This is a genomic window from Streptomyces sp. NPDC036822 (genome assembly GCF_055609145.1).
The window spans coordinates 1-459,765 of sequence record NZ_JBVJPY010000002.1; the positions used below are offsets into that span (position 1 = coordinate 1).

Sequence of the window (459,765 nt, forward strand, 5' to 3'; positions counted from 1 at the left end):
TCGACGGTCGATCGTGCTCGGCCGCTCGTTCCTCGCGGCCTGTGCGCGTTCTCCCTTTCGACACCCGCGCGCCCTTCGCCTCACTCGCCCCCTTTTCCCAGGCTCGGTTCGCCTCCGGGCGCTTTGTGCGGGTGTCGACGGTCGGCCGTGCTCGGCCGCTCGTTCCTCGCGGCCTGTGCGCGTTCTCCCTTTCGACACCCGCGCGCCCTTCGGCTCACTCGCCCGCCCTGCCCGTCCGGCATATGCGGAACCGCTTGTCTCGGCGCGTCGCCACTGTGAGTATCGGTTCCGTGACAGTGACTCGCGCAGCACGTCTCACCGGAGCCGCACTCTCCGTCGCACTCGCGCTCACCGCCGTCGGCTGGATCCTCAGGGACCTCGCCGTCCTCACCGGCCCGCCCGCAGACCTCCTCCGGTACTGGGCCGGTGACCACCGTCTGCCGCGGGAACGGCCCGCCACCTCCGGGCTCGATCCGGTGCTGGCCGTCGTCTACGTCGTCACCGCCCTCACCGCCGTGCGCTCCCCGGGCGCGGCCGGCGCCTTCGCGGTCACCGGAGGGGTCACCCTCGCCGTGCGGATGCCCGGCCTGTGGGCCACCGGCTCCGGCAACGGCGCCCTGATCACCACCCTCGTCACCCTCGGGCTCGCCGCCGCCCTCCTCGTCACCGCCGCCGTCGGCCGCCGGCCCGCCGACACCCCCTCGGAGCCGCTCCCCACCCGCCCCCGCCCCGGCCCCGCCGCCGCCTCAGGCGTCCTGCTGCTGCTCGCCGGCCTGGTCGGGGCCGCCTGGGAGGTCCACCTGGCCCTCGAACTGCCCGCCGAACCCACCCTCGACCGGTACACCGGCGGCCGCTCCGCCCTCGCGCCCCTGCTCGCGCCCCCACCGGGCTGGCTCGCCGCCGTCCTCGTCCTGCTCGCGCTCACCGCAGCGGGCGGCGCCCTCGCCCGGTCGGCCGCCTCCCGCCCGCTGGGACTCACCGCGGCCGCCCTGCTCTGCGGCACGGCCCTCATGGGCCTCGCCCCGGCGCTGCGCGACGACTTCCACCACCAGGTGTCCACCCTCGCCCCGGCCGAGCGACTCGCCCACGTCACCTCGCTGTTCGACCTCCTCGCCGGGGCCGCCGTCCTCGTCCTCCTGGCCTCACGGGGCGAAGCCGCCGCCACTCCACCACCCCTGCCGGCCCTTCCCCCCGCCCCGCCGTCACCCCGCCCGCCCGGCTGGTGACGGCCGGCCCGCCGTCACGCGTCCCGCGCGTCCTCGCGGAGGTCCAGCGACCGCTTCAGGAAGTCGACCTGGAGCAACAGCAGGTTCTCCGCCACCTGTTCCTGCGGCGTCATGTGGGTCACGCCCGTCAACGGCAGCACCTCATGGGGCCGCCCCGCCGCGAGCAGCGCCGACGACAGCCGCAAGCTGTGGGCCACCACCACGTTGTCGTCCGCGAGGCCGTGGACGATCATCAGGGGCCGGGCCGGGTTCTCCGGCGCCGACAGACCGTCGTCGGTGATCAGCGAGTTCGCCGCGTACACCTCCGGGGCGTCCTGCGGCAGCCCCAGGTACCGCTCCGTGTAGTGGGTGTCGTACAGCCGCCAGTCCGTCACCGGGGCCCCCGCGATCCCCGCGTGGAACACGTCCGGCCGGCGCAGCACCCCCATCGCGGCGAGGTAACCGCCGTACGACCAGCCCCGGATCGCCACCCGGCCGAGATCCAGCGGGAACTCCTCCGCGAGGGCCCGCAGCGCCTCGACCTGGTCGTCCAAGGTCGTCGCCAGGTCGCTCCTGATCGCCTTCTCCCACGCGGGGGAGCGGCCCGGCGTCCCGCGCCCGTCGGCCACGACCACCGCGAACCCCTGGTCGGCGAACCACTGCGACGTCAGATGCGGATGGTGCGCGGCCACCGCGCGCTGGGCGTGAGGCCCGCCGTACGGATCCATGAGTACGGGGAGTAGTCCGTCACCTTCCCGGTAGTGCTCGGGGAGCAGGACGGCGCACGGAATCCGCCGTGCGCCCCCCGTCGTGAGACGGACCCGGGCGGAGAGCACGGGCGTCTCGGCGTACGAGGCGACCACCGCCACCTGTTCACCGTCCCGCAGCACCCGCGTCACGATCCCGGGGGCGTCCGGCCGGGCCGACGCCAGCACCGTCACCGCCCCGCAGCGCACCGCCGCATGCACCCCCGCGCCCCGCGAGACCCGCTCCGCACCCCGCTCGCCCACCCGGTACACGTGGATCTCGCCGATCTCCGGATCCGCCGCCTCCCCGGCCGACGCGGACACCAGGACGTCGTCATCGCCGACGTCCAGGACCGCCCTGACGTGCAGGTCCGCGCCGGTCAGGGCCCGGTCCCCGACGACGAGCACCCGCGCCCCGTCGGGGCCCGCCTGGTCCTCCACGCGGACGAGCCGCCCGTCCGGGGACCAGGCCGGCACCCCCGGCAGCAGCTCCAGCCAGTCCGGGTCCTCGTCCACCCGCACCGTCCGCGTCGCCCCGGTCTCCGGGTCCACCGCCAGATGGAGCCGGCTGCGCTGGTCACGCGCCTGGACGAGCAGCAGCGGCGGGCCGTCCGCCGACCAGTGCACCCGGGCCAGGTACGGGAACCGCTCGCGGTCCCACTCCACCTCCGTCCGCTCTCCGGCGAGATCCACCACGTACAGCCGGACCTCCGCGTTCGGCGTCCCCGCCGCCGGATACCCCACCGCCTGCGGCTCCCGGTCCGGATGGGCCGGGTCCGCGATCCACCACCGCCGCACCTGCCGGTCGTCCACGCGTGCCACCAGCAGCCGGTCCGAGGCCGGAGACCACCAGAACCCGCGGCCGCGCCCCATCTCCTCGGCCGCGACGAACTCGGCCAGACCGTACGTCGCGTGCGCGCCCTCCGGCTCGGCGAGCGCCCTGTCCCCCTGCCCGTCCGCGCCCGTCACCCGCAGCGCGCCTTGCGCCACGTACGCGACGAGCCGCCCGTCCGGTGAGGGCCGGGGATCGAGCACCGGCCCGGGCACCGGCAGCTCGCGGGCCGTACCCGCCCTCAGCTCCGCCGCGAACAGCCGCCCCGACAGGGGGAAGGCCGCCAACTCCACGGCCGCGTCCACCGCGTACGAGACGATCCCGCCCGAGCCCTCGCGGCTGCGCTCCCGCCGCGCCCGCTCCTCGGCCGACAACTCCTCGGCCCGGCCCGCCAGAAGCGTCTCCGGGTCGGCCGCGATCCGCTCCCGCGGCCCGCCCGCCGTCCCGTCGAGATCCAGGACCCACAGCGCGTGGACGCGGTCGGTGCCGGTCGCGGAGCGGACGAACACCACCCGTTCACCGTCCGGGGAGACCGTGAAGGCGCGCGGAACCCCCAGGGAGAAGCGCTGCGTCCGGGCGTACTGACGAGGAAACGAGAGCGGATACGACTGCTGCCGCGACGAGGTCATGCGACCGAACCTAGCGCTGTGCGCCCCCCTGTGCCTCCGTACACCATGGATACGAAGCCACACATAGTTATGATCCGTAGCGCTAGGTGGGTAAGGGATACCTGGCACATGCTCGCTGACCTGACCGTCCGAATATCCGACCGAAGAAGTGTGGAGGTGAACCGCCGTGGCACTCTCGATTTCGGCGGTGGTGCTGCTGGCGATCGTCGTCTTCCTGCTGATCCGGAAATCCGGGCTGAAGGCTGGACATGCGGCGGTCTGCGCGCTCCTCGGGTTCTACCTGGCGAGTTCCTCCATCGCCCCGTCCATCAGCACCCTCACCACGAACGTCGCCGGCATGATCGGCGGCCTCAAGTTCTGAGCCTCGTGCTGGTCACCGGCCCCGCCTCGTAGGGTGGGGCCATGACGGATCTCCCAGCCCGTCGTCTGCTCCTGGTGCACGCGCACCCCGACGACGAGTCGATCAACAACGGCGCCACCATGGCCAGGTACGCGGCGGAGGGCGCCCTGGTCACGTTGGTGACCTGCACCCTCGGCGAGGAGGGCGAGGTGATCCCGCCCGGCCTCGCCCATCTCGCACCCGACCGGGAGGACCGGCTCGGCGATCACCGGGTCGGCGAACTGGCCGCCGCGATGAAGGAGCTGGGCGTCACCGACCACCGGTTCCTCGGCGGCCCGGGCCGCTTCCGCGACTCCGGAATGATGGGCGTGGAGCAGAACCGGCGCGAAGGCGCCTTCTGGAACACGGCCGTCGACGACGCCGCCCCGTACCTCGTCGAGGTGATCCGCGAGACCCGCCCGCAGGTGCTCGTCACCTACGACCCCGACGGCGGATACGGCCACCCCGACCACATCCAGGCCCACCGCGTCGCCATGCGCGCCGCCGAACTGGCCGCCGACGGCGACTACCGCCCCGACCTCGGCCCCGGCCACGCCATCGCGAAGATCTACTGGAACCGGGTCCCGCGTCCGGAGGCCGAAGCCGGTTTCGCCCGGCTGCGAGCCGAGGGCGCGGCCTTCCCGGGCATCGCGGACATCGACGACGTCCCGGGCGTGGTCGACCCGTCGCTGATCACCGCCCGGATCGAGGGGGAGCCGGTCTGGGCCGCCCGCAAGACCGCCGCGATGCGTGCCCATGCCACACAAATCGCCGTGGACGGAGCCTTCTTCGCCCTGTCCAATGACCTCGGGCAGCCGCTCCTCACCTCGGAGTACTACCAGTTGGCCGTCGGCACCCCGGGCGCACCCGAGGGCGCGCACGAGGACGACCTGTTCGCGGGAGTGAGCGCGTGAGCGGACGCATGAACGCGCGGGTGGTCTGGTACGTACTCCTCTTCGCCCTCGGCGCGGCGGTCGCCGCCGCGGGCGCGCTCGTCCAAAACGCCTGGTTTCCGGGCGGTTTGATCGTCGGGCTCCTCGGCGTCGCGGGCCTGTTCTACGGCGGGCTGCGCGCCACCGACACCCAGCTCGGTGTGGTCGCCCCGGCGGCGGGCTGGCTCGTCGCCATCGTGCTGCTCGGGCTGGGACGGCCGGAAGGCGACGGGGTCTTCGGCGGAGGGTTCGCGGAGATGCTCTACCTGTTGGGAGGCATGGCCATCGCTGTGATGTGCGCCACGGCGGGACGGCTGCCGCGACCGGCCCCGTGAACAGGCCGACTTGAGCGGAGGCTGCCCGGACTTCGGCCGGAATGACCGTAGCTCGGCCCACGGCCGTCCGCTATGTGTCGGCGGCGGACAGTATGGTGGTGCGCGCCGCCGAACCGCCCGGGTATACGAGCATCAGCAAGAGCGGGCGGCGGAGCCAACCGGGAGATCCTGCTTTGAGTCGTGAAACTGGTCGAGAGACTGACAGTTCCTCCTCCGGCGCCCAGGGGCGCGGTGGAGCCGCGTACCCCTCGGGTACACCGCCGTACGGATCCCGTCAGTATCCGTCGCTCCACCCCACGCAGGACGCGGTGGAGGAGAGCGCCGCTGCCGGGCCCCCGCGCTCGCAGCCGCAGCCGGAGGAACCCAAGACGGAGACGACGCTGACGACCCGGATCCGGATCAACATTCCGGGTTCCCGGCCGATCCCGCCCGTCGTCGTCCGCAAGACCGTCGCCGACACGGGCGCGGACCCGGCGGCCTCGGATGCGTCCGGGGACGGCGGGAAGGCCGCGCCGTCCCCCGCTCCGGCGCCCGCCCCGGCCCCCCGGCCGGAGCCGGCTGCTCCGGCGCCGGCACCGGAGCAGCCCGCGAAGGCCGCGGAGAAGCCGACCAGCGACTGGTTCGCCCCGCGCAAGCCCGCGGCGCCGTCGGCACCCTCCGCCCCTGCGACGCCGTCGGTGCCTTCGGGTTCCGCCGGTCCCGCGGGCCCCTCCCGTCCCCCAGGCTCCTCGGGCCCCGCGGGGATGGGTGCCGGTGCCGCCGTCGCGGGCGCTGGCGGCGGCCCGGGTGGTCCTCGGACGCCCGCTCCCGGGCAGCCCGGAAAGCCCGCCGGCGGTCCGCGCGGCTCCGGCTTCGCCGGGCCGGCGACGGGAGGCATCCCGACGGTCGGCGGCGCCTCGATCTCCGCCACCCCGGCGGGCGGGACGCCGATGTTCCTGTCCACGCCGCCCGTCGACGACGGGACCGGGTACGGCGCGGAGGCCCCGCAGCCCCCGAGCGGCCCGACCACCGGCCCGATGACCGGTCCGATGACCGGTCCGATGACGAGCCCCCTGCCCGGCGACGGCGCCGCGGGCGCCGACCCGTACGCCGGGAACCCCTTCGCGAGCGGCCCTCACGGCGCCCCCGCGTTCGCCGAGCCGCCGCGGCTCTCCGACGACACCGCGATCCTCACGCCGCAGGGTCCCGCTCCGGGCGCCCCGCACGGCCCCGGGGCCCCCGTCGACGGCGGCCACGTCTCGGGGGACACCCTCTCGAGCGGCATCCCGGTCGTCCCCTCGGGACCGGACCCGGCCCGCCGGAGTCAGGAAGGGTTCTCGGCCCCCGAGGTCGCCTCCTCCGGCAGGCCGGCACCCGTCCGTCCCTCCTCCGCCACTCCGCGGCCCTCGGCCCCCGCGAAGAAGGGCCGCTCCAAGCTCCCCCTCGTCGCCTTCGGCGTGGTCGGCCTCGCCGGCCTCGCGTACGGCGCCGGTCTGCTCCTCAACCACTCCGACGTCCCCAAGGGCACCACCGTGCTCGGCGTGGACATCGGCGGCGGTACGAAGGAGGAGGCCGTCAACAAGCTGGAGGCGGCCCTCGGCAAGCGCGCCGCGACGCCTCTGCGGCTCAGCGTCGACGGCAAGAAGGTCGAGCTGGCGCCGGACAAGGCGGGCCTCTCCCTGGACAGCCAGGAGACCGTCCGGGGTGCCGCGGGCAGCGACTACAACCCCGTCTCCGTCATCAGCACGCTCTTCGGCGGCAAGCGCGTCGCCCAGCCGGTGCTGCCGGTCGACGAGGAGAAGTTGAGCGTCGCCCTCAAGGACGTGGCCGGCGCCTCCGGCTCGGCGACCGAGGGCACGATCACGTTCTCCCCCGGCAAGGCCACCGCCGTGGAGGGCAAGCCGGGCAAGGGCCTGGACATCGCGCGTTCCATGATCTCGGTGAAGGACGCGTACCGCGCCCAGGTCCAGACGGGCACGCCGAACACCGTCGAGCTGCCCGTCGTGACCCGTCAGCCCACGATCACCAAGGCCGAGCTGGACCGGGCGATGAACGACTTCGCCAAGCCCGCCATGTCCGGCCTGATCACGATCAAGGCGGGCTCGAAGGAGATCCAGTTCGGCCCGGCGAAGTCCCTGCCGAAGATCCTCTCCATGAAGCCGGTCGACGGCCGCCTGGTGGAGGTCTACGACAAGAACGCGATCGACGAGCTCCTCGACGGCGTCTTCGACGGCATCATGATCACCAAGGGCGACGGCAAGAAGCACCAGGTCTCCGCCGACGACGTCGCCTTCGCGATGCGCGAGGCCCTGCTGGGCAAGACCCAGGCGGAACGCACGAAGGTCATCGACCTGGACGGGCAGGGCTGACGCGGCCCACACCCCTCCGCGGGGCCCCCGTCCGGGAGACACCGGACGGGGGCCCTCGTCGTGCGGCGGACCGGCCCCGGCGGTCCGGATCCGTCACCACACGCCCCCGTACTTCCGTCTCCTCGCCCGGAGCCACTCCTGGATCTCCCGGGTCTCCCCGGACGAGGCGGGACGCAGGTCGTCGGCGCGGACCGTCGCGACGAAGTGCACGAACCGCACCCGACGGTGCGCGCCGTCCACGCCGATGACCTTTCCCGGGCCGTAGACGTCGGTGCCCGTATGGGCGACGAACGCGCCCGGGCCGTAAGGGGTGTGCAATGGCAGCCTTCCGCTCTGCGTGTCGTACCGGTTCACACAGTGGCGTGGCTCACATTACGCTCCGTGAGCGCGTTCGCGGGGCAACCCGGCCGGGAGGCGGGGGAGTTCGGCCCGCAGCGCACCCCGGTGACGGGCGCCGCAGCCCAGGCGGGACTTTCCGGAGACGACCTAGTTCAGCAGGGCCCTCGCCGCCTGGGCCCGGTGGCGGATCGAGGCCGCCGCGCTGGGTTCGACCGCGTCCACGACCGTCGCGTACGCCTCCATCTCCGCCGCGCCCGCCTGGAACTCGCCGCGCTGCACCAGCAGCTCCGCGTGCTCGTAGCGCAGCCGCGCCGGGTGGGAGGGGAGCAGCAGGGAGAGCTCCACCGCCCAGAGGGCGACCGCCGAGCGCTCCGGGCGGGGAGCGGCCCAGGCGCGGATGTTGTTCAGGATCCGCAGGACGATGTCCAGCGCGTCCGCGGGGCGCATCATCGACGGTTCGAGCGGCCCGCCCGTCGCGCCCGCCACCAGCAGCTCCGCGTCCACACCCGTCATCGCCCGGCCCCCGGCGAACGGATCCGCGAAGACCTGGTCCGCCGGATCGCCGAAGCCCACCACGAAGTGGCCCGGCAGGCCGAGGCCGTACACCGGCGCTCCCGCCCGCCGGGCGACCTCCATCCACACGACGGACAGGAGGATCGGCAGGCCTCGTCGCCTGCGCAGGACCTCGTGCAGCAGCGAGGAGTCCAGCCGCTGGTAGTCGGCGGGGACGCCCTGGAAGCCGCAGCGGCGGCCCAGCAGCTCGGCCAGCGCCGCGACCCAGGCGTCCGCGCCCGCGTCGCGCGTCGCGTACGGCACGAGCCCCGCCAGCCGGTCCAGCTCGATCTCGGCGGCGTCCAGGTCGTGCCGTGTCACCGTCGGGTCCGCCTCCGCGCCGATCAGCAGGCAGAGCCGCGCCAGGTCCGGTCGCCGCGCCCGGGCCTCCTGCGCGAACTCCCGCCGCCAGTCGGTCACGTCGCTCACGCCTCCGCCGCTCGGTAATGGTGGTAGTGGTGGTGGACCGCGAAGCCCATGCCCTCGTACAGGGCGCGCCCGCCGTCGTTGTCCGCCTCCACCTGGAGCCAGGCCGCCGAAGCGCCCTCGTCCAGCGCCTTCCGGGCGAGCGCCGTCATGACGGCCGAGGCGAGCCCCTGGCGGCGCCGTGCCGGGTCGACCTCCACCGCCATGAAGCCGGCCCAGCGGCCGTCCACCACACAGCGCCCGATCGCCGCCGGTATGTCTCCCGTGCCCGGTACGGACGCGAACCACACACTCGGGCCGCTTTCGAGGACTCTGAGCACATGGGGGCCGGGCACACCGAACCGCTGGTAGCGGTGGAGCCAGGACGGGTCCAGGGAGCGGGACAGCCGGACCGGGGACACGTCGGCGTCCAGGTCGCCGACCGGCGCCAGTCCTCCGATCCGGACCTCCGCCGAGACCTCCCGGCGCCAGCCGCGGTGCTCCAGCTCCGCGCAGAGCAGCTCCTGGGCCCCCTCGGCGCCCGTCGCCGCCTGGACGTACGCCGGCAGCTCCCGGGCCGCGTACCACTCCCGGACGCGCGCCAGGGCCGTGTCCAGGGGCAGCCCCGGATCGCCGAGCGGCAGCACCGAGTTCGCGCGCCGGGTGAATCCGGAGGCGGCCCGCAGCGTCCAGTCGCCGAGCCGCTCGCTCTCCACCGGTTCCCAGGCGCGCGCCGTGACCCGCGCCAGCTCCTCGAAGGAGGCCGCGGGACCCCGCCTGCGGGCCGGTGCTGCGGGCACCACCTTCCCCGCGACCAGGGCGGATTCCGCGATGCGGACGCTCTCGCCGGCCCGTCGTGTGATCAGCACCACACCGGCGTCCCATGATGTGAGCACGCCGACCGCGTCCGTGAACGTCGCACCGGGCGCGCCTGAGTCGGTCAGGTACCGAACTGAGACACGTTTCCCCACGTCAGCGCGGGTGATACGCACCTCAAGGCGCCCTCCAGCGGTGAATTCCACGGCTTCTCCGCCCCTCCTGTTCGGATCGTCCCCAAGAACGGAGATACTAGGTGCGGGCATCGACGACGCCGCGCTCCCGCGCAGACCAGCCCTACCGAGGAGGAACGACAGCGTGACCTACGTCATCGCGCAGCCTTGTGTCGACGTCAAGGACAAGGCATGCATCGAGGAGTGCCCCGTCGACTGCATCTACGAGGGCTCCCGGTCCTTGTACATCCACCCGGACGAATGCGTCGACTGTGGTGCTTGTGAGCCGGTCTGCCCGGTCGAGGCCATCTTCTACGAGGACGACACCCCGGAGGAGTGGAAGGACTACTACAAGGCGAACGTCGAGTTCTTCGACGAGCTCGGTTCGCCCGGTGGTGCCTCCAAGCTCGGCCTGATCGAGCGTGATCACCCCTTCATCGCCGCTCTGCCGCCGCAGAACGGCTGATCGACCCGATTTCGGTCCCGTACGGCCTCGCCCGCTGTACGGGACCGACGCGTTTTCCGTACGTACGAGGAAGTGAGCCTCTCGTGAGCGCAGTCTCGGGCGCGGTCTCTTCGCGCCTGCCCGTCTTCCCCTGGGACAAGCTGGAGCCGTACAAGAAGACGGCGGCGGCCCATCCGGACGGCATCGTGGACCTGTCCGTGGGCACTCCGGTCGACCCGGTGCCGGAGCCGATCCGGCGGGCGCTGACCGCGGCGGCCGACTCGCCGGGCTACCCCACGGTGTGGGGGACCACCGAGCTGCGTGACGCGCTGACCGGCTGGTGCGAGCGGCGCCTGGGCGCGGTCGGCTTCGCCCACCGCAACGTCCTGCCGGTCGTCGGGTCCAAGGAGCTGGTGGCCTGGCTGCCGACCCAGCTCGGTCTCGGCGCGGGGGACCGGGTCGCCTACCCGCGTCTGGCCTACCCGACGTACGAGGTCGGCGCGCGGCTCTGCGGGGCCGAGCCGGTCGTGTACGACGACCCGACGGAGCTGGACCCGTCCGGCCTGCGGCTGCTGTGGCTCAACTCGCCCTCCAACCCCACGGGCAAGGTCCTCGGCAAGGACGAGCTGACCCGGATCGTGGCCTGGGCGCGCGAGCACGACATCCTCGTCTTCTCCGACGAGTGCTACCTGGAGCTGGGCTGGGAGGCCGAGCCGGTCTCCGTCCTGCACCCGGACGTCTGCGGCGGTACGTACGAGGGCATCGTCGCCGTCCACTCGCTCTCCAAGCGGTCGAACCTGGCCGGCTACCGGGCCGCCTTCGTCGCGGGCGACGCCGACGTCCTGGCCGAGCTGCTGCTGATCCGCAAGCACGGCGGCATGATGACGCCCGCCCCGGTGCAGGCCGCCACGGTCGCCGCGCTGGGCGACGACACGCACGTGGCCGAGCAGCGGGAGCGCTACGCGGCCCGGCGCGCGGCGCTGCGCGCGGCGCTGGAGGCGCACGGCTTCCGGATCGAGCACAGCGAGGCGAGCCTCTACCTGTGGGCGACACGCGACGAGCCGTGCTGGGAGACGGTGGCCTATCTGGCCGAGAAGGGCGTCCTGGTGGCGCCCGGCGACTTCTACGGGACGGCGGGGGACCGGTTCGTCCGGGTGGCCTTCACCGCCACCGACGAACGCGTCGAGGCGGCGGTCAAGCGCCTGGGCTGACGGCGCGGCGCGCGCGTACGGCCGACGGACGTCGGCGAAGGGCCCGGGGAGCGTCGTGCTCCCCGGGCCCTTCGTGTGGGTGCGGTCGCCGAAGGCGGCCGGCCGCCGTCAGCCGCCGAGCGGCAGGCCGCCCAGGGACGGCACGCCCTCGCCGAGGGCGCCCGTGGCCGGGGCGCTGTCGGTGGCGGTGCCGGCGGTCTCGCCGAGGACCTCGCCCGCGCTGCCAGCGGTGTCGCCGGCGACCTTCTGGGCGGCCGGGGTGGCGGTCTTTCCGGCGGTGCCGACGGTCTTGCCGGCGGCCGGGACGGCCTTGCCGACGGCCTTGCTGCCGGTGTCACCTGCGACACCGGTGGCGGTCTGCGAGGCGCCGTCGACGGCGGTGCCGACTCCGGCGCCGTCGAGCGAGCTGATGCCGGAGAGGGCGCCGGTCGGCGCGAGGTTGTGGTCCAGGGCGCTTGCGGAGCCGGCCGCACCGACCACGGGGGCTGCTCCGGCCGCGACGAGGAGGGCGGCGCGGGCGATCCGACGGGTCAGGGGGAGGGACATGGTGCTCCTTCGACGGAGAGGACATTTGCGGGTGTCCGGCGTTCGGACGCAGTGACAACCGGCCGGGGGGAGGGAGAGGTTGCGGCGAACGAAGGTAAAGACTTGGCAATGCGTCGTATTGTCAGGTGGGGAGGAAAACGGGCGAACGCGTCATTGCGTCGACGCCTGCCGAACCGTCACTTCCCTTGTTCCGCAAGGGAAGTGCCCTGACATGACGCGCGATTTCGCGTGGACCCGGAAAACACCGGATCCGCCGGTGTGCGTTTACGACACCGGCCACGGGCGAGTGAATCGCCGTACGAATGCCCGGCTACTGTGCGAGTCGAATTCGCACGCTTCCGGATCCGGAAAGGGCGCCCGGAACGCCGTCGGAGGCCGCGGCCGCCGCCTTCGCCCACCCCCCGGAGGCGTCGCTCGCGCGCCAGACCCTCCCCGCGTACGCGACCTCCGCGATGCGCAGCGTGTCGGCCCGGGCCACCGCCCAGTGGGCCAGCTCCCAGCCGCGCCGCTCCTGCGAACCGGCCGCCGCCCGCACGGGCACCGCCAGCTCCGCCGGCCCGCCGCCCGCCTTCGCGCCCGCGCTCCCCGAGCCGCCCACGCCCGCCTTCGGGAGCACCTTCTCGCCGAAGGCCCGGACCAGCTCCTCGCGGACCTTCGCCGGGTCGCCCGCCTGCCCCTCCCGCGCCGGACCCGACGTACAGCGGAGCGCCGCGGCCGAGCGGCCCGTCAGCGCCGCCGAGAGCAGCGCCGCGTCCGGCTCGTGCTTCGCGTACGCCTGCGGAAAACCGCTGCGCTGCACCTTCTGCGCCGCCACCGTCAGCGGAAGCCGCGAATAGCCGCGGACCTTCGCCAGACCCTCGTAGAACTTCCCCGAGGAGTACACCGGGTCCATGATCTGCTCGGGAGTGCCCCAGCCCTGCGAGGGGCGCTGCTGGAAGAGGCCGAGCGAATCACGGTCGCCGTGGGAGATGTTGCGCAGCGCCGACTCCTGCAACGCCGTCGCCAGGGCGATGGTGACCGCCCGCTCCGGCATTCCGCGGGTCGTGCCGACGGCCGAGATCGTGGCGGCGTTCGACGCCTGCTCCGGCGTGAACTCGTAGGTGTTCCCGCCGCTGCCCACGAAGCACCGCGGAGCGCCCCCGCCACCCGTGAGGTGGTGCACGGCCACATAGGCGACCACGCCGAGCAGCACGGCGAAGGCGGCCGTGTATCTGGCGGCACGGCCACGACGGCGGGAGGTGCGGTTTCGGCCGGGGAAGGAGGCGGACTCGGACACGGGGCCAACCGTACTGGAGGCCGGGTTAGGGTCGGCACATGGCTGACAACGCTCCCCTCGACCTCACGCTGGACGGGCCGGCGCTCACCGCCGCACTCGTCGACTTCCCCTCGGTCAGCGGGACCGAGAAGCCGCTCGCCGACGCGATCGAGCAGGCCCTTCGCGCGCTGCCGCACCTCACCGTGGACCGGCACGGCAACAACGTCGTGGCGCGCACCCACCTCGGCCGCGCCGAGCGTGTCGTCCTCGCCGGCCACATCGACACCGTCCCGATCGCCGACAACGTGCCCTCCCGGCTCGACGACGACGGCGTCCTGTGGGGCTGCGGCACCTCCGACATGAAGTCCGGCGTCGCCGTCCAGCTCCGCGTCGCCGCCACCGTCCCCGCGCCCAACCGCGACCTCACCTTCGTCTTCTACGACAACGAAGAGGTCGCCGCCCACCTCAACGGGCTCGGGAAGGTCGCCGAGGTCCACCCCGACTGGCTGGAGGGCGACTTCGCCGTCCTGCTCGAACCCTCCGACGGCCAGGTCGAGGGCGGCTGCCAGGGCACGCTGCGGGTCCACCTGCGCACGGAAGGCGAGCGCGCCCACTCCGCGCGCTCCTGGATGGGCTCCAACGCCATCCACGCCGCCGCGCCGATCCTCGCCCGGCTGGCCGCCTACGAGCCGCGCAAGCCGGTCATCGACGGCCTGGAGTACCACGAGGGACTCAACGCGGTGGGCATCGAGGGCGGCGTCGCCACCAACGTCATCCCCGACGCCTGCACGGTCGTCGTCAACTACCGCTACGCCCCCGACCGCTCCCCGGCCGAGGCCCTGCGCCACGTCCAGGAGGTCTTCGCCGACTGCGGCGTCGCCGAGATCGTGGTCGACGACGAGAGCGGCGGCGCCCTGCCCGGCCTCTCCCACCCGGCCGCGGCGGCCTTCATGAAGGCCGTCGGCGGCACCGCCCGGCCCAAGTTCGGCTGGACGGACGTCTCCCGCTTCAGCGCCCTCGGCGTGCCCGCGGTCAACTACGGCCCCGGTAACCCTCTGTACGCGCACAAGCGCGACGAGCACGTGATCGTCGAGAGGATCCGGCACTGCGAGGCACGGCTCCGCGACTGGCTCACTGACGGACAGGCGTAATTTCGCTTTTTGTCACGTCTGGGGACCTACCCTGACCGAACCAGAAGATCAGTGGATCGGTGGAGGGAGCAGGCCATGGGTATCCCCGAGGGAGCGTGGAAGCCGGAGGAGCAGCGGCTGGGGCCGGTGCTGCGGCGCCGGGACCAGGTCCAGTCCGGCACCACGGATCAGCGTCTGCTGGACACCGAGGGCGACTCGGAGTGGGTGCACACCGACCCCTGGCGGGTCATGCGCATCCAGTCCGAATTCGTCGAGGGCTTCGGCGCGCTCGCCGAACTGCCCAGCGCGATCAGCGTCTTCGGCTCGGCCAGGACCCGCCCCGACTCGCCCGAGTACGACGCGGGCGTCCGCCTCGGCCGCGCCCTGGTCGAGGCCGGCTTCGCGGTGATCACCGGCGGCGGCCCGGGCGCCATGGAGGCGGCGAACAAGGGAGCGCGCGAGGCCAAGGGCATCTCGGTCGGCCTCGGCATCGAGCTGCCCTTCGAGCAGGGGCTCAACCCGCACGTCGACATCGGCGTGAACTTCCGGTACTTCTTCGTCCGCAAGACGATGTTCGTGAAGTACGCGCAGGGGTTCGTGGTGCTGCCGGGCGGACTGGGCACCCTGGACGAGCTGTTCGAGGCACTGACCCTCGTCCAGACGCGGAAGGTCACCCGCTTCCCCATCGTGCTCTTCGGCACGGAGTACTGGAGCGGCCTCGTCGACTGGCTCCGCGACACGGTCGTGGCGGGTGGCAAGGCCTCGGAACGGGACCTGCTGCTCTTCCACGTGACCGACGACGTCAAGGAGGCCGTGGAGCTGGTGTCCAAGGAGACCGGGCGCTGACCGCGCTCCCCTGAGGGGGTACGGGACGGGCCGGGCGCCCCTCGCGGGCCCCGGCCCCTGGTCCCGTGGATCCGCTGTTCCCGCGGGTGCCCTGTTCCCGCGGGTCCCCTAGTACCGTGGGTCCGCCGTTCCCGCGGGTCCGCGTCAGGCGAGTCCGCGGCGCGCCACCGCCGGGGGCCGGTGACCCGCGATCGACGCCACCATGTCGAGCACCTGCCGGGTCTCGGCCACCTCGTGCACCCGGTACACCTGGGCGCCGAGCCACGCCGAGACCGCCGTCGTCGCCAGCGTCCCCACCACCCGCTCCTTCACCGGCCGGTCCAGGGTCTCCCCGACGAAGTCCTTGTTGGACAGGGAGACCAGCACCGGCCACCCCGTCCCCGTCATCTCGCCGAGCCGCCGGGTCGCCTCCAGGCTGTGCCGGGTGTTCTTCCCGAAGTCGTGACCCGGGTCGATCATGATCCCGTCGCGACGCACCCCCAGCGAGACCGCCCGCTCGGCCAGGCCCACGGTCACCCGCAGGATGTCCGCCATCACGTCCTCGTACATCGTCCTGTGCGGCCGGGTGCGCGGCTCCGCGCCCCCCGCGTGGGTGCAGACCAGCCCGGCGCCGTACCGGGCGGCGACCTCCGCGAGAGCCGGGTCCACCCCGCCCCACGCGTCGTTCAGAAGGTCCGCGCCGGCCTCGCACACCGCCTCGCCGACATCGGCGCGCCAGGTGTCGACGCTGATGACCACGTCCGGATGCCGGCGCCGTACCTCCGCCACGAAGCCGACCGTGCGGCGGGCCTCCTCCTCGGCCGACACCTCCTCGCCGGGGCCGGCCTTGACCCCGCCGATGTCGATGATGGCGGCGCCCTCGGAGACCGCCTGCTCGACGCGGGCGAGAGCCGGCTCGTCGCGGAAGGTGGCGCCCTGGTCGTAGAAGGAGTCGGGCGTCCGGTTGACGATCGCCATGATCACCGGCTCGTGCGGCCCGAATTCACGCCGTCCCAAGCGCAGCATCCCTTTTGTCCTCCCTCGCATCCGTTCGCCTGCGACCCTAACCGTCGGTGGCGCATGGCACGATCGGCACGGGACGATTTCCACTTCCGGAGAGGCGCGCGCTGGTGTTCTGGTTTTTGCTGATCGCGATGGTCGTGGTCGTCGCCGCGGTCACTCTGGCGGTGGTCGGCGGCGGCGACACCGAGGTGCTGCCCGAGGTGGCGCCGGAGCAGCTGGTGGACCCCCTGCCGGCGACCCGGCCCGTCGAACGCGCCGACGTCGAGGCGCTCCGCCTCCCGGTCACGGCCCGCGGCTACCGCATGGCGGACGTGGACGACGTGCTCGGGCGCCTGGGCGCCGAGCTCGCGGAGCGGGACGCGCGCATCGCCGAGCTGGAGGCCGAGCTGGCCGAGACGGCCCGCCGCGGCGGGGAAGAGGAGCGGTGAGCGGCGAGGCGGTCGCGGGCCCGGACGGGGCGCTCCGCTGCCCCTGGGGGCTGTCGACCCCGGACTACGTCACGTACCACGACAAGGAGTGGGGGCGGCCCGTCCGCGGCGACGACGCCCTCTTCGAGCGGCTGTGCCTGGAGGCCTTCCAGTCGGGGCTCTCGTGGATCACGATCCTGCGGAGGCGCGAGGGCTTCCGGCGTGCCTTCGCCGGCTTCGAGATCGCCGCGGTCGCCGAGTTCGACGAGACGGACCGCGAGCGGCTCCTCGCCGACGAGGGGATCATCCGCAACCGCGCCAAGGTGGACGCGACCCTCGCCAACGCGAAGGTGCTCGCCCAGTGGGAGCCGGGGGAGCTGGACACGCTGATCTGGTCGCACGCCCCGGATCCGGGGACCCGCCCCGCCCCGCTCACCACGGCGGACGTCCCGGCCGTCACCACCGAGTCCACGGCCCTGTCGAAGGCCCTCAAGAAGCGCGGCCTCCGCTTCATCGGCCCGACGACCGCCTACGCCCTGATGCAGGCCTGCGGCCTCGTCGACGACCATCTGAAGGACTGCGTCGCCCGAGGAGCGTGAGCGGCCCCTCTCCCGGCCTCACGGACGGGGGAAGGGCCGGACGGGACGTTCGAGGAACTCCCTAGCGGCCCAGGTACTTCGGGCGTTCCTTCGCGACGAACGCCTGGACCGCGATCGTGTGGTCCTCCGACGCGCCCGCCCTCGTCTGGAGTTCGTCCTCCTTCTCCAGGGCCTCGGCCAGCGAGTGGTCCGCGCCGTAGGCCAGGGACTCCTTGAGCGCCGCGTACGCCACCGTCGGCCCCTCCGCCAGCTTCCGGGCCACCGCGGCGGCCTCCTCGGCCAGGGACTCCGCCGGGACCAGCTTGTTCACGATGCCCAGCTCGTAGGCTTCCCGCGCGCCGATGGAGCGGGGGAAGAGCAGCAGGTCGGACGCCCGGCTCGCGCCGATCAGCCGGGGCAGCGTCCACGACACCCCGGAGTCGGCCGTCAACGCGACGCCCGCGAACGAGGTGTTGAACGCCGCCGTCTCCGCGACCACCCGGTAGTCGGCCGCCAGCGCGAAACCGAAGCCCGCCCCCGCCGCGACGCCGTTCACGCCCGCCACCACCGGCTTCCGCATGCCGGTCAGCGCCCGCACGATCGGGTTGTAGTGGTCCCGGACCGTGTTCATGGTCGCCCGCGTGCCGGACTCCTTGTCCGTCATCAGCAGACCGACGTGCTCCTTCAGGTCCTGGCCCACGCAGAAGGCCCGGTCGCCCGCCGCCGTCAGCAGCACCGCCCGTACGGCCGCGTCCGCCGCGGCGGTCTCCACCGCGTCCCGCAGCGCGACCTTCGCCTCGACGTTCATCGCGTTCATGGCCTCGGGCCGGTTGAGCGTGATCGTGGCGAGTCCGTCGCTCACTTCGTACAGCACGGTGTCGGCCATCGGCTTCCCTTCGCGTCTTCGCGTCCTTGACCCTCCCCCCGGCGTCGGCGGGGGGACCCCCAGCATGGCGGAGATCACCCACCCCGCACATGTGACCTGCGTCAAAGACATGCGGCGAAGCGGCGGCGAAGTATCGCAGGCCGATCGCCGAAATAGGTGGTTTTGAGAGAGCGCGTTGCACAAGCGATGCATCCCGATGTTGGTCATCGGGTCCTGTGATGCGGGATAATGACCTGGAAGCAATGTGTTCGATGCCGGTGACGCATGCTCCCCAACAGGAGCCGTCGGCTGAGATGAGCTGGTTTCAGGAAGGGGAACGAGCATGGCGGCCATGAAGCCGCGGACGGGCGACGGCCCGCTCGAGGTGACCAAGGAGGGGCGGGGCATCGTCATGCGCGTTCCGCTCGAAGGCGGCGGTCGGCTTGTCGTCGAGCTGACCCCGGACGAGGCCGAAGCCCTCGGCGACGCCCTGAAGCAGGTAGTCGGCTGACGCGACAACGCCAGGATTTCCCGCCTCTGCCCCGGCACGGTACCCACCGCGCCGGGGCAGAGGTGTCTCACCGCACGAGTCCGCGGGCGGATCGTCCCGGGTGTGACCGACACGACATCCGGCGATCGACACTCCGTCCGCCGCGGCGGATCCGACGGGGAGGCACCCCGTGCGGCGGATCCGGCCGGAGGCATCTCGTCCGGCGGATGCGGCCCGGGAAGGGCTCAGCCCCGGCGCACCGCGCACAACAGGCCGTCCCCGACCGGCAGCAGGGTCGGCAGCAGCTCCTGGCTCTCCCGGACCGCCCGCAGCAGCTCCCGCACCCGCAGGACCTCCGCCGGCTGAGCCGCCGAGTCGACCGTGCGGCCGTCGGCGAAGACGCCCTCGAAGCAGACAAGCCCCCCCGGTCGCAGCAGGCGCAACGATTCAGCGAGGTAGTCCAGGCACTCCAGCCGGTCGCCGTCGCAGAACACGAGGTCGTATCCGCCGTCCGCGAGGCGCGGCAGGACGTCCAGGGCGCGCCCGGGGATGAACCGCGCCCGGTTCCCGGCGAAGCCGGCCGCGCGGAACGCCGTCTTAGCGAACTGCTGGCGCTCCGGATCCAGGTCGACCGTGGTCAGTACCCCGTCCGGCCGCATCCCGTGCAACAGATAGATGCCGGACACGCCCGTGCCGGTGCCGATCTCCGCCACCGCCTTGGCGTCCGCCGTGGCCGCCAGCAGGCGCAGAGCGGCGCCGGTCCCCGGTGACACCGAGGGCAGCCCTGTCTCCCGGGCCCGCTCACGGGCCCAGCGCAGCGCTTCGTCCTCGGCGACAAAGGCGTCGGCGAACGCCCAGCTCGTCTGCCGGTTGGCGGTAATGGCCCTCTCCTGTCCCCGTAGTTGGCGCAACGGTGACTGTATCCGCTGCGTTCGGGAACCCGCAGATGGGACCGGGCGTTCCCCAAGGGTGAGGACGCGCAGGGAGCGACCGGCGAGCCGCCCCCAAATTCGCGTAAAGATTCTTATCCGGAGCTAACGGGCGGGGTGGCTATGGTAGGGGCTCCACTGGACACCACCAGAGCCGACAGGGGAGGTGCGGCTGCGCCTGGGGATCGGGGAGGAGTGCTTCGGCGTCTTCTCAGGTCGGCGGGTGAGCCGAAATCCGTGACCGACACCGCTGACCGTTTCCACACCGCCGACTCCGCACCCACCACCGCGACGTTCGCATCGGATGCGGAATCGCAGGCGTGGACTCCGCCCACATGGGAGGAGATCGTCAGCACGCACAGTGGCCGGGTCTATCGCCTCGCCTACCGGCTGACCGGCAACCAGCACGACGCCGAGGACCTCACCCAGGAGGTCTTCGTCCGCGTCTTCCGCTCGCTGTCGACGTACACGCCGGGCACCTTCGAGGGCTGGCTGCACCGCATCACCACCAACCTCTTCCTCGACATGGTCCGCCGCAAGCAGCGGATCCGTTTCGACGCGCTCGCCGACGACGCCGCCGAGCGGCTCCCCAGCCGGGAGCCCTCGCCGCAGCAGGTGTTCAACGACACCCACTTCGACGCCGACGTGCAGCAGGCCCTCGACACCCTCGCGCCCGAGTTCCGCGCCGCGGTCGTCCTCTGCGACATCGAAGGGCTCTCGTACGAGGAGATCGCCGCCACGCTCGGCGTGAAGCTCGGCACCGTGCGCAGCCGCATCCACCGCGGCCGCTCGCACCTCCGCAAGGCGCTGAAGCACCGCTCGCCCGAGGCCCGGGCGGAGCGCGCGCTGGCCGCCGTCGGCTGGGAGGGCGGGACGGCGTGAGCGGTACTCGTCCTGTCGGCCCGACCCCCGCGGAGCAGCACCTCGGAGACCGGCTCGCCGCCCTTGTCGACGGCGAACTGGGCCACGACGCCCGCGAGCGGGTCCTCGCGCACCTCGCGACCTGTGCCAAGTGCAAGGCGGAGGCCGACGCCCAGCGCAGGCTGAAGAGCGTCTTCGCCTCCGCGGCCCCTCCGCCCCCCTCCGCCGGGCTTCTCGCCCGTCTCCAGGGGCTACCCGGCGGGCCGGGTGATCCGGGGGGTGACGACCGTCGGGGGGGACCCTTCGACGACCTCTTCGACCTGCGCCGAACCGGCCCCGGCGGCGGGGGCGCCGGGATGACGTCCGACGGCTTCGCCACCGCGGCGGCCGTCTCACCGCACTCCGGCTTCCGTATCCACGAGGTCGGCCCCCGGCACGACCACGACCGTTCCCCCTGGCGGGGGCGGCGCTTCGGCATCGCCGCGGCCAGCGCGGTCTCCTTCGCCGCCATCGCCCTCGGCGGCGCCCTGCCGCTGGAGGCGTCGGTGAACGCCGGCGCGCGCGGTGAGGGCACGGGGAACACCGTGACCCCGCTGCGGGCCGCCGCCACGGGCACCGGCGGCACGGGTTCGGGCACGGGCGTCGGTACGAACGCCGGCACGGCCCCCGGGCGCGGAGCACGCTCCGGGGAGAGGTCGGCCCCCTACACGGCGACCACCCCTGGAGGCGTGACCTCGGCGCCCGGCACGGTCGTGCCCGGACCGCTGGTGCCAGGCGAGGCGGCGACCGACGGTGTCCCGGTGCCCGTGGTGGCCGTGCGGCTCCCGATGCCGCACACGCAGTCGCTGCTCGCGCTCTCGCCGTTCATACGCCCCACGGGGCCCGCCCTCCAGCTGGCCTTCGCGCCGGGACCGCTCCCGGCCGCCGGCCCGACGGTCACCCCGCCCGCGACCTCCCCGGCGGGCCCCGGCCCGTCCCCGACGCCGCTCATCGCACACCGCTGAGCCCGGACCTGGTTGAATCCAGGCAGGGGCGCCCGACGCAGGGGGGCGCGGACAGGTCAGCTGTTGCGGGGAGAGCATGGACGACGGGAAGCCCACCGGCCAGAAGCCGAAGTGGTGGAGCCGGCCAACGAGCACGCCGGACGCGCCGACGGCGGCACCGGTGCCATCGGTCGCGGACGAGGGAGACTTCACCCTCGCCGCGCCCACGAGTCCGGACCGGCCCGCGGGAGCGCCGGACGACGAGGGGACCGCGACGGACGTCGGGGCGACGGGGCCCGGGGGCGCTCCGGCCACGCCGGACGACTCGACCACGGCCTCGGACGGCCACCCGGTGGACCTCCTCGCGAAGCCGGACGCGTCGGCGGCGACCGCCGAGATCCCGGCGACGGCCGAGGCGCGGGACGCCCGCCCGGTGGACCGCCTCACGAAGCCGGAGCCGCCGACGGCGACGGCGTCGGCCGAAGCTCCGTCGGACGCCGTGGCGCCGGCCGCCGACGCGCACGTACCGCGGCAGAGCCCGCCACAGGCGCCGCCGCTTGCGGAGCCCCCGTCGCAGCCGCTGCACGAGCCGGACGAGTACCGCACCCCGCCCTACGGCGGACCGGGCCCGTGGGCGCCCGCCCCGCCCGTACAGCGCCCGGCCCCGGCCCACGCTCCGGCGCAGACGCACGCTCCGACCCACGCCCAGGCCCACGCTCCGGCCCCGGTTCCCACCCACGCCCAGGCCCACGCTCCGGCGCCGTCTCCCGCCGCCGCCTCCGGAGCTCCCGTACCGCCGCCGCAGCCGATGGCCCCACGGCCCGCCGGGCAGTGGGTGCAGTACGACCCCTGGTCCTCGCCGGGATCGGCCGCGGCCGTGGCGACGGCCGGCAAGCGCCGGTCCCGGCGGGCGCTCGGTCTTGTCGGCGCGCTCGTCCTGGCCCTGACGACCGGTGTCCTGGGCGGCGCGGTCGGCGCGTACGTCGAGCGCAACGGCGGCATCACCACCGTCGAGCTGCCCCAGGCCGGCGCCGAGGACTCCGGCCGCGCCCCCGACAGCGTCGCCGGCATCGCCGCCAGCGCCCTGCCCAGCGTGGTCACCCTGCACGTCAGCGGCGCGGGCTCGTCGGGCACCGGCACCGGTTTCGTCCTGGACACCAAGGGCCACATCCTCACCAACAACCACGTCGTCGACTCGGCGACCTCCGCCGGCGACATCTCGGTCACCTTCAGCAGCGGCGAGACCGCCCGCGCCAAGCTGGTCGGCAAGGACAGCGGCTACGACCTCGCCGTCGTCCAGGTCACCGGCGTCTCCGGCCTCAAGCCGCTGCCGCTCGGCAACTCCGACAACGTCCGCGTCGGCGACCCGGTCGTCGCCATCGGAGCCCCCTTCGACCTCCAGAACACCGTCACCTCCGGCATCATCAGCGCCAAGGAACGGCCCATCACGGCGGGCGGCGAGAAGGGCGACGGCAGTGACGTCAGCTACGTCGACGCCCTGCAGACCGACGCTCCGATAAACCCCGGCAACTCCGGTGGCCCGCTGGTCGACTCCAAGGCCCGCGTGATCGGCATCAACAGCGCCATCCGCGCCGCCGGCGACGGCACGGGCGGCGAGGGCGGCGGCCAGTCCGGATCCATCGGCCTGGGCTTCGCCATCCCGATCAACCAGGGCAAGCGCGTCGCCGAGGAGCTCATCAACACCGGCAAGGCCACCCACCCCGTCATCGGCGTCAGTCTCGACATGCAGTTCAGCGGCGACGGCGCGCGCGTCGGCGAGAAGGGCAAGGACGGTTCTCCGTCGGTCACCCCCGGCGGCCCGGCCGCCAAGGCGGGCATCCGCCCCGGTGACGTCATCACCAAGGTCGACGGCCAGCGGGTCCACAACGGCGAGGAGCTGATCGTGAAGATCCGCGCCCACCGCCCGGGCGACCGGCTGGAGCTGACCGTCCTGCGCGGCGGCAAGGAACAGACCAAGACGTTGACGCTCGGTTCCTCGCAGGGCACCTGAGCGCCATGTGGCAGACGCCGCACGGTACCCGCCCGGCAGTTTCGGCGGGTACCGTGGAGCGGGCCCCGGACCCCGTGTAAGGAGCAGCAAGGTGTTCAACGACCTAGGCATACTCGAGCTCGTCACGCTCGTGGTGCTCGCCGTGCTCATCTTCGGACCGGAAAAGCTGCCGAAGGTCATCCAGGACGTCTCGCGCTTCATCCGCAAGGTCCGCGACTTCTCCGAGAGCGCGAAGCAGGACATCCGCACGGAGCTGGGGCCGGAGTTCAAGGACTTCGAGTTCGAGGACCTCAACCCGAAGACCTTCCTCCGCAAGCAGCTGGAGGACAGCGAGGACTTCAAGGAGCTGAAGGAGCTGCGCGGCAGCTTCGACCTCAAGAAGGAGATGAACGACGTCGCCGACGCGGTCCACGGCCGTGAACAGGCGACGGCGTCCGCCTCCTCCGTCGCGGCCGGAGCGGTCCCCGCCGCGGTCAACGGCTCCGCCGACGCGTTGACCAAGAAGCAGGACAAGCCGGACTCGACCGAGCGACCTCCGTACGACTCCGACGCGACCTGACACAACCTGGTGCAACCCGGTCGCTATCCTCCATCTGTTGTCCGCCGACGCGGACACGACGGATCGAGGAGGCGGCCGAGATGGAGACCACGAGTCGGGTGGAGGGGAAGCCCGCGGCCCGGCGCACGGCCGAGGGCTATCAGCGCGCGCACTTCGCCTGGTACGGCCTTGACGACGCGTTCACGGGCGAGCGGTGGCTGATGCAGGTCGGCACGGCGGCGGACGGGACCGTCCAGCACGGGTCGATGGGCCACGGCGACGAGCCGTCCATAAAGTCCGACGCGAGCGGGCCGGAGAAGGAGCGCTTCGCGGTCGTCGTCACGGTCGCCGCGAGCCCCGTACGCCGCACGGGTGACGGTACGGGAGTGCTGGACGCCACCACGGTCTCCTCCGCGGCCTGGCTGGCCGGCTCCGGGCTTCTGGCGTACACCTGGCCCGCCCAGATGGACCACACGCTCCGCGACGACTGGCTGGACCAGCAGACGGAGACGGCCTTCGAGCTGGCGGACGACCTGGACGGCCCGGAGTGGTCGTCGCTGTCGCTTCCCGTGGACGGGGTCCCGATGCCCTTCCACTACCGCGAGTCGGAGTTCGGGTGGGTCCTGGCGGGCGAGACCAGGGCCGGGGTGCACATCGGCGCGTACGGGCGGGGCATGAGCGCGTACGGCCTCGGCTTCGCCGCGGTGGCGGACCTCGGCGCGTACCGCTGACGGCCAAAGCCACACCGCGGGCGCGGGGGCGCCCGTCTGCCCTTGCGGGACAGGGCCGCGCGGAGACGCATGTCCGAGCGTACGAGGAAGGGCGCCGCTCGTCGTGAGCGGCGCCCTTCCCCGTGGTGTTCCGGGTGGGTCCTCAGAACTTGTTGCGCGGGGTGATGCCCAGGCTCATGCCCGACAGGCCCCGCGCGCGGCCGCCCAGCTTGCCCGCGATCGCCCGCAGGGCCGAGCCGGCCGGGGACTCCGGGTCCGTCAGGACGACCGGCTTGCCCTCGTCGCCGCCCTCGCGCAGGCGGACGTCGATCGGGATCGAGCCGAGGACCGGCACGGTGGTACCGGTCGTCTTCGTCAGACCGTCGGCGACCCGCTGGCCGCCGCCCGTGCCGAAGACGTCCACCATCTCGTCGCAGTGCGGGCACGGCAGGCCCGCCATGTTCTCCACGACGCCGACGATCTTCTGGTGGGTCTGCACGGCGATCGAGCCGGCCCGCTCGGCCACCTCGGCCGCGGCCTGCTGCGGGGTCGTGACCACCAGGATCTCGGCGTTCGGGACCAACTGGGCCACCGAGATGGCGATGTCGCCGGTGCCCGGCGGCAGGTCGAGGAGAAGGACGTCCAGGTCACCCCAGTAGACGTCGGCGAGGAACTGCTGGAGCGCCCGGTGGAGCATCGGGCCACGCCACACGACCGGGGCGTTGCCCGGGGTGAACATGCCGATGGAGATGACCTTCACGCCGTTCGCGGACGGCGGCATGATCATGTTCTCGACCTGGGTGGGGCGACCGTCCGCGCCCAGCATGCGGGGCACCGAGTGGCCGTAGATGTCGGCGTCGACGACGCCGACCTTCAGGCCGTCCGCGGCCATCGCCGCGGCCAGGTTCACGGTCACGGAGGACTTTCCGACACCGCCCTTGCCGGACGCCACCGCGTACACGCGGGTCAGCGAACCGGGCTTGGCGAAGGGCACCTCACGCTCGGCCGTCGTCCCGCGCAGGGCCGCGGCCAGCTCCTTGCGCTGCTCGTCGCTCATCACGTCCAGCGTGACGTCGACGCCCGTGACGCCCTCCACCCGCGAGACGGCGTCGGTGACGCGCTGGGTGATCGTGTCGCGCATCGGGCAGCCGGAGACGGTGAGGTAGACCGTGACGGCGACCCTGCCGTCGGATCCGATCTCCACCGACTTGACCATGCCGAGTTCGGTGATCGGTTTGTTGATCTCGGGATCGTTCACCGTCGCCAGCGCTTCGCGCACCGCGTCTTCCGTAGCCATACGGACGATGGTACGGCGCCGACCACCCGGCCCGGAAAGACCCGTCAGCGGTCGGGTACGTCACTTCTGGGATCGCCCACGGGAGGGAATAGATCCCGGTGCTCCCGATGGCCGTCCCGGCGCTCCTCCATCTCCTTGATCAGGTCCTGGAGCTCCGACCGGATCCAGTCACGGGTGGCGACCTCCCCCAGGCCCATCCGCAGCGCCGCGATCTCCCGGGTCAGGTACTCCGTGTCGGCGATCGACCGCTCGTTCTGCTTGCGGTCCTGCTCGAGGTTGACCCGGTCGCGGTCGTCCTGCCGGTTCTGGGCGAGCAGGATCAGCGGCGCCGCGTACGAGGCCTGGAGCGACAGGGCGAGCGTCAGGAAGATGAACGGGTACTCGTCGAACTTCAGCGAGGCCGGGGCGAAGATGTTCCACAGCACCCAGACGACGATCGTCAGCGTCATCCAGACCAGGAAGCGCCCCGTCCCCAGGAAGCGGGCGATCCGCTCCGAGAGCCGCCCGAACGCCTCGGGGTCGTACTCCGGCAGCAGCCTGGACCGCCGCTCGCGCGGCAGGTCGAGCCGGATACGGGGCATGGCCCGCTCCCGGTCGCGCTCCCGTTCCCGCTCGCGCTCCCGTTCCCGGTCCTGGGTCCGCTCAGCCGCCATTCCCGTGCCCCTCGTCGTGGAACTCCGTCTCCCGCCAGTCCTCCGGCAGCAGGTGGTCGAGGACGTCGTCGACGGTGACCGCGCCGAGCAGGGACCCGCCCTCGTCCACCACCGGCGCCGCGACCATGTTGTACGCGGCGAGATAACTGGTCACCGCGGGCAGCGCGGTCCCCGGCGAGAGCGGCGGAAGGTCACTGTCCACCAGTGAGCTGACCAGCGTGAACGGCGGGTCCCGCAGCAGCCGCTGGAAGTGCACCATGCCCAGGTACTTCCCCGTCGGCGTCTCGTCCGGCGGCCGGCAGACGTACACCTGCGCCGCCAGCGCCGGGGAGAGGTCCTGCTGCCGCACGCGGGCCAGGGCGTCCGCGACCGTGGCGTCGGGCCGCAGCACGATCGGCTCGGTCGTCATCAGACCGCCCGCCGTCCGGTCCTCGTACGCGAGCAGCCGGCGCACGTCCGCGGCGTCGTCCGGCCGCATCAGGGTCAGCAGCCGCTCCTTGTCCTCCTCGGGCAGCTCGGAGAGCAGGTCGGCCGCGTCGTCCGGGTCCATCGCCTCCAGGACGTCCGCGGCGCGCTCCTCCTTCAGCTTGCCGAGGATCTCGATCTGGTCGTCCTCCGGCAGCTCCTCCAGGACGTCGGCCAGCCGGTCGTCGTCGAGCGCGGCCGCCACCTCGGCGCGCCGCTTGGGGGAGAGGTGGTGCAGGACGTTGGCCAGGTCGGCCGGGCGCAGCCGCTCGAAGGTGGCCACCAGGTTCTCGGCGCCCTGCCCCTCCTCCTCCAGCGAGAAGCCGGTCACCGCGGACCACTCCACGGTCAGCGTCTCTCCCTTGCGGCGCAGCGCCCCGCCCTTGCCGCGCCGGACGAAGACCTTGTCGATCTCCCAGTCGCGGCGGGCCGGCAGCTGCTGGATGGCCACGTCGAGCACGGTGACCTCCTCGTCGCTCTCGACCAGACGCACGCGCCGGTCGAGCAGTTCGCCCAGGACGAGCCGCTCGGTGGGCCGCTGCTCGAACCGCCGCATGTTCACCACGCCCGTGGTGATGACCTGGCCCGACTCGACGCCCGTGATCCGGGTCATCGGCACGAAGACCCGGCGGCGGCTGAGCACCTCGACGACCATGCCGAGCAGCCGGGGCGGGCGGCGGCCCACCCGCAGCATCGCCACGAGGTCCCTGACCCGGCCCACCTGGTCGCCGTTGGGATCGAACACGGGCACGCCGGCGAGGTGGGAGACGAAGACCCGGGGGGCGCCTGCCGCCATGCCACGCGCCTCCTCGGTGCCGCACGATTCGCATCCTTGCTCAGCTTTGCCTGATTCAGGCTAGCCCGTGCCCTTCCGGCGCGCCCCGGCAGAGCCCCCGTACGGCTGCCTGCGGCCTCGGCTTCCGTCCCGGGTACGCTGCGGACTGCTCCATTCCCCTCCCGCCCCGACACGAGAGGCAGCGCAGGTGGCCGCTCTCCCTCCGACATCGCGTATTCGCAGGGCCGTCCTGCCCGTGGCGCTCGGCGCCGGGCTGACGGCGGTGCTCGCCGGCTGCGCCGCGGACCCGGACGAGGGGACGAACGGGGTCGGGAAGCTATCGGCCTCGGCCATCGAGGAGAAGGCCCAGTCGGCGGCGGACACGGCGAAGTCGGTGCGGCTGGCCGGGACGCTGGTCAGCAAGGGCGGTACGTACAAGCTGAACATGCGGCTCAAGCAGGACGGCGCGAGCGGCTCCGTGACGACGAAGAACAGCACCTTCGAACTGCTGCGGGTCGGCGAGGCGCTCTATCTGAAGGCCGACGCGGGCTTCTGGGAGCACGAGGACAAGCCGTCGGGGACGCCGAGCGGCTCGGACGGCGACGCCGACGGCGACGCGGACAGCGACGCGGCCGACAAGCTCGACGACATGTACGTGAAGGTGCCGCAGGACGACCCCTCGTACAAGCAGCTGCGCGGCTTCACCGACATGGACCTGCTCCTCGACGGGCTCATCGGCCTGCACGGGGACGTGGTCAAGGGCGACCGCGACAAGATCGGCGGCTTGCGGACGGTCAAAGTCAAGGGCGGCGAGGACGGTGAGGGCGGCACGCTCGACGTGTCGCTGGACGGGACCCCCTTCCCGCTCCAGTTCGCCCGGGGCGGCGGAGCCGGCGTGGTGGTCCTCTCCGAGTGGGACAAGGACTTCCCGCTGGAGGAGCCCGCGGCCGGCCAGACCCTGGACTACGGCAAGCAGCTGCCGCGGACGTGACGGACCGCCCCGCCTCGGGGCGCCGCCGCGCGGTCAGCGCTTGCGGCGCTTGAGGAGCAGACGGGGGAGGGCGGCCGGGACGGGGCGGCGGGTCGTCGCGTCCGTGGGCAGCGGCACCGCGGCGAGGGAGCCGTCCGGCAGGTCCGTCGTGGAGGTCAGCGGGGTCAGCCGCAGGACCCGGCACTCCCGCGCCCACCGCTCGGGCATCGCCTCGCCGTCGGTCGCGTTCAGGCGCTTGCCCTTCAGCTCGGCGACCGCCGCGTCCCACTCCTCCGTACCCGGAGCCAGCTCGCTCACCGACGCCGTCCAGGCGACGATCCGGCCGCCCTTGTCCTTGGAGCGGACGGTCACCTCGGCGGTGGACCCGGCCACCAGGCCGGGGAGCGGCTGCTCACCGGGGCCGTCGCCCACCACGTGCGCCGCACCCTCGTGCCAGACGTGCCACAGCGCCCGGGCCCCGGCCGGCGCGTCGCCCCGGACCCAGATGAGGCCTGACTTCTTGGTGGCCTCCTCGACGAGCGCGGGACCGAGCGGCGTACGTGTCATGACAGGCAGCCTATCGAGAGCCCGTCGTGCCGCGGCCCGCCCGGGCGACAGCACGCGCACACGGCTCAGAGCCAGCCGTTGCGCTTGAGCGTGCGGTGGATGGTGAAACAGATCGCCGTGATGCCGAGGAGCACCATCGGGTAGCCGTAACGCCAGTGCAGCTCCGGCATGTGGTCGAAGTTCATGCCGTACACCCCGCACACCGCCGTCGGGACGGCCACGATCGCCGCCCAGGAGGTGATCTTGCGCATGTCCTCGTTCTGGGCGACGGTCGCCTGCGCCAGATTGGCCTGGAGGATGGAGTTGAGCAGCTCGTCGAAGCCGACGACCTGCTCCTGGACGCGCGCGAGGTGGTCGGCGACGTCACGGAAGTACTTCTGGATGTCCGGGTCGACCAGCCGCATCGGGCGCTCGCTCAGCAGCTGCATCGGGCGCTGGAGCGGGGTCACGGCCCGCTTGAACTCCAGTACCTCGCGCTTGAGCTGGTAGATCCGGCCGGTGTCGGCGCCGCGCGTGGAGCCCTTGGCGGGAGGGGAGAAGACGTCGATCTCGATCTGGTCGATGTCGAGCTCGACCGCGTCCGCGACCGCGATGTAGCCGTCGACGACGTGGTCGGCGATGGCGTGCAGGACGGCCGAGGGTCCCTTGCACAGCAGCTCGGGCTCGCCCTGGAGGCGGTGCCGGAGGTTGCGCAGCGAGCCCTGCCCGCCGTGCCGGACGGTGATGACGAAGTCCGGGCCGGTGAAGCACATCACCTCGCCGGTCTCGACGACCTCGCTGGTGGCGGTGAGAGCGGCGTGCTCCACGTAGTGGATGGTCTTGAAGACCGTGAAGAGGGTGTCGTCGTACCGCTCCAGCTTGGGCCGCTGGTGGGCGTGGACGGCGTCCTCGACGGCGAGCGGGTGGAGCCCGAACTCGGCGGCGATACCGGCGAATTCGCCCTCGGTCGGCTCGTGCAGACCGATCCAGGCGAAGCCGCCGCTCTCCCGCACCTGGCGCATCGCGCCGCGCGGGGTGAGGCAGTCGAGGTCGTCCACGCGGCGCCCGTCGCGGTAGACGGCGCAGTCCACGACGGCGCTGGAGGCGGACGGGTCGCGGGTCGAGTCGTAGGCCGCGTAGGGGGTGCTGGGCTTGCGCAGGGAGGGCCGCAGGGACGGGCGGACCGCGGCACGCAGGTCACGGATCATCGACATCTGGCATGCTCCTTCACGTCAGAGCCGCCGGCGAGGCGTGGCACAGCCCGGAATGGGGGCGTGGACCTGATGTCCTACGTCCGCAAAGCGGGCGGCACCGCGGGATCGCGGTGACGGCGTTCGCTACAGACAGGCAAAGGCGAAATGCTCTTCCGTCGTGCGCGATGCCGGGGGACCGGGCCGCGGAAAGGGCCTTGGATCACCGGAAACGGGAGAAACGCACCGGGCTCGGGTGCGGGGCGGAAGAGCGGTTGGTACTGCCCGATCGACTTCGATCCACCGCAGCCCCACCTCCTCCGGCCGGTCCCCCTTGGGGGATGACGTGTGACGTGTAGTCGGGAGTCCCGACCAGCGGCCAAGACTATCAGCCGACAGAGGGTCAATCCCTTCCTTTGCCCGCTGCGTACGCGCTTTATGCTCACCGCATGGGACAAGTTCTTGCTCTGGTCGAGGCCCGTTTGCGCACGGCGCTCGGCGATCCGGACGCGCGTGCCGCCGTGACGTTCCTCGGCACGGACCGGGTCGAGGTGCTCCGTTTCGTCGACGGGGACGTGGTCCGGTACGCGACGCTCGGCATGTCGGCGCAGCCGATGGCCGACCCCACGGCCGCGCTCGCGGACCCGGTGAAGGGCCCCCGCGCGGAACTGGTCCTCTCGGTACGAGGCGGGCTCGCCGACACCGACAAGGTGCTGCGCCCGCTCGCGGTGCTGGCCTCGGCCCCGCAGGTCGAGGGGGTGATCGTGGCCGCCGGCGCCTCGCTCGACGTCGGTGAACCCCTGTGGCCGGGTGCCCCGTTCAGCTCGGTGCTCGTCGCGGAGTCGGGCGGCCTGGTGGAGGACCTGGAGCTGGACGAGCCGATGGATCCGGTCCGTTTCCTGCCGCTGCTGCCGATGACGTCCAACGAGGCGGCGTGGAAGCGGGTCCACGGGGCGAAGGCCCTGGAGGAGCGCTGGCTGACGCACGGCACGGACCTGCGCGATCCGTTGCGCGCGTCGGTCCGGCTGGACTGAGGGGGCCGGACGGCCGGGGTGGACCTGCGGAAGGCCGGGTCGGCGGAGTCGGTGCGGGCGGCTCCGGTCGTGGGTGCGCCACTCGCATGGGTGAGCGGTCCACGAAGGTGGCCGGCCGGCGTTTCGGGGGAGCCCTGTGCGGCGGATGCGGGGGATCCGTGGCCCGTTCGGGGTCGTCGTCCGGTCGTCACTCTCGGAATCCCGCCACTCCAGACGGGTGATCGTCCTTGACGTGGACGCGGTGGGGTAGGACCGTTGAGCCCTATGAGGGGCGAACCCAGTTGCCCGAAGTGCGGTGGCCGGGTCAGGGCGCCCGGACTTTTTGCCGACTCCTGGCAGTGCGACACGCACGGCTCGGTGCACCCGCTGCAACCCGTGATTCCGCCCAGCGTCGAAGCCCTCGGTGTCGTCGTGCACCGGGCGCAGGTCCCGGTGTGGATGCCGTGGCCCCTGCCGGTGGGCTGGCTCTTCACCGGGGTCGCGTACGCCGGTGACGACCGCAGCGGCGGCCGCGCGACGGCGGTCGCCTGTTCCGGGCCCGGGCCGCTCGGCGGGCTGGGGGAGCTGCTGCTGATCGCCGAGGAACTCGGCGTCGGTCTCGGCGCGCGGTACGCCGGCATCGACGGACCCGACCCCGGCCCCGGCATGGCCATCGACAAACCGGCCCACACCAAGGTCCTGGCCGCGGGCCGCCCGACCCCGCTGTGGCACGTCAACGGCTCCCCGCAGGACCGCGCGGTCTTCGCGGGGGAGGCGCGCGGACTCTGGCTGTGGGCGATCGTCTGGCCCGAGCAGTCGGGCCTGCTGATGTACGACGAGCTGGTGCTGACGGATCTGCGGGACGCGGGGGCGGAAGTGGAGCTGCTGCCGTGCGGCGCGCTGACGCCGCGTCTGCTGAAGTGACCGCCCGAGCCGCCGGCCGCGCCGGAGCGGCGGGACGGGCGGAGACGCTCGGCGCGTAACGCCGCGTCCGGTCGGCTGTCAGCCGCACCCGGCGGAGCCGTCAGGCCGTTTCCGGTCGGTGCGTCGGTGCGTCGGTGCGTCGGTGCGTCGGTGCGTCGGTGCGTCGGTGCGTCGGTGCGTCGGTGCGTCGGTCGCAGCCGGTCCGGGCACCTGGCCGCCTCCGGTCGGCGGCGGCACCCGGTTCGGGCGTCCGGCCGTGTCGGGTCGGCGCGTCGGCCGGTCCCGGTCGGCGCGTTCGCCGGACCGCCGCTCCGGGGGAAGGGCCGGGGCCGGGGTGTTCGATTCGCCCGTTATGCTGGAGCGTCCCCCTCGTCCGCCCCGAGCCTCCGGAGTACCGCGTCGTGCGTATCGACCTGCACACCCACTCCACGGCGTCGGACGGCACGGACTCCCCGGCCGACCTGGTCCGGCACGCGGCCGCCGCGGGGCTCGACGTCGTCGCCCTCACCGACCACGACACCACGCGCGGCCACGCCGAGGCGATCGCCGCGCTCCCCGAGGGGCTCACCCTCGTGACCGGTGCCGAGCTGTCCTGCCGGCTCGACGGTGTCGGTCTGCACATGCTGGCGTACCTCTTCGACGCCGACGAGCCCGCGCTCGCCGCCGAGCGCGAGCTCGTCCGGGACGACCGGGTGCCGCGCGCGCAGGCCATGGTCGGCAGGCTCCAGGAGCTGGGCGTCCCCGTCACCTGGGACCAGGTGGCCCGGATCGCGGGAGACGGCTCCGTGGGCCGCCCGCACGTCGCGGAGGCGCTCGTCGAGCTCGGGGTCGTCCCCGACGTCTCCGGCGCCTTCACGCCGCAGTGGCTCGCGAACGGCGGACGGGCGCACGTCGAGAAGCACGAACTGGACCCCTTCGACGCGATCCGCCTGGTCAAGGCGGCCGGCGGCGTCACCGTCTTCGCGCACCCGCTCGCCGTCAAGCGCGGCGAGGTCGTGCCGGAGGCCGCGATAGCCCGGCTCGCCGAGGCCGGTCTCGACGGCATCGAGATCGACCACATGGACCACGACGAGGCGACCCGCGCCCGGCTGCGGGGGCTCGCCAAGGAGCTGGGGCTGCTGGCCACCGGCTCCAGCGACTACCACGGCAGCCGCAAGACGTGCCGCCTCGGCGAGTACACCACCGACCCCGAGATCTACGGCGAGATCACCCGCCGCGCCACAGGGGCCTTCCCGGTCCCGGGCGCGGGCGGACGCGCCTGACTCAAGGCGCGGCTCCGGTCCTCCCCTGCGGGGACTCCGGTCCCGGCGCGGCTCCGGTGCTTCGGCTCGGATTGTCGGCTTCGGTGCTTCGGCGCCGGTGCGTGCCCCGGTTCCCGACTTCGGGGCTTCGGCTTCGGCGTGCCACGGCGGCCCCGAGGGGCTCTCAGGCGGTCCTGACGGTGCGATTCCGTGAGCGGCCCGGCCCCTCGCGGGCCCCGGTCCTCACGGGTCCGAAGCCGTGGCCGGTCCGGGTGCCGACCGTCCCGGGCCTCGCCGTCCCGGGTCCTCACGGCACAGCCCTCGGGCCCCGCGTCCGTACGGCCCGAAGCCGTGACCGGTGCGTACCGTCCCAGGTGCGCTCGGGTCCTCGTCCGTCGCGGGGCCCGTGCCCGGCCGCCGGACGGTCCGGGACCGGCGTCTTCCGTGCGGGGGCCCGGCCGGCGACCGTCGGCGGGATCGGCTCCGCACCGGCCGCACGCGCCCGCGCCCGGCCGCCCCGGCCCGCGCCGCCACGACCCCACCCCGGTGCCCCCCAGGGGAGCACCCCCCTCCTCGTACACCCCAACTCGCGCAAGGCTCACCGTGTTCGACGTCGCCGTCTTCGGCTCGCTCTTCCTGACCCTTTTTGTGATCATGGATCCCCCCGGGATCACCCCGATCTTCCTCGCCCTCACCTCCGGCCGCCCGGTCAAGGTGCAGCGCCGCATGGCCTGGCAGGCCGTCGCCGTCGCCTTCGGCGTCATCACCGTTTTCGGCATCCTCGGGCAGCAGATCCTCGACTACCTGCACGTCTCCGTCCCCGCGCTGATGATCGCGGGCGGTCTCCTGCTCCTGCTCATCGCGCTCGACCTGCTCACCGGCAAGACCGACGAACCCAAGCAGACCAAGGACGTCAACGTCGCCCTCGTCCCTCTCGGCATGCCGCTGCTCGCCGGGCCCGGTGCGATCGTGTCCGTGATCCTCGCGGTCCAGCACGCCGACGGCGTCAGCGCGCAGATCTCCGTCTGGGCCGCGATCGTCGCCATGCACGTCGTGCTCTGGCTGACCATGCGCAACTCGCTGCTGATCATCCGCGTCATCAAGGACGGCGGCGTCGTGCTGGTCACCCGGCTCGCCGGCATGATGCTGTCGGCCATCGCCGTGCAGCAGATCATCAACGGCGTGACCCAGGTCATCCAGGGCTCCTGAGCCCCGCTCCGGACACGGCCCCGGTCGCCGTGAACGTCACTGCGCCCCCGTACGGATTCCGGTCGACGGAGTCCATGCGGGGGCGCGGTGCGTGAAAGGGGTGCCTGACGGCGTTATGAGGCCGAGGTCTCGGCCGGGCGGATCCAGATGCGCTGGCCGATCGAAGCGGCCTGCTGCACGATCCGGTTGACGGAGGCGGCGTCCACGACGGTCCGGTCGACGGGCGTGCCGTCGATGTCGTCAAGTCGCAGGATTTCGAAGCGCATGGGGGCTTCTCCCTTCGTCTGAGTTGATCCTCCATGTAAGGAGAACTGCGTTACGTACGGCTACAACGGCATGCATCCTGCAAACATTCCCTACGCTAAGGAAAATTTTCGGATGCCTAACTAATGGTGTCACGTGACCTTGGCGGGAGCCCCGTGGCGGGCGGAGAATGAGCCCCGTATGAACGACGCAGAGAACCCCCAGACGCCGCCCGTACCGTCCCTCGACCAGCTCCGGGCCCTCGGCGCCCGCGTGGAGCGCACCAACGAGCTCCTTCAGCGGATGCTGGCGGAAGTGGCGAAGACTCCTTCTACCCACGCCATCTTCGTCGACGCGGGTTACGTCTATGCTGCGGCCGGGTTGCTGGTCGTGGGCACCGAGGACCGGCGCTCCTTCGACCTCGACGCCGAGGGGCTCATCGAGGCCTTCATCGACAAGGCCCGCTCGCTCTTCGCGGACAGCCGGCTGCTGCGGGTGTACTGGTACGACGGCGCCCGGCGCCGCAGCCACACCCCCGAGCAGCAGTCGATCGCCGAGCTGCCGGACGTCAAGGTCCGCCTCGGCAACCTCAACGCGAACAACCAGCAGAAGGGCGTCGACTCCCTCATCCGCTCCGACCTCGAGTCCCTCGCCCGGCACCGCGCCATCAGCGACGCCGCCCTCGTCGGCGGCGACGAGGACCTCGTCTCGGCCGTCGAGGCCGCCCAGGGCTACGGCGCCCGCGTCCACCTCTGGGGGATCGAGGCCGCCGAGGGGCGCAACCAGGCCGAGCCGCTGCTGTGGGAGGTCGACAGCCAGCGCACCTTCGACCTCGACTTCTGCCGCCCATACGTGACCCGCCGGCCGGTCACGACGTACGAGAACGAGGGCGAGCCTCCGCCCTCGCGCGAGGAGGCCCGCTTCATCGGCGCCCAGATCGCGGCCACCTGGCTCGGCGAGCGCGGCCGGGACGCGATGGCCGAGCTGCTGCCCGGCCACCCCTATCTGCCCGGGCCGGTCGACCAGGACCTGCTCATCGAGGCGGAGAAGCTCCTCAGCCGGTCCCTGCGCGGCCACGCCGCCCTGCGCAGGGCGCTGCGCGACGGGTTCTGGCAGCACCTCCAGAACCAGTTCTGACGGAGCGGCCCGGGCAGCTCGCCCGGAACGGCCTCAGCAGCGCTCCCAGAACGCGGTCAGCCGGTCGGCCAGCTCCTGGGGGTGCGACACGTTCGGGGAATGGCCCGCGCCCACCACCACCGTGTGGTGGGCGCCGGTCCTGCGCGCGGCGGCCGCGAGTTCGGCCACCGTCCAGACCATCTCGCCGTCACCGTACGCGATGTGCAGCGGGACCGTCAGCCGGGACAGCTGGTCCGTCCCGTCCCGGTCGCGACGCAACAGCCTCCCGGTGGCGGAGAGCTGGATGATCCGCGTACGCATCCAGCGGCGCCGCAGGAACAGCACGATCTCCGGCGGGTCGACGACGCCCGGCGCCTCGCCCCGGCTGTCCAGCCAGCGGGTGGCCAGCCACACCCGTTCCTTGGGCAGCAGGGCCAGCGCGCCCCGCAGCATCCGCACCCGCACGCGCTGGGGGCGGGCGACCCGGCCGGGCCCCGAGGAGAGCAGAGTGAGCGACCGGAACGCCTCCGGCGCCTGCCACGCCGCCGCCCGGGCCACCAGGCCGCCGAACGAGTGCCCCAGCAGATGCACCGGCCCGTCCCCGAGCGCCACCGCCTGGGCGACGGCGTCGAGGGCCAGCGCCTGCCTGCTGTACGCGGACCGGTGGCGCGGCCCCGGAGTCTCGTGCTGCCCCCGGCCGTCCACGGCCACGGCGCGGTAGCCGGCGTCGCTCAGCGGCCCCAGCAGCGCGAGGAAGTCCTCCTTGCTGCCGGTGTAGCCGGGCAGCAGCAGCACCGTGCCCCGCCTCTCGCCGACAGGCGCGGCGTCCAGGACGGCGAAGCTGCCGCGCCCCGTCAGCAGCCGGTAGGCGCGGGTGCGGGGCGGCAGCGCCAGGGACCGGGGCTTGCTCATGTCAGGACTGTATCCGCAGCTGGGAGGCGTTCGGAGGGGCCGCCCTCTACGATGATCACTTTCGAACAGGGGAGGGAAATGTGAAACGCCGGCTACGACGACTCACGGTCGTCCTGTCACTCTTCGGTCTGCTGCTGACGGGGGCCGCGCCGGCCTCGGCGGCGAGCACCACCGCGACGTACACGGTCTGGCACTGGAACGTCTCGGGCAACGTGATGTGGGACGGACAGACCACCGGGGGCATGGTCACCAAGGCCGTTTCGTCCATCAGCAACCGCGACGCGGACTTCGTGTCGTTCAACGAGATCTGTTTCGGCCAGTACAGGGCGATCCAGCAGGGCCTGGTCGCGGCCGGCTGGCCCGAGGACACGGGCAACTTCTCGCGCTTCGCCGAGACGCTCGCCCCGCGTGCCGGGCTCTGCGACGGGCAGTCCGGGTTCGGCAACGCCCTGTTCAGCAAGGCGGCGCTGGGCTCCTCACGCCAGTACCCGCTGCCGGCGGACACCCCGACGGCGGCGAAGCCGACGCCCGAGCCCCGCAAGATGCTGTGCGCGCCGCTGGCGGCCCGGGCGCTGATGAAGTTCTGCACCGTGCACATCACCACCAGCAACGTCGTGGGCGCGGGGGAGACCCGGGCCGACAACGTCCGCCAGCTCGACGAGGTCCGGTCGGTCCTGGACGGCTTCGACGCGGCGGGCGAGACCTATCTCATCGCGGGCGACTTCAACGCCCAGCCGAGCTACGGCCGGCTGAACGCGTACTACGCGCCCTCGGTCGCCACCGGCAACAACGCGGACAACACCGGCGCCCACCGTGAGCTGGACGACGCGGACCCGGCGTACTGCCCGGGGTACGGCGAGTGGACCGCCGACGCCGTGCCCGGGACGGCGCCGCCGTGCGGGGGGAAGGCGAAGATCGACCACGTCTTCGTACGGGAGAGCCGCGTCGCCGGTGCCTACAGCGCCGACTCCCTGGCCATCGCGACCGGCTGCACGGTGCCCGACCCGATGGCCCCGCCGGCCGACCCGACCCAGTGCTCCGACCACCGGATCGTCGTCGGGACGGTGCCCGTCCTGATCGGCTGACATCCCCGGAGGGGACGGCGGCCCTTCCCTGGGAAGGGGACCGGCCGTCATGGAACGACACGGCGGCCCGGCCCCCTCAGGAGGGGGCCGGGCCGCCGTGTCGTGGTGCGGCGCGGGCGTCAGCTCTCCGGCTGGGCGGCCGCGGCCTTCTTCGTCGTACGCCGACGCGGGGCCTTGGGGGCCTCGGTCGTCGCCTCGACGGCCTCCGCCGGGGCGGCGGCCGTCTTCTTGGTGGTGCGGCGGCGCGGGGCCGTCTTCGGCTCCGACGCGTCCGGGGCCTCGGCGGTCACGGTCTTCTTGGCCGCACGGCGGCGGGGAGCCTTGGGGGCCTCCTCGACGGTCTCGGCGACCTCGGCGGCCACGGGAGCCTCCGCTGCCGCGGCGGCCTTCTTGGTCGTCCGGCGGCGGGGAGCCTTGGGGGCCTCCTCGACCGTCTCGGTGACCTCGGCGACCTCGGTGACCACCGGGGCGGCCTCGGCGGCCTTCCTGGCGGTGCGACGACGCGGGACCTTCGGGGCCTCCTCGACGACCTCGACCGGCGCCGGCGCCACGGTGGTGGCGGCGGCAGCGGCCGCGGCGGCGGCCGCCGCGGTCTCCGGAGTCTGGAAGGTCACCGTCTCGGCCTCGGGCCGGGCGATCCGGGCGCGGCGGCGGCGCGGGGCCTTGGGGGCCTCCTCGACCGTCTCCACGGCCACGGGAGCCGCCTGGGCGACCGGCGCCTTCTCGGCCACGCGAGCCACGCGAGCCGCGGGGGCCTTGGCGGGGGCCTCGGGGACCTCCGCGACCGCAGTGGCGGCGGGGGCCACGGCCGTCGCGACGCCGCCCGTGCGGGTGCGGCGACGACGGCGCGGGGTGCGCGGCTCCGCCGACTCGTCCTCCGCCACCGGGGCGGCGGACGGAGCGGTCGTGGCGGCGGCGGTGGTGGCGGCGGTCTCGTCGACCGTCGCCCCGCCCCGCGTACGGCGACGCTGGCGCGGGGTGCGCGTACGGGCCGGGCGCTCCTCGGCCGGGGCGGCCGGGGCCGCCTTCTTCCGGCCGCGTCCGCCGGGCTCGCCCAGGTCCTCGAGCTCCTCCGCGCCCAGACCCGCGCGGGTCCGCTCGGCACGCGGCAGGACACCCTTGGTGCCCGCCGGGATGTCCAGCTCCTCGAAGAGGTGCGGCGAGGTGGAGTACGTCTCCGGCGGGTCCGGGAAGCCGAGGTCGAGCGTCTTGTTGATCAGCTGCCAGCGCGGGATGTCGTCCCAGTCGACGAGGGTGACGGCGATGCCCTTGGCCCCCGCGCGGCCGGTACGGCCGATGCGGTGGAGGTAGGTCTTCTCGTCCTCGGGCGACTGGTAGTTGATCACGTGCGTGACGCCGTCGACGTCGATGCCCCGCGCGGCGACGTCGGTGCAGACGAGCACGTCGACCTTGCCGTTGCGGAACGCGCGCAGGGCCTGCTCGCGCGCGCCCTGGCCGAGGTCGCCGTGGACCGCGCCCGAGGCGAAGCCGCGCTGGGCGAGCTGGTCGGCGATGTCGGCCGCCGTGCGCTTGGTGCGGCAGAAGATCATCGCGAGCCCGCGGCCGTTGGCCTGCAGGATGCGGGACACCATCTCCGGCTTGTCCATGGAGTGCGCGCGGTAGACGCGCTGCGTGGTGTTGCGCACGGTCGCGCCCTCGTCGTCCGGCGAGGTGGCGTTGATGTGCGTGGGCTGCGACATGTAGCGACGGGCCAGGCCGATGACGGCGCCCGGCATGGTCGCCGAGAACAGCATGGTCTGACGCTTCACCGGAAGCATCTTGATGATCTTCTCGACGTCGGGCAGGAAGCCCAGGTCGAGCATCTCGTCCGCCTCGTCGAGGACCAGGGCCCTGACGTGGGAGAGATCGAGCTTGCGCTGGCCGGCCAGGTCGAGCAGCCGGCCGGGGGTGCCGACGATCACGTCGACGCCCTTCTTGAGGGCCTCGACCTGGGGCTCGTACGCCCGGCCGCCGTAGATGGCGAGCACGCGGACGTTACGGACCTTGCCGGCGGTCAGCAGGTCGTTCGTGACCTGGGTGCACAGCTCACGGGTGGGGACGACCACCAGCGCCTGCGGCGCGTCGGTCAGCTGCTCGGGGCGCGCCCGGCCGGCCTCGACGTCCGCGGGGACGGTGACCCGCTCCAGGAGGGGCAGTCCGAAACCGAGCGTCTTGCCGGTGCCGGTCTTGGCCTGGCCGATGACGTCGCTGCCGGAGAGCGCGACCGGGAGGGTCATCTCCTGGATGGGGAAGGGGGACACGATGCCGACGGCTTCGAGCGCCTCGGCCGTCTCGGGAAGGATCCCGAGCTCTCGGAAAGTCGTAGTCAGGGTGCTGCCTCTTCTGTGAGACGCGGCGTGAGGCGAACGAAGGGGGTCGTACCGTGCCGATTCACTTCCGGCCGGATCGGACACGTCCCGGATCGGTCGGATCCTGGATCATGAAGATCACTACCGGGTGGCACGGGACCACTGCCGTCGCTCGAGCGTCATACCGCTTGAGGGACCCTTCCGCGGTGCGCGGGGAGGGCTGTCGGGTCGGAGCCAGTCGGGCCACCGACCGGGCATCCTCATTCATGAGATGGCCCCCCGGGTACGTCCGAACGTGCGAAAGCATGTCCGCATACTCAGCAGGCGCTTTATCACTGTACCCCGGATTCGCGCAGGTGTGTTGGGAGAATTCGTAATGAGGGCGCGGTCACAGTGACTGACCAGGGCCTTCCCCCGCCCGGAGAGCGGGCTATTGTGCGCTTCATGGAGACGCCTGACAACGCCACATCTGCCGAGGAACCCACCGGGATCGCCGCCCAGGACTGGGCCACGGCTTCCGCCGAGCCCCAGTACCGCGCCGCGGTCGTCGACCTTCTGGGCGCGCTGGCCTACGGCGAGCTGGCGGCGTTCGAACGGCTCGCCGAGGACGCCAAGCTCGCGCCGACCCTCGCGGACAAGGCCGAGCTGGCGAAGATGGCCTCCGCCGAGTTCCACCACTTCGAGCAGCTGCGGAACCGGCTCACGGCCGTGGACGCCGAGCCGACGGCCGCCATGGAGCCCTTCGCCAAGGCGCTCGACGACTTCCACCGCCAGACGGCGCCGTCCGACTGGCTGGAAGGCCTGGTCAAGGCGTACGTCGGCGACTCGATCGCCAGCGACTTCTACCGCGAGGTCGCGGCCCGGCTCGACTCCGACACGCGACGCCTCGTGCTGTCCGTCCTCGACGACACCGGCCACGGCAACTTCGCCGTGGAGAAGGTCCGCGCCGCCATCGAGGCCGACCCGCGGCTCGGCGGGCGGCTCGCGCTGTGGGCGCGCCGACTGATGGGCGAGGCCCTCTCCCAGGCCCAGCGCGTGGTCGCCGAGCGCGACGCCCTGTCGACGATGCTGGTCGGCGGCGTGGCGGACGGCTTCGACCTCGCGGAGGTCGGCCGGATGTTCTCCCGTATCACCGAAGCCCACACCAAGCGGATGGCGGCGCTGGGCCTGGCGGCCTAGGCGGCGCTGGGCGGCCCTGGGCCCGGCGGCCCAGGCGTCAGCCGGGGCGGCGGTCGGCGGCGCTGTTCACGCCGCCGCTGATCGGCGCAGGCGGCGCGCGGCGGGGCGGATCAGCAGGGAGAGCAGCACCGCGGCCACGGCGACGGCGCCGACGAGGGTCGCCAGGACATGGCCGGGGCCGAGCGCCCCGTGGGTCACCAGAGCACCGAAGACGGCGCCGAGTGAGCCCGTCGTGAGGACGGCCCCACGTCCGGGGAGGCGGTCGGGCAGCCGGTGCACGGCTGCCCAGGCCAGGGCGAGTCCGAGCAGGGCGGAGCCGAGGGCTTCCAGGAACACGGGATCACCTCGCGTGCGGAGCGGAGCGGGCAATTCGGTCGTAGGCCGTACTACCCGAACCGCTCGCAAAACAACCCTCCCCGCCCGTCGTCACCAGCGCGTTCGGCCGAAACGCGCCGAAGGGCGGGCCCACGACCGTGCCGCAGGCCGGGCGGACGAACGGCAGACGAAAGGCCCGGCGGACCAGGTCCGCCGGGCCTTTCGCTGTATGGACGTACGTCTCAGAGCGCGCCGAAGCCCACCCGGCGCACCGCCGGCTCGCCGATCTCCACGTACGCGATCTTCTCGGCCGGGATCAGGACCCTGCGGCCCTTCTCGTCCGTGAGGCTGAGCAGCTGCGCCTTGCCGGCCAGCGCGTCGGCCACCGCGCGCTCGACCTCCTCGGCGGACTGCCCGCTCTCCAGAACGATCTCCCGGGGTGCGTGCTGCACGCCGATCTTGACCTCCACGGCTATGTCCCTCCGAACGGTCAGCGTTGCGCGGTTCCCCGCGCCGTACGCTGCACACATTAGCCCGGTGAGGGGACACGCACGGCGCAGCCGCTCAACGCCAGGAGCGAACACCCCGGCCGTGCGGGGGACCGGCCGCCGGGCGGCGGCGCGGACCGGCCGGGACCGGTCAGTGGCCCTCGGCGCTCAGCTGCCCCTCCGAGGGGTGCAGCGGGAAGCCCGCGATGCCCCGCCAGGCCAGCGAGGTGAGCAGCGCCACCGCCTTGTCGCGCGGGATCGCCGACTCGCTGGAGAGCCAGTAGCGCGCCACGACCTGGGAGACGCCGCCGAGGCCCACGGCCAGCAGCATCGACTCGTCCTTGGACAGCCCGGTGTCCTCCGCGATGACGTCGGAGATCGCCTCCGCGCACTGGAGGCTGACCCGGTCCACCCGCTCGCGCACGGCGGGCTCGTTGGTCAGGTCGGACTCGAAGACGAGGCGGAACGCGCCGCCCTCGTCCTCCACGTACGCGAAGTAGGCGTCCATGGTGGCCGCGACCCGGAGCTTGTTGTCCGACGTCGACGCGAGGGCGGTGCGCACGGCCTGGAGGAGCGCCTCGCAGTGCTGGTCGAGAAGCGCCAGGTAGAGCTCCAGCTTTCCGGGGAAGTGCTGGTAAAGCACCGGCTTGCTGACACCCGCCCGTTCGGCGATGTCGTCCATCGCGGCGGAGTGGTAGCCCTGTGCGACGAACACCTCCTGGGCCGCCCCGAGGAGCTGGTTCCGTCGGGCTCGGCGCGGCAGGCGCGTGCCCCGAGGGCGTGCTGCCTCTGTCTGCTCGATGGCTGTCACGCCGCCTCCCAAAAATCGATCCATGCGCGCTGTGGCGTCGCGCCCGCCATCGTACTTTTGGGTAACCCGGCTGTGCGCGGTGCGGACGCAGAATTTCACGGACCGGACGCCGGGAACGGTCGGCAATTCAACATTAAACCGAACAAATCAGCGGTAGTCGTCTTCGTCCAAAGAGACGACGCGTGCCTGTTCAGAGGCGTCCGCCTCGTTGGCCGACTCCTGCTCCAGATGCGTGTGCGGCTCGTCCTCGCGCTGCTGCAGATCAGCGTGCTGCTCGGCCGCGTCGGCCTCGGGGGTTTCCTCGTCGAGCACTGGGGCCTCTTCCTCGGCGAATGTGTCCGGCTCGTTCGGATCGACAGTCATGCGGTTCCTCTCCGGCACGCGGTTCCTTCCCGATGACCCTCTCCTACGAGCGTAGGAGCACACGTCTGGCGGCGCACCTGATCCTGTGACGCCCCACACACGCGCCAGGGCGTGATCGTCTCGTAATATTGCGGCCATGTCGTCGACCGAGCTTCCGGAGACCCGGACCGCCGCCGCCCCGCCCGGGGCGCGGACCCGCACCGTACGGGTCGCCGACGGCGAGGAGTTGCGCTCGGTCGTGCTGCCCGGACTCACCCTCACCGTGCGCGCCCGGCCGGGCAACCGGCCCGGTCTCCCGCCCGCGCTCTACGTCCACGGTCTCGGCGGCTCGTCGCAGAACTGGTCGGCCCTGATGCCGCTGCTCGCCGACCACGTCGACGGCCAGGCCGTCGACCTCCCCGGCTTCGGCGACTCGCCGCCGCCCGACGACTCCGACTACTCGGTCACCGGCCACGCGCGCGCCGTCATCCGCCTGCTCGACGTGGAGGGCCGCGGCCCGGTCCACCTCGTCGGCAACTCCCTCGGCGGCGCCGTCGCCACCCGCGTTGCCGCCGTCCGGCCCGACCTGGTGCGCACCCTGACCCTGGTCTCCCCGGCCCTGCCCGAGCTGCGCGCCCAGCGCACCGCCTGGCCGACCGCGCTGCTCGCCCTGCCCGGTGTCGCCTCCCTCTTCTCCCGGCTGACCCGGGACTGGACCCCGGAGCAGCGCGTCCGCGGGGTCATGGCGCTCTGTTATGCGGACCCCGGCCGGGTCACCGACGAGGGCTTCCGGCATGCTGTGGAGGAGATGGAACGGCGCCTGGAACTTCCGTACTTCTGGGACGTCATGGCCCGGTCCTCGCGTGGCATCGTGGACGCGTACACGCTCGGCGGGCAGCACGGACTGTGGCGCCAGGCGGAGCGGGTGCTCGCGCCGACGCTCCTCGTCTACGGTGTCCGCGACCGGCTCGTGTCGTTCCGGATGGCGCGCAGGGCGGCGGCGGCGTTCCGCGGCTCACGGCTCCTGACTCTTCCGGACGCCGGGCACGTGGCCATGATGGAGTACCCGGAGGCGGTCGCTCAGGCCGTCCGGGAGCTGATCGAGGCGGAACGGCAGACCGAGCAGACCGAGCAAGCCGAAGAAGAGGCCGCACCGGCCGAACGGGCCACACGGGCCGCACGGGCCGAGAAGGCCGAACCGGCCGGGCGGGCCGGCACAGACGACAGTGGCGGGAGCTGATCCGGGGCGTGGGACGACATAGTCGGAGGGGGCCCGCGCCCGCTCCCGCCGCCGATACGGCCCGGCGGGAGCCCGCCGGGCAAGGACAAGGGCAGGAACAGGGGCAGGGGCAGGGGCCGGGTCGCCGTCGGCGCTCGCCCGACGAGGACGCCTACGGCCGGAACGACCACGGCCAGGGCGGATACGGCCAGAACGCGCCCGGTCAGGGCGGATACGGCCAGGACACCTACGGCCGGGAGGGGTACGGTCAGGACCCCTACGGCCAGGGCGGGTTCGCCCGGCGCGAGGGCAACGGCCAGGGCTCGTACGGCGGGCCCGCTCCCCAGGGGCGGGAGGGATACGGCCGGACGGCGACGGCGTACGGGCAGGCCCTCTGGGACACGCCCGCGCACGGTACCCCGGCCCACACCGCCCACACCGACGCACCCGTACGGGGAGGGCACCCCGGTCACGTCGAGGGCACCTCACCCTCCGAACGCTACGGCGACTGGCAGGGCGTTTCCCGTACCGCACCTCAACCTCCGGGATCCCAGGCCCCGTTCATCCCCGCCCCCCGGCGCGAGACCGACGCGGACGCGCCCGCCGGGACGCCCGCGTGGGAGCCCGCCGACGACCCCGCGGAGGACCAGGCCGAGACGCGCGCGGCCAAGAACGGCGGCAAGGGGCGCACCCTCACCGGGATCGCCGCGGCCGCCGTCACCACTGTCCTCGCCGTCGTCGTGGCCGGCCAGGTCGCCGAGAGCGAGGCCGGCGGACCCCTCGCCCACGCGGCCGAGGGGCCCGCCGACCGTGCCGTCGAGGACGGGACCGCCTCGCGCTCCGACAACCGGATCGCCCCGGCGGAGCCCGCGCCCGCCGCACCCGCCGTGCCCGTCGTGCAGCCGACGTACGAGCAGCTGATGACCCGGCAGTTCCCCATCGACCCGAAACTCCGGGGCTCGGGCGACTTCGAGGCCGTCCCCGGCTTCGACACGGCTCCCGGCAAGGGGCGCAAGGTGCGCTACCGGGTCGACGTCGAGAAGGGGCTGGGACTGGACGCGAAGCTCTTCGCGCGGGCGGTGCAGACCACCCTCAACGACGAGCGGAGCTGGGCCGGCAAGGGCGCGATGACCTTCGAGCGGATCTCCAGCGGAGAGCCGGAGTTCGTGATCACCCTGGCCAGCCCCGGCACCACCGGCACCTGGTGCGCCAAGTCCGGTCTGGACACCACCGTCGACAACGTCTCCTGCGACTCCGCCTCCACGTCCCGGGTGATGATCAACGCCTTCCGGTGGGCGCAGGGGGCGGAGACCTTCGGCCCCAAGGCGATGTTCGCCTACCGCCAGATGCTCATCAACCACGAGGTCGGACACCGTCTCGGGCACGACCACGTGAGCTGCCGGACGCCGGGCGCGCTCGCCCCCGTGATGCAGCAGCAGACCAAGTCCCTCGACGTCGAGGGCATCAGATGCCGGCCGAACCCCTGGGTGCACCCGACGGGTTGACGGCCGGGAGCCCGTTCGCCCGCGTCCCCTCGCGGGCGCCGCGCGGCCCACGCCGCGCGGTCGGCTTTCCTCGCCCGCGCCGCCCGGCCCCGCCGCCCGGCGCTCGGGACAGGCGAAGCCCGGACGGCCCTCAGGACCGGCCGAAGCCTCACGCTGGGTAACCGAATCACGTCTTAGCGCCACAGAACGCGACCCGGGTGTGAAAGTTACGTGCATTCACCCCTTCCAGTGGCGCGACGGACAACCGTCCATCGCGCTACCGGCTTATCCGCTTACGTTCTTCCCGCTGCGCGTCGCCGTACCGAAGGCGACGGCGACCGAGGGAGATCGGGGTGTGCCCCATGCGGATCGGACTGCTCACCGAGGGTGGCTACCCGTACGCCACGGGTGAGTCGCGGCTCTGGTGCGACCGGCTCGTGCGCGGGCTCGCCCCGCACGAGTTCGACGTCTACGCCCTCAGCCGCAGCGCCCACCAGGAGGACGGCGGCTGGGTCGACCTGCCCGAGCGGGTCCGCAGCGTCCGCACGGCGCCCCTGTGGGCACCCGAGGACGACGGCCACACCTACGGGCGCCGCGACCGGCGCGCCTTCGCCGGCCACTTCCGCGCGCTCGCCACCGGCATCTGCGCGGACGGCGACGCGGAGGCGCCCGACGAGGCGGGCGGGGACGAGGCGGGGGACCGGCGCGGAGCGGCGGGACACTCCTTCACCGAGGGGCTCTACGGCCTCGCCGAACTGGCCCGCGAACGCGGAGGGCTCTACGCCGCCCTCCGCTCCGAACTCGCCGTCCGCACGCTGGAGTCCGCCTGTCGCGCCCCCGGCGCACGCCGGAGCCTGGCCGGCGCCACCGTCCCCGACTACCTCGCCTTCGTGGACCAGTTGGAACGCGCCCTGCGCCCGCTCTCGCTCGACTGGTACACCGAGGACGCTCTCGGCGCGGTCGACCTGTGCCACGCCGCGTCGGGCGGATCGGCGGCGCTCCCCGGCCTGTTGGCCAAACGCTTCTTCGGCACTCCGCTGCTGGTCACCGAGTACGGCGTCCACCTCCGCGCGCACTACCTCACGGCCCTCGACGCGCCCGTCTCCGCACCGGTCCGGGCCCTCCTCGCCGCCTTCCACGGCCGACTGGCCGCGGAGGTCTACCGCGAGGCCGCGCTCCTCACCCCCGGCAACACCCACGCCCGGCGCTGGCAGGAGAGGTGCGGTGCCGACCGGGCCAAGCTGCGCACGGTCTACCCCGGCATGGACCCCGGCCGATTCGCCGAGATCGGCGAGGACGAGGAGAGCGGCGACCCGGCCACGCTCGTCTGGGTCGGCCGGGTCGAACCGGCCAAGGACCTGATCGCCCTGCTGCACGCCTTCGCCGAGGTGCGCGCGGCGCAGCCCGACGTACGGCTGCGGATCATCGCCGCGCCGGTGCGCGAGCCGGGCGCGGAGGCGTACCTCGCGCACTGCCGGGCGCTCGCGGCCCAGCTCTTCCCGGACGAGGCCGCCGGCGCGCACGCCGTCGGCGAGAACCCGGTCACCTTCGAGGAGATCGGCGGCCCCGAGGCGCCGACGCTCGCCGAGGCGTACGGCGCGGGCGCGGTCGTGGTGCTCTCCAGCGTCATCGAGGGCTTCCCGATCAGCCTGGTCGAGGCGATGTTCTGCGCCCGGGCGACGGTCTCGACGGATGTCGGCGCGGTCGTCGAGGTGATCGGCGGCACGGGGCTCGTCGTGCCCCCGCGCAACCCGCGGGCGCTCGCCGACGCCTGCCTGGCGCTGCTGCGCGACCCCGAGCGCCGTTACCGCCTGGGCGCGGCGGCGCGCGCCCGCGCGCTCGAACTCTTCACGGTCGAGCAGAACCTCACGGCGTTCCGCGGCATGTACCTGGAACTCCTCTCCCACTCGCCGGTGCGCCGCCGGGCCGCCGAGGGCGTCCCCTTCGCCCACCCGGCCGAGGCGTACGTCCCCGGCGCCTGGGCGGACCAGCCGGTGAGCGCGACCGCCGGTGCGGGAGACCCCGATGCCTGAAGGAGGCACCCCCATGCGTGGCCCCGCCGCCCCCACGAGCCCCGGCCCGTGGGACTCCCACTCCGAGGCACTCCTGGAGACGCAGGCCCTCGCGACCCTCGTCCCGTCACCCACCGCCGCCTCCGCGGACGCGACCCTCTTGCCGTCGCCCACCGCCGCCCCCGCGGACGCGACCCGCGCCGAGACCACCGCCGCCCCGTGGCCGGAGGCCCTCGCGCCCACCGGCCCGGCCTTCACACCCTGGCCGGAGTCCGGCACCGTGCCGGACTCCTGGTCCGAGGCCGACACGGTGCCCACCCGCGGGTTCGGGGCGGAGCCCCGTTCCGTCGGCACCGACTCCGCCTCCGAGGCCGACACCCTTCCGGGCCGCGGGCCCTGGGCGGCGGCCGGTGACGGGGCCCCCACCCGCCCCGAAGGCGTCATCGACCTCGCCCGCCGACCGGAGCCCGACACCGGCGCCACCCTGCCGCCGGAGACCGGTACTCACGACGACCACCGGCCACGGCCGTCATCCGACGCCCCGGTGAACCCGGCGTCCACGACGGATCCCACCCACGTGCCGACGCAGGACGCCCCGGCCCCGGGCCCGGCGGCGGAAGGCCCGGGTTCCGGCCTGGCGGGCCTTCCGGCCGGTGGTCCGGTGCTCCGGCAGGAGTCCGGCCGTGGCGGCGGGCAGGCGGCAGAGGTTCCGGCCGGTGGTCTCGCGGCCCGGTCGGGGTCCGCCGCCGAGGGGTCCGGCCCGAGCGCCGCCTCGCTCCCGCAGCCGGAGGCGGTGGGCGGAGGCGCGCCCGGGGCCCGGCGGGGGCCCGTCGATCCCGTCAAGGTGCTCATGCACCGGCATCGGGAGCTGTGCGAGCGGGCCGTCGATCCGTTGGAGATCGCCGCCGGGCTCGAGGCGCACGGGGTCACCGACCGGACCGCCGCGCGGTTCCGGCACCGGGACGTGTTCTCGCTCGCCGAGGAGCTGTACGCCCGAGTGCCGCGCGGTGACCGGGCGCCTGTGCGCCCCGAGCCCGAGCCGGGGGCGCGCCCCGGGTGGGTGGGGTGGACGCTCCGGGCCTTCCTGCCCGGAACCGTCGCCGCCCTCGCCGCCGGCGGACTCGCGCTCACCGAAGGGTCCGGGCGCCTCGCCGTCGGCGCCGCCGGCGCCCTCGGCCTGGCCCTCGCGCTCTTCGTCGCCGTCCGGCGCGGCCCCCTGCGCGCCGCCGGCCGCACCGCCCCCGCCGCCCGCGTCTGGACCCTCTGGCTCCTCGCGTACGCGCTCGGCGGGGACGGACTCCTCCGCGAGACGCTGACCGGCGGCCCCGAAGGAGGCTGGGCCGTCACCCCCGGGCCCGTCCTCGCCCTCGCCCTCGCCGTCGTCCCCGCCGCCTGGTGCGCCCACCTCTTCTCCGCGCGGGCCCGCCGCAGGCTCGTCGCCAGCCGAGGCCTGGAGGACTTCGCCGCCGGCACCCGCCCCCTGCTCCTCCTCGCCGTCGTGCTCCACACGACCGCCCTCGCGGCCCTGCTGGGCCTGACCGGCTTCGCGCCCGGCGCCCTCGCCCTCGGCGCCCTGCTCCTGCTCGCCCGGCTTCTCACCGTCCACGGCTCCGCCGACACCGCGGCCAACGGCCTCGCCGCCGCCTGCGCCGCCGAAGCCCTCGCCCTCGCGTCCGTCCTCGCCGCCAGGATCCCCGGCTGCGACGTCCTCGCGGCGCCCGTCCGCACCCTCGTCGACACCTGGGGCCCCGGCGCCCTTCCCACCCTCGTCTGCGGCGCCGCGGCCGTCGGCCTCCTGGCCCACGCCACCGTCGCCCTCTCCCGGGCCTCGGCCCACGCCAACCCCTAGGGGGTGTCATGCCGATCAGGCCGGGCTCGCGTGCCCTGGTGCCGCACCTCGCCGGATTCCCGTCGGTGGCCGACCCTCCACGTCGCGTCCCTCCCGCGCCCCGCGATCCAAGGACCCCGGACACCGGATCCCGCCCGCCGATCCGGCCTCGTCGCCATGACATCCCCTGAACCCCGACGCACCCGCGGAGCCGACGCCGCGGGCGCGTCCCCCGCGCACTACCCATTCCAAGGAGACGAAAGAGACATGACCTCCCTACACCCCGCAACGGCCGGTCGGCGAGAAGGGGCCGCACGATGAGGGTGCTGCTGCTCGGAGCCAACGGATTCATCGGCCGCTTCGTCGCCGACCGGCTGCTCGCCGACCCGGCGGTCCACCTCACCGCGCTCGGACGCGGCGACGACGCCGACGTACGGTTCGACCTCGCCGGCGGCAGCCCCGGCGCGCTGACCCGGTTCCTGGACGCCGTCCACCCGGGCGTCGTCGTCAATTGCGCCGGCGCCACCCGCGGCGGCGCCCGCGACCTGACCCGGCACAACACCGTCGCCGTCGCCACCGTCTGCGAGGCCCTGCGCCGCAGCGGCTGCGGCGCCCGCCTGGTCCAGGTCGGCTGCGCCTCCGAATACGGGCCCTCCCAGCCCGGCTCCTCCACGGCCGAGGACGCCGTGCCCCGCCCCGGAGGCCCGTACGGCGTCTCCAAGCTCGCCGCCACCGAACTCGTCCTCGGCTCCGGACTCGACGCGGTCGTGCTGCGGGTGTTCTCCCCGGTCGGACCGGGCACCCCCGCCGGCTCCCCGCTCGGCCGCCTCGCCGAGGCCATGCGCCGTGCCATGCAGGCCGGCGACGGCGAGCTGAAGCTCAGCGGCCTCGGCGTGCAGCGCGACTTCGTCGACGTGCGGGACGTCGCCCGCGCCGTCCACGCGGCCTCGCTCTCCGCCGCCCAGGGCGTCGTCAACATCGGCACCGGACGCGCGGTCAAGCTCCGTGACGCCGCCGCCGTCCTCGCCCGGGTCGCCGGATACGCCGGGACCCTGCACGAGCTGGACGGCCCGCCCCAGCGGCCGGTCATCGGCGCCCCGCGCACCGAGACCATCGCCGAACAGCTGGCCGCCGCGCCCTACCCGTACCCCGACGGCTGCGGCAGCTGGCAGCAGGCGGACGTCCGCACCGCGCGCGACCGGCTCGGCTGGCGGCCGAGGATCAACCTCGAGGAGTCCCTCGCCGACATCTGGATGGAGGCGGCATGCCGCATCTGACCACGAGCGCGGAGGCCGTCCAGGAGATGGGCTTCGGCGTCCCCGGCTACGCCCACCCGCTGCTCGCCCCCGTCGAGTGGGCCGAGCTGACCCGCCCCGGCACCCCCCTGCACTGGGCCGTCCTCAACGTCGCCGAAGGCCCCGGCGCCCGCCCCGACCCGCACTGCCTGGAGGCGGCGGGCAAGCTCCGCAACGCGGGTGTCAGGGTCCTCGGACACCTGGACCTGTGCCACGGCTCCCGCGCCTTCGGCGAGATCGTCTCGGACGCCCACCGGTTCCTGGACTGGTACCGGGTCGACGGCTTCTATCTGGACCGCTGCCCGACCGACCGGGTGGACCTGCCGGAGGTCCGGCGCCTCACCGCCACCCTGGAGGCGGTGCTCGACGGCGAGGCCCACCTCGTCCTGGCCCACGGCACCCACCCGTACCCCGGCTACGCCGAGACGGCCGACCAGCTGGTCACCTTCTCGGGGCCGTGGACGGACTACCGCTGGTCGCAGGTGGCCGAGTGGACCGCGGAGTACCCGCCGGAGAAGTTCGTGCACCTCGTCCACGGGGTGCCGCGCAGCCATCTCGACGAGGCGATGCGGATCGCCCGCTGGCAGGGCGCGGGGACGATCTTCTTCACGGACCGCGGGGACCAGGCCGGACAAAGCGACCCATTCCAAACCCTGCCCGGCTACTGGGACGAAATCGTCTCGCGCATTGGACCGGGTGTCTCGGAATGAGAAGGGGCGTGGCAGTGTTACGGGGAGAACAACCGTACTGACATACCGACCAACGGAGCCCCCGTGTCGCTGCCACCCCTGGTCGAGCCGGCTGCCGAGCTCACCGTAGACGAGGTCCGCAGGTACTCCCGCCACCTGATCATCCCGGATGTCGGGATGGACGGGCAGAAGCGTCTGAAGAACGCCAAGGTGCTGTGTGTCGGCGCCGGCGGCCTGGGTTCGCCGGCCCTGATGTACCTCGCCGCGGCGGGCGTGGGCACGCTCGGCATCGTGGAGTTCGACGAGGTCGACGAGTCGAACCTGCAGCGTCAGATCATCCACAGCCAGGCGGACATCGGCCGGTCCAAGGCCCAGTCCGCGAAGGACTCGGTCCTCGGCATCAACCCGTACGTGAACGTGATCCTCCACGAAGAGCGGCTCGAGGCCGACAACGTCATGGAGATCTTCGGCCAGTACGACCTGATCGTCGACGGCACCGACAACTTCGCCACGCGCTACCTCGTCAACGACGCGTGCGTGCTGCTGAACAAGCCGTACGTCTGGGGCTCGATCTACCGCTTCGACGGCCAAGCCTCCGTCTTCTGGTCCGAGTACGGCCCCTGCTACCGCTGCCTCTACCCGGAGCCCCCGCCGCCGGGCATGGTCCCCTCCTGCGCCGAGGGCGGCGTCCTGGGCGTGCTCTGCGCGTCCATCGGCTCCATCCAGGTCACCGAGGCGATCAAGGTCCTCGCCGGTGTCGGCGACCCGCTGGTCGGCCGGCTGATGATCTACGACGCGCTGGAGATGCAGTACCGCCAGGTCAAGGTCCGCAAGGACCCGGACTGCGCCGTCTGCGGTGAGAACCCGACCGTCACCGAGCTCATCGACTACGAGGCCTTCTGCGGCGTCGTGTCCGAGGAGGCCCAGGAGGCGGCGCTCGGCTCGACGATCACTCCCAAGCAGCTCAAGGAGTGGATCGACGAGGGCGAGGACATCGACATCATCGATGTCCGGGAGGTCAACGAGTACGAGATCGTCTCGATCCCCGGGGCACGCCTGATCCCGAAGAACGAGTTCCTGATGGGCAACGCCCTCCAGGACCTGCCGCAGGACAAGCGGATCGTCCTGCACTGCAAGACGGGTGTCCGCAGTGCGGAAGTCCTCGCCGTGCTGAAGTCCGCGGGCTTCGCGGACGCGGTGCACGTCGGCGGCGGCGTGATCGGCTGGGTCCACCAGATCGAGCCCGAGAAGCCGGTCTACTGACCGCTCGCCCCCTCGGCTCCTCCGCATGACGCAAGGGCCCGGACCCGGGATCGGGTCCGGGCCCTTCCGTGTGTCCGGCCCGCTGTCCGCTATCCGCAGGTCTTCCCGTACGCCGGGACCTTGCCGTCCAGCAGGTACGCGTCGATCGTCCGCGTCGCGCAGGACGCCGAGCCGTACGCGCCGTGGCCCTCGCCCTTGTTGGTGACGAGGATGCCGACGCCCTCTCCCAGCTCCTTCGCCATCCGCTCCGCGCCCTCGTACGGGGTAGCGGGGTCGCCGGTCGTGCCCACGACGAGGATCGGGCCCGCGCCCGGCGCGCTCACGTCCTGGTCGGCCCGCTCGCCCGGCACGGGCCAGTTCGCGCACCAGCCGGCCGTGTCCCACGCCAGGAACTCGCCGAAGACGGGGGAGAGCCCGCGGAACGCGGGCAGCAGGGCCCGCGCCTGGGCGGGCGTCGGACGTTCGCTGGAGTCGGCGCAGGAGATCGCCCGCTGGGAGTGCGACTGGGTGGAGTAGTGCCCGGACGCGTCGCGGTCGTTGTAGAAGTCGGCGAGGCGCAGCAGTTCGCCGCCGGAGCCGTTCTCCGCCGCCTTCAGGGCCGAGGTCAGCATGGGCCAGTTGCCCTGCGAGTAGAGCGTGACCGCGATGCCGATGGTCGCGAGGCCCTGCGTCAGCTTGCGTTCGCCGACCCGCAGCGGCTGCCGGTCGAGCCGCTGGAGGAGCGCGGCGATCCGCGCCGTACCGGCCTTCGGGTCCTGGCCGGTGCTCTTCAGGTAGTTGTCCAGGGCCCGCTGGAAGCCGACGGTCTGGTTACGGGCGTGGCCCGTGCCGTCGGCGGTGGGGTCGACGACCGCGTCGAGGACCGTGCGGCCGACGTTCGCCGGGAACAGATGGGCGTAGGCGCCGCCGAGCTGGGTTCCGTAGGAGATGCCGAAGTAGTTCAGGTCGGCGTCGCCCAGGACGTGGCGTATCAGGTCCAGGTCCCGCGCCGTCTCGGACGTCGTGGTGTGCGGGATGACCTTGCCGGAGCGGCGGGCGCAGCCGGCCCCGAAGTCGGTGGCGTCCCGGAGGAAGGCGGTCTCCTCGGCGGCCGTGTCCGGAGTGAGGTCGACCGTCACCTCGGCGGCCGCCTGCTCCTTGTCGTCCCGGCAGACCACCCCCGCGCTCCGGTGGACGCCCCGGGGGTCGAAGCCGACCAGGTCGTACCGGCGGTTGAGGTTGCCGTACTCGGCGGCCGCGCGGGGCAGGATGTCGACGCCGGAGGCGCCCGGGCCGCCGAAGTTGAAGAGCAGCGAACCGATCCGTCCCTTCTTGTCGCGGGCCTCCTTGCGGATCAGCGCGATGGGGATGGTCTCCCCGGTGGGCCGGGCGTGGTCGAGGGGGACCGTGACCGTCGCACAGCGCCAGTCGGCCCCGGGCCGCTCGCCGCCCTCCGGCGCCTCGCAGCGCTTCCACCGCGGCCGCTGCCCGGTGAGCTCGGCGGGAAGCCCGGGACGTTCGGATGCCGACGGCTTGGCGTCGGACGGGGGAGGGGGCGTCGTACGGGAGGCGTCCGGGGCGGTCCCGGCGCTCGTGCAGCCGGCCGCCAGCAGCCCGGTGACGGCCAGGGCGGTCACCCGCACCCGTATCGGCAGACGTGGTGTGGACAAGCGAACCCCCGTGACCCGGACCGGAAAACGCCATCCTAGGTCGTGTCCGTCCCGTCTCGCCCGGCTCACGGCGTCCGGCGGCCCGCCGAGCGGCTACTTGCAGACCGTCCCCGAGGCGGGGACCTTGCCCTCCAGGAAGTAGCCGTTGACCGTGTTCTGGACGCACTTGTTGCCGCTGTTGTAGGCGCCGTGGCCCTCGCCCTCGTACGTCACCTCCACGCCGACGCCCTTGCCCAGCGCGTCCACCATCGCCCGGGTGCCCTCGTACGGGGTCGCCGGGTCGCCGGTCGTGCCGAGGACCAGGATCGGGGCGGAGCCGGGCGCGGAGACGTCCGGGTGCTCCCAGGTGCCGGGCACCGGCCACTGCGAGCAGCTTGCCAGGGCCCAGCCCATGAAGTCGCCGAAGACGGCCGAGGCCTCCCGGAACTCGGGGAGCCGCTCCTTGGCCTGCCCGAGCGTGTAGCGCTCCTTGAAGTCGCGGCAGTTGATGGCCGCGTTCGCCGCCTGGATGTTGCTGTAGTGGCCGTTCTCGTCGCGGCCGTTCATGGAGTCGGAGAGCGCGAGCAGCAGCCCGCCGTCGCCGCCGTCGGCCGCTTCGAGACCCTGCTCCAGGTACTGCCAGAACTCCTTGGAGTACAGGGCCTGCGCGATGCCGTTGGTGGCCTGGGTCTGGGTGAGCTTGCGGTCCCCGATGCCCGCGATCGGCTTCTTGTCGAGCTCGGCGAGCAGCCCGGTGATGAACGACTCGATCTCGGCCACCGTCGAGCCGGGCAGGGCGCACTCGTCGCCGCGCGCCACACAGTCCTTGGCGAAGTTGTCGAGGGCGAGCTGGAAGCCCTTGGCCTGGCCGAGGGCGCCCTCCTCGGTGCCGGAGGACGGGTCGACGACCGCGTCGAACAGGGTGCGGCCCACGTTCTTCGGGAACAGGTGGGCGTACACGCCGCCGAGTTCCGTGCCGTAGGAGATGCCGAAGTAGTTGAGCTTGTCGTCGCCGAGGACCTGGCGCATCAGGTCCATGTCGCGGGCCGCGTTCTCCGTCCCGACGTGGGGGAGCATGGCCCCGGACTCGGTCTCGCAGCCGCTCGCGTACTTCTTCTGCGCCTCCGACAGGGTGCGTTCCTCCGCCGCGTCGTCCGGGGTGAAGTCCAGGGCGTAGTACGCGTCCAGCTCCTTGTCGCCCTCGCATTCGACGCCCTCGCTGCGGCCGACCCCGCGGGGGTCGAAGGAGACCAGGTCGTAGCGGGTGCGGAGCTTCTCGTAGTCCGCGGCGAAGGACGGCAGGCCGGTGACGCCGGAGCCGCCGGGGCCGCCGAAGTTGAAGACGAGGGAGCCGATGCGGTTGTTCCGGTCCACGGCCCGGGCGCGGATCAGGGCCAGCTCGACGGTCTCGCCGTCGGGATCGGCGTAGTCGCGGGGCGCTTTCATGAACGCGCACTCCCAGGTGGCGCCCCCCGGCAGCGGCGAGGGCGAGGGGCCGCCGCCCTGGGCCGCGGAGGGCGGCGGGCAGGGGGACCACTCCAGCTCCTGCGAGGCGAGCGCGGCGAGCGCCGCGGAACCGGTCGGCTTCGCCGGCTCGGCCGCCGTGTCCCCGTCGGCCGAGCACCCGGCGGCGAGCAGCACGGCTGACAGGGCGAACAGGGCGGCGCGCTGCGCGGCGGAGATCGGCATAGAGCCATCGTGGGCTGTGCGGGCCCGCCCCGCGCGGGTGGGTGGGCCACGCGGGTGGCGCAACGGCGGCCCGTGGCGTGCCCCGCTTCGTCAGGTGTGGACCGGGCCCGTCCCGCCACGCCTCAGAGCGCGCCCCGCTTCGTCAGCCAGTTGAAGCAGAGCCACCCGGGCAGGACGGGCAGCCACAGCGTCAGCAGCCGGTAGAGCAGCACCGCCGGGGTCGCGACCTCCAGGGGCAGGCCGACCGCCACCAGGCCGAATGTCAGCGCGCCCTCGACCGCGCCGACACCGCCCGGCGTCGGCGCCGCCGAGCCGAGGGCGTTGCCCGCGAGGAAGACGACCGCCACGCTCGCGTAACTGAGCCCCTGGCTGTCGTGGCCGAAGGCGCGGATCGAGGCGTCCAGGCAGAGCACGAAGAATCCGGTCAGCAGCAGCATGCCGCCGATGCCGGTGGCCAGCTTCATCGGTCGCTGCAGCACGTCGAGCATGCGCGGCACCACGCCCGCGAACAGCGACCGCAGCCGCGTCGACACGAACTTGCGCATGAACGGGATCGCGGTGACCACCAGGACCAGCACCGCCACCGTGAGCAGACCGGCGATGACCGTCCTCGACGGGGAGAAGGACTGCGACTTCTCCGTACCGGTCAGATAGCCGAAGGCGAGCAGCAGCAGGATGTGCGCTCCGAGGCCGAACAGCTGCGACGCGCCGACGCTCGCCACCGCGAGCCCCGGCCGCACCCCCGAGCGCTGGAGGAACCGGGTGTTCAGCGCCACGCCGCCGACCGCCGCCGGGGCGACGATCTTCACGAACGAACCGGCGACCTGCGCGACGACCGTCCGCCAGAACCCCACCCGCTCCGGCACGAAGCCGAGCAGGCTCATCGCCGCCGCCACATAGCTCAGCGCCGAGAACAGCACCGCCGCCGCCACCCAGCGCCAGTCGGCCTGGCTGATGGTCGACAGCGGGGTCCTGGCGATCTGCGACAGCAGGAAGTACGCGGCGACGGCGCCGGCGATCAGGCTCACCAGGGTGCGCGGCTTGATCCGCTCCAGACGGACCGGCTCCACGGGCGCCTGGGGCCGGATCAGCAGTACCTGCTGACGGATCTGCGCGAGCAGGTCCTCCTCGCGGGCCTCGTCGAGCGCCTCGTCGAGCGCGCGCTTCTCGGCCTGCTTCTCCGCCTTCTCGATCCGCCGGTCCGACTTGCGGTCGACGCGGGCGTCCCCCTCGCCGGAGGCCGCCTCCACGCGGGCCCGCTTCGCCGCCTCCGAGGCTTCGAGGACGGCCTCGCGCTCCCGCTTCGAACGTTCCCTGGCCAGTCTTCTGAGCGTCGCGCGCGTGGAGCGGCTCAGCGCGATCGGCTGGAGGAGGGGGAGGCAGTCGGCGATGGCGTCGGGGCCGAGGATCGCCACGGCCGCGGCGACCGTCCGCTCGGCGCCGACCCGCAGGCCGAGGGTGGTGAGCAGCTGGGCGATGTCCATCCGCAGGACCAGGTCGCCCGCGGCGATCTCGCCGCCCCGCAGATCGGTCAGGATGACGTTGCCGGAACGATCCACCAGAATCGCGTCCCCCGCGAGCCTGCGGTGCGCGATCCGGCGCGACTGGAGCGCCCGCACCTGCCGCCAGGCGCTGCGCACCAGCTCGTCGGTGATCTCCTCGTCGTCCAGCGAGTCCAGGGTCCGCCCGCCCAGGTGCTCGTAGACGAGCATCACGGCGTCCGGGCCGAGCTCGGAGGTGGCGATCAGCTTCGGCGCGTTGGCCCCGGCGGCGATCGCCGCGTACGCCAGGAGGGCCTCCTGCTCCAGCGCCTGGCGCAGCGACACGATCGAGCGGCGGGTGGTGATCGCGCGCAGGGTGATCCGCCGCCACGCGCGGTAGAAGAAGCCGTGCGCCTGCTGCTCGCGGTCGACGACCGTGACGTCGAGCGGTGGCCCCTCCTCCAGCGTCACGATGTAGCGGCGGCCGCGGTCGCCGCTGTCCGAGGCGTCGGGCACCCCTTCCGCGCGCATCGCGGTGACCGGACGGAAGCCGACCCTGCGCAGGCCGGCGAGGAGTGTCTGGCCGGTGGGGCGGACGTTGGGGGAGCCGACCGCGTACAGCGTCCCGTACGCCACGGTCCAGCCGATGAGGACGGTCAGGATGATCGAGAAGGCGGTGGTGTACCCGGCCACCAGCATCGTGAACGCGTCGAGCAGCAGCACCATCCACAGCACCACCCGCCAACGCGGTCTGCGGGCCATGCCGACGGCGGTCATGTACGCGATGACCGGCGCGAGGTAGTTGTGCACGGGGTCCGTGAGCCCGCCGCCGGACTGCGGCTGGGTCAGCGCGTCCTGGATGGTGCCGGGCGCCGCCTTGGCGACCCAGAGGTCGGTGGCGAGGGTGACACCGTGGGCGAGCACGGCGGCGAGGACGCCGTCGGCGATCCGCAGTCCGTCGCGTTTGATCAGCCGCTCGATGGCGAAGGCGACGGGCACGAGCAGGACGGCGATGCTGGAGACCAGTCCGGCGATCTTGACGAAGACGTCGGGCGCGCCGCCCGCGCCCTTGTTGATGTCCTGCTCCAGACCCGAGGTGGTGCCGTGGGCGAAGGCGGCGATGGCGACGACGAGGGCGATCGCGAGGACGCCGACGAGGAGCCGCATGAGGTCGGAGGGCCGGTGCACACGGGCGGCGAGCAGCGGCTCGTCACCGGAGACCCGCTCACTGAGCTCGGGCTCGGGTACGGCGTCGGACTCGGGTACGCGGGCGCCGGGGGAGGCCGGGCGAGGGGGTGCGCCGGGCATGTCGGGGTGAGCCTCCTCCTCCGGAGGCTGAGCATCGTGCCCCATCACCATGTCCGTCTCTGCTTGTGCCGCTCGCGCCGCGTGCTGGTCTCGGTGTTCTTGTCGCGCTTGGTCTCGTATCACCCGTCACCGCCCGCACGATGGTGGCATGAAGCGGGGCCCGACGGAGGCATCAGGGTGTTGTCGGTGGGGTGAGGCAGGATGGTGCGGATGAGCGCCGAGGAACCTCAGGAACTTCCCGCGTACGCGGAACGGGTGCTGGAGGTCGCCGAGCTGATCCCGCCGGGCCGGGTGATGACCTACGGCGACGTGGCCGAATGGCTGGACGAGGGCGGGCCGCGCCAAGTCGGCCGCGTGATGGCCCTGTACGGCGGCGCGGTGCCGTGGTGGCGCGTGGTGCGCGCCGACGGCGCGCTGCTGCCGGGACACGAGCTGCGCGCCCTCGGCCACTACCGCGCCGAGGGGACGCCCTTGCGCGAAGCGGGGCGCGCCGCCGAGGGGCACCTGCCGAAGCTCGACATGCGGCGGGCGCGATGGGATGGCGGAACTCACACGTGACAGCTTCCGCCAAGGCAGGACGGCGCGGGGCGCGGCGGCGCCGTACGGATGACGACTCGGACGCCGTTCGTTTCCCGTAACGTCGTCGTTCGTCCCGAAGAGGCCCCCGGACGGTCTTCCGTACGGACATGCCTTCAGCACCAGCACACCATCCACCAGGACCGGCGATCCACGTGAGTACCTCCTCCACCACCCGACGTACGCGACGGGCCACCGGCGCGTACCGGCTGGTGCGTACCGCGCCGGCCCCGGTGGATCCCCCTCTCCTGGACGCAGCCCAGCGCGAAGTGGTTGACCACGCGGGTGGACCGCTTCTCGTCCTCGCCGGACCCGGCACGGGGAAGACGACGACGCTGGTGGAGGCGGTAGCGGCCCGGATGGAGAAGGGCGCGGACCCGGAACGGATCCTCGTCCTCACCTTCAGCCGCAAGGCCGCCGTCGAACTGCGCGACCGCATGGCGGTGCGGCTCGGGGGCGCCCGGCCGCCGCAGGCGACGACCTTCCACTCGTACTGCTACGCCCTGATCCGCGCCCACCAGGACGCCGACCTGTTCGCGGAGCCGCTGCGGCTGCTGTCGGGACCCGAGCAGGACCTCGCCGTGCGGGAGCTGCTCGCGGGCCAGATCGACCTGGAGAAGGCGGGCCTGGGCCGGGTCCGGTGGCCCGACGAGCTACGGGCCTGCCTGACCACCCGAGGCTTCGCCGACGAGGTCCGGGCCGTGCTCGCGCGCTCCCGGGAGCTCGGCCTGTCGCCGGGGGCGCTGGCGGAGTTCGCCCAGCGGGTGGGGCGCCCGGACTGGAAGGCGGCGGCCGGCTTCCTCGCGGAGTACCTGGACGTCCTGGACCTCCAGGGGGTCCTCGACTACACGGAGCTGGTGCACCGGGCCGTCCTGCTGTCCGAGAGCGTGACCCTGCCCGAGTACGACGCCGTCTTCGTGGACGAGTACCAGGACACCGATCCGGCCCAGGTGCGGCTGCTCGCCGCGCTGGCGGGCGGGACGGCGGGGGCGTCCCGCGCGGCGGCGTCCGCGAGGGGCGCGGGCCGGGCGACGGGCGGGCGCACGGTGGTGGCCTTCGGCGACCCCGACCAGTCGATCTACGCGTTCCGGGGCGCCGACGTCAACGGCATCCTGGACTTCCCCGACACCTTCCGCGGCCCGGACGGCCGGCCCGCGGACGTGCGGGTGCTGACGACCTCTCGCCGGTCGGGCGAGCGGCTGCTCGCGGCGACCCGTCTCCTCACCCAGCGCATGCCCCTGCCGCGGCTCCCCGCCGACAAGGCGCGCGCCCACCGCGACCTCACGGCGGTGCGGGGCGGGGGGCGCGTGGAGACGTACACGTACCCGACCGCCTCCACCGAACTCGACAACATCGCCGACCTGCTGCGCCGCGCCCATCTGGAAGACGGCGTCCCGTGGCACGCCATGGCCGTCCTCGTCCGGGCGAGCACCCCGATACCGGTCCTGCGCCGCGCCCTCACCTCGGCGGGCGTCCCCCTGGAGACCGACAGCGCGGACACCCCCCTCCGCCATGAACCGGCCGTGGCGCCCCTGCTGCTCGCTCTGCGCGCGGCGGCGACGGGGACGGGGACCGAATCGGTGTCGCGAGGTGAGGGGGCGGGAGCCGAGGATGGCGGACCGGCTGGGCGGCCGGGGGCCGACGGGTCCTCCCTGGCCGAGCGGCCGAGGGCCGACGAGGCCGCTCATGCCGGGCAGTCCGTGGCCGACGCGTCCCTCCCGGCCGAGCGGCCGGAGGACGGCGAGGCCGACCCGGCTGGGCGGCCGGGGGCCGGTGCGACCGGATCGGGTGACCGGTCCGGCCCCGTAGGGGGCGCCGACGCCGGGACGGCCGGCGGGACCGGTGCCGGGGCGGACGGGGGCACCGACAGCGACACGACTCGGGGCACCGACACCGACACGACCCAGAGCGCCGACAGCGACCCGGCCCAGGATGCCCGGGGCACCGAGCCCGACAGCGACCTGGCCCAGGATGCCCGGGGCACCGAGCCCGACAGCGACCTGGCCCAGGATGCCCGGGGCACCGAGCCCGACCCGGCCCAGGCCGCCCAGGGCACCGAGCCCGACACCGACATGGACCAGGGCACCGTCCCGTCGGGCTGGCTGGACACCGAGACCGCGCTCGCCCTGCTCGCCTCGCCGCTCGCCGGGATGGACCCCGCCGACCTCCGACGGCTCGGCCGGGCCCTGCGGGACGAGGAGCGGGCCGGGGGGAACAAGGTGCCGCCGCCCTCCGACGTGCTGCTCACCCGCGCCCTCGCCGAGCCGGAGCGGCTCGTCGCCCACGACCAGTCCTACGCGCGCGGCGCGAAGCGCCTCGGCGACCTCCTGCGGCAGGCCCGTGCCCGCCTCGCGGCCGGCGGCACCGCCGAGGACGCCCTCTGGCTCCTGTGGAACGGCACGCCCTGGCCCGGCCGCCTGGAGCGGGCCGCGCTGCGCGGCGGCGCCGCCGGGCGCAACGCCGACCGCGACCTCGACGCCGTCTGCGCGCTGTTCGAGACCGCCGCCCGGGCCGAGGACCGGGTCGGCGGGCGCGGCGCGCTCAACTTCCTCGAAGAGCTCGACGCCCAGGACATCGCCGCCGACACCCTCTCCAAGCGCCAGGCCCGTCCCGACGCCGTCCGGCTCATGACCGCCCACCGCTCCAAGGGCCTGGAATGGAGCCTGGTCGTCGTCCCCGGTGTCCAGGAGGGCCTCTGGCCCGACCTGCGCCGCCGCGGCTCGCTCCTCGAAGCCGACCGGATCGGCCGCGACGGCCTCGCCGAACCCCTCACCCCGGGCGCCCTCCTCGCCGAGGAACGCCGCCTCTTCTACGTCGCGGCCACCCGCGCCCGCGACCGCCTCGTCGTCACCGCCGTGAAGGCCCCCGCCGAGGACGGCGACCAGCCCTCCCGCTTCCTCGCCGAACTCGGCGTCGAGCCCAAGGACGTCCCGGGCCGCCCCCGCCGTCCCCTCGCCGTCGCCGCCCTCGTCGCCGAGCTCCGCGCCACCACCGTCGACCCCGCCGCCTCGCCCGCGCTGCGCGAGGCCGCGGCGCAGCGCCTGGCCCGGCTCGCCGCGCTCACCGACGACGAGGACCAGCCGCTGGTCCCCGCCGCGCACCCGGACCGCTGGTGGGGCCTGTTCGAGCCGACCCACAGCACGGTCCCGCTCCGCGACCGCGACCACCCCGTGGCCCTGTCCGGCTCCGCACTCGACCAGCTCGCCAACACCTGCGCCCTCCAGTGGTTCCTGGGCCGCGAGGTGAAGGCCGACGCGCCCGCCACCGCCGCCCAGGGCTTCGGCAACGTCGTCCACGTCCTCGCCGACGAGGTCGCCTCCGGCCGCACGCCCGCGGACCTGGACGTCCTCATGGCCCGCCTGGACTCGGTCTGGGACGCGCTCGCCTTCGACGCGCCCTGGAAGTCCACCCAGGAGAAGGAGCACGCGCGCGTGGCGCTGGAACGGTTCCTGCGCTGGCACGTCATGGACCGCGGCGGCCGCACGCCGGCCGCCACCGAGCACGACTTCGACGTCACCCTCGAAGCCGGCGCGTACGAGGTCCGGATCCGCGGCTCCATGGACCGCGTCGAGACGGACGAGCACGGACGCGCCTACGTCGTCGACTTCAAGACCGGCAAGTCCGCCCCCACCCGCGACGAGGTGGCCCACCACCCCCAGCTCGCCGTCTACCAGCTCGCGGTCCGCGAGGGAGCCCTCGACGAGGTCTTCGACGGCCGCCGTCCCGAACCCGGCGGCGCCGAACTCGTACAGCTGCGCCAGCCCGCCCCCAAGAAGGAGGGCGGCGAAGCCCTCCCGCGGATCCAGGCTCAGGAGCCCCTCGCGGGGGAGTGGGTCGGCGACCTGCTGGCCACCGCGGCGGGGCGGGTCCTCGACGAGCGCTTCACCCCCGCCACGGGACAGCACTGCACGCACTGCGCGTTCCGCGCCTCGTGCAGCGCCCAGCCGGAGGGCCGCCACATCGTCGAGTGACCGCGCGGGCCACGCCGCCGGCCCCCCCGCCCGACGGCCCCGGGCGGGATTGTCGGTGGTCCCCGTTAGCCTCTTTGGAGTGACCGCACGCATCACCGACCCCGAGCAGCTCAAGGAGCTGCTCGGCATCCCGTTCACCCCGGAGCAGACGGCCTGCATCATCGCGCCGCCCGCCCCGCAGGTCATCGTGGCCGGAGCCGGTTCCGGCAAGACGACGGTGATGGCCGCCCGGGTGGTCTGGCTGGTCGGCACGGGCCAGGTCGCGCCCGAGCAGGTCCTCGGCCTGACCTTCACCAACAAGGCCGCGGGCGAGCTGGCCGAACGCGTCCGCACCGCCCTCGTCCGGGCCGGGGTCACCGACCCGGACGCCATCGACCCGGACGACCCCCCGGGCGAGCCGCGCATCTCCACGTACCACGCCTTCGCCGGACAGCTGCTCACCGACCACGGCCTGCGCATCGGCCTGGAGCCCACCTCCCGTCTCCTCGCCGACGCCACCCGCTATCAGCTCGCCGCCCGCGTGCTGCGCGAGGCCCCCGGGCCGTATCCCGCCCTGACCAAGTCCTTCCCCACCCTGGTCGGCGACCTGCTCGCGCTCGACGCCGAGCTCGCCGAACACCTCGTGCGTCCGCAGGACCTCGCGGCCTACGACTCCGACCTCCTCGACACCCTCTCCCGCGCCAAGCTCTCCAACGCCGACCTGCGCAAGGTGCCCGAGACCGCCGCCGCCCGCCGCGAACTGCTCGACCTCGTCGTCCGCTACCGCGCCGCCAAGCGCTCCCGGGACCTCCTCGACTTCGGCGACCAGATCGCCCTGTCCGCCGAACTCGCCACCACCCGCCCCGAGGTCGGCGCGATCCTCCGGGACGAGTTCCGGGTGGTCCTCCTCGACGAGTACCAGGACACCTCCGTCGCCCAGCGACTGCTGCTCTCCGGTCTCTTCGGCGGCGGCAGCGGGCACGCCGTGACCGCCGTCGGCGACCCCTGCCAGGCGATCTACGGCTGGCGCGGGGCGTCCGTCGCCAACCTCGACGACTTCCCCGACCACTTCCCGTACGAGGACGGCAGCCCCGCCACCCGCTACGCCCTCTCCGAGAACCGGCGCAGCGGCGGCCGCCTCCTCGACCTCGCCAACGGGCTCGCCGCCCCCCTGCGCGCCATGCACGCGGGTGTGGAGGCGCTGCGGCCCGCCCCCGGCGCGGAGCGCGACGGCTCGGTGCGCATCGCGCTGCTGCCCACCCACGCCGAGGAGATCGACTGGCTCGCCGACTCCCTCGCCCACCTCGTCCGCACCGGCAGGGAACCGGGCGAGATCGCCGTCCTGTGCCGCACGGCCACCGACTTCCCCGCCATCCAGGCCGCCCTGGTCGCCCGGGGCGTCCCCGTCGAGGTCGTCGGCCTCTCCGGGCTGCTGCACCTGCCCGAGGTCGCCGACCTGGTCGCCGTGTGCGAGGTCCTCCAGGACCCGGGGGCCAACGCCTCCCTGGTCCGCCTCCTCACCGGCCCCCGCTGGCGCATCGGCCCCCGCGACCTGGCCCTCCTCGGCCGCCGCGCCCGGCTCCTCGTGCACCGCGAGCGGGGCGGCGGCACCGATGCCGACGAGCGCCTCGCCGCCGCCGTGGAGGGCGTCGACCCGGCCGAGGTCGTCTCGCTCGCCGACGCGCTCGACACCTTCCTGGAGTCCGGCGGCGAGGACGACGGCCTGCCGTTCTCCGCCGAGGCCCGGGTCCGCTTCGCCCGCCTCGCCGCCGAGCTGCGCAGCCTGCGCTCCTCGCTCGCGGACCCGCTGATGGACGTCCTGCACCGCGTCCTCGCCACCACCGGCCTGGAGGTGGAGCTCTCCGCGTCCCCGCACGCCTTGGCCGCCCGGCGACGCGAGACCCTCTCGAACTTCCTGGACACTGCGGCGGGCTTCGCCTCCCTGGACGGCGAGGCGACCCTGCTGGCCTTCCTGGGCTTCCTGCGCACGGCCTCGCAGTACGAGAAGGGCCTCGACAACGCCCTGCCGGGCGGCGAGAACACCGTCAAGGTCCTCACCGCCCACAAGTCCAAGGGGCTGGAGTGGGACGTCGTGGCGGTGCCCGGCCTGGTCGCCTCCCAGTTCCCCAGCGGCAGGTCCCGCGAATCGTGGACCTCGCAGCCCCAGGTGCTGCCGCACGCCCTGCGCGGCGACGCCGCCACCCTGCCGGACGTCGACGGCTGGGACGCGGCCTCCCTGAAGGCCTTCAAGGAGCGGATGCGGGAGCACCAGCACACCGAGGAGCTGCGCCTCGGCTACGTGACGTTCACCCGCCCGCGCTCCCTCCTTCTCGGCTCGGCCCACTGGTGGGGCCCGGCCCAGAAGAAGCCCCGTGGGCCGTCCGCGTTCCTCCACGACCTGTACGAGCACTGCGCGGCCGGCTTCGGCGAGATCGAGGCCTGGGCCGACGAGCCGGACAAGGACGCCGAGAACCCCTCCCTCGCCGAACCCACGACGGACCGGGCCTGGCCGCTTCCGCTCGACCCGGACTCCCTGGCCCGCCGCCGGAAGGCGGCGGAGCGCGTGAGGACCCTGCTGTGGTCCTCGACGGGCGGGCTGCCCGCGCAGGGTTCCGGAAGGCGGGACCACGACCCGGCGAACGACGCGCCGCAGGCCCACGAGCTGCGGGATCACGGGCCGCGGGATCACGGGCCGCGGGACCACGCGCCGTCCGGCGAGGAACCCTGGCCGGACGAGGAGCCCGTCTGGGACGACGAGCCCCTCTGGGACGAGGACCCCTTCCGGGACGACGACCTGCCCAACGCCGACGACCGGCCCGACGCCGGCGACCGGCCCGACGCCGGCGACCGGCCCGACGCCGCCAACGGGATCGACGCCGAGGACCGGACCATCGCCGCAGCCGCAGCCGCAGCCGCAGCCGCAGCCGCAGACGCCCCCCGGGCCGGTGCGTCGTCGCCCTCCCCGCCCCCGCCCGCCGACGAGGTTCCCGCCCCCCGGGCGCCCCTGGACGACGACCCCGCCCCGCGGGAGGGCCGTCCCGCCCTCACCCCCGAGGAGCAGCGCACCCTCGCCTCCTGGGACCGCGACCTGACCACCCTCACCACCGAGCTGCGCCGGGCCCGGGCCACCACCCGCGACGTCGTGATGCCCGCCTATCTGTCCGCCTCCCAGGTCCTCCGCCTCGCCGCCGACCCCGACGGCTTCGCCCGGGACCTGGCCCGGCCCATGCCCCGGCCCCCGCAGCCCGCCGCCCGCCGCGGCACCCGGTTCCACGCCTGGGTGGAGTCACGGTTCGAGGAGCTGCCGCTCCCCCTGCTCGGCCCCGACGAGCTCCCCGGCGGAGAGGACTTCGCCGGCGAACCGGAGATCGCCGACGAGCGCGACCTCGACGCCCTCAAGGACGCCTTCGCCCTCACCCCGTACGCCCACCGCACCCCGTACCGCGTCGAGGTCCCCGTCCACCTCTCCCTCGCGGGGCGGGTCGTGCGCGGCAGGATCGACGCCGTCTACCGGGACCCGGATTCCGGCGCGTACGAGATCGTCGACTGGAAGACCAGCCATCTGCGCACCGCCGATCCCCTCCAGCTCGCGATCTACCGCCTCGCCTGGGCCGAGCAGCACGGCCTGCCCGTCGACGAGGTCACCGCCGCCTTCGTCTACGTACGGACCGGCGACGTCGTGCGCCCCGCGCGTCTCCCCGGCCGGGCCGAGCTGGAGGAGATCCTGCTGGGCGAAGCGCCGGCCACGGCGCCCGACGGAGAGCGGTACGGACCGTCGTACGGACAGCTGTACGGACCGCCGGGCGGACCGGACCCGGACGCCGGATAGGCTCAGGAGCATGAGCGACACCCCGGACAGCGCCGTCCAGACCGCACGTACCCAGGCCGTACGCACGTACATCCGGCAGCACCGCGCCGCTTTCCTCGACGACCTCGCCGAGTGGCTGCGCATCCCGTCCGTGTCGGCGCAGCCCGTCCACGCCGAGGACGTACGGCGCAGCGCCGACTGGCTCGCCGCCAAGCTGACGGAGACCGGGTTCACGACGGCCGAGGTCTGGGAGACGGACGGCGCCCCCGCCGTCTTCGCGGAATGGCCGTCCGACGAGGCCGACGCCCCCACCGTGCTGGTCTACGGCCATCACGACGTCCAGCCCGCCGCCCGCGAGGACGGGTGGCGCACCGATCCGTTCGAGCCGCACATCGTCGACGGCCGGATGTACGCGCGGGGCGCCGCCGACGACAAGGGCCAGGTCTTCTTCCACACCCTGGGCGTCCGCGCGCACCTCGCCGCGACCGGCCGTACGGCCCCCGCCGTCAACCTCAAGCTGATCGTCGAGGGCGAGGAGGAGTCCGGCTCCCCGCACTTCCGCGAGCTGATCGAGGCCCACGCGGACCGGCTCGCCGCCGACGTCGTGATCGTCTCCGACACCGGGATGTGGTCCGAGGACACCCCGACCGTCTGCACCGGCATGCGCGGGGTCGCGGACTGCGAGATCGAGCTGTACGGCCCCGACCAGGACATCCACTCCGGATCCTTCGGCGGAGCCGTGCCCAACCCGGCCACCGTCGCCGGCCGGATCGTCGCCGCCCTGCACGACGAGGACGAGCGGGTCGCCATCCCCGGCTTCTACGACGGCGTCACGGAGCTCTCGGAGACCGAGCGCGCCCTCATCGCCGAACTGCCCTTCGACGAGGCGTCCTGGCTGCGCACCGCCAAGTCCCACGGCACCCTCGGCGAGTCCGGCTTCTCCACCCTGGAGCGCGTCTGGGCCCGGCCCACCGCCGAGGTCAACGGCATCGGCGGCGGCTACCAGGGCCCCGGCGGCAAGACGATCGTCCCCGCCTCCGCCCAGCTGAAGCTCTCCTTCCGCCTGGTCGCCGGTCAGGATCCGGCCAAGATCGAACTCGCCGTACGCGACTGGCTCGCCGCCCGCGTCCCCGCCGGGATCCGGTACGACATCGTCTTCGGCGCCCCGACCCGGCCGTGCCTCACCCCGCTGGACCACCCGGCCCTGCGGTCGGTCGCCCGCGCCATGAGCCTGGCCTTCGACGGCGCCACGATCCGCTTCACCCGCGAGGGCGGCTCCGGCCCCGCCGCCGACCTCCAGGACGTCCTGGACGCGCCGGTGCTGTTCCTCGGCATCTCCGTACCGTCCGACGGCTGGCACGCCCCCGACGAGAAGGTCGAGCTCGACCTCCTCCTCAAGGGCGTCGAGGCCACCGCTCATCTGTGGGGCGACCTGCCCGCTGCCGCTCCGGCAGCCGCCCCGCAGCGCTGAACGCCGAACCCACACACCGAAACCGGGGGAGTTGGAAGCACCTGTGAGCAGCATGAACCACGAGACCGAGACCGGGCCCGCGGACCGTCCGATCGGGCTCACCGCCCCCAGCGGCATCGACCGCGCGGCCCACCACCGTCTCGACGAGGCCTGGCTGGCCGCCGCGTGGAGCCACCCGACGACCCGCGTCTTCGTCGTCTCCGGCGGCCAGGTGCTGATCGACGACACCCCCGAGGGCCGCACCGAGCTGGTCATGACCCCGGCCTTCGAGGCCCCGGTCACCGAGACCCACCGCTACTTCCTGGGCACGGACGCCGACGGCGTCTCCTACTTCGCCCTGCAGAAGGACTCCCTGCCCGGCCGCATGGACCAGTCCGCCCGCCCGGCCGGACTGCGCGAGGCCGGGCTGCTGCTCTCGCCCCGCGACGCGGGCCTCATGGTGCACGCCGTCGCCCTGGAGAACTGGCAGCGCCTCCACCGCTTCTGCTCCCGCTGCGGCGAGCGCACGGTGATCGCGGCCGCGGGGCACATCCGCCGCTGCCAGGCGTGCGGCGCCGAGCACTACCCGCGCACCGACCCCGCCGTGATCATGCTGGTCACGGACGAGCAGGACCGCGCGCTCCTGGGCCGGCAGGTCCACTGGCCCGAGGGCCGCTTCTCGACGCTCGCGGGCTTCGTCGAGCCGGGCGAGTCGATCGAGCAGTCGGTGGTGCGCGAGGTCTTCGAGGAGGCGGGCGTCACGGTCGGCGAGGTCGAGTACGTCGCCAGCCAGCCCTGGCCCTTTCCCTCCAGCCTGATGCTCGGCTTCTTCGCGCGCGCCACCTCCTCGGAGATCGACGTCGACGGCGAGGAGATCCACGAGGCCCGCTGGTTCTCCCGCGAGGACCTGACGGCGGCCTTCGAATCGGGGGAGGTCCTGCCGCCGTACGGCATCTCGATCGCCTCCCGGCTGATCGAGCTCTGGTACGGCAAGCCGCTGCCGAAGCCGGGCGACGTGGTCTGACCGGGCGGGGTGGCGCGGTTCGACGACCAGGCGGGGCGAGGCGGTCCGTCGCGGTCTGACGACCGGGGCGGTCGGGCGCGGTCCGATGGCCGAAAAGAGCCCCCGTCCGGCGATGCCGGGCGGCGGCTCCTTCGTGCGCGTGCGGCGACGACTCAGACGCCGACCTTCTGCTTCACCTGGGCGAGCGACGGGTTGGTCAGCGTGGAACCGTCCGGGAAGAGCACGGTCGGTACCGTCTGGTTGCCCCCGTTGGCCTTCTCCACGAACGCTGCCGACTCGGGGTCCTGCTCGATGTTGATCTCCGTGTACGCGATGCCCTCGCGGTCCATCTGGCCCTTGAGCCGACGGCAGTAGCCGCACCACGTGGTGCTGTACATCGTCACAGTGCCCTGCATGACCTGGCGCTCCTCTGTTCGCGGATGGGTGCCGAGGAGGAGAACGTACGCCGCCGTCCGGCCATTCCCGGGTGTCGTGCCGCCGGAGCGGCCGAGGCCTGATTCATATGACCGGAGCCCCGGCCCTGTGGACGACGTGCCGCACCCACCCCACCGAACCTGGCAGCATGGCGGGGTGACAGCAGCAACGCACTCCACTCTTTTCCCGCGGGTCCCGGACTCGGCCGACGCGGTGCTCGACGGGCTCGACCCCGAGCAGCGCGAGGTCGCCCTGGCCCTGCACGGCCCGGTGTGTGTGCTGGCGGGAGCCGGTACGGGCAAGACGCGGGCCATCACGCACCGCATCGCCTACGGCGTGCGGGCGGGCATACTCCAGCCCGGCAGTGTGCTGGCCGTCACGTTCACCAACCGGGCCGCCGGAGAGATGCGCGGGCGGCTGCGCGAGCTGGGCGCCGGAGGCGTCCAGGCCCGCACCTTCCACTCCGCCGCGCTGCGCCAGCTCCAGTATTTCTGGCCGAAAGTCGTCGGTGGCGATCTGCCTCGGCTCCTGGAGCGCAAGATCCAGCTCGTCGCCGAGGCCGCCGCGCGCTGCCGCGTCCGGCTCGACCGCAACGAGCTGCGCGATGTCACGGGCGAGATCGAATGGGCCAAGGTCACGCAGACCGTCCCCGCCGACTATCCGGCCGCCGTCGCCAAGTCCGTGCGCGACGCCCCCCGGGACCCGGCGGAGATCGGTCAGATCTACGCCATGTACGAACAGCTCAAGCGCGACCGCTCGGTCATCGACTTCGAGGATGTGCTGCTGCTCACGGTCGGCATCCTCCAGGACCGGCACGACATCGCCGACCAGATCCGCCGGCAGTACCAGCACTTCGTCGTGGACGAGTACCAGGACGTCTCCCCGCTCCAGCAGCGGCTGCTCGACCTCTGGCTCGGCGACCGCGACAACCTCTGTGTCGTCGGCGACGCCAGCCAGACCATCTACTCCTTCACCGGCGCCACCCCCGACCACCTGCTGAACTTCCGGACCCGGCACCCCGACGCCACCGTCGTGAAGCTGGTCCGCGACTACCGCTCCACCCCCCAGGTCGTCCACCTGGCCAACGGACTGCTCAGCCAGGCACGCGGCCGCGCCGCCGAGCACCGCCTGGAGCTGATCTCCCAGCGCGACCCCGGCCCCGACCCCGCCTACACCGAGTACGCCGACGAGCCCGCCGAGGCGGAGGGCACCGCCCGCCGCATCCGCGACCTGATCGCCGCCGGCGTCCCGGCCGGCGAGATCGCCGTGCTCTACCGCATCAACGCCCAGTCCGAGGTCTACGAGCAGGCCCTCGCCGACGCCGGCGTGCCCTACCAGCTGCGCGGCGCCGAGCGCTTCTTCGAGCGCCAGGAGGTGCGGGAGGCGGGCATCGCCCTGAGGGGGGCCGCCCGCGCCGGCGGGAACGACTCGCTGCTCGACGACACCGAGGACCTTCCCTCCCAGGTCCGCGCCGTGCTCTCCACCAAGGGCTGGACCACCGAGCCGCCCGCCGGCTCGGGCGCCGTCCGCGACCGCTGGGAATCGCTCGCGGCCCTGGTCCGGCTCGCCGAGGACTTCGCCCGCGCCAAGACCGGCGCCACCCTCTCCGACCTGGTCGCCGAGCTCGACGAGCGGGCCGCCGCCCAGCACGCCCCCACCGTCCAGGGCGTGACCCTCGCCTCCCTGCACGCGGCCAAGGGCCTGGAGTGGGACGCCGTCTTCCTGGTCGGCCTCACCGAGGGCATGATGCCGATCACGTACGCCAAGACCGACGAGCAGATCGAGGAGGAGCGCCGCCTCCTGTACGTCGGTGTCACCCGCGCCCGCCTCCACCTCTCGCTCTCCTGGGCGCTCTCCCGCTCCCCGGGCGGCCGCGCCTCCCGGCGCCCCAGCCGCTTCCTCAAGGGGCTGCGGCCCGGCTCCGGGCCGCTGGGCGCCGGGGGCCCGGGCGGCGGCGCCTCGGTCGAGCGGGGCAGCGGCGGCGGCCGCCGCAAGCGCCGTGGACCGGTGCTGTGCCGGGTCTGCGGCGCCACGCTCACTGAGGCCGGCGAGATGAAGCTGATGCGCTGCGAGGACTGCCCCTCCGACATGGACGAGGCGCTGTACGAGCGGCTGCGCGAGTGGCGCTCCGACCAGGCCAAGGAGCTGGGGCAGCCCGCGTACTGCGTCTTCACCGACAAGACGCTGATGGCGATCGCCGAGTGCGTCCCCTCCAGCGACGGAGAGCTGGCCTCGATCTCCGGCGTCGGCGCCCGTAAGCTCGACCGGTTCGGTGCCGCCGTACTGGCCCTCTGCGCGGGCGAGGAGCCGGGTGAAGAGGCAGGTCAGGAGCCTGGAGGAGCCGACGAGACACCTTGAGCGAAACTCGTCGGAAAAATAGTTTGCGCACGCCCCGTCAAGCCCCATAGGTTCTTAACCACGGAAACAGCGGCTTCTTCGAAGCCCTGCTTTCGTGCTGTACTTGTCCAAATGAAGATGAGGGTCCGGCTCACCCCGAGCCCTCCGAGACGCCGAGAGGAGGCGATTCCAGTGATCAGCAACATCAACAGCACCAACGTCAGCTTCGTCAGCACCGACAAAATGACCGATCGCTCGGTCGTCTCCACCTGCTCGCTCGGCCTCTCCGGTTCGGCGTTCATTGGCAGCGGTCTTCCTGGCACCGGCATGTCCGGCGCCGGTCTGGCCGGCGCCGTGGCCCTGCGGCCCGCGGCCGCCCTGGCGGTTCTCCCCGTCATGGAGCGCGATGAGCGACCGACCAAGGCACTGGAAGCAGGAGTAGCAGCGGGCAAGGCCACGGCCTATGCCTTTGCGGCGACCGGTGCCGGAACCCAGCAGCAGACGACGCAGCACCACACGATGTGGGCCTTCCGTGGGCTCGAACCCTGGAGTGATCCAGCCTGATTCTCGATCAGGCCGGCGCCTTCAGGGCCGCGGAACCCCACCCGGGATCCGCGGCCCTTCTGTTTGTCCTCGAACGGGGATGACGGAGCGAAGGGGCCTCGGGACGAAGCAAGACCCGGTACCAGCCGAAACCCCGGCCAACAGGCCGGAACAACAGACGAGGAAAGACACCCGTGCAACTCGAAGCGCACGCCCCGTCCGTACCGCCTTCCGAAACGATCCCCCCGCCCGGCCTCACGGAGGACTCCACCTTGACCCCCCTCGCCCCCCTCACCGCGCTCACCGCGCTCGACGACGCCATCGAGAACCTCGGTGTACCCGTCCCCTGCCGCTCGTACGACCCGGAGGTCTTCTTCGCCGAGTCCCCGGCCGACGTCGAGTACGCCAAGTCCCTCTGCCGTACCTGCCCGCTGATGGAGGCCTGCCTCGCCGGCGCCAAGGAGCGGCGCGAGCCGTGGGGTGTCTGGGGCGGAGAGCTCTTCGTCCAGGGTGTCGTCGTCGCCCGTAAGCGGCCGCGTGGCCGCCCGCGCAAGAACCCGGTCGCGGCATGAACATCACCGGAACCATCGATCGACCCCTCACGCACGATCCCCAGAAGCTGGCCCCGATGACCCCTTCCACCAGCGAGCCGTCCGGCTCCGCCACCCCAGACGTTTCCATCACCGGCGCGAACGCCTCGCGTCAGAACAGGACCCGCGAAATGCAACTCATTCCAGAAGCCCTGGCTCGTGCGCATATGCACGACCGCATGCGGGAAGCCGACGCGGAACGCCAGGCCCAGCGCCTGGTCGCCGCCCGGCGGATGCAGCGGCGGGCCGAGCGCGTGTCGCTGCGCGCCCGGCGTGCGCTCGCCATGGCCGTCATGCACTGACCCGGAAGAACCCAGCGGGGGCCGGTCCGAACGGACCGGCCCCCGCGGTGCGTTGCCCCGGCGCCGACGCTCCCACCGGACTATCGTCTTCCCTGTGACAGACGCCCGGACACCTGAGCCGCCCATCGTGTGCGCGCACTGCGGCAAGACCGCCGAGGAGCTCCCGGTGACGTGGACCTGCTCACTGGAGAACGGCACCCGCCGCTACCTCTGCGATACCTGTGCCCGCGAGAACATCAGATCCATCGAGGGCCGCCTCGACTCCACCTGGTGGTGACGGCCCTGCGGGCGGACGCCGATACTTCCCGGACGGGCCCTAGCTGTCCTCCTCCGTCTTCTCCGCGAGGAAGCCGGGCAGCCACTCCTCCAGCTCGTCGCGCAGCCGGACCGTCGCGTTCAGCTGGCACAGCACGCCGATCGTGCTCAACGTCACCCGGTGAATCAGAAGATACGACGGCGGCAGGTTGAGCTGCTTGCCCAACTGGTGGGCGGGGGAGCGAAGGTCGCCGATGCGGGCGGCCTGCGCGCGCAGCCATCCCCGCGAGAAGGCGAAGGCGTCCACCTCGGCCGGCTCGATGATCGGCAGGAGGTAGGCGAGGACGGCGTCCGGGTCGAGGTCGATGGACTCCTTGACGAACCCCTCCTCGCGGAGCACGGCATAGACGCCCTCCGCGTCGCCCTCCAGCGTCATCCGCAGACAGGCGCCGATCGTCTCGGGCAGCCCGCCCGGCAGCCGGTCCACCGTGCCGAAGTCCAGCACCCCGAGCCGCCAGCTCTCCGGACCGTCCTCGTCCTCCCCGGCCGCCCCGCCCGGCAGCAGCCGGAAGTTGCCCGGGTGCGGATCCGCGTGGAGCAGTCCCGTACGCGCCGGGCCCGAGAAGAGGAAGCGCGCCAGGAGCTGGCCGGCCCGGTCCCGCTGCTCAGGGGTGCCGTCCGCGATCACCTCGGACAGTGGTATGCCCTCGATCCACTCGGTGACCAGCACCTGCTCCGACTGGTAGACGACGCCGGGCACGACCACGTCCGGGTCGTCGGCGAACTCCTCCGCGTGCTGCCGCTGGGACTCCGCCTCCAGGGAGTAGTCCAGCTCCTCGGAGACCCGGTCGCGCAGCTCCGTGATCAGCGGCTTGATGTCCATCCCGGGGACCAGCGGCCCGAGCAGCCGGGCGAACCGGCTCAGCTGAGCCAGATCGGAGAGCAGCGCCTCGCCCGCGCCCGGGTACTGCACCTTCACCGCGACCTCACGGCCGTCGTGCCACACCGCCCGGTGCACCTGCCCGATCGAGGCCGCGGCCGCCGGCTTGTCCTCGAACTCGAGGAACCGCTCCCGCCACGCCTCGCCGAGCCGCTCCTCCAGCACTCCGTGGACCGTCCGCGTCGGCATCGGCGGCGCAGCCTCCTGCAGTTTGGTGAGCGCCGCCCGGTAGGGCCCCGCCACCTCCTCGGGCAGCGCCGACTCGAAGACGGACAGCGCCTGCCCGAGCTTCATCGCCCCGCCCTTCAGCTCGCCGAGGACCTTGAACAACTGCTCGGCCGTGCGCTGTTGCAGCTCGCGGGCGACGATCTCCGCCGACTTGCCCCCGATCCGCTTGCCCAGGCCCCAGGTGGCCCTCCCGGCGAAGCCCAGCGGCAACGCGGCCAACTTGGCGGTCCGGGTGACCGCCTTTCGGGGAAGATCAGACATGCGCCCCTCCAATTCCCAGACTGCGTGCCGCGCAGGGCGGTTATCCCGCCATTGTGTCCTGTGGCATCCCGGCCCCCGAGGCGCGCTCCCCTTCTCTGTTACGTACGGCCCCGCACGGGCACGCGGGATGGGGCCTCACCTGCTCCGTACGCCACTCGAGCATCGGCAGCGACACCTCCCACCGCGCGCCGGTGCTCGTCGGCGACTCACCATCCAGGAAGGCCAGCGCATGGGCGGCGGCCAGGCCCGCGACGGCCGTCGCCAAGGAGAGATCGCAGGCCGGCAGGGCGTGGGGCGGGCCCGAGCGCCACTGCGCGAGCAGTCGCGGCCACACCGGCTCCCGGTCCGTCCGCTCCTCCTGCAGGCACCGCGCACAGGGTGTCTCGCCCGGCAGCACCAGCGGTCCGACCACACCGGTGGCCTCCAGCACGCCCGCGTAGAGGTGGGGGGTGCCCGTGGCGATCCACCCCTGGGCCGGCAGCGGATCGGGGACGTAGGCTCCGAGTCCGTCCCGGGGCGTCACCACGACGAGTGACAGGCCGGGCTCCCTTCCGGTCTCACCCGGGCCGGAGGGCGCGGGCCGGGGCACGCGGCCGCCCGGCGCCGCGCTCCGCACGAGCCTGCGTGCCGCCGCGGCCCGGCGCTCGCCGACCGACTCGGGCGGCAGCCCGCCCGGCGACACCTCCCACGGCTCCACCGACCCCGAGTCCAGCACCTCCACCCGGCCGACCCCGGAGGCCGAGAGCAGCGCGGCGACGGCCGCGCCCACCCGGCCCGCTCCCCGGACCTGGACCCGCAGGGCCTGCCGGGCGGCCAGCCGCCGGGCCGCGCCGTCCGGTTCGGGATGGACGACCGAGAGGGACGCGAGGTCGGCGCGCAGCGGATCGAGCGCCGGGTCCGGGCGCCCTGCGGCCCCGGGCTTCCCCGGCCGGTGCGCCGTGGCGTCCGCGACGAGCCCGGCGCCCGCCAGCCGGTCGAGCAGCGCCTCCAGCTGACCCTCCGGCAGCCCCAGCGCCCGGGCCTCGGCACGCAGCAGGTCCATGCCGCGCGTACCGTCGAGCAGTCTCAGCAGGCTGCCGGTGGTCGTGTCCAGCGGTCCGACCAGGACCGCGTGCGCGGGTGTGGCCCCGAACTGCACGCACTGAAGATTTCGCCAGGCACGCCGCAGCGCCGGTTTCACCATCGGATGCATATCCGCCCCTGTGATCTTGCTCCGTGATCCGTTCCGTGATCTCGATCGTCAGATTGCCCCGGAACCGCGACCGGCGGAAAAAGTTGTCCACAGCCCTGGGGTATTAGTCATTCAAATGGTGCACAGCGGGGCCGGATCACCGCCGACCCGACCCGGAGGCGGGACTTCCCCCGCTGACAGCGGGTAACGTCGGGCCCGTGCCCGCCGACCCACAACGCAGCGTGACGAGGAAGCCGCCCCGCGCCTCGGCGACCGGCGCGGTCGAGGTCCGCAGGAGCTCCCGGCGGAACAGGACCGTCTCCGCCTACCGCGAGGGCGACCGGACCATCGTGCTCATCCCGGCCCGGATGTCCGAGGCCGAGGAGCAGCGCTGGGTGTCGGTCATGCTGGACAAGCTCGCCGCCCAGGAGAGCAAGCGCGTCCTCGGCGACGCCGAGCTGAACGAGCGGGCGGAGCGGCTGTCCGAGCAGTACTTCGGCGGCCGGGCGCGCCCCGCGTCCGTGCGCTGGGTGACCAACCAGAACACCCGCTGGGGTTCGTGCACCCCCTCGGAAGGCAGCATCCGGCTGTCGCACCGGCTCCAGGGAATGCCCGAGTACGTCGTCGACTACGTCCTGCTCCACGAGCTGGCCCATCTCCTGGTGCCGGGCCACGGGCCGCGCTTCTGGCGGCTCCTGGAGGCCTACCCGCGCACCGAGCGTGCCCGCGGCTACCTCGAGGGCGTCGTCGCCGCCGAACGCCTGCCGCACCTCCCCGCCGCTCGCGACGAGTGACCGCGTCAATCCTGTACCGAATGTGTACCGGCTTGGCTCAATGTCGCATACAGCCGTTAGCCTGACGCGACGCATTCACATTTCGGGATGGGGGACGGTCGTTACGCATGGCCAGGGAATTCCAACGCGGCCACAAGGCCAAGATCAGTGATCTGACACCGGGGACCGATCTGTACGTGGGTGTGCAGATCGCGGCGCCCGGACTGACCTTCGACATCAGCTGCTTCGGCCTCGACGCCAACGAGCAGCTCTCGGACGACCGGTACTTCATCTTCTTCAACCAGCCGAAGTCGCCCGAGGAGTCCATCCAGCTGCTCGGCGCGCAGTCCGGCGACACCGAGTCCTTCCGCGTCACGCTCGACCGCATCCCGGCGAACATCCACAAGCTGTCGTTCACGGCCACGATCGACGGCGCCGGCCAGATGTCGCAGATCGGCCCCGGCTACATCCGCGTGGTGGCGGGCGGCGAAGAGGTCGTCCGGTACGCCTTCACGGGAGCGGAGTTCACCACCGAGCGCGCCGTGATGCTCGGGGACTTCTACCTCAAGGACGTCTGGCGGTTCGCCGCCGTCGGCCAGGGCTTCGACGGGGGCCTCGACGCGCTGCTCAGGAACTTCGGCGGCGAGGTCGCCGAGGACCAGCCGGCCGCGCAGCCGCCGCAGGGCGCCGCCCCGGGCTTCGGCGCACCGGCGCAGGCCGCCGCCCCGCCCGCCTTCGGCGCACCGGCCCCCGCGCCGCACGTGCCCCAGCCGGCCCCCTCGTTCGGAGCTCCCGCGCCGGCGCCGCAGGCCCCGGTTCCGCCGGTGCACGCGGCCCCCACCATGGCCGCGCCCATGGCCCCGCCGCCCGCTCCCGCGCCGTACGGCCAGCCGCCGCAGCCGCAGTTCGGCCAGGTTCCCGGCCAGGCCGCGCCGCCCGCCGCGCCGTCGCCGTACGGCCAGCCCGCTCCCGCCCCGTACGGTCAGCAGGCGCCCGCGCCGTACGGCCAGCCCGCGTTCGGCCAGCAGCCCCCGATGGGCACGCCCCCGGTCGGCATGGGCGTCCCGCAGGGAGTCCCGGCCACCGGAGCCGGACTCGCCGCCGCGCTCCAGCCGTACAAGGAGACCGCGACCGGCGCCCGGTGGACCCCGCAGAACCAGCAGCTCATGCGGGTCGACCTCGCCATGGGCGGTGTGCCCGTCCTCGCCCGCCAGGGCAGCATGGTCATGTACCAGGGCAAGGTGGACTTCAGTCACAAGGGAGCCGGGTTCACCGGCCGGATCGTCGGCAACGCCACCGGCCAGGAGATGCAGCTGATGCGCTGTACCGGCCGCGGCCAGGTCTTCCTCGCCGAGGAGGGCGCCCACCTGCACCCCATCGAGCTGCAGGGCGACGGTATCTGCGTCTCCGCCGAGAACGTCCTCGCCTTCGACGAGTCGCTGCAGTACGAGGTCCGCCGGATCGAGGGCCACGGCATCCCCGGCGGCGCCCTGTTCACCATGCAGTTCCAGGGCACCGGCACGGTCGTCGTGAAGACGCACGGCATCCCCGTGGTGCTGCCCGTCACGCCGACGACCTTCGCCGACTGCAACGCCGTCGTGGCCTGGTCGTCCGCCTCGCAGGTGATCCTCTCCAGCCAGGTCCGGCTGCGCCGCAACGCGTACCCCGGTCACAGCGGAGAGACCGTCAACCTCCAGTTCCGGGGCGCCCCCGGCAACTTCATCGTCGTCCAGCCGTACGAGGTCTGAGGGAGCCCGAACCGATGAACCAGCAACTCGCGGGCTTCGCCCCGACCCCGATGGCCGCCCGGATGGAGAACCACGGCCGCAGCATGCTCAAGGTCGCCATGGGCTCCGGCCAGGACCTCTACGCACGCACCGGCTCGATGGTCGCCTACGAAGGCTTCATCACCTACGAGCCCAACCCGCCCGCCGTGCGCCAGGTCGCCCAGGCGTGGGCCACCGGCGAGGGCGCGCCCGTCATGAAGTGCTCCGGCGACGGACTGCTCTACCTCGCCGACTACGGCGCGGACGTCGTCGTGATCAACCTCGACAATGACTCCCTGTCGGTCAACGGCTCCAACATCCTCGCCTTCGACGCCCACCTCCAGTGGGGTGTCGAGAGGGTCAAGGGCATGGCGAAGTTCGCCGGCCAGGGCCTCTTCAACGTCGAGGTCGCGGGAACCGGCTGGGTCGCCCTGACCTCCCGGGGCACCCCGATCGTCGTCGACTGCGGCCGCGGCGAGGACGAGACGTACGTCGACCCGGACGCGCTTGTCGCCTGGTCGCCGTCGCTCAAGGTCAAGGGCAAGCGCAGCTTCAAGGCCTCGTCCCTGATCGGGCGGGGCAGCGGCGAGGCCTACCAGATGGCCTTCTCCGGCCAGGGCATCGTCGTCGTACAGCCGAGCGAGGACAGCACCGACCGCCTGCGGGTCCGGGGCTGAGGGGGAGCGAGAACACACCATGCAGAGCCCGCTTTTCAACCACGCCGAGCAGCAGAGCCAGGAACGGTACGTCATCCAGAACCCGCAGCTGCTCCGGGTGGCGCTCACCGGCCAGGACGACATCCTCGCCCGTAAGGGCGCGATGGTCGCCTACCAGGGGCTCGTCGACTTCGACGGCGAGTACAAGACGCCCGGCCAGCGACGCGCCCAGGCCCGCACCGGTGAGGGCCTCGAACTGATGCGCTGCTCCGGTCAGGGCACGGTCTACTTCGCCAACCTCGCCCAGTACATCCACGTGGTGGAGGTCGAGCAGGAGGGCATGACCGTCGACAGCTCCTACGTCCTGGCGCTGGACTCGACCCTGCACACCGAGGTCATCGCCGTGGACAGCCAGTACGGCATCTCCGGCTCCGGCAAGTACCAGCTCAACATCTCCGGCCGCGGCAGGGTCGCCCTGATGACCTCCGGCCAGCCGCTGATGATGCAGGTCACGCCCGACAAGTACGTCAACGTCGACGCGGACGCGATCGTCGCCTGGTCCAGCGGTCTGCGCGTGCAGATGCAGGCCCAGACCACGAACTCCAACATCCGCCGTCGCCGCGGCAACACGGGTGAGGGCTGGGAGCTCAGCTTCCTCGGCCAGGGCTTCGCCCTGGTCCAGCCCAGCGAGGTCATGCCGCCGCAGAACGCCGCCATCGGACAGGGCATCGCGGCCCAGTTCGGAGCCGGCCAGCACGGCGCGCACGCGCAGAACCAGAACAACGCCTGGAACTGAGCCCGTACACGCGTGAGGGGCGGTCGCCACGGCGACCGCCCCTCACGCGCTACAGCCGGGCGAGCGTGGCCTCGGTCAGCCGCACCACCGACTCGTCGGCGACGGCCGCCACCTCGTCGTACGCGTACCAGCGCAGGTCCAGCGACTCGTCGCTGATCTCCGCCACCGCGCCCGACGGCGCGAGCGCGGCGTACTGCACGTCCAGATGCCAGTGGCAGGGCGCCGGAATCGGATGCCGGTCCAGCCGGACCGGCCCGCCCGCGAGCAGCGTCAGACCGGGGATCCCGGACTCCTCCGTCGCCTCCCGCAGCGCCGCCGCCGCCAGTGTCCGGTCCCCCGGCTCGCAGTGGCCGCCCATCTGCAGCCACATGCCGAGCTTCCGGTGCAGTGTCAGCAGGACCCGGCCCCGCTCCGGGTCGACCACCAGCGCGCTGGCCGTCAGATGGCCGGCCTCGCACGCCTTCCACATGCCGTCCGGATGCGCGTCCAGGTGATCCAGATAGAACCGGCGCAGCTCTTCCTGGGCGCCGCTCGGACCGTCGTACGCCTTCAGGACGAGGGAGGCGTCTTCGTGCAGGCTCACTTGTCGTCGTCGCCCTTGTCGTCCGTCTCGTCGCGCGCGGCGCCGTCGCGCTTGTCGGCCGCCTCGCCCAGCATCTTGTCCAGCTCCGAGAAGTCGAGCTGCTCGCGGTGCACGAAACCGTCCGGGTCGTCCAGGTCGGTCGCCGTCGGCAGCATGTCCGGGTGCTCCCAGAGATCGTCGCGCGCGTCGACACCCCGTGCGTCGGTGAGCGAGGCCCACAGCCGCGAGGCGTCCCGCAGACGGCGCGGGCGCAGCTCGAGCCCGATCAGCGTGGCGAACGTCTGCTCGGCGGGCCCGCCGCTCGCCCGGCGCCGCCGCAGCGTCTCCCGCAACGCGTCCGCCGAGGTCAGCCGCGACTTGGCGGCCTCGTGGACCACCGCGTCCACCCAGCCCTCGACCAGCGCGAGCGCGGTCTCCAGGCGGGCCAGGGCCGCCTTCTGCTCCGGTGTGTCCTCCGGCTGGAACATGCCCTGCTGCAGCGCCTCCTGCAGCTGCTCGGGGTGCGTCGGGTCCAGCTGGCCGACCGCGTCCTCCAGCTTCGAGGTGTCGACCTTGATCCCGCGGGCGTACCCCTCGACCGCGCCGAACAGATGGGCGCGCAGCCACGGCACGTGGGCGAAGAGCCGCTGGTGGGCGGCCTCGCGCAGCGCCAGATACAGCCGCACCTCGTCCTTCGGGACGCCCAGGTCCTTCCCGATCGCCTCGATGTTCAGCGGCAGCAGCGCCGCCTTGCCCGCCGGCCCGAGGGGCAGGCCGACGTCCGTCGAACCGACGACCTCGCCCGCGAGCGCGCCCACCGCCTGGCCGATCTGCTGGCCGAACATGGCACCGCCCATGGAGCGCATCATGCCGATCAGCGGGCCCGCCATGGCCTGCATCTCCTCGGGCAGCACGTCACCCATCGCCGTACCGACCCGCTCGGCGACCGGGTCGACCAGCTGCTGCCAGGCGGGCAGGGTCGCCTCGACCCACTCGGCGCGGCTCCAGGCCACGGCCGTGCTCGCGCCCGACGGCAGCGAGGTCACACCGTCCAGCCACAGGTCGGCCAGACGCACGGCCTCCTCGACCGCCGACTTGTCGGCGGGGCCCACGCTGGCGTCCTTCGTGCCGTCGGCGGTGCCCTGGGCGACGACCTGGCGCGCGATCTGCTTGGCCATGTCCCAGTTGACGGGACCGCCCTCGTAGCTGAGCATCTGGCCGAGCTGCTGGAAGGCCGCGCCCAGGTCGTTGGGGTTCAGCGAACCGAACATCGCCGCGAACGGGTTGTCGGCGCCCCCCTGGCCACCGGGCAGGCCGCCGAAACCGAACGGATTGGCCCCGAACGGGTTGTCGCCGCCCTGGCCACCGGACCCCTGGCCACCTCCGGCGGGGTCCTTCTTCTTGCCCTCGTCGCCGTTCTCCGGCTCCTCCGGCGGAAGGCCGAATCCGAATGGGGTGTCACTCACAGGTTTCCTCGGCTCGTAGGGCCGCCGGCTTCCTGCCGACGGCGACTGCCCGTTTCTCCACACCACCAGCGTAGACATCCGGGCCGGATATGGGCTCGGTGCTCCGCCGGGCCGTGGCCTGCGGCAGGATGGACGCCACCTGGTACGTACGCGTCATTCGGGTACGTACTGAAGACAACCGCTGGAGACGCCCGGTGAGTTCCCCAGATCCTCAGGTTCGCGCAGCGCGAAACCCTTCGACCCGGCCCGCCGGGCGCGGCCCCGTGGTCGCGGTCACCGGTGCCGCCTCCGGGGTCGGTGACCTGCTGACCAGGCGCCTGGCGGCGTCGGACGAGATCAAACGGGTCGTCGCGATCGACGAGCGGCGCGGCGAGGTCGCCGAGGCGCAGTGGCACATCCTCGACGTCCGCGACCCCGCCATCGCCGAGAAGCTGAGGGGCGCGGACGTGGTCGTGCACCTCGCCGTCGACCTCGACCTGGAGTCGGACGCCGCCGCCCGAACGGCCTACAACGTGCGCGGGGCGCAGACCGTCCTCACGGCCGCCGCGGCGGCCGGCGTGCACCGGGTGGTGCTCTGCACCTCCGCCATGGTCTACGGCGCGCTGCCCGACAACGACATCCCGCTCTCGGAGGACGCCGAGCTGCGGGCCACCGCCGAGGCCACCGGCGTCGGCGACATGCTGGAGATCGAGCGGCTGGGCCGCCGGGCGCCGCGCGCCCACCCCGGCCTCCACGTCACGGTGGTCAGGCCCGCCGTCCTGGTCGGCGGTACGGACACGGCGCTGACCCGCTACTTCGAGTCGCCCCGCCTGCTCGTGGTCGCCGGATCCCGCCCCACCTGGCAGTTCTGCCACGTCGAGGACCTGGTCAGCGCGCTGGAGTACGCGGCTCTCGGAAAGGTCGAAGGGGAGTTCGCGGTCGGCTGCGACGGCTGGCTGGAGCAGGAGGAGGTGGAGGAGCTCTCCGGGATCCGGCGCATGGAGCTGCCCTCCGCCGTCGCCCTCGGCGCGGCCGCGCGGCTGCACCGGATCGGCCTCACCCCCTCCCCGGCCGGGGACCTGGCGTACACGATGCACCCGTGGGTGGTGAGCGTCGGCCGGCTGCACGACGCGGGCTGGCGGCCGCGCTGGACCAACGAGGAGGTGCTCGCCGCGCTCCTGGAGGAGGTCGAGGGCCGGCACACGCTCGCGGGCCGGCGGCTGGGCCGCAAGGACGCGACGGCGGCGGGCGCGGCCGGTGCGACGGTGGCGCTGCTCGGCACGGCGGCCCTGGTCCGGCGGGCGCGGAAGCGGCGCGGCCTGTAGGACCCTCCTACGTCCGGTCGGGACAGCCGGTCGAAACCGCTATTCCGGGATGTCCCTGCCGTACGGCACCATGGGCACCATGGCACGCACCCATGACCACCCCGGCGAGCGGACAGCCGCCGATCCGATCAAGCTGCTCGCGATCCGGGACACCCCGCTCTCGGTGGACGAGGTCTTCCAGGCGGTCGGAGACGAGGCCGCCGGCGGCATGACCCTGTTCGTGGGCACCGTGCGCAACCACGACGGGGGCGCCGACGTCGACGGCCTCGGCTATTCGTGCCACCCGTCGGCCGAGGCCGAGCTGCGCCGGGTCGCGGAGAAGGTCGTCGCCGACTACCCCGTCCGCGCCCTGGCCGCCGTCCACCGGGTGGGCGAGCTGGGCATCGGCGACCTCGCGGTCGTCGTCGCGGTCTCCTGCCCCCACCGCGGCGAGGCCTTCGAGGCCTGCCGCAAGCTGATCGACGACCTCAAGCACGAGGTCCCCATCTGGAAGCACCAGAAGTTCTCGGACGGCACAGAGGAGTGGGTGGGGGCCTGCTGAGCCTCGGCCACGGGTATGGGGGTTCCCCCGGACAGGGTCGGCGCCTGAGCGTCGGGCCCTTGCCCTGTGCCGACCGGGCATCCGGCAAGGCGCCGCGCCGACCGACCGTAGTCGAACGCCCGATTTGCGTAACCGGCACCCCGGCGGCAGCGTTGAGGCAGCGGATCGTTAATCTGCTGATCGGCCGGTCGGCCGGTGCGGTCGCTCATGGGGATGGGAGGTCGGGATGGCAGCGCTCGCTTGGTTGCTCATACCGCTTTTCGCAGTCGTCGGCGCGGCGATATGGGGAAGCTGGGCCTCACGGGACAAGACCACCGGAGACGTCGCCGAGCTCGCCGGTTATGCCCGCTTCAGAGACGCGATGGAACGTTCCGCTTCCGGTACGACGGGCGAGCTGACCGAGATGGCGCCGACGGCGGCGGCGTCCCCCGTACGCAGTAGCCACGTCTCCGGCTGAGATCCCCCCGCAGGCCGCCTCGTACGGACCCGCCCCACAGGTGCACTCACAGACCGGTCCCGTACTGTCGTTCCATGCCACGCCGCACTGCGACGATGCTCGCCTCCACCCTGGTCCTGATCACGCTGCTCTGCGTGGGCGTCTTCGTCCCGGTGCCGTACGCGGAGATGAGCCCGGGCCCGACGGTCAACACCCTCGGCGAGGCCCGCGGAGAGCCCGTGCTGCAGATCTCCGGTCGCCGGACGTACCCGACCGACGGGCACCTCAACATGACCACGGTCCGCGTCACCAGCGCCGACTACCGCATGAACATGGTCGAGGCGATCTACGGCTGGCTTGCGCACGACAACGTGGTGGTCCCCAAGGAGACCCTCTACCCGGACGGCAAGACCGAGGAGGAGTCGACCCAGGAGAACGCCGAGGAGTTCTCCCAGTCCCAGGAGAGCGCCAAGGTCGCCGCCCTCGGTGAGCTGGACATCCCCGTCACCACGCGGGTCGTCGTCGCCTCGGTCGTCAAGGACAGTCCGGCGCAGGGGGTCCTGCACGCCGGGGACGTCATCAAGTCCGTGGACGGCGCGCCCGTGAAGGAGCCGGGCGACGTGGCCGAGCAGGTGATCAAGCGCAAGCCCGGCGAGAAGGTCGAGTTCACGATCGTCCCCGCCAAGGACGCCGCCGCCGCGGAGAAGGCCGGCAAGGAGCCGACCACCACCCGCGCGGTCACCCTCACCACCGTGAAGTCGAAGGAGGGCGACCGGGCCATCGTCGGCATCCAGGCCGGCACGGACCACGTCTTCCCGTTCACCATCGACATCAAGCTCGCCGACGTCGGCGGCCCCAGCGCCGGACTCATGTTCGCGCTCGGCATCGTCGACAAGCTCACCCCCGAGAGCCTGACCGACGGCAAGTTCATCGCCGGCACGGGGACCATCGACGAGAAGGGCAAGGTCGGCCCCATCGGCGGGATCGAGATGAAGCTGGTCGGGGCCAGGAACGCCGGCGCCCGCTACTTCCTCACGCCGGCCGACAACTGCGAGTCGGCCGCCTCCGACATCCCCGAGGGCCTCACCCTGATCAAGGTGAACACCATCGAGGACGCGACGGCCTCACTGGAGAAGCTCCGCGCGGGCGACACCAAGAACCTGCCCAGCTGCTCGACGGGCTGAGGCGCGCGGCGGACGAGGGGGCGCCCCGGTCATCACCGACCGGGGCGCCCCCTCGCGTACCCTCCCCGCGGCTCAGGACTCGAACGTCGCCGCCAGGGCGTCCGCGAGTCCCGGCACCAGGTCCGCGCCGGTCAGCACCTCGTTCGGCGAGTCCTTCTCGCGGAGCCGGATCGCCGCCTCGCGCGCTCCGTCGCGCAGGACGGCCACGGTCATCCGGACCTCCTGCCGGTCGGGGTGGCGGGCCACCCACTTCGCCAGACCGGCCTCGTCGAGACCGTCCGGGACGGACGCCTCGGCCGACGGCGGCAGCATGAGCCGCTCCACGGTCAGCGCGCAGCCTGCCACCGCGTCGGGCCAGGCGATGGTGCCGAGGAACTCGTCGAGGGGCTTGCCGGGCGGCAGCTCCTCCTGCTCGATCGGGGTGTAGGCGGCGGCTTCGCCGTCCTTGAGGCCCAGCTGGGAGGCGAGTCCCGGCTCCTGGGCACGCAGTCTGGCGGTGTCGACCAGGGCGAAGAGCCGGGCCGGCCGGTCCCAGCCGAGGCCGGAGGCGTACTCGTCGATCTCGAGCACCGCGCGGGTGAGGGGGCTCGCGGCCATGGGGGTACCGGAGGGGGAGACATTGGACATGGATGACATCCTGCCTCCTCCTGCCCCGAAGACGGGAACTAGGTAAAGCCTCAGTAAGTTGCATCAGTGGGCTCTACGATCGCGGGGCCTGCTTATCGACGCATCAACCTCGAGGGGCGCACGTTGGCTTTCCAGATGCCGGACCGCGGAGGCGGCGGAGGCCCGTCCGGGCCAAGGATCAGAGTCGGCCGGCCGTCCCGGCGGGCCCGCACCCTGCTCATGACGCTGGGCGTGCTGGCCGTTCTGGCCATGGCGTTCGTCATGTTCGCCGGGTTCTGGACGGACTGGCTGTGGTACCGCTCGGTCGAGTACTCCTCCGTGTTCACCACCACGCTGTGGACCAAGATCGGCCTGTTCCTGGTCTTCGGCCTGCTCATGAGCATCGTCGTCGGCCTGAACATCTGGCTGGCGCACCGGCTGCGGCCGCCGCTCAGCGCGATGTCGATGGAGCAGCAGAGCCTCGACCGCTACCGCATGGGACTCGCGCCGTACAAGAAGTGGGTGCTCCTCGCGATCTCGGCCCTGGTCGGGCTGATCGCCGGCGCCTCCGCCTCCGGGCAGTGGCGCACGTGGCTGATGTGGGTGAACGGCGTCCCGTTCGGCCAGAAGGACCCGCAGTTCGGCCTGGACGTGGCGTTCTACGCCTTCGACCTGCCCTGGTACCGCTTCCTGCTGGCCTTCGGCTTCGCCGCCACCGTCCTGTCCCTGGTCGCCGCCGCGCTGACGCACTACCTGTACGGCGGACTGCGCGTCACCAGCCCCGGCGCGCGCGCCACGGCCCACGCGACCGGCCACCTGTCGGTGCTGCTCGGTGTCTTCGTGGCGCTGAAGGCCGTGGCGTACTGGCTCGACCGGTACGGCCTCGCCGTGAAGTCCAGCGACTTCAAGGCGGCGGGCAACTGGACGGGTCTGCGCTACGTCGACGCCAACGCCTATCTGCCGGCGAAGACGATCCTGTTCTGCATCGCGGTGATCTGCGCCGTGCTGTTCTTCGCGACGCTCTGGCGGCGCACCTGGCAGCTGCCGGTGATCGGCTTCGGCCTCATGGTGCTCTCGGCGATCCTGATCGGCGGCCTCTATCCGGCCATCGTGCAGAAGTTCCAGGTCCAGCCGAACGAGCAGGCCAAGGAAGCGGCCTACATCCAGAAGAACATCGACGCGACGCGCAAGGCGTACGCGATCGACGGCACGAAGCCGGAGAACTACTCCGGCAAGTCGACCGTCAAGAACAAGGACCAGCTCCGCACCGACGCCGACACGGCGGCCGGATACCGCGTCCTGGACCCGAACATCGTGTCGCCGACGTTCCAGCAGCTGGAGCAGAAGCGGAAGTACTACCAGTTCCCGACCACCCTCGACATCGACCGCTACGAGGGCCAGGACACCGTCGTGGGCCTGCGCGAGCTCAACATCAAGGGCATCCCGAAGCGGAACTGGATCAACGACCACTTCACGTACACCCACGGCTACGGCGCGATCATGGCCGCGGGCACCCAGACGGACGCCAACGGCTCCCCGGTCTTCACCGAGGCCGGCCTGCCGACCACGGGCAAGCTCGGCCCGTACCAGCAGCGGATCTACTACGGCGAGAAGACCGACCAGTACTCGATCGTCGGCGGCCCGCAGAAGGAGCTGGACTACGAGGAGAACGGCGAGAAGTCGACCAGCTACGAAGGCAAGAGCGGGGTCAACCTCTCCAGCACCTTCAACCGCGCCGCCTACGCGGTCGCGCTGAGCGAGCCGCAGATCCTCTACTCGGGGGCCATCGGCGAGGGCTCGCGGATCCTCTACAACCGCACGCCCAAGGAGCGCGTCGAGGCGGTCGCCCCGTGGCTGACCATCGACGGTGACGCCTACCCGGCCGTCGTCGACGGCCGGATCCAGTGGATCGTCGACGCGTACACGACCACCAACGGCTACCCGTACGCCTCGCGCACGACCCTGGGGGAAACCACGGCCGACGCGCTGACGGTCGGCAACCAGCAGCGCGCGGTCGTCGCCCAGCAGAACCAGGTCAACTACATCCGCAACTCGGTGAAGGCCACCGTCGACGCCTACGACGGCACGGTGACCCTCTACCAGTGGGACAAGGAGGACCCCGTCCTCAAGACCTGGATGAAGGCGTTCCCGGACACCGTGGAGCCGCGCGAGGCGATCAAGCCGAGCCTCATGCAGCACCTGCGCTACCCACAGGACATGTTCAAGGTCCAGCGCGAACTGCTCACCCGGTACCACGTCACCAACCCGGCGCAGTTCTACAGCGGTTCGGACGCCTGGCAGGTGCCGGACGACCCGACCAACAAGGACGGCAACGCGGTCCCGCCGTACTACCTGAGCATGAAGATGCCCGGGGACAAGGACCAGCGGTTCTCGCTCACGACGACGTTCACCCCGAACGGGCGGCCCAACCTGGGCGGCTTCATGGCGGTCGACGCCGACGCGCGGAGCAAGGACTACGGCCGCATAAAGCTGCTGAGAGTGACCTCCGACGTGCCGGGCCCCGCCCAGGTGCAGAGCAAGCTCAACGGCCTGCCGGACGTGGCCCAGTTCGTGCGGGACATGAAGGGCGCCGACTCCGACATCCAGTACGGCAACCTGCTCACCGTGCCGCTGGACGGAGGCTTCCTCTACGTCGAGCCGGTGTACGCCCAGGGCCGCAACGCCCTCTATCCGCTGCTGAAGAAGGTCGCGGTGTCGTACGTGGACGCCGACCAGCCGGAAGGCGACACCACCAAGGACACCACGGTGTTCGAGAACAACCTCACCGAGGCGCTGAACGCGGTGTTCGGGGTGGACGGTGTGACACCGCCCCAGCCCGAGCAGCCGGGGACGACCCCGCCGACGACGCCCAGCTCGAACGACGCGGCCCTCAAGAAGGCCATCGCGGACGCGCAGAAGGCGTACGACGACGGTGAGGCCGCGCTGCAGAAGGGCGACTGGGAGGCCTACGGCAAGGCGCAGGACGCCCTGCAGCGGGCGCTCCAGCAGGCGGCGGAGGCCGGCGCCAAGCTGAAGTCGGACCAGAAGCCGGCGGAGAAGCCGGCCGATCAGAAGCCCGCGGACCAGAAGCCGGCCGGTGGCGTCCCCAAGCCGGGGACCACACCGTCCAGCAGCGCGAGCCCGCCCAGCGGCTGAGAGGCCTGGTCAGGCACCCACCCCGCGTCGTGATACCTTGAGGACACAACGACGCGGGGTGGAGCAGCTCGGTAGCTCGCTGGGCTCATAACCCAGAGGTCGCAGGTTCAAATCCTGTCCCCGCTACTGAAGACGAGGGCCCGGATCCATCAGGATCCGGGCCCTCGTCGTGTTCCGTCAGACGCCGCGCGCGTCCCTGAAGAGGGGGTGAGAGAGGGCGAGTTGGGGTGAGACGTGTTTGACTTATCTCTCTGTGGGCATGTCGACAAAACGCTGAAGTGACCTCACTGGCTGCGGTATACCAGGTGTACGCGCGTTGCGGGTGGTGCGACGATGGGATTTATGGGGGACAGGGCAACTCTGTTGGAGACAGGGCGGTTTGTGCAGCGGCACGCCAAGAATGCCGCGGACGACATCATCGAGGCGGCGGTGGCCGCCGATGCGACCGTCGACACCACCGCCGAGACCGAGACGGAGACCGAGGCGCGCCACCGGCGCGCCGCCGAGAACGGCGACGCCGCTTCGATGAGCGTGCTCGGCGCGCTGCTGCTGCGCCGTGGGGACCTGGACGGCGCCGAGCCGTACCTGCGCGGGGCCACCGCCGAGGGGGACCGCGCCGCGGCGAACAACCTGGGCGTGCTGCTGCACCAGCGCGGGTACGCCGACGAGGCCGCCGGCTGGTGGCGGGTCGCCGCCGTCGCGGGCTCCGCGCCCGCCGCCCACGCGCTCGGCCGCCACCACCGGGAGCGCGGCGACGAACCGGCCGCCGAGTACTGGCTGCGCCAGTCCGCGGAGCAGGGCCACGCCCTCGGCGCGTACGCCCTCGCCGAACTCCTGGAGCACCGCAGCGACGTCGGGGCCGAGCGCTGGCTGCGGTCCGCCGCCGAACGGGGTCACCGCGAGGCCGCCTACCGGCTGGCCCGCACGCTGGAGCGACGCGCCACCGAGGCGGCCACCGGCCCCGCGGGCACGGGCGCGGCGACGGCCCCGCACGGCATGGGCGGGAGCACGGGAGCGGGCGAGGGCCCCGGGGCGGGTCCCGGCGGCGCCGCGGGCGCCAAGCCCGGGGGAGACCTCGCCGAGGCCGAGCAGTGGTTCCGGCAGGCCGCCGCGCGCGGACACCGGCGGGCCGCGTTGCACCTGGGCGCGATCCTGGAGAAGCGGGGCGAGCTGAAGGAGGCCGGCCGCTGGTACCTCAGCTCGGCCAAGGAGGGCGAGGCCAAGGCCGCCTGCGCCCTCGGCTTCCTGCTGCGCGACGCCGGTGACGAGGAGAGCGCCGCCGTGTGGTGGCTGCGGGCTGCCCAGGACGGCGACGGAAACGCCGCCAACGCCCTCGGCGCACTGCACGCGGCCCGGGGCGAGCAGCAGACCGCCGAGCGCTGGTACCGCGCCGCGATGGACGCGGGCGACGTGAACGGGGCGTACAACCTCGGGCTGCTCTGTGCCGCCCAGGACCGTACCCAGCAGGCCGAGCAGTGGTACCGCCGCGCCGCTTACGCCGGGCACCGCGAGGCCGCCAACGCGCTGGCCGTGCTGCTCCTCCAGGCGGGCGACGCGGGCGGCGCCGAGCCCTGGTTCTCCAAGGCCGCCGAGGCGGGCAGCGTCGACGCCGCCTTCAATCTCGGCATTCTCTACGCGGGTCGCGACGACGACCGTACGGCCCTGAGCTGGTACGAGCGCGCCGCCGCCGCGGGGCACACCGAGGCCGCCCTCCAGGTCGGCATCGCCTGCCTGCGCGACGGCGACGAGCAGTCGGCCGAGCGGCACCTGCGGTGCGCGGCGGGCGGGGGCAGCCCCGAGGCCGCCTTCCGGCTCGCCACCGTGCTCGACGCGCGGCGGCCCGAGCCGGGGCCGCCCGCGCTCGGCGCCTCCCGCGAGGAGAAGAGCGAGTGCGAGGAGTGGTACGAGCGGGCCGCCCAGCAGGGCCACCGGCGGGCCCAGGTCAGGGTCGGCATGCTGGCCGCCGGACGCGGTGACGTGGCCGAGGCGGCGCACTGGTACCGGGAGGCGGCCGAGGCGGGCAGCCGTAACGGCGCGTTCAACCTCGGGCTGCTCCTCGCGCGCGAGGGCAGCGAGCGGGAGGCCGCCCTCTGGTGGACCCGCGCGGCCCGCGCGGGACACGGGCGAGCGGCCCTGCGCCTGGCGCTGCTCGCGGCCCGCAGGGGCGAGCTGACGGAGGGACGCCGCTGGTGCGCCCGCGCCGTGGAGCTCGGTCCCGCCGAGGTGGCCGAGCGGGCCGCCCGGCTGAGCGAGGCGCTCCACCAGGAGCTGACGGCCTGATCCCGCCCGGTTCTCCGGGCTCCGGGCGGCCCCTCCGGGCCGGCCGCCCGGGCCCGGACAAGCGATTTGCGCTGGTCGAGGGCGTCCCGTAAGGTTGTGTTCACCGACGCGGGGTGGAGCAGCTCGGTAGCTCGCTGGGCTCATAACCCAGAGGTCGCAGGTTCAAATCCTGTCCCCGCTACTCAGTAGCGACGAAGGCCCGGATCCAGTCACTGGATCCGGGCCTTCGTCGTGTGTGCGGGTGTGCAGCGCTGCGCGCCGGAAGAGGGGCCGGACGGCGCGAAGGGCCCCCGAACTGAGTCGGGGGCCCTTCGCGGTGTCTCGGGTGGAGCGTGTGCCGGGCGGAGATCCGCCCGGGAGGCCTGCTCAGGCGGAGGTGGCGCAGTTCGGGCAGATGCCCCGGTACGTGACCTCGACGTCCGAGATCGTGAAACCGAAGCGCTCGGAGTCGGGGAGGTCCGCCAGCGGGTTCCCCGCCGGGTGCACGTCGCGGATCGCGCCGCAGCGGCCGCAGACCAGGTGCTGGTGCGGGCGGTGCGCGTTCGGGTCGTACCGCTTGGCGCGGCCGTCCGTCGCGACCTCCATGACCTCGCCGAGGGTGACCATCTCGCCCAGCGTGTTGTAGACGGTCGCCCGCGAGATCTCCGGGAGCCTGCCGACGGCACGCGCGTGCACCTCGTCGGCGGTCAGGTGGACATGGTCCCCATCGAGGACCTCGGCGACGACACGCCGCTGCGCGGTCATCCGCCAGCCGCGGCCGCGCAGTCGTTCCAACAGGTCACTCATGAGGACCAGCCTAACAGTCGGGGGAGCGCCGTCCCGAACGGGTGTGACTTTGGAAGTTCACTTGACTTAGACAATGTCTATCGTAGGATCGAACCCGGCATTGGCCAAGTGGTTCACCTCCGGGCGTGTGATCGGGGGGCCGGCGGCCGACGACAGGACACGCAGGAATGACGCAGGAGGCGCTCGTGACGCAGGGACCGCTCACTACGGAGGCCGGGGCTCCGGTCGCCGACAACCAGAACAGCGAGACGGCGGGCGTCGGCGGTCCCGTCCTCGTCCAGGACCAGCTCCTCCTCGAGAAGCTCGCCCACTTCAACCGTGAGCGCATCCCGGAGCGCGTGGTCCACGCGCGGGGTGCGGGCGCCTACGGCACCTTCACGGTCACCCGTGACGTCTCGCAGTGGACGCGCGCCAAGTTCCTCTCCGAGGTCGGCAAGCAGACCGAGACCTTCCTGCGCTTCTCCACCGTCGCCGGCAACCTCGGCGCGGCCGACGCGGTGCGCGACCCGCGCGGCTGGGCGCTGAAGTTCTACACCGAAGAGGGCAACTACGACCTCGTCGGCAACAACACCCCGGTGTTCTTCATCAAGGACGCCATCAAGTTCCCGGACTTCATCCACACCCAGAAGCGTGACCCGTACACGGGCTCGCAGGAGGCGGACAACGTCTGGGACTTCTGGGGCCTCTCCCCGGAGTCGACCCACCAGGTGACCTGGCTCTTCGGCGACCGCGGCATCCCCGCCTCGTACCGCCACATGAACGGCTACGGCTCGCACACGTTCCAGTGGAACAACGAGGCCGGCGAGGTCTTCTGGGTCAAGTACCACTTCAAGACCGACCAGGGCATCAAGAACCTCACCACCGAGGAGGCCGTCCGCCTCTCGGGCGTCGACCCGGACTCCCACCAGCGCGACCTGCGCGAGTCCATCGAGCGCGGCGACTTCCCGACCTGGACCGTGCAGGTCCAGATCATGCCGGCGGCCGAGGCGGAGAACTACCGCTTCAACCCGTTCGACCTCACCAAGGTGTGGCCGCACGAGGACTACCCGCCGATCGAGATCGGCAAGCTGGAGCTCAACCGCAACCCGGAGAACATCTTCGCCGAGGTCGAGCAGTCGATCTTCAGCCCCGCGCACTTCGTGCCGGGCATCGGCCCCTCCCCGGACAAGATGCTCCAGGGCCGTCTCTTCGCGTACGGCGACGCCCACCGCTACCGCGTCGGCATCAACGCCGACCACCTGCCGGTGAACCGCCCGCACGCCACCGAGGCGCGGACGAACTCCCGTGACGGCTTCCTGTACGACGGCCGCCACAAGGGCGCGAAGAACTACGAGCCGAACTCCTTCGGCGGCCCGCACCAGATCGACCGCCCGCTGTGGCAGTCCGTCCCGGTGACGGGTGTGACCGGCGACCACGCCGCCCCGATCCACTCCGAGGACAACGACTTCGTCCAGGCGGGCAACCTCTACCGCCTGATGTCCGAGGACGAGAAGGGCCGTCTCATCGAGAACCTGGCGGGCTTCATCGCCAAGGTGTCCCGTGACGATATCGCCGAGCGCGCGATCAACAACTTCCGTCAGGCGGACGGTGACTTCGGCAAGCGGCTCGAGGCCGCTGTCCAGGCCCTGCGCGGCTGAGGACGCTTGTCGTAGGTAAGGAGAGGGCCGGACTCCCGCGAGGGGGTCCGGCCCTCTCGTGTGCTAGCCGGCCAGTGAGGGTGCCCGCCGGTGCGCCGGGATCCAGCACCGGATGATGTCGCGGACGGAGACGATGCCGAGCGGCCCCGTCCCGTCGAGCACGACCAGGTGGCGGAAGCCGCCGTGCGTCATGGCCTCCGCGGCCTCCTCCAGGGTCCAGGTGGGTGCGGCGAAGACGACGTTGTTCGTGGTGTGGGCGCCCGCGGTCTCGTGGTCGGGATCCTGGTCCGCGCCGATCGAGTTGAGGATGTCGCGCTCGGTGAGAATGCCGAGGCCGCTGGTGTCGGTGTCCAGAACGATGGCCGCACCGACGCGTCGGGCCGACATCAGCCGGGCCGCCTGTCGGAGGGTGTGAGCGGGCCCGATGGTGAGGACCACCGTGCTCATGGCGTCACGGACGAGCATGAAAGGAGCCACCTCCTTGGTGATTCGTTCCCGCGTTCAACGAGAACGGATTCACAAGTTCACAAGTGGGGGGACTCTCAGAGTTGCATCGGGTGGCCCGGGCGACAAGGGGGCGCGCACGGCACCCGTGGGGGCGCCCGAGGCGATCAAGCGACCGGCTCGACGGCCTCGGAGCCCCTCCGTCCGTCGGTCGTCCGCCTCAGTCCTTCTGGTTCAGATAGCTCAGCAGCTCGCCGTGCAGCAGCCCGTTCGACGCCGCCGCGTTTCCGCTGTGCGGACCGTGCCGCCCGTCGAGACCGGTGAAGGTCCCCCCCGCCTCCTGCACCACGATCGCCGTGGCCGCCATGTCCCAGAGGGACAGCTCCGGCTCCGCGCAGATGTCGACCGCGCCTTCGGCGACCATCATGTACGGCCAGAAGTCGCCGTACGCCCGGGTGCGCCAGCACGCGCGCGTGAGGTCGAGGAAGCCGGGCAGCCGCCCGCGCTCCTCCCAGCCGCTCAGCGACGAGTACGCGAACGACGCGTCCGCCAGCTCCCCGACCTTCGAGACGTGGATACGGCTCGCGGAGGTCAGGCTCCGCCCCGTGTACGCGCCCGCACCCTTCGCCGCCCACCAGCGCCGGCCCAGCGCCGGAGCCGAGACCACGCCGACCACCGGCTGGAAACCGGAGTCGCCGGCCTCCATCAGCGCGATCAGCGTCGCCCAGACCGGCACGCCCCGGACGTAGTTCTTGGTGCCGTCGATCGGGTCGATCACCCAGCGGCGGGGGCCCGTGCCCTCCACGCCGTACTCCTCGCCGAGGATCGCGTCGCGCGGCCGGGCCCGCTGCAGCTGACCGCGGATCAGCTCCTCGGCGGCCTTGTCCGCCTCGCTCACCGGCGTCATGTCCGGCTTGGTCTCGACCTTCAGGTCGAGGGCCTTGAAGCGGTCCATGGTGGCCGCGTCGGCGGCATCAGCGAGGACATGGGCGAGACGCAGATCATCGTGGTAATCGGCCATGGTCGAAACTCTATCTGCCGGAGGGACACGGGCCCACGACAGGCCTTGACAGTGCGTGGCCGCCCGTCAACTCTGAGCGCAGAACCGTTCTGGCCCGGAGGCGACGATGCCTACTGCCCGTGAGGCCCTGCTCAACGCCGCCCTCGCGGCGCTCGCGGGGCTGCCCTGGTCCGCGGTCAGGATGGTCGACGTCGCCTCCGCCGCCGGCGTCTCCCGGCAGACCCTCTACAACGAGTTCGGCAGCAAGGAGGGGCTGGCCCGCGCCCTCGTGCGCCGCGAGGCCGACGCGTACGTCCGGGGCGTCGAGCGGCTGCTCACCGCCCCGGCCCCGCCCGAGCGGAACCTCGCGGCGGTCGCCGAGTGGACCGTCGGCGTGGCGCGGGCCCGCCCGCTGCTCCGGGCGCTGCTCACCGGCTGCTGGAGCGAGCGGCTTCCGGCGCCCCGCCCGGCGCGGGCGCGGGCGCGGGCGGCCGCCCTCCCGGCGCAGCGGCGCGCCGACGCGGGACCGCCGTCACCGGCGGAGCTCCTCGGACAGGCCAGGGACCTGGCGGCCGCCGCGCTGCTCGCGGCGGGCCGGACCGAGGACGAGGCGGAGGCCCTGCGCTCCTGTGAGATCGTCCTGCGCCTCACGCTGTCCTGCGTCGTCGCGCCGCCGGACCCGGCCGATCCGGTGCGCCTGGTCCGCGAGGAGCTGGCCCGGATGCGGGTGCGTCACTCGCTCAGTGCGACGAACCCGAAAGCTGGAGACCGATGACGCCGCAGATCACCAGCGTGATCGAAACGATTTTGAGCGTGGAGACGACGTCCCCCAGGAAGACCATGCCGTAGATCGCCGTGCCGGTCGCGCCGATGCCCGTCCACACCGCGTACGCGGGCCCGACGTCCAGCTTCTTCAGGGAGAGCGTGAGCAGTCCGAAACTGGCCAGGGCGAAGACGGCGAAGGCGATGGTCGGCCAGAGCCGGGTGAAACCGTGCGACAGCTTCAGGCAGACCGCGAACCCCGTCTCCAGGATTCCCGCGAACACCACCAGCAGCCACGCCATCGTCAGTGCCTCCCACGCCGTCGGTGACTGCTTCGTCTCACTTGGTGCGATTATGCACTTACCAACCGAACCCGACCGCAAACGTGCGCGAGTCAGTCACCCTCGCGTCGCTCCCGGGTGGCGAGCAGCCGCCGCAGCGAGTACAGCCGGGCCGGATCGGCGTGCCCCTCCGCCACCCACGCGTCCAGCGCGCACTCCTGCTCGTCATGGCTGCAGGCCCGCGGGCAGTTCTCCGTCCCCGGGACGAGATCGGGGAAGGCGAGGATGACCCGGGACGGGTCGACGTGGTGCAGGCCGAAGGACCGCACGCCCGGGGTGTCGATCACCCAGCCCCCCTCCTCGTCGTTCAACGGGAGCGCCAGGGCCGAGGTGGTGGTGTGCCGGCCGCGGCCGGTGACCGCGTTGACATGGCCCGTCGAACGTCGCCGGTCCTCCGGGACCAGGGCGTTGACCAGCGTCGTCTTCCCGACACCCGAGTGCCCGACGAACGCCGTCGTGCGCCCCTTGAGGTGCTCGTGCACCCGCTCGGCGGCGACCCCGTCGACGAACTCGTCGCGCGTGGTCACGACGTGCGGCACACCCAGCGCCCCGTACATCTCCAGCAGCTCGTCCGGCTTGGCCAGATCCGACTTCGTGAGCACGAGCAGCGGGGTGAGCCCGCCGTCGTAGGCGGCGACCAGGCAGCGGTCGATCAGCCGGGGGCGCGGCTCGGGGTCGGCGAGCGCGGTGACGATCGCCAGCTGGTCGGCGTTGGCGACCACGACCCGCTCGAACGGATCGTCGTCGTCGGCCGTGCGGCGCAGGACGGAGCTGCGCTCGCTGATCCGGACGATGCGGGCCAGGGTGTCCTTCTCGCCGGAGAGGTCGCCCACGATGGAGACCCGGTCCCCGACCACGGCGGCCTTGCGGCCCAGCTCGCGCGCCTTCATGGCCAGGACGACGCGGTCGTCCACCAGACAGGTGAGACGGCCCCGGTCCACGGTGAGGACCATGCCCTCGACCGCGTCCTCGTGCTTCGGACGGATGTTGGTACGGGGACGGTTGCCCTTGCGGTTCGGCCGCTGGCGGATGTCGTCCTCGTCGGTGTTCTTCCCGTAACGCCGCATGGCTCAGGCTCCGAGCATTTCGGTCCACATCGTCGGGAAGTCCGGCAACGTCTTGGCCGTCGTCGCCACGTCCTCGATCCGCACGCCCTCGACGGCCAGGCCGATGATCGCGCCCGCCGTCGCCATGCGGTGGTCGTGGTACGTGCGGAAGACGCCGCCGTGCAGCGGGCGCGGGCGGATGTGCAGACCGTCCTCGGTCTCCGTCACGTCGCCGCCCAGCTCGTTGATCTCCTTGGTGAGCGCCGCCAGCCGGTCCGTCTCGTGGAGACGCAGATGCGCCACGCCGCGCAGCGTGGACGGCGAGTCGGCCAGGGCGGCGACCGCCGCGATGCCGGGGGTGAGTTCGCCGACCTCGCCGAGGTCGACGTCGATGCCGTGGATCCGGCCCGTCCCCGTGAAGGTCAGACCGGCGTCGGTCAGCTCGCAGGAGCCACCCATCTCGGTGAAGATCTCGCGCAGCGCGTCACCGGGCTGGGTGGTCCTGGCCGGCCAGTCCGGGACGGTCACCCGGCCGCCGGTGACCAGGGCCGCGGCCAGGAACGGCTGGGCGTTGGACAGGTCCGGCTCGACCGTCAGGTCCCGGCCGAGCAGCGCGGAGGGGGAGACCCGCCAGACGTTCGGCTCGCCACCCGTCTCCGGCTCGTCGACCTGCGCGCCGACCATCCGCAGCATGTCGACGGTCATCCGGATGTGGGGCAGGGAGGGGAGCTTCGCGCCGACGTGGCGGACCTCCACTCCCTGGTTGAAGCGGGGCGCGGAGAGCAGCAGGGCGCTGACGAACTGCGAGGAGGAGGAGGCGTCGATCTCCACCGGGCCGCCGTCCAGAGCGCCGCCGCCGTGCACGGTCATCGGCAGCGCGCCGCGCCCGTCGTCCTCGACCCGGGCGCCGAGCACGCGCAGCGCGTCGATCACCCCGTGCAGCGGCCGCTCGTGCGAACGGGCGTCGCCGTCGAAGTGCACAGGACCGTCGGCGAGGGCGGCGACCGGCGGCAGGAAGCGCATGACCGTACCGGCGTTGCCGACGTCCACGGTCGCGGGGCCGCGCAGGGGGGCCGGAATGATCCGCCAGGCCTCGCCCGTACCGTCCGGGCCGACGCCCTCCTCGATCCGGACGCCCAGCGTGCGCAGGGCCTCGGCCATCAGCAGCGTGTCGCGGGACCGCAGCGGGCGGCGCAGCCAGCCCGGCTCGGCGGCGAGGGCGGCCAGCACCAGGCCGCGGTTGGTGACCGACTTCGACCCGGGCACGGTGACGGTCGCGTCGACTGCTCCGCTCGCGTACGGGGCGGTCCAGAGGTCGGAGTTCGGGTCGAGACGAGCGGAGCTTTCGGTCATGCCCTCACTTTAGTGGGGCCCACACCGACGGGGGCCCGACACCGGCCGTGGTGCACGGGATCCGCCGGATGGACCGGCCCGCCGGGCGGCGCCCCGGCTCAGAGTCCCAGCAGCCAGCGGCCTCCGCCGATGAGGGAGCAGATCGAGACGGCGTGGAAGAAGAAGAGCCAGATCGCCGCGTGGGCGTGCGTGAGGCGGGCGAGCTGGTCGGCGTCCGAGTCGGGGGCGCCTCCGTGGCGCCTCTTGCGCTGGAGCTCGAAGACCGGGCGGACCCCGCCCAGGAGCAGGAACCAGACGACGGAGTACGCGAACGCCGACTGGACGTCCGGGCCGGTCAGCCACGAGACCAGGAGGAAGGCCGTTCCGGTGAGGAGGACGGTGAAGATCCCGTAGGCGTTGCGGACCATCACCAGGAGCGCCAGCAGAAGGGCGGTCGCCACCCACAGCAGCAGCGTGATGCGGTGGTCGGCCAGGAGCCAGGCCCCGCCGAGGCCCAGCAGCGGGGCGGCGGTGTAGCCGGCGGCCGCGGTCAGGATCATGCCGATGCCGCGCGGGCGGCCACGGGAGACGGTCAGACCGCTGGTGTCGGAGTGCAGCCGGACGGCCTGGAGCCGGCGGCCGGTGGCGAGGGCGATCAGCCCGTGTCCGCCCTCGTGGGCGATGGTGATCGCGTTGCGCGAGAGGCGCCACGCCGTCCTGGGGAGGACGGCGACCAGGGCGGCGACGGCGGTGACGATCACCAGCCACAGTTCCGGGGCGGGCTGGGTGCCGAGGACTTCGGTCATGGGCGGGACGTGCTCCTCGGGTCGGGGGACGGGGCCGGTGCGGGGCGCGGTCGTCGGAAGGTGGTGGTCGGGAGACGGGAGGGAGTGGCAGTGTGGCACGTATGTGCGGACGGTATGCGGCGAGTCGACGGCCCGAGGACCTGGTCGGTCTCTTCGAGGTCGAGAAGTGGGAGCCCGAGGAGACCTTGGCTCCGGACTGGAACGTGGCCCCCACGAAGGAGGTCTACGCGGTACTGGAGCGTCCACTGAAAGACGCGGAATCACCTCGGCCGGTTCGCCAGCTGCGGACACTGAAGTGGGGCCTCGTCCCGTCCTGGTCGAAGACGCCCGAGGGCGCGGCCCGGATGATCAACGCCAGGGCCGAGACGGTGCACGAGAAGCCGTCGTTCAAGCGGGCGCTCTCCGCGCGGCGCTGCCTCCTGCCCGCCGACGGCTATTACGAGTGGGTGACCGGGTCCGGCGAGCGGGAGCTGGAGGTCGAGGGGAAGAAGAAGCGGCCCCGCAAGCAGCCCTACTTCGTGACCCCGGCGGACGGCTCGGTCTTCGCGATGGCGGGGCTCTACGAGTTCTGGCGTGACCGGACGCTGCCCGACGACCACCCGGCGGCGTGGTGGGTGACGTGCTCGGTCATCACCACGGAGGCGGAGACCGGCCCCCTGGGGGTCGCCCCGGAGGAGGGCCCCCGGTCGCTGGCCGACATCCACCCCCGGATGCCGCTCATGCTGACGCCCGACCGCTGGGACGCCTGGCTCGACCCGCGCATGACCGACGTCGAGGAAGTGCGCTCCCTGCTCTCCCCTCCGGCGGAGGGCCTGATGCGGGCCTACCCGGTGGCGACCGCCGTGAGCAACGTCCGCAACAACGGCCCGGAACTGCTCGAGGAGCTGGACGGGCCGGAGGTCGCCACCCTCTTCTGAACCCTGAACCCTGAACCCTGAACCCTGAACCGCGTGGTGCGCCGCTGCGCCGCGAACGCGCCCCGGCGCCGCAGGGCGGCAGGATGGGGACGTGACGAAGAGCGAGATCGTATCGACCGAGGCCGGGGACGCGCGGATCACCTGGCACCCCGGCAGGAAGCCCTGGACGGTCCTCGCCGTCGGCCACGGTGCCGGCGGCGGGATCGAGGCGCGGGACCTGGTGGCCCTCGCCGCGGCGCTGCCCGCGCACGGGGTGACCGTGGCGCTGGTCGAACAGCCCTGGCGGGTCGCGGGGAAGAAGCTCGCGCCCGCCCCCAGGACGCTGGACACCGGCTGGCGCGGCCTCTGGCCGGCGCTCGCCCGGCCGGGGCTCCCCGTGATCGCCGGCGGGCGCAGCGCCGGGGCCCGGGTCGCCTGCCGCACCGGCGCGGAGCTCGGCGCGGCGGCCGTGCTCGCCCTGAGCTTCCCCCTCCACCCGCCCGGCAAGCCGGAGAAGACGCGCGCCGACGAGCTCCTCGGCACCGGACTGCCCACCCTCGTCGTGCAGGGCGGCAACGACCCCTTCGGGAAGCCCGGGGAGTTCCCCGAAGGGGAGTACAGCCTCGTCGAGGTGCCCTACGGAGATCACGGCTTCGCCGTCCCCAAGCGCGCGCCCCTCGGCCAGGACGAGGCCCTCGCCCTCCTCACGGCCGAAGTCACCACGTGGGCCACGTCACTTCGCTGACGCCGGGCGGGCGGCGGGAATGCGGAGGGGGGGACCCCTGTTGTCACGGACATCGGTGAGAGAGCAAGGAAGAGGGAGTCCGTCGTATGGGTTCGACCATCTGCCCCCAGCGCCCGCAGGCCGCTGACCTCGACTGGACGGTCCTGCCCGCGGCCAAGATCGCCCCTATTCGGGCGGCGGGCGGAGCGGTTCCTCGTCTATCCTCCGAAACGAGCGGGTCCGCACTCGGGCTCGCCACCGCGCTGGAGGAGGTGGGTCCGGTCACTGGGACCGACACAGGGACCGACGACGGCCCCGAGGAGACGACCGCGGAGCGCAACGCGCGCTTCGAGCGGGACGCCCTCGGCTACCTCGACCAGATGTACTCCGCCGCGCTGCGGATGACGCGCAATCCCGCGGACGCCGAGGACCTGGTCCAGGAGACGTACGCCAAGGCGTACGGCTCGTTCCACCAGTTCCGCGAGGGTACGAACCTGAAGGCGTGGATGTACCGCATCCTGACCAACACCTTCATCAACTCGTACCGCAAGAAGCAGCGCGAGCCCCAGCGCAGTGCCGCCGAGGAGATCGAGGACTGGCAGCTCGCCCGCGCCGAGTCGCACATGTCGACCGGTCTGCGGTCGGCCGAGTCCCAGGCCCTCGACCACCTGCCGGACTCCGACGTGAAGGAAGCCCTCCAGGCGATCCCGGAGGAGTTCCGCATCGCCGTCTATCTCGCGGACGTCGAGGGCTTTGCGTACAAGGAGATCGCGGACATCATGGGGACACCCATCGGTACGGTGATGTCCCGGCTGCACCGGGGCCGCCGCCAGCTGCGCGGCATGCTCGAGGACTACGCTCGCGACCGCGGGCTGGTTCCCGCGGGCGCCGGAGAGTCGAACGATCTGAAAGGCTCGGGCTCATGAGCTGCGGAGAGCCGCACGAGACGGACTGCTCAGAGGTCCTGGATCATCTCTACGAGTTCCTCGACCACGAGATGCCCGACAGTGACTGCACCAAGTTCGAGGTGCACTTCGAGGAGTGCTCCCCGTGCCTGGAGAAGTACGGCCTGGAGCAGGCGGTGAAGAAGCTCGTCAAGCGCTGCTGCGGCAGCGACGACGTCCCCACCGATCTGCGGGCCAAGGTGATGGGCCGGATCGACCTCATCCGTTCGGGTCAACTGGTTCCGGAACAAGACGTGACGGACGTGACCGACGTGTCGGCCGCCGCCCCGGAGTGACGCCCGGCCGCCGGGGAACGACGCCCCGGCGGTAACGCACGACACGCACATCCGCACACGTCACATCCGACACACAGGACGACGACGAGAGGGCCACCGCGACGCGCTCGCGGCGGCTCTCGCGCGTATATCAGCTTGTATCACCCGATGGTGCGAATCGGCGGCAGCGGGACGTTCCCGCCCGCCCGACTCGCTAGCGTGACGGGGGTGATGGGCGTGATGGTGATTCCGCGAGCGGCACGCGTGTACATCGGCTGCGCGCTGCTCGGCGCCGTCGCGTGCGGCGCTCCCGCGCTGCGCCCCGGCGCCCAGACCCCCTGGGACGTGGTGGCGCTGCTCGCCGCCCTGTACGCCGTCTGCGAGCTGCCCGCGCGCCGCCGGCCGCCCGGCGGCTCCGGACCGCCCGGCGCCGGCTCCTTCTTCGCCGTCCTGCTGGCCGCCGCGCTCCTCCTGCCGCCCTCCGCCGCCGCCCTCACGGCCCTGCCCGGCGCCCTCCTCGCCCGGGTCGACCAGCCCCCCGCCCTGGTACGCCGCCTCTGGCGGGCCGCCCAGCTGGTGATCGCGGTCGGGGCCGCCGCGCTCGTCGCCGAGGCCCTGCGCCCCGACCGGGCCCTGGGGAACGGCCCTCACACCCCCGACTTCCCCTACGCCCTGCTCCCGGCCGGCGCGGCCGCGCTCACCTTCTGCCTCGTCATGACCGCCCTGGACGGCGGGATCCGGGCCACGGCCGAGGGGCTCGCGCCGCGCACCGCCTGGCGCGGGCTGTTCGGCCGGGCGCTCGCCCCCCATGCGGTCCACGGGCTCGCCGGACTGATGATGGCCGTCCTCTGGCGCAGCTCGTACGGGCCCGTCGCCGCCCTCTTCGTCCTGCTGCCCATGTACATCTCCTGCTGGGTCTTCGCCCAGTACCACCGCGAACGGGCCGCCCATCAGGCCACGATCCGCGCCCTCGTCCAGGCCGTGGACATCAAGGACAGGTACACCCGCGGGCACAGCGAACGCGTCGGCCGGGCCTCGGTGCTGATCGCCCGTGAGCTGGGGATGGCGGAGGAGCGGCTGGAGAACCTGCGGTTCGCCGGGATCCTCCACGACGTGGGAAAGCTGGGCGTGCCGACGCGGGTGCTGCGCAAGGACGGCCCCCTGACGGCGCAGGAACGCCGGGTCATCGAGCTGCACCCCGAGTACGGCCACGAGATCGTCCGGGGCATCGGCTTCCTCGGCGAGGCGCGGTCGGCGATCCTGCACCACCACGAACGCATGGACGGCAGCGGCTACCCCTACGGGCTCAAGGGGGAGCAGATTCCGGAGTTCGCCCGGGTGGTAGCCGTCGCCGACGCCTTCGACGCGATGACGTCGACCCGCTCCTACAGCCGCGCCCGGCCGGTGGGGACGGCGGTGGCCGAGCTGGAGCGGTGCGCGGGCACCCACTTCGACCCGCGGATGGTACGGGCGCTGGTGCGGGCCCTGGACCGGCACGGCTGGCAGACCACCGTCACCGCCGACGAGCCGCCGCGCCCCGGAACCGCCCTCCCGCCGCCCCGCCCCCAGGGCCGGTCCGCCACCGCCCGGGCGACGGACACCGGCCCGGCCCGCCACGGTGACGCCGCCGGCCCCGAGCACGCCGCGCCCCGGCGCCGGGGCGGCGCGTGAGGGGCGGGGGCGTCACCGTCGCGGCGGTCTACGGATCGGCGTTCCTGCTCACGGCCGGCGCGTTCGCCTCCACCCTCTGGTACGGCCTCGCCGAACCGGGCAACGCCCTCGCCTTCGGCGTGCTCATCGCCCTCGGCGAGTTCGCCCGCTGGGGCGCCCTGCCGGGGGAGAGGGAGCCCGCGCCGCTCGCCGCCGCCGGAGCGCTCGCGTACGCCCTCCTCGGCGAGAGCGGCGGCGTCCCCACCACCCACGGGGTGCCGCAGACCGTCGCCGTCGTCGTCGCCGGCGGGCTCGTCGGCATCGTGCCCCACGTGGCCCGGGGCAAGGGCCCCGGCCTCGACCACCTCGCCCGGCGCATCCTCACGGTCGGCTTCGCCGCCCTCTGCTTCCAGCCGCTCTACAACAGCGGCGAGGTCACCCACCATCTCGGCCGGGGCCCCTCCTACGCGCTCTTCCTGCTCCTGCTCCTCCTCCTCACCGCCCTCTGCGACGCCGTCGTCGCCGCCCTGCTGCTCCGCGCCCGTACGGCCCCCCGGGGCGCCCTGCGGCGCACGGGAGGCACCCCCGCCCCCTACGGCCCCCTGCTCCGCGACGAACTGCGCGCCCTGATCGGCATCGGCTCCGCCGTCGGCGCCACGGGCACGGTCATGGCCCTGGGCGTGGCCGCCACCGGCCTGTGGGCGCTGCCGGTCTTCTGCGTCCCGCTGCTGCTCGCCCAGGTCTCCTTCCGCCGCTACACCGCCGTACGGACCACGAACGGCCAGACGATCGCCTCCCTCGCCCGCGCCACCGAGATCGCCGGCTACACCCCGCCCGGCCACGCCCACAGGGTCGCCGCCCTCAGTACGGCCGTCGGACGCGAGCTGGGCCTCTCCGGGCCCGACCTGACCGTTCTGGAGTACGCGGCGCTGATGCACGACATCGGCCAGCTCTCCCTCCTCGACCCCGTCCCCGACGGAGCCACCGCCCCCCTCCCCGCCGAGGACCAGCGCCGGATAGCGCTGCTCGGCGGCGCCGTCGTACGCCAGACCGGTGTCCCGCCGGCCGTCGCCGTGGTCGTGGAACGGCTGGCCGACCCCTACGGCGAGCAGCCGCTGCCCGCCCGGATCGTCCGAACGGTCAACGCCTACGACGACTGGTCGAGGGACGGGGCCGGGGGCGCCCTGAAGGCCATGGAACGCCTGCGTCTGGGGACCGCGCGGGACTTCCACCCGGAGGTCGTGGAGTCCCTGGCCAGAGTCCTGGCACGCGGCGGCGTCGCCCCCGCCCCTCCTGGGTAACCCATGGGTAATGAGCGCGCGTCCAACCGGGCATGGTTGGATGCGAACAAGAGGGTGAAACGACCGGCAGGCGGGAATCGTGAGGATCTTCGGGAAGGTACGGCATCGGCCCTCCGCCTCGTGGCGGCAGGCCACCGACCGCGCGTTCACGCTGATCGGCGACGGCCGGTACGAGGACGCGGGCGCGCTGCTGACGCGCGCGGCGGATCTGGAGCCCTGGCTCTCGGAGTCCTGGTTCAACCTGGCGCTGCTGCACAAGTTCCGGCACGACTGGGAACAGGCACGGGCCGCCGGGCTGCGCGCCGTCGCGCTGCTCGACAAGGAGACCGGCGCCCCGGACTGGTGGAACGTCGGCATCGCCGCCACGGCGCTCCAGGACTGGCCGCTGGCCCGTCGCGCCTGGCAGGCCTACGGGCTGAAGGTGCCCGGCGCCTCCGCCGGGACCGGTGAACCGGCCGGCATGGAGCTGGGCAGCGCGGCCGTGAGGCTCTCCCCGGAGGGCGAGGCGGAGGTCGTCTGGGGCCGCCGGCTCGATCCCGCGCGCATCGAGGTGCTCTCCATCCCGCTGCCGTCCTCCGGCCGGCGCTGGGGCGAGGTCGTCCTCCACGACGGCGTGCCCAACGGCGAGCGGACCACCACCGCGGGCCCCTCCTATCCCGTCTTCGACGAGATCGAGCTGTGGGCCCCGTCCCCCGTGCCCACCTGGGTGGTCCTCCTGGAGGCCGCGACCGAGGAGGACCGGGACGCCCTGGAGCAGCTCGCCGCCGACGCCGGGTTCGCCGCCGAGGACTGGTCCTCGTCGGTGCGGCTGCTCTGCCGCGCCTGTTCCGAGTCGACCATGCCCAGCGCCGAGGGCGAGGGCGAGCACCTGGACCCCCACGACCACAGCGAACCGGGGCACCCCGGCCCGCTGGGACACCGCTCGCCCGGGGAGCTGTGGGTCCCCGAACGCGAGTGCGGTATCGCCGCCCCCGTCGGCCTGGTCCGCGGACTCCTCGACGGCTGGGTCGCGGACAGCCCGGACAGCCGTGAGTGGCGGGATCTCGAAGAGGTCTGCTGAGCCCGTGTCCACGGGCCCGTAGGCTGTCCTCCGACGGAATCGGGTTTTCAGGAAGGCGCGGCCGGACATGGCGCAGCAGGAGACGGACGAGCAGATCAACGACGGCTTCGTCGTGGACACGGAGGACTGCGAGGCGCGCGAGCTCGCCCACCGCGAGCGGGGCACGTCGCGTCCGATCACGGTCGTCGGCAATCCCGTGCTCCACCGCGAGTGCAAGGACGTCACCGAGTTCGACGACAAGCTCGCGGCGCTGATCGACGACATGTTCGCCAGCCAGAAGACCGCCGAGGGCGTGGGCCTGGCGGCGAACCAGATCGGTGTGGACCTCAAGGTCTTCGTCTACGACTGCATGGACGACGAGGGCGTCCGCCACGTCGGCGTCGTCTGCAACCCGGTCCTGGAGGAGATCCCGACCGAGCTGCGGGTCCTGGACGAGTCCAACGAGGGCTGCCTGTCCGTGCCCACCGCCTACGCCGAGCTGGGCCGCCCCGACTACGCCGTGGTCCGGGGCCAGGACCCCCAGGGCAACCCGATCAAGGTCCGCGGCACGGGCTACTTCGCGCGCTGCCTGCAGCACGAGACGGACCACCTCTACGGCTACCTCTACATCGACCGGCTCTCCAAGCGGGACCGCAAGGACGCCCTGCGCCAGATGGCCGAGGGCACCCCGCGCTACGAGACGGTGCCGAACGACTGATCCGGCGGACGCGTCACGGGGAAGGGCCCCGCTCCCGAACAGGAGCGGGGCCCTTCCGCGTACGGGAGCCTAGAAGTCCTCGTCCAGGTCCACCGAGCCCTCGACCGCCACCTGGTAGGCGGACGGGCGGCGCTCGAAGAAGTTCGTCAGCTCCTGGACGCCCTGGAGCTCCATGAACGCGAACGGGTTCTCGGAGCCGTAGACCGGGGCGAAGCCCAGGCGCTGGAGGCGCTGGTCGGCGACGCACTGGAGGTACTCGCGCATCGACTCGGTGTTCATGCCGGGCAGGCCGTCGCCGCACAGGTCGCGGCCGAACTGCAGCTCCGCCTCCACGGCCTCCTTCAGCATGTCGGTGACCTGCTCCCGAAGCGCGTCGTCGAAGAGGTCGGGCTCCTCCTTGCGGACGGTGTCCACGACCTCGAAGGCGAAGTTCATGTGCATCGTCTCGTCGCGGAACACCCAGTTGGTGCCGGTCGCCAGGCCGTGGAGCAGACCGCGGGACCGGAACCAGTAGACGTAGGCGAAGGCGCCGTAGAAGAACAGGCCCTCGATGCACGCGGCGAAGCAGATCAGGTTGAGCAGGAAGCGGCGGCGGTCGGCCCGCGTCTCCAGGCGGTCGATCTTCTCGACCGAGTCCATCCACCGGAAGCAGAACTGCGCCTTCTCGCGGATGGAGGGGATGTTCTCGACCGCGTCGAACGCGGCGGCGCGGTCCTCCGGATGGGGCAGGTAGGTGTCGAGCAGCGTCAGATAGAACTGGACGTGCACGGCCTCCTCGAACAGCTGGCGCGAGAGGTAGAGCCGCGCCTCGGGGGAGTTGATGTGCTTGTACAGCGTCAGCACGAGGTTGTTGGCGACGATCGAGTCACCGGTCGCGAAGAACGCCACCAGCCGGCCGATCATGTGCTGCTCGCCCGGCGTCAGCTTCGCGAGGTCGGCGACGTCGGAGTGGAGGTCGACCTCCTCCACCGTCCAGGTGTTCTTGATCGCGTCCCGGTAGCGGTCATAGAAGTCCGGGTAGCGCATGGGACGCAGCGTCAGCTCGAAGCCCGGGTCGAGGAGGTTCTTCCGGTCGTGTGCGCTCATCACTGGCAGGCCTCGCAGGATTCGGGGTTTTCCAGGGAGCAGGCGACCGCGTCGGGGTCGGCGGCCTGCTGGACGGGGAGGGTGGCGGCGGCGGGCGTCGCCTGGGCCGCGCGGGCGATCCGGGTCGCCGGACGGGACCGCAGGTAGTACGTCGTCTTCAGGCCCTGCTTCCAGGCGTACGCGTACATCGACGACAGCTTGCCGATCGTCGGCGTCTCCAGGAACAGGTTCAGGGACTGCGACTGGTCCAGGAACGGGGTGCGGGCCGCCGCCATGTCGATCAGACCGCGCTGCGGGATCTCCCACGCCGTGCGGTACAGCGCGCGGACCTCGGCGGGCACCCAGCCGAAGCCGGCCACCGAGCCGTTGGACTCGCGCAGGGCCTCCCGGGTCTGGGCGTCCCACACGCCGAGCCGCTTCAGCTCGTCCACGAGGTACGCGTTGACCTGGAGGAACTCCCCGGAGAGCGTCTCGCGCTTGAAGAGGTTGGAGACCTGCGGCTCGATGCACTCGTACACGCCCGCGATCGACGCGATGGTCGCCGTCGGCGCGATGGCGAGGAGGAGGCTGTTGCGCATGCCGACCGTGGCGATCCGCTCGCGCAGGGCGGCCCAGCGCTCGGGCCAGTGCAGCTCCACGTCGTAGTGGTCGGGGTGCAGCACCCCCCGGGCGGCGCGGGTCTTGCGCCAGGCCGGGAGCGGGCCGTAGCGCTTGGCCAGGTCGGTCGACGCCTCGTACGCCGCGAGCATGATCCGCTCGGCGATCCTCGTCGACAGCGCGCGCGCCTCGGGTGAGTCGAAGGGCAGCTTCAGCTGGAAGAAGACGTCCTGGAGACCCATGGCGCCCAGGCCGACGGGCCGCCAGCGGGCGTTGGAGCGCCCGGCCTGCTCGGTCGGGTAGAAGTTGATGTCCACCACCCGGTCGAGGAACGTGACGGCCGTGCGGACGGTCGCGTCGAGACGCTCCCAGTCGATGGCCTCCTCCCCGTCGCGGACGTCGGACCGCACGAAGGCGCCGAGATTGACCGACCCGAGGTTGCAGACCGCGGTCTCGCCGTCGTCCGTCACCTCCAGGATCTCCGTGCAGAGGTTGGAGGAGTGGACCGTGTGGCCCGGCTCCGCCGTCTGGTTGGCGGTCCGGTTCGAGGCGTCCTTGAAGGTCATCCAGCCGTTGCCGGTCTGGGCCAGGGTCCGCATCATCCGGCCGTACAGGTCACGCGCCGGCATCGTCTTGCGGGCCAGGCCGGCGGCCTCGGCGGCGCGGTAGGCGGCGTCGAACTCCTCGCCCCACAGGTCGACCAGCTCGGGCACGTCGGCGGGGGAGAACAGCGACCACGAGGCGTCGGCCTCGACCCGGCGCATGAACTCGTCCGGGATCCAGTGCGCCAGATTGAGGTTGTGCGTACGCCGCTGGTCCTCACCGGTGTTGTCCCGCAGCTCCAGGAACTCCTCGATGTCCGCGTGCCAGGTCTCCAGGTAGACCGCGGCCGCGCCCTTGCGCCGCCCGCCCTGGTTCACGGCGGCGACGGAGGCGTCCAGCGTCTTCAGGAACGGCACGATGCCGTTGGAGTGCCCGTTGGTGCCGCGGATCAGCGAGCCGCGGGCGCGGATGCGGGAGTACGACAGGCCGATGCCGCCCGCGTGCTTCGACAGCCGCGCGACCTGGTGGTAGCGGTCGTAGATGGAGTCCAGCTCGTCCTTCGGGGAGTCCAGCAGGTAGCAGGACGACATCTGCGGGTGGCGGGTGCCGGAGTTGAAGAGCGTGGGGGAGGAGGGGAGGTAGTCGAGCCGGCTCATCAGCCCGTGCAGCGCCGCCACCTCGTCCAGGGCGCGGGCGCTGTGGTCCTCCGCGAGGCCGCAGGCGACGCGGAGCATGAAGTGCTGCGGAGTCTCGATCACCTTGCGGGTGATCGGGTGGCGCAGGAGGTAGCGGGAGAAGAGCGTGCGCAGGCCGAAGTAGCCGAAGCGGTCGTCCGCCGAGGCGTCGATCAGGGAGTCGAGCCGGGCGGCGTGCTGACGGACGAACTCGGCCGTCCGGTCGGCGATGAGCCCCTCGTGGTGACCGACGGCCACCGACGAGGAGAAGGTGACCGCGCCCTGGCCGGCGGCCTCGTCGGCGATGGTGATCGTGAGCAGCCGGGCCGCGAGCCGGGAGTAGGCCGGGTCCTCGGCGATCAGACCGGCGGCCGCCTCGGTGGCCAGCTCCCGCAGCTCCGCCTCGTCCGAGGCGGCGTTGCGGCCGCGCAGCGCGGCGGCGGCGACCCTGCCCGGGTCGGTGTCGGGGAGATCGGCGGTGAGGTCGGTCAGGGTCCGGAGCAGTACCGTCCCGGGTCCGTCGCTCTCGATCGCCGCGGCCGGATCGGCTGGCGCGATGGTCACGTGGGGCTCTCCCTCGCTCGGCCCGGGGGCGGCGGCGGGAAGCGGACGGCAGAGGGCACCCCTCAGGCGGGCGCGCGCCGTGTCCACCGGCCCACTCCGCGAGGCCCGGACGACTCTGGCACCCGGAACGGACGGACCGGGCGCGCCGTCCACAGGTCTTCGGACTCGGCAGGCGTACGGATACGCCCGAACCACACCGTTGCGGGACAGTTCCGGATTTCCACCGGATTCCCCTGAGAGGACAGCGAGATGAGCATACATGTGGGGGGCGCCCCTCGAAGCACCCCCCACATGTTGTGTCGTCGGTGCGTCAGAGCGCCCGAGCCGGACCCGGTGGGCGGACGCTTCGCGGGGCCGGGCGGCGAGCGGCGGACGCCGCAACCCGTACCGACGGCGAAGGCCGCCGCGCTCCCTTCGGGAGTCGCGGCGGCCTTCGGACCGTCCGTCACCGAGGCGCGGTCAGTGCGTCTCCTGCCCCAGCTTCGGCATGTCGACCTGCACGCCCGGCTCGCCCGCGTCGGCCGTGTAGTCCGACGGGGAGGTCTCGTCGATGCCCTCCGGCGCCTTGACCGCCTTCAGGACGAAGGTGAGGACGACGGTGACGATCAGGTTGAGCACGAAGGCGGTCAGGCCGATGTAGCCGATCTCGCCGATGCCCGGGATCTCGGCGGACGAGCCGCCGAAGTGCTTCTGGGTCGGGCTGGCCACGCCGTACGCCGCCGCCGTGCCGTAGACCATGCCGACGGCCCAGCCGGCGAGCAGCGCCCAGCGGTGGAACCAGCGGGTGAACAGGCCGCCGACCAGCGCCGGCAGCGTCTGCAGGATCCAGATGCCGCCGAGGAGCTGGAAGTTGATGGCGACGGTCTTGTCCATGGTCAGGACGAAGGCCAGCGCGCCGACCTTCACCAGCAGCGACACCAGCTTGGACACCTTGGTCTCCTGCTCCGGCGTGGCGTCCGGCTTCAGGAAGTCCTTGTAGATGTTGCGTGTGAACAGGTTGGCCGCGGCGATCGACATGATCGCGGCCGGTACCAGGGCGCCGATGCCGATGGCGGCGAAGGCCACGCCGGCGAACCAGTCCGGGAACATGTTCTCGAACAGCTGCGGGATCGCGAGCTGGCCGTTGGAGACCTTGACCCCGGCGGCGATCGCCATGAAGCCGAGCAGGGCCAGCAGACCCAGCATCAGCGAGTACAGCGGCAGGATCGTGGTGTTGCGGCGGATCACGTCACGGCTGCGCGAGGAGAGCGTCGCCGTGATCGAGTGCGGGTACATGAAGAGCGCGAGCGCCGAGCCGAGCGCCAGCGTGGCGTAGCCCCACTGGCCCATCTCGCCCGGCACCAGCGCGCCGCGCGGCTTGTCGGTCGCGGGGTTGACCGTGGCGTACGCCTCGCCGGCCTTGGCGAAGATCTCGTCGAAGCCGCCGAGCTTGATGGGGATGTAGATGATCGCCACGGCGATGACGATGTAGATCAGGGTGTCCTTGACGAAGGCGATGAGCGCCGGGGCGCGCAGACCCGAGGAGTACGTGTACGCCGCGAGGACGCCGAACGCGATCAGCAGCGGCAGGTCCTTGATGAACCAGTGCGTGTTCTCGCCGCCGCCCACGCCCATCACGTCCAGGACGGCCTGGATGCCGACGAGCTGGAGCGCTATGTACGGCATGGTCGCGAGGATGCCGGTGAGGGCGACCGCCAGCGACAGGCCCTTCGAGCCGAACCGGCCGCGGACGAAGTCGGAGGTGGTGACGTAGCCGTGCTTGTGGGAGACCGACCACAGGCGGGGCAGGAAGGTGAAGATCAGCGGGTAGACCAGGATGGTGTACGGCACGGCGAAGAAGCCGGCCGCGCCCGCCGCGTAGATCGCCGCGGGGACGGCGACGAAGGTGTACGCGGTGTAGAGGTCGCCGCCGAGGAGGAACCAGGTCACCCAGGTGCCGAACGAGCGGCCGCCCAGGCCCCACTCGTCGAGGCTGTGCTCGTTCTCGGCCTTGCGCCAGCGCGAGGCGAGGAAGCCCATGACCGTGACGGCCAGGAAGAAGAAGATGAAGACGGCGAGTGCGACGCCGTTCACGCCCTCGTTCACTTCGACGCACCTCCCTTGCGGGAGCGCTGGTCACGCTGCCACAGCGTGTACGCGATCATGGTCAGCGCGGTCGAGATGACCACCCAGGCCATCTGGTACCAGTAGAAGAACGGGATGCCGATGAAGGTCGGTTCGACCTTCGCGTACGAGCTCACCCAGAGCATCGCCACGAACGGCGCGACCAGGCAGAGCGCCACCACCACCCGTACGGGTGTGACGGTGGGTTGTCTTTCCTGCGTTTCCGACATACGGCGAACCGTCCCCTCGCTGATCACCTGTTTAATGCGCAGGAAATCTAGGGGACGGGTTCGCCGTATGGAACCCCCGTCCGGATAACGGACGTAACTGGGGTCATTTGTCGGGGAATGGAATCGGGCCCGGTCAGCCGTTGGGGCGCTGCAGCCTCGCGACGAACTTGTACCGGTCTCCGCGGTAGACCGAGCGCACCCATTCGACCGGCTCGCCCTGCGCGTCCAGCGAGTGCCGGGACAGCATCAGCATCGGCAGGCCCACGTCCGTGCCGAGCAGCCCCGCCTCGCGCGGAGTGGCGAGGGAGGTCTCGATGGTCTCCTCGGCCTCGGCCAGGTGCACGTCGTACACCTCGGCCAGCGCGGTGTAGAGCGAGGTGTACTTCACCAGTGAACGGCGCAGCGCGGGGAAGCGCTTGGCCGAGAGGTGCGTGGTCTCGATGGCCATCGGCTCGCCGCTCGCCAGGCGCAGCCGCTCGATGCGCAGCACCCGGCCGCCCGCCGAGATGTCGAGCAGTCCGGCGAGCGTGTCGTCGGCGGTGACGTACCCGATGTCGAGCAGCTGGGACGTGGGCTCCAGGCCCTGCGCCCGCATGTCCTCGGTGTAGGAGGTGAGTTGCAGGGCCTGGGACACCTTGGGCTTGGCCACGAAGGTGCCCTTGCCCTGGATGCGTTCGAGCCGGCCCTCGACGACCAGTTCCTGCAGGGCCTGGCGCACGGTGGTGCGCGAGGTGTCGAACTCGGCGGCGAGCGTGCGCTCCGGCGGGACGGGCGTGCCGGGCGGCAGGGTCTCCGTCATGTCGAGCAAATGCCGCTTCAGTCGGTAGTACTTGGGCACGCGCGCGGTACGGGTGGCGGGGGTGCCCTCCGTCTCCGTGCTGCCCGGGTCCGTGGCCATGGCCTGCCTTCCCGACTCCTGTGCTGCTGCCGTCACCGGCTCCTCCGTCTGTCGCGGCTCACATGGTGGCACGGACCGGTCACGGGTCGTCGCCCTCCCTCAGGTGTCGGTCCGATAACGGACCCGACTGCCCTTCTTATACACCCTTGACACCCCTAAAGGTCTAGGCCAAGCTCCCGGTACTGGTCTAAACCATTAAAGACCAGGTCCCAGCCCCACGAGCATTACTCGGCGTATGTCTTCGCGCGGTGGGCAGGGGTTGCAGGCATCCCTGAGGAGGGTGGCGTGAAGCGCAAGCTCATCGCGGCGATCGGCGTCGCGGGCATGATGGTCTCGATCGCGGCATGTGGCGGTTCGGACAAGGGTGGGGACAGCGCCGGGGGCGACGTCAAGGAGATCACCGTCTGGCTGACGGTGGACGCACAGAACAACTGGCCCGAGCTGGTCAAGGCCGCCGATGACGCCGTGGTCAAGAAGCACCCCGGCATCAAGATCAAGCACGAGTACTACGGCTGGCCGGACAAGAACACCAAGCTCGACGCGGTGCTCGCCACGGACAAGGCCCCGGACGTTGTCGAGATGGGCAACTCCGAGATGATCAGCTACATGGCCAAGGGTGCCTTCGCCGAGGTCGACGCCTCGAAGTTCGACAACTCGGACAAGTGGCTCGACGCCCTCAAGGACTCGGTCACCTACAACGGCAAGACCTACGGCGTCCCCTACTACGCCGGTGGCCGCGTGGGCACCTGGCGCAAGGACATCGCCGCCGAGGTCGGCGTCAAGGCCGCCCCGAAGACCTGGGCCGAGCTGACCGCCGCGCTCGACGCCATCCAGAAGAAGAAGGGCGACAAGTTCAGCGCCTGGTACCAGCCGTCGCCGGACTGGTACGCCGCGATGTCCTTCGTCTTCGAGGCCGGTGGCTCCATCGCCAAGCAGGACGGCGAGTCCTGGAAGGCGAACCTGTCCTCGCCGGAGTCCGTCAAGGGCCTCACCGAGTACAAGAACATCCTCGACAAGTACATGCACGGCGACAAGACGAAGGACGAGGCCGACCGCCCGGTCGTCTTCGGCCAGGGCAACGCCGCCACGATGTTCGCCGCCGGCTGGGAAGGCGCCACCGCGGCCGACCCGAAGAGCGACAAGGTCGGCGGGCTGAAGGACAAGCTCGAGAACTTCGTGATGCCCGGCCCGTCCGGCAAGAACCTCCCGGTCTTCCTCGGCGGCTCGGACCTGGCCATCCCGGTCAAGTCCAAGGCGCAGGACGTCGCGGCCGAGTGGATCGCCGCCTTCACCGGCGCCGAGGGCCAGAAGGGCCTCGTCGCCAAGGGCAACCTGCCCAACAACAAGGCGGACCTCGCTCCGCTGAAGGCCGACCCGGCCACCACGGTCCCGGCCACCGCGGCCGAGTCCAGCTGGTTCGTCCCGACCGCCCCCGGCTGGGGTCAGGTCGAGAAGGCCCAGATCCTCAAGACGATGCTCATCGAGATCGCCAACGGCAAGAAGTCGGTCGAGGCCGCCGCGAAGGACGCGGACGCCGCGATCGACAAGGTCATCAACACCAAGTGACCTATGGCAGGGCCCCGTCACCCCGGCGAGTGAGCCGAAGGGGCGCGCGGAGAGCGCCCCGGAGGACAACCGAGCCTCAGGGGGCGACGGGGCCCTGCTTCCCGTACCACGAGAGGGATCGCTGAGGAGCACGGGATGAGTGCCGCAGACACAACCACCGCGAAGGTGCCGCCGGTGCGGCAATCGCCACCATCCGGCCCCGTGGCCGGTACCCCGACACCGGGGAAGAAGCCGTCCGCCGGCGGAGGCGGCATCCCCTGGATGCTGCTCGCCCCCTGCCTGCTCGTCCTTCTCCTGGTGCTCGGCTATCCGCTCGTGCGCCTGGTGACGCTCTCCTTCCAGTACTTCGGGCAGCCGCAGCTCTGGGGCTTCCAGGAGGCGGAGTGGGCGGGCTTCGACAACTTCACCAAGATCCTGGGTGACGGCGAGTTCTGGGCCGTCGTCCTGCGCACCGTGATCTTCGCGGGCGGCGCCGTGATCGCCACCATGGTCATCGGCATGCTGATCGCGCTGCTGCTCCAGCGGGTCTCCGGCTGGGTCAAGGCCCTGATCAACATCGTGCTCGTGGCGAGCTGGGGCATGCCCATCATCGTCGCCACCGCCATCTTCAAGTGGCTCTTCGACGCCGACTACGGCGTCCTGAACTGGCTGCTCAGCAAGATCCCGGGTGTCGACATGATCGGCCACAACTGGTTCGCCAGCGGCCCTCAGGGCCTCGCCGTCATCATGCTGCTGGTCGTCTGGGGGGCCGTGCCCTTCGTCGTCATCACGCTGAGCGCCGGTCTGACCCAGGTCCCCAAGGAGCTGGAGGAGGCCGCCCGCCTCGACGGCGCCGGAGCCTGGGGGGTCTTCCGCTTCGTCACCCTGCCCATCCTGAAGCCGATCATCGTCATGCTGACGACGCTCTCGGTGATCTGGGACATGGGCGTCTTCCCGCAGGTCTACGTGATGCGCAACGGCCACCCCGAGGCGGAGTTCCAGCTGCTCACCACGTACTCGTTCGACAAGGCCTTCGTGGTCAACGACTACGGCACCGGCTCCGCGATCGCGCTCGTCACCGTCGTCCTCCTGCTCGGCGTCGTCGCCGTGTACATGCGTCAGATGCTCAAGATCGGAGAAGTGGAGTGACCACGGACACCGCTGCTCCCGCCGTCACCGCGCCCGCCGTCACCCGGCGCCCCGCCGCCGGCCCGCGTCGCAAGTCCAAGCTCGGCTGGAACCTCGTCGGGCTGCTGGTCGTGGTCGTCATCGGGTTCCCGGTCTACTGGATGGTCAACACGGCCTTCAAGCCGGCCAAGGACGCCATCGACCCGAACCCCCACTTCTTCCCGACCACCTTCACGCTCGAGAACTTCAAGCGCGCGCTGGAGATCGCGGACTTCTGGGGCCCGGTCACCCGCAGCCTCATCGTCTCGTCCGTGGTGGTCGTCGTCGGCATCATCGTGGGCATGCTGGCGGCGCTCGCCATCTCCCGCTTCGCCTTCCGCGGGCGCAAGATCGTGATCGTCGGCATCCTCGCCGTCCAGATGGTCCCGCTCGTCGCGATGATCATCCCGGTCTTCCTGATGCTCAACGACCTGGGCCAGTACGACAAGATCACCGGCCTGATCATCACGTACCTGACCTTCATCCTGCCCTTCACGGTGTGGACGCTGCGCGGGTTCATCGTCAACATCCCCAAGGAGCTGGAGGAGGCCGCCCAGGTCGACGGCTGCACCCGCACCGGCGCCTTCGTGCGGGTCGTCTTCCCGCTCCTCGCGCCCGGCATGGTCGCCACCTCCGTCTACGGCTTCATCCAGGCGTGGAACGAGTACCTCTACGCCCTGATGCTGATGAGCCAGCAGAACCAGACGGCCACCGTCTGGCTCGGCAACTTCATCACGAAGAACGGCACCGAGTACGCCCCGATGATGGCGGGCTCCACCATGATGGCCGTCCCCATCGTGATCCTCTTCCTCCTTGTCCAGCGCAAGATGGCCGCCGGTCTGACGGCCGGCGCGGTGAAGGGATAACGCCTCCCATGACCACGCTCACCACCGGCACGGACACCCTGACCCGCGACGCGCTCACCGTCCTGCAGCCCGGGTTCCTCGGCACCACCGCCCCCGACTGGCTGCTCCGCCGGATCGGCGAAGGGCTCTCCTCCGTCGGCCTGTTCGGCCGGAACATCGACTCCCCCGAGCAGCTCGCCGCCCTGACGGCACGGCTGCGGTCGGAGCGCGACGACGTCCTGGTCGCCATCGACGAGGAGGGCGGCGACGTCACCCGCCTGGAGGTCCGGCACGGCTCCTCGTTCCCCGGCAACTACGCGCTGGGCTCCGTGGACGACCCGGGCCTCACCCGGGCCGTGGCCCACGAGCTCGGCCGCCGTCTCGCCGCGTGCGGGGTGGACCTCAACTGGGCGCCCTCCGCCGACGTGAACTCCAACGCGGACAACCCGGTCATCGGCGTCCGCTCCTTCGGCGCCGACCCGCAGCTCGTCGCCCGCCACACCGTGGCGTACGTCGAGGGCCTCCAGGCCGTCGGCGTCGCCGCCTGCACCAAGCACTTCCCCGGGCACGGCGACACCAACGTGGACTCCCACCACGCGCTGCCCCGGATCGATGTGGACCTCGACACACTGCACGCCCGTGAGCTGGTACCTTTCCGCGCCGCCATCGCGGCGGGTACCAAAGCCGTCATGAGCGCGCATATCCTTCTCTCCGCGCTCGACCCCGACCGCCCGGCCACCCTGAGCCCGCAGATCCTGACCGGTCTGCTGCGCGGGGAACTGGGCTTCGACGGGCTGATCGTCACCGATGGCATGGAGATGCAGGCCATCGCGTCGACGTACGGCATCGAGCGCGGATCCGTCCTCGCGATCGCCGCGGGCGCCGACGCCATCTGCGTCGGCGGCGGGCTGGCCGACGAGGACACGGTGCTTCGGCTGCGCGACGCGCTGGTCGAGGCGGTACGGACCGGTGAGCTGCCCGAGGAGCGGCTGGCGGACGCCGCGGCGCGGGTACGCGCCCTGGCGTCCTGGACCCAGGCGCATCGGGCCAGGGGGGCTGTATCGGGGCCGGGCGCGGCAGTGCAGGAGGGGACCGCGCCCGGCACCGACATCGGGCTCGTGGCGGCCCGCCGCGCCCTGCGGGTGACCCCCGGGGAGACGCCCTACATCCCGATGGACGGTGCTCCCTACGTCGCCTCCTTCACCCCGGTCGCCAACATCGCCGTCGGCGACGAGACGCCGTGGGGCGTCGCGGCGGAGCTGGAGCGGCTGCTGCCCGGGACCACGACGGGCACCTACGACACCCCGTCGGTCGACGCGGTGCTCGCCGCGGCGGGTGACCGCCGGATCGTCGCGGTCGTCCGGGACGCCCACCGCCACCCGTGGATGGGCGAGGCCCTGGACGCCCTTCTCACGGCCCGTCCGGACACGGTCGTGGTGGAGATGGGTCTGAGCCAGGCGGAGCCCCGTGGGGCCCGGCACATCGCCACGCGTGGCGCGGCCCGGGTCTGCGGCCGCGCGGCGGCGGAGGCCATCGCCGGCCTCTGACGGCGGCGTGAGGCGGCACGGAGAGGGGCCCGGCACCTGTTTCAGGTGCCGGGCCCCTCTGCGTACCGCCGGGTGTCAGATGCCCTGCCAGGCGGGCTTGTTCGCGAAGGTGTGGCGGAAGTAGTGCGCGAGCTTCAGCTTGGACGCGGCGGCCTCGTCCACCACCACCGTGGCGTGCGGGTGCAGCTGCAGCGCGGAGGCCGGTACGAGCGCGGCGACGGGGCCCTCGACGGTCTGCGCCACGGCCTCGGCCTTGCCCTCGCCGGTGGCGAGCAGCACCAGGTGGCGGGCCTCCAGAATGGTGCCGATGCCCTGCGTGATGACGTGGTGCGGCACCTGCTCGATGTCGTCCTCGAAGAAGCGCGCGTTGTCCACCCGGGTCTGCTCGGTGAGCGTCTTGATCCGGGTGCGGGAGGCGAGCGAGGAGCAGGGCTCGTTGAAGCCGATGTGCCCGTCGGTCCCGATGCCGAGGATCTGCAGGTCCACGCCGCCCGCGTCGGCGAGCGCCTTGTCGTAGGCCTCGCAGGCCGCCTGGACGTCGTCGGCGGAGCCGTCGGGGCCCATGAAGGCGTCCTCGGAGAGGCCGAGCGGCTCCACGACCTGGCGCAGCACCGTGGAGCGGTACGACTCCGGGTGGCCCGCGGGCAGCCCGACGTACTCGTCGAGCTGGGCGATCCGCGCCCGGGAGGCGTCGACGGAGCCCGCCGTGACCCGCGCGGTCAGGGCCTCGTAGATGGGCAGCGGAGTCGAGCCGGTGGCCACGCCGAGCAGCGCGTCGGGCTTGCGGCGCAGGAGGCCGGCGATGCCGTCCGCGATCAGCTCGCCGCCTGCCTTGGCGTCCGGGACGATGACAACTTCCACGCTGGTGCCTGCCGATCTGGAGAGGGGCCTGTGTGGTATAGACCAATCTTACCCATATTTAGCGGAAGAGGGGGCGCCCGCCCAGGTCCTGTCCGCCTGATGGACCGGCCCTTCCCATGGTCGGCCGGGTCACCTCGAAGGGCCAGCCGGCCGGGCACGCCGGGCACCTGGGAGGGAGCGGGGGAGAGGCGAGGGAGGAGGGGGCGGCGCGGGGCGTCGGCGGCGCGGGCAGCGTGAGCCGGGGCCGGGGCCGGGGCCGGCGCGGCTGTCGGCGGCGCGGCCGGCGTGGGGGCTCGGAAGGGCCCGGAGGAGTCCGGCGGGCACGTCCCGGAAAGACCCGCGGGCCGCGGCGCCTGACGGGACCCTCAACCCGTCCGGCACCGCAGCCCGGAGTTGCCCGGCCGGGGGTGTGCGGTCCCTCGGCCGTATGGGAGGTTCCGACGCAGTCAGGGCAGAGAGCGTCGGCTACCTCGATCCACCCTCCTGTGCGGGGAGGGCGGAGGTCTTCCAGGATGCCGCTTGACCATTGTGGACTAGACCATTCTGTCTGTCCATCCATGCGCACGGCGTCCTTCCTGGCCCATCCTCCATCACGAACGCCCTGAGATCCAGGTACATCGCCCCCGAATTCCGCGGGTACGCTCGCACCTGTGCCCTCCATGAACGACCTCGTCCGCCAGCACACCGCTCTGAGTGAGTCCGACCTCGAGTGGCTCCACCTGCTGGTATCGGAGTGGCAGCTGCTCTCCGACCTCTCCTTCGCCGACCTGGTGCTCTGGGTTCCGACCCTCGACGGCACCCGGTACGTCTCGGTCGCCCAGATGCGTCCCAACACCGGGCCGACCTCCTACCAGGACGACATGGTCGGTCACCTCGTCCCGCGCGGGCGCCGTCCGCTGCTCGACGCCGCCCTCGACGAGGGCCGGATCGTGCGGGAGGGTGACCCCGAGTGGCGCGAGGAGGTCCCGGTCCGGGTCGAGTCCATCCCCGTCCGCAGGGAGGGCCGCGTCCTCGGCGTGATCGCCCGCAACACCAACCTGCTGACGGTCCGGACCCCGAGCCGGCTGGAGCTCACCTACCTCCAGTCCGCCTCCGACCTGGCGCAGATGATCGCGGCGGGCTCCTTCCCCTTCCCCGGCGAGGCGGTCGACATGGACGCCTCGCCCCGCGCAGGTGACGGCCTCATCCGTCTCGACGCCGACGGCATCGTCCAGTACGCCTCGCCCAACGCCCTCTCCGCGTACCACCGGCTGGGACTCGCCGCCGACCTCGTCGGCCAGCACCTCGGCCAGATCACCGCCGAACTCGCCCCCTCCCGTGGCCCCGTCGACGAGGCCCTCGTCAAGCTGGCCTCCGGCTACGCCCCCCGCGAGGCCGAGGTCGAGGGCAACGGCGGCGTGATCCAGCTGCGCGCCATCCCGCTTAAGCCCAAGGGCCCCCGCATCGGGTCCCTCGTCCTCCTCCGCGACGTCACCGAACTGCGACGCCGCGAGCGTGAGTTGATCACGAAGGACGCCACCATCCGGGAGATCCACCACCGGGTGAAGAACAACCTCCAGACCGTCGCCGCGCTGCTGCGCCTCCAGGCCCGCCGGATGGACTCCCCGCAGGGGCGTGAGGCCCTCAACGAAGCCGTCCGCAGGGTCGGTTCGATCGCCATCGTCCACGAGACGCTGTCCCAGAACCTGGACGAGCGGGTCGAGTTCGACGAGATCGCCGACCGCGTCATCGCGATGGTCGCCGAGATCTCCCCCGGCAAGGTCACCTGCCGGCGCAACGGCCGCTTCGGCATCCTGGACGCCGAGGTCGCCACACCGCTCTCCATGGTCCTCACCGAAGTGCTCCAGAACGCCCTGGAGCACGCCTTCGCGCCGGGGGAGCAGGGCACGGTCGAGGTCACGGCCGTCCGTGGCGAACCCCGCGCCGACGCCCGTCTGCTGATCACGGTCAAGGATGACGGGCGCGGTCTGCCCGAGGGCTTCGACCCGCAGCGCGCGGGGAACCTCGGCCTGCAGATCGTGCGGACGCTGGTGGAGGGGGAGTTGGGCGGCAGCTTCGACATGCAGCCCGGCGCCGAGCGCGGCACCCGGGTCGTCCTCGACATCCCGGTCCACCCGCAGAAGTGATCACCGTCCGGCCGCCGATCTCCTGACCGGCCGTCACCTCGGGGGGCCGGTGCCCGGCCCACAGAGCAGCGAGCCCCGGACCGAGGAGATCGGTCCGGGGCTCGAATGCTGTGGGTTACTGCTGCGCGCTGCGGCTCGGGGGCGGTGATTGCGTACGCGATGTACGCGCCGCTTGCCTCAGGCTGACAGGGGGCTTCAGGCGCTGGCGTTGCGCGCCCGGTTGCGAGCGGCGCGGCGCTTCATCGCGCGGCGCTCGTCCTCACTGAGGCCACCCCAGACGCCGGAGTCCTGGCCGGACTCGAGCGCCCACTGCAGGCACTGCTCCATGACGGGGCAGCGGCGGCAGACGGCCTTGGCTTCCTCGATCTGCAGCAGCGCAGGACCGGTGTTGCCGATGGGGAAGAACAGCTCGGGGTCTTCCTCACGACAAACGGCGTTGTGACGCCAGTCCATGGCTGCTACCTCTCTTGGTATGACATGCAAGTTGCTTGTGAATGTGAACGCTTTCACGAATCCCCCCGCAAGTGAAGGGCCGACTGCCAGATGAACTGGTGTGGTCCTGGATTCGAGGAGGGGTTCTGACTCTCAGTGGAGGCCGGTGTTGCGGGCCGTCCCGATCGCCATGAAGAGATTCGCAAACCTCGGCGGCGGATACAACCCCTTCCGGAAAGTTTTTTTTGATTCCTCGGTGTCGGCTAGGTCACAGCCGTACTTCTAAGGGGTGGATGCCAGCCTAAACGTTCGAGTGAAAGGACTTTCGGCCCTTCCACTCACACAATCACACGCAGTGCACGGCGTACGCCTGTGAACGTCACGCTCGTACGCAGCCCCAGGTGGTCTCCGTCCATCTGGAGGGGGAGCGGAACCTTCGAATGCAAGGTGAAGTCGGTCAGGTCGTGCAGAGACAGCGCGTGCTTGCCGTGCGGGCCGCGCTCGGGGGTCGAAGTGAGCAGCTGGGTGGCGTAACGGGCCACCGCGGGAGCCGAAAGACGGCTCAGGCCGAGGACGTCCAGGGCCGTCTCGAACGATGCCTCCGGGGACGCGTACACCGGGCGATTGCCCAGGTAGGTCCAGGGGGAGGTGTTGCAGATTATCGACAGGACCAGGTCCTCGACCGGCTCCTCGCCGGGGCGGTCCAGCGTGATCGTCCCGTGCCGGCGGTGCGGATCGTCCAGGAACTGGCGCACCACCTGGCGGAGGTAGAGGGCGTGCGTCGATCTCTTCCCGCGCTCCCGCTGCTGTTCGACCCGGCCGACGACTCCGGCGTCGAAGCCGAAGCCGGCGCAGAAAGTGAACCAGCGGGCCGGAACCGCCTCGTCCTCGGTCCCCGGCGTGCCGGAGGCCAGCCCCAGGCTCACTGTGCGTGTACGGCGCTCACGCAGCGCGTCGAGCAGCGCGCCGGTCGCCTCCACGGCGTCGTTCGGAAGCCCCAGCGCCCGGGCGAAGACGTTGGTCGAGCCGCCGGGGACGACGGCGAGGCCCGGGAGGCGCTCCGGATCGGGGCCGCCGTGCAGCAGTCCGTTGACGACCTCGTTGACGGTGCCGTCACCGCCGAGGGCCACGACCAGATCGACGTCCTCGGCCTCCGCGGCCCGTCGCCCCAGGTCACGAGCGTGCCCGCGGTACTCGGTGGTGACGGCTTCCAGCTTCATCTCGCTGGCGAGCGCGTGAATGAGCACATCACGGGTGCGGGCACTGGTGGTGGTTGCTGCCGGATTGACCACAAGAAGTGCGCGCATGGCCGCCAGCGTACCTACCCGGCGGTACCGGGCCCAGAGGGGCAGGTCGGCCGGCCCCGGCTACCCTGCCAGGTATGAGCAGTACGGAGCAGACCGCCGAACGGCCCGGTGAACGGCCGTCCCGCCCCGCCCGCCTGACCGCGGCGGCCGCGGTGGCGGCGATCGAGGCACTGGCGCTGGTGGCCGGAGGGCTCTACGTCCTCGTGACCGGAATCACCGGCGACCCGGACAGCCTGACCCAGGCCGTCACCGGAGGTGCGACGCTGGTCGCGCTCGGTCTGATCCCGGGTCTGGCGGCGCGCGGCCTGCTGCTGCGCCGGGGGTGGAGCCGGGGGCCGGCGATCATCACCCAGATCATGGCGCTGCCGGTCGCCTGGCAGCTCCTCCAGGCCGACAGCGCGATGATCCCGGCGGGCATCGCGCTCGCGGTCCTCGCGGTGACGGGCCTGGTGCTCCTGGTCAACCCCGCGACGACCGAGGCCTTGGAGATCGGCCGCCGCGGCGAGGCGTGAGCGAGGCATGAGAAGGCGAGCGGCGGCGCCCCCTCGGGGGGCGCCGCCGCTCGCCGTTCGTGCTCCTACTCCTCCACGAGGAGCTTCTCCCGGAGCTGGGCCAGCGTGCGGGCGAGGAGCCGGGACACGTGCATCTGGGAGATGCCGACCTCCTGCGCGATCTGCGACTGGGTCATGTTCCCGAAGAACCGAAGCAGCAGGATCCGCTTCTCGCGCGGCGGCAGGTCCTCCAGGAGCGGCTTGAGGGACTCGCGGTACTCGACGCCCTCCAGGGCCTCGTCCTCCGCGCCCAGGGTGTCCGCGACCGCAGGGGACTCGTCGTCCGTGTCCGGGACGTCCAGCGAGAGCGTGGAGTAGGCGTTGGCCGACTCCAGGCCCTCCAGGACCTCCTCCTCCGAGATCCCGAGGCGCTCCGCCAGCTCGTGCACCGTCGGCGAGCGGCCGTGCTGCTGGGACAGCTCCGCCGTCGCCGTCGTCAGGGAGAGGCGCAGCTCCTGGAGGCGGCGCGGCACCCTGACCGCCCAGCCCTTGTCACGGAAGTGCCGCTTGATCTCGCCGACGACCGTCGGGGTCGCGTACGTCGAGAACTCGACGCCCCGCTCCGGGTCGAAGCGGTCCACCGACTTGATCAGACCGATGGTCGCGACCTGCGTCAGGTCGTCCAGCGGCTCGCCGCGGTTGCGGAACCGCCGGGCCAGGTGCTCCACCAGCGGCAGGTGCATCCGCACCAGCCGGTTGCGCAGCTCCGCCTTCTCCGCGGATCCCTCCGGCAGCGTGCGCAGCTCGATGAAGAGGGCCCGCGCACCGCTCCGGTCGTGCGGGTCCGGAAGCCGCGGCGGCTCCGTCTCCGCCGTGACCGTGGGCGCCTCCGCCGTCTCGGGAACCCTGCTGTGCTGCTCGTGCTCGCTCATGTGGACCGCCTGCTCCGTAGCGACCTCGACCTCGACCTCCGGATGCGGCCGCGCCTGCTGCTCAGGGAAGCCGGCCGTCGCGTCCCCGCTCCTCACGCCGGGCCTGGCCCCGCGCCGCGCTGTTTGTACAGGCTGATGGAGACCGTCCGGTCCTCCGCCACGGACGACTCGACCTTCCCGGCAAGCGCGGACAAGACGGTCCACGCGAAGGTGTCCCGCTCCGGCGCCCGCCCGTCCGTCGTCGGGGCCGAGACGGTCACGTCGAGCGAGTCGTCCACCAGTCGGAAGACACAGCTGAGGACGGACCCCGGCACGGCCTGCTGGAGCAGGATCGCGCACGCCTCGTCGACCGCGATCCGCAAGTCCTCGATCTCGTCGAGGGTGAAGTCCAAGCGCGCCGCGAGGCCGGCCGTGGCCGTACGCAGCACGGACAGGTAGGCACCCGCAGCGGGCAGCCGGACTTCCACGAAGTCCTGGGTCCCGGGCTCGCCTGCGATCTGGGACACCCTCACCTCCAAGGTGGCACAAGCTCATTCGGGGCCCGGGGAGAAAGCCCCCCGAACCGGGCGGTACGCAGTCGGTTGCGCAGTCCGCCGTGACGCTATCGCGATCCGTGCCGCCGTGTCGCCGTGGGCCCCGCAAGGCCCCCCACCACGCCTGTCACTCATGGTAACGCCACGGGGACAGGGTGTGGCCAGAGGTCTGCGCGGCCCAATTGCGAACGGTCGGCGGCCCATCGGCCGCGGAGGGGTGACGTACCCAGCCGTCAGACGATCGAACCGTCCACGAAGCACCACCGCCAGCGCTCGTTCGGCTCGAAGGTCCGCATCACCGGGTGGCCGGTCGCCGAGAAGTGCCCCGTGGCGTGCCGCCCCGCGGAGGAGTCGCAGCACCCGACGTGCCCGCAGCTCAGGCAGATCCGCAGCTGCACCGGGTGCGTCCCGTCCGACAGGCACTCCGGGCAGGTGTCGGTCAGCGGCACGGGCTCGGGGCGCGGCATTTCGGCAACGTGGGGACACTCGCTCATGATGGCCAGGTTACGTGCTGGACAGGGACGGGGACGGGACATGGACGCTCTGCAGCTGGTGGGACTGGTCGCGGCGAGTGCGGCGGTGGCGGGCGTCGCCCGCAGGACGCCGGTGCCGGCTCCGCTGCTCCTGGTGGCGGCCGGCCTCGCCGCCTCGTACGTCCCGGGCGTACCCGACTACACCCTCGACCCGCACATCGTGCTGCCGCTGATCCTGCCGCCCCTCCTCTACACGGCCGCGGTGGAGTCCTCGTACCTCGACCTGCGGGCCAACATCCGGCCCGTCGCCCTGCTCTCCGTGGGGTACGTCCTCTTCGCGACCGTCGCGGTCGGCTGGCTCGCGTACGTCCTGGTACCCGATCTGCCCCTGACCGCCGCCCTGGTCCTCGGCGCGGTCATCGCGCCCCCGGACGCCGTCGCCGCGACCGCGATCGCCCGCAAGCTGGGGCTGCCGAACCGGATCACCACGATCCTCCAGGGCGAGTCCCTGGTGAACGACGCCACCGCCATCACGGCCTTCAAGGTCGCCCTCGCCGCCGCGGTGGGCGAGGGCGTCAGCTGGGCCGGCGGGATCGGCGAGTTCGGCCTCGCGGCGGTCGGCGGGATCGGGGTCGGGCTGGTGCTCATGGTCCCCATCCACTGGCTGCGCTGCTGCCTGGACGGCCAGGCCCTGCTCCAGAACACCCTCTCCCTGCTCATCCCCTTCGTCGCCTACGCGGCGGCGGAGGAGGTCGGCGCCTCCGGAGTCCTCGCCGTGGTCGTCGTCGGCCTCTTCCTCGGCCACCGCAACTGGCAGGTCGACTTCGCCACCCGCCTCCAGGAGGAGGCGGTGTGGAAGATGGTCGCCTTCATCCTGGAGTCCTCGGTCTTCGCGCTGATCGGCCTGCAGCTGCCGTACGTCGTCCAGGGCCTCGGGCGGTACGGGATCGGCGAGGCTGCCGGGTACGCCGTGGGCGTCTTCGTGGCCGTGGTGGTGGTCCGCTTCGTCTGGGTCTACCCGGCCACCTTCCTGCCGCGCTGGATGTCCGAGCGCATCCGCGAACGCGAGCCGGGAGTGGACTGGAAGGCGCCGCTGATCGTGGGCTGGGCCGGCATGCGGGGCGTGGTCTCGCTCGCCATCGCCTTCTCGATCCCGGTGATGACCGGCGGCGTCGAGTTCCCCGCCCGGAACCTGGTCCTCTTCCTCACCTTCACCACCGTCATCGGGACGCTCGTGGTGCAGGGCCTGACCCTGCCGCCGCTGATCCGGCTGCTGAAGCTGCCCGGACGCGACACGCACGCCGAGACCCTCGCCGAGGCCCAGGCGCAGAGCGAGGCGTCGCGGGCCGCCGAGGAACGCCTCGACCAGCTCCTCGCCGACGAGGCCAACACCCTGCCCCAGCCGCTCGCCGACCGGCTCCGCACCGTCCTGGAGCGCCGCCGCAACGCGGTGTGGGAGCGGCTCGGGGCGGTCAACGACGTCACCGGAGAGACGGCGGACGACACCTACCGGAGGCTGGCGGGCGAGATGATCGACGCCGAACGCGCGGTCTTCGTCCGGCTCCGCGACGAGCGCCGCATCGACGACGAGATGATGCGCACCCTGCTGCGCCGCCTGGACCTGGAGGAGGCGGCCGCCTACCGCGAGGAGACGGCCTGAGGCGCCGTCCGCCCTCAGGACGGCGCGCCCGTGATCACCGCCGCGATCCGCGTCCCCGGGGCGAACGCGCCCTCCTCGGCCAGTGTCACGAGCCCGTGCAGCATTTTGGCGACATAGAGTCGCTCGATGGCGAGTTCATGCCGCGCCTCGAAGTCCGCCGCGAACGCCTCCAGAGCGGGGCTCGTACGGGCGTAGCCGCCGCAGTGGAAGCGGTCGTCGAGGCTCCAGTCGCCCCGTGGGCCGCCGAACGCGGCCCGTTGCAGGGCGGCTACCTCCGCGCCCAGGAAACCGCCCTTGAGGACCGGCACGCCGATCGCCCGCTGCCCGGGCGCGAGGCCGCCCGCCAGGCCCGCGAGGGTGCCTCCCGTGCCGCAGGCCACGGCCACCACGTCCGCCGCCCCCGCCAGCTCGCGGCCCAGTTCCGCGCACCCCTCGGCGGCGAGGCCGTTGCTGCCGCCCTCCGGGATCACGTACGTCCCGGCGGGGGCGTCGGCGAGCAGCGCCGCCCGCACCCCGGGGTCGTTCTTCGCGCGGTACGTGGAGCGGTCCACGAACACCAGGCGCATGCCGTCCGTCACGCAGGCGGCGAGCGAGGGATTCAGCGGCCTTCCGGCCAGCTCGTCCCCGCGGACGACGCCGGTCGTGGCGAAGCCGAGCAGCCGGCCGGCGGCGGCCGTCGCGCGCAGGTGGTGGGAGTACGCGCCGCCGAAGGTGAGGACCGGGCGGCCGTCCGCCGCCCGCAGGTTGAGCGCGAGCTTGCGCCACTTGTTGCCCGGCAGATCCGGGTGGATCAGATCGTCCCGTTTGAGGAGCAGCCGCAGGCCGCGGCGGGTGAAACGCTCGTCCTCGACCGGCTCCAGCGGGGACGGGAGCCGCGGCCGCAACCGGGCGAGGGCGAGGTCGAACGCGTTCACCCGGTCATTGTCCCCCGCGGCCGCCGTCGGTCCTCCGGCAACGGTCGGGACCGGGCCGGTTCCGGGTCCGGGCACCGGTCGGGTCTGGACGTGGACCGGCTCCGGCAGCGGTCCGGGCGTTCGCCGCCCCGCCGCCCGGAGCCTGCCCCGCACCCGGGGCCTGCCCCGCCAACCGGGCCCTTCCCCGGGCCGCTACCTGAGGCGGTCGCCGATCCGGGCCCGCATCGACGCCATCGTGAAGCCCCGCGGGTCCACCTTCCCCGGCTGCCACTCCAGGTGCCCGATGACGGAGCGCTGGTTCCAGCCGTGGGCCCGGCAGATCGCGGCCGCCGCCTTCTCGATGGCCTCCAGCTGCACCTTCGGCCACGGGTCCTTCCCGTCGCCGAGGTTCTCGCACTCGAAGCCGTAGAAGTGGCGGTTGCCGTCGACGGTGGCCTCGTTGTCCGGCGGCAGGCGATGCTCGGCGATGACCGCCCGGAGGACCTCGTCGTCCCCGGCGCCCGCGTGGTTCGCGCGCCCGTATCCGACCAGGTGGACGGTGCCGTCCTTGGCGATCACGCCGTGGCAGAGGGGGCCCGGCAGCGAGGCGTGACCGTCGCGGCAGAGCCGGACCGTGTTCGCGGTGCCGCGGGTGACGGTGTGGTGGATCATCACGCCGTGGACGGGGCCCCAGGGGCCCTTGTGGTTGCGGTTGTGGGTTCTCCAGTCGCCGACCTCGACGACCGAGCAGCCCTCGTGGCGCAGCGCGGCGAGGAATCTGCTCGCGGACAGGGGTGGTGCCATGGACCGGCTCCTTCGGAAGAGCGGAACGGGAGGAGACGCTGGTACCGGAGTACCGGAGCGTTCTGCTCCGCACCATCCGTTCGGGCCGTGTGCGAGCCGATCCGGACAGGGGGCCATGGGGCTGACGGGGGCGGGGCTGTTCGAGTGGAATCAGGGGACATGCCCAGTCGGCGCCGGTCCATGCCCACTCATTTGTGTAATGGCGCGGACACTCTCCGTGCTGAAAGGCTTCCTCTCGCAGGTCGGTCATACGAGAGGGAGTTCCATGTCCGTTGGTTCGGTTGGCGACGAGGTCCGCGTGGATCAGGCAGGTCCGCAGCAGAGTCTCGGTACCGCCGCCGCGCGGAACCTGGCGACCACCACCAAGTCGGCTCCGCAGATGCAGGAGATCACCTCCCGGTGGCTGCTGCGGATGCTGCCGTGGGTGCAGGTCCAGGGCGGTACGTACCGGGTGAACCGGAGGCTCAGCTATTCCGTGGGGGACGGGCGGGTCACGTTCGTGCAGACCGGCGAGCGCGTCGCGGTCATCCCCGCCGAGCTCGGTGAACTCCCCGCCCTGCGCGGATACGGCGACGAGGAGGCCCTCGCGGAGCTGGCGGCGCGCTGCCGGCAGCGGGAGTTCGCGGCCGGCGAGGTGATCGCCACAGCGGGCGAGCCCGCCGACCGGGTGTTCCTGCTGGCTCACGGCAAGGTCGAGCAGCTGGGCGAGGGCCCCTACGGCGACGAGGCGATCCTCGGCGTCCTCGCCGACGGCGCCTACTTCGGGGACGGGGCGCTGACCCACGAGGGCGCTTCCTGGGAGTGGAGCGCCCGCGCGGCCACCGCGTGCACCGTCCTCGAACTCACCCGTGACGACGTGCGCAACCTCGCCGACCGCGCCACCTCGCTCGCCGCCCACCTCGCCGCGGTGGCCGCGCTGCCCCACCAGCGGACCAACAAGTACGGCGAGGCCGCGATCGACCTCTCCGCAGGCCACGTCGGCGAGGCCGTCGTCCCCCACACGTACGTGGACTACGACGCCTCGCCCCGCGAGTACGAACTGTCGGTCGCCCAGACCGTGCTGAAGGTCCACAGCCGGGTCGCCGATCTCTACAACCAGCCGATGAACCAGACCGAGCAGCAGTTGCGGCTCACCGTCGAGGCGCTCCGCGAGCGCCAGGAGCACGAGCTGATCAACAACCGGGAGTTCGGCCTCCTCTCCAACTGCGACTACGGGCAGCGGCTCCAGCCCCACGACGGCGTGCCCAGCCCGGACGACATGGACGAGCTGCTCTCGCGCCGCCGCGGCTCCAAGATGTTCCTCGCCCACCCGCGTGCCATCGCCGCCTTCGGGCGTGAGTGCAACCGCCGGGGCCTGGTCCCCGAGTCCATCGACATCAACGGCAACCGCATCCCGACCTGGCGCGGGGTCCCGATCTACCCCTGCAACAAGATCCCGGTCTCCGACGCCCGGACCACGTCGATCATCTGCATGCGTACGGGTGAGGCGGACCAGGGCGTGATCGGCCTCCAGCAGTCGGGCATCCCGGACGAGATCGAGCCGAGCCTGTCGGTCCGCTTCATGGGCATCGACGAGCAGGCGATCATCTCCTACCTGGTCACCGCCTACTACTCCGCCGCGGTGCTCGTGCCGGACGCCCTCGGCGTCCTGGAGAACGTGGAGGTCAGCCGCTGGCGCTGACCCCGTGAGGGCGGGGCCCCGCGCCCCGCCCCCGGGCCGTCCCCGAAGCCACGGGCCGCGGCCTGAGGGGGACGCCGGCGCGGCCGAGGGAGAGAACCGAGCCACACAGACAGGGAAGGTGACCGTGACCACGACGACCAGCGCGGAGGCCACGACGGACGACGGCCAGGACGCCGCGGCGTTCCTCGACCAGACCAGGACCGCCGTCCATCCCCAACTGCGCTCGACCGTGGAGACGTTGCCCGGCTCGATACGGCGCGTGGCGATGTACCACCTCGGCTGGGAGCACGCCGACGGCACGCCGGCCGCCGAGCAGGCGGGCAAGGCGATCCGGCCGGCGCTCGTGCTCGCCGCCGTCCGGGCGTTCGGCGGAAACCCCGCCCCGGCGGTGCGGGCGGCGGCCGCGGTGGAGCTCGCCCACAACTTCACCCTGCTCCACGACGACATCGTGGACGAGGACCCGACCCGGCGGCACCGGCCCACGGCGTGGACCGTGTTCGGGATCCCGGACGCGCTGATCGCCGGGGACGCCATGCTCGCCCTGGCTCTGCGCCTGCTCGCCGAGGACGGCCATCCGGCGTCCGCCGCGGCGTCGGCCCGGCTCGCCGCCTGTGTCATCGAGCTGTGTGCCGGCCAGCAGGCCGACTGCGCCTTCGAGCAGCGCGCCCCGCACGAGGTGTCCCTGGACGAGTGTCTGGCGATGGCCACGGCCAAAACGGGAGCCCTGCTGGGCTGCTCCTGCGCGGTGGGCGCCCTCTACGCCGGTGCGGGAGAGGAGGAGGTCGCGGCGATGGACGCGTTCGGCCGGGAGGCCGGGCTCGCCTTCCAGCTGATCGACGATCTGATGGGGATCTGGGGCGACCCGGACCGTACGGGCAAGCCCGCCGGCGCCGATCTCGTCGCCCGCAAGAAGTCGCTGCCGGTGGTGGCGGCGCTCGCCTCGGGGACGGCGGCCGGCGAGGAGCTGGCCGCTCTCTACGCCCGTCCCGTGCTCGACGGTCCGGCGGTGCGGGCGGCGGCGGACGCGGTCGAGCGGGCGGGCGGCCGGGACTGGGCGCAGGCCCAGGCCGCCGACCGGATGGCCCGGGCCGTGCAGCAGCTGGCCCGTGCGGTGCCGGATCTGTCGGCGGCCGGGGATCTGCTGGCCCTGGCGGAGTTCGTCACCCGCCGGACGAGGTGACGGCGGCCGGTCCTCCGGCACGATCCTGGTGACGACCGTCCCGATCAGCTCCTCCCGCTCCCGGTCGTCCCGCAGGCCGGGCCGCGAGGTGGTCCGGGAGGAGTCCGGTCGGCGCGAGGTGGAGCGGCCGGACCGACTCGGCGTCGCCCGGCATCCCCGCGGCCGGATGGACGCGGATGTCCTCGTCCCGGTCCGAGCGCGGGACCGCGGTGAACCGGGCGCGCAGCCCCGGGCGGCGTGCTCCGGCGGACGTACACCAGGAAGCGGTGACAAGGGGGGCGCCCTACCCTGGAGGTATGGGCACGGAGGGACGTCACACCGGTCACGATCCACAAGCCGAGCCGGTCTGCCCGGCGTGCGGACGGTCCGTCGGTACGGTCGCCAGACGGCACAAGGTCCTGGGGGCCTGGGTGCCGCTCTGGGAGGCGCGGCCGTGCCCCTACCCGGACTGCGCGCTCTTCGGGCGCAAGGCGGATGGCTCCCTGCCGCCCGAGGCCGAGCGGGAGGACGCCGAAGGCGCCGGCCGGCCCCAGGGCGCCGAGTCGCCCTCCGGGCAGCGCGGCCCCGGCGAGGACGACGACGGGCCGGGCGGCACGGAAGCCACTACCACGCAGGTGACCGGCAAGAACGGCGAGACCGGGAGAAGTCCGGCCCCTGGGTGACCGGCCGCGCGGCGGAGCCGGTCATACCGCTACAGTCCGCGCATGTCATCGGAGTCGACAGAAGTCTGGACCGGCTGGTACCGGGACCGCGGCGGCGCGGAAGCGATCGTCATCACGGTGGACGGCCGTCAGGTGTCCACCCGCATCAGGGGTATCGCGTACACGGGCGAGAGCTTCGGCGCGCTGCGCGCGGCCGACGGGAACGGCGAGGCGCTCACCGGGTGCGTCCTGGAATGGGACCTCCCCCTCCCCGTGGTCCTGGACGGGGTCACCGAGCAGGCCACGCTCGGCTGCCTGCTGACCCTCGGGGAACGCGTGGACCTCAGCCTGACCCTGCACCACGGCGGCGCCGCCTACGAATCCGGCATCGCCGGCGGTGACTTCGAGGAGGCCCTCGACCGGGTCAGGCGCCAGCTGCCCGACGGGGCCGCCTTCGGCCGCCGCCCGCTGCAGGCCGCCTGACCGGGCCCACGGTTCGTCCCGCCGGTCGACCCGCAGGGCGGTCACCGAAGAGGGCCGCCGACGGCGGCTCCGCCGTCGGTGGCCCTCGGGTGCGTCACGCGAGCGGGTCGGTGCCGCCGGCGTGAGCGGGGAGGATCAGGGGGTCTTGAAAGCCGACGCCAGGCCGTAGCGCCACAGCTGGTCGACGCGGGCGCGTTCCTGGGAGTTCGGCTGCGCGTTCTGGCACGAGGTGCCGGGACCGCCGCCGGACATCAGCTCGCTGCACGGACCGGAGTAGTGGTCCGGCAGCCCGAGGACGTGTCCCGTCTCATGGGCGGTGACACGGGTGGAGTTGTACTGCTGGTTCTGGCGGTAGTCGAGGAAGATGTAGCCGCTGCCGTGGCCGTCCGTGCTGGCGTACGAACCGCGGGAGTCGTTGCCCTCGTAGTAGCGGAAGTCGGGGTTGCTGCCCTCCACCAGCCGGACGTTGACCACGGAGCTGTTCCATATCTGGGTGCTCCGGGCGATCTGGGTCCGGAACGAGGGAGCGTTGGCGGCGCTGTACACGACGGTGACGGCGGCCGCGCCCGGGGCGGCGGCCCGCTTCTTCGCCACCGACTTCACGACGGCGTCGAAGAACGCCTTGTTGGCCTTGGCGTCCTCGGCGGATCCCGCGTAGGCCGCGTACCCGGCCGGGGCCGCGGCGGCGGGAGCGGCGAGCGTGGTGGCGGAGGCGGTGGGGGCGGCTCCGAGTGCGGCGGCGAGGCCGAGACCGAGGGTCGCGGCGAGCGAGGCGGTGAGGACCTTGGGGTGTCTCATGGGGGGGGCTCCTCCTGGTCGGTTGGGGAGAGTGTCGGGGGAGCCGGGGCCGCCGCGGATGATGGCAGCCCCCGATAGCCCGAACGCATCACCCCCGTGCCGTGAGCCCCAACCACCTTGGCACATAAGCGAATTGGTGTGACACGGGTGTCTGGTGCGACTCGGGACGCCGTCCTACCCTCGGGGCATGGAGCTGGAGGTGAGGCATCTGCGCGCGCTCTGCGCCATCGCGGACACCGGGAGCCTGCACAAGGCGGCGCGCCAACTGGGCATGAGCCAGCCCTCGTTGACCACCCAGCTGCGCCGGATCGAGAACGCCCTGGGGGCCGAGCTCTTCTCCCGGGGCCGCACCGGCTGCCGGCCCACACCCCTGGGCCGGTCCGTCCTGAGCAGGGCCCGCCCGCTGGTCGACCAGATGGCCGCGCTGATCAGCGAGACCAGGGCGGCGGCGGCCCGCGCCGACGGGCCGCTGTTACGGGTCGGGTCGACCGCCAGCCGGGCACTCCCGGGCTGGCTGCGCCGGCTGCGCCAGGGGAGCCCCGGGACCGACATCGCGCTCCACATGGACGTCTCCGCCAACGCCCTGCTGCGCGCGGTCGCGAACGGCCAGCTGGACGTCGCCTTCGTCCACGAGGTGGAGGGGTGCCCGCTGCGGGTGCCGGAGGGCCTCCAGGCGCGGGTCCTGGTCGAACGGGAGCCCCAGTTCGTCTCCATGGCCCGGGACCACCCGGCGGCCGGGCGGGCGGTGGTGGAGCTGAGCGACCTCGCCCAGGACCGGTGGATGGTCGATCCGACCGTGGACGGCGAATGGGACGGGCTGCGCCGGGTGCTGCACGAGGCCGGCATCGACCCGCCGCTGCTGCACGGCGACTACCACACGGCGGCCTCCCTCATCGTCCTCGGTGAGGCCGTGGCGCCCTGTCAGCCCACGTCGGGCCCGCGGGAGGACATGGCGATCCGCCCGCTGCGGGACGACCCGCTGGGCGTCCGCCTGCTGCTGTACGCCCGTCCCGGGCTTTCACTCGACCCGTTGTACGCGGACCTCGCGGCGGCCTACCGGGAGGCGGCGCTGCGGGCGGCACCGTACCGGCGGTGGCTGCGGCGGCACGGGATGTCCGTGGGGCCCTGCGTGATGACGGCCTGACGGCCTGACGGGTCCGAGGCCGAGGCCGCGCGCCGAAGGGGCCCGCCCGGGGTCGCCGGGCGGGCCCCTTCGGGCCGTACGCGCAAGGAGGAAGGTCAGGCCTTCTTCGTCTCCCAGAAGATACGGTCGATCTCGGCGATGAGCTCGAGAGCCTTCTCGCCCGTCTTCGGGTCCGTCGACGCCTTGGCGGCCGAGAGGGCCTTCAGGGTGTCGTTGATGAGCTGGTGCAGCTCCGGGTACTTCTCGAAGTGCGGGGGCTTGAAGTAGTCGCTCCACAGCACCGAGACGTGGTGCTTGGCGAGCTCCGCGCGCTGCTCCTTGATGACCGTGGCGCGGGCGCGGAAGTGCGCGTCCTCGTTGGCCTGGTACTTCTCCTGAACGGCCTTGACCGACTCGGCCTCGATCCGGGCCTGGGCCGGGTCGTAGACACCGCAGGGGAGGTCGCAGTGGGCGCTGACCTTCACCTTGGGGGCAAACAGGCGGGAAAGCATGCAGCTGTCCTTCCTCGTGATCGTCTTCTCAGGTGGGAGATTACTCCCCGAGAAGCCTGTTTTCGCGAGCGCCCCCTGGGGCTTAGGACAAAAGTCCAGGGTCACCATGGGACTCGTGTACGAGTGGACGATCGGACCGGGAGGTGCCGGATGACGGAAACGGGGCGGGAGCCGGGGAGGGGGTCGGGCCCCCTGTTCGGGATCGCCGAGGTGACGGGGGTGTCCATGGTGCCCACGCTGCTGCACGGCGACCGGCTGCTGGTGCACTACGGCGCCCTGCCGCGCCCCGGGAGCGTGGCCGTGCTGCGCCACCCGCTCCAGCAGGACCTGCTCATCGTGAAACGTCTGATCGAGCGACGGGACGCCGGCTGGTGGGTACTCGGCGACAACCCCGGTGCCGAGGGCGACAGCCGGGTCTTCGGGGTCGTACCCGCCGAGATGGTGCTCGGCCGGGTGAGGGCACGCTACCGCCCGGTGACGCCCGGCCGCCGGCGGTCGCCGGCCGTGCTGCTCGCCTGGCTGTTCTCGGCGGTCAGGCCGGTGGCCTCGACCGGGTCGTCCCGGTCCGCGGCGTCCTCGCGGTCGGACCGTTCGGCCTCCAGGCGCTTGCGGGCCCGGTAGGCGGCGACGTTGGCCCGGGTCGCGCAGCGGTCCGAGCAGTAGCGGCGCGAGCGGTTGGTCGAGGTGTCGAGATAGGCGTTGCGGCACGGCCCGGCCTGACACAGGCCGAGCCGGTCGGCACCGAACTCCGTCAGGTGAAAGGCGAGACCCATAGCCGCGATCGCCGCGTAGCCCGCCGTCGCGTTCGACGGGTGGTCGGCGAGATGCATGTGCCAGCGCGGCCGCCCCTCGTCGTCGAGGTAGTCGTGCCCGGAGATCTGCGGGCTCACCGGGAACTCCAGGAGCAGGGAGTTCAGCAGGTCCACCGCCTGGGTGTGGTCGCCCTCGTCGGCCGCGGTGAAGACCGCCCGCAGCCGGGCGCGCACCGACCGGAAGCGCGTCACGTCCGCGTCCGTCGTCCGCCGGGCCATCTGCGACGCCGCGCCGAACAGCTCGCGGACCGCCTCGACGGAGGTGAGCGCGTCCTTGCCGCGCGCCGGCTCCTCGGTGTTGACCAGACGCACGGCGTAGTCCGAGTAATAGGCCAGTTCCACTTGTAGTCCTTACTCCGGCGTTCTAGGGTCGATGGCGTCAGGGGGTAACAGCTGTTTCCCCTTCGAGGGTATTACGAAGAGGGTGAGGTTCGGGGATGACGGACGCGGCGACGACCGGAACCGACTGGGCGGCCTGGCAGCGCAGCTGGGACCGTCAGCAGGAGTGGTACATGCCGGACCGCGAGGAGCGGTTCCGCGTGATGCTCGACATGGTCGAGGCCGTGGTGGGACCGGAGCCCCGCGTCCTGGACCTGGCGTGCGGTACAGGGAGTATCACGGACAGGCTCCTCCAGAGGTTCCCGAAGGCGGTCAGCACCGGCGTCGACCTCGATCCCGCGCTGCTCGCCATCGCCGAGGGGTACTTCGCCGGAGAGGCGCGCGCCACCTTCGTCACCGCCGACCTCAAGGACCCGGAATGGGTGACACGGCTCCCGTACGACGCGTACGACGCCGTGCTCACCGCCACGGCGCTGCACTGGCTGCACACCGGGCCGCTCACCACGCTGTACGGGCAGCTCGCCGGTCTCGTCCGCGACGGCGGCGTCTTCATGAACGCCGACCACATGATCGACGAGACCACGCCGCGCATCAACGCCGCCGAGCGCGCCCATCGTCACGCCGCCATGGACCGCGCCAGGGCCGAGGGCGCCCTCGACTGGGCGCAGTGGTGGGCGCTGGCCGCCGCGGACCCGGTCCTCGCCGGGCCCACCGCGCGCCGTTTCGAGATCTACGGCGAGCACGCCGACGGCGACATGCCCTCCGCCCGCCGTCATGCCGAGATCCTGCGCGCTGCTGGCTTCGCCGAGGCCCGGCCGGTCTGGGCCTCGCCGTCCGACACCCTCGTCCTCGCGGTGCGGTAGGCCCCACCGCACGGGAGCCGGCCCGGACGCACGGGAAGGGGCGGTACGGGCATCCGTACCGCCCCTTCCCGTCGTACCGCCTACAGCACCTTGGACAGGAACGCCTTCGTCCGGTCGTGCTGCGGGTTGCCCAGGACCTCGCGCGGGTGGCCGGACTCGACCACGACGCCGCCGTCCATGAAGACGAGCGAGTCGCCCACCTCGCGGGCGAAGCCCATCTCGTGGGTGACGACCACCATCGTCATGCCCGACTCGGCGAGGTCGCGCATGACATCCAGGACGTCACCCACCAGCTCCGGGTCGAGCGCCGAGGTCGGCTCGTCGAAGAGCATCAGCTTCGGCTCCATCGCCAGCGCGCGGGCGATGGCGACGCGCTGCTGCTGGCCGCCGGAGAGCTGCGCGGGGTAGCTCCCGGCCTTGTCGGCCAGGCCGACACGGTCGAGCAGGCGCTCGGCCCGCTCGCGGGCCACCGCCCTCGACTCGCCCTTCACCTGGATCGGCGCCTCCATGACATTGCCCAGGGCCGTCATGTGCGGGAACAGGTTGAAGCGCTGGAAGACCATGCCGATGTCACGGCGCTGGGCTGCGACCTCGCTGTCCTTCAGCTCGTAGAGCTTGTCGCCCTTCTGGCGGTAGCCCACCAGCTCGCCGTCGACGTACAGCCGACCCGAGTTGATCTTCTCCAGGTGGTTGATGCACCGCAGGAAGGTGGACTTGCCGGACCCGGACGGGCCGATCAGGCAGAACACCTCGCCGTTGTTCACCTCGAGGTCGATGCCCTTGAGGATGTGGGCGGCACCGTAGGACTTGTGGACGCCCTCGGCCTTCACCATTGCCGTCATGTGTTTCACCGCCGCCAGTTGGAGAGGGAGACCAGGTTCGCCTTGACCTTCTGCCACGGCGTGGGCGGCAGGGAGCGCAGCGAACCGCGCGCGTAGTGCCGCTCCAGGTAGAACTGGCCCACGCTGAACACCGAGGTCAGGATCAGGTACCAGATCGAGGCGACGAAGAACATCTCCATCACCGCGAACGAGGTCGACGCGATGTCCTGCGAGGCGCGGAGCAGATCCGGGTACTGCACGGCCACGACAAGCGACGAGGTCTTCAGCATGTTGATGAACTCGTTGCCGGTCGGCGGGATGATCACCCGCATCGACTGCGGGAGCACGACGCGCCGCATGGTCTTGGCCTGGCTCATGCCCAGCGCGTGCGACGCCTCCGTCTGGCCCTCGTCGACCGACTGGATGCCGGCCCGGACGATCTCCGCCATGTACGCGCCCTCGTTGAGGCCGAGACCCAGCAGGGCGGCCAGGAAGGGGGTCATGACATCGGTCATCTCGTCCTTGTAGAACCCGATGTTGAAGATCGGGAAGATCAGGGCGAGGTTGAACCAGATCAGCAGCTGCACATAGACCGGCGTGCCGCGGAAGACCCAGATGTAGAGCCAGGCGACGGTGCTGGTCACGGGGTTCTTCGAGAGCCGCATGACGGCGAAGAGGACACCCAGCACCAGGCCCAGCGCCATGGAGGCGACGCTGATGAGGATCGTGTTCCCCAGGCCCTCCAGGATGCTGGGGTCGAACAGCTTCTCCGGCACCGTCGCCCAGCGCACGTCGCCCTGAGAGAAGGCGAACGCGAGCAGGACGAGCAGGGCGACGACCACGACGCCGGCGACCCAGCGGCCGTAGTGGCGGACCGGAATGGCCTTGATGGCCTCCGGGGGGATCCCGGCCGGGGCGGGCGACGCCCCGGCGGGAACCTTGTCGAGCTTGTCAGTCACAGCGACTGCCCTTCAGTGGTGCGTGGGGGTCAGGAGCCGCCGTTGATCTTGGCTGCGGGGATGGCGCCGTCACCGGCGTTCCACTTGTCGAGGGCGGCCTTGTACGTGCCGTCCTTGATGATCGCGTCCAGGGCTTCCTTCAGGGCGTCGCGCAGCTGCGTGTTCTTCTTGTCGACCGCGATGCCGAAGAGGCCGGCGTCCGTCTTGTTGGCGATGGCCTCGAAGTCGTTGCCGCCGCCCGCGGTCTGCGCGATGTACGCGGCGACCGGGGAGTCGTTCAGGTCGGCGACGGCGCCGCCCGCCTTGACACGGGTCTGGGCCTCGGCGTCGGTCGGGAAGGACTCGAAGGTGAGGGCGGGCTTGCCGTCCTTCTTGCACTTCTCGGCCAGGTCCTTGGCGGCCTGCTCGTACGTCGTCCCGCGCTGCACGGCCAGCTTCTTGCCGCACAGGTCGTCGAGCGACTTGATGTTCTCCGGGTTGCCCTTCTTCACCAGGATGCCGGTGGAGGCGGTGAAGTAGTCGACGAAGTCGACACCGGTACCGGTCTTCTGGCCCTTGTCGTCCAGGCCCTCCTGGCGGGCCTTGGTGTCGGTCATCGAGGACATCACGATGTCCGTACGACCGGTCGGAAGGGCCGTGAGCAGGGTGTCGAAGGTGCCGCTGGTGAATTCGAACTTCACGCCGAGCTGCTTCGAGAGCGCCGCGGCGATGTCGGGGTCGACGCCGACGATCTCCGCGCCCTTCTTGAACTCCATCGGGGCGTAGGTGGCGTCCGTGCCGACCTTGATGACGCCGGCCTTCTGGACGTCGGCGGGCAGCTTCGCGAAGAGCGGAGCCTTGGAGGCGCCACCGGTGGCGCTGGCCTCCGGGGTCTTCGCGCCCTCGGTCTGGTCTCCACAGGCGGTCAGCAGCATGGAGCCGGCGACCGCGATGGCGGCGACCGCGGCAAGACGGGAGGTGCGGGTCTTGGCAGCGGTCGTACAGCGCGTGGAGCGTGCGGTCATGGTCGGGTTCCTCCGGCGTGTGAGGGAGTTGCCATAGGCCGCGCACGCACCTTCGGGTGTCGCGACCTCGTGTGATTACGGCATCTTGCCATTCGGACCGCCCCAAACAGGCGGCCCCGCATGTCAAAATCGGATAACGGGTGACCCCCGAACCCGGACGGGCCGGTCCGACAGGGCCGGACCTTCTCCGGGGATACGTGTGGCAGACCGGAAAATCTCCGGTTGATCTCGCCATTCGGACGACACGAAGCGCGCGATTGAGCGCCCTCGGGTATCAGTCAGGACATTGGGTGATGTGTCCACCCAAGACAAGGTGACGATACGGCCGTATGAGTCGCATCACCGCTCCAATTTGGACTCGTCCGCGGTGCCGTCTGTCCGGTAAGAAGGATCCTTACACCCCTCATCCGGGGCTCAGGGCGCGTTGTGCGGCGCGCCCGCGCGGCTGCCAGACACGGTGGCCGCGGGACCCGCCCACCCCTCCTCAACCAGGAGCGGCCACCCTCAAATGATGAAGACTTAAGGGGTCAACCCAATGGCAGCGGAGATCGTCAACCCTCGCAGCGACAGTCCGGAAGGGGCTCAGGACGAGCCGTTCGATCCGGCCTTCGCGCTGCACCGCGGCGGCAAGATGGCCATTTCGGCCACCGTGCCGCTCCGGGACAAGGACGACCTGTCCCTCGCGTACACGCCCGGCGTCGCCAAGGTGTGCACCGCGATTGCCGAGCAGCCGGAGCTGGTCCACGACTACACCTGGAAGTCGCAGGTCGTCGCGGTCGTGACCGACGGAACGGCAGTGCTCGGACTCGGCGACATCGGCCCGGAAGCATCGCTTCCGGTCATGGAGGGGAAAGCCATCCTCTTCAAGCAGTTCGGAGGCGTGGACGCGGTGCCGATCGCGCTCGCCACCACCGACACCGACGAGATCGTGGAGACCGTCGTCCGGCTCGCCCCGTCCTTCGGTGGGGTGAACCTGGAGGACATCTCCGCGCCGCGGTGCTTCGAGATCGAGCGCAAGCTCCAGGAGCGTCTCGACATCCCCGTCTTCCACGACGACCAGCACGGCACCGCCGTCGTCACCCTCGCCGCGCTCCGCAACGCCGCGAAGCTGACCGGCCGGACCCTCGGGGACCTGCGCGGAGTCATCTCGGGCGCCGGCGCGGCCGGGGTCGCCATCGCCAAGTTCCTGCTGGAGGCGGGGCTCGGCGACGTGGCCGTCGCGGACCGCAAGGGCGTCGTCAGCCGTGACCGTGACGACCTCACGCCGGTCAAGCGCGAGCTCGCGGAGATCACCAACAAGGCCGGCATCAGCGGCTCCCTGGAGGCCGCCCTGGCCGGCGCCGACGTCTTCATCGGCGTCTCCGGCGGTACGGTCCCGGAGGCCGCGGTCGCCTCGATGGCCCCGAACGCCTTCGTGTTCGCCATGGCCAACCCGAACCCGGAGGTCCACCCCGACGTCGCGCACAAGTACGCGTCCGTCGTGGCGACCGGCCGTTCGGACTACCCGAACCAGATCAACAACGTGCTCGCCTTCCCGGGCATCTTCGCGGGCGCCCTGCAGGTCCGGGCCTCCCGGATCACCGAGGGCATGAAGATCGCCGCGGCGAACGCGCTGGCGGACGTGGTCGGCGAGCAGCTCGCCGCCGACTACGTGATCCCGTCGCCGTTCGACGAGCGCGTCGCCCCGGCGGTAACGGCCGCGGTGGCGGCCGCCGCCCGTGCCGAGGGCGTGGCGCGCCGCTGACGCGGCGCTACACACGAGGGGTGTGAGAGGGGTCCCGTTCCTTTCGAGGACGGGGCCCTTCCGCGTGTCCGGGAGGCGCCGCCGGGACGGCCCTGAGGGCCGCCGCCAGGGACATGCGTCACACCGGGGTGAGGTTCCGTCACGGAGCCGCTGACCCTACGCTCAAGGTCATGTTCGCTGCCTACGCCGCCCGCATCGACCGCGACCAGCCGCTGAACGGACTCGAGCTCGGCGAACGTCCCGAGCCCCAGGCCCGCCCCGGCTGGACCACCGTCACCGTGAAAGCCGCCTCGCTCAACCACCACGACCTCTGGTCGTTGCGAGGGGTGGGGCTCCCCGAGGAGAAGCTGCCGATGATCCTCGGCTGCGACGCGGCGGGCCTCGACGAGCAGGGCAACGAGGTGGTCCTGCACTCGGTGATCGGCCAGACCGGTCACGGCGTCGGGCCCGACGAGCCCCGCTCGATCCTGACCGAGCGCTACCAGGGCACCTTCGCCGAGCGGGTCACCGTCCCCTCCTGGAACGTGCTGCCCAAGCCCGCGGAGCTCTCCTTCGAGGAGGCCGCCTGCCTGCCGACCGCCTGGCTCACCGCGTACCGCATGCTCTTCACCAACGCCGGGGTGCGGCCCGGCGACTCGGTCCTCGTACAGGGCGCGGGCGGCGGGGTCGCCACCGCCGCGATCGTCCTCGGCAAGGCCGCCGGCCTGCGGGTCTTCGCCACCAGCCGCGACGAGGCCAAGCGCAAGCGGGCCGTCGAGCTCGGCGCCCTGGAGGCGTACGAGCCGGGCGCGCGGCTGCCGAAGCGCGTGGACGCGGTCATCGAGACCGTCGGCGCGGCCACCTGGTCGCACTCGGTCAAGTCGCTGAAGCCCGGCGGCACCCTGGTGATCTCGGGCGCGACGAGCGGCGACCGGCCCGCGCACGCCGAGCTGACCCGGATCTTCTTCCTGGAGCTGAAGGTCGTCGGCTCGACCATGGGCTCCAAGGACGAGCTCGAGGACCTGCTGTCCTTCTGCGCGGCCACGGGCGTGCGCCCGGTGATCGACGACGTGCTGCCGCTGGACCGGGCCCGCGAGGGCTTCGAGAAGATGGCCTCGGGGGAGCTCTTCGGGAAGATCGTCCTGACCACCTCGTGACGCGCCGCCGGATCGACGGCGCCGGACCTTCTTCCGTACGCCGGAGCTGACGGCCGGAACCGCCCGCGCGGCTCGCCCGTCAGCTCCGGTCGCCCCCGTCGCTCCGGCCGTCAGCTCCGGGCCGTCAGCTCCCGCCGTCGTCCCGGCCGCCTCCGGCCTCTCCTCAGCCCGCCTTCGAGTCCTTGCGGTCGGGGTGGAGCAGCGAGGTGATGCGCTCCGCCGCCGTCGAGAGGTGGCCACGGGCCTGCGCCAGCTGGTCCGGACTCACCCCGTGGTCCCGTGCCGCGTCGCGGACGTCGTCGCGGAACCGGTCGAGGAGCCGGTCCAGATCGCGGGCGGGGTCGCCGGTGGGCGTGTGGTCCTTCGCCCACTCCGACGCGGCCTGCTCCGGGGTCCCGGGCTTCTGGGCCCCGGCCTTCTGGTGCGCCCCCGTCACCAGGCCGCCGAGCTGGGCCGTGATGTCCGAAAGGCCCTCCCAGACGCCTGTCGGCCAGTCGCCGCGGGCGAACCGGTCCTGGACCTGCTCCTGGACCTGCCGGGCGATGCGCTGGAACTCCTTCGCCTCGCGGCGGGCGGACTGGGCCTCCTCGCGGGCCTGGCGGGTCTGCTCCTTCCACTCCTGCGCGGCGCGGCGCAGCTCCTCCTTGGCGTCGGAGAACGAGGAGTCCCGGCGCCGGGTCTCGCTCGCCGCCGCGCGCATCTCGCTGCGCAGCTTGCCGGCCGCCCCGCGCACGTCGTCCCGGATCTCGGCGGCCAGTTCGGAGACCGACTCGCGGATCTCCCGCTCCAGGTCGGTCAGTTCGCCGCCGCGGCCGGCCAGCTCGGCCCGGCCCGCTTCGGTGATCGAATAGACCTTGCGGCCGCCCTCGGTGGCGTGCGTGACGAGACCCTCGGCCTCCAGCTTGGCCAGGCGCGGATAGACCGTGCCCGCCGAGGGGGCGTACAGGCCCTGGAAGCGCTCCTCGAGGAGCCTGATCACTTCGTAACCGTGGCGGGGGGCCTCGTCCAGAAGCTTGAGCAGATAGAGGCGCAGTCGGCCGTGGGCGAAGACGGGCGGCATGTCAGAGCACCTTTCCGGAGGGCGCGGACGCGGACGGGGGAGCGGCGTCGACATCGTCGGACGCGACCGGGTCCGGGCGGCGCAGCAGGGCGATCGAGCCGGAGACCGTCGTCGCCTTGACCGTGCCGCGGCCGGCTCCGAGGGTGCCGGTGATGCTCTTGGCGCCCCACTGACCGCCGATCCGCAGGTCGTCGAAGCCGTTGGAGACCGCGCCGCTCGTCGTACTCGCCTCGACCTCGGCGTCCGCCGGGTGGGGGAGCCGGATGGCGATCTCGCCGGAGACGCTGGCCAGCCGGATGTCGGCGGGCGGGGCGGCCGGATCGGTGGCGTCGAGGTCGAGGACCATGTCCCCGCTGACCGTCTCGGCCTTCACGGAGGCGCCCGCCCCCTCGATGACGGTCACGTCACCGGTCACCGAGTTGATCCGCAGGGCGCCCGTGACCGACTGCGTCTCCAGGCTGCCGGAGACGCTCTCCGCCTGGACCGGTCCGGAGAGGCCGACGAGCGTGGTGTCCCCGGTGACACCGCGGACGTCCGTGCGGCCACGGATGCCGGAGACCACCGCACCGGCGCCGATCACGCCCACCTCGACGTCCACCCCCGCCGGGACGGCGACGGAGACGACGGCCCTACGGCGCATGCCCTGGCGGTCGAACCACTTGAGGAAGCCCTTCCAGTGCAGGTCCTCATAGCTGACGGTCAGGGTCGAGCCGTCCTGGGTCACGATCAGGGGTGGTCCCTCGATCTCGGAGATCTCCAGGCGCGCGGAGTCCTCGTCGGTCCCGACGACGTTCACCGTGCCGTTGACGACGCGCACCCGGAGCCGGGTCACGGGGCCGGGCAGCGTGAGTTTCCTGGGCTCGGCGACGGACCACTCTGTCATGGTGCTGACCTCCCGTATCGATGACGCGGTGCGCGACGCGCGAAGCCCGGTGCACGGTCGTGTCGCGGTGACGCGGGACGCAACATATCGCGTCTCTGAAAAGACACGATATATCGCGGTCGCCGGAAGTCAACCCCGTCAGGGGGCGGCTGGGGCCCTCCGGCTCGCCCTCGCGCCCCCGTAATACCTCGAACGGGGATAAATTGACCTAGCGTATGGGCCATGAACGCGACATCCGGCGCACGCCCCGTCGGGGCCCTGCTGCTCTGCCGTGCCGAGCCCGCGGCGGTCCGCCCCCCGGCCCAGCTGCTGCGGGAGGAACTGCTCCTCTCCCCGGCCGGGAGCGACTGGAGCGTCATCGTCCCCGAGGGGAAGCCGTGGCTCCACGGCGGCGAACCCGTGGACCGGGTCGTCACCGGCTGGGCCACCGCACTGGCCGTCTCCGCCGCCACCTGGCCCGTCCTGGCGCTCTGGTGGGACGCGGACCGGGCCGGATTCACCCTGGCCACGGGGTTCCGCCGCACTGTCGGCTACACCTGGCTGGCAGCCGGCACCCCGGTCGGCGAGGACGAGGCCATGCGCACCTTCGCGGCCCGTCTCGCCCTCGACCCGGTCCTGGACGTCCAGGACCTGGAGCCGCTCACCGAACCCGACAAGGACGCCGACGCGCACAGCAGGCTCGTCGGCCTGACCGCCGTCCTCGCGCGCGTGGGCCTCGATCTGCCGACCGGGCTGACCCCCGGCGAGAGCGCCGACCGGCTCCGCTCGGTCGCCCTCGCCCATGGGGCGGAGGAGCTGGAGTGGTCCGGCTGGCGCGAAGCCGTACGGGCGGAACTCGCCGCGGTGGAGGACGGCCGTCTCGGTCCCTACCTGCGCGGGCCGAGGGCCCGCCTGCTCGGCGCGGCACAGCTGGGGGCGGGCCTGCCGCTCCTCGTCTGGGGCCTCTCCCGCCGCAGTGGCGGCTGGACCGCGGCAGGGGCACTGCTCGTCGCGCACGGCGGCCTCGGTCTCGCCTACGACCGGATCCGCGGGGCCTGAGGCGCGAGGCCTGAGGCGTGGGGCCCCGCCGGCCCCGGCGTCCTCCGCGCGCGTGCGGTCCTACGCGTCCGTCGTTCCCGCGCCGGCCCGGCGTCCTGCGTGTCCGTCGTTCCCCGCCCGGGAGGCGTCCTACGCGTCGTCCTCGTCCTCGTCGTCCAGGCGCGCGAGCCAGGTCGCCAGGCGCTCGACCGGCACCTCGAAGTCGGGGTTGAGGTCCACGAACGTACGCAGTTGCTCGGCGAGCCACTCGAAGGAGACCTCCTCCTCGCCGCGCCGCTTCTCCAGTTCCTCGATGCCACGGTCAGTGAAGTACATGCGATCAGGATAGGCCGTGTGTTCCCCTGCCCCTCGCGCTCGTCAGCGGCACGGATGAGCCTTCCTCGTCATCGTTCCGGGGAGCGGGGGGCCACTGTGACGCACGGGATCGCTCGGATACGGCCGGACGACGGGACGCCCGTCCGGGCCCGCGTCAGCGGCGCGGAGGAACTCGACCGGGGAGACGGCTACCAGGACACCGGGATGGGCGACCGGGTCGTCTCGATGGCCGGCGAACCCCGGCTGACGCCGGGCGCACACGCCGGAGGCCCGGCACCCTTTCGGGGTGCCGGGCCTCCGTGCGTACCGGAACAGCGGATCAGGCGTCGAAGACCTCGTTGACCAGCTGCTGCTGCTCGGCCTGGTGGCGCTTGGCCGAACCGACCGCCGGGGACGAGGAGTGCGGACGCGAGATCCGGCGCAGGCGCTCGCCGTGCGGGATGTCGGCGCCGACCGCCAGGTCCAGGTGGTCGATCAGGTTGAGCGCGATGAACGGCCACGCACCCTGGTTGGCCGGCTCCTCCTGCGCCCACAGGTACTTCTCGGCGTTCGGGTACTTGGCGATCTCGGCCTGGAGCTCGGCACCCGGCAGCGGGTACAGGCGCTCCAGACGGATGATGGCCGTGTCCGTGACACCGCGCTTCTGCCGCTCGGCCTCCAGGTCGTAGTAGACCTTGCCCGCGCAGAAGACGACCTTGCGGACGTCCGCCGCGTTCACCGAGTCGTCGCCGATCACCGGGCGGAAGCCGCCGGTGGTGAACTCCTCCACCTTCGACGCCGCGGCCTTCAGACGCAGCATCGACTTCGGGGTGAAGACGATGAGCGGCTTGTGGTGCGGGTTGTGCACCTGCCAGCGCAGCAGGTGGAAGTAGTTCGACGGCAGGGTCGGCATGGCGACCGTCATGTTGTCCTGCGCGCACATCTGGAGGAAGCGCTCCGGGCGGGCGGACGAGTGGTCCGGGCCCTGGCCTTCGTAGCCGTGCGGCAGCAGCAGCGTGACGCCGGAGGTCTGGCCCCACTTCTGCTCGGCCGAGGAGATGAACTCGTCGACGACGGTCTGCGCGCCGTTGACGAAGTCACCGAACTGGGCCTCCCAGACCACCAGGGAGTCCGGGCGGGCCAGGGAGTAGCCGTACTCGAAGCCCATAGCCGCGTACTCGCTGAGCAGCGAGTCGTAGACGTTGTAGTGGGCCTGGTCCTCGGCCAGGTAGAGCAGCGGGGTGTAGTCCTCGCCGGTCTCCTGGTCCACCAGGACCGCGTGCCGCTGGCCGAAGGTGCCACGGCGGGAGTCCTGGCCGGACAGCCGGACCGTGGTGCCCTCCATGAGCAGCGAGCCGATGGCGAGGGTCTCGCCGAAGCCCCAGTCGATCGTGCCGTCGTCGATGGAGGCCGCGCGGCGCTGCATCTGCGGCATCAGACGCGGGTGGACCGTGATCCGCTCCGGGATGTTGACCTGCGACTCGGCGATCCGCTTCACGACCTCCTGGGAGACCGCGGTGGTGACGGCGACCGGGAACTCGGGCTGGGCGTCCGGGACGTGTGCCGGGGCCGGCGCGGAGGTGGCCTCGCGGACCTCCGCGAAGACCTTCTCCAGCTGGCCCTGGAAGTCCTGGAGCGCCTGCTCGGCCTCTTCGAGGGTGATGTCGCCGCGACCGATCAGCGACTCGGTGTACAGCTTGCGCACCGAACGCTTCTTGTCGATCAGGTTGTACATCTGCGGGTTGGTGAACTGCGGGTTGTCGCCCTCGTTGTGCCCGCGGCGGCGGTAGCAGATGAGGTCGATCACGACGTCCTTGTTGAACGTCTGGCGGAACTCGAAGGCGAGCCGCGCGACGCGGACCACGGCCTCCGGGTCGTCGCCGTTCACGTGGAAGATCGGCGCCTCGATCATGCGGGCCACGTCGGTCGCGTACATCGAGGAACGCGAGGACTCCGGGGCGGCGGTGAAGCCGACCTGGTTGTTGATGACGATGTGGACCGTGCCGCCGGTGCGGTAACCGCGCAGCTGCGACATGTTCAGCGTCTCGGCGACGACACCCTGGCCCGCGAAGGCCGCGTCACCGTGCAGGGCGACGGGCAGGACGGTGAAGTCCGTGCCGCCCTTGTTGATGACGTCCTGCTTGGCGCGGACGACACCCTCCAGGACCGGGTCGACCGCCTCCAGGTGCGAGGGGTTGGCGGTGAGCGAGACCTTGATCTGCTCGCCGTCCAGGCCGGTGAAGGTGCCCTCGGCGCCCAGGTGGTACTTCACGTCGCCGGAGCCGTGCATCGACTTCGGGTCGAGGTTGCCCTCGAACTCGCGGAAGATCTGCGCGTACGACTTGCCGACGATGTTCGCCAGGACGTTCAGGCGGCCGCGGTGGGCCATGCCGATGACGACCTCGTCGAGGCGGGACTCGGCGGCGGAGTCGATGACCGCGTCGAGCAGCGGGATGACGGACTCGCCGCCCTCCAGCGAGAACCGCTTCTGGCCGACGTACTTGGTCTGCAGGAAGGTCTCGAACGCCTCGGCGGCGTTCAGGCGGCGCAGGATCCGCAGCTGCTCCTCGCGCTCCGGCTTGGAGTGCGAGCGCTCGACGCGGTCCTGGATCCACTTGCGCTGCTTCGGGTCCTGGATGTGCATGAACTCGACGCCGGTGGTGCGGCAGTACGAGTCGCGGAGCACGCCGAGGATGTCGCGGAGCTTCATCATCGACTTGCCGGCGAAGCCGCCGACCGCGAACTCGCGCTCCAGGTCCCACAGGGTGAGGCCGTGCTCGGTGATGTCCAGGTCGGGGTGCTTGCGCTGGCGGTACTCCAGCGGGTCGGTGTCGGCCATGACGTGGCCGCGGACCCGGTAGGAGTGGATCAGCTCGAAGACGCGGGCGGCCTTGGTGACGTCGTCGTCGTGCGAGGCGTCGATGTCCTTGAGCCAGCGGACCGGCTCGTAGGGGATCCGCAGGGCCTTGAAGATCTCGTCGTAGAAGCCCTCCTCGCCGAGGAGGTAGTTCGCGACGATCCGCAGGAACTCGCCGGAGGCGGCGCCCTGGATGACCCGGTGGTCGTAGGTCGACGTGAGGGTCATCACCTTGGAGATGCCCAGCTTGTTCAGGGTGTCCTGGGAGGTGCCCTGGAACTCGGCGGGGTAATCCATCGAGCCGACGCCCATGATGACGGACTGTCCGGGCATCAGACGCGGCACGGAGTGGACGGTGCCGAGGCCGCCGGGGTTGGTCAGCGAGACCGTGACGCCGGAGAAGTCCTCCATCGTCAGCTTGCCGACGCGGGCGCGCTTGACGATGTCCTCGTAGGCCTGCCAGAACTCGAAGAAGTTCAGGGTCTCGGCCTTCTTGATGCCCGCGACGACGAGCTGGCGGTCGCCGTTCGGCTTCACCAGGTCGATGGCGAGACCGAAGTTCACGTGCTCCGGCTTGACCAGGGTCGGCTTGCCGTCCTTCTCCGCGAAGGAGTAGTTCATCGACGGCATTGCCTTGATCGCCTGCACCATGGCGTACCCGATGAGGTGCGTGAAGGAGATCTTCCCGCCCCGGGCGCGCTTCAGGTGGTTGTTGATCACGATCCGGTTGTCGAAGAGCAGCTTCACCGGGACGGCGCGGACGGACGTGGCCGTCGGCACCTCCAGCGAGGCGTTCATGTTCTTCGCCACCGCGGCGGCCGGGCCGCGCAGGGTGATCAGCTCGGGGCCCGCCGGGGCCTCGGTGGCCGGAGCGGAGGCAGGGGCCTTCGCGGCAGGGGCGGCGGCGGGCTTCGCCGGGGCCGGAGCGGCCGCGGCGGGCTTGGCGGCCGCCTGGGCCGGAGCGGCCGCGGCGGGCTTGGCGGCCGCCTGGGCCGGAGCGGCCTGAGCCGGTGCCGCGGGCGCGGCAGGCGCGGCCTGTGCGGGGCCCGCCTGCGGCGCGGCGGGCGCGCTCTGGACCGCCGGCGTGGCCGGCGGGGCCGGGGTGGCTCCGGCCGCCCCCGCGGCGGCGGGAGTCTCCGAGGAGCCGGGCTTGTAGTCGGCGAAGAAGTCCCACCAGGCACGATCGACCGAATTCGGGTCCTGGAGGTACTGCTGGTAGATCTCGTCGACGAGCCACTCATTGGCGCCGAAGGCGGTCGCAGGGTTCTGACCCTGCCCGTCTTGGTCGGTGGAGATGCTCGAGTTACTGGGGGACTGAGACGACACGGCGGTAACCGCCCTCTTCCGCTTCACAAGGTGATGGACAGCGGAAATAAAGGCTACGCCTCCCTGGCCAAGAGGTGCAGGCCGGGCACTCCAACGTCGCGCAAGTCACACTTGACGAAGTGTTTCGGGGCAGGGATTGGCGGGAAACACACGTGGTTCTGCCCTCTCCCGGGTAGGGGAGAGGAGGGTTGCGCCCCCCCTGGGCCCGCATCCCTGACCATGTCCTGACCATGTCCTGATCACGTACACGCAGAACATGTGCTTCCGGTTCGAACCCTACGTCAATCCCGCGCCGCGAGGCTGCCTGGAAGAGTGACCTGGATCCGGCAGCCGCGTGACGATTCGGCCACTCCGATCTCCCCGCCGTGCAGATCGACCGCCCAGCGGGCGATCGCGAGCCCGAGACCCGTGCCGCCGTCGCTCCCCGGGCCGGCCTGGGCCGGCACCGATCCGCGGTTGAACCGCTCGAAGACGGTGCGCCGCAGATCCTCCGGGATGCCCGGACCCTCGTCCTCCACCTCCAGCGCCAGCGAGTCCGGCCACGGCCCGCGCCGGGCGCGCACGGTCACGCGGCCGTGGGCGGGGGAGTGCTTCACCGCGTTGTCGATGAGGTTCGCCATCACCTGGTGGAGCCGCTCGGCGTCCGCGTGCGCCGTCAGCTCGGGCGGCGACACGTCCAGGTGCAGATGGACGTCCGTACGGCGGTGCAGCCCCGAGGTGGTGGTCAGGCCGCGCTGGGACGCGGCCAGATTGGCCTCCCGCAGCACCCCGGACAGATACGGCCACACCTCGAGACGCCGTGCCTTCAGCGTGACGACACCGTTGTCGAGGCGTGACAGGTCGAGCAGGGTCTCCACCAGCCGGCCGAGCCGCTCCGTCTGTTTCAGCGCCGTCCGCATCGTCTCCGGATCGGCCTCGGAGACACCGTCCACGACGTTCTCCAGAACGGCGCGGAGCGCGGCGATCGGTGTCCGCAGTTCGTGCGAGACGTTGGCGACCAGCTCCTTGCGGTGCCGGTCGACGGCCTCCAGGTCGTCCGCCATCCGGTTGATCGTCGAGGCGAGGTCGCCCAGCTCGTCACGGCGGTCCGCGCCGCGCACCCGACGGCTGAAGTCCCCGCGCGAGATCGACCCGGCCACCGTGTTCATCTCGTCCAGCGGCGCCGTCAGGGACTGCGCCACGAACTGGGTGATCAGCAGCGTCGCGATCATCGCGAAGATCGTGATGTACCGGAACTCCGTCGAGGTCCTGATCGCCACCAGGGCGAGCCCGGAGGTCAGCAGGACCGCCCCGACGACCAGCGTGCCCAGCTTGGTCTTGATCGATATGGCGATCCGGCGTCTCGCGCGCGCCTCGCGGCGGATCACGGCGCCGGTGTCTCCAGCGCGTAGCCGACGCCGTGGACGGTACGGATGCGCTCGGCTCCGATCTTCCGGCGCAGCGCCTTGATGTGGCTGTCCACGGTCCGGGTCCCCGACGCGTCCGCCCAGTCCCACACCTCGGCGAGCAGCTGCTCGCGGGAGAGGACCGCGCGGGGCGTGTTGGCCAGGCAGACCAGCAGGTCGAACTCGGTGGGCGTCAGATGCACGTCCTCGCCCCGGACCCTGACCCGCCGCTGCGCGTGGTCGATCTCCAGCTCGCCGAGCCGCAGGATGCCGCTGCGCGGCGTCACGGCCGCCATCGCGGCCCGCTCCACCCGTCGCAGCAGGACGTGCACCCGGGCGGCCAGCTCCCGCATCGAGAACGGCTTGGTCATGTAGTCGTCGGCGCCGACGCCGAGCCCCACCAGCATGTCCGTCTCGTCGTCCCGGGCGGTGAGCATCAGGACCGGAACGGGGCGCTGGGCCTGGACCCGGCGGCAGACCTCCAGGCCGTCGAAGCCCGGGAGCATCACGTCGAGGACCATCAGGTCCGGCTGCCACGCCTCCGCCGCGTCGACGGCGGCCGGGCCGTCCGTCGCCGTCTGGACGAGGAACCCCTCCGCCCGCAGTCGCGCGGAGATCGCATCCACGATGGTCGTGTCGTCCTCGACGACCAGCACACGCCGCTGCGCGCCCGGAGTGGCCGCCGCACCGTGGTGAGTGGTGTGTGTCTGCTCCATTGCCCTGCCTTGCGTAGCTGATGTCGGTCAGCAGCGTAGAGGCAGCGGCGGCGTCCCGGCTACGCAGGCCTGATGCCGAGGTGCACCACGTCAGGGACGCCCCGGGCAACGGGGATCTCTTCCGTCCGTACCCCGCTGAATCCGGCATTCCGCAATGAGTCTTCGAAATCGGCGGACGGCCGCGCCGACCAGACGGCGATGATCCCACCCGGATTCAGCCGGGCCGAACAGGCCGCCAAACCCTCGGCGGAGTACAGCGATTCGTTGCCCTCGGTGACGGTCCAGTCGGGACCGTTGTCGATGTCCAGGCAGAGCGCGTCGTAGGTGTCGGGGGAGGTGTGGACGTGCTCGACCAGATCCGTGTGAAGGATCACGCTCCGCGGGTCGGCGAGAGCGGCGCCCGACAGTGCGGCCAGCGGGCCGCCGCGGTGCCAGTCGATGATCGCCTCCTCACGCTCGACGACCGCGATCCGCGCCCACCGGGGATCGGCCGCGGCGTGCGCGAGGGAGAACCCGACGCCCAGGCCGCCGATCAGTACGGAGGCGCCGTGGCGCCCGCCGAGCGCCTCCATCGCCGCGTCGATCAGCAGCCGTTCGGACCGTCCGTCGGACGTGTCCATCAGGAACGTGCCGTTGGCGATGATCTCGAAGTGCTCGCCGCGCCGGCGCAGCACGACCTCTCCGTACGGTCCCTCGCGGCGGTCGAGGGTGACGGGACTCGGCATGTTTCACTCGCTCCGATCTCGGGCTCGTCGGGTCGTCCCGGCCATCCTCCCGGGGCGGCGGTGCCGGGACAAACCCTTATCGGGACAAACCTCTGCCGGGATGGACCCGTAACGGGACGACCCGTCCCGGACCGGGCGTTCGCGGAGCACCGGGGCGGCGTTCGCGCAACGCGCAATGCCGGGCGGCGAGTTCAGTTCCGTACGGGACGGGCGCCGCGCGCCGCGTACAGCGCCGTGCCCACGGCGAAGGCCCCCGCCGCCATCGCCCACGCCCCCGCCTCGGGCCCCGGCTGCATCGGCCAGGCCCACAGCGCCGCCCCGCCGCCGCTCCGGCCCGGGGCCGCCAGATAGACCGAGCCGGTGTACACCGTCATCGGCAGCCAGCTCAGCCGGGCGCCGACCCCTGCCGCCGCGGCGCAGGTGACCCCCACCGCCCCGAGGGTGTTGCGGACCATCGCGGGGGCGCCGAACTCCTCCGCGTGCCCCGGAACGGCGAGCGCCAGCACCGCCACGGCGAGCCCGGCGAGGCCGAGGACGTGCGCCGCGCGCCGGCGCCACCAGGGCTTCACCGCCGTCCGGTCCAGCTCGTCGCTCCACGCGTGCAGGCTCGTCCCGATCGCCGCCGCCGCGAGCAGGGGGGCGAGGACCACGACCGGGACCCGGGCGGTGTGGTCGAAGTGCGGCAGGGACTGGAGCCGGTACGCGGCCCAGGCCGCCGCCCCCGCCGTGGCGAGCAGCGTGGCGAGGGTGGCGGGAAGCGCGCGGGAACGGGCGTGGAGACGGCGCGCGGCCGGGGCCGCGGTCCGGTCGGTCACGGGATCGGCACCTCCTCGGGTACGCAGGTGTCGGCGGCCAGATAGCGGGTGAGGTAGTCCCGCTGCCCGGCGGGTGACAGGGCTTCCAGCCGCTCGACGTACACCTGGGCGTCCGTGGCGTCGACGCCGTGACCCGGCGGGCTCGGAGCGAGCCACTCGACGACGGCGAGGTTGACCACGGCGGCGCGCTCGGCCCCCGGCCCGGTGAAGCTCCCCTCCCGGCACGTGTCCGAGAACAGCCACTGGGCGGCGGAGTGCGCGTACCGCTCCGGATGGACGAGCCGGCCCCGCACGGCGTCCCTGCCCGCCCCCGGCAGACCGATGTCGCCGGGGCGCGGCTCGTGCGGGCCGCCGATCCAGCGGACGGGCGCACCGGGCAGAGCGCGCAGCCTTTCGTTCAGCGGCGTGAGCGCCCGGGAGACGTCCGGCAGCAGCGCACGGTCGACGGCGGGCACACACACCTGCGGGGCGCCGCCGTCGCAGACGAGCCGGGCCGCGCCCGGGTCGGGCCGCCAGGGGCCCTCCGGAGGCAGTCGCAGCAGCGGTACGGCGGCGATCACCGCGGCCGCCAGCGGGACCAGGGCGAGCAGCCGGAACCGGGCCGGGCGGGCGGCGTACGCGAGCAGTGCGGCCGCGGCCGGTGCGGCCGCCCACACCGCCCAGACGGGGGCGTACCACCACACCGGCGCGTCCCAGGCGTACGCGTGCTCGGCGGCCGGGCCGAGCCACCGCGAAGGCGCCTCCGCGTAGGCGGCCAGACCGAACGCGACGTAGCCGACGGCCGCGAGCAGCGGGGCCGTCAGCCGCCAGGGCACCAGCACGCCCACGAGATGGCCCCACACGCCGAGCGCGGCGAGCGTGACCGCGTCCGCCGCGACCAGCTCCAGGAACGGCCGGCCGTACGAGACGTAGGGCCACGTGGCGAGCAGGCACACGGCGGCCGCGCCCAGCTGGCCCGCGGCGGGCCAGAGTGCGGAGGGCGCCACGGCGAGCAGGGTGCGGCGCAGTCGGCTCAGGGGGACGGAGCGCAGCAGCTCCAGCGTCCCGCGCCGCCGGTCCCGGCCGCCCTGCCGGCATGCGGCGGCGAGCGCGAGCGGGGCGGCGAGCAGGCCGGTGGCGATGTGCAGCATGTCGGTCGCGTCGGCCCACCTGCCCTGCCAGTCCGGGGCCTTGCCGTACATCGTGACCAGCAGGGTGACGAACACGGCGGCCCCCGTCCAGATCCCCACACCGCGCCGCAGCTCGGTACGGACGGCGGTCGCGCGGGGCGCCCGGGTCGCGGTCGCGCGCGGCGGGGGGAGCGTCGTGGTCACCGTGCGTCCTTTCGCGCGGTGGGGAGCGCGGACTCGGGGGCGGGAGGGGCGGCCTCGGGCTCGGGGCCGGCCCCCCGGTGGGTGCGGAGGGCGGCCGTGTAGCCGCGCTCGATCGCGTTGGCCGCGTCGTCGCCGCCGGCCGCGCGCTCGCCGAGGGCGGTCAGTTCGGCGGTCGCGCCCCGGAAGGCGACCCGGCCGGACTCGATGAGGGTGACCTCCGAGCAGGCCGCCGCCACGTCCTCCACCAGGTGGGTGGAGACCACCACCGTCGACGAGCCGCCGAGCTCCCGCAGCAGGGCCCGGAACTCGACACGCTGTTCCGGGTCGAGCCCGGCGGTCGGCTCGTCGAGCAGCAGCAACTCCGGTTCGTTCACGACGGCCTGGGCGATCCCCGCGCGGCGCACCATGCCCCCGGAGAGGGTCTTCAGCTTCGCGTCGATCCGCGGCCCGAGCCCCACCCGCTCCACGGCCCGCTCCACGGCGGCCGGGGCGCGGTCCGCCGGCATCTCCTTGAGCCAGGCGACGTACGCGACGAACTCCCGGACGGTGAAGCCGGGGTAGTACCCGAACTCCTGGGGCAGATAGCCGAGCCTGCGGCGGATCTCGGCGCGTTCGCGGTGGGCTCCGGCGTCCCGCCCGAGCAGCTCGACCCGGCCCCGGGACGGCGCGGCGACGGTCGCGAGGACACGGATGAGGGAGGTCTTTCCTGCGCCGTTGGGCCCCAGCAGGCCGTGGACTCCGGCGCCGAGGGTCAGGTCGAGGGCGTCCAGCGCCACGGTACGGCGGTGCCGCACGGTCAGACCGGACACCGAGACCGTCGGGTACGCCACGCCGTCCGCCTCGCGTCCCGTGCTGAGCGCGTCGCGCCCGGCGTGCGTGCCGTGCGTGCTGTCCGAGCGGGGGGCGGACGTCGTACGCGCCCCTCGTACCGGTTCGGGCGGGGTCACAGGTGCTCCAGGTGGTCGAAGGAACGGCGCCGCAGGGCCAGCAGGCCCCCGCCTGCGACGGCGACGGCGGCCCAGGCGCCCTGGGCGGCGGGGCCGGAGAGGTAGCGGACCAGTGCGGCCAGGGCCGCGTCGGGCTCTCCGAGCAGCGGCCCGGTCGTGGCGAGCAGCCATCCGCAGGTCAGCGTGAGCGCGGCCGCCCGGCACCCGACGAACGAGCCGAGCGCGAGCGTCGCCAGGATCAGCGCGAGCCCCGGCAGCAGCCAGGCCGCGGCCCCGGGGACGCCGGTGACCGGGGGCAGGAGGGCCCCGGCCGCGGTCAGCAGCGGCATGCTCACTCCGAGCACCGCCGCCGCCCGGGTGAGCAGCAGCCGCAAACCGCCGGAGGGCGTGGCGGCCCCGATCTCGTACATCGGGTCGGCCCGCCGGCCGTACGACAACGCCACCCCGCCGAGCGGCAGCACGGGCGCAACGGCGAGCAGAACCGGCCGGGCGCCGTCGAAACCGGCGCCGTACGCGAGGAGGAGGGCCGCGGCGGCGACCAGGCCGAGCGAGACCAGCCACGCCCCGCGCAGTGCGGGTCCCGCCGCCCAGACCAGCCGGGCGATCCGGGGGGCGGGGGACGGCGTCCCGGGGTGCGCCGGGCGACGCGAGCCGGCAGGCCCCGCCGCGTGCGTGCGGGGCCACCCGCTCCGGCGGGGCCCCCGCCCGGGGCGGATAACCGCCGCGCCCGGACCGGCGTTCTCGGAAGCGCCGGGGGTGTGGCCGCGGGCGGGCCGCTCCGGTCGCCGGTGGCCGGCCGTGACGAAAGCGGCCGGACGGTTCCCGGCCGCGGGCGCCTCGCGTTCCTCGGCGCGTACCCGGTGCAGCAGCTCGGCCCGTACGTCGGCGAGCACCGGGCCCGCCGAACCCGCCCGGACCGCGGCCGAGACCCGGGCCGCGCAGGGAGCGCAGCTCTCGACGTGCTTCTCCAGGGACCAGGCGTCGGGCTCGGGGGCCGTCCCCGAGGCGTAGCGGGCCGCGAGGGTGTCCGTCACGTGCCACGCGGCGGTCATGCGGTGCCTCCCAGGGGGTGGTGCGCGCCGAGGGCGGCGCGCAGTTCGCGGCGGGCCCGCACGGCACGGGTCTTGACGGTGCCCTCGGGTATCCCGAGGAGCCGGGCCGCCTCGCGGGTGGTCAGGCCGTCGACGACGGTGGCCCGCAGCACGTCGCGCAGTTCGGGTGAGATCCGGTCGAGCGCGGCGCCGACGTCCCCGTACTCGAGCCCCGCGAGGACCCGGTCCTCGGCGGAGGGGGCGAGGGCGGCGCCCGGCGGCTCGGCCGGTGCCACCCGCTCCGTACGGGACCGGACGCGCAGGGCGTCGACGAGCCGGCGGGCCGCGATGACCCAGAGCCAGCCCCCGGCCTCGCCGCGCCCGCGGTGGGAGCCCGCCGACCGCCAGACCGTGACGAAGGTGTCCTGGAGGACCTCCCGTACGGTCTCCTCGTCCGCGCAGCGCCGGGCCAGCCGGGCGTGCAGCCAGCCGGAGTGCCGGTCGTACAGCACGGCCAGCGCCTCGGCGTCTCCCCGGGCGACGGCGCGCAACAGCGCCGCGTCGTCCTCGTCCTCCCCTGAGGGGCGCATCAGCTTCACGCCCTGTCTATCGCCCGCCGGACGCCCGGCGGTTCACGGACGGCGTGACGGGAGGTCAGGAGCCGCTCCGGGCAGGGCCGCTGTCACGGGGACGTCGGCGGGCCCCCGCCCGGCAGGGCGTCGAAGACCCGGGCGAGCGCGGCGGGCACGGCGCCGTCCCCGGCGACGACGACCCGGTACCGGTGCGCGACGACGTACTGGAAGCCGTCGGAGACGGGCTTGCCGGTGGGGCGGTCGGGCACCGCCGCGTAGGCCGGGGCCTCCAGCGCGGCGCGGAGCTCCGCGACCTCGGAGGGGGTCATCCGGCCGGTGCGCGGGGGCTTGGTGCCGGAGCGGGTGGTGTGGCTTCCGTCGTAGTGGACGATCAGCCGGTTGTTCACCCCGGCGTAACCGCCGCTCACGTTCAGCTCGACGAGGACCTCCCGCGGGCCCGGCCGGTGACCGTCGGCGGTCGGGGGCGACGGGACGCTCGGCTCGGGAGCGGTGGACGGGGGAGTCGGGGCGCCGGCATCCGGTGGCGAGGTCGGCGTGGCGGTGCGTGGCGGGGGAGTCGGGGCGGCCGGGGTGCCGGAACCTGGTGCCGAGGTCGGCGTGGCGGCGCGTGGCGGGGGCGTGTCCGGTCCGCAGCCGGAGACCGCCAGCGCCGCGCCCATCGCCGCCGCGGCGACCCACACCCCGGCGTGCCGTCGCCGTCGCCTGCCGAGGAGCGCCGGTCCGTGGGCGCCGACGGAGCCCCGCGTCCCTGCCTGCCGCCGCCCACCCCCGCGCACCTCGTCGCGGCCGCCCGCCCCCCGGGCCGAGCTCCCGTTCCCGCGTACGCCTCTGTTCTTGCCCCAGCGCCTCATGCGCCCGAGCATGCCCGGCGGCGGGTCCCGTTGACCAGAGGCCGGTGCGGGCGCCGGCGGCGGGAAGCCGGGAGGGCGCCCGGGCCGTCAGTCGCGCACGATTCCGGTGAGCGGGCCTTCGTACCGCCAGCCCAGACTGCCGTACAGGCCCAGTCCGTCTCGCGTCGCCGAGAGGACCCCCGTCACCGCCCCGGCCTGCGCGGCGGCGGCTTCGAGGGTGCGCATGACGTTGGCGCCCAGGCCGCGCCGCCGGTGGGCGGGGTCGGTCTCGATCTGGTCGGCGACCGCCGTCGCCCCGGTCGGGGCGATCTGGCCGCGCGCGGCGAGGGTGCCGTCCGGGGCGAGGATCCTGACGCGGATGACGCCGTCGCGGGACTCCGTCGTCCGTGCGTACCCCTCCGGCGCGGGCGGACGCGCCCCCGCGTCCAGGCGCTTGCACATCATGAAGCCGGGGTCGTCCGGGATGGTCCAGCCGGGGGTGATCCACTCCCCGGCCTCCTCGGGGGTCGCCATGATCTTCAGCCAGGCGTAGGGCTCGGTGATCTCCGCGCAGAGCTTGCCCACGGAGACGGCGTCGGGGGCGGGCAGGACATGGCGGAAGACGTGCTTCGGCTGCCCCACGTCGATGCGGTAGCCCCAGGGCTCGACGACGGCGGGCGGTGTCCCGCGCGAGACGGTCCACCCCGCCACCCAGGCAGATGTAATAGCTCCCATATCCATGGAGGCATTACATCTGCTGGTCGCGGACGACGCGAGAGTGATCGCTGAGAGCGAACGGCGCCAGGGGAACATTGCTGGGCTCACAAGCATTGAGTCGGCATAGCTCAACTTGACTGCCGAAGGGGAGATCATGACTGCCGAGTCCACGGAGTACCCGACGCTCACCCTGCCCGTGCTGCCGCTCGACGACGAAGTGGTGCTGCCGGGGATGGTGGTGCCGCTCGACCTGTCCGACGCCGACGTGCGCGCCGCGGTGGAGGCCGCCCAGGCCGCCGCGCGCTCCGGCGGCGGGGCGGGCGCGGGCAAGCCGCGGGTGCTGCTCGTGCCCCGCGTCGACGGCACCTACGCGGGGACCGGCGTCCTCGGGACCGTCGAACAGGTCGGCCGGCTCTCCGACGGGGACCCCGGCGCGCTGATCAGGGGCCGCGACCGCGTGCGGATCGGGGCGGGGACGACCGGCCCGGGCGCCGCCCTGTGGGTCGAGGGAACCGTCGTCGAGGAGACCGTGCCCGACCCGCTGCCCGGGGCCGTGGCCGAGCTGGTCAAGGAGTACAAGGCGCTGGCCACCAGCTGGCTGAAGAAGCGCGGCGCCTGGCAGGTCGTGGACCGCGTCCAGCAGATCGACGGTGTCGCGGCCCTCGCCGACAACTCCGGCTACTCGCCCTTCCTCACCGTCGAGCAGAAGGTCGAACTGCTGGAGACCGCCGACCCGGTCGCCCGCCTCAAGCTCGCCACCGCGCAGCTGCGCGAGCACCTGGCGGAGCAGGACGTCGCCGAGACCATCGCCAAGGACGTCCAGGAGGGCGTCGACAAGCAGCAGCGCGAGTTCCTGCTGCGGCGCCAGCTCGACGCCGTGCGCAAGGAACTGCGGGAGCTCAACGGCGAGTCCGAGGGCGACGAGTCCGACGACTACCGCGCCCGTGTGGAGGCCGCCGACCTGCCCGAGAAGGTGCGGGAGGCGGCGCTCAAGGAGGTCGAGAAGCTGGAGCGGTCCAGCGACCAGTCCCCCGAGGGCTCCTGGATCCGCACCTGGCTGGACACCGTGCTCGAACTGCCGTGGAACGAGCGGACCGAGGACCGGTACGACATCCAGGGCGCCAAGGCCGTCCTGGACGCCGAGCACGCCGGCCTGGAGGACGTGAAGGAGCGGATCACCGAGTACCTCGCGGTCCGCAAGCGGCGCGCCGAGCGGGGTCTCGGCGTGGTCGGCGGCCGGCGCGGCGGCGCCGTGCTCGCGCTCGTCGGGCCGCCCGGCGTCGGCAAGACCTCGCTCGGCGAGTCCGTGGCCCACGCCATGGGACGGAAGTTCGTCCGCGTCGCGCTCGGCGGCGTACGGGACGAGGCCGAGGTGCGCGGCCACCGGCGTACGTACGTGGGGGCGCTGCCCGGCCGGATCGTTCGGGCGATCAAGGAGGCCGGGTCGATGAACCCGGTGGTCCTGCTCGACGAGATCGACAAGGTCGGCTCCGACTTCCGGGGCGACCCGGCGGCGGCCCTGCTCGAAGTCCTCGACCCGGCGCAGAACCACACCTTCCGGGACCACTACCTGGAGGTCGAGCTCGACCTCTCCGACGTCGTCTTCCTGGCGACGGCGAACGTCCTGGAGGCCATCCCGGAGGCGCTGCTCGACCGGATGGAGCTGGTGCGGCTCGACGGCTACACGGAGGACGAGAAGATCGTCATCGCCCGGGACCACCTGCTGCCCCGGCAGCTGGAGCGGGCGGGTCTGGAGCCGGGCGAGGTCGTCCTGGAGGACGCCTCGCTGCGGAAGCTGGCGGGGGAGTACACCCGGGAGGCGGGCGTCCGCACCCTGGAGCGTTCGATCGCGCGACTGCTGCGGAAGGTGGCGGCGGAGCACGAGCTGGGCGACCGCGAGCTGCCGTTCACGATCACCCCGGACGACCTGCGGGCGCTGATCGGGCGTCCGCACCACGTGCCCGAGTCGGCGCAGGACCCGGCCGAGCGGCGCACCTCCGTCCCCGGCGTGGCGACCGGTCTCGCGGTCACCGGCGCGGGCGGTGACGTCCTCTTCGTGGAGGCGTCGCTCGCCGACCCGGAGACGGGCGCGGCGGGCCTCACGCTGACCGGCCAGCTGGGCGACGTGATGAAGGAGTCCGCCCAGATCGCGCTCTCCTTCCTGCGCTCGCACGGCGCCGAGCTGGAACTGCCCGTCACCGGCCTGAAGGACCGGGGCGTCCACATCCACTTCCCGGCGGGCTCGGTCCCCAAGGACGGCCCGAGCGCGGGCATCACCATGACGACCGCACTGGCGTCGCTGCTCTCCGGCCGCCTGGTCCGCACGGACGTGGCGATGACCGGCGAGGTGTCGCTGACCGGACGGGTGCTGCCGATCGGCGGACTGAAGCAGAAGCTCCTCGCCGCCCACCGGGCGGGCATCACGACGGTCGTGATCCCCAAGCGCAACGAGCCCGACCTGGACGACGTCCCGGCCGAGATCCTCGACAAGCTCGACGTCCACCCGGTCACGGACGTGCGCCAGGTCCTCGAGATCGCCCTCGCCCCGGCGGAGATCCCGGTGGGCGTGGCGGCGTAGGGGGTGTCCGGAGCGTCGCGGCCCGGGCGAGGCTTCACGGACACGACCTGGATCCGGCCCTGATCCGCGGGACACACGCTCGGTCCGAGGCCCGGCGAAGCGGGGCGCCCCCGACGGGGGCGCCCCGCTTCGCCGTGCGCGCCCGCGCGGCTACGGCCGGGTGCGGCGGCGGGAGAGGAGCAGGCTGCCCGCGGCGAAAGCGGTCAGGGCGCCCGTGCCGACGAGGGCGAGGGGCAGGGGGGACGGGGACGCCGGAAGGGTGTCGGCGGAGAGGGCGGGGGGCCGCTCGTCGCCGCCGTGGCCCGCGTGGCTGACCGTGGAGCGGTCCGCGCCGGCCGACAGCTCGGCCTCTGTCGGGGCGGTCGCCGAGGCCGCACCGCCGAAGGTCACGTCCGAGCAGCTGTAGAAGGCCTCCGGGCTGTCGGAGCGCTGCCAGACCTTGTAGACGACGTGCCGGCCGGTGCGGGCGGGCAGGGTGCCCGGGAAGTCGTAGAAGCCGTTCGTCGCCGTGCGCGTGGTGGCGTAGGTGGCCACCGGCGTCGTGTCCAGGTCCGACCACTTCAGGGGCTGGGTGGGGTCGAAGCCCTGCTTGGTGATGTAGACCGTCATCGTGCCCGAGTGCGCCGCCGTCGCCCGTACCCTGAAGTCGAAGGGGCCGGCCTTGACCGCCGTGGCCGGCCAGTCCGTGCGCGCCCAGTCCAGCGCCCGGTACTTCTCGCGGTTGGCCGAGCAGAGCTTGCCGTCCGGGATCAGCGCCCGGTGCTGCCCGTCCGCGTTGGCGATGTTCACCTCGTTCCAGTCGTAGAGCGGCTGGGTGCCGGAGTCGGCGACGAGGTCCTTGCACACCTGCGACTTCGGCGTCTCGGGTCCTTCCGCGAAGCAGGCCGCCACTCGGCTCACCGGGTTGAAGACGGCGCCGTGGGCGCTCGCGACGGACGGGGTGAGGGGGACGAGCACGGCGGCGGACACGACGGCGGCGGTGGCCGCGGCGGCGCGGCGGGCGGACGGCCTGGACGACAGGGACCGCAGGGGCCGAGGGGACGACAGGGACCGCAGGGACGGCATGGGGGCTCTCTCTCGTACGTGGGGAGACGGGAACGAGCAGGGCACGGGCGGGCAACAAGGCGCCCCCGTACGGCAGTTGAACGCCGTACGAGCCCGTCGGGAGCGAGCCTCGCATTGGTCCATACCAATAGACAAGAGGGTGGGCCGAAAACGCCGAACGGCCTCCCGGGCGTGCCGCGCACCCGGGAAGCCGTCGGGACGGGGTGCGCCACGCACCCAGGAGGCCGTCGGAACGCCGGCGGCCGCCGCCGATGAGCGCCTCAGCCGTTGGCCAGCGCCTGTACCCGCGAGAGGTCGCCGTTGAAGTGGTTGTGGTCCCCGACCGTCGGTCCGGACGAGGTGTACTGCCACATCGTGTAGTACGGCCAGCCCGCCGGGAGTTCGCCGACCGCCGTGGCGTACCGCGCCACCCACAGCGGGTTCGTCGCGCCGAAGCCGCTGTAGTTGCCGGTGCACTCCTTCCACCAGCTCGTCGCCGTGTAGATCACCGCGTCACGGCCGGCCCTCGCCTTGTAGCGGCTCAGGAAGTCGCGGATCCACGTCACCATCCCGGACTGCGTCTTGCCGTAGCAGGACGCGCCGTACGGGTTCCACTCGATGTCCAGCGCTCCCGGCAGGGTCTTGCCGTCCCTGGACCAGCCGCCCCCGTTGTTCACGAAGTAGTCGGCCTGCGCCGCGCCCGTCGTCGTGTCGGGCGTCGCGAAGTGGTACGTCCCGCGGATCATGCCCACGTTGTACGAACCGTTGTACTGCTGCGTGAAGTAGGTGTTCTTGTAGTAGGTGCCCTCCGTCGCCTTGACGTAGGCCCACCTCACCCCGCTGTTCCACAGGGTCGACCAGGCGACGTTGCCCTGGTGGCTGGAGACGTCCACGCCCTCGGTCTGCGTGGCCTGGATCGAGATGCCGCCGGGCTTTCCGCCCTGGCCGTCGTGGGCCGGCACCCCCATGCCCATCCAGGCCGAACCCCGGGCGGGCACCTGCCGGGTGCCGGGATCGTCCGCGGCGTTCGCCGTGCCGGAGACGGTGAGGGGGAGGAGCAGGGCCAGGGCCGCGAGCGCGGCGCCGGCGAGGGTCTTTCCGGATCTGTGCACGGGCATTGCGTGCCTCCGAAAGGCTCGGTGGGAGCGGGAGTGGGACCATGGGCGGGGCCGCATCGGAGCGCCCTTGCAGTGGACATGTCATCGCGGCGCCGGTGCAGACGCTACGCACGTAGACCCGCCCGGCGGAAGAGGGGCCGGGTGCTGCCGTTGGTCTACTCCTGCGAAATACTGGGGGAGCTGCGGTGATGACCGTCGGCGGAGGAAACTTTCAGCGACCGGAAAGCGCGCGAGGGGTGCTGACGTGCACGGAAGCGGTACGGGAAGTGAAGGCGGCCCCACCGGCAGGAGCGATGTGGACCAGGAATTCCTGGCGCTGGAAAGGGAACTGGCGGTCTTCCTGCGGCGCGCCCGCGCCCAGTCCGGCGAGATGGCCCGCGAGGTCCATCCCGAACTGGAGCCCGCCGCCTACGGTCTCTTCGTACGGCTCGACGACACCGGGCCGCAGCGGGCCACCGAACTCGCCGGCTACTTCGGCGTCGGCAAGGCGACCATGAGTCGTCAGCTGCGCGCGCTCGAAGACCTCGGCCTCGTCGCCCGCGACCCCGACCCGGCCGACGGGCGAGCCTCGCTCGTCCGGCTCACGGAGGAGGGCCAGGGGCGCTTCCGGCGGGTACGGGACGCGCGGCGCGGGCGGTACGTCCGCAAGCTCGCCGACTGGGACCGGGGCGAGGTCGCCGAACTGGCCCGCCTGCTCCACCAGCTGAACACCCGCGCGGAGAGCTGACGGCCGAAGGCCGCGCTCGCGCCCCGGTCCGGCGCGGGCCGCCGGGAAGCCCCTCCGCTCACGATCCGCGCGGGCACCCGGGGGAGCCCCGCCGGTCCGGATCCGCGCGGGCCGCCGGGGAGCCGGCGGCGACGGGCGCCCCCGGGGGCGCGCCGCATCCCTCACAGCACCGCGTACACCGCCGTCGCGTCGTCGTGCCTCTTCCAGCGGCGCGGGCCGCCCGCAGCCCCGTCCGCCTCCTCCAGCGCCCGCACGCGCCGGAGCAGCCCGTGCGCGCCCTCCTCGCGCAACACCCCGCAGCAGTCCGCCCAGTCGCCCGCCCCGAACAGATCCACCCAGCGCGTCGCCCCGTCGGAGAGCGCCGCCAGGGCCCGCACCTCACCCCGGGGCGTCGTGCCGGTCACCGCGCGCTCCGCCACCGCAGGGTCCGCCGCGGCCGTGAAGAAGCCGCCCTCCCGGTTGCGCAGTCGGTCCGTCGCCTCCAGTGAGCGCAGGACCTCCGCCGGGACGAGGTCCAGCCGGTCGTCGCGCAGCGCCCGCACCTTCCCGTCCGGCGCCTCCAGGAGCAGGACGGCGTCCGACAGCACCAGCTGCTCGACCCGCTCCCCGTCCCAGCGGGCCATCGCGACCGTCGCCTGAGGAGTACGGACGTGAGAAAGGTCACAGCTGCCCCGGTGGGCGTCCGCGGTGCGCCGGATTGCCGCCGAGAGGATCTCGGGCAACGTCATCTCGGCCCGAGAAGCGGACAGTTCGGTCAAAGCTCCACCGAGGCGCGCGGTGAACCAGGGGACGCCGTGCGCACAACCGTCATCGCCGACGGGTGGCGTCACCCCGTCGAGCACCACGACCGTCCCGCCTGCCCCGGAAGCGGGAAGAGCAGCGGCTGCCCAGTCCTCGTTGGGGCGTTCGGGGCTGCCGGGGAGGGTGACCACTTCGGTGCGCATGATCTCCAGTCTGCACCGGTACGCATCACTCCTTCACAGCACCTCCAGACGGCCGCATCAGGCCTGTACCAAGCCCCCGGAGCCCGGAGACAGGGCGGAACGGCGGCCTCCGGGAAGCTGCGGGCGGGCATCCTGCCAAAGCCCGCGCGGAAGATCCAACCGGGGCCCCGCGCGACCCCGTACCGGGCGCGGGCGGAAGTTGTTCGCCAACTCAGGAGTGTTGTTCACTCGTTCGGGTGGCGGAGCGGCCGATGCGCGTCCCCTTCCCAGAAGCGCTGGAATGGTCGGAAGCCGTACCAGGGGTGGGGGCGCTCTATCGAATGACCGGTCGTCACCTCTGCTTCATGGGCGGACGAGTCGAGAATGCGAGCACCGGTGCAGAAGAAGCGGCCTCGGAGCAACAGCGGCACGCGGAGCCAGAGCCCCGGTGACCCGCTGTCCACGGGCGACGTCCCGGGCCCCGGCGCGAACGCCCCAGCCCCCGGCGGCGATACGCCCCCCGGCGCCCCCGTCGGCCGCCCCAAGCGGGTCCGTAACCGTCTGGTCGCCGGAGTCGCCCTCGTCGGTGTCACCGTGCTCGCAGCGGGCGCTCCCGCCGTCCTCACCGCCTCGGCCGACCTGAGCGACTCCCAGCGGCTCGTCACCCTGGCCGAACTCGACCGCCAGGCGGTCACCCTCGCCCACTCCCTCGCCGACGAGCGCGACGAGGTCGTCGCCTACATCGCCGCGGGCCGGGACGAGCAGCAAGGGCCCCGCGACGACAGGCGGCAGGTCACCAGCGCCGGCTCCACCCGCGTCGACCGCCAGATCGACGAGATCCGGCCCGCCGCCGGCCCCGAGCTGCGCCGCGACCTCGCCGCCCTGCCCTCCGTCCGCCGCACCGCGCTCACCGGCAAGGGCACCGCCCTGGAGGCCCACCGGGCCTACTCCGAGATCATCGCCAAGCTCCACGGCCTCGCCGAGGAACTCGCCGAGAAGACCCCCGCCCGCGCCGCCGAGGCCACCAGGGCCCCCGCCGCCCTCGGCCGCGCCGTCGAGCAGGCGTCCACCGCCCGCGGACTCCTTTTGGCCGCCCTCGCCGTCCCGCAGCCCGAGTCCACCGGCGGCACCCACTACGACCCCGTCACCGGTACGTACGTGGCCGACGAACCCGAGGGGGCGGAGGAGGCCGACCGCGCCCGCGACGCCCTGACCGCCGCCGCGCAGCAGGCCCGGGTCCGCGAACTGGCCGCCCTCGCCGACTTCGACCAGGCCGCCACCGCCGAGGGCCGCGACTCCCTCGCGGCCACCGTGACCGGACCGGACGTCAAGAGCGCCGAGCGCTACCTCGCGCGCCTCACCGACCAGCCCGAACTCTCCTCGTCCGAGCGGAAGACCGACCCCGAGAAGCTGGGAGCCGCGCTCTCCGCCCGGATCGAGCAGATGCGCGGAGTCGAGTCCGCGCTCGCCACGGGACAGGTGGAGCGGTTCACCCAGCTCCGCGACGACGACGTCACCGCCCTCGAGGTGCGCATCGCGTTCCTCGGCGGCTGCCTCCTCGTCGCGGTCGGCATCTCCACCTTCGTCGCCCGCACCCTCACCCGCCCCCTCGCCGTGGTGCGCATCGGAGCCGCCCGTCTCGCGGGCGCCCCGGAGACCGAGGAGCCCATCCGCTTCACCGGCCGCAACGACGAGTTCGCCCAGGTCGTACGGTCCCTCAACACGCTGCAGGGCAAGCTGGCCGCCCTCGCCGCGCGCACCGAGCGGCTCGACAGCGAGGGCGCCGACCTGGCGGGCGCCCGCGACGCCATCGCCGCCGAACTCGCCGCCCAGCGCGCCGACCTCCAGGGACAGACCGCCCTCCTCACCGCCGAACTCGAGCGGCTGCGGAACAGCGTCCACCACACCTTCGTCAACCTCTCCCTGCGCAGCCTGGGCCTGGTGGAGCGCCAGCTCGGCGTCATCGAGAAGCTGGAGGAGCGCGAGCAGGACCCGGAGCGCCTCGCCACCCTCTTCAAGCTCGACCACATGGCGACCGTCATGCGCCGCCACAGCGAGAACCTGCTGGTCCTCGCCGGCCACGAGCACGTGCACGGCCACCTTGGACCGGTCCCGCTCGTCGACGTGCTGCGCGCCGCCGTCAGCGAGATCGAGCGCTACGAGCGGGTCACCATCCAGTCCCTCCCGCCGCACGCTCAGGTCGCCGGCTTCGCCGCGGACGACCTGAGCCACCTGATCGCCGAGCTCCTGGAGAACGCGACCGCCTTCTCGCCGCCCGACGCCCAGGTCCAGCTCTCCGGCTGGCTGCTCGAGTCCGGCGAGGTGATGCTCTCCGTCCAGGACGAGGGCATCGGCATGACCGACTCGCGGCTCGCGGAACTCAACGCGCGCCTCGCCGAGGCCGACCCGGCGGACATCGACGGGGAGGGGCTCGGAATCCGCGTCGCCGCCCTGCTCGCCGCCCGCCACGGCGTACGGGTGGAGCTGCGCGAGCAGAAGCAGGGCGGCATCGCGGCCGTCGTCGTCCTGCCGCAGGCGCTGCTGCCGACGGCTCCGCCGGTCGCCGTCCCGCCGGCCGTTCCGATGGCGGGCGGGGCGCCCACCCTGAACCTGCCTGGCTCGGTCGCCGAGGCCAACTCCAACACGCTGCCGTCCCGCACCCGCGACCCGCTCGTCGAGGCGGCCGAGAACGCCATCGCGGCGGCGGAACCCGCGGCCACGCAACCCGCGGTCACGGATGAGCCGGAGGCGACACCGGACCCGGCGACACCGGACCCGGCGACACCGGACCCGGTGGGCGCGGAGGAGTCCGCGCCCGCGCCCGCGCCTGCTGTCGAGGCAGAGGCAGAGGCTGAGGACAAGGCGGACGGCGACGCGGAGGCGGAGTCCGTCGCCGAGACGACCCTGCAGGTCCGCCTCCCCGACCCGCCGCCCGAGCCGGACACCCACGAGCGTGCTTCCGCCGCACCGCACCACGCGGAGGTCCACGAGGAGGCGCGGCCCGAGGCCGACGCGGACGCCGAGGCGCCGGTAGAGGCCGACGTCCAGCGGATCACCGACAAGGGCCTGCCCAAGCGCACGCCGAAGATAGTCCGTCAGGCCGACACCACGACCACCCCGCGCAAGGGCGGTGTCGACGCCGAGGCCCTGCGCCGCCGGCTCGGAGGGTTCCAACAGGGAGCCCAGGCGGGCCGCAGGGACGTCGAGGCGGAGATCGAAGCCGTGCAGACCGCCCGTCCCGAGGAACGTACCGAACGCACCGAGACGCGGACCGAGTCACGCACGGAAGCACGTACAGAGGAGAAGACGGGGGACACAGTCGAGGAGGCACGCAGTTGACTGCGACCGGAACATTCGGGCTGAGCAGCGAAGCACGTAACCTGCACTGGCTGCTGGGCAACCTCGTCGAGGAGGTGCCCGGCGTGCGCTCCGTCGCCGTCGTGTCCTCCGACGGGCTGCTCCTGCTGTCCTCGGACCCGGCCCAGAGCGCCACCCCCACGGAGGGCCGCCGCACCACCGGCCCCCGTGGCTCCAGCGCCGACCTGGCGACCATCGTCTCGGGCATCGGCAGCCTCACCATCGGCGCGGCCCGTCTGATGGACGGCGGCGGGGTCAAACAGACCATGGTGGCCATGGAGGAGGGCAGCGTCTTCGTGATGTCGATCAGCGACGGCTCCCTGCTCGGCGTCCACGCCACGCCCGATTGCGACATGAGTGTCGTCGCGTACCACATGGCGCTCTTCGTCGGCCGCGCCGGACACGTACTCACCCCCGAACTCCGCAGCGAGCTGCGCAAATCGATGGAGAGCACCCAGTGACGTCCGCCTCCCACGCCCATCATCTGCCGATCCGCGGGGAGGGCCGCCGCCCCGCGCGCGTCCGCCCGTACTCGCTCACCGGCGGCCGCACCCGCTTCGGCCACGTCCTGCTGGTCGAGACGTTCGTGGCGGCCCTCGAAGCGCCGCAGCGGCGCAAGGTGCTGACGGACGGCGGCCTCGCCGCCCGCGGCCTCATGCCAGAGATGCGGGCCATCGTCGAGATCTGCCGCCGGATGCGTACCGTCGCGGAGATCTCGGCCCTCCTCAAGATGCCGTTGGGTGTCGTCCGAGTGCTGCTCAGCGACTTGGCCGACCAGGGAAAGATCCGTGTGTACGGGACCGGTCACGGCACCGGCCAGCCCGACCGCGCGCTCCTCGAAAGGGTGCTGAGTGGACTCCGTCGCCTCTGACGTCGCCTCCGTCTCCGACTCCCCGGCGCTCGCCGGCATACCCGCGCAGCCCGAGGCCGCCCACGAGGCCGTGCACGATCCGCTGCTCCCGGCGGCCGAGGACGGCGCGCAGGACTGGCAGCTGGACCACACCCGGGCCCCGATCGCGACCAAGGTCGTGGTCGCGGGCGGCTTCGGCGTCGGCAAGACGACCTTCGTCCGCGCGGTCTCGGAGATCACCCCGCTCCAGACCGAGGCGCTGATGACGCAGGCGAGCGAGGGGACCGACGACCTCTCCGCGACGCCCGACAAGCTCACCACGACCGTGGCCATGGACTTCGGCCGGATCACCCTCGACAGCGACCTGGTCCTCTACGTCTTCGGCACGCCGGGCCAGCAGCGCTTCTGGTTCATGTGGGACGACCTCGTGCGCGGCGCGATCGGCGCGATCGTGCTCGCCGACACCCGCCGGCTGACGGACTGCTTCCCCGCGCTCGACTACTTCGAGAGCTGCGGGCTGCCGTACATCGTCGCCGTGAACCACTTCGAGGGCACCGAGCGCTTCGAGCCCGAGGACGTCCGGGAGGCCCTGACGGTGCCCGCGCACGTGCCGGTCGTGATCATGGACGCGCGCAAGCGGTACAGCGTGGTCGAGTCCCTGCTCGCCATGGTCGCGCACGCGCTGGAATCCACTCCGGAGTAGGCGCCGTTCCCGTCCGGACCAGGAGCCACCCCCGAACAACGCTGATCATTCGTTAGGAACCCCCGCCATGCGGAAGATACTCATCGTCGGCGCCGGCCAGTCCGGTCTCCAGCTCGCCCTCGGACTGCAGTCGCAGGGGTACGAGGTCACCCTGATGTCCAACCGCACGGCGGACGAGATCCGGTCCGGCCGGGTCATGTCCACCCAGTGCATGTTCGACACCGCGCTCCAGCACGAGCGCGACCTCGCGATCAACTTCTGGGAGTCGCAGGCCCCGCAGATCAAGGGCCTCGGCGTCTCCGTCGCCGGCCCCGACGCCTCCCGCGTCATCGACTGGGTGGGCCGCCTCGACGGCTACGCCCAGTCCGTCGACCAGCGCGTGAAGATGGCCGGCTGGATGGAGACCTTCGCCCAGCGCGGCGGTCAGCTCGTCATCCACGGCGCCGCCGTCTCCGACCTGGACTACTTCTCCCGCTCGTACGACCTGGTCCTGGTCTCCGCCGGCAAGGGCGAGCTGGTCTCCATGTTCGGCCGGGACGCCGCCCGCTCCCCGTACGGCGAGCCGCAGCGCGCCCTTGCCGTCGCGTACGTCCACGGCCTCGGCCCCCGCCCCGAGCACCCGGACTTCGACGCGGTCCGCTGCAACCTGGTCCCGGGCGTCGGCGAGCTGTTCGTCATGCCGACCCTGACGACCTCCGGCCGCGCCGACATCCTGTTCTGGGAGGGCGTCCCGGGCGGACCGCTCGACGTCTTCCAGGGCGTCAAGGACCCCTCCGAGCACCTCGCGCTCACGCTGGAGCTGATGGAGAAGTTCACCCCCTGGGAGTACGCGCGCGCCACCAAGGTCGAACTCACCGACGCGGGCGCCACCCTGGCCGGCCGCTACGCACCGACGGTCCGCAACCCGATCGGCCGCCTCCCCGGCGGCGGCCTGGTGCTCGGCGTCGCCGACGTCGTCGTCGCCAACGACCCGATCACCGGCCAGGGCTCCAACTCCGCCTCCAAGTGCGCGGCCGCGTACCTCGCCTCGATCGTCGAGAACGGCGACCGGCCGTTCGACGAGGCCTGGATGCAGGGCACGTTCGACCGCTACTGGGACACCGCGCAGCACGTCACCAAGTGGACCAACGCCATGCTCGGGGTGCCGCCGGAGCATGTCCTCGACCTCATCGGCGCGGCCGGGCAGCTCCAGCCCGCGGCCGACCGGTTCGCCAACGGCTTCAACGACCCGGCCGACTTCGAGAACTTCTTCTACGACCCGGAGAAGACGGGCGCGTACCTGGCCTCGGTTGCCGGAGCCTGACGAGCCTCTGACCTGCTGTTGAAGGGGTGTCGTTGGTGGTTGTTGGTCACCAGCGGCACCCCTTTGACGGCCCAGGGACGGCCCGACTCAAGTGAATTCATTTGACGGCCTGTTGGAAGAGGCGGTTAGATGTCGGGTGCGTCGATCTGCATCGTCGTTGTCGTTCGACACTTGGACCACCACATCCGAGTGGCCTCTCTAAGGCACTGCGATCCGCGGAAATGTTTGGGCAAGGGCCCCAACGAGACCACGGTGAAGGTTCAGCAACAGCGAGATGTGGCAGGCGCCACGGAGCACATCGTCAGCCGTCGGGCGGCGATCCCCTTCGTGGGCGGACGAATCATCCACCTTCTGGTGTCGCACGCCGAAGCCGCACAGCACTGTGCTGTGGGTGAGTCATGATGGGCCATGAGCCAGTGACCGAGAATTACCCCCTGTTCCAGGAGCCGCAGGACCCCCAGTCTCACGTCAGTCTTCCCCCGGCTGCCGATGAGGAACTGGAGAAGCTGAGCATCACCCGCCGGCCCCAGCCCCTGCCGGACGTCCCCGAGACCGCAGCGCTGCGCAAGGTCTCCTTGCGGCTGCAGAAGAACCCTCTGACCAACCTCAGTGAGGACGCCCGCAAGGCTGCCGCAGCTCTGCAGGTGGAGCCGGAGCGGGCCGCGTTGCTCGTCAGCCCGCAGCCCAACGGAGTCTCTCTGCTCAGCGAGGTCGCCGTTCCGGGCGGCTCGCTGTACGTGATCGAGTGCCTCGCGTGGACCCGCATGCTTTTCCCGCTCTACCAGCCGCGCATCGCCGCTATGTCGCTGGCCGTTCCGGCTCCGAAGCTGCTCGACGACCACGATGTCGACGGGCCGCTGGCCCAGGCCCGTTGCGAGTTCGACAGTCCCCAGCAGCTCGCCGCCCTGGTTCGGGAAACCGTTTCCGGCACCCTGAACGTGCCCAAGGCTGACTACTCCGACTCGATCATGCAGCGTGGGGTTTCCGAGCCCTTGCTCGTCATCCTCGTGCGGGTGACCTTCGCTGACAAGTCGCCGAGCCGGGTCCTGCCGGTCGTCGTCGACGGCATCTCCCGCCTCTCTTCCGCGGCCAAGACCCGCACCGGCAAGAGCATCGCCGGTGCCGCCGCCTCGGTTGTCGAGGACCTGCTGCGCGACACCAATTCCCTCCGCCGGGCGGTTCGTGACGAGATCGCTCACTACAACTCCGCCTACCAGCGTGGTCTGTCGGACCAGGTAGTCCGAGTCGGCCAGGCCGCCACCGTCCCGGTGCGCCTGGTCGTCGGCGCCCGCAACACCATGGAGGTCAACCTGTGATCGCGCAGACCCTGATGCAGACCTCCGGGGCCTCGTTCGTGTCCATGGTGGAGAACCTGGTCGCCGGCGAGCACCTGGAGAAGAACCCCTGGACCTCGGACGCGATGTGGCACAACATCGCCAACCAGACCATCGACGCGCTGGTGACCCGCGGCGAGCTGCGTCGCCAGGAAGCAGACATCATCCTCGGGGTTACCTCGCTGGAGGACCTGCCTACCGAACTCGGTTGCCCGGAACCCTCGCCCATCTGGCGCTGCGTTTACACCACCCACCGTCTCACCGCCGGCTCCGCCTTCGGTGAGACGAAGGCCGAGATCCGCAACATCATGGCGCGGCGTGCCGTGACTACGAAGCAGTTCAGCTTCATGCTCGGCGTCATCGTCGATCGTGACGTGCGCCGCCCTAAGGCACGTAAGGAGCCCAAGTCTCGCCGCCCATCCTCCCTCCAGAGGGCCCGCAACGCTTTCGGAGACGGCGGTTTCCTCACCGAGGATGTGCCTGGCCGGCAGTGGTACCCGGTGTATGACACGGTGCCGAAGCTGCTGGAGCGCGCGGTTGCGGGCGATCACAATGCCCGGATCACGCTGATCATCGGTGGCGGCTTCGCCCTCATGATGGACGGCTACCTCACCCGTGACCGCGAGTCGAAGCTGTTCGAGGGCAGCGCCCCGTTCCGGGGGTCCCCGCCGGCCATCCTCACCGACTTGGCCAGCCACGAGTATGGCCTCCGCCTGCTCGCCTCCGCCTGGCAGCAGTGGGACTCGACCAAGCCGGCCCACGAATACAACATCCCCATGATCAATTCCGATGGCAGTCTGGTCATCACCGGAGACACCCGCGAAACCCGCAGCCCGGAGCGCCTGACCGAGTACCGCCTGTACGAGATCGCCAACCCGGCGAAGGCCATGGCCGGCTTCCTCAAGCAGCAGGAAGCCCGCAAGGCCCGCAACCAAGCCGCCACTCCCGAAGAGCGCGACCGGGACAACCGAGAACGGCTCATCCAGGCCTTGGACATCGCCAAGGACGCGGCCTTTGCCCTTGAAAGCTCGGCCGTCTCCCCGCCCCCGCACCCCTTCGGTATCCACGAAGAGTGGGAGCGCACCCGCAACACTGCCCACCAGGTCTACGAAATCCTGGTGAAGGCGGAACCCGACCCTGACGAGGGGTTCATCTCCAGCGATTTCCCCGAAGAGGACGAAGACGCGGAGTACGCCGAGGCGTGATCTGAACGGGTTGAGCCGGTCCTGTGCTGACAGGGCCGGCTCAACCGGTTTGTACTGCTCTTGAGCTGGAGCCGCGAGACTCAGGGTCTCTCGCTTGTGTTGCTCAGCAAGCTTCTGAACCATGACCACCTGATCCGTAGGCGCGTGCCGGATAAACCGGTAGCCGACAGGGCACCCGGGGCACACGCCTGACGGCTTGATCTCCACAGTGCTACGCCCCTTGTCGTCGCCGCACGTCTGCCGACGTTGATGTCAACCGCTGATGTCATGTGGAACTCCACGTAATTCCCCATCAGCAGCATCAGGTTCCCCAGCCAAACGTTCGAGCACGGCGATGGGTGTCGTCTGTGCTCCCGTCCGGATAATCCTGAGACGGCCTGCAGCAACCTCCGTATCTTGGCGCCATGACGGACGAGGCAGAGCCGGGGCTCAATGTGAACCGCTGGGGCGATACGTCGGACCCGGCCACGGAACGGCGGGGTACCCGCCAGGACGCGTGCTCGTGCTTCGACCAGTCCAGGCCGCATCCGCGAGCCCGAGTCGGACTCCACGCCGAGCGGCAGGACACCTCCGCTTCGGGCTGGCGCCACCTGCTGGAGCTGATCGACGAGGCCGCCGCCGACGGGCGCGAAGAGTTTCGCCCCCTGACCGGGCTCAGCCCGGAAGAGCGGCGGCAGATCATCACCCTGCCACCGAGCATCGCCCAGCTGACGGCGGTCAAGCACCTCGTGCTCTACGGCAGCAATCTGGTCCGGCTCCCACCCGAGATCGGGGCCATGACCAGCCTGGAGGAGTTCACCCCCTACACCTCCTACCGGCTGCACTGGTTCCCTTACGAGATCACCCGGTGCCGGAAGCTGACCCGCAGCACGGTGAGCACGCGCGCGTTGTTCGGCAACTACAAGCTGCGACCGCCGTTCCCGCGGCTACGGCCTTCCTCGGGCTCCGTTGCGGACCTCGATCCGGGAAACCTGGATCCCCGACGGTGGGGCGTCACCGTCATCCACAGCTGCAGTGTCTGCGACCGCCCGATCGAACAGCGCGGACTCCATCAGGTGTGGATCTCACTGCGCGTGGCCACTGACGTACTGCCCCTGCTGGTCAACGCTTGCTCGGCGACGTGTGTTGCCGCGCTGCCTGGCGGTGCTCGCGACTACATCCCCACACCCCACAAAGGCGGCCGAGTCGACCAGCCGGCGTCCGACTGGGACTGATCAGCCGAACCTCGCCTCACCCCCCGGTCGGTCGAGAAACGACCACGATGGTGTGACGACGGGTCGAACGTCTGGGCGGGGAAGCTGACGCTCGCGATGGGGAAATACGTGACCGTCGACATGTCAATGCCGCTGAGCCAACGGCAGCGACCAGGATCGTCTTTCTCTGCTGTTCCGCTGCGGGCACGTGCCCTGCCCGGGTTTGATGAGCCCATGGCCGAACAATCGATCGCGCTGATCGCCGCAGGCAGCGCTCTTGCCGGAGTCATACTGACCGGATCGTTCACCCTGCTGAAGGGCCGACAGGACCGTCTGGACAGACAGGCGGACCGTGACGAGCAGCGACGCATTTTGCACCGCGAGGCTCGGAGGGGCGTCTACGCTTCATTCCTAACTGCCTTTTACGAAGTGCAACGCAGGATGAATGAAGTGAGCGGTTCCAGGCAGGGCAGCGTTGATAGCCCGGTGGCACCAGAACTACCAGCCGCCGAAGTGGCAATCGTCTCCCTCGGCGAGGCTAGTTCAGCCGTTGCGCTGGAGGGGCCAATCGAGGTGACGACAGAGGCACAGCGGCTAGTTCGCGCTTGCTTTGATCTACTTAGCACATATGCCGACCTCTCCGCCCAGCATGCAGGTGAAGAGGTGGGGGCCCCACTGATTCTCTGCCCCTCGCCGCAGCGGGACGCCAAAATCGAGGAAGTCAAGCAAGCTCGCCTGGCCTTCATCGAAAAGGCGAGAACGGTGCTTGGCGGTAACGCGCCAGGGTTGCACTAACTGATCGTTCCAGATCGCGAGCGAAACGGTCAGTCGTCGTCGAGTCGCCGAAGTATCTGCGTGAGGTCACCGGAGTCGAGCAGGTCAGTATGCAGCCGGGCCAGGTTGCCGATGCCGGGGCCACGAACTATCAGCAGGTTAGAACACCCGAGTTGGCAGCCGCCCAACTCCTCACCTGTCCGGGATCACTTTCCAACCATGGCCTCGCACGTCCCACCTACACCCCTGCACGCGTTTCCTCACCTCGTGTCCACAAGGTAGGGACGATGGCGAGGCTGGTCGGAGCTGGACTGGATACATGTATCCACGTGCTATATCGGTTGGTTCGCTGGCTACTCACCGGAACTAGCTGCGGCAGGCACTCCAACGCCGGTAGCGTTGGCTGCGCGATGTGCTGATCTAGCGGAATTGGAGGATGCCCGATGCCCTATTCCTCATTTCTGGCCGGCTTTGAGGGAATGTGGAGGCGGCCCCTATCGGATTACGAGAAGGGGGTGAAGGAGTATCTTGTCACGCTGGATACCAACGTATTGCTCAATCTCTACAGATTCACACCCCAAGCCCGAAATGAGCTTCTGTCGGTCTTGAGGACTTTGCAGGACCGCCTATGGGTGTCACACCAGGTGACGAAAGAGTACTACTCCCGGAGGATGACCGCCGTAAGTGAGCACATCAACCTCTACACATCTGTCCCAAAGGCGCTTACTGATTCGAAAAATAAGGCAGTCCAAGAGCTGAACACATTTGCCAAGAGGCGCTCAATGCCGCCCGAAGACCGAGCCAAACTAGTAAACCCACTGAGCAGGGCATTCGAGGCGGTGATTGCAGAAATCAAGGGCCATGGACAGGATTTCGATCTCAGTTTGGCTAGGGTTGCAACAGATGATCCCATCCTCGAGGCGCTAGCGGAAATCTTGGATAAAAAGACAGGCACCGAATTCGAAGAGCAAGAAGTGGAAGGCCTCTTGGAGGAGTACGCCCGCAGAGTCGACAAAGAGATTCCACCAGGCTACAAGGATGCAAACAAGGCGGAGAACTCTCATGGCGACTTTTTCCTTTGGGAGCAGGTTCTTCGGGAGGCTGAAGGCCGGAAGAGGCCGGTTCTCCTTGTAACGAACGACGCTAAAGAGGATTGGGTGCAGATTGAGGCAGGTATCACGATTGGCCCAAGGCCGGAATTGATGAAAGAATTTAGGGATCGCTGCGGCTTGGATTTCCTTCTTGCCGATTTGGGGACGTTTCTGAAAGTAGCAAAATCGGAACTCGGCGCTTCTGTCAGTGCATCGACAGTTGCCCAGGCAGAGAATATCGAACAGGCGGCTCCTGGAAACACGCAGGAGCGAATCATGATTCACAGCAACGATTACGACAAACTCGTGAACGATGTGAGCCGTTCAAGAACACAATTCACTCGTCTTCTTTCCGATCCTCAGGCAAGTTCCTCCGTAGTGGCCACAGCCGAGTCCGCCAGGGATCGATTGGATGATGTCCTGGCAGAGGTGGATTATCCCGCCTCTCGCACTCCAGACGCTCGATTCGTCTACATTGATCCTACCGTCTGGGATAAGTTGCAACGCGTGCACAGGATGACACGAAGTGGTCGCGCAATGAAGTTGCAGAGAAGAAGCTCTGACGACGGGCTAATTCGGCAGTCTAAAAATCTACAAGAGCGACTCCGTGGAATGCATTGGGAACGCGAACGCGCGATGGATGCATTGCAGGAAGTGGAAGAGATGATTTCCCTTGAAAGGGGTGGAGATGACAGGGCGAACCTAGAGCGACTGATGGAAACTCATGAAGCCTTGTCCGAAAAGATTAGAGGATTGCAAAGGCTTGAGCAGGAACTGTCGGAGAGACTGGACCACGTGGAGCTTGAATTGCGATCACCGAGAAGCTAGGTGAGGCGAGTTGGGCCCCCGCTAAGTTTTGCGTGTCCCGGGTGATGGCAGACGGAAGCGAGTCTCCTGCCTCAGCCACCCGGGGCCAGCACCCGCGTATGGAGCCCTCGCCATCCCGGGGCCTGAGTGCCCACAGAGGCGATTCCTGACCCAAATATGCGCGCCCATCTAGACCGCAACGTCGTTCTCCACCGATCCCAAGCTGTCGGGTGCGCGGGCGAGTGTATCGGCGAAGGTCTGCTTGGCGGTGCCGCTTATAGGCATACGTAGGTCACGGTCGCCTCGTCGTGGAGCTTGCTGCGCGGCCATCAACGGGACTCGGGGTCGTGGAGGTACCGACGAACGGATGAGCAGGCTGGAGCCGGCGGCCGACCGGCGAAAGCGGCGGCCGCCCCCTCCAGCCTGGACGCCGGCGGCACCGGCTGGCAGCTTGGGTTGATCGGTGGCGAACCCCTAAACGGGCTGGGCGGCAGCAGGGCTTGGATCAGCGAAGTGGTGGCCATCCACGCCGGGCAGACAGCCGTTCCACCCGTTCGGAGAGAGTTTCAGGAACGTCCACTCCCATCTGCCGAGCTGCCTCGATGCTGTGCCTGATATGCCCGAGGAAGTTGTCCAACCCTTCGTCACTACGGGCGGCATAGCCAGCCAGCTCTTGTCGCTTTCGGGCCGTCCGGTCGTCATCCGAGTTCATCACGACATGGAGCGTAGGCGGCTCACCAGTCGAACAGGATGGGCTCGGAAGGCCGCCGTACCCTCAAAAGCGTGGAGCCGTTGTGCCCCCATGCGTGCCCGCTCAACTTGGGGCCAGGAGACGCGGGGCGTTCACAGTGGCTGGGCATGCCGACGGCCCCGACCGAGATGGCTGGTCGGGGCCGCTCGCCTGCGACCGGTGTGCGATCTGACCTAGGTGATATCCCTGCCACGACGATGGTCTTCCAGGCTGGCCTTGGCGCCCAACGACGGCACTCTGACCTGCCTATCCGTCAGAGTCATCCTGGAAGTTGGGTTTCCAGCCCAGATGGCCCACAGGGCCCCCGAACGGAGCTGCCAAAAGCTACCCGGCCTCGGGCCGTTATGCCATCAGAGCCGCGCTGAGGGGACTCTGCCGACTGCAAGCAGGTGGGAGCTGGCTGCCAAAAGCTCTGGATAAGGCTCGGCCAGCCGTGCGGCTGCCAACACCGACTGAAAGAGGTCTTCGGAGGGATCCTGGCCCGACTGCTGCTCCACGGCCTTTAGCGCGGACCACGCAGGCCCTTCCACGCCGATCACGGTGACGTCCTCCAACCCAGCGTCGCCAAGCTCCCCGGCCAGTTCCTCTGCCCTGTGGAAGTACGCGAGGGTGAACCCCCGCTTACCGTCGTGAACGGCTGTCTGGAGGATGGACGAGACGGAGGCGTGCAGCCGCTCCCTGTGCAGATGGGCGTACGTGACGTGCTCGAACAGGGAGGAGTAGCGATTGATACCTGCCGCCGCGACCAGACCGCCGGGCTTCGCCACCCGCACCGCCTCCATGAGCGCTGCCCGCCTGTCTGCGGGGTTGGGCAGGTGGTAGAGGGGCCCGAGGAGCTGTACCGCGTCGTACGAGTCGGCCGGCGCGGCGAGGTCGCGCGCGTCCCCGACAGTGGCCGAGCAAATTTTCGCGGCCTGCTCAACGTGGCGGTGAACCGGGTCGACCAGATCGACGTCGTATCCGTCCTCGACCAGCCACTCAGCGTGTACGCCAGCACCGCCCCCAACGTCGAGGACTCGTGCGGGCGCTTCCGGCAGGTACCTACGAAGGATCTCCCTGGTGCGGAGCAGTTCGAGACGCCCGTCTGCCGACGTTCGCAGGCGCGCGCCCTCATCAACGGTGCGCTCGTAGAAAGTCCGGACCTCTGGTGCAAGCTCGTACGTTGCCATGCCCGCAGTATGCTGTACCGGTGGACCAGTCCACCATGGACGTGAGGGGAATCATGGCTCTACTCAAGTACGAGGAGATCGCCGAGTCTCTGCGGACGAGAATCGCCGCCGGGGAATTTCCCGCCGGGGCGGCAATCCCGTCTGGCCGGGACTTGGCCGAGCAGTGGTCGGTCTCTCGCGCCACGGCGATCAAGGCTGTCGATGTCCTGCGCGGAGACGGCATCGTTGAAGCACGGCAGGGAACAGGGTTCATCGTGGTGGAAACACCGGTGGGTCGCCCGGCCGGCTCCCGGCGTGCCGGGACAGCCCGCGTGTCGGGGGGGATGCCCTTCCAGCGGATCGGCAACCCCGAGTGGACCACCCCGCCAGTTCACATCGCTGGGGCTCTCGGGATGGAAGCGGGCGAGCAGGCCCTCCTCCGAGTGCGCCTCATGCACCTCCCGGACGGGACGCCGCACAGCTACGTCACAGCTTGGTTCCCTCCGTCGGTCGCCAGGAACGCTCCGCGACTCGCTCAGCTGGCACCCATCGCCGAGGGGACGACTCGGTATGTCCGCAGGCAGACCGGCAGGTTCCCCGCCGAGGGCACCGACACAACCACCGTGCGCCTCGCATCGCCGATCGAGGCAGAACATCTGAGGCTGGACGGACCGACAGCAGTGGCCGTGGTGCTCCACGTGGCATCCGACCAGGACGGCGCCCTGGTCTGCGAGGAGGGTGTGACACCCGAGGGCATATACGAACGAGTCGACAGCTACCCGATGTAGCCACCGACCACCCATAAAAGCTGGACCGGTCCACCGGTTCAGCTTTTTTCTTGCCTAGAAACCCGCCCTGAGCAGGCGTTTCTGGTGCATCGTCAGACGCGCAACAAGACAGGGGAGTTGACTGGACCGGTCCACCGGTCCAGTCTATGGACGTGGCCGCGGCCCGCAGGAATGCGGCCCAGAAGCCGCAGTGGAGTGGCCCTTCTTTGGGCTGCCCCGACGCCCGGAGAGCTCCGTTCAGGCGGGTCAGCTCGAAGGAAGCGCCGGTCGTTTGAGAACTGAACAGCGTGATGAGAGATCAGGCCGCCTGCTTGACGAGGCGGCCGGCGCGGCCTAAGTCCGCGCGCCCAACCTTTCCGCAGCCTCCCGGTTGCGGCCGGTTGCCTCCTCCGCCCGTCTGGCTTCGGTCGTACGGGCGGGGTCGAGGGGAGCCGGGTGGTTCCAACGGCGAGAGGCCCCGGAGCGGTAACTCCGGGGCCTCGTTTCGGGCCGTTCCTCATGGAAGGGAGCACGACCCTATGAAGTCCATCGCTGCACTTCACAAGCTCGTTACCGCTACCCCGTTCGACGGTGAGCCGTCGGACGCGGAGCTGGACGCGATCGAGGCCGAGATGCCGCTGATCCTGGCGGAGGTCGAGCTGCTCGACGCACGGCTGCCGCTGCTGGACCGGCCGGCCACCGCGCTGGACACCCGGCGCATCCGCCGAGCCCGCAACCGCGTCCTGACCGTCCGCCGCGACATGACCAACCGCGCCACGGCGGCACAGTCGGGCGGTGCCGCGTGAGCACGCAGACGCTCGCCGCTTTGAACGCGCCGCTGCTGGCCTGGCGGCTGTTCAGCGTGGAGTACCCGCACCTCCCCGCGCCCTGTGTGTCGGTGTCCACGGTCTACCCGGACATGCTGACGCTGGCGTTCCACAACAACTTGCCCGGCTTCGAGGCCTGGCGTGAGGCGCTGGGGATCGACCCGGTGAACGTCACCCATCATGTTCAGGGCGACGGCCACACCCGGGTCCTGGAGGCCGAGGCCGACTACGCCGGCGCGCGGCTGAGCCTGGTCGCCTTCGCCAGGGTCCTCGCCCCCGTGGCGGGGCGTTCACGGGTGGAGGTCGGGCCGTGAACAGTGTTCAGATCCGTTCAGCGGAGCGGGCGTTGTCGGTCGGCACGTGGCTGATCGTGTCCGGTGCGATGCTCTACTCGGTCCTGACGGTGACCCCGCTCATGGCGGCGCACACGGCGGACGAGTGGGACTGGACCGCGCCGATTTTGCCGCTCGTGGTCGACGCGGCGGTCGTGATCGTCGTCCGCCTCGATTCGGTCCTGGCCCGCCTTGGCGGGCACGGCGGGCGGTGGCCGGTGGTGCTGCGGTGGATGACCGGCTGCATGACCCTCGCCCTGAACGTCGCCGACTCCGCGCTGAGGAAAGACCTGGTCGGCGTGGCCGTGCACGCCGTCGCCCCGCTCCTCCTGATCGTGACGGCGGAGACCGGCTTGGCCTACCGCAGGGCCATCACCGCCGCTGTGACGGCCCTGGAAGCGGAGCGGAAGGCCGAGCAGGCAGCCCGCGACCAAGCCGCCCGCGAGAAGCGTGAGGCGGGGGAGCGGCGGGCCCGGGAGGAGCGTGAGCACGCCGAGCGGCTGGCTCGTGAACAGCGTGAGCATGAGGCCCGGTTGGCTCGTGAACAGGCTGAGCGGGAGGAGCGGGTACGGCGTGAGGAACGCGAGCGCGCCGAGGCTGCCGAGCGTGCTCAGCAGGCTGAGCGTGAACGCCTTGAGCGCGAGCGTGAACACGACCGGCTCGCCCGTGAACGGGCTGAGCGGGAGCGTGAACAGCAGCGTCAGGCACGTGAACGTGAGGCCGCGCAGCGGGCCGAGCAGGCGCGGCGGGAGCGGGAGGAAGCCGCCGCCCGTGAACAGGCCGAGCGTCGCGAGCGGGCCGAGCGTGAACGCGCTGAACTCCTCGCGGCCGGCCCGGCGACGGAGAAGTTTCCCGAGGATCGGGCCCGCCAGGCAGTGACCGCGGCCTTCCATGCCGGGCTTCCGGTGCGGCAGGCGGCGGAGCTGTGTGGCTGGTCGGTCGGCTGGGTCTCCACCCGCTACCAGGAACTCCGCGACCTCCAGAACACCGAGCCCGCGGCTCGCGCTCTTGAAGGGGCCGCGTCGTGAGCACGATCCCCGTCTACCGGTGGCGCCTGGCCCCCGACGGGCTCGCCACGTTCCGGCAGCTTCGCGCCCGGGGCTTGCGGCCGGGCGGTCAGCCGGTCGTGGCGCAGCTCGAACGCCCTTGCCGCCGGCGGGGGCCGCTGGTCGCCTACCTCTACCGGATCGACCAGGCCAAGCCGGTCCGTCCGATGACCCCGGCGAAACGGGCCGCGCTCGCCAAGGCGAACGCGGCCCGCCGCATCTGCCCCGGGTGCGGCCGGGATGCCGGATACCGCATCCCACCCTCGCTCGGGCTGTGCGTCCCGTGCGCGGACGCACCCCACACCACCGTCTGATCGCAATCTTCGAGGAGATCCCATGTCGCACGCCGCCACGATGGACACCGTCCTGCGCCGTACTGGCGAGACCGCTCCGGTGTCGCTGGAGTCGACCAGGACGCCCGGAATCGAGCTGACTCTGCGCTGGATCGCGTCCGACCGCGAGGACGCGCAGTGGGTCGGCCAGTACGAGACCACGGACCGCACCGGCCGTCCGGTGACCGTCATCGCGCTGCACTTCGGGCCCGAGCGCTGGGCCCACGCGGACTTCCTCACCGACATTTACGTCATCCCCGGGCACAGCGTCGCCCAGCTCTAGCCGCACCTCAGAGCCCAAAGGGCCCGGCCGCTTCCTTCCACAGACCCGGCCGGGCCCTCTCGTCTCCCAAAGGGAGGTTCACAGCATGACCGATGTCAGCATCGAGCCGGTAGTAGCGCCCGAGGCCACACCCGCTCCCGAACCCGCCCAGCCCTCGCCGCCCACGCCCGAAACCGCGAGGGCGGCGGAGCTGGACCACACGCCGGGCGGATGGCCGGTCGTTCCGCTCGCCCTGACCGGGGTGAACGCGACCGCGTCCCTGCTCGGCGCCGCCGCTCTGGCCGGTGGACCGGTCGCTGCGGCCATTGCGGCGACCGGAGCCGTCGTTCTCGGCGCCACCGCCGCCCACCGCAAGAACACCAAGCCGGGCAAGTCCACCGAGAAAGCCAAGAAGGCCCGGCTGTCCGCCCGCGGTGCTGGCCGCGGTGCTGTCGGGCGGGTGCCGCAGCAGTCGAAGCGGGCTGCCGCGGGCAAAAGCGCCACCGGTACGGCAGGGGGCCGCGGCAGCAGCAAGTCCAGCCCCAAGGCGGGCCGCTCGGCCGCTCCCGGTGCCGCCACGGCGGCACGGGGCGGCCGCAGGTCGGCTGCCGTGACCGGCCCTCGCCGCGGCACCTCTCTGCGGGGCCGGGTGGGGCAGGCGCGGGCGCTGCGCGAGCAGTCCCGTACGGCCGCGCCGTCCAGGGCCGCCCGGCGGGCAGAGGCGACCGGCACCCGCCGTCAGGTGGCTGACGCCCGCCGAGCGGCCAGGGAGCAGGCCCGCACCGCGGCCGCCGCGAGCCGGGGGCGGGTCGGGCGGGCGGTCGCCCGGGGCGCGAATGCGGCTGGGAAGGCCCGCGGCGCGACCATAGGCCGTGTGCGGAAGGCCGCCGACAGCAAGGCGGCCGGTCAGGTCGCCGCGCAGCGGTCCGCTGTCCGCAAAGCCCCCGCGCGGCAGAAGGCGCGCAGGGCGCTGCGCCGGTCGGCGGCCCGGTTGCAGGGCCGCCGCCTGCTGGCCGCGCTCCTGGCCGGGGCGCTCGGGCTGGTCGGGATGCTGACCACCCCGCTCGGGCGGAAGCTCGGCTGGGCCTGGCTGCAGCAGCCCGGCCGCCGCCTCTACGCCCGCCTCATGAAGCAAGCGCGCGAAGAGCGCGCCGGACGTGACCAGGCCATCTGCGATCAGCGGGAGGCCGAGGAGGCCGCCGCCGACGCGGAAGCCACCGAGCACGACAACGAGCAGGTCGGGGACCAGGCCGAGCGTCCGGCCGGCCCCGTTGCCTCCACCAATTCGAGTGAGGGAGTCGCAGTGTCCGGGTTCAACTTCGAAGAGCAGGCCGCCGAGATGGAGTCCGCCGCGCAGTCCTACGAGCCGGACAGCGCGATGGAGATCCTCGCCATGGTCGAGAGCCTGCCGGCCGCGCTCACGTCCGTGGCGAACGTGATGCGGATCCTGGCCGAGCGCGCCGACTCCGAGTTCCCGCTGGAGAAGGAGGTCGCCGACGGGTTCAGCGACATCTTCGGCGCCGTCATGTCCGCGGTCGCGGTCGCCGAGGACATGGGGCCGGTGTTCCGCCAGGCCCACGAGGCCGACATCGCCCGCCACGAGGACCCGCGCAACGGGCCCGAGGCCGAGAAGGGATGGAACGTCTGACCATGGCCAACAACACCGCCACCCCGACGGGGCCGGTGTGGGACTGGGCAGCCGGTCACGGACCCGTGACCGGCGCCCTGTCCGCCACCACCGGAGCCCTCGCCCTGGCCACCACCGGCGCCGCCACCGGCATGCCCGCCGGATGGGCCCTCGCCGCCGGCGCCGCCGGAGCCATCGGCCACACCATCAGCAGCCTCCGCGAACGCCTCGCCGCCCGCACCATCACGATGCGCGCCGCGTCCTGGCTCGTGGGAGCCGGATGGACCACCTGGGCGATGACGACCGGGCCCCTCTCGTGGGCCGCCCTCGGCTCCCTGGCCACCATCGGCGTCGGGATGGGGGCCGCCGCCCGCTCCACCGGACTCTACGAGGAAGCCCGCGAACTCGAAGCCCTCGACGCCGCTGAACGGCAGGTCGCCCGTGAACTCTCGGCCGAGAGGCGTGCGATCGCCGCGGAGTGGGTCGACCGCGTTCAGCGCGTCTGCAACATCACCCTCCGCGTCCTGGCCGTCGAGCAGTGGCCGACGGGGACGGGGTTCACGATCGACGCTGAACTCCCGCCCGGCGGGGTGACCTACGACCGGATCGCGAGGGAGACGGCGCGGCTGTCGGCGGATGCCCGGCTGCCGCACGGCTGCACCGCGACCGCCTCGCAGGGCATCGACCAGGGCCGGGTCCTGATCGACGTGACCACCGTCAACGTCCTGGTCAACGAGATCGTCTACCCGGACGACTACCGCCCTCTGTCCATCCTCAGCGGCCTACCGTGGGGCGTGCGCACGGACGGGCGGGAAGTCCCGGCCTATCTGCGTGAGCAGTGCGCGCTGGTGGTCGGGCCGACCGGTTCGGGCAAGACCAACTTCCTCCACACCGTCCTGGCCGGGTTCGCCCGCGCGACCGACGTCCTGACCTGGGTGATCGACCTGAATGCCGGATCGGCCGGCCTGCCCTGGATCCGCCCCGCCCTGGCCGCGGACGGCAACCCGGAGCAGGAGACCCGGCCCGGTATCGACTGGCTCGCTGCCTCCTACGAGGAAGCGATGCTGATGCTTGAGGCCGCGCTGCGGGTCGGCAACCAGCGGAAGGTGGCCTATCAGGACCTGATGGCCAGGGCGGACACCGACCTCCTGCCGGTCTCGGCGAAGATCCCGCAGATCATGCTCGTGATCGACGAGGGCGCGGAGATCCTCGCCAGCAGCGACCCGAAGATGCGCAAGCTCGCCGCGAAGATCCTCGAAGTGATCCGGATGCTGCGGGCCATGGGGGTGCGTACCGTCCTGACCGCGCTGGGGGCGACCGGGTCGGTGCTGGGGAACCTGATGATCCGCCGGGAGGCGAAAGCGCGGGTGTGCCTGACCGGCGGGGAAGTCGAGGGCATGGACCTGTCCAAGGTCTTCCCCGGCGCCCGCGGTCTCAAGGTCGACCAGGCCCCCTACAAGGGAGCCGGGTTCATGGGCACTCCCGAATCCCCGGCCGCCCTGTTCAAGTCCTGGCGGATCAAGCCCAGCCAGATCCGCGACATCGTCCACGCCACCACCACCCTCCACCCAAGGCTGGACGACGTCTCAGCCAAAGCCGCCGGGCCCGACTACGCACGCAGGTGGGACACCACCCGCACCGCGTGGATGCGCGACCACCACCCAACCACCACGATGGGCGGAGACGACGAGCAGGAGACGCCGTCCGTTGCCAAGAGTGGGGGGTTGAACCTGTCGGCGCACCGCGACCGGCAGCCGCCCACGGCTTCGTCCACGGTGGATGAGGACGCGCTCGCGCGGAAGTTCATGGCGCAGATCGACGCCGAGTTCGGCACCATCGCCGACCCCGACGACGATCCCGAGGACCAGCCGCCGGCCGGGCTGAACCTGTCCGCGCTGCGCACCGAGGACAACGCCGCCCGCCAGGCCGCGCTCGCCCTCCTCCTCGCCGCCGGCACGGAAGGCACCGGAGCCTCCGCGATCGCCCGCTCCCTCGCGGACGAGTACGGAACCACCCGGCAGACCGTCGTCGGATGGCTCAAGACCTGGACCGACGAAGGCACCGCCGTCCGCATCGGAACCGGCACCAAAGCCCGCTACGTCCACCACCGCCACGCCCCCGAAGCCTGACCCCTTGTCGCCTGTCGCACCCCACCGCCAGGAAGGCCGCTGGGTGGCTTGCTGAGGGCCCGAAACGGCTTGTGACCTGCAAGGCGACAAGCGACAAGACAAGACAAGCGACAAGCCGCACGACAAGTCAGACGACAAGCGACACGACAAGCAAGACACCGGCCGGCCCCCACGCGAGCGGGGCCGGCCGCCGTCGTTGAAAGGACCCCGTTGTGCACTCCGACACCCCGTATGAGATCACCACCCCCACCCGCTACGGCGACCCGATCACCCGCCCCGCAACCATCCGGCAGCCGGTGATCCTGCCCGCCGAGATCCCGCCCGGCGTCGACTGGGTCACCCTCCCCAGCGGCGTCCGCACCCTCGCCTACACCCATCCCACCGCACCGCCACCCCCGGCACCTCCGGCCGCTGCGGTCGGGCAGCCGATCCCCGCGTGGGCCAAGACCACTGCCCTGCTCGCCCCCACCCTCGGCGCCGGAGTGGCCGCCGCCGGAATCGGACTTTCCTACGCAGCCCCGGGACTCCTCGCCATGAGCCAAGCCCTCTGGTCCGCCGCCGCCCTCCTCGTCGCCGCCGTCATCGCCGTCCCCCTCCTCATCCGAGGAACCCTCAAGGGCGGCGGAGGCGGGGCGGCGACGCACATCACCCAGAACATCACCGCCACCGGCCTCTTCGGCCGCGCCAACGGCACCATCAACCACCACTGAGGAGAACCCCTCGTGCTCCGTCTGCGCCTCCGCCGGATCACCTGGCCCCGCCGGGCCCTGATCCTCGGCGACACGCCCCGCCCCGACTGCCGCGACTGCGGCGGAGAGGGCGGCCACAACCGGGACTACGGCGACTACGAGACCGGCGAGTACGCCGGCACCGAGTGGGAGCCCTGCCCCTGCTGGGACGAAGACCGCTACTGGACCCTCCTCCCGCTCCCGCGACTCCCGCGCCGCCGCACCACGCCCACCGACCCGTGGGGATCCGGCGGATACAGCGACGAACCCCCCTTCTAACAACGCCAAAGGCGGCCCCCACTCACGCCAATGACCGGGGCCGCCCTCGCCAACCAGCCCTGTCACAGAACTGGAGACATCCAGCATGACCCATGACCCCCGTCCCGCGCTGCTCCGCGCAGCGCTGGACGCAGCCGAACGCGGCTGGCCCGTCTTCCCCTTACGTCCTGGCGACAAGCGGCCCGCCGGTCACCCCGAAGCGAACTGCCCCGGCACCGGCCGGTGCGCGGGCGGGCACCGCAAGCCGGAGCAGCGCGCCACCACTGGCCCGGACCTGATCCGGGCCGCTTGGGCGGCACGTCGGTACAACGTCGGGATCGCGACCGGCCCGGCCGGGCTGCTCGTGGTCGACCTCGACACCGTCAAGGCGAAGGACGTGAAGGGGACGCCTGACGGCGCCACTTCCTTTAAGGCGCTCTGCGAGCGCGCCGGGCAGGCCGTCCCCACCACCTACCGGGTCCGGACCGCGAGCGGCGGGCAGCACCTGTACTTCACCGCCCCGCCCGGTATCCGCCTGGCCAACAGCGCGGGCAAGCTCGGCCGGCACATCGACACCCGCGCGTGGGGCGGATACGTCGTCGCTCCCGGCAGCACCACCCCCACCGGGTCGTACACCGTTCTGGATGACGCGCCCGTGGCCGAGCTGCCCGCATGGCTGCTGGAGGAGCTCACACGTGTGGAGGAGCCCGCACGGCCTGTACGGCTTGCTCTCCCCTCCCGGGCGAGCCGGTATGCGGATGTGGTGCTGGAGCGCGAGACCGCCGCCGTCGCCTCGGCCCTGGAGGGTGGCAGGGAGGCGGAGTTGTTCCGGGCCGCCCGCGCCGTGGGCCGGTTCGTCGCGTGGGGCGACCTCGACCGACATGTGGTTGAGGAGGCTTTTCAGGCGGCGGGGGAGGCGGCGGGTCTGCGGCCGGCCGAGTGCCGCTCGACCCTGCGCAGCGCCTTGAACTGGTCCATCCGTACAGCCCGGCCCCGGGAGACGGCATGAACCCCCGCCCCACTCCCCGCCTGAAAAGCCTCACCCAAAGCCCCTCCGGCCTCGGCGCCGCCGAACGGCTGCGGCACCTGCGGCTGGTAGGCGCCCCGAAGGGCGTCGCCGAAGGCGTCCCCTCCATCCCTATGCCGTACCCGGCCGCCGGGGCCCGGATCGTCGGCATGCTCCACATCACCGCACCCGGCCGCGGCGCCCTGCCCACCGCCACCTCACGGTGCGATTGCGGACGTGACCGCAGCGCTGTCGGCCACCGCCAGGTCCATGACCTGATCGCCGACCACACCGCCCACCGCAACCTCTGCCCGCTATTCACCACGGAGGAAGGAACTCCGCATGAGCACGCATGACCCTGAGCTGTGGGCGGGGTTCGAGGAGATGACCGCTGAGGACGTCGCCGGGCCCGTGTGGGACGAACCCGTACCCATCAACCCGCGCGGACAGCTCCCCGCCTTCCCCGTGGACGCGCTGCCCGACTGGCTCGGCGCGATGACGGCGGAGGTCGCCGAGGAGACCCAGACGCCCGTCGACCTCGCCGGATGCCTCGCGCTCGCCGTCATCGGCACCGCCGCCGGCGGACGTCTCACCGTGACCGTGCGCGGGCAGTGGAGTGAGCCGGTCAACCTCTACACCGCCGTCGCTCTCCCGCCCGGCAACCGCAAGAGCGCCGTGTTCGGACTCATGACCAAGCCTCTCCTCGCCGCCGAGCAGGCCCTCATCGAACTCACCGCCCCCCAGCGGACGGAGGCCGCCGCAGCCGCGCGCATCGCGAAGGCCGCCGCGGAGAAGGCCGAGAAGCAGGCGGCCAACGCCGAGGCCGACAAGCTGGCCGAGCTGACCGCCCAGGCCGTCTCGCTCACCCAGGCCGCCGAGCGGGCCGTCATCCCCGCCGAGCCGCAGCTCATCGCCGACGACGTCACCGCCGAAAGCCTGACCACCCTCCTCGCCCAGCAGGACGGGCGGATCTCGATTCTGTCCCCCGAGGGAGAGATCTTCGAGATCATCGCCGGACGTTACTCCGGTGCCCCGAACATGGGGATCTTCCTCAAGGGCCACGCCGGTGACATGGCCCGCGTCAACCGCCAGGCCAGGGACGCCCAGTACATCGAAAACCCGGCCATCACCATGGGCCTGGCCGTGCAGCCGGACGTGCTCGACTCCATCGGGCAGATCAAGGGCGCCGACGGACGCGGTCTGCTCGCCCGGTTCCTCTACTCCAAGCCCGCCTCTCTCGTCGGCTACCGCAACCTCACCCCGAGGCTCCTCAGCCCTGACACCGCAGCCACCTACGCCCACAAGCTCGGCCGTCTCGCCCTGACCCTCGCGGCCTGGACCGAGACCGCCGCCCTGGCCCTCACCCCCGAGGCCGACGCTGTCCTGCTGGCCTACCAGCGGGTCACTGAATCCCGTCTGCGCAAGGACGGAACCCTCGCGCCGATCGTGAACTGGGCCAGCAAACGCGACGGAGCCGTTGCCCGCATCGCCGGGCTGCTCCACCTCGCCGCCCACCCCGAGGATGCCTGGACCCGGCAGATCGCCGCCGAGACGATGGCCGCCGCCACCCGCCTCGGGGACTACTTCACCGCCCACGCCCTGGACGTCTTCGACGCCATGAAGGCCGACCCGGCCCAGGAAACCGCCCACACGGTCCTGACTCACCTGCGCGAGACCCGCACCGCCACCTTCACCAAACGCGACCTCTTCCGCGCGATGCCCCGCAGTGACTTCCCCGCCATGAGCGACCTCGACCCCGCCCTGAATCTCCTCGAAGAACACGGCTGGGTCCGCCAGCAGCCCCCGCCGCCCCGCACCACACGCGGCGGCCGGCCGCCCTCCCCCCGCTACGAGACCCACCCCCGCATCACCACCTCCGCCTGAAAGCCCACCAGATCGCTGACAGAACTGACAGAACCTCCCGACCTAGCCTCTGACCTGCGAAAACAGCCGCATCCGGAGCTCTGACAAAACCTCCGGAAACTCCGACAGAACTCAAAAAACCTCCCGCCAGACAGGGCGGGGCCGCCGTGACAGAACCCAGGTTTCCGAGGTTCTGTCAGAGTTTTCTGAGGTTTTGTCACAGTGGCCGAAGTGCTCAAATCCGCAGCTCAGAGGCCACATGGCGAGGTTCTGTCAGTTCTGTCAGCACTTTCCGGGGTTTTCGCGCCCCGGACCGAGCTGAAGGAGCCCGATGGCAACCACCAAGACCCCCCAGCCCGTCACCGACCTCCCCGCCCGGTACCTCACCCCCGAGGACATCGCCGCCCTCTTCGAGGTCCCCCTGGAAACCGTCTACCACTGGCGCAAGCAGCGCACCGGCCCGCCCGGATTCCGCGTCGGTCGGCACGTCCGCTACGACCCCGCCGCCGTCCGAGCGTGGGTCGCTCAGCAGAGCGGGTTCGACGCCATCGCCTGACTCGTCTCTCACCGGCCCCTGCCGCCCCCGTCATGGGGCGGCACGGGTCTTTCCCGTACGTCGAAAGGAATCGCAGCCACCCATGGCCGGCCACGTCCAGGACCGCTGGTACAAGACCGAGACTGACCCCGACGGCAAGGAACGCCGGGTCAAGACTGACCGCTACGGCACCGGCATGCGCTACCGCGCCCGCTACATCGGCCCCGACGGCACTGAGAAGTCAAAAAGCTTCCCCGACAAGCAGAAGCGCCTCGCCGAGAAGTGGCTCACTAACATCGAAGCGGACATGACGCGGGGGCAGTACGTCGACCCACAGGCAGCCAAGACGACGTTCCAGCAGTTCACCGAGACGTGGCTCAAGTCCCACAGCGTGGACCCGAGGACGCTCGAGTCCATGACGTCGCAGCTCAAGCTCCACGCGTTTCCGCACATCGGCTCGCGGCCCCTCGGTTCGTTCCAGCCCAGCCATATCCGGGAGTGGGTGGCAGTGCTCGAATCGACCGTGGCAGGGTCGTATGGGCGGGCCATCTACGCGAACGTCCGTGCCGCGTTCAGCGCGGCCGTGGACGACGGCCACCTGAGCCGGAACCCCTTCTCGGCGGGCTCCGTCCGGCCGCCGGCGCTCGACGCGAAGCGCGTCGTTCCCTGGACCGCTGAGAGGGTTTTCGCCGTGAGACAGGCCATGCCCGAGCGGTACCGCGCCATGGTCGACCTGGGGGCGGGGTGCGGCATGCGTCAGGGCGAGATCCTGGGCGTGCCGGTGGATGCGATCGATTTCGACGCCGAGACGCTCCATGTCGGGCAGCAGCTCAAGCTCAGCCGGAGCAAGCCGGTGTTCGCCCTCCCCAAGGGCGGGAAGGTACGTGACGTGCCGCTGCCCGGCCCCATCGCCGATGTCCTGCGGGCGCACATGAAGCAGCACTCGCCGGTGGAGATCACCCTTCCTTGGAGGACGGCCGACGGGCCGAAGGTGACCAAGCGCCTCATCTTCCTTGCTCCGGGCGGCAACCACGTCTGGCGTACCTCGCTGAACGAGGAGGCGTGGAAGCCCGCTCTCGTCGTGGCCGGCGTCATCGCCCCGCCGGAGACCAAGGAGGACCGGCACGCCGCCGCTCGCGAGCACGGGATGCACGCGCTGAGGCACTTCTACGCCTCCGCCCTCCTGGACGGAGGCGAGAACATCAAGGCCGTCAGTGAGTACCTGGGGCACAGCAACGCGGCCTTGACGCTCCGAATCTACGCTCACCTCATGCCAAGCAGTCAGGAGCGCACCCGGAGCGCCATCGCGAGCGTCTACGAAGCGGCCCGATTCAAGGCCTGACGGCCCACAGGCGGCCCACGGCCCCGCTTAGGCACTCCAGTTGAGGGAAACCTGCTGGTAGAGCCGGTGCGGGGCCGTTCGGCGTTTTCTTCGACCCGGAGAAGACCTCCGCGTACCTCGCCTCGCTCACTCAGGGCTGATCGAACCCCTCGTCCGCGCCGTCCGTGGCTCCCGCCGGGAGCTCGGGCGGCGCGAACGCGTCCAGGGCCGCCCCGCCCGGGTCGGGGCGGACCGCCCCGAGCAGCGGATTGGCGGCGATCGGGGAGACCTTGACCCGCCCGCCCGGGCGCGGGGCGTGCACGACCAGGCCGTCGCCGGCGTAGACGGCCACATGGGTGGCCTCGGGGAAGTAGACCACCAGGTCGCCGGGGCGCAGCTCGTCCAGCGGCACCTTCGGGAGGGTCCGCCACTGTTCCTGGCTGGTGCGCGGGATCTCCCGGCCGGCGCTCGCCCACGCCTGCGAGGTCAGTCCCGAGCAGTCGTACGACTCCGGACCCTCGGCGCCCCACACGTACGGCTTGCCGATCTGGCGGACGGCGTAGCGCAGGGCCTCGCCGCCCTCGCGCGACGGCGTGCGCCGGACGGCCAGCACTCCGGAGTCGACGATCTCGCGTTGGGCGCCCGCGGTCTGCGTCCGCTCCAGCTCGGTCACGCGGGCCAGCTGCGCCGGGGACAGGGAGGCGAGCAGCCGCTCGACCTCGGTGAGCCGGGCCCGGACGTCGTCGCGCTGCTTCCGCTGCCGCGAGGCGAGTGCGCGCTGCCGCTCCAGGGCCTTGCGGGACGCGGCCGCGAGCGCGTCGGCCTGCCTCGCCGCGTCTTCGAGCCGGGAGACGGTGGTGGCGCGGTCGCGGGCCGCGCGGGCCACGACGTGCTTGCGGTCGAAGGCGTGCTGCGGGTCCGGGGCGAGGAGCACCTGGAGGTAGGACGAGAGCGCCGTGGCCGCCGCCCGCCCCTGGTACTGCTCCCGGGCGAGCCGCCCGGCCGCGTCCCGTCCCCGGTCGAGGGCCTGACGGGCGGCGGCGAGCCGGTCGGTGACCTTCTTGGTGTCGGCGGCCTGGGCCTTGAGGGCTTCCTCGGTGGCGTTGTGGGTCTCGGTCGCCTGCTCGGCCTGCCGGTAGAGGGTCTGCAGCCGGGTGAGGAGGGCGGCGACGGAGTCCCCTCCGGGGGACGGGAGCGCGGCGGCGTCGTCGGTGTCGGGGGCGTTGTCGGTGTCCGGGGCGGCTTCGGGTGCGGGGCCGTCCGGTGTGCCGTCCTCGGGCGCGGGGTCCTCGGGTGTGCCGTCCGTGGGCTCGGCAGGCTCGTCGTCGGGCAGGCCCTCGGGCAGGTCGTCGGGCAGGTCTTCGGGTGGTTCCACCGGCGGGTCGGAAGGGATCACGGGTTCGTCCGCACGCGGGCCGTCGGGCGACCGAGAGGGCGGCCCCGAGGGCCGCGCCGGAAGCCGCGTCGGCGTCCCGACCGGTCCGTTCAGGGAAGGCAGGGCCCGGTCCTCCTTCAGGCCGCCGCTCTCCCGGCCGCCCATCGGGCCCGCCGGGCCGGTGGCCGCCGTCGGGGAGGCCGGCACGTCGGTCGGCGCCCCGGCGGGCGGTGCCGCCGTCAGCGCCGTCGTGGCGGCGAGCACCGCCCCCGTGCAGATCGTGCGAAGCAACCTTCCTGACACGTCATCACCTCCACGGGGATGATGACGCACAGAATCATGCGATTAACGCATTAAGGGGCGTTTCGGTGGGGAGGGCTCACTCGTTCGGCGGCGGGGACGCCGACCGGGACCACGGCCACTTCAGCTCGCGCCGCTCGCGGCCCCCGGGGGCGTACGCGTAGACCCAGCCGCGCTGGATGCCGAGCCGCTTGGTGTGCCCGGCGGGCTCGCGGCGGTACGCGTACACGGTCGGCGGGCCGCCGTCGGCGTCGGGCACCGGCACCTCGTACCACTTCGGGGGGTGTCCGGTCGGGCCGAGGAGGACGGGCAGGACCCGGCCGTCCAGGGGGCCGCCGCGAAAGGGGGTGTTCTCGCTTCTCACCCCACCAGTCTCATATGAGGTGGGCCGCCTCGCCGACCACCGGGAGGACCCGCCGGGCCAGCGTCCCCACCGGCCCGTCCGGCGTCTCCTGCGCGAGCAGCCGCTTCACCACCGCGGCCGTCTCCTCGTCCGTCGCGGTCGTCGCCGCGAGGAGCGCGACGAGATGGTCGACCAACCAGCCCCGCAGTTCGTCGGCCGGGGGCCGCTTCTCCTCGTCGAGCCAGATCAGCGAGGCCGCCTCGACGGCCGCGATCCACGTCCGGACCATCATGCGCAGCCGGTTCCCGGGCCGGTCCACGCCCAGATGGACGAGGATCTGCTCGGCGGCGGCGCGCCGCACCTCGTCGACGATCGCCGTGGTCCGCGAGGTCTCGGCGACGCTGCCGCCCCGCAGGAGGGCGCTGAATCCGGCGTCGTGCTGATCGACGAAGGCCAGGTACCGGTCGAGGACCCGGACGAGCCGCTCGGTCGGCGAGCCGACGGGCGGCTCGGTGAAGCACAGCTCCAGCTCGTCGGCCGCGGAACGCAGCGCCGCCTCGTAGAGCTGCTGCTTGCCGCCGGGGAAGTAGCGGTAGACGAGCGGCCGCGAGACACCGGCCGCCTCGGCGACGTCGTCGAGCGAGACGTCGTCCGGCGCCCGGTGCGCGAACAGCGTCAGGGCCGCGCCGAGGAGCTGGATCCTGCGCTCCTCGACGCTGAGCCGGCGGTACGCGGGCGACGCGGGCGTGCCGGGACTGGTCATGCCACGCAGCGTAACTCCGCGGGCCGACACGCAGGCGGCCGCCGCCGGCCCGACCGGCGGCGCCGGGTCCCGCCCCGGGCCACCGCGCCCGGCCCGCGGCCCGTTCACCAACCCGGCCCCCGGCCTGCGCGCCCCAGCCCGGCCCGTACACGTCCTGACGTGTCCACCGGGGCTACGCCAGCAGCCCGGACGCCTTCCACAGCCGCCGCCCCGGCCCCCGGAGCACGCCGATGTCGTCCAGGAAGTCGGTCAGCCGCCTGGCCCCCGACTGCATCACCTCGCGGCGGTGGCCGCTCGCCTTCACCTGGGCGACGGCCTCGCGGCGGTCAAGCCCGACGTTGTCGTACACCGCCGGGTTGATGAAGCAGACGGAGAAGACGCGGGCGGCCTCGCCGCAGCTGAGCCGGGTGAACTCCTGCTCCCAGCGCGGGGCGGTGACCATCTGCCGCCGCAGCTCCTCGCGGGCGTACCGCACGTGCCGTGCCTCCTCGACCACGTGGATGCGGGTCACCCCGCGCACCAGCGTCTGGACGCGCTCGTCGGGGAAGGTCAGACGCTGCATCCAGTCGAGGATCTCCTCGCCGAGGAGCGTGGCGGCGAAGGAGCCAGGGGTGGTGGAGACGGTCTTCAGGACGCGGGCCAGGTTGTGGTAGATCCGCGGCACGGGGTAGGCGGGCGCGCCACCCTTCTGGATCATCCTGGCGAACATCATCGAGTGCCGGCACTCGTCGGCTATCTCGGTGAGGGCGTAGCGCACGTGGTTGCTGGTGACCGACTTGTCGTAGATGTGCCGGACGAGCAGCTGCATCAGAATGATCTCGAACCAGATGCCGAGCGAGGCGAGCGACGCGGCCTCGTGGCGAGCGAGGTCCATCCGCTGCTCCTCGGACATCCGCTTCCACAGCGGGGTGTCGTAGAGGGACACCAGCTCGGGTGGCCAGAACCACTTGCCCTCCTCGACCGGGGCCTCCCAGTCGAGTTCGGTCTCGGGGTCGAAGGAGTGCTTGAGGGAGGACTCGAGCAGCCGCTCGGCGACCTGTTCCCGGTCGCGGAGGGGGCCCAGGGCGTCCCGGAGGAGGGTGAAGTCTTGCTCGGTCAGGGCGGTCATGGCGGTGGGGCACCTCGCTGTGCTCGCGGTCGGGTGGACGGGATCGCGGTCGGTCGGGTCAACGGGATCTCAGTCAGGTGAACGGGATCGCAGTCGGTCGGGTGAACCGGATGGCGGTCGGGCACCGGCGGTCACCCTTATGAGACTGCTCGTCAGCAAGACCGTCAATCCCCTGCGCGCCACTTGTTGACCCCGTGTCTACCAAGGTGTGAGCTTGAGGACGGCCCGCTCATCGTTCCGAGTGAAGGAGGCGTCGGTGTCGACGCACGACCTCTACACGAAGGCCCCCGGGGAGCCGATCTGGCCCGTACCGGCGGCGGGTTCGGCCCGTTTCACCTGGGAGTACGACGACGGTCGCGACCGTCTCCTGGCCCTCTACCAGAAGGGCAAGGACAAGCAGTGGGACAGCGTCAGGCGCATCGACTGGGAGCTGGAGGTCGACCCGTACGACCCCCTCGGGACGCCGGACGAGGTGATGACGCTTTACGGCACCCGCCACTGGGCGAAGATGACGCCGAAGGACAAGGGGGAGATGCGCCGGCACTACACCTCCTGGCAGTTCAGCCAGTTCCTCCACGGCGAGCAGGGCGCGATGATCTGCGCCGCCCGGATCGTCGAGTCCGTCCCCGATCTCGACGCCAAGTTCTACTCGGCGACCCAGACGATGGACGAGGCGCGGCACGCGGAGATCTACGCCCGCTTCCTCCACGAGAAGATGGGGATGCTCTACCCGATCGACGACAACCTCCGGAGCCTGCTCGGCGACACCCTGCGCGACACGCGCTGGGACATGCCGTACCTCGGGATGCAGGTCCTGATCGAGGGACTCGCGCTGGCCGCCTTCGGCATGATCCGCGACACGACGGACAAGCCGCTGCCGAAGCAGATCCTCGCGTACGTCATGCAGGACGAGGCCCGTCACGTGGCCTTCGGCCGCATGGCCCTGCGCGACTACTACCGGCAGCTCTCGGACGCGGAACGCCGCGAACGCGAGGAGTTCGTGATCGAGGGCTGCTACCTCATGCGGGACCGGCTGCGCGGGGTCGAGGTCCTGGAGAACTTCGGCATCCCGAGGAAGGAGGCCGAGGACCTCTCCGAGCGCAGCGAGTCGCTGCGCCTGTTCCGCAAGCTCCTCTTCAGCCGGATCGTGCCGTGCGTGAAGGACATCGGCCTGTGGGGCGAACGCCTCCAGAAGGCGTACGTGGACATGGGCGTCTTCGACCTCGGCGACTCGAACCTGGACCTGCTGATGACCCAGGACGAGGAGTACGCGGAGGCGTTGGACCGGGAGCGGTTCGCGGCCGAGGAGAAGGCGCGGGTGGAGGAGGTACGCGCGGCGGTGGAGGAGGGGGCGGACGAGGCGTAGGGCGGCCGCGCTCAGGGCCGCCGGTGCCGGGACCGCGGCACCCTGCCCGGCCGGGCGTTCACGGACGTGACGTAGCGTGCCCGGCATGAGCATCCCGCCGCCGTCGCAGAATCCGCAGCACCCCCACCCGTACGCCGGGCAGGTGCCGCCCCCGCAGGCGCCCCAGGGGTACCCGCAGCAGCCGGGAGCGTACGGGCCGCCGCAGGGTGGTCCGCACCACGGAGTGCCCCCGCAGTACCAGGGGCCGGCGGGGTGGGGTCAACCGCCCTTCGGCGCGCCCGGGCAGGGGCCGCGGAAGAAGCGGACCGGAATGGTCGTCGGCATCGCACTCGGGGCCGTCGTCGTGGTCGGGGGCCTTGGATTCGCCGGTACGTCCCTGTTCGGCGGCACCGGGGTCACCGGTTCGTTCCCCGAGGCGACGCACCGGCTCGTGGTCCCCAAGACCCTGCTGGACGGCGAGTACAAGCTCGTCAGCGACGCCTCCAAGACCGAGGGCAAGGAGGTCGAGGACACCTACGACCCCACCGTCAAGGACGCGAAGGCCGCCATCGCCCAGTACGGCGGCAAGGAGAACGCCGTCCTCGTCGTCTCCGGCTTCCACGGCCGCCTCAAGGACCCCGAGGGCACGCGCGCCGCCATCCTCAAGGGCGCCGTCGACAAGCAGTCCACCCTGGTCGTTCCCCCGAAGGACTTCACCCCGGCCGGCCACGACGGCCTGACCGTCACCTGCCAGGTCACCACCTCGAAGGACGCCACGGGGACCGCGACCCTTCCCATGTGCGCCTGGGGCGACGACAACACCGCCTCCTTCGTCGCCGTCGTCACCACGGAGTCGGCCGTCGCCGACCCGAATGACGTCGACCTGGCCGAGATCGCCGAGACCACGGCCGAGGTCCGCGCCGAGATGCGCAAGCCGATCGGCGGCTGACGGCTTTCCGATCCCGGCCTTCCGATCCCGGCTTTCCGCTCCTGGAAAGGGGTGAGCCCCGGCCGCCTGCCGTGAGGCAGTGACCGGGGCTCGGTGTTCAGCGGGTGGGTTCGGGATCAGCCGAGGGCCCGGACACCGCGCCAGTCGACGGCCAGGACCGTCCTGACAGGCGCGTTGGTGTTGGTGGTGGACGGGTAGTACAGCTTCATGTTGCCCGTGTCACCGAAGCGGGCCCAGATGTCGGGCACGCCGTCGTTGTTGACGTCGGGGATGCCGATCGCCGAGGTGACGTTGGCCTCGGTCCAGTTCGTGCCGAACGCGACGTCGCCGTTGGCCGAGTTCGCCGCCACCTTGATCGACTCGAGGTCGACGCTGCCGGCGACAGCGCCGGGCTTGCCGTGACGGGCGTACATGTTGCCGTTGTCGAGGTTGCGCCACAGCAGGTCGGGCGTGCTGTCCTTGTTCATGTCCGCGATGTTGACGATGTCGCGGCGGGCCCAGGCGGAGCCCTCCATCAGCGTCGCGGTCTGGAAGGTGGCGCCGGTGTAGCCGGACAGCACCCAGAACGCCGTCCCGGCCCGCACGGCCAGGTCGGGCAGCTTGTCGCCGGTGATGTCGCCGATCGCCTTGATCTGCGTCCAGGTGGACGGAGCCGGGGCGTTGGACGGCAGACGGACCTTGATCCGGTCATCGACGTTGAAGCTGCCGTAGCCGTCACCGGGGTAGAGCCAGAACTGCTTGTCCGGGGTGACCGCGAACAGGTCGGTCGAGCCGTCGCCCGGGTAGGCGTCGTTGTAGTGCGTGATCAGGGAGGCGGTGCCGGCCGTGTCGATCCAGTGGTTCGGCGGGTCGACCGCCGAGTCCTTGGTCACGTACGAGGCGGTCAGGCAGCTGTACAGCTCGCCGCCGGTGCCGGCGGCGGCCGGGTCGACGGGGGCACCGACGCAGTTGCGCAGCTTGCCGTCCGGGTGGAGCACGAGCAGGTCGGCGATGTCGTCGCCGCCCGTGTCCATCGGGCCGTCGGCCCGGTCGCGCGGCGGCAGGTAGAAGGCGTAGTCGCCGCGGATGCTCTGGTTGCCCGAGACGTCGTAGGCGTACACGTTCAGCCAGTTGGGGCCGGCGTGCCTCGGCTGGATCCCGGTCAGGGTGACCTTGCCGTTCACCGGGGCCGGCGTCTCGATGAGCGCCTCGCCCTCGAAGGCGTACTTGAACTTGGTCGCGCCGGTGGCGGTGAAGGTGAAGTCACCGGGGGTGCCGAACTTGACCTTGGCCCAGGTCGCGCCGTCGCTCGTGGCCTCGGTGAACACGGTGCTGGTGATGTCCGGCTGCGGCGGCGCGGTCGGGTCCACGGTGATGCGGCACGGCTCGGTGGTGTTCGGCGGGAAGTACGAGGACACGGCACCGACCTGGTCGATGGCGTGGACGTCCCACGAATACGTCGTGTTGGCCGTGATGTCCTTCAGCATCGGGTCCGTGGCGGAGATGATCCGGGTCGCGGTGCCGGAGGAGTTCGGGGTGATGTCGACCGGGGCCGGGACCGTCCCGCCGGTCTTCCAGAAGCGGAAGCGCAGCTTGGACAGGTTGCCGTCGTTGTCCTTGGCGTTGGCCGACAGGGTGATGTTGGTGCGGCCGATCGTGACGCCGGCGCCGGGGCCCGGGGTGCAGGCGCCACCGGGGGAGGTGGTGCCGAGGGTGGGCTCGTAGGGCGGGGTGTTGTAGTCGACCTCGAGCGTGGCGGAGGTGGCGCGGAACTTGCGCCAGGTCTGCGTGTCCGTCTCGGTCGTGGCGCGCATGCCGAAGGTGATGTTCGACCAGCCGGCCGTGGCGGCCTTCTGCGCGGCCGCCTTCACGTTGGTGTTGTCCCAGGCCTCGTACTCGTCGGGGCAGGAGGTGGACCAGCCGTGCGCGAAGGACTTCGACTGCAGGTGCGTCGACCAGGACGGCTGCGCGTTCCACGTCGTACCGGTGGAGATTCCGCCGGTCAGGTAGAACTTGAACTCGCGGTCCGTGCAGGACCAGGAGTGGTTGTTCAGGACCTTGTAGGAGGCCCGGGTGATCGTGGCGCCCTTGATCTTCGGGTCGAACTTCATCCGCCAGAACGAGCGGCCCAGGCCGCCGGTGTCGCTCTCGTAGCCCACGCGGGCATCGGAGGTGCCGGAGGAGAAGTTCGTGCCGTTCCAGAAGCTGCTGTTCGGGTACTTCCGGTACGCCGTCGTCCACGCCTCGTAGGGCGTGTTCAACGTCGGGTCGACGAAGACCGGGAACTTCACACCCGCCTTGGTGAACAGGCCCGTCGCCGCCACGTTCAGCGAGAGGCGAGCGGTGCTCGTCTTGTCGCCGTCAAGGGCGACGGGGAGCTGCGCGGACTGGGCGCCGGGCTCGATGCCGGTCAAGCCGGAGAGCTTGAGCACGTCCGCCGGCGTGCCGGTGGCGGTACGGGGCGTGGCCTGGGCGGCGGGCAGCTCGGGGTCACGGCCGCTGGAGTCCCACGCGAACGGCGTCGGGATGGAGGCGACTTCCCTGCCGGCCTTGTCCAGGACGAGGACGCGGCTCTTGGGGGCGTCGAGCTGGAAGGTGGCCGTCTCGGAGCGGAGCCCGTACGCGACGGACTTCAGCGCTTCCTGCTTGGCCGCTTCGGGGGTCTTGACGATGAGGAGCTGGGCGACACCGCCCTCCTCACGCGCGACCAGCAGCAGGTCGACGCCGGGCAGGACCTCGGAGTACAGGGCGCGCGGACCGTCGAGGACCGGCTCGGGCAGGGCGCCGGGCCAGGTGTACGCGACGGTGTGACCGGCGACGTCCATCTCCGCGAGGACGGTCTCACCGGGCTGCGGGGCGCGGGCGAACGAACGGTCCGCACGAGCGGCGTCCTTGCTGCCGCTGGAGAACCGGACCGGGACGGCGGCGTTGACGGGCACGATGCCGAGCCCGCGCGGGGCCTTGGCCGACCGGACCAGCTTGTTGTCGATGGGCGCCCACTCGCCGTCAGCGTTCTTCGCCCGCTGCGGTGAGGCATGCATCCGCGTGCGCATCTGCCCGTTCGGCAGGGCCCACGTCTGCTCAGTCGCGGTGGTCGCCGTGTCGACGAGCACCTGCTTCCGGGTCCGCTTGGCCTCGGCGACAGCGGCCGCCTCGTCACGCGGACCGGTCGAGGCCGGCTTGGCGTCCGTCGCCTTGTTCCCCTGGGCGACGGGCGGGGTCTGGGGCTGCCACCAGGGGAGCAGGGCAGCGGTGAGGGCGGCCAGGACGAGGCCGAGAGTCAGGGACAGCCGCGTGCGCGTGCGCACGAAGGGGCTGAGAAATCTGGGTGGCGGCGCGGACACGGCGGTCTACTCCCGTAAGGCCAGGTGGACATGGGCAGCACAGACAGCCCCAACGGCAGGCCGCGGGGCATAAGTGGGCACACGATCACACGTGCGACACAGGGAGTCCACAGGTGAAGGAGTTGCGAAAGCGTTATGAATGGCTTGCAACTACGCGGGTAGCCGAACGGGTTGTCCGACTTGCCCCTTAAAGCGGCTGACCCCGAGGCAAATATGACGATCTGTCGACTCTAGGAGGAAGATCGTCAGCGGTTGGGTTTGGGTGTATTTGCACCGTGGGGCATCTCACGTCGAATCCGTGGCCCCTGCATTTTTCGTGTTGAAAAATACCGCGGACATGACAGAGAGTTCGCACGCACGCGCCTGAAGCAGGCGCGTGCTTTTGGTGTTTCCGCACCTTCTCTGTTGTCTGTTTTTCCTGGGTGGGAGTCGACGCGATGCGTTCTTCAGGTCCACCGTCATGGCTGGGGCGGGGACGCCTAGCCATGACGGAGTCACAACGACAGCGCCGGCGGCTGAGCCGCACGGCGACTGTCCTCTTGTTGTCCTCGATGCTGACGGTCACCTCCCTGAGCTCCCAGGCGTTGGCGATTCCGGGCGACGGGATGAGCCGCGAGGAGCAGACCTCGCAGGTCGACCTCCCGGACATTCCCCAGAGCACGGAGCTTGACGGGGATGAGACGGCGCAGAAGGCGCTGACCACGGCGCAGGAAGTTCCGATCACGCCGTATGTGCCGAAGAACGTCACCCCCTGGGTGGCCGACCTCGGTACCGCCACGCTGACGGCGACGAGCGAGCCGGGCACCACGGTCCCGGTCTCCGCGAATCTGCCGATCGCGATTGGTGTTCCCGAGGGCGGGGACCCGGCTGCGGTAGACGGTCAGTGGAGTGTCGACCTGAAGCCGGTCGAGGCGTCGCAGGACGCCGGCGTGTCCGGCATGATCATGAAGGTCACGCCGCCGGCCGACGTCGACCCGGCCGCGCAGGTCGCGCTGAGCGTCGACACGACCGGGTTCGCCGACCTCTACGGTCCTCAGGCCGCGGAGCGTTTCGGTCTGACGCTGCTGCCGGAGTGTGTGTACTCCGACCCGAACGCGGGTGAGTGTGCCGACGACGGCACGACCACGATGGCGGGCGGCAAGGACGAGGGCGTCGGCTTCGAGCGTCTGAAGACGTCGGTGGAGCAGGTTCCTGCAAAGGATGCCCCGACGAAGTCCACCGCGGCGAAGGGCGCCAAGACCCGCACGGTGCTGACCGGCACGATTCCGGTCGCCAAGCTCCTTGACGACGAGACCGCCGGCGCTTCCAAGGCTTCGGCCCGCAAGGCTTCCTTCTCGGCGGCGGAGACGTCGACCGGCGGAGGCGCGGTCGGCATGATGGACACCGGTTCCTCGGCGAAGGGTGACTTCACGGCCTCGCCGCTGCTGTCGTCCGGCTCCTGGTCGGCCGGTTCCTCCTCCGGTGCGTTCACCTACAACTACCAGGTGCAGGTCCCGGAGACCGCCGGCGGCCTGATGCCGAAGATCGGCCTGGGCTACTCGTCCCAGTCGGTCGACGGCCGCACCTCGGCGTCGAACAACCAGGCGTCCTGGATCGGTGACGGCTGGGACTACAACCCGGGTTCCATCACCCGCACGTACGCCAACTGCCGCCAGGACTCCAAGCGGGCCGGGTCGAACAACGCCACCCACAAGACGGCGGACCAGTGCTACGGCTCGGAGAACGCCACCCTGTCGCTGGGCGGTATGACCACCGAGCTGGTGTGGGACGCGGCCAAGAACACCTGGTTCACGGCCAACGGTGACGGTTCCACGATCGAGCGGATCAAGGACACGTCCAAGGACCCGCGCACCGGCACCGGCATGATCAAGGACGCCGACGGTGAGTACTGGGTCGTCACCACGAAGGACGGTACGAAGTACCACTTCGGTCTGAACAAGCTCCCGGGCTGGTCGGACAACGGCACCGCCGCGGACGACCCGTACACGGATTCCGTGCTCGCGGTGCCGGTGTACGGCAACCACGCGGGCGAGCCGTGCTACAAGGCCGGTGACTGGAAGAACTCCTTCTGCAACCAGGCCTGGCGCTGGAACCTCGACTACGTCGAGGACATCCACGGCAACGCCATGTCGCTGTGGTGGAAGCGCGACCTGAACTACTACGCGCGGAACTTCAACTTCAAGGCCCCGGTCGAGTACCACCGCGACGGCTACCTCTCGCGTATCGACTACGGCCAGCGCAAGGAGAGCATCTTCTCCGCCCCGGCCCCGGCGCGGGTGAACTTCTCCGTCGAGGAGCGCTGCTTCACCGAGGGCACGCTGACCTGCGCCGAGGAGAACTTCACCTCGAAGGACATGGGCAAGTACCGCATCTGGTACGACACCCCGGCCGACCTTCGCTGCGCGCCGGTCACCACGACCTACAAGCAGAAGTGCTGGAACGCGGGTCCGACGTTCTGGTCCCGCAAGCGCCTGGACAAGATCACCACCTCGGCCCAGCGCCGCACCGACACCACGGCCCGCCAGGTCGTCGACGAGTACAAGCTCAACCAGAACTTCGCGGCTCTGAAGACCGGCGTCAACACGGCTCTGTGGCTGGAGTCGATCTCCCGCACCGGTTATGCCCGCAACGGCTCCACCGACGCGAGCGTCACGCTGAACTCGGTGCGTTTCGAGTCCAACGCCGAGGACATGCCCAACCGCGTCATGCGCGGAGCGAGCGATCCGCGTCCGGGCTTCTCCCGTCTGCGCATCGACCGTGTCATCAACGAGTACGGCGGCGAGACCGTCGTCACCTACAAGCCGGCCGAGGGCCAGTGCGCCACCGGCATCGGTCTGCCGATCAAGACCGACACGGCCGGCCTGAAGGCCAACAACCGCCTGTGCTACCCCACGTACTGGAACCCGGACCCCGAGGTCGAGGACATCGACTGGTTCCACAAGTACGTCGTGGACTCCATCGAAGAGCTTCCGAACGTGGCCGGCTCGTACGGCACGAAGACGTTCTACGAGTACAAGAATGCCGGCTGGAAGCTCGCCGAGGCCGAGTTCACCAAGAAGTCCACGCGCACGTACTCCCAGTTCGCGGGCTTCGAGCAGACCACGGTCCTGACCGGCCCCAAGCCGTCCGATGTGGACAGCGGTGAAGGCTCCACGGGCGAGAACACGCCGGGCGTCGACGCCCCGCGGACCAAGGCCGTGAGCCGCTTCTTCCGCGGCATGGGCGAGACCGTCCCGGTCAAGGACGTCCACGGCAACGTCATCAAGGCGTCCGACGGCTCCACCGTCTACGACCACGAGGCGTTCGCCGGCCGCATCGCCGAAGAGCTCTCCTACACCAACGCCACCGACGCGGACACCAACTGGCTGACCCGCAGCGTCACGATCCCGGAGGCGACGGAGCTGGCGAGCCGCGACCTCGGCGACGGGCTCAAGCCGCTGAAGGCGTGGCGGGTCACGGAGCCCGAGGAGATCGCGTACACCAAGTCGTCGGGCCTGAACACGGACGACCCGCGCACGCTGCGCTCGGTGAAGACGACGACGACGTACGAACCGACCTACGGGCTTCCGACGCTTGTGGAGTCACTCGGCGACACCGGCAAGAACGGTGACGAGTCCTGCACCAAGCTGGATTACCTGCACCAAACCGATGCGAACCTGATCGGCCTGTCCAAGCAGGTCATGGTCTCGCCGACGACCTGCGCGAACGCCAACTGGTCCGACCTCGGCTCGCTGACGGGGGCCAACCGTACGGCCTACGACGGCACGTCGTACGGGACCGCGCTCGGGGCCTCGACCCGCGGTCTGGCCACTCAGGCATGGACGCTCAACGGTGCCGGCAGCGGCTTCCAGAGCACGGGGACCAAGGAGTTCGACGCCGTTGGTCGGGTGGTCAAGGAGACCCCGGCGGACCAGCTGACCCAGCCGACGCCCAAGTCCTCGACGATCAAGTACGAGGCCATCGGGCCGGCCACCGGTCAGGTCTTCAAGGTCACGTCGACCAATGTGCTCGGCCACACCCAGGTCAACGAGCTGGAGCCGGGCCGCTCGGTCACCGTCAAGACGACCGACGCCAACAACCACGTCAGCGAGGCCGTGTACGACCCGCTGGGCCGGCTGGCCGAAGCGTGGGCTCCGGGCCGGACCCCCGCCGCGGGTGCGGTGCCCGACTTCCGGGCCGAGTACACCATCCCCAAGCCGGAAGTGGATCCGCAAGACGCTGAGCGCGAGATCCGCAGGCCTCCGTACGTCACCACGTACGCGCGTGGTTACGAGGACCGGATCGAGAAGTCCGTCACGCTCTACGACGGTCTGGGCCGCGAGCGGCAGTCGCAGGAGCAGGCGGAAGGCGGCGGCCGTCTGATCACCGACACTCTCTACAACGACGCCGGTGAGATCTACCAGACCAACAACGCCTACCTGAACCAGGACGACCCAAACGGCGAGCTGTTCACCCCTCTGGCGGACACCGCGGTTCCGAACATCACCCGCTACAAGTACGACGGCCTCGGCCGCGTGCTGGAGGAGATGCCGGTCCTCAAGGTCAAGCTCCCGGGCACGACCGAGGCCATCTCGCAGGAGGTCCCGGAGCGGGCCGTCCGATACGAGTACGGCGAGGACTGGTCGAAGGTCATCAACCCGCAGGGCGACTCGTCCTACCGTGTCTGGACGGACGCGACCGGCCGCACGCTGCGAACGGACACCTTCAACCCGGCGGCCCCCGGCGGGTTCACGTCGACGCGCTACGAGTACGACGCGCGCGGCCAGGTCATGAAGGCGACCGCTTCGGCGGACCCGACCCACCCGTGGTCCTGGACGTACAACCACAACGCCCAGGTGGAGACGGCGACCGACCCGGACTCGGGGACGACCCGGACCGCCTTCGACAGCTTCGGCCGGGTTGAGACGACCACCAATGCCCGTGGCATCACGATCTGGAACGGCTACGACGAGTTGTCGCGGCCGAAGGAACTCCGGGAGAACAACGCCACCGGCAAGCTGCTGGCCTCGTTCACGTACGACACGGTTGCCGGCGGCAAGGGCATGCCCGCCACCGCCACCCGCTACACCGACGGCGAGGCGTACACGCAGGCGATCAACGGCTACACCAAGGAGTACCAGCCGACCGCGACCACGCTGTCCCTGCCGCAGTCCATGGTCGACACGTGGGGTCTGAAGAAGGACTACCGGTACGACTACACCTACAACGACCGCGGCATGCTGGACGAGACCACCCTTCCCGAGGTGGGCAAGCTCGGCGCCGAGAAGCTGGTCGTCCGCTACAACAAGGACGGCAAGCCCCTCTCCATCTCCGGCAAGGACTGGTACGGCTCGGAGACGGTCTACTCTCCGTACGGCCAGGTCCTGCGCTCCACCCTCGGTGCGCAGCCGTACCGGGTCTGGACGCAGAACTCCTACGACGAGTCCAGCGGTGAGCTGGCCGAGCAGTCGGTCTACCGCGAGAAGGGCGGCCCCAGCGACACCACGGCCGACAGGAGCGTCGTCGGGGGCAACCTGGTCTCGAACCGGGCCTACGGCTACGACGCGTCCGGCAACGTCACCTCGATCCAGGAGAAGTCCACCGGGATCGCGGAGCGCCAGTGCTTCGCCTACGACCCGATCGGGCAGCTGAAGTCCGCCTGGACCTCCAAGGACCAGACGAGCTGCGTCAACCCGAGGAACGCGGACGGCTCGCTCAACAAGAACGCGGACGGCACGCTCCGGGTCGCTGCCGGTGCGGACAGCTCCGGCTACTGGCAGGAGTACGAGTACGACCTGCTCGGCGACCGCACCAAGCTGACCGAGAACGACCTCACAGGCGACACCACCAAGAACGCGGTCACCACGTACGCGTACGGCAAGAACGCCGCCAAGGACCAGCCGCACACGCTGACCAAGGTGTCGAAGAAGTACAAGACGCCGGCCGGCGCCGACGTGACCGCCGAGGTCACCCGGCTGTACGAGCTCACCGGTGAGACCAAGACGATCACCTCGGTCGAGAACGGCGACAAGCAGGACCTGACCTGGACCTATGACGGTCAGGTCGACCGGATCACCGGTGCGGGCACCGGCGGCAAGACCCCGTACGTGGGTCTCGGCCAGAAGTGCCTGGACCTGAAGTCGGGTCTGGGCGCGACCGGCCAGCCGATCCAGCTTTACGGCTGCAACGCCTCGATGGCGCAGAACCTCAAGTTCACGCCCACCCCGGGCACGGCGGCGTCGCCGCAGGCCGACCCCAACCGGGGCTCGCTCTCGGTGAACGGCTCCTGGTGCCTCCAGCCCGCCGCCAACACGGCCGGGTCGGCGGTCCAGGTCCAGGTGTGCAACGGCTCGGCCGCGCAGGAACTGAAGCGCAATACCGCCGGTCAACTGACCCATGCCGCCTCCGGTCTGTGCCTCGCGGTGCAGGGCGCGGCGAACGTGAACGCGACGCCGATCGTGCTCGCCACCTGCGACGCCGCTTCCGCGGCCCAGCAGTGGCTGCCGCAGAACGACACCCGTCACGTCTACGGCCCCGACGGTTCTCGTCTGCTCACCATCAAGGGCAAGCAGGCCACGCTCCACCTGGGCGAGGCCGAGGTGACCGTCCAGCAGGGCGGCGTCCTGGTCAACACCCAGCGCACCTACCCGGTTCCCGGCGGTGCGGTCATGCGCTACGCCTACGGCACCGGCGGGGACACCCTGGTCGCCCAGACCACGGACCACCAGGGCAGCGCGTACACGGAGGTCGCCCTCAACGGCGGTCAGTCGGTGCGCATCCGCAAGCAGGACCCCTTCGGCAACGAGCGCGGCACCACCGGTGCCAACCTCCAGAACCACAAGGGCTTCCTGGGCAAGACCCGCGACGACGCCTCCGGCTTCCAGCCGCTGGGCGCCCGTTTGTACGACCCGGTGGTCGGACGTTTCCTGTCCGTCGACCCTGCGCTCGACATCAACGACCCGCTGCAGGCCAACGGGTACGCGTACGCGCAGAACAACCCGGTCACGTACTCCGATCCCACGGGTCTGGCTATCAGCCTGACCGCCTCCGAGCGGGCCGCGGCCCTCGCGGGCGCGGGTCTGTCCGCGGCCCAGGTCGCGCAGGCGCAGGCGACTATGGGCAAGTCCCTGACCTCGGTGATCCTCTCGATCGCCTGGGAGACGCTGAAGGACTTCATCGGCATCAACGACGCCATGGCCTGCTTCGGCGGTGACATGTGGTCGTGTGGCAGCATCATCCTGGACGCCATTCCATGGACGAAGCTCGGTAAGATCCCGTCGGTTCTGAAGGCGATCAACCGCACTATCGACGCCATCCAGGCGTTCAAGGCGGCCAAGCGCGCCGCGGAGGCGGTGCTCAAGGCGGCCAAGGCAGCTGAAGCGGCAGCTTTGCAGGCCAAGAAGGCAGCCATCGAGAAGGCCAAGAAGGAGGCTGCGCAAAGAGCCAAGAAGAAGGCAGCCGAAGAGGCCAAGAGAAAGGCCGACGCGGCGGCTGCCGCAAAACGGAAGACGGGTAATCCCACCCAGAAGCAGGCCCAGGCCAAGTCCGCGCCCAAGTCGTCCTCCCACTCCGGGTCTGGCGGCAAGAGCTCCGGAGGCGGCAAGAGCTCGGCAGGTGGTGGCAAGTCCGGTGGTGCCGGTGGCAGCTCCGGCGGATCGTCCCGGTCCAATGGTGGATCCAGCGGTGGTGGCGGTTCCGGCAAGGTGCCCAGCACGCGTGGTGATTCCAATGGCAGGGCGCCGAACGTCGACATCGACCGCGCGCCGGCGAACTGGGACCTGGACCAACGCCTCGCGGAAGTCGCAGAGCGCGTCCCGACCTACGCGGCGCTTGCCTCCAGCGCGGCGACGCGGACCCGCACGTTCGTCGGTGCCATCAACACTCGTACCGGCGATACCGTGCTCGCTTCCTCCGGCGGCGGATACTGCGCCGAAGGCAATGCGTTGATTGCCTTGGGAGGAAACATCGACGAGGTCATCTTCACCAATGCGTATCAGATGGCGCGGGACAGCGACCGCAAATGGACGGCCATGCTGAAGAAGGTGTGCGTAAGATGTCAGGCGGACTATCCCAGCCGCGACAATTTCGTACCCGGGATTCAGGGTGAACCCGGCGGCCCGTGGGGAGACTAGAGGCAGTGGCGATGAATCTCTTCGAGATCGAAATCCAGAAGCTCGATTGGGAGCAGATGGACTGTGGTTGCGGTGAGAGGGCTGCGCACCTCCCGGGCATGATCAGGGATCTGGTCGGCCTCGGCGAGGAACATGACAATGGCGAGGCGTTCCTTCCCGCGGTGCAGGACCATGTGATGACACCGGGCGAGAGCCTCGTGTCGGCGTCGTCCGCCTTCGTCTCGGTGGCATTCGCCGCCCTGCTCGGTCCGCTGTCCGAACCCGCGAGGCGTGAGACGCTCGGGTCGTTGCTGCGTATCCTCGGCCCGGCCGTGGATTCCGGGGCCCCGGAGGCGGCTGATTGCGTCGCCGCAGCACGCGAGGGCCTATGGGTCCTCTACGCGGAGGTGATGCAGGGCGAGTCGCTCGCCGGTGCCGCCTACGCGTTCGAGTCGCTCATGCTGATCGAGGAGGACCTGGAGAGGCTCCGCGCAGTGCAGGCCGCTGCCGGCGACCGCCTGCCCTGGGACCTGCAACAGGAAGAGATCTGACGCCTGGCGTTTCCGCCACGCATCGAAGGGGTGAAGCCCCGGCCGTGACGGCCGGGGCTTCACCCCTTCTCGTGGTCCGAGGCGGTGAAGCCCTTTCGCGCCTCACCGCCCCCGCCCCTCCCTCTCCAGCCGCAGCCCCTCCTCCATCACCGCCCGTGCGATCGGCGCCGCGCTCCCGCCCCCGCTGATCTCCGTCCTTCGCGCCTCCGCGTCCTCGATCACCACCGCGACCGCGACCGCCGGCTGGGCCGAGTCCGGGGCCTGGGCCCAGGCGATGAACCAGGCGTAGGGGGTGCCGATGTTGCCCAGGCCGTGTTGGGCCGTGCCCGTCTTGCCGCCGACCGTGGCGCCCGGGATCGCGGCGGGGGTGCCCGTGCCCTCCGTGACCGCCTTGACCATCAGGCGCTGGAGCTGGGTCGCCGTCGAGGGGCGCATCGCCTGGCGGTAGGTGCGGCGGCCCGTCGTGGCGACCGTCCGACCGCCCGAGGTCGTCGTGCGTTCCACCAGGTGGGGGTGGGCGATCTCGCCGTTGTTGGCGACCGCCGCCGCGACCATCGCCATCTGCAGCGGCGTCGCCGTCGTGTTGAACTGCCCGATCGAGGACAGCGCCAGCTGGTCGTCGCTCATCGACGTGTCGAAGTTCGACTTCGCCACCCAGGTGGGGATCGTCAGCCTCGTGTCGTCGAAGCCGAAGTCCCGGGCCGCGGCGGCCATCCCCTCCAGGCCCACCTTCACGCCCAGGCCGGCCATCACCGTGTTGCACGACCACTGGATCGCGTACGCCAGCGAGGCGTTCGCGCACCCCTTCGCCTCGTTCGGCAGCACGTGCCGCGTGCCCGGCAGGACGAACGGGTCCGGGGTGTCCGTCGGCGCGTCCACGTCCGTCACCGCGCCCGTGTCCAGGGCCGCCGCCGCCGTCACGATCTTGAAGGTGGAGCCGGGCGGGTAGGTCTGCCGGATCGCCCGGTTCAGCATCGGCTGGTTCGGCGAGGTGGTCAGCCGCGCCCACGCCTCCTTCACCGCCGGCCCCGTCCCCGACAGCTCTCCCGGGTCGTACGAGGGCGAGCTGACCAGCGCCAGGATCCGGCCGCTCGACGGCTCGATCGCCGCGACCGCCCCCCGCTTGCCCGCGAGCCCCCGGTACGCCGCCTCCTGCATCGACGCACGGATCGTCGTCACCGTGGTCCCGCCGGGCTGCCGCCTCCCACTGAGGTCGTTCCAGAACGGCAGCGGCGCCAGCGCCGGGTCCGCGCCCGACAGGACGGAGTCCTCGGCGCGCTCCAGCAGGGTGGAGCCGTACGTCTGCGAGGCGTGGCCGGTCACCGGCGCGTACAGCGGGCCCTGGGTGTAGGTGCGCTCGTAGCGCAGTTGCTCGCCGCTGTCCCGCGAGCCGGTCACCGGGCGCCCCTCGACCGTGATCGCACCGCGCGGCTGGCCCCAGTGGGCGATCGCCGGGCGGCGGTTGGCGGGGTTCCCGTCCAGCGACTCGGCCTGGAAGACCATCACCCGGGCCGCGTTGACGAGCAGCGCCACCAGGAGGACGAGACAGAGCGCGGCCGCGCGCCGGATGTACGGGATCACCGGGCCTCCTCCACCACCGGCGCGACGATCCCGGCCTCCGGCACTTCGGGCCGCGGGGCGCGCGCCGAGTCGCTGACGCGGATCAGCAGGGCCACGATGACCCAGTTGGTGACCACGGACGAGCCGCCCTGCGCGAGGAAGGGCATCGCCATGCCCGTCAGCGGGATCAGGCCCATCACCCCGCCGGCGATCACGAAGACCTGGAGCGCCAGGATCGAGGCGAGGCCCGTGGCGAGCAGCCGTCCGAAGGGGTCGCGCAGGGCGAGCCCGGCGCGGTAGCCGCGCGCGACGAGCAGGGCGTACAGCAGGAAGAGCGCGGTCAGGCCGACGAGGCCGAGCTCCTCGCCCGCCGTCGCCAGGATGAAGTCGGACTTGGCGGCGAAACCGATCAGCACGGAGTGGCCGCTTCCGAGGCCCGTCCCGAGCATGCCCCCGGCCGCGAACGCGAAGAGGGACTGGGCGAGCTGGCTCGGCCCGTCACCCGCCTCGATGGAGGCGAAGGGGTTCAGCCAGTCCTCGACCCGGCTGTGCACATGCGGTTCCAGCGAGCCGACGGCGAACGCGCCGACCGCCGCGAGCAACAGCCCCACCGCGATCCAGCCGGTCCGGCCGGTCGCCACGTACAGCGTGATCACGAACAGTCCGAAGAAGAGCAGCGAGGTGCCCAGGTCCCGCTCCAGGATCAGCACGCCCACGCTCAGCACCCAGATCGCGACGATCGGACCGAGCACCCGGCCGGTGGGCAGCTGGAGCCTCCAGATCCTGCGCCCGGTGTACGCCAGCGCGTTGCGGTTGGCGGCGAGGTACGCGGCGAAGAAGACGGCCAGCAGGATCTTGGCGAACTCGGCGGGCTGGAAGGAGAGTCCGCCGATCCTGATCCAGATCCTGGCGCCGTTCACCGCCGGGAAGAAGATCGGCAGGACCATCAGGGCGAGCGCGGTGGCCATGGACACGTACGCGTACCGCTGCAGCACCCGGTGGTCGCGCAGCAGGACGACGACGGCGATGAACAGCGCCACGCCGAGCGTCGACCAGATGAGCTGGGTCGGCGCGGCCCGGTCGTACGGCGTCTCCAGGTCGAGCCGGTAGATCAGCACCAGGCCCAGGCCGTTGAGGAGGACCGCGATGGGCAGGAACAGCGGGTCTGCGTAGGGCGCGCGGAAACGGACGGCGAGGTGGGCGACGAGCGCGAGCAGGCCGAGGCCGGCGCCGTAGCGGGCCGCGTCCGGCGGTACGGCGCCGCTTCCCGCGAGGCCGACCCCGGCGTAGCCGCAGACGGAGATCAGGACGGCGCAGACGAGGAGGGAGAGCTCCACGCCGCGGCGCTTCGGGACGCGCAGCCCGGGCGGGGGAGCGTCCGCCGTCGTAGCGGTCATGGTCGGCAACGTAGCAAGCTGTATGCCTTATATCCCTTATGTGTGACGGTGTGCCGCCATCGCTCCGGTGGCGCCGCCGCCCCGCCCGGGCCGCGCGCCCCTCGGTCCCACCCTCGTCCTCGCCCGGGGCCTACTCGGGCGGCGTCAGCCGGGCGGCGGCGTACGGTGCCTCCCCGCCGGGCCGCCTTCCGCGCCCGTCTCGTCCGCCCCGCCGCCGCTCGGGTCATACTCCGGCAGCGTCAGCCGGGCGAGCGCCCCGCCGTCCGGCGCGGCCGCGAACTCCAGGCGCGCCCCGATCACCTCGGCCTGCCCCGCCGCGATCGTCAGGCCCAGGCCGTGCCCCTTGCCCCGTCCCTCGGTGCGGAAGCGTTGCGGTCCGAGGTCGAGGAGGTACGGCGGAAAGCCGCCGCCGTGGTCCCGGACCGTGACGACCGGGCCGTCCACGGCCAGGACGACGGGCGGGGCTCCGTGCTTGTGGGCGTTGGCGACGAGGTTTCCGAGCACGCGCTCCAGGCGCCGCCGGTCGGTCTCGACCGGTGTGTCGCGGACGATCCGCACCTCGGTGTCCGTCCCCGAGGCGCGCACCACCCGCTGGGCGAGCGGGCCGAGTTCGTGCACCGCCAGGTCCACGGTCTCGTTGCGGGCGTCGAGCCGGGAGATCTCCAGCAGGTCCTCGGTCAGCCCGCGCATCGCCTTCACCCGGTCCCGCACGAGCTCCGAGGGGCGGCCCTCCGGCAGCAGTTCGGCCGCGGCGGACAGCCCGGTCAGCGGGGTGCGCAACTCGTGCGCGACGTCGGCGGTGAAGCGCTGCTCGCTCTGCAGTTTGCGCTGGAGGGAGGAGGCCATGGTGTCCAGCGCCCCGGAGACCGTGGCGACCTCGTCCTGGGGGCGGGAAGGGTCGTGCGTACGGGGGTCGTCGACGCGCGCGTCGAGGTCGCCCGCGCTGATCCGCCGGGCCACCTGGGCGGTCAGGTGCAGCCGCCGGGTGATCCGGGTGACCGCGAAGGCGCCCACGAGCAGGGTCGCCCCGATGGCCAGGACCGAGGACCCGACGATCGACCGGTCGAGCCCGCTGATCGTCTCCGCGCTCGTCGCGTAGTCCGTGCGTACGGCGAGGGCGCGGCCGTCGGCCGGGCCGGCCGCCCACATCGTCGGGCGGCCCTGGTACGAGTCGACCATGGTGCCGCTCTCCCCTTTCAGGGCGAGCGTGCGCAGCGGGGCGGGCAGGCCCTCGGGGTCGATCCCGGCGAACCGGGGGAGCGGCTCGCCGGCCTCGTAGGCGCGGGCGGCCGTGGTGAGCCGGGCCAGCGCCCGGTCGCGGGAGTCGTCCACGGTCCGCCCGGCCACCGAGACGTGGACGAGGATGCCGAGCAGCGCGGCGAGCGCGCAGCACATGACCGCGATGAAGACGGCGGCCTTCCAGGTGAGGGTGGCGGTCCAGGCGGGGAGGCGGGGGCGGGGGCTCATGGGCGGCCCGCCTCGGGGGCGGTGGTGGGCGGCCGGGCGGGAGCGGGGGGCGGGACGGGAGAGGGGGTGGTGCCGTCGGTGGACGAGGCACCGGGTGTGGGGTCGACGAGGCGGGGCTCGGGGGTGGCCGCGGGGGACGGGGTGTGCGGCTTGACCCGGATGATCTCGTCGCGCGTGGCCAGCATCGCGTGCTGCTGCTCGTCCCACGTCCACGCGGTGCGGTACTCGTACCCCGGGATGCCGGCCGAACTGACCCGCATGATCAGGTCCCGGCCCGCCAGGTCCACGCTGATCACCTGGTCGACGGTGGACATGATCCGGGTGAGGCCGCCGTTCTCGGCGAGGTAGACGCGCACGCCGACCTGCTGGTCGGGCATGCGGATGCCGACGATCAACTCGTCCCGGCCGTTGCCGGTCAGGTCGTGGTAGTACGGCTTCATGACCGGGCAGGCCGCGGGCTCGGTCAGGCACCGGCCGATCCGCCGGGCCGTTTCCTCGTAGAGGCCGTCCGGCCCGCTGTACGTGTCGGGGTGCGCCTTCACCTCGGCCTGGACGACGGCCACGGGGGCGACGCGGTGGATGTCGTCGTCGGGGACCGCGACCCCGGGGACGCGTTCGGTGTCCGTCTCGCCGTAGTCGAGGGGCGGCGCGGTCGCGGGCGGCAGGTCGGGCCACAGACGGACCGGGCCGACGGCGGTGGGCGTGGGGCCCGCGCTCTCGAGGCCGCCCTCGTCGCCGCAGCCGGAGAGCCCGAACAGCGCCGCCACGGCGGCCAGGGCCACGGCGGCGGCGAGCGGCACTCCGCGCGGTCTCACGCTTCTCCTCGGGACGGTCGGTCTTCCCCTAGACCTTATTCGTAGGGAAGTCCTTTTTGTCCACCGGTTGCCTCGCGGTCCGCCGGCCCTTCCGTTGCCCGACCGTGTACCCGCGTACCCCTTGGCCGTGCACCCCGGCCCTGCACCCCTGGCCTTCCGGCCGCCGCCGGTCAGCCGAGCCGGCCCCATTCCATGCGGTCGAGGGCCGCGCGGCAGAGGGTCACCAGCTTCTCGTCCTGGTGGATGTCATGGCTGCCCGAGCCGTGTTCGCGCACGTTGTGGCGGCGGCGTCTGGCCAGTTCGTCCCGGATCACCGGCTCCGCCTCCCGCGCCGCCGGCCCCATCTCCGCGAGGCACTCGGCGATGTCCACGCGTGCGTGCGGGTTCTCGTCCCAGGCTCTGAGCAGCACCGGAAGCGTCGCATCCACGTCCCCGGTCACCCGCCACAGGGCCGCCGCGCCGGCCACCCGCACCCACAGGTCCCGGGCCCGCAGGCCGTGGCGCAAGGCGGGCGCGCCGTCCGCCGCCGCCGGGCCGATCGAGCCGAGGGCGCGGGCGGCCGCGCACCACTCCGGGTCGGGGGTGCCCGGCCGCAGCCACGCCTCCAGGGCGGGCACGACGGCGGCGGCGTCGCCCTCCACCGACCACAGGGCGAGCGCCGCGCTCGCGGCGACCGAGGCCGAGTCGCCGGCCAGCAGTTCCCGTACGTCCGGGAGGGCCTCCTTCGCCGCCGGGCCGAAGGCCGCCAAGGCTCGCAGCGCCGCCTCGCGGACCCAGTCCCTCCGGTTGGGCGGCGCCCCGCGCAGCACCCGCAGTACCTCGGGCAGGGCCTGCGCGCCCCGGATCGCGGTCAGGGCGAAGAGCAGCGGCGCGGCATGGTCGTACAGCCGGTCGTCCAGCTCGACCCGCGCGAGTCTTCGGCGCAGGGCGGGCGCGAGCGGTACGGCGGCGGGCCCGAGGGCGTCGACCGCGTAGAGGAGTTCGCGGCGCACCTCCGGCTCCGCGAGCGCCTTGGCGAGGAGCGGGACCGCCCGGGCGTCGCCGGAGCGGGCCAGCGCCAGCAGCGCCCCGCAGCCACCGGCGCGCACGAAGGCGCTCGCCCCGGCCCGGGCGCCGGGGCGCGCACCGGTCGGCGCATCCGACCCGTCCTGGCCGCGCAGCGCGGGCGGAACCGAGGAGACCCGCGTGGCGAGCGCGGCGAGCGCGTCCGTCGCGGGACCGGTCAGCTCGAAGAGCCGCTCCATGAAGGAGGTGGCGGCCTCGCGCAGCCTCGGGTCGGGGTCGGCCAGCTGGACCCCGACGAGCCGCACCACCTCGTCGTACCGCCCGCGCCACATCCGTATCAGCCCCCCGCACAGCCAGATGGCGTCGGAGCGCTGGGACCGGTCCGGGCTGCGGAGCTGGGCGAGGATCAGGGCGATCCGGTCGTCGACACGGTCGTCGAGAGCGGTGTGCAGGGTGCGCAGGAGTTCGTCGGTCCACGGCGTCGGGGCGGGGGAGCCGGCGATGCCGGCGCCGGCCTCCGCGACATGGCCGGAGGCGGGACCCGGGGTGTGGTCGGACAAGTGGTCGGCGGCCGGATCCGCGGCACGGTACGGCGCCGGGTCGGCGGCGCTGTCGGGCGGCAGCGCTCCGAGCAGGTCGTGGACCCGGCCCATGAGGGCGGGCGGGTCCTCAAGGCCGCCCTGGGCGAAGGGATCCGAGGGGCCCGAGGGCTCCGGCGGGGTGGCCCGTACCTCGTCGAGCAGGGCCGTGACCTGTTCCGCGACGTCGTCCGGGACCTCGGCGGGCGCGCAGCGGGCCAGCTGCGCGAGGGCCGCGAGCCGGAGCCCGGGCGCCTGGGCCGCGCGGGTGAGCCAGCCGAGCCAGTCGACGGTCTCCGCCCGCAGCGACTCGTGCCGGCGCGCGATCCGCCCGACCGCCTCCACCAGCGCGAGCCGCACCTCCGTGTCGCACTCGACCGTCAGCCGCTCCCGCAGCAGGGTCAGGACACGGCCGGGATCCGGGTGCATCGAGGCGAGCGCGCACGGGGCGGCGAGCCGCACCTCCGGGTCCGGGTCGCCGGAGAGCGCGAGGAACACGTCGGCCCCCGCGGCGACGGCGGCCGCGGCCATGGCGTAGTTGGCCGCCGGGATGAACTCGCCGTCGCCCGGATCGTGTTCGTCCAGCTCGTCGAGATCGTCGTCCGTGCCGAGGTCGATCCCGCCGATGCTGGTGAGCAGCTCCACGATGCCGCCGCGGTCCTGGACGGCCGGGTCGGCGACCAGTTCGAGCAGGAAGGGGATGCAGGCGAGCGTCGAGTCGTACACGTCACCCTGGTGGTGCACCGTGCCGTACATGCCGTCGAGGGCGACCTCGCGCTCCGTGGAATCGTCCGAGGCGAGCCCGCGCAGCAACTCCGGAACGTCGTCCGCGGGGCCGTACGCATGCCCCAGTGAGGCCCAGTCGACCTCCTCGATCCCCGTCAGCATGCCGGCCGCCGCCTTCCCCGTGAGCGCTGTACCAGGCAGCAAGTGTGCACCACGTCACGGTCGACGAGGACCCGCTGACCGGACGCGTCCGGCGAACGCCGCGCCGGGCGTTCGCTTTGCGCCATCCGGCGGATCGGGTACAGGAGTTGACGCCCGACGGCTTCGCCGCGCCTCCCGGCCGCCAGGGTCGATCGACCGTTTCAGGCCGGGGCGCGCGCCGGCGCGGCCGTGCGGAGCGGGAGAGCGCGCGGAACTCGATCTCCTGTCGCGCCCCGGCGTGTCGACCCGCGCCGCGCCACGCCGCCGTACCCCAGGGCACGTCGTCGCAGGTGGTCGCGGGTCGGCGCGCGTGGCGGCCGGCGTATGACAGGCGGTCATGCCCCGCCGTACGCCGTGGCCCGTCGGCGGTCCCTCGGCGGGCGGACGCCGGGGCGGCGCTCGTCGTCGGGCCGCGCGAACCGCCCGCCGCGTGTGGCTCATGGCTGAATCGGCCGGGATCCGGGAGTAGCGGCACGCGTCACCGGTGACCACTGATCCGTGGATCTTCCCCGGATCGCCCCCATGCTCGCCACGGCCGGCGCGCTGCCGCCCGCCCGGCAGGACGCCGAATGGGCCTTCGAGACGAAACAGGATGGCCAAAGAGCGATCTTCTACGTCGCCGGGGACGGCACGCTGCTGGTGCGCTCGCGCTCCGGCGAGGACGTCTCCGCCGCCTACCCGGAGCTCGCCCCGCTGGGCAGGGCGCTGCCCGCGGGCCGCACGGCGGTCCTCGACGGGGAGATCGTCATGCTCGACGAGAACGGGCACAGCGACTTCGCCCGGCTCCAGCCGCGGTTCGGACTGGCCGGCTCGCCCGCCCGGGCGAGGCAGCTTGCCGCGCGGGACCCGGTGCACGCCGTCCTGTTCGACGTGGTGTTCCTGGACGGCCGGCTCCTGACCGGCCGGCCCTGGGCCGAGCGGCGGCGCGAACTCGAAGGGCTGGCCCTGCACGGCCCGACCTGGTCCACCCCGGGCGCCCTGGTGGGCCACGGCGAGACCGCGCTCCGGGCCACCCGCGAACACGGCCTGGAGGGCCTGGTCTGCAAGCGGATCACCTCCCGGTACGAGCCGGGCGAGCGGTCCCGCCACTGGATCAAGATCCGCAACATGCGCACCGCCGACATCGTCGTCGGAGGCTGGATGCCCGGCGGTGGCCGGCTGTCGGGCCTGCCCGGCTCGGTCCTCATGGGGCAGCGCCACGCGGGCGGGCTGCGTTACGTCGGCAGCGTGGGCACCGGCTGGAGCGAAGCGGAACGCGCCGACCTGGCCCGGCTGCTGTACGCCGCCGAGATCGACGACTGCCCCTTCTCCGAGGTGCCCCCGGTGACCGGGGCCAGGGCCGCCCACTGGGTGCTCCCACGGCTGGTGGGCGAGGTCCGCTACGCCGTCCGCACCCGGGCAGGGATGCTGCGCCAGCCGTCGTGGCTGCGGCTGCGCCCCGACCTGACGCCGGAGGACTCGGCGGCGGACTTCGAGGGAGGCGCGACGGGTCCGTGAGGCGGCGGCCCCGGCCCCCCGGCCCCACGGCCGCCCCGGCCCACGGCGGGCGCGGCCCCACGGCGGGCGCGGGCCGGTGGGAATGCGACTCCGGCCCCACGGCAGGCGCGGGCCGGCGGGAGTAACACCCCCCGGCTCCCCGGCCAATGCGAGTAACACCCCCGGCCCCCGGCCGGAGTGGCGCCGGCACCGTCAGGGCAGTGCCCCGGCCCGGTCCGGTTCGAAGAGCGGCCCGAGGAGATCGCCGTACCGCTGGAGACGTGGCGCGATGTCGTCCATGGCGAGGTCGAGCCGCGCCGGGTCGTCGCACGCCTCGACCTCCTCCCAGGTCACCGGCGCGGAGACGGTCGGCCGTGACCGGGCCCGCAGGGTGTAGGGCGTGGCGGTGGTCTTGGCGGCGGCGTTCTGGCTGTGGTCGACGAAGACCTTCCCGGGCCGCAGGGCGCGGTTCATCCGGTGCACGACCAGCTCGGGGTGGTCCGCCTCGGCCTGGACGGCGAGCCGTCTCGCGTACGCCGACACCTCCTCGGACGGGGTCGGCTCCAGCGGGACGAGCAGGTGCAGGCCCTTGGACCCGGAGGTCTTGGCGTAGGCCGAAAGACCGTCGGCGGCGAGCCGCTCGCGCAGCCACAGCGCGACCCGGCAGCACTCCACGACGGTCGCGGGCGGCCCGGGGTCGAGATCGAGGACGATCCGGTCGGCGACCGCCGGCGAGTCGTTCCGCCACTGGGGGGTGTGGAACTCCACGACGAGGTTCGCCGCCCACATCAGCGAGGGCAGGTCCTGGACGACGACCTGCCGGGCGCCGGGGTCGTCGGAGCGGGGCACGGGGGCGGTGGTCACCCAGGTGGGCGTGCCGGGCGGTGGGTTCTTGGTGAAGAAGAGCTGTCCGTCCGGACCGTCGGGATAGCGCAGGAAGGACACCGGCCGGTCGCGCAGGTGGGGGAGGAGCGCGTCCGCGACCGTGGCGTAGTAGTGCAGCAGCTCGCCCTTGGTGGTGCCCGTGGCCGGGTGGAGGACCTTGTCCAGATTGCTGAGGGCCAGGCGCCGCCCCTCCACCTCCGTGATCGGCGTCATAGGATGAGACTCCCACGAATCCGGCATTTCAGTACAAGATCACACGAAAGGGATGAATCGTGCGATCCATTTGGAACGGCGCCATCTCCTTTGGCCTGGTCAGCATCCCGATCAAGCTGGTGAACGCCACCGAGAGCCGGTCCGTGTCCTTCCGCCAGATCCACACCGAGGACGGCGGCCGCATCCGCTACCGCAAGGTGTGCGAGCTGGACGGCGAGGAGGTCTCCCAGGCGGAGATCGGCAAGGCGTACGAGGACGCGGACGGGACCATGATCCCGATCACCGACGAGGACCTGGCGGCGCTCCCGCTGCCGACGGCGAAGACGATCGAGATCGTGTCGTTCGTGCCGGCGGGCGAGATCGACCCCCTCCAGATGGACGCGGCGTACTACCTCTCGGCGAACGGCGTACCGGCCGCCAAGCCCTACACCCTGCTGCGCGAGGCGCTCAAGCGCAGCGACAGGGTGGCGGTGGTGAAGTACGCCCTGCGGGGGCGGGAGCGGCTCGGGATGCTCCGGGTGGTGGAGGACGTGATCGCCATGCACGGCCTGCTGTGGCCGGACGAGATCCGGGCCCCGGAGGGTGTGGCGCCGGAGACGCCCGTGTCGGTGCGGGAGGCCGAGCTCGACTTGGCGGACGCCCTGATGGCCACGCTCGGGGAGGTCGACATCACCACCCTGCACGACGACTACCGGGAGGCGGTCGAGGAGATGATCGCCGCGAAGGCGGAGGGCGGTGAGGCTCTGGCGCCCGCGGAGCCGGCGGAGGGCGGGGGCAGGGTCATCGACCTGATGGCGGCGCTGGAGAGCAGCGTCCGCGCGGCCAAGGAGGCCCGTGGGGAGGCGGCGTCCGCTCCCGCGGCGGAGCAGCCGGCCTCCGTGACGCGGCTCAAGCCGCGCAAGAAGGCGGCGGCGCGGGCGACACCGAAGGAGACGGAGGCGAAGAAGTCCACGTCGAAGACGGCGGCGAGGAAGACGGCCGAACCGGCCCGGAAGTCGACCGCCAAGAAGTCGGCGTCGAAGTCGGCGTCGAAGACGGCGGCGACCAAGAGCACGGCGACGGCGAAGAAGACGCAGCCGAAGAAGACCCAGGCGAAGAAGGCGACCCCGCGCAAGCGCTCGGCGTAAGGCACCTGCTGGTGCGACCTTCCCGGGGCCCACGGGCGGACGTCCGGGTCCCCGCTAGGATCCCTGGCCTCGGCCGCCCGGTGCGCCCCTCGGCCCGGGGGCCGGCGCCCCTCAGCCCCCCGCGGTCTCCGTCAGCAGCTCGCGCAGCGAGCTCTTCATCGCCGCGACGAACCGCTCGCGCTCGGGCTCCCCGACCAGGTCCAGCGAGAGGTACGGGTTGAGGTCCTCCAGCTCGACGAGCAGAAGCTCCCCGCCCGGTGCCCGGCAGGCGTCGACGCGCTGGATCCCGTACGGGAGGTCGTTCCAGTCCACGAACCGCTGGGCGAACTCCAGGTCCTCCGCGGTCGGCTCGTACGGCCGGAGCACCCAGCGCGCCTCCGGGTCGGGGGCGTAGAGCGCGTACTGGAAGCTCCGCCCGACGAAGTAGAACGACACCTCGTACGTGAACGGGATGCGCGGCTGGACGAGCATGCCGGCCGGGTCGACGTCCCCGAGCCCCGCCGCGTCCACGAAACGCAGGCCGACCGAGTCCGCGCCGAGCAGCGGCTTCACGACGTACTCGTCGGCCTTCGGCAGCCCCGCGAACTCCTCGCGCCGCCCGGCCGTGGGAATGACCGGAAATCCCTCCCTGGACAGGTGGAGCAGGTAGCCCTTTCCCGCCATGTCCCCTTGACCGGAGAGGGAGTTGAAGACCCGCACCCCCTTGTCGCGGGCGGCGGAACGGAACGCGTCGTACGCCTCCTGGTAGTGCAGGACGGGCCCGCTGTTGCGCACCACGACGGCGTCGAAGCGCTCCATCAGCGCGGCGGCGTCCAGCGGGTGGCAAAGCGCGAGGTCGAACTCCTCGCGCAGCCGTCCGCTCAGCCAGATGTCCTCGTCGCAGTAGCGGCGTCCCCGCGCCTGGTAGCCGAGGTCGGTGACGTAGAGAAGGGTGCCCATGCCGGTATCCAACCAGGCGTCGCCGGGGACCGGGCCGGCCGCCCGCCCGTTCACCCGCGCCCCGCCCTGTCCGTCCCGGTCGCCACGGCCGTGGCCCCGCCGGCTGCCTTTCCGCGTCGTGTCAGACCGTGGAGCGGGAGACCAGCGAGTCCCACATCGCCATCGCGTAGTCCACCGTCGAGGACAGCCGCTCGGGGGACACCCCGTCCCGCGACTCGATCGACATGCCGTGCAGGATCGTCGCGTAGAAGCCGGCGACGCTCCGGATGTCCGTGCCCTGCGGCAACTCGCCCTCGTCCACAGCCTGTTCGAGCCGCTCCTCCAGCTCCGCCACCGTGGACCTGCGCCACCAGGCCAGATGGTCGGCGACCGGACGGTTCTGCGTCCCGCAGTTCGTCGCCGCCAGCACGATCATGCAGCCGCTCGGCGTCCCGGGGTCGGCGAACGTGTCGATGTTGCCGCGCAGCATCGCCTCGACGGCCGCCCGCGCCGTCGGCGCCTCCCGCAGCGCCCGGCTCGTCGCCGAACCGGTCGTGTCGTTGTAGAGCGCCACCGCCTCCCTGAACAACTGCTCCTTGGAGCCGAAGGTGTTGTAGAGGCTGGCGGAGTTGATGCCCATCGCCCCGGTCAGATCGGTCAGGCGTGTGCCTTCGTATCCCAGCTCCCAGAACGCCTCCATCGCGCGCCGCAACGCCGCCGTGCGATCGAACGCGCGCGGTCTCCCCCGGTCGGACATGACATCTCCTCAGACTTTCCTTGACCATGAGCACGAAGGGCTGTTAAGTACTTCTGGATCGTCCAGCCCAAAAATACTTTAACGCGCATCGCGAATGGAGCGACATGCCTCAGCTTGATGGCAAGGTGGCACTGGTGACAGGGGGAAGCCGCGGGATCGGAGCCGCGATCGCCCTGCGGCTGGCCCAGGAGGGAGCGGACGTCGCGCTGACCTACGTCAGTGCCGCCGACAAGGCGCAGGAAGTCGTCAAGTCCATCGAGGCCTTGGGCCGCAAGGGGCTGGCCCTCCAGGCCGACAGCGCCGACCCGGCGGCGGTCGTGGAATCGGTCGAGCGTGCGGCGGGCGAGTTCGGCCGGATCGACATCCTGGTCAACAACGCCGGCATCTTCCCCTACGGCCCCATAGGGGAGGTCACGCTGGAGGAGATCGACCGGACGCTCGCGATCCACGTGCGCGCCGTCTTCCTCTCCACGCAGGCCGCCCTGCGGCACATGGGAGAGGGCGGCCGGATCATCAGCATCGGCAGCTGCTGGGCCAACCGCGTCCCGGTGCCCGACGTGACGCTGTACGCCATGAGCAAGTCGGCGCTCATCGGCTTCACCAAGGGCCTCGCCCACGACGTGGCGCCGCAGGGCATCACCGCCAACATCGTCGACCCCGGTCCGACGGTCACCGACATGAACCCCGACGGCACGGACGAGGCCGAGGAGGAGCGTCAGCGGACCGCCGCCAAGAGGCTCGGCGCGGGCGCGGACACCGCCGGCGCCGTGGCCTTCCTCGCGGGCCCGGACGCCCAGTGGATCACCGGGACGTCACTGGCGGTCGACGGTGGCTACGCCGCCTGACGGCGGTGCGGCGAGCGACACGAGAGCGAGGGCGGGCGCGATGGCATGGGCGATCCTGACGCTGGCCGGTCTCCTGGAGATCGTATGGGCCTTGGCGCTCAAGGAGTCGAACGGCTTCACCCGGCTGTGGCCGAGCGTCATCGGCATCTTCTTCTCCGCCCTCAGCTTCGTGCTGCTCACCTTCGCGCTGCGCGACGTGCCGGTGGGCACGGGCTACGCCGTCTGGGTCGGCATCGGGGCCGCGGGCGTGGTCGTCGCGGGCCTCGTCACCGGCGAGACCGCGTCGGCCGCCCGGATCGCCTGCATCCTGGCGATCATCGGCGGGGTCGTCGGCCTGCGGCTGCTGGAGGCATGACGGCAGCCGTGACGGAAAAGGCGCGACAGGAGCCGTGACGGCGGCCGTGACACGAGCTGTGATGGCCGCCGCGACAGGACCTGTGCCGGCAGCAGCCGGGACAGGAGCCGCGACAGGACCTGTGCCGGCAGCCGGGACAGGAGCCGCGACGGGGCACTGAGTCCGGCGTACGCGATCAGCGCACCGCATCCAGGTCCTCCTCCTGCGATGGAGGGCCTGGATGCGCACGCATGCCGTAAGGAACGGAAAGCGCCGCCTCGTACGGGGAATTCACCCGGCATCGGAATCCCGCCAGCCGACGGGCTCCCCCGCCGTTCCACGCTTGCATCCGCTTTACTTCATGTTGACTCGACCTCTTGGGGCTCTACTGTTACGGGGGGATGAAATGCGCTCCGCCACGCCCGTTTTACTGAGTAGGGAGACCACGCTCTACGAGATACGCCGAGCCGTCGAACTCGTGTCGTCCGGCAAGGGGCACTGCCTCGTTCTCGAGGGTTCCGCGGGCATGGGAAAGAGCGAATCCTTACGGGCGGCGGAGGAAAGCGCCAAGGACGCCGGTTTCTTCGTGACCGTCGGCAGAGCGGCGGAGCTGGACCGGCGGGTGCCGTTCGGCACGCTGCGGCGGCTTCTGCGCGACACCGTCCCGGCCCGGTACCTCACGCCGCTCACGGCCCGTCAGGACTACGATCCCCTCGCGCCCGTCGACGCCATCGCCGACTATCTCCGGCGCGCCACCCGCTCCCAGCCCCTGCTCGTGGCCCTCGACGACGCCCACCTCGTCGACGACCTCACCGCGGCGGCGCTGCGCGGGCTGATCGGCGCCTCGCGGTCCGTACCCGTCCTGTGGCTGCTGACCCGCGTGCCGGCGCGCGTGCGGGACAACGCACAGGAGACCATCGACTCGCTCGTTTGGGAAGGGGCCGTACGCCACGAACTGGGAGCCCTGTCGCGGGAAGCCGTCGCCCGGCTCGCCGCTCACGTCCTCGGCGCCCGGCCCGACGGCGAGGTGCTGGCCCTCGCCGCACGCAGCGGAGGCAACCCCTACCTCCTCAAGGAATTCCTGGCCACCTCCCTGAGCGACGGCCGCATCCGCGTCGAGGGACGCGAGCCGGTCGCCGTCCTCGTCGACGACGAGCCGGCCCCCTGCTTCCTGCGGGCCGTCGACCACCATCTGCGCGACCTCTCCTGCGAGAGCCGCCGGATGCTGGACGCCGTGGCCGTCCTCGGGCCGAGCTTCTCCGTCCACGAGGCGGCCGGACTGCTCGGCCGCAGCCCCGTGGAACTGCTGCCCGTCATCGGCGAGCTGATCGCCGCATCCGTGCTGGTGGGGGAGGGGCCGACGATCACCTTCCGGCACCCGCTGGTCCGCGAGGCGCTCTACGTCCGCCTCGCCGAACCCGTACGCACGGCACTGCACCGGGAGGCGGCCGCCGCCGTCTGGCGGGAGGGGCGATCGGCGTCCGAGTTCGTCGACCACCTGATCCGCAGCCAGAAGCAGCCGGCGCCCGGAGCCGCCGAACCGGCGGCGTCGCGACAGGCCGCGGGCATCGGACCGTCCGGGCACGGCGTGGCCGGCCTCACGGGCGGGGCAGGCGCGACCGGTCCCGCCGGCCAGGCCGATCCGGATCGGCGGGCCGAGTGGTTCCCCCTCGCCGCGGCCGCCGCCACCCCGGAAGCGGACCGGGACGCGTGGGCGGACCGGGCGGAGCCGGCCGAGCCTGCCGGGCGGCCGGACCTCGACGCATGGGCCACCTGGTCCGCGTGGACGCAGGAGCGGGCCGAGCCCATCCACCCCGAACTCATGGCCGACGCCGTCCACCTGATGGGCACCACCGGCCTCCGCGACCCGGACGGCCGGCACACGCACACCGGACGGCCCGCCCCCACCGGCGGGGCGCCCCGCGCAGGCGCCCGGCCCATCGGCGCCACGGAGGCCCCGCACACGAGCCGGTACGCCGACCTCATCTACCGCACGACGGTGCGCTACTCCGCCGACCGGGCGCAGGGCCGCCACGGACAGGTCGTCGCGGACGCCCGCGAGGCCCTGCGCGTCGCCTACGACCACGGGCACATCGCCGACACCGGCCACCACAGGCTCTGGCTGGCCGTCGCGCTCACCGCCTCCGACCAGTTCGACCAGGCGGAGGCGATCCTGGCGGAGGAGTGCGCCCCCTCCGACCACGCGGCCCTGCGCTGGGTCCTGCCGATGTGGCACTACCACCGGGCCGAGCTCAAACTCGCCGCGGGCAAGCTCGACGAGGCCGACGCCGAGGCCGCCACGGCCGTACGCATCGCCGAACGGCTCGCCGTGCCCTCGCTCGGCGTCGGGCCGCTCGCCCTGCGCACCCGGGTGGCGATCCACCGCAACGAACTCTCCCTGGCCCGGCGCCACGTGGGCATCGCCCACCCGCTCGCGGCGAGCGCCACGGGAGCCGCCCTCGAGGACCTGGCGTGGGTCACTGCCCTGCTGCACACCGCCACCGAGGAGCAGGACACCGCGATCGACACGCTCTCCCACGTGTACTCGGGACTTCCCCGACGGCCCCTGCTGCTGACCAAGGAACCGCACGCCGGCGCCTGCCTGGTCCGTACCGCCCTGCGCATCGGGGACTCGGACCGGGCCGTCGCCGTGGCCGAGGCCGCCCGCCTCGTCGCGACCCGCAACCCCACGGTGACCTCCGCCGTCGCCGCCGCGGCCCACGCCGAGGGCGTGCTCCGGGGCGACGTCGGCCGGCTGCGCACCGCCGTGCGGCACTACCGGTCCGGGCCCCGGCCGCTCGCGCTCGCCGCCGCGACCGAGGACCTCGCCCTGGCGGAGGAGCACCACGGCGGACGGAGCGCCGCGGTGACGCTCCTGAACGAGGCCCTGGGGCAGTACACGACCCACGGTGCCCGCGGCGACGCTCTGCGCGTGAGCAAGACGCTGCGCTCGCTCGGCCCGCGGCCCACGCCACGGGTGCGGGACCGCGGGGCCGGGAGGGACCGGACGGCGGACCGGACCAGGGTCCGGGACCGCGCTCCCGGCCCGGCCGGCGGGCAGCGGGCGCGGTGGGACCAGCTGACGCCGTCCGAGCTGCGCGTCGTACGGCTCGTGGCCGAGGGACTGACCAACCGGGAGGTCGCGGAGAGGCTGTTCCTGTCCCGGCACACGGTGGACAGCCATCTGCGGCACAGCTTCACCAAGCTGGGCGTGACCAGCCGCGTCGAACTGACCCGCCAGGTCCTGACCCACGAGGCGCTGCCCCTCGACGAGACGGTCTGAGGCCCATCGGGCGGCCCGGTCGCGGCTCCTCCGCACGCCCGCACGCCCGCACGTCCGCACGTCCGCTCCGGCCGGTCCCGTCAGTGCGCTCCCACGGCGCTCCGGCCGGTCCGGTCACCGCGCCCGCACGCCTGCCCGTCCGTACGTCCGCTCCTCCGTGGGTCCGCTCGTCCCGTACGGCCGCTCGTCCCGTACGGCCGTTCCTCCCGTACTGCCGCTCGTCCCGCACGTCCGCTCCTCCCGTACGGCGGAATGTCATCCCGCACACCCGGGACCTTTCCGCCGTACGGGAGTTCACGAGAACACGTGATGTCCGGGCCCGTCGCCCGCCAACAGACTGGGGCCCGTCGAAAGCCCGTTGGCCCACAGATCCGTGGAGAGGCATTCCATGACGAACGCGATCGGCCCCAACTTCCTCACGCTCCAGGTGCGTGACGTCGAGCGGTCCCGCCGCTTCTACACCGAGGTCGTCGGCTTCAAGGAGACCGACTCCAAGGTCCCCACCGCCGCCGTCCTCGAGACCGCGCCCATCAAGCTGGCGCTGCGCCAGGCCACCATCGACCTCGACGCCGTGCCCGAGCTCGGCTGGGGCGTCGTGGTGTGGATCAAGGCGGAGGACCCCGACGGTCTCGCCAAGATCGTGGCCGAGCACGGCGTCACCATCACCAAGCCGCCGTGCGACGGCTTCTGCGGCCGTGAGTTCCAGTTCAAGGACCCCGACGGGTACGAGCTGACCGTCTACGAGGGCTGATCCGATCCGACCGGTCCCCGAAGCGGAAAGGAACGCATGCGCGACAACACGGGTGTCATCAGCATGGGGCTCGCGCCGGCCGCACGGATGCCACTGCGCGCGAGGCTCCGGCTCCTGGCCGACCCCGCCCTCGGGGTGGGGAGCTTCCTCGACCACGCCCGCGCCGTCAGCCCCGCCCCTTCGGCACCGTTCCTGCTCGCGCAGCGCGCGGGCGGTGCCGGGGGCGGCGCGGCGGGCGACCCGGGTCACCCGGGCGTCCGGGGCGAGGAGGACGACGAGGAGGTCGAGCGGCTCAGCCTCGACCGGCTCACCGAGATACGCGACGCCTACGCCTCCTGGTACCACAAGGCGGGCGTCAGGAAGGGCGACCCCGTCGGCGTCTACGCCGGCGAGGGCGTCGACGCCTTCCTGCACTTCCTGGCGCTCAGCTCCCTGGGCGCCATCGCCGCGCTGGTCAACGGCCGGATGAGGCCCGAGGTCGCGGCCGACTACCTGGGCCGCGTCGGCGCGGTCGGGGTGGTGGCCACGGCCGACGGGCTCGACCGGCTGCGGGCCTCCGGCGCCCTGCCGAAGAACCTGGCGTTCGAGAAGGAGCTGGGCGCGTTCCCGCGCCGGCGGCCCGCCCGGCCCTCGCTGCCGGGAGTCTTCCCGTACCGGCACGGCGACGACGACCTGGTCATGCTCTGCCACACCTCCGGCACGACCGGACCGCCGAAGGCCGTCACCTTCGGGCACCGGCAGTTCTTCCTCGGCAAGCGCCACCGGCTGCTCAGCTTCCCCGACGCGGCGAGCAACCGGCTGCTCACCGCGCTCCCGCAGACGCACTCCGCGGGCATCAGCTATCTGATGACCGCGACCCTGCTCGGCCTGCCCACCCTGGTCATGGCCGACAGCTCGGGGGAGGCCGTGCACGAGGCGGCCCGCTGGTTCCGGCCCACGATGGTGGTGGCGTTCCCCCAGACCTGGGCCGAGCTGGCCACGCTCGACCTGTCGCCCTCGGCCCTCGGCGACGTCCACACCTGGATCAACACCGGTGACTCCGCCCACGAGGCGCACATCAAGGAGCTGATCCGGCACGGCCGGCGACCGGGCCGGCCTGCCGCCGTCCTCCGGCCCGGCACGCTCGGCTCCCGACTCCGGACCGGGCTCGCCTCCCGGCTCGGCTCCGGCCTCGGCGCCCGGCTCGGCGCTCGGACCGGCGACCGCCCCGGCTCGCGGTTCGTCGACGGCCTCGGCTCCTCCGAGATGGGGATGGCGCTGTTCCGCAAGGTCAGCGAGCCGGAGAAGCAGGACTACGACCGCTGCGTCGGCACACCCGTCCGCGTCGTCCGGCGGGCGGTCGTCCTCGACGACGACGGCCGGATCCTCGGCCCCGGCCGGCCCGGCCGGCTGGGCGTGAAGACCCCCACGAGGACCGCCGGGTACTGGGGCGACACCGCCCTCACCCAGAAGTCCTCCGTCTCCGGCTACTGGCTCACCGGCGACATCGTCTACCAGGACCACGACGGACGGTTCTTCCACGTGGACCGGGTGCCCGACGTCATCCACACCGTCCGGGGACCGGTCTACAGCCTCCCGATGGAGGAGGCCGTCATGATCGGCTGCCCCGAGGTGGCCGACTGCGCCGTCGTTGCCGTCAACGCCCCCGAGCCGGGCGGCGGACAGGTCCCGTTCGCCACCGTCCGGCTCCGGCCGGGCGCGAGCGCCCCCGGCGACCTGCTCGAACGGCTCAACACGGCGCTGAGCGCGAAAGGGCTGACCGCCCTCAGCGGCGCCGTACTCGCCACCGAACCGGAGCACTTCCCCACCGGAGCCACGGGCAAGGTGCTCAAGCGCAGCCTGCGCGAGCACTTCGCCGACGTCCTGATCCGACCCGGACGGGTCGCGGAGGAGAACAGGCCATGACAGCCCCCCGACAGCCCGGTGGCGACGAACCACCGGCCACGCACGCCCCCGGCGCGCACCTCCCCGGCACGCGGCCGCCGGGCTCCGAACCGACCGGCGACGTGCCGGCGCCGGTCCGGATGTACGAGATGCTCTACGGCTCCCTCGTCAGCCAGCTCCTCGTCGCCGTCGCCGAACTGGGCATCGCCGACGCCATCGGCGACGAGGTCCGGCACGTCGACGAGATCGCCGAGCTGACCGAGACCGACCCCGGGGCGCTCTACCGGGGCCTGCGGGCGCTCGCGAGCGTCGGCGTCTTCACCGAGGTCGAGCCGAGGACCTTCGGCCTGACCCCGTTGGCGGCGACGCTCCGCAGCGACGTACCCGGCTCGATGCGCGACCTGGCGCGGTACGTCGGACTGCCCGAGCGGCAGCGGGCGTTCGGGTCGCTGGCACACAGCCTGCGGACGGGCAAGCCGTCCTTCGACGAGGTGCACGGCACCGACTGGTGGACCTTCTTCGCCGCCCGTCCCGAGCTCGCGGCCGTCTTCAACAGCGCCATGAGCAGCATGTCGGTGATGGTGAACTCCGGGGTCCTGGACGTCTACGACCTCTCCGACGTCCGCCGCCTCGTGGACGTCGGAGCGGGCCGGGGCCGGCTCGTGGGCGCCCTGCTGCAGCGCTACCCGCGGATGACCGCGGTCGCCTACGACCTGCCCCGGGTGGTCCCCGAGGCCGAGGCCGTCCTGGCCGAGCTGGGCGTCTCGGACCGCGCCGAGTGCGTCGGCGGCGACTTCCTGACCTCGGTGCCGGAGGGCGGGGACACGTACGTCGTGTCCTGGACCATCCACGACTGGGACGACGAGGACGCCGTCGCCATGCTGCGCAACATCCGTCGCGCGCTGGGCGACTCGGGGCAGCTGATCGTCATCGACGAGGTCATCCCGGAGGGCGACACCCCGCACTTCGGCAAGTTCGAGGACATCGTGATGCTGTCGCTGCTCACCGGGCACCTGCGGACCGAGTCGGAGTTCGTGGACCTCTTCGAGCGGGCCGGCTTCCGGCTCAAGGAGATCCGTCCCACCCGGTCCTCCACGAGCGTCATCGTGGCGGTCCCCGCCTAGGCGAGGACGGCAGAACCCGAGCACGTCCACGGAACGGAACGAACGACGGTGGCCCGCCGCGGAATTCCCGCGGCGGGCCACCGTCGTTCGTTCCGGAGCGAGCGCGGCTCCGGGCCGTCCGGCCTACTTCTCCAGGCAGAACTCCTCGATCGGGTAGCCCACGTGCCGGTCGGCGGTCGGAAGGTAGCCGAGGACGACGTCCCCGGGCTTCAGCTCGGTGCTGTTGTGCACCACTCCGCCGGGACCGAGGACCCGGACGTGCCAGTCGTCCTGCAGGATCAGGTTGACCGTGGTCCCGTCGGGGGCGACCGCGTCCACCGACAGCAACGGCCGGCTCTCGATCTTCACCCTGCCCACCGCCACCAGCCGGGTCTGGCCCTTGACGTCCACCGCCAGCACCTTGCTGCCGGCCTTCAGCTCGCTCAGGTAGTGCGTCCGGGAGTTCTGGGACAGCGTGTACGAGTGGATGGCGCCGGCGTTCACCCGGAACGGCCGCGTCGGCATGTACGGCAGCGGATGGGTCTCGCTGACGCACAGGATCATGCCCTTGGAGTGCGAGCCCACCAGGATGCCCTCGTCCTGACGGAAGTGCGTGACGGTGTCGACGCACGCCCGCTCACCCATGCCGATGTGGGTGCTGCCGGTGACGGTCAGCTCCACCATCTCCAGGTCGGGCGTCCGGGAGACGGCCGCCGCCTTGAGGCCGGTCGCGTCGCCCACCCGCGCCGGGGCCAGCATCACGCCGTCCGAACCGAGCTCCAGGACACCGAAGATGATCTCGGCCTCCTCGACGTCCTGCGCGATCGTGATGAGGCTGCCGGTGCCCTTCGCCGCCTTGCCGGCCGCGATGACGATCTCCAGCGGGATCTTCGTCGGGTCGCGGAACCAGAGCACGCTCCACTTCTCGGTGGCCGCCGAACGGCAGGCCACCTCCAGCGTCTCGGCGTCCACGATCTCCACGTACCGGCCGAACTCGACCTCGGGGTGGCGGGCGGCCAGCACCGCCGGGTCACCGTGCTCGGCCGGGTTCACGACGACCACGTCGGCATCACCGAAGTCCTCGGGAAGCGCCGCGCCGCGCGGGAAGAGCACCTTCTTCACCGTGGGCGGCAGATCGGCCAGGTCCTCGACGGAGGACGCGACCACTCCGTCGATCCGCTGGTGCACCGCCTCTTCCAGGATCGCCGGGGTCAGTTCGTTCTTCGTGCGCAGATCGAGCCAGCAGAGCTTCATGTTCCTCTTCCTCAGGATTCTGGAGCGTTCCTCGGGTCTCGCTGTTCTCAGGCGGGACGGGCGGTGAGCAGTGCGGAACCGGCGGCCACGCCCCGAGGGGCGTGCACCAGGTCCGCGACCCGGCCGGCGCGCTTGCCCGGCTCGGAGGACTGGAAGATGTTGCGCCCCATGGCGAGGCCAGTGGCCCCGGCGTCGAGGACGGCGGCCACATGGTCGAGGAGCTCGTCCGTGGAGGCCGCGGGCGGCCCGCCGGCGACCAGGACCGGCACGGGGCAGGCCCGTACCACCTCGGCGAGGCCGGACATCGTGCGCGGGCAGGGCACCTTGACCAGGTCCGCCCCCAGATCGGCGGCGAGCGTGGCCACGTGCTTGACCAGGGCGGTGTCCCGGGGATCGGCGATCTCGGGACCGCGCGGGTACATCATCGCGAGCAGCGGTACGTTCCACCGGTCGCAGGTGTCGGCGACGGCGGCCATGTCGGCGATCTGCCGGGCCTCCCCGGCCGAGCCCACGTTGACGTGGACGCTGACCGCGTCCGCGCCGAGCCGCAGCGCGCTCTCCACGTCGCTGACGAGGTACTTGGCGTCCGGATCCGGGGCGTGCACGGTGCTCACGCTCAGGTGCACGATCAGCGAGGTTCTGGTGAACGGCTCGGGATCCAGTTGGCGCAGCGTCCCCTTGTGCAGCACCACCCCGTCCACGCCGTTGCCCGCCAACTGCGCGACCAGCCGGTTCAGTTCGTCGGCCGGTGCGATGGGGCCGTCGGTGACGGAGTGGTCGAGGGGGACGACCAGCAGACGATCCGGCGCGTGCCGGAAGAGCTTCTTGGTACGTAATCGGGCTCCGAACGATCGATTCTGCGTCATGCGGCTTCTCCTTCTGTCACACCGCGGCCATGGAGGGGGTGTCGAGGTCGTCGCGGCCGAGGCCGAATTCCTGGTGGAGCGCCGTGACCGCCTCCAGGACGCGGTCCAGCGGGACGATCACGGAGACCCGCAGCTGGGTGGAGGACACCCAGCTCGGCGTCACCCCCATCCGGGAGAGCAGCGCCAGCATCCGGGCCGTGTAGTCCGGCCGGTTGAGGAGGCCCACGCCGACCAGCGACACCTTGCCGACCTTCTCGTCCACCTCCGTGTCACAGCCGAGACCGGCCGCGATCCGGCCCAGCGCCTCGCGGGCCGGAGCCAGTCGGCTGCCGTGCAGCGCGAAGCCCATCCGGAAGCCGTGGCCGTCCGGCGCCCCCCAGGACAGGAGGTCGACCGGGACCGAGTCCCGCGCCAGTTCGGTCAGGATGTCGGCGGCCAGGCCGTCCCGGGGCCGGCGCGAGCGGGTGAGGGCCATCACGATGTCGGTGTCATGGGTGACGGCGGTGATCGATCCCTGTGATTCGAGCACGTCGATGCTCCGTCCGAGGATGGTGGTTCCGGGTTCCGTCGTGAACGTCCCGCGGACCACGACGTCGATCGCGTGCGAGGCGGCCAGTTCCACCGCGCGCGAGTGCATCACCTGGGCGCCGGCGAAGGCCATCTCCGCCATCACCCCGGCGTCGATCGTGGACAGCACCCGCGCTTCGGGCACCACCCGGGGATCGGCGGTGTAGATCCCCTTGACGTCGGTGTAGATCTCGCAGCTCGCCGCCGAGAGCGCGGTCGCGAGGGCCACCGCCGTCGTGTCCGAACCGCCCCGGCCGAGGGTGATCACGTCTCCCTCGGCGTCCTCGCCCTGGAAGCCCGAGACCACGACGACCTGGCCGCGGCGCAGATGGGCGAGGATGCGGGCCGGGTCGATCTCGGCGATCATCCCGGCGCCGTGGTTGCCCGAGACCCGGATTCCGGCCTGGGGGCCGGTCAGGGACACCGCCGGCGCCCCCTGGTCGTGCAGGGCCATGGCCAGCAGCGCGGCGGACGCGTTCTCACCGGTCGCCAGGAGCTGGTCCGTCTCCCGCGCCGCCGGGGCCGCGTGCAGCTCCAGCGCCGCGGCGAGCAGCTCGTCCGTGCTGTCCCCGCGGGCGGAGACCACCACCACCGTCGGGCGGCCCGTGTCGCGGAAGCGGGCGACCATCTCCGCGACCTGACGAATTCTTCCGGGAGTCGACAGCGAACTCCCGCCGAACTTCTTCACCGCTACTGACATGCGTCGTCCTCGCACCGGCTGATCGGGGCAGATGGCGTTGCGCGATCTCCTTTCTACACAGCGCCCGCCGATTCCGGATCCCGGATCCACGTGATGTGGGAGCGGCTCTTTCCGGAATCCCGCATCGGCGTGATGCGGGAATGCGGGCCGGTAATTCCGGTGCCGCGTACGGCACATGACCGTCGCGAAGCGGCGTACCGCATTCCGCCGGAATGACGGAACGAGGGCCGGGCCCCGGGAGGGAGGGGGCCCGGCCCTCGTCGCGGGCGGCGTCAGACCGTGTGGGGCAGCCGGATCGACTGCGCGTGACGGAAGACGTCGCGCCGGTCCCAGCGCGACTTCGCGCGCTGGAGCGTGGGGTAGTTCTGCTTCCAGTAGAGGTCGTGCCAGGCCACCCCGGAACGGTTCCACGCCGGGTCCGTGAGGTCCCCGTCGGCGTAGTTGATGTAGCAGCCGTCGGTCACGGCGTTCGGCACCGGGACACCGCCCGTCGAGGCGTACACCGTCGAGAACGCGCGCCGGATGTAGGCGAAGTGCTTCGCGTCGTCACTGGGGTTGCCCCAGGCCGTGCCCCAGAGCAGCTTCAGGACGCTGTCGCGGTGCACCTGCGCGGTGGCGGTCGGCGCCACGGCGTTGACCTGCCCGCCGTGCGCGGCGATCGACACCACGAAGGCCGGATGGTCGTAGTCCGAGTCGGTGAGCACCCGGTGGAGGCCGCCGATCTGGTCGTCCGTCAGCCCCTGGCGGTGGTAGCTCGACTTGTACTTGTAGCGGTCGGTCGGGTTGCTCATCCAGAAGCCGGGCCACCCCGTGGCCTGGAACCAGGGCAGCTGGTGCAGCTCCTGGTACTCCACCGGCGTGATCCCCACCCCGTCGTTGACGGCCGCGACGAAGTCGAGCAGGAGCTGCCGGGCGTTCGGCACGGCGGTGTCCATCTGTATGGAGAGCAGCACGCTGCCGCCGGCCTTCGGCCCCGGCTCCAGTCGGGCCGTGAGCCCCTTGTACGGCGAGGTCGGCGAGCTGTTCTGCTCGTTCCAGACGCCGTAGTTCCGTACGAGACGGGCGAAACGCGCCTCCGTCAGCTGCGCCCACGGCCACTGGAGCCAGGTCACCAGGACGTCGGTCGGGGGCGCGGGCAGCAGAGCCGAGGGGTCCGTGCCGGTCGCGGTGGGGGAGCGGAACCAGTAGCGCGTCACGACGCCGAAGCTGCCGCCGCCCCCACCGGTGTGCGCCCACCACAGGTCGCGGTTCGGGTCGCCCGCCTCGCGGGTGGCGACGACGGCGCGGGCCCGGCCGTCGGGGTCCACGACGACGACCTCGACGGCGTAGAGGTAGTCGACGACCAGACCGTGCAGCCGGCTCAGGTTGCCGTACCCGCCGCCCTGGACGTGTCCGCCGACGCCCACCGAGTAGCAGGCGCCACCGGGCAGGGTCACGCCCCACTGCCGGAACAGCGCGTAGTACGTCTCCCCGAGCGTGGCCCCTCCCTCGACGACGAAGGCCCGGTGGGCGGGGTCGTAGTCGATCTTCCGCATCCCGGACATGTCGATGATCACCTTGACGTCCGGGTGGTCGACGAAGTCCTCGTAGCAATGACCGCCGCCGCGCACGCTCAGCCGCTTGCCCGCGCTCACCGCCTCCTGCACGGCCGCGACCACCTGGGCGGTGGAGCGGGGCAGGCGGACGCTGTCCGGACGGCTGTGGAACAGCTGGTTCTGCCCGCTGGTCAGCCCGGAGTAGCGGACGTCCTGCGGGCCCACGGTCAGGGCGCGCGCGACGGCGCCGGTCTCCGTGGTCCCGGCCGTCCCCGCGGCGGCGGGCGCGGCGGCCTGGGCGGCGGTCACGCCGGCCGGTGAGGTCAGTGCCGTGGCGCCCACGACGGCCGCGGTACCGGTGAGGAGCCTCCGGCGCGATACCGAGGTCATGGTTCCCCCTAAAGATCGTCAAAGCGTCGAGCATCGTCTTGGTGGTTGCTCGGGGAAGATGTCATCGCGGGGAGCGCCGACACATCACGTGATCACGTGATGCCCGGCGTACGGGGCGCCCGGTTCACTGGATTCCGGCAGAGACGGATCGCGGCATGGACGCGACGAGCGTGAGGACGCCGATGAGCATCCCGTGGGGCCCGCAGGGCGCCGGAACCGGTTCGGAACAGATCACGTACGTAGCCCCGGGCGAAGGCCCGAGTGTCTGGGCGCTGCAGGGCGACAAGTACACGATGAAGGCCGGCAAGAGCACCACCGGCCCCGGGTTCACCATGCTGGAAGGCGAGATCGCCCCGGACAACGGTCCGCCGATGCACATCCACAACGACGCGGACGAGATCTTCTACCTGCTCGACGGCGAACTCACCGTGGCGTCCGGGGACGAGGTCATCAAGGCCGAGAGCGGGGCGTTCATCTTCATTCCGCGGGGTGCCAAGCACAAGTTCCGGAACGACTCCAGCAAGATCACCAAGCTGTTGTTCGTCCTGGCCCCCGCCGGTTTCGAGAACTTCTTCTTCGAGATCGGCCAGCCGGTGGTACCCGGCCTGGAACGCCCGGCGGAGCCGGTGGGGTACGAGCAGCTGGTGATGCAACGGGCCGAGGAGTTCGGCATGTTCATCGTCGACGAGTAGGGGCTCCGGAGGGCTTCGGTCCACGGAGACGGGACGAGACGAGACCGCCCGCCGGGGGTTCCCGGCGGGCGGTCTCGGTGTCGGTAGGGGGCGGAGGGAGGCCGGCAGCGGGGCCGTCTCGGGGCCGGAGGTGGTGGCGACGTCGCACGAGGCGGTACGGATCCTGGGCCGGTCGCGGGCAGGGCCGTGTCCGGGGGCCGTGTACGTGCGCCGTGCTCGGGGTCCTGCGCTGGGCCGTGCCCTGTGGGCGAGGTCGTGCCCGGGGGCGGTGGGCGAGGTCGTGCGCGGGTCCCGCACCGGGCCCCACCCGGGTCAGTCGCCGTCACCGCCCTCCGCGGCGCGCCGCAGCAGGCTCTCGTACACCACCCCCGGCTCGTCCTTCGTGACGACGGGGAAGCCGGCCCCCTCGCGCCCGAGCCAGTGCCGCTCCACGCCCGGGTTGTGGGCGCCGAGCCCGCCGGGGGCGAAGACGTGCGGGCTGCCCCGGACCTCCCCGCCGAGCGAGACCTCCAGATGCTCCTCGATCGCGGCGCGCGCCCGCCCCCGGACCAGCGCGCCCTTCAACGCGTCGGCGTCCACGCCGCTCTCGGCCGCGACGGCCAGGATCTCGTGCCGCATCGTGATGTTCCGGCTCTGCCCGAACAGCGCGACGCGCAGCGCCCGGTCGAGCCGTTCGCTCGCCCGCAGGCCCTGCTCCTTCGCGGCCTCCACGGCCTCCATGGCGAGCAGGGTGCTGACGGGGTACTCGTACGACGGCCGCTGCCACATCTGCCAGCCGGCGCCGGGCTCCAGCGCGCCGACCACCGGCGTCTCGGCGTCCAGGATCAGCTTCGGCGTCGACATCTCGTTGACGAGTTCCAGTGGGAAGGCGCGGACGTCGAAGCGGACGTGTGCGTCGAGGCCGAGCGCGGCCCGTGTGGTGTGCAGGCGGTGGACCGCGAGGTGGGCCCAGGGGCAGCCGAGGTCGGCGAAGACGACCAGGGTGCCGGGAGCGACGTCCACGCTCGTCACGCCTCCCCCCAGATGCCGGTGACGGGCCTCCAGCCGAGGACCTGATGGGCGGCGGCGCTGCTCACCCGCTGCGAGGGCAGCTCGGGGGCGAGGTCGCGGGCACGGGCCGGCGGCGGCGCGCCCACCGCGCGCGCGAGCCGCTCCACGTACTCCCGCTCCCGGAGCGGCTCGTCGGCGATGTTGAACACCATGCCGGGCGGCCGGACCTCCACGGTGGCCGCGACGGCGGCGGCGAAGTCGCGGACGTGCACCATCGAGAGCCACGAGGAGCCGTCACCCGCGATCGGCAGGGTCCCGCCGAGCAGGCGCCGGCGCTGGACGTCCTGGACCGTGCCTGGCCCCGCGAAGCGCGCGCCGCGCAGAACGGTCCAGTCCGGGCCGTCCCCGGCTTCCCGCCGCACGGCTCGTTCCATGACGCGGACGGGCTCGACGAGCGCGCCCCGCGCCGGATCGGCGTCGAACGGCGTGGACTCGTCGAGGAGCCGGTCGCCGCCGTCCGGGTAGACCATGGTGATGCTCATCTGCACGAGATGCCGGACGCCGGCGGCGCGCGCGGCCTCGACCAGCCTGCGCGTCCCCTCCTCCCGCAGCCGGGTGTTGACCTCCCAGGCTCCGGGAGCGGCGGGATCGGCCGGTACCGCCGTGGCGGCGTTCACCAGGACCTCGGCGCCGGCCAGCACGCCCGCCAGGTCTTCGCCCGGGATGTCGAGGAGGCTCGCGACGACCCGCTCGGCACCGGCCGGCGCGGGACGGGAGCCGGGAGAGAGCACGGTGACCGCGTGTCCGCGGTCCAGCAGACGGGGCACCAGGGCGTGTCCGAGCACCCCTGTCCCACCGATGACCACGACCCTTGTCACGGACCCTCCCCCTTCAGCCGGGGAGCCAGTTCGGCGGCGAAGGCGGCGAACGACCGCGCCTCCCGCCCGGTCAGCTCCTTCACCGCGCCGGTGACCGTCTCCGCCTCGCCCGCCACGTAGGTGGCGTAGAGCTGGAGCCGCGCCTCGACCGCCCAGGCGGGGACGCCACTCGCGCGCATCGCCTCCGCGGCCCGTGACGGCGGGACGTCGAGGTAGCGGATCTCCCGCCCTGCGGCGGCCGACAGGGCGGCCGCCACCTCGGCGTACCCGATCGCCTCGGGCCCCGTCAGCTCGTACACCACGCCCCCCTCGCCGGGCGGCGGCCCGGTGAGCAGCACGGCGGCGGCCGCGGCGATGTCCCGCACGTCGACCATGCTCACGCGCGCCCGCCCGGCGGGCAGGATCACGGCTCCCCGGGAGGCGATGGTGGGCAGCCACTGGGCGGCGTTCTGCATGAAGGCGTTGGGACGCAGGGAGGTGTACGGAAGTCCCAGCCTGGCCAGGGCCTGTTCGGCGAGCCCGTGCTGACGGTGGACGAGCACCGGTGAGGCGGGATCGGCGCCGAGGGCGGAGACCTTGACGACATGGCCGACGCCGGCGTCCGCCGCGGCGCGGGCGACCCTCCGCTGGAGGAGGTCCTGGCGGGGATGGAACGGGGTGAGCAGGAACAGCGCCGCGCACCCCTTGAGGGCCCGGACGAACCCGTCCGCTCCCTCCGTCTCCACCTCGACGGGGTCGGCGTACTCCGCCACCGCCGGACCCCGCCCGGGCCGGACCAGCGCGACGGCCCGGTGCCCGAGGCCGTCGAGCTCACGCAGCAGCGCACGGCCGATGTTGCCCGTACCGCCCAGGACGGCGATCCCTCGGCTCACAGCGGGTCCAGGGCGCCGGCGCCGGCGTCGACGAGCCGCTCGGGCAGTGCGTTGTCCTGCGCCGCGTCGGCGAGCAGCTCCCCGAGGACGGGGGCCATCTTGAAGAGGTTGTGCCCGGCGACGGCGGTGACCCCGTCGGTGTGCCAGGCGCGCAGCGCGTCGCTCCCGGCGGGCAGCTTGGTCATGACGCACACCCGTACGCCGACCGGTTCGGGGTCGAGCCCGGGCAGGGCCCGCTCGACGTAGTCCACGATCCGCTGGGCCTCGACGAGGGTGCTGCTTCCCTCGGGCAGGACTCCGTCCGGCCCGAAGGGGATGTCGACGTCGACGCCGATGCGCCCGATGACGTACTTCCCGGTGTCGCCGATGGGGGAGCCGTAGACGGTCTCGCCCCAGATGCCGGCCCGGTCGACCCAGCAGGGCAGCGGCCGCGTCCGCCCCGGCTCGTACCCGCGGATCCGGAAGTGCGGCCGTACGTGCAGCCGGGACTGGAGCGGAATGTTGATGCCCACCCCCCGGGCGAGCCTGGGCACGGCGGTTCCGGCGGCGATCACGACATGGCGGGCGCGGTAGATGGCCTCGGTGGTCTGGATCTCCACCCCGTCGCCGTCCCGGGGCACGGTCACGCTGTGGATGTCGGCCTGCACGATCCGGTCGCCGACCCACTCCACGAGCGCGTCGATGGTGTTCCGGGCCCGTATCGCCCCGGCCTTCTCATCGATGAGCAACGGCCCGTCCACAGGCGAGAGTCCGGGGAACACCTCGTCCTGCCGGGAAGCCTCCACGAACCGGTGCTCCACGCCGTGCAGCGCGAGCCCCTTCACATCGGCGGGCCCCATCCCGCTGTAGACGGCGGTCTCCGACCCGACGAGCACCCGCCCACTGCGCCGCTCCCACTCCCGGAACCCGGCGAGCCCGTCGACGGCCATGGACACATGCCGCTCGTCGTCGTGACGATGCCGAAACGTCCGCGTGAGCCCCCCGGACAACCCGCTGCCGGGCGGCCGCCCGTCGAAGCAGGTGACGTCGACCCCACGCCGCACCAAACTGTCCACGACGGCAAGCCCGAGCACCCCCGCCCCGATGACGGCCACCCCGATCTCCCGCCGATGCCCACCACTGACCGCACTCGTGGAACGGCTCATGCCATGCCTCCTGTCCGCAGGACCCGGTCACTCTCCTCCCCGAGCATTCCTGCCGCCCCGCGGCCTGCCATCACGCATTCGCGTGATCGTCGGGGGCGGGGGCCGGGGTGGGCCGGCGCCTTCGCTCCTCGTCCTGGCCCGGCCACGAGCGCCGGCGGCGCTGTCCGCAGACACGTTCTGCGAGGCGCCGTGTTGCCGGACCGAGCGGTACCGGACGCGGGGCCGTTCCTGCCGGAAGGCCGGAAGGCCGGGAAGGCGGGAAGCCGGAAAGCACGGCAGGCCGCAGTGCGTGGCGGGGTTCAGAAGGCAGAGTGACCGTGCAGCTCGACCTTGGCCGCACGGACGAAGCGTGCCTCCGCCTCGCCGAATCGGCAGACGGCGTCGAGGTAGGTCCTGCTGGAGGTCGGGGGACGAGACGACCATCCTTCCAGCAGCGCACCGAACTCCTCCTCGTCCAGGGCTCCTGACGGCAGTGCGTGGTACGCCTCACGGCAGCCTCGCGTCGCCTGCCCGTCCGGCTCCTCCCGGTCCGCGGGGCCAGGGGACCTGAGGCCGGCCAGCGCTTCCGTGAGCCGTACGGCGTCAGCGCTCACGACCGGCTCCGCGCCGTCCGTCAGCCGACTGAGCTTGCCCCGCGCCCTTTCGTAGGCCACCTGCTTGCCGAGGTGGTAGGCCATCATCTGAGCGGCGTCGGCCATCCCGGCGGCGGGGGCGGCGACCTCGTCGGGGCCTTCCAGCTCGATGATCGTCTGGGCCCCCTTGAGGGTCGCGAGCGCATCCTCCATGGCGGCCCTTCCGGCCCGCACGTTCTCCGCCGCAAGGTCATGCTCGCTGTCCGCGGCACAGCGCTCGCCCAACTCCTGCACGCGATGGGCGGCAAGGAGGAAGGAGGCGTACGCCTCGCGCTGGATACCGCGCCGCCACTGGAGGTGCGTGGCGTCCGCCTGGGCGCGGACCGCGTCGAGCGCCGCCTGGTAAGCGGACCTGGCTTGAGCCAGCCCCGCTTCACTGGTGGCTTCCGCCGCCCGCAGGGCCGCCTTCGTCTGCCACCGGCCGATCAGCACGCTCGCGGGAACCGCGATCCCCGCGACGACGGCTGCGGCCATCGCGGCTATCCCTTCAAGATCCATGCCGCTCATGGTGGCGCACCCGAAGGGCCAGGTCACGCGATCCCCGCCCCACCCTCGGCCTTAAGCCGCCCGTGCGCCCACCGCGGCAGGCGGGAGCCACGGGCGGTGCCGGACAACGCAGCTCACCGGGTGCGCTCCGACAGGTGCGGCCCCGCGTCCGGAACGCGTCGCCGGCCGTATGCGAGGAGCCTGCGCGCCCGTCGTCGGTCTCGCCGGATCGCCCCGCGCGACGATGGCTACGCCGTGGTGAGGGCGTCGGCGATGGTCTGCATGCCCTCGACGACAGCGTCGGCCTGGGCGTCGGTGAAGAGGTCGGCCTTGTGTGGTTCGTCGGCGTACCCGATGACCGTCGTCCCTGCCGCGTGCGCGGCCTGGATGTCCGTGAGCGAGTCGCCGATCAGGACGCAGTTCGTGACGTCCATGTGCACCTGCTCCGCCGCCGTGATGAGCGGGAACGGGTTGGGCTTCATGAGATGGGGCTGTCCTGCCGGGCGCCCGACGATCCTCACGACGTACTGCTCCAGCCCGTGCAGTTCCAGGAAGCGCTGGACGCACTCGGCGGAGTTGTTGCTCACCACCACGACGGCCCGCCCCGCGACGCGTGCGGCCTCGAGCGCTGCGACCGAACCGGGAGTCGGCGGCCCTGCGACCGCGACAGCCTCCACCTCCGCGGCCGTGAGCGCCGCCTCCACTCTCCGTCCGAGATCGGCGTCGATCGCGTGAGCGATGCGGAGGACCTCGAGCGGATCGTCCGTCCGCTCCGCTGTGGAGCCTGCCGCATGATCCTGGGCCGCGACGAGCGCGGTGAGCCGCCTCGCGATGTGGGGCGCGGGTAGTCCGGCGAACACGTCGCAGAGGGGGCCGTCGAAGTCGAACAAAATCACTCGCGCGCTCGCCAGCAGGCCCGGCAGCTCGTCGTCGTGCGTCAAGATCGCAATCCCTTTCCGATGGTCACCCGAACGCTGTCGTACCGCTTGCGGGCCCACCTGCCGGGCTCCACCGGACGATCCGCCCGCCTCCCATCCCATCGAGACCGGCGACGGCCTGCGGTTCACCCCCCGGAACGGGCTTCCTCTCGACGTACCCCCAGTCCACGCCGGGAACCCCGAGCCCTGGCGCTTCCGACATCCGACATCCGACACCTGCCCGCACGACGAGGCCCCACCCGGGCACGGACGACGAGGCCGCACATCGAGCATGTCGTGGGGGAGGACATACTCAGGGCGTGGACACATCCGGCGGGCGCCCAAAACTCGAACGGCAATGGGCGGAGACGGACAACAACGTGTACGGCGTGCTCCACGGCGGGACGCATCCGCTGTAGCCGCGCGCTTCGTCGGTGCCGGCTGGAGATCCCGTTCCTCGTCGTGGCACGCCTACGAGCTGGAGACCAGCTGGTGCCGGCTGGAGATCGACCCGGTCGACGGCCCGGACGTCCTGCTCAACGGCGTGGTCGACCCCCTCCGCCTTGACGGCCTGGGGCGACTCCTGGGCTCCCTGGGGTTCCCTTACGAGCTTGAACTGAGCGACGAGAACAACACCCTGGTACGAGAGATCAGAGGTTGATAGGTATCCGCCGGAGCCAGACACCTACGCGACGCGAGACACCCCGTGCTCTGCGTCAACGCTGGTGACACCCCCCGTTTCACGTCCCCTGCCCCTCCGGGAGCAGTAGGCGTTCGAAGGAACCAGAACGGAGGAGTCCACCCCGGCGGCCGGTTCATCGCGTGTCCGGCGGGGGCCGGACATCCGAGCCGTTCCACACGCACCACTGACGACCTAGCCACTCGCACTCCGGTACGGAACCTCCCGTCATCGGTACAACGATCGGCTCGCTCGCGCCCCACCAGCACCGGCCGGGTCAGCACCCTGCTTGCGGTGTCCTGCATATGAAGGACCATGCCGACGTCGTCGATCCCCGGGTTGCCCCGCGGCCTGTAAGACGCCCGCGAACAGAGGTTCAGGATCACGTTCTTGCAGGGTCGGCACACGGCCCGTCAGCTCCAGTCCGTTCAGGCGCACGCGCGGGTCATGAGCGGCATCAGCCGCTACGCAGACGAGCCGGCCGGTGCCGTCGAAAGTATGCGTAGACAGGGGGCACCGCTGGATGAGAGTCGTATGCCGTAGATGTCAGGGGAGAAGGGTTCGGCCGAGAAGCGGCTCAACTCAAGGACTCCTGGGAGCACGGCCCTGACTTCGTCGGCGGGCATGCCGAAGTGCAGTGGTCCGACGCTCTGCAGCGGCCTCGCAGCACTTACACCGACCGAGCCGGCTCCTCGGCGGTCTCTCGAGCGCCCCAAGCCATACCCCGTTCCCCCACCCCGCTGCCGCGGCACGGTCTTGACCGGTGTCGATGCAACCCGACCCAGCCGCGAAGGCCACAGAACCTGTCGTACGGCGGCTCAGGGCGGCATACGGCTGCGCAACGCAAAAGACCCCGTCCTCAGCATTTGCGCTGGTGGCGGGGTCTTCAGGCACTTCCTGCGAAGTGCCCCCGGCAGGATTCGAACCTGCGCACACGGCTCCGGAGGCCCTGTGCGTCCCGCCCATTACCGCTGGTCAGAGGCGTGTGAGTGCATCGGCATGCCTCCGCCGTCCACGAATAGGCCACGTGCCGCACAGGCGGCTACTCCAGCAAGATCTCTTCGGGGCGCCGCGGTCTCCCGCACGGTCAGTATGTGCTTGATGCAGGCTTCGAGGTCTCCTCCGTGGTCCTCCCGGGCCATGCTTCTGAGCTCCCGAGCCAGGTCCATCCCGTTGATGAGGACGATTGGGCATTGGTTTTCCACCATCTCGGTCTGTGCGGGCACGGAATAGGCGCCGGTCGTGACGTACACGCCGACCCAGCCGCGCCGAAGCCTGGCGACGACGCGAGCGATCTGCTCGGCGGTCACGAGGGTGTCGACACTGACGCATTTCTCGTGTCCGAGGACGACGAAACTGGTGCCGGCCAATCCGCTGCCGATGTCGAGTCGCCCGACGAAGTCTGCGCCTCCGTCGCCGGATCGTCGTGTGAGCCACCCCTCGACGTAGCTGTTGCCGGCTTCGCGCAGAACACGCGATGCGACTGCAGAGGCGACAGCCTCGAAATCGTGCGTGCGTCCGTCGAAGTACTTGTAGATCAGACAGATCCTTGGCCTCGGGGGTGCCCGGAGCCGGCCGCTGCTCGGGCACTTTGGTCACCTCGGCGCGAGCAACGCGTCGCCGGAGCCTAGGCAGTGCCGAGTTGCCGTGCTTGACCCACTCGCGCCAAGCCCGCGGTGCGAGCACGTAGTTCGTGAACGTCGTGTACTCGCTGCCACCCCACTGCACCAGCCGCTCTGCCCGCTCCCGCTGCCTTGCCTCGGGTGCTGGCGCCTGTCGTTCAGGACCTCGGGGATTTCTTGCCCGCTTGCTTGGCCAGGGTAAACCTGAACTCACTCGAAGATGATCTCAGCATCATCATTTATGGATCTGTCTGAAATTCCATGCTTTGCAAGCATCTCGCGCCATTCTTCCTCTGGCCCCATCATGGAGTAATTGGCGCCAACGATGCTCCATCCAAGGCGCTTCGGCGCTTCGATTCGGCGCTCCTCCCATAGATGGGCAACGTAGTCCGCGGCCTCGGTGGTGAGGATTTCGAGGCCTGTCATAATCATCGAGTAGAGGTCAAGATCAAGGAATCGCTCAAAATTCTCCCTGGGTGAATAATGGACTGGACAAAAATACCCTCCCCCGCACTGGTATTCTCCGTTATGGCGTTCGCGGTCCTGTGTGCACCGCTCGTGCTCGTCCCCAATAACCGCCAAGTCGAAAACGTTCTCGAATGCCGCAAGCTTTCGAAAGTCGGGCTGAATCACCCACTTGATTAGGCAGAGGTCAGAATACTGAACGAATCTGACTCCCACGAGATCATGCCGTAGCCACCGCCGCATGCGGTCTTCGAGCCCTGGTAGAGCATCTATTTCGACCGCCTCGCGCGCTTCATTTACTGGGTAGCGGGCGCAGGTTTCTTGCACGTGGCGAATGGCTTCACGGATTGAAATCCTAAAGAACTCCCTCTGCGGATTTACGCGATTAGCCCTGAGTAGGGAGTGGAGCTCCTTCTCTGCGGCCCCCGCGTCGCTGACCACTTGGTCGTAAATTACCTCGTATTCTGCTGGCACTCCCGTTCCGCGCGAGATTTCCCTGGCACGCTCATTCGACTCCCTCGCGGTTCGGCCGATCTTTAGCAATCCGGGGATGTGGGGATTGGCGAGGATGTAGATTAAGCCACGACTGCTCTCGCTCAAGATGTCTCCTGATGGCGGCGTACGCTTTTGTGTCACCGCTTGGGTGAATCGACTCCAACAGTAGAGCGGGATCAGTCCTGCAAAATTTCCACGAGCATACGAATTCCACCGAAAAGCTCATCGTAGGTCATAATCTTGAGGTCTCTGAACGAGGAGCGGTAAAGCTCAAACGACCTACGGCCTCCCTCATTCAAGTCCTCCACTTCCAGGTCCCCAATGATCACTACTCCCATTGGCTGAGTGGCTCTGAGGCCTGGCGTTTCGAAAGAAAGGGCAGGGAGATTTGAAACTAGACTGTGCCGGTATTCGAGCACTTGAACCGTCGACCCCGCCAATTCGCGCGACGGGGCGTATACATTTCCCCTGTATTTCTGAGGGGCGAGCAATTTCGTTGCAGGCGTCTTTATCTCTACAAGGGCCGCGTTTCCGCCGTGCTGGGCCAGAAAATCGAGTACGTTACCACCCGTATTGGCGACAGATTTTCCCCCTACGTAACACTTGCTGCTCAGCGTGTACGCTCGCCCCTCAAGCGCAAGAGAGAATGCCTCCGGATGACCCGAAAAGAGTCGTTGCCAGTATTCCTCATCGTCCTTTCCTCGATTCTGACCCCAGACGTCCAGCAGGTCAGTAAGTCGATTTGACGTGTTGCGCCTCATTGCGGTGGACAGTCCGCGCCGAACTCTCTCGAAGTGCGCGTCACGCATCTTCAAAAGCTCTTCGGAGGAAAAAATTTCGGGGTTTTTGTCGACAAGCGCGTGGTGTGTGGGGCACAAAATTATGACGTTATCGACGGAGTCCCCTCCACTCGCCGCTAGGGAGGGGGAATACCGCGGTCCGCCAGGCGAGAGGGAAGAAATACGAGCAACCTCAAGCAGGGGGACGCCGTTGTCCAGTGTCACGGGTGGGCACTCAGGGAAGGCGCATCTGTTCGCGGACCGCCCGAATGCGATCTTGATGACGGAAGCGGGGACGGGGCCACGGCGGCTGGGACTATCCATGCCTCGATCTTGCCGCAACCGACCTGCGGTCGTGGGAACTTTCCCAGGTTGCGACGTCGACCCACTGCGAGAGTACAGCGGTCGCCGATAGGCTGGATGACGGTCTCCTCAACGCTGTGGGCACTGGGTCGCTAGCTATGGCCCCACGATTCCTCCGACTCGGCAAGCTGCATTCACGAGCTGGTCGACTTTGAGCATCTCGGCCGGCCGTCGCCTCTTGGTGCCCCATAACGTGGTCCCCTCTCAGCCGACACGCTCATGTGCCACGACGAGACTGGCACCGACGCGGAGCGACCACACCGGCGGCCACCACTTCGCGGCAGCAGCTGCTCCCCGCCCGCCCATTCCCGGTGGTGCGGTCGCCTCACGCTCCCGTCATCCGTGACGGCGGGGGTACGGCGCTCGGCCCTCCTCAGGCCCGGCAGTCAGCCGACGCTGCGCAAGGGGCCGCCGCTCCCCTCGCTGCTAGCCGTCTTTGGGACTCCCGTCTTGGCCGCAGTCGGCGGCGCTCGTGGCTACGCATGCCATGTGACGGTTGCCGTGCTTGAAGTCCTGCTTCGGCTGCCCATCAACCCGCGCCGTCAGGCGTGCGGACGGCGGTCGGGCTGGAGCGGGGCGTAGACAGGAGCGCAGGCCCGGGCGACGGGCCGCGCGCGCCGCGCCGTGCGCGGCGGGTGCCTTGATGAGGTAGAGAAACCTGTAACAGCTCACCACGACCTCGCGCTCTTGTCGGCGTAGCCGGTAGGTGCTGGCATGTATGCGGGGACGCAACGCATGGGGGGCGACACATGAGTGGTCTCACGGTGAATCCGTGGAAGCGGCATGGCAGGGATCGGCTCTACGTGAACCTTCCGGACGGTACCGCCGTCGCGTGGGCAGATCGAGCGTCCAAAACCGTGACCATCAAGGTCCAGGAACATAAGAAGGAAGCGCTGGCCCTGCTCCGCAAGCACCTCGGCAACGACCTTTCCGTGGGGCCCGCTCCTGCTACTGCTTTGGCACCACCCTCTGCGTCTCGCGCTCCACAGTCCATGACCCCAGGGGGGAGGCAGCCCGCAGAGCGGCCGGCGGTTCTCCCGCCCCTCTCTGCCAGTGAGGACTTGGCAAGGAACCGCCCTGGCGCCAAGCTCCTCGGACTCATCGCCGAGAGGGGACCATCAACCGCTCAACGGCTGCGAGCGAAGCTGCTGCGGCAGTCTTCGGAATGGGACAGCTGGTACACCGGCCTTGGCGGCGAGCAGAGAGTCGGGCGAGAGCTGGAACGCCTGTCCTCGCTGGGCTGGCGGACGTTGCACGGCATCGAGAAGAGCAACGGTGGAGACATCGATCATTTACTGATCGGTCCCGGTGGGGTATTCAACATCAACACCAAGACCCACAAGGGCGCCACGGTTTGGGTCGGTGACGCCATGACCAAAGTCAACGGTGGCCAGCCACATCCCTACGGTGCCGCGAGCAAGGCCGAGTCCAACTACGTACGGCGGGTGCTCTGGCGGTACTGCGACTTCGACGTGCCGGTCGCCCCGGTCCTAGTGTTCGTAGGCGTCGCGTCCCTACATCGCGCAGCCACGCAGAACAGCATCCGGGTGTACCAAGAGCGAGAGGTCTCGTCCCTCGGCCCTCTCACAGGCAAGCTCACCTCTGAGCAAGTGGAAGCCGTGTACGCAGTCGCCCGTCACCGACGAGCCTGGCTGAGGACGTGACCTTCCGCGTCCCGGAGAAGGCGGCTGGTGAAGCCCCCTTGGCAGAGGCGCTCATACGCATCGACCACGTCGTCAGGTACCTGCTGACTGATCATGAAGCCTTGGTCCGGATAGATCAGCAGTCGTTGGAGAGCGCCTACAAGCATGTCGATGACCATGGGGGCGTCGCCGATCGAGTCGACGTAGTCCTGGAGCGTCATAGGGCTCGAAGCGCTGACGATCTCGACTTCGGGCCACAGCTTCTGCGCCGTGGCGTAGGCCCGCCGCTCCTCGTAGGGCTTGCTGATCAGCAGCACTGAGGACACCTCGATGCCGGCGCCGGTGAGGAGATCCCGTGAGAAGCGGATGTTCTCGCCGGTGTTGCGGGCCCGGGGCTCCACCATCACCGCCGAGTCAGGGACGCCAAGTTCGATCGCCCGCTCGCGGTAGTGCACGGCTTCACCCCGGGGCATGCGTTCGCGTGTCGTCGGGCTGGTCGCCCCGGCAAACACGAGGAGTGGGGCCATGTTGCGCTTGTACAGGTCGGCTGCGGCGTCGGCCACCCCCAGGTCGTGACTGCCGAGCCCGATCGCCACTGAACAGGGCCGGGGTGTGTGACCCATCTGCTGGTAGTCCCACAGGCGCTGCGTGTCGGCCCAGTCCTGGGTGGAAATCACTGCTGCCGTTCCATTCCTTCGCCGAGTCCGGGACCTTGAAGTCGTACTCCCAGGCGAAGCGGGAAGCGGCATGCACCCCAATGGCGAACTCGACCACGGTGCCGTCAGCCGTGTACGTCGTCCGGTGCAGCTCGACCACGGGTTCGCCTGGCGGGAGCTGGAGGAGCTTCGCCTCGTCTGCTGTCGGTGTGCGGGCGAAGAGCAACTCCTTCATGTGGTCGATCTCGTAACCCGCGTCGTACAGGACCCTATAACCGCCGCCTCTGCCGGCCGGGCCGGGGGTGGGATCGACGATCCGGGTGCCCTCGACATGCTCGGGGCGGTAGTAGCTGGTCAGCGTGTGCGTCGGCTGGTCGCCTTCCTTCACCAGCCGCGCGCGGGCATAGACCGGAGCTCCGGTTTCGAGGCCGTGGGCAGTTGCTACCGCCGGTGGGGCGTCAACGAGGCTGACTGTCTGCGTCTGTTCGTTGCGGCGGTACGTCCGTCCTGCGGTTTCGCACGGACGACGTCTAAAACGGGGGAGTCCACCCCGGCGGCCAGTTCGTCGTGTATCCGGGCGGGGGGTACACGTCCGAGCCGTTGTACACGCACCACTGACGGCCCAGCCACTCACACTCGGGAATGGATCCTTCCCAGTCGTCGGTGCAGCGGTCCGCCCACTCGCGGCCCACGAGAACGGGCCGGGTCCGCACTCCGTCCTCGGTGTCCTGGACGCGCAGGACCATGCCGACGTCGTTGATGCCCGGGTTGCCTCGTGGCCCGTACGACACTCTGTGGACACCTGAGGAATGAAGGTCCAGGACCGCCTCCTGGAGCTCGTTCGGGACGCAGCCGGTCAGCTCCAGCCCGTCCAGCGTCACGCGCGGACCGTGAGCGGCGTCAGCAGCCACGCAGAAGAGCCGGCCAGTGCCGTCGAAGTACGTGTGGACAGCGGGCACCGCTGGGTGGAAGCCGAGTTGGAGGCCGCAGACGTCAGGGAAGAAGGGTTCAGCAGAGAAACGCTTCAACTCAAAGGCTTCCGGGAGCGCAGCCCTGACCTCGTCGGCGGACATACCGAAGTGCAGCGGGCCAGCACTCTCCAGCGGCGTCAGCACCCACACCGGTCGAACTGGTTCCGCCGTAGTCTCCCCGGCTGCCGAAACCATCCGCTGTTCCCCCTCGTTCGTCGGCCCGATCCTCGGACTTGACCTGCGCCGATGCCTCACGGCCCAGGCCGCGAATAGGCCGCGACCCCTGTCATACGGCCGCTCACCCCGGCACATGCCTGCGCAACGCGAAAGACCCCGTCCTCAGCGTCAACGCTGGTGGCGGGGTCTTCAGGCACTTCCTGCGAAGTGCCCCCGGCAGGATTCGAACCTGCGCACACGGCTCCGGAGGCCGTTGCTCTATCCCCTGAGCTACGGGGGCGTCCGCCGCGTTCGGCGGCGACGGGTAGAACCCTACCAGCATCCGGGACGTGCCTGTGAACAGGTATTTCCGTCGCGTCACCGGCCCCTCGTTCCCCCGCACGGGTCGGAAGTGGGCAAAACCCGGACGCGGCCTCGGCCCGCGACCTACTCTCGTCGTGTGTCAGGCGTGTCCGGCCGGGTGCTTGTTGTCGATGACAACCGCGTGATCCGGCAGTTGATCAGGGTCAACCTCGAGCTTGAGGGCTTCGAGGTCGTGACCGCGGCCGATGGTGCCGAGTGTCTGGATGTCGTGCATCAGGTTTGTCCTGATGTCGTCACCCTCGACGTCGTCATGCCCAGACTGGACGGGCTGCGGACCGCCGAGCGGCTGCGGTCCGATCCGCGCACCAGTCACCTGCCCGTCGCGATCGTGAGTGCCTGTACCGAGTACGAGACGGACGGCGGCGCCGCCGTCGGCGTCGACGCGTTTCTCGCCAAGCCCTTCGAGCCCACCGAGCTCGTTCGGGTCGTGCGGCAGCTCATGCGGCGGGAAGGACACGAGCGCGGCGGTCGGCGCGGGGAGCGCCGTCATGGCGGACAGGAGGGGTCGCCGTCCGTCGACGGCAGCAGACAAGGGGTCGGACAGGCGGGGAGGACGAGCGGTTCGCACTGAGTGAACGGCTCGAACCCAGTGCGGCCGGTCGTCGCACAACCCCTCTGCCCGACTCCTCGACCGGTCCCCGGTCAGCCGTCTCGCCAGCACCCGCCACCGCCCCCCGGTGCCCGCATGGCGAAACCGGTTCGCTTTCCGACCCCCCTCCTCCCATACGCTGGTCCCGTGACCCCCGCGGACCTCTCCCTCACCGTGCTGCACGCCGTGCGCAGCGCGGTCGACGACGGTGCGCTGCGGGTCGACGTGCCCGAGGGGATCAAGGTCGAGCGGCCGCGGCCGGGAGGGCACGGGGACTGGGTCAGCGGGGTCGCGCTCCAGCTGGCGCGAGGCGCCGGGCGGGCGCCCCGGGAGGTCGCCGAGATCCTGCGGGGGCGGCTGCACCCGAGTCCCCGCTTCGCCGCCGTCGACGTCACCGGTCCCGGGTTCCTCAACTTCACCCTGCGCGACGACGCCCAGCAGAGCCTCGTCCGCGAGATCCTGCGCCGAGGGCGCAAGTACGGGTGGCAGGCACCCACCGGCGACACCGCCCGGATCGGCTACCGCGCCGACGTGCGCGCCGCCGTCACCGCCGACGCGCTCCAGCGGATCCTCGCCTCTCAGGGCGTGCGGGTCCGTGCCGTCTGCGAGGGCGCGGCCGACCCCGCGTGGGCCGAGCTCGGGGTACGGGTGGAGGACGAGGGCGCCCCCGAGTACCTTGCCGGCGACCCCGGCGACCCCGGCGACCCCGGCGCCCCCGACAGCCTGCCCGCCACCCCCGTCGCCCCCGCCACCCCCATCGCCCCCCTCCCCACCCCCCTCCCCGCCCCCCGGCTCCTGCGGCGCCTCGGCAGCGACGCCGCCCGTTGGGGGCTCCTCTCCGTCGCCGCCCATGACGCGCCCCGGCTCGGCGACGAGCTCCTGCGGCAGAACGAGGGCAACCCCCTCTTCCGCGTCCGGTACGCCCACTCCCGTACCCGCGCCCTCGTCCGTAACGCCGAGCAGCTCGGGTTCCGGAGCGCGGTCGAGGAGCACGTCGAGGGCGGGCGGGCGCTCGCCACCGTTCTCGGTGACCATCCCCTCGTCCTGGCCTCCGCCGCCCGCCTGCGCGCCCCCGACCGGGTCGCCCGGCACCTCGAGGCCACCGCCGACGCGCTGCTCGACTTCCAGCACACCGTGCTGCCGCTCGGCGACGAGAAACCCTCGGCCGCCCACCGCTCCCGGCTCGCGCTCGCCGAAGCCGCCGGGGCGGTGCTCGCCGGTGGCCTCTCCCTGCTCGGCATCAGCGCCCCCGACCAGATGTGAAAGATGCAGACATGAGCCGTTCCGCCCACCCCGCCGGGCCCCGTCACGCCGACGTCCTCCCCGAGGGCCACTACTCCGCCCCGCCCACCGACCTCAACCACCTCGACCCGAAGGTGTGGGCCAGGACCGTCGGCCGGGGCGACGACGGCGTCGTCACCGTCGGCGGGCTGCCGGTGACGCGGCTCGCCGAGGAGTTCGGTACGCCCGCGTACTTCCTGGACGAGTCGGACTTCCGCGCCCGCTGCCGCGCCTGGGCCGAGGCCTTCGGCCACGACGCGGACGTGTTCTACGCCGGCAAGGCCTTCCTCTCCCGGGCCGTCGTCCGCTGGCTCACGGAGGAGGGGCTGAACCTGGACGTGTGCTCCGGGGGCGAGCTCACCACCGCCCTCGACGCCGGCATGCCCGCCGAGCGCATCGCCTTCCACGGGAACAACAAGTCCCCGGAGGAGATCCGCCGCGCCGTCGAGGCCGGGGTCGGGCGCATCGTCCTCGACTCCTTCCAGGAGATCGTCCGTGTCGCCCACATCGCCCAGTCCCTCGGCAGGCGGCAGCGGGTCCAGATCCGCGTGACCGTCGGAGTCGAGGCCCACACGCACGAGTTCATCGCCACCGCCCACGAGGACCAGAAGTTCGGCATCGCCCTCGCCGGCGGCCAGGCCGCCGAGGCCGTGCGCCGCGCCCTCAGGCTGGACGGGCTCGAACTCATCGGGATCCACTCGCACATCGGTTCCCAGATCTTCGACATGGCCGGGTTCGAGGTGTCCGCCCGCCGCGTCGTCCAGTTGCTCGCCGAGGTGCGCGACGAGCACGGCGTCGAGCTGCCCGAGATCGACCTCGGCGGCGGCCTCGGCATCGCCTACACCTCCGACGACGACCCGCGCGAGCCCCACCACATCGCCAAGGCGCTCCACGAGATCGTCACCCGCGAGTGCGAGGCCGCGGGGCTGCGGACGCCCCGCATCTCCGTCGAGCCGGGGCGCGCCATCGTCGGACCCACCGCCTTCACGCTGTACGAGGTCGGGACCGTCAAGCCCCTCGAAGGGCTGCGGACGTACGTCAGCGTCGACGGCGGCATGTCCGACAACATCCGCACGGCGCTGTACGACGCCGAGTACAGCGTCGCCCTCGTGTCGCGGACGAGTGACGCCGAGCCCATGCTCTCCCGCGTCGTCGGCAAGCACTGCGAGAGCGGTGACATCGTGGTCAAGGACGCCTTCCTGCCCGCCGACCTGGCGCCGGGCGACCTGATCGCCGTACCCGCCACCGGCGCGTACTGCCGATCGATGGCCAGCAACTACAACCACGCGCTGCGCCCGCCCGTCGTCGCCGTCCGCGACGGCGAGGCCAGGGTGATCGTCCGGCGCGAGACGGAGGAAGATCTCCTGCGTCTCGATGTCGGCTGATGAAATAGATGTCTCAGGATCCGGACGGAGGGCAGAAACCTCCGTCCGGTGAGTGAGACTGGTCCCACCGTAGAGATACGAAGAAGTACGAGAAACGAGGTCGGATGATGCGTACGCGTCCGCTGAAGGTGGCGCTGCTGGGCTGTGGTGTGGTCGGCTCAGAGGTGGCGCGCATCATGACGACGCACGCCGACGACCTCGCCGCGCGCATCGGCGCCCCGGTCGAGCTCGCCGGCGTGGCGGTCCGCCGCCCCGACAAGGTCCGCGAGGGCATCGCCCCGGAACTGGTCACCACCGACGCCACCGCCCTGGTCAAACGGGGTGACATCGACGTCGTCGTCGAGGTCATCGGCGGGGTCGAGCCGGCCCGCACCCTCATCACCACCGCCTTCGCGCACGGCGCCTCGGTCGTCTCGGCCAACAAGGCGCTCCTCGCCCAGGACGGCGCGAACCTCTACGCCTCCGCCGACCAGCACGGGCAGGACCTCTACTACGAGGCCGCGGTGGCGGGCGCCATCCCCCTGATCCGGCCGCTGCGCGAGTCCCTCGCCGGCGACAAGATCAACCGGGTCATGGGCATCGTCAACGGCACCACCAACTTCATCCTCGACCGGATGGACACCAACGGCGCCGGGTACTCCGAGGCGCTCGACGAGGCCACCGCGCTCGGCTACGCCGAAGCGGACCCGACCGCCGACGTCGAGGGCTTCGACGCCGCCGCCAAGGCCGCGATCCTCGCCGGCATCGCCTTCCACACGCGCGTGCGTCTCGACGACGTCTACCGCGAGGGCATGACCGAGGTCACCGCCGCCGACTTCGCCTCGGCCAAGCGGATGGGCTGCACCATCAAACTGCTCGCCATCTGCGAGCGCTCCGCCGACGGCGAGTCCGTCACCGCGCGCGTGCACCCCGCGATGATCCCGCTCAGCCACCCGCTCGCCTCCGTCCGCGAGGCCTACAACGCGGTCTTCGTCGAGGCGGAGGCCGCCGGGCGGCTCATGTTCTACGGCCCCGGCGCCGGCGGCTCTCCGACCGCCTCCGCCGTGCTCGGCGACCTCGTCGCCGTCTGCCGCAACAAGCTCAACGAGGCCACCGGCCCCGGCGAGTCCGCGTACACCCAGCTGCCCGTGAGCCCCATGGGCGACGTGGTGACGCGGTACCACATCAGCCTCGACGTGGCCGACAAGCCGGGCGTACTCGCCCAGGTCGCGACGGTCTTCGCCGAGCACGGCGTATCCATCGATACGGTGCGCCAGCAGGGCAAGGACGGCGAGGCGTCCCTCGTCGTCGTCACCCACCGCGCGCCCGACGCCGCCCTCTCCGGGACCGTCGAGGCGCTGCGCAAGCTCGACACCGTGCGCGGTGTCGCCAGCATCATGCGTGTTGAAGGGGAGTAAGGACCCATGACCAGCAAGGGCACCCACCAGTGGCGCGGCATCATCGAGGAGTACCGGGACCGCCTTCCGGTCACGGACACGACGCCGGTCGTCACGCTCCGTGAGGGCGGCACGCCGCTCGTCCCCGCTCAGGTCCTCTCCGAGCGCACGGGCTGCGAGGTGCACCTCAAGGTCGAGGGCGCCAACCCCACCGGCTCCTTCAAGGACCGCGGCATGACCATGGCCATCACCCGGGCCAAGGAGGAGGGCGCGCAGGCCGTCATCTGCGCCTCCACCGGCAACACGTCCGCCTCGGCGGCGGCTTACGCCGTGCGCGCCGGCATGGTGTGCGCGGTCCTGGTGCCGCAGGGCAAGATCGCGCTCGGCAAGATGGGCCAGGCCCTCGTGCACGGCGCGAAGATCCTCCAGGTCGACGGCAACTTCGACGACTGCCTGACCCTGGCCCGCGGCCTCTCCGAGAACTACCCGGTGGCGCTGGTCAATTCGGTCAACCCGGTCCGTATCGAGGGCCAGAAGACCGCGGCCTTCGAGATCGTCGACATGCTCGGCGACGCCCCCGACATCCACGTCCTGCCCGTCGGCAACGCCGGCAACATCACGGCGTACTGGAAGGGGTACACCGAGTACGCCACGGACGGGCTGTCCACGCACCGCCCGCGCATGTGGGGCTTCCAGGCCTCCGGCTCGGCGCCGCTGGTGCGCGGCGAGGTCGTGAAGGACCCGTCGACGATCGCCACCGCGATCCGCATCGGCAACCCGGCCTCCTGGGACTACGCGATCGCCGCCCGCGACGAGTCGGGCGGCTTCATCGACGAGGTGACGGACCGTGAGATCCTGCGCGCGTACCGCCTGTTGGCCGCGCAGGAGGGCGTCTTCGTCGAGCCCGCCTCCGCCGCCTCCGTCGCCGGTCTGCTGAAGGCCGCCGAGCAGGGCAAGGTCGACCCCGGCCAGCGGATCGTCTGCACCGTCACCGGCAACGGCCTCAAGGACCCCGACTGGGCGGTGGCCGGAGCGCCGCAGCCCGTCACGGTCCCGGTCGACGCGGCGGCCGCCGCCGAGCGCCTCGGCCTGGCGTAACTCCCCTGGTGGTGCGGCCCTCCGTGGGTACCCGAAGGGCCGCACCCGCTCAGGAACGTACATAGGCGCACAGGAAGGCTCGCGACACGCATCGTGCGCCTCCTGTGCGCCCTATGTCGCCACAGAACCTTCCTTCGATAGGCTGTACCGAACCCGCCCCGTTGCATATGCGCGGTGTCGTTGCCGTTGTCGCCCCCGAGGCAGAGACGGCCCCCGGGTCCTTGCGTACTTCTCTCGAACACCCCGCCACGATCCCCGCAGTAAGACCCCCGCAGTCGCAAGTCAAGGAGAGTCATCGAGCGATGGCCGGTCCCGCGTTCCGCGCCGCCGCCGTACGGGTGCGCGTTCCCGCCACCAGCGCCAACCTCGGCCCGGGCTTCGACGCCTTCGGGCTGTCGCTGGGCCTGTACGACGACGTCGTCGTCCGAGTCGCCGACTCCGGGCTGCACATCGACATCGCCGGCGAGGGTGCCGACACGCTCCCGCGCGATGAGAGCCACCTGCTCGTACGCTCCCTGCGCACCGCGTTCGACCTGCTCGGCGGCCAGCCGCGCGGTCTCGAGGTCGTCTGCGCCAACCGCATCCCGCACGGCCGCGGCCTCGGCTCCTCCTCCGCCGCCATCTGCGCCGGCATCGTCGCCGCCCGCGCCGTGACCATAGGCGGGGACGCCCGTCTCGACGAGGCCGCCCTGCTCGAACTGGCCACCGAGATCGAGGGCCACCCCGACAACGTCGCCGCCTGCCTCCTCGGCGGCTTCACGCTCGCCTGGACCGAGTCCGGCGCCGCGCGGGCGATCCGGATGGATCCCGCCGATTCCATCGTTCCGGTGGTTTTCGTCCCCGGTAAGCCCGTGCTGACCGAGACCGCCCGAGGTCTGCTGCCGCGCACCGTCCCGCACGTCGACGCCGCGGCCAACGCCGGGCGCGCCGCGCTCCTCGTGGAGGCGCTGACCCGCCGCCCCGAGCTGCTGCTCGCGGCCACCGAGGACCGGCTGCACCAGGAGTACCGGGCTCCCGCGATGCCGGAGAGCCTCGCACTCGTGAACCGGCTGCGGGCGGACGGCGTCCCCGCGGTCATCTCCGGCGCGGGCCCCACGGTCCTCGCGCTGGCCGAACACGGGACGGCCGACAAGGTCGCCCGACTGGCGGGCGAGGGATGGGCCGCGAACCGGCTCGACCTCGATGTGTCCGGGGCGAGCGTGCTGCCGCTCGCGCCCTGAGGACCCGAGGGTCCGAGGGCCCGAGCGCGGGGAACGCGCCCGGACACGGGATTGCCGGTGAGGGAGAGGGGGAATGTTTGTTGGAGCCGGTAGTGTTAACCTCAAGTCTGCACCCGACGTCTTTGTGGCGCGGTGCTGAGTGTCCCCATCAGGGACCACCCATTCTTCCGGGAGCCTCCCCAACTGCCTGAGCAGCCTGCCTGAGCAGTTTCGAGCACGCTCCGGAACCGGCACGACACCCCTCGCTCTTCCTCGGTGAGGGCCGAGCAGGGGGCCTCGGGCCGGACCCACAGCACGTTTCTCTCTCCGCCGTACCCGGCGGGACCACCGCCCCGACCCGGTCCACAAGCAGACCGTCGTCGGACAGCACAACCGGTCGCCGAGCCAGATGGCCGACGTCCGCTCCAGGGAAGGACCCTTCGTGAGCGACACCACCGATCTGATGGGCGTGACTGCCGACAACAGTGTCGACAACGCCGCGCCCGCCGCAGGTGCTGCCACTGGCACCACCGCACGGCGCCGCCGCTCCGGCACCGGCCTCGAGGGCATGGTCCTGGCCGAGCTGCAGCAGGTCGCGTCCGGCCTCGGCATCAGGGGCACCGCGCGGATGCGCAAGAGCCAGCTGATCGAGGTCATCAAGGAGGCGCAGGCCGGGGGCTCCGGCGGAGCCGGATCCTCCGCTCCCGCCAAGGCCGCCGAGACGGCCGAGGCCAAGCCCAAGCGCCGCGCCACCTCCAAGGCCCGTACCGGCGACACCGCCGCCGAGGCCGCGCCGAAGGCCGACAAGGCCGAGAAGGCCGTCGCCCAGCAGCAGATCGACATCCCCGGACAGCCGGCCAGCGACGACCAGCCGGTCGGCGAGCGCCGCCGCCGCCGCGCCACCGCCCCGGCCGGCAGCCCGGAGGGCGAGGCCAAGGGCGAGACCGCCCAGGCCGTGAAGACCGAGGCCAAGGTCGAGACGCGTACGGACACCCGTACGGAGCCCCGCCCCGACACCTCCTCCGAGGGCAAGGCCGAGGGCGCCGCCGACACCGCCGAGGGCCGTGGCCGCCGTGACCGCGGCGAGCGCGGTGACCGTGGCGACCGCCGTGACCGCGGCGACCGTCAGCGCGACCGCCGTGACCGCGGCAAGGGCGATGACCAGCAGGGCGGCGGCCAGGGCGGCCAGCGCCAGCAGCGTCAGAGCGGCCCGCCGCAGAACACCGGCCCGCAGGACGACTTCGACGACGAGGGCGGCCGTCGTGGCCGTCGCGGCCGCTACCGCGACCGTCGTGGCCGTCGCGGCCGTGACGAGTTCGCCGCCGGCGAGCCGCAGGTCTCCGACGACGACGTCCTGATCCCCGTCGCGGGCATCCTCGACATCCTCGACAACTACGCGTTCATCCGGACCTCGGGCTACCTCCCCGGTCCCAACGACGTGTACGTCTCCCTCGCCCAGGTCCGCAAGAACGGCCTGCGCAAGGGTGACCACGTCACCGGCGCCGTGCGTCAGCCGAAGGAGGGCGAGCGCCGCGAGAAGTTCAACGCGCTGGTCCGCCTCGACTCCTCGAACGGCATGGCCGCCGACTCCGGCCGTGGCCGCCCGGAGTTCAACAAGCTGACCCCGCTGTACCCGCAGGACCGCCTCCGTCTGGAGACCGACCCGGGTGTGCTGACCACGCGGATCATCGACCTCGTGTCGCCGATCGGCAAGGGTCAGCGAGGCCTGATCGTGGCCCCGCCGAAGACCGGCAAGACCATGATCATGCAGGCGATCGCCAACGCGATCACCACCAACAACCCCGAGTGCCACCTGATGGTCGTCCTGGTCGACGAGCGTCCGGAAGAGGTCACCGACATGCAGCGGTCGGTGAAGGGCGAGGTCATCTCCTCGACCTTCGACCGCCCCGCCGAGGACCACACCACGGTCGCCGAGCTGGCCATCGAGCGCGCCAAGCGCCTGGTGGAGCTGGGTCACGACGTGGTCGTCCTGCTCGACTCGATCACCCGTCTGGGCCGCGCGTACAACCTCGCCGCCCCGGCCTCCGGCCGCATCCTGTCCGGTGGTGTCGACTCGACCGCGCTCTACCCGCCGAAGCGCTTCTTCGGTGCCGCGCGCAACATCGAGGACGGCGGCTCGCTGACCATCCTGGCCACTGCGCTGGTCGACACCGGCTCGCGCATGGACGAGGTGATCTTCGAGGAGTTCAAGGGCACCGGCAACATGGAGCTCAAGCTCGACCGGAAGCTCGCCGACAAGCGCATCTTCCCGGCGGTGGACGTCGACGCGTCCGGCACCCGCAAGGAGGAGATCCTGCTCGGCGCCGACGAGCTGGCGGTCACCTGGAAGCTGCGTCGCGTGCTGCACGCGCTCGACCAGCAGCAGGCGATCGAGCTGCTGCTCGACAAGATGAAGCAGACCAAGTCGAACGGCGAGTTCCTGCTCCAGATCCAGAAGACGACCCCGGGCGCCGGCAACGGCAACGACTAGTCGCTTCCGAGGTCCTCGTACCGAGGTCCTCGACCCGGGGTCCCGCGCGCCGAGCCGAGCCGAACCTGGCTCGGCCGCGAGACCTCGGTCACACGGCGGTGTCGCTGCCTTCGGGCGGGCGATGCCGCCGTGACCTGCGTAAAGACCACTGTGCCCACCGTGCCTCGTACGGTGGGCACAGTGCGTCGCGGGGCCTCGCCCGGCTCGACCTCACAGCGAGCCGTGCAACCCTTTCGGGTGTTTCGCCGTCACACAAGGTGAACCGAGGACCTGAGGTAAGCAGATGACCGAGCAGAACAAGGGCGGCGGCCGAATACGCCCTCTACGCCCAGGGGGCGTGGTGGGACCCCCAAGCGGCCGCCGCCGCAAGCAGCCTCCGCAGGGGCGCCGCGCGGTGACCGTCGCCGCCTGGAGCGCGGCCGCGCTCATCGTCGTCGGGGGTTCCGGGCTCGGCTACGTCTACGTCAAGCTCAACGGCAACCTCGAGGGCGTCGACATCAACGCCCAGCTGGGCGCCGACCGCCCGAAGAACCTCGACAACGGCTCGATGGACATCCTCGTCCTCGGCTCGGACTCGCGCTCCGGCGACAACGGCGCCTACGGCAAGGACGAGGGCGGCGCCCGCTCCGACACCGCGATGGTCGTCCACGTCTACGAAGGCCACAAGAAGGCCAGCGTGGTCTCCATACCGCGCGACACCCTCGTCGACCGCCCGGACTGCACCGACGCCGACGGCGCCGCCGTCTCCGGAGCGACCCGGGCGATGTTCAACACCGCGTACGAGGTCGGCGGCCCCGCCTGCGCCGTGAAGACGGTCGAGTCGATGTCCGGCATCCGCATGGACCACTACGTCGAGGTCGACTTCACCGGCTTCAAGAAGCTCATCGACAAGCTCGGCGGCGTGGAGATCACCACGTCCCGGCCCATCGAGGACACCAAGAGCCACCTCGACCTCGCACCGGGCACCCACACCCTCGACGGCGAGCAGTCCCTCGGCCTGGTCCGCACCCGCAAGAGCGTCGGCGACGGCAGCGACCTCGGCCGCATCCAGCTCCAGCAGGCGTTCATGAAGGCCTTCATCGACCAGGTGAAGGACGTCGGCGTCTTCAGCGACCCGAAGAAGCTCCTGGGCATCGCCGACACCGCCACCAAGGCGATCACCCCGGACTCCGAGCTCGACTCCGTCAACGAGCTGATGGGATTCGCCAAGGGGCTCTCCGGGCTCGGCGCCGAGGACGTCCACATGATCACGATGCCGGTCGAGTACGACCCCGCCGACCCGAACCGCGTCATCCCGCTGGACGCCCAGGGCCGACAGGTCTGGAAGGCCCTGAAGGCGGACCTGCCGATCCCCGCCTCGGCGACCAAGGACGCGGCCACGGGCAAGGCCGACGGCCTCGTGCGCTAGACACACCCCGGACACACCCCGGCTCGCAGGGCCCGCCCACGGTCCCGCGCGCGGGCCGGAATAGTTTCACCACGGACCCGGTTTTGGGAGATACGGCCGGTCCTGGCAGACTGGTACGTCGGCCCCGGTTCACGCATGTGCATCCCGCACGAGCGACCCGGTGCCCTCCCGAAACTAGGAGACACCTTGAAGCGCGAGATCCACCCCGAGTACGTCGAGACCCAGGTCAGCTGCACCTGCGGCGCGTCGTTCACCACCCGTAGCACCCTCAACGAAGGCACCATCCGTGCCGAGGTCTGCTCCGAGTGCCACCCGTTCTACACGGGCAAGCAGAAGATCCTCGACACCGGCGGCCGCGTGGCCCGCTTCGAGGCCCGCTTCGGCAAGGCTGCGGCCAAGAAGTAGCACGTCACTGCGCCGGTCCTTGGTCGCTCCCGCAGGGGGGACCGGACCGGCGCTTTGCCGTCCCCGCAGTCCTTCACGCCTTCACGATTGAACCCAGGAGCACCCGATGTTCGAAGCGGTCGAGGAACTGGTCGGCGAACACGCCGATCTCGAGAAGCGGCTCGCCGACCCTTCGGTCCACTCCGACCAGGCGAACGCGCGCAAGCTCAACAAGCGTTACGCGGAGCTGACCCCGATCATCGGCACGTACAAGGCGTGGAAGAGCACGGCGGACGACATCGAGACGGCGAAGGAATTCGCCGCCGACGACCCCGACTTCGCGGCCGAGGTCAAGGAGCTGGAGAAGCGGCGCGAGGAGCTGACCGACAAGCTGCGGCTGCTGCTCGTCCCGCGCGACCCCAGCGACGACAAGGACGTCATCCTCGAGATCAAGGCCGGCGCGGGCGGCGACGAGTCCGCCCTGTTCGCCGGCGACCTCCTGCGGATGTACCTGCGCTACGCCGAGCGGGTCGGCTGGAAGACCGAGATCATCGACTCCACCGAGTCCGAGCTGGGCGGCTACAAGGACGTCCAGGTCGCCGTGAAGACCAAGGGCGGCAACGGCGCCACCGAGCCCGGCCAGGGCGTCTGGGCGCGGCTGAAGTACGAGGGCGGGGTGCACCGCGTCCAGCGCGTGCCCGCCACCGAGTCCCAGGGCCGTATCCACACCTCCGCCGCCGGCGTCCTCGTGACCCCCGAGGCCGAGGAGATCGACGTCGAGATCCACGCCAACGACCTGCGCATCGACGTCTACCGCTCGTCGGGCCCCGGCGGCCAGTCCGTCAACACCACCGACTCCGCCGTGCGCATCACGCACCTGCCGACCGGCATCGTCGCCTCCTGCCAGAACGAGAAGAGCCAGCTCCAGAACAAGGAGCAGGCCATGCGCATCCTCCGGTCCCGGCTGCTCGCCGCCGCCCAGGAGAAGGCCGAGGCGGAGGCCGCGGACGCCCGCCGCAGCCAGGTGCGTACCGTCGACAGGTCCGAGAAGATCCGGACGTACAACTACCCGGAAAACCGGATCTCGGACCACCGCGTCGGGTTCAAGGCGTACAACTTGGACCAGGTGCTCGACGGTGACCTGGACGCGATGATTCAGGCCTGTGTCGACGCCGACTCCGCCGCGAAGCTCGCAGCGGCGTAGGACGTGTCAGCCCCACCCCCCGCACCACGGAGGACCAGCGTGAACCTGCTGCTTGCCGAGGTGGCCCAGGCCACCCAGCGGCTGGCCGACGCCGGCGTTCCCTCACCGCGTTTCGACGCGGAGGAGCTCGCCGCGTTCGTGCACGGCGTCAAGCGGGGGGAGCTGCACAACGTCAAGGACACCGACTTCGACGCCCGCTACTGGGAGACGATCGCCCGCCGCGAGGCGCGTGAGCCGCTCCAGCACATCACCGGGCGCGCGTTCTTCCGCTATCTGGAGCTCCAGGTGGGGCCCGGGGTCTTCGTGCCCCGCCCGGAGACCGAGTCGGTGGTGGGCTGGGCCATAGACGCCGTACGCGCGATGGACGTGGTCGAGCCGCTGATCGTGGACCTGTGCACGGGCTCGGGCGCCATCGCGCTCGCCATGGCGCAGGAGGTGCCGCGCTCGCGCGTGCACGCCGTCGAGCTCTCCGACGACGCGCTGGTGTGGACCCGCAAGAACGCCGAGGGCTCACGGGTCACCGTCCACCAGGGCGACGCGCTCAGCGCGCTCCCGGAGCTCGACGGCCAGGTCGACCTGGTCATCTCCAACCCGCCGTACATCCCGCTGACCGAGTGGGAGTACGTGGCGCCGGAGGCGCGCGACCACGACCCCGAGATGGCGCTCTTCTCCGGCGAGGACGGCCTCGACACCATCCGGGGGATCGAGCGCACCGCGCACCGGTTGCTGCGGCCCGGCGGCCTCGTGGTGATCGAGCACGCGGACACCCAGGGCGGCCAGGTCCCGTGGATCTTCAACGAGGAGGCCGGCTGGGCGGACGCCGCCGACCACCCCGACCTGAACAACCGGCCGCGCTTCGCGACCGCCCGCAAGGCGATGCCATGACGCCCTCGTACGGGACGAGGACGTCCGCCGCTCCCGGGCGCAGCGGCGCCCCGGCGGCGAACCGAGTGACCACGAAAGAGGAGGCAGGCGAGTAATGGCTCGGCGATACGACTGCAACGAGGCGACCGACCGAGTCACCGGGCTGCGCGAGGCCGCGTCCGCCGTCCGCCGCGGCGAGCTGGTCGTGCTGCCCACCGACACCGTCTACGGCATCGGTGCGGACGCCTTCAGCTCGGAGGCCGTCGCGGACCTGCTCGCGGCCAAGGGGCGCGGCCGGAACATGCCCACGCCTGTGCTCATCGGCTCCCCGAACACCCTGCACGGCCTCGTCACGGACTTCTCCGAGCAGGCGTGGGAGCTCGTCGACGCGTTCTGGCCGGGCGCGCTGACGCTGGTCGCCCGGCACCAGCCGTCGCTCCAGTGGGACCTGGGGGACACCCGTGGCACCGTCGCGATCCGCATGCCGCTGCACCCCGTCGCGATCGAGCTGCTGACCGAGGTCGGCCCGATGGCCGTGTCGTCGGCGAACCTGACGGGACACCCCTCTCCGGAGGACTGTGACGCGGCGCAGGAGATGCTGGGCGACTCGGTGTCGGTCTACCTCGACGGCGGGCCCACGCCCGGCATCGTGCCGTCGTCGATCGTCGACGTGACGGGCAAGGTTCCGGTGCTGCTGCGCGAGGGCGCACTGTCGCCGGAGGAGCTCCGCAAGGTCGTACCCGACCTCGAGGTGGCCAATTGACCGCCCCTGAGGGGCGTGGCATAGCGGGGCACGAGAGCACTTCCTTCCGCATTCTCCACGTCAGCACCGGCAACGTCTGCCGCTCGCCGATCACCGAGCGGCTGACTCGCCATGCCCTGTGCGACCGCCTGGGCGACCCCCGGGGCGGTGGCCTGATCGTGGAGAGCGCGGGCACCTGGGGCCATGAGGGGGCCCCGATGGAGGCCAACGCGGAGCTGGTCCTCGCCGACTTCGGCGCGGACGCCACCGGCTTCGTGGGCCGCGAGCTCCTCGACGAGCACGTGATCCGCGCGGACCTGGTCCTGACGGCGACCCGGGACCACCGGGCGCAGGTCATCTCGATGGGCCACTCGGCGGGGCTGCGCACGTTCACGCTGAAGGAGTTCACCCGTCTGGTGCGGGCGATAGATCCGGCCACGCTGCCGGACCCGCTCAGCGAGGGCATGGTCGAGCGCGCGCGTGCGCTGGTGCGCGCGGCGGCGGCTCTACGCGGGTGGCTGCTGGCGCCGAACGTGGAGGCGGACGAGGTCAACGACCCGTACGGCGCCCCGATCACGTTCTTCCGCTCGATCGGCGACGAGATCAACACGGCGCTGGATCCCGTGGTGACGGCACTGACGGGCGTACCGGCACGACGCTGACCGGCGGGCCCCGGACCGGGCCGGCAGGCGTGCGGGGGCGACGCGGGGACCGCTCGCGGCGCCCGTGGGGCGACCGGGTGCGACGGGCCTTGGGCCGGACGGCCCAGGCCGGGGTGAACACCGGGCGAACACGGCCCGACGCGCCTACATTGGAGCTGAAGCCCAGCCCCCGCGCCTGGAGCCACAGATGCCGGTCACCGCTCCCCCCGAAGAGGATCTCGACGTCCTGCGCCGGCAGGACCCGGAGATCGCCGACGTGCTGCTCGGGGAGGTGCGCCGGCAGGCCGACGGGCTGCAGCTCATCGCCGCCGAGAACTTCACCTCGCCCGCCGTCCTCGCCGCGCTCGGCTCCCCGCTCGCCAACAAGTACGCCGAGGGCTACCCCGGCGCCCGCCACCACGGCGGCTGCGAGTTCGCCGACGCCGCCGAGCGGATCGCCGTCGAGCGGGCCAAGTCCCTCTTCGGCGCCGAACACGCCAACGTCCAGGCGCACTCCGGTTCCTCGGCCGTGCTGGCCGCCTACGCCGCCCTGCTGCGCCCCGGCGACACCGTCCTCGCCATGGGCCTGGCCCACGGCGGGCACCTCACCCACGGCTCGCCCGCCAACTTCTCCGGCCGCTGGTTCGAGTTCGTGCCCTACGGCGTCGACGCCGAGACCGGACTCGTCGACTACGAACAGGTCGCCGCCCTCGCCCGCCACCACCGCCCCAAGGCGATCGTCTGCGGCTCGATCTCGTACCCCCGCCACCTCGACTACGCCGTCTTCCGGGCCATCGCCGACGAGGTCGGCGCCTATCTCATCGCCGACGCCGCCCACCCCATGGGCCTGATCGCCGGGGGAGCGGCCCCCAACCCGGTGCCGTACGCCGACATCGTCTGCGCCACCACCCACAAGGTGCTGCGGGGCCCGCGCGGCGGGATGATCCTCTGCGGCGAGGAGCTGGCCGGCCGCGTCGACCGGGCCGTGTTCCCGTTCACGCAGGGCGGCGCGCAGATGCACACCATCGCCGCGAAGGCCGTCGCCTTCGGCGAGGCGGCCGCGCCTCCCTTCGCCGCGTACGCCCACCGGGTGGTCGCGCACGCCCGCGTCCTCGCCGACGCACTCGCCTCCGAGGGCTTCGCCGTCACCACCGGGGGCACCGACACCCACCTGATCACCGCCGACCCGGCACCCCTCGGCGTCGACGGTCCCACCGCCCGGACGCGGCTCGCCGCCGCCGGTGTGGTCCTCGACACCTGCGCCCTGCCGTACGGGGAGGGCCGCGGCATCCGCCTCGGCACCGCCGCCGTGACCACGCAGGGGATGGGCGGCGCGGAGATGACCCGGATCGCCGGGTTGTTCACCGCCGCGCTGCGCGACGACCCCGGGGAAACGGCCCGGGTACGCGCGGAGGTCCGTGACCTTGCCGGGCGATTTCCCCCGTATGGACGGTGAAGGAGAGCGGACCGCAACCATCCCGCGGCCCCCGATGTCTCAAGCACAGGGACAGCCCGGCTAGGGTGTGGGGCTGAGATGGCCAGCGATTCCTGTGGGGCAGCCCGTGCGTGATTACCTGCTGACGCTCTGTGTCACGGCCGCGGTGACCTATCTGCTCACCGGTCCGGTGCGGAAGTTCGCCATCGCGACCGGGGCGATGCCGGAGATCCGTGCCCGCGACGTACACCGAGAACCGACTCCGCGGCTCGGTGGCATCGCCATGTTCTTCGGGCTGTGCGCGGGGCTGCTCGTCGCGGACCACCTGCAGAACCTGAACAGCGTCTTCGAGCTCTCCAACGAGCCGCGCGCGCTGCTCTCGGGCGCCGCCCTGATCTGGCTGATCGGTGTCCTCGACGACAAGTTCGAGCTGGACGCGCTGATCAAGCTGGGCGCGCAGATGATCTCGGCGGGCGTGATGGTGATCCAGGGTCTGACGATCCTGTGGCTGCCCATCCCCGGTGTCGGGACCGTGGCCCTCACCCGGGGGCAGGGCACGCTCCTGACGGTCGCCCTGGTGGTCCTGACCATCAACGCCGTGAACTTCGTGGACGGCCTGGACGGGCTCGCCGCCGGCATGGTCTGCATCGCCGCCGCGGCCTTCTTCCTGTACGCGTACCGGCTCTGGTACGGCTACACGATCGAGGCGGCCGCCCCCGCGACGCTGTTCGCCGCCATCCTCATGGGCATGTGCCTGGGCTTCCTGCCGCACAACATGCATCCGGCGCGGATCTTCATGGGCGATTCCGGCTCGATGCTGATCGGCCTGATCCTGGCGGCCTCGGCGATCTCGATCACGGGTCAGGTGGACCCGGACGCGCTGAAGATCTTCGAGGGCTCCACCCGGCAGGCCACCCACGCCGCCCTGCCGGTCTTCATCCCGCTCGTCCTGCCGCTGACGATCATCGCGATCCCGATGGCCGACCTGGTCCTGGCCATCGTGCGCCGCACCTGGAACGGGCAGTCGCCGTTCGCGGCCGACCGCGGGCACCTGCACCACCGGCTGCTGGAGATCGGGCACTCGCACAGCCGGGCCGTCCTGATCATGTACTTCTGGTCGGCGCTGATCGCCTTCGGGACGCTGGCGTACTCGGTGCACTCGACGTCGATGTGGATCGTCCTGACCGTCGTGCTGCTGAGCGCGATCGGTCTGGTCCTGCTGCTGCTCCCGCGCTTCACCCCGCGCGCCCCGCGCTGGGCGGAGTCGTTCGTCCCGCCGCGCTACCGGCGCCGTCCGGTGCCCCGCATGGAAGCCGTCCCGCCGGTCTCCGCCCACGCGGCCGGCGAGACGGCCCCGTCGTCGCCGGAGCCTCCGTCCGAACGCGTGCCGGTCCCGGCGGGCGTCAACGGGGCCACCGCCATCGGCCACCGTTCGCGCTTCACCGACCGGCGTAAGGCCGGAACGCCGAGTTGACGAACGTCGCATCTGCGGTCAATACCAGACAAGTATCCTTCGCGCGCTGCACACACGCGCGCGTTAACTCTCATGTGTGACAGTCCGCACACCTCATGAGTAAAGACCTATTCAAATAGTTTGTGATACGGTTCACGAGACCCGGCGACAGTGCCGAAAGACCGTAGTGCGACGGTCTCTTGGCCCCGAGACACACCTCGGACCGGGCATACGCTCGTCCCTGACGACACCATCGCCCCCACCAGCAACGCGGAGACACCGCCATGCCGTCCAACGACGCACGCATCCTTCTGTCAGCTGCCATCCCCGCTGCTGCCACCGGCGCCATCGCCGCGGTCATCAGTGGTGTGGTCGCCGGCGGCGAGGGAGCGCTCGGCGCCGTCCTCGGCTGCGCGGTCGTCATCGCCTTCATGGGGATCGGTCTCGTGGTGCTCCAACGGACCGCCAAGTCACTGCCGCACCTTTTCCAGGCCATGGGGCTGATGCTCTACACGGCCCAGTTGCTGCTTCTCTTCATCTTGATGGCCCTGCTGAAGAACACCACGTGGTTCAACTTCAAGGCCTTCGCCTTCACGCTGCTCGCGGCGACCATCGTGTGGATCGCCGCACAGGCCCGCGCCTACATGAAGGCCAAGATCATGTACGTCGAGCCCGAGTCCTCGAAGGGTGACAAGCCCGGGAGCACGGGGTCGTCGACGTGAGGGGTAGGGCCGGGATAAAGGCGCGTTCGGCTTCCTGCTATCGTCCGGTGCCAACTGCGGCACTGCGGGCGCGGGCATCCGAGCTGACGCCTGTCCCAGCGCGAGGCACGATGCCGAACCGCCGCCCCCTTATCCGTAAGACCACCAGTCCAGTGCCGACCCGCGGCTGCGTGCCGCGCCGACACAACGAGGTTGCCGTACCTATGCGCCACGCTGAAGGAGCCCGCGGTGAGTGCTGACCAGACGCTTGCCTTCGACCCGGATTGCCACATCTTCAGTGGATGCGGCTTCCCGGCGCCGGGCCTGCACACGTTCATGTACGAGCCCATCGCGACGGTGGGGGGCATCGACATCACCAAGCCGATGCTGCTCGCCCTCCTCGGCTCCATCGTGGTCGTCGGGTTCTTCTGGGCCGCCTTCAACAAGCCCAAGCTGATCCCCGGCAAGATGCAGATGGTCGGCGAGGCCGGTTACGACTTCGTCCGCCGCGGCATCGTCTACGAGATCATCGGCAAGAAGGACGGCGAGAAGTACGTCCCCTTCATGGTGTCGTTGTTCTTCTTCGTCTGGATCATGAACCTCTGGTCGATCATTCCGCTCGCCCAGTTCCCGGTCACCTCGCTGATCGCCTTCCCGGCCGGTCTCGCGCTGATCGTGTACGTCATGTGGATCTCGCTGACCTTCAAGAAGCACGGCTTCGTCGGCGGGTGGAAGAACATCGTCGGTTACGACAAGTCGCTCGGCGCGATCCTTCCCATGGTCGTCGTCCTCGAGTTCTTCTCGAACCTGATCATCCGGCCCTTCACGCACGCGGTCCGACTGTTCGCGAACATGTTCGCCGGTCACCTGCTGATCGTGATGTTCTCGCTGGCCACCTGGTACCTCATGAACGGCCTCGGCTTCGTCTACGCTGGCGCCTCGTTCGTGATGGTCCTCGTGATGACGGCCTTCGAGCTCTTCATCCAGGCCGTCCAGGCGTACGTCTTCGTCCTCCTGGCCTGCAGCTACGTCCAGGGCGCGCTCGCCGAGCACCACTGAGCCACTCCCGCCCGGGATACAGCTACACCCCCAATCCAACAGTCGTCCGGTGGCCAACCCCCACCGGGTCATTGAAAGAGAAGGAAGTAACGGCATGTCCGCTGCTCTCGACATGGTCAACCTCGCGGCCTCCGCCAAGGAGAACGTCGTCGGCAACGTCGCCTCGATCGGCTACGGCCTCGCCGCGATCGGCCCCGGCGTCGGCGTCGGCATCATCTTCGGTAACGGCACGCAGGCCCTCGCCCGCCAGCCCGAGGCCGCCGGTCTGATCCGCACCAACCAGATCATGGGCTTCGCCTTCTGTGAGGCGCTCGCCCTCATCGGCATCGTCATGGGCTTCGTCTACCAGTAAGCCGGACCGACAGCCCAGATCTTTTTACGGAAGGCACTGATGTGAACGCTCTGCTTCTTGCGCAGGCGGAGGAGCCCCAGCCTCCTCTGATCCCGCATCTCGACGAGCTCGTCATCGGCCTGATCGCCTTCGTCATCGTCTTCGGCTTCCTCGCCAAGAAGCTCCTCCCGAACATCAACAAGGTTCTGGAGCAGCGCCGCGAGGCCATCGAGGGTGGCATCGAGAAGGCCGAGTCGGCCCAGATCGAGGCCCAGAGCGTGCTGGAGCAGTACAAGGCTCAGCTCGCCGAGGCCCGCCATGAGGCCGCGCGTCTTCGCCAGGAGGCGACGGAGCAGGGCACCGCGATCATCCAGGAGATGAAGGCGGAAGGCCAGCGCCAGCGCGAGGAGATCATCGCGGCCGGTCACACGCAGATCGAGGCCGACCGCAAGGCCGCGGCGACCTCGCTGCGTCAGGACGTGGGCAAGCTCGCCACCGACCTGGCCGGCAAGCTGGTCGGCGAGTCCCTCGAGGACCACGCCCGCCAGAGCCGCACGATCGACCGCTTCCTCGACGAGCTCGAGGAGAAGGCCGAGGCCGTCCGATGAACGGAGCGAGCCGCGAGGCACTGGCCGCCGCACGCGAGTCCCTCGACGCGCTGACCGACAACACGTCGGTCGACGCGGCGAAGCTCTCGGGTGAGCTGGCCGCCGTCACCACGCTGCTGGACCGCGAGGTGTCGCTGCGTCGGGTCCTGACCGACCCGGCGCAGGCGGGCGAGGCCAAGGCCGAGCTCGCCCGGCGACTGCTCGGCGGTCAGGTGGGCGGCGAGACCGTCGACCTGGTGTCCGGCATGGTGCGTTCCCGCTGGTCGCGGTCGCGTGACCTGGTCGACTCGGTCGAGGAGCTGGCGAACATCGCCGACCTCACCGCGGCGCAGCAGGCCGGTGCGCTGGACGACGTGGAGGACGAGCTGTTCCGGTTCGGCCGGATCGTCACCTCCAGCACCGAGCTGCGCTCGGCGCTGACCGACAAGGCCGCCTCGGCGACCGCCAAGAGCGAGCTGCTGCGCAGCCTGCTCGGCGGCAAGGCCAACCCGGTCACCGAGCGCCTGGTCGTCCGTCTCGTGACCCAGCCCCGGGGACGTAGCCTGGAAGCGGGACTCGAGTCCCTCTCCAAGCTCGCCGCGGCGCGCCGGAACCGGATGGTCGCCGTCGTCACCTCGGCGGTGCCGATGACCGACCAGCAGAAGCAGCGCCTCGGTGCCGTACTGGCGAAGCTGTACGGCCGCCAGATGCACCTGAACCTCGACGTGGACCCCTCGGTCCTCGGCGGGATCACGGTGCAGGTGGGTGACGAGGTCATCAACGGGACCATCGCGGAGCGCCTCGACGAGGCGACCCGACGACTGGCCGGCTGACTCAGCCACCAACACGACAAGCATGACCAGCGGCCCGGTTGGGCCGTGCAGAGATTGCAGAAGATTCCTGGGGGTCGGCCCCCAGACCCCCAAAGAAACTTCGGGCCCAACAAGGAGAGCAGGGAACCCAGATGGCGGAGCTCACGATCCGGCCGGAGGAGATCCGGGACGCGCTGGAGAACTTTGTCCAGTCGTACCAGCCGGACGCGGCCTCGCGCGAGGAGGTCGGAACGGTCAGCCTGGCCGGCGACGGCATTGCCAAGATCGAGGGTCTGCCCTCGGCCATGGCGAACGAGCTGCTGAAGTTCGAGGACGGCACCCTCGGTCTCGCCCTCAACCTCGAGGAGCGCGAGATCGGTGCGATCGTCCTCGGCGAGTTCAGCGGTATCGAGGAGGGACAGCCGGTGCAGCGCACCGGTGAGGTCCTCTCCGTCGGTGTCGGCGAGGGCTACCTCGGCCGCGTTGTCGACCCGCTCGGCAACCCGATCGACGGCCTCGGCGAGATCGCGACCGAGGGCCGCCGCGCCCTCGAGCTGCAGGCCCCGGGCGTTATGGCCCGTAAGTCGGTGCACGAGCCGATGGAGACCGGCTACAAGGCCGTCGACGCCATGACGCCGGTCGGCCGTGGTCAGCGTCAGCTGATCATCGGCGACCGCCAGACCGGCAAGACCGCGCTGTGCGTCGACACGATCATCAACCAGCGTGACAACTGGCGCTCGGGCGACGTGAACAAGCAGGTCCGCTGCATCTACGTCGCCGTCGGCCAGAAGGGCTCGACCATCGCGTCCGTTCGCGGCGCCCTGGAAGAGGCCGGTGCGCTCGAGTACACGACGATCGTCGCCGCCCCGGCGTCCGACCCGGCCGGCTTCAAGTACCTGGCGCCGTACACCGGCTCCGCCATCGGCCAGCACTGGATGTACCAGGGCAAGCACGTCCTGATCGTCTTCGACGACCTGTCGAAGCAGGCCGACGCCTACCGCGCCGTGTCGCTGCTGCTGCGCCGCCCGCCGGGCCGTGAGGCCTACCCGGGTGACGTCTTCTACCTGCACTCGCGTCTCCTCGAGCGCTGCGCGAAGCTCTCGGACGAGCTCGGTGCCGGTTCGATGACCGGTCTTCCGATCGTCGAGACCAAGGCGAACGACGTGTCGGCGTTCATCCCGACCAACGTCATCTCCATCACCGACGGCCAGTGCTTCCTGGAGTCCGACCTGTTCAACGCCGGCCAGCGTCCGGCTCTGAACGTCGGTATCTCGGTCTCGCGTGTCGGTGGCTCCGCCCAGCACAAGGCGATGAAGCAGATCTCCGGTCGCCTCCGTGTGGACCTGGCCCAGTTCCGTGAGCTGGAGGCGTTCGCCGCCTTCGGCTCGGACCTGGACGCCGCGTCGAAGGCGCAGCTGGAGCGTGGTCAGCGCATGGTCGAGCTGCTCAAGCAGGCTCAGTACCAGCCGATGCCCACCGAGAACCAGGTCGTCTCCGTCTGGGCCGGCACCACCGGCAAGATGGACGACGTCCCGGTCAACGACATCCGCCGCTTCGAGGCCGAGCTCCTGGCGTACCTCCGCCAGAACCACTCGGGTCTCATGACCTCCATCCGAGAGGGCGGCAAGATGTCGGACGACACCCTGCAGTCCGTCGGTGACGCCATCGCGGAGTTCAAGAAGCAGTTCGAGACCTCTGACGGCAAGCTGCTGGGCGACGACGCTTCCGCTGCCGTCAACGTCTCGAAGTGACGACGGAAGGGACCTGACTCATGGGAGCGCAGCTCCGGGTCTACAAGCGTCGCATCAAATCCGTCACCGCGACGAAGAAGATCACCAAGGCGATGGAGATGATCGCCGCCTCGCGTGTCGTCAAGGCGCAGCGCAAGGTGCAGGCCTCGACTCCGTACGCGACCGAGCTGACGCGCGCGGTCACGGCGGTGGCCACGGGTGCGAACGACAAGCACTCGCTGACCACCGAGGTGGAGAACCCGACCCGCGCCGCGGTCCTGCTCCTCTCGAGCGACCGCGGTCTGGCCGGTGCCTTCAACTCCAACGCCATCAAGGCGGCGGAGCAGCTCACGAGGAAGCTGGAGAGCGAGGGACGCGAGGTCGACATCTACGTCGTCGGCCGCCGTGGCATCGCGCACTACAACTTCCGTGAGCGCAAGCTGGCCGACTCGTGGACCGGTTTCACGGACCAGCCCGAGTACGCGGACGCCAAGAAGATCGCGGCGCCGCTGATCGAGGCGATCGAGAAGGACACCGCCGAGGGCGGCGTGGACGAGCTCCACATCGTCTACACCGAGTTCGTCTCGATGATGACGCAGACGGCGGTCGAGGCCCGGCTGCTGCCCCTCAGCCTCGACGAGGTGGCGAAGGAGGCGGGCGAGTCGGACACGCTCCGTCCCCTGTACGACTTCGAGCCGTCGGCGGAGGACGTCCTCGACGCCCTCCTGCCGCGCTACGTCGAGAGCCGGATCTACAACGCACTGCTCCAGTCGGCTGCCTCCAAGCACGCCGCCACGCGCCGTGCAATGAAGTCGGCGACCGACAACGCGGGAGACTTGATCAACAACCTCTCCCGACTTGCCAACGCGGCCCGACAGGCCGAAATCACCCAGGAAATCAGCGAGATCGTCGGTGGCTCCGCAGCCCTGGCCGACGCGACCGCGGGGAGTGACAAGTAATGACGACCACTGTTGAGACGGCCGCCGCCACGGGCCGCGTCGCCCGGGTCATCGGCCCGGTCGTCGACGTGGAGTTCCCCGTCGACGCGATGCCGGAGATCTACAACGCGCTGCACGTCGAGGTTCCGGACCCGGCCGTGGAGGGCGCGACCAAGACGCTGACCCTCGAGGTCGCCCAGCACCTCGGTGACGGCGTCGTCCGCACCATCTCCATGCAGCCCACCGACGGTCTGGTCCGCCAGGCCCCCGTGGTGGACACCGGCAACGGCATCACGGTGCCGGTCGGTGACGTCACCAAGGGCCGCGTGTTCAACACGCTCGGTCAGGTGCTGAACGACGATGCCTCCACGGTGGCCGACGCCCCCCGCTGGACGATCCACCGCAAGGCCCCGGCGTTCGACCAGCTCGAGTCGAAGACCGAGATGTTCGAGACCGGCCTGAAGGTCGTCGACCTTCTCACCCCGTACGTCAAGGGTGGAAAGATCGGTCTGTTCGGTGGCGCCGGTGTCGGCAAGACCGTTCTGATCCAGGAAATGATCGTCCGTGTGGCCAAGCTGCACGACGGTGTCTCCGTCTTCGCCGGCGTCGGCGAGCGCACCCGTGAGGGCAACGACCTCATGGTCGAGATGGAGGAGGCCGGCGTTCTCGACAAGACCGCGCTGGTCTTCGGCCAGATGGACGAGCCCCCGGGCACCCGTCTGCGCGTCGCCCTGGCCGGTCTGACCATGGCGGAGTACTTCCGCGATGTGCAGAAGCAGGACGTGCTGTTCTTCATCGACAACATCTTCCGCTTCACGCAGGCGGGCTCCGAGGTGTCGACCCTGCTCGGCCGTATGCCCTCCGCGGTGGGTTACCAGCCGAACCTGGCCGACGAGATGGGTCTCCTCCAGGAGCGCATCACCTCGACCCGTGGTCACTCGATCACCTCGATGCAGGCGATCTACGTCCCCGCGGACGACCTGACCGACCCGGCCCCGGCCACCACCTTCGCCCACCTCGACGCGACGACGGTTCTCTCCCGTCCGATCTCCGAGAAGGGCATCTACCCGGCCGTGGACCCGCTGGACTCCACGTCCCGGATCCTGGACCCGCGCTACATCACGCAGGAGCACTACGACGCCGCCACGCGCGTCAAGGGGATCCTGCAGAAGTACAAGGACCTCCAGGACATCATCGCGATCCTCGGTATCGACGAGCTGAGCGAGGAGGACAAGCTCGTTGTCCACCGCGCCCGGCGTGTCGAGCGCTTCCTGTCCCAGAACACCCACGCGGCGAAGCAGTTCACCGGCGTGGACGGTTCGGACGTTCCGCTCGACGAGTCGATCGCCGCGTTCAACGCGATCTGCGACGGTGAGTACGACCACTTCCCCGAGCAGGCGTTCTTCATGTGCGGTGGCCTCGAGGACCTCAAGGCCAACGCCAAGGAGCTCGGCGTCTCCTGAGCCCCGTGCTCTGTGAGGGGGGCGGGTGTGCCCGCCCCCCTCGTCACGCCCCCTAGAATTGACCCCAACACCCGGCACGACCGCCGGGTGGTGACCCGAGGAGCCACCCTTGGCTGCTGAGCTGCACGTCGAGCTGGTCGCCGCGGACCGGAGTGTCTGGTCCGGCGAGGCCACCTTGGTCATCGCGCGTACCACCTCCGGCGACATCGGCGTCATGCCCGGCCACCAGCCGCTGCTCGGTGTGCTGGAGTCGGGCCCGGTGACCATCCGTACGAGCGAGGGCAGCACTGTCGTCGCCGCCGTGCACGGTGGATTCATCTCGTTCGCCGACGACAAGCTGTCTCTGCTCGCGGAGATCGCCGAGCTGGCGGACGAGATCGACGCCCAGCGCGCCGAGCGCGCGCTGGAGCGCGCCAAGTCGGATTCGGACGCCGCCGCCGAGCGTCGTGCCGATGTCCGGCTGCGCGCGGTAGCGGTCCACTGACGGACCGCCGCCGAGAGTTGTGCCCTCAGCCGCGGCACGGCTGGAATCTTCCAGACCGTGTCGCGGCTGAGGCGATGCAGATACTGGTTGTATTCGGTTACGGGACGCAGCGAGGAGGTCGGTGAAGATGTTCCTCGCTCTGCTCCTGGGCGGCCTGGTCGTCGCACTGGTGGTGATCGGGCTCTTCGTCTTCGGTCTGCGGCGCAGGCTGATCCAGAAGGCCGGCGGCACCTTCGACTGTTCGCTGCGCTGGAACGTCCCCGAGGAACCCGATCCCTCCGGCAAGGGCTGGGTGTACGGCGTCGCCCGCTACAGCGGCGACCAGGTCGCCTGGTTCCGTGTCTTCTCGTACGCCCCCCGCCCGCGCAGGGTCCTGGAGCGCTCGGCCATCGAGGTCCTGGAGCGCCGGATGCCCGAGGGCGAGGAGGAGCTGGCGCTGCTCTCCGACGCGGTGATCCAGGGCTGTATGCACCGGGGGACCCGTCTGGAGCTGGCGATGAGCGAGGACGCGCTGACCGGCTTCCTCGCCTGGCTGGAGGCGGCGCCGCCCGGCCAGCGGGTGAACGTGGCCTGATCGGCCTCCCGCTGGTTGGGGGTCCCCCCGGACGAAGTCTGGGGGAGGGTGAACGTGGCCTGATCGGCCTCCCGCTGGTTGGGGGTCCCCCCGGACGAAGTCTGGGGGAGGGTGAACGTGGCCTGATCGGCCTTGCACGTACGACGACGGCGGGGACGGTGTGCTGCACCGTCCCCGCCGCGTTGTGGTGGGCCGTCCGGTGGATCCGGGCCGGGGCCCCGATCCACCGGACGTCCGCTAGTTCAGTCCGCTGTTGATGGCGCCGACGAGTTCGCCGTTGCCGGTGTCACCGCTGAACTCCCAGAAGAACGCGCCACCCAGACCCTGGTTCTTGGCCCAGGACATCTTGGACGTGACCGTGGCCGGGGTGTCGTAGCTCCACCAGTTGGTGCCGCAGTGCGCGTACGCCGTTCCGGCGACCGTGCCGGTGGCCGGGCAGGAGCTCTTGAGGACCTTGTAGTCCTCGATGCCCTGCTCGTACGTTCCGGCCGCCGGGCCCGTGGCCGTGCCGCCCGGGGCGGACTGGGTGACGCCGGTCCAGCCGCGGCCGTAGAAGCCGATGCCGAGGAGCAGCTTGTTCGCCGGGACGCCCTTCGCCTTGAACTTGGCGATCGCCTCGGCGGAGTTGAAGCCCGCCTGGGGGATGCCGGCGTAGGAGGTGAGCGGGGAGTGCGGGGCCGTCGGGCCCTTCGCCGCCCAGGCGCCGAAGAAGTCGTACGTCATCACGTTGAACCAGTTCATGTACGGCGCGGCGCCGCCGTAGTCGGCGGCGTCGATCTTGCCGCCGGAGGAGGCGTCGGCCGTGACGGCCGCCGTGACCAGGTAGTTCGCGCCGAACTTGGCGCGCATGGCCTGCATCATGTTCTTGAAGGCCGCCGGTCCGCTGGTGTCGCAGGACAGACCGCAGGCGTTCGGGTACTCCCAGTCCAGGTCGATGCCGTCGAAGACGTCGGCCCAGCGCGGGTCCTCGATCAGGTCGTAGCAGGACTGCGCGAAGGCGGTCGGGTTCTGCACGGCCTGGCCGAAGCCGCCGGACCAGGTCCAGCCGCCGAAGGACCACAGCACCTTGATGTTCGGGTACGCCTTCTTCAGCTTGCGCAGCTGGTTGAAGTTGCCGCGCAGGGGCTGGTCCCAGGTGTCGGCGACACCGTCGACGGACTGGTCGGCCGTGTAGGCCTTGTCGTAGTCGGCGTAGGCGTCGCCGATCGTGCACTTTCCGCCGGTGACGTTCCCGAAGGCGTAGTTGATGTGCGTGATCTTGGACGCGGAGCCGGACGTCACGATGTTCTTGACGTGGTAGTTACGGCCGTAGACGCCCCAGTTGGTGAAGTAACCCATCTTGACCGTGGAGCCGGGGTTGCCGCCGTCGCCGCCGCCCGTGGTGCGGACGCTCGCCGGGCCGCTGGCCGGGCCGGTCTGGTCGATGGTGTCGCGGGCGACGACCGTGTAGCTGTAGTCGGTGCCGGCGGTCAGACCGGTGTTGGTGTAGGTGAGTCCGGTGACCGTGGCGACCTTCGTTCCGTCGCGCAGGACGTCGTAGTTCTTGACGCCCTTGTCGTCGGTGGCGGCGCCCCAGGTCAGCTTCACCGAGGTGTTGGTGACGTCGGAGGCGACCGGGGTGCCGGGGGCCGAGGGCGCGTTGTCGCCGGGCTGGGTCGACCCGTCGCAGGAGGCGCCGTTGATCTTGCAGCCGCTGGGGGAGCCGGTGCCGGTGCCGTTGAAGCCGAAGGAGACGGAGGCGCCGGGGGCGAGGGTTCCGTTCCAGCCGACGTTCTTGGCGGTCCAGTGGGTGCCGGAACCGGTGACGGTGGCGTCCCAGGCGGAGGTGACCGAGGTGCCGGCGGGGAAGTCCCACTCGACGGCCCAGGAGGAGAGGGTGGTGGTGCCGGTGTTCTTCACCGTCCACCTGCCCTCGAAGCCGGAGCCCCAGTCGGAGGCCTTGGTGTACGTGGCGGTGGCCGCTGCGGCTGCCTCGGCGGGTGTGGCGAGGCCGACCATCGCGGCCAGGGGCAGGATCAGGGCGGTCAGACCGGCGGCTGCCCGGTGTCTGAGCCCTGTTCTGCGCGTCGGTGCTTGAGTGCTCAACGGTGCTCCTCAAGTTGCGGACGGACAATTTGGGGGTGGTCCGTGAAAGGTGCGCGCGCCCCGCGAGCGTAGAAAGGTCTGGACCAACCGTCAAGAGGTCCAGACCAAAGTCGAGGTGGGGGAGCCGGCTCCGTCCCGGTGGCGGGCCGGCTCCGCGTCAGACGCCCAACTCCTGCGCCAGGACGGCGGCTTGGACCCGGCTGCGCAGACCGAGTTTGTTCAGCACCTTGCTGACGTGCGTCTTCACGGTCGCCTCCGCCATGTCGAGACGTACGGCGATCTCCGCGTTCGACAGACCGTCGCCGAGCGTCGACAGCACCTCCCGCTCCCGGGGGGTGAGCACATCGAGGACGGCGGGATCGGCCCCGCCCGGCGTACGGACCGGGCGGCTCGGCGCCGCGAACTCGGCGATCAGCCGGCGGGTGACCGCGGGCGCGATCGTCCCCTCGCCCCGGGCCACCGTCCGGACCGCCTCGATCAGGTCCTTCGCGTCGGTGTTCTTCAGGAGGAAGCCCGCCGCCCCGGCCCGCAGTGCCCCGAAGACGTACGCGTCCAGATCGAAGGTGGTCAGGACCAGCACGTCGGCGAGTCCCTCGGAGACCACGAGACCCGTCGCCGTCACGCCGTCCATCCGCGGCATCTGCACATCCATCAGGACGACGTCGGGGCGGAGCTCTCGGGCCAGCTCCACCGCGCGCTCACCGTCCGCCGCCTCGCCGACGACCTCGATGTCCGGCGCGCTGCCCAGGATCAGGACCAGTCCCGCCCGGACAGCGCTCTGATCCTCGGCCACGATCACCCGTACCATGCCGACGGCTCCCTGTCGCTCGTACCGACGGGCAGGACCGCCCGCACCAGCCATTCTTTCCGTCCGTCGGCCGACGTCACCGGACCGGCCTCGAATGCCCCGCCCAGCAGCGTCACCCGTTCCCGCATCCCCACCAGACCCGCCCCGGAGCCGGGGGCGCGGGGACCGGGCTGCCCGCCGAGCGCGCTGGCCACGGCCACCGTGAGGGCGCCGTCGGGGCGGCGGCCGACCTCCACCCGCACCTCGCCGGGGGCCGCGTGCTTGAGGGCATTGGTCAGCGACTCCTGCACGATCCGGTACGCGGCGAGCTCGACCGGCGCCGGCAGCGCCGGCTCATCCCGCGGCCGGGTGTCGTCGAGCGCGAACGTCAGCCCGCTCGTCTCCCCGTTGGCCGCCGCCTGCGCCGTCAGCGCGTCCAGGCCGTCCAGGGTGGGCGCGGCCGCCGGCTCCGCGTCGCCGCTGCTGTCCCGCAGCAGCCCGATCAGCCGTCGCATCTCCGCGAGGCCCTCCACGCTGTTCTCCCGGATCACGGTCAGGGCCTGCCGGGTGGTGCCCGGGTCGTCCAGCGACAGCGCGGCCGTGGAGTGGATCGCGATGGCGGACAGGTGGTTGGCGACCATGTCGTGCAGCTCCCGGGCCATCCGGGCGCGCTCGGCCACGACGGCCTGGCTGCGGTCCATCTCGGCGAGCAGCGCCGTCTGCTCCGCCCGGAGGCGGGCGGCGTCGGCGGCCTGCCGGTGGTTGCGGACGACCGCTCCCGTGACGGCGGGCAGGAAGGAGACCATGCCGGTGATCAGGCCGACCAGCAGGGCGATCGCGTTCTGCCACCAGACGAGGAAGCCGATCGTCACGCCGACCGTGATCAGGCCCGTCGTGTACGGGATGCGCCGGGCGGAGCGGGGCGTGCCGTAGACCACGGCCGCGTAGACGAGGTCCGTGAACATCAGCGCGGTGACGAGGCTGCCGTAGGTGAACTGGTCCGCCACGAGGGCGATCGTGCCGACGGTCAGGGCGGTCTGCGGGCAGGAGCGGCGGACGGTCGCCATCGCGGCCATGACGACGAGCGGGATCAGGGTCGCCCACCGGGCGGTGATCAGCCGGTCGGTCTGGGTGTGCAGCCCGAAGGACCACATCAGCAGGCCGACGGCGAGGCCGCCGGCCGCGATGAGAACGTCGTCGCGGTGTGGTCGGGGGAGTGTCACGTCCCCATCCAACACGGCGTGCGGAGCGCGGGCCTCGCCGTGCGGGCCGATCCGCGCCTCCGTCGAACGATGTAGCCGGACGTCGTCATCGGCGACGACGATCCGGACGGATTGCCACGGGACGCTGGAGGAGTCCCGACGCGAAAGGGTGAGAACCGTGATCGTCACGCTGATCGTGATCTGCGAGGTCGGCTTCTGGGTGCTGCTGGCCGCCGGCCTGGCCGCCCGCTATCTGCTGAAGATGCCGCGCACGGGTCTCGCCCTGCTGCTGTGCGAGCCGCTCCTGGAGGTCCTGCTCCTCGTCGTCACCGCCGTCGACCTGAAGAACGGCGCGGATCCGAGCTGGAAGCACGGCCTCGCCGCGCTCTACATCGGCTACACCGTCGGCCACGGCCACCGCACCGTGAAGTGGCTCGACGGCCATGCCGCCCACCGCTTCGGGGGCGCCCCGCCGCCGGTGGGACCGCCGCGCCACGGCATGGCGCGCGCCCGCCACGAGGGCAGGGTCTGGATGGGCTCGGTCGTGGGCGCGGCCGTGGCGTCGGTACTGCTGCTGATCGCCGCCTGGTACGTCGGGGAGGCCGGCGACACGGAGTCGCTGCGGGGCTGGATCCTCGTCGCCTGGCGGGCGGTCGGGATCCACGGTCTGATCGCGCTCAGCTACGCGATCTGGCCGAAGAAGGCACCGGAGTCCGAGGCGGCCACCGGGGCCCCCGTGCGGAGCCCCGGGTCAGCGCAGAGCACCGGATCCGCGCAGAGCACCGGGCCGGCGAAGAGCACCGGGCCGGCGAAGAGCGCCGGGTCGGCGAAGAGCGCCGGGTCGGTGAGGAACACCGGGTCCGTGACGAGCCCCTCGCTCGCGAAGGGCCCCGGGGCGGGGCCGGGGAAGAGCTCAGCGCTCCCCGCCCGGGACCCAGAGCACGTCCCCGACCTCCTTGTTCGCGACGCGCGCGAGGATGAAGAGCAGGTCTGACAGCCGGTTGAGGTAGGTCGCGGTGAGGGCGTTCATCGACTCGCCGTGCACCTCGATCGCGGCCCAGGTGGAGCGCTCCGCCCGCCGGACCACCGTGCACGCCTGGTGCAGCAGGGCCGCACCGGGCGTGCCGCCCGGAAGGATGAAGGAGCGCAGCTTCTCCAGCTGCTCCAGGAACCGGTCGCAGTCCGCCTCCAGCTTGTCGACGTAATTCTGCTCGACCCGCAGCGGCGGGTACGCCGGGTCCTCGACCACCGGGGTGGACAGGTCGGCGCCCACGTCGAACAGGTCGTTCTGGACGCGGACGAGGACCTTCACGACCTCCTCGTCGAGCCGCCCGAGCGCGATGGCCGTGCCGATGACGGCGTTGGCCTCGTTGGCGTCGGCGTAGGCCGAGATCCGCAGATCGGTCTTGGCGGTCCTGCTCATGTCGCCGAGGGCGGTGGTGCCCTGGTCGCCGGTACGGGTGTAGATGCGCGTCAGATTGACCATGGGCCCAGCCTAGTTACGCTCCGGCCCCGCGGAACGTCCGTGTGCCGACCGTCACGGCGACCACCGCCAGTCCGACGGCGACCAGCGCCCCGTACAGCATGGTCGTCGTGGCGTAGTGACCGATGTACCCGTCCCGCATGGCGTCCACCAGATAGCGGAACGGCATGAGACGGGACAGGACGTCGAGCCAGCCGGGGGCCAGGGTCATCGGCAGCATCAGCCCGGACAGCAGCATGGAGGGCATCGCCAGGGCGTTGATCGCCGGGCCGAACTCCTGCGGGGTGCGGACCTTCAGCGCGAGCGCGTACGAGAGCGAGGCCAGCGCGAAGGTGAGCAGCGCCACGAAGACGAAACCGAGGAGGACGCCGGCGAGCGGGGCCCGCAGCCCCATCGCCAGGGCGGCCAGGACGAGCAGGACCGCCTGGAAGACGAAGAGCGAGGCGTCGCGCAGGACGCGGCCCAGGAGCAGGGCGAGGCGGCTGACCGGAGTCACCCGCATCCGCTCCACCACTCCCAAATTCTTCTCGATGATGATCGAGAACCCGGCGAAGGAGGCTCCGAACAGACCGAGTTGGAGCAGCAGTCCGGGGACGAGGATCTGCCAGGAGTCGCCCTCGCGGCCGAGGGGCACGTCGGTGAGCAGCGGTCCGAAGAAGAGCAGGTAGAGCAGGGGCATCAGGGCGCCGAAGAAGATCTGGAACTTCGAGCGCAGGGTCTGGCGGGCGTATCGCCCGAAGACGATCGCGGTGTCGTGCAGCAGCATGGCGGGGTTTCCCGGGGTGGGTGGGGATCCGTCTCCGGACGGCGACGGGTCCCTGGACGGCGACGGGTCTCTAGACGGCGACGGGGGCGGTGTCGGCAGGGGCCGGGCCGCGGCCGGTGAGGGCGAGGAAGGCGTCCTGGAGCGTGGCGGCGGCGCCGTGTTCCGCCTTGAGTGCGGCCGGGGAGCCCTCGGCGATGACGACGCCGTCGTCCACGATCACCAGCCGGTCGGCGAGCGCGTCGGCCTCGTCGAGGTAGTGCGTGGTGAGGACGACGGTGGTGCCGAAGTCGTCGCGCAGCCGCCGCACCAGCGCCCACAGGTCCGCCCTGCTGCCCGGGTCGAGCCCGGTCGTCGGCTCGTCGAGGAAGAGCACGTCGGGCCGGTGGGTGAGCCCCAGGGCGATGTCGAGCCTGCGCCGCTGACCGCCGGAGAGCGCGGCCGTCTTGCGGTCGAGCAGCTCGGTCAGTCCGAGGTCGTGCGCCAGCTCCTCGGCGCGGGCGTGCGCTTCGGTCCTGGTCAGGCGGTAGAGCCGCCCCTGGAACACCAGCTCCGCGCGCACCGTCTCGTTCGGGTCGACCCCACCCGACTGGGCGACGTAGCCGATCCGGCGGCGTACGGCCGCGGGGTCGGCGGCCAGGTCGTGGCCCGCGACGGTGGCGGCGCCGCCCGTCGGCGGGAGCAGCGTGGTGAGCATGCGCAGGGTCGTGGTCTTGCCGGCTCCGTTGGGGCCGAGGAGGCCGACGATCTCGCCGGGGCGGACGGTCAGGTCGATCCCGCGGACCGCCTCCACGGGGCCGAGCCTGCTCGGGAAGGTCCGGGCGAGCCCGGCCGTACTGATGATGGGCATGACCCCAGAAAAACAGAGTCACCACAATTTTGCAATGACTCCAAATTTTCAGGGCTTCTAGGATGAGGGCATGGCTGAGGGGCTCAGGGAGCGCAAGAAGCGCCAGACGAAGCAGCGGATCTCCGACATCGCGACCGGGCTCTTCCTGGAACACGGCTTCGTCACGGTCACGGTGGCGGAGATCGCGGAGGCGGCGGACGTCTCCGTCAACACCGTCTACAACTACTTCCCGGTCAAGGAGGACCTCTTCCTCGACCGGATGGAAGGCGTCACGCTGCGCCTCGCCCGCATGATCAGGGGCCGCGACGCCGGGGAGTCCGCGGCCCACGCGGTGCTGCGGGGGCTGCGCGAGGCCGTCGGCGCCGTCTCGCCCGCGTACGGCCTGATGGACGGGTTCGACGCCTTCATGAACGTCATCGAGCACGCCCCCACGCTCAAGGCCCGGCTCTTCCACCTCCAGGAGCAGGTCCTCGACGCGGTGGTCACCACCCTGCGGGAGGAGACCGGCGCGGCCGAGGGCGATCCGCTGCCCCTGCTCGTCGGCGGGCAGCTCGCCTGGATCGAGAACACCGTCGTCGGCTACATCACCCGGCAGATGACCGCGGGCCGCAAGGCCACCACCGTGTCCCGCGAGGCGCTCGACCTCCTCGACGAGATCGAGGAGCTGCTGAGCGACCGGGTCCTGGGCTACGCCGTACGGACGTAACGCTTCCGCCCGGTGGCCTGTCGTGAGTGTGACGTCCGTCAAACGAGGCGTGACGCGCGTTACTTACCGGTCACACAGCGCCTCACGCCCGCTAATCTCCGCCGGAGAGCCAGAAGTGAACAGGCGTTAAGGGGTGGAACATCGTGGCCAGGAAGCTCGCCGTCATCGGGGCCGGACTCATGGGGTCCGGAATCGCGCAGGTCTCGGCCCAGGCGGGCTGGGACGTCGTCCTGCGTGACGTCACCGACGCCGCCCTGACCCGTGGCACCGACGGCATCAAGGCGTCGTACGACCGCTTCGTCGCCAAGGGCAGGATGGACGCCGCCGACGCCGAGGCCGCCCTCGGCCGGATCACCGCCACCACCGAACTCGACGCGGTCGCCGACGCGGACATCGTCGTCGAGGCCGTCTTCGAGAAGCTGGAGGTGAAGCACGAGATCTTCCGCTCGCTCGACCGGATCGCCAAGGACGGCGCCGTCCTCGCCTCCAACACCTCCGCCATCCCGATCACCAAGATCGCCGCGGTGACGGAGCGCCCGGAGGCCGTCGTCGGCACCCACTTCTTCTCGCCGGTGCCGATGATGCAGCTCTGCGAGCTGGTCCGCGGCTACAAGACGAGCGACGCCACGCTCGCCACGGCACGGGAGTTCGCCGAGTCCGTCGGCAAGACCTGCATCGTGGTCAACCGCGACGTCGCCGGCTTCGTCACCACCCGGCTCATCTCGGCGCTGGTCGTCGAGGCCGCCAAGCTCCACGAGTCGGGCGTCGCCACCGCCGAGGACATCGACATCGCCTGCAAGCTGGGCTTCGGCCACGCCATGGGCCCGCTCGCCACCGCCGACCTCACGGGCATCGACATCCTCGTGAACGCCACCGGCAACATCTACACCGAGACGCAGGACGAGAAGTTCGCACCGCCGGAGCTGATGCGCCGGATGGTGGACGCCGGTGACATCGGCCGCAAGAGCGGGCAGGGCTTCTACAAGCACTGACGCCCGGCGGTCGTCCGGCGATCACTCCATGGGGTGAATTCGGTATCAGTTCGCTTACAAGGCGCAACGCTTCTGCGCCGACGACAGTCAGTTGTTGCAAAGACGGAGCACTCCCGGGGAGCGCATATGCACATCAGGGGCGACCATGTCGAGCTGGTCGTCGGGGGCCGCCTCGACGTCCGTAGCGCGGCGGACGCCCGTACGGTCCTGCACTCGGCCGTCGACGACGGCGTCGGCGACCTCGTGCTCGACCTGACCGGTCTCGACTCCTGGGACGCCACCGGTCTCGGGGTCATCATGGGCGCACACCGCCGCGCCGGCCGCTGCGGCCGGCGGCTCGTGCTGCGCGGGGTGCCGCCCCAGATGCAGCGCCTGCTGGTGGCCACCCGACTGCACCGCATCCTCGCCATCGAGGGCGGCCTCGCCGCGGAGTCCCTGCCCCGCGTGTGAGCGCGGCGCCGGGCCTTCGAGGGGCGTCTCGTCGGCGTGCCGCCTGTGAAGCCGCTGTGTGAACCAGGCGTCACGCCCCAATCCTCACGAGACCGTGACGTCTTGGGCGGGCCGGCACCCCGGATGTTCCGGGATCCGTGCGAAAGGTCTAGGGTTCGGTCGCCCGCCCTTTGACGGAACCCACCCGGCGGGCACCGGACCAGAAGCGTCAGCGAGCGTGCAGATCGGCCGGGAGGGGCTTCGGCGCGCACCGCTTTTGGGGGCTTTGATCATGGACCCGATGAACCGGGGGCCGGAAGAATACGGCCACGACCGCGAAGGCGACGACGCCCCGGGCTCCCGAGGCGGCGCCCCCGAGCGCGGCCCCGTCGCGACGCCCACGCCCGCACGCGTCCGCACCGTCCGGCTGGTCGCCGGCGACCTCCTCCTCACCGTCAACCCCGTCGACGGCAGCGAGATCGAGACCTGCCCGCCCGGAGAACGGCCCGCGGCACCGCGCCGTCGCACCCTCGAGGAGCGCGCCGACGCCGCCCGCGCCGCCGCCCCGCCCGTGCCGGCGGGCCCCGCCGCCCCGCCTCTGCCGCTGATCGAGCGGCAGGAGGAGCGCGAACGGCTCGTCCAGCTCCTCGGCCGGGGCCGCTCCGTCCGGCTCTCCGGACCCGCGGGCTCCGGCCGCACCGCGCTCCTCGACGCCGTCGCCACCGACTGCGCCGGCCTCGCCCCCGACGGAGTGGTGCGTCTCTCCGGGTACCACCGCACACCCACCGAGCTGCTGTACGAACTCCTCGCCGTCGTCCGCCACGCGCCGGACCACCGGCCCGACCGGACCGCACTGCTCGCGCTCGTCCACGAGATCGGCGCCATCGTCGTCGTCGACGACCTGGAGTTCGGCGGCGCCACCCTCGACGAGCTGCTGACCGCCGCCCCCGAGTGCGCCTTCCTCCTCGCCGCCACCCCCGACGTGCCGGCCGCCTCCGCCGACGCCCACCTCGAAGAGGTCTTCCTCGCCGGACTCGGCCGCGCCTCCGCCCTGGAGCTTCTGGAGAACGCCGTCGGCCGGAGCCTCACCGAGGACGAGGCCAACTGGGCCGGCGACCTCTGGTTCGAGTCCGAGGGCCTGCCCCTGCGCTTCGTCCAGGCCGCCGCCCTGCTCCGCCAGCGCGACCGGCTGCGGATCACCCCGGCCGAGTTCGACGCCTTCGGCACCCAGGAGGAGCCCTCCTCGGAGTTCGACGCCTTCGGCGCCCTCGCCGACGCCTTCGGACCCTCCGGCACCCCCGGCACGGCCGAACCCGCGGCGGACGAGCCCGCCGAGGACGCCGACTTCGAGCTGCGCGACATACCGCTGCCCAGCCTCGGCGAGGGCGCCGCCCCCGCCGCCCTGCTCGCCTCCAGGCTCAGCCACTCCGCCCAGGAGGCCCTGCGGTTCGCCGCCGCCCTCGGCGGCGAGGTGCCGCACCAGGCCCATCTCCCCGCCCTCGTCGGCGACACCCACGCGGACGCCGCCCTCGGCGAACTCCTGGACTGCGGACTGCTCTCCCCGGTCGGCACCCGCTACCGCCTCGCCGCCGGCGTCCTCACCCAGCTCCTCGCCCACGGCTACGCCGCGGACGCGGCCGACCGCGCCCACACCGTCGCCCAGCACTACGCCTGGTGGGCCGGGCACCCCTCCGTCACACCCGCCCGGGCGGCCGCCGAATCCGACGCGCTGCTCGCCGCCCTGTCCGTGCTCGTCCCCGGAACGGACACCGAGCACCCCGCCGCGGCCGTCCTCCTCGCCCGCAGCGCCGCGCCCGCCTTCGCGGCGGGGCTGCACTGGGGCGCCTGGGAGCGGGCCCTGCGCAGCGGCCAGGAAGCCGCCCGCCTCGCCGGAGAGGTGGCCGAAGAGGCCTACTTCCACCACGAGCTGGGCATCCTGGCGCTCTGCTCCGGAAACCTGGAGCGGGCCCGCGCCGAACTGGAGGCCTCCATCGGCCTGCGCGGCGCGCTCGCCGACAAGCGCGGGACCGTCGCCGGACGCCGAGCCCTCGCCCTGGTCGCCGACCGCGCCGAGGGACCGCCGTCCGCGGACCGCGTACCGGGCGAGGAGCCCGCCTCGCCGCCCCGCGGCATCCCGGCCGTCCTCGCCAAACCCGCCGCGTCAGCACCCGCCAGGCCCGCCCTCCCCAAGGCCACGCCCACGCCCCCACCGGCCGCCGCCTTCCCGGACTTCGTGGAGGAGGGCCCGACGCTCATCTCCCGCCCCGACACCCTCCAGGGCGGCGACCAGCGACGCTCCGGCGCCGGGTGGCGCGTCCTGGCCGGAGCCCGCCGGAACCTCGTCGCGGTCGGCACCGGAGCGCTCCTCGCCGCCGTGCTCGGCACGGTGGTGACCATCGGGGCCACCTCGGGCAACGGCGACGAGCCCGGCACCGACCGGGTCACCTCCGACCGCACCACGAGCGACGGGGGCGTCGGCGACGACGGCATGGACACGGAGGAGCCGACCGAGGAGTCGACGACCCGCCCCTCCGACTCGGCCTCGCCCGGCCCGACGGACTCACCCACACCGGGCGCGCCCGGCACGACGGACACCCCGTCCTCCCCGGCCGGATCGACCGCGACCAGCCCCACCCCGGACGCGCCCACCACGTCGACGTCCGGGCGCCCGGTCCCGACGCTGAGCCCGACGACGAAGCCGACACCGACGAGGCCGACGCCGACGACGACCGAGCCGACGTCGGATCCGACGGCGACGGAGACGACGCCGCCGGCCACGACGACCCCGCCGGTCGAGGGCGAGAACCCCAGCAACTCCGCCTCCGCCACGGGCGACGGCGCCCCCTCCACCGGCGCCCCCGCCTGACCGGACCCCACGGCACGACGGAAGGCCCCGGGCGCGTCCACCGCACCCGGGGCCTTCCGCCGTACCCGTACCGCCGAAGCGGCCCGGCCCGAACGTTCTAGAAGAGCCGCAGCTTGTCGTCCTCGATGCCCCGCATGGCGTCGTAGTCGAGCACCACGCACTCGATGCCGCGGTCCGTCGCCAGCACCCGCGCCTGCGGCTTGATCTCCTGCGCCGCGAAGACGCCCTTCACCGGAGCCAGGTGCGGGTCGCGGTTCAACAGCTCCAGATAGCGGGTCAGCTGCTCCACGCCGTCGATCTCGCCGCGCCGCTTGATCTCCACCGCGACCGTCCCGCCGTCGGCGTCCCGGCACAGGATGTCCACCGGGCCGATCGCCGTCGGGTACTCGCGCCGGATCAGCGTGTGGCCGTCGCCGAGGGTCTCGATGCGGTCCGCGAGGAGCTCCTGGAGATGCGCTTCCACGCCGTCCTTGATGAGGCCCGGGTCGACACCCAGTTCGTGCGAGGAGTCGTGGAGGATCTCCTCCATCGTGATGATCAGTTTCTCGCCCGCTTTGTTCACCACGGTCCACACGCCGGCCTCGCCGTCGGCACCCTCCTTCAGGGTGCACGGAGGGGACATCCAGTTGAGCGGTTTGTACGCCCGGTCGTCCGCGTGGATGGAGACACTGCCGTCTGCCTTGACCAGGATCAGACGGGGCGCGGAGGGCAGGTGGGCGGTGAGCCGGCCCGCGTAGTCCACGGAACAACGGGCGATGACGAGACGCATGGTCGGCAACGCTACAAGAGAGACGCTCTTCCGCGCGATTCGGCTCTTAACGCCCGCCCAACACCCGTCGGTTATTGGCCGGTTGTGCTCCCAATCTCCTGGTGCGCTCCGCACCGCGCGCTTACCGTGGAAGCAGGAGGTCGCCGTCCGTGCACGCTGCGTGTCGCACGGGGGTCCTTCGCCCCTGCCCGTAAGACCCCGCACAACGGGGTCGCGAGAGGAGAACCCATGTCGCTCGACGTCTCACCGGCGCTGTTGGAACAGGCCGAGCGAGGCGAGGTCGACGAAGCCGACTTCGTCGACTGCGTCCGGACCTCCCTGCCCTTCGCATGGGAGATGATCAGTTCTCTGGTGGCCCAGCTGAAGGTCGACGGCGGCGAGTTCGCCGACAACCAGACGCCGCCGCCGAACGAGCAGGCACGTGGCCAGCTGTTGCGTGCACTCGCCAGTGACGCGATCCGTGGTGCGCTGCAGCGGCACTTCGGTGTGCGTCTGGCCTTCCAGAACTGCCACCGCGTCGCGGTGTTCCCGCTGGACCCCGCGGTGGACGAGCGGCTCGCCCGCTTCACCTCCGTACGAGGCCAGCTGCTCAACCAGTCGCCGGAGCTGCGCGACTGCTGAAGCATGGTGCTGCCGCTCCGCATCGGGGGACACCCGAACGATGCGCGAGATGCCGGAGCGGCGGCATCCGGCCCCTCGACATCCGTCGACGACCGAACATGAGCGATCGAGCATGACCCGCCACCCCCCACACGCCTCACCCCAGGCGCGGCAGCACCTCGGTGCCCAGCCGTCGTACGTTCTCCTCGGTGGCCGCGAGATCGCCGGAGCCCTCGGCGAGCAGCGCGAAGCGCGTGATGCCCGTACGCTCCGAGGTCGCCGCGAGCCGGTCCGCCGCCAGGCGCGGGGTGCCCACCGGGTGCAGCCCGCACAGCAGCTCCGTGTACGCGACGGGATCCCGCATCGAGCGGTGCCGCCCGTCCACGGTGACGTGGGCGTCCAGGCCCTGCTTCAGCCAGCCCGGCATGGCCTTCACCAGCGCCTCGGCCGCGTCCGCCCGCGAGTCCGCGATCTGGACCACGCCCGCCGAGACATGGCCGGCGCCGATCCGGGCGGTCTCGTCCGGGGTGCGGCCGGCCTCGCGGGCGAAGCGCCGCCAGGCGGCCACCATCTCGACCTTCTCCTCGTCGCCGCAGTGCATCCCGAGCAGCATCGGAAGCCCGCGCTCGGCCGCCAGCCGGACGCTCTTCGGGGAGGTGCAGGCGACCACCACCTCGGGCGAGGCCTCCCCGCCGATCAGCTCGCCGGCGCGGGGGACGACGGCCACCTCGCGGAAGGCGAATCGTTCTCCCGCGGCCCCGACCCGCGGCTCGGACAGCCACCGCAGCAGCAGGTCGAGCGATTCGGGGAAGCCCTGCTCGTACGCCTCCAGGCCGGCGCCGAACACCTCCAGATCGACCCACGGCCCGCCCCGGCCCACCCCGAGGGTGAACCGGCCGCCGGAGGTGAGGTGCAGCAGCGCCGCCTGCTCGCCCAGGGCGACGGGGTGGACGGTCGGCAGCACGCTGACCGCCGTGCCGACCCGGATGCGGCGCGTGCGGCCGAGCAGCAGCGCGGCCAGGGTCACGGCCGACGGACAGACGCCGTACGGAACGAAATGGTGCTCGGCGAGCCAGACGGAGTCGAGCCCCGACTCCTCGGCCACCTCGGCGGTCCGCACCGCTCGGTGCAGCGCCTCTCCTTGGCCCTGGCCCGGGAACTGGGCGGCCAGAACAAACGTACCCACGCGCATCGCCTTCTGCCTCCTTGCGGCCGACGCGGTTCTCCCCCCTCGTACCGGCAACAACGTCTGACACGTGCCAAAGGCAACGGCCCCTCATGAAGTTCTTGCGATTTTCCGCTAACTCCGCCTGGAGGGTGGGCGGAGCCACCTCGTCGCGGCCCGTAGGCTTGAAGGAACCGTCCGTGTACCCGGCCCCCGTGAGGTGATTCGTGTCCCCGCGTCGCAACCGCCCCCATGGCGGCGAGAAGCCCGATCCCCTGGGCGCGGGAGCCGACCGGTACGGGGGCTCGCAGCGCACCGAGTCCTGGCAGGGCGAGGAGTGGTGCGTGCGGCACGTGGCCGGGGCGAGCGCGCCCGGCAAGCGCTACCGCTGCCCCGGCTGCGACCAGGAGATCCCCGGCGGCGCACCCCACGTCGTCGCCTGGCCCGAGTACGGCGGGGTGGAGGACCGGCGCCACTGGCACAAGGCGTGCTGGAACGCGAAGGACCGCCGCACCTCGCGGGTGCAGCGGTCCCGAAACGCGCCGAAGTACTAGGTCGTGTCCGGCGGGCGCCGCCGGTCAGACGTCCCGGCTGTTCAGCAGGGCGTAGGCGCCGCCCATCGCCAGGGCCGTGATGCCCAGCAGGATCCACACCGGCTCCCAGCCCGACGGGCCGGATTCGGCGACCGCCGACCGGCCCGCGTACAGCGCGATCAGCTGGCTCGGGATCGCGTACGCCAGCAGCCACTCCTGCAGCTTCGCCAGCGACTCCGAGAACATGAACATCGCCGCGACCAGCGGCAGCAGCAGCACACCGATCATGACCGTGATCGCACCCGCCGAGTGGCGGACCATCGTGCCGACGGCGAGCGCCAGCAGCCCCACCAGGGCGATGAACAGCCCGGCGCCGACCGTGGCCCGCAGCCACTCCGAGCCGCTGGGCTCGACGGCGTCGATCATCGCCACCTGCGCCATCGCGACGACGGTCGCGGTCACCGTCGTGACGGTGAAGACGAGCAGGAAGAAGACGATCGCCTTCGCCGTGAGGATCCGGGCCCGGCTCGGGCACGCGGTCATCGTGGTGCGGATCATGCCGGTGCCGTACTCGGAGGCGATCGTCAGCACACCGAGCGTGATCACGCAGATCGAGCCGAGGAGCACACCGAAGAAGCCGAAGCCGAGCGCCGACTCGTTCTGCGGGGAGACGCTCGACGCCGACACGACCGCGGCCACGCCCAGACCGATGCCGAGCATCAGCAGCACCATGACCCCGAGCGTCCACATCGTGGAGCGCACCGAGCGGATCTTGGTCCACTCCGAGGCGAGCGCGTCACCGAGGTGCGCCCTGCGGACCGGAATGGGGGAGACGTACGAGTAGGGGGTGGTCATCGGGCGTCCTCGGCGTTCGGGTCGGGCTCGCTCTGCGTCGCGTACGGGTTCTGGCCGGGCGGCGGCGGGGCGTACCAGCCCTGCTGCGGCACCTCCGGCGCCACGTACGGGGCGGGCTGCTGCTGGAGATGGGCCGGCTGCGGCTGCTGGAGGTGGGCCAGCTGGTCCTCGGTGGAGCGGTAGTCCACCGCGCTCTGCGTCATCCGCATGTACGCCTCCTCCAGCGACGCCTGGTGCGGCGACAGCTCCCAGAGCCGTACGTCCGCCTCGTGCGCCAGGTCGCTGATGCGCGACAGGGGAAGGCCGGTCACCCGCAGCGCCCCGTCCGGCTCGGACATCACCCGGCCGCCGGCCTCGATCAGCGCGGCGGTCAGCTTCTCCCGGGGCTCCGGCTCGCCCTGCGGGGTCCGCACGCGGGCGAAGTCCGCGGAGTTCGCCGAGATGAAGTCCTTCACGCTCATGTCCGCGAGCAGCTGGCCCCGGCCGATCACGATCAGGTGGTCGGCGGTCAGCGCCATCTCGCTCATGAGGTGGCTGGAGACGAAGACCGTGCGGCCCTCGGCGGCCAGCTTCTTCATCAGGTTGCGGACCCAGAGGATGCCCTCCGGGTCGAGGCCGTTGACCGGCTCGTCGAAGAGGAGCACCTGCGGGTCGCCGAGGAGCGCCGCCGCGATGCCGAGCCGCTGCCCCATGCCCAGCGAGAAGCCGCTGGAGCGGCGCTTGGCGACGTCCTGGAGGCCGACGACCCCCAGCACCTCGTCCACCCGCTGCGCCGGGATCCCGGCGAGCTGGGCGAGCGACAGCAGATGGCTGCGGGCGCTGCGGCCGCCGTGCACGGCCTTGGCGTCGAGCAGCGCGCCGACCTGCCGGGGCGCGTTGGGGAGCTGCCGGAAGGGGTGCCCGCCGATCGTGACGTGCCCGGACGTCGGCCGGTCCAGGCCGAGGATCATCCGCATGGTGGTCGACTTGCCGGAGCCGTTGGGCCCCAGGAAGCCCGTCACTGTCCCGGGTCGCACCTGGAAGGAAAGGTTGTACACGGCCGTCTTGGCGCCGTAGCGCTTCGTCAGGCCGACTGCCTCGATCATTCTCCAGCCCCATCGACAGGTCAGGTCGTCGTCGGGGCCGTGGCCGTCGGCCTGAGCCCCCCGTATGAGCTAGGAGCTTATCGAGCCCTTGACGGTTCCGGCGAAGCATGAAACATCAACTACGCGTCCCGCCGCTTCAGGACCAGATAGCCGCCGATCAGCGAGGCCGCCACCCAGAGCAGCATGATGCCGAGCCCGCCCCAGGGGCCGTACGGGGCCTTCTCCGTGTTCATCGCGTCCGGCAGGACCTGCATGATCTTGGAGCCGGCCTGGTCGGGGAAGTACAGGGCGACCTCCTTCGCCTTGGGGACCGCCGACAGGATCTGCGAGATCAGGAAGAAGAACGGCACCAGGATGCCGAGCGAGAGCATCGACGAACGCAGCATCGTCGCCACGCCCATCGAGAAGATCGCGATCAGACCCATGTAGAGCCCGCCGCCGATCACCGCTCGCAGGACGTTGTCCGCGCCCAGCGAGGTGCGGTGCTCGCCGAGGAGCGCCTGCCCCAGGAAGAACGACAGGAAGCTGGTCGCCAGACCGACGACGAGGGCGAGCGCCCCGGCCACCGCGATCTTGGAGAAGAGGAACGAGGCACGTTGCGGGACGGCCGCCAGCGAGGTGCGGATCATCCCGGAGCTGTACTCGGTGCCCACCACCAGGACGCCGAAGACCACCATCGCCAGCTGGCCGAGCACCATCCCCGAGAAGCTGATGAACGTCGGGTCGAAGGTCGCCTGCTCGGCGGCGGACAGGTCGTCGAACGTCGACTTGAGCAGGGCGCACAGCGCCGCGCCCATCGCCACCGTCACCAGGAGCGCGCTCGCCAGCGTCCAGACGGTCGAGGAGACCGTCCGGATCTTCGTCCACTCGGACTGCAGGACCGCGGATACGGCTGCCATCGTTCAGGCTCCCTTGGTGGTGTCGCCCCAGCGGGGGCCGGTGGTCGTCTCGCCCCAGCGGGGACCGGCCGCGCCGGACGCGTCCACGCCCCGCACGTCCGTGCCGTGCGCGTGGTACTCCACCGCGCCGGCCGTCATCTGCATGAACGCCTCCTCCAGGGAGGCCCGCTGCGCGCTCAGTTCGTGCAGCACCAGCCCGCTCCCGGCGGCCAGTTCACCCAGCTTCTCGGTGGTGGCGCCGTCCACCTCCAGCGCGCCGTCCTCCGCCTCGACGGCGGTGAAGCCGTTGGCGTGCAGCACGTCCCGCAGCCCCTCGCGCTGCGGCGAGCGGAGCCGTACGTAACTCCGGGAATTCTGCTGGATGAAATCCGCCATCGACGTGTCCGCCAGCAACTTCCCCTGCCCGATCACGATCAGGTGATCGGCCGTCAGGGCCATTTCGCTCATCAGATGGCTGGAAACGAAGATCGTCCGGCCTTCGGCGGCGAGCGCCTTCATGAGATTGCGGATCCAGTGAATTCCCTCGGGGTCCAGACCATTGACGGGTTCGTCGAACATCAGGATCTCGGGGTTGCCGAGAAGCGCCGACGCGATTCCGAGCCGCTGCCCCATGCCGAGGGAGAAGCCCTTCGACTTCTTCTTCGCGACCTGCGTCAGACCGACCAGGTCGAGGACCTCGCCCACCCGGTTCTCCGGAATGCGGTTCGCCTGCGCGAGGCAGAGGAGGTTGTTGTACGCGGACCGGCCGCCGTGCATCGCCTTGGCGTCGAGGAGCGCCCCGATGTACTTCAGCGGCTCCTGGAGTTCGCGGTAGTGCCTGCCGTCGATCCGGACCGTCCCGCTGGTCGGGTTGTCCAGGTCGAGCATCATGCGCATCGTCGTCGACTTGCCGGCGCCGTTGGGTCCGAGGAAGCCGGTCACCATGCCCGGCCGGACCTGGAAGGAGAGGTGGTCGACCGCCGTCTTCGCGCCGTATCGCTTCGTGAGGCCCTCGAGCTCGATCATGCGTACCAACCTAAGGGCGCGAAAAACCCCCCGCCACTGGAATGGCGGAGGGTTTTCCCCTCTGTTCACGGGCTCGGCTCGCCTCCGGGGCGCTTGGGGCGGCCGTCGACGGTCGACGTGCTCGGCCCCTCGTTCCGCGGGACCTGTGCGCGTTCTCCCTCTCGACGGCCGCGCGCCCCTTCGGCTCGCTCGCCGGGGGCCCGGGGGCTCAGCGCGACTGCTGGGCCGGGACGCCGCGGGGGGCCGGCTCGTCGTCGATCGGGGAGCCCGCCGCCGCCACGGCGGCACCGGTCAGCGTGGCCAGCATCTCGCGGACGTTGGTCAGCTGGGCGTTGATGGAGTCGCGGCGGTTCGTCAGAGCGGCGAGCTCGCGCTCCGATTCCGAGCGGATCCGGTCGGCCTTGGCGTTCGCGTCGGCCACGATGTCCTCGGCCTGGCGCTGCGCGGTCTCCACCGTCTGGCGGGCACGGCGCTCCGCGTCCGTCCGCAGCTTCTCGGCCTCCAGGCGCAGCTGCTCGGCGCGGTGCTCGATCTCGGCGAGGCGCTTCTCGGCCTTGGCCTGACGCGAGGCCAGGTCACGCTCCGACTGCTCCCGGCGCTTGGCCAGGTTCGTCTCGAAGTCAGCGGCGGCCTGGGCGGCCTTGGCGCGGGTCTCCTCGAAGAGGGCGTCCGCCTCCTCGCGCTTGGACTGCGCGTCCTTCTGCGCCTCGCCACGCAGCGAGTTGGCCTCGCCCTGCGCCTTCTCGACGATCCGAACGCCCTCGTCCTCGGCCTTCGCCTTGCGCTCCGCCGCGAACGACTCGGCGTCGTTGCGCACCTGCTGGGCGGCCGACTCGGCCAGCTCGCGGTGCTGCTCGGCGGCGCGACGGGCCTCCTCGCGCAGGTCCTTGGCCTCCTCCTCGGCGAGGCGGAGGATCTTCTCGACGCGGGCGCCCAGACCGGCGTACGACGGCTCGGCGTCGGTGACCTGGGCCTGGGCGTTCTGCGTCTCGAGGTGGAGTTCCTCGATGCGCTTTTCCAGAGAGGTGATTCGGGCCAGAGCACTGTCACGGTCGGCGACGAGCTTGGTAATGCGGTCGTCCACCTGACCGCGGTCGTAACCACGCCGCACGAGCTCGAAGCCGAAGGGGGAGGAAGTGTCGCTCATGGGGTTCCTGTCGAATGAGACCGGTGAGGTGTTAGGGGGAATCCTAGGGGCCGAAGCGGCGTGTCATCGAGCGGATGCCCGTTTGATCTGGAGAATGTCCAGCCTTTTGAGTGGCTACCCCTCGGAAGACTTGCCACTCGAACGTGTAACCCCCGCCGACGCACCCGCCTTGGCGGCCATCCCCCCGGCGGATTTGGCCCCGGCGGACGGTGTCTCGAAAGACTCCAACGCTTCGAGGACGTCCTGGACACGGGAGATCTCGGCATTGATGTCCTCGCGACGGCGCACCAGCACGTCCAGCTCGCGCTTGCCCTCGGAGATCATCTTCTCGGCCTCGCTCTCGGCCTCCGCCTTGATCCTCTCCGCCTCGCCGACGAGCGACGACTTCTTCTGCTCCGCTTCCTTCAGGAGCGCCTCGGCCTTCTTCACGGCGGCGATCCGGACCTTGCTCGCCTCGGAACTCGCCTCCGCGATCAGCTCCTTCGCCTTCGCCTCGGCCTCGGCCTGCTGCTCGGTCGCCGCCTTCACCAGCTTGTCCACGCGCTCGCCGGCCGTCTTCATCTGCTCGGCCGTCTCGCGCCGCGCCCGCTCGTGCAGGTCCTCGATCTCGCCCTCGATCCGGGTCCGGAGCTCCTCGGCCCGCTCCCTTATGGCCGTCGCGTCGCTGCGCGCGCCCACCAGGAGCTCGTCCGCGTCGGTGCGCGCCTTCTCCACCAGCGAGTTGCCCTCGACGGTCGCCTCGGCGACGATCCGCTCGGCCTCCTTGCGGGCCGCGCCGACCATCGTGTCCGCCTGCGACTCCGCCTCGGTGGTGGCGCGCAGCGCCTCCTCCTGGGCCTTCGCCATGAGCTGGTCCGCCTGCTCGGCCGCGTCCGAACGCCGCTTGGCACCGGCCTCGCGCGCCTCGTCGAGCGTACGGTCCGCCTCCGAGCGCGCCTCGGAGCGCATCTGCTCCGCCGCCGACTCCGCGTCCTCGCGGACCCTTTCGGCCTCCGCCCGGATCCGCTCGGCGGCCTGCTGGGCCGCCCCCACCGCCTCGGCGGCCTCGGCCCGCAGCCGCTCCGCCTCGTCGGACGCCCGGGCCACCGTCACCTCGGCCTGCTGTGACGCGTCGGCCGCCAACGACTCCGCGAGCTCCACGGCCTCGGCCGTGATCCGCTCGGCCTCCCGGCTCGCCTCGCCGATGAGCTGGTCGGCCTGCTCGGCGGCGTCCGAACGCCGCTTGTCGGCGGCCTTGCGGGCCTCGTCGAGCACCTGGTCGCTGTCGGCCAGCGCGGCAGCCCGCAGCGCCTCCGCGTGCGCCTCGCCGTCCTTCTTGACCTGCTCCGCCTCGCTCCGCAGCCGCAGCGCGTCCCGCTCGGTCGTGTCCCACAGCTCCGCCGCCTCGGCGGTGATCCGCTCGGCCTCCGCCGTGGCCTCGCCCACGAGCTGGTCGGCCTGCTCGGCGGCGTCGGCGCGGCGCTTGTCCGCCGCCTTGCGCGCCTCGTCCAGCACCCGCTCGCCGTCCGCTCGGGCGGCCGCCCGCAGCGCCTCGGCCTCCGCCTCGCCGTCCGCCCTGACCTGCTCGGCCTCGGTGCGCAGCCGCTCCGCCTCGGCGGTGAGCCGCTCGGCCTCGGCCGACGCCTCGCCGACCAGCGTGTCCGCCTGGGCAGCGGCCTCGGAGCGGATGCGGTTGGCGTCCTCGCGGGCGTCCGCACGGGTACGGGCCGCGTCCTGCTCGGCCGAGGCCAGCGAGTCCGTCGCCTCGGTGCGGACCCGCTGGGCGTACTCCGCGGTGTCCGTGCGGAGCTTGTCCGCCTCGGCGATCGCGTCCGTGACCGTCCGCTCGGCCAGCGCCTTGGCGGCCTCGGAATCCTCCTGGGCACGCGTCCGGATGCGGTTCGCGTCCTCGGTGGCCCGCTCCCGCTCCTCGTACGCGTCGGCGCGGACCCGGTCCGCCTCCTCCTGCGCCTCGGACCTGGTGCGCTCCGCCGCGTGCTCGGCGGCGCTGCGCAGACCGGCGATCTCCTCCTCGGCCTGCTCCTGCAGACCGGCGACGGAGTCCCGCACCTCCTTGGCCGTCTGCTCGGCGGCGGACACCATCTCGGTGGCCCGCCGGTCCGCCTCCTCGACCAGACGCTGGGCCTCGGCCTGCGCCTCCTCCACCCGCTTGCGGGCGGAGGCGAGCAGCTCCTCGGACTGCTCGCGGGCGTGCTCGCGCTCCCGGCCGGCCTCGGAACGGGCCGACTCCAGCGTCTCCTCGGCCTCCCTGCGGCGCCGGTTGGCCTCCTCCTGCGCGGCGGCCAGCGCCTCGGCCGCCTCGGTGGCGACCCGCTCGGCCGCGGCGGCGGCCTCGGACCGGACCCGGTCGGCGGTCTCCTGGGCCTCGGACTTCAGCCGCTCGGCCTCCGCCGACGCCTCCGTCCGCAGCCGGACGGCGACGCTCTCGCCCTCGGCGCGCGCGGTGGACGCGTCCGCCGCGGCCTCCGTGCGCAGTCGCTCCGCCTCCTGCTCGGCCTGAGCCTGGAGCGTACGGATCCGCTCGGCGGCCTCGGTGCGCAGCCGCTCGGTCTCCTCGGCGGCCTCGCGGCGGATCCGCTCGCTCTCGGCGCGGGCATCGGACAGCTCACGGCCGGCGTTCTCGACCCGCGACTCCGCCTCGGTGTGCAGCCGGGTCAGCTCCTCGGCCGCCTCGGCGTGCCGGGCCGCGGCGGCCCGTTCGGCCTCCTCGCGCAGCTCGGTCGCGTTCCTCTCGGCCGCCTCCTTGACGGACTCCGCCTGCTCCTCGGCCTCGGACCGCATCCGCTCGGCCTCGGCGCGGGTGCGCTCCAGCGTCTCCTCGGCCTGCGTCCGCAGCGTCTGCGCGCGCTCCATCGCCTCGGAGCGGACCCGCTCGCTCTCCGCGCCCGCGCTCGCGCGCAGCTCGTCGGCGTCGGCACGCGCCTTGGTCAGCAGCTCCTCGGCGGTCCTGGCCGCCTCCTCGATCTGCTGGACGGCCTCGCGCCGCGCCTCGCCGCGGATCCTCTCGCCCTCGGCGATCGCCTCGGCGCGCAGCTGCTCGGCCTCGCCGCGCAGCCGGCGCGCCTCCTCCTGCAGCTCGACCGTCTTGGCGCGGTACTCCTTGGTGTCGTCCTTCGCCGAGCCGAGGAGTTCCCCGGCCTGTTCCTCGGCCTGGTTGCGCAGCCGGTCGGCCTCCGCCTCGGCCTCGCGGCGGATCCGCTCGGCCTCCTCCGAGGCCTTGCGGGTGGTCGCCTGGGCGTCCTCGGACGCCTTGGTGAGGACCTCCTCCGCGGTCCTCGCGGCCTTGGCGAGGGCGGCGGCGGAGTCCTCGGCGGCGACCGTACGCGCCTTCTCGGACGCCTCCGAGACCAGCTTCTCGGCCTCGGCGCTCGCCTCGCGGAGCTTCTCCTCGGCCTCCGCCTTGAGGGTCTCGGCCTCCTTGGTGGCCTCGCCGACGAGCCGGGCGATCTCCGCCTTGGCCGTACGCGTGCGCTGTTCGTTGACCGACTCGGCGGACGACAGCTGCTTGGCGGCCGCCTCCTTGGCCTCGGTAAGCGCCTTCTCGGCCTCGGCTCGGGCCTCACGGAGCCGGTCCTCGGCCTCCTGGAGGCGCTGCTCGGCGGCGCGGGACAGCTCGGTGGCCTGCCGGCGGGCCTGGTCGGTCTCGGTGCTGGCGCTCGAGCGGAGCCGCTCGGCGTGGCTGGTGGCCTCCTGGGCCTGGGTGGACGCGGCGTTGAGGAGCCGCTCGGCGTCCTTGCGGGCGCGCAGCAGAATCGCTTCGGCCTCGGCACGGGCGGCCTCCGCCTCCGCACCGACGCGCTGGCGGGTGTCCTCGGCGAGGCGGGTGGCCTCGGCGCGCGCGGCGGCGAGCGCCTGCTCGGCCTCGGCGCGGGACTCCTCCATCAGGCGGCGTGCCTGGGACTCCGTACGGGCGCGCAGCTGCTCGGCCCAGGCGACGTTCTCGTTGACGTGCGCCTCGACGGTCTGGCGGCGCTCGGCCAGCTCCTGGTCCAGGCGCTGGCGGCGCTGGACGGCCTCCGTGTGCAGCTCGGCCTGGAGCCGTGCCTGGTGCTCGGCGTGCTCCTGGAGGATGCGCTGGGTCTGGGCGCGGGCCTCTCGCAGCTCGCGCTCGGCGTCCTGGCGCAGCTGGTCGGCCTGGATCTGCGCGTTGCGCAGCAGCTGCTCGGCCTGGTAGCCGATGTCCGCGCTGTCGTAGGCCGGGCGGGATGCGATGGTGCGGCGCGCCTCGTGGAGCTTGGCGCGCAAGACCTCGACCTGGTAACCGAGGTCCTCGGCGTGCTGGACGGCCTTCTCCCGCTCGGTCTTCAGCCGGTCCATCTCGGCTTCGAACCGCGAAAGATGGTCGTCTTCAGCTCGGTGGCTCTCCTGGCGTTCGTAGCCCCGCACTGCGCGGTCCCATCCGTCCCCTGGTCGCAAACACTCCAATGAGATCCGTTCCCCGGCGAACGGGCCCCCCGGGGAATGGTGACAGATCGGATACTCCGACTACGACGCCGCATGGCATGCGGCACCGACCGGCCCCGGCCCGGAGCCGCCCACTCTACCGGGCCAGGAATCCGGAGGTCAGTGCTCCGCCGAGGAGTGGTCACCCGACGGCTCGGCGGACGTGACCAGTTCGGTCAGTACGCCGTGGCAGTCCTTGGGGTGCAGGAAGGTGATCCGGGAGCCCATGGAGCCGATCCGGGGCTCGTCGTAGAGGACCCGCACACCCTTGCCCCGGATGTCGGCGGCGTCGCCGTCGACGTCCGCGGTGCCGAAGGCGATGTGGTGGACGCCCTCGCCGTTCTTCGCCAGCCACTTGCCCACCGCGGAGTCCTCGCGGGTGGGCTCCAGGAGCTGGAGGTAGGAGGCTCCGCCGTCGGAGGTGTCGTTGATCTTGAGCATGGCCTCGCGGACGCCCTGCTCCTCGTTCACCTCGGAGTGGAACACCTCGAAACCGTAGGTCGCACGGTAGAACTCGACGGTCTTGTCGAGGTCGAAACAGGCGATCCCGATGTGGTCGATTCGCGTCAGCATGGTCCCAGTGCATCCCCCGCCGGGTGGTTACGCAACGTGCGCGCCGTCACACCGGCTGGCCGGTGACCCCACGTGGCACCGCTCAGTACATTGGCGGTAAACCCTCGTTCACTCCTCATCTCAAGGGGCTGTGCCTCATGTCTGGAACGACCGGTACCACCTCAGTGATCGTCGCGGGTGCCCGCACGCCCATGGGACGGCTGCTCGGCTCCCTCAAGTCCTTCTCGGGCGCTGACCTCGGCGGCTTCGCCATCAAGGCCGCGCTCGACCGCGCCGGCATCGGCGGCGACCAGGTGCAGTACGTGATCATGGGGCAGGTGCTCCAGGCGGGCGCCGGCCAGATCCCCGCGCGCCAGGCCGCCGTCAAGGCCGGCATCCCGATGAACGTCCCGGCCCTCACCATCAACAAGGTGTGTCTCTCCGGGCTCGACGCCATCGCGCTCGCCGACCAGCTGATCCGCGCGGGCGAGTTCGACGTCGTCGTCGCCGGCGGTCAGGAGTCGATGACCAACGCCCCGCACCTGCTGCCGAAGTCCCGTGAGGGCTACAAGTACGGCGCGATCGAGATGCTCGACGCGATGGCGTACGACGGCCTCACCGACGCCTTCGAGAACATCGCCATGGGCGAGTCCACCGAGAAGCACAACACGCGCCTCGGCATCGCCCGCCCCGAGCAGGACGAGATCGCCGCGCTCTCGCACCAGCGGGCCGCCGCCGCGCAGAAGAACGGCATCTTCGAGGCCGAGATCACCCCGGTCGAGATCCCGCAGCGCAAGGGCGAGCCGGTCGTCTTCTCCCAGGACGAGGGCATCCGCGGCGAGACGACCGCCGAGTCCCTCGGCAAGCTGCGTCCGGCCTTCGCCAAGGACGGCACCATCACCGCCGGCACCTCCTCGCAGATCTCGGACGGCGCCGCCGCCGTGGTCGTGATGAGCAAGGCCAAGGCGGAGGAGCTGGGCCTGGAGTGGATCGCCGAGATCGGCGCCCACGGCAACGTCGCCGGCCCGGACAACTCGCTCCAGTCGCAGCCGTCCAACGCCATCGCCCACGCCTTGAAGAAGGAGGGCCTGGGCGTCGAGGACCTCGACCTCATCGAGATCAACGAGGCCTTCGCGGCGGTCGCCGTCCAGTCAATGAAGGACCTGGGCGTTACCCCGGAAAAGGTGAACGTCAACGGCGGCGCGATCGCGCTGGGCCACCCCATCGGCATGTCCGGCGCCCGTGTGGTGCTGCACCTGGCGCTGGAACTCAAGCGGCGCGGCGGCGGCGTCGGCGCGGCGGCGCTGTGCGGCGGCGGCGGTCAGGGTGACGCTCTGATCGTTCGCGTACCCGGCAAGTAGCACCGGAACCAAGGAGCGGTTGAACATGGTGGACGTCCCCGAACTGGTGGCCCAGGCACGGGAGGGCCGGCCGCGTGCCGTGGCCCGGCTGATCTCGCTGGTGGAGGGGGCGTCCCCGCAACTGCGCGAGGTGATGGCGGCGCTCGCGCCGCTGACCGGCGGTGCGTACGTCGTGGGCCTGACCGGCTCGCCCGGCGTGGGCAAGTCGACGTCGACGTCCGCCCTGGTCGCCGCCTACCGGCGGGCCGGGAAGCGGGTCGGCGTCCTGGCGGTCGACCCGTCCTCCCCGTTCAGCGGGGGAGCGCTGCTCGGCGACCGGGTCCGGATGTCCGAGCACGCCTCCGACCCGGGCGTGTACATCCGCTCCATGGCGACGCGGGGCCACCTGGGCGGTCTTGCGTGGGCGGCCCCGCAGGCCATCCGCGTCCTGGACGCGGCGGGCTGCGACGTCGTCCTCGTCGAGACGGTCGGGGTCGGTCAGTCGGAGGTGGAGATCGCCTCCCAGGCCGACACCTCGGTCGTGCTGCTCGCGCCCGGCATGGGCGACGGGATCCAGGCCGCGAAGGCGGGCATCCTGGAGATCGGCGACGTGTACGTGGTCAACAAGGCGGACCGGGACGGCGCCGACGCCACGGCGCGCGAGCTGAACCACATGCTCGGTCTCGGCGAGGCGCGGGGCCCGGGTGACTGGCGGCCGCCGATCGTCAAGACGGTCGCGGCGCGGGGCGAGGGCATCGACGAGGTCGTGGAGGCCCTGGAGAAGCACCGCGCCTGGATGGAGGAGCACGGGGTCCTGGCGGAACGGCGCCGCTCGCGCTCGGCGCGGGAGGTCGAGACGATCGCGGTCACGGCCCTGCGCGAGCGCATCGGCGACCTGCACGGCGACCGCCGTCTGGACGCGCTGGCGGACCGCATCGTCGCCGGGGAGCTGGACCCGTACGCCGCGTCGGACGAACTGATCGCGAGCCTGACGGGCAACTGACGAACAACCGACGGGCGGTCGGCCGGCGAGTCCGCCGACCGGTCCGGAGGGCGAGGAAGGGCCCGGTACGCGTGCGCGTACCGGGCCCTTTCCGTGCCGGTGATCAGGCGTCGTCCTGGGTGACGTGGGAGTCGTCCTGGGTGTCCTGGCCGTCGTCCTGGCTGTCCTGCGTGCCGTCCTGGGCGTCCTGCCGGGTCTCGGCGGCGTCGTCCTGGGTCCCGGCGCTGTCCTCCCGCGCGTCGGCGGCGTCGTCCTTCGTGTCCGCCTCGTCGCCGCGGTCCGCCGTGAGCTTCCCCGTCGTGGGGTCGACCCGCCAGTCGCCGGAGGCCGTCTCCACGTCCCAGCCCGGCGAGCGGCCGTCGTCGTCCAGGTCGACCGAGGTGACGAAGCCCTTCGCGGTGGCGGCCTCCGCGGCCTGCCGCGCGTCGACGAAGGCGCCCCGCAGAGCCCGCCGGGAGTCCCCGTCGTCGCCGTCGTCGTCCTTCTCCGTCTCCTTGCCGAGGACCTTGCCCGTCGTGGCGTCCACATGGACCGTGTACGAGGTCGTGCCCTGGCCGAGGATGTCGACCTCCCAGCCGCGGTCGTCCGATCCCCCGCCCTCGCCCTCGTCGTCCAGGTCGAGGTCGGCAGAGACGGTCGTGCCGGGCTGCGCCGTGAGGGCCGCGTCGATCGCCTGGACGGCGGTCACCTTCGCGGGCGGGGCCTCCGCCGTGCCGCTCCGGCCGCTCGCACTGCCGCCGGCGCCCACGTCGTCCGCGAACGCGACCGCGGTCCCGCCGCAGACGACGGCTGCCGCCGCGACGGTGGCGATGACGATGTTCCGCTTCATGAGGTCCTCCGACCGGTTCGTTCGTTCGTTCCGACACGGACCACTGTGCGGAACCCGACCTGAAGCCACGCTGAAGACCTGAAGGCGTCTTCAGGTGCGGTGCGGGAACCTGGTCCCCATGCGCCCTTCCGACCACCTCGACCGAGACGCCCCGCGTCGCCCCTCCCGGCTGCTGATCGTGGAGGACGAGCAGCGCCTCGCCCTCTCCCTGGCCAAGGGCCTGACGGCGGAGGGCTACGTCGTCGACGTCGTCCACGACGGCCTGGAGGGACTGCACCGGGCGAGCGGAACGGCGTACGACCTGATCGTGCTCGACATCATGCTGCCCGGCATGAACGGCTACCGGGTCTGCGCCGCCCTGCGCGCCGCGGGCGACGACGTGCCGATCCTGATGCTGACCGCCAAGGACGGCGAGTACGACGAGGCGGAGGGCCTCGACACGGGGGCGGACGACTACCTCACCAAGCCGTTCTCGTACGTCGTCCTGGTGGCCCGGGTCAGGGCGCTGCTCCGGCGCCGGCACTCCGGCGGCGGCGCGTCGCCCGTGCTGGAGGTCGGCGCGCTGCGGGTGGACACCGCGGCCCGCCGGGTGCACCGCGGCGAGGAGGAGGTCCCGCTCACCGGCAAGGAGTTCGCCGTCCTCGAACAGCTCGCCGTGCGCCCAGGCGCGGTCGTGTCCAAGGCGGAGATCCTTGAGCACGTCTGGGACTTCGCCTACGACGGCGACCCGAACATCGTGGAGGTGTACATCAGCACGCTGCGCCGCAAGCTGGGCGCCGGGCTGATCGGGACGGTGCGCGGCGCCGGATACCGGCTGGAGGCCCCGTGAGCCGTCGGCCGTTCGCCTCGGTGCGGGCGAGGACCACGCTCGGCGCCACCCTGGTGGTGGCGCTGGCCCTGGTCGCCGCGGGGATCGCCGTGCTGTTGTCGCTGCGCGGCAACCTCACCGGCCGGGCGGACGCGGAGGCCGACGCCGTCGGCCGTGAGATCGCCGCCCGGATCGCCGCGGGCACGCCCTACCCCGCCCTCGACCTCCCGGACGGGGACGACCACCCCGTCCAGGTCGTCGACGCGCGGGGCCGGGCGCTCGCGGTGAGCGAGGGACTGACGGCGATCAGCGGTACCGGCGCCTCCGACGTCCTTCCGGAGACGGGCGCCGGAGCCGCGCGGAACGACGAGGAGGACGACGATCCCGACGCCGGCGGTGCGGGCGTCGTCACGGGGCACGGCCAGGGGCGGGCGACGGTGGACGGCGAGAGCGCGGAGTACCGGTTCGCCGAGGTGGAGGTGACGGACCCCGAGGGCAGGACGGTCCTCGTCCACGCCGGCGCGCCGCTGGCGGCCCAGCGGGACGCGGTGCGCACCGCGTCCGTCGTCATGCTGGCCGGACTGCCCGTGCTGCTCGCCGTGGTCGGCGCGGTGACCTGGCTGGTGACGCGGCGGGCGCTGCGCCCGGTGGAGTCCATCCGTCGTGAGATGGCCGAGATCACCGCGTCGCAGGACCTCTCCCGGCGGGTGCCGGAGCCGGGCACGCACGACGAGGTCGCCCGGCTCGCCCGGACCACGAACGAGACGCTGGCCGCGCTGGAGACCTCGGTGGAGAGACAGCGGCGCTTCGTCGCGGACGCCTCGCACGAGCTGCGCAGCCCCATCGCCAGCCTGCGGACGCAGTTGGAGGTGGGCGTCGCGCATCCTGCGCTGCTCGACGTCCCCGGCGCCGTCGAGGACACCGTACGGCTCCAGCGGCTCGCCGCCGACCTGCTGCTGCTCGCACGGCTGGACGCGGGGGAGCGGCCGGGCCGGACGCGGGTGGACCTGGCGGAGCTGGTGCGCGCGGAGGTCGCGGGCCGTGCGGGAGAAGGCACCGACGTCCGCGTGGAGGCCGAGGGAGGCGTCGGGGCGGCGGGCTCCCGGGCCCAGCTGTCCCGGGTCGTGGCCAACCTCCTGGACAACGCCCGGCGTCACGCGCGGGAGCGCGTCACGGCCACCGTGCGGGCGGAGGGCCCGTGGGTCTTCCTGGAGGTCGCTGACGACGGCACGGGCGTGCCCGAGGCCGAGCGCGAGCGGGTCTTCGAGCGGTTCGTCCGGCTGGACGACGCCCGCACCCGCGACGAGGGCGGTGCGGGGCTGGGTCTCGCCATCGCCCGTGACGTGGCCCGCCGCCACGGCGGTGACCTCACCGTGACGGCGGCCGCGTCCGGGGGCGCGTGCTTCGTCCTCCGGCTCCCCCGGGCCGGGAGCCCGGAGCAGCCGGAGGCCTGGGGAGCGTCCGCCCCGAAGAGCGTCGAGGGCCCGGGCAAGCCTTAGGGCTTGCCCCGGCGGCCCCTGAGCTGGTCGGCGACCGGCTTCAGGGATTCGTGCAGGTCGGCGAGGGCCTCGGGGCTCAGCTGGTCGATGAAGTGCTTGCGCACCGAATCGACGTGGTGCGGCGCCACCTTGCTCATGGTGTCCATGCCGTGGTCCGTCAGGACCGCGTACAGACCGCGCCGGTCCGACTCGCAGTTCTCGCGTCGCACGAGCCCGGCGGTCTCCATCCGGGTGATCTGGTGGGAGAGCCGGCTCTTCGACTGCAGGGTCGCCGCCGCGAGGTCGCTCATCCGCAGGCGCCGGTCGGCCGACTCCGACAGGTTCACCAGGATCTCGTAGTCGTTCATGGTCAGGCCGAAGGGCTGGAGGTCCTTCTCCAGCTGGTACGTCAGCATTCTGTTGACGTCCAGGTAGGTGCGCCAGGCGCACTGCTCGGCGTCGGTGAGCCAATGGGTGGCCGTCTCGGTCTCCATATAAGGATTCTACCTAAGAAGTTGAATACTGGACGAAGTCGCGGAATGTGACGCCGGGCACCCGGGCCTCGGCATACGGGCGCAGACGTTCGAGGACGTCACACTCCGCAGACTACCGCTCACAGCCCGAAGCGACGCTGGAGGTCCCCCAGCTGTCCGGGAAGGCGCGGTGCCGACCCCGGCGAACCATGGCCGGAACCATGCGCCCCGGGGACGCCCGGCTGGTGGGGCGTCTCGCCCGCCGCGCGCTCCGGCATGAGCAGCTCCGTCGACTGGAGCAGGACCGTGCCCGCCCCCACGAACTCGAACTGGTGCTCCTCGCCCGACGTGCCGCCGAGCCCCGTCAGCGCCCGCACCCCGCCCATGACGCCCGTCATGTACCCGTGATCGTAGTGGTGGCACGGCGACGGGCAGTCCGCCCAGCCCACCAGGGCCTGCGGGTCCACCCGCAGCGGGGGCTCCATGAAGACCACCGGGCCGTTCGAGGCGGCCACGAACTTGCCCGTGCCGATCAGCGTCACGAAGCCCGGCACGATCGACTGCTTCAGGGCCAGCGTCGGCTGGTAGGCGAGGAGGTTGCCCGAACGGATCGTCAGGTTGCCCTCGTCCAGGTCGTACGAGTTGACGTCGAAGGCGCGGTCGGCGAGCAGCATCTTGCCGCTGCCCTCCGCCACCACCCAGTCGCTCGCGTGCAGCGGCGAGTGGAAGGACGACCGCACCAGGCGGTCGAGCCGGCCGTGGCCGATGCCGTTGAAGTCGATCCGCCCGTAGTAGGCGATCATCTTGCCCTTCTGCAGGAACCACTGGGAGCCCTTGAGCTCCACACAGAAGGTGTAGGCGTTGACGTTGTCGTCCGACGGCAGCGTCATCGGGTCATGGATCACGGGGGCGCTCACAGCTTCTCCTCCGACGCCTGGACGTACACCGCACCACTGCCGCTCAGCTCCAGCTGGAACGCCTCGCCCGAGCCGCGCCCCACCATGTCGCGCCAGCCCAGCGCCGTGGACAGCTTGTTCCGTACGTCGCCGTGGTGGGCGACGTACGCCTGCGGGTCCACGTGGACCGCGCGCCCGGGGCTGATCGGCAGCTGGATCACCCCGCCGTGCGCCATGACCGCGACGGCGCCGTGGCCCTTGAGGGTCGTCGTGAAGAGCCCCTGGCCGGTGACCTGGCCGCGGACCATGCCCATGACGCCGCCCTGGGAGCCCATGAACATCGTGCCCTGCTCCAGGGTGCCGTCGAAGGCGAGCAGCCGGTCGGCCTCGACGAACAGGGTGTCGCCGGTCAGCTGGATCACCTGGATGTGGTGACCGCCGTGCCCGAACATCACCGTGCCGTTGCCCTCGACCGTCATCAGGGGCGTCGCCTCGCCGGCCACCCGGCGGCCGATCATCGACATCACGCCGCCCTGGCCCCCGACCGTGTTCGGCGTGAAAGTGACGTCGCCGCGGTAGGCGAGCATCGCGCCGCGCTGGCTGAACATGCGCTGCCCCGGCACGACCGTGGCCTCGACCATCTTCGAGTTGATCTCACGGAACGGCATCAGACGTCACCCCCGACGGTGTTCCGCTCGCTGGGCTGGACGTAGACGAGACCGTCGCCCTCGAAGCGGATCTGGAACGCCTCACCGCCGCCTTCACCCAGGAACGTGCGGAAGGTCACACCGGACTGGAAGCTCTGCTGCAGGTTTCCCTGATGGGCGATGTACGCCCCGGGGTCGACGGAGAGCGGGTACTGCGGGGACACCCGCAGCACCACGGCCGGCCCGTCGGACATGATGGCGGCCTGGCCGCTGCCCTCGACGGTCGTCGTGAAGAGCCCGTTGCCGGTCGCGCCGCCGCGCAGCCCGGTGAAGGTGGTGCCGGTGCGCAGGCCCGTGTCCGTGCACAGCAGATTGCTGGCCTCGACCCAGAGCTTGTCGCCGTGCAGGGAGACGAGGTTGATCTCGGAAGCGCGGTCCGCGAACCAGCAGGTCCCCTGGCCCTTCACCTCCATCATCTCCATCTGTTCGCCGGTGAGGCGGCGGGTGACCATGCCCCGCAGGCCCTCGCCGCCGCCGGACATCTTCTTGAACGCCATCTGGCCGTCGTAGGCGACCATCGAGCCGTTCTTGGCCTTGACGGAGTCGCCGGTCATGTCGACGGCGAGCACTTTGCTGCCTTGGAGTCGGAACGTTGCCACGCAGTGACGGTACTGGGCCCCCGGATAAAGAGACAGCAAAGTCGGCGTGCACAATGGACGGGCCCTTGTGCATCCGTTCACAAGATCGAACGAAGGTGACCCCACCCGTGGACATCAAGACCGCCTCCTCCCTCCACCGGCTCCGGCTCGTCTCCGCGCCGGAGGCCGTGTCCTTCCTCCTGCTGCTGGTCTGCTCGGTGCTGAAGCGCACCACGGACTTCAACGCGGTGCCGGTGATGGGCGCGATCCACGGCATCCTCTTCGTCCTCTACGTCCTCTTCTGGCTGGACGCCTGGAACCGCACCCGGTGGAACATCAAGACGGCGGCGCTCTACTTCGTCCTCTCCGTGCTCCCCTTCGGCGGCTTCTTCGCCGAGCGCAAGCTCAAGCGCGAGGCCCAGGACGCGGTCATCGCCTCCCGCGCCCGCCGCGAGGGCGCGGTGAACGCGTGATCGTCGCCTTCTCCGTCACCCCGCTGGGCGTCGGCGACGAGGTCGGCGCGTACGTCGCCGACGCCGTCCGAATCGTCCGCGAGTCCGGCCTGCCGAACCGCACCGATGCCATGTTCACGTCCGTGGAGGGGGAGTGGGACGAGGTGATGGACGTCGTCAAGCGCGCCGTCGCCGCGGTGGAGGCGCGGGCGCCCCGGGTCTCGGTGGTCCTGAAGGCCGACATCCGCCCCGGTGTCACCGACGGTCTGACCTCCAAGATCGACACCGTGGAACGCCACCTGGCGGGCTGATCCGGCGCGCAAGAACGAGCCCCCGAACCTTTTCGGTCCGGGGGCTCACCCGTACGCCGCCGAGAACAACCCGCCCGGGCTATTCCGGTCGACATGGGGATGGTTGTCGCCTTTTGTGAGGGTATCGACTCGTTCGACGACAGCTGGAGGCACCGTGCGGCCGCAAGGCTACGACTACGACACCTACAGCCGACTCGCCGGTCCGCTCACGGAGCCGGATACGCCCGCCTACGCGGTGCAGTACCGGAGCCTGCTCGCGAAGGAACCGCACCGAATACGCGCCGTTCTCATGATGGGCCTCGCGCCCCTGCTCTCCGCGCTGCTGCTCGTCTACCTCGTCTGGCCCAGCCACTGGACCGTCCGTGAGGGCGCCGCCCGATGGCTCGTCACCTTCGACACCGTCATGCTCGTGTCGATCGGGCTGATCTGCTTCTTCATGCTGGTGAACGTCGCCTCCATCGCCCACGCCACGATGGTCGCGCGCGACCCCGTCCCTGTGTACCCCGAGAAGAGCACCCGGGTCGCCTTCCTCACCACGTACGTCCCGGGCAAGGAGCCCCTCCCCATGGTCCGCGCCACCCTGGAGGGGGCGGTGCGGCTGCGTCACTGCGGCCCGCTGGACGTCTGGCTCCTCGACGAGGGCGACGACGAACAGGCGAAGGTCCTCTGCCGGGAGCTGGGCGTCCGGCATTTCACCCGGTCCGGCGTCCCCGAGTGGAACAGCGGCGTCGGCCCGCACAAGGCCCGCACCAAGCACGGCAACTACAACTCCTGGCTCGCGATGCACGGCGACGCCTACGACTTCTTCGCCTCCGTCGACACCGACCACGTCCCCCTGCCGAACTTCCTGGAGCGGATGCTCGGCTACTTCCGCGACCCCGACGTCGCCTTCGTCGTCGGCCCCCAGGTCTACGGCAACTACACCTCCGCCGTCACCAAGGCCGCCGAGTCCCAGCAGTTCCTCTTCCACGCCCTGATCCAGCGGGCCGGAAACCGCTACCGCGCCCCCATGTTCGTCGGCACCAACAACGTCGTCCGGATCTCCGCCGTCAAGCAGGTCGGCGGCCTCTACGACTCGATCACCGAGGACATGGCCACCGGCTTCGAGCTCCACCGCACCAGGAACCCGCGCACCGGCCGCTACTGGTGCTCCGTCTACACCCCCGACGTCCTCGCCGTCGGCGAGGGGCCGGCCTCCTGGACCGACTTCTTCAGCCAGCAGCTGCGCTGGTCCCGGGGGACGTACGAGACGCTGATCAAGCAGTACTGGCGGGCGCCCTTCCGCACCCCGCCGGGCCGCTTCCTCAACTACACGCTGATGCTCTTCTACTACCCGATGACGGCCGTCAACTGGTTCCTCGGCATCCTCAGCTGCGTCCTGTTCCTCTGGCTCGGCGCGTCCGGCACCGAGGTCTCCTCGTCCGTCTGGCTGATGATCTACAGCGACGCCGTGGCCCTCCAGATCGGCCTCTACCTCTGGAACCGGCGGCACAACGTCTCGCCGCACGAGCCCGAGGGCTCCGGCGGCCTCGCCGGGATGGCGATGTCCGCGCTCTCCGCCCCGATCTACCTCATGTCGCTCTGCTCGGCGATCCTGCGCACCCAGGGCCGCTTCGTCGTCACGCCCAAGGGCGGCGAGGCCAGCCCCGACCGGGTCCTCACCTTCCGGATCCATCTCTACTGGGCCGCGGTCCTGGTCGCCTCGCTCGCGGCGTCGGTCCACCTCGGCCACACCCACGCGGCCATGCGCACCTGGGCCGTCCTCGCCCTGGCCGTCTCCCTCGCCCCCGTCGCCATCTGGAGCTGGACGACCCTGCGGGACCGGCGCGCCCGAGCCGAGGCCAGGAGGACCATGGCCGTCCACCCGGCCGCCGAACCCGAGCAGGTCGCCCTGGTGGCGAAGGTGTCCGCGCCGGCCACCACCGCCACCGGAACCGCCACGCCCGCCGCCGCCCCCGCCCCCACGAGCACCGGAGGGAGCTGAGTCATGGCCCACCGGCCGTCGAGGAACCTGAAGAAGACCCTTCTCGGCAGTGGCGCCGTCGTGGTCCTCGCGGCGCTCAACGCCCCGGCCGCCGTCTCCTTCGTCGAGGAGAAGTACCACGCCTACAAGATCGCCCAGCCCGAGTACCGGCGGAAGTACGGCTCCTGGGCGAGGGTCGACGTCCCCGACGCGTACCGCATCAACGCCATCCACGCCGCACTGCTGCACACCGGCAAGGTGCTGCTGATCGCCGGCTCGGGCAACGACCAGGAGAAGTTCGACTCCGGCACCTTCGAGACCATCCTCTGGGACCCGGTGCGGAACACCTTCAAGAAGATCCCGACCCCCGAGGACTTCTTCTGCGCTGGCCACACCCAGCTCCCCGACGGCCGCCTCCTCGTCGCCGGGGGCACCGCCCGCTACGAGATCCTCGACGGCGAGGTCAAGAAGGCCGGCGGCGGGATGCGGGTCAAGAACGAGAGCCCCGACAGGGCGGTCACCCTCAAGAAGGGCACCGTGTTCCGCTCGCCCTCGGGCGTCGAGTACGTCTCCACGACCGACGTGACGATCCCCAAGGCCAAGCGCGAGCAACAGATCTCGTACTTCGAGAGCGGCCAGATGAAGCCCTGGAAGACGAAGGTCACCGCCGCGGAGGTGCGGGTCTTCGTCGAGGCGAAGGAGGAGGGCGCGCAGGCGCTCACCACCGAGGCCGCGCAGTACGAGATCGTCGGCCTCAAGGGCGCCGACGCGGGGAACGTCTACGGCCTCGCCCAGCGTCTCACCACCGAGAAGCAGGACTTCCAGGGCATCAAGGCGGCGTACGAGTTCGACCCGAAGGCCGAGAAGTACATCCCGGTCGCCCCGATGAAGGACGCCCGCTGGTACCCCACGCTCGTCACCCTGGAGGACGGCAAGGTGCTCGCCGTCTCGGGCCTCAACGACGTGGGCGACGTCGTCCCCGGCGACAACGAGATCTACGACCCGAAGACGAAGAAGTGGTCCCAGGGGCCCTTCCGCTACTTCCCGACCTACCCGTCCCTCTTCCTCACCCAGGGCGGCAAGCTCCTCTACACCGGGTCCAACGCCGGCTACGGCCCCGCGGAGAAGGGCCGCGCCCCGGGGCTGTGGGACCTGGACAGCAACTCCTTCACCACGATCGGCGGGCTGACCGACCCCGACCAGCTGGAGACCTCCGCCTCCCTGATCCTGCCGCCCGTCCAGGACCAGAAGATCATGGTCCTCGGCGGCGGCGGGGTCGGCGAGTCGCCGAAGTCCACCGCCCGTACCTCGATCATCGACCTCTCGCGGAAGAGCCCGGTCTTCCGGGACGGGCCCGCGCTGCCGCAGGGCACCCGCTATCTCAGCAGCGTGCTCCTGCCCGACGACACCGTCTTCACCACCGGCGGCTCGAAGGAGTACCGCGGCCGCAGCGGCAGCGACATCCTCCGGGCCCAGTTCTACGACCCGACGGCCAACGCCTTCAGCGCCGCCGCCGATCCCACGGTCGGCCGCAACTACCACTCCGAGGCGCTGCTGCTGCCCGACGGACGGGTCGTCACCTTCGGCTCCGACCCCCTCTTCGACGACAAGGACAACACCAAGCTCGGCACGTTCGAGCAGGAGATCGAGGTCTTCACCCCGCCCTACCTGCACAAGGGGGGCGCCGACCGTCCCGTCCTGGGCGCCGGACCCCGGGAGATCGACCGCGGCGGGCGCGCCACCTTCCGTACCGAGGACGCGGCCCGCATCACCCGGGCGCGGCTGATGCGGCCCAGCGCCGTCACCCACACCACGGACGTCGAACAGCGCTCGGTGGCGCTCGGCCTGACGAAGACGAAGGACGCGGTGACGGTGGAGGTGCCGCGGGACAGCACGCTGGTGCCGCCCGGCTGGTACATGCTCTTCGTGACGGACGGAGACGGGACGCCGTCGGAGGCGACCTGGGTCCACATCGGCGGCGAGGACGCGCCCGCCGGGGAACGCGGCGGCGATGCCGACGACGGGGCCGGCGCGCGGGAGTGAGCGCGGGGGCCGATCCGCGGAAGTGAGCCCGGGGACGCCGGGGCCGACGTCCGCCCGCGCCCTCGGGCCGACGACCGCCCTCCGCCTCGGCCCCGCGCGCGCCGGCCCTACGCCTTGGCCCGGCGCGCCAGGCCGAGCGCGTAGTCGGGCCACCAGACCCCGGCGGCCGGGCCGCCCCGGCAGGTGCCGTCCGACTCACCGGGGCGCTTGATCCACAGATAGGCGTCGACCAGGTCGTCACCCGTCCTGTCGGTCGGCGGCAGCCCGAGCGCCCGGCCCGGCGGGTTGCACCAGGCCTCCTCCCCGTCACCCGGGAGGGGCCCGTCGCCGTTGCGGCTGGTGTCCACGGTGAAGTGGGCGCCGCCCAGCATTCCGGACAGCCGGGCGCCGAAGCCCCTCACGGTCTCGTTGGTCTGGAAGTTGGCGACGTTGAGCGAGAAGCCGTCGGCCTTGGCGAGGCCGGCCCGGCGCAGGGGCTCGACCAGCTTGCCCGGGTCGTGGATCCAGGCCGGGTTGCCCGCGTCCAGGTACACCCGGGTGTTCGGCTGCCGCTTGAGCCGGTCGACCGCCTCCGACAGCAGCCGGTAGCGCTCGCCGTGGTACTGCGCCGGCGTGCACCCGTCCACGATGTGCGGCACCGCGTCCGGCTCCAGGACGACGACGGCGGACGCGTCACCGAGGGCGGAGGCGAAGGAGTCGACCCAGGCGCGGTAGGCGTTCCCGTCGTGCGCCCCGCCCGCCGAGTACATCCCGCAGTCCCGATGCGGGATGTTGTACGCCACGAAGACCGCCGTCCGCCGGTCGGCGACGGCGCCCCGCACCGCCTTGGTGACGTCCGGCACCGGATCGTCGCCGGCCGGCCACTCCGCGACCGGGCGCTCCGCGATCCGCTTGAGCAGCGCGGCGTCCTCCGCCCGCCCCTGTGCCTCGTACTGCCGGACCTGATGGGCCGCGTCGCTGTCGGGATCGACCCAGAACGGCGAGCCGGCGGTCGGGGCGGCGGACTCCCCGCGAGCCGAGGGCGGACCGGCCGGCGTCCCGGGCGGCTCCTGGCCGGCGCATCCGGCGAGGAGCGCGCCGCAGGCGAGGGCGAGCGCGGCGGAGAGGGTGCGGCGGGACATCCAGCCCCCAGGGTCGGGTCGGGACAGATCGGGTCATCGTGACATACCGGCCAGTCCGGCCCGGGCTGCGACACCGTACCGGCATCCGAAGCGCGCGGACCGAAGTGCGAGACGGGGCTGACCAGCATGTGACCAGTGGGTAAGGTCGACGCGTGCCGAAGCCGCTCAGTCTCCCGTTCGACCCCATCGCCCGCGCCGACGAACTCTGGCAGCACCGCTGGGGGCCGGTCCCCTCGATGGCCGCGATCACCTCGATCATGCGGGCCCACCAGATCCTCCTCGCCGAGGTCGACGCCGTGGTCAAGCCGTACGGACTGACCTTCGCGCGGTACGAGGCGCTGGTGCTGCTCACCTTCTCCAAGGCCGGCGAGCTGCCGATGTCCAAGATCGGCGAGCGGCTGATGGTGCACCCCACCTCCGTGACGAACACGGTCGACCGGCTGGTGCTGTCCGGTCTCGTGGCGAAGCGGCCCAACCCCAACGACGGCCGTGGCACCCTCGCCTCCATCACCGAGAAGGGGCGCGAAGTGGTCGAGTCGGCCACCAAGGACCTGATGGAGATGGACTTCGGGCTCGGGGTGTACGACGCCGAGGAGTGCGGCGAGATCTTCGCGATGCTGCGGCCCCTGCGGGTCGCGGCGCACGACTTCGACGAGGCGTAGCGGGGGAGGCGCCGGGGCGGGGGCCCGGGCGAAGATCGCCCGGAACGTGCCGTTACGCTCGACGGCATGAAATCCAGCGTGCTGACCCGTTACCGCGTGATGGCGTACATCACCGCCGTCATGCTGCTCGTGCTGTGCACCTGCATGGTCTTCAAGTACGGGTTCGACATGGGCGAGGACGTGACCTTCGCGGTCTCCCAGACCCACGGTGTCCTCTACATCATCTACCTGATCTTCGCCTTCGACCTGGGCTCCAAGGCGAAGTGGCCGTTCGGCAAGCTGCTGTGGGTGCTGCTGTCCGGGACGATCCCCTTCGCCGCGTTCTTCGTCGAGCGCAAGGTCGTCCGCGAGACGCTTCCGCTGGTCAGCGGCGCGCAGCCGGCCCCGGCCAAGGTCTGACACGGACCCCCGCACGGATGTGCGGGGGTTTCCCATCGACATTTACTAGGACGTCCTAGTAAATTCGAAGCATGGACGCTGACGCGATCGAGGAAGGCCGCCGCCGCTGGCAGGCCCGCTACGACAAGGCCCGCAAGCGCGACGCCGACTTCACCACGCTCTCCGGGGACCCGGTCGAGCCCGTCTACGGGCCCCGGCCCGGCGACGCCTACGAGGGGTTCGAGCGGATCGGCTGGCCCGGTGAGTACCCCTTCACCCGCGGCCTGCACCCCACCGGGTACCGCGGCCGCACCTGGACCATCCGCCAGTTCGCCGGCTTCGGCAACGCCGAGCAGACCAACGAGCGCTACAAGATGATCCTGGCCGCCGGCGGCGGCGGGCTCTCGGTCGCCTTCGACATGCCGACGCTCATGGGCCGCGACTCCGACGACCCGCGCTCGCTCGGCGAGGTCGGCCACTGCGGCGTCGCCATCGACTCCGCCGCCGACATGGAGGTCCTCTTCAAGGACATCCCGCTCGGCGACGTCACCACCTCCATGACCATCTCCGGGCCCGCCGTGCCCGTCTTCTGCATGTACCTGGTCGCCGCCGAGCGCCAGGGCGTCGACCCGGGCGTGCTCAACGGCACGCTCCAGACCGACATCTTCAAGGAGTACATCGCCCAGAAGGAGTGGCTCTTCCAGCCCGAGCCGCACCTGCGCCTGATCGGCGACCTGATGGAGCACTGCGCGCAGGGCATCCCCGCGTACAAGCCGCTCTCCGTCTCCGGCTACCACATCCGCGAGGCCGGGGCGACGGCCGCGCAGGAGCTCGCGTACACCCTCGCCGACGGCTTCGGCTACGTCGAGCTGGGACTGAGCCGCGGCCTCGACGTCGACGTCTTCGCCCCCGGCCTCTCCTTCTTCTTCGACGCGCACCTCGACTTCTTCGAGGAGATCGCCAAGTTCCGCGCCGCCCGCCGGATCTGGGCGCGCTGGATGAAGGAGGTCTACGGCGCGAAGACCGACAAGGCGCAGTGGCTCCGCTTCCACACCCAGACCGCCGGCGTCTCCCTCACCGCCCAGCAGCCGTACAACAACGTCGTACGGACCGCCGTGGAGGCCCTGTCCGCGGTCCTCGGCGGCACCAACTCGCTGCACACCAACGCCCTCGACGAGACCCTCGCGCTCCCCAGCGAGCAGGCCGCCGAGATCGCGCTGCGCACCCAGCAGGTCCTCATGGAGGAGACCGGCGTCGCCAACGTCGCCGACCCCCTGGGCGGCTCCTGGTACGTCGAGCAGCTCACCGACCGGATCGAGGCCGACGCCGAGAAGATCTTCGACCAGATCAGGGAGCGCGGCCGGCGGGCCCACCCGGACGGGCAGCACCCGATCGGGCCGATGACCTCCGGCATCCTGCGCGGCATCGAGGACGGCTGGTTCACCGGCGAGATCGCCGAGTCCGCCTTCCAGTACCAGCAGTCCCTGGAGAAGGGCGACAAGAGGGTCGTCGGCGTCAACGTCCACCACGGCTCGGTCACCGGCGACCTGGAGATCCTGCGGGTCAGCCACGAGGTCGAGTGGGAGCAGGTCCGGGTCCTCGGCGAGCGCAAGGGCCGCCGTGACGACGCCCGCGTCCGCGCCTCGCTGGACGCGATGCTGGCGGCGGCCCGGGACGGCTCGAACATGATCGGTCCGATGCTCGACGCGGTACGGGCCGAGGCCACGCTCGGCGAGATCTGCGACGTGCTCCGCGAGGAGTGGGGCGTCTACACCGAGCCGCCCGGCTTCTAGGGCGAAACGTCCAGGACGAAGGGGGGCACCGGCCGGCCGGTGCCCCCCTTCGCCGTACCCGGGGGCTTCGGCCGGGGCCGCCCGGTCAGCCCGTGGTCGCCGCCGCGCCGAGGCCGCCGATCAGGAGGGCGGACAGGCGCCGCACCCACTCCGCGTCCACCGGTTCCGCGCTCACCAGGGACCGGTGCACCACCGCCCCGGCGATCACGTCGAAGATCAGGTCGTCGGTGGCGTCCATCGCCTCGGGGTCCCGGTCGGCGGGGAGCTCGCCCCGGTCCTGGGCGCGCTGGCGGCCCTCCAGGACCAGACGCTTCTGCCGGTCCACGATCGAGGCGCGGATGCGCGCGCGCAGCGGCTCGTCGCGGGTGGACTCGGCGACCACCGCCATCAGGGCCGTCTTCGTCTCCGGCCGCTCCAGGAGCGCCGCGAACTGGAGCACCACGTTCTCGATGTCGGCCTGCAGGCTGCCGAGGTCGGGGAGTTCGAGTTCGTCGAAGAGGACGGCGACGGCGTCGACGACGAGTTCGTTCTTGTTGGCCCAGCGGCGGTAGAGCGTGGTCTTGGCGACCCCCGCCCGCGTCGCGACGTCCCCCATCGTGAGCTTGGACCAGCCCAGCTCCACCAGGGCGGCGCGCGTCGCCTCGAGGATCGCCGTGTCGGCCTCGGGGGAGCGGGGGCGACCGGGACGTCCCGCGACGCGGGGTCGGGAGCTGGTGCGGCTACACATGGGGACCGACCATACCCGCCGGTAGGTCTTGCGCCAGAGGGTGGCGATGTGAGCGAGTTCACCGAGGCCGTCTTCCCCCGGCCGCCGTCGGACAGTTACGCTACGACCTGTAGCGAAAGGCTCTGAGCGGCCCCAGCGACAACCACTGCACCGGGTGGGGACCCGGTGCGATCCACACGAGGGACCGTGTCGTCCACACGTCTCGCACACCGGCGGGAGGCCTGCGGACGGCACGGTTCAGCCATGGCTTACCGGTTACGTGCGCGGAAGGGGGAGGATGTACCCATGCAGCCCCGAAACATGTCCATGAGCGGCGTCGTCGACCTCGCCGCGGTGAAGGCGGCCGGAGAGGCCAAGGCCAAGGCGGAGCAGGCGCGCGCCGAGGCCGCCCGGCAGGGTGGCCCGTCGGCCGTCGCCCCCTCCGCCCTGGTGATCGATGTCGACGAGGCAGGCTTCGAACGCGATGTCCTGCAGCGCTCCGCCGAGGTTCCGGTCGTCATCGACTTCTGGGCCGAGTGGTGCGAGCCGTGCAAGCAGCTCGGCCCCCTCCTCGAGCGGCTGGCCGTCGAGTACAACGGCCGCTTCCTCCTCGCGAAGGTGGACGTCGACGCCAACCAGATGCTGATGCAGCAGTTCGGCATCCAGGGAATTCCGGCCGTTTTCGCGGTGGTCGCCGGGCAGGCGCTGCCGCTCTTCCAGGGTGCGGCCCCCGAGGCCCAGATCCGCCAGACCCTCGACCAGCTGATCCAGGTCGGTGAGGAGCGTTTCGGTCTCACCGGCATCGCCGTGGACCCGGAGGCCGGCGAGGCCCCCGTGGCCCCGGTCCCGGCCGGTCCGTACGACGCCCTCCTCGAAGCGGCGATGTCCGCGCTGGACGCGGGCGACCTGGGCGGCGCGGTCCAGGCGTACAAGAACGTGCTGAGTGACGATCCGGCCAACCCGGAGGCCAAGCTGGGTCTCGCCCAGGCGGAGCTGCTGGCCCGGGTGCAGGACATGGACCCGCAGCAGGTGCGGAAGAACGCGGCCGACAACCCGGCCGACGTGCCCGCGCAGATCGCCGCCGCCGACCTGGATCTGGTCGGCGGTCACGTCGAGGACGCCTTCAGCCGGCTGGTGGACGCCGTGCGGCGTACGGCCGGCGAGGAGCGGGACGCGGCGCGGCTGCGGCTGCTGGAACTGTTCGAGGTGATCGGCCCGGACGACCCGCGGGTGACCGCCGGCCGGCAGTCCCTCGCACGCGTGCTGTTCTGACCGTTTTCGCACCCGAGGACACCGCCGATTCGGCGACACAGTGACATAACGCGGCCGCGCTTTACCAAAACTTGGTAAACGCGGCCGCTGTTACTTGCAGTAAATCGAACCCGTGGATCTGTCCGGGTTTCAACCTCATCCTCCCGATGTACGGAGCACGTCAACCGCACCCAGCGTGCCCGGTCGACATCGCCCTGTCGTGGCCCGGTTATCAGGCCGTTACTAGTGAGTAACGAGCCCCCTTGTGCCCCGGCCCGTAATGGACCACGATCGGCGACGCTCGGTCCGATACCGCACCAGCCCGGCAACCACCCGGGTCCGCGGTGAGGGTCCCCACCGGGCGGGCCGGCGGCAGTGGCGCCGGTCCTGGACAGGGGGGTTCCTGCCCTCACCGGCAGGGCCTGTCCAGTGCGGTTGCGCGCAAGGCGTGGCCAGTGGTTGTCGCTCGGGGGTGATCGCCGGTGATTCGGACGCGCATCGTGCCCGACGCCCGGCGCCTGCCTTCCCGAGGACGTAGCACTTCTCCCATCCCAGGACGGGCCCCGGCCCCTCCGGAGATGTACGTCCGAGAAGGAGGAATTCTCATGAAGTCCCAGGTTCGTGGCGGGACCAGATGGAAGCGGTTCGCCGTCGTCATGGTGCCGAGTGTGGCCGCGACGGCCGCCATCGGTGTCGGCCTGGCCCAGGGCGCGCTGGCCGCGTCCTTCAGCATCTCCGGCCAGGAGTTCAAGGTTAAGGCCGACAGTCTTGTCGGTAAGGACTTCGTCCAGTACGGCAGCGTGGCGTCCGGCAAGGACCTGCACGGCAAGCCGTTCGCGGCCCCGGTCGCCGTCTCGGGCTTCTCCGAGGCCTGGATCACCAACATGTGCCAGTCCGTCGTGACTCCGGACGTGCCGTTCATCGGCAACGTCTCCCTGGAGCTGCGCGCCGGCACGGAGGCCCAGAAGCCGGTCTACGCGAAGGGCATCTACCTCGATGTCTCCTCGCTGAAGGCCGACGCCGAGTTCGGCAACATCGACATCGGCGTCGCGGCGGGCCAGCTCCCGAAGCAGAAGGGCAAGCCGGGTATCCAGCCGGACACCCAGGCGAACCCGTACGGCTTCTCGCAGCGCGCCGAGGACGCGACGCTGACGGGCGTGGAGCAGACGGCGTGGGCCACCACCGCCGCCACCTTCAAGCTTCCCGACCTGAAGCTGAAGCTGCACAAGGGCACCAAGGAGTGCTTCTAGGAGTAGCCCTCCTCGACGGACGGGGCCGTTCCGTGCGGCCCCGTCCGTTCCGGGGGACTCGCTCTCCCTTTCACCACTCTTCTCAGCAACACCGCTTCCAGGGAGCTGTTTTCCATGAGCGCCGAGTCCACTGGTTCCCGCGGATTCCACTACTGGCGGCTGCGTTTCCGCGCCTGGCGGGGCAACCGCCCGTTCTGGGGCGGCCTGTTCACCATGATCGGCGGTGTTCCGATCGCGTATCTGCCCTACGGCGACATGCGGCTCGGCAACATGACGCTGGCCATGGCGACCACGGCCGGCGCCGGAGCACTGATCATCGGCGTTCTGCTCATCACGCTCGGCCTGACGATGTGGTTCCAGCCCGTCGTCCGGGTGTTCGCGGGCGTCGCGGCGATCGTCCTGGGGCTCGTCTCCATCCCGGTCTCGAACTTCGGCGGCCTCGTCGTCGGGTTCATGTGCTCGCTCATCGGCGGCGGACTCTCCGTCTCCTGGGCGCCGGGCGTACCGGTGGAGCAGTCCACCGGGCAGACCGACGGCGTAGCCGTCCCGCACGAGCACGAGTACGACGGTCCGCCGCTGGGCCCCGAGGGGTACGAGGGCCACCACGCCCTCGGAGCCGTCACGGTCCCGGAGCAGCGCGCCGGTCAGGAGCCGGACCCGCTGCCGGGCCCCGGTGCGCAGGCGACCGAATCGACGATCGACGTCAACGGCGGGAGGAACAGTGCGGGGTGACGAAACACAGTCGGCGCAGTCGGCGACGGCTGCGGGCGACGCCACTCTGGCAAGAAAGGGTCCGCGGCACGCGGCCCCGCGCAAGTCGCTGCTGAACAAGATCCAGGGGCCCGCGGGCAAGGCGATGGCCCTGGCGGCCATGCCGACGGCGGTCCTCATGGGCATGGGCATGGCTCCCAAGCTGGCCCTCGCCGACGAGCAGGACATCCCCTTCGCCCCCGGTCCGTGCGTGACCCGCTCGGACGAGCCGGTGGACGAGGAGTCGACGAAGCCGACCGAGAAGCCCACGCCCAGCGCGAGCGCCGACCGGACGCCGGAACCCGAGCCGGAGCCCACCCAGGAGCAGGAGACGCCCGCGCCGGACGTCACGCCCTCGGCGGACGAGACGGCGAAGGCGGGAGCCGCGCAGACCACCGCCCCCCAGCAGTCGGCGACCCCGGCGCCCACGCCCACCCCGACGAAGAGCGTCAACCCGCTCGACCCGCTGGGCGTCGGCGAAAAGATCAAGGACTTCTTCGACGGGCCCGACGCCACGCCGTCCGTCACCCCGTCGCCGACGGCCACCACCCCGGCCGAGAAGCCGACGACCGCTCCGACCACGGCTCCCACGACCGCTCCGACGGCGGGCACGTCCTCCGGGCCCGAGGCTCCGGTCGACAGGACCAAGGACGCGATCAAGGAGGCCGCCGACAAGGCGGGCGCCGAGGTCAAGGAGCTGCCCGAGGACGCCAAGGGCCTCGACGCCAAGAAGGACGAGGACATACCCGACGGCGCCAAGCCGCGCTTCCCGTGCCCGGAGCCCGACCCCGAGGCGCTGGCGGCGGCGGAGCTGGAGCCCGGCATCCCGCTGCTGCCGGACGAGCCCTGGAAGCTGAACAGCACCATGCTCACGCTCAAGGGCCTCAAGTACCACGGCATCGTCGAGGTGAAGACCGGCAGCGGCAAGATCAAGAAGGTGCTGAAGTTCACCGCGAGCGACGGTGTCGACATCAAGGACCTGCACCAGCGCACGGTGCACTCCGAGGGTCACACCGGCCATGTCCGCTCGGACAAGGGCTCGACGTCGACCATCCGCAACGGCACGGTGACCATGTACACGGAGCAGCTGAAGGGCAACCTCTTCGGCCTGATCCCGATCACCTTCAACCCGCAGAGCCCGCCGCCCCTCGACGTGCCCTTCGCGTTCTTCACCGGCGTGGAGGTCATCCAGGCCGGCCAGTTCGGCGGCACCCTCAAGGTGCCCGGCCTGCGCAACACGATCGAGCCGAGCTGACCGCACGGGCGACCCTTCCGGGATTCCGCGCACACGACGAGGGCCCCCGTCCGAACCGGACGGGGGCCCTCGTCGTGTGCGCGGGGCGGGGCGCCGCGCGTCAGTCGCGCTGCTGGCCGCCCAGGTGGTGCACCCGGACCATGTTCGTGGTGCCGGGGACGCCGGGGGGCGAGCCGGCGGTGATGACCATGGTGTCGCCGTCGTTGTAGCGCTGGAGCTTCAGCAGCTCCGCGTCGACGAGGTCGACCATCGCGTCCGTGTTGTCCACGTGCGGGACGACGAAGGACTCGACACCCCAGCTCAGGGTGAGCTGGTTGCGGGTGCTCTCGTCCGTGGTGAAGGCCAGGATCGGCTGGGCCACGCGGTAGCGGCACAGCCGGCGGGCGGTGTCGCCGGACTGGGTGAAGGCGATGAGCGCCTTGCCGCCCAGGAAGTCCGCGATCTCGCAGGCCGCGCGGGCCACCGAGCCGCCCTGGGTGCGGGGCTTCTTGCCCGGCACGAGGGGCTGGAGGCCCTTGGAGAGCAGCTCCTCCTCGGCCGCGACGACGATCTTCGACATCGTCTTCACGGTCTCGATCGGGTAGGCGCCCACGGAGGACTCCGCCGACAGCATGACCGCGTCCGCGCCGTCCAGGATCGCGTTGGCCACGTCGGAGGCCTCCGCGCGGGTGGGACGCGAGTTGGTGATCATCGACTCCATCATCTGGGTGGCGACGATGACCGGCTTGGCGTTGCGGCGACACAGCTCCACGAGGCGCTTCTGCACCATCGGGACCTTCTCCAGCGGGTACTCCACGGCGAGGTCGCCACGGGCCACCATGACCGCGTCGAAGGCGGCGACGACGCCCTCCATGTTGTCGACGGCCTGCGGCTTCTCGACCTTGGCGATGACGGGGACCCGGCGGCCCTCCTCGTCCATCACCTTGTGGACGTCCTTGACGTCGTCGGCGTTGCGGACGAAGGACAGGGCGACCATGTCGCAGCCCATGCGGAGCGCGAAGCGGAGGTCCTCGACGTCCTTCTCGGACAGGGCCGGGACGTTGACCGCCGCACCGGGCAGGTTGATGCCCTTGTGGTCGGAGATGACACCGCCCTCGACGACGATCGTCTTGACCCGCGGCCCCTCGACCTCGACGACCCGCAGTTCGACGTTGCCGTCGTTGATCAGGATCTGGTCGCCCTTGGACACGTCGCCCGGCAGACCCTTGTACGTGGTGCCGCAGATGGACTTGTCACCCGGGACGTCCTCGGTGGTGATGGTGAACTCGTCACCGCGCACCAGCTCGACGGGACCCTCCGCGAAGGTCTCCAACCGGATCTTGGGGCCCTGGAGGTCGGCGAGCACACCCACGGCGCGGCCGGTGTCCGCCACCGCCCTGCGGAGGCGGTCGTACCGCTCCTGGTGCTCGGCCTGGGTTCCGTGGCTCATGTTGAATCGGGCCACGTTCATGCCGGCCTCGATGAGAGCCTTCAGCTGCTCATACGAGTCGACGGCGGGGCCCAGCGTGCAGACGATTTTGGAACGGCGCATGAGGCGGATCCTATCGGTTTGTTTCACTGCGGAATATTCCGGCTGGCGGAAAGTACAAATGGGCGGGGCCCCGCTCAGGCGTTCACTTCTCCGTGCACCAGTGCGTAGCTCTGCCGGGCGATCTCCAGCTCCTCGTCGGTCGGCACCACGGCGACCGCGACCCGCGCGTACTCCGGCGAGATCAGCCGCGCCTCGTCGGAGCGGACGGCGTTCAGGCCGGCGTCCACCGCCAGGCCCAGCTCCTCCAGGCCGGCGATGGCAGCTTCCCGCACGGGAGCCGCGTTCTCGCCGACACCCGCCGTGAACGCCACCGCGTCCACCCGCCCGAGTACCGCGTAATACGCCCCGATGTACTTCTTCAGCCGGTGGATGTAGATGTCGAAGGCCAGCTTCGCCCGCTCGTCGCCCTCGTCCACCCGGCGGCGGATCTCCCGCATGTCGTTGTCGCCGCACAGGCCGACGAGGCCGCTCCGCTTGTTGAGCAGCGTGTCCACGTCGTCGTCGGACATGCCCGCCACCCGCTTGAGATGGAAGGTGACCGCCGGGTCGACGTCGCCCGAGCGGGTGCCCATGACCAGGCCCTCCAGCGGGGTGAGGCCCATCGAGGTGTCCACGCACCGGCCGCCCCGGACGGCGGAGGCCGAGGCTCCGTTGCCCAGGTGGAGCACGATCACGTTCACCTCCTCCGGCGCTCTGCCGAGCAGCCGGGCCGTCTCGCGGGACACGTAGGCGTGCGAGGTGCCGTGGAAGCCGTAGCGGCGGATGCGGTGCGCGTCGGCGGTCTCCACGTCGATCGCGTACCGGGCCGCGTACTCCGGCATCGTCGTGTGGAAGGCGGTGTCGAAGACGGCCACCTGCGGCAGGTCGGGCCGCAGCCCCATGGCCGTGCGGATGCCCGTGAGGTTGGCGGGATTGTGCAGCGGTGCCACGGGGACCAGCCGCTCGATCTCCGCGAGCACCTCGTCGGTGATCACGGTCGGCGCGCTGAACCGCAGTCCGCCGTGCACCACGCGGTGGCCGATCGCGGCGAGCTCCGGGGAGTCCAGGCCCAGACCGTCCGCCGTCAGCTCCTCGGCCACCGCCTTCAGCGCGGCCCCGTGGTCGGCGATCGGGCCGCTCCTCTCGCGCCGCACGCCCCCACCGCCCTGGAGTGGGGTGTGGACCAGCCGCGAGGTCTCCTCCCCGATCCGCTCCACCAGGCCGACCGCGAGCCGGCTGCCGTCCCGCATCTCCAGGAGCTGGTACTTCACCGACGAGGAGCCGGAGTTGAGGACGAGGACGCGCGTGGCGTGAGGGGCCGAGCCGGGCTCGTCGGGCAGGGCGGAGGCGGCGGCCGGGGCCGGGCGGGCGGTCATGCGGGGAGCTCCTGAACCTGGGACTGGATCGCCGTGATGGCGACCGTGTTGACGATGTCGCTGACGAGCGCGCCGCGCGAGAGGTCGTTCACGGGCTTGCGCAGACCCTGGAGGACCGGTCCGACGGCCACCGCGCCGGCCGAGCGCTGCACGGCCTTGTAGGTGTTGTTGCCGGTGTTGAGGTCCGGGAAGATCAGCACGGTCGCCTGCCCCGCCACCTCCGACTCCGGCAGCTTGGTCGCGGCGACCGACGGCTCGACCGCGGCGTCGTACTGGATCGGGCCCTCGATGCGCAGCCCCGGATGGGTCTGGCGCACCAGCTTCGTCGCCTCGCGCACCTTGTCCACGTCGGCGCCGGAGCCCGAGGTGCCGGTGGAGTACGAGAGCATCGCGATCCGCGGGTCGACGCCGAAGCGGGCCGCGGTCGCCGCCGACTGCACGGCGATGTCGGCGAGCTGCTCGGCGTCGGGGTCGGGGTTGACCGCGCAGTCGCCGTACACCAGCACCTTGTCGGCCAGGCACATGAAGAAGACGGAGGAGACGATCGAGGCGTCCGGCTTGGTCTTGATGATCTCGAAGGCCGGGCGGATGGTCGCCGCCGTGGAGTGGACCGAGCCGGAGACCATGCCGTCGGCCAGGCCCTCCTGGACCATGAGCGTGCCGAAGTAGTTCACGTCCGCCACCACGTCGTACGCGAGTTCCACCGTCACGCCCTTGTGGGCGCGCAGCTCGGCGTACTTCGCGGCGAAGGAGTCCCGCAGCTCGGAGGTGTGCGGGTCGATCAGCTGCGTGGACGGCGAGGAGAGGTCGATGCCGAGGTCAGCGGCCTTCTTGCGGATCACTTCGACGTCGCCGAGCAGCGTCAGGTCGCAGACGTCCCGGCGCAGGAGTACGTCGGCGGCGCGCAGCACCCGCTCCTCGGTGCCCTCGGGCAGCACCACCCGGCGGCGGTCGGCGCGGGCCTGTTCGAGCAGGTCGTGCTCGAACATCATCGGGGTGACCCGGCCGCTGCGGGCCACCGAGATCCGCTTCAGCAGATCGGCCGTGTCCACGTGCCGCTCGAAGAGCCCGAGCGCGGTCTCCGCCTTGCGCGGGGTCGCCGCGTTCAACTTCCCTTCCAGGCCGAAGAGTTCGGCGGCGGTGGGAAAGCTGGTGCCGGGCACCGAGATGACCGGGGTGCCGGGCGCGAGCCGGGCGGCCAGGGTCAGGATCGCCTCGCTGGGCCGCTCGTCGAGGGTGAGCAGCACCCCGGCGATGGGCGGCGTGCCCGCCGAGTGGGCGGCGAGCGCGCCCACGACGAGATCGGCGCGGTCCCCGGGCGTCACCACCAGGCACCCCGGCGTCAGCGCGTCGAGGAAGTTCGGCAGCATCGCGCCGCCGAAGACGAAGTCGAGGGCGTCCCGGGCCAGGCCCGCGTCGTCGCCGAGCACCACCGAGGCGCCGAGCGCGTGGGTGATCTGGGAGACGGTCGGCGCGGCGAGGGCCGGCTCGTCGGGCAGGACGTAGCAGGGCACGGGCAGCCGGGCCGACAGCCGCTCGGCGATGGCGGCCCGGTCGTCCGCGGTCACCCGGTTGACGATCATCGCGAGGACGTCGCAGCCCAGCACGTCGTAGGCCCGGAAGGCGTTGCGCGCCTCGGCCCGCACGGACTCGGAGGTCTGCCCCTTGCCGCCCACCACCGGTATCACCGAGGCGCCGAACTCGTTGGCCAGGCGCGCGTTGAGCGCCAGCTCGTCGGGGAGCTGCGTGCCGGCGTAGTCGGTGCCGAGGACGAGCACGACCTCGTACTCCCGCGCGACCCGGTGGAAGCGGTCGACGAGGAGGGAGACCAGCTCGTCCGTGCCCCGCTCCGCCTGGAGCGCGGCCGCCTCGTGGTAGTCCATGCCGTAGACCGTCGCCGCGTCCTGGGAGAGCCGGTAGCGCACCCGCAGGAGGTCGAACAGACGGTCGGGCCCGTCGTGTACCAGGGGCCGGAACACCCCCACCCGGTCCACCTGGCGGGTCAGGAGCTCCATGACTCCCAGCTCGACGACCTGCCGGCCGTCCCCGCGGTCGATCCCGGTCACGTACACGCTCCGCGTCACGCCGTGGTCTCCTGTCCAGTCCGTCAACCGAGTGCGTCGCACACGCCCGATAGGGCGGCAATGCCCTCTTGACAATACCTCCGCGGGTGGGTAGGACGCCCGCCGGACGAAAGGCCCGTAAGAGGGGACGAAGGGCCCCCCGACCGTCTGCCCCAAGGACGCGCGGAGCAGTCGCGAACGTCGCCGCCGGGCCCGGCGTGGGAGAATCGAGAGGGCTCACACGTACCGCTACCCGAGCAGGAGACACAGCACGATGCGCATCGGAGTTCTCACCGCAGGCGGCGACTGCCCTGGCCTGAACGCAGTGATCCGGTCGGTCGTGCACCGCGCGCTCACCGGTCATCACGACGAAGTGATCGGCTTCGAGGACGGGTTCAAGGGGCTCCTCGACGGGCACTACCGCCCCCTCGACCTCAACGCCGTCAGCGGCATCCTCGCCCGGGGCGGCACGATCCTCGGCTCCGCCCGCCTCGAGCGCGCCCGGCTGGCGGAAGCCGCCGCCTCCGCCCCCGAGTTGGCCCGGAAGTACGGCATCGACGTCCTCATCCCGATCGGCGGCGAGGGCACCCTGACCGCCGCCCGGCTGCTCTCCGAGGCCGGCATGCCGGTCGTCGGCGTCCCCAAGACGATCGACAACGACATCTCCTCCACCGACCGCACCTTCGGCTTCGACACCGCCGTGGGCGTCGCGACGGAGGCCATAGACCGTCTGAAGACCACCGCCGAGTCGCACCAGCGGGTGATGGTGGTGGAGGTGATGGGCCGTCACGCGGGGTGGATCGCCCTGGAGTCCGGCATGGCCGGCGGCGCCCACGGCATCTGTCTGCCCGAGCGCCCCTTCCAGGTGGACGACCTGGTCAAGATGGTCGAGGAGCGCTTCGCGCGCGGCAAGAAGTTCGCCGTCGTCTGCGTCGCCGAGGGCGCCCACCCGGCCGAGGGCTCCATGGAGTACCAGAAGGGCGAGATCGACCAGTACGGCCACGAGCGCTTCCAGGGCATCGGCAACCGTCTCGCCGTCGAGCTGGAGCGGCGCCTCGGCAAGGAGGCGCGGCCCGTCATTCTCGGACACGTCCAGCGCGGCGGCACGCCGACGGCGTACGACCGGGTGCTCGCCACCCGCTTCGGCTGGCACGCGGTGGAGGCGGCGCACCGCGGCGAGTTCGGTCGGATGACGGCGCTGCGGGGCACGGACGTCCACATGGTGCCGCTGGCCGAGGCCGTGACGCGGCTGAAGACGGTGCCGGAGAGCCGGATGTCGGAGGCGGAGTCGGTCTTCTGACCGGTCGGCCCGTGCCGGGCGCCGGTTCCCGTCGAGTGCCGGTTCCCGCCGGGCGCCGGTCCGAGTGGGGCGGTGTGCGGCCCGGGAGCGCCCGTCGAGAGAACGGCCCCGATCGCCACCCCCGTGAGCGATCGGGGCCGTTCGGTCTTGATCGGGACGTTTCGTCCGCGACCGGAATTGCTGGTTTCCACTCTTGAGTTGAACACCATCATCAACAAGGCTTACGCCTGTCCCGGACATGTCCCAACTCTGTGCGGGCACGTCCGATGGCCGGTTCCGGGGGAGGGGCGGGGTACGTCGCATGACCGAGGGCGAGACCGGCGGGCGCGGAGCGCCCGACCCGAGGGAGGCAGGCGACCCCGCCGCCTTCATCGCCGCGCTCCAGGCCCTCAAGGACTGGTCCGGACTCACCTACCGCGAGCTCTCGGCCCGGGCGGAGGCACACGGCGACGTCCTGCCCCGCTCGACGGTGGCGAACATGCTGGCCCGCACGACGGTCCCCCGTGAGGAGCTGCTCGCCTCCTTCGTCCGCGCCTGCGGGGTCGGCCCCGGGGAGCTGGAGAGCTGGCAGGCGGTCCGCAAGGAACTCGCCGTCCGGGGACGGTACGCCCCGGGCCCGGCGGCCCGGCCGGCCCAGGACACGGCCGGCCCGGCCGCCGGGGTGCCAGCCGCGGCCGTCGGCGTCGAAGCCGGTCCGGGTACCGGGACGGAAGCCTCTCCGGACCCAGGGACGGACATCGGGACCGACGCCGAGGCGGAGGGCTCCGGCGCGGAGGCGAGCGCCGTATGGCCCGCGGCTCCCGGGCCCGACCCCGTGCCCGAGCCGGCCGCCCCCGCGCCCCGGTGGCGGATAGGGCGGACGCTCGTCACCCTCGTGGCCGTCGCCGGCCTGGTCCTCGCCGCCCTCAGCCTGGTCCTCGCCGTCGTCAGCGACGACGACGGGACGGGCCCCCCGCGGCTGACGGCACCGGCGGCCGGGGAGGTGCGGATACGTGTGATCGGCTCGGACCTGTGCCTGAACGAGCGCCGGGGCAGCAGGAACGGCCAAGTCCACCAGGTGGCGTGCGAGGGGGCGGTCGTCCCCCTCTACTCCCTCGAGAAGCGGGGCGCTTCCTGGCGCGTCCTTTCGGACCACCCCGACTACGGCCCCGGCTGTGCGGGCATCCCCTCCGCCGGCCGCATCCCGGACGCCCCGCTGGAGGACTCGGAGTGCGGGGACCCGACCCGCGTGGAGTCCTTCGCCCTGGAGCCCTTCGGCACCCCCGTCAGGGGCTACCGCATCCGCCCCGAGGGCTCGCGGACCCCGGGCGTCTGCGTCACCGTCGTCGGTGACCGCACCGCCGCGTGGGCCCGCCTGAGCCAGGCGCCCTGCCGCGCGGACGCCGCCGGCCAGCTCTTCAGCTTCGACCGCCGGTAGCCATAGGACGGCTCCTCACGCGGCGCGTCTCCCACCAGGCGGGCCCGCAGCGCGCCGACCACGGACGGGTCCAGGCCGACGTGGCCGGCGGCGTACCCGTACACCGAGCCGGGACGCGCTCTTCGTGGCGGTCCCCGAGGACGTCCCCGGGCGCGGTCTACGCGCCGGTCGCCGCCCAGAAGTGCTCCACGATCCCGTCCAGGAACTCCCGGCCGGAGTCGCCGCTGTCGCCCGAGGCGCCCCAGCTGCTCGTCGCCGCCATCCTGGCGTGGTAGTCGGTGTGCAGCCGCTGGAGGGCGGACTCCAGCACCCGCTTGGGCAGCGGCAGCATCTTCACCGCCGGCCGGACGTATGCCTGCCAGCGGGTCGTCGCCGCGTCCCGCAGCAGCGCCGCGAGGTCGTCGTCCCGGCCGGTGGCGGTCAGCAGGGCGCGCGGCCCCATGCCGAGGGCCTCGGCGAGGGCCGCGGTCTGCCGTTCGTTGCCGCGCCAGCGGCCGGACTCCTCCATGCGGAGATACGCCTGGGCGTCGAGCCCGATCCGCCGGGACAGCTCGTCGGCCGCGAGGCCGCGGGCCATCCGGTGCTCGCGGAGGGTGGTGGCGGCGGCCAGGAGTTCGGCGGGCGCGCACCACAGGACCCCGGCCAGCGCGGTCAGCTCGTGCGAGGTCGGAGCGAGGCGGCCGCGTTCCCACGCGACGACGGTGTCGGGCGAGACGGCGAGGCCGTACTGGGCGCGCAGGCCGTAGGCGACGTGGCCGGGAGCCATGCCGAGGCCTTCGCGAAGCCGGCGGGCGGCGGGAGCGTTGAACGGAGGGGGAGGAGGGGAGGGCTGCACGCCGTCACGGTAGGTGCGGAACGTGACCATTGGCTACGGTGCGTTCACCCAAGGCCAGAAGTCGTAGAAACGTGGGAACCGGTGGGTAACCGCCCGGAGGGGTCGGAAGCCCTCCTGCCGCGGACGCCGGAGGGATCCGCTCACCGCGCGTAGAGAGGCGCGCTCCAGGACCGTAGATCACCAAGCCCCCGCCCCGCAAGGGCGCCGGGCCCGCCCCGGCGCGCGTCAGTGCCCCGGCCGGGTCGTCGTGATCCACCGGTACTGCAGCTCCGGCCTGCCGACCTGCCCGTACTGCGGGGCCCGCGCGGCCCGCCCCTCGGTGACCAGGTGCTCCAGATAGCGGCGCGCGGTGATCCGGGAGATCCCCACCGCCGCCCCGGCCTCCGCCGCGGTCAGCCCGGTGGGGGCGTCCCGCAGGGTGCGGGTGACCGCCTCCAGGGTGGGGGCGCTCAGCCCCTTGGGGAGCGCGGCCGGCCGCGGGGTGCGGAGGGTGGCGAGGGCGCGGTCCACCTCGTCCTGCCCGGCGGCCTCCCCGGCCGCGGCGCGGAACTCGGCGTACCGGGTCAGCCGGTCGCGGAGGGTCGCGAAGGTGAACGGTTTCAGCACGTACTGGACGACGCCGAGCGACACCCCTTCGCGGACGATCGCGAGATCGCGCGCCGAGGTGACGGCGATGACGTCGGCGGAGTGCCCCGCCGCGCGCAGCGCGCGCAGGAGCTGGAGGCCGTGGCCGTCCGGGAGGTAGAGGTCGAGCAGGAGCAGATCGACGGGCGTCCGGTCCAGGACCCGCACGGCGGCGGCCCGGGAGTGCGCGACCCCGGTGACGACGAAGCCCGGGACCCGCCCGGCGTAGAGGGCGTGCGCGTCCGCGGCGACGGGGTCGTCCTCCACGACCAGCACCCGAATCGGCGGGTCCGGCCGGTTCACGCCGTCACCTCCACGGCGGCGTGCACCGCACGCCGCTCCAGCGGCAGCCGTACGGAGAACTCCGCGCCGCCGTCGGAGGAGCGGTCGAGGGCCACCGTCCCGGACGCCCGGGCCGCGGCCTGGCGGACCAGGGCGAGGCCGAGGCCCCGTCCCGGACCCTGGGTGGACCAGCCGCGCTCGAAGACCGCGTCCCGGTCCTCCTCGGAGATCCCCGCCCCGCTGTCACCGACCCGGATCAGCAGCTCCCCGCCGCGCACCAGCGCGGTGACCGTGACGCGCGGGCGCGCCCTGCCGGGACCGCCCGGTACCGCGCCCGCCGCCTCGACCGCGTTGTCGATCAGGTTGCCGAGGATCGTCACCAGGTCCCGGGACGGTATCTCCGGGGGCAGCAGGCCGTCGTCGATGCGGCTGTCCTCGGTCAGCACCAGCTCCACGCCCCGCTCGTTGGCCTGCGCCGCCTTGCCGAGCAGCAGGGCCGCCAGAACCGGTTCGCCGACCGCGTCGACCACCCGGTCGGTGAGCGCCTGCGCCAGCTCCAGCTCGGCCGTCGCGAAACCGACCGCCTCGTCGACCCGGCCGAGTTCGATCAGCGAGACGACCGTGTGCAGCCGGTTCGCCGCCTCGTGGGCCTGTGCGCGCAGCGCCTGCGTGAACCCCCGCTCCGAGGACAACTCGCCCGACAGGGCCTGCAGTTCGGTGCGGTCCCGCAGGGTGACGACCGTGCCGCGCCGCTGCCCGCCCACCACCGGCCGGGTGTTGACCACGAGGACCCGCTCCGCCGTGAGGTGCAGCTCGTCCACCCGGGGCTCAGAGGCGAGCAACGCACTGGTGAGCGGGAGCGGCAGCCCCAGCTCCGTCACCGAGGTGCCCACCACGTCCGCGCCGAGGCCGAGGAGCTCCCGTGCGCCGTCGTTGATCAGCGCGATCCTGCGCCGGCCGTCCAGCATCACCAGGCCCTCGCTCACCGCGTGCAGCGCGGCCTCGTGGTAGTCGTGCATCCGGCTCAGCTCGGTCGCGTTCATGCCGTGCGTGTGCCGCCGCAGCCGGGCGTTGATGACGTACGTGCCGACGCCGCCCAGGGCCAGCGCCGCGCCCGCCATGCCCAGCAGCGCCGTGACCTGCTCCCGTACCTGCTCGCTGATCTTCTCGATCGTGATGCCCGCGCTGACCAGCGCCACGACCCGGCCGTGGTCGCGCACCGGCGTGATCGTACGGACGGAGGGGCCGAGCACCCCCGGATGCGTCTCGGAGAGGGTCCCGCCCCGGGCGGCCTCCTCGATGTGGCCGAGGTAGGCGTGTCCGATCTGCCCCGGCTCCGGGTGGGTCCAGCGCGTCCCGTCCGGGGCCATGATCACCACGAAGGCGACCCCGGTGCGGTGCCGTACCGACTCCGCGTACGGCTGGAGCAGCGCCGTCGGGTCCGCCGACCCGGCCGCCGCGACGACCGTGGGGGACTCGGCGACGGTGGTCGCGGTCGCCGCGGACTGCCGGCGTGCGGTCTCCTCGGCCTGCGCGCGGTCGGTGACGTACGCGAAGACGGCGCACCCGGCCACGATCGCCGCCACCAGCACGACCTGCATCGCGAAGAGCTGGCCGGCGAGGCTGCGGGGCCGGGGGAGACAGAGGCGCATGCGGGTAAGTGTGCCTGGCTCGATTTGCGAGGCGGAATCCCGTTCCCGAATCGTTCTGTGACGCACGCGCGCGTGAACGAAAGGAACGCAAGGGTGACCCCGGTCACAGGCTGATGGATAGTCGCGGGGATCCACCGGGACATGGACACCCCATCAGCACGAGGAGGACCCCGTGGCCGCACGACGGGACCGTACCCATTACCTGTATCTCGCAGTCATCGCCGCCGTGGTGCTCGGCATCGCGGTCGGCTTCCTGGCCCCGGGCGTCGCCGTCGAGCTGAAGCCGCTGGGCACCGGCTTCGTGAACCTGATCAAGATGATGATCTCGCCGATCATCTTCTGCACGATCGTCCTCGGCGTCGGCTCGGTCAGGAAGGCGGCGAAGGTCGGTGCCGTCGGCGGCCTCGCGCTCGGGTACTTCGTCGTGATGTCGACCGTCGCCCTCGCCATCGGCCTGGTCGTCGGCAACCTCCTGGAGCCCGGCTCCGGCCTGCACCTCACCAAGGAGGTCGCCGAGGCCGGTGCCAAGCAGGCGGACGGGGCGCACGAGTCCACGGTGGACTTCGTCCTCGGCATCATCCCCACGACGCTGGTCTCCGCCTTCACCCAGGGCGAGGTCCTGCAGACCCTGCTCGTCGCCCTCCTCGCCGGCTTCGCGCTGCAGGCGATGGGCAAGGCCGGCGAGCCGGTCCTGCGCGGGATCGGCCACATCCAGCGGCTGGTCTTCCGCATCCTCGCCATGATCATGTGGGTCGCGCCGATCGGCGCGTTCGGCGCCATCGCGGCCGTCGTCGGCGCGACCGGTGTCGACGCCCTGAAGTCGCTCGCCGTCATCATGATCGGCTTCTACGTGACCTGCGCCCTCTTCGTCTTCGTGGTGCTCGGCGCGATCCTGCGGCTGGTCGCCGGGGTCAACATCCTGGCGCTCCTGAAGTACCTGGGCCGCGAGTTCCTGCTCATCCTCTCCACCTCGTCGTCCGAGTCGGCGCTGCCGCGCCTGATCGCGAAGATGGAGCACCTCGGCGTGAGCAAGCCGGTGGTCGGCATCACCGTCCCCACCGGCTACTCCTTCAACCTGGACGGCACGGCGATCTATCTGACGATGGCCTCGCTCTTCGTCGCCGAGGCGATGGGCAACCCGCTCTCGGTGGCCGAGCAGATCTCCCTCCTCGTCTTCATGGTCATCGCCTCGAAGGGCGCGGCGGGCGTGACCGGCGCCGGCCTGGCGACCCTCGCGGGCGGCCTGCAGTCGCACCGCCCCGACCTGGTCGACGGCGTCGGCCTGATCGTCGGCATCGACCGCTTCATGAGCGAGGCCCGTGCGCTGACGAACTTCGCGGGCAACGCGGTCGCGACCGTCCTGGTCGGCACCTGGACCAAGGAGATCGACAGGACGCGGGTCGCCGAGGTACTGGCCGGCCGGGTCCCCTTCGACGAGAAGACCCTGGTCGACGACCACGCCCCGGCCCCCTCGGAGGTCCCGGACCAGCGTGCCGAGGAGGGCGAGGAGAAGGCCCGCGCGGGCGTCTGACCCGGGCGGACGGCGAAGGAACGACCCCGGCCACCTCCCCGGCCGGGGTCGTCCTCGTCGTCTGTCCGGCCCGCGCCGTCGTTCGGGCCGGGGCCGTCTCCTTCCCGGCTCGCCTCCGTCGGTCCCCGGCCGTGGCGGGGGGACCGACGGAGGCCGGATCGTGGCCGGAGGGATCTCAGGCGAACGGGATGCGGACCACCGACCGGTCGCCGATGCCGAGGGTGCTCGGCCCGTTCCCGATCGCGTTCCAGACCTCGATCCGGACCCGGCCGTTCACCAGGTCCCCGTGGCTCCCGGTGGCCGACTTCAGGCCCCTCGCCTGGGTGTAGTGCTCGAAGCCCGGCACGGGATCGGTGGCGAAGTACTGGTACGTCTCGCTCCGCTCCCAGGTGCCGTCCCCGGTCCGGTCGTAACTCACCCGCACCTGCTGACCGTTGGCGATCACCGAGCCCGCGTCCACGAACAGGTCGAACTGCGTGGAGCCGCCGTTGTACGCCCGGGTGATCGGTCCCGAGGTGAAGACCTGCGGGCTGTTGGGGACCCCGTCGTGGTTGCCGCCGCCCGCCGAGGCCAGGGAGACCGTCGACGCGGCGGCCGCGTCCCCGGCGCCCCCGCCCGTCCGCAGGTAGAGCTGTGAGGAGCCGGTCGGCGGAGGGGTGGTCGGCGGAGGCGTGGTCGAGCCGCCCCGCGTCCACACGGCGACGTAGTCGACCAGCATGGGCTTCCCCGGCACCGTCGCGGCCGTCGGGGTCTTCCCGGCCAGCGCGTCCGGGAACGCCCCGCCCATGGCCACGTTCAGGAGGATGAAGTACCCCGCGTGGCTGGTCATGTCGGCCCACGCCTGGGCGCCCACCCGGGTCTCGTTCACACTGTGGAAGAGCTGGTCGTCCACGTACCAGCGCAGCTCGTTGGGGGAGACCGAGCGGTCCCACTCGAAGCGGTACGTGTGGAACGCCGACTGGCAGCTCGCTCCGGGGCAGACCCGGCTGGCCCCGATGCCGGTGGTCTCACCGCACGGGCCGCCCGGGTTCACTCCGCAGTGCAGCACGCCCCAGACGGAGTTGACGCCGTTGACGTTCTCCATGATGTCGAACTCGCCGATGGCCGGCCAGTTCCAGTAGTTGCCCCGGTAGGGCGCGCCGAGCGCCCAGAACGCCGGCCAGTAGCCGAGCGCCGCCTCCCCGGTCACGTTCGGCATCTGGACGCGGCCCTCGATGCGCAGGGTCCCGCCGGCGGGGGCCTTGAAGTCGGCCCGCTTGGTCTCGATCCGGGCGGAGGTCCAGTTCCCGGCCCCGTCCCGGAGCGGGGTGATCCGGAGGTTGCCGGTGCCGTCGAGCCGCAGGTTGTCGGGGCTCGCGGTGTAGTTCTGGATCTCCCCGGTGCCCCAGTTGCCGGGGCCGCCGGGATAGCCGTGACCGGTGTCGATCTGCCAGTCGGCGCTGTTGGGCAGCGAGCGGTCGGGGCCGTCGAAGTCGTCGCTCCACTGGAGCGACCAGCCCGGCGCCGGGGGGACGGCGCCACTGGCGGAGCCGGCTCCGCCGAGACCGAGCAGGGCGCCGCCCGCGAGGGCGGTGGCGAGGAGTGAGGCGAGCAGGGGGGTGCGTCTGACGCGGCTCAAGGGAACACCTCCGGGGCGATGGTGCGCGGGGTGTGCGGGGGGTTGAGAGCGCTCTCAGACAGCTTTTGTAGTTGGAGACACCGGCCCCGTCAATGGGTCGGGTGTGTTCGGTCCCTGAACGTCCAGCTCGGCCAACTCGTCCGCCCGCAGAATGAGTTCCGCGGCGGACGCGGAATCGCGCACCGTCTCCGGCCGGCTCGCCCCCGGGATGGGGAGCACCGTCGGCGACCGGGCGAGCAGCCAGGCGAGCGCCACCCGCTGCGGGCTCACCCCGCGCGCCCGCGCCACCCGGTGGAACCCCGCGCACCGCGGATCGTCCCCGCCCGGCCGCCCGTCCCGTCCCCGGGCCGACGGCCCGTCGAGCGAGCTGCGCGAGATGCCGCCCAGCGGGCTCCACGGCAGGAACGCCAGGCCCAGCTCCGCGCAGAGCCGCAGCTCCGCCTCGCCGGAACGGTCGGCGGGGGAGTACCGGTTCTGCACGGAGACGAGCCGCTCGCCCAGGATCTCCCGGGCCAGCCGGATCCCCGTCGTGTCCACGTTGGAGATCCCGGCCCGTCGGACCGTGCCCGCGTCCAGCAACTCCCTTACCGCCCCGAGCGATTCGGCGTACGGCACGGCCGGGTCCGGCTTGTGCAGCTGATAGAGCCCGATCGCCTCGACGCCGAGCCGGCGGCGGGACGCCTCGGCCGCCCGCCGCAGATGCTCCGGGCGTCCGTCCACCGTCCAGCCGCCGTCGGCCGTCCGGCCCCGCCCGCCCTTGGTCGCCACCAGCACGTCGTCCGTCCGCCCGCCGTACGAGGCCAGCGCCCGCGCCACGAGCAGCTCGCCCTCGCCCGGCGCGCCGCCCGGCGGGTGGTAGGAGTCGGCCGTGTCCAGGAGCGTGACGCCCGCGTCGAGCGCCGCGTGGACGGTCGCCCGGGCCCGCGCCTCGTCGGGACGGCCCTCGATGGCGAGCGGCATGGCGCCGAGCCCGATGGCGCCGACGCGTACGTCGCCCAGCATCCGGTACCGCATCAGCGCGCCCCCGCCGTCTCGGCCACGGCCCGCGCCAGCCATCGGGAGACGTGCCCGAAGGGGAATCCCAGGGCGTGGGCGCGGGAGTTGTCCATGGCGTACGAGCGGGCGAAGGAGAGCGGCGATGTCGCGCCGTCGGTCACCTCACGGAAAACGGTCCGCCCGCCCACCTGCCGCTCTATCTCGGCGCAGAGATCGGCGGTGGTGAGCGTTCCGTCGGAATGCGCGTTGACGGGGCCGGTGAATTCCGCCTCGGCCGCCCACGCGAGGAAGGCGGCGATCTCCTCCACGTACACGTAGGTGGCCGGGTGGTTCACCGCCGGCACGGCGATCGGTTCGCCCGCCCGGACGCGCCGGACGTAGTGGTCGAGACGCCCCGTGAAGTCGTCGTCCCCGCCCAGGACGTGGGCCACCCGCACGGAGGCGTACGGGAACGGCGGATCGGCCGCGAAGACCGCCTCGGCCTGCCGCTTTCCCTCGCCGTAGTGCCCGTCGAGGAACTCCGGGTCCTCCCAGGGGAGCTCCAGGTCGACCGCGACCGTCCGGGGGTCGACGGCCTCCTCCCGTACGGGGGCACGGAAGTCCCCGTCGCCGTAGACCTCGACCGTCGAGGTCATCACGTACCGCCCGGTGCGCGGCCCGAACACCCGGCGGGCCACCGCCGCCTGGCGCGGGGTGTAGCAGAACTGGTCGACGACGACGCCGAACGTGCGGTCGCCCAGCGCCCTTTCCAGAGCCGCCTCGTCATTCCGGTCGGCGACGAGATGGGTCGTGCCTTCCGGGGGCGTGCCGGAACCCCGGTTGAGAACCGTCACCGCGTGTCCGGATTCCAGCAGCCGGAGGACGAGCCGCTTTCCGAAATAGCGGCTTCCTCCGATGATCAGAATGTCCATGCCCTCCAGTGTTACGTTGTGAAGGCGCCATCTGAAGGGGGAAACATGGCCGTTCAAGCCGTCGTACCGAAAGAACCACGGCATCCGCGACCGGCCGCCAACGAAACGTCGGCGACCGCCTTCGACACCATCGACCGGTGGATCCTGGAGCTCGTCCAGGAGGACGGCCGCATCAAGCTCAGCGAACTCGGCCGCCGCGTCCGGCTCAGCCCGGCGGCCGTCACCGAGCGGGTGCGGCGCCTGGAGGCCTGCGGGGCGATCACCGGATACGGCGCGCACGTCTCCCCCGCCCGGCTCGGCTACGGCATCCAGGCGTTCATCCGGGTCGACCCGCACGGCGGCTACACCCTGAAGCACCCCCGGACCCTGGAACTCCTCGCCCGGCCGGAGGTCCTGGAGGCCCACCACGTCGTCGGCGAGGACTGCTGGATCCTCAAGGTCGCCGTCACCGACACCATCCACCTCGAGGACATCCTGGAGCAGACCTCCGCCCTCGGCAGGACCACCACCTCGATCGTGCTGTCGTCCCCCGTGGAGCGCAAACCGCTGCTGCCGCCCTCCGGAGACCGCCCTTGACAACCTCTCGGCCGAGCCGTTGAGATGTGGGGACTCGCGTCGCGTGCCGGTCCGCGCCCGGAAAGCGGAGGCATGGAGGCAAGAGGACCGTAGGGACGGCTTTGCCCCTCCACTTCAACACCCGTGTCATCGACGAATTCCGCACCAACGCCGGACGCCTCGGCGGCCCCTTCGAGGGATGGGTGCTTCTCCTTCTCACCACCACCGGCGCCTGGTCCGGAAAAGCACACACCACCCCGCTCGGCTTCGTCGAGGACGGCGACCGCCTCCTGGTCACCGGCTCGGCCGGCGGCTCCGACCGGCACCCCGACTGGTACCGCAACCTCCTCGTGAACCCCACCGTCACCGTGGAGCTGGGCACCGAGACCTGGCAGGCCACCGCCGTCGCCGCCACCGGAGCCGAGCGCGACGACCTCTTCGCCCGCATGGTCGCCGCCGCCCCCGGCTACGCCGACTACCAGAAGGCGACCGACCGGATCATCCCCGTCGTCGCCCTCTACCGCGTCCCCGAGGACACCTACACCCCGCCGGACCGGCTCGACGCCCTCGCCGACGAGCTGGTCGCGATCCACGACTGGCTGCGCCGCGAACTGGCGGCCCTGAGCGAAGGGCTCGGCGGCCGCACCGCCCCGGGACTCACCGTCGAGCTGCGCCGCCACTGCCTGACCTTCTGCTCCGCGATGGCCGTCCACCACGGCGGGGAGGACGCGGGGCTCTTCCCGTACCTCGCCCGCACCCACCCCGAGAAGGCCGACGCCTTCGAGCGGCTGCGGACCGAGCACGCGACGGTGGCGCGCGTCCTCGACGAGCTGGGCACCCTGCTCGCCCGGCTCGACGAGGTGGCCCCCGCGGTGCTGCGCGCGGAGTTCGACCGGCTCCGCGCGGAGCTGGAGACCCACTTCGCCTACGAGGAGGAGCAGGTCATCCCGCTGCTCCGGGGCAGCGCCTGACCGCACCCGCGCCCCGCTTGCCTTGACGTCGGCGTCAAGGCCTACGTTCGGGGACATGCGAATCGGCGAGCTGGCCGAGCGGGCCGGGACGACCACGCGGACTCTGCGGTACTACGAGTCCCGTGGCCTCCTGGCCGCCCGGCGCGCGGAGAACGGCTACCGCACCTACGACGAGGACGACCTGCGCCTGATCCGGCAGATCCGGACCCTGCAGGACGTCGGGTTCGAGCTGGAGGAGACGAGGCCGTTCGTCGAGTGCCTGCGCGCCGGGCACCCGGCCGGGGACGCCTGTCCCGCCTCCCTCGACGTGTACCGGAGGAAGCTCGCGGAGCTCGACGGCCTGGTCGAACAGCTCCAGGCGGCGCGCGCGCAGGTCGCCGCGCAGCTGCTGCGGGCCGAGGCGGAGCTGCCCGGCGGTCCGCGACCCACATGCGAACTCGGAGGATGACGGACATGCTTCAGGTGCAGGGCGTCGACGCGGTCACGGACGCGGACTTCGACGCGCGGGTGCTGGGGTCGCCGCTGCCGGTCCTGGTGAAGTTCACGGCCGACTGGTGCGGCCCGTGCCGCCAGCTGGCGCCGGTCCTCGGGGCCGTGGCCGCGGAGGAGAAGGACCGACTGGAGATCGTCACGCTGGACGTGGACAGGAATCCGGAGACCACCCTGCGGTACGGGGTGCTGTCGACACCGACCCTGATGGTGTTCCGGGCGGGCGAACCGGTCCTCTCGATGGTGGGCGCCCGCCCCAAGCGCCGGCTCCTGCAGGAACTGGAGGACGTCCTCGGGGCCTAAGGCGTGTATCGCGGGCGTATCGAAAACCGGATACGCCACCGCAACGGCGCTCCGGGTCTCCTGGTCCCATGACCCATCACGCACCCCCGCCGGTACGCCCCCGCCGCACGCGCGCGATCCTGCTCCCCGGCCTCGCGGTCCTCGGCCTGGCCGGCGCCGTGTACGTCGTGCGGCGGCCGCTCATGATGTCCGCGCCGACGTGCCTGGCCGGGCGGTGGCACGGCTGCTTCGACACCTTCAACGGCGTGGTGCTCATGACGTTGGTCGCGCTGCCGCTGTCCGGTCTTGTGGTGTGGATCCTGGCACGCCGTCGGCGGGCCGCCGACGTCCCGTCGCCGTGGCGGCTGTCGCTGGCCGAGGTGGGCATGGTCCACGGGACGCTGCCGTTCGTGTGGATGACCATGATGCCGGGCGGCGGGGGCGACACCGTGCCCGCCAGGGTGAGCCTGGTCCCGCTGCGGGACCTGGTGACCATGGGGCCGCTCGGGATCACCGGCAATCTGCTGGTCTTCGCGGCGCTGGGGTTCTTCGCCCCGATGCGGTTCGCGGCGACGGCGTCCGTGCCGCGGATCCTGGCGCTCGGGGCGGGCTGCTCGGCCCTCGTCGAGACCGCCCAGTACGTCCTGCGCCTGGACCGGGTGTCCTCCGTGGACGACGTCCTGGTCAACGCCGCCGGCGCCGTCCTGGCCGGGCTGGCGTCGCGCCGCTGGTGGCGCACCCGGGCGCAGGCGCCGTCACAGGAGCCCCGCCCCGCGCCGGTGGCGGCGGGCTGAGCCGCGTGACCGGTGGACTCGCGTCGTCGCATACGCCGGCGATACCGGGCGCTGCTTAGGCTTCCGGCATGCGCGTACTGATCGTGGAGGACGAGCCCTACCTGGCCGAGGCCGTCCGTGACGGCCTGCGGCTCGAGGCGATCGCCGCCGACATCGCCGGCGACGGCGACTCCGCCCTGGAACTGCTCGGCGTCCACTCCTACGACCTCGCGGTCCTCGACCGTGACATCCCCGGCCCCTCCGGCGACGAGGTCGCCCGGCGCATCGTCGCCTCCGGCAGCGGCATCCCGATCCTCATGCTCACCGCCGCCGACCGGATCGACGACAAGGCGTCCGGGTTCGAGCTCGGCGCCGACGACTACCTCACCAAGCCGTTCGACCTGCGGGAGCTCGTCCTGCGGCTGAGGGCGCTCGACCGCCGGCGCGCGTACGCCCGGCCCCCGGTCCGCGAGATCGCGGGCCTGCGGCTCGACCCCTTCCGCCGGGAGGTGTTCCGCGACGGACGCTATGTCGCGCTCACCCGCAAGCAGTTCGCCGTGCTGGAGGTCCTCGTCGCCGCCGAGGGCGGCGTCGTCAGCGCCGAGGAGCTCCTCGAACGGGCCTGGGACGAGAACGCCGACCCCCTCACCAACGCCGTCCGGATCACCGTCTCCGCACTGCGCAAACGCCTCGGCGAGGCAGGGATCATCGCCACGGTGCCGGGGGTCGGCTACCGCATCGACACCGGCGCCGGCACCACCGGCCCGGGCCGTACGGGTGCGTAGGCGCCCGGGCCTCAGCGTCCGGCTGAGACTCACCCTCAGCTACGCCGGTTTCCTCGCCGTCGCCGGCGCCCTCCTGCTGGCCGTGGTGTGGGTCTTCCTGCTGCGCTACGTACCCGACAACTCCCAGGGACTCCTCGGGATCGCCCCCAACCGCTACCTCCTGGTGCGCACCTTCGCCCCCGCCGCGGCCGCTGCGATGGTCTTCCTGCTCGCCTTCGGTCTCCTCGGCGGATGGATCCTCGCCGGCCGGATGCTCGCACCGCTCACCCGGATCACGGCCGCGGCGCGGAGGGCCGGTGACGGATCGCTGTCCCACCGGATCCGGATGAAAGGCCGCCAGGACGAATTCCGTGAATGCGCCGACGCCTTCGACGCCATGCTCGGACAACTCGACGCGCACGTCGCCGAGCAGCGCAGGTTCGCCGCGAACGCCTCCCACGAGCTGCGCACCCCGCTCGCCATCTCGCGGACGCTGCTCGACGTCGCCCGCGAGGACCCCACGCGGGACCGGGGCGAACTCGTCGAACGCCTGCGGGCCGTCAACACCCGGGCGATCGACCTCACCGAGGCCCTGCTGCTGCTCAGCCGCAGCGAACGCGGGAACGTCGCCCACGAGAGCGTCGACCTCTCCCTCGTCGCCGAGGAGGCCGCCGAGACCCTGCTCGGTCTCGCCGAGCGGCGCGGGATCACGCTCGACGTCACCGGCGGAGCGGCCCGGGCCGGCGGTTCCGCCGAGCTCCTGCTGCGGATGGTGACGAACCTCGTCCAGAACGGCATCGTCCACAACCTCCCGGACGGCGGCACCGTGACCGTCCACACCGAGGCACGGCAGGGCGCGAGTGTGCTGCGGGTCGAGAACACGGGCCGCCCGGTGCCGCCGGAGCTGGTACCGACCCTCACCGAGCCCTTCCAGCGCGGGACGCAGCGGGTGCGTGCCGACGAACACGCCGGGGTCGGCCTCGGCCTGGCCATCGTGCAGAGCATCGTCCGCGCCCACGACGGGACCCTCGACCTCGCCCCCCGCCCCGCCGGCGGTCTCCTCGTCACGGTCCGGCTCCCCGCCACGCCGTAGACCTCGCACCGAGCGGATCCACCGCCCATGGCGCATACAGAAATACCCCGACTAGAATTGACAGTCGGGGTATCGCGCCGCGTATATTCATGGATTCCGTGTCTGCGTTTCATTCACCAATGAAGAGGACACGGAGAAGTTCAATAAACGCATTGTATCGCGCCAGGAGTCGAATTGTCAACCGAGCAAATGCGTAATGAGCAGCAATTCATCACGGAGCTCTACGCGCGACTCGACGACCTGAGGGACCAGGCCGAAGCCGCCGTCGGCCAGGCCCTGCGCACCCCGGGGGTCGGCAGCAGCCAGGGACGGCTCGAGCGGGACGTGCGGGTGGCCGAGCAGTCCGGGCTGCTCGCCGCCTTCGACGCGGGGGAGACCGGGCTCTGCTTCGGACGGCTCGTCTTCCAGGACGGACGCGACCACCACATCGGACGGATCGGCATCCGCCAGGACGACCCGAACCGCACCCCGCTCGTCGTCGACTGGCGCGCCGACGCCGCCCGCCCCTTCTACCTCGCCACCGGATATCAGCCCATGGGGCTCAGCAGGCGCCGGCACATCACCACCCACGGCCGGCGGGTGACCGCCCTCCACGACGAGGTCCTCGACCTCGCCGACGCCACCCGCACCGGACACGAGAACCGCGACGCCGACGAGGTGCTGCTCGCCGCGCTCGACGCCGCGCGCACCGGGCGCATGCACGACATCGTGCAGACCATCCAGGCCGAGCAGGACCGCATCATCCGCTCCACGCACCGCGGCGTCCTCGTCGTCGAGGGCGGCCCCGGCACCGGCAAGACGGCCGTGGCCCTGCACCGCGCCGCGTACCTCCTCTACGCCCACCGCGAGCAGCTCGCCAAGCGGGCCGTCCTGATCGTCGGCCCCAACCCCGCCTTCCTGGGCTACATCGCCAACGTCCTGCCCTCCCTCGGCGAGACCGGCGTCCTCCTCGCCACCCCCGGCGAGCTGTACCCCGGCGTCCGCGCCACCGGCACCGACACCCCCCGCGCCGCCGCGGTCAAGGGTGACTCGGCCATGGCCGACGCCCTGGCCCGGGCCGTACGGGACCGCCAGCAGGTCCCCGACCGCGGGGCGCCCCTCGTCGTGCCGCACGACGACGGCGACCTGGTCATCGACTGGGACATGGCCCTCGAAGCCCGCCACAAGGCGCGCGAGACCCACCTACCGCACAACCTCGCCCGGCCCTACTTCGTCTTCCACCTCCTCGACGCGCTCGCCGAGCAGCTCGCCGACCGCATCGGCGCCGACCCCTACGGCGGCCCCAACTTCCTCGGCGCCGACGACCTGGCCCTGCTCGCCAAGGGCGTCGCCGCGAACCCCGACGTCCACGCCGCCATCGACACCCTGTGGCCGCCGCTCACCCCCGAGGAGTTCCTCGCCGACTACCTCGCCGAGCCGACGCACCTGTCCGGCGCCGACGCCGCCGCCGTCCGGCGCGACGGCGGGCCGTGGACCCCGGGCGACGTCCCGCTGCTCGACGAGGCCGCCGAACTCCTCGGTCACGACGACGCGGCCGCCCGCGCCGCCGAGGAGGCCGAACGGCAGAAGCAGATCCAGTACGCCCAGGGCGTCCTCGACGTCTCCTTCGCCTCGCGCACCTACGAGTTCGAGGACAAGGAGGAGCAGGACAAGGACGCCTCCGAGGTCCTCTCCGCGCACGACATCATCGACGCCGAGCGGTTCGCCGAGCGCCACGAGGAGGCCGACCACCGCAGCGCCGCCGAGCGCGCCGCCGCCGACCGCACCTGGGCCTTCGGCCACATCATCGTCGACGAGGCGCAGGAGCTGTCCGCGATGGCCTGGCGGCTGCTGATGCGCCGCACCCCAACCCGCTCCATGACCCTGGTCGGCGACCCGGCCCAGACCGGCGACGCGGCCGGTGTCGGCTCGTGGGAGAGGATCCTCACCCCGTACGTGGAGGACCGCTGGGAACTCGTCCGCCTCGGGGTCAACTACCGCACCCCCGCCGAGATCATGGAGGCCGCCGCCGAGGTGCGGCGGGAGGCCGACCCCGGCTTCGAGCCGCCGCGCTCGGTCCGCTCCACCGGCGTCGACCCGTGGGAGCGGACCGCTCAGGACCCGGTGAAGGAGACCGCCGACGCGGTCGCCGTGGAGCTGCGGGCGGAGGGGCGCCTCGCGGTGATCGCGCCGCCGGAGCTGCACGCGGAACTCGCCGCCGCGCTCCCCGGCGCCTCCCACGGCCCGACCCCCGACCTCACCCGCCCGGTGGTCCTGCTCGACCCCCGGCAGGCCAAGGGCCTGGAGTTCGACACGGTCCTCGTCGTCGACCCGGACGCCATCCGGGCCGGCGCCACGCACGGCATCAACGACCTGTACGTGGCGCTGACCCGGGCCACTCAGCGGCTGGGCGTGATCCGCAGGGCCTGACCGCTCACGCCGGACGCAGCCACACCGTCGCCAGCGGCGGCAGCGTCATCCGTACGCTCGCCGGACGGCCGTGGGACGGCACCGACTCGGTCTTCACCGGGTCGGCGCCCCCCACGCCGCTGCCTCCGTAGCGCGTCGCGTCCGTGTTGAGGACCTCCGACCAGGCCGCGACCGACTCCGGGACGCCGAGCCGGTAGTCGTGCCGCACCACCGGCGAGAAGTTGCAGACCGCGAGCAGCGGGGAGCCGTCGCCGTCGTAGCGGAGGAACGCGAAGACGTTGTCCTCGGCGGCGTCCCCCACCACCCACTGGAAGCCCTCCGGGGCGGTGTCCCGCTCCCACAGTGCCGGGGTCTGGCCGTACACCGTGTTCAGGTCGCGCACCAGGTCCCGCACCCCCCGGTGGTCCGCCTCCGCCCCGTAGGACGGGTCGAGCAGCCACCAGTCCGGGCCGTGCTCCGCCGACCACTCCGCGCCCTGGGCGAACTCCTGTCCCATGAAGAGGAGTTGCTTGCCGGGGTGGGCCCACATGAAGCCCAGGTAGGCGCGGTGGTTGGCGCGCTGCTGCCACCAGTCGCCGGGCATCTTCGAGACCAGCGCCTGCTTGCCGTGCACGACCTCGTCGTGGGAGATCGGCAGGATGTAGTTCTCGCTGTACGCGTACACCATCGAGAAGGTCATCTCGTTGTGGTGGTACTTGCGGTGCACCGGCTCCTTGGAGACGTAGCCGAGCGAGTCGTGCATCCAGCCCATGTTCCACTTCATGCCGAAGCCCAGCCCGCCGAAGCCGCCCGGACCGTCCTGGTCCGTCGCCCGGGTCACGCCGTCCCAGGCGGTGGACTCCTCGGCCAGGGTGATGACCCCCGGGCAGCGCCGGTACACCGTCGCGTTCATCTCCTGGAGGAAGGCGACGGCGTCGAGGTTCTCCCGGCCGCCGAACTCGTTCGGCAGCCACTCGCCGTTCTCACGGGAGTAGTCGAGGTAGAGCATCGAGGCGACCGCGTCCACCCGCAGGCCGTCGATGTGGTACTCCTCGCACCAGTACACCGCGTTGGCCACCAGGAAGTTCCGCACCTCCTTGCGGCCGTAGTCGAACTCCAGCGTCCCCCAGTCCGGGTGCGCCGAGCGCCGCGGGTCCTCGTGCTCGTACAGCGGGCGGCCGTCGAACTCCGCGAGCGCCCAGTCGTCGCGCGGGAAGTGCGCGGGGACCCAGTCCATCAGGACGCCGATCCCGGCCCGGTGCAGGGACTCGACGAGGTACTTGAAGTCGTCGGGCGTGCCCATCCGGGCGGTCGGGGCGTAGAAGCCGGTCACCTGGTAGCCCCAGGAGCCGCTGAAGGGGTGCTCGGCGACGGCCATGAACTCGACGTGCGTGAAGCCGAGGTCGCGGACGTACGCCGGCAGCTGCTCGGCGAGCTGCCGGTAGGTGAGCCCGGGCCGCCACGACGGCAGGTGCAGCTCGTAGACCGAGAAGGGCGCCTCGTGGTGCGGCCGGGCGCCCCGGCCCGCCATCCACTCCGCGTCGTCCCAGGTGTGGTGCGAGTCCGTGACGATCGAGGCGGTGTTCGGCGGGCACTCGGTACGGCGGGCCATCGGGTCCGCCCGCAGGGTGTGGGAGCCGTCGGGGCGGGCGATGTCGAACTTGTACACCGCGCCCTCGCCGACGCCGGGCACGAAGAGCTCCCAGACACCGGTCGCGCCGAGCGACCGCATCGGCAGCGCGGTCCCGTCCCAGTGGGTGAAGTCGCCGGTGACCCGCACGCCGCGCGCGTTGGGCGCCCAGACGGTGAACCGGGTGCCGGTCACGCCCTGGTGCGTCATCGGGCGGGCGCCGAGCGCCTTCCACAGCTCCTCGTGCCGGCCCTCGCCGATCAGGTGCAGGTCCAGTTCCCCGAGCGAGGGCAGGAAGCGGTAAGGGTCCTGCACGGCCAGTTCGTCGCTCTCGTAGCGCACGCGCAGCTCGTACTCGGGGATCTTGCGCAGCAGCGGCAGCAGCCCCGAGAAGAAGCCGTCGCCGTCGTCGTGCAGCGCGACCCGCTTCCCCTTGGCGATCACCGCCACCTCACGGGCGTACGGCCGCAGCACGCGGACCGCGACGCCGCCGCGCACGGGGTGGGCGCCGAGCAGCGCGTGCGGGTCGTGGTGCTCCCCGGCGAGCAGCCGTGCCCGGTCACCCGCGCCGAGCGGCGGCGCCTTGCGCACGCCGCGGTCTCCTCCCGCCTCCGCGCGGGGCGCCGGCGTCTTGGCCGCGGCCGCCGGCGTGACCTTGGGCGCCACCTTCGTCGTGGTCTTCGCCGAGGGCACTTCGTCGGTCGTGGTGCGGGCCGTCTTGCGTGCGGATCGGGCGGTCACGGGGTTGCCTCCTGGGGAGAATCGGAAGGGGAGGGGTGCGGGGACGTGCGAGGGCTGCGCGGGGACGGCGACTCCCACGCAACCGCAACGCGGCCCGTCCCGCGCAGGACACTCGGCCGAACGGGTCGCGGGCGCGCGGACACGGGCGCCGGTGCGCCGGATCGGGTCGGACGCCCGTCTTCATGGTGCGGCGTACCGAGGAGCGCCCGCGCCCGGAAGGCCGCCGTCCGTGTGCCCGCCGGACCGGGGGCCGGGCGGCCCCCGGTGGCCGGGTCGGGCCCGGCCGTCACTCCGCGCCCGCGAGGCGGTGGATCGCCGCCATCGGGACCGGGAGCCAGTCCGGGCGGTGGCGGGCCTCGTAGACGACTTCGTAGACCGCCTTGTCGGTCTCGTAGGCGCGCAGCAGCGCCGGGTCGGAACGGGGGTCCGCGCCGGAGACCTCGGCGTAGCCCGCGCAGTAGGACGCGCGGCACCGGGCGGCCCACTCGGCGTTCCAGGGGCGGTGGGTGCGGGCCGCGTAGTCGAAGGAACGGAGCATGCCCGCGACGTCCCGGACGGCGGGCTGCGGCCGGCACCGTTCGGCGAGCGGCTTCGCGGGCTCCCCCTCGAAGTCGATCACCGCCCAGCCGCCGTCCGCCGCCCGCAGGGTCTGCCCCAGGTGCAGGTCGCCGTGGATCCGCTGGAGCCGGCCCTCACCGGCCGTGTCGCCGGCGGCCGCGAAGACGGCGCGCAGCCCGGGGACGTACGGCAGCAGGGCCGGGACGGCCTTCGCCGCCGCGTGCAGGCGCTGGTCCATCGCCGCGGTCAGGTGCGCCGTCTCGGTCCGCCGCAGCCGCTCGGTGGGCAGCGCCGTCGCCAGCGCCAGGTGCACCTCGGCCGTGGCGCGGCCGAGGGCGTGCGCCTCGGTGGTGAACTCCCGTCCCTCGGCCAGCGCGTCGAGCGCGAGGCGCCAGCCGTCCCGCGACTCCCGCAGGAACGGCTGGAGCACGCCGAGGGTGCTGGCCCCCGACTCGAACCAGGCGACCGGCGCGGGCACCCGCGCGCACCCCGCCCTGGCCAGGGCCAGGGGGAGTTCCAGATCAGGATTGGCGCCGGGACTGACCCGGCGGAAGATCTTCAGAATGTACGCATCGCCGTACACGAGCGAGGAGTTGGACTGTTCCGCGTCCAGCACGCGCGGGGCGAGCGAGGCGGGCAGCTCGGTGGTCCGGTGGAACACGAGCGGCCCGATCCGGCCCGGGGTGCGCAGGCGTTCGTAGAGCAGTCCGGCGAGCCGCGGGTCACGCAGCCCTTCGTAGACGGCCCGTCCGGCCAGCGGTCCCTGGCGGATCCGCCCGATCAGGGCGGGGGCGAGGCGCGGCGGCAGTTGTGATCTGACGCCGAGCAGCAGTTGGTAGCAGTCGGCGGGTGTACCGGCCGGGCGGGCCGGCTGTTCGACCCGTACCAGCAGATGCAGCAGCCCGGGTCCCGTGCCGTCCAGCGGCAGCAGCTCGGTGGCCGCTTCCAGCGTGAATCCGGTGACCCGCCTTCCCTTGCCCGCGAACCAGCGCTGCCGGGGCAGCCAGTCATGGAGCAGGGGAGCGAGTGACGGGAGGAGGGCGGCCGGGGCCCGGGTGGTGGATGCGGTCTCCGGCATGGCATCGCGTCCTTTCCCCGGGGGGCGCAGAATCGAGTTCAAATGCGCAGAGTGTCCCGGATGGCGGCTTCGGCTGTCCGGATGTGCGGGACGTGTCGGGAGGGAAGATCCGTATGGGCCCGACAAGAAGGCCCGTATGGACCTGGATCCCCCCTGTGGGGCTGAGGGGTGTGTGGGTCACAGTGCCCCCGGTGGCGCGGTGGAAACCCGCTCCACCCGGGGCACTTGACCGATTTCCCGTCAATCGCGCGTAGAACGCGCCTTCTTCAGTCGGAACCAGTAGAAACCGTGCCCCGCGAGGGTCAGCAGGTACGGCCACTGGCCGATCGCCGGGAACCGCACCTGGCCGATCAACTCCACCGGGCTCATGCCGGCGAACCGCCGCAGATCCAGCTCGGTCGGCTGCGCGAAGCGCGAGAAGTTGTTCACGCAGAGAACGAGGTCGGCGTCCATCCCCTCCTCCGGCGCGGACTCCCGGAGGAAGGCCAGGACGGCCGGGTTGGACGAGGGGAGTTCGGTGTACGAGCCGAGTCCGAAGGCGCGGTTCTGCTTGCGGATCTCGATCATCCGCTTCGTCCAGTGGAGCAGCGAGGACGGCGAGGCCATGCCCGCCTCGACGTTGGTGACCTGGTAGCCGTAGACCGGGTCCATGATGGCCGGGAGCGAGAGCCGGCCCGGGTCGCAGGAGGAGAACCCCGCGTTCCGGTCGGGCGTCCACTGCATCGGGGTGCGGACCCCGTCCCGGTCGCCCAGCCAGATGTTGTCGCCCATGCCGATCTCGTCGCCGTAGTACAGCACCGGTGATCCCGGCAGCGAGAAGAGCAGGGCCGTGAACAGCTCCATCTGGTTGCGGTCGTTCTCGAGGAGCGGGGCGAGCCGCCGGCGGATGCCGATGTTGGCCCGCATCCGCGGGTCCTTGGCGTACTCCGCGTACATGTAGTCGCGTTCCTCGTCGGTCACCATCTCGAGCGTCAGCTCGTCGTGGTTGCGCAGGAAGATGCCCCACTGGCAGCCGTCCGGGATCGCCGGGGTCTTGGCCAGGATCTCGGAGACCGGGGTGCGCGACTCGCGCCGTACCGCCATGAAGATCCGCGGCATCACCGGGAAGTGGAACGCCATGTGGCACTCGTCGCCGCCCGAGGGGAAGTCGCCGAAGTAGTCCACGACGTCCTCGGGCCACTGGTTCGCCTCGGCGAGCAGCACCGTGTCGGGGTAGTGGTCGTCGATCTCCTTGCGGACCCGCTTGAGGAAGGCGTGGGTCGCCGGGAGGTTCTCGCAGTTGGTGCCCTCCTGCTGGTACAGGTACGGCACCGCGTCCAGACGGAAGCCGTCGATCCCCAGGTCGAGCCAGAACTTCAGCGCGGAGAGGATCTCCTCCTGCACCGCCGGGTTCTCGTAGTTGAGGTCCGGCTGGTGCGAGAAGAACCGGTGCCAGTAGTACTGCTTGCGCACCGGGTCGAAGGTCCAGTTGGACGTCTCGGTGTCGACGAAGATGATCCGGGCGTCCGGGAACTGTTTGTCGTCGTCGGCCCAGACGTAGTAGTCGCCGTACGGCCCGTCCGGATCGGAGCGCGACTCCTGGAACCACGGGTGCTGGTCGCTCGTGTGGTTCATGACGAAGTCGATGATCACGCGCATGCCGCGCTGGTGCGCCGCGTCCACGAACTCCACGAAGTCCGCGAGGTCGCCGAACTCCGGGAGGACGGAGGTGTAGTCGGCGACGTCGTAGCCTCCGTCCCGCAGCGGCGACTTGAAGAACGGCGGCAGCCACAGGCAGTCGACGCCCAGCCACTGCAGATAGTCCAGCCTGCTGGTGATGCCCTTGAGGTCGCCTACGCCGTCGCCGTTGCTGTCCTGGAAGGACCTGACGAGCACTTCGTAGAAGACGGCCCTTTTGAACCAGTCCGGGTCACGGTCCTTTGCGGGCGTGTCCTCGAAGGTGTCGGGGACGGGTTCGTTGACAGTCATGAGGTGGGTGACCCTCCGATCGACGGGGACGGTCGCAGAGCGAGGACGTGCGCGGGCCTGACGCCCGGCTCGAGGCGCACATAGTTGGCTCTGCCCCAGTGATAGGTCTCGCCGGTGAGCTCGTCGCGCACCGGTACGGTCTCGTGCCAGTCGAGGCCGAGCTCCGGCATGTTCAACGAGACCGTGGCCTCCTGGGTGTGGTGCGGGTCGAGGTTGGCGACCACCAGAACAGTGTTCGAGCCCGACCGCTTGCTGTAGGCGATCACCCGGTCGTTGTCCGTCGAGTGGAAAGTCAGGTTCCGCAGGCGGCGCAGAGCCGGGTGGCGGCGCCTGATCCGGTTGAGCGTGGTGATCAGCGGGGAGATCGTCGCTCCCGCGCGCTCGGCCGACTCCCAGTCGCGGGGCTTGAGTTGGTACTTCTCCGAGTCGAGGTACTCCTCGCTCCCGTCACGCAGGGCGGTGGCCTCGCACAGTTCGTAGCCCGCGTACACGCCCCACGAGGGCGAGAGGGTCGCGGCGAGCACCGCGCGCACCTCGAAGGCCGGCCGGCCGCCGGTCTGGAGGTACGCGTGCAGGATGTCGGGGGTGTTGACGAAGAAGTTCGGCCGCATGGACGCGGCCACGTCGCCGGACAGCTCGGTGAGGTACTCCGTCAGCTCCTCCTTGGTGTTGCGCCAGGTGAAGTACGTGTACGACTGCTGGAAACCGACCGCCCCGAGCGTGCGCATCATCGCGGGCCGGGTGAACGCCTCCGCCAGGAAGATCACGTCCGGGTCGGCCCGGTTGATCTCGCCGATCACCCGCTCCCAGAACACGACGGGCTTGGTGTGCGGGTTGTCGACCCGGAAGATGCGGACCCCGTGGTCCATCCAGTGCCGCAGCACCCGCACCGTCTCGGCGACGATGCCGTCCATGTCCTTGTCGAACGCGATCGGGTAGATGTCCTGGTACTTCTTCGGCGGGTTCTCGGCGTAGGCGATCGACCCGTCCGGCCGGTGGTGGAACCACTCCGGGTGCTTCTCCACCCACGGGTGGTCCGGGGAGCACTGCAGCGCGAAGTCCAGCGCGATCTCGAGGCGCAGCTCGCGGGCGCGGGTCACGAAGGCGTCGAAGTCCTCGATCGTCCCCAGGTCCGGGTGGACGGCGTCGTGCCCGCCCTCGGGGGAGCCGATCGCCCACGGCACGCCCACGTCGCTCGGGCTCGCGGAGAGCGAGTTGTTGGGACCCTTGCGGTGGGTGGTGCCGATGGGGTGGATGGGCGGGAGATAGACCACGTCGAAGCCCATCGCCGCGATCGCCGGCAGCCGCTCGGCGGCGGTGCGGAACGTCCCGGGGACGGTCCGGCCGCGGACCTTCCGCACGCCCTCGGAACGCGGAAAGAACTCGTACCAGGAGCCGTACAGCGCCCGCTCCCGCTCCACCTGGAGCGGCAACGCGGGCGACGAGCTGACCAGTTCGCGCAGCGGGTGGCGGTCCAGGGCCTCGGTCACCTGAGGAGCGAGGGCCGCCGCGAGCCGGGCCGCCGGCGAACGCGACTCGTCGCGCAGCGCGTCCACGGCCGCGAGGACGGCCTCCCGCCCCCCGCCCTTCTTGGGGACGCCCTTCGCGGCGCGCTCGTGCAGCGCGGCGCCCTCCGCCAGCACGAGCTCGGAGTCGATCCCGGCCGGGATCTTGATTCTGGCGTGGTGGCGCCAGGTGGCCACCGGGTCGCTCCAGGCCTCGACCGTGTAGGTCCACAGGCCCTCGGCGTCCGGGGTGACCTCGGCGCCCCAGCGGTCCGTGCCGGGTGCCAGTTCGCGCATCGGGGTCCAGGGCCCGGGGCGGCCGGAGGGGCCGCGCAGCACGACATTGGCGGCGACCGCGTCGTGGCCTTCGCGGAAAACGGTGGCCGTGACCTCGAAGGTCTCTCCGGCCACCGCCTTCGCGGGCCTGCGTCCACAGTCGACCAGCGGGCGGACGTCCAGTACGGGAATACGTCCCATGAGCGGATTCACAGCATCACCTGAGGGTTTGCGGGGGTGCGGGTGGTGGTGCGCTCTTTGTAGCTCCGTCGACGGCTGGCGGGTTGCGGGCATGGCCGCTCCTGTCCGCGTTCACTCGGATGGCGGGTCTACGGGGTGTACCGGAGGAGCCTTCCTCGGTTTTCGGGTGGGCAATCCGGCGCTTTGTTAACTACTCGGACGTAGCCACGGGGACAAGCACACGGCAGCCACAAGAAACCGGCCCCGTCCTTGTGGGACGGGGCCGGTGTCCCACGGATCCGGACCGTGGCCCCGGTGCGGCGGGACACCCGGACGGCCGCATCGCGCACCGCCCGGTGAAGGCCGGTCAGCCCTGCGGTGACGCCGAGGGCTCCTCCGCGTCCGTGGCCCACACCTGCCACGGCTGACGCGTCACCCACTCCTCCACCGGCGCCGGGGACACCGCCAGCACCTCCGCCGAGACCCCGTCGTCGGCCGCCATCAGCAGCGGGTCGGCGCCGGTCGCCATGTGGTGGTAGATCCCCGCGACGCCGGCCGCCGCCACCGGGCCGAGCAGCTGCGCGAGGCCGCGCTCGAACACCTCGGGCGGCAGCGGCAGGTAGTGCACCGCCCTGCCCAGGCCCCGGCCGAACGCCGCCGCCAGCTCGGCCCCGGTCATCGACCGGGCCCCGCCGATGTCGAACGTACGCCCCTCCAGGCCGTCCCCCGTCAGCGCCGCGAGCACTGCCTCCGCGAGGTCCCGGTGCGAGATCCAGGCCGTCGGCGTCTCGGGCGGCAGCGGATAGGCCAGGACCCCGTCGTTGACCAGCGCGGGGCCGTTCCAGGGCGAGAAGAGGTTGTCCAGGTAGACCGGGGGCCGGAGGACGACCAGCGGCACGCCGCAGTCCCGGAGGACCTCCTCGGCGATCCTCCGCGTCTCGAACGCGGCGACCGAGGTCGCACCCTGCGGGATGCGGGTGTTGGCGTTGTAGACCAGACGGACGATCCCGGCCTCCAGGGCCGCCAGCGCGATGTTCCGCGCGTACAGCCGTACCCGCTCCGGCTCGTACACCAGCGGCATCACCACCGAGGCGTGCGTCATGCCCTCGAAGAGCCGCCGCACGTCCGCGGCGCTCCCCAGGTCCCCCGCGACGAAGGAGGCACCCGGCAGGGGCGGGCGGTCGCCCTCGGGGCGGCGCGAGAGCGTACGGACCCGGTGGTGCCGCTCGGCCAGCAGGCGCGCCACCGCACCACCCTGGAAGCCGGTCGCTCCCACGACGGCCACCCGCATCGGAATCTGACTGGACATGTGTCGTTGAGGCCCTTCGATAGGCTGTGACTGCTGCCGTGACGGCTCTCTCAGGCTGGCGGCGGCGGCTTCGGCCGTTCAATTAACAAACCGGGGCGGAAGTTGAAGGATCGTCCATGGACACCGTGGGAACCGACTGTCACGACCGGCATGGGGAGGGGCGCGACGACCAGCGCGACGACCTTCTGAGCGAACTGCTGAAACCGCTCCGGCTCACCGGCGTCTTCGACAGCCGCTGGCACGTCCGCGCGCCCTGGGCCATCGAGGGCGACGCGGAGCAGAGCTGCGCCGTCCTGCACTACCTCGTGGAAGGGGGCTGCTGGATCACCGGCGAGGGCCAGGCGCCGCTGGAGCTGCGCGCCGGCGACCTCATCGTCTTCCCCACCGGCACCGCCCACCGGCTCTCCGACCGGCCCGACCGCCAGGGCGTGCCGCTCAAGGCCGTCCTGCCCGAGCGGCAGCCCGGCACCTCCGGCGAGATCGTCATCGATGGCACCGGCACCGAGAGCCGGCTGCTGTGCGCCGGACTCCACTACGACGCCAGCGCCGCCACCGGCCTCTACACGTCGCTGCCCTGGGCACTGGTCCTCGACGGCCCGCAGGTCGAACGCGAACCCCTCCTCCGCGACACCCTGCGGCTGCTCGCCGACCCCGCCCGGCCCATCGGCCCGGGGGACCGGCTGATCACCCTGCGCGCCTTCGAGATGGCCCTCGTCCTCGCCCTGCGCCCGCTGCTGCGCGAGCTCACCGACAACCCGGACGCGCTGCCCGTGCTGCGCCACCCGGGCATCAGCAGGGCCCTGGTCATGATCGCCACCCGGTTCGCCGAGCCCTGGACCATCGAGTCCCTCGCACGGGAAGTCGGAATGTCCCGCTCCGCGTTCACCGCCGCTTTCCGGGAACTGGTCGGCGAAGCACCCGCCCGCCACCTCACGGGGCGGCGGATGCAGGAGGCGGCCCGGCTGCTCACCGAGACCTCGATCCCGCAGTCCGCCGTCCCGGCCAGGGTCGGCTACCAGAGCGCCGTCGGCTTCCACCTGGCCTTCCGCAAGTGGTTCGGGACGACACCGGGGGAGTACCGCTCCGGCTTCGACAACGCCGCGTGACCTCGCGTGATCAGGGCAAAAGCCGCATGACCGGAACATCCCTGGCCGGTTCTTAAGGACCGCTGGACGGTCGTTCATTGCCCCGGTGCCCCGAGCCATGGAGGCTCAAGGCGGCGGTGCCATGACGTACGAGGAGAGGCGATAAGCGGTGACGAGGTCCGGGCAGGAGTATCTGGAGGCGCTGCGCGACGGGCGCGAGATCTGGCTCGACGGTGAGCGGATCAAGGACGTCACCGCGCATCCCGCCTTCCGGGCCACCGCGGCCTCCTTCGCCGGCCTCTTCGACCTCGCCCACGACTCGCCGCTCACCCCCGTCCTCGTGCAGGGCGGGGTGCACCGCGCCTACGCCGTCCCCCGGTCGTACGAGGACCTGGTCGCCCGGCGCCGGGCCTACAAGGCGTGGGCGGAGGCGAGCTACGGCTTCCTCGGCCGCACCCCCGACTACATGGCCTCCGGCGCGGCCGGTTTCGCCGCCGCCCCCCAGGTGTTCGACACCGAGTGCTTCGACGGCGCCGGCCACGCGCTGGCCTACCACCGCAGGCTCGCCGAGGGCGGGCTGTACTCCGCCTTCACCATCACCAATCCGGCCTGCGGCGGCGGCGCGGACGACGACCTGACGGTCCGGGTCGTCCAGGACCGCGCCGACGGGATCGTCGTACGCGGTGCCAAGACCATAGGCACCGGCGCGGTGTTCGCCGACGAGATCCTGGTCGGGACGATCGAGCCGCTCGCCCGGGAGGACGTCGAGCGGGCTCTGACCTTCTCCGTCCCCGTGGACACCCCCGGCCTGAAACTGATCTCCCGGACCTCCTACGAGGGGCGCGCGCGGTCCGTCTTCGACCATCCGCTCTCCTCCCGGTACGACGAGAACGACGCGCTGCTCGTCTGCGACGACGTGTTCGTCCCGTGGGAACGGGTGCTGACCTACCGGGACGTCGACACCACGGCCGCGATGTGGTGGCAGACACCGGCCTATCTGAACTTCACCCACCAGTCGGCGACGCGGTTCTGGACCAAGCTGGAGTTCCTCACCGGCCTCGCCATCCTCATCGCCCGGTCCAACGGCACGGACGGGCTGCCGCCGGTGGCCCAGGCGATCGGACGGCTGCTCGGCATGGTCGCGCAGGCCAAGGCGTTCGTGCTGGCGGCGGAGGCGTCGTGGGAGCCGGTCGACGGGGGCCGGGGCGGGGTGCGGCCGGGGCAGGAGATCTCCTTCGCCCAGCGGATCATGGCCGGCGAGCTGTACCCGCGGGCCCTGCAGGACATCAAGCTCCTCGCGGGCGGGTCGATCATCCAGACCCCGGCGAGCGGCAGGGACCTGCTCCATCCGGAGCTGGGCCCGCTGGTCCGCCGGTACTTCCGCACGCCGGGCCACCCGGCCGAGGACCGGCTCAAGCTCCTGAAACTCGCCTGGGACGCCCTCGGCTCGGAGTTCGCCGGCCGGCACGAGCAGTACGAACGCTTCTACCAGGGCGCCCCGCACGTCTATCTGACGATGCAGAACTGGGCGGGCGGCGCCGACGACTGCGTGGGCCTGGCGCAGGCGTGCCTGGACGGCTACGACCTGGGGACGACGGGCACCACGCCGAGGGCGACCCCGGGGGCGGCTTCCGGGCCGGCCCCGGCGTCCGCCGGGCGGGCGGCTTCCGGTTCCGCTACGGGGTCGGCTTCGGGGGTGGCTTCCGGTTCGGCTGCGGGGTCGGCTTCCGGATCCGCCGCACGGGCGGATTCCGGGGCTCCTTCCGGGCCGGCGCCGGAGGCGGCCTCCCGGCCGGCCCCGGGGACGGCGTCCGGGAGCGGCCGGTGACCGGCTCCCGGGAGTCACCGGTGGCCGGCTCCGCCTCGCCGCGTGGCGCCCTCGCCCTGCTCGCGTCCACGCAGCTGCTGCTCATCCTGGACACCGCGGTCGTCAACGTCGCCCTCCCCTCGATCGGCGAGGACCTCGGACCGGGGTCCGCCGGTCTGTCCTGGGTGGCCAACGCCTACCTGATCACCTTCGGGGGCCTGCTGCTCCTCGGCGGCCGCGCCGCCGACCTCCTCGGCCACCGCCGCCTCTTCCTCGCCGGCCTCGGAGTGCTCGCCGCCGCCTCGGCCGCCGGAGCCCTCGCCCCGCACGCGACCGCCCTCGTCGCCGCCCGCGCCGCACAGGGCGTCGGCGCCGCCCTCGCCGCTGCCGCCGCGTTCGCGATGCTCCTCGGCCTCTTCCCGGACGGCCCCGCCCGCCACAAGGCGCTCGGCGCCTTCGCCGCCATGGGCGGACTCGGCGGCGTCCTCGGCACCGTCGTCGGCGGCGTCCTCACCGACCTCGCCGGCTGGCGCTCCACGTTCTGGCTCAACGTCCTGGCCGCCGCGGTCCTGGCCGCCCTCGCCCCGCGCGTCCTCGCGCCGGGCGAGCGCCGCGCCGACCGGAACTTCGACCTCGCCGGAGCGCTCGCCGCCACCGGGGGGCTGGGACTCGTCGCGTACGCGCTCGTCGGCGCCGGAGAGTTCGGCCCGCTCTCCCCCCGTACCCTCGCCGCCGCAGGTGCCGGACTGGCCCTCCTCGCCGCCTTCGCAGTGATCGAGACCCGGGCCGCCGCCCCCCTCGTACCGCCCGCCGTGCTCCGCCGCCCGGCCCTCCGACTCGCCAACACCCTCAGCGCTCTCGCCCAGATGACGCTGTTCCCCCTGTTCTTCCTGGTCAGCCTCTATCTCCAGAGCGTCCTCGGCCACTCCCCGCTGGGCGGCGGCCTGGGACTGCTCCCGCTCTGCCTGGTCGTCGTCGCGGTCGCCCCGCGGACCGGCCGGCTCATCCTCCGGCTCGGGCTGACCCGGACCATGACCCTCGGCTTCGCGCTGCTGTGCGCCGGCACCCTGTGGCTGGCGCTCGCGCTCACCGCCGACGGCACCTTCTCCACCACCGTCCTCGCGCCCAGCCTGCTGCTGGGCGTCGCCCTGCCGCTGGCGATGGTCACCACCAACGTGGCCGCCACGGCCGAGGCATCACCCGAGGAGACCGGGCTGGCATCCGGACTCGTCAACACCAGCCAGCAGTTCGGCTCGGTGCTCGGCCTCGCCGTTCTGGTGGCCATCGCCACCACCCGTACCGACGCTGCCACCGCAGCGGCCCGGACCGACGGCTTCAGAGTCGCGCTCCTCGTCGGCGCGGCCTTCGCCGCCGTCGCCGCGACGCTCTCGGTACGCCTGCGCCTGCCCGCCCCCGCCACGGTGCCACCGCGCCGGGTCCGGGCGGCCGAGCCGACCCACGGTGACCACGTGGGCGACCACATCTGATCTCGGCGACCGAGCCGAAGGGGCGCGGCTGCCGACAGGGAGGGACGTGCTGGGCTCCCAGGACCATGGGGGAACCTCGGGCGATGTCCGAGGGGGAGCCGAGCGCCCTCGACCGTCGGCAGACGCATCACATGCCCCGGAGGTAACCCGAAACCACGAAGAGGGGCATTCCGTTGACCCTGTACGACCTTGTCGCGCCCGGTCTCGACGAACGCGGCGATCCGCGCTACCGCGTCTGCGACATCCGCGCAGCCGATCCGCTCGGCGCCGACGCGTTGCTCGCCGCGCTCCCCGCGATGAACGCCGACGCCGACGTCGCCGCGCTCGTCGTGTCCCTGCGCACCCTCGTCCCCGACCCGGACCGGGCCTCCGAATGGAACGTGGAGGCCGCCCTGGCGGCCATGCGCGACCTCGGCATCCTGCTCGGCTCGCTGAAACGCCACGGCGTCCAGCCGGTCGCCGCCGTCCCCGAGGTCCTCCCGATCCTCGAACTCCTCGGCCGGCGGACCGACATGGTGCCCCGCGACACCGTGCACCACTACACCACCTGGAACCCGCTCGGCCCGCGCCAGCGGATGTACACCGGCCATCCCATGGAGGGCCACCTCCAGGAAGCCGTCCGGATGACGTTCCCGGGACTCGTCGCGGCGCTCGACACCTGCGCGCGGATCGCCCGGCTCGAACCGTACGACCCCGGCTTCGCGGTCGCCCTCGACCGCACCGCGCACCACGTCCAGTCGATGGTGGACTCGATCGACTTCACCATCGCCCACGTCACCCCGGAGTACTTCGCGCTCACCCTGCGCCCCTACTTCGAGGAGATCGACGTCGCCGGGCGCGACTACCTCGGGCCCGCCGCCGCCCAGGTCCCCCTCTGGCTCGTCGACCTGACGCTCTGGCAGTGCGACCGCTCGCACCCCGACTACGACGCCTTCCTCGCCGACTCGGTGCAGTACAGCCTGCCGTCCTGGCGGGACTTCCACGCCCGGCACATCGGCGGCGTCTCCGCCGTCAGCAAGCTGTCGGCCGCCATCAGCTGGGAGAGCGTCGAGCGGCTGCCCCCGCAGCTGGAGGCGTCCGCCCGGGCGCTCGCCCGCGTCCTGAGGATCCTCAAGACCTTCCGGGCCCGCCACATCGGGATCGCCCGCAAGGCCTACAGCGACGACCTGCGGCTGTACGACGAGGGCAGCGGCGGCGCCCCGATCCCCCTGCTGCGCTCGATACTCGACCTGACCCGGGACAACGAGACCATGGTGCGCCACGCGACGGGCGGCCCCCGCCCGGTGGCCGGTGCCCGGACGTCGGCGGCGTGAGGGAGAGACGATGAACGCGCTCACACCCCCGGCGAGCCCCCTCCCCGGAATCCTGCCCGACGAGTGCGACCTGCCGGGCTGCGGGCTGCTGCACGTGGTCGTCGCCGGCGGCGGCATCGCCGGCCTCACCACCGCCCTCGCCCTGCACGCCGCCGGATTCCGGCGGGTCACCGTCGTCGAGGCTGCCAGGACCGGCCGCCCGGCCGGCGCCGGGCTCAACCTGATGCCCAACGCCGTCCGCGAACTCGACGCCCTCGGCCTGCTCGACCGGCTCGAAGCCGGCGCCCTGCGCACCCGCGAACTGCGCTACTACCACCGCTCCGGCGGCCTGATCTCCCGCGAACCCCGCGGGACCGGTGCCGGTCACCGCTGGCCCCAGCTCTCCGTCCACCGCGCCCACCTGCACCGGGTCCTCGCCGACGCGGTACGGGAACGGCTCGGCCCGGCCGCCGTCGTCGGCGGTGTCCGCGTCACCCACGCGGAGACCCTGCCCGACGGCCGCCCCCGGATCCGCCTCGAACACCGCGACGGCACCACCCGGGGCCACGCCTCCCTCGAACCGGACGTCCTGATCGGCGCCGACGGCATCCGCTCGGCCGTCCGGGCCGCGCTCAACCCCGGCGAGGGCGGTCCGCCCTGGAACGGCATGCTCGTGTGGCGGGGCGTCTCCCGGATGCCCGCGCGCTCCGTCGGCACCTTCATGTTCATCGCCGGCGACGACCGCCGGAAGGCCGTCGTCTACCCCATGACCCGGCCCACGGGCCCGGACGACACCGTGCTGGTCAACTGGGCCCTCGCCCGCCCCGCGGAGGACACGGAGGCGGAGGAGCGGCGCGAGGAGTACCGCGGCGACTGGAACCGCGCCGTCCCTGTCGAAACGTTCCTGCACCACTACGAGGGGTGGGAGTTCGACGGTGTCAGCGTGCCAGGCATCGTGCGGGCCGCCGACGCGGCCCACGAGTACCCCATGGTCGACCGCGAGCCCCTGGACCGCTGGACCCACGGCCGCACCACCCTCGTCGGCGACGCCGCCCACGCGATGTACCCGATCGGCTCCAACGGAGCCACCCAGTCCATCGTCGACGCCCGCGCCCTCGCCCACGCCCTGGCCGTCCACCGCGACCCGGCGGACGCCCTCGCCGCGTACGAGGAGGAGCGCAGGCCCGCCATGACGGCCCTGCAGCACGCCAACCGCCGGCTCGGCCCCGAGGTCGTCATCAACCTGGCGCACCAGCGCGCACCGCACGGGTTCACCGACATCCACGAGGTGATCCCCGCCCCGGAACTGGCCGCCATCGCCGCCCGCTACGCCGCCACCGGAGCCTTCGACCCGACGGCCGTCAACCAGGGCTCCCCCTACGGGACACGCCGCCCGGACGTCCCCGCCGCGTCCGCCGTCCGGGTGGGCGCGCCGTTCTGACGCCCCGTCCGGGCCCCGGCGCACTCCCGCGCGCCGTGGCCCGGACGGGGGGAGTGGCCTACCTTCGGTGGGACGCACAGTGGACGCACAGCGTGGTGCGTCCACTCCGCTCCGCTCTCCCCTGCGAAGGTGGAACACGTGAAGGCAATCCGTCGATTCACCGTGCGCCCCGTCCTCCCCGACACCCTTCGACCGCTCACCGACCTGGCGCGGAACCTGCGCTGGTCCTGGCACGAGCCGACCCGTGAACTCTTCGACTCCGTCGCTTCCGCCCCGCCGGGAGACCGCCGCACCGACGACGGCGACCCCGTCCGGCTGCTCGGCTCCGTCTCCGCCGCCCGCCTCGCCGCCCTCGCCGCCGACCAGGAGTTCCTGGGCCGGCTCAACGCCGCGGCCGAGGACCTCGACCACTATCTGCACGCCCCCCGCTGGTACCAGGAACACCAGGAACAGCACGGCGGGCTGCCCGCCGCCATCGCCTACTTCTCACCCGAGTTCGGCGTCACCGCCGCCCTGCCCCAGTACTCCGGCGGCCTCGGCATCCTCGCCGGAGACCACCTCAAGGCCGCCAGCGACCTCGGCGTCCCGCTCATCGGCGTCGGACTCCTCTACCGCCACGGCTACTTCCGCCAGTCCCTCTCCCGCGAGGGGTGGCAGCTGGAGCACTACCCCGTCCTCGACCCCGGCGAGCTGCCGCTCTGCCTGCTCCGCGACACCGACGGCACCCCCGCCAAGGTCACCCTCGCCCTGCCCGGCGGTCGCAGCCTGCACGCGCACATCTGGACCGCGCAGGTCGGCCGCGTCCCCCTGCTGATGCTCGACTCCGACGTCGAGGAGAACGCGCCCGGCGAACGGAACGTCACCGACCGCCTCTACGGAGGCGGCAGCGAACACCGGCTCCTCCAGGAGATGCTCCTCGGCATCGGCGGCGTCCGCGCCGTCCGCACGTACTGCCGGCTCACCGGCACCCCGGCACCCGAGGTCTTCCACACCAACGAGGGCCACGCCGGCTTCCTCGGCCTCGAACGCATCCGCGAACTGGCCGGCGAGGGCATCGGCTTCGACGCGGCCCTGGAGACCGTCCGCGCCGGGACCGTCTTCACCACCCACACGCCCGTCCCCGCCGGCATCGACCGCTTCGAGCGCGGCCTGGTCGCCCGCCACCTCGGCGACGACGCCGAGCTTCCCGGCGTCGACGTCAGCCGGATCCTCGCCCTCGGCGACGAGACACCGCTCGGGGGCGAGCCCGGGCTCTTCAACATGGCCGCCATGGGCCTGCGCCTGGCACAGCGCGCCAACGGCGTCTCCACCCTGCACGGCGGGGTCAGCCGCCAGATGTTCGCCGGGCTGTGGCCCGGCTTCGACTCCGTCGAAGTGCCCATCGGCTCCATCACCAACGGCGTCCACGCGCCGACCTGGACCGCGCCCGAGGTCGGCCGGCTCGGCCCGGACGCCGACGACCGCGAGCTCTGGGAGCTGCGCCGCACCCTGCGCGAACAGCTCGTCACGGAGGTACGGGAACGGCTGCGGGCCTCCTGGCGGCAGCGGGGCGCGGGAGCCGCCGAACTCGGCTGGACCGACTCCGTCCTCGATCCCGACGTGCTCACCATCGGGTTCGCCCGCCGAGTCCCCTCGTACAAACGCCTCACGCTGATGCTCCGCGACCCGGACCGGCTGCGGGCGCTGCTGCTCCACCCCGAGCGGCCCGTCCAGCTCGTCGTGGCCGGCAAGGCGCACCCCGCCGACGACGGCGGGAAGCGGCTGGTGCAGGAGCTGGTCCGCTTCGCCGACGACCCCCGGGTGCGGCACCGGATCGTCTTCCTGCCCGACTACGGCATGGCCATGGCGCGCAAGCTGTACCCCGGCTGCGACGTCTGGCTCAACAACCCGCTGCGGCCGCTGGAGGCGTGCGGCACCAGCGGGATGAAGGCCGCACTCAACGGCTGCCTCAACCTCTCGGTCCTCGACGGCTGGTGGGACGAGTGGTTCGAGCCCGACTTCGGCTGGGCGATCCCCACCGCGGACGGGGCGGCCGCCACCGACCAGGAGCGCCGTGACGACCTGGAGGCGGCCGCGCTGTACGAACTCGTCGAACGCCGGGTCGCCCCCCGCTTCTACGACCGGGGGCCGGACGGGGTCCCGGCCCGCTGGACCGCCATGGTCCGCAGGACCCTCGGCGACCTGGGACCGAAGGTGCTCGCCGACCGGATGGTCCGCGAGTACGTGGAGCGGCTGTACGCCCCCGCCGCGGCGGCGCACCGCGCGCTCGACGCGGACGCGGCCCGGGAACTGGCCGACTGGAAGTCCCGGGTGCGGACCGCCTGGCCGAAGGTCGCCGTCCACCACGTGGAGGTCGGCGAACTGGGCGAGGACCTCGGCGACGCCGAGCTGGGCGCGACGCTCGCGGTACGGGTGGGGGTCTCCCTCGGCGAACTGCGGCCGGAGGACGTGGAGGTCCAGGCCGTCACCGGCCGCGTCACCCCCGACGACACCCTCGCCGACCCCCGCGTCTGCGCCCTGAAGCCGGCCGGCGGCCTCTCCGACCTGGACGGCCGGCGGATCTACGAGGGTTCCCTGGTCCTCGACCGCACCGGTCCCTTCGGCTGCACGGTCCGGGTCCTGCCGGCGCACACGAGGCTCGCCTCGCCGGCCGAGCCGGGCCTGGTGACCTGGCCGACCGACGCCGTCGCGGAGGAGGCGGGGGTGCTGCTGCGCTGACCTGGGTCAGGGGAGCTTCGCCCGGTCGGTGAGGCGGCCGTCGGTGAAGCAGAGCCGGTAGACCGGGATCGTCGCGAGGAGCGCCGTCCGGTAGTAGAGGCACTCGTCCGCCCCGGGCGGCTCGGCGGGGGCCCGCTGGGGCGGGCCGTCCAGGGGACGGGCGGGCAGGTGCTCACCGACCTCGGCGCGCGACTGCCCGACGCGGATCTCCGCGTACTCCTCCGGCTCCAGATGCGACCGGGCCTGGGTGGAGAGGCCGACCGCGCCCATGAGCAGCGCCAGCGCGGCGAGCAGGGCCGCCGGGATCCAGATCGCCTGGGCGAGGCCCCTGCGCACCTGCCGCCGTGCCCGGTCGAGCTCCCGGGCGGACGTCGGCGCGGCCGGTGGGGGGCCGGGCGCGGTGGCGGGCGGGCGCGGCGGCAGGACGGCGCGCACCTCGAAGCCGCCGTCGGCGGTGCCCCCGTGCCGCAGCGTCCCGCCGGCGAGCCGCACCCGTTCGTCGAGTCCCACGAGCCCCGAGCCCCCGGGGCCGGCCGCACCGGCGCGTCTCGGCGCGGCGGGCCCGTCCGGCGGCGGTCCGTTGACCACGCGCACCTCCACGGACTCGTCGCCGGCCCGGGTGAGGCGCACGGACACGGCCGCCCCCGGCGCGTGCCGGGCCGCGTTGGTCAGCGCCTCCTGCACCACCCGGTACACCGCCCGGTCGGTCATCGCCGGCAGCGCGGGACCGGCCGTACACGTCAGGTCCACCGCCAGGCCCGAGGCCCTCGCCCGCTCCACCAGGTCCTCGACCGGCTCGTCGGAGGGGGTCGTCGGGGCCGGGGTGTCCTCCGCGCGGAGGACACCGATGACGTCCCGTAGCCGGGAGGTGGCGTCGGCCGCCGCCCGGCGCAGCTCGCCCGCGGCCCGCCGCTGCTCGGCGTCCAGCCCCGGCGCCAGCTCCAGGGCGCCCGCCCGGAGCGCGATCAGCGCCAGGTCGTGGCCGAGCGAGTCGTGCATGTCACCGGCGATGCGCGACCGTTCCCGCAGGCGCTCCCGGTCCGCGACGGCCGTCTGCTCGCGCTCCATCCGGTCCGCCAGCTCCCAGCCGCTGCGGACCAGCCGGTCGTACTGCCGTACGTACCGCCCGATCAGCCAGGGCGCCACGACGGCCAGCGCGAGCACCAGGAGCAGGGTGAACCACTGGCCGAGCGAGGCGCCGGTGAGCCGGTTCAGCATCAGTCCGGCCGCCGCCACCGCGACGAACAGCCACAGCGCCGTCCGGGTGCGCTCCTGCCGCCGGCCGGCCAGATAGCCGAAGGCGACCAGCGCCAGGACGAAGGAGGCGGTGTGGAGCTCCGGCGAGACCGCCAGGCTCACCGAGACCGTGAGGGCCACCGGCGCGGCGGGCCACCGCCGCCCGAGCGCCACGCACACGCCGAGGACCGCCACCCCCGCCGCCACCTGCCCCCAGGAGCCGCCGTCGTTCGGATCGGACCGCAGCAGGACCGGCACGCACAGCAGCGCCCACAGCCCCACGTCGAGGAGCCGCTCACGCATCGGGGACCTCGGGCACCAGACCCGCCTCGTACGCGAGGACGGCGAGCCGCACCCGGTTGCGCAGCTCCAGCCGGGCCAGGACCGCGCTCACGTGTGCCTTGACCGTGCTCTCGACGACGAAGAGCCGCGCCGCGATCTCCGCGTTCGACAGGCCCGCGCCCACCAGCGCCACCACCTCCCGTTCCCGGGCGGTCAACGGCTCCAGCCTGGCCCTGGCCCGCGCCGCGCGGGAGAGGCGTTCGCCGCCGAGGGTGTCGATGACCCGGCGGGCGACGACGGGGGAGAGGAAGGCCGCGCCGGCGGCCACCGCCCGTACCCCGGCGAGGAGTTCCCGGGGATCGCCGGACTTCAGCAGGAAGCCGCTCGCCCCGCCGCCGAGTGCCCGCGCGATGTAGGCGTCCTCGGAGAACGTGGTCAGCATGACGACCGCCGACTCCGGGACGGCGGCGCGCAGTTCCTCCGCCGCGCCCAGGCCGTCGAGCCGCGGCATGCGGATGTCGAGCAGCACGACGTCCGGCCGGTGCAGCCGCGCCAGTTCGACGGCCTCCCGCCCGTCGCCGGCCTCCGCGACGACCTCGATGCCCGGGTCGCCGGCGAGGATGGCCTTCACCCCGGCCCGGATCATCGTCTCGTCGTCCGCGAGGAGCACCCTGATCATGCGGCTCACCCTACGCAGACGCACGGACGCCCGGAGGGGGAGAGCCCCTCCGGGCGTCCGTCACGGTGTGGTCACCGCGGGGGCGGGGTTACGGGAACGTCAGCTTGAAGCTGTTGATGTAGCCCGTGTCGACCGAGGCCTTGTCCTGGACGCGGAGCTTCCAGGCGCCGTTGGCGACCTCGGTGGAGGCGTTCACGGTGTAGGTCGCGACGAGGTTGTCGGCGCTGCCTCCGGAGCGGTTGTGCACGTTGTAGACCGAGCCGTCGGGGGCGACGAGGTCCACGACGAGGTCACCGCGGTAGGTGTGGACGATGTTCACGTCCACCTTGAGGGTGGCCGGGGCGTTGCCGGTGACGCCGGTGACGTTGACCGTGGAGGTCACCGCGGCGCCGTTGTCCGGGATCGCGACGTCGGCGGTGTTCTCGAAGACCTTGCCGGTGCCGGGGTCGCCGCCGCCGGGGCGCGCGCCCACGTTGATGCCGGCCCAGGCGTGCTCGACGGCCTTCACCTCGGCGCTTCCGGCGCCGTACAGCTCGGTGGCCACCGCGACCGTGCCGGTGCGGGCACCGGCGTAGTTGGTGTTGGAGCCGAACTTCGTGGTGAGCGCCTTGAACCAGATCAGCGCGGCCTTGTCACGGCCGATGCCGGTGACGGGCAGGCCGTCGGAGGTCGGCGAGTCGTAGTTCACGCCGTTGATCGTCTTGGCGCCGCTGCCCTCGGAGAGGAGGTAGAACCAGTGGTTCGCCGGGCCCGAGGAGTAGTGGACGTCGATGCCGCCGATGCCCGAGTACCAGGCGTCCTTGGACGAGCCGTCCTTGCTGGGCTTGTCCATGTAGCGCAGCGGGGTGCCGTTGCCGCGGATGTCGATCTTCTCGCCGACGAGGTAGTCGCCCTGGTCGGAGGCGTTGTTGGCGTAGAACTCGACGGCCGCCGCGAAGATGTCGGAGGTGGCCTCGTTCAGACCGCCGGACTCACCGCTGTAGACGAGGCCGGCGGTGTTCGAGGTGACGCCGTGCGTCATCTCGTGCGCGGCCACGTCGATGGAGGTGAGCGGCTTGGTGTTGTTCGAGCCGTCGCCGTACGTCATGCAGAAGCAGGAGTCCTGCCAGAAGGCGTTGACGTACGCGTTGCCGTAGTGGACCCGGGAGTACGCGCCGACGCCGTCACCGCGGATGCCGGAGCGGCCGTGCACGTTCTTGTAGTAGTCCCAGGTGACCCCGGCGCCGAAGTGCGCGTCCGCGCCCGCGGTCTCGAGGTTCTGCGGGGTGCCGTCGCCCCAGACGTCGTCGGAGCCGGAGAACAGGGTCCCGGTGCCGGACGTGCCGCGGTTGAGGTTGTACGTCTTGTGGTTGCCGCGGCCGGTGTCGGTCAGCGTGTACGACGGGGCGGTGCCGAGGGTCACCTGGCCGCTGTACTGGGTGTTGCCGGTACCGGTGTGGACGGCCTGCCACTCGTACAGCTTCTTGCCGGTGGTGGCGTCCGTGACGACGTGCAGCTCGTTCGGGGTGCCGTCGTGCTGGAGGCCGCCGACGACGGTCTCGTACGCGAGGACGGGCGAACCCTGCGCCATCCACACGACCTTGCGCGGGGCGCGCTCGGCGGCGGTCTTCTGCGAGCCCTCCGCCTTGGCCTCGGCCAGCGCCTGCTTCTCGGCGGCGGCCGGGGCGATGTCGGCGCTGAGGTCGACGTTCTTCAGCTCCGCGCGGGAGGCCTTGGTGACGCCCTGCGTCTGTCCGGCCTTGGACTCGGCGACGACCAGGTCGCCGCCGAGGACGGGGAGTCCGCCGTAGGTGCGCTCGTAGCGCGTGTGCGTGGTGCCGTCGCGGTCCTGGACCACGTCACGGACGACCAGCTTCTCCTGGGCGCCGAGGCCGAGGGCCTTGGCGGTCGCGGCCTTGTCGGCGTCGGCCGCCCGTATCAGCGCGGTGCGCTGCGCGGGCGAGAGGTCGGCCGGGAGTTTGCCGGGATTGGCAGCGGTGCCGGCCTGGGCCTTCGGCGCGGCCTGGGTGTCCGCCGCGGTGGCGGCACCCGTCTGGACCGAGACGGCGAGCATGGCGGCGGCAGCGATCAGGGCGCCGGTCGCGGTGGCGCGACGGCTGGGCGTGGATCTCACGCAGACTCCTTTTGCGAGGGGGGTTCCGGACGGCTGGGTGGGTCGTCCGGGCAGAGCAAACAGAGCTGTGGAGCACGTACTCGTGAGGCGCGGACTCCGGTGCGGGGAGTCGGGAAGGAGAGTGGCAGTCATGACCGGTCTGTGTCAGGAGCGCGTCAAGAAGTTGGCCGGAAATCGTCCGGTGCCCGAAGGGCCGTGTTCGTTAAGCGGACGTTTCGTCGATCATGGCCGCGCTGTCGCCCGGTGTTCGCCCGCCCGTGATGCGCGGAGGATCTCCGGGCCGGGCGCGCTCCGCCCGCCCGCGCCCGGACCGTTGAACAGCGGGTACGCGCCCGCCCCGGGCCCGCGTAGCGGCGTGGCTCGTTCCGCTCCCTCCCCGGGCCGTCCGGGACGCCGGGCCCCGCCGCGCCCGCTCCACCCGCCCGGCACCGCGACCACTCCGTGGACACCGGGGCACGGCGGTGCGCGCGGCGGCGGGGGCGCCGCCGCGTGGGGTGCCGGGCCGGCTCAGCCCACCACGCTGTCCCGCCAGGCGCGGTGGAGACCGGCGTAGTGCCCGTCCCCGCCGACCAGCTCGGCCGGCGTCCCGTCCTCGACCACGCGGCCCGCCTCCATCACCAGGACCCGGTCCGCGATCTCCACCGTCGAGAGCCGGTGCGCGATCACCACCGCCGTGCGGCCGGCGAGGACCGTGTCCATCGCCCGCTGCACCGCCCGCTCGCCCGGCACGTCCAGCGAGCTGGTCGCCTCGTCCAAGATCAGGACCGCGGGGTCCGCCAGCAACGCGCGGGCGAAGGCCACCAGCTGCCGCTGTCCCGCCGAGATGCGGCCGCCCCGCTTGCGTACGTCGGTGTCGTACCCGTCCGGCAGGCCGGCGATGAAGTCGTGCGCGCCGATGGCCTTCGCCGCGTGCTCGATCTCCTCCCTCGTCGCCTGGGGACGCCCGATCGCGATGTTCTCCGCGACCGTCCCGGAGAAGAGGAACGCCTCCTGCGTCACCATCACCACACCCCGCCGCAGCTCGGGTGTCGCCAGCTCCCGCACGTCCACCCCGTCGAGCAGCACGCGGCCCTCGGTCGGGTCGTAGAAGCGGGCGAGGAGCTTGGCGAGGGTCGACTTGCCCGCGCCGGTCGAGCCGACGACCGCGACCGTCTGGCCCGCCGGGATCCGCAGGTCGAAGCGGGGCAGCACCTCGCCACCGGTGCGGTAGGCGAACCGCACCTTCTCGAAGACGACCTCACGGCCCGGGAATCCGGGACGGGCGGGCGGGAGGGCGCGCGGGACGGCGGCCTCCGGCACCCCCGGCGCCTGCGCCAGCAGACCGGCGATCTTGGCGAGCGAGGCGGCCGCCGACTGGTAGGAGTTGAGGAACATGCCGAGCCGGTCGATCGGGTCGTACAGCCGCCGCATGTACAGCACCGCCGCCGCGAGCACCCCGAGCGCCAGCGTCCCGTCGGCCACGCGGGAGGCGCCCCACAGGCACATGCCCGCCACCGCCGTGTTCGCCACGAGCCGTGAGCCCACGACATAGCGGGCCATCTCCAGGAGCGCGTCGCCGTTGCTCCGCTCGTGCCGGTGGTTGAGCGCCGCGAACTCGGCGTCGTTGGCCCGCTCCCGCCGGAACGCCCGGACCGGCCGGATCCCGTTCATCGTCTCCGCGAACTTCACGATCACGCCCGCGACGGCCGTGGAGCGCTCGGCGAAGACCACGGCCGCGCGCCGCTGGTAGATCCGTACGAGCAGGTACAGCGGGGCGAAGGAGGCGACGGCCACCGCCCCGATGCCCAGATCCAGCCAGAGCAGCATCGCCGAGATGGACACGAACGCGAGGACGACGCCGATCAGCTCCTGGAGCCCCTCGGCGAGCAGTTCGCGCAGCGACTCCACGTCCGTGGTGGAGCGGGAGATGAGCCGGCCCGAGGTGTACCGCTCGTGGAAGTCCAGGCTCAGCGCCTGGGCGTGGCGGAAGATCCGGCCGCGCAGGTCGAGCAGGACGTCCTGGTTGACGCGGGCGGCGCCGCGGACGAAGGCGTACTGGAGGAGCCCGGCGGCCGCCGCGCAGAGGAGGTAGCCGGCGGCGACGGCGACCAGCGGGCCGTGGTCCCCGCCCCGGACCGCGGGAACGCCCCGGTCGATGGCGTACGCGACCAGCAGCGGACCGGCCTGGACGGCGGCCTGCTGGAGGAGCAGGACGAGAGCGGCGACGGCGACCCTGGCCCGGTGGGCGGAGAGCAGCGACCGCAGCAGGGCCCCGGTCGCCCCCGCCGGCGCGGGAAGATCGTCCTGGTCGAACGGGTCGCCGGGCGCGCCGGCCGTGTCGGTGGCCTCGTGCGCGGTCGCCCTGCCGGGCGTGCCGGCCGTGTCGGTGGCCTCGTGCGCGGTCGCCCTGCCGGGCGTGCCGGCCGTGTCGGTGGCCTTGTCCGCGGTCGCCCTGCCGGGCGCCTCCGGCGCGTCCGTCGAGGCGTCGGTCGGCCTGGCGGGCGTGGCCCCGTCCGCCGTGCCCCGTACCGCCGAAAGCGTCGGATCCGTCGGCTCCGCCGGCTCCTTCGACTCCCTCGTCTCCGTCATCGGGGGGTCTCTCCTTCACCCTCGCCGGACATCAGCCAGGCGTACTCGGCGCTGCTGCGCAGCAGTTCGTGGTGGGTGCCCACCGCCGCGATCCGGCCCCCGGACAGCAGCGCGACCCGGTCGGCGAGCAGGACGGTCGACGGCCGGTGCGCCACGACCAGGGCGGTCGTGTCCCGCAGCACCTCGCGCAGCGCCGCCTCCACCAGGGCCTCGGTGTGCACGTCGAGCGCCGAGAGCGGATCGTCGAGGACCAGGAAGCGGGGCCGGCCCACCACCGCCCGTGCCAGGGCCAGGCGCTGGCGCTGGCCACCGGAGAGGCTCAGGCCCTGTTCGCCGACCCGGGTGGCCGCGCCCTCGGGCAGCGCCGCCACGAAACCCTCCGCCTGGGCGACGCCGAGCGCGCGCCGCAGTTCCGGTTCCCCGGCCGCCTCCCCGGCGCCCATCAGGACGTTCTCCCCGACGCCCGCCGAGAAGAGCGTCGGCTCCTCGAACGCCACCGACACCAGCGTGCGCAGCCGTTCGCGCTCCATCCGCGCGATGTCCTCGCCGTCGAGCAGGATGCGTCCCGCCGTCGCCTCGTGCAGCCGGGGCACGAGCGCCGTGAGCGTCGTCTTGCCGGACCCCGTGGCGCCGACCAGGGCCAGGGTCTCCCCGGGGCGGATGTGCAGATCGATCCGGTCGAGCACCGCGGGCGCGTCGGCGGGCGCGTCCGGGTAGCGGAAGGAGACACCCTCGAACCGCACCCCGTCCCGCGTGACGGCGGGCGCCCCGACGGGCTCGTCCCCCGCTGCCCGCCGTGGTCCCGGGGTCTTCCCGGGCTCCTCTCCCGCCTCCGCGCGCGGTCCCGGTGTCTCCTCCGGCTCGTCCATCACCTCGAAGTACCGCTCGGTCGCCGTGGCCGCCTCCTGGCTCATGGCGAGCAGGAAGCCGATCGACTCCACCGGCCAGCGCAGCGCGAGGGCCGTCGAGAGGAAGGCCACGAGCGTGCCGGCCGACAGGTCGCCGTCGGCGACCCGGACCGTGCCGAGGACCAGCGCGGCGCCGATGGCCAGCTCCGGCAGGATGGTGATGAGCGCCCAGATCCCGGCCAGAAGCCGCGCCTTGACCAGCTCGGTGGAGCGCAGCCCGTCGGCCAGGGCCCGGAAGGCCTCGGCCTGACTGCGATGGCGGCCGAAGCCCTTGACGATGCGGATGCCGAGGACGCTCTCCTCCACGACGGTGGTCAGATCGCCGACCTGGTCCTGCGCCCGCCGGGCGACCACCGCGTACCGGCCCTCGAAGAAGGAACACAGGATCACCAGCGGCACCACGGGTGTCAGCAGCACCAGCCCGAGCGTCCAGTCCTGGCCCAGCAGGAGGACGTAACCGGCCAGGATCGTCACTCCGTTGACCAGGAGGAACGTCAGGGGGAAGGCCAGGAACATCCGTACCAGCATCAGGTCCGTCGTGCCGCGGGACAACAGCTGGCCCGACGCCCACCGGTCGTGGAAGGCGATCGGGAGGCGTTGCAGATGCCGGAACAGGTCGGCCCGCATCCGCGCCTCGACGCTCGCCAGCGGCCGCGCCACCAGCCAGCGCCGGAAACCGAACAGCACCGCCTCCGCGATGCCGAGCAGCAGCAGGTACAGCGCCCCGAGCCAGACCCCGCCCGGGTCCCCCGCGGCGACGGGTCCGTCCACCATCCACTTCAGGACGAGCGGGATGACGAGGGACAGGCAGGAGGCGGCCACGGCGACCGTGGCGGCGGCGGCCCAGCGCCCGCGCACCGGGCGCACATAGGGCCACAGGCGCAGCAGCGCGCGCACCGCCGAGCGGCCGGCGTCGGCCGACGGGGGGTCGTGGTCCGGGGCCCGGGCCGGGTCCCCGGCCGCGGTCTCGGCGGAATCCTTGGTGAGGGCATGGTTTTCGGGCATCAGGGGTGAGCCTACGGTTCGCCCCTGACATCCCTCACGTGGTTTTCGGCCGTCGCGGCCCCGGGTCGTAGCGCCGGTCAACCGATCGGTTGACCGCGCTTCGAGCGGGACGGCCGATGTGCCGGGGCACCCGCGGGAGCCAGTCTGGGGGCATGCCGATGATCGAAGTGCGGGGCCTGCACAAGGCCTACGGCGACCGGAAGGTCGTCGACGACGTGTCGTTCGAGGTCGCCGAGGGAGAGGTCTTCGGGATCCTCGGCCCCAACGGAGCGGGCAAGACCACCACGGTGGAGTGCGTGCAGGGGATCAGGACGCCCGACGCCGGTACGGTACGGGTCGCGGGCCTCGACCCGGTCGCCCGGCACGCCGACGTCACCCGCCTCCTCGGAGTGCAGCTCCAGGAGAGCGAACTCCAGCCCAAGCTGACCGTCCGGGAGGCACTGGAGCTGTACGCCTCCTTCTACGACCGGCCCGCCGACTGGCGCGGGCTCGTCGAGCGCCTCGGCCTCGGGGCGCACCTGAAGGCCCGGTTCTGCACCCTCTCCGGCGGCCAGAAGCAGCGGCTCTTCATCGCCCTCGCGCTCGTCGGCAACCCCCGTGCCGTCGTCCTCGACGAGCTGACGACCGGGCTCGACCCGCGGGCGAGGCGCGACACCTGGTCCCTGATCGAGGACATCCGGGCGGGCGGGGTGACGGTCCTGCTCGTCACCCACTTCATGGAGGAGGCCCAGCGCCTCTGCGACCGGCTCGCCGTCCTCGACCACGGCCGGGTCGCCGCCCTCGACACCCCCCAGGGCCTGATCGCCCGGTCCACCGCCTCCAAGGTGATCTCGTTCGCCGCCACGACACCGCTGGACCCGGCGGAACTCCGCGCCCTGCCGCATGCCACGCGCGTCGTGACACGCGACGGCCGGACCGAGGTCGACGGCACCGACGAGACCGTGAACGCCTTCGTCGGACTGCTCGCCGGCCGTGGGATCACCGTCCAGCAGCTGCGCGTCGCCGACGCCACCCTCGACGACGCCTTCCTCGACCTGACAGGAGCCGACCAGCCATGACCGCAGGTCCCACCACCATGGTCCTGAGGACCGAGGTCCGCCTCTTCACCCGCGAGCCCGGATCGCTGTTCTGGGTGATGGTCTCGCCCCCGGTGCTCCTGGTGATCCTCGGTCTGATCCCCTCCTTCCGCGAGGTCTCCGACGACCTCGGAGGCCGCCGGGTCATCGACCTCTACGTCCCCGTCGCCGTCCTCTTCGCCCTGATCATGTCCGGGCTGCAGGCCATGCCGCCCGTCCTCGCCGGCTACCGCGAGCGCGGCATCCTGCGCCGGATGTCGACCACCCCCGTCCGCCCCGCCTCCCTGCTCACCGCCCAGATCGCCCTGCACGGCGCCGCGGCGCTCGTCTCCTCCCTCCTGGTCGTCACGGTCGGCCGGCTCGCCTTCGGGGTCCGGCTGCCGGAGAACCCCGTCGGGTACGTCCTCGCGCTCCTCCTCGCCGTCGCCTGCGGCCTCGCCCTCGGCGCCGCCGTCTGCGCGGTCTCCCGGACCCAGAAGATCGCCACCGCGGTCGGCTCGGCCGTGTTCTTCCCGACGATGTTCACGGCAGGCGTCTGGGTCCCGGTCCAGGCCATGCCCGATACCCTGCGGCACATCGTCCAGTTCACGCCGTACGGCGCCGCTTCGCAGGCGCTGGACGCCGCGACGGGCGGGGGATGGCCCGGCGGGGCGGCGCTCGGCGTGATGGCGCTGTGGACGGCCCTGCTCACCGCCACGGCGGTGCGCCGGTTCCGCTGGGAGTGACCGCACGGGGGAGGACACGAGGATGGCGACGACCGTCGAGGAACGCTGGCGGCAGTTCCTCCGCTGGGGCCCGTACGGCCTGCTGGGCATCGCCACGGTGCTCTCGGCCGGGGCGGCCGGCCAGCTCATGGACGCCGCGGAGAAGAGGACGGGCGCCGGTCTCGCCGTGGCGGCCCTCGCCCTCCAGCTCTGGTGGGGCGCCCACCAGCGCCGTGCGGGGCCGCGCACGGCGCGCCGCCCCTCCGCCGCCGAGGACGGGTCCCCTCACGGAGAGGCGGGCGGGGACGGGATCGTGCTCGTCCCCTGCGCCCCGGGCGTCGCCTCCGTCGTCTACTTCACCTCGCGCACCGTTCTCGCCTTCGTCCTGACCTGGCTCAACCCCTTCTTCGCCGTCTACGCCTGCGCCGGCTACTTCGACGCCGTGCACCTCCTGCCGCGCCGCGCCGCGCACGCCGGACTCCTCCTCACCGCCGTGATCATGGCCGGCTCCCAGTCGGGCGGACTGCCACCCGCGTCCCTCCTCCAGTGGGCGGCGTTCGGCGGCCTGTTCGCGCTCAACGCCGGCCTGGCCCTCGGCTTCGCCCACATCGGCACGAAGGAGGCGGAGAAGGCGGCGGAACGCGCCGCGACCATCACCGAACTCGCGCGGACCAACGCCCGCCTGGAACAGGCCCTCGCCGAGAACGCCGCCCTCCAGGCGCAGCTCCTGCTCCAGGCCCGTGAGGCGGGGGTGGCCGACGAGCGGCGGCGGCTCGCCGCCGAGATCCACGACACCATCGCCCAGGGCCTGACCGGGATCATCACCCAGCTCCACGTCGTCACCGCCACCCCGGACCCTTCCCTCGCCCGCGTCCACCTCCAGCGCGCCTCCGACCTCGCCCGGCACAGTCTCGGCGAGGCCCGGCGCTCCGTGCAGAACCTCGGTCCGGTCGCCCTGGAGCACGACACCCTTCCCGAAGCCCTGAAGAAGACGGTCGCCGGCTGGTCCGAACGCACCGGCATCACCACCCGGTTCACCGTCACCGGTACCGAGGAGCCCCTCCACGACGAGGTCGCCGCCACGCTGCTGCGCATCGCCCAGGAGGCCCTCGCCAACGCCGAGCGCCACTCCGGCGCCTCCCGGGCGGGCGTCACCCTCTCGTACATGGGCGACGAGATCACCCTCGACGTCCGCGACGACGGACAGGGCTTCGACCCCTCGGCCGTTCCGGTCCGCTCGGGCGGCGGCGGCTTCGGCCTCGCCGGCATGCGCGCCCGGGCCGAACGCCTCGCCGGCTCCGTCGCCGTGGAGACCGGGCCCGGTGAGGGCACGGCGGTCTGTGCCCGCGTACCGTTGGTCCACCATGACTGAGATCACCCTGCTGATCGTCGACGACCACCCCGTCGTACGGGACGGCCTGCGCGGGATGTTCACCGCAGGGTCCCCGGACGGCACCGGCCCCGGCTTCGCCGTCCTCGGCGAGGCGTCCGACGGTGTCGAGGCCGTCCGGCTCGCCCTGCTGCTCGATCCGGACGTCGTCCTCATGGACCTGCGCATGCCCGGCGGCAACGGCGTCGAGGCCATCGCCGAACTGACCCGGCGCGGCGCCCGTGCGCGGGTCCTCGTGCTCACCACGTACGACACCGACACGGACACGCTACCCGCGATCGAGGCGGGGGCCACCGGCTACCTCCTGAAGGACGCGCCCCGGGAGGAGCTGTTCGCCGCCGTCCGGGCCGCCGCCGAGGGGCGCACGGTCCTGTCGCCGGCGGTCGCGACCCGGCTGGTCTCCCGGGTCCGCACGCCCGCCGCCCCCGCCGACGAGTCGCTCTCCGCCCGCGAACGCGAAGTCCTCGAACTCGTCGCCAAGGGCACCTCCAACCGCGCGATAGCCGCCGAGCTGTTCATCAGCGAGGCGACCGTGAAGACCCATCTGACGCACATCTACGCCAAGCTGGGCTCCAAGGACCGGGCGGCCGCGGTGGCGACGGCCTACGACCGGGGCATCCTGGGCCGCGGCGGCTGACCGCCCCCGAGCCGCCGTACACCCGGAGCGCCCGTCACCCCCCGACCCGCAGCAGCACCACCGACCGCGCTCCGACCGTCACCCGCTCACCGCCCCGGTGGACCGTCCCCGGCGCCCGGGTCTGGTCCTCCTCGGCGGTGTCCAGGACCCGTTCGTACGACTCCGCCCACGGCGGCCCCGGCAGCAGGTACTGCACCGGCCGCGCGCCCGCGTGCAGCACCGCCAGGAAGCTGTCGTCGGTGATCTGCTCGCCCCGGGCGTCCCGGCCCGGGATGTCACGGCCCGAGAGGTACAGGCCCAGCGTGGAGGTGGGGGAGTACCAGTCCCCCTCGGTCATCTCCGTGCCCTCGGCCGTGAACCACGCCAGGTCCCGCAGCCCGTCCGCGCCCTGGGGCCGGCCGGAGAAGAACGCCCGGCGGCGCAGCACCGGATGCGTGTGGCGCAGGGCGAGGAGCCGGCGGGTCAGGTCCAGCAGGCCGCGCCGGCCGGGGTCATCGGGCAGGGACCAGTCGAGCCAGCTCGTCTCGTCGTCCTGGCAGTAGGCGTTGTTGTTGCCGCCCTGGGTCCGCCCCATCTCGTCGCCCGCGACCAGCATCGGCACCCCGGTCGACAGCAACAGCGTGGTGAGCAGGTTGCGCAGCTGCCGCAGCCGCAGGGCGTTCACCTCCGGGTCGTCGGTCTCGCCCTCCGCCCCGCAGTTCCAGGCCCGGTTGTCGTTCGTGCCGTCGCGGTTGCCCTCGCCGTTCGGCTCGTTGTGCTTGCGCTCGTACGTCACCAGGTCGCGCAGCGTGAAGCCGTCGTGCGCGGTGATGAAGTTGACCGAGGCGTAGGGGCGACGGCCGCCCCAGGCGTAGAGGTCGCTGGAGCCCGACAGGCGGTACCCCAGGTCCCGGACGTCCGGCAGCGCGCCGCGCCAGAAGTCGCGGACGGCGTCGCGGTAGCGGTCGTTCCACTCGGTCCACAGGGGAGGGAACGCCCCGACCTGATAGCCGCCGTTGCCCACGTCCCACGGCTCGGCGATCAGCTTCACCCGCCGCAGCACCGGGTCCTGGGCGATGACCGCGAGGAAGGGGGAGAGCATGTCGACGTCGTGCATCGAGCGGGCGAGCGCCGCCGCCAGGTCGAAGCGGAAGCCGTCGACGCCCATCTCCGTCACCCAGTAGCGCAGGCTGTCGGTGATCAGCCGCAGCACCTGCGGCTGCACCACGTGCAGGGTGTTGCCGCAGCCGGTGTAGTCGGCGTACCGCCGGGCGTCGGCCTGGAGCCGGTAGTAGCCGCGGTTGTCGATGCCCTTGAGCGACAGCGTCGGGCCCAGCTCGCCCGCCTCGGCGGTGTGGTTGTAGACCACGTCGAGGATGACCTCGATGCCGGCCTCGTGCAGCGCCCGCACCATCCGCTTGAACTCGCCCACCTGCTGCCCGGTCGTCCCGGACGAGGAGTAGCCCGCGTGCGGCGCGAAGTAGCCGATGGAGTTGTACCCCCAGTAGTTGCGCAGACCGCGCCGGAGCAGATGGTCCTCGTGCGCGAACTGATGGACCGGCAGGAGCTCGACCGCCGTCACCCCGAGCCGTACGAGATGCTCGACGGCCGCCGGATGCGCGAGCCCGGCGTAGGTGCCCCGCAGCCTCTCCGGGATTCCCGGGTGCAGCCGGGTGAAGCCCTTCACGTGCAGCTCGTAGATGACCGAGTCCGGCCACGGCGTCTTCGGCCTGCGGTCGTCGGCCCAGTCGTCGTCGTCCTGGACCACCACGCCCTTGGGGACGAACGGAGCGGAGTCCCGGTCGTCGCGCACGGTGTCGGCCACGTGCTGCTGCGGCCAGTCCCGCACGTGTCCGTACACCTCCGCGGGCAGCGAGAAGTCTCCGTCCACCGCCCGCGCGTACGGGTCGAGGAGCAGCTTGGCCGGATTCCAGCGGGCCCCCGTCCACGGGTCCCAGCGGCCGTGCACCCGGTATCCGTACCGCTGCCCCGCGCTCACGCCCGGCACGAAGCCGTGCCAGATCTCGTGGGTGAGCTCGGTCAGCGGCAGCCGTCTCTCGGCGCCGTCGGCGCCGAAGAGGCAGAGCTCGACGGCCTCCGCCCCTCCGGCCCACAGCGCGAAGTTCGTGCCCGCCACGCCGTCCGGGCCGACCCGGCAGCGTGCCCCCAACGGTGTCGGCGCGCCCGGCCACACGGCCGGTCCGCGCCGTTCCACGGCAAGGGAGGGCCGCACGCTCCGCGTCGACCCGTCCGTTACCGCCTCCTGCTCGGCTGCGCTCGACACCTGTCCGGCCTCCCGCGGCTCGTCGGGGCCCCGTGCCGCCAAGGCCCCGCGGCGTCCCGGCCGCGGCTCCCCGCACGTGGTCCTCCCACCTGTTCTTCCCGGAGTGCCGCACTCCCAACATGACCCGCACGCACGTTTCCCCTGGAGGGTGGCCGTCGTTGGGCCGGTCGTGAATCACGTACTGAAGCGGGTGCGGGCCTGCCTGGCGGGCCGGGAGCCCGGCAGGACCCGGAAGACAGGCCGCAGGACCGGTGCGGTGCTCGCCCTGGTGGCGGCGGGAATGGTGGCCGGACTCGCGGGCTGCACCGAGGGTGGTGGCGGTGGTCTCGGCGTGTCGCTGCCCGGCAAGGCCCGGGCTCCGGGCGACGTCATCAGGATCAGCCCGGAGGACGGCAGCCGGGCCGTCCCGGCCGAGGGGCCGATCGAGGTGAGGGTCGACAGCGGCCGGCTCGAACGGGTGACGGTCGTGCGGGTCGAGGACGCGCAGCGGGCCGAGGTGCCCGGCGAGATCAGCGCGGACGGACTGCGCTGGCGGCCCCGGGCGGACACCCGCCTGGCGCTGGCGGCGAAGTACAGCGTGGACGCGGTGGCGCTCGACGCGCACGGCCGGCGCTCCGCCCGCCACACCACCTTCACCACGGTCGTCCCGGAGCGGCGCTTCATCGGCTACTTCAAGCCGGAGAACCGTTCCACGGTCGGCACCGGCATGATCGTCTCCTTCGGCTTCAACCGGCCGATCGAGAACCGGGCGGCCGTCGAACGGGCCATCAGGATCACCTCCGACCCGCCGGTGGAGGTGGCCGGCCACTGGTTCGGCAAGGAGCGGCTCGACTTCCGGCCCGCGGAGTACTGGAAGCCGGGCACACGGGTCACCGTCGACCTCGCGCTGCGCGACGTGGAGGGCGCCCCCGGGGTGTACGGCATCCAGAGCAAGAAGGTCGGCTTCACCGTCGGGCGCTCGCAGGTCTCCGTGGTCGACGCGGCCGCGCACACCATGGAGGTGCGCCGCGACGGCGAGCTCCTCGCGACGCTGCCGGTCACGGCGGGGGCGCCCAAGACGACGACGTACAACGGCAGGATGGTGGTCACGGAGCTGTTCGACGTGACGCGGATGGACGGCCGGACGGTCGGCTTCGGTGGCGAGTACGACATCAAGGACGTGCCGCACGCGATGCGGCTGACCGACTCCGGCACCTTCCTCCACGGCAACTACTGGGCGGACTCCGGCACGTTCGGCACCGCCAACGTCAGCCACGGCTGCGTGGGGCTGCGGGACGTGAAGGGCGGCAGCCCGGACTCCCCGGCGGGCTGGTTCTTCGACCGGACGCTCATCGGCGACGTGGTGGAAGTGGTCAACTCCCGTGACCGAAAGGTCGCTCCCGACAACGGCCTCGGTGGATGGAACATGGAGTGGAACCGGTGGAAGGCCGGTTCCGCCCTGCGGTGAGACCCCTCATCCCCTCGCTGACCTGCGTCCCCCGCGCGCAACTGGGACTGAACGGTGACATTCGCGTGGAGCTTTCGTGTCCCCCGGTGTGATTATCTAACGCCGTGCGCGCGGAGGATGCGCGCCGGGGGTGCGGGCCGTGGCGGGGCCAGGCCGTGCGAGGGGAGACGAACCATTGTGAACGGGCAGCCGATATCGGGGGCATCGGTCGGGGCTACGCGGCGGGGGCGGCGCACCGGAAGTACACGGCTGCAGGCGCTGGCCGTGGGGGCACTGCTCCTCGTCCTCACCGCCTGCGGGGGAGGGGACCCGGCCGGAGGCAAGGGCGGGGACCCGGCGCAGAACGGCGGCGGGAAGCAGGAGAACGCGGCGTCGACGGCGGTCGTGACGATCGCCCCGAAGGACGGCGCCGACGCGGTGGCGACCTCCGGCGCGCTGAAGGTGACGGCGCAGCAGGGCAAGCTGACCACGGTCACGGTCGCCGACTCCAAGGGCACCGAGGTCGAGGGCAAGATCGCCGCGGACGGCGCGAGCTGGCAGCCCGTCGGCCACCTGGCCGCCGGCACGCAGTACAAGGTCCACGCGATCGCCAAGGACGCCGAGGGCCGCGAGTCGGCGAAGGACACCACCTTCACCACCCTCGTCCCGAAGAACACCTTCATCGGCCACTACACGCCCGAGGACGGTTCGACCGTCGGCGTCGGCATGCCGGTCTCCATCAACTTCACCCGGGGCATCACCAACCCCGAGGCCGTGGAGCGCGCCATCAAGGTGACGGCGGAGCCGTCCGTGCAGGTCGAGGGTCACTGGTTCGGCAACGACCGGCTCGACTTCCGCCCGCAGGAGTACTGGGCCGCGGGCACCAAGGTGACCGTCGAGCTCAACCTCGACGGCGTCGAGGGCCGTCCGGGGGTCTACGGCAAGCAGAAGAAGAAGATCTCCTTCACCATCGGCCGCCGCCAGGTGTCGACGGTGGACGCCAGCGCCAAGACGATGAAGGTCGAGCGCGACGGCAAGATCATCCGGACGATCCCGATCACCGCAGGCGCGCCGTCGACCACGACGTACAACGGCCAGATGGTCATCAGCGAGAAGTACAAGGTGACCCGCATGAACGGAGCCACGGTCGGCTTCGGCGGGGAGTACGACATCAAGGACGTGCCGCACGCCATGCGCCTGTCCACCTCGGGCACCTTCGTACACGGCAACTACTGGGCCTCGGCCGGGACGTTCGGCTCGTCCAACGTCAGCCACGGCTGTGTCGGTCTGCGGGACGCGCGCGGCGCCGGTGACGGCTCCACCCCGGCGGCCTGGTTCTACGACCGCTCGCTCATCGGCGACGTCGTGATCGTGAAGAACTCCAAGGACAAGCAGATCCAGCCGGACAACGGCCTCAACGGCTGGAACATGGACTGGTCGGAGTGGATCAAGTAGGACGCCTGAGACGGCGGGGCGGCCGTCCGTAGGCCGTCCCGGAGAAGGCCCGGTGCTGTGACCAACGGCACCGGGCCTCTTGTCGTTAACGGCCACTAACCTGCGGGGTATGACTGTGAACCTCGAAGTCGCCGAAGGCGTCGGCACGATCCGCCTCGACCGTCCTCCGATGAACGCCCTCGACATCGCCACCCAGGACCGGCTCCGGGAGCTCGCCGCCGAGGCGACCGACCGCGACGACGTGCGGGCCGTGATCCTCTACGGCGGCGAGAAGGTGTTCGCGGCCGGCGCGGACATCAAGGAGATGCAGGTCATGGACCACGCGGCCATGGTGAAGCGGTCGCGCGCGCTCCAGGACTCCTTCACGGCGATCGCCCGGATCCCCAAGCCGGTCGTGGCCGCGGTCACCGGGTACGCCCTCGGTGGCGGCTGCGAGCTGGCCCTGTGCGCCGACTACCGGATCGCCGCCGACAACGCCAAGCTCGGCCAGCCCGAGATCCTGCTCGGGCTCATCCCCGGCGCGGGCGGCACCCAGCGCCTGTCCCGTCTCATCGGTCCCTCGCGGGCCAAGGACCTCATCTTCACCGGCCGGATGGTCAAGGCCGACGAGGCCCTCCGGCTCGGTCTGGTGGACCGGGTCGTCCCGGCCACCGAGGTGTACGAGCAGGCGCACGCCTGGGCCGCCAAGCTGGCCCAGGGCCCGGCCCTGGCGCTGCGGGCCGCGAAGGAGTCGGTCGACCAGGGCCTGGAGACCGACATCGACACCGGTCTGGCGATCGAGCGCACATGGTTCGCGGGCCTGTTCGCGACCGAGGACCGGGAGCGCGGCATGCGCAGCTTCGTCGAAGAGGGACCGGGCAAGGCGAAGTTCCTCTGACCGGGAGGCGGGCGCGACCCCCGGGAGCGCCCGCCCTCGGCACATGACGGAAGCTCCCCCGGAGGTGACGTTTCCGGGGGACCGATTCCGCCGGAACGCCCACGCGGCCCCTCCGGGGCGGCCATGATGGGGGCATGGCGGGCCTGGAAGGTACGGAACAGCCGCGGCAGCACGGCGGGGCGACCGCCGCACGGTGGGTACCCGCCGTCGAGGACGAAGAGGCCCTCAGGGCCCTGGACGTGTACGGCAACCCGGCCGACGGTGACGTCCGCCTCCCGTCCCGCCCCGAGTCCGCCGCCGTCGCCCGCCGGCTCACCCAGTACGTCGTCCTGTCCCAGTGGGCGCTCACCCCGCAGATCGCCGAGCACGCCGTGCTCCTCGTCTCCGAACTCGTCGGCAACGCCGTCCGTCACACCGGGGCGCGCGTCTTCGCGCTGCGCATGGTGCGCCGCCGCGGCTGGATCCGTGTCGAGGTGCGCGACCCCTCGCGCGGACTGCCCTGCCTGATGCCGGTCCACGAGATGGACGTCAGCGGCCGCGGGCTCTTCCTCGTGGACAAGCTCTCCGACCGCTGGGGCGTCGACCTCCAGCCGCGCGGCAAGACCACCTGGTTCGAGATGCGGGTGTCCGACCGCTGAGGGCGTCCGGCCCCGTCCGGCCCCGGACGCACAGAAGCCCCCGTCCGCCGTGGTGGGGCGCCGAGGGGCTTCTGTGTGGAGCGCCGTGGATCGGGGGGGTGTATCCACGGCGGCTGTCGACGACCTGGCCCGGGTCAATGGGGGTCGTTCCGTCGACTATGGCAGACGGACCCCGCCCCCACCAAACGCCTCTACCGGCCTAGAGTGACGCATATATGGACATACTGTAGATGAATCTATGGTGATGTATGGCACCCACCTTCTAAACAATGAATAAATATCGGCATCAGCGCTTGATTCATCGATCACGTCCGCATGCTGGACCCACCCGGGTGCCCTGCAAACGTCCTGAATTGGCTTAATCGTTACCTTTCGGGCGTCCCGGCTCTTCAATGGGCGGGTGACCCTGACCGACCGCCGCACCGCACTGCGGGCGGGCGCGGCCGCCGCCGTCGCCGGAACCCTCGCGGCCGCCTGCGGCACGGAGCCGCCCGCCCGGCCCGCGCGGCCTGCCCGCCCCACCGGGCCCGCCGCGCCGCCCGCCGCCGCCCCCGCGCCCCGCCGCTTCCCCGGCCTTCCCGACGAGATCGCCCACGGCCCCCGCGACCGGCCCCGCGTCGCGCTCACCTTCCACGGCCAGGGCGACCCCGGCATCGCCCGCGCGCTGCTCACCGAGGCCGAGAAGGCCGGGGCCCGCGTCACCGTGCTCGCCGTGGGCAGCTGGCTCGACCGGCACCCCGGCCTCGCCCGGCGCGTCCTCGACGGCGGCCACGACCTCGGCAACCACACCCAGCGTCACCTCGACATCAACGCCATGACCGAGCAGGAGGCCTATGCGGAGATCAGCGCCTGTGCCACCCGGCTGCGCCGGCTCACCGGCTCCGTCGGCACCTGGTTCCGGCCCTCCCGCACCCGGAACGCCACCCCCGCCGTCCGGCGGGCGGCCCGGCGGGCCGGATACCCGCACGTCCTGTCGTACGACGTCGACTCCCTCGACTTCACCTCGCCCGGCGCCGCCGCCGTCGTCGCCCACGTCACCGGGCCGATCCGCAACGGGTCCGTGGTGAGCCTGCACTTCGGCTACGCGGACACGGTCGCCGCCCTGCCCCTCCTCCTCGCCGACCTCGACCGCCGCGGCCTGCGCGCGGTGACCACCACGGAGCTGCTGACCTGATGCTGCCTCTCACCAAGCGTTCGAAGAGTCTCCTCGCGGCCGCGCTGCTCGCCGCGCTCGCCGGCTGCGGCATCGCCGACGACGGGGCCGAACCCCGCGGCGGCGCCACCAAGGAGGCCGCCGCGCACCCCGCCGTACCGAAGCGGGCCGCCCCGGCCGGACTCCCCGGCATGCCGCCGGTCCTCGACCCCCAGGACGTCTACGCGGCGGACCGGCCGAACAAGCTCTCCCCGGTGGTCAAGGACTTCCCGTCCCGGATCTACGTCCCCAACACCAACTCCAACACCGTCTCGGTCATCGACCCCGCGACGTACCGGGTCGTCGAGACCATCTCGGTCGGCATCCAGCCGCAGCACGTCGTCCCGTCCTGGGACATGAAGACCCTCTGGGTCAACAACAACCGCGGCCACACGCTCACCCCCATCGACCCCGCCACCGGGGTCGCAGGCAAGCCGGTCGAGGTCCACGACCCGTACAACCTCTACTTCACGCCCAACGGCAGGTACGCCGTCGTCATGGCCTCCCTCGACCGCGAGCTGGTCTTCCGGGACCCGCACACGATGGAGCGGAAGAAGACCGTCCCCGTCTCCTGCTACGGCGTCAACCACGCCGACTTCTCCGCGGACGGCCGGTACTTCGTCGTCTCCTGCGAGTTCTCCGGCGAGCTGCTGAAGGTCGACACGGAGAAGATGGAGGTCATCGGCCAGCAGCGGCTGCCCTTCGAGGGCGCCATGCCGCAGGACGTGAAGATCTCCCCGGACGGCAAGACCTTCTACATCGCCGACATGATGGCCCACGGCATGTGGGTCCTGGACGGCGAGAAGTTCACCACCCCCACGCTCCTGCCCACCGGCAAGGGCTGCCACGGGCTCTACATCTCCCGCGACTCCCGGGAGATGTACGTCCCCAACCGCGGCGAGGGGTCGATCTCCGTCTTCGACTTCAAGCAGAACAAACTCACCAAGAAGTGGTGGCTGCCGGACGGCGGCTCCCCGGACATGGGCGGTGTCTCCGCCGACGGCAAGGTGCTGTGGCTCTCGGGCCGCTACGACTCCGAGGTCTACGCGATCGACACCACGACCGGGCGGCAGCTCGCCCGCATCCCCGTCGGCGGCGGCCCCCACGGGCTTGCGGTCTACCCCCAGCCGGGCCGCTACTCGCTCGGCCATACCGGCATCTTCCGCTGACGGCCGGGGCGCCGGCGGCGCCACGGGCGGGCCACGGCACACCGTGGCCCGCCCTCCCACGGCAGCACGCGCGGCCCTCCCCGGCAACCGCCCGACGCCGTCCCCCCATCGGCCGCCCCGCGGCGGCCCGCTAATCTGACTGCCGTCATCGAAGCACCAAGAAGGGGCGGAAAGCAGTGGCGGACATCGAGTCGGCACGCAAGGCATTCGAGCGGTTCGACGTGGACGGGGACGGCCTCATCACCGCCGCGGAGTACAAGAGCGTCATGGCCCAGCTGGGTGACTTCCACGTCACCGAGACGGTCGCGGAGGCGCTGATCAACCAGCGCGACGGCAACGGCGACGGCAAGCTCTCCTGGGACGAGTTCTGGGCGCACCTGGACAAGGGCGCCACGCAGGCCTGAGGAGTTCCGGGGCGGGCGGCCGCGCACGCCGAGCGCGTGGACGCGAGTTGCCGCCCGTCCGGTCCCCGGTGACGATCGACCGGTGACGCCTCCCGGACCCGTAGGCACCCCGATACGTCTGACGGCTGCGGTCCTGGCCGCCCTCGCCGTCCTCACCGTCGCCCTGCTCGGCGCCGGTATAGCCCAGGCGGGTACCGGAGAACTCCGGATCCCCGCCGCCGGCACCACCACCCTGCTGAGGATGTTCGTCCTGGTCGGCCTCGCCGTCCATCTGGGTGAACTCGCCGGTGTCCGGCTGGCCCGCCAGGGCCCGCAGCCGCGCCGCTGGTCCGCCGCCGCCTCGCTGCTCGGCGCCGCCGCGTCCGCCGCGCTGCTCCTGCTCTTCGCCGCCGTCAGCGGCCTCGGCCTCACCACCGTGTACGGCATGCGCGAAGGCCGGCTGCTCCTCGTCACGGCCAACGCCTTCGCCCTCGCGGCCCTCTGCGCCGCGAGCCGCCGGCCCACGCTCGCCCTCCTGCCCCTCGCCGTCGTGATAGGCGCCGAGGCCCTGCGCGCCCACCCGGAGGCGTACAGCCCGGCGGTCGGTGTCACGCTCACCGTCGTCCACCTGACGGCCGGCTCCCTCTGGTTCGGAACCCTGCTCCACGTGCTGCGGACCATGCGGCTGCGACGGGGCGGGCGCGAGGTGCTGGTCCGGTACGCCCGTCTGGCGGCCTGCCTCTTCGCCGCCCTCGTGGTCACCGGGACGTTCTCGACCCTGCGGCGGCTGCCCCTGGACGTCGTCCTGGCCACGGCGTACGGCAGGGTCATGCTGGCCAAACTCGCGCTGATCGGCGTCGCGAGCATGCTCGCCCTCACCGCACGACGGCGCATGCTGCGCGGCGGGAACGCCGAGACGCCCGCCCGGATCGAGCTGGGGGTCCTGGTGGCGGTCGTCCTGGTCTCGGCGGTCCTGACGGTGGTGCCGGACCCGCACTGGCTCAGTCCGGCGTAGTCCGCGCGCGCGGCAGGGGAGTGGCGGGCGCGTTCACGGCACGGGGTGGCGGACGTCTCCACGGCGTCGGGGTGACCGGGACGACGGGGCCGACCGGGCGGGTGGGGGACGTCACCGCCATGGCCGCCGCGAAGCCCTCCGGCACCGTGAGATCGGTCATCGACCAGCCGGGAAGTGTCTGCGGCGCGGTGGGGCCGGTGCCCACGTAGTCGAGCGCCACACCGCGGGCCAGGCCGAGGCCGAGGCCCTTGAGATAGGCCTCCTTGCGCGCCCACGCCCGGGCGAAGGCCGCCGGGCGCGCGCTCTGCTCCAGGGCGGCCAGCTCCGCGACCTCGTCCGGGTGCAGCTGGCCGGTGATGGCCCGCACGGTCCGCGGTGACGGCAGGGGTTCCAGATCCACCCCGAGCGGCACCGGGCCGAGCGCCACCAGTGCGAGATCGCCACCGTGCGACAGGGAGAAGTGGACCGGTCCGTCCTCGGTCACCGGCCGTCCGTGGGAGCCGTCGCAGGACGCGCACGCGCGGCACCGTTCGCGGGTGAGGCGCACCCGGCCCGGGGCGATGCCGAGCCGGGCGCCGAGCAGGAAGCGCAGCGCCACATGGGCCGTCACATAGCAGCGCCGGTCCGCGTCCCGTACGAAGGAGGCCGCCCGGCGGGTCTCCGCCGGGTCCAGCACCCCGGGCGCCAGCCGGGCCGCCGCGTCACCCTGCTCCCGGGCGTCCACCAGCCACACGGCCACCGGCACGCCCCCGGATCCGGACGGCACAGGAGGCGGGCCGAGCGGTGTCGCCGTGGTCGGATCGAGCGGGCGCGGGTCGCGCATGGCCGGCCTCTCCCGCCGCCCCCCGTTACGCGCTCTCGTCGGCGAGCAGGGCCCAGATCTCCAGGTCCTGGCGCACGCCGTTGAATGCGAAGACCTGCCGGAGCGTACCTTCGTACCGCATTCCAAGGCGCTTCGCCACAGCGATGCTGCGGGTATTCGCAGGCGTCACACGCCATTCGATCCTGTGCATTCCGCGTACCCGGAAAGCCCAGTCCGCGAGATGCTGGGCCGTCTGTGTGACAAGTCCCTTTCCCTGTGCGTCGGGCGACAGCCAGACACCCATTTCGCATACGCCGGAGGGCACGTCGAAGATACGGAAAAGCGCCCCGCCCTCCAGTTTCCCGTCGACCCAGAGGCCGAACATCCGGCCGCCGTCCTGACTCTGCGTGTCCGCGTACCTCTGGAGGAATTGGCGCGCGGAGTCGGGGTCCTTGATGAAGTGGGCCCACGGAAGCCACGGAGCGAGATGAGGCCGTACCCGGTCGACGTACTGGGCGAATTCTTCCGCCTGCCAGGGTTCCAGGGGGCGCAGCTGGGCGGAATCTGTCAGGTCGTGGCTGAAAAGCGTCACTGCAAACCTCCGTTGGGGCCGGATCCAGGTTCCACGGCCGGTCGTCGAGCGGTTCCCGCGCCCCTGATGGACACGGGTCAACGATAGGCGACCTCCTGATGCCGGGTCACTGCCCCGGTCCAGGATGTCCGATTCACCGGTCCGCATGAACATGCGTCGCACAGGCATGCGTCGGCCGATTCTTGCTTCCAACTCCCCGGCCGCCACACGATGAGGACGTCGGAATGCGAACTCGGCCGGGCAATCCCCACCGGCCGGTGACCGAAAGCGAGAGCCATGCGTACGAACAGGTTCGTCACGTCCACCGGAATGGCTATGTCGGCCCTTTTCCTCCTGGCCGTCCCGGCCGTCTCGGCGGAACTCCGGTCGGGTGCGGAATCCGCGTCCGTCTCGTCCGTACGTATCGCCGCCGACCACGGCTGGGGAAGAAGCCTCGTCGCGGAACTCGGCGCCCCGGAAGACGCCGGCACGGTGACCGCCAGCCCGCTCGACGACCACGGCTGGGGATGAACCGGCACCGCTGACGTCCAGTTCGTTTCGGATCCACTGAAGGGGTAGGAAATGGCGGCAGCCAACGTGCACGACGTCGTGTCACATTGGGTCGGGAAACAGCCGGACGCCTGTGCCGTGCGCGACCCTGCGGAGAGCCTCGCGCTCTCGTACCGGGAGCTGTGGCAGCGCGCCGGCTGGCTGGCCGCGGAGCTCGCGGGCCGGGGAGTCGGCCGGGGAGACCTCGTGCCGGTCGCCCAGGACCGGTCGGCCGACCTGATCGTGACCTTCCTCGGCATCCTGCGCTGCGGAGCCGCGTACCTTCCCCTGGACGGCCTGGCCCCCACCAGCCGACTCGCCGACATCGTCGCCGAGTCCGGCTCCCGGGTGATCGTCCGTTCGTCGCGGGCGGAGGACGCCGCCCGCGGACGATGGGCGGATCTGCCGGCCTGGCTGCCCGAGGGCGTCGAGCCGCTCGCCCTCCCCGACACCGACCCCGGCCTGCCGCTTCCCGCCGTGGACAGCGAGCGGGACGACCCGGCGTACGTCAACTTCACCTCCGGCTCCACCGGACGCCCCAAGGGCGTCGTCGTCCCCCACCGGGCGGTACTCCGCCTCGCCCTGAACGCGCGCTTCTGCACCGTCGACACGGGCGACCAGGTGGCCAGTTCCGCCAACCCGGCGTTCGACGCCACCACGTTCGAGGTCTGGAACGCCCTCTGCGCCGGCGCGACCGTCGTGGTCTTCCCGTCCGTCACCGACCTGGCCATGGACGACTGGACCGCGCTGATCCGCTCCGAGCGCATCGACGCGATGTTCCTCACCACCTCCCTCTTCCACACGGTGGCGCGGGAGTGCGCCGACGCCTTCGGCACGGTCGGCACCGTCGTGGTCGGTGGCGAGCAGCTGGAACTGGGCGCCGTACGCCGCGTCCTGGCCGCCGGTCCGCCCGGCCGGCTGGTCAACGGCTACGGGCCGACCGAGACGACGACCTTCGCCGCCTACTTCGACTGCACGGACGAGAGCCTCGAAGGGCTGGACCGCGTCCCGGTCGGGTACGCCCTCCAGGAGACCACCCTGCTGCTCCTCGACGCGGACCTGAACGAGGTTCCCGCCGGCGAGACCGGCGAGCTGTGCGTGGGCGGTCCCGGCGTCGCCCTCGGCTACCTCGCCCGCCCCGAACTCACCGCCGAGCGGTTCGTCACGCACCCCGCGACCGGCCGGCGGATCTACCGCACCGGCGACACCGGCCGGCTCCTGGCGAGCGGCGCCGTCGAGCTCTTCGGGCGCACCGACCGGCAGGTCAAGCTGCGCGGCTTCCGCATCGAGCTGGAGGAGATCGAGCGGACCGCGCTGAACTGCGGGCTCGCCGACTCGGCCTTCGTCGAGAAGATCGGCGAGGGCCCGGCCGCCTCCCTGGTCGGCTTCGTCCTCCCCGCCCGGGAAGCCGCCGCGGAGGTGAGCCGCGAGCAGCTGCCCGCCGCCCTGAACGAGCGTCTCGGGCGCACCCTGCCCAGCTACATGCTGCCCGCGCGCTGGCTGGTGCTCGACCGCGTCCCCTTCGGTTCGACGGGCAAGGCTGACCGGGCGCAGCTGTTGCGCCTCCTCGAAGCGCCCGTCGGCCAGGCGCTCCACGAGCCCGCCGGCCGGCCGCTCGATCCGCCGTCCGGCGTGGCGGACGGCGGCGTGTCCGCCGCCGACGAGGCCGTGACCTCCGCGCTCCTCGCCATCTGGCGGGACGTGCTCGCCACCGAGGCGGTCGGCCCCGCCGACAACTTCATCGACCTCGGCGGCAACTCGATCCTCGCGATGCAGGTCGCCGCCCGGGTGCACCAGCGGCTCGGCGTCCGTGTCGAGGCCGGCGCGGTGCTGCTGACCGACAGTCTGGACGAACTGGCCTCCCACGTGGCCTCGATGCCGGTGGTGGCCGCCCCGTGACCGCTTCCCTCCCGGCGCCGCTCTCCTTCGCGCAGGAGCGGCTGTGGTTCGTCGACGCCGCCGCGCCCGGCAACGCCACGTACAACGTCCCGCTGTTCTTCCGGGCCCGCGGCCCGCTGGACCCCGATGCCCTCAGCGCCGCGCTGGAGGCGGTCACGGCCCGGCACGAACCGCTGCGCACGGTCTTCCGGCTGGACGACGGCCGGCCCGCGCAGATCGTGCTCGACCCCGCGCCCGTCCCCGTCGACGTCGTCGACCTCGGCGGCGCGCCCGACGCCCTCGCCCGCGCGGAGCGCGAGGCGGAGGAGCGGGGCCGCGAGCCCTTCGACCTCGACCGGGGCCCCGTCCTGCGCTGCACGCTGTGGCGCGGACTGCCCGACGGCGACGCCGTCCTGCTCACCATCCACCACATCGCCGTGGACGGCTGGTCGCTCGCCCCCCTCTTCGACGACCTGTCCCGGGCCTACGAGGCGGCGGCCGACGGAGGCCCGGCGGACCTGCCCGCCCTCCCCGCCCGCTACGCCGATTTCGCCGCGCTCGAACGCCGCGCGGAGCACGACCCGGAAGCGGTCCGGCGCCTGGACGAGCGGGTCGCCGAACTGCTGCGGGTGGCTCCCGGTCTGTCCCTCGCCGGACGCTCGCCGGGGGACCCCGCACCGGACGGGACCCGGCCCGGCGCGCGGTACACCCTCACCGTCCCGCCGCCGGTCCGCACCGCGGTCGCGGAGTTCGCCCGGGCTCGCCGCGCCACCCCGTACGTCGTCCTCATGGCGGCGGTCCAGGCCGTGCTCCAGCGCTGGTCGGGACGGAGCGACTTCCTGCTCGGCACGATGACCGCCAACCGGGTCCACGCCGACCTGGAGGAGTCGGTCGGTTTCTTCGTGAACACCGTGCCGCTGCGCTGCCGGGTCGACCCCGCCGGCTCCTTCGCGGACCTGTGCGCGGCGGCCCGCAAGGAGGCCTTCCGCTCGCTGTCGTACCAGAGCCTGCCCTTCGACCGGCTGACCGCCGCCGCCACCGCCGCGCGCGGCACGGGACGCCTGCCGCTCGTCGACGTCGGGTTCGTCTACCAGAACACGCCCGCTCCCCGCGCGGGACGGACCGGATGGACCGCCCCCGTGGTGCTGGGGACCGGCACGGCCAAGTTCGACCTGCTGCTGATGATCGAGGACGGCCCCGAAGGGCTCGACGTCACCGTCGAGCACGACACCCTGCTCTACGCGCCCGCCACGGCCCGGGCCCTGGCGGAGGGCGTGGCCTTGCTGCTCGCGGAGGCGGTGGGCGACCCGGCCCGGCCGCTGGACGCGCTGCCGGCCCTCCCGGGCCAGCCGTCCGCCGACGAGCTGCCGCCCGTGCCCGCCGTGTCACCCCACCCGGACGCACCGGCCGGGCCGTCCGGAACGACCGGAACCGCCGCCGCGCGGCTCACCGGCGCCGAGGCGGACGCGGCCGAGCTGTTCGTCTCCGCCCTCGCCGGACGGGCCGGCGCGGGCCCCGCCCCGGACACCGGCACCCTGACCCCCGGCTCCAACTTCTTCGCACTCGGCGGCCATTCGCTGCTGGCCGTCACCATGCTGGCCGAGGTCAAGCGGCGGCACGGCCTGACCGTCTCCCCGCGCGCGTTCCTGCCCGACCCCACCGTCGCCGGGCTCGCCCGGCTCCTCACCGAGGCGACGGCGGCCGCCCAGGCCACACCGGACGCCACCGAACAGGCCCCCGCGGGGTCCCCGCCCACGGACGACGACGCCCATCCGGCGTCCCCCGTCCAGCAGCGGTTCTGGTTCCTCGACCGGCTCCCGTCGCTGCGCGCCGCCTATCTGATCCCCACGCTCGTCGAGTACGAGGGGCCGGTGGACCGGGACGTCCTGCGCCGGTCCGTGGACCTGGTCCTCACCCGGCACCCCGCCCTGTCCTCGCTCTTCTTCCTCGACCGGCGCAAGCGCCACGTCTGCTACCGCACGTCGGGCGCCCCGGCCCCCACCACGGTCACCGACGCCGCCGCGTGGGACGCGGACACCCTGCGCGGCCGGCTGTCCCGGCTGTGCTGGGCGCCCGTGGACCTGGCCCGGGAGGCGCCCGCCCGGGCGGAGATCCTCGCCCTCGGGTCCGGCCGGACCGTCCTCGCCCTGGTCGTGCACCACATCGTCGCCGACGGATGGTCCCGCGACCTCCTCCTGGAGGAGATCGGCACCGCCTACCGCGCCCTGTCCCGCGGCTCCGCCCCGGACCTCGGGGAGCCCGTCCACCCGGCGTGCCTGACCCCCGCCCCGCCCGCCTCGGCGGCCGCCGAGACGGAGCGGGCCGCCGCCCTCCTGGAGCACCTGCGCGGCGCGCCGAACGACATCGTGCTGCCGCACGACCGGCCGCGCACCGAACTCCAGTCCACCGAGGCGGCCCTCCTGACCCAGCGGCTGCCCGCCGCCACGGCCACCCGCCTGCGGGCCCTCGGCGACACCCTCGGCTGCACCCTGTTCATGACCACCGCGGCGCTGCTCGCCGCGGCCCTGGCCCGGCGCGGCGCCCAGCGGGACTTCCTGTTCGCCTTTCCCTGGGCCGGGCGCGACGACCCGTCGGCCGCCGAGGCGATCGGGATGTTCGTGAACACCCTGATCCTCCGTCTCGACCTGCGGAAGGAGCCCACCTGGCGCGAGCTTCTCGACCAGGCCCGGGAGAGCTGCGCCGTCTCCTACCGGCACGCCGACGTGGCACTGGACGTCCTGGCCAACGAGCTGCACAGCGACCGTGACCTGAGCCGCCCGGCCCTCACGCCCGTCTTCCTCAGCGCCCAGAGCGGTGCCGTGGGCCCGCCGGCCCTCACCACCGGCACCACCGCCCGACTGCTCCCGCTGGATCCCCTGCACATCAAGTACGAGCTCGAACTCGTCGCCACCGAGGCCGCCGACCGACGGCTGGACCTCGCCCTGTCGTACGCCGTCGGCCTGTTCGCGCAGGACACGGCGCGCACCCTGCTGGCCGACGTGGTCGCCGCCGCCGAGGACCTCGCGGCCGATCCCGATTCCCACCCCCTCACCAGGAGCACTTCGTGAACAACACCGTGGCCACGACCCCGCTCTCCGAGACCGAGCTCCTCGCCCGGGTCCGGCAGGCATGGGCCGACGTACTCGACCTGGACAGCGCCGACCAGGTACCCGAGGACGTCAACTTCCTCGAAGCGGGAGGCAGTTCCCTGCTGCTCATCATGCTCTGGGAGGAGCTCGAGCCGCTGACCACACGGACCCTGAAGGTCTCCGACCTCTTCCAGCACAGCACCGTCAAGGCCCAGGTCGCGCTGCTGGCCGACCCGGCCGGCGCCGAGACCGGGCTGACCGAACTGGGTGCCCGAAACCGCGGCGGCCTGATCGGCCGCGCGCGCCGCGACCAGCTCGTCTCCGAGTGAGCCAGGGGAACGCAACCATGACGAACAGCACGGACATAGCGGTCATCGGCATCGGCCTGCGCTACCCCGACGCCACCACCCCCCAGGAGTTCTGGCGCAACATCGACCGTGGCGTCATCTCCATGCGCGAGATGTCCCCCGAGCAGCTCAAGGCCGCCGGCGTCACGTCCGAGATGCTCGACGACCCCGCCTTCGTCCGCGTGGCCACCACGCTCCCGGGTGTCGAGGACTTCGCCTCCGAGTTCTTCAACTACCCGCCGCGCGAGGCCGAGACCATCGACCCCCAGCAGCGGATCTTCCTCGAAGCCGCCTGGGAGGCGCTGGAGTCCGCCGGACACCCCGTCCGCAAGGACGGCCCCGTGGTGGGCGTCTTCGCCGGCAGCGCCGCCGGGAACTACTCCGCCGCCCTGCTCGCCGCCAAGGCCCGCGAGTCGGGGCTGCGCGCGGCCGTCGACGACCTCGAACTCACCGTGGGCGGCCAGGCCGACTTCATGACCTCCCGCGCGGCCTACAAGCTGGGCCTGCGCGGTCCCGCCGTCAGCCTGCAGACCGGCTGCTCCTCCTCGCTCTACGGCGTGCACTACGCCACCCTCAGCCTGCTCTCGGGCGAGTGCGACATCGCCCTGGCCGGCGGTGCCACCGTCCTGGAGCCCTTCCGCGGCTACCGCCACCAGCCCGGCGGCGTGCTCTCCGAGGACGGCTACTGCCGCTCCTTCGACGCGAGCTCGACCGGCACGACCTACAGCTCCGGCGTCGGCGTCGTCGCCCTGCGCCGCCTCGACGACGCCCTCGCGGACGGCGACAACGTCCTCGCCGTGATCCGCGGCAGCGCCGTCGGCAACGACGGCGGCGACCGGCTCGGCTTCATCGCCCCCAGCCCGCGCGGCGTCGCCGACGTCGTCGCGGCCGCCCTCGGCACCGCCGGCGTCGCCGCCGACAAGCTGCGCTACGTCGAGGCGCACGGCACCGCCACCCCGGTCGGCGACAACATCGAGCTGATCGCCCTCACCCGGGCGTTCCGCGCCACCACCGACAAGAGCGGCTACTGCGCCCTCGGCTCGGTCATGTCGAACATCGGCCACACCGGCCCCGCCGCCGGCATCGCGGGCTTCATCAAGGCCGTCCACGTCGCCCGTACGGGCAAGATCCCGCCGCACCCGACCTTCGAGCGGCCGCGCGACCCCGGCATCCTCGACGAGAGCCCCTTCTTCGTCACCACCTCGGGCGAGGAGTGCGCCGACGCCGACCGCCACGTCCTGGTCAACTCCATGGGCGTCGGCGGGACCAACGCCGCCATCGTGCTCGCCGCGCCGCCGGAGCCGGTACGGGCCGCCGCCCCGCCGCGCGCCACCGTACGGCTGGTGCTCTCGGCCCGTACCCGGGCCGAACTGGACCAGCAGTCCCGCCGCCTCGCCGACGCCCTCGACGAGGGCGGCCTGAACGCCGACGACGTCGCCCACACCCTGCGGGTGGGCCGCGCGGCCTTCGCCGAACGCCGCGTGGTCACCGCGCCCCGCGAGCGCCTGACCGCCGCCCTGCGGCTGCCCCGGCCGCCGGCGGTGCGCACCGAGCGGGCCGCCGGCCGCCGTCCCGTGCTCGTCCTGCCCGCCGTGGACGCACCGCAGCCGCCCGCCGAGCTGATCGCCGGGCTGCGCGCCGCGCTGCCCGAGCTGGGAGACCCCCTGACCGCACCGCTGGACGCCCTCCCCGAGGAGCGCTTCCCGGTCCTCGTCGGCCACGGCGAGCCCGGCAAGGGCCGGCACGTCGTCACCCTCCCGGACACCACCCCGCTCGACGCCGACACCCTGGCCGACCTCCTCGACGACGCCGTCACCACCGCGTGGCTGCACGGCGCCGAGGCGGACTGGAGCGCGCTGGGCGGCCACGCCGGACGCCGGGTCGCGCTGCCCACCTACCCCTTCACCCGCAAGCGCCACTGGGCGCTCGACCGGCTCCCGGCGTTCGACGGGCCCCTCGAACCCGCCGCCCCCGCCGGCGGCACGAGCGCGGTGTCCACCGCGGCCGAGGGTACGGTCGAGGCCGGCCTCACGAAGCTCTGGCAGGACCTCTTCGGCCTGGACACCATCGGCCTGGACGACGAGTTCGGCTCCCTCGGCGGCACCTCGCTGCTCTCCGTCCAGATGGTCCTGGAGATCCAGCAGCGGTTCGGCGTCCTGATCAACATCCACCGGGCCGGCGGCAGCCAGGCCACGATCCGGCGCCTCACCACCATCGTCGAGGGCCTCAAGAACGGCGCCCAGCTGGGCGACGCGGAGGTCGACCCGGCGGCCGACGGCGACGGCGCCCTCGTCGACGCCGACCTCCAGATCCCGTTGGAGCCGCTCGCCAAGCAGTCCGCGCCCGGCAAGGACGTCCTGCTCACCGGGGCCACCGGCTACCTCGGCGCGTTCCTCCTCGACGAGCTGCTCCGCGCCTCCAAGGGCCGGGTCTACTGCGTCGTCCGCGCCGCCGACGAGGCCGAGGGCATGGCGCGGCTCACGGCCACCGCCGCCAAGTTCGGGCTGCCCGCGCCCGACCCGGAGCGGGTCCACGCCGTCCCCGGCGACCTGCGCGACATCGGGACGCTCTGCCGTACGTACCGGGGCGGCGAACTCGCCACCCGGATCGGACACGTACTGCACTGCGCGGCCAAGGTCGTCTTCACCGAGCCGTACCGCATGCTGCGCGACGACAACATCCTGCCGCTGGTCGGCCTGCTGAACTGGATGCGCCCCCTGGGCATCCGCGACATCAGCTTCATCTCCACCGTCGCGGCCACCGCGCCCGCCGGCGCGGACGGGCGGCTGATGGAGACCCGCGAGCAGCCCCTCGACCCCCAGCTCGGCGGATACGGCGTCAGCAAGTGGGTCGGCGAGCGGATCCTGGAGCGCGCCGACCAGGACGGGATGCGGGTCCGGGTCTTCCGCCCCGGCCTGATCATGGCCTCCAGCGCGACGGGCGCCTGCAACGACAAGGACCTCATCTGGTTCCTCCTCGCCAGCGGCCTGGTCGTGGGCGCCCGGCCGGTCGACGACCGGGGGATGCCGGTCTCGCCGGTCGACGTGCTGGCCCGTGCCGTCGCGGAGCTCGCGATGTCGTCCAAGTCGGTCGGCCGCGCCTACCACCTGGTGGACGAGATCTCCCCGAGCCTCGAGGACCTCTTCGCGGCCCTCGAGGAGGCGGGCCTGCCGACCCGCACCGTGCCCCTCGCCGAGTGGCAGCGGCTCGTCGCCGTCCAGGCCCAGGCCACCGGCAGCAAGGTGCTGTCCGCCACGGCCCTGTACGAGATGGAGGGCCACGAGCTGGAGGAGGCGGGCGTCCAGGCGCGCGGCTGGCAGCCCTGGCTGCGCAAGAACGGCCTGTCCCCGCTCGTCACCGGCGAGCAGCTCCGCAACGGGCTGGCCTTCCTGGCCCACCGGACCGACGACATCGGCTCGCTCCTGCCGGCCCTGGCGGCCGAGGGCGCGGGCGCCGACACCCAGGGGGAGAAGTGAGCGACAGCGCGACGCACGACCTGACGGCCGACGGCGGTGCCGGCCCGGCCAGCGGCCCGCTCGCGGTCATCGGAGCCGGCGTGATGGGTACGGGCATCACCACCCTGGCCCTCGGCCGCGGTGTCGACGTGATCCTCGTCGACGTCTCCGAGGACATCCTCGCCAAGGCCCGCACGGCCGCCACCGGCCAGCTGCGGCTGGCCCGCATGATGGGCAAGCTGCCCCGCGAGGGCGCCACCGGCGAACTGGTCACCACCACCCGCGTCGAGGACGTCGCCGGAGCGGCCTGGGTCGTCGAGGCCGTCACCGAACTGGCCCCGCTCAAGGCCAAGGTGCTCGCCGAGGTCTCCGCCGTGGTGGCGCCCGGAACGCTGCTGATCTCCAACACCTCGGCCGTGCCGATCGACGAACAGGCCGACGCGGTGGCCCGGCCGGAGGACCTGGCCGGCATCCACTTCATGAACCCGCCCTACCTGATCCACACCGCCGAGCTGATCCGCGGCCCGCGCACCGGCGCCGCGGCCCTGGAATCTGCCCGCGCCCTCCTGGAGACGCTCGGCCAGACCGGCGTGGTCGTCGGCGATGGACCGGGGTTCGTGATCAACCGGATCCTCCAGCGGATGATCAACGAGGCGGCCCGGATCGTGGCGGAGGGCGTCGCCGACCCGGCGTCCGTCGACGCCGCCTTCGAAGGCTGCCTGGGTCACACCACAGGACCCCTCGCCACGGCCGACCTGATCGGCCTCGACAACGTCGTCGACTCCCTGCGCGTGCTGCACGAGCGCACCGGCGACGCGGGCTACGAGCCCTGCGCACTGCTTCTGGAGAAGGTCGCCGCCGGCGATTTCGGCCGCAAGACCGGACGTGGATTTTTCGAATACGGAGGAAGCACCTCATGAGCACCCCCACCCAGCAGGACACCCGGACGATCCGCGAGACGCTGACCGCCTTCCTGGAGCAGCGCACCAGGACGGCCGTCGCCGCCGACGTGGACCTCTTCTCCACCGGCCTGGTCACCTCCCTGTTCGCCATGGAGCTGCTGGTGCACGTCGAGCAGTCCTTCGGCGTCCAGGTCGGCGGCTCCGACCTCACCCTCGACAACTTCCGCAGCGTGGACGCGATGACCGCCCTCGTGCTGCGCCTGCGGGGCGCGGGCGATGAGTGAGCCGACCGGCCGGCCCTCCGCACGCGCCGAGGCGGAGCAGCTGGCCACGGAGCTGATCGGCGACCGGGCCGACGTCTGGGACAGGACCGGTGAGCTGCCCCTCGCGCTGCTGCGCGAACTCGGCGGCAAGGGCGCGCTGTGCGCCCAGGTGCCCGTCGCCTACGGCGGTCTCGGCCTGAGCAGCGCGGACAACGGCGAGCTGACGGCCCACGTCGGCTCCCTGTGCTCGTCCGTGCGCAGCGTCATGACCTCCCAGGGCATGGCCGCCTGGACCGTCGAACGCCTCGGCGGCGACGAGCAGAAGGCCGTCTACCTCCACGAGCTCACCGGCGGCCGGCTCGCCGGGGTCGCCTTCAGCGAGCCCGGAGCCGGCAGTGACCTGGGCGCCATGACGACGACCGTCCGCCCCGACGGCGACTCGGTCGTCCTCGACGGCCGCAAGACGTGGATCACCGTCGGCGCCTACGCCGACTACCTCGTCGTCTTCGGCCGGTACGGCGACGGCGCCGCCGCCGTCGTCGTCCCCACGGACGCCCCCGGCGTGACCGTGGAGCGGGTGGCCGACCCCATGGGCTGCCGTGCCGCCGGCCACGCCGACGTCACCTTCGACGGCGTACGGCTGCCCGCCGACAGCCTGCTGGGCGGCGCCGGGCTCCCCGTCGACTGGCTCGTGACCTCCGCGCTGACCTTCGGCCGGGTGTCCGTGGCCTGGGGCTGTGTCGGCATCCTGCGGTCCTGCCTGCGGGCCGCCGCCACTCACGCCTCCACCCGGGAGCAGTTCGGCTCGCCCCTCGCGGACCACCAGCTGGTCGCCCGGCACCTCGCCGAGCTGCACGTCGCCCAGGAGGCCTCGGTCCGCTGCTGCGAGCGGGCCAGCCTCTGCTGGGACGAGAACAGCCCCGAGCTGGTGACCTCCGCCGTGACCGCCAAGCACCTGGCGGCCGGTCACGCGGCGCGCGGAGCCGCGTCCGCCGTGCAGGTGCTGGCCTCGGCCGGCGCCCGGGACGGCGGCCCGGTGGCCCGTGCGTACCGCGACGCCAAGCTGATGGAGATCATCGAGGGCAGCAACGAGATCAGCCAGCTCCTGCTCGGCAAGCACGCCCTGGCGGTGTGGTCATGAGCATCGGCATCGGATCCATCCACACCGTCCTGCCCACCCTGCGCACCCCGGTCACCGACCTCCCCGAGTTCCCCGGGCTCTCCCCGGAGGAGGCGGAGTTCGCCCGGGACAGCGGGATCGCGACGGTCGGCGTCCTGGAGGACCACACCGCGGGCGACCTCGCCGTCCAGGCCGTGCGCGGTCTGCTCGACTCGCTCGACGACACCACCCCCGGCGCGCCGGGCATGCCGGACACCCTCATGCTCGTCAGCCCCCGCGCCCCCGACGTGCTGCTCGGCTCGGACGCCTGCCGCGTCCAGGCGGAGGCGAAGCTCGACGGCGCGTTCGCCTTCACCGTCGACGGCCTCGGCTGCACCGGCTCCAGCGCCGCCTGGGCCCTCGGCCGGGACCTGCTGCTCGCCGATCCGTCCCGGCAGGGCGTGCTCATCGCCCACGGCAGCAGGCCCACCGGCTTCGACCGGGTGCGCCACCCCGTCACCGTCATCGGCGACGGCGCGTACGCCATGACGCTCGTCCGGGGCGGCCGGCCGGTCCTGCGGGCCCACCGCATGGAGACCGACGGCAGCTTCCACGACCTCTTCCAGGTCGACTACAAGCAGGTCCCGCACTACGAGTGGCGCGAGGAGTGCCGGTCGCCCGACCGGTACCGCTTCGAACTCGCCATGAACAGCCGGATGCGGCTCGGCCGGATGGTCGAGGAGGTGCTGGCGGACGCGGGCGTCGACAAGGACGCCGTCGCCACGACGCTCATGCAGAACGTCACGGCGAGTGCCTACCGCTTCTACGAGACCCTCCTCGGCCTGCCGATCCACCCCGTGTGCAACGAGCACCTCGCCGCGTACGGCCACCTCGGCGCCATGGACGTCGTACTCAACCTCGACCGGCTCCTCGCGGCCGGCGAACTCGCCCCGGGCGACCTCGTGCTCGTCCTCAACAACAGCCCGGTCGCCGCCTGGGCCGTGACCCTGTGGGAGGTGTGACCGTGGCCGAGACCGTGAAGGACACCACGACCGCCGTCAAGTGCCTGGTGTGGGACCTGGACAACACGCTGTGGAGCGGAACGCTCCTGGAGGACGGGGAGGTCACGCTCTCGGACGAGGTCCGCGAGGTGATCGCCACCCTCGACCGGCGGGGCATCCTCCAGGCCGTGGCCAGCAAGAACGATCACGACCACGCCTGGGAACGACTGGAGCTGCTCGGCGTCGCCGAGTACTTCGTCCTCCCGCACATCGGCTGGGGCCCCAAGTCCGAGTCGGTCCGCAGGATCGCCGACCAGCTCGGCTTCGCCCACACCACGATCGCGTTCGTCGACGACCAGCCGACCGAGCGCGCGGAGGTCGCCCACCACCTCCCCGACGTGCGCTGCTACCCGGCCGAGGAGGTCCTGGAGCTCACCGGCCGGCCCGAGTTCGACCCCGTCACCACCGAGGACTCGCGCCGCCGCCGGGAGATGTACCAGGCGGGGTTCCGCCGGGAGGCCGCCCGCGAGGAGTTCACCGGCGCCGACGAGGAGTTCCTGCGCACCCTCGGCCTCGTCATGACCATCGGACGGGCCGCCGAGGCGGACCTCGCCCGGGTCGAGGAACTGACCCTGCGCACCAGCCAGATGAACGCCACCGGCGTCCACTACGGCGACGCCGAGCTGCGGGGCCTGCTGGCCGACCCCGGCCACGAGGTCCTCGTGATCTCGCTGCGCGACCGCTTCGGCGACCACGGCGCCGTCGGCATCGTGCTGCTGGAACGGCTGCCCGGCGTCTGGCACCTCAAGCTGCTCGCCACCTCCTGCCGGGTCGTCTCCTTCGGCGCGGGCGCCGTCATCCTGCGCTGGCTGACCGACCAGGCGGCCTCCGCCGGCGTGCACCTGGCTGCCGACTTCCGGCGCACCGCGCGCAACCGGATGATGGAGGTCGCCTACCGCTTCGCCGGATTCACCGGCGACGCCTGCCCCTGCGCCGCAGCCGTCACCGGCCCGGACCGCGAGGACATCGAGCTGCTGCACATCGAGCCCGCACGGCAGGAACCGCCGACCACCATGCGGCTCGACGCCCCCGACCTCGCCGCTCCCGTGACCGCCGCGGAGGCCACCCATGGCTGACACGCTGTACGAATGGTTCGACCGGTCCGTCGAGCGCCACCCCGGCGAGCCGGCCGTGGAGGCCGGCGGCGCCCGGCTCGACTACCGCGAGCTGCGCCGCGCCGCCGAGCACGTCGCCGCCCGGATCCTGGAGGCGCACGGCTCCGTGCCCCGGCGGATCTCCGTGATGGCGACCCGTACCGTCGCCGTCCTCGCCGCCTACCTGGCGGGCCAGCGGCTCGGCGCGACCGTCACCCCCGTCAACCCGGCCTTCCCGGCCGCTCGCAACCGGATGATCTGCGAACTCGCGGGCACCGAGGTGCTCGTCGTGGACGCCGGGGACGCGGGCCAGCTCGACGGGGAACTGGGCGGACTCGTCCCGACCGAACTGCGCCTCGACGCCGAGGAGGTGGCCGCCGCCGGCCGGGCGGACACCACCCCGGCGCCCGAGCTGCCCCCGTACACCACCGGACCCGACGACGTGGCGTACGTCCTGTTCACCTCCGGCTCGACGGGCCGGCCCAAGGGCGTGCCGATCCGGCACCGCAACCTCTCGCCGTACCTCGCGCACAACATCGAGCGGTACGGCATCGGCCCCGGCTGCCGGACCTCGCACACCTTCGACCTGACCTTCGACCCCTCCGTCTTCGACCTCTTCGTGACCTGGGGCGGCGGCGCCACGCTCGTCGTCCCCGGCCGGGCGGAGCTCCTCTCGCCGGTCGACTACATCGTCGACAACCGGATCACCCACTGGTTCTCGGTGCCGTCCGTGGTCTCCGTCAGCGCCCAGCTGGGCAACCTGCCCACCGGGGTCGCCTCCGACCTGCGGATGAGCGTCTTCATCGGCGAGCAGCTCTCCTACGACCAGGCCGAGGCCTGGCGCGCGACGGCCCCTCAGGCGGCGATCGAGAACGTCTACGGACCCACCGAACTCACCGTCGCCTGCACAGAGTTCGCCCTCCCCGCCGATCCCGCGCGGTGGCCGGCCACCTCCAACGACACCGTCCCCATCGGGCCCGTCTACGACTTCCTCGACCACCTCGTGCTCGACGAGCACGGCCGGCCCGCCGAGGAGGGGGAGCTGTGCGTACGCGGCTCCCAGCGCTTCGACGGCTACCTCGACCCGGCCGACGACCACGGCCGCTTCCTCCGGTACGACGAGAACGGCGCCACCCCCTACCAGGGGGAGGGGCCGCTCACCCCGGAGCACTACTACCGGACCGGCGACCGCGTGCGCTGGGAGTCCGGCAACCTGGTGCACCTCGGCCGCCTCGACAACCAGGTGAAGGTACGCGGATACCGCATCGAACTCGGCGAGATCGAGGCCGCGCTGCGCCGCCACCCGGACATCACGCAGGCCGTCGTCATCGCGCTCCGCCACGGCGACGACGTCGAACTCGTCGGCTGCCACACCGGAGCCCCCCTCGAACCGCAGCCGCTCACCCGCTGGCTGCGCAAGCGCGTCCCGGTCCACATGGTGCCCCGCCGATTCCGGCACCTGGACAGCCTGCCGCTCAACCCCAACGGCAAGATCGACCGGCCGCTCCTCACCCGCGAGCTCTCGTCCCCCGACCTCGCCGCGGCCGGACCGGCCGCCGGCAACGGAGGCCATCATGGCATTTCTCGATGACATCGTCCCGCCACCCGGCATCGTCCGCACCCTCTGTCTGAGCAACTTCGCCAAGACCGCGGGCCACGGCGTCCTGATGGCCGTCAGCGTGCTGTTCTTCACCCGCACCGTCGGCATCCCGGCCGAACAGGTCGGCCTCGCCCTCAGCATCGGCGCCGCCCTCGCCATGGCCGCGAGCATCCCGGCCGGCCGGCTGGCCGATCTCGTCGGCCCGCGCAACACCACCGTCGGGTTCCTGCTGCTGCTCGGCGTGTTCGTGGGCGCCTACGCCTTCGTCGAGAGCTTCGCCGGCCTCGTGGTGGTCACCAGTCTCGCGCTGATGGCCGAGTCCTCCACGGACGCCGCCCGCGGCGCGCTCATCGCCGGGCTGATCCCCCAGGAGGACCGCGTCCGCGCCTGGTCGTACATGCGGGCGGTCAGCAACCTCGGCGTGACCCTCGGGGCCGCGGCCGGCGCCGTCGCCCTCTGGTTCGACAACCGGCCGGCGTACGTCGGTCTGCTGATCGCCGGCGGCGTCATGTTCCTCGTCGCGGGCGCCGCCTACCTCACCGTCCCGTCCGTCGCCCCCACCCCCAAGGAGAGCGCCGGACCCAGGTGGGTCGTCCTGCGCGACCTCCCGTACGCCGCCGTCGCGCTGCTCAACTCGGTCCTGGTGATGAACGTCGCCATCCTCACCGTGGCGCTGCCGATCTGGATCACCAGCCAGACCTCCGCGCCCAAGTGGCTGTACTCCGTCATCCTCATCCTGAACACGATCATGGTCGTGCTCTTCCAGGTCCGTGCCGGAAAGGGCAGCGAGAACGTCCGCGGCGGCGCCCGGACGCTGCGCAGGTGCGGTGTCTTCCTCGCCGCGTGCTGCGCCCTCTTCGCCCTGGCCGCCGACCGGCCGGTGTGGGTCGCCGTCGCCGCCCTGCTCGCTGGCGCCGTCGTCCACGTCATCGGCGAGATGCTCTACAGCGCCGGCTCCTGGTCCCTGGCCTTCGGCCTGGCCCCTGACCACGCCCAGGGGCAGTACCAGGGCATGTTCGGGATGTCGACGCAGCTCGGCTCGATGGTCACCCCGGCCCTCGCCACCGTGCTCATCGTCCGGCTGGGCTGGCCCGCCTGGATCGTCTTCGCCGTCCTGCTTCTCGGCGCCGGCCTCGCCGCACCCGCGGTCGCCTCCTGGGCCGAGCGCACCCGCCGCCCGGTCCCCGACCCCGGCGCCGAGCCGGCCGTCGCCTGAGCCGCGTCCGCGGACAGCTCAGGGGATCCCACCGCCGACCAGCAACACCCGGAGAACTCCATGGACTTCAGTCTCTTCTACTTCGCCAACGACAGTACCGAGGGCTCGGGCGACCGCTACGAACTCCTCATGGAGGGAGCCCGGTTCGCCGACCGCAACGGCTTCAGCGCCGTGTGGACCCCCGAGCGGCACTTCCACCCCTTCGGCGGCCTGTACCCCAACCCGTCCGTGACGGGCGCGGCGATCGCCGCCGTGACCGAGCGCGTCGGCATCCGCGCGGGCAGCGTCGTCGCCCCCCTGCACCATCCGCTGCGGATCGCGGAGGAGTGGTCGGTCGTGGACAACCTGTCCCACGGACGGGTGGGCCTGTCCTTCGCCTCCGGCTGGCACGCGACGGACTTCGCGTTGCGCCCCGAGAACTACGAGAACCGCCGGGAGATCCTGCTGGAGCAGGTGGAGCAGGTCCGCGCGCTCTGGCGCGGCGAGAAGATCGCGGTCACCGACGGCGTCGGCGCCGCACAGGAACTCGGCATCTTCCCGCCGCCGGTCCAGAGCGAGCTTCCGGTGTGGGTGACCAGCGCCGGGGGTGTGGAGACCTTCCGCAACGCCGGCCGCTCCGGCGCCGGGCTGCTGACCCATCTGCTGGGCCAGGACCTCGACGACCTCGCCGACAAGATCGCCGAATACCGCGAGGCGGCCGCCGGGCTCGGCCGGCCGGGGTGGAACGGCCATGTCGCCCTCATGGTGCACGCCTTCCTCGGCGAGGACGAGGACGAGGTCCGCGAGACCGTACGGGCGCCTCTCGGTGACTATCTGCGCAGCTCTCTGGGACTGCTGCTGGGCTCACGGCTCGACGGCCGCCGCGTCGACGCCTCGAAGCTGTCGCCCGAGGACATCGACTTCATCGTGGCACGGTCCTTCGACCGCTACTTCGACGACGGGGGCCTGCTGGGCACCGTGGAGAAGGCCGAGCCGATGGTGGAGAGGTTCCGTGCCATCGGCGTGGACGAGGTGGCCTGCCTGATCGACTTCGGGCTGCCGACCCCGACCGTCCTGGCGAGCCTGGAGCACCTGAACCGACTGCGCGAGCGGTCCGCCGCGGGGGCCGCCCGGGTCGCCGTGCCGGCCGCCTGAGGGGCCGCGACCGTCATGACCGTACAGCGAAGGAGAGCAGGGACCGTGGGCGGAATCGTCGACTTCGAGGTGGCCTTTCCCTCGTCGCGGGTGACCGTGCGGGAGTTGCACGAGGCGTCCGGCGTACCGGTGGCCGACATCCTGGCCATCACGCACACCGAGGAGTTCCCCGTCCTCGGTGAGGACGACACGGCCTGGGAGCCGGCCGCGGAGGCGGCCAGGGCCGTCCTGGAGCGCAACGGCGTCTCCCCGGACGCGATCGGCCAGGTGATCTACGCCGGTTCCGGCGAGTGGGACCAGCCGTTCTGGTCCCCGGCGGCCAAGGTCGCCGACGAACTGGGCATCCTCGGCGCCCACTGCTTCGAGGTCACCAACTTCTGCAACGGCGGCATGACGGCCGTACGCACCGGACTGGCCGAACTCGCGCTGGGTGGCGGCGCCCCCTACGCCCTGGTCCTCATCGGGGACCGCCTCAGCCGGCTCGTCGACCGGGACGACCCCGACTCCAAGGCCCTGTTCAACTTCGGCGACGCCCCGGCCGCCGTCCTCCTCGGCCGCGAGGACTGCCTCTTCGAGGTCCTCACGTCGTCCATGCGCACGGACCCCTCCTGGGCCGACTACTACTCCGGAGACCTGGAGGACGACCGGGTCCTGATGCGCCGGCGCGGCCGCCGGCAGGGCCTGGGCGACGCCTACCTGGAGAACTTCCCGGCCCGTGTCGCCGACGTGCTGTCCACCCTCGGCAAGGAGGTCACGGACGTCGCCCACTTCCTGATCAACCAGGGCGACAAGGGCATGCACGAGAAGCTGCTGGCCGGGCTCGGCATCCCCGCGGAGAAGAGCGTCTTCAACTACCACCGGTACGGGCACATGGGCGGCTCCGACCCGCTGATCGCCCTCACCGGCCTCCTGGACGACAAGCGCCTGGAACCGGGCGACCTGATCCTCGTCGCCACCAGCGGGATGGGCTTCACCTGGGGCGTGACCGCACTGGAGTTCCGAGGCCGATGAGCGCTCCCGCACAGCCCTGGGCGGGCTGGAAGGACCTGCGGCGCTTCCTCGCCCCGGTCTCCGGACCTCCGGCTCCACCCCCCGCCGCCCTCGCGGCCTCCGCGGCGGGCCCGGTGGCCCGGCCGGCCGCCGACGCCCCCTTCACCCTGCTGCTCGTGCACCACGCCGGCGGTTCGGCGGCCGCCTTCGCCCCACTGGTGCGCCATCTCCCCGCCGACTGGCGGATCCTGGCCGTGGATCTTCCCGGCCGTCTGATGTCGGCGGGGGAGGGACGCTGCCGCACCACCGACGAGGCGGTCGCGTGGCTCGCTCCGCTCACCCGCCGCGTACTGGCCGGCCCCTACGGCGTCTTCGGGCACAGCATGGGCGCGCTCATCACCTACGAGCTGGCGCGCCGGCTCTCCCGGGAGGGCCTGCCGCCCGTCTGGGTGGGGCTCTCCGGAGCCCCGGCCCCCGGGCACCGGCCCGACCGCGCCCGTCGCCACCTCTGGTCGACGGAGCGGCTGACCGGCTTCATGCGCGACCTCGGCGGCACCCCGGAGGAGGTGCTGGCGATTCCCGACCTCGTCGAGCCGATGGTGGAGACGCTCCGCGGCGACCTCGCGATCGTGGACACGTACGAGGAACACCCCGGCCCGCCGCTGGAGGTGCCGCTGTCGCTGTTCACCGGCGCGGACGACCCGGTCGCGGGTCCGGCGCTGGCCGCGCCCTGGGCCGGCCACACCCGCGCGCGGACCACCCGGCACGCCTGGCCAGGAGGCCACTTCTACCTCTTCGAGCACGCCGCGGCGGTCTGCGACCGGATCGCCCGCGATGTCACCGCCGCCCGTCTCCCCACTTCCCCGGAGGGAAGCACCATGTCACGTCGTCTGTTCACCTCGGAGTCCGTGACCGAGGGGCATCCGGACAAGATCGCCGATCAGATCAGCGACGCGATCCTCGACGCGCTGCTCGCCGAGGACCCGTCCTCGCGGGTCGCCGTGGAGACCCTGATCACGACCGGTCAGGTCCATGTCGCGGGCGAGGTGTCGACGACCGCGTACGCCTCGATCGCCCGGCTCGTCCGGGAGAAGATCCTGGAGATCGGCTACGACTCGTCCGCCAAGGGCTTCGACGGCGCGTCCTGCGGGGTGTCGGTGTCCATCGGCGCGCAGTCCCCGGACATCGCGCAGGGCGTCGACACGGCCTACGAGTCCCGGGTCGAGGGTGACGAGGACGAGCTGGACAAGCAGGGCGCCGGCGACCAGGGCCTGATGTTCGGCTACGCCTGCGACGAGACCGCCGAGCTGATGCCGCTGCCGATCCACCTCGCCCACCGGCTGTCGCGCCGGCTGACCGAGGTCCGCAGGAACGGGACCGTCCCGTATCTGCGCCCCGACGGCAAGACGCAGGTCACCATCGAGTACGACGGCGACCGTCCGGTCCGGCTGGACACGGTCGTGGTGTCCTCGCAGCACGCCGCCGACATCGACCTCGACGGGCTGCTCACGCCCGACATCCGCGCGCACGTGGTGGAGCACGTCCTGGGCGGACTCGCCCAGGAGGGCATCAAGCTGGACACCGACGGCTACCGGCTGCTCGTGAACCCGACCGGCCGTTTCGAGGTCGGCGGCCCGATGGGGGACGCCGGCCTCACCGGCCGCAAGATCATCATCGACACGTACGGCGGGATGGCCCGTCACGGCGGCGGTGCCTTCTCCGGCAAGGACCCGTCCAAGGTCGACCGCTCGGCCGCCTACGCCATGCGCTGGGTCGCCAAGAACGTCGTCGCGGCCGGCCTCGCCTCGCGCTGCGAGGTCCAGGTCGCCTACGCCATCGGCAAGGCGGAGCCCGTCGGCCTCTTCGTCGAGACCTTCGGGACGGAGAAGGCGTCCGTCGCGACGATCGAGAAGGCCGTCACGGAGGTCTTCGACCTGCGGCCGGCCGCGATCATCCGCGACCTCGACCTGCTCCGCCCGATCTACTCCCAGACGGCGGCGTACGGCCACTTCGGCCGCGAGCTCCCGGACTTCACCTGGGAGCGCACCGACCGCGTGGACGCCCTGCGCGCGGCCGCGGGGCTGTGAGCCGATGTCGGCTCCGCGGTCCGTCCGGGCCGTACCGGGCCCCCGCGCCCGGTCGGCCGGCGCCGGGCTCCACTTCCCGGGGTCTCACCCGTGACCGTCCGGGCCCGGACGGTCGGGACCGTCGAACTCCCGGTCCTGGAGCAGACCGTTGGTCGCGATCAGATAGCCGAGCTGCGCCCGGCTGACGCTGCCCAGGCGCCGGGAGATCCGGCTGATGTACTCCGCGACGGTCCGCCGGCTGATGCCGAGCCCCCGGGCGATCTTCTCCTCGGTGTGACCGGCGACCAGGAAGCGCATGATGCTCTGCTCGATCTCGGAGACGACGATCTCGGGTCGCCTGGCGACCGCCGGGTCGACCGGAGTGCCACGCGCCCAGGCGTACTCGAAGACGTTGGCCAGGTACCAGACGATGGTGGGATCCCGGACCTCGAGCGCCTCGTCCGGATAGTCGGAACTCGTCGGAATGAAAGCCACCGTACGGTCGCAGATGATGACCCGGTCGAACATTTCGTCAACGGTCCGGATGCTGCCACCGGCTTCCGCGACGGTCCGGATGTATTCGGCCGTGGGCGGGTGATTCCATACCGCGTGCTGATAGAGGGTGCGTTGGGCGACTCCCCTTTCCAGGAGCTCCAGATTGCGCCTGACCACCTCTTCCAGGATCTCGGGAGGACGACGGCCGCCGGGTTGCGCGGTGAGCAGTTCCGACTGGCAGCACGCCACCGCGATGTCGATCGTCTCGGCGATCTGCTGGGCGCCCCGCAGGACGGTCGAGGTCTGCGGAACGCTCTGCCGGGACCCGTTGAAGACGGCCTCCGCCGTCTCGAAGGTCTTGGTGAGGGCGTCGAGCCGACGCTTCCCCTCGGCGAGCGTCTCCTCGAGCGGAGTCAGGGTCCGACCTGCGGCGATCGTGGGCGGGACGGACGTCAGGAGGCCGGGTTCCCCCACGACCGGCTCCAGCAGTCCCAGTCTCGTGGCGCAGTGCACCGGCGGGTCCGCCGCCACCGTCCCGGTGCATACGGCGCTCTGGTACCGCCGCAGTCCCGCCTCGCACAGACCCGGTCCACATGTCGTGGTATCGCAACCTATCTGCACCATTTGCCCCCCTGCGTGATCATGCGCTGCGCACACATGTTAGGACAGGGCGTTGTTGCCGCAGCGTCCCGCCGGAAACGATGAGGAGACCTCACCGTTTCGGTTTCGGTCCCGCCTGGTGCCGCCGGGTTCTTTGCCTTATGAGCACGCGTCCACACAACACCGCATTGACAAGGGCAGGAAATGACGCAAACGATTCAGAGTGACGAGTTCCGTTCCGCGGTGGCCCGGCTGTCCGTGCCCGGAATGGGCACGGAGGTCGTCGGTCCCCTCCTCGCGAACCTGGTCCAACTGCTGCGCCCGCGCCGCGTACTCGAAGTGGGCATGGGATACACGACCCCGTTCCTCGCCGCCGCGCTCGCCGACGCGGAGAAGGCGGTCGCCGCCGAGTCCCTCGCCCTCGCGGCGAAGACCCGCGAACACCTCGCCGCGGGCCGCGCGCTCGACGACGCCTGGCTGCTCGCCGAGCCGCCGCTGGTGACCCCCTCCCTGCACCTGGAGCCGTACCGCCCCCGGCTGGCCGCCGTCGACAACCTCTCCATCGCCGACTCCTCTGCGGGCCGGGTCCGCGAGGTGCTCACCGAGCTGGGCCTCGACGACCGTGTGACCGTCGTCAACGCGGACCTGAAGGACTCGCTCGACAAACTGCCCGAGGGGTTCGCACCCATCGACTTCGCCTGGGTCGACGCTTGGGAGTGCCTCTGGTTCTTCGACCACTTCTGGGACCTGATCGACCCCGACGGCGGCCTGATCGTCATGCACTACCTGATGACCTACCCCGAGGGTGACGCCGTCCGCCGGTACCTGGAGAAGTTCCAGCAGCGCAACCCCGGCGAGCTCGAGGTCGTCAGCCTGCTCGAGTCCCAGAAGCTGATGCAGAACAGCGTCACCATCCTGCGCCGGACCTCCGGCGCGAAGAAGCGGCGCTACGCCGGTACCGGCGGCCGGATCGACTACTCGCCCCAGCTGCTGAGCGACGCCGAGCAGCACCTGCGCCTCGTCGCCGACGCCCACGGGTCCCTCGCCGGCCCCGCCTGACCACGACGAGCTGTGAGGACTGCTGTGAGTGCCACGCTCGAGACGGTACGGAGCCGGAGTTTCGCCTTCATCCTCGGGAGCCGGAGCGGAGGGAACACCGAGACCCTGGCCCGGTACGCCGCCGAGGGGCTCCCCCCGGACGTCACCGGCAGCTGGCTGAACCTCGGCGACCTGTCGCTGCCCCTCCACCCGGCGGGACCGGTCCCGTGCGGCACGGAGAAGCTGCTGCTCGACGCGACCCTGGACAGTACCGACATCGTCGTCGCGTCCCCGCTCCACTGGTACAGCGTCTCCGCGTCGACCAAGCTCTACCTCGACTACTGGGCCCGCTGGCTCGGCCTGCCGGACGTCGACTTCCGCGAGCGCATGCGGGGCAAGAGCCTGTGGGCGGTCACGGCGTACGCCCGCGGCGAGGCCGCGGACGCGGAGCCCTTGACGGGCATGCTCCGGCGTACGGCGGACTACCTCGGCATGGAGTGGCGGGGCGCGCTGCTGGCCCGCGCGCACAAGGCGGGGGACATCGAGGCCGACCCGGCGGCGCTCGGCCGTGCGGCCGCCTTCTTCGACCTCCCGCGCTGACGGTCGGCGGCCGGCGGGCGGTCGGTCCCGGACCGGCCGCCTCCTGTCGGATCTGGCGCGAGCCGCCGTCACCACGTAGCGTGCCGATCTGTCGTATCGGGGTGGGACGAGGAGTCGAAGTGACCAGTACGAGAAGGCTGTTCCTGGGCGCGTTCACGGCGGGGGCCGTGACGGTGGCCGCCGGATCGGGAACCGCGTCGGCGGCGGAGCCGGAGGCCGTCCAGGCGGAGGGGGACGTCGTCTACCCGGGCGAGGTGCGGGCCAGGAACTTCACGACCGACGGCGGCGCCACGTCGTCGTTCCTCGCGGTGTCCACGGCGACCACGTCGAAGCTCCACGCGCTGACCGCCTTCCAGTCCGGCGTGGCCGGCAACGGCGTCGCGCTGAACGTCGTCTCCCACAACCCGGACGACTCGGCGATGTACCTGTCGGGCGCGGAGCGGAAGCACGGCACGCTCAAGATCACGCACCGGGGCCACGTGGACGCCTCGGACGGCGGAGCCGCCGCGGTCTCCGTCTACCTGGAGACGACCGGGGTCGAGGACAAGTCGGGGGGCACCGCCGCGCAGGGCATCTTCGTCACCCACACCACGGGCCCCACCAAGGGCAACCTCATCACGCTGCGGAACAACGGCGTGGACGACTTCGTGGTGAAGGGCTCGGGGGCGGTGGGCATCGGCATCGCGATCGGCGCCACCCCCCGGGGCCGGGTGGAGATCGACCAGCGGACCTCCTCCATCGGCCTGCTCATGCAGGCGAACACGGACTCCGCCAGCCGCCTGGCCGAGTTCCGCGACCGGGCGGGCGTGGCGAAGCTGCGGGTCCTCAACAGCGGCGCGCTGGCCGCCCAGAACGCCATGTTCGGAGTGACGAGCACCGAGTCGTACGGCGGCGGCGACGGCGTGATCGGCATCCGCAACGCCACCACGGTGCCGAGCGAGAACCCGACGAACGGCGGCGTCCTCTTCGCCGAGGGCGGCGCCCTCAAGTGGCGCGGCCCCTCCGGCACCGTCACCACCGTCGCGTCGGCCTGACCGCCCGCCCGAGCACCGAGGCCCGCATGGAACTGACCCCCGAACAGCTCGTGTCCGAATTCCAGGACGCCGTCATGGAGCTGTACTTCGCCCGCAAGCGCATCGCGCTCCTGGAGGCCGAGAACGCGGCCCTCCGCGACCGCCTCGCCCTCGCCGACGCGCCTCCCGGTACGGAGGACTGACCGGAGGCCCCTACGGCCGTCCGGAGGCAGGGGCCCGGGGCCCGCGCGCGTCACGACACGCGCGGGCCCCGCCCTTCGCCCTCAGCACTCGATGATGTTCACCGCGAGACCGCCCCGCGCGGTCTCCTTGTACTTGACCGACATGTCCGCGCCGGTCTCCTTCATCGTCTTGATGACCTTGTCGAGGGAGACCAGGTGGCTGCCGTCGCCGCGCATCGACATCTTCGCCGCCGTGACCGCCTTGACCGCCGCCATGCCGTTGCGCTCGATGCACGGGATCTGGACCAGACCGCCCACCGGGTCGCAGGTCAGGCCCAGGTTGTGCTCCATGCCGATCTCGGCCGCGTTCTCCACCTGCTCCGGGGAGCCGCCGAGGACCTCGGCGAGGGCGCCCGCCGCCATCGAGCAGGCCGAGCCGACCTCGCCCTGGCAGCCGACCTCGGCGCCGGAGATCGAGGCGTTCTCCTTGAAGAGCATGCCGATGGCGCCCGCCGCGAGCAGGAAGCGGACCACGCCCTCGTCGTCGGCGCCGGGCACGAAGTTCATGTAGTAGTGCAGGACCGCGGGGATGATGCCGGCCGCGCCGTTCGTCGGGGCGGTGACCACGCGGCCGCCCGCCGCGTTCTCCTCGTTCACGGCCATGGCGTAGAGGGTGATCCACTCCATCGCGAGCGCCGCCGGGTCGCCCTCGGAGCGCAGCTTGCGGGCCGTGTTCGCGGCGCGGCGGCGCACCTTGAGGCCGCCGGGCAGGATGCCCTCGCGGGACATGCCCCGCGCGACGCAGGCCTGCATGACGCGCCAGATCTCCAGGAGGCCCTCGCGGATCTCGTCCTCGGTGCGCCAGGCCTTCTCGTTCTCCAGCATCAGCGCCGAGATCGACAGACCGGTCTCCTTCGCCAGGCGCAGCAGCTCGTCGCCCGTGCGGAAGGGGTACTTCAGGACCGTGTCGTCCGGGACGATCGGGTTCTCGCCCTGCACGGCGTCCTCGTCCACGACGAAGCCGCCGCCGACCGAGTAGTACGTCTTCTCCAGGACCAGGGCGCCCTCGGCGTCGTACGCGAGGATCGTCATGCCGTTGGCGTGGTACGGCAGCGCCTTGCGGCGGTGCAGCACCAGGTCCTCGTCGAAGTCGAAGGGGATCTCGTGCACGCCGAGGAGGTTGATCCGGCCGCTCGACTTGATCCGCTCGACCTGGTCGTCCGCCGTCTCGACGTCGACCGTGCGCGGAGAGTCACCCTCCAGGCCGAGGAGGACGGCCTTCGGCGTGCCGTGACCGTGTCCGGTCGCGCCCAGGGAGCCGTACAGCTCCGCCCGTATCGAGGCCGTGTGGGCCAGCAGGCCCTCGTTCTTCAGTCGGCGGGCGAACATGCGCGCGGCGCGCATCGGACCCACCGTGTGGGAGCTGGACGGGCCGATGCCGATCGAGAACAGGTCGAAGACCGAGATGGCCACGGGGAACTCCTTGTGGGGGTGGTAGACGCCGTTGTCTGCCGGGGTGGAGCAGCAAAGCGCGGAAACAAGCGGTCGAACACGGGCTGGGGCACCGCGCTCACTGTCCAGTGTGCGCGGTGCCCCGGAGCTGTCGTACGAACGAACCTGGAACTAAAGCGTACGACGGAGGAAACTACTTCAGACCGGGGTACAGGGGGTGCTTCGCGGCCAGCGCGGTGACGCGGGCCTTGAGCGCCTGGGCCTTGTCCTCGTCGAAGCCGGGCTTCAGGGTCTCCGCGATGATGTCGGCGACCTCGGTGAAGTCCTCGGTGGCGAATCCGCGGGTCGCGAGCGCCGGCGTACCGATCCGCAGGCCCGAGGTGACCATCGGGGGGCGCGGGTCGTTCGGGATCGCGTTCCGGTTGACCGTGATGCCGACCTCGTGGAGGCGGTCCTCGGCCTGCTGCCCGTCGAGCTCGCTGTCGCGCAGGTCGACCAGGACCAGGTGCACGTCCGTGCCGCCGGACAGGATCGAGACGCCGTGCTCGGTGACGTCGCCCTGGACCAGGCGCTCGGCGAGGATGCGGGCACCCTCCACCGTGCGCTGCTGGCGCTCCTTGAACTCCTCCGAGGCCGCGACCTTGAAGGAGACGGCCTTCGCGGCGATCACGTGCTCCAGCGGGCCGCCCTGGAAGCCGGGGAAGACCGAGGAGTTCAGCTTCTTCGCGAAGTCCTTCTTCGCCAGGATGATGCCGCCGCGCGGCCCGCCCAGCGTCTTGTGCGTGGTGGAGGTCACCACGTCCGCGAACGGCACCGGGTTGGGGTGCAGCCCGGCGGCGACCAGGCCCGCGAAGTGGGCCATGTCGACCCACAGGAAGGCCTCGACCTCGTCGGCGATCCGGCGGAACTCCGCGAAGTCCAGCTGGCGCGGGTAGGCGGACCAGCCCGCGATGATCACCTTGGGGCGGTGCTCCTTGGCGAGGCGCTCGACCTCGGCCATGTCGACCAGTCCGGCGGCGTCCACGTGGTACGCGACCACGTTGAACTGCTTGCCGGAGAAGTTCAGGCGCATGCCGTGGGTGAGGTGGCCGCCGTGCGCCAGGTCCAGACCCAGGATGGTGTCGCCGGGCTGGGCGAGGGCGAAGAGCGCGGCCTGGTTGGCGGAGGCGCCGGAGTGCGGCTGCACGTTGGCGTACTCGGCGCCGAAGAGGTCCTTGACCCGGTCGATGGCGATCTGCTCCGCCACGTCCACGTGCTCGCAGCCGCCGTAGTAGCGGCGGCCCGGGTAGCCCTCGGCGTACTTGTTGGTCAGGACGGAGCCCTGCGCCTCCATGACCGCGACCGGAGCGAAGTTCTCCGAGGCGATCATCTCGAGGGTGGACTGCTGGCGGTGGAGCTCGGCGTCGACGGCGGCGGCGACGTCCGGGTCCAGCTCGTGAAGGGGGGTGTTGAGAAGCGACATGGATCGATCCCTCAGGGGTCTCAGTTCCCGGCGGAGAACGCGGCGTACTCGTCGGCGGAGAGCAGATCGTCCGGCTCGCCCGTGACACGTACCTTGAAGAGCCAGCCACCCTCGAACGGAGCGGTGTTCACCAGGGAGGGGTCGTTCACGACGTCCTCGTTGGCCTCCGTGACCTCACCGGTCACGGGGGAGTACAGGTCGCTGACGGACTTCGTCGACTCCAGCTCGCCGCAGGTCTCGCCCGCGGTGACGGTGTCACCGACCGCGGGGAGCTGGGCGTAGACGACGTCCCCGAGCGCGTTGGCCGCGAACTCGGTGATGCCGACCGTCGAGACGCCGTCCTCGGCGTCCGACAGCCACTCGTGCTCCTTGGTGTAGCGCAGCTGCTGGGGGTTGCTCATGACCTGATTCTCCTGGATCGGGGGAGTGCTGATGAACGTGGGTCTCGCGTGATGAGACGCGACGTGAGACGGAAGGCGGGACGCGCGGCCGGATCGTCCCGGCCGCGGAACGTCACTTCCGGCGCTTGTAGAAGGGCAGCGCCACGACCTCGTACGGCTCGTGGGTCCCGCGGATGTCCACACCTACACCCTGGGTGCCCGGCTCGGCGTGTGCCGCGTCCACGTAGGCCATGGCGATCGGCTTTCCGAGGGTCGGGGAGGGGGCGCCGGAGGTGACCTCGCCGACGACCACGCCGTCCGCGACGACCGCGAAGCCGGCGCGCGGCACCCGGCGGCCCTCGGCGACCAGGCCGACCAGCTTGCGGGGCGGGTCGACCGCGGCCCGCTCGGCGGCCGCCTCCAGGGCCTTGCGGCCGACGAAGTCGCCGTCGTTGGTCGTCTTCTCGAACTTCACGACCCGGCCGAGACCGGCGTCGAACGGGGTCAGCTCCGTGGTCAGCTCGTGGCCGTAGAGCGGCATGCCCGCCTCCAGGCGGAGCGTGTCACGGCAGGAGAGGCCGCAGGGGATGAGGCCGACCGGGGCGCCCGCCTCGGTCAGGGCCCGCCAGACGCCCTCGGCGTGCTCGGGCTTCAGGAACAGCTCGAAGCCGTCCTCGCCGGTGTAGCCGGTACGGGCGATCAGCGCGGGGACCCCGGCGACCGTGCCGGGCAGGCCGGCGTAGTACTTCAGCCCGTCCAGGTCGGCGTCGGTCAGCGACTTCAGGATGCCGGGGGACTCGGGGCCCTGGACGGCGATCAGCGCGTACGCGTCGCGGTCGTCCCGTACCTCGGCGTCGAAGCCCGCCGCACGCTCGGTGAGCGCGTCCAGGACGATCTGAGCGTTGGAGGCGTTGGCGACGACCATGTACTCGGTCTCGCCGAGGCGGTACACGATCAGGTCGTCGAGGATGCCGCCTTCCTCCCGGCAGATCATCGTGTAGCGCGCCCGGCCCGGGCCCACCGTGGAGATGTTGCCGACGAGGGCGAAGTCGAGCAGCTCGACGGCCTGCGGACCGGTGACCGTGATCTCGCCCATGTGCGACAGGTCGAAGAGGCCCGCCTTGGTGCGGACGGCGTTGTGCTCGTCACGCTCGCTGCCGTAGCGCAGCGGCATGTCCCAGCCCGCGAAGTCGGTCATGGTCGCGCCCAGGGAGCGATGCAGGGCATCGAGGGCGGTCAGACGGGCAGTGCTCATGGGTGTGGCTCCCGGGTCCCAGGGCGAAAAAGATCATGACGAGAGGACTTTCCTCCCCATCTGTCATGGAACCTGAGAGGTTCACCGAGGGCATCCTCGGCTTGCACCTTGGGTGGGGCGCGACGGCGCGCCCGCTTTTCAGATCTGCCTCATCCGCGCGGTACGGGGCCTGAGAGATTCAAGGGAGGGTCTTGCTCCTTCGGCGCCCGGACCGCCACAGCGCTGCTGCGGTCTGTCCGGAACTCTCCCGCGCGGATTCGAACGGCCGGTATGTGGTTGTGTGCGCTTGGCGCGCACATCATTGCACGCGGGTCCTGATCGGCAAATCGCTTGTGCCTCATTACCGTCTCTTTACACTTCTTGGGGAAGGGTCTTCGAGACCCGACAGGGGGAGAAGCGATGACGTTCCAACGAACCGGCGCCTACGCGACGAGTACCGGCATACCCGCCCCACGCGCCCGGGCCAGGACCCGGCGGCACGGCGCGGCCGCGCGCCTGCTGCGCGACCTGCGCGACCGGGACGGGCACGGCCCCCGTGTGCTCGCCTTCGCCGCGGGAGACCTCGTCGTCGTCTCCGGGCTGCCCGGCAGCGGCAAGTCGACCCTCATGCGCCGCGCGGCCGACGGCCGCGGCATCGACTCGCAGGACGCCCGGGAGCGCTGGGAGGCGCGGATGCCCGGCTTCCTGCCGTACGCGGTCTACCGCCCCCTCGTCCGCGTCGCGCACTACGCCGGCCTGCGCCGGGAGCTGCGCGCGGGGCGGAGCGTGATCGTCCACGACTGCGGCACCCAGTCCTGGGTGCGCGACTGGCTCGCCCGTGAGGCCCGCCGCAGAGGCCGCGCCCTGCACCTGGTCCTGCTCGACGTCACCCCGGCCGCCGCCCGCGAGGGCCAGCGCGACCGGGGCCGCGGCGTGTCCGGATACGCCTTCGCCCGGCACCGCCGGGCGGTCGGCAGGCTGCTGCGCTCCGTGGAGGCCGGCCGGCTGCCCCGCGGCTGCGCCTCGGCGACCCTGCTCGACCGGAACGCGGCCGGCGCCCTGCGGAAGATCACCTTCCGGGATGTCGGCTGACGGCGTACCCCCCGGCGGACCGGCCGCGGGCGGCGCCGCGGCCCGGCGCGCTCCGTATGCTTTTGGCCACGGCGGCGCGAGGGCGGCATTAGGGTTCTGCCCCGAGGGCGCGTGACCGGGCGCGTGAGAAGGGGACCGAGGACCGTGGACGTTTCGTGGCCGGGCAATGAGCTCGAAGAGGTGCTGTCCGCCTCGCTCGGCAACCCCGCCGCCGGGAGCCGGCTCGTCGAGGTGCTCGGCCGCAGCCCGGTCTGGGTTCCACTGCCCAACGGCGGCAGCCCCGAGAGCACCGACCTCGACCTCCCCACGCTGGAGATCGACGGCCTCCCCTATGTCCCCGTCTTCAGCTCCGAGCAGCAGTTCCTGGCCTGCGTCGGCAGCCACATGTCGTTCACGGTCGCACCCGCCCGCGACTTCGCCCGCGGCCTGCCCCCGCAGCTCGGCATCGCCGTGAATCCTGGTGGCACCGTCGGCGCCCCGCTGCCGCCCCCCGCCGTCGCCGAGCTGTGCCGGATCGGTCGCACCCCGCTGGACGGCCCCGCGAGCGGCGGCCGGGTCCGGCTCTTCGAGCCCGACTGGCAGGACGACCCCGTCGACTTCCTCTCCGCCGCGGCCGCCGAGTTCGAGGCCACCGGCATCGTGGCGAGCGCCCGGCGCGCCCTCGCCAGCGTCGAGGGGACCGAACCGGCCCTCTTCGTCGGCGTCCAGCTCGTCGCCTGGGACGGCGTCGACCGCAACGCGCCGCTGGACGCGCTCGGCCGCGCGCTGGGCCGGGTCGAGACCGCCTGGCCCGTGAATCTCATCCTCCTGGACGTTGCCCAGGACCCCGTGGCCGACTGGATGCTGGAGCGGGTGCGCCCGTTCTACCAGCGCGCCGCCGGCTGAGCGGGGCACCACGGAATGACACGTCAGGAAACAGGACCGATGGACGGACGAGGGGCGGAACACAAGTGAGCGCGTCAGGCACGGCCGCGGCCGGACAGGTCGAGCACATGCTGCGCCAGGTGGCACCCGGACGCTACGACGCGTACGAGCGGCTGCTGCACGCCCTCGCGGACGGCGACGTGTGGATGCTCCTCTGGCACGGCCAGGCCGGATCACCCGACGCCCAGTACGGCAACATGGAGGTCGACGGCCTCGGCTACGCCCCCTGTGTCACCTCCGCCCAGGAGCTGGCGGCCTCCGGCTGGAACCGCGCCCACGAGGTGGTCACCGGCCGCGACATCGCCCGGGCCCTCTACCCCGACCACTGGGGCATCTGGCTCAACCCGCACGACTCCGGCGGCGGGGTCGGCATCCCCTGGGCCGACCTGCGCAGGATCGCCACCGGTCTCGACCGGATGCCCGCCGGCCCGCTGCGCCTGAGCGAACCCGCGCTCGAGCTGCCCCAGTTCTACGCCCTGCTGACGCAGAACGCGCACCGCACCCCCGCCGTGCGGGCGCTGCGCCGCGCCTGGGTGCAGCCCGCGCTCGGCTCCCCGTACCTCGCCATCGGCCTGGACCTCTACGACACCTCCCCGGCCTCGGTCGACGCGGTGCGGGCGATGATGCGGCAGTCGGTCTCCGCCGTCCCCGACGGGCTCCCCGTCTCGACGGTCGCGATGTCGGACGAGTACGACCCGGTGGCGATGTGGCTGCGGGCCAACGCCCGCCCCTTCTACGACCGCGACGCCCACGCCTCCCCCGCTCCGTCCGCTCCCGGCTACGGCTACCCGCCCCGGCCCTGACCGGCGAACTCGTCCATATGACAGGGGCGTTAACCGGGGCAGCGCACTTGTCCCGGATCTGCCCGGTTTGGCAAGTGTCCGGGTCTCGACTAGGTATCACCGCTATCCGGACTGTTCTCCAGCTGGTTCCCCGTCGGTAGTGTTCGGCCGGTCAAGACCTCTCACACGGCGGAACCTGGGGTGGACCCATGCGAATAATCAAGTCCCGTACGGTCCGGGCGATCACGGTGGCGGCAGCCGTCACCCTGATCGCCACGGGGTGCTCCAGTGAGCGCGGCAAGGACGGGGACAAGGCCGGCGCGAAGGACACCTTCGTGTTCGCCGGTGCCGGTGACCCCGGTTCCCTCGACCCCGCCCTCGCCAGCGACGGTGAGACCTTCCGGGTGACCCGGCAGGCCTTCGAGGCGCTGCTGGAGCACGAGTCCGGCGGCAGCAAGCTCGTCGGCGGCCTGGCCGAGACCTGGGAGAGCAACCCCGCCGGCACGGTGTGGACGTTCAACCTCCGCAAGGGCGTGAAGTTCCACGACGGCGAGGCGTTCAACGCCGCCGCCGTCTGCGCGAACTACGACCACTGGTTCAACTGGAAGGGTACGTACCAGTCCAGCGCGGTCTCCTACTACTGGCAGACCATCATGGGCGGCTTCGCCAAGAACGAGGACAAGGAAGCCCCCAAGCCGAACTACAAGTCCTGCACGGCCAAGGACGACAACACCGCCGTCATCGAGGTCAACGAGCCCTCGGCGAACCTGCCCGGCGGCTTCTCCCTCCAGGCCCTCGCGATCCACTCGCCGAAGGCCCTGAAGGAGTACGCGAAGCAGGACGCGACCGCCAAGGGCGACGCGATCACGTACCCCAAGTACAGCCAGGAGGCCGGCACGGTCGCCGGCACCGGCCCGTACAAGATCACGAAGTGGAACAAGGGCAACAAGGAAGTCTCCCTGGAGCGCTTCGACGACTACTGGGGTGCGAAGGCCAAGGTGAAGAACCTGGTCTTCCGCACGATCGACACCGAGGCCGGCCGCCGTCAGGCGCTGCAGGCCGGTGACATCGACGGCTACGACCTGGTCGCGCCGGCCGATGTGAAGACGCTGGAGGGCGAGGGCTACAAGGTCCCGACCCGTGACGTCTTCAACATCTTCTACGTCGGCATGACGCAGTCGAAGAACCCGGCGCTGAAGAAGCCCGAGGTCCGCCAGGCCATCTCGCACGCCATCGACCGGGAGGGCATCGTCAAGACCCAGCTCCCCGAGGGTGGCAAGGCCGCGACCCAGTTCATGCCCGACACGGTCGCCGGCTTCTCGGACAAGGTGAAGACCTACCCCTTCGACACCGCCAAGGCCAAGGAGCTCCTCAAGAAGGCCGGTGAGGAGAAGCTCACGATCGAGTTCTGCTACCCGACCGAGGTCACCCGCCCGTACATGCCGGCCCCGCAGGACATGTTCGAGCGCATGAAGGCCGACCTGGAGAAGGCCGGCATCACGGTCACCCCGAAGGCCATGAAGTGGGCCCCGGACTACCTGGACGCCACCGAGGCGGGCTCCTGCGCCCTGCACATGCTCGGCTGGACCGGTGACTTCAACGACGGCTACAACTTCATCGGCACCTGGTTCGCCGGGCCCGACAAGCAGTGGGGCTTCAACGAGAAGAAGGTCTTCGACGCGGTGAACGCCGCCTCCAAGGTCACCGACCCCGCGGGTCGCGTCGAGGCCTACAAGAAGGCCAACGAGGCGATCATGGAGTACGTCCCGGGCGTTCCGATCTCGGCTTCCCCGCCGGCCATCGCCTTCGCCAAGAACGTCAACCCGCCGAAGGTCTCCCCGCTGACGCAGGAGAACTTCGCCGAGGTCTCCTTCAAGTAATCGCACATCAGCGGGTCCGCCCGGCCACGGAACCTCGGTGGCCGGGCGGACCCGCATCGACGCACGTAAGAAAGGGGCACGCGGGGTGCTGCGACTCGTCGTACGAAGACTGCTACAGCTCATACCCACCCTGCTCGGCCTGTCGGTTCTGCTCTTCCTCTGGCTGAACCGGCTGCCCGGCGGACCCGCCTCAGCGATCCTGGGCGAGCGGGCGACCGAAGCCGAAGTGGCACGCATCAACCGGGCCCTCGGCCTGGACCAGCCCGTCTGGGTGCAGTACGGCCGCTTCCTCAAGCGCATCGTGGAGCTCGATCTGGGCACCTCCACCCAGACCGGTCAGCCGGTGTGGGACGAGTTCGCGACCCGCTTCCCCGCCACGGTGGAACTCAGCATCGTCGCCATCCTCATCGCCGTCGTCGTCGGCATCCCGCTCGGCTACCTCGCGGCCAAGCACCGCGGTGGCTGGCTGGACGTCGCCTCCGTCTCGGGGTCGCTGATCGGCATCTGCATCCCGGTGTTCTTCCTCGCCCTGATCCTCAAGGGCATCTTCGCCGTGCAGCTGAACTGGTTCCCGAGCTACGGACGGCTCACCACCGGCATCGACGCCACCGACGTCACCGGCTTCGCCGTGCTCGACGGCCTGCTGACCGGCGAGCTGGACGCCAGCTGGGACGCCATCCACCACCTGATCCTGCCCGCCCTCGCGCTCTCGTCCATCCCGCTCGCCGTCATTGTGCGGATGACCCGGGCCAGCGTGCTCGAAGTGCTCGGCGAGGACTACGTCCGCACCGCGGAGTCCAAGGGTCTGGACAAGCGGACGGTACGCGGCCGTCACGTGCTGCGGAACGCGCTGCTGCCGGTGATCACCGCCGTCGGCCTGCTGACCGGAAGCCTGCTGTCGGGCGCGGTGCTGACCGAGTCGGTCTTCTCCTTCAACGGCATCGGCAACTTCATCCGCACCTCCATCGACGCCCGTGACTACCCGGTGCTCGTCGGGTTCATCCTCTTCATCGCGATGGTGTACGTCCTCATCAACCTGCTGGTCGACCTCGCGTACAGCATCATCGACCCGAGAGTGCGGGTGCACTGACGTGACGACCTTGACGAAGAAGGCCGACAAGATCGATCGGCTCGCCGAGCTGATGCAGACGTCCGAGGCCACCAGCGGCGCCAGCCTGTGGCGCGAGGCCATGCGCCGGCTCCGTGCCAGCAAGATGGCGATCATCGGCGCGGTGATCATCGGTCTGTTCGTGATCCTCGCGATCGTCGGACCGTGGATCGCGCCGTTCAGCCCGTCCGCCCAGACCTGGCGCGGCGAGGTCTTCGCCAACAGGGGCGAGTTCGTCGGCGCGCGCGACGGAAACTGGTTCGGCCTCGACCACCTGGGCCGGGACATGTTCTCCCGCATCCTGGTCGGAGCCCGGCAGACCCTGATGGTCGGCGTGGTGTCGATGCTCATCGGCCTGCTCGTCGGCGCGCTCGTCGGCGTGCTCTCCGGCGCGGCCGCGACCCTCGGCGGCAAGACCGGGCAGCGCGTCGACACGGTGGTCATGCGCTTCACCGACATCATGCTGTCGCTGCCGTCGCTGCTGCTCGCCGTCTCCATCGCGGCGGTCATGGGCCAGTCCCTCACCACCGTGATGATCGCCGTGGGTGTCGTGCAGATCCCGATCTTCGCGCGGCTGCTGCGCGGTTCGATGCTCGTCCAGGGCGGCTCCGACTACGTCCTCGCGGCCAAGGCGCTCGGCATCCGCAAGAAGCGGATCGTCCTCACCCAGATCCTGCCGAACTCGCTGAGCCCCGTGATCGTCCAGGCGACGCTCAGCCTCGCCACCGCGATCATCGAGGCCGCCGCCCTGTCCTACCTGGGCCTCGGCAACCCGGACCCGGCGATCCCGGAGTGGGGCGTCATGCTCGCCCAGGCCGAGCGGTTCTTCGACAACGAGCCCATGATGGCGGCCTACCCCGCCGTCGGGATCATCATCACCGCCCTTGGCTTCACCCTGCTCGGCGAGGCCATGCGCGAAGCCCTCGACCCGAAGCTGCGAGGCTGAAGTCCCATGGCACTACTCACTGTTGACGAACTCAGCGTCACGTTCACCGCCAAGGGCCGCAAGGACTCGACGGCCGTCGACGGCGTCTCCTTCTCCGTCGACCAGGGCCAGGTCGTCGGACTGGTGGGCGAGTCGGGCTGCGGCAAGTCCGTGACCTCGCTCGCCCTCATGGGCCTGCTCCCGGGCAAGGGCGTGAAGGTCGGCGGCCGCGCGGAGTTCGACGGCCAGGACCTGCTCACCATGTCCCCGCGCAAGCTCCGGGACATGCGCGGCAGCCAGCTCGCGATGATCTTCCAGGACCCGCTGTCCTCCCTGAACCCGGTCGTGCCGATCGGCATCCAGGTCACCGAGATCCTCCAGCGCCACCGCGGCCTCAAGGGCGAGGTCGCCCGCAAGGAGGCCGCGCACCTGCTTGACCGGGTCGGCATCCCCGACCCGCACCGGCGGCTCAAGGAGTACCCGCACCAGCTCTCCGGCGGTATGCGGCAGCGTGCGCTCATCGCCATGGCGGTGGCCTGCGCCCCGCGTCTGCTCATCGCCGACGAGCCGACCACCGCGCTCGACGTGACCATCCAGGCGCAGATCCTCGAACTCCTCAAGGAGCTCGTGGACCAGGAGGGCACCGCCCTGCTGATGATCACCCACGACCTGGGTGTCGTCGCCGGTCTCTGCGACGAGGTCAACGTCCTGTACGCCGGCCGGGCGGTGGAGTCCGCGGGCCGCCGCGAGCTGTTCGCGCACCCCACCCACCCGTACGCCCACGGTCTGCTCGGCTCCATCCCGCGCCTGGACGCCCCGCGCGGCGAGCCGCTCAACCCGATCCGGGGATCCATCAACGACAAGCTCGCCTGGGCGGACGGCTGTGCCTTCGCGCCCCGCTGCGACCACTACACGATGGAGTGCCTGACCGGCACCCCCGAACTGACCGAGCCGCGCACCGAGGGTCACCTGGTGCGCTGCGTCAACCCGGTCCTCCCCACGTCGGACAAGTCGGAGGTCCCGGCATGAGCCTGCTCGAACTCGAGGGAGTGAAGGTCCACTTCCCGGTCAAGAAGGGCGTGGTCTTCAACCGTACGGTCGGCCACGTGTACGCCGTCGACGGCATCTCGCTGCGCGTCGAGGCCGGTCAGACCTACGGCCTGGTGGGCGAGTCGGGCTGCGGCAAGACGACCCTCGGCCGGGCCGTGCTGCGCCTGGTCGACATCACCGACGGCGAGGTCGTCTTCGACGGTACGGACCTGGCCAAGCTGCCGGACGAGGAGATGCGCCGCTTCCGGCGACGGCTCCAGATGGTGTTCCAGGACCCGCTGGGCAGCCTCAACCCCCGTCAGAACATCGAGTCGATCCTCAGCGAGGGCATGGCCGCGCACGGGATCGGCGCGAACCAGGAGGAGCGCCGGGAGAAGATCAAGGCGATCCTCGCCAGGGTCGGCCTCCCCTCGAACGCCCTGTCGCGCTACCCGCACGAGTTCTCCGGCGGCCAGCGCCAGCGCATCGGCATCGCCCGCGCCCTCGTCCTCGAACCGGACGTCATCATCTGCGACGAGCCGGTCTCGGCGCTGGACGTGTCGATCCAGGCACAGGTGATCAACCTCCTGGAGGAGCTCCAGGAGCAGCTGGGACTGACGTACCTCGTCATCGCCCACGACCTCGCCGTCGTCCGTCACATCTCGGACGTCATCGGGGTCATGTACCTCGGCTCGCTGGTCGAGGAGGCGCCGAGCGACGCGCTGTACGAGGGTCCCAAGCACCCGTACACCAAGGCGCTGATGTCGGCGGTGCCGGTGCCGGACCCGGAGGTCGAGGACCGTCGCGAGCGCATCCTGCTCCACGGCGACCTCCCCTCGCCGGCCAACCCGCCGACGGGCTGCCGCTTCCACACGCGCTGCCCGTGGAAGCAGGAGACCCTGTGCGCCACGGACCGGCCGGCGCTGACGGACCTGGGCGACGGGCACAAGGTGGCCTGCCACTACGCCGCCGAGATCGCGGCCGGCACGGTGGAGCGGACCCGGGCGACCGGGATCGAGGCGGTGACGCCGGCGCTGGCCGAGTCGGCGGAGCCGGCCGAGTCCGAGGCGTCCGCCCCGGACGTCACGGCCGACGCCGAGAAGGCCGTTCCGAGGCAGACGTCACCCGAGAAGTCGCCCGAGTCGCCTGAGGCGCCTGCGAAGGAGACCGCGGCCGCGAAGGAGACCGCGGCCGACGGGGCCTGAGCGGCGTCGCGCGCGTCCGGCTCACCGCCGGTGCCCCCGGGCGGGGCACGGGGCGGTGAGCCGGACGGGGTAGAACTGTCCGGTGCTCCACGAACTGTTCACCCCCTCCGTCCAACACGCGCTCGACCTCGTCGGCATCTTCGTCTTCGCCATCTCCGGCGCCCTCCTCGCCGTCCGGAAGAACTTCGACGTCTTCGGCATGGCCGTGCTCGCCGAGGTCACGGCGCTCGGCGGCGGTCTGCTGCGCGACCTGATCATCGGAGCCGTGCCGCCTGCCGCCTTCGCCGACCTCGGCTACTTCCTCATGCCGCTGGTCGCCACCGGGCTCGTCTTCTTCCTCCACCCGCAGGTCGAGCGGACCCAGACCGCCGTGAACGTCTTCGACGCCGCGGGGCTCGGTCTCTTCTGCGTCACCGGCACCACCAAGGCGTACGAGTACGGCCTCGGGCTCACCTCCTCCGCCGCCCTCGGGCTCGCCACCGCCGTCGGGGGCGGTGTCCTGCGCGACGTCCTCGCCAACGAGGTGCCGTCCCTGCTCCGCTGGGACCGCGACCTCTACGCCGTGCCCGCCATGGTCGGAGCCACGATGGTCGTCCTGTGCATCCGCTTCGACGCCCTCAACGCCTTCACCAGCGGAGCTGCCGTCATCACGGCCTTCGTGCTGCGCCTGCTCGCCATGCGCTTCCACTGGCGTGCCCCCCGTGCCTGGAACCGCCGTTCGTCCACCCGCGAGGACCCCGAAAAAGCTACCGCTCAGTAGTTTCCTGCGGTACCGTCGGAGCCATGAGCACGAGCATCGAGACGGCCGCGGCGACGACCGCGGCGACGAGCGAGTTCGACCGCGACACCGCCGTCACCCTCCGCTCCCCGGGGATCTACGACGCCGACCTCTCGGCGGGCTGGACGATCATCCACGCCGTGAACGGCGGCTACCTCCTCGCGCTGCTCGGCCGCGCCCTCGGCGACCACCTGCCCCACGCGGACCCGTTCACGATCTCGGCGCACTACCTCACCCCGTCCGTGCCCGGTCCCGCGGTGATCCGCACGGAGACCGTCCGCACCGGCCGCACCCTCTCCACCGGCCAGGCGTCCCTGTTCCAGTACGCCGAGGACGGCACCGAGGTCGAGCGCATCCGCGTCCTCGCCTCGTACGGAGACCTCGACGCGCTCCCCGACGACGTGCGCACCACCGCGCTGCCGCCGGCCATCGCCCCCCTCGAGAACTGCTTCGGCCCCTCCGACGGCCCGGCGCCCCAGATCCCCGGCTCCTCCGCCATCACCGAGCGGCTCGCCATCAAGCTCGACCCGGCCACGGTCGGCTGGGCCGTCGGAGCGCCCTCCGGCAAGGGCGAGATGCGCGGCTGGTTCGGTCTCGCCGACGGCCGCGAGCCCGACGCGCTCTCCCTGCTCCTCACCGTCGACGCGCTGCCGCCGACCTCCTTCGAGCTCGGCCTCAAGGGCTGGACCCCGACCGTCGAACTCACCACGCACATCCGCTGCCGCCCGGCCCCGGGCCCGCTGCGGGTCGCCATCACCACCCGCAACCTCGCGGGCGGCTTCCTGGAGGAGGACGCCGAGGTCTGGGACAGCGCGGACCGGCTCGTCGCCCAGTCCCGCCAACTGGCCCGCGCCCCGCGCGGCTGACCGGCCCGCCCCGGCGGCGATCCCCGCGCGGCCGACCGGCCCGCCCGCCGGGATCCGGCGCGACGGGCGGAGCGGCCGGACCGGCACCCGCACCGAGGGCCGCGGCCGGGCGAGGGGGCATGATCCGGCCACGCCCCCACGCCCTCGTAGAATCAATGCACCATGGCATACCTCGACCACGCGGCGACCACGCCCATGCTCCCCGAGGCGATCGAGGCGATGACCGCCGAGCTCGCCGTCACGGGCAACGCCTCCTCCCTGCACGCCGCCGGGCGACGCGCCCGGCGGACCGTCGAGGAGGGGCGCGAGACCCTCGCCGCCGCCCTGGGCGCCCGGCCCAGCGAGGTGGTGTTCACCTCCGGCGGCACCGAGGCCGACAACCTCGCCGTCAAGGGCCTGTACTGGGCCCGCCGTGACGCCGACCCCCGGCGCACCCGCGTCCTGGCCAGCCCCGTCGAGCATCACGCCGTGCTCGACGCCGTCGACTGGCTCGCCACGCACGAGGGCGCCACCGTCGAGTACCTGCCCGTGGACCGGTACGGCCGCGTCGCCCCCGAGGCCCTGCGCCAGGCGATCGCCCGCGACCCCGGAAGCGTGGCCCTGGCCACCGTCATGTGGGCGAACAACGAGATCGGCACGGTCCTGCCCGTCCACGAACTCGCCGAGGTGGCCCGCGAGTTCGACGTCCCCCTGCACGCGGACGCCGTCCAGGCCTTCGGCCAGGTCCCGGTCGACTTCGCCGCCTCCGGCCTCGCCGCCATGACCGTCTCCGGCCACAAGATCGGCGGCCCCTACGGCATCGGGGCGCTCCTCCTGGGCCGCGAGTACAGCCCCGTACCCGTCCTGCACGGCGGCGGCCAGGAGCGCCATGTCCGCTCCGGCACCCTGGACGTGCCCGCCGTCGCCGCCTTCGCCGTGGCCGGCCGGCTCGCCGCCGAGCGCCGCGAGGAGTTCGCCCGCGAGATCGGGGCCCTGCGCGACGAACTGATCGCCGCCGTCCTCGCCGTCGTCCCCGACGCCCTCCTCGGCGGTGACCCGGTCGACCGGCTCCCCGCCAACGCCCACTTCACCTTCCCCGGCTGCGAGGGCGACTCCCTGCTGCTGCTCCTGGACGCCCAGGGCATCGAGTGCTCCACCGGCTCCGCCTGCACGGCCGGCGTCGCCCAGCCCAGCCACGTCCTGCTCGCCACCGGCACCGACCCGGACCTGGCCCGGGGCACCCTGCGCTTCTCGCTCGGCCACACCTCCACCCGGGAGGACGTGGCCGCCGTCGCCGCGGCGATCGGCCCCGCCGTGGAACGCGCGCGCACGGCCGGCCTCACCTGACGGGCCGCCGCCACGGCGCCACGGGCGCTCAGGCCCGGGGCGACCCGCCCTCCGCGGTCCGGGCCGACGCCTCCCGTACGAGCTTCATGTAACGCGGCCAGTCCCAGTGCGGCCCGGGATCGGTGTGGTCGGTGCCCTCGACCTCCACGTGCCCGATGATGTGCTCCCGGTCCACCGGAATGCCGTACCGGGCGCATATCCCGGCGGTCAGCCGCGCCGAACCCTCGTACATCGCCGCCGTGAAGTCCTGCGGCCGGTCGACGAAGCCCTCGTGCTCGATGCCGATGCTCCGCTCGTTCATGTCGCGGTTCCCGGCGTGGAAGGCCACGTCGAGTTCGCGGATCATCTGCGCCACATGGCCGTCCTTGCGGACGACGTAGTGCGTGGCGGCCCCGTGCCCGGGGTTCTTGAAGACCTTCAGCGCCGTGGCGTAGCTGCCCTGGACGACATGGATCACCACCCGGTCGATGGTGTAGTCCTCGGGCCGGTCCGCCCGGCGCCAGTTCGCCCGGGCCGCGGCGGACCAGTCGGCGCCCCTGTGGTCGAGCTCACCCTCGATCCGCTTCCGCTGGGTGCCCGGCAGCCGCCACCAGGCACGTCTCAGCTCGTCCTGGGCCAGCACCGCCGTGCCCAGGACGGCCGCGCCGCCGCCGAGCAGCACGGCCCGCCGGCTCGCCCCCCGCTTCTTCCCACTCCCCATGTGGGTGTGAACGCCTACTCACGTGCCCATGGTTCCCGCGGACCCGTACCCTGAGAGGGCTATGACTCAGACTTCCCAGCGCCCCCTCCGTGTCCTCGCCGCCATGTCCGGCGGTGTGGACTCCGCCGTCGCCGCCGCCCGCGCCGCCGAAGCCGGGCACGACGTGACCGGGGTGCACCTCGCGCTGTCCGCGAACCCCCAGTCCTTCCGTACCGGCGCGCGCGGCTGTTGCACCATCGAGGACTCGCGCGACGCGCGCCGGGCGGCCGACGTCATCGGCATCCCCTTCTACGTCTGGGACCTCGCCGAGCGCTTCCGCGAGGACGTCGTCGACGACTTCGTCGCGGAGTACGAAGCGGGCCGCACCCCCAACCCCTGCCTGCGCTGCAACGAGAAGATCAAGTTCGCCGCGCTGCTCGACAAGGCCCTGGCGCTCGGCTTCGACGCGGTCTGCACCGGGCACTACGCCACGGTCGTCCTCCACGACGACGGATCGCGCGAGCTGCACCGCGCCTCCGACATGGCCAAGGACCAGTCGTACGTCCTCGGGGTGCTCGACGAGAAGCAGCTCGCCCACGCGATGTTCCCGCTCGGCGACACCCTCACCACCAAGGACGAGATCCGCGCGGAGGCGGAGCGGCGCGGGCTCGCGGTGGCGAAGAAGCCCGACAGCCACGACATCTGCTTCATCGCCGACGGCGACACCCAGGGCTTCCTGGCCTCCCGGCTCGGCACGGCCGAGGGCGACATCGTCGACGAGACGGGCCGGAAGCTCGGTACTCACGAGGGCGCCTACGGCTTCACCATCGGCCAGCGCAAGGGGCTGCGGATCGGGCACCCGGCTCCCGACGGCAAGCCGCGCTACGTCCTCGACATCTCGCCCGTGAACAACACGGTCACGGTCGGACCGGTCGAGGCGCTCGACGTGACCGCCCTGACGGCGATCAAGCCCCGCTGGTGCGGCACGGCCCCCGAGGGCACCGGCCGCTACACCGCCCAGCTCCGTGCCCACGGCGGCGAGACGGCGGTGACGGCCGGGACGGTCGACGGCGAACTGCGGGTGGAGTTCGACGAGCCGGTGCGGGGCGTGGCCCCGGGGCAGGCGATCGTGCTGTACGACGGCACGCGCGTGGTCGGTTCGGCGACGATCGCGACGACCGTACGGCGCCCGGCCGCCACGGTCTGAGCCGTCGCCCGCGGCCGTCACCCGCCCGCGCGGGCGGGTGACGCACCCGGCCCCGGCACCCGGCCCCGGCACCGGCACCGGCACCCGGCCCCGGTCCGCGCCCGTGCGCGGGGCCGCCTCACTCCTCCGTGAAGAAGTCCTCCAGGACCGGCGCCAGGACGTGTGGTGCCACCGGGTGGGTCTGCCCGGTCAGCGTGCGGTGGCGGCCGCGCGGCAGCGCCGTCGTGACCAGCCGGGCCGCGCGCCGTGTCACGGCGGGGCTCGAACCGCCGTCGACCACCAGCACGCGCGCGTGCACCTCCGCGAGGCGCGCGTGCGGGACCTGTCCGTCGCCCAGGACCGCGTGGTCGTACGCGAGGGTGTGCGCCACGGCCTCCAGCTCCGGCCACCGTTCCGACCCCCGCAACGCCGCCAGCGCCCCCGGCGCCATCGCGTCGGCGAGGAACAGTTCGAGCGCCGCCCCCCGGCACCCCAGGTCGAGCAGGCCGGCCAGCCGCCGCCGGTGGACGGCGTGTGTCTCCCGCGCCTCCCTGTCGGGCGCGTACGGCGGCTCGTACACGGACAGCCGCTCGATCGGGAGTCCGGCGGCCGCCGCGGCCAGCGCCAGCGCCCCGCCCGACGCCGTCCCGTGCACGCACACGCCGTCGCCCGCCTCCTCCACCAGCGCCGCCAGATCGTCGATCTCCCGCTCCACGGCGTACGGGCCGGTGTCGCCGCTCCCGCCGCGGCCCCGCCGGTCGTACGTCACCACCGAGAAGCGCGGCGCGAGGAGCCGTACCAGCGGCCGCTCCGACACGGCGGTGCCCAGGGCGCCGCTCACCACGATCACCGGCGGTCCCTCGCCGTGCCGCTCGTACGCGATCCGCGTCCCGTCACCCGACCCGACCCGCCCCCGGGTCCTGCTCAGCGTGCTGCTCGCCTCGTCCATGCCGGTTACGACCGCGGCCGTCCCCGGAACTCATCGGTGCCCGAGGCGCATTCCCGGAAAATCTCCGAGCCGGGGGTCACGCCCTACGGTGGAGGCCATGAACATCTGCGTCTTCCTCTCCGCCGCCGACCTCGACGAGCGCTACACCGCCCCCGCCCGCGAGTTCGCCACCCTGCTCGGCAAGGCCGGCCACACCCTCGTCTGGGGCGGCTCCGACTCCGGCCTGATGAAGGTCGTCGCCGACGGCGTGCAGGAGGCGGGCGGCCGGCTCGTCGGCGTCTCCGTCGACTTCCTCGCCGCCAAGGCCCGCCCGGACGCGGACGAGATGGTCTTCGCCAAGGACCTTGCCGAACGCAAGGCGCTGCTGCTCACCCGCTCCGACGCGATCGTGGTGATGGTGGGCGGCACGGGCACCCTCGACGAGGCCACCGAGATCCTGGAGCTGAAGAAGCACGCCCTGCACACCAAGCCGGTCGTCCTGCTCAACACGGCCGGCTTCTACGACGGCCTGAAGACCCAGTTCCGGCGCATGGAGGAGGAGGGCTTCCTGCCCCTGCCCCTCACCGACCTGGTCTTCTTCGCCGAGGACGGCGTCGCGGCCCTCGCCTACCTGGAGGAGTCCCTCGGCGCCCGGTGAGGGTGGGAGCATGGCTCCCATGGCTACTCATGTGATCACCGGAGCGGGCTCCGGCATCGGCGCGGCCGTCGCGCGCCGGCTCCACGCGCGCGGGGACGAACTCGTGCTCCACGCGCGCGACGCGGGCCGGGCCAAGGAACTGGCGGCGGCCTTCCCCGGTTCCCGCACGCTCGTCGGGGACCTCGCCGATCCGGACCGGCTCTCCTGGGCGTTCTCCCACCAGAGCCTCCCCGACCGGGTGGACAGCCTGCTGCACATCGCCGGCGTCGTCGACCTCGGCCCGATCGGCGAGCTGACCCCCAAGGCCTGGCACCAGCAGCTGAACGTCAACCTGATCGCCCCCGCGGAGCTGACCCGGCACTTCCTGCCCCAGCTGAGGGTCTGCAAGGGGCACGTGGTGTTCGTCAACTCCGGCGCCGGGCTCAACGCCCACGCCGAGTGGGGCGCCTACGCCGCCTCCAAGCACGGCCTGAAGGCGCTTGCGGACTCGCTGCGCCACGAGGAGCACGCGAACGGCGTCCGGGTCACCTCGGTCTACCCGGGGCGGACGGCGAGCCCGATGCAGGCGAAGGTGCACGCCCAGGAGGGCAAGGAGTACGACGCGTCGCGGTGGATCGACCCCGAGTCCGTCGCGACGGCGATCCTGACGGCGATCGACCTCCCGCGGGACGCGGAGATCAACGACCTGACGGTCCGCCCCGGACGCTAGCCGATCCTGCCGGGCCGCGGCGCTCCGCTCGCGTCCGGCCCGGGCGGTCGCTCGGCGTACGCTTCCCGGGTGAGCGAGAACACCGAGAAGACGCCCTTCACCTGGGGGCCCGCGACCGCTGTCGGCTCCATGCCCGGCGGCGACGCGCGGGAGGCCGCCAAGACCGTCGCCGGGTCCTTCGAGGACTTCCCCTTCCTCGCGGAGCTGCCGGCCCGCGGGCCCGGCGCCGACATGATCGGCCGGACCATCGGCCTGCTCGTCGAGATGTACGCCCATGTGGAGCCCAGCGGGTGGCGCGTCAGCGACCGGCCAGGCCGCGACACCCGGCGCGCCCGGTCCTGGCTCGGCGAGGACCTCGACGCCCTGGAGGAGTTCACCCAGGGGTACGAGGGACCGCTCAAGGTCCAGGCCGTGGGGCCGTGGACCCTCGCCGCCGCCCTGGAACTGCGGGGCGGCGAGGCGGTCCTGGGCGACCCCGGGGCCTGCCGCGACCTGGCCGGCTCCCTCGCCGAAGGTCTCCGCGACCACCTCGCCGAGCTGCGCAGGCGGGTGCCCGGCGCCCGGCTCGTCCTCCAGCTCGACGAGCCGTCCCTGACGGCCGTCCTGCGCGGGCACGTCCGTACCGCCAGTGGCTACCGCACCTACCGGGCCGTCGACCGGCAGGTCGTCGAGAGCGCCCTGCGCGAGGTGATCGCCGTCCACGACGGGCCGGTGGTCGTCCACTCCTGCGCCCCCGACGTGCCGTTCGCGCTCCTGCGCCGGGCCGGGGTCGCCGGCGTCTCGTTCGACTTCGGGCTGCTCACCGAACGTGACGAGGACGCGATCGGGGAGGCCGTGGAGTCCGGGACCCGGCTGTTCACGGGCGTGGTGCCCTCCACCGACACGGCATTGTCCGACCCTGGGGGTAGCGTCATGGGTGTCAGGACGCTGTGGCGCAGGCTGGGGCTGAATCCGGGGACTCTCGCCGAGTCCGTGGTCGTCACCCCGACGTGCGGGCTCGCGGGCGCTTCACCCGCCTATGCCCGGGCCGCGCTCGCCCACTGCGCCCGGGCGGCGAGATCGCTCGCGGACAACCCTGAGTAAGGGTTTCGAGGCAACGGGAGGACGAGTAACGGTGGCAGTCGAACAGGGGGCCCTGCCCGCCGAGGCACGGGAGAAGCACGCCGACCTGGCCGAGCGGATCGAAGAGCACCGCTTCCGGTACTACGTGAAGGACCAGCCGGTCATCAGCGACGGCGAGTTCGACAAGCTCCTGCGTGCCCTGGAGGCACTGGAGGAGGAGTATCCGGAGCTGCGCACGCCCGACTCGCCGACCCAGAAGGTCGCCGGGGCGTACGAGACCGAGTTCACGGCCGTCGAGCACCGCGAGCGCATGCTCTCGCTCGACAACGCCTTCGACGACCTCGAACTGGCCGCGTGGGCCGAGCGGATCGCCCGGGACGTGGGCACCCCCGACCACCACTTCCTCTGCGAGCTCAAGGTCGACGGCCTCGCCGTGAACCTCACGTACGAACACGGCAGGCTCACCCGGGCCGCCACCCGCGGCGACGGCCGCACCGGCGAGGACATCACGCCCAACGTCCGTACGATCGCGGACATCCCCGACCGGCTCCGCGGCGAGCGCGTCCCGGACCTCGTCGAGATCCGCGGCGAGGTCTACTTCCCGATGGAGGCCTTCGAAGGGCTCAACGCCCGCCTGGTCGAGGCGGGGGACAAGCCCTTCGCCAACCCGCGCAACGCCGCGGCCGGTTCGCTGCGCCAGAAGGACCCCAAGGTCACCGCGACCCGCCCGCTGCACATGGTGGTCCACGGCATCGGCGCCCGCCAGGGCCTCGACATCTCCCGGCTCTCGGAGGCCTACGACCTGCTCCGGGCGTGGGGCCTGCCGACCGCCCGGCACAACAAGGTCGTCGGCTCGCTCGACGAGGTGCGGGAGTTCATCGCGTACTTCGGCGAGCACCGGCACTCCGTGGAGCACGAGATCGACGGCGTCGTCGTCAAGCTGGACGAGATCCCGCTCCAGGGCCGGCTCGGCTCCACCGCGCGCGCCCCCCGGTGGGCGATCGCCTGGAAGTACGCCCCGGAGGAGGTCAACACCACGCTCCTCGACATCAAGGTCGGCGTCGGCCGCACCGGCCGGGTCACGCCCTTCGCCCAGGTGGAGCCGGTCACGGTCGCCGGGTCCGAGGTCGAGTTCGCCACCCTCCACAACCAGGAGGTGGTGAAGGCCAAGGGCGTGCTGATCGGCGACACGGTCGTGCTGCGCAAGGCCGGTGACGTCATCCCGGAGATCCTCGGCCCGGTCGCCGACCTGCGGGACGGCACGGAGCGGGAGTTCGTGATGCCCACCGAGTGCCCCGAATGCGGGACGCCGCTGCGGGCCATGAAGGAGGGCGACATCGATCTGCGCTGCCCCAACGCGCGGACGTGTCCCGCCCAGCTGCGCGAGCGCCTCTTCTACCTCGCGGGGCGCGAGTGCCTGGACATCGAGAACTTCGGCGCGGTCGCCGCGGCGGCCCTGACCCGGCCGCTGGAGCCCGCCGAGCCGCCGCTGGCCGACGAGGGGGACCTGTTCGACCTCACCATCGAGCGGCTGCTGCCCATCAAGGCGTACGTCCTCGACCAGGACAGCGGGCTCCCCAAGCGGGACCCGAAGACCGGGGAGGAGAAGGTCGTCACGGTCTTCGCCAACCAGAAGGGCGAGCCGAAGAAGAACGCCCTGGCAATGCTGGCCAACATCGAGGCGGCCAAGACCCGGCCGCTGGCCCGCTTCATCAACGGGCTGTCGATCCGTCACGTGGGACCGGTCGCCGCGCAGGCCCTGGCCCGCGAGTTCCGCTCCCTGGACCGGATCGAGCAGGCCACCGAGGCGGAGCTGGCGGCCGTCGACGGGGTCGGCGGGATCATCGCGACCGCCGTGAAGCAGTGGTTCGCTGAGGAGTGGCACCGCGAGATCGTGCGCAAGTGGCGCGAGGCCGGGGTCCGGCTGGAGGAGGAGGGCGCCGGGGAGGACCAGGGGCCGCGTCCGCTGGAGGGGCTCACGGTCGTCGTCACCGGCACCCTGGAGAAGTTCACCAGGGATGGCGCAAAAGAGTCGCTCCAGAGCCTCGGAGCCAAGGTGACCGGTTCCGTTTCGAAGAAGACGGACTTCGTGGTCGTCGGTGACAACCCTGGATCCAAGTACGACAAGGCGATGCAGCTGAAGGTTCCGGTTCTGGACGAGGACGGCTTCACCGTGCTGCTGGAACAAGGCCCCGAGGCCGCCCGCGAGGCAGCGGTTCCGGTCACCGGATAGGCGTTTCCCGGCCCTTGAAGGTCACCCGTTCGGCGCATACCAGATCGTTACGGGTGGCCGGGTCGCATTCGGGCAAGACATGGAGAGCGCTGCCCGTCGGAGCCTCCCGCGGCCTACTGTTGTGACGTGCGTCTGTCACCCGCGACCGCGCAGGGCTCCGCCGGTCGTGGTGGCATGACAACGGCCCATCGCGTTGCGACGGCACCGCCGGCTGTGAGAGGGACGAATGAAACCGACCGAGAGTGCCGCCCGGGTCTCACGGCCACTCGGCCGCGCGACCTTCGTGGGCATCGCCTCCGGGCTGCCCGGAGCCATCGTGGGCATCGCCGGGCTGGTGCTCGCCACCGGCCTCTACCGCGCCCTGAGCACGGGCCACGGCCTCTTCCCCGGCGACGCCGCCGGCTGGGCCCTCGCCGTCCTCACCGGACTCATCGTCGCCCACCTCGTCGCGCTCGGCCGTGACCGCTGGTGGGGCGGCACCGGCTCCGGCGCCGCCCTGACCCTCGCCGTCCTGCTCCTCTTCGGCTGGGTGCCCGCCGGGCTCGTCTCCATGGCCGTCGTCGTCCTCGTCGGCGCGGCCCGCCGCCACCGCTGGCGCCAGGGCCTGCTGCACGGCGCGGCGGACGTCCTCGGCATCGGCGCGGCCGCCCTCGTCCTCGCCGCCTTCGGGGACGTCCCCACCGTCGAGCAGCCCTGGCAGCCCCTCGACTGGGGGATCGCCGACGTACCGGAGGTGGCCCTCGCCGCCGCCGCCTATCTCGCGGTGACCCGGTTCCTGCTCTGGTACGCCCTCGCGCCCCAGGGCGGCGGCCTGCCCACCGTCGCCCGCACCGCCCTGCTCCGGCAGGGCCTCGTCGCGGTCGCCCTCCTCGGCATCGCGCCCCTGATCTGCGTCGTCGCCGTCTCCCGGCCCGTACTGCTCCCGCTCTTCGCCGTCCCCCTCATCGCCCTCGACTCCACCCTCTGGATCGCCCGGGCCCGCGCCGAGGAGCAGCTCAAGGACCCTCTCACCGGCCTGCCGAACCGGCAGTGGCTCCTGGAGCGGGCCTGGACGGCCCTGGAGGAGGCCGAGGGGGAGGGGGCGCGCTCCGCGCTCGTCCTGATCGACCTCGACCGTTTCCGTTCGGTCAACGACACCCTCGGCCACCTCGCCGGAGACCGGCTGCTGCTCCAGATCGCCGAACGGCTCAAGCTCGCCCTGCCCCGCGGCGCGGAGGCGGCCCGGCTCGGCGGCGACGAGTTCGCCGTGCTGCTGCCCATCGCCGACTCCACGACCAGCGCCCAGCGGGTCGCCCGCCACCTCGTCGCCGAACTCTCCTCGCCGCTCGACCTCGACGGACTCACCCTGGTCCTGGAGGCCAGCGCCGGCGTCGCGGTCTTCCCCGACCACGCGCTCGACGCCGAAGGGCTGCTGCGCCGCGCCGACGTGGCGATGTACCAGGCGAAGCGGGACCGCACGGGCGTGGAGGTGTACGAGTCCAAGCGCGACTCCAACACCCCCGACCGCCTCGGTCTCCTCGGCGACCTGCGCCGGGCCCTGGACGCCGGCGAGGTCGAGCTGCACTACCAGCCGAAGGTCCGCTTCGACGGGCAGGTCGCCGGTCTGGAGGCCCTGGTGCGCTGGGTGCACCCCGAGCGCGGCCGGGTCCCCCCGGACGAGTTCATCGCCATCGCCGAGTCCTCCGGCCTCATGCCGCACCTCACCGAGTACGTCCTGGAGACCGCCCTCGCGCAGGTCGCCCGGTGGCGGGCGCAGGGGTTAAACGTTCCTGTCGCCGTCAACGTCTCCCCGCGCGACGTCCACACCCCGGGCTTCGCGGGCGCGGTCGCGGCCCGCCTCGCCCGGCACGGCGTCCCGGCCGGAGCGCTCCAGCTGGAGATAACGGAGCACGTCCTCCTGGAGGACCCGCAGCGGGCGGCCGACACCATGGCCGGCCTGACGGGCCACGGCGTGAAGATGTCCCTCGACGACTTCGGCACCGGCTACTCCTCCCTGGTGCACCTGCGGCGCCTCCCGGTGAGCGAGCTGAAGATCGACCGCTCCTTCGTCGCCCGGCTCGCCGTCGACGCCGAGGACGCCGAGATCGTCCGCTGCACGCTCGACCTGGCCCACTCGCTGGGCCTGCTCGTCGTCGCCGAGGGCGTCGAGGACGACGAGACCTGGGAGCGGCTGCGGGACCTGGGCTGCGACGCGGTCCAGGGGTGGCTGGTGGCCGCCGCCATGCCCCCGGCCGAAGCCACGGCCTGGCTCCTCGCACGCGGCGAACGCGGCTGGCGGCGCCCTTCGGAGGAGGCGGCACTGCGGGCAGTCGACCAGCCGTCGAGCCAGGTGGTGCAGTAGCCCCGGGCAAACCGTTTCACGGGTACCGGTGCGAGCCCCATAGGATTGGGCCCGACACCATCAAACGCACCCCGTGAGGATCGCATGCCTGGCATCACGCGCGAGGAGGTCGCCCACCTCGCACGGCTGGCGCGTCTGGAGCTGAAGGGCGAAGAGCTCGATCACTTCGCCGGTCAGCTCGACGACATCATCGGCGCGGTCGCCCGCGTCTCCGAGGTCGCCGACCAAGACGTACCGCCGACCTCCCACCCGCTGCCGCTGACGAACGTCATGCGCGCGGACGAGGTCCGTCCGTCGCTCACCCCCGAGCAGGCGCTCTCCGGCGCCCCGGCCCAGGAGCAGCAGCGTTTCAAGGTGCCGCAGATCCTGGGGGAGGACTAATCACCATGACGGACAGCACCATCATCAAGCTCACGGCCGCCGAGATCGCGGGGAAGATCGCCTCCGGCGAGCTGACCGCCGTCGAGGTGACCGAGGCCCACCTCGCCCGCATCGAGGCCGTCGACGAGAAGGTCCACGCCTTCCTGCACGTCGACCGCGAGGGCGCGCTCGCGCAGGCCCGCGCCGTGGACGAGAAGCGCGCCAGGGGCGAGAAGCTCGGCCCGCTGGCCGGCGTCCCCCTCGCGCTGAAGGACATCTTCACCACGGTCGGCATTCCCACCACCGTCGGCTCGAAGATCCTCGAAGGCTGGATCCCGCCGTACGACGCGACCCTGGTCAAGAACCTCAAGGCCGCCGACGTCGTCATCCTCGGCAAGACCAACATGGACGAGTTCGCCATGGGGTCCTCCACCGAGAACAGCGCCTACGGCCCCACGGGCAACCCCTGGGACCTGACCCGTATCCCCGGCGGTTCCGGCGGCGGCTCCTCCGCCGCGCTCGCCTCCTACGAGGCGCCGCTCGCCATCGGCACGGACACCGGCGGCTCGATCCGCCAGCCCGCCGCCGTCACCGGCACCGTCGGCGTCAAGCCGACGTACGGCGGGGTCTCCCGCTACGGCATGGTCGCCTTCTCCTCCTCCCTCGACCAGGGCGGGCCCTGCGCCCGTACGGTCCTGGACGCGGCGCTCCTGCACGAGGCCATCGCCGGGCACGACCCGCTCGACTCGACCTCCATCGACGCCCCGGTCCCGCCGGTCGTCGAGGCCGCCCGCAACGGCTCCGTCGCCGGCATGCGCGTCGGTGTCGTCAAGCAGTTCCGCGGCGAGGGCTACCAGGCCGGCGTCGTGCAGCGCTTCGACGAGTCCGTCGAGCTGCTGACGTCGCTGGGCGCCGAGATCGTCGAGCTGGACTGCCCGACCTTCGACCTCGCCCTTTCGGCGTACTACCTCATCGCGCCGTCGGAGTGCTCCTCCAACCTGGCGCGCTTCGACGCGATGCGCTATGGCCTGCGGGTCGGCGACGACGGCACGAAGTCCGCCGAGGACGTCACCGCCCTCACCCGTGAGGCCGGCTTCGGTGACGAGGTCAAGCGCCGCATCATCCTCGGTACGTACGCGCTGAGCTCCGGCTACTACGACGCGTACTACGGTTCGGCCCAGAAGGTCCGTACCCTCATCACCCGCGAGTTCGAGAAGGCCTTCGAGCAGGTGGACGTGATCGTCTCCCCGACGACCCCCACCACCGCCTTCCCGATCGGCGAGCGTGCCGACGACCCGATGGCGATGTACCTCGCGGACCTGTGCACCATCCCGACCAACCTGGCGGGCAACGCCGCCATGTCGCTGCCCTGCGGCCTCGCGCCGGAGGACGGGCTGCCGGTCGGGCTGCAGATCATCGCCCCCGCCATGAAGGACGACCGGCTGTACAAGGTCGGCGCCGCCGTCGAGGCCGCCTTCGTGGAAAAGTGGGGACACCCGCTGCTCGAGGAGGCTCCGTCGCTGTGAGTGCCATGGCAAAGAAGGCCAAGAACTTCAAGAAGTCGAAGACCGGCGTCTACGTCTCGCTGGCCAGCACCGCGTTCGGCGCGGTCAGTGTCGCCAAGCAGGCGAAGCTGGCCCGCAACGACGGCGACACCCTGCGGCTGATCGACGCCGCCGTGTCCGCCGCCGCCATCGTTACCGGCCTGGCGATCCTCTACCGGGAGCTGAAGCGCCTGGGCGACGAAGACGTCCTGCTGGGCTGAGAGGGAAAGTCTCACTGTGACCGTCACCGAACTGCTGTCGTACGACGCGGCCCTCGCGACGTACGACCCCGTCATGGGCCTGGAAGTCCATGTCGAGCTGGGCACGAAGACGAAGATGTTCTGCGGCTGCTCGACCGAGCTGGGCGCGGAAGCCAACTCGCAGACCTGCCCCACCTGTCTCGGCCTGCCCGGCTCTCTCCCGGTCGTCAACGCGATCGGCGTCGAGTCGGCCATCAAGATCGGTCTCGCGCTGAACTGCGAGATCGCCGAGTGGTGCCGTTTCGCCCGGAAGAACTACTTCTATCCGGACATGCCGAAGAACTTCCAGACCTCGCAGTACGACGAGCCGATCGCCTTCAACGGCTATCTGGACGTCCAGCTGGAGGACGGCGAGATCTTCCGCGTGGAGATCGAGCGCGCCCACATGGAGGAGGACACCGGCAAGTCGACGCACATCGGCGGTGCGACGGGCCGTATCCACGGCGCCTCGCACTCGCTGCTCGACTACAACCGCGCCGGCATCCCGCTCATCGAGATCGTCACCAAGCCGATCGAGGGAGCGGGCGAGCGCGCCCCCGAGGTCGCCAAGGCGTACGTCGCGGAGCTGCGCGAGCTGATCCGCGCGCTGGGCGTCTCCGACGCGCGGATGGACAAGGGCCAGATGCGCTGCGACGTGAACCTGTCGCTGCGTCCCCACGGCACCACGACCTTCGGCACCCGCTCGGAGACGAAGAACGTCAACTCGCTCCGTTCGGTGGAGCGGGCGGCGCGCTTCGAGATCCAGCGCCACGCGGCCGTCCTCCAGTCGGGCGGCTCGATCGTGCAGGAGACCCGTCACTTCCACGAGGACGACGGCTCCACCACGGCCGGCCGCATCAAGGACAACGCCGAGGACTACCGGTACTTCCCGGAGCCCGACCTCGTCCCCGTGGCCCCGGCCCGTGCATGGGTCGAGGAACTGCGCGCCGGGCTGCCCGAGCTGCCGCGGGTGCGCCGCAACCGGCTCCGCGAGGAGTGGGGCGTCTCCGAGCACGACATGCAGTCGATCCTCAACGCGGGCGCGGTCGAGCCGATCGTCGCCACGATCGAGGCCGGTGCGGACGCCGCCTCGGCCCGCAAGTGGTGGATGGGCGAGCTGGCTCGCTCCGCCAACGAGTCGGGCGTCGCCCTGGACGAGCTGGCGATCACCCCGGCCCAGGTGGCCCGGGTCGCGGCGCTCGTCACCTCCGGCGACCTGAACGACAAGCTGGCACGCCAGGTCATCGAGGGCGTCCTCGCCGGCGAGGGCGACCCGGACGAGGTCGTGGAGAAGCGCGGCCTGAAGGTCGTCTCCGACGAGGGCGCGCTGGGCACGGCGGTCGACGAGGCCATCGCGTCCAACGCGGGCATCGCCGACAAGATCCGCGGCGGCAAGGTGGCGGCGGTCGGCGCCCTGGTCGGCGCGGTCATGAAGGCCACCCGCGGCCAGGCGGACGCGGCCCGCGTGAAGGAGCTCATCCTGGAGAGGCTGGGCGTCAGCGAGGGCTGATCCCCTCTCCGTCGATCCCCTTCTCCCGTACGCACGACGGCGGCCCGCACCGGAACTCCGGTGCGGGCCGCCGTCGCGTCCGTGACGCGCCCCGCCCGGTCGTGCGTGTGCCGGGTGGCCGGAAAGGGCTTGGACGGACGGTCCGTCCTCATGGACGTTCACTCGTGGGACGGCGTCGGGACTTCTCTCGGTCACCCGCCCTCACTACCGTCCCCGGCGTAGCACCCAATGGCTCGAATGCGAACCATTGGCCGTCGACTGGAGGCCGGTCTTGTCACCCGAGATATCCCGCAGAAGGCTCCTCGCGCTGGGCGGAGGCGCCGTCGGCGTCGCCGCGGCCGGCTCGCTGCTCCCGCCGTCGCTGCAGGCCGCGATGGCCGCGGGGCCCCCTGCCGGGGGTATGTCGGCCGTCCGGCACGTGGTGATCCTGATGCAGGAGAACCGCTCCTTCGACCACTACTTCGGCACCCTGCGCGGCGTCCGCGGCTTCGGCGACCGCAACGCCGTCGAACTGCCCTCCGGCGCGTCCGTCTTCGAGCAGCCGGCCGGGGCCGGGCGGACCGTCCTGCCGTTCCCGATCCGGGACGCCGCGGAGGCGCAGAAGAAGGACCTCCAGTACATCGGCGACCTCGACCACTCCTGGAGCGGCGGCGCCAAGGCCTGGCGCGACGGCTGGATGGACGGCTGGGTTTCGGCCAAGACCGCCGCGACGATGGCGTACTACGACCGGCGAGACCTCCCCCTCCACTACGAACTCGCCGACACGTTCACCATCTGCGACGCCTACCACTCCTCGATCCACACCTCCACCAGCCCCAACCGCAACCACCTGTGGTCCGGCTGGACAGGCTTCGAGGCCGACGGCAGCCGGGCCGTCACCAACGCCGCCTACGCCGAGGCCACCCACCCCGGCTACGGCTGGCCGACCTACGCCGAGCGGCTGGAAGCGGCCGGGCGGACCTGGAAGACGTACACGGAGTGGGAGAACTTCACCGACAACAACATCGAGTTCTTCACCTCCTTCAAGAAGATCGCCCGCAAGGCGCTGGTCCCCACCGGCGGCCACACCTTCATGGAGTCCTTCTACGCCGCCGTCCGCGACACCGACGACGCCGCCGAGCGGGCCAGGCTGCTCGCCGCGCTGGAGGACGGGGTGGCCACCCTCACCACCGCCGAGCGCTCCCTCTTCGAGCGCGGACTGCGCCGCGTCGAGAGCGGGACGCTCGCCGACGCCTTCCGCGCCGACGTGGCCGCCGGAACGCTGCCGGAGGTCTCCTACCTGGTGCCGTCCGCGATCGACTCCGAGCACCCCGGCTCCTCCTCGCCGATCGCCTCCGCCACCCTCGTCTACAAGGTGCTCGACGCCCTCGGCGCGCACCCCGACGTCTGGCGCCACACCGTCGTCCTCGTCAACTACGACGAGAACGACGGATTCTTCGACCACGTGCCGCCGCCCGTCCCGCCCGCCGACGACACGGACGAGCGCTGGAACGGCCGACCCACCGGCCTCGGCATCCGCGTCCCGCTGCTGGTCGTCTCGCCCTGGTCCGTCGGCGGCTACGTCTGCTCGGAGACCTTCGACCACACCTCGGTGATCCGTTTCCTGGAGAAGCTCACCGGCATCCGGGAGCCCAACATCACCCCGTGGCGGCGGGCCGTCACCGGCGACCTCACCTCCGCCTTCGACTTCCGGCGCGCCCACCGGCAGCCCGACGTCGAGCAGCCCGGCCCCATCCCGCCCTTCAGCGGCCGCTGGCGCCCCCAGCCCCCGCTGGTGCAGCGGATGCCGGTCCAGGAGCCGGGCAGCCGCCCCGCCCGTCCCCTGCCCTACCAGCCGGACGCCTTCGCGAAGATCACCGAAGGGGAGGCCGGCCGGGCGGTCACCGTGACGCTCGGCAACACGGGCAAGGCGAGCGCGCACTTCGCCCTCCATCCGTACGCGGGCGAGTTCGCCGTCCCCCAGCACCGGGACGTCAGGGGCACGGCGCAGTGGACCGTCCCCGTCCCGGGCGATCACTACCGCTTCACGATCACCGGCCCGAACGGCTTCCGCCGCGAGTTCGAGGGCCCCGCCGCCGGGGGCGCCGAACTGACCTCGCGCGTCGACCATCACGACCGCGACCTGCACCTCACCCTCCGCAACACCGGCACCGCGCCGGTCGTCTTCACCGTCCGGCCGCTCGGCTACGTCGACGAGGACGACCTCGCCGACTGGACGCGCACCGTCACCGTCAAGCCCGGCCGGAGCCGTACCGTCGTCCACTCGGCCTCCGACGCGCACGGCTGGTACGACGTCGAGGTGACGGCCCCGGACGGCTTCCGCAGGCGACTCATGGGCCACATCGAGAACGGCCGCGCGAGCGTCTCGGGATAGCCGGGCAGCGGGCCCTCGCACGCGCGGAAGGCGGGACCCTCGTCCCGACCTTCCGCGCACCGCTGTGAGTAACGCCACGAAAGGGACAAAGGATCTTTTAAGGCTGCAACAGTGGCCCCCATCAAGGTCATGCGTTCTTTGCGGGCTGTTCCCGGTAAAGATCCACGAGCCACCAGGGAGCACGTCCGTTGGCCGTCATCGCACGGTGGTGCGTTACGCACCGCCTGGTCGCCCTCGTTCTCTGGCTCGTCGCCCTCGGCGGCGCCGTCGCCGGCGCCTCCTTCGCCGGCAGCGCCTACTCCAACGACTACGAGGTCCCCGGCACCGAGTCCGGCCGTGCGACGGCCCTGCTCGACAGCGGCTTCTCCGGCGCGGGCGGCGACAGCGACACCATCGTCTGGCACACGGAACGGGGCAGCGTCCGCGCCACCGCCGTCGAAGAGCGCATGAGCGACATGCTCGACGAGGTGGCGGAGCTGCCCGGCATCGCCGCCGTGGCCTCCCCCTACGACCGGTCTCCCGGCGCCTCCGCGGGCATCAGCGAGGACGGGCGCACCGCCTACGCCACCGTCACCTTCCGCGAGCAGGCCGACGACGTCCCGCCGGCCCAGGCGCGCGCCCTCGTCGACACCGCCCGATCGGCCGCGGACGACGGACTCCAGGTCGAACTCGGCGGCAGCGCCGTCGCGCTCACCGAGGCCTCCGGAGGCCACCTCGCCGAAGCGGTCGGCGTCGTCGTCGCGGCCCTCGTCCTCTTCCTCGCCTTCGGCTCGCTCGCCGCCTCCGCGCTCCCCATCGCCACCGCGCTCGTCAGCGTCGGCATCGCCTACTCCGGGATCGTGCTCCTCGGCCACGTGATGACCGTCGCCGACTTCGCCCCCATGCTCGGCCTGCTCATCGGCCTCGGCGTCGGCATCGACTACGCGCTGTTCATCGTCACCCGCCACCGCAAGGGCCTCAAACAGGGGCTGCCCGTCCCCGAAGCCGCCCGGATCGCCGTCGCCACCACCGGCCGCGCCGTCGTCTTCGCCGGCGCCACCGTCTGCATCGCCCTGCTCGGCATGCTGATCCTGCGGCTGAGCTTCCTCAACGGCGTCGCGATCGCCGCCTCGCTCACCGTCGTCCTCACGGTCGCCGCCTCCGTCACCCTGCTGCCCGCGCTCCTCTCCTTCATCGGGATGAGGGCGCTCAGCCGGCGCGAACGGGCGCGGCTCGCCGAGCACGGGCCGCAGCCCGAGCTGCCCACCGGGTTCGCCGCCCGCTGGTCCGCCTTCGTGGAGCGGCACCCCAAGCTGCTGGGCGCGGTCGCCGCCGTCGTCATGCTGGTGCTCGCGCTGCCGACGTTCTCGCTCCACCTGGGCACCTCCGACCAGGGGAACAATCCGGCCACCTCGACGACACGGCAGGCGTACGACCTGCTGTCCGAGGGCTTCGGGCCCGGCGTCAACGGGCCCCTCACCCTCGTCGCCCGCGTCGACGGGGCCGACGACCGGGTCGCGTTCGGCGAGCTGCCGGCCGTCCTGGAGAACACCCGGGGGGTCGCGTCCGTCTCCCCGGTCGTCCACAACGGCGCCGGTGACACGGCCGTCCTGACCGTCGTGCCGGAGACCTCGCCGCAGTCCCGGTCGACCAGCGACCTCGTCGACCGGCTGCGCGGCGAGGTCCTGCCGAGGGCGGAGGCCGGGACCTCCCTCGACGTCCACGTGGGCGGTGTGACCGCCTCGTACGACGACTTCGCCGAGATCATCGTCGGCAAGCTGCCGCTCTTCGTGGGCGTCGTCATCGCGCTCGGCTGTCTGCTGCTCCTCCTCGCGTTCCGCTCGATCGGCGTCCCGCTCAAGGCGGCCGTGATGAACGTGGCCGCCGTCGCCTCCTCGTTCGGGATCGTCGTCGCGGTCTTCCAGTGGGGATGGGGGAGCGAGCCCCTGGGGCTCGGCAGCGCGGGTCCCATCGAACCCTTCCTGCCCGTCATCATGGTGTCCGTCCTCTTCGGGCTCTCCATGGACTACCAGGTCTTCCTGGTCAGCAGGATGTACGAGGAGTGGCTGGAGACCGGCGACAACCGCCGCGCCGTCCGCGTGGGCCTCGCCGAGACCAGCCGCGTGATCAACTCCGCCGCCGTCATCATGATCTCCGTCTTCCTCGCGTTCGTGCTCTCCGGCGACCGGGTCATCGCGATGTTCGGCATCGCGCTCGCCGCGGCCGTCGCCCTGGACGCCTTCGTCCTGCGCACGCTGCTCGTCCCCGCCCTGATGCACCTGCTCGGTGGTGCGAACTGGTGGCTGCCGCGGTGGCTGGACCGCCGGCTGCCGAAGATCAGCATCGAACCCTCCGAGAGCCGGGCCGCCGCCGACGCGCGGGTCGCCGGCCGTGCGACGATTCCCGCACCACGTGTGACGGTCCCGGAGTTCGAGGAGAACGAGGATGTTCGCGATACCGCTGGGTGACGACGGAGCCGAGCTGCGGCCGCTGGAACCGTGGCAGGCCGAGGAGTTCCTCGCCCACATCGACCGCGGACGCTCCTTCATCGGCCGGTACAACGGCCTGCCCGACGTCGTCACGGACCTGGCGTCGAGCCGGGCGTTCCTCCAGGCGTACGCGGAGAAGACGGCGGCCGACACAGGGCGGATCCACGGCATCCACGACGACGGCCGGCTGGTCGGCGCGGTCGTCCTCCGGACCCTGGACACCGCCCAGGGCGTCGCCGAGGCCGGTTGCTGGCTGGAGCCGGCGGCGGTGGGCAGGGGACTGGTCACCCGGGCCGTACGCCTGATCGTCGACTGGGCCGTGGAGGAGCGGGGCATCCACCGCGTGGAGTGGGTGGTGTCCTCCGGGAACGAGCCCAGCATCGCCGTGGCCCGGCGCCTCGGCATGACGAAGGAGGCCGTACTGCGGGAGAGCCACCTCTATCGGGGGGAGCGTCACGACGAGGAGGTCTGGGCGGTCCTCGCACCGGAGTGGCGCGCGGCGAGGGCGAGGGCGGCCGGGGCGTCGTCCGGCTCGTGAGGCGGCCGTTAAGACGGCTCTCATAGGGGGCGCCTAGCGTGCCGTCCATGAATGCCAGGATCGAGAAGACCGCAGCGCCCGCAGGCTCCGACGCGGACGCGGCCGTCCCCGACGCGACCCCCGAGGCGCCGACCGAGGACGCCCGGGCGGGCGTCCAGGACCACGACGACGCGACCGGCGACGCGGCCGACGAGCTGACCGACGAGGAGATCGCCGCCGAACTCGCCGCCGCCGAACGCGAGGAGGCGTCGCGGACCTCCGGCGTCGGGGCGGGCGCCGCCGCCGTCGTCTCTGCGGCCCTCGGGCTCGCGGCGCTGACCGGCACCTGGACCGGAAAGATCGCCGCCGAGCGCGAGGCCCTCATCGGCCAGATCAAGACCTCCCAGGGCGGCAGCGCCTCCCAGCAGATCTCCGAGATCTACGGCGACGCCTGGCACGCCACCGCACTCGTCAACGGCGTCTTCGCCTTCCTCGCCGTGATCACGGCCGTCCTCGTCCTGGCCCTCGCCCACCCCGGCCGCCCGGCGTGGATCCGCGCGGTCGCCGCCGCCGGAGCCGTCCTGGGCGGCATCGGGCTGCTGCTCTCCGGCGCCATGTACTTCGACCTCCTGATGGGGCTGCCGACCACCGGGACCTGAGACGGTCCCGTCCCCCCCCTACCGGAACCGCCCCAAGCATCGGACCCGCTAAGGCCCCCTCGGCCCTCCCTAAGGCCCCCCGTATCCCGAAGATGCGGCACTCTCCCGATGTGGCCGTACCCCCTGGGCGACGACAGTGGAGGCATCGCAAGGAGCGATGCCGAAGCCCAGGGGAGAACGAGATGTTCCCGTACGAACTGCACCGCATGCACCACTCCGAGTTGCTCCGTGAGGCCGCCGACCAGCGGCTGTCCCGCCAGGCCGTCCGGGCGCGGCGGGCCGCGAAGGCCGCCGCCCGCCGGTCCGGCGATCACGACGGCGAAGGGCGGGTGGAAGCCGCGCGGAGCCGCTTCGCCCGGGCCGCGTGACCCCGTATGGGGACGACGGCGGACGCCTGTGCGATGCTCGGCGCCGTGCAGACCAGGTCAGTCAGCCCCGTGTTCGTCGGCCGGGCCGGTGAGTTCACCGCCCTCACCGACGCGCTCGCCCGCGCCCACGCCGACAGCGAGCCGCAGGCGCTGCTCCTCGGCGGCGAGGCCGGTGTCGGCAAGACGCGGCTCATCGAGGAGTTCGTCGCCGCCGCCTGCGGCCGGGGCGCCGTCGTTGCCGTGGGCGGCTGCGTCGAAGTGGGCGCGGACGGACTGCCGTTCGCGCCTTTCTCCACCGCGCTGCGCTCGCTCGGCCGCCGGCTCCCCGACGAGCTGGCTGCCGCGGCCGCGGGCCAGGAGGGCGAACTCGCCCGGCTGCTGCCCGAACTCGGCGAGGTCGGCAGCCACGAGCCCTCCAACGAGGACTCCACCGCCCGTCTCTTCGAACTCACCGTACGGCTCCTGGAGCGGCTCGCCGCCGACCGGACGATCGCCCTCGTCCTGGAGGACCTGCACTGGGCCGACGCGTCCACCCGGCACCTGCTCGCGTACCTCTTCCGCACCCTGCGCCGCGGCCGGATCGTGGTCGTCGCCAGCTACCGCGCCGACGACATCCACCGCCGCCACCCGCTGCGCCCCCTCCTCGCCGAACTGGACCGGCTGCGCACCATCCGGCGCATCGAGCTCTCCCGGTTCACCCGCACCGAGGTGCGCCGCCAGCTCACCGGCATCCTCGCCGCCGAACCCGACCCCGCCCTCGTCGACGAGATCTTCGACCGCTCCGACGGCAACGCCTTCTTCGTCGAGGAACTCGTCGTCTCCCACGAGGCAGGCTGCGCCCCCGGCTCCCTCACCGACTCCCTGCGCGATCTGCTGCTCGTCCGTGTCGAGACCCTCCCCGACGACGCCCAGCGGGTCGCCCGGCTCGTCGCCGAGGGCGGATCCACCGTCGAGTACGCGCTCCTCGCCGCCGTCGCGCGGCTCCCCGAGGACGACCTCATCGAGGCGCTGAGGGCCGCCGTCGGCGCCAACATCCTGCTCGCCGTCCCGGACGGCGACGGCTACCGCTTCCGCCACTCCCTGGTCCGCGAGGCCGTCAGCGACGACCTGCTGCCCGGCGAGCGCTCCCGCCTCAACCGGCGCTACGCCGAGGCCCTGGAAGCCGACCCCACGCTGGTCCGGGCCGACGAACGGGCCACCCGGCTCGCCACCTACTGGTACCGCGCGCACGACCCCGCCAGGGCGCTCCCGGCCGTGCTCCGGGCCTCCGTCGAGACCCGCAAACGCTCCGCGTACGCCGAGCAACTGCGGCTCCTCGAAAGGGCCCTGGAGCTCTGGGACGAGGTCCCCGCCGAGGTGCGCGGCTCCCTGCGGCCCATGGACTACGCCGAGGCGTACCCTCCGTCCGGCTGCGACCCGGAGACCACACCACTGCGCTACCTCGACCTGCTCGCCGAGTCCGCCTACGCCGCCCGGCTGTGCGGCGAACGCGAACGCGCCCTGAAGATGGGCAAGATGGCGCTGCGGCTCCTGGACGGCGAGGACGGCGAGGAGCGCGACCCGCTGCGGGCCGCCTGGTTCTGGACCGAGCGCTCCCGGATCGTGTCGGGCCTCGGACGGTCCGACGGCTGGGCCGAGATCGCCACCGCCCAGGAACTCGTCAAGGGCCTGCCCCCGTCCGGCGTGCACGCCCGCATCCTCGCCGTGGCCGCTGGCTGGGGCATGCTCCACAAGCCAGGACCGGAGAGCCTCGCCTCCGCCGAGCGGGCCGTCGAGTACGCCCGCCTCGTCGAGGACGAGTCCATCGAGCTCGGAGCCCGCCTGACCCTCGGCACCCTGCAGGTCAACGCCGGAGACCGGGAGACCGGACTCGCCACCATGTTCGAGGTGCGCGACCGCACCCGCGCGCTCGGCCTCCACCACGAGTCCGCCCGCGCCCACGTCAACCTCTCCCACGTCCTGGAGAACCTCGGCCGCTCCCGGGAGGCCGTCGAGGTGGCGGAGGAGGGCATCCGGCTCACCCGGGACCACGGACTCCTCGACAGCCAGGGCTGGATCCGCGCCCAACCAGGCGGAGTCGCAGCTCTCCCTCGGACTCTGGGACGAGGCCCAGCGCAACTGCGAGTGGCTGGAGCGGGCCGGGACCCGCTCGAAGCCGCGCGGCTCCGCGGCGCTGCGCCTGGGCCAACTCGCCCTGACCCGCGGCGAGCTGAGCGTGGCCGTCGCGCAGCTGGCCGTGGCGCGCGAGCACTATGGCGAGGCCGACCCGATGCCGCAGTACACCGTCCCGACGCGCCAGGTCGAGCTGGGCATCGCCGCCGCGGCCGGCCGGATCCACGAGGCACGGACCGTACTGACCGCGGCGGCGGAGACCGGCTTCCCGCCCGGCACGCACCGCGAGGGCTGGCCGCTGCTCCTCGCCGCCGCCACCGCCGAGGCCGACGCACTCGGCCTGCCGGCCGCCGAGGGGGGCCGCGCGGAGGCGATCGCCGTGATCCGTCGGTGCGTACGGGGGATGGCGGCCCCGGCCCTCGTCTGGGAGGCGTACTCCCTGCACACCTCGGCGGAGCTGGACCGTGCCGAGGGCCGCGGCTCCGCCGACCGCTGGGCCGAGGTCGTCAGCGCCTACCAGCGAACGGAGCGCCCCTTCCAGCAAGCCCGCGCCCGGCACCGCCTGGCCGACGCGCTCCTGGCGGAGGGCGGCCGCCGAGAGGAGGCCGCGGTCCTCCTGCGCGAGGCCCACGCCACCGCCGTGCGCCTGGGGGCCCACCCGCTCCGGGAGGACGTCGACCTCCTCGCCGCCCGCGCCCGGCTGCCGCTGACCCTCCCGGACCGCGGCCCGGAGCCGGACCACGGCGACGACGCGTTCGGCCTGACCCCCCGGGAGCGGGACGTGCTGCGACTGGTCGCCGAGGGCCACACCAACCGCCGGATCGCCGAGGAACTCTTCATCTCCCCGAAGACCGCGAGCGTCCACGTCTCGAACATCCTCGCCAAGCTGGGCGTCTCCGGCCGCGGCGAGGCCGCCGCCCTGGCCCACCGCCTCCGCCTCGTCCAGGCCCCCGCCTAGGAGGACCCGCCGCGGCGGGTCAGCGCACGTCGAGGCGGAGGATCCGGTCGTCGCCCCGCTCCGGCGTGCCCCGGGTGTCGGTCTCGCTGGTGGTCAGCCAGAGCCGGCCGTCACCCGCCGCGACCACCGTGCGCAGCCGGCCGTACTCCTCGGTCAGGAACGCCTGGGGTTCCCCGGCGCGCTCGGCGCCGGAGAGCGGGACGCGCCACAGCCGCTCGCCCCTGAGCCCGGCCATCCAGATCGCGCCCCCGGCGTACGCGATCCCGCTGGGGGAGGCCTCGGACGTCCGCCACTGCGCCACCGGGTCCACGAAGTCGGGGTC

General features: G+C 71.9%; 394 protein-coding genes, 4 tRNA genes, 6 pseudogenes and 2 riboswitches (1 of these 406 only partly in view). Of the genes and pseudogenes, 246 read left to right on the top strand and 158 right to left on the bottom strand.

Going from position 1 to position 459,765, the window contains the following annotated elements; genetic code table 11:
* The first annotated feature begins 290 nt into the window (after window positions 1–290).
* Window positions 291–1,226 (top strand): hypothetical protein, encoded by a 936-nt coding sequence (locus tag ACZ68P_RS04400; RefSeq protein WP_471002481.1) that lies wholly within the window; start codon window positions 291–293, stop codon window positions 1,224–1,226.
* Window positions 1,227–1,240: 14 nt separating this feature from the next.
* Here the strand turns inward: ACZ68P_RS04400 and ACZ68P_RS04405 are convergent, their stop codons facing one another.
* Complete coding sequence (locus ACZ68P_RS04405; RefSeq protein ID WP_471002485.1) at window positions 1,241–3,412, bottom strand: S9 family peptidase; 2,172 nt, start codon at window positions 3,410–3,412, stop codon at window positions 1,241–1,243.
* A 166-nt stretch (window positions 3,413–3,578) separates the two neighbouring features.
* Here ACZ68P_RS04405 and ACZ68P_RS04410 point away from each other — a divergent pair, with 166 nt between their 5' ends.
* The 4 genes from ACZ68P_RS04410 (at window position 3,579) to ACZ68P_RS04425 (ending at window position 7,406) form a co-directional block, all read left to right on the top strand.
* A complete protein-coding gene (locus ACZ68P_RS04410) occupies window positions 3,579–3,773 on the top strand; it encodes a hypothetical protein (RefSeq protein ID WP_137993529.1) in 195 nt (64 codons plus the stop codon).
* Between the two features lie 41 nt (window positions 3,774–3,814).
* Window positions 3,815–4,705, top strand: a complete 891-nt coding sequence (mshB, locus tag ACZ68P_RS04415) for an N-acetyl-1-D-myo-inositol-2-amino-2-deoxy-alpha-D-glucopyranoside deacetylase (protein WP_471002488.1) — start codon at window positions 3,815–3,817, stop codon at window positions 4,703–4,705.
* An 8-nt stretch (window positions 4,706–4,713) separates the two neighbouring features.
* Entirely contained in the window at window positions 4,714–5,058 is a 345-nt protein-coding gene (locus ACZ68P_RS04420; protein WP_471003860.1) for a DUF6113 family protein, read from the top strand.
* A 173-nt stretch (window positions 5,059–5,231) separates the two neighbouring features.
* Entirely contained in the window at window positions 5,232–7,406 is a 2,175-nt protein-coding gene (locus ACZ68P_RS04425; protein WP_471002491.1) for a peptidoglycan binding domain-containing protein, read from the top strand.
* A gap of 93 nt (window positions 7,407–7,499) precedes the next feature.
* Here the strand turns inward: ACZ68P_RS04425 and ACZ68P_RS04430 are convergent, their stop codons facing one another.
* The 3 genes from ACZ68P_RS04430 to ACZ68P_RS04440 form a co-directional block, all read right to left on the bottom strand.
* Window positions 7,500–7,724 (bottom strand): hypothetical protein, encoded by a 225-nt coding sequence (locus ACZ68P_RS04430; RefSeq protein WP_365714428.1) that lies wholly within the window; start codon window positions 7,722–7,724, stop codon window positions 7,500–7,502.
* A gap of 168 nt (window positions 7,725–7,892) precedes the next feature.
* Entirely contained in the window at window positions 7,893–8,726 is an 834-nt protein-coding gene (locus tag ACZ68P_RS04435) for a transglutaminase family protein (protein ID WP_471002495.1), read from the bottom strand.
* Window positions 8,723–9,724, bottom strand: coding sequence for a GNAT family N-acetyltransferase (locus tag ACZ68P_RS04440; RefSeq protein WP_471002498.1), 1,002 nt, complete (start codon window positions 9,722–9,724; stop codon window positions 8,723–8,725). Before ACZ68P_RS04440 ends, ACZ68P_RS04435 begins: the two co-directional genes overlap by 4 nt.
* 112 nt (window positions 9,725–9,836) lie before the next feature.
* On the opposite strand from ACZ68P_RS04440, the gene fdxA reads away from it, so the two are divergent.
* Both fdxA and dapC read left to right on the top strand, forming a co-directional pair.
* Window positions 9,837–10,157: a ferredoxin gene (gene fdxA / locus ACZ68P_RS04445; protein WP_003985062.1), complete on the top strand. Its 321-nt coding sequence runs from the start codon at window positions 9,837–9,839 to the stop codon at window positions 10,155–10,157.
* Between the two features lie 83 nt (window positions 10,158–10,240).
* Window positions 10,241–11,347: a succinyldiaminopimelate transaminase gene (gene dapC / locus ACZ68P_RS04450; protein WP_471002501.1), complete on the top strand. Its 1,107-nt coding sequence runs from the start codon at window positions 10,241–10,243 to the stop codon at window positions 11,345–11,347.
* Window positions 11,348–11,455: 108 nt separating this feature from the next.
* On the opposite strand, the gene ACZ68P_RS04455 is transcribed toward dapC, so the two are convergent.
* Both ACZ68P_RS04455 and ACZ68P_RS04460 read right to left on the bottom strand, forming a co-directional pair.
* Window positions 11,456–11,893 (bottom strand): ATP-binding protein, encoded by a 438-nt coding sequence (locus tag ACZ68P_RS04455; protein WP_471002504.1) that lies wholly within the window; start codon window positions 11,891–11,893, stop codon window positions 11,456–11,458.
* Between the two features lie 310 nt (window positions 11,894–12,203).
* A complete protein-coding gene (locus ACZ68P_RS04460) occupies window positions 12,204–13,169 on the bottom strand; it encodes a VldE C-terminal domain-containing protein (protein ID WP_471002507.1) in 966 nt (321 codons plus the stop codon).
* Window positions 13,170–13,207: 38 nt separating this feature from the next.
* Here ACZ68P_RS04460 and dapE point away from each other — a divergent pair, with 38 nt between their 5' ends.
* Window positions 13,208–14,299 carry a succinyl-diaminopimelate desuccinylase gene (gene dapE / locus ACZ68P_RS04465; RefSeq protein ID WP_471002510.1) on the top strand — a complete coding sequence of 364 codons (1,092 nt, stop codon included), beginning with the start codon at window positions 13,208–13,210 and terminating at the stop codon, window positions 14,297–14,299.
* Between the two features lie 75 nt (window positions 14,300–14,374).
* Window positions 14,375–15,124, top strand: a complete 750-nt coding sequence (locus ACZ68P_RS04470; RefSeq protein ID WP_471002513.1) for an LOG family protein — start codon at window positions 14,375–14,377, stop codon at window positions 15,122–15,124.
* A 144-nt stretch (window positions 15,125–15,268) separates the two neighbouring features.
* On the opposite strand, the gene folP is transcribed toward ACZ68P_RS04470, so the two are convergent.
* Complete coding sequence (folP, locus tag ACZ68P_RS04475) at window positions 15,269–16,129, bottom strand: dihydropteroate synthase (RefSeq protein WP_471002516.1); 861 nt, start codon at window positions 16,127–16,129, stop codon at window positions 15,269–15,271.
* Window positions 16,130–16,233: 104 nt separating this feature from the next.
* Here folP and ACZ68P_RS04480 point away from each other — a divergent pair, with 104 nt between their 5' ends.
* A complete protein-coding gene (locus ACZ68P_RS04480; protein WP_471002519.1) occupies window positions 16,234–16,554 on the top strand; it encodes a hypothetical protein in 321 nt (106 codons plus the stop codon).
* The gene (locus ACZ68P_RS04485) at window positions 16,551–17,132 is read left to right on the top strand and encodes a DNA-3-methyladenine glycosylase I (protein ID WP_471002522.1); all 582 of its coding nucleotides are present in this window, start codon (window positions 16,551–16,553) and stop codon (window positions 17,130–17,132) included. Before ACZ68P_RS04480 ends, ACZ68P_RS04485 begins: the two co-directional genes overlap by 4 nt.
* A 61-nt stretch (window positions 17,133–17,193) precedes the next feature.
* On the opposite strand, the gene chcB is transcribed toward ACZ68P_RS04485, so the two are convergent.
* Complete coding sequence (gene chcB / locus ACZ68P_RS04490) at window positions 17,194–17,997, bottom strand: 2-cyclohexenylcarbonyl CoA isomerase (RefSeq protein ID WP_471002525.1); 804 nt, start codon at window positions 17,995–17,997, stop codon at window positions 17,194–17,196.
* Window positions 17,998–18,319: 322 nt separating this feature from the next.
* Here chcB and ACZ68P_RS04495 point away from each other — a divergent pair, with 322 nt between their 5' ends.
* Entirely contained in the window at window positions 18,320–18,487 is a 168-nt protein-coding gene (locus ACZ68P_RS04495; RefSeq protein ID WP_006346801.1) for a DUF3117 domain-containing protein, read from the top strand.
* A 224-nt stretch (window positions 18,488–18,711) separates the two neighbouring features.
* On the opposite strand, the gene ACZ68P_RS04500 is transcribed toward ACZ68P_RS04495, so the two are convergent.
* Window positions 18,712–19,377 (bottom strand): O-methyltransferase, encoded by a 666-nt coding sequence (locus ACZ68P_RS04500; protein WP_471002528.1) that lies wholly within the window; start codon window positions 19,375–19,377, stop codon window positions 18,712–18,714.
* 141 nt (window positions 19,378–19,518) lie between these two features.
* On the opposite strand from ACZ68P_RS04500, the gene sigE reads away from it, so the two are divergent.
* The 5 genes from sigE (at window position 19,519) to ACZ68P_RS04525 (ending at window position 24,519) form a co-directional block, all read left to right on the top strand.
* Window positions 19,519–20,277 carry an RNA polymerase sigma factor SigE gene (gene sigE, locus ACZ68P_RS04505; protein WP_471002531.1) on the top strand — a complete coding sequence of 253 codons (759 nt, stop codon included), beginning with the start codon at window positions 19,519–19,521 and terminating at the stop codon, window positions 20,275–20,277.
* Entirely contained in the window at window positions 20,274–21,260 is a 987-nt protein-coding gene (locus tag ACZ68P_RS04510) for an anti-sigma factor family protein (RefSeq protein ID WP_471002534.1), read from the top strand. Before sigE ends, ACZ68P_RS04510 begins: the two co-directional genes overlap by 4 nt.
* A gap of 76 nt (window positions 21,261–21,336) precedes the next feature.
* The gene (locus tag ACZ68P_RS04515) at window positions 21,337–23,250 is read left to right on the top strand and encodes a S1C family serine protease (RefSeq protein WP_471002537.1); all 1,914 of its coding nucleotides are present in this window, start codon (window positions 21,337–21,339) and stop codon (window positions 23,248–23,250) included.
* A 91-nt stretch (window positions 23,251–23,341) separates the two neighbouring features.
* Window positions 23,342–23,809 (top strand): sec-independent translocase, encoded by a 468-nt coding sequence (locus ACZ68P_RS04520; RefSeq protein ID WP_471002540.1) that lies wholly within the window; start codon window positions 23,342–23,344, stop codon window positions 23,807–23,809.
* An 80-nt stretch (window positions 23,810–23,889) separates the two neighbouring features.
* Entirely contained in the window at window positions 23,890–24,519 is a 630-nt protein-coding gene (locus tag ACZ68P_RS04525; RefSeq protein WP_471002544.1) for a hypothetical protein, read from the top strand.
* A 142-nt stretch (window positions 24,520–24,661) separates the two neighbouring features.
* Here ACZ68P_RS04525 and ACZ68P_RS04530 read toward each other — a convergent pair whose 3' ends face one another.
* Genes ACZ68P_RS04530 through ACZ68P_RS04540 form a run of 3 tightly spaced genes read right to left on the bottom strand, consistent with a single transcriptional unit; the run spans window position 24,662 to window position 27,709 of the window.
* Window positions 24,662–25,795 carry an Mrp/NBP35 family ATP-binding protein gene (locus ACZ68P_RS04530; protein ID WP_471002547.1) on the bottom strand — a complete coding sequence of 378 codons (1,134 nt, stop codon included), beginning with the start codon at window positions 25,793–25,795 and terminating at the stop codon, window positions 24,662–24,664.
* Between the two features lie 44 nt (window positions 25,796–25,839).
* A complete protein-coding gene (locus ACZ68P_RS04535) occupies window positions 25,840–26,448 on the bottom strand; it encodes a DUF1003 domain-containing protein (protein ID WP_471002550.1) in 609 nt (202 codons plus the stop codon).
* The gene (locus ACZ68P_RS04540; RefSeq protein ID WP_471002553.1) at window positions 26,438–27,709 is read right to left on the bottom strand and encodes a magnesium transporter MgtE N-terminal domain-containing protein; all 1,272 of its coding nucleotides are present in this window, start codon (window positions 27,707–27,709) and stop codon (window positions 26,438–26,440) included. Before ACZ68P_RS04540 ends, ACZ68P_RS04535 begins: the two co-directional genes overlap by 11 nt.
* A gap of 187 nt (window positions 27,710–27,896) precedes the next feature.
* Between ACZ68P_RS04540 and ACZ68P_RS04545 the strand changes: the two genes are divergently transcribed.
* Window positions 27,897–28,679: a hypothetical protein gene (locus ACZ68P_RS04545; protein WP_471002556.1), complete on the top strand. Its 783-nt coding sequence runs from the start codon at window positions 27,897–27,899 to the stop codon at window positions 28,677–28,679.
* 33 nt (window positions 28,680–28,712) lie between these two features.
* Here ACZ68P_RS04545 and ACZ68P_RS04550 read toward each other — a convergent pair whose 3' ends face one another.
* The gene (locus ACZ68P_RS04550) at window positions 28,713–29,225 is read right to left on the bottom strand and encodes a hypothetical protein (RefSeq protein ID WP_471002559.1); all 513 of its coding nucleotides are present in this window, start codon (window positions 29,223–29,225) and stop codon (window positions 28,713–28,715) included.
* Window positions 29,226–29,290: 65 nt separating this feature from the next.
* Window positions 29,291–30,418, bottom strand: coding sequence for a magnesium and cobalt transport protein CorA (locus ACZ68P_RS04555; RefSeq protein ID WP_471002562.1), 1,128 nt, complete (start codon window positions 30,416–30,418; stop codon window positions 29,291–29,293).
* Between the two features lie 425 nt (window positions 30,419–30,843).
* Here ACZ68P_RS04555 and ACZ68P_RS04560 point away from each other — a divergent pair, with 425 nt between their 5' ends.
* The 4 genes from ACZ68P_RS04560 (at window position 30,844) to ACZ68P_RS04575 (ending at window position 34,781) form a co-directional block, all read left to right on the top strand.
* Complete coding sequence (locus ACZ68P_RS04560) at window positions 30,844–31,428, top strand: suppressor of fused domain protein (protein ID WP_471002565.1); 585 nt, start codon at window positions 30,844–30,846, stop codon at window positions 31,426–31,428.
* A gap of 264 nt (window positions 31,429–31,692) precedes the next feature.
* Window positions 31,693–32,331, top strand: a complete 639-nt coding sequence (locus ACZ68P_RS04565) for a DUF6758 family protein (RefSeq protein WP_365714453.1) — start codon at window positions 31,693–31,695, stop codon at window positions 32,329–32,331.
* A gap of 401 nt (window positions 32,332–32,732) precedes the next feature.
* On the top strand, window positions 32,733–33,593 hold the full coding sequence (locus ACZ68P_RS04570) for a PHP domain-containing protein (RefSeq protein WP_471002568.1): 861 nt from the start codon (window positions 32,733–32,735) through the stop codon (window positions 33,591–33,593).
* A gap of 582 nt (window positions 33,594–34,175) precedes the next feature.
* A complete protein-coding gene (locus ACZ68P_RS04575; protein ID WP_365714455.1) occupies window positions 34,176–34,781 on the top strand; it encodes a MarC family protein in 606 nt (201 codons plus the stop codon).
* Window positions 34,782–34,894: 113 nt separating this feature from the next.
* Here ACZ68P_RS04575 and ACZ68P_RS04580 read toward each other — a convergent pair whose 3' ends face one another.
* Window positions 34,895–35,047: a hypothetical protein gene (locus ACZ68P_RS04580; RefSeq protein ID WP_086024648.1), complete on the bottom strand. Its 153-nt coding sequence runs from the start codon at window positions 35,045–35,047 to the stop codon at window positions 34,895–34,897.
* A 178-nt stretch (window positions 35,048–35,225) separates the two neighbouring features.
* Between ACZ68P_RS04580 and ACZ68P_RS04585 the strand changes: the two genes are divergently transcribed.
* On the top strand, window positions 35,226–36,161 hold the full coding sequence (locus tag ACZ68P_RS04585; RefSeq protein ID WP_471002573.1) for an NYN domain-containing protein: 936 nt from the start codon (window positions 35,226–35,228) through the stop codon (window positions 36,159–36,161).
* 33 nt (window positions 36,162–36,194) lie between these two features.
* On the opposite strand, the gene ACZ68P_RS04590 is transcribed toward ACZ68P_RS04585, so the two are convergent.
* Window positions 36,195–37,052: an alpha/beta fold hydrolase gene (locus ACZ68P_RS04590; protein WP_471002575.1), complete on the bottom strand. Its 858-nt coding sequence runs from the start codon at window positions 37,050–37,052 to the stop codon at window positions 36,195–36,197.
* Window positions 37,053–37,132: 80 nt separating this feature from the next.
* On the opposite strand from ACZ68P_RS04590, the gene ACZ68P_RS04595 reads away from it, so the two are divergent.
* Window positions 37,133–38,137: an endonuclease/exonuclease/phosphatase family protein gene (locus tag ACZ68P_RS04595; protein WP_471002577.1), complete on the top strand. Its 1,005-nt coding sequence runs from the start codon at window positions 37,133–37,135 to the stop codon at window positions 38,135–38,137.
* Between the two features lie 119 nt (window positions 38,138–38,256).
* On the opposite strand, the gene ACZ68P_RS04600 is transcribed toward ACZ68P_RS04595, so the two are convergent.
* A complete protein-coding gene (locus tag ACZ68P_RS04600) occupies window positions 38,257–40,398 on the bottom strand; it encodes a DEAD/DEAH box helicase (RefSeq protein WP_471002580.1) in 2,142 nt (713 codons plus the stop codon).
* 492 nt (window positions 40,399–40,890) lie between these two features.
* Between ACZ68P_RS04600 and ACZ68P_RS04605 the strand changes: the two genes are divergently transcribed.
* Complete coding sequence (locus ACZ68P_RS04605; protein WP_365714458.1) at window positions 40,891–41,625, top strand: ferritin-like fold-containing protein; 735 nt, start codon at window positions 40,891–40,893, stop codon at window positions 41,623–41,625.
* A 66-nt stretch (window positions 41,626–41,691) separates the two neighbouring features.
* Here the strand turns inward: ACZ68P_RS04605 and ACZ68P_RS04610 are convergent, their stop codons facing one another.
* The 4 genes from ACZ68P_RS04610 to ACZ68P_RS04625 form a co-directional block, all read right to left on the bottom strand.
* Window positions 41,692–41,961 carry a hypothetical protein gene (locus ACZ68P_RS04610; protein WP_365714459.1) on the bottom strand — a complete coding sequence of 90 codons (270 nt, stop codon included), beginning with the start codon at window positions 41,959–41,961 and terminating at the stop codon, window positions 41,692–41,694.
* Window positions 41,962–42,182: 221 nt separating this feature from the next.
* Window positions 42,183–42,410 carry a DUF3107 domain-containing protein gene (locus ACZ68P_RS04615; protein ID WP_365714460.1) on the bottom strand — a complete coding sequence of 76 codons (228 nt, stop codon included), beginning with the start codon at window positions 42,408–42,410 and terminating at the stop codon, window positions 42,183–42,185.
* Window positions 42,411–42,579: 169 nt separating this feature from the next.
* Complete coding sequence (locus tag ACZ68P_RS04620; protein WP_365714461.1) at window positions 42,580–43,239, bottom strand: TetR/AcrR family transcriptional regulator; 660 nt, start codon at window positions 43,237–43,239, stop codon at window positions 42,580–42,582.
* 147 nt (window positions 43,240–43,386) lie between these two features.
* Window positions 43,387–43,602, bottom strand: a complete 216-nt coding sequence (locus ACZ68P_RS04625) for a hypothetical protein (protein ID WP_471002585.1) — start codon at window positions 43,600–43,602, stop codon at window positions 43,387–43,389.
* A gap of 136 nt (window positions 43,603–43,738) precedes the next feature.
* Between ACZ68P_RS04625 and ACZ68P_RS04630 the strand changes: the two genes are divergently transcribed.
* From ACZ68P_RS04630 to moeZ, 7 genes are all read left to right on the top strand, one after another.
* A complete protein-coding gene (locus tag ACZ68P_RS04630) occupies window positions 43,739–44,821 on the top strand; it encodes an alpha/beta fold hydrolase (RefSeq protein WP_471002588.1) in 1,083 nt (360 codons plus the stop codon).
* Window positions 44,822–44,829: 8 nt separating this feature from the next.
* Window positions 44,830–46,305: a DUF3152 domain-containing protein gene (locus tag ACZ68P_RS04635; RefSeq protein WP_471002590.1), complete on the top strand. Its 1,476-nt coding sequence runs from the start codon at window positions 44,830–44,832 to the stop codon at window positions 46,303–46,305.
* A gap of 341 nt (window positions 46,306–46,646) precedes the next feature.
* The gene (locus tag ACZ68P_RS04640; RefSeq protein WP_471002593.1) at window positions 46,647–48,317 is read left to right on the top strand and encodes a DUF3492 domain-containing protein; all 1,671 of its coding nucleotides are present in this window, start codon (window positions 46,647–46,649) and stop codon (window positions 48,315–48,317) included.
* Window positions 48,318–49,146: 829 nt separating this feature from the next.
* Window positions 49,147–50,145: a hypothetical protein gene (locus tag ACZ68P_RS04645; protein ID WP_471003862.1), complete on the top strand. Its 999-nt coding sequence runs from the start codon at window positions 49,147–49,149 to the stop codon at window positions 50,143–50,145.
* A gap of 296 nt (window positions 50,146–50,441) precedes the next feature.
* Window positions 50,442–51,401, top strand: coding sequence for an NAD-dependent epimerase/dehydratase family protein (locus tag ACZ68P_RS04650; RefSeq protein WP_365714467.1), 960 nt, complete (start codon window positions 50,442–50,444; stop codon window positions 51,399–51,401).
* Entirely contained in the window at window positions 51,389–52,129 is a 741-nt protein-coding gene (locus ACZ68P_RS04655) for a spherulation-specific family 4 protein (protein ID WP_471002597.1), read from the top strand. The genes ACZ68P_RS04650 and ACZ68P_RS04655 overlap by 13 nt, the downstream gene beginning before the upstream one ends.
* A 63-nt stretch (window positions 52,130–52,192) precedes the next feature.
* The gene (gene moeZ, locus ACZ68P_RS04660) at window positions 52,193–53,371 is read left to right on the top strand and encodes an adenylyltransferase/sulfurtransferase MoeZ (protein WP_471002600.1); all 1,179 of its coding nucleotides are present in this window, start codon (window positions 52,193–52,195) and stop codon (window positions 53,369–53,371) included.
* 89 nt (window positions 53,372–53,460) lie between these two features.
* Here the strand turns inward: moeZ and ACZ68P_RS04665 are convergent, their stop codons facing one another.
* The 3 genes from ACZ68P_RS04665 to ACZ68P_RS04675 form a co-directional block, all read right to left on the bottom strand.
* Entirely contained in the window at window positions 53,461–55,020 is a 1,560-nt protein-coding gene (locus ACZ68P_RS04665) for an alpha/beta hydrolase (protein WP_471002603.1), read from the bottom strand.
* 93 nt (window positions 55,021–55,113) lie between these two features.
* Entirely contained in the window at window positions 55,114–56,688 is a 1,575-nt protein-coding gene (locus ACZ68P_RS04670) for an alpha/beta hydrolase (RefSeq protein ID WP_471002606.1), read from the bottom strand.
* A 122-nt stretch (window positions 56,689–56,810) separates the two neighbouring features.
* Entirely contained in the window at window positions 56,811–59,477 is a 2,667-nt protein-coding gene (locus tag ACZ68P_RS04675) for a flippase-like domain-containing protein (RefSeq protein WP_471002609.1), read from the bottom strand.
* A gap of 201 nt (window positions 59,478–59,678) precedes the next feature.
* Between ACZ68P_RS04675 and ACZ68P_RS04680 the strand changes: the two genes are divergently transcribed.
* From ACZ68P_RS04680 to nudC, 5 genes are all read left to right on the top strand, one after another.
* Window positions 59,679–60,035, top strand: a complete 357-nt coding sequence (locus ACZ68P_RS04680) for an MGMT family protein (protein ID WP_471002612.1) — start codon at window positions 59,679–59,681, stop codon at window positions 60,033–60,035.
* Window positions 60,036–60,208: 173 nt separating this feature from the next.
* Window positions 60,209–64,024 carry a UvrD-helicase domain-containing protein gene (locus ACZ68P_RS04685; protein ID WP_471002615.1) on the top strand — a complete coding sequence of 1,272 codons (3,816 nt, stop codon included), beginning with the start codon at window positions 60,209–60,211 and terminating at the stop codon, window positions 64,022–64,024.
* A gap of 79 nt (window positions 64,025–64,103) precedes the next feature.
* On the top strand, window positions 64,104–67,832 hold the full coding sequence (locus tag ACZ68P_RS04690) for an ATP-dependent helicase (RefSeq protein WP_471002618.1): 3,729 nt from the start codon (window positions 64,104–64,106) through the stop codon (window positions 67,830–67,832).
* A 10-nt stretch (window positions 67,833–67,842) separates the two neighbouring features.
* A complete protein-coding gene (locus ACZ68P_RS04695) occupies window positions 67,843–69,282 on the top strand; it encodes a dipeptidase (RefSeq protein WP_471002621.1) in 1,440 nt (479 codons plus the stop codon).
* A gap of 52 nt (window positions 69,283–69,334) precedes the next feature.
* Window positions 69,335–70,285, top strand: a complete 951-nt coding sequence (gene nudC, locus ACZ68P_RS04700; protein ID WP_471003864.1) for an NAD(+) diphosphatase — start codon at window positions 69,335–69,337, stop codon at window positions 70,283–70,285.
* Window positions 70,286–70,437: 152 nt separating this feature from the next.
* Here nudC and ACZ68P_RS04705 read toward each other — a convergent pair whose 3' ends face one another.
* Window positions 70,438–70,680, bottom strand: coding sequence for a mycoredoxin (locus ACZ68P_RS04705; RefSeq protein ID WP_328905725.1), 243 nt, complete (start codon window positions 70,678–70,680; stop codon window positions 70,438–70,440).
* 175 nt (window positions 70,681–70,855) lie between these two features.
* Between ACZ68P_RS04705 and ACZ68P_RS04710 the strand changes: the two genes are divergently transcribed.
* The 5 genes from ACZ68P_RS04710 (at window position 70,856) to ACZ68P_RS04730 (ending at window position 74,748) form a co-directional block, all read left to right on the top strand.
* A complete protein-coding gene (locus ACZ68P_RS04710; RefSeq protein WP_471002626.1) occupies window positions 70,856–73,057 on the top strand; it encodes an ATP-dependent DNA helicase UvrD2 in 2,202 nt (733 codons plus the stop codon).
* Window positions 73,058–73,240: 183 nt separating this feature from the next.
* A complete protein-coding gene (locus ACZ68P_RS04715; RefSeq protein ID WP_471003866.1) occupies window positions 73,241–73,600 on the top strand; it encodes a hypothetical protein in 360 nt (119 codons plus the stop codon).
* Between the two features lie 173 nt (window positions 73,601–73,773).
* The gene (locus tag ACZ68P_RS04720; protein ID WP_365714479.1) at window positions 73,774–74,151 is read left to right on the top strand and encodes a WhiB family transcriptional regulator; all 378 of its coding nucleotides are present in this window, start codon (window positions 73,774–73,776) and stop codon (window positions 74,149–74,151) included.
* Window positions 74,148–74,471, top strand: coding sequence for a hypothetical protein (locus tag ACZ68P_RS04725; RefSeq protein ID WP_471002630.1), 324 nt, complete (start codon window positions 74,148–74,150; stop codon window positions 74,469–74,471). Before ACZ68P_RS04720 ends, ACZ68P_RS04725 begins: the two co-directional genes overlap by 4 nt.
* 94 nt (window positions 74,472–74,565) lie before the next feature.
* Window positions 74,566–74,748, top strand: a complete 183-nt coding sequence (locus ACZ68P_RS04730; protein ID WP_471002633.1) for a hypothetical protein — start codon at window positions 74,566–74,568, stop codon at window positions 74,746–74,748.
* A gap of 39 nt (window positions 74,749–74,787) precedes the next feature.
* Here the strand turns inward: ACZ68P_RS04730 and ACZ68P_RS04735 are convergent, their stop codons facing one another.
* Window positions 74,788–76,155: an ABC1 kinase family protein gene (locus tag ACZ68P_RS04735; protein WP_471002636.1), complete on the bottom strand. Its 1,368-nt coding sequence runs from the start codon at window positions 76,153–76,155 to the stop codon at window positions 74,788–74,790.
* Between the two features lie 40 nt (window positions 76,156–76,195).
* Window positions 76,196–77,347, bottom strand: a complete 1,152-nt coding sequence (locus tag ACZ68P_RS04740; protein WP_471002640.1) for a TOMM precursor leader peptide-binding protein — start codon at window positions 77,345–77,347, stop codon at window positions 76,196–76,198.
* Between the two features lie 197 nt (window positions 77,348–77,544).
* Here ACZ68P_RS04740 and ACZ68P_RS04745 point away from each other — a divergent pair, with 197 nt between their 5' ends.
* From ACZ68P_RS04745 to ACZ68P_RS04760, 4 genes are all read left to right on the top strand, one after another.
* A complete protein-coding gene (locus tag ACZ68P_RS04745; protein ID WP_471002643.1) occupies window positions 77,545–78,120 on the top strand; it encodes a M48 metallopeptidase family protein in 576 nt (191 codons plus the stop codon).
* A gap of 107 nt (window positions 78,121–78,227) precedes the next feature.
* Entirely contained in the window at window positions 78,228–79,847 is a 1,620-nt protein-coding gene (locus ACZ68P_RS04750; RefSeq protein WP_471002646.1) for a TerD family protein, read from the top strand.
* 14 nt (window positions 79,848–79,861) lie between these two features.
* Window positions 79,862–80,542: an AIM24 family protein gene (locus tag ACZ68P_RS04755; RefSeq protein WP_471002649.1), complete on the top strand. Its 681-nt coding sequence runs from the start codon at window positions 79,862–79,864 to the stop codon at window positions 80,540–80,542.
* A 19-nt stretch (window positions 80,543–80,561) separates the two neighbouring features.
* Window positions 80,562–81,317: an AIM24 family protein gene (locus ACZ68P_RS04760; protein WP_471002652.1), complete on the top strand. Its 756-nt coding sequence runs from the start codon at window positions 80,562–80,564 to the stop codon at window positions 81,315–81,317.
* Between the two features lie 49 nt (window positions 81,318–81,366).
* Here the strand turns inward: ACZ68P_RS04760 and ACZ68P_RS04765 are convergent, their stop codons facing one another.
* A complete protein-coding gene (locus tag ACZ68P_RS04765) occupies window positions 81,367–81,900 on the bottom strand; it encodes an NUDIX hydrolase (protein ID WP_471002655.1) in 534 nt (177 codons plus the stop codon).
* A complete protein-coding gene (locus tag ACZ68P_RS04770) occupies window positions 81,897–83,345 on the bottom strand; it encodes a zinc-dependent metalloprotease (RefSeq protein WP_471002658.1) in 1,449 nt (482 codons plus the stop codon). The genes ACZ68P_RS04765 and ACZ68P_RS04770 overlap by 4 nt, the downstream gene beginning before the upstream one ends.
* Before the next feature lie 194 nt (window positions 83,346–83,539).
* On the opposite strand from ACZ68P_RS04770, the gene ACZ68P_RS04775 reads away from it, so the two are divergent.
* The 4 genes from ACZ68P_RS04775 (at window position 83,540) to ACZ68P_RS04790 (ending at window position 86,810) form a co-directional block, all read left to right on the top strand.
* Entirely contained in the window at window positions 83,540–84,649 is a 1,110-nt protein-coding gene (locus ACZ68P_RS04775) for an SDR family oxidoreductase (protein ID WP_471002661.1), read from the top strand.
* Between the two features lie 79 nt (window positions 84,650–84,728).
* The gene (locus tag ACZ68P_RS04780; RefSeq protein WP_365714491.1) at window positions 84,729–85,190 is read left to right on the top strand and encodes a molybdenum cofactor biosynthesis protein MoaE; all 462 of its coding nucleotides are present in this window, start codon (window positions 84,729–84,731) and stop codon (window positions 85,188–85,190) included.
* A gap of 226 nt (window positions 85,191–85,416) precedes the next feature.
* Complete coding sequence (locus ACZ68P_RS04785; RefSeq protein WP_471003913.1) at window positions 85,417–85,647, top strand: hypothetical protein; 231 nt, start codon at window positions 85,417–85,419, stop codon at window positions 85,645–85,647.
* A gap of 74 nt (window positions 85,648–85,721) precedes the next feature.
* A complete protein-coding gene (locus tag ACZ68P_RS04790) occupies window positions 85,722–86,810 on the top strand; it encodes a YlbL family protein (protein WP_471002664.1) in 1,089 nt (362 codons plus the stop codon).
* 72 nt (window positions 86,811–86,882) lie between these two features.
* Here ACZ68P_RS04790 and ACZ68P_RS04795 read toward each other — a convergent pair whose 3' ends face one another.
* Window positions 86,883–87,437 (bottom strand): PPA1309 family protein, encoded by a 555-nt coding sequence (locus tag ACZ68P_RS04795; protein WP_471002667.1) that lies wholly within the window; start codon window positions 87,435–87,437, stop codon window positions 86,883–86,885.
* Between the two features lie 135 nt (window positions 87,438–87,572).
* On the opposite strand from ACZ68P_RS04795, the gene ACZ68P_RS04800 reads away from it, so the two are divergent.
* From ACZ68P_RS04800 to ACZ68P_RS04815, 4 genes are all read left to right on the top strand, one after another.
* Window positions 87,573–90,572, top strand: a complete 3,000-nt coding sequence (locus tag ACZ68P_RS04800) for a UPF0182 family membrane protein (protein ID WP_471002670.1) — start codon at window positions 87,573–87,575, stop codon at window positions 90,570–90,572.
* Window positions 90,573–90,624: 52 nt separating this feature from the next.
* Window positions 90,625–90,698, top strand: a tRNA-Met gene (locus ACZ68P_RS04805).
* A 207-nt stretch (window positions 90,699–90,905) separates the two neighbouring features.
* Window positions 90,906–92,852 carry a tetratricopeptide repeat protein gene (locus ACZ68P_RS04810; protein ID WP_471002672.1) on the top strand — a complete coding sequence of 649 codons (1,947 nt, stop codon included), beginning with the start codon at window positions 90,906–90,908 and terminating at the stop codon, window positions 92,850–92,852.
* A 107-nt stretch (window positions 92,853–92,959) separates the two neighbouring features.
* A tRNA-Met gene (locus ACZ68P_RS04815) sits at window positions 92,960–93,033 on the top strand.
* A gap of 185 nt (window positions 93,034–93,218) precedes the next feature.
* Here the strand turns inward: ACZ68P_RS04815 and ACZ68P_RS04820 are convergent.
* The gene (locus tag ACZ68P_RS04820) at window positions 93,219–93,638 is read right to left on the bottom strand and encodes a Fur family transcriptional regulator (RefSeq protein WP_365714496.1); all 420 of its coding nucleotides are present in this window, start codon (window positions 93,636–93,638) and stop codon (window positions 93,219–93,221) included.
* Window positions 93,639–93,805: 167 nt separating this feature from the next.
* Here ACZ68P_RS04820 and ACZ68P_RS04825 point away from each other — a divergent pair, with 167 nt between their 5' ends.
* The gene (locus ACZ68P_RS04825) at window positions 93,806–95,275 is read left to right on the top strand and encodes a catalase (RefSeq protein WP_365714497.1); all 1,470 of its coding nucleotides are present in this window, start codon (window positions 93,806–93,808) and stop codon (window positions 95,273–95,275) included.
* Window positions 95,276–95,338: 63 nt separating this feature from the next.
* Here the strand turns inward: ACZ68P_RS04825 and ACZ68P_RS04830 are convergent, their stop codons facing one another.
* Window positions 95,339–95,740, bottom strand: coding sequence for a CBS domain-containing protein (locus ACZ68P_RS04830; protein WP_365714498.1), 402 nt, complete (start codon window positions 95,738–95,740; stop codon window positions 95,339–95,341).
* Between the two features lie 199 nt (window positions 95,741–95,939).
* On the bottom strand, window positions 95,940–96,740 hold the full coding sequence (gene hisN / locus ACZ68P_RS04835) for a histidinol-phosphatase (RefSeq protein ID WP_471002679.1): 801 nt from the start codon (window positions 96,738–96,740) through the stop codon (window positions 95,940–95,942).
* A 106-nt stretch (window positions 96,741–96,846) separates the two neighbouring features.
* Between hisN and ACZ68P_RS04840 the strand changes: the two genes are divergently transcribed.
* Window positions 96,847–97,494: a TetR/AcrR family transcriptional regulator gene (locus ACZ68P_RS04840; protein WP_471002682.1), complete on the top strand. Its 648-nt coding sequence runs from the start codon at window positions 96,847–96,849 to the stop codon at window positions 97,492–97,494.
* Here the strand turns inward: ACZ68P_RS04840 and ACZ68P_RS04845 are convergent.
* The 4 genes from ACZ68P_RS04845 to ACZ68P_RS04860 all read right to left on the bottom strand — a co-directional run bounded on the left by ACZ68P_RS04845 (window position 97,460) and on the right by ACZ68P_RS04860 (window position 101,006).
* Entirely contained in the window at window positions 97,460–97,783 is a 324-nt protein-coding gene (locus ACZ68P_RS04845; RefSeq protein ID WP_365714501.1) for a DMT family transporter, read from the bottom strand. The genes ACZ68P_RS04840 and ACZ68P_RS04845 overlap by 35 nt on opposite strands.
* A gap of 92 nt (window positions 97,784–97,875) precedes the next feature.
* Complete coding sequence (gene rsgA, locus ACZ68P_RS04850; RefSeq protein ID WP_471002685.1) at window positions 97,876–98,889, bottom strand: ribosome small subunit-dependent GTPase A; 1,014 nt, start codon at window positions 98,887–98,889, stop codon at window positions 97,876–97,878.
* 3 nt (window positions 98,890–98,892) lie between these two features.
* Window positions 98,893–100,221, bottom strand: a complete 1,329-nt coding sequence (aroA, locus tag ACZ68P_RS04855; protein WP_471002688.1) for a 3-phosphoshikimate 1-carboxyvinyltransferase — start codon at window positions 100,219–100,221, stop codon at window positions 98,893–98,895.
* Window positions 100,222–100,319: 98 nt separating this feature from the next.
* Window positions 100,320–101,006, bottom strand: a complete 687-nt coding sequence (locus tag ACZ68P_RS04860) for a M50 family metallopeptidase (RefSeq protein ID WP_471002691.1) — start codon at window positions 101,004–101,006, stop codon at window positions 100,320–100,322.
* A gap of 101 nt (window positions 101,007–101,107) precedes the next feature.
* On the opposite strand from ACZ68P_RS04860, the gene ACZ68P_RS04865 reads away from it, so the two are divergent.
* From ACZ68P_RS04865 to def, 8 genes are all read left to right on the top strand, one after another.
* On the top strand, window positions 101,108–101,923 hold the full coding sequence (locus ACZ68P_RS04865; RefSeq protein WP_471002693.1) for an SOS response-associated peptidase: 816 nt from the start codon (window positions 101,108–101,110) through the stop codon (window positions 101,921–101,923).
* A 91-nt stretch (window positions 101,924–102,014) separates the two neighbouring features.
* On the top strand, window positions 102,015–102,647 hold the full coding sequence (locus ACZ68P_RS04870; protein WP_471002696.1) for an alpha/beta hydrolase family protein: 633 nt from the start codon (window positions 102,015–102,017) through the stop codon (window positions 102,645–102,647).
* A gap of 251 nt (window positions 102,648–102,898) precedes the next feature.
* On the top strand, window positions 102,899–103,552 hold the full coding sequence (locus ACZ68P_RS04875; RefSeq protein ID WP_365714534.1) for a sigma-70 family RNA polymerase sigma factor: 654 nt from the start codon (window positions 102,899–102,901) through the stop codon (window positions 103,550–103,552).
* Window positions 103,549–103,866 carry a mycothiol system anti-sigma-R factor gene (gene rsrA, locus ACZ68P_RS04880; protein WP_471002699.1) on the top strand — a complete coding sequence of 106 codons (318 nt, stop codon included), beginning with the start codon at window positions 103,549–103,551 and terminating at the stop codon, window positions 103,864–103,866. The genes ACZ68P_RS04875 and rsrA overlap by 4 nt, the downstream gene beginning before the upstream one ends.
* 219 nt (window positions 103,867–104,085) lie before the next feature.
* Window positions 104,086–105,516, top strand: coding sequence for an HD-GYP domain-containing protein (locus ACZ68P_RS04885; RefSeq protein ID WP_471002702.1), 1,431 nt, complete (start codon window positions 104,086–104,088; stop codon window positions 105,514–105,516).
* Entirely contained in the window at window positions 105,513–106,796 is a 1,284-nt protein-coding gene (locus ACZ68P_RS04890) for an HD-GYP domain-containing protein (protein WP_471002705.1), read from the top strand. Before ACZ68P_RS04885 ends, ACZ68P_RS04890 begins: the two co-directional genes overlap by 4 nt.
* Window positions 106,797–106,875: 79 nt before the next feature.
* Window positions 106,876–107,856: a tetratricopeptide repeat protein gene (locus ACZ68P_RS04895; protein ID WP_471002708.1), complete on the top strand. Its 981-nt coding sequence runs from the start codon at window positions 106,876–106,878 to the stop codon at window positions 107,854–107,856.
* A gap of 67 nt (window positions 107,857–107,923) precedes the next feature.
* Complete coding sequence (gene def, locus ACZ68P_RS04900) at window positions 107,924–108,553, top strand: peptide deformylase (protein ID WP_365714511.1); 630 nt, start codon at window positions 107,924–107,926, stop codon at window positions 108,551–108,553.
* A 69-nt stretch (window positions 108,554–108,622) separates the two neighbouring features.
* Here the strand turns inward: def and ACZ68P_RS04905 are convergent, their stop codons facing one another.
* The 5 genes from ACZ68P_RS04905 to ACZ68P_RS04925 form a co-directional block, all read right to left on the bottom strand.
* Window positions 108,623–109,639, bottom strand: coding sequence for a ribonucleotide-diphosphate reductase subunit beta (locus ACZ68P_RS04905; RefSeq protein WP_471002712.1), 1,017 nt, complete (start codon window positions 109,637–109,639; stop codon window positions 108,623–108,625).
* The gene (locus tag ACZ68P_RS04910) at window positions 109,639–112,017 is read right to left on the bottom strand and encodes a ribonucleoside-diphosphate reductase subunit alpha (protein WP_471002715.1); all 2,379 of its coding nucleotides are present in this window, start codon (window positions 112,015–112,017) and stop codon (window positions 109,639–109,641) included. The genes ACZ68P_RS04905 and ACZ68P_RS04910 overlap by 1 nt, the downstream gene beginning before the upstream one ends.
* 133 nt (window positions 112,018–112,150) lie before the next feature.
* Window positions 112,151–112,297: riboswitch (cobalamin riboswitch) on the bottom strand.
* Window positions 112,298–112,476: 179 nt separating this feature from the next.
* Window positions 112,477–114,102 carry a monocarboxylate uptake permease MctP gene (gene mctP / locus ACZ68P_RS04915; RefSeq protein ID WP_471002718.1) on the bottom strand — a complete coding sequence of 542 codons (1,626 nt, stop codon included), beginning with the start codon at window positions 114,100–114,102 and terminating at the stop codon, window positions 112,477–112,479.
* Window positions 114,099–114,350, bottom strand: coding sequence for a DUF3311 domain-containing protein (locus ACZ68P_RS04920; protein WP_471002721.1), 252 nt, complete (start codon window positions 114,348–114,350; stop codon window positions 114,099–114,101). Before ACZ68P_RS04920 ends, mctP begins: the two co-directional genes overlap by 4 nt.
* 133 nt (window positions 114,351–114,483) lie before the next feature.
* On the bottom strand, window positions 114,484–115,248 hold the full coding sequence (locus tag ACZ68P_RS04925) for a GntR family transcriptional regulator (RefSeq protein WP_365714535.1): 765 nt from the start codon (window positions 115,246–115,248) through the stop codon (window positions 114,484–114,486).
* Between the two features lie 285 nt (window positions 115,249–115,533).
* Between ACZ68P_RS04925 and ACZ68P_RS04930 the strand changes: the two genes are divergently transcribed.
* From ACZ68P_RS04930 to ACZ68P_RS04945, 4 genes are all read left to right on the top strand, one after another.
* The gene (locus ACZ68P_RS04930; protein ID WP_471002724.1) at window positions 115,534–116,814 is read left to right on the top strand and encodes an extracellular solute-binding protein; all 1,281 of its coding nucleotides are present in this window, start codon (window positions 115,534–115,536) and stop codon (window positions 116,812–116,814) included.
* A gap of 135 nt (window positions 116,815–116,949) precedes the next feature.
* Entirely contained in the window at window positions 116,950–117,942 is a 993-nt protein-coding gene (locus tag ACZ68P_RS04935) for a carbohydrate ABC transporter permease (RefSeq protein ID WP_471002727.1), read from the top strand.
* Window positions 117,939–118,826 carry a carbohydrate ABC transporter permease gene (locus tag ACZ68P_RS04940; RefSeq protein ID WP_471002730.1) on the top strand — a complete coding sequence of 296 codons (888 nt, stop codon included), beginning with the start codon at window positions 117,939–117,941 and terminating at the stop codon, window positions 118,824–118,826. Before ACZ68P_RS04935 ends, ACZ68P_RS04940 begins: the two co-directional genes overlap by 4 nt.
* Window positions 118,827–118,834: 8 nt before the next feature.
* A complete protein-coding gene (locus ACZ68P_RS04945; RefSeq protein ID WP_471002733.1) occupies window positions 118,835–120,352 on the top strand; it encodes a glycoside hydrolase family 3 protein in 1,518 nt (505 codons plus the stop codon).
* A 75-nt stretch (window positions 120,353–120,427) separates the two neighbouring features.
* Here the strand turns inward: ACZ68P_RS04945 and nagB are convergent, their stop codons facing one another.
* Window positions 120,428–121,213: a glucosamine-6-phosphate deaminase gene (gene nagB, locus ACZ68P_RS04950; protein ID WP_471002736.1), complete on the bottom strand. Its 786-nt coding sequence runs from the start codon at window positions 121,211–121,213 to the stop codon at window positions 120,428–120,430.
* A 659-nt stretch (window positions 121,214–121,872) separates the two neighbouring features.
* Here nagB and ACZ68P_RS04955 point away from each other — a divergent pair.
* Window positions 121,873–123,339: a sensor histidine kinase gene (locus tag ACZ68P_RS04955; RefSeq protein WP_365722777.1), complete on the top strand. Its 1,467-nt coding sequence runs from the start codon at window positions 121,873–121,875 to the stop codon at window positions 123,337–123,339.
* 195 nt (window positions 123,340–123,534) lie between these two features.
* Here the strand turns inward: ACZ68P_RS04955 and ACZ68P_RS04960 are convergent, their stop codons facing one another.
* Together ACZ68P_RS04960 and ACZ68P_RS04965 are read right to left on the bottom strand one after the other, a co-directional pair.
* Window positions 123,535–123,792 carry a WhiB family transcriptional regulator gene (locus ACZ68P_RS04960; RefSeq protein ID WP_003953983.1) on the bottom strand — a complete coding sequence of 86 codons (258 nt, stop codon included), beginning with the start codon at window positions 123,790–123,792 and terminating at the stop codon, window positions 123,535–123,537.
* Window positions 123,793–124,109: 317 nt separating this feature from the next.
* A complete protein-coding gene (locus ACZ68P_RS04965) occupies window positions 124,110–125,078 on the bottom strand; it encodes a diacylglycerol/lipid kinase family protein (protein WP_365722773.1) in 969 nt (322 codons plus the stop codon).
* A gap of 74 nt (window positions 125,079–125,152) precedes the next feature.
* Between ACZ68P_RS04965 and ACZ68P_RS04970 the strand changes: the two genes are divergently transcribed.
* Complete coding sequence (locus ACZ68P_RS04970) at window positions 125,153–125,590, top strand: hypothetical protein (RefSeq protein ID WP_471002740.1); 438 nt, start codon at window positions 125,153–125,155, stop codon at window positions 125,588–125,590.
* A gap of 65 nt (window positions 125,591–125,655) precedes the next feature.
* Here ACZ68P_RS04970 and ACZ68P_RS04975 read toward each other — a convergent pair whose 3' ends face one another.
* From ACZ68P_RS04975 to ACZ68P_RS04985, 3 genes are all read right to left on the bottom strand, one after another.
* Window positions 125,656–126,597, bottom strand: a complete 942-nt coding sequence (locus tag ACZ68P_RS04975) for an RNA polymerase sigma factor SigF (protein ID WP_471002743.1) — start codon at window positions 126,595–126,597, stop codon at window positions 125,656–125,658.
* Window positions 126,594–127,007, bottom strand: coding sequence for an ATP-binding protein (locus tag ACZ68P_RS04980; RefSeq protein ID WP_015036094.1), 414 nt, complete (start codon window positions 127,005–127,007; stop codon window positions 126,594–126,596). Before ACZ68P_RS04980 ends, ACZ68P_RS04975 begins: the two co-directional genes overlap by 4 nt.
* Before the next feature lie 260 nt (window positions 127,008–127,267).
* Window positions 127,268–127,528, bottom strand: a complete 261-nt coding sequence (locus ACZ68P_RS04985; RefSeq protein ID WP_365722767.1) for a UBP-type zinc finger domain-containing protein — start codon at window positions 127,526–127,528, stop codon at window positions 127,268–127,270.
* Window positions 127,529–127,568: 40 nt separating this feature from the next.
* Between ACZ68P_RS04985 and ACZ68P_RS04990 the strand changes: the two genes are divergently transcribed.
* Window positions 127,569–129,167 carry a Na+/H+ antiporter gene (locus ACZ68P_RS04990; protein WP_471002747.1) on the top strand — a complete coding sequence of 533 codons (1,599 nt, stop codon included), beginning with the start codon at window positions 127,569–127,571 and terminating at the stop codon, window positions 129,165–129,167.
* 14 nt (window positions 129,168–129,181) lie between these two features.
* On the opposite strand, the gene ACZ68P_RS04995 is transcribed toward ACZ68P_RS04990, so the two are convergent.
* Together ACZ68P_RS04995 and ACZ68P_RS05000 are read right to left on the bottom strand one after the other, a co-directional pair.
* Window positions 129,182–130,081, bottom strand: a complete 900-nt coding sequence (locus ACZ68P_RS04995) for a 1-aminocyclopropane-1-carboxylate deaminase/D-cysteine desulfhydrase (protein WP_471002750.1) — start codon at window positions 130,079–130,081, stop codon at window positions 129,182–129,184.
* Between the two features lie 192 nt (window positions 130,082–130,273).
* Window positions 130,274–130,864, bottom strand: a complete 591-nt coding sequence (locus ACZ68P_RS05000; RefSeq protein WP_471002753.1) for an N-acetylmuramoyl-L-alanine amidase — start codon at window positions 130,862–130,864, stop codon at window positions 130,274–130,276.
* Window positions 130,865–131,129: 265 nt separating this feature from the next.
* Between ACZ68P_RS05000 and ACZ68P_RS05005 the strand changes: the two genes are divergently transcribed.
* Window positions 131,130–132,545 (top strand): family 2B encapsulin nanocompartment shell protein, encoded by a 1,416-nt coding sequence (locus tag ACZ68P_RS05005; RefSeq protein WP_471002756.1) that lies wholly within the window; start codon window positions 131,130–131,132, stop codon window positions 132,543–132,545.
* A gap of 118 nt (window positions 132,546–132,663) precedes the next feature.
* The gene (locus ACZ68P_RS05010; RefSeq protein ID WP_471002759.1) at window positions 132,664–133,725 is read left to right on the top strand and encodes a family 2 encapsulin nanocompartment cargo protein polyprenyl transferase; all 1,062 of its coding nucleotides are present in this window, start codon (window positions 132,664–132,666) and stop codon (window positions 133,723–133,725) included.
* Here the strand turns inward: ACZ68P_RS05010 and ACZ68P_RS05015 are convergent.
* Window positions 133,706–133,957, bottom strand: a pseudogene (locus tag ACZ68P_RS05015) (hypothetical protein); the annotation flags it as partial. The gene ACZ68P_RS05010 and the pseudogene ACZ68P_RS05015 sit on opposite strands and share 20 nt — an antisense overlap.
* Before the next feature lie 64 nt (window positions 133,958–134,021).
* Here ACZ68P_RS05015 and ACZ68P_RS05020 point away from each other — a divergent pair.
* Window positions 134,022–134,387 (top strand): hypothetical protein, encoded by a 366-nt coding sequence (locus tag ACZ68P_RS05020; protein WP_471002762.1) that lies wholly within the window; start codon window positions 134,022–134,024, stop codon window positions 134,385–134,387.
* Window positions 134,388–134,429: 42 nt separating this feature from the next.
* A complete protein-coding gene (locus ACZ68P_RS05025) occupies window positions 134,430–134,849 on the top strand; it encodes a DUF6304 family protein (protein WP_471002765.1) in 420 nt (139 codons plus the stop codon).
* 135 nt (window positions 134,850–134,984) lie between these two features.
* Here ACZ68P_RS05025 and snpA read toward each other — a convergent pair whose 3' ends face one another.
* On the bottom strand, window positions 134,985–135,647 hold the full coding sequence (snpA, locus tag ACZ68P_RS05030; RefSeq protein ID WP_365721118.1) for a snapalysin: 663 nt from the start codon (window positions 135,645–135,647) through the stop codon (window positions 134,985–134,987).
* A 187-nt stretch (window positions 135,648–135,834) separates the two neighbouring features.
* On the opposite strand from snpA, the gene ACZ68P_RS05035 reads away from it, so the two are divergent.
* Window positions 135,835–136,791, top strand: coding sequence for a LysR family transcriptional regulator (locus ACZ68P_RS05035; protein ID WP_471002769.1), 957 nt, complete (start codon window positions 135,835–135,837; stop codon window positions 136,789–136,791).
* Between the two features lie 95 nt (window positions 136,792–136,886).
* Here the strand turns inward: ACZ68P_RS05035 and sodN are convergent, their stop codons facing one another.
* Window positions 136,887–137,282 carry a superoxide dismutase, Ni gene (gene sodN, locus ACZ68P_RS05040; protein WP_215065625.1) on the bottom strand — a complete coding sequence of 132 codons (396 nt, stop codon included), beginning with the start codon at window positions 137,280–137,282 and terminating at the stop codon, window positions 136,887–136,889.
* A 225-nt stretch (window positions 137,283–137,507) separates the two neighbouring features.
* Here sodN and ACZ68P_RS05045 point away from each other — a divergent pair.
* A pseudogene (locus ACZ68P_RS05045) lies at window positions 137,508–137,681 on the top strand (S24/S26 family peptidase); the annotation flags it as partial.
* Between the two features lie 65 nt (window positions 137,682–137,746).
* Here ACZ68P_RS05045 and ACZ68P_RS05050 read toward each other — a convergent pair.
* On the bottom strand, window positions 137,747–138,436 hold the full coding sequence (locus ACZ68P_RS05050) for a CGNR zinc finger domain-containing protein (protein ID WP_471002772.1): 690 nt from the start codon (window positions 138,434–138,436) through the stop codon (window positions 137,747–137,749).
* A gap of 95 nt (window positions 138,437–138,531) precedes the next feature.
* Here ACZ68P_RS05050 and ACZ68P_RS05055 point away from each other — a divergent pair, with 95 nt between their 5' ends.
* A complete protein-coding gene (locus ACZ68P_RS05055) occupies window positions 138,532–139,296 on the top strand; it encodes a class I SAM-dependent methyltransferase (RefSeq protein ID WP_471002775.1) in 765 nt (254 codons plus the stop codon).
* Between the two features lie 80 nt (window positions 139,297–139,376).
* Here the strand turns inward: ACZ68P_RS05055 and ACZ68P_RS05060 are convergent, their stop codons facing one another.
* Genes ACZ68P_RS05060 through ACZ68P_RS05070 form a run of 3 tightly spaced genes read right to left on the bottom strand, consistent with a single transcriptional unit; the run spans window position 139,377 to window position 142,080 of the window.
* A complete protein-coding gene (locus ACZ68P_RS05060) occupies window positions 139,377–140,138 on the bottom strand; it encodes an amino acid ABC transporter ATP-binding protein (protein ID WP_365721126.1) in 762 nt (253 codons plus the stop codon).
* A gap of 5 nt (window positions 140,139–140,143) precedes the next feature.
* Window positions 140,144–141,076 (bottom strand): amino acid ABC transporter permease, encoded by a 933-nt coding sequence (locus ACZ68P_RS05065; RefSeq protein WP_471002779.1) that lies wholly within the window; start codon window positions 141,074–141,076, stop codon window positions 140,144–140,146.
* 29 nt (window positions 141,077–141,105) lie between these two features.
* On the bottom strand, window positions 141,106–142,080 hold the full coding sequence (locus ACZ68P_RS05070; protein ID WP_471002782.1) for an ABC transporter substrate-binding protein: 975 nt from the start codon (window positions 142,078–142,080) through the stop codon (window positions 141,106–141,108).
* A 535-nt stretch (window positions 142,081–142,615) separates the two neighbouring features.
* On the opposite strand from ACZ68P_RS05070, the gene ACZ68P_RS05075 reads away from it, so the two are divergent.
* Complete coding sequence (locus ACZ68P_RS05075; protein ID WP_471002785.1) at window positions 142,616–143,824, top strand: NAD(P)-dependent malic enzyme; 1,209 nt, start codon at window positions 142,616–142,618, stop codon at window positions 143,822–143,824.
* 170 nt (window positions 143,825–143,994) lie between these two features.
* Window positions 143,995–144,960 carry a zinc-binding dehydrogenase gene (locus ACZ68P_RS05080; protein WP_471002788.1) on the top strand — a complete coding sequence of 322 codons (966 nt, stop codon included), beginning with the start codon at window positions 143,995–143,997 and terminating at the stop codon, window positions 144,958–144,960.
* A gap of 163 nt (window positions 144,961–145,123) precedes the next feature.
* On the opposite strand, the gene ACZ68P_RS05085 is transcribed toward ACZ68P_RS05080, so the two are convergent.
* Complete coding sequence (locus ACZ68P_RS05085) at window positions 145,124–146,020, bottom strand: PadR family transcriptional regulator (protein ID WP_471002791.1); 897 nt, start codon at window positions 146,018–146,020, stop codon at window positions 145,124–145,126.
* 1 nt (window position 146,021) lies between these two features.
* Window positions 146,022–146,903: a DUF4097 family beta strand repeat-containing protein gene (locus ACZ68P_RS05090; protein WP_471002794.1), complete on the bottom strand. Its 882-nt coding sequence runs from the start codon at window positions 146,901–146,903 to the stop codon at window positions 146,022–146,024.
* 222 nt (window positions 146,904–147,125) lie between these two features.
* Between ACZ68P_RS05090 and ACZ68P_RS05095 the strand changes: the two genes are divergently transcribed.
* A complete protein-coding gene (locus ACZ68P_RS05095) occupies window positions 147,126–147,941 on the top strand; it encodes a hypothetical protein (RefSeq protein ID WP_471002796.1) in 816 nt (271 codons plus the stop codon).
* Window positions 147,942–148,070: 129 nt separating this feature from the next.
* Here ACZ68P_RS05095 and ACZ68P_RS05100 read toward each other — a convergent pair whose 3' ends face one another.
* From ACZ68P_RS05100 to ACZ68P_RS05155, 12 genes are all read right to left on the bottom strand, one after another.
* Window positions 148,071–148,256, bottom strand: coding sequence for a DUF6104 family protein (locus ACZ68P_RS05100; protein ID WP_403288434.1), 186 nt, complete (start codon window positions 148,254–148,256; stop codon window positions 148,071–148,073).
* A 319-nt stretch (window positions 148,257–148,575) separates the two neighbouring features.
* Entirely contained in the window at window positions 148,576–152,418 is a 3,843-nt protein-coding gene (locus ACZ68P_RS05105; RefSeq protein WP_471002800.1) for a multifunctional oxoglutarate decarboxylase/oxoglutarate dehydrogenase thiamine pyrophosphate-binding subunit/dihydrolipoyllysine-residue succinyltransferase subunit, read from the bottom strand.
* Between the two features lie 281 nt (window positions 152,419–152,699).
* The gene (locus ACZ68P_RS05110; protein WP_365721155.1) at window positions 152,700–153,785 is read right to left on the bottom strand and encodes a HAMP domain-containing sensor histidine kinase; all 1,086 of its coding nucleotides are present in this window, start codon (window positions 153,783–153,785) and stop codon (window positions 152,700–152,702) included.
* Window positions 153,782–154,519 (bottom strand): response regulator transcription factor, encoded by a 738-nt coding sequence (locus ACZ68P_RS05115; RefSeq protein WP_365721157.1) that lies wholly within the window; start codon window positions 154,517–154,519, stop codon window positions 153,782–153,784. Before ACZ68P_RS05115 ends, ACZ68P_RS05110 begins: the two co-directional genes overlap by 4 nt.
* Window positions 154,520–154,578: 59 nt before the next feature.
* On the bottom strand, window positions 154,579–155,244 hold the full coding sequence (locus tag ACZ68P_RS05120) for a spermidine synthase family protein (RefSeq protein WP_471002805.1): 666 nt from the start codon (window positions 155,242–155,244) through the stop codon (window positions 154,579–154,581).
* A gap of 191 nt (window positions 155,245–155,435) precedes the next feature.
* The gene (locus tag ACZ68P_RS05125; RefSeq protein ID WP_471002808.1) at window positions 155,436–156,059 is read right to left on the bottom strand and encodes a hypothetical protein; all 624 of its coding nucleotides are present in this window, start codon (window positions 156,057–156,059) and stop codon (window positions 155,436–155,438) included.
* Window positions 156,056–157,372, bottom strand: coding sequence for a hypothetical protein (locus ACZ68P_RS05130; protein WP_471002811.1), 1,317 nt, complete (start codon window positions 157,370–157,372; stop codon window positions 156,056–156,058). Before ACZ68P_RS05130 ends, ACZ68P_RS05125 begins: the two co-directional genes overlap by 4 nt.
* Window positions 157,369–158,181 carry an ABC transporter ATP-binding protein gene (locus tag ACZ68P_RS05135; protein WP_471003869.1) on the bottom strand — a complete coding sequence of 271 codons (813 nt, stop codon included), beginning with the start codon at window positions 158,179–158,181 and terminating at the stop codon, window positions 157,369–157,371. The genes ACZ68P_RS05130 and ACZ68P_RS05135 overlap by 4 nt, the downstream gene beginning before the upstream one ends.
* A gap of 134 nt (window positions 158,182–158,315) precedes the next feature.
* On the bottom strand, window positions 158,316–159,371 hold the full coding sequence (locus ACZ68P_RS05140; protein WP_471002814.1) for a serine/threonine-protein kinase: 1,056 nt from the start codon (window positions 159,369–159,371) through the stop codon (window positions 158,316–158,318).
* The gene (locus ACZ68P_RS05145) at window positions 159,368–159,940 is read right to left on the bottom strand and encodes an RNA polymerase sigma factor (protein ID WP_471003871.1); all 573 of its coding nucleotides are present in this window, start codon (window positions 159,938–159,940) and stop codon (window positions 159,368–159,370) included. Before ACZ68P_RS05145 ends, ACZ68P_RS05140 begins: the two co-directional genes overlap by 4 nt.
* 92 nt (window positions 159,941–160,032) lie before the next feature.
* On the bottom strand, window positions 160,033–160,794 hold the full coding sequence (locus ACZ68P_RS05150) for a hypothetical protein (RefSeq protein WP_471002817.1): 762 nt from the start codon (window positions 160,792–160,794) through the stop codon (window positions 160,033–160,035).
* A gap of 87 nt (window positions 160,795–160,881) precedes the next feature.
* Entirely contained in the window at window positions 160,882–161,514 is a 633-nt protein-coding gene (locus tag ACZ68P_RS05155) for a GNAT family N-acetyltransferase (protein WP_471002820.1), read from the bottom strand.
* 130 nt (window positions 161,515–161,644) lie between these two features.
* On the opposite strand from ACZ68P_RS05155, the gene lon reads away from it, so the two are divergent.
* A complete protein-coding gene (lon, locus tag ACZ68P_RS05160) occupies window positions 161,645–164,068 on the top strand; it encodes an endopeptidase La (protein WP_365721165.1) in 2,424 nt (807 codons plus the stop codon).
* Window positions 164,069–164,218: 150 nt separating this feature from the next.
* Here the strand turns inward: lon and ACZ68P_RS05165 are convergent, their stop codons facing one another.
* Both ACZ68P_RS05165 and ACZ68P_RS05170 read right to left on the bottom strand, forming a co-directional pair.
* Window positions 164,219–165,133, bottom strand: coding sequence for a lytic polysaccharide monooxygenase auxiliary activity family 9 protein (locus ACZ68P_RS05165; RefSeq protein ID WP_471002824.1), 915 nt, complete (start codon window positions 165,131–165,133; stop codon window positions 164,219–164,221).
* A gap of 260 nt (window positions 165,134–165,393) precedes the next feature.
* Complete coding sequence (locus tag ACZ68P_RS05170) at window positions 165,394–166,230, bottom strand: lysozyme (protein ID WP_471002827.1); 837 nt, start codon at window positions 166,228–166,230, stop codon at window positions 165,394–165,396.
* 244 nt (window positions 166,231–166,474) lie between these two features.
* Between ACZ68P_RS05170 and ACZ68P_RS05175 the strand changes: the two genes are divergently transcribed.
* The gene (locus tag ACZ68P_RS05175) at window positions 166,475–166,957 is read left to right on the top strand and encodes a MarR family winged helix-turn-helix transcriptional regulator (RefSeq protein ID WP_471002830.1); all 483 of its coding nucleotides are present in this window, start codon (window positions 166,475–166,477) and stop codon (window positions 166,955–166,957) included.
* Window positions 166,958–167,118: 161 nt separating this feature from the next.
* On the opposite strand, the gene ACZ68P_RS05180 is transcribed toward ACZ68P_RS05175, so the two are convergent.
* Window positions 167,119–167,901, bottom strand: a complete 783-nt coding sequence (locus tag ACZ68P_RS05180) for a hypothetical protein (RefSeq protein ID WP_471002833.1) — start codon at window positions 167,899–167,901, stop codon at window positions 167,119–167,121.
* A gap of 363 nt (window positions 167,902–168,264) precedes the next feature.
* Between ACZ68P_RS05180 and ACZ68P_RS05185 the strand changes: the two genes are divergently transcribed.
* From ACZ68P_RS05185 to ACZ68P_RS05230, 10 genes are all read left to right on the top strand, one after another.
* Window positions 168,265–171,219, top strand: a complete 2,955-nt coding sequence (locus ACZ68P_RS05185; RefSeq protein ID WP_471002836.1) for a sensor histidine kinase — start codon at window positions 168,265–168,267, stop codon at window positions 171,217–171,219.
* The gene (locus ACZ68P_RS05190) at window positions 171,216–171,698 is read left to right on the top strand and encodes a roadblock/LC7 domain-containing protein (protein ID WP_471002839.1); all 483 of its coding nucleotides are present in this window, start codon (window positions 171,216–171,218) and stop codon (window positions 171,696–171,698) included. Before ACZ68P_RS05185 ends, ACZ68P_RS05190 begins: the two co-directional genes overlap by 4 nt.
* Entirely contained in the window at window positions 171,695–172,108 is a 414-nt protein-coding gene (locus ACZ68P_RS05195) for a DUF742 domain-containing protein (protein ID WP_365721179.1), read from the top strand. The genes ACZ68P_RS05190 and ACZ68P_RS05195 overlap by 4 nt, the downstream gene beginning before the upstream one ends.
* A complete protein-coding gene (locus ACZ68P_RS05200; protein WP_471002842.1) occupies window positions 172,089–172,790 on the top strand; it encodes a GTP-binding protein in 702 nt (233 codons plus the stop codon). Before ACZ68P_RS05195 ends, ACZ68P_RS05200 begins: the two co-directional genes overlap by 20 nt.
* Before the next feature lie 67 nt (window positions 172,791–172,857).
* Complete coding sequence (locus tag ACZ68P_RS05205) at window positions 172,858–174,093, top strand: styrene monooxygenase/indole monooxygenase family protein (protein WP_471002845.1); 1,236 nt, start codon at window positions 172,858–172,860, stop codon at window positions 174,091–174,093.
* A gap of 416 nt (window positions 174,094–174,509) precedes the next feature.
* The gene (locus tag ACZ68P_RS05210) at window positions 174,510–175,409 is read left to right on the top strand and encodes a hypothetical protein (protein WP_471002848.1); all 900 of its coding nucleotides are present in this window, start codon (window positions 174,510–174,512) and stop codon (window positions 175,407–175,409) included.
* Window positions 175,406–176,632 carry a hypothetical protein gene (locus ACZ68P_RS05215; RefSeq protein WP_471002851.1) on the top strand — a complete coding sequence of 409 codons (1,227 nt, stop codon included), beginning with the start codon at window positions 175,406–175,408 and terminating at the stop codon, window positions 176,630–176,632. The genes ACZ68P_RS05210 and ACZ68P_RS05215 overlap by 4 nt, the downstream gene beginning before the upstream one ends.
* A gap of 404 nt (window positions 176,633–177,036) precedes the next feature.
* Window positions 177,037–177,846 (top strand): leucine-rich repeat domain-containing protein, encoded by an 810-nt coding sequence (locus tag ACZ68P_RS05220; protein ID WP_471002853.1) that lies wholly within the window; start codon window positions 177,037–177,039, stop codon window positions 177,844–177,846.
* A gap of 108 nt (window positions 177,847–177,954) precedes the next feature.
* On the top strand, window positions 177,955–178,620 hold the full coding sequence (locus ACZ68P_RS05225; RefSeq protein WP_471002856.1) for a hypothetical protein: 666 nt from the start codon (window positions 177,955–177,957) through the stop codon (window positions 178,618–178,620).
* Between the two features lie 422 nt (window positions 178,621–179,042).
* Window positions 179,043–180,518, top strand: a complete 1,476-nt coding sequence (locus tag ACZ68P_RS05230; protein ID WP_471002859.1) for a PIN-like domain-containing protein — start codon at window positions 179,043–179,045, stop codon at window positions 180,516–180,518.
* A 1,080-nt stretch (window positions 180,519–181,598) separates the two neighbouring features.
* Here the strand turns inward: ACZ68P_RS05230 and ACZ68P_RS05235 are convergent.
* Window positions 181,599–182,417 carry a class I SAM-dependent methyltransferase gene (locus ACZ68P_RS05235; protein WP_471002862.1) on the bottom strand — a complete coding sequence of 273 codons (819 nt, stop codon included), beginning with the start codon at window positions 182,415–182,417 and terminating at the stop codon, window positions 181,599–181,601.
* Between the two features lie 53 nt (window positions 182,418–182,470).
* Between ACZ68P_RS05235 and ACZ68P_RS05240 the strand changes: the two genes are divergently transcribed.
* The 15 genes from ACZ68P_RS05240 to ACZ68P_RS05310 all read left to right on the top strand — a co-directional run bounded on the left by ACZ68P_RS05240 (window position 182,471) and on the right by ACZ68P_RS05310 (window position 195,450).
* Window positions 182,471–183,184, top strand: coding sequence for a GntR family transcriptional regulator (locus tag ACZ68P_RS05240; protein WP_471003873.1), 714 nt, complete (start codon window positions 182,471–182,473; stop codon window positions 183,182–183,184).
* 518 nt (window positions 183,185–183,702) lie between these two features.
* Window positions 183,703–183,969, top strand: a complete 267-nt coding sequence (locus tag ACZ68P_RS05245; RefSeq protein ID WP_471002865.1) for a DUF6284 family protein — start codon at window positions 183,703–183,705, stop codon at window positions 183,967–183,969.
* Window positions 183,966–184,304, top strand: coding sequence for a hypothetical protein (locus ACZ68P_RS05250; protein WP_471002868.1), 339 nt, complete (start codon window positions 183,966–183,968; stop codon window positions 184,302–184,304). The genes ACZ68P_RS05245 and ACZ68P_RS05250 overlap by 4 nt, the downstream gene beginning before the upstream one ends.
* The gene (locus tag ACZ68P_RS05255; protein WP_471002871.1) at window positions 184,301–185,350 is read left to right on the top strand and encodes a DUF2637 domain-containing protein; all 1,050 of its coding nucleotides are present in this window, start codon (window positions 184,301–184,303) and stop codon (window positions 185,348–185,350) included. The genes ACZ68P_RS05250 and ACZ68P_RS05255 overlap by 4 nt, the downstream gene beginning before the upstream one ends.
* Window positions 185,347–185,682 carry an RRQRL motif-containing zinc-binding protein gene (locus ACZ68P_RS05260; protein ID WP_471002874.1) on the top strand — a complete coding sequence of 112 codons (336 nt, stop codon included), beginning with the start codon at window positions 185,347–185,349 and terminating at the stop codon, window positions 185,680–185,682. Before ACZ68P_RS05255 ends, ACZ68P_RS05260 begins: the two co-directional genes overlap by 4 nt.
* A gap of 22 nt (window positions 185,683–185,704) precedes the next feature.
* A complete protein-coding gene (locus ACZ68P_RS05265; RefSeq protein ID WP_471002877.1) occupies window positions 185,705–185,983 on the top strand; it encodes a hypothetical protein in 279 nt (92 codons plus the stop codon).
* 85 nt (window positions 185,984–186,068) lie between these two features.
* The gene (locus ACZ68P_RS05270) at window positions 186,069–187,610 is read left to right on the top strand and encodes a hypothetical protein (protein ID WP_471002880.1); all 1,542 of its coding nucleotides are present in this window, start codon (window positions 186,069–186,071) and stop codon (window positions 187,608–187,610) included.
* Window positions 187,598–189,718 (top strand): hypothetical protein, encoded by a 2,121-nt coding sequence (locus ACZ68P_RS05275; RefSeq protein WP_471002882.1) that lies wholly within the window; start codon window positions 187,598–187,600, stop codon window positions 189,716–189,718. Before ACZ68P_RS05270 ends, ACZ68P_RS05275 begins: the two co-directional genes overlap by 13 nt.
* Window positions 189,719–189,930: 212 nt before the next feature.
* Window positions 189,931–190,428: a hypothetical protein gene (locus ACZ68P_RS05280; protein ID WP_471002885.1), complete on the top strand. Its 498-nt coding sequence runs from the start codon at window positions 189,931–189,933 to the stop codon at window positions 190,426–190,428.
* A gap of 12 nt (window positions 190,429–190,440) precedes the next feature.
* A complete protein-coding gene (locus ACZ68P_RS05285) occupies window positions 190,441–190,725 on the top strand; it encodes a hypothetical protein (RefSeq protein WP_471002888.1) in 285 nt (94 codons plus the stop codon).
* An 85-nt stretch (window positions 190,726–190,810) separates the two neighbouring features.
* Window positions 190,811–191,713, top strand: coding sequence for a bifunctional DNA primase/polymerase (locus ACZ68P_RS05290; RefSeq protein WP_471002891.1), 903 nt, complete (start codon window positions 190,811–190,813; stop codon window positions 191,711–191,713).
* Entirely contained in the window at window positions 191,710–192,066 is a 357-nt protein-coding gene (locus ACZ68P_RS05295) for a hypothetical protein (protein WP_471002894.1), read from the top strand. Before ACZ68P_RS05290 ends, ACZ68P_RS05295 begins: the two co-directional genes overlap by 4 nt.
* A complete protein-coding gene (locus ACZ68P_RS05300; RefSeq protein WP_471002897.1) occupies window positions 192,053–193,594 on the top strand; it encodes a YfjI family protein in 1,542 nt (513 codons plus the stop codon). Before ACZ68P_RS05295 ends, ACZ68P_RS05300 begins: the two co-directional genes overlap by 14 nt.
* Window positions 193,595–193,904: 310 nt before the next feature.
* Window positions 193,905–194,129 carry a helix-turn-helix domain-containing protein gene (locus tag ACZ68P_RS05305; RefSeq protein ID WP_471002900.1) on the top strand — a complete coding sequence of 75 codons (225 nt, stop codon included), beginning with the start codon at window positions 193,905–193,907 and terminating at the stop codon, window positions 194,127–194,129.
* 82 nt (window positions 194,130–194,211) lie between these two features.
* Window positions 194,212–195,450: a tyrosine-type recombinase/integrase gene (locus tag ACZ68P_RS05310; protein ID WP_471002903.1), complete on the top strand. Its 1,239-nt coding sequence runs from the start codon at window positions 194,212–194,214 to the stop codon at window positions 195,448–195,450.
* A gap of 130 nt (window positions 195,451–195,580) precedes the next feature.
* Here ACZ68P_RS05310 and ACZ68P_RS05315 read toward each other — a convergent pair whose 3' ends face one another.
* From ACZ68P_RS05315 to ACZ68P_RS05330, 4 genes are all read right to left on the bottom strand, one after another.
* Window positions 195,581–197,107, bottom strand: a complete 1,527-nt coding sequence (locus ACZ68P_RS05315) for a C40 family peptidase (RefSeq protein WP_471002906.1) — start codon at window positions 197,105–197,107, stop codon at window positions 195,581–195,583.
* A gap of 76 nt (window positions 197,108–197,183) precedes the next feature.
* Complete coding sequence (locus ACZ68P_RS05320; protein WP_471002909.1) at window positions 197,184–197,468, bottom strand: hypothetical protein; 285 nt, start codon at window positions 197,466–197,468, stop codon at window positions 197,184–197,186.
* Window positions 197,469–197,478: 10 nt separating this feature from the next.
* Window positions 197,479–198,210 (bottom strand): TetR/AcrR family transcriptional regulator, encoded by a 732-nt coding sequence (locus ACZ68P_RS05325; protein ID WP_471002912.1) that lies wholly within the window; start codon window positions 198,208–198,210, stop codon window positions 197,479–197,481.
* A 172-nt stretch (window positions 198,211–198,382) separates the two neighbouring features.
* Window positions 198,383–199,318, bottom strand: a complete 936-nt coding sequence (locus ACZ68P_RS05330; protein ID WP_471002915.1) for an AurF N-oxygenase family protein — start codon at window positions 199,316–199,318, stop codon at window positions 198,383–198,385.
* 256 nt (window positions 199,319–199,574) lie between these two features.
* Between ACZ68P_RS05330 and ACZ68P_RS05335 the strand changes: the two genes are divergently transcribed.
* Together ACZ68P_RS05335 and ACZ68P_RS05340 are read left to right on the top strand one after the other, a co-directional pair.
* On the top strand, window positions 199,575–200,684 hold the full coding sequence (locus ACZ68P_RS05335) for a ferritin-like domain-containing protein (RefSeq protein ID WP_471002918.1): 1,110 nt from the start codon (window positions 199,575–199,577) through the stop codon (window positions 200,682–200,684).
* Window positions 200,685–200,769: 85 nt separating this feature from the next.
* The gene (locus ACZ68P_RS05340; RefSeq protein WP_471002921.1) at window positions 200,770–201,612 is read left to right on the top strand and encodes a hypothetical protein; all 843 of its coding nucleotides are present in this window, start codon (window positions 200,770–200,772) and stop codon (window positions 201,610–201,612) included.
* A 116-nt stretch (window positions 201,613–201,728) separates the two neighbouring features.
* Here ACZ68P_RS05340 and ACZ68P_RS05345 read toward each other — a convergent pair whose 3' ends face one another.
* Window positions 201,729–204,899, bottom strand: coding sequence for a hypothetical protein (locus ACZ68P_RS05345; protein WP_471002924.1), 3,171 nt, complete (start codon window positions 204,897–204,899; stop codon window positions 201,729–201,731).
* A 587-nt stretch (window positions 204,900–205,486) separates the two neighbouring features.
* Here ACZ68P_RS05345 and ACZ68P_RS05350 point away from each other — a divergent pair.
* Together ACZ68P_RS05350 and ACZ68P_RS05355 are read left to right on the top strand one after the other, a co-directional pair.
* Window positions 205,487–213,046 (top strand): ricin-type beta-trefoil lectin domain protein, encoded by a 7,560-nt coding sequence (locus ACZ68P_RS05350; RefSeq protein WP_471003875.1) that lies wholly within the window; start codon window positions 205,487–205,489, stop codon window positions 213,044–213,046.
* Between the two features lie 5 nt (window positions 213,047–213,051).
* On the top strand, window positions 213,052–213,576 hold the full coding sequence (locus ACZ68P_RS05355) for a hypothetical protein (RefSeq protein ID WP_365721296.1): 525 nt from the start codon (window positions 213,052–213,054) through the stop codon (window positions 213,574–213,576).
* A 102-nt stretch (window positions 213,577–213,678) separates the two neighbouring features.
* Here ACZ68P_RS05355 and ACZ68P_RS05360 read toward each other — a convergent pair whose 3' ends face one another.
* The 5 genes from ACZ68P_RS05360 to ACZ68P_RS05380 all read right to left on the bottom strand — a co-directional run bounded on the left by ACZ68P_RS05360 (window position 213,679) and on the right by ACZ68P_RS05380 (window position 221,286).
* Entirely contained in the window at window positions 213,679–215,157 is a 1,479-nt protein-coding gene (locus tag ACZ68P_RS05360; protein WP_471002928.1) for a penicillin-binding transpeptidase domain-containing protein, read from the bottom strand.
* Window positions 215,154–216,533, bottom strand: coding sequence for an FtsW/RodA/SpoVE family cell cycle protein (locus ACZ68P_RS05365; protein ID WP_471002931.1), 1,380 nt, complete (start codon window positions 216,531–216,533; stop codon window positions 215,154–215,156). Before ACZ68P_RS05365 ends, ACZ68P_RS05360 begins: the two co-directional genes overlap by 4 nt.
* Window positions 216,534–216,677: 144 nt before the next feature.
* The gene (locus ACZ68P_RS05370; protein ID WP_471002934.1) at window positions 216,678–218,000 is read right to left on the bottom strand and encodes an ATP-binding protein; all 1,323 of its coding nucleotides are present in this window, start codon (window positions 217,998–218,000) and stop codon (window positions 216,678–216,680) included.
* Window positions 217,997–218,815 carry a hypothetical protein gene (locus tag ACZ68P_RS05375; protein WP_471002936.1) on the bottom strand — a complete coding sequence of 273 codons (819 nt, stop codon included), beginning with the start codon at window positions 218,813–218,815 and terminating at the stop codon, window positions 217,997–217,999. Before ACZ68P_RS05375 ends, ACZ68P_RS05370 begins: the two co-directional genes overlap by 4 nt.
* Window positions 218,816–218,985: 170 nt before the next feature.
* Entirely contained in the window at window positions 218,986–221,286 is a 2,301-nt protein-coding gene (locus tag ACZ68P_RS05380; RefSeq protein WP_471002939.1) for a PBS lyase, read from the bottom strand.
* A 537-nt stretch (window positions 221,287–221,823) separates the two neighbouring features.
* On the opposite strand from ACZ68P_RS05380, the gene ACZ68P_RS05385 reads away from it, so the two are divergent.
* Entirely contained in the window at window positions 221,824–222,822 is a 999-nt protein-coding gene (locus ACZ68P_RS05385) for an ATP-dependent DNA ligase (RefSeq protein WP_471002942.1), read from the top strand.
* Window positions 222,823–223,014: 192 nt separating this feature from the next.
* Here the strand turns inward: ACZ68P_RS05385 and ligD are convergent, their stop codons facing one another.
* Window positions 223,015–223,899 carry a non-homologous end-joining DNA ligase gene (ligD, locus tag ACZ68P_RS05390; RefSeq protein WP_471002945.1) on the bottom strand — a complete coding sequence of 295 codons (885 nt, stop codon included), beginning with the start codon at window positions 223,897–223,899 and terminating at the stop codon, window positions 223,015–223,017.
* A 59-nt stretch (window positions 223,900–223,958) separates the two neighbouring features.
* Between ligD and ku the strand changes: the two genes are divergently transcribed.
* Window positions 223,959–225,026 (top strand): non-homologous end joining protein Ku, encoded by a 1,068-nt coding sequence (ku, locus tag ACZ68P_RS05395; RefSeq protein ID WP_471002948.1) that lies wholly within the window; start codon window positions 223,959–223,961, stop codon window positions 225,024–225,026.
* Between the two features lie 111 nt (window positions 225,027–225,137).
* Here ku and ACZ68P_RS05400 read toward each other — a convergent pair whose 3' ends face one another.
* Window positions 225,138–225,965, bottom strand: coding sequence for an ATP-grasp domain-containing protein (locus tag ACZ68P_RS05400; RefSeq protein ID WP_471002951.1), 828 nt, complete (start codon window positions 225,963–225,965; stop codon window positions 225,138–225,140).
* A gap of 121 nt (window positions 225,966–226,086) precedes the next feature.
* Window positions 226,087–226,701 (bottom strand): TetR/AcrR family transcriptional regulator, encoded by a 615-nt coding sequence (locus ACZ68P_RS05405; RefSeq protein WP_471002954.1) that lies wholly within the window; start codon window positions 226,699–226,701, stop codon window positions 226,087–226,089.
* Between the two features lie 104 nt (window positions 226,702–226,805).
* On the opposite strand from ACZ68P_RS05405, the gene ACZ68P_RS05410 reads away from it, so the two are divergent.
* The 6 genes from ACZ68P_RS05410 to ACZ68P_RS05435 all read left to right on the top strand — a co-directional run bounded on the left by ACZ68P_RS05410 (window position 226,806) and on the right by ACZ68P_RS05435 (window position 234,922).
* Entirely contained in the window at window positions 226,806–227,546 is a 741-nt protein-coding gene (locus ACZ68P_RS05410; RefSeq protein ID WP_471002957.1) for an SDR family NAD(P)-dependent oxidoreductase, read from the top strand.
* 40 nt (window positions 227,547–227,586) lie between these two features.
* Window positions 227,587–227,901: a DMT family transporter gene (locus tag ACZ68P_RS05415; protein ID WP_365721316.1), complete on the top strand. Its 315-nt coding sequence runs from the start codon at window positions 227,587–227,589 to the stop codon at window positions 227,899–227,901.
* Window positions 227,902–228,286: 385 nt separating this feature from the next.
* Window positions 228,287–231,163 carry an AAA family ATPase gene (locus ACZ68P_RS05420; protein ID WP_471002959.1) on the top strand — a complete coding sequence of 959 codons (2,877 nt, stop codon included), beginning with the start codon at window positions 228,287–228,289 and terminating at the stop codon, window positions 231,161–231,163.
* A gap of 388 nt (window positions 231,164–231,551) precedes the next feature.
* Entirely contained in the window at window positions 231,552–231,914 is a 363-nt protein-coding gene (locus ACZ68P_RS05425; protein ID WP_365721320.1) for a VOC family protein, read from the top strand.
* 36 nt (window positions 231,915–231,950) lie between these two features.
* On the top strand, window positions 231,951–233,819 hold the full coding sequence (locus tag ACZ68P_RS05430; RefSeq protein WP_471002963.1) for a class I adenylate-forming enzyme family protein: 1,869 nt from the start codon (window positions 231,951–231,953) through the stop codon (window positions 233,817–233,819).
* Window positions 233,816–234,922 carry a methyltransferase gene (locus ACZ68P_RS05435; RefSeq protein WP_471002966.1) on the top strand — a complete coding sequence of 369 codons (1,107 nt, stop codon included), beginning with the start codon at window positions 233,816–233,818 and terminating at the stop codon, window positions 234,920–234,922. Before ACZ68P_RS05430 ends, ACZ68P_RS05435 begins: the two co-directional genes overlap by 4 nt.
* Window positions 234,923–235,045: 123 nt before the next feature.
* Here the strand turns inward: ACZ68P_RS05435 and ACZ68P_RS05440 are convergent, their stop codons facing one another.
* The 4 genes from ACZ68P_RS05440 to ACZ68P_RS05455 all read right to left on the bottom strand — a co-directional run bounded on the left by ACZ68P_RS05440 (window position 235,046) and on the right by ACZ68P_RS05455 (window position 240,213).
* Window positions 235,046–236,155 carry a 3-dehydroquinate synthase II family protein gene (locus ACZ68P_RS05440; protein ID WP_471002969.1) on the bottom strand — a complete coding sequence of 370 codons (1,110 nt, stop codon included), beginning with the start codon at window positions 236,153–236,155 and terminating at the stop codon, window positions 235,046–235,048.
* Between the two features lie 47 nt (window positions 236,156–236,202).
* Window positions 236,203–237,021 (bottom strand): 2-amino-3,7-dideoxy-D-threo-hept-6-ulosonate synthase, encoded by an 819-nt coding sequence (locus ACZ68P_RS05445; protein ID WP_471002972.1) that lies wholly within the window; start codon window positions 237,019–237,021, stop codon window positions 236,203–236,205.
* A gap of 16 nt (window positions 237,022–237,037) precedes the next feature.
* Complete coding sequence (locus ACZ68P_RS05450) at window positions 237,038–238,288, bottom strand: aspartate kinase (protein ID WP_471002975.1); 1,251 nt, start codon at window positions 238,286–238,288, stop codon at window positions 237,038–237,040.
* A 272-nt stretch (window positions 238,289–238,560) separates the two neighbouring features.
* Entirely contained in the window at window positions 238,561–240,213 is a 1,653-nt protein-coding gene (locus ACZ68P_RS05455) for an FAD-binding oxidoreductase (RefSeq protein WP_471002978.1), read from the bottom strand.
* Window positions 240,214–240,368: 155 nt separating this feature from the next.
* Between ACZ68P_RS05455 and ACZ68P_RS05460 the strand changes: the two genes are divergently transcribed.
* Window positions 240,369–240,905, top strand: coding sequence for a cupin domain-containing protein (locus tag ACZ68P_RS05460; RefSeq protein ID WP_365721334.1), 537 nt, complete (start codon window positions 240,369–240,371; stop codon window positions 240,903–240,905).
* A 312-nt stretch (window positions 240,906–241,217) separates the two neighbouring features.
* On the opposite strand, the gene ACZ68P_RS05465 is transcribed toward ACZ68P_RS05460, so the two are convergent.
* The 6 genes from ACZ68P_RS05465 to ACZ68P_RS05490 form a co-directional block, all read right to left on the bottom strand.
* Complete coding sequence (locus ACZ68P_RS05465) at window positions 241,218–241,916, bottom strand: DsbA family oxidoreductase (protein WP_471002982.1); 699 nt, start codon at window positions 241,914–241,916, stop codon at window positions 241,218–241,220.
* Window positions 241,913–242,773, bottom strand: coding sequence for an NAD-dependent epimerase/dehydratase family protein (locus ACZ68P_RS05470; protein ID WP_471002985.1), 861 nt, complete (start codon window positions 242,771–242,773; stop codon window positions 241,913–241,915). The genes ACZ68P_RS05465 and ACZ68P_RS05470 overlap by 4 nt, the downstream gene beginning before the upstream one ends.
* Window positions 242,770–243,645 (bottom strand): NmrA family NAD(P)-binding protein, encoded by an 876-nt coding sequence (locus ACZ68P_RS05475; protein WP_471002988.1) that lies wholly within the window; start codon window positions 243,643–243,645, stop codon window positions 242,770–242,772. Before ACZ68P_RS05475 ends, ACZ68P_RS05470 begins: the two co-directional genes overlap by 4 nt.
* A complete protein-coding gene (locus tag ACZ68P_RS05480; protein ID WP_471002991.1) occupies window positions 243,642–244,790 on the bottom strand; it encodes an FAD-dependent oxidoreductase in 1,149 nt (382 codons plus the stop codon). The genes ACZ68P_RS05475 and ACZ68P_RS05480 overlap by 4 nt, the downstream gene beginning before the upstream one ends.
* A gap of 299 nt (window positions 244,791–245,089) precedes the next feature.
* Window positions 245,090–245,920, bottom strand: a complete 831-nt coding sequence (locus tag ACZ68P_RS05485; RefSeq protein ID WP_471002994.1) for a hypothetical protein — start codon at window positions 245,918–245,920, stop codon at window positions 245,090–245,092.
* A 236-nt stretch (window positions 245,921–246,156) separates the two neighbouring features.
* Window positions 246,157–246,849 carry an HAD family hydrolase gene (locus ACZ68P_RS05490; RefSeq protein WP_471002997.1) on the bottom strand — a complete coding sequence of 231 codons (693 nt, stop codon included), beginning with the start codon at window positions 246,847–246,849 and terminating at the stop codon, window positions 246,157–246,159.
* A 334-nt stretch (window positions 246,850–247,183) separates the two neighbouring features.
* Here ACZ68P_RS05490 and ACZ68P_RS05495 point away from each other — a divergent pair, with 334 nt between their 5' ends.
* Window positions 247,184–247,486, top strand: coding sequence for a hypothetical protein (locus ACZ68P_RS05495; RefSeq protein ID WP_471003000.1), 303 nt, complete (start codon window positions 247,184–247,186; stop codon window positions 247,484–247,486).
* Window positions 247,487–248,409: 923 nt separating this feature from the next.
* Here the strand turns inward: ACZ68P_RS05495 and ACZ68P_RS05500 are convergent.
* The 4 genes from ACZ68P_RS05500 to ACZ68P_RS05515 all read right to left on the bottom strand — a co-directional run bounded on the left by ACZ68P_RS05500 (window position 248,410) and on the right by ACZ68P_RS05515 (window position 251,090).
* Window positions 248,410–248,487: transfer RNA gene (locus tag ACZ68P_RS05500), tRNA-Arg, on the bottom strand.
* Complete coding sequence (locus tag ACZ68P_RS05505; RefSeq protein ID WP_471003877.1) at window positions 248,470–249,051, bottom strand: restriction endonuclease; 582 nt, start codon at window positions 249,049–249,051, stop codon at window positions 248,470–248,472. The genes ACZ68P_RS05500 and ACZ68P_RS05505 overlap by 18 nt, the downstream gene beginning before the upstream one ends.
* A 285-nt stretch (window positions 249,052–249,336) precedes the next feature.
* Window positions 249,337–250,191 carry a GIY-YIG nuclease family protein gene (locus ACZ68P_RS05510; protein ID WP_471003003.1) on the bottom strand — a complete coding sequence of 285 codons (855 nt, stop codon included), beginning with the start codon at window positions 250,189–250,191 and terminating at the stop codon, window positions 249,337–249,339.
* Window positions 250,192–250,262: 71 nt separating this feature from the next.
* Window positions 250,263–251,090 carry a Shedu anti-phage system protein SduA domain-containing protein gene (locus tag ACZ68P_RS05515; protein WP_471003006.1) on the bottom strand — a complete coding sequence of 276 codons (828 nt, stop codon included), beginning with the start codon at window positions 251,088–251,090 and terminating at the stop codon, window positions 250,263–250,265.
* Window positions 251,091–252,085: 995 nt separating this feature from the next.
* Here ACZ68P_RS05515 and ACZ68P_RS05520 point away from each other — a divergent pair.
* Window positions 252,086–252,892, top strand: a complete 807-nt coding sequence (locus ACZ68P_RS05520) for a nuclease-related domain-containing protein (RefSeq protein ID WP_471003009.1) — start codon at window positions 252,086–252,088, stop codon at window positions 252,890–252,892.
* Here the strand turns inward: ACZ68P_RS05520 and ACZ68P_RS05525 are convergent.
* From ACZ68P_RS05525 to ACZ68P_RS05540, 4 genes and pseudogenes are all read right to left on the bottom strand, one after another.
* A complete protein-coding gene (locus ACZ68P_RS05525; RefSeq protein WP_471003012.1) occupies window positions 252,865–253,548 on the bottom strand; it encodes a YdcF family protein in 684 nt (227 codons plus the stop codon). The genes ACZ68P_RS05520 and ACZ68P_RS05525 overlap by 28 nt on opposite strands.
* A gap of 4 nt (window positions 253,549–253,552) precedes the next feature.
* Window positions 253,553–254,038: pseudogene (locus tag ACZ68P_RS05530) on the bottom strand (UTRA domain-containing protein); the annotation flags it as partial.
* Window positions 254,039–254,057: 19 nt separating this feature from the next.
* Complete coding sequence (locus ACZ68P_RS05535; RefSeq protein WP_471003015.1) at window positions 254,058–254,408, bottom strand: hypothetical protein; 351 nt, start codon at window positions 254,406–254,408, stop codon at window positions 254,058–254,060.
* A gap of 475 nt (window positions 254,409–254,883) precedes the next feature.
* Window positions 254,884–254,955: transfer RNA gene (locus ACZ68P_RS05540), tRNA-Arg, on the bottom strand.
* Window positions 254,956–255,066: 111 nt separating this feature from the next.
* On the opposite strand from ACZ68P_RS05540, the gene ACZ68P_RS05545 reads away from it, so the two are divergent.
* The 25 genes from ACZ68P_RS05545 to ACZ68P_RS05665 all read left to right on the top strand — a co-directional run bounded on the left by ACZ68P_RS05545 (window position 255,067) and on the right by ACZ68P_RS05665 (window position 281,267).
* Window positions 255,067–255,609: a response regulator gene (locus tag ACZ68P_RS05545; RefSeq protein ID WP_471003018.1), complete on the top strand. Its 543-nt coding sequence runs from the start codon at window positions 255,067–255,069 to the stop codon at window positions 255,607–255,609.
* A 165-nt stretch (window positions 255,610–255,774) separates the two neighbouring features.
* Window positions 255,775–256,890, top strand: a complete 1,116-nt coding sequence (nrtL, locus tag ACZ68P_RS05550) for an ArgS-related anticodon-binding protein NrtL (protein WP_471003021.1) — start codon at window positions 255,775–255,777, stop codon at window positions 256,888–256,890.
* Between the two features lie 11 nt (window positions 256,891–256,901).
* On the top strand, window positions 256,902–258,293 hold the full coding sequence (lysA, locus tag ACZ68P_RS05555; RefSeq protein ID WP_471003024.1) for a diaminopimelate decarboxylase: 1,392 nt from the start codon (window positions 256,902–256,904) through the stop codon (window positions 258,291–258,293).
* Between the two features lie 104 nt (window positions 258,294–258,397).
* Window positions 258,398–259,690: a homoserine dehydrogenase gene (locus ACZ68P_RS05560; RefSeq protein ID WP_471003027.1), complete on the top strand. Its 1,293-nt coding sequence runs from the start codon at window positions 258,398–258,400 to the stop codon at window positions 259,688–259,690.
* 6 nt (window positions 259,691–259,696) lie between these two features.
* Entirely contained in the window at window positions 259,697–260,767 is a 1,071-nt protein-coding gene (gene thrC / locus ACZ68P_RS05565; RefSeq protein WP_471003030.1) for a threonine synthase, read from the top strand.
* A gap of 302 nt (window positions 260,768–261,069) precedes the next feature.
* Window positions 261,070–261,987: a homoserine kinase gene (thrB, locus tag ACZ68P_RS05570; RefSeq protein WP_365716899.1), complete on the top strand. Its 918-nt coding sequence runs from the start codon at window positions 261,070–261,072 to the stop codon at window positions 261,985–261,987.
* Window positions 261,988–262,408: 421 nt separating this feature from the next.
* Entirely contained in the window at window positions 262,409–264,457 is a 2,049-nt protein-coding gene (gene rho / locus ACZ68P_RS05575; RefSeq protein ID WP_471003034.1) for a transcription termination factor Rho, read from the top strand.
* 283 nt (window positions 264,458–264,740) lie between these two features.
* Entirely contained in the window at window positions 264,741–265,865 is a 1,125-nt protein-coding gene (locus ACZ68P_RS05580; protein WP_471003037.1) for an LCP family protein, read from the top strand.
* Window positions 265,866–266,051: 186 nt separating this feature from the next.
* Window positions 266,052–266,270, top strand: a complete 219-nt coding sequence (rpmE, locus tag ACZ68P_RS05585; RefSeq protein WP_365716893.1) for a 50S ribosomal protein L31 — start codon at window positions 266,052–266,054, stop codon at window positions 266,268–266,270.
* Between the two features lie 106 nt (window positions 266,271–266,376).
* A complete protein-coding gene (prfA, locus tag ACZ68P_RS05590) occupies window positions 266,377–267,453 on the top strand; it encodes a peptide chain release factor 1 (protein WP_365716891.1) in 1,077 nt (358 codons plus the stop codon).
* A 39-nt stretch (window positions 267,454–267,492) separates the two neighbouring features.
* A complete protein-coding gene (prmC, locus tag ACZ68P_RS05595; RefSeq protein WP_471003040.1) occupies window positions 267,493–268,338 on the top strand; it encodes a peptide chain release factor N(5)-glutamine methyltransferase in 846 nt (281 codons plus the stop codon).
* A 94-nt stretch (window positions 268,339–268,432) separates the two neighbouring features.
* Complete coding sequence (locus tag ACZ68P_RS05600; protein ID WP_471003043.1) at window positions 268,433–269,080, top strand: L-threonylcarbamoyladenylate synthase; 648 nt, start codon at window positions 268,433–268,435, stop codon at window positions 269,078–269,080.
* Complete coding sequence (locus ACZ68P_RS05605) at window positions 269,077–269,721, top strand: arsenate reductase/protein-tyrosine-phosphatase family protein (protein WP_365716885.1); 645 nt, start codon at window positions 269,077–269,079, stop codon at window positions 269,719–269,721. Before ACZ68P_RS05600 ends, ACZ68P_RS05605 begins: the two co-directional genes overlap by 4 nt.
* Before the next feature lie 187 nt (window positions 269,722–269,908).
* Window positions 269,909–271,156 (top strand): serine hydroxymethyltransferase, encoded by a 1,248-nt coding sequence (locus tag ACZ68P_RS05610; protein ID WP_471003047.1) that lies wholly within the window; start codon window positions 269,909–269,911, stop codon window positions 271,154–271,156.
* A gap of 106 nt (window positions 271,157–271,262) precedes the next feature.
* Complete coding sequence (locus tag ACZ68P_RS05615; RefSeq protein ID WP_471003050.1) at window positions 271,263–272,609, top strand: MraY family glycosyltransferase; 1,347 nt, start codon at window positions 271,263–271,265, stop codon at window positions 272,607–272,609.
* A 263-nt stretch (window positions 272,610–272,872) separates the two neighbouring features.
* Window positions 272,873–273,310 (top strand): hypothetical protein, encoded by a 438-nt coding sequence (locus tag ACZ68P_RS05620; RefSeq protein ID WP_471003053.1) that lies wholly within the window; start codon window positions 272,873–272,875, stop codon window positions 273,308–273,310.
* Window positions 273,311–273,538: 228 nt separating this feature from the next.
* The gene (gene atpB / locus ACZ68P_RS05625; protein WP_361599501.1) at window positions 273,539–274,348 is read left to right on the top strand and encodes a F0F1 ATP synthase subunit A; all 810 of its coding nucleotides are present in this window, start codon (window positions 273,539–273,541) and stop codon (window positions 274,346–274,348) included.
* Between the two features lie 94 nt (window positions 274,349–274,442).
* Complete coding sequence (atpE, locus tag ACZ68P_RS05630; protein ID WP_158990502.1) at window positions 274,443–274,700, top strand: ATP synthase F0 subunit C; 258 nt, start codon at window positions 274,443–274,445, stop codon at window positions 274,698–274,700.
* Between the two features lie 41 nt (window positions 274,701–274,741).
* Entirely contained in the window at window positions 274,742–275,287 is a 546-nt protein-coding gene (locus tag ACZ68P_RS05635) for a F0F1 ATP synthase subunit B (RefSeq protein ID WP_365716879.1), read from the top strand.
* Window positions 275,284–276,099, top strand: a complete 816-nt coding sequence (locus tag ACZ68P_RS05640; RefSeq protein WP_471003058.1) for a F0F1 ATP synthase subunit delta — start codon at window positions 275,284–275,286, stop codon at window positions 276,097–276,099. The genes ACZ68P_RS05635 and ACZ68P_RS05640 overlap by 4 nt, the downstream gene beginning before the upstream one ends.
* 131 nt (window positions 276,100–276,230) lie before the next feature.
* Window positions 276,231–277,829 (top strand): F0F1 ATP synthase subunit alpha, encoded by a 1,599-nt coding sequence (gene atpA, locus ACZ68P_RS05645; RefSeq protein WP_471003061.1) that lies wholly within the window; start codon window positions 276,231–276,233, stop codon window positions 277,827–277,829.
* A 20-nt stretch (window positions 277,830–277,849) separates the two neighbouring features.
* Window positions 277,850–278,767 (top strand): F0F1 ATP synthase subunit gamma, encoded by a 918-nt coding sequence (locus tag ACZ68P_RS05650; RefSeq protein WP_365716874.1) that lies wholly within the window; start codon window positions 277,850–277,852, stop codon window positions 278,765–278,767.
* Window positions 278,767–280,209, top strand: a complete 1,443-nt coding sequence (gene atpD, locus ACZ68P_RS05655) for a F0F1 ATP synthase subunit beta (RefSeq protein WP_471003065.1) — start codon at window positions 278,767–278,769, stop codon at window positions 280,207–280,209. Before ACZ68P_RS05650 ends, atpD begins: the two co-directional genes overlap by 1 nt.
* A gap of 109 nt (window positions 280,210–280,318) precedes the next feature.
* Complete coding sequence (locus ACZ68P_RS05660; protein ID WP_365716872.1) at window positions 280,319–280,693, top strand: F0F1 ATP synthase subunit epsilon; 375 nt, start codon at window positions 280,319–280,321, stop codon at window positions 280,691–280,693.
* A 127-nt stretch (window positions 280,694–280,820) separates the two neighbouring features.
* On the top strand, window positions 280,821–281,267 hold the full coding sequence (locus ACZ68P_RS05665) for a DUF2550 domain-containing protein (RefSeq protein ID WP_365716871.1): 447 nt from the start codon (window positions 280,821–280,823) through the stop codon (window positions 281,265–281,267).
* Between the two features lie 237 nt (window positions 281,268–281,504).
* Here ACZ68P_RS05665 and ACZ68P_RS05670 read toward each other — a convergent pair whose 3' ends face one another.
* The 3 genes from ACZ68P_RS05670 to ACZ68P_RS05680 all read right to left on the bottom strand — a co-directional run bounded on the left by ACZ68P_RS05670 (window position 281,505) and on the right by ACZ68P_RS05680 (window position 285,362).
* Window positions 281,505–283,352, bottom strand: coding sequence for a glycosyl hydrolase family 18 protein (locus tag ACZ68P_RS05670; protein ID WP_471003070.1), 1,848 nt, complete (start codon window positions 283,350–283,352; stop codon window positions 281,505–281,507).
* Window positions 283,353–283,509: 157 nt separating this feature from the next.
* Window positions 283,510–284,160, bottom strand: a complete 651-nt coding sequence (locus ACZ68P_RS05675; RefSeq protein WP_471003073.1) for a response regulator — start codon at window positions 284,158–284,160, stop codon at window positions 283,510–283,512.
* Window positions 284,148–285,362, bottom strand: coding sequence for a sensor histidine kinase (locus tag ACZ68P_RS05680; protein WP_471003076.1), 1,215 nt, complete (start codon window positions 285,360–285,362; stop codon window positions 284,148–284,150). The genes ACZ68P_RS05675 and ACZ68P_RS05680 overlap by 13 nt, the downstream gene beginning before the upstream one ends.
* Before the next feature lie 157 nt (window positions 285,363–285,519).
* On the opposite strand from ACZ68P_RS05680, the pseudogene ACZ68P_RS05685 reads away from it, so the two are divergent.
* Window positions 285,520–286,077: pseudogene (locus ACZ68P_RS05685) on the top strand (hypothetical protein); the annotation flags it as partial.
* A gap of 177 nt (window positions 286,078–286,254) precedes the next feature.
* Here ACZ68P_RS05685 and ACZ68P_RS05690 read toward each other — a convergent pair.
* The 3 genes from ACZ68P_RS05690 to ACZ68P_RS05700 all read right to left on the bottom strand — a co-directional run bounded on the left by ACZ68P_RS05690 (window position 286,255) and on the right by ACZ68P_RS05700 (window position 288,437).
* Window positions 286,255–286,827: a cob(I)yrinic acid a,c-diamide adenosyltransferase gene (locus ACZ68P_RS05690; RefSeq protein ID WP_471003079.1), complete on the bottom strand. Its 573-nt coding sequence runs from the start codon at window positions 286,825–286,827 to the stop codon at window positions 286,255–286,257.
* A 13-nt stretch (window positions 286,828–286,840) separates the two neighbouring features.
* Entirely contained in the window at window positions 286,841–287,590 is a 750-nt protein-coding gene (locus tag ACZ68P_RS05695; RefSeq protein ID WP_471003082.1) for an ABC transporter permease, read from the bottom strand.
* Between the two features lie 70 nt (window positions 287,591–287,660).
* On the bottom strand, window positions 287,661–288,437 hold the full coding sequence (locus tag ACZ68P_RS05700; RefSeq protein ID WP_471003085.1) for an ABC transporter ATP-binding protein: 777 nt from the start codon (window positions 288,435–288,437) through the stop codon (window positions 287,661–287,663).
* Between the two features lie 70 nt (window positions 288,438–288,507).
* On the opposite strand from ACZ68P_RS05700, the gene ACZ68P_RS05705 reads away from it, so the two are divergent.
* From ACZ68P_RS05705 to ACZ68P_RS05720, 4 genes are all read left to right on the top strand, one after another.
* The gene (locus tag ACZ68P_RS05705; RefSeq protein WP_471003088.1) at window positions 288,508–289,143 is read left to right on the top strand and encodes a TetR/AcrR family transcriptional regulator; all 636 of its coding nucleotides are present in this window, start codon (window positions 288,508–288,510) and stop codon (window positions 289,141–289,143) included.
* 143 nt (window positions 289,144–289,286) lie between these two features.
* Window positions 289,287–290,135, top strand: a complete 849-nt coding sequence (locus ACZ68P_RS05710) for a 3-hydroxyacyl-CoA dehydrogenase family protein (RefSeq protein ID WP_471003091.1) — start codon at window positions 289,287–289,289, stop codon at window positions 290,133–290,135.
* 126 nt (window positions 290,136–290,261) lie between these two features.
* Window positions 290,262–290,585, top strand: a complete 324-nt coding sequence (locus ACZ68P_RS05715) for an STAS domain-containing protein (protein WP_024761898.1) — start codon at window positions 290,262–290,264, stop codon at window positions 290,583–290,585.
* A gap of 271 nt (window positions 290,586–290,856) precedes the next feature.
* Window positions 290,857–293,430, top strand: a complete 2,574-nt coding sequence (locus ACZ68P_RS05720) for an ATP-binding protein (RefSeq protein WP_471003094.1) — start codon at window positions 290,857–290,859, stop codon at window positions 293,428–293,430.
* Window positions 293,431–293,527: 97 nt separating this feature from the next.
* Here the strand turns inward: ACZ68P_RS05720 and nucS are convergent, their stop codons facing one another.
* Complete coding sequence (nucS, locus tag ACZ68P_RS05725) at window positions 293,528–294,199, bottom strand: endonuclease NucS (RefSeq protein ID WP_365716862.1); 672 nt, start codon at window positions 294,197–294,199, stop codon at window positions 293,528–293,530.
* Between the two features lie 228 nt (window positions 294,200–294,427).
* Here nucS and ACZ68P_RS05730 point away from each other — a divergent pair, with 228 nt between their 5' ends.
* The gene (locus tag ACZ68P_RS05730; RefSeq protein ID WP_359669716.1) at window positions 294,428–294,820 is read left to right on the top strand and encodes an SCO5389 family protein; all 393 of its coding nucleotides are present in this window, start codon (window positions 294,428–294,430) and stop codon (window positions 294,818–294,820) included.
* Window positions 294,821–294,956: 136 nt separating this feature from the next.
* On the opposite strand, the gene ACZ68P_RS05735 is transcribed toward ACZ68P_RS05730, so the two are convergent.
* Complete coding sequence (locus ACZ68P_RS05735; protein ID WP_471003099.1) at window positions 294,957–295,991, bottom strand: LLM class flavin-dependent oxidoreductase; 1,035 nt, start codon at window positions 295,989–295,991, stop codon at window positions 294,957–294,959.
* Between the two features lie 200 nt (window positions 295,992–296,191).
* Here ACZ68P_RS05735 and ACZ68P_RS05740 point away from each other — a divergent pair, with 200 nt between their 5' ends.
* Entirely contained in the window at window positions 296,192–296,518 is a 327-nt protein-coding gene (locus tag ACZ68P_RS05740; protein WP_365716857.1) for an ATP/GTP-binding protein, read from the top strand.
* A 24-nt stretch (window positions 296,519–296,542) separates the two neighbouring features.
* Here ACZ68P_RS05740 and ACZ68P_RS05745 read toward each other — a convergent pair whose 3' ends face one another.
* The 7 genes from ACZ68P_RS05745 to mce form a co-directional block, all read right to left on the bottom strand.
* Complete coding sequence (locus tag ACZ68P_RS05745; protein ID WP_471003102.1) at window positions 296,543–297,352, bottom strand: ABC transporter permease; 810 nt, start codon at window positions 297,350–297,352, stop codon at window positions 296,543–296,545.
* Window positions 297,349–298,437 carry an ATP-binding cassette domain-containing protein gene (locus tag ACZ68P_RS05750; protein WP_471003105.1) on the bottom strand — a complete coding sequence of 363 codons (1,089 nt, stop codon included), beginning with the start codon at window positions 298,435–298,437 and terminating at the stop codon, window positions 297,349–297,351. The genes ACZ68P_RS05745 and ACZ68P_RS05750 overlap by 4 nt, the downstream gene beginning before the upstream one ends.
* A gap of 119 nt (window positions 298,438–298,556) precedes the next feature.
* Complete coding sequence (locus ACZ68P_RS05755; RefSeq protein ID WP_365716851.1) at window positions 298,557–299,336, bottom strand: ABC transporter permease; 780 nt, start codon at window positions 299,334–299,336, stop codon at window positions 298,557–298,559.
* Between the two features lie 3 nt (window positions 299,337–299,339).
* Complete coding sequence (locus ACZ68P_RS05760) at window positions 299,340–300,341, bottom strand: ABC transporter ATP-binding protein (protein ID WP_471003109.1); 1,002 nt, start codon at window positions 300,339–300,341, stop codon at window positions 299,340–299,342.
* A 208-nt stretch (window positions 300,342–300,549) separates the two neighbouring features.
* Window positions 300,550–301,488 carry a coiled-coil domain-containing protein gene (locus tag ACZ68P_RS05765; protein WP_365716847.1) on the bottom strand — a complete coding sequence of 313 codons (939 nt, stop codon included), beginning with the start codon at window positions 301,486–301,488 and terminating at the stop codon, window positions 300,550–300,552.
* A gap of 114 nt (window positions 301,489–301,602) precedes the next feature.
* Window positions 301,603–305,874, bottom strand: a complete 4,272-nt coding sequence (gene scy, locus ACZ68P_RS05770) for a polarized growth protein Scy (RefSeq protein ID WP_471003113.1) — start codon at window positions 305,872–305,874, stop codon at window positions 301,603–301,605.
* Window positions 305,875–306,051: 177 nt separating this feature from the next.
* A complete protein-coding gene (mce, locus tag ACZ68P_RS05775) occupies window positions 306,052–306,504 on the bottom strand; it encodes a methylmalonyl-CoA epimerase (protein WP_365716843.1) in 453 nt (150 codons plus the stop codon).
* Window positions 306,505–306,641: 137 nt separating this feature from the next.
* Here mce and ACZ68P_RS05780 point away from each other — a divergent pair, with 137 nt between their 5' ends.
* Window positions 306,642–307,844 (top strand): acetyl-CoA C-acetyltransferase, encoded by a 1,203-nt coding sequence (locus ACZ68P_RS05780; protein WP_471003117.1) that lies wholly within the window; start codon window positions 306,642–306,644, stop codon window positions 307,842–307,844.
* Window positions 307,845–307,869: 25 nt separating this feature from the next.
* Window positions 307,870–308,826 carry a methylmalonyl Co-A mutase-associated GTPase MeaB gene (meaB, locus tag ACZ68P_RS05785; RefSeq protein ID WP_365716839.1) on the top strand — a complete coding sequence of 319 codons (957 nt, stop codon included), beginning with the start codon at window positions 307,870–307,872 and terminating at the stop codon, window positions 308,824–308,826.
* Window positions 308,827–308,929: 103 nt separating this feature from the next.
* Here meaB and ACZ68P_RS05790 read toward each other — a convergent pair whose 3' ends face one another.
* Entirely contained in the window at window positions 308,930–309,655 is a 726-nt protein-coding gene (locus ACZ68P_RS05790) for a PepSY domain-containing protein (protein WP_471003120.1), read from the bottom strand.
* 118 nt (window positions 309,656–309,773) lie between these two features.
* On the opposite strand from ACZ68P_RS05790, the gene ACZ68P_RS05795 reads away from it, so the two are divergent.
* Window positions 309,774–310,484, top strand: coding sequence for a response regulator transcription factor (locus tag ACZ68P_RS05795; protein ID WP_471003123.1), 711 nt, complete (start codon window positions 309,774–309,776; stop codon window positions 310,482–310,484).
* On the top strand, window positions 310,481–311,962 hold the full coding sequence (locus ACZ68P_RS05800; RefSeq protein ID WP_471003126.1) for a sensor histidine kinase: 1,482 nt from the start codon (window positions 310,481–310,483) through the stop codon (window positions 311,960–311,962). Before ACZ68P_RS05795 ends, ACZ68P_RS05800 begins: the two co-directional genes overlap by 4 nt.
* Here the strand turns inward: ACZ68P_RS05800 and ACZ68P_RS05805 are convergent.
* The 4 genes from ACZ68P_RS05805 to ACZ68P_RS05820 form a co-directional block, all read right to left on the bottom strand.
* Window positions 311,959–312,435, bottom strand: a complete 477-nt coding sequence (locus tag ACZ68P_RS05805) for a MarR family winged helix-turn-helix transcriptional regulator (protein ID WP_471003129.1) — start codon at window positions 312,433–312,435, stop codon at window positions 311,959–311,961. The genes ACZ68P_RS05800 and ACZ68P_RS05805 overlap by 4 nt on opposite strands.
* A gap of 119 nt (window positions 312,436–312,554) precedes the next feature.
* Window positions 312,555–313,331, bottom strand: a complete 777-nt coding sequence (locus tag ACZ68P_RS05810; protein WP_471003132.1) for an AIM24 family protein — start codon at window positions 313,329–313,331, stop codon at window positions 312,555–312,557.
* Window positions 313,328–313,978: an AIM24 family protein gene (locus tag ACZ68P_RS05815; protein ID WP_471003135.1), complete on the bottom strand. Its 651-nt coding sequence runs from the start codon at window positions 313,976–313,978 to the stop codon at window positions 313,328–313,330. Before ACZ68P_RS05815 ends, ACZ68P_RS05810 begins: the two co-directional genes overlap by 4 nt.
* Window positions 313,978–314,616, bottom strand: a complete 639-nt coding sequence (locus tag ACZ68P_RS05820; protein ID WP_471003138.1) for an AIM24 family protein — start codon at window positions 314,614–314,616, stop codon at window positions 313,978–313,980. The genes ACZ68P_RS05815 and ACZ68P_RS05820 overlap by 1 nt, the downstream gene beginning before the upstream one ends.
* A 107-nt stretch (window positions 314,617–314,723) precedes the next feature.
* On the opposite strand from ACZ68P_RS05820, the gene ACZ68P_RS05825 reads away from it, so the two are divergent.
* From ACZ68P_RS05825 to glxA, 4 genes are all read left to right on the top strand, one after another.
* On the top strand, window positions 314,724–315,068 hold the full coding sequence (locus tag ACZ68P_RS05825; RefSeq protein WP_471003141.1) for a DUF3817 domain-containing protein: 345 nt from the start codon (window positions 314,724–314,726) through the stop codon (window positions 315,066–315,068).
* Window positions 315,065–315,358: an MTH1187 family thiamine-binding protein gene (locus ACZ68P_RS05830; RefSeq protein WP_471003144.1), complete on the top strand. Its 294-nt coding sequence runs from the start codon at window positions 315,065–315,067 to the stop codon at window positions 315,356–315,358. The genes ACZ68P_RS05825 and ACZ68P_RS05830 overlap by 4 nt, the downstream gene beginning before the upstream one ends.
* 154 nt (window positions 315,359–315,512) lie before the next feature.
* Window positions 315,513–317,342, top strand: a complete 1,830-nt coding sequence (locus ACZ68P_RS05835; protein WP_471003147.1) for a glycosyltransferase family 2 protein — start codon at window positions 315,513–315,515, stop codon at window positions 317,340–317,342.
* Window positions 317,343–317,345: 3 nt separating this feature from the next.
* A complete protein-coding gene (gene glxA / locus ACZ68P_RS05840) occupies window positions 317,346–319,364 on the top strand; it encodes a radical copper oxidase GlxA (RefSeq protein WP_471003150.1) in 2,019 nt (672 codons plus the stop codon).
* Between the two features lie 107 nt (window positions 319,365–319,471).
* Here glxA and ACZ68P_RS05845 read toward each other — a convergent pair whose 3' ends face one another.
* Entirely contained in the window at window positions 319,472–320,485 is a 1,014-nt protein-coding gene (locus ACZ68P_RS05845; protein WP_471003153.1) for a glycoside hydrolase family 6 protein, read from the bottom strand.
* Window positions 320,486–320,637: 152 nt separating this feature from the next.
* Between ACZ68P_RS05845 and ACZ68P_RS05850 the strand changes: the two genes are divergently transcribed.
* The 3 genes from ACZ68P_RS05850 to ACZ68P_RS05860 all read left to right on the top strand — a co-directional run bounded on the left by ACZ68P_RS05850 (window position 320,638) and on the right by ACZ68P_RS05860 (window position 323,318).
* On the top strand, window positions 320,638–321,147 hold the full coding sequence (locus tag ACZ68P_RS05850; protein ID WP_365716813.1) for a MarR family winged helix-turn-helix transcriptional regulator: 510 nt from the start codon (window positions 320,638–320,640) through the stop codon (window positions 321,145–321,147).
* A 66-nt stretch (window positions 321,148–321,213) separates the two neighbouring features.
* The gene (locus ACZ68P_RS05855) at window positions 321,214–321,546 is read left to right on the top strand and encodes a DUF3817 domain-containing protein (RefSeq protein WP_365716811.1); all 333 of its coding nucleotides are present in this window, start codon (window positions 321,214–321,216) and stop codon (window positions 321,544–321,546) included.
* A gap of 71 nt (window positions 321,547–321,617) precedes the next feature.
* A complete protein-coding gene (locus ACZ68P_RS05860; protein WP_365716809.1) occupies window positions 321,618–323,318 on the top strand; it encodes an acyl-CoA mutase large subunit family protein in 1,701 nt (566 codons plus the stop codon).
* Between the two features lie 85 nt (window positions 323,319–323,403).
* On the opposite strand, the gene ACZ68P_RS05865 is transcribed toward ACZ68P_RS05860, so the two are convergent.
* Window positions 323,404–324,045 carry a TetR/AcrR family transcriptional regulator gene (locus ACZ68P_RS05865; protein ID WP_471003157.1) on the bottom strand — a complete coding sequence of 214 codons (642 nt, stop codon included), beginning with the start codon at window positions 324,043–324,045 and terminating at the stop codon, window positions 323,404–323,406.
* 285 nt (window positions 324,046–324,330) lie between these two features.
* Here ACZ68P_RS05865 and ACZ68P_RS05870 point away from each other — a divergent pair, with 285 nt between their 5' ends.
* The 4 genes from ACZ68P_RS05870 to ACZ68P_RS05885 all read left to right on the top strand — a co-directional run bounded on the left by ACZ68P_RS05870 (window position 324,331) and on the right by ACZ68P_RS05885 (window position 328,530).
* Entirely contained in the window at window positions 324,331–325,296 is a 966-nt protein-coding gene (locus ACZ68P_RS05870) for a tetratricopeptide repeat protein (RefSeq protein ID WP_471003160.1), read from the top strand.
* Window positions 325,297–325,880: 584 nt separating this feature from the next.
* Window positions 325,881–326,525 carry a DUF6230 family protein gene (locus tag ACZ68P_RS05875; RefSeq protein ID WP_365716803.1) on the top strand — a complete coding sequence of 215 codons (645 nt, stop codon included), beginning with the start codon at window positions 325,881–325,883 and terminating at the stop codon, window positions 326,523–326,525.
* 114 nt (window positions 326,526–326,639) lie between these two features.
* The gene (locus ACZ68P_RS05880; protein ID WP_471003163.1) at window positions 326,640–327,257 is read left to right on the top strand and encodes a DUF6114 domain-containing protein; all 618 of its coding nucleotides are present in this window, start codon (window positions 326,640–326,642) and stop codon (window positions 327,255–327,257) included.
* Window positions 327,247–328,530 carry a hypothetical protein gene (locus tag ACZ68P_RS05885; RefSeq protein WP_471003167.1) on the top strand — a complete coding sequence of 428 codons (1,284 nt, stop codon included), beginning with the start codon at window positions 327,247–327,249 and terminating at the stop codon, window positions 328,528–328,530. The genes ACZ68P_RS05880 and ACZ68P_RS05885 overlap by 11 nt, the downstream gene beginning before the upstream one ends.
* A gap of 100 nt (window positions 328,531–328,630) precedes the next feature.
* Here ACZ68P_RS05885 and pyk read toward each other — a convergent pair whose 3' ends face one another.
* The 3 genes from pyk to pta form a co-directional block, all read right to left on the bottom strand.
* On the bottom strand, window positions 328,631–330,061 hold the full coding sequence (gene pyk, locus ACZ68P_RS05890; protein WP_471003170.1) for a pyruvate kinase: 1,431 nt from the start codon (window positions 330,059–330,061) through the stop codon (window positions 328,631–328,633).
* A 74-nt stretch (window positions 330,062–330,135) separates the two neighbouring features.
* Entirely contained in the window at window positions 330,136–331,416 is a 1,281-nt protein-coding gene (locus tag ACZ68P_RS05895; RefSeq protein WP_471003173.1) for an acetate kinase, read from the bottom strand.
* Window positions 331,413–333,500, bottom strand: a complete 2,088-nt coding sequence (pta, locus tag ACZ68P_RS05900) for a phosphate acetyltransferase (protein WP_471003175.1) — start codon at window positions 333,498–333,500, stop codon at window positions 331,413–331,415. The genes ACZ68P_RS05895 and pta overlap by 4 nt, the downstream gene beginning before the upstream one ends.
* Window positions 333,501–333,753: 253 nt before the next feature.
* Between pta and ACZ68P_RS05905 the strand changes: the two genes are divergently transcribed.
* Both ACZ68P_RS05905 and ACZ68P_RS05910 read left to right on the top strand, forming a co-directional pair.
* The gene (locus ACZ68P_RS05905; protein ID WP_365716791.1) at window positions 333,754–334,779 is read left to right on the top strand and encodes an ATP-dependent 6-phosphofructokinase; all 1,026 of its coding nucleotides are present in this window, start codon (window positions 333,754–333,756) and stop codon (window positions 334,777–334,779) included.
* 301 nt (window positions 334,780–335,080) lie between these two features.
* On the top strand, window positions 335,081–336,196 hold the full coding sequence (locus tag ACZ68P_RS05910) for an RICIN domain-containing protein (protein WP_471003178.1): 1,116 nt from the start codon (window positions 335,081–335,083) through the stop codon (window positions 336,194–336,196).
* A gap of 157 nt (window positions 336,197–336,353) precedes the next feature.
* On the opposite strand, the gene ACZ68P_RS05915 is transcribed toward ACZ68P_RS05910, so the two are convergent.
* From ACZ68P_RS05915 to ACZ68P_RS05925, 3 genes are all read right to left on the bottom strand, one after another.
* Entirely contained in the window at window positions 336,354–336,962 is a 609-nt protein-coding gene (locus ACZ68P_RS05915) for a helix-turn-helix domain-containing protein (protein WP_471003879.1), read from the bottom strand.
* 294 nt (window positions 336,963–337,256) lie between these two features.
* Complete coding sequence (locus tag ACZ68P_RS05920; protein WP_471003181.1) at window positions 337,257–337,958, bottom strand: response regulator; 702 nt, start codon at window positions 337,956–337,958, stop codon at window positions 337,257–337,259.
* Window positions 337,955–339,589: a sensor histidine kinase gene (locus ACZ68P_RS05925; protein WP_471003184.1), complete on the bottom strand. Its 1,635-nt coding sequence runs from the start codon at window positions 339,587–339,589 to the stop codon at window positions 337,955–337,957. Before ACZ68P_RS05925 ends, ACZ68P_RS05920 begins: the two co-directional genes overlap by 4 nt.
* Window positions 339,590–339,761: 172 nt before the next feature.
* Between ACZ68P_RS05925 and ACZ68P_RS05930 the strand changes: the two genes are divergently transcribed.
* Window positions 339,762–341,120 (top strand): cation:dicarboxylate symporter family transporter, encoded by a 1,359-nt coding sequence (locus ACZ68P_RS05930; RefSeq protein ID WP_471003188.1) that lies wholly within the window; start codon window positions 339,762–339,764, stop codon window positions 341,118–341,120.
* Between the two features lie 175 nt (window positions 341,121–341,295).
* Here the strand turns inward: ACZ68P_RS05930 and ACZ68P_RS05935 are convergent, their stop codons facing one another.
* Genes ACZ68P_RS05935 through ACZ68P_RS05945 form a run of 3 tightly spaced genes read right to left on the bottom strand, consistent with a single transcriptional unit; the run spans window position 341,296 to window position 344,645 of the window.
* A complete protein-coding gene (locus tag ACZ68P_RS05935) occupies window positions 341,296–342,738 on the bottom strand; it encodes a glycoside hydrolase family 16 protein (protein WP_471003191.1) in 1,443 nt (480 codons plus the stop codon).
* Window positions 342,739–342,792: 54 nt separating this feature from the next.
* Window positions 342,793–343,752, bottom strand: a complete 960-nt coding sequence (locus tag ACZ68P_RS05940; RefSeq protein ID WP_471003194.1) for an aldo/keto reductase — start codon at window positions 343,750–343,752, stop codon at window positions 342,793–342,795.
* The gene (locus tag ACZ68P_RS05945) at window positions 343,752–344,645 is read right to left on the bottom strand and encodes an NAD-dependent epimerase/dehydratase family protein (RefSeq protein WP_471003197.1); all 894 of its coding nucleotides are present in this window, start codon (window positions 344,643–344,645) and stop codon (window positions 343,752–343,754) included. Before ACZ68P_RS05945 ends, ACZ68P_RS05940 begins: the two co-directional genes overlap by 1 nt.
* A gap of 45 nt (window positions 344,646–344,690) precedes the next feature.
* Here ACZ68P_RS05945 and ACZ68P_RS05950 point away from each other — a divergent pair, with 45 nt between their 5' ends.
* The 8 genes from ACZ68P_RS05950 to ACZ68P_RS05985 all read left to right on the top strand — a co-directional run bounded on the left by ACZ68P_RS05950 (window position 344,691) and on the right by ACZ68P_RS05985 (window position 351,981).
* The gene (locus tag ACZ68P_RS05950; RefSeq protein ID WP_471003200.1) at window positions 344,691–345,221 is read left to right on the top strand and encodes an Lrp/AsnC family transcriptional regulator; all 531 of its coding nucleotides are present in this window, start codon (window positions 344,691–344,693) and stop codon (window positions 345,219–345,221) included.
* 101 nt (window positions 345,222–345,322) lie between these two features.
* Window positions 345,323–346,171: a nitroreductase/quinone reductase family protein gene (locus ACZ68P_RS05955; protein ID WP_471003203.1), complete on the top strand. Its 849-nt coding sequence runs from the start codon at window positions 345,323–345,325 to the stop codon at window positions 346,169–346,171.
* A 55-nt stretch (window positions 346,172–346,226) separates the two neighbouring features.
* Window positions 346,227–346,619 (top strand): MerR family transcriptional regulator, encoded by a 393-nt coding sequence (locus ACZ68P_RS05960; protein ID WP_471003206.1) that lies wholly within the window; start codon window positions 346,227–346,229, stop codon window positions 346,617–346,619.
* Between the two features lie 5 nt (window positions 346,620–346,624).
* Complete coding sequence (locus ACZ68P_RS05965) at window positions 346,625–346,963, top strand: thioredoxin family protein (RefSeq protein WP_471003209.1); 339 nt, start codon at window positions 346,625–346,627, stop codon at window positions 346,961–346,963.
* Between the two features lie 68 nt (window positions 346,964–347,031).
* Window positions 347,032–347,736 carry a VanZ family protein gene (locus tag ACZ68P_RS05970; protein WP_471003212.1) on the top strand — a complete coding sequence of 235 codons (705 nt, stop codon included), beginning with the start codon at window positions 347,032–347,034 and terminating at the stop codon, window positions 347,734–347,736.
* Between the two features lie 68 nt (window positions 347,737–347,804).
* Window positions 347,805–348,500 carry a response regulator transcription factor gene (locus ACZ68P_RS05975; RefSeq protein ID WP_471003215.1) on the top strand — a complete coding sequence of 232 codons (696 nt, stop codon included), beginning with the start codon at window positions 347,805–347,807 and terminating at the stop codon, window positions 348,498–348,500.
* Window positions 348,493–349,572, top strand: a complete 1,080-nt coding sequence (locus ACZ68P_RS05980) for a sensor histidine kinase (RefSeq protein WP_471003218.1) — start codon at window positions 348,493–348,495, stop codon at window positions 349,570–349,572. The genes ACZ68P_RS05975 and ACZ68P_RS05980 overlap by 8 nt, the downstream gene beginning before the upstream one ends.
* A gap of 189 nt (window positions 349,573–349,761) precedes the next feature.
* Window positions 349,762–351,981 (top strand): HelD family protein, encoded by a 2,220-nt coding sequence (locus tag ACZ68P_RS05985; protein WP_471003881.1) that lies wholly within the window; start codon window positions 349,762–349,764, stop codon window positions 351,979–351,981.
* A 4-nt stretch (window positions 351,982–351,985) separates the two neighbouring features.
* Here ACZ68P_RS05985 and glgB read toward each other — a convergent pair whose 3' ends face one another.
* From glgB to ACZ68P_RS06010, 5 genes are all read right to left on the bottom strand, one after another.
* On the bottom strand, window positions 351,986–354,331 hold the full coding sequence (gene glgB / locus ACZ68P_RS05990; RefSeq protein ID WP_471003221.1) for a 1,4-alpha-glucan branching enzyme: 2,346 nt from the start codon (window positions 354,329–354,331) through the stop codon (window positions 351,986–351,988).
* A gap of 286 nt (window positions 354,332–354,617) precedes the next feature.
* The gene (locus ACZ68P_RS05995) at window positions 354,618–355,967 is read right to left on the bottom strand and encodes a maltokinase N-terminal cap-like domain-containing protein (protein ID WP_471003224.1); all 1,350 of its coding nucleotides are present in this window, start codon (window positions 355,965–355,967) and stop codon (window positions 354,618–354,620) included.
* Between the two features lie 240 nt (window positions 355,968–356,207).
* Window positions 356,208–357,935 (bottom strand): maltose alpha-D-glucosyltransferase, encoded by a 1,728-nt coding sequence (gene treS, locus ACZ68P_RS06000; RefSeq protein ID WP_471003226.1) that lies wholly within the window; start codon window positions 357,933–357,935, stop codon window positions 356,208–356,210.
* Window positions 357,932–359,917, bottom strand: coding sequence for an alpha-1,4-glucan--maltose-1-phosphate maltosyltransferase (locus ACZ68P_RS06005; protein ID WP_471003229.1), 1,986 nt, complete (start codon window positions 359,915–359,917; stop codon window positions 357,932–357,934). The genes treS and ACZ68P_RS06005 overlap by 4 nt, the downstream gene beginning before the upstream one ends.
* Window positions 359,918–360,263: 346 nt before the next feature.
* A complete protein-coding gene (locus ACZ68P_RS06010) occupies window positions 360,264–361,205 on the bottom strand; it encodes an SDR family oxidoreductase (protein ID WP_471003232.1) in 942 nt (313 codons plus the stop codon).
* Between the two features lie 116 nt (window positions 361,206–361,321).
* On the opposite strand from ACZ68P_RS06010, the gene ACZ68P_RS06015 reads away from it, so the two are divergent.
* The 6 genes from ACZ68P_RS06015 to glgP all read left to right on the top strand — a co-directional run bounded on the left by ACZ68P_RS06015 (window position 361,322) and on the right by glgP (window position 371,035).
* On the top strand, window positions 361,322–362,311 hold the full coding sequence (locus ACZ68P_RS06015; protein ID WP_471003235.1) for an AraC family transcriptional regulator: 990 nt from the start codon (window positions 361,322–361,324) through the stop codon (window positions 362,309–362,311).
* Between the two features lie 148 nt (window positions 362,312–362,459).
* Window positions 362,460–364,118 carry a 4-hydroxyphenylacetate 3-hydroxylase family protein gene (locus tag ACZ68P_RS06020; RefSeq protein WP_471003238.1) on the top strand — a complete coding sequence of 553 codons (1,659 nt, stop codon included), beginning with the start codon at window positions 362,460–362,462 and terminating at the stop codon, window positions 364,116–364,118.
* Entirely contained in the window at window positions 364,115–365,584 is a 1,470-nt protein-coding gene (locus tag ACZ68P_RS06025; RefSeq protein WP_471003241.1) for an MFS transporter, read from the top strand. Before ACZ68P_RS06020 ends, ACZ68P_RS06025 begins: the two co-directional genes overlap by 4 nt.
* Window positions 365,585–365,757: 173 nt before the next feature.
* A complete protein-coding gene (locus ACZ68P_RS06030; RefSeq protein ID WP_471003245.1) occupies window positions 365,758–366,897 on the top strand; it encodes a monodechloroaminopyrrolnitrin synthase PrnB family protein in 1,140 nt (379 codons plus the stop codon).
* Window positions 366,898–366,982: 85 nt separating this feature from the next.
* Window positions 366,983–368,317 carry an FAD-dependent monooxygenase gene (locus tag ACZ68P_RS06035; RefSeq protein ID WP_471003883.1) on the top strand — a complete coding sequence of 445 codons (1,335 nt, stop codon included), beginning with the start codon at window positions 366,983–366,985 and terminating at the stop codon, window positions 368,315–368,317.
* Window positions 368,318–368,455: 138 nt separating this feature from the next.
* Complete coding sequence (glgP, locus tag ACZ68P_RS06040; protein ID WP_471003248.1) at window positions 368,456–371,035, top strand: alpha-glucan family phosphorylase; 2,580 nt, start codon at window positions 368,456–368,458, stop codon at window positions 371,033–371,035.
* 6 nt (window positions 371,036–371,041) lie between these two features.
* On the opposite strand, the gene ACZ68P_RS06045 is transcribed toward glgP, so the two are convergent.
* The 5 genes from ACZ68P_RS06045 to ACZ68P_RS06065 form a co-directional block, all read right to left on the bottom strand.
* Entirely contained in the window at window positions 371,042–372,574 is a 1,533-nt protein-coding gene (locus tag ACZ68P_RS06045) for a sensor histidine kinase (protein ID WP_471003250.1), read from the bottom strand.
* Window positions 372,567–373,232 carry a response regulator gene (locus tag ACZ68P_RS06050; protein WP_471003253.1) on the bottom strand — a complete coding sequence of 222 codons (666 nt, stop codon included), beginning with the start codon at window positions 373,230–373,232 and terminating at the stop codon, window positions 372,567–372,569. Before ACZ68P_RS06050 ends, ACZ68P_RS06045 begins: the two co-directional genes overlap by 8 nt.
* Window positions 373,233–373,320: 88 nt before the next feature.
* Window positions 373,321–375,345 (bottom strand): M4 family metallopeptidase, encoded by a 2,025-nt coding sequence (locus tag ACZ68P_RS06055; RefSeq protein ID WP_471003256.1) that lies wholly within the window; start codon window positions 375,343–375,345, stop codon window positions 373,321–373,323.
* Between the two features lie 507 nt (window positions 375,346–375,852).
* Window positions 375,853–377,913, bottom strand: a complete 2,061-nt coding sequence (locus tag ACZ68P_RS06060; protein ID WP_471003259.1) for an ABC transporter ATP-binding protein — start codon at window positions 377,911–377,913, stop codon at window positions 375,853–375,855.
* A complete protein-coding gene (locus tag ACZ68P_RS06065; protein WP_471003262.1) occupies window positions 377,910–379,826 on the bottom strand; it encodes an ABC transporter ATP-binding protein in 1,917 nt (638 codons plus the stop codon). Before ACZ68P_RS06065 ends, ACZ68P_RS06060 begins: the two co-directional genes overlap by 4 nt.
* 152 nt (window positions 379,827–379,978) lie before the next feature.
* On the opposite strand from ACZ68P_RS06065, the gene ACZ68P_RS06070 reads away from it, so the two are divergent.
* From ACZ68P_RS06070 to ACZ68P_RS06085, 4 genes are read left to right on the top strand one after another with little or no spacing between them, the layout of a single operon-like run.
* Entirely contained in the window at window positions 379,979–380,884 is a 906-nt protein-coding gene (locus ACZ68P_RS06070) for an ABC transporter ATP-binding protein (protein ID WP_471003265.1), read from the top strand.
* Window positions 380,881–381,627 (top strand): ABC transporter permease, encoded by a 747-nt coding sequence (locus tag ACZ68P_RS06075; RefSeq protein WP_471003268.1) that lies wholly within the window; start codon window positions 380,881–380,883, stop codon window positions 381,625–381,627. Before ACZ68P_RS06070 ends, ACZ68P_RS06075 begins: the two co-directional genes overlap by 4 nt.
* 22 nt (window positions 381,628–381,649) lie before the next feature.
* Window positions 381,650–382,978, top strand: coding sequence for a sensor histidine kinase (locus ACZ68P_RS06080; protein ID WP_471003271.1), 1,329 nt, complete (start codon window positions 381,650–381,652; stop codon window positions 382,976–382,978).
* The gene (locus tag ACZ68P_RS06085; RefSeq protein WP_471003273.1) at window positions 382,971–383,633 is read left to right on the top strand and encodes a response regulator; all 663 of its coding nucleotides are present in this window, start codon (window positions 382,971–382,973) and stop codon (window positions 383,631–383,633) included. The genes ACZ68P_RS06080 and ACZ68P_RS06085 overlap by 8 nt, the downstream gene beginning before the upstream one ends.
* A gap of 34 nt (window positions 383,634–383,667) precedes the next feature.
* Here ACZ68P_RS06085 and glgX read toward each other — a convergent pair whose 3' ends face one another.
* Window positions 383,668–385,896 (bottom strand): glycogen debranching protein GlgX, encoded by a 2,229-nt coding sequence (gene glgX, locus ACZ68P_RS06090; protein ID WP_471003276.1) that lies wholly within the window; start codon window positions 385,894–385,896, stop codon window positions 383,668–383,670.
* 169 nt (window positions 385,897–386,065) lie between these two features.
* Here glgX and ACZ68P_RS06095 point away from each other — a divergent pair, with 169 nt between their 5' ends.
* The 8 genes from ACZ68P_RS06095 (at window position 386,066) to ACZ68P_RS06130 (ending at window position 394,051) form a co-directional block, all read left to right on the top strand.
* On the top strand, window positions 386,066–387,343 hold the full coding sequence (locus ACZ68P_RS06095; protein ID WP_471003279.1) for a L,D-transpeptidase: 1,278 nt from the start codon (window positions 386,066–386,068) through the stop codon (window positions 387,341–387,343).
* 177 nt (window positions 387,344–387,520) lie between these two features.
* A complete protein-coding gene (locus ACZ68P_RS06100; protein WP_471003282.1) occupies window positions 387,521–388,777 on the top strand; it encodes a L,D-transpeptidase in 1,257 nt (418 codons plus the stop codon).
* A gap of 109 nt (window positions 388,778–388,886) precedes the next feature.
* Window positions 388,887–389,654 carry an enoyl-CoA hydratase/isomerase family protein gene (locus ACZ68P_RS06105; protein WP_471003285.1) on the top strand — a complete coding sequence of 256 codons (768 nt, stop codon included), beginning with the start codon at window positions 388,887–388,889 and terminating at the stop codon, window positions 389,652–389,654.
* A gap of 134 nt (window positions 389,655–389,788) precedes the next feature.
* Window positions 389,789–390,292, top strand: coding sequence for an ATP-binding protein (locus tag ACZ68P_RS06110; protein WP_471003288.1), 504 nt, complete (start codon window positions 389,789–389,791; stop codon window positions 390,290–390,292).
* A 400-nt stretch (window positions 390,293–390,692) separates the two neighbouring features.
* Entirely contained in the window at window positions 390,693–391,466 is a 774-nt protein-coding gene (locus ACZ68P_RS06115; protein ID WP_471003290.1) for a polysaccharide deacetylase family protein, read from the top strand.
* Window positions 391,466–392,653: a YncE family protein gene (locus ACZ68P_RS06120; RefSeq protein ID WP_471003293.1), complete on the top strand. Its 1,188-nt coding sequence runs from the start codon at window positions 391,466–391,468 to the stop codon at window positions 392,651–392,653. Before ACZ68P_RS06115 ends, ACZ68P_RS06120 begins: the two co-directional genes overlap by 1 nt.
* Before the next feature lie 176 nt (window positions 392,654–392,829).
* Window positions 392,830–393,057 (top strand): EF-hand domain-containing protein, encoded by a 228-nt coding sequence (locus ACZ68P_RS06125; RefSeq protein ID WP_365716722.1) that lies wholly within the window; start codon window positions 392,830–392,832, stop codon window positions 393,055–393,057.
* Between the two features lie 82 nt (window positions 393,058–393,139).
* Window positions 393,140–394,051 (top strand): CopD family protein, encoded by a 912-nt coding sequence (locus ACZ68P_RS06130; RefSeq protein ID WP_471003296.1) that lies wholly within the window; start codon window positions 393,140–393,142, stop codon window positions 394,049–394,051.
* On the opposite strand, the gene ACZ68P_RS06135 is transcribed toward ACZ68P_RS06130, so the two are convergent.
* Window positions 394,038–394,874 (bottom strand): 4'-phosphopantetheinyl transferase family protein, encoded by an 837-nt coding sequence (locus ACZ68P_RS06135; RefSeq protein ID WP_471003299.1) that lies wholly within the window; start codon window positions 394,872–394,874, stop codon window positions 394,038–394,040. The genes ACZ68P_RS06130 and ACZ68P_RS06135 overlap by 14 nt on opposite strands.
* A gap of 25 nt (window positions 394,875–394,899) precedes the next feature.
* Window positions 394,900–395,445 (bottom strand): GNAT family N-acetyltransferase, encoded by a 546-nt coding sequence (locus tag ACZ68P_RS06140; protein WP_471003302.1) that lies wholly within the window; start codon window positions 395,443–395,445, stop codon window positions 394,900–394,902.
* A gap of 276 nt (window positions 395,446–395,721) precedes the next feature.
* Between ACZ68P_RS06140 and ACZ68P_RS06145 the strand changes: the two genes are divergently transcribed.
* From ACZ68P_RS06145 to metK, 16 genes and pseudogenes are all read left to right on the top strand, one after another.
* Window positions 395,722–395,955, top strand: a complete 234-nt coding sequence (locus ACZ68P_RS06145) for a hypothetical protein (RefSeq protein WP_471003305.1) — start codon at window positions 395,722–395,724, stop codon at window positions 395,953–395,955.
* A gap of 51 nt (window positions 395,956–396,006) precedes the next feature.
* Complete coding sequence (locus ACZ68P_RS06150; RefSeq protein ID WP_471003308.1) at window positions 396,007–397,872, top strand: non-ribosomal peptide synthetase; 1,866 nt, start codon at window positions 396,007–396,009, stop codon at window positions 397,870–397,872.
* Window positions 397,869–400,919 carry a condensation domain-containing protein gene (locus ACZ68P_RS06155; RefSeq protein ID WP_471003311.1) on the top strand — a complete coding sequence of 1,017 codons (3,051 nt, stop codon included), beginning with the start codon at window positions 397,869–397,871 and terminating at the stop codon, window positions 400,917–400,919. The genes ACZ68P_RS06150 and ACZ68P_RS06155 overlap by 4 nt, the downstream gene beginning before the upstream one ends.
* Window positions 400,916–401,269 (top strand): acyl carrier protein, encoded by a 354-nt coding sequence (locus ACZ68P_RS06160; RefSeq protein WP_365716710.1) that lies wholly within the window; start codon window positions 400,916–400,918, stop codon window positions 401,267–401,269. Before ACZ68P_RS06155 ends, ACZ68P_RS06160 begins: the two co-directional genes overlap by 4 nt.
* 17 nt (window positions 401,270–401,286) lie before the next feature.
* The gene (locus ACZ68P_RS06165; RefSeq protein WP_471003314.1) at window positions 401,287–404,763 is read left to right on the top strand and encodes a beta-ketoacyl synthase N-terminal-like domain-containing protein; all 3,477 of its coding nucleotides are present in this window, start codon (window positions 401,287–401,289) and stop codon (window positions 404,761–404,763) included.
* Window positions 404,760–405,662, top strand: coding sequence for a 3-hydroxyacyl-CoA dehydrogenase family protein (locus tag ACZ68P_RS06170; RefSeq protein WP_471003317.1), 903 nt, complete (start codon window positions 404,760–404,762; stop codon window positions 405,660–405,662). Before ACZ68P_RS06165 ends, ACZ68P_RS06170 begins: the two co-directional genes overlap by 4 nt.
* Entirely contained in the window at window positions 405,659–405,928 is a 270-nt protein-coding gene (locus ACZ68P_RS06175; protein WP_471003320.1) for an acyl carrier protein, read from the top strand. Before ACZ68P_RS06170 ends, ACZ68P_RS06175 begins: the two co-directional genes overlap by 4 nt.
* Window positions 405,921–407,048 carry an acyl-CoA dehydrogenase family protein gene (locus ACZ68P_RS06180; RefSeq protein WP_471003323.1) on the top strand — a complete coding sequence of 376 codons (1,128 nt, stop codon included), beginning with the start codon at window positions 405,921–405,923 and terminating at the stop codon, window positions 407,046–407,048. Before ACZ68P_RS06175 ends, ACZ68P_RS06180 begins: the two co-directional genes overlap by 8 nt.
* The gene (locus ACZ68P_RS06185) at window positions 407,045–408,028 is read left to right on the top strand and encodes a 3-oxoacyl-[acyl-carrier-protein] synthase III C-terminal domain-containing protein (protein ID WP_471003326.1); all 984 of its coding nucleotides are present in this window, start codon (window positions 407,045–407,047) and stop codon (window positions 408,026–408,028) included. The genes ACZ68P_RS06180 and ACZ68P_RS06185 overlap by 4 nt, the downstream gene beginning before the upstream one ends.
* Before the next feature lie 2 nt (window positions 408,029–408,030).
* Window positions 408,031–409,143, top strand: coding sequence for an HAD-IIIC family phosphatase (locus tag ACZ68P_RS06190; RefSeq protein WP_471003329.1), 1,113 nt, complete (start codon window positions 408,031–408,033; stop codon window positions 409,141–409,143).
* Complete coding sequence (locus ACZ68P_RS06195; protein WP_471003331.1) at window positions 409,136–410,752, top strand: amino acid adenylation domain-containing protein; 1,617 nt, start codon at window positions 409,136–409,138, stop codon at window positions 410,750–410,752. Before ACZ68P_RS06190 ends, ACZ68P_RS06195 begins: the two co-directional genes overlap by 8 nt.
* Window positions 410,736–411,977, top strand: a complete 1,242-nt coding sequence (locus tag ACZ68P_RS06200) for an MFS transporter (RefSeq protein WP_471003334.1) — start codon at window positions 410,736–410,738, stop codon at window positions 411,975–411,977. The genes ACZ68P_RS06195 and ACZ68P_RS06200 overlap by 17 nt, the downstream gene beginning before the upstream one ends.
* A 60-nt stretch (window positions 411,978–412,037) precedes the next feature.
* Window positions 412,038–413,111 (top strand): LLM class flavin-dependent oxidoreductase, encoded by a 1,074-nt coding sequence (locus ACZ68P_RS06205; protein WP_471003337.1) that lies wholly within the window; start codon window positions 412,038–412,040, stop codon window positions 413,109–413,111.
* Between the two features lie 45 nt (window positions 413,112–413,156).
* A complete protein-coding gene (locus ACZ68P_RS06210) occupies window positions 413,157–414,122 on the top strand; it encodes a 3-oxoacyl-ACP synthase III family protein (protein ID WP_471003340.1) in 966 nt (321 codons plus the stop codon).
* Window positions 414,119–414,922 (top strand): annotated as a pseudogene (locus ACZ68P_RS06215) (thioesterase II family protein); the annotation flags it as partial. The gene ACZ68P_RS06210 and the pseudogene ACZ68P_RS06215, both read left to right, overlap by 4 nt.
* Before the next feature lie 57 nt (window positions 414,923–414,979).
* On the top strand, window positions 414,980–416,188 hold the full coding sequence (metK, locus tag ACZ68P_RS06220) for a methionine adenosyltransferase (protein ID WP_471003885.1): 1,209 nt from the start codon (window positions 414,980–414,982) through the stop codon (window positions 416,186–416,188).
* A gap of 84 nt (window positions 416,189–416,272) precedes the next feature.
* Here metK and ACZ68P_RS06225 read toward each other — a convergent pair whose 3' ends face one another.
* Window positions 416,273–417,136, bottom strand: a complete 864-nt coding sequence (locus tag ACZ68P_RS06225; RefSeq protein ID WP_471003343.1) for a helix-turn-helix transcriptional regulator — start codon at window positions 417,134–417,136, stop codon at window positions 416,273–416,275.
* Window positions 417,137–417,466: 330 nt separating this feature from the next.
* Between ACZ68P_RS06225 and ACZ68P_RS06230 the strand changes: the two genes are divergently transcribed.
* The 4 genes from ACZ68P_RS06230 (at window position 417,467) to ACZ68P_RS06245 (ending at window position 420,116) form a co-directional block, all read left to right on the top strand.
* Window positions 417,467–418,321: a class I SAM-dependent methyltransferase gene (locus tag ACZ68P_RS06230; protein ID WP_471003346.1), complete on the top strand. Its 855-nt coding sequence runs from the start codon at window positions 417,467–417,469 to the stop codon at window positions 418,319–418,321.
* Window positions 418,322–418,345: 24 nt separating this feature from the next.
* On the top strand, window positions 418,346–418,900 hold the full coding sequence (locus ACZ68P_RS06235) for a flavodoxin family protein (RefSeq protein WP_471003348.1): 555 nt from the start codon (window positions 418,346–418,348) through the stop codon (window positions 418,898–418,900).
* A 119-nt stretch (window positions 418,901–419,019) separates the two neighbouring features.
* On the top strand, window positions 419,020–419,934 hold the full coding sequence (locus ACZ68P_RS06240; protein WP_471003351.1) for a hyaluronoglucosaminidase: 915 nt from the start codon (window positions 419,020–419,022) through the stop codon (window positions 419,932–419,934).
* A 26-nt stretch (window positions 419,935–419,960) separates the two neighbouring features.
* Window positions 419,961–420,116, top strand: coding sequence for a hypothetical protein (locus ACZ68P_RS06245; protein ID WP_471003354.1), 156 nt, complete (start codon window positions 419,961–419,963; stop codon window positions 420,114–420,116).
* Window positions 420,117–420,197: 81 nt separating this feature from the next.
* Here the strand turns inward: ACZ68P_RS06245 and ACZ68P_RS06250 are convergent, their stop codons facing one another.
* From ACZ68P_RS06250 to gcvT, 4 genes are all read right to left on the bottom strand, one after another.
* Window positions 420,198–421,568: an L-serine ammonia-lyase gene (locus ACZ68P_RS06250; protein ID WP_471003356.1), complete on the bottom strand. Its 1,371-nt coding sequence runs from the start codon at window positions 421,566–421,568 to the stop codon at window positions 420,198–420,200.
* Between the two features lie 172 nt (window positions 421,569–421,740).
* Window positions 421,741–423,009, bottom strand: a complete 1,269-nt coding sequence (glyA, locus tag ACZ68P_RS06255; RefSeq protein ID WP_471003358.1) for a serine hydroxymethyltransferase — start codon at window positions 423,007–423,009, stop codon at window positions 421,741–421,743.
* A gap of 20 nt (window positions 423,010–423,029) precedes the next feature.
* The gene (gene gcvH / locus ACZ68P_RS06260; RefSeq protein ID WP_471003361.1) at window positions 423,030–423,410 is read right to left on the bottom strand and encodes a glycine cleavage system protein GcvH; all 381 of its coding nucleotides are present in this window, start codon (window positions 423,408–423,410) and stop codon (window positions 423,030–423,032) included.
* Between the two features lie 112 nt (window positions 423,411–423,522).
* On the bottom strand, window positions 423,523–424,644 hold the full coding sequence (gene gcvT / locus ACZ68P_RS06265; RefSeq protein ID WP_471003363.1) for a glycine cleavage system aminomethyltransferase GcvT: 1,122 nt from the start codon (window positions 424,642–424,644) through the stop codon (window positions 423,523–423,525).
* Window positions 424,645–424,792: 148 nt separating this feature from the next.
* Window positions 424,793–424,904: riboswitch (glycine riboswitch) on the bottom strand.
* A gap of 139 nt (window positions 424,905–425,043) precedes the next feature.
* On the opposite strand from gcvT, the gene ACZ68P_RS06270 reads away from it, so the two are divergent.
* The 11 genes from ACZ68P_RS06270 (at window position 425,044) to ACZ68P_RS06320 (ending at window position 436,538) form a co-directional block, all read left to right on the top strand.
* Window positions 425,044–425,715, top strand: a complete 672-nt coding sequence (locus tag ACZ68P_RS06270) for an AAA family ATPase (RefSeq protein WP_365718271.1) — start codon at window positions 425,044–425,046, stop codon at window positions 425,713–425,715.
* A gap of 144 nt (window positions 425,716–425,859) precedes the next feature.
* The gene (locus ACZ68P_RS06275) at window positions 425,860–426,600 is read left to right on the top strand and encodes an enhanced serine sensitivity protein SseB (RefSeq protein WP_471003366.1); all 741 of its coding nucleotides are present in this window, start codon (window positions 425,860–425,862) and stop codon (window positions 426,598–426,600) included.
* A 65-nt stretch (window positions 426,601–426,665) separates the two neighbouring features.
* A complete protein-coding gene (locus ACZ68P_RS06280) occupies window positions 426,666–427,442 on the top strand; it encodes an enhanced serine sensitivity protein SseB C-terminal domain-containing protein (RefSeq protein ID WP_471003369.1) in 777 nt (258 codons plus the stop codon).
* Window positions 427,443–427,630: 188 nt separating this feature from the next.
* On the top strand, window positions 427,631–429,301 hold the full coding sequence (locus ACZ68P_RS06285) for an ABC transporter substrate-binding protein (protein ID WP_471003372.1): 1,671 nt from the start codon (window positions 427,631–427,633) through the stop codon (window positions 429,299–429,301).
* An 85-nt stretch (window positions 429,302–429,386) separates the two neighbouring features.
* Entirely contained in the window at window positions 429,387–430,391 is a 1,005-nt protein-coding gene (locus tag ACZ68P_RS06290; RefSeq protein ID WP_471003375.1) for an ABC transporter permease, read from the top strand.
* Window position 430,392: 1 nt separating this feature from the next.
* Window positions 430,393–431,355: an ABC transporter permease gene (locus ACZ68P_RS06295; RefSeq protein ID WP_471003378.1), complete on the top strand. Its 963-nt coding sequence runs from the start codon at window positions 430,393–430,395 to the stop codon at window positions 431,353–431,355.
* Between the two features lie 6 nt (window positions 431,356–431,361).
* The gene (locus tag ACZ68P_RS06300) at window positions 431,362–432,363 is read left to right on the top strand and encodes an ABC transporter ATP-binding protein (protein ID WP_471003380.1); all 1,002 of its coding nucleotides are present in this window, start codon (window positions 431,362–431,364) and stop codon (window positions 432,361–432,363) included.
* Window positions 432,360–433,568: an ABC transporter ATP-binding protein gene (locus ACZ68P_RS06305; protein WP_471003383.1), complete on the top strand. Its 1,209-nt coding sequence runs from the start codon at window positions 432,360–432,362 to the stop codon at window positions 433,566–433,568. Before ACZ68P_RS06300 ends, ACZ68P_RS06305 begins: the two co-directional genes overlap by 4 nt.
* Before the next feature lie 82 nt (window positions 433,569–433,650).
* Window positions 433,651–434,328, top strand: a complete 678-nt coding sequence (locus ACZ68P_RS06310; protein ID WP_365718288.1) for a trimeric intracellular cation channel family protein — start codon at window positions 433,651–433,653, stop codon at window positions 434,326–434,328.
* A gap of 23 nt (window positions 434,329–434,351) precedes the next feature.
* On the top strand, window positions 434,352–435,212 hold the full coding sequence (locus ACZ68P_RS06315; protein ID WP_471003386.1) for a thioesterase family protein: 861 nt from the start codon (window positions 434,352–434,354) through the stop codon (window positions 435,210–435,212).
* Window positions 435,213–435,374: 162 nt separating this feature from the next.
* Window positions 435,375–436,538, top strand: coding sequence for a cysteine desulfurase family protein (locus ACZ68P_RS06320; protein ID WP_471003388.1), 1,164 nt, complete (start codon window positions 435,375–435,377; stop codon window positions 436,536–436,538).
* Between the two features lie 28 nt (window positions 436,539–436,566).
* Here ACZ68P_RS06320 and ACZ68P_RS06325 read toward each other — a convergent pair whose 3' ends face one another.
* Entirely contained in the window at window positions 436,567–437,238 is a 672-nt protein-coding gene (locus ACZ68P_RS06325) for an N-acetylmuramoyl-L-alanine amidase (RefSeq protein WP_471003391.1), read from the bottom strand.
* Window positions 437,239–437,299: 61 nt separating this feature from the next.
* On the opposite strand from ACZ68P_RS06325, the gene mnmA reads away from it, so the two are divergent.
* On the top strand, window positions 437,300–438,424 hold the full coding sequence (gene mnmA / locus ACZ68P_RS06330) for a tRNA 2-thiouridine(34) synthase MnmA (RefSeq protein WP_471003393.1): 1,125 nt from the start codon (window positions 437,300–437,302) through the stop codon (window positions 438,422–438,424).
* Between the two features lie 118 nt (window positions 438,425–438,542).
* On the opposite strand, the gene ACZ68P_RS06335 is transcribed toward mnmA, so the two are convergent.
* Window positions 438,543–439,352 carry an alpha/beta fold hydrolase gene (locus tag ACZ68P_RS06335; protein WP_471003396.1) on the bottom strand — a complete coding sequence of 270 codons (810 nt, stop codon included), beginning with the start codon at window positions 439,350–439,352 and terminating at the stop codon, window positions 438,543–438,545.
* 97 nt (window positions 439,353–439,449) lie between these two features.
* Between ACZ68P_RS06335 and ACZ68P_RS06340 the strand changes: the two genes are divergently transcribed.
* The 15 genes and pseudogenes from ACZ68P_RS06340 (at window position 439,450) to ACZ68P_RS06410 (ending at window position 459,443) form a co-directional block, all read left to right on the top strand.
* Window positions 439,450–439,989, top strand: coding sequence for an LOG family protein (locus tag ACZ68P_RS06340; protein WP_471003398.1), 540 nt, complete (start codon window positions 439,450–439,452; stop codon window positions 439,987–439,989).
* 10 nt (window positions 439,990–439,999) lie between these two features.
* A complete protein-coding gene (locus tag ACZ68P_RS06345) occupies window positions 440,000–440,698 on the top strand; it encodes an SDR family oxidoreductase (RefSeq protein ID WP_471003401.1) in 699 nt (232 codons plus the stop codon).
* A 69-nt stretch (window positions 440,699–440,767) separates the two neighbouring features.
* Window positions 440,768–441,781 carry a methionine synthase gene (locus ACZ68P_RS06350; RefSeq protein ID WP_471003404.1) on the top strand — a complete coding sequence of 338 codons (1,014 nt, stop codon included), beginning with the start codon at window positions 440,768–440,770 and terminating at the stop codon, window positions 441,779–441,781.
* A gap of 31 nt (window positions 441,782–441,812) precedes the next feature.
* A complete protein-coding gene (gene ligA, locus ACZ68P_RS06355) occupies window positions 441,813–443,993 on the top strand; it encodes an NAD-dependent DNA ligase LigA (protein ID WP_471003405.1) in 2,181 nt (726 codons plus the stop codon).
* A 226-nt stretch (window positions 443,994–444,219) separates the two neighbouring features.
* Window positions 444,220–446,334: a putative bifunctional diguanylate cyclase/phosphodiesterase gene (locus ACZ68P_RS06360; RefSeq protein ID WP_471003408.1), complete on the top strand. Its 2,115-nt coding sequence runs from the start codon at window positions 444,220–444,222 to the stop codon at window positions 446,332–446,334.
* Between the two features lie 84 nt (window positions 446,335–446,418).
* Window positions 446,419–446,715, top strand: coding sequence for an Asp-tRNA(Asn)/Glu-tRNA(Gln) amidotransferase subunit GatC (gene gatC / locus ACZ68P_RS06365; RefSeq protein ID WP_015036350.1), 297 nt, complete (start codon window positions 446,419–446,421; stop codon window positions 446,713–446,715).
* A gap of 5 nt (window positions 446,716–446,720) precedes the next feature.
* Window positions 446,721–448,220 (top strand): Asp-tRNA(Asn)/Glu-tRNA(Gln) amidotransferase subunit GatA, encoded by a 1,500-nt coding sequence (gatA, locus tag ACZ68P_RS06370; RefSeq protein ID WP_471003411.1) that lies wholly within the window; start codon window positions 446,721–446,723, stop codon window positions 448,218–448,220.
* A gap of 5 nt (window positions 448,221–448,225) precedes the next feature.
* Complete coding sequence (locus ACZ68P_RS06375) at window positions 448,226–448,459, top strand: hypothetical protein (protein WP_471003887.1); 234 nt, start codon at window positions 448,226–448,228, stop codon at window positions 448,457–448,459.
* Between the two features lie 16 nt (window positions 448,460–448,475).
* Window positions 448,476–449,987 carry an Asp-tRNA(Asn)/Glu-tRNA(Gln) amidotransferase subunit GatB gene (gatB, locus tag ACZ68P_RS06380; protein ID WP_471003413.1) on the top strand — a complete coding sequence of 504 codons (1,512 nt, stop codon included), beginning with the start codon at window positions 448,476–448,478 and terminating at the stop codon, window positions 449,985–449,987.
* Between the two features lie 271 nt (window positions 449,988–450,258).
* The gene (locus tag ACZ68P_RS06385) at window positions 450,259–452,361 is read left to right on the top strand and encodes a phosphocholine-specific phospholipase C (protein ID WP_471003416.1); all 2,103 of its coding nucleotides are present in this window, start codon (window positions 450,259–450,261) and stop codon (window positions 452,359–452,361) included.
* A gap of 188 nt (window positions 452,362–452,549) precedes the next feature.
* On the top strand, window positions 452,550–454,808 hold the full coding sequence (locus ACZ68P_RS06390) for an MMPL family transporter (protein WP_471003418.1): 2,259 nt from the start codon (window positions 452,550–452,552) through the stop codon (window positions 454,806–454,808).
* Window positions 454,786–455,367 (top strand): GNAT family N-acetyltransferase, encoded by a 582-nt coding sequence (locus ACZ68P_RS06395; protein WP_471003420.1) that lies wholly within the window; start codon window positions 454,786–454,788, stop codon window positions 455,365–455,367. The genes ACZ68P_RS06390 and ACZ68P_RS06395 overlap by 23 nt, the downstream gene beginning before the upstream one ends.
* Before the next feature lie 47 nt (window positions 455,368–455,414).
* Window positions 455,415–456,005 (top strand): hypothetical protein, encoded by a 591-nt coding sequence (locus tag ACZ68P_RS06400; RefSeq protein ID WP_471003423.1) that lies wholly within the window; start codon window positions 455,415–455,417, stop codon window positions 456,003–456,005.
* Window positions 456,006–456,187: 182 nt separating this feature from the next.
* Window positions 456,188–456,373 carry a hypothetical protein gene (locus ACZ68P_RS06405; protein WP_471003426.1) on the top strand — a complete coding sequence of 62 codons (186 nt, stop codon included), beginning with the start codon at window positions 456,188–456,190 and terminating at the stop codon, window positions 456,371–456,373.
* A gap of 33 nt (window positions 456,374–456,406) precedes the next feature.
* A pseudogene (locus ACZ68P_RS06410) lies at window positions 456,407–459,443 on the top strand (helix-turn-helix transcriptional regulator).
* Between the two features lie 19 nt (window positions 459,444–459,462).
* Here the strand turns inward: ACZ68P_RS06410 and ACZ68P_RS06415 are convergent.
* Window positions 459,463–459,765 carry the final stretch of a PQQ-dependent sugar dehydrogenase gene (locus ACZ68P_RS06415; protein ID WP_471003428.1) on the bottom strand. 834 nt of this gene lie beyond the right edge of the window, so the window shows 303 of its 1,137 coding nt (coding positions 835–1,137); the start codon falls outside the window, past its right edge — the gene reads right to left on this strand; the stop codon is at window positions 459,463–459,465.

Excerpts from the sequence above, each read along its gene's own strand:
- ACZ68P_RS04405 (WP_471002485.1), bottom strand. The coding sequence starts at position 3,412 with ATGACCTCGTCGCGGCAGCAGTCGTATCCGCTCTCGTTTCCTCGTCAG.
- mshB (WP_471002488.1), top strand. The coding sequence starts at position 3,815 with ATGACGGATCTCCCAGCCCGTCGTCTGCTCCTGGTGCACGCGCACCCC.
- ACZ68P_RS04420 (WP_471003860.1), top strand. The coding sequence starts at position 4,714 with ATGAACGCGCGGGTGGTCTGGTACGTACTCCTCTTCGCCCTCGGCGCG.
- ACZ68P_RS04455 (WP_471002504.1), bottom strand. The coding sequence starts at position 11,893 with ATGTCCCTCCCCCTGACCCGTCGGATCGCCCGCGCCGCCCTCCTCGTC.
- dapE (WP_471002510.1), top strand. The coding sequence starts at position 13,208 with ATGGCTGACAACGCTCCCCTCGACCTCACGCTGGACGGGCCGGCGCTC.
- ACZ68P_RS04470 (WP_471002513.1), top strand. The coding sequence starts at position 14,375 with ATGGGTATCCCCGAGGGAGCGTGGAAGCCGGAGGAGCAGCGGCTGGGG.
- folP (WP_471002516.1), bottom strand. The coding sequence starts at position 16,129 with ATGCTGCGCTTGGGACGGCGTGAATTCGGGCCGCACGAGCCGGTGATC.
- chcB (WP_471002525.1), bottom strand. The coding sequence starts at position 17,997 with ATGGCCGACACCGTGCTGTACGAAGTGAGCGACGGACTCGCCACGATC.
- ACZ68P_RS04495 (WP_006346801.1), top strand. The coding sequence starts at position 18,320 with ATGGCGGCCATGAAGCCGCGGACGGGCGACGGCCCGCTCGAGGTGACC.
- sigE (WP_471002531.1), top strand. The coding sequence starts at position 19,519 with ATGGTAGGGGCTCCACTGGACACCACCAGAGCCGACAGGGGAGGTGCG.
- ACZ68P_RS04515 (WP_471002537.1), top strand. The coding sequence starts at position 21,337 with ATGGACGACGGGAAGCCCACCGGCCAGAAGCCGAAGTGGTGGAGCCGG.
- ACZ68P_RS04525 (WP_471002544.1), top strand. The coding sequence starts at position 23,890 with ATGGAGACCACGAGTCGGGTGGAGGGGAAGCCCGCGGCCCGGCGCACG.
- ACZ68P_RS04530 (WP_471002547.1), bottom strand. The coding sequence starts at position 25,795 with ATGGCTACGGAAGACGCGGTGCGCGAAGCGCTGGCGACGGTGAACGAT.
- ACZ68P_RS04535 (WP_471002550.1), bottom strand. The coding sequence starts at position 26,448 with ATGGCGGCTGAGCGGACCCAGGACCGGGAACGGGAGCGCGAGCGGGAA.
- ACZ68P_RS04540 (WP_471002553.1), bottom strand. The coding sequence starts at position 27,709 with ATGGCGGCAGGCGCCCCCCGGGTCTTCGTCTCCCACCTCGCCGGCGTG.
- ACZ68P_RS04550 (WP_471002559.1), bottom strand. The coding sequence starts at position 29,225 with ATGACACGTACGCCGCTCGGTCCCGCGCTCGTCGAGGAGGCCACCAAG.
- ACZ68P_RS04555 (WP_471002562.1), bottom strand. The coding sequence starts at position 30,418 with ATGTCGATGATCCGTGACCTGCGTGCCGCGGTCCGCCCGTCCCTGCGG.
- ACZ68P_RS04560 (WP_471002565.1), top strand. The coding sequence starts at position 30,844 with ATGGGACAAGTTCTTGCTCTGGTCGAGGCCCGTTTGCGCACGGCGCTC.
- ACZ68P_RS04565 (WP_365714453.1), top strand. The coding sequence starts at position 31,693 with ATGAGGGGCGAACCCAGTTGCCCGAAGTGCGGTGGCCGGGTCAGGGCG.
- ACZ68P_RS04580 (WP_086024648.1), bottom strand. The coding sequence starts at position 35,047 with ATGCGCTTCGAAATCCTGCGACTTGACGACATCGACGGCACGCCCGTC.
- ACZ68P_RS04585 (WP_471002573.1), top strand. The coding sequence starts at position 35,226 with ATGAACGACGCAGAGAACCCCCAGACGCCGCCCGTACCGTCCCTCGAC.
- ACZ68P_RS04590 (WP_471002575.1), bottom strand. The coding sequence starts at position 37,052 with ATGAGCAAGCCCCGGTCCCTGGCGCTGCCGCCCCGCACCCGCGCCTAC.
- ACZ68P_RS04605 (WP_365714458.1), top strand. The coding sequence starts at position 40,891 with ATGGAGACGCCTGACAACGCCACATCTGCCGAGGAACCCACCGGGATC.
- ACZ68P_RS04625 (WP_471002585.1), bottom strand. The coding sequence starts at position 43,602 with ATGACTGTCGATCCGAACGAGCCGGACACATTCGCCGAGGAAGAGGCC.
- ACZ68P_RS04630 (WP_471002588.1), top strand. The coding sequence starts at position 43,739 with ATGTCGTCGACCGAGCTTCCGGAGACCCGGACCGCCGCCGCCCCGCCC.
- ACZ68P_RS04640 (WP_471002593.1), top strand. The coding sequence starts at position 46,647 with ATGCGGATCGGACTGCTCACCGAGGGTGGCTACCCGTACGCCACGGGT.
- ACZ68P_RS04645 (WP_471003862.1), top strand. The coding sequence starts at position 49,147 with ATGCACCGGCATCGGGAGCTGTGCGAGCGGGCCGTCGATCCGTTGGAG.
- ACZ68P_RS04650 (WP_365714467.1), top strand. The coding sequence starts at position 50,442 with ATGAGGGTGCTGCTGCTCGGAGCCAACGGATTCATCGGCCGCTTCGTC.
- ACZ68P_RS04655 (WP_471002597.1), top strand. The coding sequence starts at position 51,389 with ATGCCGCATCTGACCACGAGCGCGGAGGCCGTCCAGGAGATGGGCTTC.
- ACZ68P_RS04670 (WP_471002606.1), bottom strand. The coding sequence starts at position 56,688 with ATGCCGATCTCCGCCGCGCAGCGCGCCGCCCTGTTCGCCCTGTCAGCC.
- ACZ68P_RS04675 (WP_471002609.1), bottom strand. The coding sequence starts at position 59,477 with ATGCCCGGCGCACCCCCTCGCCCGGCCTCCCCCGGCGCCCGCGTACCC.
- ACZ68P_RS04680 (WP_471002612.1), top strand. The coding sequence starts at position 59,679 with ATGGTGCGGATGAGCGCCGAGGAACCTCAGGAACTTCCCGCGTACGCG.
- ACZ68P_RS04695 (WP_471002621.1), top strand. The coding sequence starts at position 67,843 with ATGAGCGACACCCCGGACAGCGCCGTCCAGACCGCACGTACCCAGGCC.
- nudC (WP_471003864.1), top strand. The coding sequence starts at position 69,335 with ATGAACCACGAGACCGAGACCGGGCCCGCGGACCGTCCGATCGGGCTC.
- ACZ68P_RS04705 (WP_328905725.1), bottom strand. The coding sequence starts at position 70,680 with ATGCAGGGCACTGTGACGATGTACAGCACCACGTGGTGCGGCTACTGC.
- ACZ68P_RS04725 (WP_471002630.1), top strand. The coding sequence starts at position 74,148 with ATGAACATCACCGGAACCATCGATCGACCCCTCACGCACGATCCCCAG.
- ACZ68P_RS04735 (WP_471002636.1), bottom strand. The coding sequence starts at position 76,155 with ATGTCTGATCTTCCCCGAAAGGCGGTCACCCGGACCGCCAAGTTGGCC.
- ACZ68P_RS04740 (WP_471002640.1), bottom strand. The coding sequence starts at position 77,347 with ATGCATCCGATGGTGAAACCGGCGCTGCGGCGTGCCTGGCGAAATCTT.
- ACZ68P_RS04750 (WP_471002646.1), top strand. The coding sequence starts at position 78,228 with ATGGCCAGGGAATTCCAACGCGGCCACAAGGCCAAGATCAGTGATCTG.
- ACZ68P_RS04755 (WP_471002649.1), top strand. The coding sequence starts at position 79,862 with ATGAACCAGCAACTCGCGGGCTTCGCCCCGACCCCGATGGCCGCCCGG.
- ACZ68P_RS04760 (WP_471002652.1), top strand. The coding sequence starts at position 80,562 with ATGCAGAGCCCGCTTTTCAACCACGCCGAGCAGCAGAGCCAGGAACGG.
- ACZ68P_RS04780 (WP_365714491.1), top strand. The coding sequence starts at position 84,729 with ATGGCACGCACCCATGACCACCCCGGCGAGCGGACAGCCGCCGATCCG.
- ACZ68P_RS04785 (WP_471003913.1), top strand. The coding sequence starts at position 85,417 with ATGGCAGCGCTCGCTTGGTTGCTCATACCGCTTTTCGCAGTCGTCGGC.
- ACZ68P_RS04790 (WP_471002664.1), top strand. The coding sequence starts at position 85,722 with ATGCCACGCCGCACTGCGACGATGCTCGCCTCCACCCTGGTCCTGATC.
- ACZ68P_RS04795 (WP_471002667.1), bottom strand. The coding sequence starts at position 87,437 with ATGTCCAATGTCTCCCCCTCCGGTACCCCCATGGCCGCGAGCCCCCTC.
- ACZ68P_RS04800 (WP_471002670.1), top strand. The coding sequence starts at position 87,573 with ATGCCGGACCGCGGAGGCGGCGGAGGCCCGTCCGGGCCAAGGATCAGA.
- ACZ68P_RS04810 (WP_471002672.1), top strand. The coding sequence starts at position 90,906 with ATGGGATTTATGGGGGACAGGGCAACTCTGTTGGAGACAGGGCGGTTT.
- ACZ68P_RS04820 (WP_365714496.1), bottom strand. The coding sequence starts at position 93,638 with ATGAGTGACCTGTTGGAACGACTGCGCGGCCGCGGCTGGCGGATGACC.
- ACZ68P_RS04825 (WP_365714497.1), top strand. The coding sequence starts at position 93,806 with ATGACGCAGGAGGCGCTCGTGACGCAGGGACCGCTCACTACGGAGGCC.
- ACZ68P_RS04830 (WP_365714498.1), bottom strand. The coding sequence starts at position 95,740 with ATGCTCGTCCGTGACGCCATGAGCACGGTGGTCCTCACCATCGGGCCC.
- hisN (WP_471002679.1), bottom strand. The coding sequence starts at position 96,740 with ATGGCCGATTACCACGATGATCTGCGTCTCGCCCATGTCCTCGCTGAT.
- ACZ68P_RS04840 (WP_471002682.1), top strand. The coding sequence starts at position 96,847 with ATGCCTACTGCCCGTGAGGCCCTGCTCAACGCCGCCCTCGCGGCGCTC.
- ACZ68P_RS04845 (WP_365714501.1), bottom strand. The coding sequence starts at position 97,783 with ATGGCGTGGCTGCTGGTGGTGTTCGCGGGAATCCTGGAGACGGGGTTC.
- rsgA (WP_471002685.1), bottom strand. The coding sequence starts at position 98,889 with ATGCGGCGTTACGGGAAGAACACCGACGAGGACGACATCCGCCAGCGG.
- aroA (WP_471002688.1), bottom strand. The coding sequence starts at position 100,221 with ATGACCGAAAGCTCCGCTCGTCTCGACCCGAACTCCGACCTCTGGACC.
- ACZ68P_RS04860 (WP_471002691.1), bottom strand. The coding sequence starts at position 101,006 with ATGACCGAAGTCCTCGGCACCCAGCCCGCCCCGGAACTGTGGCTGGTG.
- ACZ68P_RS04865 (WP_471002693.1), top strand. The coding sequence starts at position 101,108 with ATGTGCGGACGGTATGCGGCGAGTCGACGGCCCGAGGACCTGGTCGGT.
- rsrA (WP_471002699.1), top strand. The coding sequence starts at position 103,549 with ATGAGCTGCGGAGAGCCGCACGAGACGGACTGCTCAGAGGTCCTGGAT.
- ACZ68P_RS04885 (WP_471002702.1), top strand. The coding sequence starts at position 104,086 with ATGGTGATTCCGCGAGCGGCACGCGTGTACATCGGCTGCGCGCTGCTC.
- def (WP_365714511.1), top strand. The coding sequence starts at position 107,924 with ATGGCGCAGCAGGAGACGGACGAGCAGATCAACGACGGCTTCGTCGTG.
- ACZ68P_RS04905 (WP_471002712.1), bottom strand. The coding sequence starts at position 109,639 with ATGAGCGCACACGACCGGAAGAACCTCCTCGACCCGGGCTTCGAGCTG.
- ACZ68P_RS04920 (WP_471002721.1), bottom strand. The coding sequence starts at position 114,350 with ATGTCGGAAACGCAGGAAAGACAACCCACCGTCACACCCGTACGGGTG.
- ACZ68P_RS04925 (WP_365714535.1), bottom strand. The coding sequence starts at position 115,248 with ATGGCCACGGACCCGGGCAGCACGGAGACGGAGGGCACCCCCGCCACC.
- ACZ68P_RS04935 (WP_471002727.1), top strand. The coding sequence starts at position 116,950 with ATGAGTGCCGCAGACACAACCACCGCGAAGGTGCCGCCGGTGCGGCAA.
- ACZ68P_RS04945 (WP_471002733.1), top strand. The coding sequence starts at position 118,835 with ATGACCACGCTCACCACCGGCACGGACACCCTGACCCGCGACGCGCTC.
- ACZ68P_RS04955 (WP_365722777.1), top strand. The coding sequence starts at position 121,873 with ATGAACGACCTCGTCCGCCAGCACACCGCTCTGAGTGAGTCCGACCTC.
- ACZ68P_RS04960 (WP_003953983.1), bottom strand. The coding sequence starts at position 123,792 with ATGGACTGGCGTCACAACGCCGTTTGTCGTGAGGAAGACCCCGAGCTG.
- ACZ68P_RS04965 (WP_365722773.1), bottom strand. The coding sequence starts at position 125,078 with ATGCGCGCACTTCTTGTGGTCAATCCGGCAGCAACCACCACCAGTGCC.
- ACZ68P_RS04970 (WP_471002740.1), top strand. The coding sequence starts at position 125,153 with ATGAGCAGTACGGAGCAGACCGCCGAACGGCCCGGTGAACGGCCGTCC.
- ACZ68P_RS04985 (WP_365722767.1), bottom strand. The coding sequence starts at position 127,528 with ATGAGCGAGTGTCCCCACGTTGCCGAAATGCCGCGCCCCGAGCCCGTG.
- ACZ68P_RS04990 (WP_471002747.1), top strand. The coding sequence starts at position 127,569 with ATGGACGCTCTGCAGCTGGTGGGACTGGTCGCGGCGAGTGCGGCGGTG.
- ACZ68P_RS05000 (WP_471002753.1), bottom strand. The coding sequence starts at position 130,864 with ATGGCACCACCCCTGTCCGCGAGCAGATTCCTCGCCGCGCTGCGCCAC.
- ACZ68P_RS05005 (WP_471002756.1), top strand. The coding sequence starts at position 131,130 with ATGTCCGTTGGTTCGGTTGGCGACGAGGTCCGCGTGGATCAGGCAGGT.
- ACZ68P_RS05020 (WP_471002762.1), top strand. The coding sequence starts at position 134,022 with ATGGGCACGGAGGGACGTCACACCGGTCACGATCCACAAGCCGAGCCG.
- ACZ68P_RS05025 (WP_471002765.1), top strand. The coding sequence starts at position 134,430 with ATGTCATCGGAGTCGACAGAAGTCTGGACCGGCTGGTACCGGGACCGC.
- snpA (WP_365721118.1), bottom strand. The coding sequence starts at position 135,647 with ATGAGACACCCCAAGGTCCTCACCGCCTCGCTCGCCGCGACCCTCGGT.
- ACZ68P_RS05035 (WP_471002769.1), top strand. The coding sequence starts at position 135,835 with ATGGAGCTGGAGGTGAGGCATCTGCGCGCGCTCTGCGCCATCGCGGAC.
- sodN (WP_215065625.1), bottom strand. The coding sequence starts at position 137,282 with ATGCTTTCCCGCCTGTTTGCCCCCAAGGTGAAGGTCAGCGCCCACTGC.
- ACZ68P_RS05055 (WP_471002775.1), top strand. The coding sequence starts at position 138,532 with ATGACGGACGCGGCGACGACCGGAACCGACTGGGCGGCCTGGCAGCGC.
- ACZ68P_RS05060 (WP_365721126.1), bottom strand. The coding sequence starts at position 140,138 with ATGACGGCAATGGTGAAGGCCGAGGGCGTCCACAAGTCCTACGGTGCC.
- ACZ68P_RS05070 (WP_471002782.1), bottom strand. The coding sequence starts at position 142,080 with ATGACCGCACGCTCCACGCGCTGTACGACCGCTGCCAAGACCCGCACC.
- ACZ68P_RS05075 (WP_471002785.1), top strand. The coding sequence starts at position 142,616 with ATGGCAGCGGAGATCGTCAACCCTCGCAGCGACAGTCCGGAAGGGGCT.
- ACZ68P_RS05080 (WP_471002788.1), top strand. The coding sequence starts at position 143,995 with ATGTTCGCTGCCTACGCCGCCCGCATCGACCGCGACCAGCCGCTGAAC.
- ACZ68P_RS05085 (WP_471002791.1), bottom strand. The coding sequence starts at position 146,020 with ATGCCGCCCGTCTTCGCCCACGGCCGACTGCGCCTCTATCTGCTCAAG.
- ACZ68P_RS05090 (WP_471002794.1), bottom strand. The coding sequence starts at position 146,903 with ATGACAGAGTGGTCCGTCGCCGAGCCCAGGAAACTCACGCTGCCCGGC.
- ACZ68P_RS05095 (WP_471002796.1), top strand. The coding sequence starts at position 147,126 with ATGAACGCGACATCCGGCGCACGCCCCGTCGGGGCCCTGCTGCTCTGC.
- ACZ68P_RS05100 (WP_403288434.1), bottom strand. The coding sequence starts at position 148,256 with ATGTACTTCACTGACCGTGGCATCGAGGAACTGGAGAAGCGGCGCGGC.
- ACZ68P_RS05115 (WP_365721157.1), bottom strand. The coding sequence starts at position 154,519 with ATGGAGCAGACACACACCACTCACCACGGTGCGGCGGCCACTCCGGGC.
- ACZ68P_RS05120 (WP_471002805.1), bottom strand. The coding sequence starts at position 155,244 with ATGCCGAGTCCCGTCACCCTCGACCGCCGCGAGGGACCGTACGGAGAG.
- ACZ68P_RS05140 (WP_471002814.1), bottom strand. The coding sequence starts at position 159,371 with ATGACCGCCGCGTGGCACGTGACGGACACCCTCGCGGCCCGCTACGCC.
- ACZ68P_RS05145 (WP_471003871.1), bottom strand. The coding sequence starts at position 159,940 with ATGCGCCCCTCAGGGGAGGACGAGGACGACGCGGCGCTGTTGCGCGCC.
- ACZ68P_RS05150 (WP_471002817.1), bottom strand. The coding sequence starts at position 160,794 with ATGAGGCGCTGGGGCAAGAACAGAGGCGTACGCGGGAACGGGAGCTCG.
- ACZ68P_RS05155 (WP_471002820.1), bottom strand. The coding sequence starts at position 161,514 with ATGGATATGGGAGCTATTACATCTGCCTGGGTGGCGGGGTGGACCGTC.
- lon (WP_365721165.1), top strand. The coding sequence starts at position 161,645 with ATGACTGCCGAGTCCACGGAGTACCCGACGCTCACCCTGCCCGTGCTG.
- ACZ68P_RS05165 (WP_471002824.1), bottom strand. The coding sequence starts at position 165,133 with ATGCCGTCCCTGCGGTCCCTGTCGTCCCCTCGGCCCCTGCGGTCCCTG.
- ACZ68P_RS05170 (WP_471002827.1), bottom strand. The coding sequence starts at position 166,230 with ATGCCCGTGCACAGATCCGGAAAGACCCTCGCCGGCGCCGCGCTCGCG.
- ACZ68P_RS05180 (WP_471002833.1), bottom strand. The coding sequence starts at position 167,901 with ATGCGCACCGAAGTGGTCACCCTCCCCGGCAGCCCCGAACGCCCCAAC.
- ACZ68P_RS05185 (WP_471002836.1), top strand. The coding sequence starts at position 168,265 with ATGCGAGCACCGGTGCAGAAGAAGCGGCCTCGGAGCAACAGCGGCACG.
- ACZ68P_RS05205 (WP_471002845.1), top strand. The coding sequence starts at position 172,858 with ATGCGGAAGATACTCATCGTCGGCGCCGGCCAGTCCGGTCTCCAGCTC.
- ACZ68P_RS05220 (WP_471002853.1), top strand. The coding sequence starts at position 177,037 with ATGACGGACGAGGCAGAGCCGGGGCTCAATGTGAACCGCTGGGGCGAT.
- ACZ68P_RS05230 (WP_471002859.1), top strand. The coding sequence starts at position 179,043 with ATGCCCTATTCCTCATTTCTGGCCGGCTTTGAGGGAATGTGGAGGCGG.
- ACZ68P_RS05235 (WP_471002862.1), bottom strand. The coding sequence starts at position 182,417 with ATGGCAACGTACGAGCTTGCACCAGAGGTCCGGACTTTCTACGAGCGC.
- ACZ68P_RS05240 (WP_471003873.1), top strand. The coding sequence starts at position 182,471 with ATGGCTCTACTCAAGTACGAGGAGATCGCCGAGTCTCTGCGGACGAGA.
- ACZ68P_RS05245 (WP_471002865.1), top strand. The coding sequence starts at position 183,703 with ATGAAGTCCATCGCTGCACTTCACAAGCTCGTTACCGCTACCCCGTTC.
- ACZ68P_RS05265 (WP_471002877.1), top strand. The coding sequence starts at position 185,705 with ATGTCGCACGCCGCCACGATGGACACCGTCCTGCGCCGTACTGGCGAG.
- ACZ68P_RS05270 (WP_471002880.1), top strand. The coding sequence starts at position 186,069 with ATGACCGATGTCAGCATCGAGCCGGTAGTAGCGCCCGAGGCCACACCC.
- ACZ68P_RS05275 (WP_471002882.1), top strand. The coding sequence starts at position 187,598 with ATGGAACGTCTGACCATGGCCAACAACACCGCCACCCCGACGGGGCCG.
- ACZ68P_RS05290 (WP_471002891.1), top strand. The coding sequence starts at position 190,811 with ATGACCCATGACCCCCGTCCCGCGCTGCTCCGCGCAGCGCTGGACGCA.
- ACZ68P_RS05295 (WP_471002894.1), top strand. The coding sequence starts at position 191,710 with ATGAACCCCCGCCCCACTCCCCGCCTGAAAAGCCTCACCCAAAGCCCC.
- ACZ68P_RS05300 (WP_471002897.1), top strand. The coding sequence starts at position 192,053 with ATGAGCACGCATGACCCTGAGCTGTGGGCGGGGTTCGAGGAGATGACC.
- ACZ68P_RS05305 (WP_471002900.1), top strand. The coding sequence starts at position 193,905 with ATGGCAACCACCAAGACCCCCCAGCCCGTCACCGACCTCCCCGCCCGG.
- ACZ68P_RS05310 (WP_471002903.1), top strand. The coding sequence starts at position 194,212 with ATGGCCGGCCACGTCCAGGACCGCTGGTACAAGACCGAGACTGACCCC.
- ACZ68P_RS05325 (WP_471002912.1), bottom strand. The coding sequence starts at position 198,210 with ATGACCAGTCCCGGCACGCCCGCGTCGCCCGCGTACCGCCGGCTCAGC.
- ACZ68P_RS05330 (WP_471002915.1), bottom strand. The coding sequence starts at position 199,318 with ATGACCGCCCTGACCGAGCAAGACTTCACCCTCCTCCGGGACGCCCTG.
- ACZ68P_RS05340 (WP_471002921.1), top strand. The coding sequence starts at position 200,770 with ATGAGCATCCCGCCGCCGTCGCAGAATCCGCAGCACCCCCACCCGTAC.
- ACZ68P_RS05350 (WP_471003875.1), top strand. The coding sequence starts at position 205,487 with ATGCTGACGGTCACCTCCCTGAGCTCCCAGGCGTTGGCGATTCCGGGC.
- ACZ68P_RS05365 (WP_471002931.1), bottom strand. The coding sequence starts at position 216,533 with ATGACCGCTACGACGGCGGACGCTCCCCCGCCCGGGCTGCGCGTCCCG.
- ACZ68P_RS05370 (WP_471002934.1), bottom strand. The coding sequence starts at position 218,000 with ATGAGCCCCCGCCCCCGCCTCCCCGCCTGGACCGCCACCCTCACCTGG.
- ACZ68P_RS05380 (WP_471002939.1), bottom strand. The coding sequence starts at position 221,286 with ATGCTGACGGGGATCGAGGAGGTCGACTGGGCCTCACTGGGGCATGCG.
- ligD (WP_471002945.1), bottom strand. The coding sequence starts at position 223,899 with ATGACGCCGATCACGGAGGTGGAGGGGCGGCGCCTGGCCCTCAGCAAT.
- ACZ68P_RS05400 (WP_471002951.1), bottom strand. The coding sequence starts at position 225,965 with ATGGGCACCCTTCTCTACGTCACCGACCTCGGCTACCAGGCGCGGGGA.
- ACZ68P_RS05405 (WP_471002954.1), bottom strand. The coding sequence starts at position 226,701 with ATGTCCGACCGGGGGAGACCGCGCGCGTTCGATCGCACGGCGGCGTTG.
- ACZ68P_RS05410 (WP_471002957.1), top strand. The coding sequence starts at position 226,806 with ATGCCTCAGCTTGATGGCAAGGTGGCACTGGTGACAGGGGGAAGCCGC.
- ACZ68P_RS05415 (WP_365721316.1), top strand. The coding sequence starts at position 227,587 with ATGGCATGGGCGATCCTGACGCTGGCCGGTCTCCTGGAGATCGTATGG.
- ACZ68P_RS05420 (WP_471002959.1), top strand. The coding sequence starts at position 228,287 with ATGCGCTCCGCCACGCCCGTTTTACTGAGTAGGGAGACCACGCTCTAC.
- ACZ68P_RS05425 (WP_365721320.1), top strand. The coding sequence starts at position 231,552 with ATGACGAACGCGATCGGCCCCAACTTCCTCACGCTCCAGGTGCGTGAC.
- ACZ68P_RS05430 (WP_471002963.1), top strand. The coding sequence starts at position 231,951 with ATGCGCGACAACACGGGTGTCATCAGCATGGGGCTCGCGCCGGCCGCA.
- ACZ68P_RS05435 (WP_471002966.1), top strand. The coding sequence starts at position 233,816 with ATGACAGCCCCCCGACAGCCCGGTGGCGACGAACCACCGGCCACGCAC.
- ACZ68P_RS05440 (WP_471002969.1), bottom strand. The coding sequence starts at position 236,155 with ATGAAGCTCTGCTGGCTCGATCTGCGCACGAAGAACGAACTGACCCCG.
- ACZ68P_RS05445 (WP_471002972.1), bottom strand. The coding sequence starts at position 237,021 with ATGACGCAGAATCGATCGTTCGGAGCCCGATTACGTACCAAGAAGCTC.
- ACZ68P_RS05450 (WP_471002975.1), bottom strand. The coding sequence starts at position 238,288 with ATGTCAGTAGCGGTGAAGAAGTTCGGCGGGAGTTCGCTGTCGACTCCC.
- ACZ68P_RS05455 (WP_471002978.1), bottom strand. The coding sequence starts at position 240,213 with ATGACCTCGGTATCGCGCCGGAGGCTCCTCACCGGTACCGCGGCCGTC.
- ACZ68P_RS05460 (WP_365721334.1), top strand. The coding sequence starts at position 240,369 with ATGGACGCGACGAGCGTGAGGACGCCGATGAGCATCCCGTGGGGCCCG.
- ACZ68P_RS05480 (WP_471002991.1), bottom strand. The coding sequence starts at position 244,790 with ATGAGCCGTTCCACGAGTGCGGTCAGTGGTGGGCATCGGCGGGAGATC.
- ACZ68P_RS05485 (WP_471002994.1), bottom strand. The coding sequence starts at position 245,920 with ATGGATCTTGAAGGGATAGCCGCGATGGCCGCAGCCGTCGTCGCGGGG.
- ACZ68P_RS05495 (WP_471003000.1), top strand. The coding sequence starts at position 247,184 with ATGGGCGGAGACGGACAACAACGTGTACGGCGTGCTCCACGGCGGGAC.
- lysA (WP_471003024.1), top strand. The coding sequence starts at position 256,902 with ATGAGCCGTTCCGCCCACCCCGCCGGGCCCCGTCACGCCGACGTCCTC.
- ACZ68P_RS05560 (WP_471003027.1), top strand. The coding sequence starts at position 258,398 with ATGATGCGTACGCGTCCGCTGAAGGTGGCGCTGCTGGGCTGTGGTGTG.
- thrC (WP_471003030.1), top strand. The coding sequence starts at position 259,697 with ATGACCAGCAAGGGCACCCACCAGTGGCGCGGCATCATCGAGGAGTAC.
- thrB (WP_365716899.1), top strand. The coding sequence starts at position 261,070 with ATGGCCGGTCCCGCGTTCCGCGCCGCCGCCGTACGGGTGCGCGTTCCC.
- ACZ68P_RS05580 (WP_471003037.1), top strand. The coding sequence starts at position 264,741 with ATGACCGAGCAGAACAAGGGCGGCGGCCGAATACGCCCTCTACGCCCA.
- prfA (WP_365716891.1), top strand. The coding sequence starts at position 266,377 with ATGTTCGAAGCGGTCGAGGAACTGGTCGGCGAACACGCCGATCTCGAG.
- ACZ68P_RS05600 (WP_471003043.1), top strand. The coding sequence starts at position 268,433 with ATGGCTCGGCGATACGACTGCAACGAGGCGACCGACCGAGTCACCGGG.
- ACZ68P_RS05610 (WP_471003047.1), top strand. The coding sequence starts at position 269,909 with ATGCCGGTCACCGCTCCCCCCGAAGAGGATCTCGACGTCCTGCGCCGG.
- ACZ68P_RS05620 (WP_471003053.1), top strand. The coding sequence starts at position 272,873 with ATGCCGTCCAACGACGCACGCATCCTTCTGTCAGCTGCCATCCCCGCT.
- atpE (WP_158990502.1), top strand. The coding sequence starts at position 274,443 with ATGTCCGCTGCTCTCGACATGGTCAACCTCGCGGCCTCCGCCAAGGAG.
- ACZ68P_RS05640 (WP_471003058.1), top strand. The coding sequence starts at position 275,284 with ATGAACGGAGCGAGCCGCGAGGCACTGGCCGCCGCACGCGAGTCCCTC.
- atpA (WP_471003061.1), top strand. The coding sequence starts at position 276,231 with ATGGCGGAGCTCACGATCCGGCCGGAGGAGATCCGGGACGCGCTGGAG.
- ACZ68P_RS05650 (WP_365716874.1), top strand. The coding sequence starts at position 277,850 with ATGGGAGCGCAGCTCCGGGTCTACAAGCGTCGCATCAAATCCGTCACC.
- atpD (WP_471003065.1), top strand. The coding sequence starts at position 278,767 with ATGACGACCACTGTTGAGACGGCCGCCGCCACGGGCCGCGTCGCCCGG.
- ACZ68P_RS05665 (WP_365716871.1), top strand. The coding sequence starts at position 280,821 with ATGTTCCTCGCTCTGCTCCTGGGCGGCCTGGTCGTCGCACTGGTGGTG.
- ACZ68P_RS05675 (WP_471003073.1), bottom strand. The coding sequence starts at position 284,160 with ATGGTACGGGTGATCGTGGCCGAGGATCAGAGCGCTGTCCGGGCGGGA.
- ACZ68P_RS05690 (WP_471003079.1), bottom strand. The coding sequence starts at position 286,827 with ATGGTCAATCTGACGCGCATCTACACCCGTACCGGCGACCAGGGCACC.
- ACZ68P_RS05695 (WP_471003082.1), bottom strand. The coding sequence starts at position 287,590 with ATGCTGCTGCACGACACCGCGATCGTCTTCGGGCGATACGCCCGCCAG.
- ACZ68P_RS05700 (WP_471003085.1), bottom strand. The coding sequence starts at position 288,437 with ATGCCCATCATCAGTACGGCCGGGCTCGCCCGGACCTTCCCGAGCAGG.
- ACZ68P_RS05705 (WP_471003088.1), top strand. The coding sequence starts at position 288,508 with ATGGCTGAGGGGCTCAGGGAGCGCAAGAAGCGCCAGACGAAGCAGCGG.
- ACZ68P_RS05715 (WP_024761898.1), top strand. The coding sequence starts at position 290,262 with ATGCACATCAGGGGCGACCATGTCGAGCTGGTCGTCGGGGGCCGCCTC.
- ACZ68P_RS05720 (WP_471003094.1), top strand. The coding sequence starts at position 290,857 with ATGGACCCGATGAACCGGGGGCCGGAAGAATACGGCCACGACCGCGAA.
- nucS (WP_365716862.1), bottom strand. The coding sequence starts at position 294,199 with ATGCGTCTCGTCATCGCCCGTTGTTCCGTGGACTACGCGGGCCGGCTC.
- ACZ68P_RS05730 (WP_359669716.1), top strand. The coding sequence starts at position 294,428 with ATGTCGCTCGACGTCTCACCGGCGCTGTTGGAACAGGCCGAGCGAGGC.
- ACZ68P_RS05735 (WP_471003099.1), bottom strand. The coding sequence starts at position 295,991 with ATGCGCGTGGGTACGTTTGTTCTGGCCGCCCAGTTCCCGGGCCAGGGC.
- ACZ68P_RS05745 (WP_471003102.1), bottom strand. The coding sequence starts at position 297,352 with ATGACCACCCCCTACTCGTACGTCTCCCCCATTCCGGTCCGCAGGGCG.
- ACZ68P_RS05750 (WP_471003105.1), bottom strand. The coding sequence starts at position 298,437 with ATGATCGAGGCAGTCGGCCTGACGAAGCGCTACGGCGCCAAGACGGCC.
- ACZ68P_RS05755 (WP_365716851.1), bottom strand. The coding sequence starts at position 299,336 with ATGGCAGCCGTATCCGCGGTCCTGCAGTCCGAGTGGACGAAGATCCGG.
- ACZ68P_RS05760 (WP_471003109.1), bottom strand. The coding sequence starts at position 300,341 with ATGATCGAGCTCGAGGGCCTCACGAAGCGATACGGCGCGAAGACGGCG.
- ACZ68P_RS05765 (WP_365716847.1), bottom strand. The coding sequence starts at position 301,488 with ATGAGCGACACTTCCTCCCCCTTCGGCTTCGAGCTCGTGCGGCGTGGT.
- mce (WP_365716843.1), bottom strand. The coding sequence starts at position 306,504 with ATGCTGACGCGAATCGACCACATCGGGATCGCCTGTTTCGACCTCGAC.
- ACZ68P_RS05780 (WP_471003117.1), top strand. The coding sequence starts at position 306,642 with ATGTCTGGAACGACCGGTACCACCTCAGTGATCGTCGCGGGTGCCCGC.
- meaB (WP_365716839.1), top strand. The coding sequence starts at position 307,870 with ATGGTGGACGTCCCCGAACTGGTGGCCCAGGCACGGGAGGGCCGGCCG.
- ACZ68P_RS05790 (WP_471003120.1), bottom strand. The coding sequence starts at position 309,655 with ATGAAGCGGAACATCGTCATCGCCACCGTCGCGGCGGCAGCCGTCGTC.
- ACZ68P_RS05795 (WP_471003123.1), top strand. The coding sequence starts at position 309,774 with ATGCGCCCTTCCGACCACCTCGACCGAGACGCCCCGCGTCGCCCCTCC.
- ACZ68P_RS05805 (WP_471003129.1), bottom strand. The coding sequence starts at position 312,435 with ATGGAGACCGAGACGGCCACCCATTGGCTCACCGACGCCGAGCAGTGC.
- ACZ68P_RS05815 (WP_471003135.1), bottom strand. The coding sequence starts at position 313,978 with ATGCCGTTCCGTGAGATCAACTCGAAGATGGTCGAGGCCACGGTCGTG.
- glxA (WP_471003150.1), top strand. The coding sequence starts at position 317,346 with ATGGCCCACCGGCCGTCGAGGAACCTGAAGAAGACCCTTCTCGGCAGT.
- ACZ68P_RS05845 (WP_471003153.1), bottom strand. The coding sequence starts at position 320,485 with ATGTCCCGCCGCACCCTCTCCGCCGCGCTCGCCCTCGCCTGCGGCGCG.
- ACZ68P_RS05855 (WP_365716811.1), top strand. The coding sequence starts at position 321,214 with ATGAAATCCAGCGTGCTGACCCGTTACCGCGTGATGGCGTACATCACC.
- ACZ68P_RS05860 (WP_365716809.1), top strand. The coding sequence starts at position 321,618 with ATGGACGCTGACGCGATCGAGGAAGGCCGCCGCCGCTGGCAGGCCCGC.
- ACZ68P_RS05865 (WP_471003157.1), bottom strand. The coding sequence starts at position 324,045 with ATGTGTAGCCGCACCAGCTCCCGACCCCGCGTCGCGGGACGTCCCGGT.
- ACZ68P_RS05870 (WP_471003160.1), top strand. The coding sequence starts at position 324,331 with ATGCAGCCCCGAAACATGTCCATGAGCGGCGTCGTCGACCTCGCCGCG.
- ACZ68P_RS05875 (WP_365716803.1), top strand. The coding sequence starts at position 325,881 with ATGAAGTCCCAGGTTCGTGGCGGGACCAGATGGAAGCGGTTCGCCGTC.
- ACZ68P_RS05880 (WP_471003163.1), top strand. The coding sequence starts at position 326,640 with ATGAGCGCCGAGTCCACTGGTTCCCGCGGATTCCACTACTGGCGGCTG.
- pyk (WP_471003170.1), bottom strand. The coding sequence starts at position 330,061 with ATGCGCCGTTCCAAAATCGTCTGCACGCTGGGCCCCGCCGTCGACTCG.
- ACZ68P_RS05895 (WP_471003173.1), bottom strand. The coding sequence starts at position 331,416 with ATGACCGCCCGCCCGGCCCCGGCCGCCGCCTCCGCCCTGCCCGACGAG.
- ACZ68P_RS05905 (WP_365716791.1), top strand. The coding sequence starts at position 333,754 with ATGCGCATCGGAGTTCTCACCGCAGGCGGCGACTGCCCTGGCCTGAAC.
- ACZ68P_RS05910 (WP_471003178.1), top strand. The coding sequence starts at position 335,081 with ATGACCGAGGGCGAGACCGGCGGGCGCGGAGCGCCCGACCCGAGGGAG.
- ACZ68P_RS05915 (WP_471003879.1), bottom strand. The coding sequence starts at position 336,962 with ATGGCTCCCGGCCACGTCGCCTACGGCCTGCGCGCCCAGTACGGCCTC.
- ACZ68P_RS05925 (WP_471003184.1), bottom strand. The coding sequence starts at position 339,589 with ATGCGCCTCTGTCTCCCCCGGCCCCGCAGCCTCGCCGGCCAGCTCTTC.
- ACZ68P_RS05940 (WP_471003194.1), bottom strand. The coding sequence starts at position 343,752 with ATGCGGTACCGGATGCTGGGCGACGTACGCGTCGGCGCCATCGGGCTC.
- ACZ68P_RS05945 (WP_471003197.1), bottom strand. The coding sequence starts at position 344,645 with ATGGACATTCTGATCATCGGAGGAAGCCGCTATTTCGGAAAGCGGCTC.
- ACZ68P_RS05950 (WP_471003200.1), top strand. The coding sequence starts at position 344,691 with ATGGCCGTTCAAGCCGTCGTACCGAAAGAACCACGGCATCCGCGACCG.
- ACZ68P_RS05960 (WP_471003206.1), top strand. The coding sequence starts at position 346,227 with ATGCGAATCGGCGAGCTGGCCGAGCGGGCCGGGACGACCACGCGGACT.
- ACZ68P_RS05965 (WP_471003209.1), top strand. The coding sequence starts at position 346,625 with ATGCTTCAGGTGCAGGGCGTCGACGCGGTCACGGACGCGGACTTCGAC.
- ACZ68P_RS05970 (WP_471003212.1), top strand. The coding sequence starts at position 347,032 with ATGACCCATCACGCACCCCCGCCGGTACGCCCCCGCCGCACGCGCGCG.
- ACZ68P_RS05975 (WP_471003215.1), top strand. The coding sequence starts at position 347,805 with ATGCGCGTACTGATCGTGGAGGACGAGCCCTACCTGGCCGAGGCCGTC.
- ACZ68P_RS05985 (WP_471003881.1), top strand. The coding sequence starts at position 349,762 with ATGCGTAATGAGCAGCAATTCATCACGGAGCTCTACGCGCGACTCGAC.
- ACZ68P_RS05995 (WP_471003224.1), bottom strand. The coding sequence starts at position 355,967 with ATGCCGGAGACCGCATCCACCACCCGGGCCCCGGCCGCCCTCCTCCCG.
- treS (WP_471003226.1), bottom strand. The coding sequence starts at position 357,935 with ATGACTGTCAACGAACCCGTCCCCGACACCTTCGAGGACACGCCCGCA.
- ACZ68P_RS06005 (WP_471003229.1), bottom strand. The coding sequence starts at position 359,917 with ATGGGACGTATTCCCGTACTGGACGTCCGCCCGCTGGTCGACTGTGGA.
- ACZ68P_RS06010 (WP_471003232.1), bottom strand. The coding sequence starts at position 361,205 with ATGTCCAGTCAGATTCCGATGCGGGTGGCCGTCGTGGGAGCGACCGGC.
- ACZ68P_RS06015 (WP_471003235.1), top strand. The coding sequence starts at position 361,322 with ATGGACACCGTGGGAACCGACTGTCACGACCGGCATGGGGAGGGGCGC.
- ACZ68P_RS06045 (WP_471003250.1), bottom strand. The coding sequence starts at position 372,574 with ATGCGTGAGCGGCTCCTCGACGTGGGGCTGTGGGCGCTGCTGTGCGTG.
- ACZ68P_RS06050 (WP_471003253.1), bottom strand. The coding sequence starts at position 373,232 with ATGATCAGGGTGCTCCTCGCGGACGACGAGACGATGATCCGGGCCGGG.
- ACZ68P_RS06060 (WP_471003259.1), bottom strand. The coding sequence starts at position 377,913 with ATGACGGAGACGAGGGAGTCGAAGGAGCCGGCGGAGCCGACGGATCCG.
- ACZ68P_RS06065 (WP_471003262.1), bottom strand. The coding sequence starts at position 379,826 with ATGCCCGAAAACCATGCCCTCACCAAGGATTCCGCCGAGACCGCGGCC.
- ACZ68P_RS06070 (WP_471003265.1), top strand. The coding sequence starts at position 379,979 with ATGCCGATGATCGAAGTGCGGGGCCTGCACAAGGCCTACGGCGACCGG.
- ACZ68P_RS06075 (WP_471003268.1), top strand. The coding sequence starts at position 380,881 with ATGACCGCAGGTCCCACCACCATGGTCCTGAGGACCGAGGTCCGCCTC.
- ACZ68P_RS06080 (WP_471003271.1), top strand. The coding sequence starts at position 381,650 with ATGGCGACGACCGTCGAGGAACGCTGGCGGCAGTTCCTCCGCTGGGGC.
- ACZ68P_RS06085 (WP_471003273.1), top strand. The coding sequence starts at position 382,971 with ATGACTGAGATCACCCTGCTGATCGTCGACGACCACCCCGTCGTACGG.
- ACZ68P_RS06105 (WP_471003285.1), top strand. The coding sequence starts at position 388,887 with ATGACTGTGAACCTCGAAGTCGCCGAAGGCGTCGGCACGATCCGCCTC.
- ACZ68P_RS06110 (WP_471003288.1), top strand. The coding sequence starts at position 389,789 with ATGGCGGGCCTGGAAGGTACGGAACAGCCGCGGCAGCACGGCGGGGCG.
- ACZ68P_RS06120 (WP_471003293.1), top strand. The coding sequence starts at position 391,466 with ATGCTGCCTCTCACCAAGCGTTCGAAGAGTCTCCTCGCGGCCGCGCTG.
- ACZ68P_RS06135 (WP_471003299.1), bottom strand. The coding sequence starts at position 394,874 with ATGCGCGACCCGCGCCCGCTCGATCCGACCACGGCGACACCGCTCGGC.
- ACZ68P_RS06145 (WP_471003305.1), top strand. The coding sequence starts at position 395,722 with ATGCGTACGAACAGGTTCGTCACGTCCACCGGAATGGCTATGTCGGCC.
- ACZ68P_RS06150 (WP_471003308.1), top strand. The coding sequence starts at position 396,007 with ATGGCGGCAGCCAACGTGCACGACGTCGTGTCACATTGGGTCGGGAAA.
- ACZ68P_RS06165 (WP_471003314.1), top strand. The coding sequence starts at position 401,287 with ATGACGAACAGCACGGACATAGCGGTCATCGGCATCGGCCTGCGCTAC.
- ACZ68P_RS06175 (WP_471003320.1), top strand. The coding sequence starts at position 405,659 with ATGAGCACCCCCACCCAGCAGGACACCCGGACGATCCGCGAGACGCTG.
- ACZ68P_RS06180 (WP_471003323.1), top strand. The coding sequence starts at position 405,921 with ATGAGTGAGCCGACCGGCCGGCCCTCCGCACGCGCCGAGGCGGAGCAG.
- ACZ68P_RS06185 (WP_471003326.1), top strand. The coding sequence starts at position 407,045 with ATGAGCATCGGCATCGGATCCATCCACACCGTCCTGCCCACCCTGCGC.
- ACZ68P_RS06195 (WP_471003331.1), top strand. The coding sequence starts at position 409,136 with ATGGCTGACACGCTGTACGAATGGTTCGACCGGTCCGTCGAGCGCCAC.
- ACZ68P_RS06200 (WP_471003334.1), top strand. The coding sequence starts at position 410,736 with ATGGCATTTCTCGATGACATCGTCCCGCCACCCGGCATCGTCCGCACC.
- ACZ68P_RS06205 (WP_471003337.1), top strand. The coding sequence starts at position 412,038 with ATGGACTTCAGTCTCTTCTACTTCGCCAACGACAGTACCGAGGGCTCG.
- metK (WP_471003885.1), top strand. The coding sequence starts at position 414,980 with ATGTCACGTCGTCTGTTCACCTCGGAGTCCGTGACCGAGGGGCATCCG.
- ACZ68P_RS06230 (WP_471003346.1), top strand. The coding sequence starts at position 417,467 with ATGACGCAAACGATTCAGAGTGACGAGTTCCGTTCCGCGGTGGCCCGG.
- ACZ68P_RS06245 (WP_471003354.1), top strand. The coding sequence starts at position 419,961 with ATGGAACTGACCCCCGAACAGCTCGTGTCCGAATTCCAGGACGCCGTC.
- glyA (WP_471003358.1), bottom strand. The coding sequence starts at position 423,009 with ATGTCGCTTCTCAACACCCCCCTTCACGAGCTGGACCCGGACGTCGCC.
- gcvH (WP_471003361.1), bottom strand. The coding sequence starts at position 423,410 with ATGAGCAACCCCCAGCAGCTGCGCTACACCAAGGAGCACGAGTGGCTG.
- gcvT (WP_471003363.1), bottom strand. The coding sequence starts at position 424,644 with ATGAGCACTGCCCGTCTGACCGCCCTCGATGCCCTGCATCGCTCCCTG.
- ACZ68P_RS06270 (WP_365718271.1), top strand. The coding sequence starts at position 425,044 with ATGACGTTCCAACGAACCGGCGCCTACGCGACGAGTACCGGCATACCC.
- ACZ68P_RS06285 (WP_471003372.1), top strand. The coding sequence starts at position 427,631 with ATGCGAATAATCAAGTCCCGTACGGTCCGGGCGATCACGGTGGCGGCA.
- ACZ68P_RS06300 (WP_471003380.1), top strand. The coding sequence starts at position 431,362 with ATGGCACTACTCACTGTTGACGAACTCAGCGTCACGTTCACCGCCAAG.
- ACZ68P_RS06305 (WP_471003383.1), top strand. The coding sequence starts at position 432,360 with ATGAGCCTGCTCGAACTCGAGGGAGTGAAGGTCCACTTCCCGGTCAAG.
- ACZ68P_RS06315 (WP_471003386.1), top strand. The coding sequence starts at position 434,352 with ATGAGCACGAGCATCGAGACGGCCGCGGCGACGACCGCGGCGACGAGC.
- ACZ68P_RS06320 (WP_471003388.1), top strand. The coding sequence starts at position 435,375 with ATGGCATACCTCGACCACGCGGCGACCACGCCCATGCTCCCCGAGGCG.
- ACZ68P_RS06325 (WP_471003391.1), bottom strand. The coding sequence starts at position 437,238 with ATGGGGAGTGGGAAGAAGCGGGGGGCGAGCCGGCGGGCCGTGCTGCTC.
- mnmA (WP_471003393.1), top strand. The coding sequence starts at position 437,300 with ATGACTCAGACTTCCCAGCGCCCCCTCCGTGTCCTCGCCGCCATGTCC.
- ACZ68P_RS06335 (WP_471003396.1), bottom strand. The coding sequence starts at position 439,352 with ATGGACGAGGCGAGCAGCACGCTGAGCAGGACCCGGGGGCGGGTCGGG.
- ACZ68P_RS06340 (WP_471003398.1), top strand. The coding sequence starts at position 439,450 with ATGAACATCTGCGTCTTCCTCTCCGCCGCCGACCTCGACGAGCGCTAC.
- ACZ68P_RS06345 (WP_471003401.1), top strand. The coding sequence starts at position 440,000 with ATGGCTCCCATGGCTACTCATGTGATCACCGGAGCGGGCTCCGGCATC.
- ACZ68P_RS06360 (WP_471003408.1), top strand. The coding sequence starts at position 444,220 with ATGAAACCGACCGAGAGTGCCGCCCGGGTCTCACGGCCACTCGGCCGC.
- gatC (WP_015036350.1), top strand. The coding sequence starts at position 446,419 with ATGCCTGGCATCACGCGCGAGGAGGTCGCCCACCTCGCACGGCTGGCG.
- gatA (WP_471003411.1), top strand. The coding sequence starts at position 446,721 with ATGACGGACAGCACCATCATCAAGCTCACGGCCGCCGAGATCGCGGGG.
- ACZ68P_RS06375 (WP_471003887.1), top strand. The coding sequence starts at position 448,226 with ATGGCAAAGAAGGCCAAGAACTTCAAGAAGTCGAAGACCGGCGTCTAC.
- ACZ68P_RS06395 (WP_471003420.1), top strand. The coding sequence starts at position 454,786 with ATGTTCGCGATACCGCTGGGTGACGACGGAGCCGAGCTGCGGCCGCTG.
- ACZ68P_RS06400 (WP_471003423.1), top strand. The coding sequence starts at position 455,415 with ATGAATGCCAGGATCGAGAAGACCGCAGCGCCCGCAGGCTCCGACGCG.
- ACZ68P_RS06405 (WP_471003426.1), top strand. The coding sequence starts at position 456,188 with ATGTTCCCGTACGAACTGCACCGCATGCACCACTCCGAGTTGCTCCGT.